Source organism: Streptomonospora nanhaiensis (assembly GCF_026642255.1).
Classification (GTDB): Bacteria; Actinomycetota; Actinomycetes; order Streptosporangiales; family Streptosporangiaceae; genus Nocardiopsis; species Nocardiopsis tropica.
This window is the reverse complement of the sequence record NZ_CP113264.1, coordinates 911851-1373223: the sequence shown is the minus strand read 5'-3', so window position 1 is coordinate 1373223 and position 461373 is coordinate 911851. Positions and strand designations below refer to the sequence as shown.

The following is a 461373-nucleotide window of genomic DNA, read 5'->3' as shown; positions in this document are numbered from 1 at the left end:
GCCGCCTTGGCGTGGTCGATGGCCTCGGCCGTCTGCGGCTTGACGCCGTCGTCGGCCGCGACCACCAGGACCGCGATGTCGGTGACCTTCGCACCGCGGGCACGCATGGCGGTGAACGCCTCGTGGCCCGGGGTGTCGATGAAGGTGAGCCTGCGCTCCTCGCCGTCCACCTCGGTGGCGACCTGGTAGGCGCCGATGTGCTGGGTGATACCGCCGGCCTCGCCGCTGACGACGTTGGTCTTGCGGATGGTGTCCAGCAGTCGGGTCTTACCGTGGTCGACGTGGCCCATGACGGTGACCACGGGCGGACGGGGACGCAGGTCCTCGGCCGTGCCGTCGTCCTCGCCGAACTCGATGGAGAAGGACTCCAGCAGCTCGCGGTCCTCGTCCTCGGGACTGACGACCTCGATGCGGTAGCTGAGCTCCTCGCCCAGCAGCTGGAGCGACTCGTCGGGCAGCGACTGGGTCGCGGTGACCATCTCACCCAGGTGCATCATGACCTGGACGAGCGACGCCGGGTTGACGTCGATCTTGTCACCGAAGTCCGACAGCGAGGCGCCGCGGGACAGGCGGATGACCTGGTTGTTGCCGCTCGGGATCTTGACGCCGCCGAAGGACGGTGCCTGGAGGTCGTTGAACTCCTGGCGCCGCTGCTTCTTGGACTTGCGGGCACGCCCGGGACGACCGCCCGGACGGCCGAACGCACCGGCGGTTCCGCCGCCGCGACCGCGACCGCCGCCGCCGGGGCGACCGCCGAAGCCGCCCGGACGACCGCCGCCGGCACCGCCGCCGCCACCGGGACGCGGACCCGCACCCGCGGGGGCTCCCCCGCGACCGCGGCCACCGCCGCCACCGCCGGGACGACCGCCGCCGGCACCGCCGCGACCGCCGCCCGCGGGCGAGGCCGGACGGGACGAGGGCATGTTCATGGGACTGGGACGCGGACCGCCGGGACGGGGTCCGCCGGCGCCGCCGCCGGGACGCGGAGGTCCGCCTGCGGCGCCGCCCGGACGCGGAGCGCCCGCGGCGCCGCCGGGACGCGGGGCGCGCTGGTCGCCGCCGCCCTGCGGGCCGGGACGCGGACCCGGACGGGGACCGCCCGGACGCGGAGCGCCGGCGCCGGGAGCGCCGCCGGGACGCGGGGCGCGCTGGTCGCCGCCGCCCTGCGGGCCGGGACGCGGACCCGGACGGGGACCGCCCGGACGCGGAGCGCCGGCGCCGGGAGCGGCACCGGGACGCGGCGCGGGCTTGGAGCCCATACCGGAGGCGTTGGACGCGAACGGGTTGTTGCCCGGACGCGGACCGGACGTGCGCGGGCCCGGACGGGCACCGCCGCGCTCGGGACGGTCGCCCCGCTGGGGACGCTCGCCGCGCTCGGGACGGTCGCCCCGCGGGGGGCGCTCGCCGCGCTCGGGACGTGCGCCCTCGGGACGTGCGCCTTCAGGACGTCCACCCTCGGGACGCCCGCCCTCGGGGCGGGGCTCCTCGGAGCGCACGCCCTCGGGCCGGCCTGCCGGACCACCGGGCTTGGGCGCACCGCCGGGGCGGGCACCCGCTTCGCCGCGGGGGGCCTTGGGGCCGGGCTTGGGCGCGCCGGGACGCGGGGCGGACTCGCCCTGCGCTGCCGACGGCTTGGGCGCGGCCGGACCCGGCTTCGGGCCGGGCTTGGGAGCGGGCCCCGGCTTGGGGGCCGCACCCGGCTCGGACGCGGCGCGGGGGCCGGGCTTGGGAGCCGAGCCCTTCCTGCCGCCGTCGGAACCGTTGTTGAAGGCTTCTTGGAGGCGTCGCACGACGGGGGCCTCTATCGTCGAGGACGCCGAACGGACGAATTCGCCCATCTCGTTGAGCTTGGCCAGCACGGCCTTGCTCTCTACACCGAACTCCTTGGCGAGTTCGTACACCCGGACCTTCGCCACTACTCTCCTTCAGCTTCGGTCCGGGACATGGGCTTGTGCCGGACCGTCGTTAGCTCGAGTTACTCATCGCTGCGTACTCATCAGGCGCTCATCGCAATCTCGACCTGCTTCCTCATCGCTACACAACAATGGGTCGGTACTCGCGTGCCGACACAGCACTGGTACGCCGACCTCGGTTATGACAACCCGGAGACCGGCCCAGACATTCCAACCCTATCGGGAGCGGTAACCCTATCCGCCACGAGGGGCGGCATCGAGCAGGGCCTCTACGGGTGAGAGGTCCCACCCGGCGTCACCCGCTCCCCTCCGGTAGGCGCGGGACCATACCCTGCGACGCTCGGCGAGCTCGAGGCACCGCCGGTCGTCGTGCAGGTAGGCGCCACGCCCCGGACGTCGACCCCGGGTGTCGGGCATGATGGCCGTGCCCACAGCCACCAGCCGCACGAGGTCGGACTGGACTGCCCGAGACCGGCACCCCACGCATGTGCGCACAGGGCCGTCGGGACCGTCTCCGGCCACCATATCGCGTCGGGGCATCGCCGCGACCCGATTAACCGGCCGCGGCGGCGTCGTCGCCGTCGGTTCCGTCACCGTCGGCGGGACCGCCGGCGGGTTCGGCGTCGGAGCGGATGTCGATGCGCCAACCGGTCAGACGGGCGGCGAGGCGGGCGTTCTGGCCCTCCTTGCCGATCGCCAGGGACTGCTGGTAGTCGGGCACGACGACCCGCGCGACACGCGCGGCCATGTCGAGGATTTCCACGGAGTTGACCCGCGCCGGGGACAGGGCGTTGGCCACGAACGCGGCCGGGTCGTCGGAGAAGTCGACGATGTCGATCTTCTCTCCGTGGAGTTCCGCCATCACGTTGCGGACACGGCTGCCGAGCGGACCGATGCAGGCGCCCTTGGCGTTGACCCCGCCCCGGTGCGACCGGACGGCCATCTTGGTGCGGTGGCCAGCCTCCCGGGCGATCGCCGAGATCTCGACGGTGCCGTCGGCGATCTCGGGCACCTCCAGCTCGAAGAGCTTGCGCACCAGGTTGGGGTGGGTGCGCGAGAGGGTGACCGACGGACCCCGGTGGCCCTTGCGGACCTGGACCACGTAGGCGCGCAGCCGCTCCCCGTGGGTGTAGGTCTCGGTGGGGACCTGCTCCTGCGGGGGCAGGACCGCTTCGAGCTTGCCGAGGTCGACCAGCACGTTCCGGGGGTCCTTGCCCTGCTGGATGATGCCGGAGACGATGTCGTGCTCCCGCCCGGCGAACTCGCCCAGGGTGAGCTCGTCCTCGGCGTCCCGCAGTCGCTGGAGGATGACCTGCTTGGCGGTGGAGGTCGCGATGCGGCCGAAGCCGGACGGGGTGCCGTCGAACTCGCCGACGACCTCGCCCTCCTCGTCCGTCTCGGACACCCACACGGTCACGTGGCCGGTCGAGCGGTTGAGCTCCACCCTGGCCTTCTTGTCGGGTCCCTCTTCGCGGTGGTAGGCGATCAGAAGCGCGTCCTCGATGGCCTTGGCCACCAGCTCGACCGCGATGTCCTTCTCGCGCTCCAGGCTGCGCAGGACACTCATGTCAATATCCACGGGGCTCCCCCTCTAGTCCGCCGCGTCGGTGTCGGCTTCGCGACGGAATTCCACCTGGACCCTGCCCGGGCCGAGCTCGGCGTGGGCGAGGGTGCGGGGCCGGCCCTCGACGTCGAGGGTGACCCCCTCGTCGTCGGCGTCGGTGACCCGGCCGGTGACGTCGCCGCCCCCGGCGAGGGCGGCCTTCACCAGCCGTCCACGGGAGCGCCGCCAGTGGCGCGGCTGCGTCAGCGGACGGTCCACCCCGGGCGAGGTGACCTCCAGGACGTAGGGCAGCTCGCCCATGACGTCGGAGGCGTCCAGCGCGGCGTTGACCTCCTGGCTGACCTCGCCGACCCGGTCCAGGTCCACCCCGTCGTCGGAGTCGACGACGACGCGCAGGACCCGGCGCTTGCCCGCCGGTGTCAGCTCGACGGCCTCCAGGTCCAGTCCGGCCTCGGCCAGTACCGGCTCCAGCAGCTCGGCGATGCGCTCTTCGCGTGCCTGCGCTCCCATGTGGTGTCTGCCCCTCCAGCGGAGAAATCCCGCCCGCTCGGCCTCGGGCCGGTGTACGGGGCGGTCCAGCTCTGTACGTAGTCTGCGACTGAACGGTCCGCCCCCTGAGGGACGCGGACCGACCGCGCGTCGCGTGCGACGGCGGTTGTGCTGCAAGGGTATCCACACCCGGGCGTCCTCCAGGTCGCCGTCGGTGTCGGGGAGGCGCCGCGGAGTGGCCCCGGGAGGCGGGAAAGCCCGCGTGGAGGGGTGTGTCGGCCCGGGCCGGGCCCCGCGCGGGCCGTGGAAAGATGGGGCCGTGGCCGTCCCGGACGGCCGTCGTGCCGGCGAGGGACGGCACGGGGCACGGAAGGAGAGCACGTGGGCCAGGTGAACGGCTGCGTCAGCCGCCGCACGGTGCTGGGCGCTGCGGTGGCCGGAGCGGCGGTCGCGGGTCTGGCCGGGTGCGGCGAGGCGGAGTGGTACCCCGCGGACGTGACCCCGGACGAGTACGTGCTCCGGTCGGTGATCCGGGAGAAGGAGCGGACGGTGTCCCTCTACGAGGCCGCGATCTCCGGCGGGACGGGGCCGGCGGACCTGCTGGAGCGGCTGCTGGAGCACCACCTGACCCATGTGGACGCGCTCGTGGAGTCGCTCCCCGAGGGTGCCTCCCCCACACCTCCCGCCGACCCGGCCGGGGGCGGGGAATCCCCTCCGGAGGGCGGGCCCGCGCCCGGCGGGGTGCTGGACACCGCGGGGCTGCGCCTGCTGGAGTCGGCCGCGACGAGTGCGCGCCTCGACCAGGCCGCGGCCGTGTCCGACCCCGGCCTGGCCCAGCTGATCAGCGGCATCGGCGCCTGCGAGGCAGGACACGCGTACCTTCTGGCCCGGGCCTAGGCCCGGCCTTCCCGCACGGCATCCACGAACCTGAAGGCGGTACTGGTGAGCGAGAGTCCCGTGTCCACCCCGGGCGGGGCGGACCCCGGCGCGGACCCCGGCCCCGACGCGCTGGCCGAGGCGCTGAGCGCGGAGCACGCGGCGGTGTACGGGTACGAGTTCGTCGGCGGTGCCGCCGGGGACCGGGACCGGCGCGAGCGTGCCCTGGAGGCCGCCCAGCAGCACAAGGCCCTGCGTGACGCGCTGCGTGCGGCGGCGGTGGAACGCGGCTTCGGGGCGCCCTCGGCGCTGGCGACGTATCCCCTGCCGGAGGGGCGCGACGACGACGGCTTCGACGCCTTCGCGGTCGGGCTGGAGGAGACGGCGGCGCGTGCGTACCTGTGGCTGACGGCGTCGGGCGACGCCGGTCTGCGGTCGAGGGCCGCGCGCGCCCTCCAGGAGACGACGCTGCGGGGCCTGGAGTGGGGCGGGGAGCTGGACGCCCTCCCCGGCTTCGAGACCGCCTGACGGGAGCACGAGCGAGGGGCCGGGGATCTGCTCCCCGGCCCCTCGACCCCGGTCGTCCCGGCCGCCGCCCGCGGGGCGGGAGCCCTTGGGCGTGTCCGGGCGGCGCCCGCCGGGCGCGCCCTAGCCGCGGCAGGCGGCGACGGTGCGGTCCACGATCTCGGCCAGGGCGACCTCCTCGCGGTCGCCGGTGGCGCGGTCCCGCAGCTCCACCAGGCCGTCCTTGAGCCCGCGGCCGATGATGACACCGGTCGGGATGCCGAGCAGTTCGGAGTCGGTGAACTTGACGCCCGGCGAGACGCCCTTGCGGTCGTCCACGAGGACGCGCAGTCCGCGTGCCTCCAGCTCCGCGCCGATCCGCAGGGCCTCCTCGATCTGCTCGCCCTTGCCGGTGCCGACCACGTGCACGTCGGCGGGCGCGATGGCGCGCGGCCAGACGATGCCCTTGTCGTCGTGGGACTGCTCGACGACGCAGGCGACGGCGCGCGAGACGCCGATCCCGTAGGAGCCCATGGTGATGCGCCTGGGCTTGCCGTCGGCTCCGAGGGCGTCCACCTGGAAGGAGTCGGTGTACTTGCGGCCGAGCTGGAAGATGTGGCCGATCTCGATGCCGCGCGAGGTGTACAGCGTGCCCCGCCCGTCGGGCGAGGGGTCGCCGTCGCGGACCTCGGCGACGTCGATGACGCCGTCCGGGGTGAAGTCGCGCCCGGCCACCAGGCCGATGACGTGGTGGTCGGCCCTGTCCGCGCCGGTCACCCACGCGGTGCCGGTGACCACGCGCGGGTCGACCAGGTAGCGGACCTTGTTGTCCAGCAGGGCGAGGGGGCCGATGTAGCCCTTGGCCAGGAAGGGGTTGGCCGCGAAGTCGGCCTCGTCCAGGAGCGCGACCTCGGTGGGCTCCAGTGCGGCCTCCAGGCGCTTGAGGTCGACCTCGCGGTCGCCGGGCAGGCCGATGGCCAGCAGCTTCCACTCCTCGGCGCCGGGCTCGCGGGTCTTGACGAGGAGGTTCTTGAGGGTGTCGGCCTCGCTGAAGTCGCGGCCCAGCCCGGCCCCGTTGAGGAAGTCCACCAGCGTCTGGATGGTCGCGGTGCCCGGGGTGTGGTGCACCACCGCCTCGGGCAGCCCCTCGACGGGCAGCGCCGGGGGCGCCGGGGTGGCGACGGCCTCGACGTTCGCGGCGTAGTCGGACTCCGTGCTGCGCACGAAGGTGTCCTCGCCGCTCGGGGCCACGGCCAGGAACTCCTCCGAGGCGGACCCGCCCATGGCCCCGGACGTGGCGGACACGATCACGTACTCCAGCCCGAGCCGGTCGAAGATCCGGATGTAGGCGGCGCGGTGCGCCTCGTAGGAGGCCCGGAGGCCCTCGTCGTCGATGTCGAAGGAGTAGGAGTCCTTCATGTGGAACTCGCGGCCGCGGAGCACGCCCGCCCGGGGGCGCGCCTCGTCGCGGAACTTCTCCTGGATCTGGTACAGGACGACGGGGAAGTCCTTGTAGGAGGAGTACTCGCCCTTGACCAGGAGCGTGAACAGCTCCTCGTGCGTGGGGCCGAGCAGGTAGTCGGCGCCCTTGCGGTCCTTGAGGCGGAACAGGGTGTCGCCGTACTCCTCCCAGCGGCCGGTCGCCTCGTAGTACTCCTTGGGCAGGAGGGCGGGCAGGAGGACCTCCTGGCCGCCGATGGCGTCCATCTCCTCGCGCACGACGCGGGCGACGTTGTCCAGGACCATCTTGCCCAGGGGCAGCCAGGAGTAGATGCCGGGGGCGGCCCGGCGCACGAACCCGCCGCGGACGAGGAGCTTGTGGCTCGGCACCTCGGCGTCCGCCGGGTCCTCACGCAGGGTGCGAAGGAACAGGTTCGACATCCGCAGCAGCACGGCCACTCCTCGGTGAACACGCCCGTGGGGCGTGGGGATCAGGACTAGGGGAGTCCCAGGCTAGCGGTAGTGCGGACGCGTTCGCGCGTGGGTTGCGCGAGCGCTCCCGCCCGTACCTAGGCTTGGTGGCCGGCGATCCGGGCGGCGGGCGCGGCCGGCGCAGGGGCCGGCGGACGCCGCCGACGAACGGGGAAGAGCATGGGCAGACGCGGTACTCGGGACACGGGACCCGACGGGGCCGGGGAGCCGGAGGGCGTTCCCGGGACGGAGCTGCTCGCGGACGCGGACCGGTCCGACTCGTGGTTCCTCGTGGTGGAGGGGACGCCGCAGTCCCACGTGGACCTGTCGGACCCGTCCTACCTGGACTTCTCGTACATGCGGCGGATCGCGCACGCCGCCGACCTCGTCGCGCCCGCGGGCGAGCCGATCGACGCCCTGCACCTGGGCGCGGGGGCACTGACCCTGGCCCGGTACGTGGCGCACACCCGCCCCGGCTCGCGGCAGCGCGCGGTGGACGTGGACGCCCCTCTGGTGGAGATGGTGCGGCGGCGGCTGCCGTGGGACCGCAGGGCGCAGCTGCGGGTGGGGATCGGCGACGCCCGCGAGTGGATCGGCGCCCGGCACGCCGACAGCGCGGACCTCGTCGTCAGCGACGTGTTCGCGGGGGCGCGCACGCCCGCGCGTCTGACCTCGGTGGAGTTCTACGGGGAGATGGCGCGCGTGCTGAGGCCCGGAGGCCTGCTGGCGGTGAACATCGGCGACGGCCACTCCCTGGAGCACACCCGCGCGCAGGCGGCGACCGCCCGCGCGGTGCTGCCGCACGTGGCCCTGACCGCCGCGCCCGCCATCCTGCGCGGGCGCCGGTTCGGCAACCTCGTCCTGGTGGCCGGGCACCGGCCACTCCCCTCGGAGGACCTGGGCCGCCGCGCGCACCGCGACCCGGAGATGGCCCGGCTGCTGGAGGGCGGGGATCTGGACCGCTTCGTCTCGGGCCGCGCGCCCGTCCACGACGCGGACGCGGTCGACTCCCCCGCGCCGCCGGACGACGTGTTCTGAGCCCGCCGCCGGTCCCCGGCGCGGACGGCCGGAACCGGCCGCCGCTCCCGGCGGACGGGTTCCCGGGGACGCGGGACGCGTACTCCGGGGGGAGTACGCCGACACGCGAAGTGCACCCCTGAGGAGGACGCGCGACCCCGGGGGGTGACCGTACCGTCGTGGGTGTGGCAGCACTACTCCCGCGCCCGACGCGCACCGACGCCTGGCTCGCCCTGGTCCTGCTGGTCCTGTCCGCGGGCAGCACGCTCGTGGTCGAGTGGGTCGACCCCGTCCCCACCGACCGCGAGCTCTGGCCGTGGGGGTGGGCCCTCGTCCTGGGGGCGTGCCTGCCGCTCCTGTGGCGAACCGCCTTCCCGTGCGTCGTGGGCCTGGTCTCGATCGCCTCCGCGACCGTCTACTACCCCCTGGGCTTCCCGGACGGCATGGTCGTGCTGTGCACCGCCGTCATGCTCTACACCCTGGTCCGCTGGGGCTACCGCGTGTTCGGGTGGACGCTGGGCGTCGGCCAGTTCGCCGCGGTCAACGCCTACGAGCTGCTGGTGAGCGGCGGGTTCCGCTTCGAGGCGGTGGGCATGGTCGCCTGGGTCCTGCTGCTGCTGTGCACGGGCGAGGTCGTGCGCTGGCGCCAGGAGTACCTGCGGGCCGACCGCGAGCGCGCGGTCGAGGCGGGCCGCACGAAGGAGGAGGAGGTGCTCCGCCGGGCGTCGGAGGAGCGGCTCCGGCTGGCCCGGGACGTGCACGACACCGTCGCGCACAACATCTCGCTGATCAACGTGCAGGCCGGCACCGCCCTCTACCTCATCGAGACGGAGCCCGGGCGCGCCGCGGAGGCCCTGGCCACCATCAAGCAGACCAGCAAGGACACCCTGACCGAGCTGCGCGGGATGCTGGGGGTGCTGCGCGCCGTGGACGAGGCCGCGCCGAGGTCGCCGGTCCCCGGGCTCGACCGCGTGGGCGAACTCGCCGAGGGCACGCGGACCGCGGGGCTCGACGTGGAGGTCGAGGTCGTCGGAGCCCCCGCCCGCCTGCCCGTCAGCACCGACTCGGCCGCCTACCGCACCGTGCAGGAGGCGCTCACCAACACCGTGCGCCACTCCGGCGCGACGGCCGTCCGGGTGCGGATCGAGCACGGGGCGTCCTCCCTGGTGGTCGAGGTGACGGACGACGGCCGCGGCACGGTCGGCCCCCCGGTGCCGGGCAACGGCATCACCGGGATGCGCGAACGCGCCGCCCTGGTCGGCGGCACGGTGGACGCGGGCCCCCTGGAGGGGGGAGGATTCCGGGTGCGGGCGCGGCTGCCGTCGGGGCCGGCCGGGCCGGGACAGCCGGACTCCACCCCGCCGGACGTGCGCGGCGCGTCCGGCGCCGACGAAACGAGGACGCCGTGATCAGGGTGCTGCTCGCCGACGACCAGGCCCTGGTGCGCGCGGGTTTCCGCGCACTCCTGGACAGCGCCCCCGACATCGGGGTGGTCGCCGAGGCGGGTGACGGCGAGGAGGCGGTCCTGCTGGCCCGCGCGGAGCGGCCCGACGTGGTCCTGATGGACATCCGCATGCCCGGTGTGGACGGCCTGGCCGCCGCCGGGCGCATCCTCGCGGACCCCGGTCTCTCGGAGACGCGGATCGTCATCCTCACCACGTTCGGCCTGGACGAGTACATCTTCGAGGCGCTGCGCGCCGGGGCCAGCGGGTTCCTGGTCAAGGACACCGAGCCCCGTGACCTCCTGCAGGCGGTCCGGGTCGTGCACGCGGGCGAGGCGCTGCTCTCGCCGGCGGTCACACGGCGGCTGATCGCCGACTACGCCCGCCGCCCGCCCGGCGCCCCGGCCCCCTCGGTCCGCCTCAACGGGCTCACCGACCGCGAGCGCGAGGTGGTCGCGCTGGTCGGGGGCGGGCTGTCCAACGAGGAGATCGCCGCCCGGCTGGTGGTCAGCCCTGCCACGGCCAAGACCCACGTCAGCCGCTCCATGGTGAAGCTGGGCGTGCGCGACCGCGCCCAGCTGGTCGTGATCGCCTACGAGACGGCCCTGGTCACGCCGCGGTGGAGCCGGAACACCTGACCGGCCCGCCCCCGGCCCTCCCCCGAGGGGCGCCGGGGGCGCCTCGGGGTCTCCCCCTACACCCGCGGGAGTACGGGCGGGGCGGCGCGTACCCCGGGGGGCGGCCGCCCGGTGCCCCCTCCGGGACGATGCGCCCGCCGCTGCCGTCGTCGGATCCTTGGCGTGTCCCCACCGCCGAACGCGAGGCCCGACGATGTTCGAAGACCCACTCCTCCTGGCGCGGCTCCAGTTCGCGCTGACCGCCGCCACGCACTACATGTTCGTGGCGCTGACGCTCGGGCTCGCCCCGTACATCCTCACCACCCAGTTCCTGGGCGCCCTGCGCGGCGACCGCTCGCGGATGACCGCCGTGCGCTTCTGGGGAGGCCTCTACCTCGTCAACTACGGCATGGGCGTCCTGTCGGGCCTGGTGATGGAATTCCAGCTGGCCCTCAACTGGAGCGGACTGCACGAGGTGTTCGGCTACACCTTCGCGGCGCCGCTGGCCCTGGAGACGATGACGGCGTTCTTCGTCGAGTCCACCTTCCTGGGGCTGTGGATCTTCGGCTGGGACCGCATGGGCCGGTGGGCCCACCTGTCCTGCTTCGCGGTGGTCACCGTGACGGCCTACGCCTCGGCGTGGTGGGTCCTGGTCTCCAACGGGTTCCTGCGCAACCCCGTCGGGTTCGAGGTCGTGGACGGCGTCGCACAGCTGACCGACCCGGTCGCCCTGATGACGAACCCCGCCGCCACGGCGGCCTTCGGACACGTCGCCGGCGGCGCCATGACCGTCGGCGCCCTGGTGGTGGCCGCCACCAGCGCCTACCACCTGGTACGGCGCGACGACCCGTACGGGATCTTCCGGCGGGGCATCCGCTACGCCGCGGTCGTCATGTGCGTGGCGCCGGTGTTCGTGGTGGTCTTCGGCGGCGTCCAGTTCGAGCTCTTCGGCGAGGCCCCGCCCACGAGCGGCCTGACCCACACCGCCGAGGAGATCGCGGCGATCGAGGCCGCCTCCCCCGGCGGACCGCTCCTGAACGGCGTCAACGCGACCGCCGACGGCCTCATGATGAGCATGTGGGCGGTGATGTTCCTGCTCGGCCCGCTCATGCTGCTGGCCTGGCCCCTCGGCGGCCTGGACCGGTGGCGGTGGTTCCTCGCCCCGCTGGTCGCCACCCCCTTCGCCCCCTACCTGGCGAGCATCGGCGGCTGGGTGTTCCGGGAGACCAACCGGCAGCCGTGGACGGTGGTGCACCACCTGACCACCGCGGACGCGGTGACCCCCATGCCCCCGGGCGCGGCCGTCCTCTCCTTCGCCTTCTTCACCGTCGCGTTCGCGGTCCTGGCGGCCGTCACCTACTGGCTCCTGGTGCGGTACGCCCGGCGCGGCCCCGACGGCGGCCCCCTCGCGGAGCGCCGCGAGGAGGAACCGGGCGAGTCCGCCGATCCCGTCCCCACGTTCTGAACCAGGGAGCACCACCATGGACGTCCTGTCCCTCGCATCCTCCGCCCTGCTCGCCCTGCTCGTCGTGGGCCACCTCGTCCTCGCGGGCTCCGACATCGGCCTGGGCATGCTGATGCCCCACGTGGCGCGCGGTCCCGGGCAGCGCCGCCGCGTGGTCGCGGCGATCGCCCCCTACTTCCTCGCCTCGGAGGTGTGGCTGGTCGCCGCCGTCGGGGTCATGGCGGGGCTGTTCCCCGTGCTGGAGCACCACGTCGTCGCCGAGCTGCGGCCGGTGATCGCGGTCCTGCTCGCGGCGTGGCTGGTCCGGGACGCCGGTCTGTGGCTGCGCGCCCGCGTGGACCGGCCCGGCTGGCGCCTGGCCTGCGACGCCGCGGTCGTCGCGGGCAGCTGGACCGTCGCGGCGATGTGGGGCCTGGCGGTCGCGGGGCTGCTCACCGGCGGCCTCACGGCGAGCGCGTTCACCGTGCTGTGCACACTCGTGGTGACGACCCTGTTCGCGCTGCGCGGGGCGGCCTTCGGCGCGGAGCGCCTGGTCGGTCCGACCGACGCGGAGAGCGCGGACGTGGCGGCACGGGTCACCCGCCCGCTGTCCCGGCTGGCCCTGGGCGCGACGGCGGCGGCCGCCGCGGCCGCACTCCTCCCGGGCGGTCCGGAGCCCGCCCCGGCCCTGCTCGCGGCGGCCCCGGTCGCGGTGCTCGCGGCGGCCCTGGCGGCGACCAGCGGCCTCGCGGGGCCGATGCTCTCCCGGCACACGTCGGCGCTCGCGATCGCCGTTCCGGGCCTCATGGTGGCCTGGGCCGCGCACCTCCCGTCGTCGCCGGTCCCGTCCGTGACCGGGATGTTCGTCTGGGCGATCCTCCTTCCCACAATTCCGGTCATGCTCATCGGCCAGGTTTGGCTCTACCGAATGACGCGCCGACCAGCGGCCGGGGCGACCTTCTTCGCCTGACCCCGGGCGCCGCTGCCTCCCAGCTCGCCGCGGTCGCGGACAGCCGGTGACGGACGTGTGCACGCCGGGTCACGGCCCGGCAGGGCCCCATGGCGGGTTGGGGAGGCCCGGGAGGGGGCACGCCAGCTTGCGGGAGACACGCCCGCGACGCCCCTCCCGTCCCGGGGGGATACCCGGCGTGATCGCGCGCGGGCGCTGCCGAGCCCCGAGGAGTGACTGTGACCTACCCCCTGACCACCCCTCCGGACCTGGCCGGATGCAGCTGCGGCACGGGCTGCGGATGCGGATGCCAGAGCGGCGGTTCCTGCAGCTGCAGCGGCGGCTGCGGCTGAGGACCGCCACGAGACAGCGGGCCGCCCCCTCGGGGGCGGCCCGCCCGCGTTCCCAGCGGGCCACACACCCCCGACAGGTCGCGACAACGGGCGAGTCCGGAGATACGCTGTGTCACTACGTGAAGCTGCGTATCCACCCACCGGGGGAGATCAGCGATGTCACCGTTCACCACGCCGGCGCCGCGGAGGGGCGGCCTCTCCGAGCACGCGAGGCTGCTCCGGTGCGTACAGGGCATCCAGGAACGCTCCGTGCGGGCGGTCCCCTGGGAGCCGGACACCGTCGGCCTCCCGGACGGCGGCTCCGACAGCGCCCTCGCCAGGATCAACGACGTCGCCTTCTACGCGAACGCCCGCGACGAGGTGGCCGCTCTGGCAGGCGTCTGCGCGGACCTGCTGCGGCTGCACCGGCCGGAGGAGCGGGAGGGCGCCGACGGGCACCGCTGCGGGGGGTGCCGCCAGACCTGGCCCTGCCCCACCTTCGCCGAACTCGCCCGCCTCCTGGGCTGAGCGGCGCCGCGACGGACGTCGCCCGCCGGCGTCGGGGCGCGATCCGACGTCGACGGGCGACGGTCCTCTCTCACCTGCCCGTCCGCTGACGACCGGCGACCGAACCGCCGGGCGCCCTCACCGGGCCAGGCATACGCAGAGGTTAATACTGGAACGCGTTCTACCGCAAGACCCGCGTAAAGAACTCGTGCAAGAAGGACATGGGGCCGACTCGACGCCCTGCCGGGTGCAACAGGATCTACCGACGACCGCGGGCGCGGCGGGGCCGGGGGCCGCACGGCGGGCGCCCCGGCCGCACCGCCGGACACGGGCACAACGCCGCGGAGAACGGGGCGGGAAGGGTGCGGGGCGGAGGGTCCGCCCCGGCGGGAGCCCTGTCGGCGCGGGGCGGGCGGGGCGGAAGGCGCGGGGCGGGCGGGGCGGAAGGCGCGACACCGGCCGGAGGGCGGGAGGCGCCGGACCGGAGACGACCGGTCGGCGCGGGGTCGGCGCCGGCTCCCCGGGGGGCGGGGCGGCCGGGCCCAGGGGCGGGGGACAGCCCCTGGGACCGGCTTCGGGGGGCGGCAGGGCGCAGCGGCCCGGAAACCGCCGAGAGTGGTGCCCTCCCCGTGCGCCGAGGCGCGCCCTGCTCCACAGACGTTAACGATTCAGCGGTAACACGAACACCCTCCTTCAGATAACCGGAACGTCTCGATTCCTCCCGGCCATATCAGGAGACACGCGCTGAACTGCGGTGACACAGAGCCATGGCGCCGTTTCACTCCCGAAACCCCAGAAATCACAGAACTCCCGGGAGCCCCGGCGGGGCACGCTGCGGCCCCTTGGGGCGGACTCCACCGACAAAAGGCCGACATCCATAAAACCGGAAAGGGAAACAATCCGCGACTTCCCATGGAAAGGTTGCACGGGGTTGCGATTCCGGATCCGAGCAAGTCGTTTGCACCCCGGGCGTCCGCCCGGGCCGTGCTCAGCTTATTCGCGTGGCCAGCAGATAGGCGGAGGGGTTGTCCGCGTCAACGATATCGGTGACCCTCCACACCTGCCCTCCCACACTGAACACATCTCCTACGTGGACGTCGATCATGGGCGTGGGTCGCCACTCCTTCGGTCCGCCGATCTTGGCCACCGGTCGGCCTTCATCGTCGATCCAGAAGCTTCCCCCACCGACCGGGCCGCCCGCGAAGCGGTCGTTCCGGCCGTAACTGATCTTCTCCTGCGCGCCGACTTCGTGAACCACAGTGGATTCAGTCCCAACCGTCTCGGTTTCCGTTGAAAACGCAGCCATGTTAACGCGGTCCAGGCAATTGCGCATGGCGATTTCGCGTCTGGCCGACGTTTCAGAAGAATAGCTGACAAAGGTAATGCGCGGGCCGGGACCAAAGTCCCGACCCGCGCAGGAAACCGTCCTTGCCGAAAAACCTCAGTCCCGGTCGGCCGTGCCCCGTCCGCCCTTGAGCCGTCCCACCAGGGTCTCGAACGCCGAGCTGAAGGGGTGGTCGTGCACCATGTAGGTCCACGTCATCGACGGGCGCTTGACCCCCACCCCGCTGACGTCGAGCTCGCCGTCCTCGGCCTCCAGCTCCTCGAAGCTCTCCGCGGCACGGGCGCGCGCGTCGTCCAGGAAGCCCTTGAACACCGGCACGGCGTCGCGGTTGAACTCGTCCAGGGGGTCGCGGCGCCCGAGGAACCGGAGGTGGATGCCCTCCCGCAGCTCCGACAGGAACGCGTTGTGGTCGGTCCAGCCCCGGTCCAGGTGGTACAGGGTGATGAGCCGGGCCGCCTGGGCGACCTTCTCCTCCCCCACCTCCTCCACGAGCGCCCCGTGGTGCTTCTTGCGGTCCAGCCCGATGTGCCGGTCGCCCTGGTCCCCGGTCAGGACCATCTCGCGGTGCTCCAGGACCACGTCGCGCTGGACGTCGATCAGCTGGTTGTACCGCCAGGTGTTGCGGTGGATCTCCAGCAGCTGCCCCTCGGCGACCCGCTGCGCGTGGTCGACCATGTGCAGCCATCCGCTGTCGGTGATCTCGCCCTCGGCGGTGGTCTCGTACCCCGTGGTCTCGGGGGCGTTGTTCACCACCAGGTCGTCGTCCATGCTGACGAAGAAGATGGAGTCGCCCGGGTCGCCCTGGCGTCCCGCGCGTCCGCGCAGCTGCCCGTCCAGGCGGCTGCTGGGGTAGCGGCCGAAGCCCATCACGTACAGTCCGCCGGTCTCGACGACCCGTTCGCGGTCGGCCATGTCGCTGCCGCCCAGACGGATGTCGGTGCCGCGACCGGCCATCTGGGTGGAGACGGTGACGGCGCCGTGGGTGCCCGCCTCCGCGATGATCGACGCCTCGTCGGCGTCGTTCTTGGCGTTGAGGACCACGCAGTCCAGGCCGGCGTCGCGCAGGCGTTTGGCGAGCAGCTCGGACTCCGCGACGTCCTGGGTCCCGATGAGGATCGGTCTCCCGGACTTGTGCACCTCCTCCGCCTTCGCGACGAGGGCGTCCTCCTTCTCCTCGCGCGTGGCGTACAGGCGCGTGCCGTGGTCCTCGCGCACGTTGGGCTTGTTGGAGGGGATGACCGCCACCTCCAGCTCGTAGAACTCGCGGAGCTGCTCGGCCACGGCCATCGCGGTGCCGGTCATACCGCCGCGCGTGGGGTAGCGGAGGACCAGCGACTGGACCGTGATGGAGTCCAGGACCTCGCCGGTCTCGCTGACCGCGACCTTCTCCTTGGCCTCGACGGCGGCCTGGAGGCCGTCCGGCCACCGCTGGAGGAGGGCGATGCGGCCCCGGGACTCGTTGATGAGCCGGACCTCCCCGTCGCGCACCACGTAGTGGACGTCGCGCTGGAGCAGCACGTGCGCGTGCAGGGCCAGGTTGACCTGCGGGAGGACCGACGTGTCGTCCTCCGAGTACAGGTCGACCCCGCCCAGGGCCTTCTCGACGGCGTCGATGCCGGCGTCGGTGAGCTGGACGTTGCGTCCCTCGCCGTCGATCTCGAAGTGCAGGCGGGGCTTGAGCCCGCGGACGATGTCCGCCATCTCCACGTCGGCGGCGACACTCTCCGCGGCCCCCGCGAGGACGAGCGGGACCCGGGCCTCGTCGACGAGGACCGAGTCGGCCTCGTCGATGATCGCGATGTTGGGCGGGGGCACGACGCGGTCGCCGATGTCGGTGACCATGCGGTCGCGCAGGACGTCGAAGCCGAGCTCGCTGACGGCGGCGTAGGTGACGTCGCAGGAGTAGGCGGCGCGGCGCTCCTCCTTGGTGGAGTCCTCGGTGATCCACCCGACGGTGACGCCGAGCATGTCGTAGACGGGGCGCATCCACTCGGCGTCGCGCCGGGCCAGGTAGTCGTTGACGCTCAGGAGGTGCACGCGCTGGCCTCGCAGCGCGAAACCGGCCGCGGCGAGGGCGCCGGCGAGGGTCTTGCCCTCACCCGTCGCCATCTCCGCGACGTGGCCGTCGAGCAGCGCCATGACACCGAGGAGCTGCACGTCGAAGGGACGCTCGTCCAGTGAGCGCCGGGCGGCCTCGCGGCCGACGGCGCACAGCGACACGAGGTCGTTGCGATCGTAGGGGAGTTCGGCGTTGCCGAGTTCGATGGCCTTCTCCGTCAGCTCGGTGTCGTCGAGCTCACGCAGACCATCCTCCTCGGCTTCGATCGCCGACAGGAGCTTGGTATAGGGCCGCAGGTCCACCGCACCGGGCTTGCCCAGTAGGCGGCGGACGCTTTCCGCCATTCGTCCGAACACCACCACAGGGTAACGCCGGACACAACCCCTTGGAGAACCCCGGGGCGCCCTCGTGCCGGGCGGGACCGGGGGCCCGGCCCCCGTGCACGGGGCGCCCGCGCGTCACACGAGCTGGCGGCGGGTGCGCTGGCGTGCCTCGACGGCCATGGCGTGCTTGACGAGGGTCATCAGGACCCGGACGACGGACTGCTTGTCGCGGGCGTCGCAGTAGACGACGGGCACCTCCGGGGTCAGGTCGAGGGCGTCGCGCAGCTCCTCCGCGCTGTACGGGGCCTCGGGGTCGAACTCGTTGACGGCGACGACGAAGGGCAGCCGGTACTGGCGCTCGAAGTAGTCGAGCGCCTGGAAGGTGTCCTCCAGGCGGCGCGTGTCGGCCAGGATCACCGCGCCCAGTGCGCCGCGGACCAGGTCGTCCCACATGAACCAGAACCGCTGCTGGCCCGGGGTGCCGAACAGGAACAGGGTCAGGTCGGTGTCCAGCGAGATCCGCCCGAAGTCCATCGCGACGGTGGTGCTCGTCTTGTCCGGGGTGTGGGAGAGGTCGTCGACACCGGCGCTGGCGGCGGTGACCGCGGCCTCGGTACGGACGGGCGGGATCTCCGAGACAGCGCCGACGAACGTGGTCTTCCCGACCCCGAAGCCCCCGGCGATGATGATCTTGGTGGACAACGCGGTGGGGGCGTGGACGTTGTTCGTGCTGTTGGCTGGATCGATCACAGTTAGTCCTAGCGAGAGTGCCGGGCCAGTACGGACGATACGGCTCACACGGCCCGGTCCTGAGGGGTGCGGTGTGCTCCCGGGGTCCGAACCCTCTCGGGAGGCGCCGCCCCTGGAACCTAACACCGGAAAGAGGCCGCTAACGGCGTTTTGGGAACAGTGGTGCAAGAGACCACATTCACGGCTGCGCAAGGCCCTGCGGACCCCGGGACAGCGGGAACGGCCACGGGGCCCGAGCCGTCCCGTGGCGGCGGGTCCGCACCCCAGGACCGGCCGTAACCAGGTAAGCACAGACTTCTACCCCGGAAGGTCGACTTTACGACATTGTGAGCGGTCATTTTCGGCCGCTTTCGGCCGCGCCGATCCCTGTCCGGAGCCGTCCACGGAGTCTACGGTGGAGGACAGGGCCCCCGCGCCACGACGCTGTCGCGGTGCGGTCGCGGTACGGACTCCTGGCACGAGGACGCGACCGCCGCGGGAGCCCCCGCGGCGCCCCGGGGCGGCCGCGCACCGACGTCTCGCTCTTCGGCGTCGGTCCGGTCGACGCCTCAGGTCGGCGTTCCGGCGCCCCACCGGCCCACAACCGTCCACGTGGGCCGGTGGCGGCTGGACCGACCCGCGCACGCCCCCGCCCCGCCCACCGCGAGGACCCCTCCGCGAGGGCCCCGCCGCACGGGCCCCGGGGACCCGGCGCGCCCCGGCCGCTCCCGGGACCGCTTCCCCTGGTTGGCCGTAGGATGGGCTCGCCCTCCCCCCGCCGGACCCGCACGCGCGACCCCGCGCCGCCGTCCGGCCGGGGCGAGCCGAACCGACCCGACCCTCCCAAGGGAGCCGAGAAACCCACATGTCCGATCAGCGCGTCGTCCGCCCCACTCCCATCAGCGGTTTCCCCGAGTGGACCCCACAGGTCCGGGCCGTGGAGCAGCGTTGGCTGGACCATATCCGGGCCGGGTTCGAGTCCTTCGGCTTCGCGTCGGTGGAGACCCCCTCGGTGGAGAACCTCGACGTGCTGACCGCCAAGGGCGAGACCTCCCAGGAGGTCTACACCCTGCACCGGCTCCAGGCCGACGCCGAGGACGACTCCGACGCGCGGCTCGGACTGCACTTCGACCTCACCGTGCCCTTCGCCAGGTACGTCGCCCAGCACTTCAACGAGCTGACGTTCCCGTTCAAGCGCTACCAGATGCAGCGCGTCTGGCGGGGCGAGCGGCCCCAGGAGGGGCGCTTCCGCGAGTTCACCCAGTGCGACATCGACGTCATCAACGTCGACTCCGTCCCCCTGCACTTCGACGCCGAGCTCCCCCGCATCGTCCACCGCGTGCTCAGCGGGCTGGACATCCCCGCCTGGACGCTCAACGTCAACAACCGCAAGGTCCTCCAGGGCTTCTACGAGGGCCTCGGGGTCAAGGACCCGGTCGCCGTCATCCGCGCCGTCGACAAGCTCCACAAGATCGGCGACGGCGGCGTGCGGGACATCCTCCTGGCCGAGGGCCTCGGCGGCGAGCAGGCCGACGCCTGCCTCGCCCTGGCCCGCGTCAAGGGGTCCGGCGAGGAGGTCGCCGCCCGGGTGCGGGAGCTCGGGATCTCCTCCGACCTGCTCGACGAGGGGCTCGACGAGCTCGCCTTCGTCATGGGAGACCTCGCCGACCTGCCCGAGGGCGCCGTGGTCGCCGACCTGTCCATCGCCCGCGGCCTGGACTACTACACGGGCACCGTCTACGAGGCCTCCTTCGACGACGACCCCGGGTACGGGAGCATCTGCGCGGGGGGCCGGTACGAGGACCTCGCCGGGCAGTTCATCCGCCGCAGGCTGCCGGGGGTCGGCATCTCCATCGGCCTCACCCGCATCTTCGCCAAGCTCGTCGCCGAGGGGCGGATCACGGAGGGGCGGACCTGTCCCACCGACGTCATGGTCGTGGTCCCCGGCGCCGAGCGCCGACGGGACGCCCTGCTCACCGGCGAACTGCTGCGCTCCCGCGGGTTCAACACCGAGGTCTTCCACTCCACCGCCAAGGTCGGCAAGCAGATCCAGTACGCCGCCAAGAAGGGCATCCCCTTCGTGTGGTTCCCCCCGTTCAACGCCGACGGCGCCCACGAGGTGAAGGACATGGGGTCGGGCGTCCAGGGTCCGGCGGACCCCGGTACCTGGTCCCCCGACTCCGGCGCGGACAGCGCAGGGTAGTCGACCCGTAGCACCCCATCGACCGGCATGGGCGGTTTCCGGCCGCTCATGCCGGAACCGGCCATCAGCGAGACAGCCCGGGGCGGGGGATGCCAGACTTGGAACGGCTTTCTCCGCGTCGACGCGTCCCCGGGCGTGCCCCGCGGGCCGATTCGGAGTCCTACTGATCGAGGCCATGTCTCATCCTCGCCACAACCTGCCCCTGTCCGCCGGCGAGTTCATCAGGTTCGTCGGGCGCGAGCGCGACATCGTCGACCTGAGCCGCCTCCTCAACACCGCCAGGATGGTCACCCTGACCGGAACCGGCGGCATCGGCAAGACGCGCCTCGCCCTCCACCTGGCCGAACGCGTGATGCGCCGGTTCCCCGACGGCGTCCGCTTCATCGACCTCAGCGAGTCCTCCACCCACGACCAGGCACTGCGCACGGTGGCCAAGAGCCTCCAGGCGGTGGAGGACGACGAGCGCACGATGACCGACGCGATCATCACGTCGCTGCGCACCCGCGACCTCCTGCTCCTCCTGGACACCTGCGAGCACGCCGTGGGGCCGATGGCCCGGCTGTGCCAGGCGGTCCTGCGCGACTGCCCCCGGGTACGGATCCTGGTCACCAGCCGCCAGCCCCTGCACGTCCCCCAGGAGAGCATCTGGCGGGTGCCGCCGCTCTCGCTGCCCGCACGGGCCACGCCCACCGACCCCTACGCGGCCGACCCGGCGCCCATCCCCCGTCGCGACACCCAGCGCTACGAGTCGGTGCGCCTGTTCGTCACCCGCGCGCACGCCGCCCGCGCGGGGTTCGAGATGACCAGGGAGAACTCCGGCTACATCGCGGAGATCTGCCGGATGCTCGACGGGATGCCCCTGGCCATCGAACTGGCGGCCGCACGGGTGCGGGTGCTGTCGGTGCAGCAGATCCTGCGCCGCCTGGACGACCGGTTCCAGCTCCTGACCAGTGACGGCTCGGGCGACCTGCCCCCGCGCCAGCGCACCCTGCGCGCGGTCCTGGAGTGGAGCCACGACCTGCTCACCGAACCGGAGCGGCTCCTCCTGCACCGGCTGTCGGTCTTCTCCACCTGGTACCTGGAGGCCGCGGAGGACGTGTGCTCCGGCGAGGGCGTCGACGCCTCCGACATCCTGCCGCTGCACTTCTCCCTCCTGGACAAGTCCCTGGTGGTGGTGGACACCGAGATCGACGGCACCGCGCACTACCGGCTGACCGAGACGGTGCGCGCCTACGCCGCGGAGCGCCTGGCCGAGGACGGGGACCTGGACGCGCGCTGGGAACGCTACCTCCGCTTCTCCGTCACGCGCCTGGAGGAGGGGGCCAAGAGCTTCCGGGCGCCGCTGGCGTGGAGCGAGCGCCTGTCGTACCTGAGGCTGCTCGACCACCACCGGGAGAACCACTCGCGCATGGTGGAGTGGGCGCTCTCCCAGGGGCGCGTGGACGACGCCCTGAGGGTGTGCGTGTCGCTGCGGCCGTACTGGATGGTGCGCGACCTGGCCTCCGAGGGCAGCCGCGTCCTGGAGCGGGTCCTCGCGGCCGACCCGGACGACCAGTCCCCGTCCCTGCGGGCGCGGGCCCTGGCCCTCCAGGCCGAGCTGCGGCTGGAGCTGGACCCCGCTCCGCGCGTGTCCACGCTCGCCCGGTGCGCGCTGGAGGCCGCGCGTGCCTGCCGCGACGCGGGGGCCGCCGCCTCCGCCCTCACGACCACGGCCTCCCTGGCCCTGCGGTCGGGCCGGCCGGACGAGGCGCTGGAGCACGCCGAACGCGCGGGGCGCTGGGCCGAGCGGGTCGACGACCCGATCACCGAGGGGACGACCCTCGGGGTGCTGGCCCAGGCGGCCAGGCGGGGCGGGGAGCCCGACCGGGCCGTGGCCCACCTGGAGCACGGCATCACGCTGGCGGAGGGCCTCGGCGACCGGTGGAGCGTGGCCCGCGGCCTGCACGGGCTGGGCTCGATCGCCGCGGAGCGCCGGGACCTCGCCCGGGCGCGGGACCTGTTCACCGAGGCGCTGGCGGTCTTCGGCGAGCTGGAGGCGGCCCCGGCGACCGCCCGCTGCGCGCGGGACCTGGGCCGCCTGTTCCTGGCGGGGGGCGAGCCCCTCAAGGCGCGGGAGCCGCTGTCCACGTGCCTGCGGGTGAGTTTCACGTCCGGCCGGCGGATCGCGGTCGCCCGCGCGTTGGAGGCCCTGGCCGAGCTCGCGCTCGCCGAGGACGAGGCCGAGAGGGCCGCCGCCCTGGCGGGCGTGGCCGCCGGCCTGCGCACCTCCCTGGACCGTCCCTCGGCCGAGACGCTGCGGCTGCGCTCCTGTGTGGAGCGCCTCGTGGGCGGCGCCCGGACGTCCGAGGCCTGGAACGCGTGGCGGTCGCTGCCCCTGGAGCAGGTGCGCGACCGGGCCCTCGCCTTCCCCCGGCCTCCCGCCCCGAGGGCCTCGGGGCCGGAGTCGCTGACGCCCCGGGAACGGGAGATCGCCGAACTCGCCGAGCGGGGCCTGTCCAACCGCGAGATCGCCGAGCGGTTGACCATCAGTCAGGCCACTGCGGCCAGACATATAGCGAACATCTTCAGAAAACTCTCGATTTCCTCCAGGACGCAGTTGACCGGTTGGGCTGCTTCCCGCGACGGTGGCTGAGAGGGGCCCGATCGCCCGGTAGCACTTGCACAGTGCGCGTGCACCCGCTAAGACAGAAACCCCGACCTCCACCGCACCCCTCGATGACGTCCCCCTTGCCCACCGACCCCTCAGCCCTGGTGAGGAACCCCCCGACCGCCCCTACCTGTGAAGGCCATGGCACCTTTGACCGCGCCAGCGCGGCACAACCTCCCCCGACCGGGCACCGGCTTCGTCGGCCGTGAGCGGGACCTGAGCGACCTGCTCCGCCTGCTCGGCTCCAGCCGGTCCGTCACCCTGTGCGGAACCGACGGCATGGGCAAGACACGGCTGGCCCTGCGCCTGGCCGAGCAGTCGACCGTGTCCTTCCCCGACGGGGTGTGGCTGGCCGACCTCACCGACGCCCACACGACGCTGGAGGTCTACGCGCGGGTGTGCGCCGCGGTCGGCGTGATCGAGGAACCCGGGCAGCCCCTGGCGGCCACGGTGGCCGAGGCGCTGCGCTCCCGGCGCCTCCTGCTGGTGCTGGACTCCTGCGAGCACGTCCCCGACGAGGTGACGGAGGTCGGCGAGGCCCTGCTGGCGGCCTGCCCGGCGCTCTCCATCCTCCTCACCAGCGAGGAGCCCGTCCGGCTGGCGGGCGGGACCGTGTGGCGGATGACCCCGATGGCGCTTCCGGTGGCCGCGCGCAACGCCCCGCCGCCGGACCCCGCCGCGTCCGACGCGGTCCGGCTGTTCCTCGACCGCGCCCGGGCGCGCGACCCCCGCTTCTCCGCCACTCCGCAGGAGACGGAGACCGCGGCCGTGGTCTGCGACCTCACGGGCGGGGTGCCCCTGGGGATCGAGGTGCTCGGGGCGCTCGCGCCCGTCGTCGGGCCCGGCGCGCTCGCCGAGGGCCTGCGCGCCCACCTGGCCTCGCCCGAGTTCCAGCCGGGGCCGGGCCAGGCGATCTCGCGCAGCCAGGTGCTGCCCCTGGTGCTGGACTTCGTGTACGTCCACCTCCCGGAGCCGGAACGGGTGCTCCTGCGGCGCCTGTCGGTGTTCCGGGGCTGGGACCTCGAACTCGCCGAGCAGGTGTGCGCGGACGAGTCCCTGCCCGAGTCGGCCGTCCTGGATCTCCTGACGTCGCTGCTGGACCGCTCGCTGATCACCGTGACCGGTGAGTTCGAGGGCAGGGTCCGCTACAAGCTGCCGGAGGCGGTGCGCCGCTTCGCCGCCGGGCGCCTGGCCGCGGCGGGGGAGGCCGACCTCTACCACGAGCGGCTGCTGGACCGGATGCTCCGCCTGGTCGAGGACCTGGGCCTCAAGCTGGAGTCGAGCCGGCCGATGCCCTGGAGCGAGCGCGACGCCGGCCGTCAGCGGGTGATCGCCGAGTACGACACCCTGCGCTCCCTGCTGGGCTGGACCCTGTCCCGCGGCGCTGCGGAGTCCGGGCTCCGGCTGTGCGTGAGCCTGGTCGCGCACTGGGTGAGCCACCAGTGCCACGCCGAGGGCGCCCACTGGATGGACCGGCTGCTGGAGCTGGAGGAGTCGGACAAGGCGCCCTCGCGGGCGCGGGCCCTGGTCGCCCGGGCCCAGCTCGCGCGCGTGCGCCGCGACCACGGCCTGGCCGTGGCGCTGGGCGAGGAGGGGCTGCGGCTGTGCCGCGAGGCCGGGGACGACGCGTTCGTGCGCACCGCGCTCAACGTGCTGGCCCTGGTGGAGGTGCGCGACCGCGTGTCGGACCAGGCCGCGGTGCGGGTGGAGGAGGCGCTGAGGCTGTGCAGGGAGGCCGGTGACCAGTGGGGCGAGGCGATCGCGCTGGGGACCCGCGCGGCCCTGGTCGCCCAGCAGGGCGACTACCCGACGGCGGACCACCACTACAACGCGGCCCTGACCCTGTTGCGGGGCATCGACCACCGGTGGGGCGTGGGCGTCACGCTCATCGGGCAGGCCCGGGCCGCGGAGGCCAACAACGACCTCATCACCGCCGACCGCTGCTACCGCGAGGCGCTGGACACCCAGCGGATGATCGGAGCGGCGGCGGAGGAGGCGCGCTGCCTGGCCGGGATCGGCCGTGTGGCGCACGCGCAGGGGTCAACGAGCCAGGCCTACGACTACCTGAGCGAGGGGCTGCTCCTCAGCCACTCGACGGGGCAGCGGGCCGAGGCCGCGCGTGCGCTGGTCGCGATCGCGCGGGTGGTGTTCGGCGCCGGGCTGCGGGAACCGGCCTGCCGCCTGGCCGGCGCCGCGACGGGTGTGCGCGGACAGCTGGGCCTGGCGGTGCACGAGGCCCCGTGGCCGTTCACGGACGTGGAGCGGGTCCGCCGGCGCCGCCGCCAGCTGGTGTCGTGGTGGGAGCAGGGCCGCGGGCTGGACCTGTCCGAGGTGGTCCGCGAGGCCGAGCGCCTGGCCGAGGAGGGGCGGCGTGCGCCGGCGCGCCGGCGCACGCCGCCCGCACCGTCCGCCGCACCTCGGGCGCCGGGGCGCGGTCGCGCCCGCCGGCCCCTGGAGGGGCCCGTCCCGGCGCCCGAGTCGGTGACCCCGCAGCAGCGGTTGACCAAGCGGGAGCTGGAGATCGCGCGGCTGGTGAGTTCGGGACGGAGCAACCCCGAGATCGCCCGGACGCTGTTCATCACCCCGTCGACGGCGGCCAGGCACGTCGCCAACATCAACCGCAAGATGGGCTTCCACTCACGCGCGCAGATCACGGCGTGGATGGAGCAGCACAGAGCAGCGGGCTGATCGCCCGGTCTGCCCGCTTACGCCCTCTCTCGTGCGGGCGCTCTCTCCCCTGCGGCCAGAATCTACATATGCATCTGCATAGCAATATGCATGTGCATCTGACTGTGAACGCGCTAGGGTTCAAGCCATGGGACATCACATTCGTGGCACTCTCGTGACACGGTTCCGTGAGTCCCAGAAGCGGCCGTCGGAGCCCGGGCCGAACACCGGGATCCCGGCGGACCGTCAGCCCCGGGAAGGTTCCCGGGGCCGGTGGGGAACCGCGCCGGAGCGGGGTGCGTCCTGGGGAGGGACGTCGCACCGACCGCCCGGGGCCGCGCTTCCGGGCTCGCCACGTGGAGGGGGCGTGACGAGCCCGGAATGCGGCACCACCGCAGGATGGGCCGACTGGGGGTACGTATGGGGGTAGGGCTGTCTTCAGGAACCGGGCGACCGGGACGCCATCTGCCGCGCAGGGACGACCCGATCGGATCCCTGACCGGCGGCCTGTGCGAGCGGCTGCGGCTGCGCTCGTCGCGGCCGGGGACGCTGCGGACCGCCGGACACCGGGTGGACGCGCTCACGTTCGCCGCCACCGTCGAGCAGGCCGCGGCCGGGCTGAGCCGCCGGGGCATGTGCTTCGGCGACGTGGTGGGGGTTCTCGCGCCGGTCTCACCCGACCGGTTCCTGGCCACCTACACGGTGATGGCCGTGGGCGGCCGGGCGCTGCCGCTGTCGACCGCGTCCGACCTGGACACCCAGTGCGCCGTCCTGACCGAGACCGACGCCCGGCTGCTGCTGGTCAGCCCCGAGCTGGCGCAGACGGCCCTCGAACTCGCCGAGCGCTCGCGGGTGCGGCAGATCATCTCCTTCGGCCCGTCCCTGGGGGCGACGCCCTTCGAGGACCTGTTGCAGCCCAGCCCCGACGGCAACGGGTACAGCCCGGCGCGCGGGCTGTTCGACAACGGCATCCTGGGCTACGAGCAGACCAGCGGCGGACTGCTGACCACCCTCTACCCGCACAACGACCTGATGGCCCGCTTCTCCGAGCTGCGGAACCTGCTGCACCTGACCGCCGACGACGTCGTGGCGGTGGACGAGCGGGGCGACGAGGCCACGCGGGTGGCGCTGGTGGCGCTGGCGCTGTGGACGGGGGCCTGCGTGGTGACCGGCGCGGACTGCCCCCCGCCCGAGGGGCGCCAGGTGACCGTGCTCTGCGCGCCCGAGCCGGCGCGGGTCGCCTTCCCGTACCCCGACAGCGCCGACTGAGGACCCCGAAGGGGCGCCGGGGCCGGGTTCCGGCCCCGGTGTGCGGCGTGCGCGCCGCCGGGGGGGCCGGGGGCCGCCCGGGGTCAGTCCCCGGACTCGGTGAGCTCCGCGACCGAGGACTCGCCGTCGAAGGCGGGGACGGGCACGTGGCCGTCCTCGATCTCGAACCAGGCCACGTGCGTGGCCTCGCTCCAGTACTCGCCGCTGCGGGTGGCGCAGCTGTCGACGATGAGCTTGCCCCGGCCGTAGTCGTCGCCGTCCTCCCGCGTGTGGACGCCCTCGCCGTCGCGCTCGCCCTGGTCGGCCACGGCGACGCGCAGGCGTCCGGCGTCGGAGCGGATGAACAGCGTCATGACGCCTCCGCTCTGCCCGGAGCGGGAGTGCAGCAGCGCGTTGGTCGCCAGCTCGCTGACCGACAGCTCGGCGTCGTCCAGTGCGCCCTCGGTGTGGCCCATGCGGGTGAGGAACTCGCGCACGCGCGCGCGGATCGACCGCACCGCGGTGAGGTTCCCGGCACAGCTCCACACCGTGTGGTCGGTGGACCCTCCCGTGAGGTCGCCCGTCTCGAACCCCGGTGTGGTCGGAACCGCGCTCCCCGGTACCTCCGCGGGCACGTATTCCCGGAGTTGCCTCGCCTCAGCCATCCGGTCACTCCAATCACCCGCGACGGGCGCGCGGGTTGCGCCGCCTGCACTCACCTTAGACAAGGGTGTGCTGGGTCCAGAACAGCACACCTGGGTTCACCCCGCCTGGTATTGGCCACAAAACCCCGTCACGTGTCATCCCCGATGAGGACAAAGGAAACAGTCCGGACCCCAGAGTCGGCCATGTGAGGTGTAACACGTTGGCAATGCGCTCGCGGGCGGCCCGTCCCCCCGACACGGACACGACCAGTAACGATATGCGCTCCCGCGCACCGGCCGGGACGCCGCCCGCCGCGGCGCCCGCAGCCGGAGGCGAGCGCGGGAGGCCCCTCCGCCCACAGGCTTCCCGCCGGCACGGGGCGGCCCTCCCCGCCGCGCCCGGACGGGGTGGGCCGGAGGCGGCTCCGGCCGCCCGGCCGGACCGGGACCCCACCCCGGACCGACCGCCTTCCTCTGAACAGACATATGGCTACATAAGCCAACAAAACGGAAATTGCTCGCACTAAACACCACGGTTTCGCTTCCCCGCGACATCGATTGGAACACAACCCGGACGCCCCCCGGAGCGTCGTTCGCCGCGAACCGGCGGTGGGCGCCATGCGCACACCGCCGCTCGGAGCGCACACCGAACGGCGCGGAAACCCGCAGGCCAGAGCTGGTTCCGGCGGGACGCCCCTCTCTCTCCGCCGTTACGGCCCCGCAACACGGCGTTCACGGCCCGCACCGCCTCCGACCTCGTTTGACGCTCCGTGAAGGGCGAACAAGTATCGATCAGGTCCGATGCCGGGCCGCGCCCCTCCCCGGGCGCCGCCCCTCCCCGGCCCCGAACGCCCTGCGGTTCCCGTCCCCACACGAGGTGTCCCTTGTCGTCCCTGTCCGAAGGCCCCCGCCCCACCCTTCTCTCCGCCCCCAGCCGTCGCTCCCTCCTCAAGGCCTCCGCCGCCGGCGCCGTCGTCGCCCCGGTCCTGGCCGCCTGCGGAGGGGACTCCGGCTCCGGGGGTTCGGGCGGGGGTGAACCCCAGCGGGGCGGGCGCCTGCGCGTCGGCGTCGCAGGAGGCGGGGTCAACGACACACTGGACGCGCACGACCCCACCGACAACGTGGACATCGCCCGCAACTTCGCGCTCTACGCCGGGCTGCTGCGCTACGCCGCCGACGGCGCCATCGAGAACAACCTGGCCGAGTCCGTCGAGCCCAACGAGGACGCCACGGAGTGGACCGTCGTGCTCAAGGAGGGCCTGACCTTCCACGACGACTCCCCCGTCACCGCGGACTCCGTCGTCTTCTCCCTCCGGCGCATCCTGGACCCCGACAACCCGCTGCGCGGCGCCGGCGACATGGACGGCGTCGACGCCGACGGGCTGGAGGCCCTGGACGGGCGCACGGTGCTCATCCGCTGCACCGAGCCGACGGTCACCCTGCCCGAAGCCCTCGCCGAGTACTACAACTGCGTCGTCCCCGAGGGGTACGACCCCGCCGACCCGGTCGGTTGCGGCCCGTTCCGCAGCGTCGAGTTCGTGGCGGGCGAGTACAGCCTCTTCGAGCGGCACGAGGGCTACCACGAGGAGGGCCTGCCCTACGCGGACGAGCTGGAGATCGTCGACTTCCCCGAGGACGACGCACGCGTCAACGCCCTCAACAGCGGCAGCGTGGACCTCATCACCCAGGTCCCGCACGCGCAGGTGGCCGTGATCGAGGGCAACCCCGACCTCGCCGTCATGGAGTCCGAGACCGGCATGTGGCTGCCGTTCACCATGCGGGTGGACCAGGCCCCCTTCGACGACGTCCGCGTCCGCCAGGCGTTCCGTCTCATCGTGGACCGCCAGGAGATGATCGACCAGGCCCTCGCCGGGTACGGCCAGGTCGGCAACGACATGTACGCGCGGATGGACCCGTCCTACCCGGACGACTTCGAGCAGCGGGAACAGGACATCGCGGAGGCCAGGCGGCTGCTGGCCGAGGCCGGGCACGGGGACGGCCTGGAGGTCGAGCTGGTCACCTCCGACATCAGCGCGGGCGTGGTCGCCGCCGCCGAGGTCTTCCAGGAGCAGGCCCGTGAGGCCGGGGTCACCGTCGAGCTCCGCCGCGTCAACCCCAGCGACTACTGGAACGAGGAGGAGGGTTTCCCCTACGCCTTCGGCCAGGACTTCTGGAGCGCGCGCAACTACATCACCCAGGCCGCGCAGGGCTCGGTGGTGGGAGCCCCCTACAACGAGACCATGTGGGGCGAGAACGAGGAGTGGCTCGGCCACCTGGAGGAGGCCCGCCGCACCGCGGACCCCGACGAGCGCAACGAGCTGATCCGCCGGGCGCAGCGGGTCGAGTACGAGGAGGGCGGCTACATCGTGTGGGGCTTCGTGAACCTCCTCGACGGCCACAGCACCGCCGTGCACGGCCTGGAGCCCGCCGTCTCCGGCCACCCGCTGGGCTCGTACGCGTTCCACCGGGCCTGGCTGGAGCAGTAGCGGCTCCCCGGACCCGACCGACCGCTACCGAAAGCTCACCATGACCCGACTCATCGTCGTCCGCCTCCTCTTCGGCGCGCTGACGCTCTGGGCGGTGTCCCTCGTGGTCTTCGCGGCCACGCAGGCACTGCCCGGCGACGCCGCCCAGATGATCCTGGGCCGTGACGCCACGCCCGAGCGCGTGGAGGCCCTCCGCGACCAGCTCGACCTGCACGAGCCGGTGGCCGTGCAGTACCTCAACTGGCTCCAGGGGATCGTCCAGGGGGACCTGGGCACCTCCTACTCCAACCGGACCGAGGTCACCGAGGTCCTCTCCGGGCCGGTCCTGAGCTCGCTGACCCTGATGGGGCTGGCGGCCCTCGCCGCCACCCCCGTCGCCCTCCTCGTGGGCGCGGTCAGCGCGCTGCGACGGGACCGCGCCTTCGACCACGCCTCGTCCATGGGGACGCTGGTCGTGGCGTCCATCCCCGAGTTCGTGGTCGGCATCCTGCTGATCCTCCTGCTGGGGCCCGGCGGACTCGGCTGGTTCCCGTCCGTGTACTCCCGCGAGGGCGGCCCCGACCAGTGGGTGCTGCCGGTGCTGACACTCGCCTTCGCGGTGGCGCCGCCCATCGTCCGCATGATGCGGGCCACGATGATCGAGGTCCTGGAGAGCGAGTACGTCCAGCAGGCCCGGCTCAAGGGCGTGGACGAGCGCGCGGTCCTGTGGCGGCACGCCGCACCCAACGCCATCGGGCCGGTGGCCCAGGTGGTCGCCCTCCAGCTCGCCTGGCTGGCGGGCGGCGTGGTGGCCGTCGAGTTCCTGTTCAACTTCCCCGGTGTCGGCAAGATCCTCATGGACGCGATCGAGAACCGCGACGTGCCCCTGGTCCAGGCCGTGGTCCTGCTCATCGCCGGCATCTACATCCTCGTCAACCTGATCGCGGACGTGATCGGGCTGGCGGCCAACCCGAAGGTGAGGGTGGCGAACCGATGAGCGCTCCCGTGAACGCGGGCGTGGAGCCCGTGACCGTGGTGCCGCGGGGACGCGGCGCCGGCCTGTTCCGGACGGCCTGGGGGTTCGGCCGGACGAAGGTCGGCGCCGCCCTGACCGGCCTGATCGTCCTGATCGCGGTGGTGGGGCCCTTCGTGGCCCCGTACACACCCACCGAGTTCGTGGCCAGACCGTTCGAGACCGGGGTGGACGGCACGCTGTTCGGCGGTGACAACCGCGGCCGCGACGTGCTGACCCGCTTCCTGTGGGGCGGCTGGACGCTGCTGCTCCTCGCGGGCGCCTCCGCGGCGATCGGCGTGGCGGCGGGGACGGTCGTCGGCGTGGTCGCCGGGTACCGGCGCGGCTGGCTCGACGACGTCCTCATGCGCGTCGGCGACGTGCTGCTCGCCTTCCCCCAGCTGATCGCCGCGCTGCTGGTGATGTCGATCGTGGGCCCGAAGGTGTGGCTGATCGTGGCCGTCATCGCGGTGTCGCACATGCCCCGCGTGGCCCGGGTGATCCGCGAGGCGACGCGCAAGGTCGTCGAGCAGGACTACGTGAAGGCGGCCGAGGCCGTCGGCCTTCCGCGCTGGCGGATCATGGCGGTGGAGATCCTGCCGAACGTGACGAGCCCGCTGCTGGTCGAGCTCGGCCTGCGGCTGACCTACTCCATCGGGGTGGTCGCCGTGCTCGGCTTCCTCGGCATGGGGCTCCAGCCGCCGACGGCGGACTGGGGACTGATGATCAACGAGAACCGGCAGGGCATGGCCGTGCAGCCGTGGGCGGTGGCGCTGCCCGTGGCGGCGATCGCCGTCCTGACGATCGGCGCCAACCTGATCACCGACGGACTGTCCCGTGCGGCGATCGGCATCGACCGAGGGGTGGAGAAGTGACGCGGGACGCCGGACGGGAAGCGGACTCCGGAGGCGGCCGGGACACCGGGGCCGCCGTGCTGTCGGTGGAGGGCCTGACCGTGATCGGCCGTCCCTCGGACGTGGAGATCATCAGCGGCGTCTCGATCACGGTGGCGCGGGGCACGATCCTCGGCCTGGTCGGCGAGTCCGGCTCCGGGAAGACCACCCTGGGCCTGTCGCTGCTGGCGCACTGCAAGCGAGCGACGGAGATCTCCGCGGGACGCGTGGAGGTGGCCGGGAAGGACCTGGCCTCGCTCTCCGAGCGGGGCGTGCGCGAACTGCGCGGACGGGCGGTGGCCTACATCCCCCAGTCGCCCGCCTCGGCGCTCAACCCGGCCCTGCGCCTGCGCACCCAGCTGCGCGAGGCCCTGCACGACGCCTCCCTGTCGGCGGCCGACGCCCAGGCCCGGGTGCGCGAGGTCCTGGGCGAGGTCGCGCTCCCCGACGACGACGGGTTCCTGGCCCGCTACCCCCACCAGCTGTCCGGCGGACAGCAGCAGAGGGTGGCGATCGCGATGGCGTTCGTCGGCCGCCCGGACGTGATCGTGCTGGACGAGCCGACCACCGGCCTGGACGTGACCACGCAGGCGCACGTCCTGGAGACCATCCGCCGGATGACCCGCGACTACGGCACGGCGGGGGTCTACATCAGCCACGACATGGCGGTGGTCGCCGACCTGGCCGACGAGATCGCGGTGATGTACCGGGGCGAGGTCGTCGAGCGGGGGCGCACGGACCGGGTGCTCGCGGACCCGCGCCACTCCTACACCAGGCGCCTGCTGACGGCCGTGCCGCTGCTGCGGACCACGGGCCACGAGGAGGGCGGCGAGCCGGAGGGCGAGCCGCTGCTGAGGGTCGCGGGGCTCGACGCGGGCTACGGGCGCACAAGGGTCCTCGACGGGATCGACGTGTCGGTCCACCGGGGCGAGTGCGTGGCCCTGCTGGGCGAGTCGGGGTCGGGCAAGACGACCCTGTCCCGCTCGGTCGCGGGCCTGCACCGCCAGTACACCGGTGAGGTGGTGTTCGACGGGAGCCCGCTGGCCGCCGGGAGCTACCGGCGCACGGCCGAGCAGAGGCGCCGGGTGCAGTACGTGTTCCAGAACCCCTACGAGGCGCTGAACCCGCGCAGGCGGGTACGCGACCAGATCCTGGGCCCCTACCGCCACCTGGTGGGCAGGCCCCGGGACCCCGGGGCCGTGGTGGCCGAGGCCCTGGAGCGCGCCGCCCTGTCCGCCTCCTACGCCGACCGCTACCCGGAGCAGCTCAGCGGCGGCGAGCGGCAGCGGGTGTGCATCGCCCGCGCGGTGGCCACCCGCCCCGACCTGCTGATCTGCGACGAGATCACGTCGGCGCTGGACGTGTCGGTGCAGGCGGAGATCGTGAAACTGCTGCGCGGGCTCCAGGACGAGGGGATGGCACTGCTGTTCGTCACCCACAACATCGCCCTGGTGTCCAACATCGCGCAGAGGGTGGCCGTGCTCCACCGGGGCGTGATCGTGGAACAGGGACCGGTGGGCCGGGTGATGTCGGCCCCGGAGCACGAGTACACCCGGGCGCTGATCGCGGACACCCCGGACTTCGAGCTGTCCTTCGCGGGGGCCCCCGAGCGGCTGGGCATGGCCGCGCAGGACCGGCCCGTCACCGGGGCGTAGCCGGCTGCGGCCGGCCGTGCGGCCCGCGGGGGACGTCCCCCGCGGGCCGCACGGCCGGGGCGGGGGCGTGCCCCGTCAGGCTCCGACCGCCGGTTGGCGCCTGCGCTCGGCGGTCGTGCCGACCAGGACGAGCAGGCCCAGGGACGCGGTCCCGAACAGGACCGCGCCCATCGGCACGGCGGTGCTCTCGTCCAGTCCGACGAGGGGCGCGGCTCCGGCGCCGATGAGCATCGGCAGCGCGCCGAGCAGCGCGCCCGCGCTTCCCGCCCTTCCCTCCTGCCCCTCCATCGCCAGGGCGAAGGAGCTGGTCAGGATCATGCCCATGCACGTCATGTAGACGAAGATCGGCACCACCAGCGCGGCCAGCGGGCCGCCGAGCAGTGTGGCGGCCAGCAGCACGCCGGTGGCCACGACCGCGGTGACCACGGCGAACCGCAGCAGTGCCGGCTCGGTCACCCGTTCCCCGAGGCGCCCCACCACCGCGCTGCCCAGGATGATGGCGATCCCGTTGACGCCGAACAGGACGCCGAACGCCTGCGGTGAGACCCCGTGGAGGTCCTGGTAGACGAACGGCGTCCCGGCGACGTAGGCGAAGCTGCCGCCGTGGAGCAGGCCCACGATCAGCGCGTACCCCATGAAGGCGCGGTCCCGCAGGAGCGCGGCCATGGTGCGCAGGGAGCCGCCGGGCGAGCTGGGGACGCGGCGCTCCGGGGGCAGCGTCTCGGGGAGCCCGAGCATGACGACCAGGACGATCACGACGCCGAGCAGGGCGAGGAACAGGAAGACCGTCTCCCAGGTCGCGAAGGGCAGTGCGAGGACGGCTCCCCCGGCGACCGGCGCGACCATGGGGGCGACGGCGGTGACGGCCATCAGCAGCGCGAAGAACCTCGTCAGCGCGGGACCGTCGAACACGTCGCGCACGACGGCCCGGGAGAGGACGGTGCCGGCCGAGGCGGTGAACCCCTGGAGGAAGCGGCCCGCCACCAGTGTCGTGATGTCGGGCGCCGCGGCGCACAGCAGCGAGGCCAGGACGAAGAGCAGCAGCGACACGGCGAGGGGGCCGCGACGCCCCCGTGCGTCGCTGACCGGGCCGACGACCACCTGGCCGACCGCGAGCCCGATCAGGCAGCTGGTGAGGCTGAGCTGGACCTGGGAGGCCCCGGCGTCGAGGTCGGCGGCGATCTGCGGGAATCCCGGGAGGTACATGTCGATGTTGAGGGGACCGAGCACCGACAGGAGGCCGAGGAGGAGGGCCAGGCCCAGGCGTGCGCGTCCGGTCGGGTTGTGCCGCATCGTGGCTCTCTCGGGGTCGTGGCGGGGGCGCGCGGGACTTCCGGCGCCGACGCGCCGGAACGGGGCCGCGGGGGCGGGGTGCGGCGCGGAGTGCGTCGGGGCGGGCGGGGACGGTGCTTCCCGGCCCTGGAGGGGCGCCGGCTAGAAGAGCACCGACATGACCTCTCCCACCTGGCGGAATCCGACCCGCTGGTAGGTGGCGCGTGCGGGGGCGTTGAAGTCGTTGACGTAGAGGGTCACACGGGGGGCGATCTCGGCGAGCGCGTGCTCGACCACCGCCGCCATCCCCGCCGAGGAGTGCCCCCGGCCCCGGAGCTCCGGGTGCACCCACACGCCCTGCACCTGGCAGGCGTGGCGGGTGACCGCGCCGACCTCCGCCTTGAACACGACCCGGCCGTCCTCGATCCTGGCGAACGCCCGGCCGGTGCGCACCAGCTCCTCCACCCGCGCCCGGTAGAGCGCGCCGCCGTCACCGGAGTCCGGCGGGACGCCGACCTCCTCGGTGAACATGGCCACGCAGGCGGGCACCAGGGTGTTGAGCTCGGAGAGGCGGACCCGGCGCACGAGCGGGTCGGCGGGCACGGCGGGGGGACCGTCGATCTCCAGGACGGGCTGGCTGGCGCGGATGGCCCGGGCGGGCCCCCACACGGGGGCGACCTGCTCCCAGAAGTCGCTGACCGCCGCGACGGGGCCGACGATGGACGAGCACCGGCGGCCCCGCCAGCGGGCGTGGTCGGCGAAGCTGCGGATCGCGGCCGGTCCGGCGTTGACCGGGACCAGGTTGGCCCCGGAGTAGCACATCGCGGTCAAACGGCCCCGCTCGACGTGCCCCCACACCTCGGCACCGTGGGCACTGGCGGCGAGACCGGTGGCCATCAGGCGCGAGGCGACGAAGACGTTGCCCACGGGGTCGGCGTCCAGGAGCGCGCGGACAGCCTCCCGGTCCCGTTCTCCGAGGATCCGTACCGGCGAGGTCCGCAGCATCGCATCTCCCCCCTCTGCCCGGGCCCTCCGGGCTCCGGGACGACTGGCCGAGCCTGTTCGCGCCGATTCCAGCCTATTGGACCGGTTACTCGGATGACCCGGGCTTCCCGGGACTTTCCATGCCGACCGGGCCGAGGCGCTCCACCATCGTCTCAGGTGCGGCCCGGGAGGTGCGCGGCCGGGGCTCGGGACGCCCCTCGCAGACGACGTCGGCGCCCTCGCCCCCGTCCCTGACGGGGACCTCCCCGTCTCGCAGGTAGGCGGTGACGACCTCGTCCACGCACGTGTTCCCGGTGAGGGAGACACCGTGGGTCAGCCCTCCCTCCTCGATCACGAGGCTGGCCCCGGGGAGCCGGTTCCGCAGGGCGTAGGCGCCCTCGACGGGGGTGGCCCCGTCCCGGGTGGCGTGCACGACGAGCGCGTCACCGTCGTAGGCGGGGTGCTCGCCGCGGCCGTCGCCCACCTGGAACCAGTCGTCGGAGTCGCCGTCCCAGGTGGCGCACGGAGCGTTGTACCACATGTTGTGCCAGCCCATGAAGGGCGCCTCCGCGTGGAGCCTCTCGGCGTCCGCGCGCCAGGTGGACCAGTCCTCGGGCCACCGGGCGTCCGTGCACTGGACCGCGAGGTAGCCGCCGTAGCCGCGGTCGGACCCGGCGTCGTCCCCGTAGTCCTCGTGCAGGGAGAGCAGCGGGGCGTCGTCCCCGTCGTTGATCCGGGCGGCGAGCGCCTCGGCGACCCGCGGCCAGGTGCCGCCGCTGTACGCGACGACGATGACGGCGCCCTCCAGTTCGGTGGGGCCCACGGTGCCGGCCGCCGGCGTCGCGGCCAGCTCCGCGCGCAGGGAGTAGTACGCCTCGGAGACCGTGTCGCCGTCGGCGCCGAGGCCGTAGGCGGCGTCGTTGCGGGCCACCCAGTCGAAGAAGCCGTCCGCCGACCTGTCCAGGGCCCGGCTCTGCTCGATGTTGCTCTCGTACCAGGGGTTGTCCGGGTTGACGACGCTGTCCAGGACCAGGGCGCGGACCCGGTCGGGGTAGAGCGAGGAGTAGACCGTGCCGAGGTAGCTGCCGTAGGAGTAGCCGAGGTAGTCGATGGTCTCCTCGCCGAGCGCGGCCCGGATGGCGTCCATGTCGTGCGCGGTGTCCTCGGTGCGGACGTGGTCGAGGAGGCGGCCGGTGTTGGCCCCGCACGCCTCGGCGTAGTCCTCGGCTCCGGCCCGCAGTGCGGCCTCGGCGTCCGCGTCCGCCGGGACGGTGTCGCGGCGGACGGGCGCGAAGAAGGCGGGGTCGCAGGTGATGGAGGGGGTGGACGCCCCGACGCCGCGCGGGTCGAAGGAGACGACGTCGTAGGTCTCGCGCAGCTCCGTGGGCATGCGGCGGTGGGTGTGGGCGGCCCACATGCGCCCGGCGCTTCCGGGGCCGCCGGGGTTGACCAGCATCGTGCGCTCGGCCCGGCCGGTGGCGGGGACCCGGGACAGGGCGAGTTCCACGGTGTCCCCGAGGCCGTGGATCCGCGCGCCGCCGTCGGTGCGGGCCAGGGGAACGGTGAGGGTCGCGCACTCCAGGGTCTCTTCCCCGACGGGTGCGATGTCCTCACAGGGGGCCCACACCAGTCCCCCGGTGTCGGCGGGAGCGGCTCCGGCCGCCGTACCGGTCTGCTCCGCCTGCGCGGGGACCCCCGCGGCGAGGGAGGCCAGGAGCGCTCCGGCGGAGACAGCGGCCAGGGTTCGTGCTCGCACTCGTCCACTCCCTCACACTGTGTGTTCGACCTCATGCATTGTCACTGTTGCGCGACGTGACGGAGGGAAGCGACACGGACCCCAGGGAGGTATACCCCGGTAACATGTGCCCTGCCTGGATCAGACGTGGACAAAGGGGCACAATGCGGCTGGATCGTGTCGATGAGCGGATCATCGCGATTCTCGGCGCGGACGCGCGGATGAGCTTCGCCGAGATCGGCGGCCACGTCGGACTGAGCCCCTCGGCCGTCAAGCGGCGCGTGGACCGGCTGGTGGACTCCGGCGCCGTGCGAGGGTTCACCGTCGTCGTCGAGCCGCAGGCCGTCGGGTGGACCACCGAGGCGTTCATCGAGCTGTACTGCCGCGCCCGCACCTCTCCCGGCGAGATCCGCTCCGGGCTCGCGGGCTACGCCGAGATCACCTCGGCGTGCACGGTCACCGGCGAGGCCGACGCCATCGTGCAGGTGCGCGCACGCGACACGCACCACCTGGAGGAGGTCATCGAGCGCCTGGGCGCCGAACCCTTCGTGGTGCGGACCAAGAGCACACTGGTCCTGTCCCGGCTCGTGGACCAGCCGATCCTCGCCGGGACCGCCGACCTGCCCTGAGCTCCGGGCCCGGCGACCGGCGGGCCGGACGCCCCGGGGAGCCCGGAGCCGCGCCCCCGCGGGAGCGGGTCCCGGGCGGCTGCCGCGCACGCGGCCGGGGGCGTCCGCCCCGGGGAGCCGCGGCGTTCGCCCGCCGGCACGGAAACTCCCGGGTCCCTCCGTTCGTTGGAGGGAGTGGCGCCCCCTGATCCCGGGCGCCAGCGGGGCCGTCCGCCGCGAGGCGGGCGGCCCCTTCCCCGTCCGGCCCGGGCACGGGTTCCGGGCCCGGCCGGAACCGTTGCCGGTGTGCCGCAGGGGGCACCGCCCTGGACGGTCCCGTCCTTGTGGCCGATCCCGGCGCCCGGCACCGCCACGGATACGAGATCACGGCGGAGGGGGAGGACAGCGACCCCCTCCGGTCACCGCGTCAGCCCAGGACCCCCGCGATCACCGTCGCGGTCTCGGCGATCAGCGCGTTGTCGAACTCGTCGTCCTCCTCGTACCGCATGGACATGATCGCGATGACCACGGGGTCGCCGCCCGGGGGACGGACGACGGCGATGTCGTTGCGCGTCCCGTAGCTCCCGCTGCCCGTCTTGTCACCGACCTCCCAGTCCCCGGGGAGGCCCGCGCGGATCACCTCGTCGCCGGTGGTGTTGTCGCGCAGCATGCCGTTGAGCACGGCGCGCCGGTCCTCGGGAAGGGCGTCGCCGAGTGTGAACTCCTCCAGGCTCGCGGCCATGGCGCGCGGCGTGCTCGTGTCCCGGGTGTCCCCGGGGGCCGTCCGGCTGAGGTCGGGCTCGATCCGGTCGGCCTCGATCACGTCGTCGCCGATCTCCTCCATGGCCTCCTCGAACCCGTCCGGACCCCCCAGCTCCTCGAGGAGGAGGTTGGCGGCGGTGTTGTCGCTGTAGCGGACCGCGGCGTCGGCCACCTCCAGCAGGGTCATCCCGGTGTCCACGTGCGCCCCGGTGATCGGCGTGTGGCCGACCAGGTCGTCGGCGGTGTAGGAGACGACCTCCTCCATCTCCTCCAGCGTGTTCCGCCGCAGCACCGCGCCCGCGGAGAGGGCCTTGTGGGTGGAGCAGTAGGCGAAGCGCTCGTCCGCCCGGTGGGCGATCTCCTCGCCGGTGCCCGTGTCCACCGCGTAGACGCCGAGCCGCGCGTCGAACCGCTCCTCCAGCCGCTCGAACTCCCGGAACAGCTCCGGCGCCGCTTCCGGGGCGGCCGACTGCTCCCGGGCGGGCTCCTGCCGGGGTTCCGGCCCGGAGGCCGCGCAGGCGGTGACGGAGGTGAGGGCCAGCGCGGCCAGGGCCGCGCCTCCGGCGCGCAGGGTCGGTGAGGGGGTCATGGTCGTGTTCAGCTCCTGTTCGGGGGGTGCGCGGCCCGGCTGCCCGGCCCGCGCGGGCCGCCCCGGCGGGCGGCCCCACGCCAGAAGTCTGGCCACCGATCCCGATGCCGTCCAAGACGGAAACCGCCGCTCCCATGCACGAACGGCATGATGCGTGCTCGGCCCCGCCGCCCGGGACCGGAGCGGTCGCGGGGGCGGGGCACGGCCGGGCTCAGTCCTCCGGGAGCTCCACGGGGGCGAGTGCGTCGAACAGGTCGCCCGGCCCGGGGTTGGACGCGTCGGTGCCGCCGCCGAAGTGGTGCGCCACGCCCCACACCGCGTTGAGCGCGGTCTGCACCGCGCCCTCCGCCCAGCCCGCCGTCCAGGAGATGTCGTCCCCCGCCAGGAAGAGGCCCCGGTGGCGCTCCGCCAGGCCCTCCTGGTGGAAGTGCGTGAACAGGCGGCGCTGGTAGCGGTAGTGGCCCGGCAGGTTCGCCTTGAACGCGCCCATGAAGTAGGGCTCGTCCTCCCACGACACGGTGACCGGGTCACCGGTGATGTGCGAGCGCACGTCCACCCCGGGGTAGATCTTGGACAGCGAGGAGAGCATGACCTCCAGGCGCTCGCCGGCCGACAGCGGCAGCCACTTGAGCGAGTCGTCGCACCAGGTGTACGACAGGCAGATCGCCGCGGGGCCGTCCGGGTCGGAGCCCTCCAGGAGGTAGGTCCCCCGGGTCATGCGGTCGGTGAGCGTCATGCTCATGGTGTCGCGGCCCGTCTCGGGGTCCTTGTCGCGCCAGAAGGCCCGGTCCACGGGGACGAACAGCTTCGAGGACTCCATGTAGTGGGTGCGCTCGATCGCCGTCCAATGGTCGATCGGCAGCAGGTCGTCGTCGCAGTCGATCTTGGACAGCAGCATCCAGCTCTGCGCGGTGAACACGGCCGCCGGGTAGGTGCGGACGGAACCCGACGCGTCGGTGACCGTGATGTTCCCCGAGGGCGAGCCCTTCGCCGCGGTGCGGCGCAGGGCGGTGACGGCCGGGCGCGGACCACTCCCGTGCAGCGACTCCAGCGTGGTGCCCTGCGCCCAGTGGACGAGCTTGTCCGGGGCGTCCTCCCAGAGCCGCCGGGGAAGCTGCTGGACACCGCCGCGGATGCCCATGTGGTCGTCGTCCGCGCCCGTGTAGGTGACCCGGAGGATCTCCAGGATGGAGTTGGGGAAGTCCGTGTCCCAGCCGCCCGTGCCGAACCCCACCTGCCCGAAGATCTCGCGGTGGCGGAAGGACGCGAACGCCGGTGACTCACAGAGGAAACCGTAGAAGGTCTGGTTGTCCAGCCCCCGGACGAGATCGTTCCAGATCTCCTTCTGGGTCGCGGTGTCGCGTTCGCGGATCGCGCGCTGCATGCGGCTGTGCTGTGCGCCCTCCTCCAGCGTCCGCTCCCAGGCGCGGGCCACCTCGCGGTAGACCTCGGGCAGGTCGGCGAGGGTCGTGGCGTAGTGGGACTCGCCCTTGAGGTCGACCACGGTGCTCGGGGTGGCCGGGGAGAGCGGGTTGGGGAAGGGGGTCGTCTCCAGGCCGACCCGGTCCACGTAGTGGAGGAAGGCGGTGGAAGAGGGCGGGAAGCGCATCGCGCCCATCTCGGCGACCACGTCGTCGGGGCAGCCGGGGAGCTTCTCGGTGCGCAGGCGTCCGCCGATCCGGTCCGCCTCGTACACGACCGGGCGCAGCCCCATCTTCATCAGCTCGTAGGCCGCCACGATCCCGGAGAGCCCCCCGCCGATGACGGCGACCTCGGTCCCGTGGTGCTGCGGGGGGACCTGCCCGAGCCCGGCCGGGTGCTCCAGGTAGGAGTCGTAGGCGAACGGGAAGTCCGGCCCGCACATGTTCAGCGGCGGCGTGCCGGGCGTGGACGGGGTGCCTGCGGCGGTGGGCACTGCGGACGTCATGGAGCCCCTCCTTCGGGTGGTCGGTGATCGGGCTGCGGGGGGCGGGGCGGCGGTCCGGGCGGCCGGGCGCCCCGGACGGCGGCCCCTGCCGCGGTCGGCACGGCCGGCGCCGGGGACGCGTGCGCCCCGGGGAGCGGGTCAGGCGGTGAGCGCCCGGTAGAGGTCGGGCCGGCGGTCGTCCAGGTAGGAGTGCTCCCGGCGTGCGGCGGCGACGGCGTCCGGCGCGACGTCGCCGACCAGGAGCTCCTCGCCCGGACCGGCGCGCAGCGTCTCGGTCCCGTCCGGCCCGATGAGCGCGCTCAGGCCCGCGTAGGACAGGTCGCCCTCGGTGTCGCAGCGGTTCACGTAGGCCACATGGAGCTGGTTCTCCAGGGCGCGCACGGGCACCACCCGGGTGGGGACCTCCGTGAAGGGGAGCATCAGGGCGGTCGGCACGACGAGGAGCTCGGTGCCCGCGAGGGAGTGTGCGCGCACGGCCTCGGGGAACTCCACGTCGTAGCAGATCAGGAGGCCGACGCGGAACCCGTCGAGGTCGGCCTGGACGACCGGGTCGGCCCCCGGGGAGAACGCGTCCCGGTCCAGGTCGCCGAACAGGTGGGCCTTGCGGTAGGCGGCCAGGCGCGCACCGGTGCCGTCCACGAGCTGGACGGTGTTGTACACGGCGCCGTCCGCGCGCTCGGGGAATCCGTAGACGAGGGCGACGCCGGTGTCGGCGGCGATCGCCGCGACGGCGTCCGCGAGGGGCCCGTCCGCGGGTTCGGCCATCCGGGCCACCGTCCCGGCTCCGAGGGCGTAGCCGGTGAGCGACATCTCGGGGCCGACGAGCAGGCGGGCCCCGGCCTCGGCGGCCTGTGCGGCGCGGCCGGCGAGCCGGCCGAGCGCGTCGGCGACGTCGCCGCTGCGACCGGCCCCCTGGTCCAGGGCCACACGCAGTGGTCCGCGCGTCATGGGCCGCCTCCCCCTCGGTCGTTCTCGGGCCGCGTCCACTCTAGGCGGGAGATCGTGTCGGAACGGTGCGCCGGAGCAGTGGAAACGTGCGTCTTTCCCCCGTGAATCCGCTCTTCCTTGCGTGTTGGGGCGCGTTCGTGCGCGCATCGCCGCGTGGACCCGCCACGGCGCCGGGCGCGTCCCGGCGGCCGGGCGCGTCGGCGGACACGGCGCCGGGGCCGGGGAGGGTCCCCGGCCCCGGCGCGGGCATGCGGTGCGGCCTTCCCGCCCGGCCTAGACCCCGGACGCGGGCACGCGCTCCAGTGCGGAGCGGCGCATGCCGTAGCCGAAGTAGACGGCCAGTCCGACGACGAGCCAGGCCCCGAAGGCCGCCCACACGCTCGGCGACATGCTGAACATGAGGTAGGCGCAGGCGAGCACCCCCAGGACCGGCGTGACGGGGGCGCCGGGCACGCGGAAGGCGCGCGGGAGGTCGGGGCGGGTGCGCCGGAGCACCAGCACAGCCACGTTGACCAGGGCGAACGCGAAGAGGGTGCCGATGGAGGTGGCGTCCGCGAGCGGCCCCAGGGGGACCAGCGCGGCGAGGAGCGCGATGAACACGGAGGTGATGACCGTGTTCGCGCGCGGGGTGCCCTTGGCGTCCACGGTGGAGAACGCCTTGGGGATGAGCCCGTCGCGGGACATCGCGTAGAGGATGCGGGTCTGGCTGTAGAGCACCACCAGCACCACGCTCGCCAGGGCGAGGACCGCTCCGGCCGCGAAGACGACCGCCCACACCGGGGTGCCCGTGACCAGGGTGAGGATCCCCGCGAGGGACGTCTCGCCGTCCACGAAGCCGGTCCAGTCGAGCGCGCCGACGGCGGCGAAGGCGACCAGGCAGTAGATGGCGGTCACCAGGATCATCGAGAACATGATCGCGCGGGGCAGGTCGCGCTGGGGGTTCTTCGCCTCCTCGCTCGCGGTGGAGACGGAGTCGAAGCCGATGTAGGAGAAGAACAGGGTGGCGCCCGCGGCGCTGACCCCGGCCATGCCCATCGGCATGAACGGGGCGAAGTTGCCGTCCTGGACGGCGGTGATCGCGATCGCGACGAACATGACCAGGATGGCGACCTTGACGGCGACCATGACCGCGTTGACCCGGCTGCTCTCGCGCACCCCCGCGAGCAGGGCGAACATGGACAGCAGGACCACGATCGCGGCGGGCAGGTTGACCACGCCGCCCTCCAGCGGCCCGGCGAGCACCGCCCCCGGCAGGGACAGGCCGGTGGTGAGGTGGAGGAGCTCGTCGATGTACTGCCCCCAGCCGACGCCGACGGCGGCGACGGACACGCCGTAGGTGAGCATGAGGCACCAGCCGCACACCCACGCCATGAACTCGCCGATGGTGGCGTAGCTGTAGGAGTAGGCGGAGCCGGAGGCGGGGATCATCCCGGCCATCTCGGCGTAGGCGAGCGCGGAGAACAGCGCGGTGACGCCGGCGAGCACGAAGGCGAGGACGACGGCGGGACCGGCCACGGGGACGGCCTCGCCCAACACGACGAAGATGCCCGTGCCGAGGGTGGCGCCGATGCCGATCATGGAGAGCTGCCAGAAGCCCATGTGCCGCTGGAGGCCGGTGCCGTCGCTGGTCTCGGCGACGAGCTTCTCGACCGGCTTGCGCCGGGTCAGCCGCTCCCTCAGTGCGGGCACGCCGACGGGCGCCGCCGCGTCCGCCGGGGTCTTCTGGTCGACCACGTGACTACTCCTCGTTGCTGTGGGCGGGCACACCTGTCCCCCGGGAAGGGATGTGGGAGGTGAAGGGGCGTTTCGTGCCGGAATCAGCCCGAAAACGCCCTCAGTAACCGTAGCTGCGTTACCCAGGTAACATGACCCACATTCGTTGCGTCTGTCCCAGGGAAGCGGCGCATCCTTGCGCTTCCGCGCAAGAAAACGCGGGCGGGTGTGAGCGATGGCACACGCGCGCACTCCGCGCGACGGGGCGCGACGGGGCTCCCGCCGCGTGCCGCCGCCCGGCTCCGGACACGCGAACGGCCGCGCCGCACCCCCTGGGGTGCGGCGCGGCCGTCGTCGGAAGATCCGGGTCAGCCCGCCACGGCGACGGTCGGCCGGCCGGACTCGGCCCCGGCCTCGCCCATCTCCTCGGCGATGCGCATGGCCTCCTCGATGAGGGTCTCCACGATCTGGGACTCGGGCACGGTCTTGATGACCTCGCCCTTGACGAAGATCTGGCCCTTGCCGTTGCCGGAGGCCACGCCCAGGTCGGCCTCGCGGGCCTCGCCGGGCCCGTTGACGACGCAGCCCATGACGGCCACGCGCAGCGGCACCTCCATGCCCTCCAGGCCGGCGGTGACCTCCTCCGCGAGCGTGTAGACGTCCACCTGGGCCCGGCCGCAGCTCGGGCAGGAGACGATCTCCAGGCCGCGCTCGCGCAGCCCCAGCGACTCCAGGATCTGGGCGCCGACCTTGACCTCCTCGGCGGGAGGCGCGGAGAGGGACACGCGGATGGTGTCGCCGATGCCCTCGGACAGCAGCGCCCCGAAGGCGACCGCGGACTTGATGGTGCCCTGGAACGCGGGGCCGGCCTCGGTGACGCCCAGGTGCAGCGGGTAGTCGCAGGCGGAGGCCAGCTGGCGGTAGGCGTTGACCATGACCACGGGGTCGTTGTGCTTGACCGAGATCTTGATGTCGCGGAAGCCGTGCTCCTCGAAGAGGGAGCACTCCCACAGCGCCGACTCGACGAGGGCCTCCGGGGTGGCCTTGCCGTACTTCTGGAGCAGGCGCTTGTCCAGCGAACCGGCGTTGACGCCGATGCGGATCGGGGTGCCCGCCTCGTTGGCGGCCCGCGCGATCTCGGCGACCTTGTCGTCGAACTTCTTGATGTTGCCCGGGTTCACGCGCACGGCGGCGCAGCCGGCGTCGATCGCCTGGAACACGTACTTGGGCTGGAAGTGGATGTCGGCGATCACCGGGATCTGCGACTTCTTCGCGATGATCGGGAGCGCGTCGGCGTCGTCGTTGGTGGGCACGGCCACACGGACGATCTGGCAGCCGGAGGCGGTGAGCTCCGCGATCTGCTGGAGCGTCGCGTTGATGTCGGAGGTACGGGTGGTCGTCATCGACTGGACGGACACCGGGGCGTCCCCGCCGACAGGGACGTTTCCGACCATGATCTGCCGCGTCTTGCGCCGGGTCGCCAGCGGGCGCGGCGGGGTGGCGGGAATACCGAGATCGACGGTCACGCTTGATTCACCTCGTCTGCCGCCGGAGGGGGGCGGCACTTGATTCGTCGGTTATCGGGAAAGGGCGTCCGGCGAGCGCGCGGCGCCGCGTCCGGGGTCACCTCGCGCGGCTGCCTCCGCTGCACCGTCGTTCCCGGATCGCGATCTCCAGGTTACCCGCCCGTGGAAGGGCGCCCCTCGCGAAGCGCGGAACCGGTGCGCCAGCTGAAGATTACCGGCCTCCGGGGGTGGTCGGCGTCACGCCGGAACCGCCCCGCGACCGGGGTGGACGGCCGGTGTCGGCCGGCCGTCCGCCCGCCGTCGCGCAGGTGTGCGTCAGCCGAAGAGTCTGACCGGGTTGAACAGGTCGGCGACGAGCAGGACCACGCTGAACACGAGGAAGCACGCCACCACGACGTAGGCGACCGGTGTCAGCATCGCCACGTCCACCGGGGCGGGCTCGGGTCGTCGGAACAGCTTGGCCCAGCCGCGCTTGAGCCACTCCCAGAGGGCGCCGGCCATGTGGCCGCCGTCCAGCGGCAGGATCGGGAGCATGTTGAAGGCGAACAGGAACAGGTTCACACCGGCCAGGATCTGGAGCATGATCGCCGCGGTGTCCGCGACGGGCAGGCCCTGGGCCATGATCTCGCCGCCGATGCGGGAGATGCCGACGATGCCCACCGGGGAGTCCTGGTTGCGCTCCTCCCCGAGGAACGCGGCGGCGAACACCTCCGGGACCTTGCTGGGCAGGGAGATGAGCGCCTCGCCCACGCCGACCATCATGGTGCCCATCTCGGCGGCGGACTCGCCGACGGTGAGCGGGGCGCGCTCCTGGGCGAAGACGATGCCGAGGAAGCCCACGGTCTCGGTCTGGTAGACCCGGTAGCCGTCCGCGTCGTACACGGGCTCGCCGTCGGCGTCGGTCTCGTAGAGGATCTCGCCCTCGGCGTCGCGGGCCGGGAGCTCGTTCTCGACGACGTCGACGTCGAGCGGGACGCGCTCGCCGTCGCGCTCGACCACGACCTCGGTGCTGCCGAGGGACTCGCGGATCTGCCGGTTGGCGGTGTTCCAGTCCGGGGTGGACTCGCCCCCGACGGAGACGATGACGTCGCCGGGCAGCATCCCGGCCTCGGCCGCCGGGGTGGGCGGCACGTCGGTGCAGTCGGTGACGGAGCTGCCGACCGGGACCATGCACTCGTTGACGAGCCCGATCTCGGTGGTGCTCCTCGGGACGCCGATGCCCATGAACAGGACCGCGAGCAGGATCGCGGCGAGGACCACGTTCATGCCGGGGCCGGCGAACATCACGATGAGCCGCTTCCACGGCGCCCGCTGGTAGAACTGCCGGTCCTGGTCCTGCGGGGAGAGTTCGACGTAGGAGGCCTCACGGGCGTCCTCGGCCATGGCGCGCCAGCGGGACAGCTTGCGCGAGCCGCCGTCAGCGCTCCGGCGCGACGGCGGGAGCATGCCGACCATGCGCACGAAGCCGCCCAGCGGCACCGCCTTGATCCCGTACTCGGTGTCGCCCCGCCGGAAGGACCACAGGGTCCTGCCGAAGCCCACCATGTACTCGGTGCACTTGATCCCGAACATCTTGGCGGTGGAGAGGTGGCCCAGCTCGTGCCAGGCGATCGAGAACAACAGCCCGAAGACGAACAGGACGATCCCGACCACGGTCATCAGGGCGACCATGCAACTCTCCTCTAGGCGGTGTCAGGCCTGGCGCGCGAGAAGCTCGCGCGCACGTGTGCGGGCCCAGGCGTCGGCGGCGTACACGTCGTCCAGGCTCAGTCCCACGCTCTGGTGCGACGCTCCCCCGGGGCGGTCCGTTCGCCGGTGCTCCGAGACTACCCGGGAGACGGTGTCCATGATGGACGGGAACGCGAGGTTTCCGCGGAGGAAGGCGTCGACGGCCTCCTCGTTGGCGGCGTTGTACACCGCGGGGGCGGTGCCTCCCGCGGCGCCGACCTCGCAGGCGAGCCTGACGGCGGGGAAGGCCTCGTGGTCCAGCGGCTCGAAGGTCCAGGTCTGGGCCCGGGTCCAGTCCATGCCGGGGGCGGCGCCCGGGACCCGGTCGGGCGCGCCGAGCCCGTAGGCGATGGGGATCATCATGCTGGGCGGGCTCGCCTTGGCGATGGTGGAGCCGTCGACGTACTCGACCATCGAGTGGACGATCGACTGCGGGTGGACGACGACGTCGATCCTGTCGAAGGGCATGTCGAACAGCAGGCTGGCCTCGATGACCTCCAGCCCCTTGTTGACCAGGGTGGCGGAGTTGACGGTGATGACCGGCCCCATGCTCCAGGTGGGGTGGTCGAGCGCCTCGGCCGGTGTGACGCCGGCCAGCCCGTCGCGGTCGCGGCCCCGGAACGGGCCCCCGCTCGCGGTGACGACCAGGCGGCTGACCTCGTCGCGGCGGGCGTGCACGTGGCCCTGCGCCGGACTGGCGAGCTGCCCCTCGGGCAGGTACGGGAAGCACTGGGCGATGGCGAAGTGCTCGGAGTCGACCGGGACGATCTGGCCGGGCCTGGCGAGGTCGCGCACCAGCGGCCCGCCGATGATGAGGGACTCCTTGTTGGCCAGGGCGAGGGTGGTGCCCGCGCGCAGCGCGGCCAGGGTGGACTCCAGGCCCAGGGCGCCCGTGATGCCGTTGAGCACGACGTCGCAGGGGCTCCCGGCGAGCTCCGCCACGCCCTCGGCGCCGACCAGGACGGCGGCCCGGCTGCCGTGCTCGGCGAGGGAGCGCGAGAGGTCGGTGGCCCGCCCGGGGTCGGCGACCGCGACCAGCGGCACGTCGAGCTCGGCCGCCTGCTTGGCGAGCAGGTCGGCCCTTCCGCCGCCCGCGGCCAGGCCCACCACGCGGAAGCGGTCGGGGTTGCGCTGGACGATGTCCACGGCCTGGGTCCCGATCGAGCCCGTGGAGCCGAGGATCACTACTGTTCGCTGCTGTTCTTCTCGCACGGCTCCATTGTCCCGCACCGGGCGGGCCTCCGGAGGTGCCTGTGGACAACCCCGGACGGGCCGCGCGGGCGCCGCCCGGCGGACCCCGGAGTCACCGGGTCTTTACAACGCGTGCGGGTTGGCCTAACTTAACCCGTGAGTAAGTTACCTCACGGTTGCGTGAGGCGCCGATCACCCCCTCGGCGCCCGCGGACACCGGCCTCCCGATGGCGACACGGCGCGAGGACCCATCGGCCCTCCCCCGTCCCCCTCACCCCCGAGGTCCCCCCATGCGCCCTGTGAGAAGCGCCCCCCGTCCCGCACCGCCGGAGGACGGAGGCCCCCCGGCCCCGACCGCCGCGCGAGGACCCGCCCGCCTGCTGTCCTGCGCGATCGCGGCGGTCCTCGCCGCCGCCGTCCTCCACCCCGCGCCCGCCTCCGCCGCCGTGGGCGCCTCCGTCTCCTACGAGACGATCGTCAGCCACGACGGCACCGAGCTGAGCGCGAAGGTCATCACACCGACCGGTGTCGAGGGCCCCCACCCCCTCCTCGTGATGCCCTCCGCCTGGGGGACGCCCCAGATCATCTACGTCGGGGCGGCGGCCAGGCTCGCCATGGAGTCCGGCTACCAGGTCGTCGCCTACACCTCGCGCGGCTTCCTGGACTCCGGAGGGGAGATCGAGGTCGCCGGCCCCGACGACCGCGCCGACGCCGGCGCCGTCATCGACTGGGCCCTGGAGAACACCGAGGCCGACCCCGACCGCATCGGCATGGCCGGGATCTCCTACGGGGGCGGCATCAGCCTGCTGACCGCCGCCGAGGACGACCGGGTCAGGGCCGTGGCGTCCCTGAGCGGATGGGCCGACCTGGCCGCCTCCCTGTACCCCGACGAGACCGTCAACAGGCAGGCGGCCGAGCTGCTCCTGCTGGCGGGCAACCTCACGGGCCGCCCCGGCGAGGACCTGTCGGAGATGGAGGAGGAGTACAGGCGCGGCAACATCCGACCCGCCCTCGACCTGGCCCCGGACCGCTCCGCCGCCACCAAGGTCGACGCGCTCAACGCCAACGGCACGGCCGTGATGATGGCGCACGCCTGGAACGACGGCATCTTCCCCGTCGGCCACGTCACCGACTTCTACGAGGAGCTGGAGGGCCCCAAGCGCCTGATGCTCGCCCCCGGCGACCACGCCACGCAGGAGGCGTTCGGGGCGCTCGGCCTGCCCGACGAGGTGTGGGAGTCCCTCGGCGACTGGTTCGACCACCACCTCCGGGGACAGGAGAACGAGGTGGACGCCGACGGCCCCGTGCACGTCAGGCCCAACAACGGGAGCGGCGGGTGGACCTCCCACCCCGACTGGCCCTCGGTGACCGGCGGCTCCGACGAGTACTACCTGGCCGAGCCGAGCGGCGACTGGTTCCGCTGGCAGAGCAGCGGCGCCATGGGGACGGAGCCGGCCACGGGGTGGGACTACCGCTTCCGGACCGGGATCGGCACACCGGCGGAGAGCGGCACCGTCCTGCTCTCCGGCGCGCTCCAGCAGTTCTTCGACATCCCGACCGGGGTCCTGCTGCCGACGGTGGACCGCTACCGCGCGGCCGTGTGGACCAGCCCCGCCTACCCGGACGGGGTGCGCGTGGCGGGCACCCCCGAGGCGACGTTCACGTTCACCCCGACCGCGGAGGACCAGTCGGTCTTCCTCCACCTCTACGCCGTCGACGGCAACGGGGCCGGTTCGCTGATCTCCCACACCCCCCACACCCTGCGCGGCGCCGTCCCGGGCGAGCCGGTGACGGTCACCGCCGAGCTGGAACCGGTCGTCTGGGACGTCCCGGCCGGGCACCGGCTGGCGGTCGTGGTCGACAGCCGGGACGCCCGCTACACGAGCGAGAGCGCCCTCGGGGACCGGGTGGACGTGACCTCCCCCGAGGACGCCCCCACACGGGTCACGGTGCCGCTCGCCTGACCGGCGCCCGGTCGGCACCGCCCCCGCTGCGCCGACCGGGCGCCCCCGGGCCGCCTCCGGCACGGCCCCCGCGCCGGAGGCGGCCGACCGCACTTCCCCACCCCCCGAGACACAAACTCAAAGTAGCCGTTGAGTTACCCAAAGTGTGCAAAGATCGTGGGCATGACCTCGTCCACCTCACACAAGATCCTCGCCCCCCTGGCCGCCGTCGCGGTCGCCCTGGGAGGACTGGCCCTCGTCGAGAGACTCCCCGCACCGGCCTCCGCCGCCACCCGGGCCGCCGGGACGCCGCAGCACGCCGCGCCCGCCCGCGCCAGTGGTGAGGCGACGACGCGCGTGGACGGGATCTCCCACCAGACGGCGGCCGTCACGAGCACCCAGCACCGGGCCGTGCTGGACTACTGGACCGCCGAGCGGATGGCCGCGGCCCAGCCCATCACCAGCATGCTGGAGGGAGCCCTCCTGCCGCCCGCGGCGCACCCCGCTCCGGACGGCGTCGACCACCAGGCGTCCCCGCGCGCCGACAGCCGGGGTGAGCGCTGGACCGCCGGCGGCCTGGTCACGAAGACCACCGGCAAGGTCTACCTGACCATGGACGGCCGCGACTTCACCTGTTCGGCCTCGGTCGTGGACTCCGCCAACAAGAGCACCGTGGTCACCGCGGGCCACTGCGCCAAGGACGGCAAGGGGTCGTGGGCGCGCAACTGGACCTTCGTGCCGGGCCACGACGCCGGGAAGGACCCGTACGGCAGGTTCACCGCCCGCGACATGCTCGTCGCCCCGCAGTGGTCGCGCGAGGCCGACGACAGCTACGACTTCGCCATGGTGGTGCTGAACAAGAGCGGCGGGACCGCCGTCCAGGACGAGGTCGGGTCCCAGCGGATCTCGTTCGGCTCCTGGACCGCGGACAAGGTCCGCGACGGCGTGCAGGTGTACACGTTCGGATACCCCTCGGCCTCGCCCTTCGACGGCCAGGACCTGCACTACTGCTCGGGCCGCACCAGGCCGGACACGGGCGGCACCACCGCCAACGGCGTGCGGTGCAGCATGACGCAGGGGTCCAGCGGCGGGCCCTGGTTCACGGGCTTCGACACCTCGACCGGACGGGGCACGATCTCCTCGGTGGTCAGCTTCAAGTACGCCGACGACCGCTCCACCCAGTACGGCCCCCGGCTGGGCGCGGAGGCGCGCAAGCTGTACGACCACGCCGCGGGGCTCTAGGACGTGGTCCGCGGGCGCTTGCGGTCGGCTCGGCGCCTGCGCCGATCGCCGCGAGCGGTCGCCGGGTCCTCTCTCGCGGGACGAGCGGCGAAGGTCGGCCCGGGTTCGGCCGTCCGGGCGCGGTCGGCGCGGTGGGAGGCGGCCCGACGGCCGCCTCCCCGGCCCGGGCCGGGGAGGCGGTGGCCGCCGCTCCGGCGGGCGCACGGGAGGGGTCCGCGACCGGGCGCCGCCGACGGGGCGGCGCCCGGCCCCGCTACAGGTCGATGCCGGTGAGCACCAGGACCCGCTCGTAGGTCAGGTCCGTCATGGCGGCGCGCACGCCCTCCTTGCCCACGCCCGACTGCTTGACACCGCCGTAGGGCATCTGGTCGGCGCGGAAGGTGGGGACGTCGCCGATCACCACGCCGCCGACCTCCAGTTCCCGGTGCGCACGGAACGCGGTGGGCAGGTCGCGGGTGAACACCCCGGCCTGGAGGCCGAAGTCGCTCTCGTTGACCGCCGCGAACGCGGCGTCGGTGTCGGCCACCCGCTGGACGACCAGCACCGGTCCGAACACCTCCTGGCGCACGACCTTCGCGTCGGCGGGCGCGTTCGCGAGCACCGTCGGCGCGACCGTCACCCCGTCACGGGTGCCGCCGGTGAGCAGTTCGGCGCCGTCGGCGACGGCCTCGTCGATCCAGGCGGCCACGCGCTCGGCGGACGCCTCGTTCACGAGCGGGCCCACGTCGGTGGCGGGGTCGGAGGGGTCCCCGACGCCGAGGGCCTCCACGCGCTCCACCAGCCGCGCCACGAACTCGTCGTGGACGGAGTCCTCGACGATCACGCGCTGCACGCCGATGCACACCTGCCCGGCCTGGTTGTTGCCGAACAGCGCGACCCGCTGCGCCGCCCAGTCCAGGTCCGCGTCGGCGAGGACCACGGCGGCGGCGTTCCCGCCCAGCTCCAGGGTGACGTGCTTGCGCGGCGCGAGCCGGGGAAGCTCCCAGCCGAAGGCCCCGCCGGTGAAGGAGATGACGGGGAGGCGCTCGTCGGTGATCAGCGACGCCGCGCGGTCGTTGGGCATGGGAAGCACGGAGAGCATGCCGCCGGGCAGCTCGGTCTCCGCGACGATCTCGCCCAGGATCAGGGCCGTCATCGGGGTGGCCGGCGCGGGCTTGAGGACGACGGGCGCGCCGACGGCGAGGGCCGGGGCGACCTTGTGGGCGACCAGGTTGAGCGGGAAGTTGAACGGCGAGATGCCCAGGACCGGCCCCTTGGGGACGCGGCGGACCACGGCCATCCGGCCGACGCCGCCCGGGTCGGTGTCCAGCCGCTGGAGCTCGCCGCTGTCGCGCCGGGCCTCCTCCGCCGCCCAGCGGAACACGGAGACGGCGCGGCCCGCCTCGGCGCGGGACCACTTGAGGGGCTTGCCGCTCTCCGCGGTGATCGTCCGGGCGATCTCCTCGGACCGCTCGCCGATGCGCCGGGAGATGTGGACGAGGGCGTCGGCCCGTACGTGCGCGGGCAGGGCGGCGGCCTCGGCGGCGACGGCGTGGGCCGCGGAGACGGCCTGCTCGATCTGCTCGGCGGTCGGCACGGCGACCGCGCCGACGGACTCGCCGGTGTAGGGGTTGACGACAGGGATCTCGGTGTCGCCGGTCGCGGCGGTGCCGGCCAGCCAGAACGGGTGCGTGGACATGCCCGTGACGCTAGTGCCCGCGCCTCGCCGCCCGCTTTGTCCATTTTTTCCACTGGAGTGTCGTTCCTTGGCCACAGTGGCGCAACCGGCACGGAGCGCCCCGGTGGGGCCGCCTGAGACTCCTGGGATCCTTGGGATGTGGTCGAGGGATCTTTGGTCAACCGACTGGCGCCGGAGGTCTCCTTCGTCCAAAGTGGGGAGGAGGGCTCTGCCAGCGTGTTCGGGCGGACCCTCGGGTCCGCCGCCGCCGTCGGGAGCCCGGGAGTGCTCATTGCCACTTGTCTACCGCACGCTCGTCGCCGTCCCGGAGCACGACGGCGACCTCATCGACACCACCTCGACGGTGTTGTCCCGCTGGCTCAGCAAACGCGGCAACTCGGGCGCGCGGGTGGACTTCTCGGCCTCGGGGCGCCACGATCTGAGCAACCGCTCCCGGGCCCTGGTGGTCCGGCACGACAACGACGACGAGGGACTGCGCTTCCTCCGGCTCACCACGGAGTCCGACAAGCCCGACGGGGTGTGGCGGACCGTCGCCACAGCGGTCGTGGACCCCGAACTCGCACCGTGGCGGTACGTGTGGATCGACATGGCCGTCGACCCCGCCCCCGCCGAGCGCGCCGCGGCGGACCCTCCCCGCCTGGACGTCATGCCCCCCGAGGCCGCCCGCATGCTCCTCGACTCCGTGGACGCCCACGACGGCGAGCACCCGATGCCCCCCGCCCCCCTGATCGTGCGCGGACGCGACGACGCCCTCATGGACACGCTCGTGTCGGCCATCCGCGACCCCGTCAGACGCATGGCGGTGGTGGCGACCGGGGCTCCCCGGGACGTCACCGTCGCCGACTGGCGCGACGCCATGGCGGGTGCCATGGCGCGCTGCACCGGGATGTGCGCCGCCTACGTGCTCGACGCCGCCGCCCTGGAGCGCGTCGGCTCCCTCCTCCCCCGGGGGCTGGACGTCCCCCCGGGCGGGGTGCGCACGTTCTTACCGGGCGTCGACCTGCTCGACGAGGACGACGCCCCCCGCCACCCCCGGATGAGCCCGGCCACGCTCGACACCGCCCGCGACGGCGAGCGCATCCGCAACTGGGTGGGCGCGGCGCTGTCGCGCCGGGTACGCGACAACGCCCTCGACGTGAGCCTCCCCGACCCCCTCCTCGCGGTCGACGCGCTCCTCTCCGAGGAGACCGACGACCTGCGCGCGGCTGTCCGGGCCCCCTCCCCCGGCCCCGTCCGCGCCGCCGCGCACCGGGCGGTCCCCGGCCCCGCCGCCCTGGCCTCCGAGCAGGAGCGCGAGGCCCAGGAGCAGCAGGTCCAGCGCCTGAGGGAGGAGGTCACGCGCCTCAGTACCCGGGTCGCCGAACTCTCGGAGGAGCGCCAGGGCCTCCTCGCCGAGACGGCCGACCTCGCCGAGGAGCTCGACAGCGCGCGGGACCACGCGCGCGCCGCCGCCTACGAGGTCCGGTGGCTGCGCGACCGGGCCCGCGAGGCCGGGCAGTTCCGGCTTGCGGCGGCCCCGGCGCCGCGCGACCCGCGGCGGCGTCCTCCCCGGAGCGTGCGCGAACTCCTGGAGCGCGTCACCGACGGGACCGCGCTGCCCCACCTGTTCTTCACCATCGAGGCGCAGACGGTGTACGAGCTGTCCGACAGCCGCAAGGAGGCCCTGTGGGTCACCCGCGCCTGGGAGGCCCTGCTGGCCCTGAACGACTACGCGCGCTACCAGTTCGACAACCCCGGCAGCGGGCTCGGGTTCCACTCGTACCTGAAGGAGACGCCCGACGGCTACGAGGTGATCCCGGTCAAGCGCCTGGCCTCGCAGGAGTCGGACCACGTGCGCAACCGGGGAAAGCTCAACGACAAGCGCCTCTTCCGGGTGCCGGAGGAGGTGGAGCCCGGCGGGCGCGTCCCGATGTACGCCCACATCAAGCTGGACATCGAGTACGGGATCTGCCCGCGGCTGTACTTCTACCCCCACCTGGGGCCGGGCACGACCAACCGCGTCTACATCGGCTACCTGGGCCGCCACCTGCCCGTCCAGCAGTCCAACTGAGCCCGTCACCGCGCCGGCGCCGCGGGCGCGGAAGGGCGCTCCCCGCGCCCGCGTACCCTGGGGGCCGTGACGGGAACGAGTACCGGGGCGCCGACAGCCCTCGCCGAGACGGAGTGGCGCGGGCGCGCCGAGAGGCACGAGCGGCGCGTGGACGCGCTGGTCGCCGACCACCTGCGGCGGCGCCGCGAGGGCGTGCCCCACCCGGTGGAGGACTTCCTGTTCACCTACTACAACCTCAAGCCCTCGCAGCTGCGGCGCTGGCACCCGGGCGCCGGAACGGCGCTGCTGGGCGAAGGGGCCCGCGCCCGCCTGTCCGAGCGGTTCTACACGGAGCTGCCCGACGGGGCCGTCGCCGTGGACGCCGGGGAGTTCCTGGCGGCGCGGCCCGTGCTGGGCTTCGTGGAGAAGCTCCTGTCGTCGGTCGCCTCCCGCCCCGCCCACCTGGGCTGCTTCGGCCTGCACGAGTGGGCGATGGTGTACCGCGCGGGACGTGTGCGCCACGGCCAGGTGCCGCTGCGGCTCGGCCACGAGGGCACCGACCGCGTCGTGGAGTCGCACCGGATCCAGTGCTCGCACTTCGACGCGTTCCGGTTCTTCACCGAGGCCGCGCGCCCCCTCAACGCGCTCCGACCGACCCGCGAGCGGCAGTCGGAGCTGGACCAGCCGGGCTGTCTGCACGCCAACATGGACCTGTACAAGTGGGCGTACAAGCTCTCCCCCGCGGTGCCCTCCGAGCTCGTGGTGGACTGCTTCGAGCTCTCGCGGGAGATCCGGACCCTGGACATGCGCGCGTCCCCCTACGACCTGGCGGACTGGGGCTACGAACCGGTGCGCATCGAGACGGCCGGGGGCAAGGCCGCGTACATGGAGGCGCAGAGGGGCTTCGCCGAGCGCGGCGCCGTGCTGCGCGAGCGGCTGCTGGACGCCTGCCGGACCCTGCGGGCGGCCTGACCCCCGGCGGCCTGACCCCGGGCGGACCGGGGCCGGGACGGGAGGCGCCGGGCCGGGGCGGCCCGGCGCGTCCCGGCTCCTCGGGCGGGACGGGCCGTGCTCAGCCCACGCCGTGCACGATGCGCTCGGCCAGCTTCTCGTCCGGCCGGATCTCCCCCGCCAGGATCTGCTCCGCGTAGTGGCAGGCCACACGGTGGGTGCTGCCCTCGGCGGCGCCCCGCACCGGGCGCAGCTCCGGGCGCTCGGTGTCGCACAGCTCCTCCTGCCGCCACGGGCAGCGGGTGTGGAAGCGGCAGCCCGACGGCGGGTTCGCCGGCGAGGGCAGGTCGCCGGAGAGCAGGATGCGCTCGCGGGCGTCCTCCACCTCCGGGTCCGGAACAGGCACCGCCGACATCAGGGACCGCGTGTACGGGTGCATCGGCGTCTCGTACAGCTCGTCGCTGGAGGCCTCCTCCACCAGCGCCCCCAGGTACATCACCCCCACCACGTCGCTGACGTGGCGGACCACCGCCAGGTCGTGGGCGATCACCAGGTAGGTGAGCCCGAGTTCCTGCTGGAGGCTCTCCAGCAGGTTCAGGACCTGTGCCTGGATCGACACGTCCAGGGCCGACACAGGCTCGTCGCAGATGATGAGGTCGGGTTCGAGCACCAGCGCCCGGGCGATCCCGATGCGCTGCCGCTGGCCCCCGGAGAACTCGTGCGGGTACCGGGTGAGCGCCTTCGAGGACAGCCCCACCCTCTCCAGGGCGTCCACGACCCTGCGGTGCTGGTCCTCCAGGACCAGCTTCCGCCGCTCGGACCTCCCGGCGGGCGCCCCGGGGCCGTCGCCGCCCCCGTCGGGGCCGCCGATCCCGTGGGTCTGCAGCCCCTCCAGGAGGATCGAGCCGATGTTCTGCCTGGGGTTGAGGCTGCCCAGGGGGTCCTGGAAGACCATCTGGAGGTTCCTGCGCTCCCGGCGCATCGACTCGGCGTCCAGGCCGGCCAGGTCGCGTCCGCCGAACAGCACCTCCCCCTCCGTGACGTCCACCAGTCGCAGCACGGCCCGGCCCAGGGTGGTCTTGCCGCAGCCGGACTCGCCCACCAGGCCGTAGGTCTGGCCCTCCTGGATCTCCAGGCTGACGCCGTCGACCGCGCGCACGTGGCCGATCGTGCGGTCGAACACCACCCCGCGCCTGATCGGGAAGTGCACCTTGAGGTCGTTGATCCGCAGCAGGCTCATCCCTGCGCCTCCTCGTCGTCGCCGACCACCGCCGGGCTCTCCAGTACCGTCCGGTCCACCACGTCCGCGTGCCGGACGGGGTTCACGCAGCGGTACGCGTGGCCGGCTCCGGCCGCCCGGTCCGCCGCGCCGCCGTCCGCCGCCGCGGCCCCGCCCCCCGCTCCCGCGGTGACCAGCTGCGGCGGGCCCTGGAGGCACTCCATCGTGTAGTGGTCGCACCGGGGCGCGAACGCGCACCCGTCCGTCCAGGCGATGTTGTCGTTGACCGAGCCGCGGATGGGGGTGAGGGCCTCGCCCCGGGGGGCGTCCAGCCGGGGGATGGAGCCCAGCAGGCCGACGGTGTAGGGGTGCGTCGGGTCGGCGAACAGCGGCGCGCGCCGCGCCGTCTCCACCGCCCGGCCGGCGTACAGGACGTTGATGTCGTCGCACAGGCCGGCGACGACGCCCAGGTCGTGGGTGATCATGAGCAGGGAGGTGCCCTCCTCGGTGACCAGGTCCTTGAGCAGCTCCAGGATCTGCGCCTGGATGGTGACGTCCAGGGCCGTGGTCGGCTCGTCCGCGATCATCAGGCGGGGCCGGCAGGCCACCGCCATGGCGATCAGCGCCCGCTGGCGCATGCCCCCGGACAGCTGGTGCGGGTACTCGCGGAGCCTGCGCGTCGGGTCGGGGATGCCCACCCGGTAGAGCAGGTCGGCCGCCTCCTTCGAGGCCTTCGATCCCCGCAGGCCCCGGTGGCGCCGGAGGATCTCGGTGACCTGGCGGCCGATGGGCACCACGGGGTTGAGGGAGCTGAGGGGGTCCTGGAAGATCATCGCCAGCTGGGATCCGCGCAGGTCGCGCATCCGCCTCTGCGAGAGCTTCAGGAGGTCGGCCTCCCCGCCGGGCAGCCGCATCACCGCGCTGCCGCCGACGCTCACCCCCCTGTCGGGCAGCAGGCCCATGAGGGCGAGCGAGGTGACGCTCTTGCCGCAGCCGGACTCGCCGACCAGGCCGGTGACCCGGCCCTCCTCCAGGGTGAAGGACACCCCGTCCACGGCCCGGACCTCTTCCGGGTCGGAACCGCGCCCGCGGAACACCACGGACAGCTCGTCCACCGCCAACAGCGGCGTGCTGGAACTCATGGTCACTTCCTCAGCTTCGGGTCGAGCGCTTCCCGCATCGCCTCACCCAGGAGGGTGAAGCCCAGGGCGGTGACGATGATGGCCAGGGCCGGGTACACGGCCAGCTGCGGGGCGCTGGACAGGAAGCGCTGGGCGTCGGCGAGCATCGTCCCCCACTCGGGGAAGGCCGGGTCCGGGTTGCCCAGACCCAGGTAGGACAGGGCCGCAGCGTCGATGATGGCGGTGGCCAGGGTGAGGGTGGACTGCACGATCACCGGGCCCAGCGAGTTCGGCAGGATGTGCGTGAGCGCGATCCTGCGCTTGCGCACCCCCAGCGCGCGTGCGGCCAGGACGTAGTCGCGGTTGCCCTGGGAGATCATCGCGCCGCGCAGGAGGCGGGCGAAGACCGGGACCTGGGCGACGCCGACGGCGATCATGACCGTGGTGAGGCTCGGCCCGACGAGGGCGGCGACGGTGACCGCGAGGAGCAGCGTCGGCAGCGCGAGCATCATGTCGATGACGCGCATCACCACGTTGTCGAGCTGGCGGCCCCAGCGCCCGCCGAGGACCGACGCGGCCCCGGCGGCGCCGCCCAGGAGCGCGCCGGCGCCGAAGCCGACCAGGGTGGCGACCACGCCGACCATGAGGGTCTGGCGGGCGCCGACGACCATGCGGGAGAACTGGTCGCGGCCGAGGTTGTCCAGCCCCAGCCAGTTCTCGCCGCGCGGGCCGACGAAGATGTTCTGGTTCGGGAACACCTCGTCGCCCCAGGCCTGCGAGGTGGGCGAGTAGGGCGCGATGAGCGGTGAGAGCAGGGCCACGGCGACGAACACGACGACGATCACGGCGCCGGTGATCGCCATGGGGCTGCGGCGCATCCGCGCGAAGGCGGTGCGCCAGATCCCCGAGCCGTGGCCGCTCTCGTCGCGCTCGCCCATGAGCTCGGCGAGGCGGTCGACGCGGGCCGCCTTCCGTCCGAGGAGCGGGCCCCCGGCGTCCGACGCGTCCTCGGCCCGGGACGGGTTCTGGGAGCTCGGTGTCGTTGGCATCACTGGGCCCGCACTCTCGGGTCGAGGAGGCTGTAGGAGATGTCCACCAGGAGGTTGATGAACACGTACATAGTGGCGATGAGCAGGATGAACCCGGTGAGGACCGGGTAGTCGCGGGTCTGCGTGGCCGCGTACACGAACGAACCGATCCCGGGGAACGCGAACACGCTCTCGGTGAGGACCGCGCCGGCGAACAGGCTTCCGGTGAGCAGGCCGATGGACGTGACGACGGGGAGCATGGCGTTGCGCATCACGTGGCGGGTGCGCACGGTGTTGCGGTGCAGGCCCTTGGCGTTGGCGGTGCGGACGTAGTCCTCCTCCAGCACCTCCAGGACACTGGCGCGGGTCATGCGGACGATCACCGCGAGCGGGATCGAGGCGAGCGCGAGCCCGGGGAGCACCAGGTGCGCGAGGGCGTCGGCGACCACGTCGAACTCGCCGGTCCGCAGCCCGTCCAGGACGGCGAACCCGGAGAGGTCCGTGCGGCTGATGCCCGGGGAGAGCCGGAACGCGGACGGGAACCAGCCCAGCCGCTCGGCGAAGACCACCTTCAGGATGAAGGCGAGGAAGAAGACCGGGGTGCAGATCCCGAGGAGGGACCCGCCCACCGCGGCGAAGTCCAGTACGGACCCGCGCCTGCGCGCGGCCAGGTAGCCGAGCGGGATGCCCACCGCGGTCGCGATGAGCATCGCGGTGACGGCGAGCTCGAAGGTGGCCGGGAAGCGGGTGAAGAACTCTTCGAGGACCGGTCTGCCGGTCTGGAGGGAGGCGCCCAGGTCTCCCTGGAGGATGCGGCGCAGGAAGGCCAGGTACTGGACCGTGATCGGTTCGTCCAGGCCCAGGGAGCGCCGCAGCTGGGCTCGTTGCTCGGAGGTCGCGTCGTCGGGGAGGAGGGCGTACTCGGGTCCGCCCGGCAGCCGTTGCAGCCAGACGAACAGCAGGATCGACAGGCCGCCCAGTGTCGGGATCAGCTGAAGGAGACGCCTGACGATGAATCGCAGCACCTTCGCCGCCTTTCGCCAGTGTGGGAACGATGGACGCGAAGCGTCCCCGCCGGGGTGTGGCGGGGGTTCGGGTTGTACGGGTGTCCCGGTCGGCGCGGAGCCGCACGGTCGGTGCGGTCGGGGGGCGCGGCGGCCGTTGGAGGTCGTGCACGTGTGCGGGGATCCGGCCTCCGGAGGCGGAGGCGGCGGCCGGACGGCCCCACGGGCTTCCATGGGGCGTTCTCCCGGTGGCGGCCGGCCCGCGCGGTGCGGGCGGCGGCCCCGGACTGGCCGCGGGCCCGACCGGCCGGTGAGGGCCGGTCGGGCCCCGGTCCCCTCCCCCTGTCAGGGGGCGGGGCGGGCTACTGCCAGGAGGCCTCGAAGAACTTCTCCTGGGTCAGCGGGCTGACCTGGGGAGGGTTGACGTTCTCGGCGAAGGCGATGGACGGCGGGGAGCTGGAGAGGGGCAGACCGGGCAGGATCTCCATGATCTGCTCGTTCAGGTCCTGGTAGGCGGCGACGCGCTCCTCGTTGTCCGGGTTGCTGCTGGCCTCGGCCATGGCGTCGAACAGCTCGGGCTCGTCCATGCCCCAGGCGTCGTTCTGGGTCGAGAACCAGGTGCCGATGAAGTTGTAGGCGTCGTTGTAGTCGCCGGTCCAGCCGAGCAGGTACATCGAGCAGTTCCCGCTGTCGGTCTGCGGGACGTACTCGGTCCACTCGAAGGACTTGGCCTCGACCGTGACGCCGACCTCCTCCAGGTCCGAGACGATGACGTCGAAGATGTCGCGCGGCGCGGGCATGTAGGGGCGGGTGACCTCCGTGGGGTAGCAGAAGTCGACCTCCAGGTCCTCCTGCCCCGCGTCGGCGAGCATCTCCCTGGCCAGGTCCGGGTCGTAGTCGTAGGTCTGGACGTCGGGGGACCAGCCGTCGAGGGTGTCGGGGTGGAACTGGGTCGCCACCTCGCCGCCCTCGGGGAGGATGGTGTCGACGATGCGCTGGCGGTTGACCGCGTGCGAGAGCGCCTGCCGGACCTCCAGGTCGGCGAGGGCCTCGTTGGTCTCCTGCTGGTAGGCCAGGTAGAGGACGTTGAACACGTCCCGGGTGGGCACCTGGAATCCGGCCTCCTCCAGGGGCTCCACGTCGGCGGGGGCGACGAGGTCGTAGCCGTGGATGTCCCCGGCCTCCAGCGCCTGGCGGCGGGCGGTCTCGTCCGGGATGGCCCGCAGGATCATGGTCTCGAAGCCGGCCTCCGTGCCCCAGTAGTCGCCGAAGCGGGAGAGGGTGACCTCGGCCTGGTCGCGGTTCCACTCCTCCACGGTGAACGGGCCGGTGCCGGCGACGGTGCCCACGTTCTGGGTGTAGTCGGGCAGCGAGTAGTTGCCCTCCTCCCCGGTGATCTCCTCGTCGGCGATGGCCTCCAGCGTGGTGGGGCTCATGATGCCGAACGCGGCGAGGCTGAACCCGCCGGGGAAGATCGAGGAGTACTCCGAGATCGTGATGACCGCGGTCAGGTCGTCCTCGGCCTCACAGGAGACGTAGCGGGACTCGGGGGTGTCCTCGCTCTCGTTCTCCGCGAAACCGCCGAAGACCGTCTGCCAGTAGTACGAGTTGTTGGAACTCTGCCAGGCGCCGGTCAGATTGTGCCACCGGTCGAAGTTGGCGCACACCGCCTCGGCGGTCAATTCGTCGCCGTCGTGGAACTGCACGTTGTCGCGGAGGTTGAAGGTCCAGACGGTTCCGTCTTCCGACTGTTCCCAGGTCTCGGCGAGTCCGCCGACGATCTCGCTCCCACCTGATTCGTGGTCGAGAAGGGTTTCGAAGACCTGGCGGCTGTAACGGAAGGTTTCCCCGTCACTGGTGAGGAAGGGGTCGAGGGTCCTGATGTCGCCTGCGGAGGCGAAGACGAACGGGGCGGATTCGTCTGTGCCGCCGCCCTCGCGCGTGCTCTCCGCGCACGCTGTCGCCACCAGCGTGAGCGCCGCCGCGGTGGCCACGAGGGCCAGCGGCTTTCGGGAAGACTTCGTGAACATGGTCCACCTCAATGTGGGGCGGGGGTATGAGGCCCGAGATCGATTGAGTGGACCCTAGACCGGGGGGAGACCGGCAGGGAAGGTAGACGGCTGGGTATTAATACAACCGTTTCAGATCTGTGCCGTGATCCATAGGCGCGTTTTGGCGTGCGCGCTGTCCAACGGACACCCATTACCACGGGAGGCCGCCGTGACGACACCCGTCCCGCTTTCCCCGGGGCTCCCGTGGAATTGCGGAACGCATTAACCGATCATCGGATGAATTAACGTATGCGACACGAAGTCCGCATCGGGACGTTGGTCCCCGATACTCGGACGCCCCCTCGGCAGCCCTATGATCTCCGGATGACCACACCCCTTGACGACGCGGCCCTGACCGCGTTCCTCGAAGGCCAGGAGACCGCCTGGCTCGCCGAGCAGCTCATGCTGATCGCCGACGAGGACCCCATCACCAGGATCCGGCTGACCGGGGCCGCCGGCTCCGAGAGCGCCGTGGACGACGCCCGCGCGGCCGTCCTCTCCGCGGTCGCCGACCACCGCCCGGATGAGGCCGCCGAGGACTCCGACGACGACGCCCTGCACCGGGTGCTCGACCTGCTCGACGACCTCGCCGACTACGGTTTCGAGGACGAGACCTCCGACATCGCCGACGAGGCGCGCGAGATCTACCTGACCCGCCACGGGGAGGACGACAGCGAGCACCTGGCGCGCCTGCACTCCCTCGCGGACGCCGAGGACGAGGAGTAGGAGGCCCCGGAGCGGGGCGGGGGCCCGTGCGCCCCGGCCCCGCTCCCCCGGCCCCGCGGGCGGGTCCTCCCGCCCGTCAGGCGTCCGCCGCCCGCATGCACTCGCCGACGTACTCCAGCGCCTGCTCCGTGAGGGTGTCGACGTCGCTCCGCACGTCGAACTCGCGGCCGGGCTCGTCCGGGCCCAGCCTCTCCAGGGTGGCCAGCTGCGACTCCAGCAGGGCGGGCGGCATGAAGTGGTCGGCCCTGGCCGCCATCCGCTCCAGGATCACCTCGGCGGGCCCCTGCATGTGCAGGAAGCACACCCCGGGCGCCCCTTCGCGCAGGACGTCGCGGTACTCGCGCCTGAGCGCCGAACACGCCATCACCGTCGACTCCCCGAGGGCGTCGTGCGCCGAGATCCACGCCGCCAGGTCGCGCAGCCAGGGCCACCGGTCGTCGTCCGTCAGGGGGACGCCGGCCGCCATCTTCTCGATGTTGGCCCTGGGGTGGAAGGCGTCCGCCTCGGCGAACGGCAGACCGAGGCGCTTCGCCACGTACTCGGCGACGGTGGTCTTGCCGCTTCCGGCGACGCCCATGAAGACAAAGTGCATGGTCTCTCCGTGTCCTGGTGCTCCTGCGGGGACGCAAGCGCCACCACTAATAGTGATATCAATCAATCCGGCTAGGCTTCAGGCTGGAACCCGGCCGGTTGTGGCCGGACCGGACGAGCGCGGAGCACAGGGAGCACGATGGGCACCGACCACCGCACGCTGCACAACCGGGTGCTGGCGGTCCTCGGGCCCGCGATCGCCGCGGACGAGTACGCGACCGGCCACACGTTCACGCTCCAGGGGCTCGAGCAGGACTTCGGGGTCTCCCGGACCGTGGCGCGCGAGGCCGTACGCGTCCTGGAGTCGATGCGCCTCGTGGTCAGCCGCCCGCGCACCGGGATCCGGGTGCGGCCCCGGCGCGACTGGAGCGTCTTCGACCCCCAGCTGATCCGCTGGCGCCTGGCCGGTCCGGGACGTATGGAGCAGCTGCGCTCGCTCAACGAGCTGCGCGCCGCCGTCGAGCCCGGGGCCGCCGCGCTCGCCGCCGCGCGGGGCGGCGAGGAGGAGCGGGCCCAGCTGGTGGTGGTGGCCGACCAGATGGTCCTCACCGGTCGGGCCGGGGACCTCGCGACCTTCCTCGAGCTCGACATCACCTTCCACCGCCGCATCCTGGAGCTCTCCGAGAACGAGATGCTCGTCGGGCTGGCGCAGGTGGTGGCCGAGGTCCTCGTCGGCCGGACCTCCTACGACCTGATGCCGCGCAACCCGCGCCCGGAGGCGCTGCGGCTGCACAAGACCGTCGCCCAGGCCATCCGGGACGGCCTCCCCGACGTGGCCGAGGCCGCGATGCGGTCCATCGTCACCGAGGTCTCGGACGCCCTGGAGCACGACCCGAAGGCGTACCCGGCCCCCTGAGGGGCGGGCGGGCCGGAGCCCGCCCGCCCGCGCGTCACAGCACCAGGCTGAGCCCGAAGGCGAGACCGAACCCGATGAAGCCGATGAGGGTCTCCATGACGGTCCAGGTCTTGAGCGTGGTCTTGACGTCCATGCCGAGGAAGCGCCCGACCAGCCAGAAGCCGGAGTCGTTGACGTGCGACAGGGCCGTGGCGCCCGAGGCGATCGCGATGACGATCAGCGCCAGGTCGATGGAGGTCAGCCCCGGCGCCGCCTGCACGGCCGGGGCGATGAGCCCCGCGGCGGTGGTGATGGCGACGGTCGCCGACCCCTGCGCGACGCGGAGGGCGAGGGCGATGACGAAGGCGGCGACGATCACCGGCAGGCCCGTGGCCTCCAGCGAGCCGGCCAGCGCGTCGCCGATGCCGCTGGTGCGCAGCACCATGCCGAACATGCCGCCGGCGCCGGTGATGAGGATGATGGCGCAGACGGGGCCGAGCGCCCCTCCGACGATCTCCTCGACCCTCTGACGGGTGAAGCGGCCCCGGCGGAGCACCGTCATGGCGACGAGCACGGTGATGAGCAGGGCGATCGGGGTCTGGCCGATCAGCTGGAAGGCTTGTACCCACAGGGCGTCCGCGGCAACGGTACCGGTGGCGGCGAAGGCGGAGACGCCGGTGTTGGCGAAGATCAGCACCATCGGCAGCAGGAGGATGCCCAGGACCGTGGCCAGGTGCGGCGGGTCGTCGTGCTTGACGGTGCCGTCGGACATGACGTCGTCGGGGACCGGGATCTCGAAGCGCTTGCCCGCCCAGAGCCCGTACAGGTAGCTGGAGAGGTACCAGGTCGGGATCGCCAGGAGGAGGCCGACCAGCAGGGTCAGGCCCATGTCCGCGCCGACCTCCACGGCGGCGGTCACTGGGCCGGGGTGCGGGGGCACGAAGGCGTGCATGACCGCGAAGGCGCCCGCGGTGGGCAGGGTGTAGGTCAGGACCGACCCGCCGACGCGCCGGGCCACGCTGAAGACGATCGGCAGCATGACGATGAGGCCGACGTCGAAGAACAGCGGGAAGCCGAACAGCAGCGAGGACACACCGAGGGCGAGCGGGGCGCGCTTCTCCCCGAAGAGCCTGATGAGCGCCCCCGCCAGCACCGCGGCGCCGCCGGTGATCTCCAGCAGGCGCCCGATCATGACGCCGAGGCCGACCAGGAGGGCGACGTTGGCGAGCGTGCCACCGAAGCCGTCCAGGAGGGTCGGCATGACCCCGGAGACCGGGATGCCGGCGGCGAGGGCGGTCAGGACGCTGACCAGGACGAGCGCGATGAACGCGTGCATCCTGAAGCGGATGATGAGGAACAGCAGGAGCGCGATGGCGCCCGCCGCGATCCCGAGGAGCGGACCCGTCCCGTAGACGGGCTCGAAGTTCTCCACGACGGAGCCTTCCAGTGGACTGATGGGGTGGCACACGACCGCAGCATGAAACGGCCTTGACCTGCGCTTGAAACAGGTCTCGGCAATGGTAATACCATTTGTGAGCTTCTGTGAACCACCCGTGCGGTTCTGTTACTCCCGCGAGACACACGTCACCCCGCCCGCGGACCCTCCCCGCCCGCCCGGGTGGGAGCACACCCCCTCCCGGAAGCCCCGCCGCACGGCGAACCCTTGCCAAACTCCCCCCGCCCGGGTAGGAGTTCCTGGCCGGGACGCCCCCGATTCGCCCGGACAAACCGCCATTCCCCATCCCCACCGGGACGAACCTCCCCGAAGGTCCGGTGACATGCCCGCATTGCGGGCCGCCCGAAAACGGTGGCCGCACAGACGGGGACGGCGGCGCCCCACCCCGGGACCCCACCCCGGCCAGGCGTCCGATTCCATTGACAGCATCCTGTCGAAATGACAGCATGTTGTCATGAGTGCAGAGAACAGGAAGACCGTTCACCTCGCCGTCTACGACGACCTCGCCGACTGGGAGATCGGCCACGCGGTGGCCACCATCCGCGGTGGCGAATGGCAGCACGACCCGGGCCGCTACGACGTGGTCACCGTCGGCCTCAGCGGCGCGCCCGTCACGACCATGGGCGGGATCACGGTCCTCCCCGACCTCGCGCTGCCCCAGCTGGTGCCCTCCGCCAGCTCCATGCTGATCCTGCCCGGCGCCTCGGGCTGGGACGCCGACCCGGAGGCGCTCGCGCCCTTCGCGTCCGCCGCGGGGATCTTCCTCGACGCCGGGGTGCCGGTCGCCGCCATCTGCGGCGCCACCGCAGGGCTCGCCCGCGAGGGCCTGCTCGACTACCGCGACCACACCAGCGCCGCGCCCGAGTACCTTCTCGGCACCGGATACGCGGGCACCGGCCGCTACCGCTCCGAGCTCACCGTCTCCGACGGCGGCCTCATCACGGCCGGTCCCACCGCGCCCCTCGAGTTCGCCCGCGCGATCTTCGCCGCCCTCCACCTCTTCACGCCCCGCGTCCTCGACGCCTGGTACAGGCTGCACGCCCGGCACGACCCCGACGCCTACCACGTCCTGCTGGAGGGGTCCTGAGCATGGCGTCGACCGCCGACAGACACTCCGAGCTGTTCACCGGCACGGCGCTCACCGTCTTCCGCCTCAACGGGCAGCTCCTCTCGGTGGCGGAGGAACTGGCCCGCTCGGCCGGTCTGACCGCGGCCCGCTGGCAGGTGCTCGGCGCCGTGACCGACGAGCCCCTGCCGGTGTCGGCGGTGGCCCGCAGGTTCGGCACCACCCGGCAGAGCGTCCAGCGCATCGCCGACCTGCTGGTGGAGAGGAGGCTGGCCGAGTACCGCCCCAACCCGGCGCACAGCCGGGCCAAGCTGCTCGCGCCCACCGAGGAGGGCCTGGAGGCCCTGCGGCGGATCGACCCGGACCACGGCAGGGTCGCCGACGCCCTGGTCGCCGAACTGGGGGAGGACGGCGCCGAGCGCGCCCTGGAGTCCCTGCACCGGCTCTCCCGGGCCCTGGACCGGCTCGGGGAGGGGTGAGGGCGGGGCAGTATCGTCCCTTCCACGGCCCGTCCGGCGCGCCCCGCCGGGCCGGCCCGCCGTCCGTGCCCCGGGTGCCGCGCGCCCGGGGCACGCCTCCGTCCCCGCGGACCGGGGGCGCCGCACCCAGCCGAAGGAAGCCGCCATGATCGACCTGCGCTCCGACACCCTCACCCGCCCCACCCCCGCCATGCGCCGGGCCATCGCCGAGGCGGAGGTCGGCGACGACGTGTGGGGGGAGGACCCGACCGTCCGAGCCCTGGAGGAGGAGACCGCGGACCTGCTCGGCAAGGAGGCCGCGCTGTACGTGCCCTCGGGGCACATGGCCAACCAGCTGGGCCTGTACGTGTCCACCCGCAGCGGCGACGAGGTCTGGGCACACGAGCACCACCACCTCATCGGCGACGAGCAGGGCGCCACCGCGGTGCTGGCCCGCGCCCTCCCCCGGCTGTACTCCGACGGGATCTTCCCCACCGACGAACTGCTGGAGTCGTGGATCGCCGGCCGCGGCGACGTCCACCGGGCCGAGCCCGCCCTGGTGTGGCTGGAGAACACGTTCACCGGGCGGGTGGTCCCGCTCGCCGAGCAGGCACGGGTGACGGGGTTCGCGCACCGGCACGGGCTGCGCGCCCACCTGGACGGCGCCCGGCTGTGGAACGCGGCCGCCTTTCTCGGCACGGCCCCCTCCGCGGTCGCCGACGGGTTCGACACCGTCTCCGTGTGCTTCTCCAAGGGGCTGGGCGCCCCGGTGGGATCGGCCCTGGCCGGCGACGCCGACACGGTGGCGCGCGCCCGGCGCGGGCGCAAGCTGCTCGGCGCGGGGATGCGCCAGGCGGGCGTCATCGCCGCCGGGGCTCTGTACGCGCTGCGCCACCACAGGGAGCGGATGGCCGAGGACCACGAGCGGGCCGCCGTCCTGGCCGCGCGGATCACCGAGCTGTCCGGGCTGCCCGCCCTGGCGCAGACCAACATGGTGCTGGTGCGGACCCCGGCCGGGGAGGCCCGCCGGTACGCCGAGGCCTTCTCGCGCCACGGTGTCACGGGGCTGGGCAGCGGCGCGTCGATCCGCCTCGTGGTGCACCTGGAGATCACCGACCGCGACGTCGAGGACGCGGCCCGGAGGATCGCCGAGGCCGTCGAGGAGCTGTGACCTCACCCTCGGCCCAGGTCGGGGCGGGACGGGCGGCTACACTGGCCCGATCCCGCATGCCGCCGGACGACCGTTCCCCTGCCGGGCATCACATCGCGTAGTAGCATTTCGCGTATGACATTGTCGTACTAGAGAGTGGTAGCACCTCAATGCCGGGAAGAATCCAGTCGATCGAACGCGCGGCGGCCATCCTCCGGATCCTGGCCACCGGCGCCCGGGGGCTGAGCCTGGCGGAGATCTCCCGGTCACTGGAGCTGCCCAAGGGCACCGCCCTCGGGATCCTGCGCACCCTCCAGCACGTGGGGTTCGTCGAGCAGGACCCCGAGTCCGGCCGCTACCGCCTGGGCGGGGGCATGCTCAGCCTGGGCACCCGCTACCTGGACGGCAACGAGCTGCGCACCCGGGCCCTGAACTGGGCCGACAGCCTGGCCTCCCGCAGCGGTGAGAGCGTGCGCATCGGCACCCTGCACAAGCACCAGGTGCTGGTGGTGCACCACGTGTTCCGCCCGGACGCCTCGCGCCAGACGCTCGACGTGGGCACCCTGCTCCCCCTGCACGCCACCGCCATCGGCCGGGTGCTGATGGCCTTCGACCCCCTGGCCGTGCCCGAGGAGGACGCGGACGCCGTCGAGGCGGGCGGGGCGGTGACCCTGCCGTCGTTCACCCGGCACACCGTGACCTCCCCCGCCGTCCTGGAGCGGCTGCTGGACGAGGTCCGCGAGAACGGCTGGGCCTGGGAGGTCGAGGAACTCGTCGACGGAGAGGTGTCGATCGCCGCGCCCATCCGCGACCGGCGCGGCACCACGGTCGGCGCCATAGGCGTCCGCGGCGCCGTCGAGCGCCTGCGCGGCGAGGAGGGCCGGCCCGACATGGAGCAGGTCTCGTACGTGCGCGACGCCGCGAGGGCCATCTCGCGGGACCTGGGCGTCACCCCGTACTGAGCGCGTCCCGCCGCGCCCCGGCCCGGCCGCCCCGCGCCGGTTCCGCGCGGTGGCTTCCGTGAGCCGCCCCTTCCCTGGCACCGTTGCCCGGCAGGCTGCGTGACCCACGCGACACGATTGCGTCACACGGCCTTGACATGGGAAGGAAGAACGGATGAAACTAACGCCTACCCATGCGTCAATGTCGTACAACGTGCGGGGATAACCCGTGTGCGTGTGTGTCCGGCCCCCATCCCGAGCCCTCCACCTTGAAGGCGAGCAACCGATGAGTCAGCAGTACGTCGCCGCGATCGACCAGGGCACCACGTCGAGCCGCTGCATCCTCTTCGACCGGGACGGACGCATCGTCTCCGTCGACCAACGCGAGCACAGGCAGATCTTCCCCCAACCGGGGTGGGTCGAGCACGACGCCGAGGAGATCTGGACCAACGTCGAGGTGGTCGTCCAGGAGGCCCTGGAGAAGAGCGACATCACGCCCGACCAGGTCGCCGCCGTCGGCATCACCAACCAGCGCGAGACCACCGTGGTGTGGGACCGGGAGACCGGCAAGCCCGTCCACAACGCCATCGTCTGGCAGGACACCCGCACCGACGACCTGATCCGCGCACTGGCCGCGGACGGCGGCCAGGACCGGTTCCGCGAGAGGTCCGGCCTTCCGCTGGCCACCTACTTCTCCGGCCCCAAGCTGCGCTGGCTGCTCGACAACGTGGACGGGCTCCGCGAACGGGCCGAACGGGGCGAGGTCCTGTTCGGCACCATGGACACCTGGATCATCTGGAACCTGACCGGCCGCCACGTCACCGACGTGACCAACGCGAGCCGCACCATGCTCATGAACCTGGCCACCCTGGAGTGGGACCCCGAGATCCTCGACGCACTGGGCATCCCGGCGGCCGTGCTGCCGGAGATCCGCTCGTCCTCGGAGGTCTACGGCGAGGCCCGCGGCTACCTGGAGGGCACCCCCGTCGCGTCCGCTCTCGGCGACCAGCACGCCGCCCTGTTCGGCCAGACCTGCTTCGACCCGGGCGACGTCAAGGGCACCTACGGCACCGGCACGTTCCTGGTCATGAACACCGGCACCGAGCCGGTGACCTCACAGAACGGCCTGCTCACCACGCTCGGCTACAAGCTCGGCGACGAACCGGCCGTGTACGCCCTGGAGGGCTCGATCGCGGTCACGGGGTCGCTGGTGCAGTGGCTGCGCGACAACCTCGGCCTGATCTCGACCGCTCCGGAGATCGAGACGCTGGCCCGCACCGTGGACGACAACGGCGGCTGCTACATCGTGCCGGCGTTCTCCGGCCTGTTCGCCCCGCACTGGCGCAGCGACGCCCGGGGCGTGATGGCGGGCCTGACCGGGTACGTCACCAAGGGCCACATCGCGCGCGCCGTCCTGGAGGCCACCGCGTGGCAGACCCGCGAGGTCGTCGACGCGATGAACGCCGACTCGCGGATCGACCTGACGACGCTCAAGGTGGACGGCGGCATGACCGCCGACAACCTGCTCATGCAGATCCTGTCCGACGTCCTGGACGCCGAGGTCGTACGGCCGATGGTCGCCGAGACCACCTGTCTCGGCGCCGCCTACGCCGCGGGGCTGGCGGTGGGCTACTGGCCCGACGTGGAGACTCTGCGCGCCAACTGGCACAAGGCGGCCGAGTGGAACCCGGAGATGGAGCCCGCCGTCCGCGATCGCGAATACCACAACTGGAACAAGGCCGTGCGACGCACCCTGGACTGGGTCGAGCACGAGGAAGCGTAGGCCGGGGCAGGGCCCCGTCCGAACGACCGCCGCCCAGGGGCGCCACGGCTGCCACCTGCTCCCCTGGGAGGCGGTACAGGGGGCGCGACCGCGCCCCCGTCCCATCTCCATCCTGTGACGGGTGTGTCTGATTATGCCCGCGTCCGGCGTGCGGTCGCGCCCCGCGAGCACACCTGACCTCCCGTGACCCGGCTGCCCCTCACCGGGGCGGAGGTCCTCCATGGTGTACCTGGCAGAGTTCGTCGGAACGGCGATCCTCATCCTGCTCGGCGGCGGTGTCGTCGCCGGAGTCTCCCTCGCCCGATCGAAGGCCCTCAACGGGGGCTGGATCGTGGTCACGTTCGGCTGGGGCATGGCGGTCGCGATGGCCGTCTACGTCGTCGGTTCCACGAGCGGCGCGCACATCAACCCCGCGGTGACCCTCGGCCTGGCCAGCATCGGCGAGTTCGCCTGGGCCCAGGTGCCCGGCTACATGCTGGCCCAGCTGGGCGGCGCGTTCACCGGCGCCGTCCTGGTCTACCTGGCCTACTTCGCGCACTGGAAGGTGACCGACGACCCGGAGGCCAAGCTGGGCGTGTTCAGCACCTCCCCCGGCGTGCGCAACCCGGTCGCCAACCTCGTCACCGAGATCATCGGCACCGCGATGCTGCTCCTGGGCGTGCTCGGGATCGGCGCGAACTCGGGCTTCGTCTCCGAGGGGGACGTGGACCTGGGCGGCCTGTTCACCAACGGCATCGCGCCGCTGATGATCGGCCTGCTCGTGCTCGCGATCGGCCTGTCCCTGGGCGGGCCGACGGGCTACGCCATCAACCCCGCCCGCGACCTGGGTCCGCGCCTGGCGCACGCGCTGCTGCCGATCCCGGGCAAGGGCGGATCGGACTGGGGCTACTCCTGGATCCCGGTCGTCGGCCCGCTCGTGGGCGGTGTGATCGGCGCGTGGATCTGGAAGCTGACCGGGTTCGGGGTCTGACCGCCCCGGCCCGCGGTGGAACGGGGGCGCCCGGCGTTCGCGCCGGGCGCCCCCGTCCGCGTCCGCCCGACCGCCCCACCGCCCCGGAGGACGGGAGCCGGTGCTCGGCACGCGGGCCCGACCTCCTAGGCCCCGAGGTGGACCTCACGGAGGTAGTCGAGGGTCTCCCCCGGGCGGAGGGCGACCAGTCGGAGGTGGTTGAGGATGTTCTGGTAGCGCACCACCTCGTCGGGCTCCTCCAGGTAGATGCCGTCGGTGTCGGTCTCCAGGTAGACGACCATCGGGTCGATGGGCTCGGGGAACTCCATGATCACGAAGGGGCCGCCGGCACCGGGGTTGAGCTTGGCCGCCAGGGTCATCTGGACGGTGACGTGGGGGCGCTCCGCCATCTCCACGATGTGCGCCACCTGGGCCCGCTTGGCGTCGGGGAAGTCCCGGAGCCTCAGCAGCGCCCCCTCGTCGAAGACCGCGTACAGCTCCGGCGGGTCCTCGTCGTCCAGAATGCGCTGGCGGGTCATCTTGGCGTCCGTCACCCTGCGGATGTCCTGGGGGTTGGCCATCCCGGCCAGGGCCGTCACCCGCATGTACTCGGGCACCTGGAGAAGGCCCGGCACGACGATCGGCTGCCAGGTGGTGATGGAGCTCGCCTCGGTCTCGAAGCCGACGTAGCGCGCGGCGAGGACGTCCCGGTAGCGGCTCCACCAGCCCCGTTCGAGGGCCTGGCGGCACAGGTTGAGGATCTCGTCGTACTCCTGGCCGGGCCCGACCCCGAAGGCGTCCAGGACGGCTCGGACCTCGCTGAGTCTGGGGCGCTTCTTCACGCCGGACTCGATGTTGGAGTAGGTGGACTTGGACAGGCCCGAGGCGGCGGCGGCCTCTTCGCTGGTCTTCCTCGCGGCCAGCCGCAGCCGCCGGAGTTCGGCGGAGAGGCGGCGGCGCCGGATCGTGGGTGAGTACCTGGTCGCCATGATGCCCCAATCGTAGGACTCGGGATGTCCCTCCGGTGGGGCAATCCGGGGAACCCGGGGTCCGAAACCGCGCCCGGCCCCGGAATCCCGCACCGGGCCCCGCGGGCCCGGTCCCGGAACCCCGCCCGCCGGCATCACACCCGTCCGGGCCCGGGCGCGACCGCCGTCCGGCGGGGCGCGCACGCGAACGGTCGCAAAGTATTCGACAATGCCGCACATCGATCACGAAGCGGGTTCACACAGTGGTCTCTGGTCACACCGGCAGCACGACGCCCCCGTCAGGACCGGCACGGGGCCGACGACACCCCGGACGGATGACCTCAGATCGTGCCGCCGTTCGGCATTGTCGTATTATGCAGGCGACACACGTCTGAAGGGTCTGAGCCCGTTCAGGCGCTTGCGGAGTCCCCGCCATCCCTCCGAACGGACGGAGCACCAGCCCATGACCACCAGCGCCCGCCAGAACGACACCTCCTCCGCCCGCTCCCGCACCCGGGACGAACTCTCCCGGGGAACCTTCGACCTCCTCGTCGTCGGCGGCGGCATCCTCGGCACGTCCGCCGCGTGGACCGCCACCCAGGCCGGGCTCCGGGTGGCCATGGTCGACTCCGGCGACTTCGCCGGGGCCACCTCCAGCGCCTCCTCCAAACTGGTGCACGGCGGACTGCGCTACCTCCAGACCGGCAACGTGCGCCTGGTCGCGGAGAACCACCGGGAGCGCCGCTCCCTCGCCTCCGACGTGGCCCCTCACCTGGTCAACCACATGCCGTTCCTGGTCCCCGTCTACTCGGGCGGGCCCCACGGCGCCGCGAAGATGGGCGCCGGGGTCTTCCTGTACTCGGCCCTGTCCGCGTTCGGCGACGGGATGGGCCGCCTGCTCTCCCCCGCCCAGGCCAAGCGCCTCGCGCCCGGACTGCGCACCGAGGGCCTGCGCTCGGTGGCCGCCTACAGCGACCACCAGATGAACGACAGCCGCATGGCCGTCATGACCGTGCGCGCCGCCGCCGACGCCGGCGCGGTGGTGCTCAACCACGCCGAGGTGGTGGGCCTGCGCACCACACGGGGCAGGGTCACCGGCGCCGACCTGCGCGACCGCGTCGGGGGCCACGAGTTCGGGATCGACGCCCGCCTGGTCCTCAACGCCACCGGGCCCTGGGTGGACGGCCTGCGGCGGATGGAGGACCCGGCGGCCGGGCCCAGCGTGCGCCTGTCCAAGGGCGCCCACCTGGTCCTGCGCACGCCCGAGCCGTGGCGCGCGGCGCTGACCATCCCCGTGGACCGGTACCGGGTCTCGTTCGCCATCCCGTGGGAGGGGAGGCTGCTGCTCGGCACCACCGACGAGGAGTACACCGGCGACCCGGCCGAGGTGGGGGTGGTCCCCTCCGACGTCGAGCAGATCCTGGGCGAGGCCGCGGTGGGCATCGACGCCCCCTACCTGGACGCCTCCCAGGTGACGTACTCCTTCGCCGGCCTGCGGGTGCTGCCGGGAGGCCCCGGCGGCACCAGCGCGGCCAAGCGGGAGACCGTGGTGAGCCAGGGGCGCGGCGGGATGCTGTCGGTGGCGGGCGGCAAGTGGACGACGTACCGACACATCGGCCGCACCGTCCTGGAGGAGCTGCGCAAGGTCTCGGCGGTGCCCCTGGGCGAGGACATGGTCGACCCGCTGCGCACCGTGCCGCTCCCCGGGCTGGCCAGCCCGGACGCGGTGACCCAGCGGCTCATCATCGACCGCGAGCCGGGCGCCCGCCTCGACCCGCTGGTCGCACGCCACCTGGCGTCGCACTACGGAAGCCTGGCGATGGACATCGCGGTCCTGGTCCGGGACCTCCCGGAGCTGGGCGAGCGCATCCACCCCGACGGGCCCGACATCTGGGCGCAGGTGGTCTTCGCGCGGGACCGCGAGTGGGCCGTGACCGTCGACGACGTGCTGCGCCGACGCACCACGGTGACCGTGCGCGGCCTGGACACCCCGGAGGTGCGCGAGCGCACGGAGGCGCTGCTCGCGGACTGACCCGCCTCGCGGCACCCCGTCGGCCGCCGTCCCCTCACGGGGGCGGCGGCCGGTCCCGTGAGGGGGCACGGGGCCCGGGACGGCCGTCCCGACCGGGCCCCGGACACGCGAACGCCCCGGAAGGCGGTGCCTTCCGGGGCGTCCTACGACGTTCTACGTCTTAGAGCGCGACGACGTTCTCGGCCTGCGGGCCGCGGGTGCCGGCGACGATCTCGAACTCCACGCGCTGGTTCTCCTCCAGGTTGCGGAAGCCGCTACCCTGGATGGCGCTGTAGTGAACGAAGGCGTCGGGGCCACCGTCGTCGGGGGAGATGAAGCCGAAGCCCTTCTCGCCGTTGAACCACTTCACAGTTCCCTGAGCCATGTTCTCTCCTTCAGCTCGGTGTACACGAACGCATACTCACGTCCGAGAATTGCCGCGAGCCGACTCCAAGAGAAACCGCCCGCCGGTCACAAACTCCGCGGGCAAGACACCAACTGCGAAATTCAACGACTAACAATCTTCACCGAACTTACCACAGCCCGGCCAGCTCGCGAAGGTTTTCGGTGTGGCAACTCGCACGGCCCCATCAGGAATACCGGCGGGCGGGGAGGGAACCGCGCGCGGCGGACCCCGTGGTCACGGGCGTGTCACGGCCTGTTCGCGGACCCGTCACCGCGATGTCGTTCCCGCACTTCAGCGCGGAGGGCTCCCGGGCGCTCCCCGCACCGGCCCGCCGCCGCCCCCTCGGCGCGGAGCCCCTCCGTGCGGTCTTCCGGAAGGCTCCGCACGCGCCCGGGGACCCCCGAGGAACGCCCCCCGGGGGGCACGATGCGGGGCCTGCGCGCGCCGACGACTTCGCGATCGCGCGCGTATGGGTGCGTATGGGCGCGCAGGAGAACGATCCCCACTGGTTTCGTAGGTGAATTCCGTTTTCGGCCGACGGAGTCGGAGACGGCGGCCGAAGAACCCCGCGGCTCCGGTGGGAGCGGCGCGCGTGCCCGACCGCCCCCACCACGTGCGCCGCCCCGGCCACGCACGGTCCGGGGCGGCGTGGCGGCGCGCACGGGCTACCCCTGGTCGATCCCGACGAAGTGTCCCTCCTCCACCTCGAGCAGCGGAGCGGACTCCTCGTCCGCCGCCACCGGGAGGACGACGTCCTCCGGCGGGTTCGCCGCCAGCTCCGCGTCGACCTCCGCCCAGGTGCGGTGCAGCTGCGGCACGCACGAGAGGAGGTGGCGGCTGTAGGGGTGGAGGGGGTTCTCGAACACCCTGAGCGTGGGACCCATCTCCGCGACGGCGCCCTTGCGCAGGATCACCGACTTGTCGCTGACGTAGTTGCCGAGCGACAGGTCGTGGGTCACGAACAGGATGCCGAGCCCGCGCTCCTTGAGGTCGCTGAGCAGGTTGAGCACGTCGATGCGCGTGGACGCGTCCAGCATGCTGATGATCTCGTCGGCCACCAGCAGCTTGATGTCCAGGAGCAGCGCCCGCGCGATCAGCACCCGCTGCAGCTGGCCGCCGCTGAGCTGGTGGGGGTACTTGCCCAGGACGTTTCCCGGGTCCAGTCGGACCGTGGCCAGCGCGGCCAGGACCCGGTCCCGCCAGTCCGCGTCCGAGACCCCCGGGAAGTAGGAGGTCCTGATCATCTCGAAGACGCGGTCGGCCTTGAAGATCGGGTTGAAGCAGCTGAACGGGTCCTGGAAGACCCCCTGCACCCTGCGGTAGTACTCCTTGCGCGCGGCGTGGCCCCGGATGGTGGTGATGTCGGTGCCGTCGAACGTGATCGTGCCGCCGGTCGGCCTGCTCAGGCCGAGCACCATCTTGCCGAGGGTGCTCTTGCCGCTGCCGCTCTCACCGATGAGCGAGACGACCTCGCCGGGCTCCACCGTCAGGCTGACGTCGCGCACCGCGCGCAGGCGGCCGCCGCCGAACGCGCCGACCCGGTACACCTTGTGCACATGGCTGAGTTCCAGCACGGTCTACCTCACCCCGTCTTCCAGCAGGCGGCCCAGTGGCCGGGTTCGATCTCCAGCAGCGGCGGCTGTTCGGAGCACTTGGAGAAGGCCATCGGGCAGCGGTCCTTGAACCGGCAGCCGGTCGGCGGGTTCAGCAGGCCGGGCGGCGTCCCGGGGATGCCCTCCAGGCGCCCCTGCTCCATGGTCGAGCCGACCTCGGGGAGAGCCGAGATGAGCATCTGGGTGTAGGGGTGGCGCGGCGCGTTGATGATGGTCTTCGCGGGGGCCTTCTCCGCGATGCGGCCCGCGTACATCACCATGATCGTGTCGGCCATCTGGTACACGAGCGAGATGTCGTGGGTCACGAACACCATGCTCTTGACGTACTCGCGGTCACGGAACTCCACGAGCGACTCGGCGACCGACCGCTGCGTCGACACGTCCAGCGCGGAGGTGACCTCGTCGGCGATGAGCAGCGACGGGTTGAGCAGCGTGGCCATCACCATGACGACGCGCTGCTTCATGCCGCCCGACAGCTCGATCGGGAACCGGTTCAGCACGTCCGCGTCGAGTCCGACCAGCTCCAGGCGCCGGGTGAGCTCCTGGGAGATGTCGGCCGGACGGACGCCGCGCGAGCGCAGCAGCTCGTTGATCATCCGCCCGATCTTGCGGGTGGGGTTGAGCGCGCTCATCGCGTACTGCGGGATGAGCGAGATCTCGTGGTAGCGGAGGGGCACCATCGCGTCGTCGTCCGCGATCGGCACGTCCTTGCCGTCCAGGTCGATGGTGCCGCCGACGTGGCGCATCCGCGAGTCCAGCCGGATCAGGCTCTTGCCGAGGGTGGTCTTGCCGCAGCCGGACTCCCCCGCCAGGCCCATGATCTCGCCGTCGGCGAGGTCGAACGTGACTCCGTCGAGGGCGTGGACGTCCCCGCGCAGGGTCTGGTAGTAGACCTTCAGGTCGTTGACGCGCAGGGTCATTACAGCTCCCGCAGCTTGGGGTTGAAGATTTCGTCCAACCCGACGTTGAGGATGTACAGCGAGCTCACGATCACCGTGATGCCGAGGCCCGGCGGAACGAACCACCACCACATCCCGAACTGCAGGGCGCTCCACGCGACGGCGCTCTCCAGCATCAGGCCGAGGGACACCCCGTCCGAGGGGCCGAGCCCGATGAAGTCGAGGCCCGCGGCGATGAGGATGGCGCCGCCGAACAGCAGGATGAAGGACATCACCAGGTAGGAGCTCATGTTCGGGGCGATCTCGGTGGTGATGATCTTCCCCGTGCGCCGGCCGCTGAGGCGGGCCAGGTCCACGTAGTCGCGGGTGGCCAGCGAGAGCGCCTGCGAGCGGACCGCGCGCGCCGCCCACGGCCAGGAGGTGAGGCCGATGAAGAGGCCCTGCACGAACACGCCTCGCGCGTCCAGGTAGGCGATCGCGACGATCAGCACGACCATCGCGGGCAGGACCAGGACCACGTTCGTGAGCATGTTGAGGATCTCGTCGACGATCCCGCCCTTGTAGCCGGCGATGAAGCCGACCGCCGTGCCGATGACGAACGCGACGCCGCCGCCGAACACGCCGATGAGGAACGTGGTGCGGACCCCGAACACGAACTGCGCCCAGATGTCCTGGCCGAAGGAGGTGGTGCCCAGCCAGAACTCGCCGCTGGGGGGCTGGCTCTGGGGGCCGACGTACTCGTTGGGCCCGTGGTCGACGAAGAGGGGGCCGATGAGGCCGAGCAGGAGGAACGCGAGGACGATGCCCAGGCCGATGAGCAGCTTGGGGTTGCGGCGGGCGTAGTGCAGTGTCTCGGAGCCCTTGCGCGGAGCCGCGGGTTCGGCTGCGGGCTGGGCTCCGGGCGCCCCGGCGACGTTGGTCATGACGAGCCTCCCGTCATCTGGACCCGGGTGCGCGGGTCAACCAGGACGTACACGATGTCGATGATGAAGTTGGCGATCAGCACCCCGACGACCACGAACAGGAAGATCCCCTGGAGCAGGAAGAAGTCCCGGCTGTTCAGCGACTGGATGATGAGGGTGCCGAGGCCGGGGTAGTTGAACACGATCTCGGTGAGCAGCGATCCGGCGATGATCGTGCCCAGCTGCACCGCGAGCCCGGTGATCTGGGGCAGCATCGCGTTGCGGAAGGCGTACTTGCGGACCAGCCTGCGCGGCGCGCCGAGGGCCTGGAGGTAGTTCGAGTAGTCCGCCTCCAGCTCGTAGATGATCATGTTCCGCATGCCGATCGCCCAGCCGCCCAGCGCCACGACGAACATGGACAGGAACGGCAGGAACCAGTGGCTGATCAGGTCGGAGATGAACAGCCAGGTGAACTCGGGCCGGAGGGAGAAGCTGTATCCGTTCGCGACCGGGAAGACCCCGGCGACGACGCCCAGGCTCCAGGCGAGCAGCAGGGCCAGCCACATGTAGGGCGTGGCGGTCAGGACGTACCCGAGCGGCAGGATCGTGTTGTCGAGGATCTTGCTCCGGGCGGCGAAGGCCCCGAAGTGGTTGCCGACGACCCAGCTGAGCAGGATCGCGGGGAGCAGCACTGCCAGGGTGAAGGGCACCGCACGCAGGATGACGTCGGTGACGGGTTCGGGGTAGAGCATCACGCTGACGCCCAGGTCGCCCCGGAGCAGGCCGCCCCAGAAGCTGAAGTACTGCTGGTACAGCGGTGTGTCGAGGCCGAAGACCTCGTTGTAGTAGGTGGTCATGCGCTCGAGCGCCTCGGGGTTGCCGACCGAGGCTCGCGCGAGCATGCTGCGGACGGGGTCGCCCGGCATGAAGCGCGGGATCATCCAGTTGATGGTGACCGCGATGACGAACGTAAGCAGGTAGACGAAGAGCTTACGGCCGATGTAGCGCCACACACGTTCCTCCAGGTGATGGCGGCGGACAGGCGGGGTCCCCGGAGGGGCACGGCAGCGGACCCGGGAAGGGGAAGGGGTCCGCCCCGTGCCCCTCGGGGGCTCCCCGGCCGGGCGCGTACGCCGTGCTCCGGCCGGGGTGGGGGGTCGACGGGTGCGCGGAGGAGAGTGTCCGCGTGCCCCCTAGCCGACCGGTTCGATCTCCGCGAGGGTGTAGATGGCGCCCATCTCGAGCCAGCCGTTCCAGAACGTCGCGGCGCTCTGCGGAGCGCCCTCCTGCTCGCTGGGCCAGTTGGTCCAGGTCTCGTTCGTGGACTGCGACCAGAGGCCGTTGTACCAGAGCGGGATGGCCGGGAGCTCGGCCAGCTGGATCTCCTGGATCTGCGAGGTGATCTCGGCCGCGCCCTCCACGTCGTCCGCGGGGACGGCGGCCAGCTGCTCGACGAGCTGCCACGCCTCCTCGTTCTCGTACCGCCCGAAGTTGACGGTGGTCTGCTGCTCGTTGACGGGCAGCTGGAAGAGGTAGTCGTAGTAGGTCCACGGCGTGTTGCTCATCGGACGCTCGTTGTTGATCACCAGGTCGAACTCGCCCGAGTTGCGGTTCTCGGACAGCAGGTCCTCTTCGGGGAACTGGGCCTCGATGTTGATGCCGACCGCCTGGGCGTGCCCCGCGATCAGCCGGGCGGCCTCCATCCAGTCGGTCCAGCCGGAGGGGACCTCCAGGGTGAGGGCGATGGGCTCGCCGTCGGGCGTCTCGACGTAGCCGTCGCCGTCCTCGTCCATGTAGCCGGCGTCCTCGAGGATCGCGACGGCCTCATCGGCGTCGAAGGTGAAGCCCTCCTGCTCGACCAGCTCCTGGTCGATGTACTCGTCCCACTCGGGCAGCAGGCCCGTCGGGCTGGCCGCCTGGACCAGGTCCGTGTAGGGGCCGGCGATGATCTGCTCCATGTCGATGGAGTGGGCCAGCGCCTGGCGGAAGGCCGCGTCGTCGAGCGGCGCGCGCGTGACGTTGGGGACCAGCCACGCGGTGTTCGCGCTCTTCATGTACGGCGGACCGTCGTAGAAGCTGGTGACGTTGGGGTTGCTGTTGAGGATCTGGTCGATCCCCGGGAGGAAGTTGTTCGAGAGGTCGATGTCCCCCTGGTTGATCATGTTCATCGTCACCTCGTTTGAGGCGTTGACGATGTCCACGATGTAGCGGGGCTGCATCTCCAGGTCGAGTGCCTCGGTGCCCCACCACTCGTCGTTGCGCTCCCAGACCATCCGGTCGTCGGTGTGCGACTCGTAGACGTAGGGGCCGGTGGCGACGATGTCCTCGTTGGCGCTGTCCGTGAGCGCCGTCTCCTCCATGTCGGCCCAGATGTGGGCGGGGAGGACGGGGTTGAGGTAGACCCAGTTCATCCACTCCTGGGGGCGGTTCTCCGAGAAGGTGACGGTCACCGTGCGCTCGTCGGTGGCCTCGGCGCTCTCGATGAAGTTCCAGATGTTGCTGTAGGAGACGGAGCCGAACTGGCCCAGCTCCAGGGTCGCGACGACGTCCTCGGCGACCAGGGGCTCGCCGTCCGACCAGGTGATCCCCTCGCGGAGGGTGATCTCGTGGACGTTCTCCGCGGTCCACTCGTCGCTCTCCGCGAGCCAGGGGACGTACTCGCCCTCGTTGGGGTCGTACAGGAAGAGCGTCTCGTAGGCCAGGCCGATCGTGCCGGGCGCGTACTGGCCCTTCATGAGCGGGTTCCAGCTGACCGGCGGACCCCATGCCGTACCCGTGGTGTACAGCGTCTCGCTCCGGGGGTACGACCCGGAGCCCTCCTCGTTCCCGCCGCCACCCGAGCACGCAGTGGCCGTGATGGCCAGTGCCGCGAGTGCCGCCGGAATCCGCAGACTTCTCATCCGGACTCCTCCTTGTCACCCGGTCGGCCTGTGGGGGGGGCGCCCCTCCGGGAACCGGAGGGTTGGGAGCGCTCCCAGCAGAGGGAGCACAGGACCGTTGCTGAACCGGGTAAGTGAGGTTAACAACAACACGCCCACGGGAAGGCCGTCAATCCCCGACACTTCGCTGTTATTCGCTTGTAACAGCGAAGATGCGGGTACGTCAGTAAATTCACCCCTACTGAACCGGTTCCGCACAGGCGTTCACCGGCTCTCGGGCGACGGTCGGCCGCGCCGCACCGTCACGCCCCCATGGGGCCCGTGCTCGCCCTCGGGTACAGCTCGCCCCGCGAGGTCTCCTGGTTGCGCACCGGCCTGCCCTCGATCGCGTCGCCGAGCATGGCCGCCGCGAGGCGGCCGTAGGAGACGATGTCACGGGCGATCGCGGTCAGCGAGGGCCGCACCAGTCGGCACAGGACGGAGTCGTCCCACGCCACGATCGACAGCTGGGAGGGCACGCCGACCCCCATCTCCCGCGCCACGCCGAGGCCGGCCACGGCCATGAGGTCGTTGTCGTAGACCAGGGCGGTCGGGCGGTCCGTCCGTGCCAGCAGCCTGCGCGTGGTCCGCGTCCCGGCCTCGCCGGTGTAGTCGGCGTGCACCGAGTACGCCTCCGCCAGGCCCGCCTGCTCCGCCGCGTCCAGGAACGCCGCGGTCCTCGCCCTGGTGTGCACGAACTCCTCCGGGCCCGCCACCCGCACGATGCGCCGGTGCCCCAGCGCCGCCAGGTAGTGGACGACCTCGCGCATGGCCACGGAGTCGTCGGTGTAGAGGCACGGGAGCGAGCCCGCCCCCTCGGGGCCGCCCAGGACGACCGCGGGCAGCGGCAGGCCCTCCACGAGGCCGATCCGGGGGTCGTCCACCCGCAGGTCGACCATGATCACGCCGTCGACCCGGCGCTCCGCCGACCAGCGCCGGTAGGCCGCGGTCTCGGCGCCCATGTCCTCGGTGACCTGGAGGAGCAGGTCGTTGTTGGAGGAGGCCAGTTCCGTCTCGATGCCGGAGACCAGCTGCATGAAGAAGGGTTCGAGCCCCAGCGAGTGCGCCGGGCGGTCGACCACCAGGCCGATCGCCCCTATCCGACCGCCCGGCGAGAGCGCCCGCGCGGGACTGCTCGGGGCCCAGCCCATGTCGCTGGCGATCGCCAGGATACGCCGACGGGTCTCCTCGGAGACCCCGGGCCGCCCGTTGAGCGCGTACGAGACCGCCCCCTTGGACACCCCGGCGGCCTTGGCGATGTCCACGATCGTCGGACGCCGCATCAACCCCCCCATTCGCCCCCCTGATCACAGAAACTGAACCGGTTAAGCAGACGGCTAGGGAGTGTACTGCATGGCCTGTCGGCGTCCAGATCCCCTCGGCGGCCGGGGCCGGGAGCGGGTCAGCCCCGCTGACATCCCGGGCACCAGTAGAGGGTGCGTCCGGCCAGCTCGGACGCGGCGACGGGCGAGGAGCACACGCGGCACGGCTCGCCGGTCCGGTAGCAGACGTACAGCGTGTCCGGCCTGGGCACGGGACGCGCGTCGGGATCGGGCCGGTCCTCGGGGCGGGTGGTGATGATGTAGCCGTCGCGCACCCCGTCGCGGAGCAGGCCGGCGAGATCCTCCCACAGCGCCGCCCACTGCCCGGCGGTCAGTTCGCGGCCCGGCGTCGCCGGGTCGATCCCCGCCCTGAAGAGCGACTCGGCCCGGTAGATGTTGCCGATCCCCGCGATGACGTCCTGGCGCATGAGCAGCGCCGCGATGCTGGTCCTGGAACGGCTGACCGTACGCCAGGCACGTTCGGGGTCGGCGTCGTCGCGCAGGGGGTCGGGGCCGAGCCGGTCCTGGACGGCCTGCTTCTCGTCCTCCGTGACGACCTCGCAGGCGGAGGGGCCGCGCAGGTCGGCCCACCCGGAGGCGTTGACGAGCCGGGCGCGCACCGCGCCGACGGGTGCCGGCGGCACGACCAGCCCGTCCCCGTCCCGGACGAGGGGGGCGAGGTCGGCGCCCCGCGCGCGGGGCGCGCCGAGGTGGCGTTCGCCGTCCGCGTCACCGAAGGTCCACGCCCCGTACAGGCCCAGGTGCACCCGCAGCCACTCACCCGAGTCGAACCCGAGGAAGAGGTGCTTGCCGTGGGCCTCGCTCTCCGTGAGGACGCGGCCGTCCACCCGCGCGGCACCCTCCGCGAAGCGGCCCTGGGGGCTGGTGGCGCGTACCGTCCCGCCGCCGAAGGCCTTCTCGAAGTGCGCCGCCAGTCGGTGCAGCGTGTGACCCTCGGGCACCGGTGTTCCCCTCTCCCCTCCGCCCGGCGGGCACGCGGATCCTCCGCGTTCCGGGCGTTCCGTCCCAGGGTAGTGCGGCGCGCAGGCCGCCCGGGGCCGGTCAGCAGGCGGCGAGGATCTCCCCGACGAGGGCGCCGGGGTCGGCCAGGCAGCGCCAGGCCGGAACCACCACCACGGGGTCCCCGGTCGCCCGGTTGAGCGCCTCTCCCCTGGCCAGCAGGTGGCGCAGGGCCCTGCCGTCGGGCTCGCGGTCGAGCAGGAGCAGCAGGCGGCGCGAGCCGAACCGGACCACCATGTCGGCCGTCCACCCCTCGACGGTCTGCTGGAGCACGACCCCCGTGCCGACGGCCCGCAGCTCCTCCACCAGCACGGTGGCAGCCGGGTCCGCGCCGACCACGCAGGTGCCCGTGACCATGGCGTCCAGGTCGCCCAGCGGGCCGTCGTCCCCCGACCAGTATCCCCGGTCGCCCACCACGAGGAGCCGCTGCCGGGTCCGGGTGAGCACCGAGGACCACAGGTGGCCCATACCGCGGACCCGGCGCTCGGCGGCCGCGGGCGCGCCGGCGGCGAGCACCGGCGAGAGCACGGTGACGTCCGCGGCGGCACGGTCGCTGTCCAGGAGTTCCGGCCCTCCGACCCTCACCTCGTGCAGCAGGGCGCGCCGGCTAAGCAGCCGGCGGATCAGGGCGACCTGGGGCTGGGTCGGCGCGACCACCGCGACCACCCGCCCCGGGGGCAGGCGGTCGTCGACCTCCCCCACCACCACCGCCACGCGGTACGCCTCGTCGCGGTTGACGAAGGACGCGCCCGGCACCGCCTCGCAGGATCCGGCGACGTCGCGCCACTCGAACGGCGGACCGCAGCGCGGGTCGGGGTCGGTGCGCACCACGATCCTTCCGCCGTAGCAGTGCCGGGACGCGGCCCCGGCGAGCAGGGGCGGGGCGCCGTCGTGCTCGTCCAGCCACAGCATGGCCGGTGCGGCCCGGCGGAGGGCGCGCATCGCGGAACCCGAACCGTGGCGCAGCCCGCGGGCGTCCAGCTGGTCGGGCGCCAGGCCCGCGGCGGCCAGGGCCCGGCGCTCCTCGTCGGGCTCCAGGACCGTGGTCGGCCCGGGGTACGCCGGGTCCCCGAACACCACGGCCCGGCCGGCCCTGTAGAGCGCCGGCAGCAGCTCGGCGACCCGGGTGCGCTCCGCGCCGAGGACGACGACCAGGTCGAACAGGCCCGCCTGCGGCGGCAGGGCCCTGACCTGGTCGGTGCGGCAGGTCCACGCGGGCAGGGCGTCCAACAGGCTGGCGACCCCGGGCCACCCGTTGCCGTGGTGCCAGTCGAGGGTCTCCAGCCGGTTCTCGACGGCCGCCCGGCCGCGCCGCAGGCGGGGTCCGGAGACGGACCGAAGGCAGGCGGCGCTGGACCTGCGGTGCCGGGCGAGGGCGTCGGCCAGCTCGGAGGTGAGCTCTCCCAGGGGCGCGCACCGGGTGCGCCGGTCGACGGCGGAGCGCCACTCGCTCTCCATCCGGGCGACCGCTCCCAGGCGGTCGAGGTTGTCGGGGTCGGTGCTGACGCCCAGTTCGCGGCGGATGGCGCCGCGGTGCTGGCAGCCGACGAGACCGCCCGCACGGGCGCGCTCGGTCCGGTGCAGCCAGTACTCGGGGCCCCCGCGCTCGGGGGTGAAGAGGGCGTCGGGGTCCCAGCCCCGGGCGATGCCGCGTCCGCGCTCCTCCGCGAGCTGGGCGAGGGCGTACCCGCCGGAGGCCATGGTGTCCATGTCCCTCCAGGCCCCGCGGACCCGGGCCCAGTCCTCGGCGAGGGCGGCCCAGTGGGCGGCGGGGTCCTCCCCGGCGGAGCCGGGGCCGGAGGCGGGCAGGCCGCCGGCCTGCTCGGCGAGGAGCCTGGTGAGCATGCGGGCCTCTTCGGCGCGGTGCCCGCGTCCGCCGACGCGCACCACGGGGTGCGCGGGAGAGGTGTCGGCCCTGGCCGCGGTCTCGTCGATGTCGGTCTCCGTCCTCCCGCAGACCAGGACGCGCTGGCCGTTGCTGACGGCGGTGCGGACGATGGCGTCCACCAGGTCGTGGGCGCCGCTCCCGGGCGGGGCGGCGGCCACGGTGATCTGCTCGCTCATGGCGGCGCGCAGGATCGCGTACTGGGCCTGGTCGAGCGGGGTGGCGGAGACCGGGACGGTGGCGTCGTCCGCGCCGTCCGCCTCCGCGGTGTCGCGGGCGGCGCGGCGGGCTGCGGCCCGCCCTCCCCTGAAGAGCCGCCCCGGGGCGTCGGCGGGGTCGGGCCCGGCCCTGCGCCCGGCGGACGGCTGCCCGAGCAGGGGCTCCAGCGCGGTCCCGGTGACGGCGTCGGGGTCGAGGCCGGCGCGGTCGGAGGGATCGAGGTCGGCGAGGACGCCCTCGACCGTCCCGGGTTCGGCGCCCTCGGCCTCGGCCTGCCCGCTGGGCCCGGCCAGGAAGACCACGGCGACGTTGTGCGCCCCTCCCTCGACGGTGCGCGGGGCGCCCCGGGTGGCTAGGGGGTCGATGTCGTCGACCCGTTCGATCTCCAGGCGGGTGAGGAGGCCCCGGACCTTGGCGGCGAGGTCGGCGACCGCGGCGGGGCGGCGCGCGGGGTCGGGGGCGCCGGACCTCAGCCGCGCGCGGAGCTCGAACAGGTCCTCGGGGTCGGTGATGCCCAGGCGTGTCAGGAGGCCGGTGTTGACGTCGGGCGGCCCCACGGCCCTGACCAGGGGCACGTCCGGTTCGCGGCGGCTCTCGTCGATGTCGTCCACGACCCGCACGTCGACGGTCAGCAGGGGCAGCGCGACCCGGTTCCCGCCCTCGCGGAGGACGACGAGCGGGTACCCGTAGCGCAGCGCCTGCCCCCGGCGCCGGCCCAGGCGCAGGACCCTGGCGGCCTCCGGGTGGGGCGGGAGGGTCTCCCCCGCCCCGCTGAACAGGACCTCGGGTCCCTCCGGGAGGCAGGCGCAGGTGTCGGAGTCGAGGCTGTCGGCTCTGACGGCGTGGGTGTGCACGGCCTCGCGGCGCACGCAGGCGCGCAGGTAGGCGAGGAGGGAGCGCACCTCGGAGCGGTCGATGGGCGGCTTCCAGCGGAGCGAGGCGGCGCCGACCCCCGTCCGGCCGGCCGGTCCTTGGACGGGGGCGGCGCCGGGGATCCCCGTCACCCTTCCCGGACCGATCCCCTCGTCGATCTCCTGCGCGTCGTCCCGTAGTGACCTCACGTCGCCCCCCGCACCCCGCCCGTGTGACCAAGCGGTTACACGCTGCTATCGGGGTCCATTGTGGAGGATGGAGCAACCCCGGATCCCGGGAACGCGGGAACCCGCCCGATTTTCACCGTGCGCGGCGTCGGCCGGGCCTACCGGCCGGGAACGCCGCGGAGGCGGAGGGCGATCCAGAGCTCGGCGCGGTGGTCGGGGTCGTCCAGGTCGCCGGGGAGCAGCTCGCGGATGCGGTTCATCCGGTAGCGGAGCGTGTGGCGGTGGACGCCGAGGGCCTCCGCGGCCGCGTCCCAGCGGCCCGACGCGGCGAGGTAGGCGCGCAGCGAGGAGAGGAGCTCGGCGGCGGCCCGCTCCCGGAGGAGCGGCGCGAGCAGGTCGCCGGCCATGCGCGCCCCGGCGGGGCTGTCCGCCAGGCCGAGCAGCCCGCCGGGCAGGTCGCCGGCACGGACGATCCGTTCCCCGGGGCCCCGCGCGGCGGCGGCCTCCAGCGCGCGCTCCGCCTGGGAGAGCGCCGGGGCGAGGTCGCCGTAGGCCGCCGGCTCGCTCACCCCCACCGGCCCCTCCAGGACCTCCCGGAGCACGTCCTCGCCGATCTCCGAGCCCGCCAGCAGGAGCGCGTTCCCGCCGATCTCGGTGACCAGGACCCCCTCCGGGGGGTGCGCCGGACCTGCCCCTCCGGCGGCGGCCACCACGACCGGAGGGGCCGGAAGCGTCTCCCGCAGCCGCTCCGCCCCCGGGTGGAGCGGGTCCAGCGCGCCGGTGAGCAGTGCGGCGAGCACCCCCTCGTGCACCCGCGCGGTACGGCTGTGCGCGGTGCGCTCCAGTTCCAGGGAGAGCAGCGACACCGCGGCATTGACCAGGGTGCGCTCGTCGGGGCCCAGCACGCCGCCGGTGCCCACGACCAGGAAGCCGCGGACCTGGCGGCCCGTCGCCAGGGGTTGGGCGGACACCTGCTCCCCGACGGAGGTCAGGGACACGCTCGCGCGCATGCCCGCGTCCCGCAGCCGGTCGAGCTCGGGCCCCAGGCCCGTCGCGCGTCCGGCCGCCGACGCGGGCGCGGCGTGGCGGACCGAGCCGTCCGCGGACAGCAGCAGCACCCAGGCCCCGAGGTCGCGGGCCAGGAGGTCCACGATCGCCGGAGCCCCCGTGAGGGCGGCGCGGGTGAGCCCCCGCTGTGCGGCGAAGGCCCGGCTGAGGCCTTCGTACTCCTCCTTGGCCAGGAGGCGGGAGACCTCCTTGCCGACCGCGATGAAGGGGGTCTCCCTGCCGACCTCGACCAGGGCGAGCCCGTACTCGTCCGCGGCCCCGCGGAGCTGTTCGGGGGTCTCCTCCAGGACCACGCCGACGGCGAAGCCCAGCGCGGTGATCCCGCGCTCGGCCAGGCGCCGCGTGTAGTCGCGCAGGTCGGGGACCCCGCCCGCCCAGCGCACACCGGTGGTGAGGAGGAGCTCGCCGCCCTCCAGGTAGGGGGTGGGGTCCTCCAGCTCGCTGACGGCGACCCACTCCACGCGCCGGTCCTGGTTCTCCTGTCCCGCGAGCAGGCTCAGCCGCAGGTGCGGCGTCCGCAGCAGGGCTCCCAGAGTCGGGGGCATCCCTGTCTCCCTCCAGACGTGTCCGTCGTCCGAACCCCGCCGCAGTGGCGCAAGGCCCTCCACCGATTATCCACTGTGTCCATGCACACTCCGCCCCGGTCGTCCTAGTGTCAGGCGAGTCGGGGAGCCCACCCCCGGCCGGCCCACATCCGTTCCGCCCCGTGCCCACCGCAGAAGGAGGCAGCCGCATGGCAGCGACCCAGGTCGTCCAGTCCCGCCGGATCGTCACCGAGATCCCCGGCCCCAAGTCCCGCGCCATCCAGGAGCGCCGCAGCTCGGCCGTCGCCCAGGGCGTCGGCAGCGTCCTGCCCGTCTACGTCGAGCGCGCGGGCGGCGGCATCGTCGAGGACGTCGACGGCAACGCCCTCATCGACTTCGGGTCCGGCATCGCCGTGACCAACGTCGGCAACGCCGACCCCCGGGTGGTGGAGCGCGCCGCCGAGCAGCTCGCCCGGTTCACCCACACCTGTTTCATGGTGAACCCGTACGAGGCGTACGTGGACGTGTGCGAGGCCCTCAACCGGATCACCCCGGGGGACCACGAGAAGCGGTCCATCCTCCTCAACTCCGGGGCCGAGGCCGTCGAGAACGCGGTGAAGATCGCCCGCAGCGCGACCGGCCGCCAGGCCGTCGTGGTGTTCGACCACGCCTACCACGGCCGCACCAACCTCACCATGGGGCTGACCGCGAAGAACATGCCCTACAAGCAGGGCTTCGGGCCGTTCGCGGGCGAGATCCACCGCATGCCCATGGCCTACCCGTACCGCTGGCCGACCGGTCCGGAGAACTGCGGCCCCGAGGCCGCCGCCATGGTCGTCGACCAGATCACCAAGCAGATCGGCGCCCGCAACGTCGCGGCCGTGGTGATCGAGCCGATCCAGGGCGAGGGCGGTTTCATCGAGCCGGCGCCGGGCTTCCTGCCCGCGGTGGCCGAGTTCTGCCGCGCCAACGGGATCGTGTTCGTCGCGGACGAGGTGCAGACCGGCTTCGCGCGCACCGGCGACATGTTCGCCTGCGACCACGAGGGCGTCGTCCCGGACCTGATCACGACGGCCAAGGGCATCGCGGGCGGCCTCCCGCTGGCCGCGGTGACCGGCCGCGCCGAGCTCATGGACGCCGTGCACAGCGGGGGCCTCGGCGGCACCTACGGCGGCAACCCCGCCGCGTGCGCGGCGGCCCTGGCGGCGCTCGACGCGATCGGGTCCGACGACCTGGTCGGGCGCGCCCGGGAGATCGGCGAGCTGATGCTGGGGCGCCTGCGCGAGCTGGCCTCCCGGCACGACGTGATCGGCGACGTGCGCGGCCGCGGCGCGATGATCGCGATCGAGCTGGTCGCGGGCGAGGACAAGGCCCCCGCCCCCGAGGCGCTCGCCAAGGTCCTGGCGCACTGCCACTCCCAGGGGCTGATCCTGCTGAGCGCGGGCACCTACGGCAACGTGATCCGCATGCTGCCGCCGCTGGTCATCGGCGACGACCTCCTGCACGAGGGTCTGGACATCCTGGCCGAGGCGTTCGGCCGCCTCTGACCGGTCCCCGGCGGCGCCGGGCCCCGCGGGGCCCGGCGCCGCCGCGTTCCCGGGGCCTCAGCGCTCGTCGCGCACCGAGTCCAGCGACAGGAGCGCCACGTGCAGGGACACGCAGGTCTCCACCGAGTCCAGGTCCGCTTCGAGGACGTGGGAGACGCGCCGCAGCCGGTCGTAGAACGCGGGGCGGGACAGGTGGGCGCGGTTCGCCGCCAGCGCCTTGTTGCGGCCTGCGCCGAGGTAGTGCCGGAGCATGTCGGTGAGGTCGCTCCCGTGCCGGGCGTCGTGGTCCAGGAGGGGGCCCAGCTCGCGCTCGACGTAGGTCTGCAGCCGCTCGTCGTCCCGGAACAGGTGGAGCAGGCCGCGCAGGTGGAGGTCGGGCAGCCGGTAGAAGGGCCGGTCGTCGCTCTGGCGGACGGCCACGTCCCCGACCTGGCGCGCCTCCAGGAAGGAGCGCCGCACCTCCCGGATGCCGTCGACGGAGGAGCCGACGGCCAGCACGGCCGCGTCCCCGATCGCGCCCCGCACCCGTTCGGAGAGCATGTACAGGGTCGGGTCGAGCCGCTGCCTGCCGGGCAGCGCGAGCAGGATCCCCACGCGCAGGTCGTCCAGCGAGCCGACCAGGGCGGGCAGGCGCAGTTCGCGGCACGCGCGCGCGGCCCCCTCCGCCGTGTCGGACAGCCGGGCCTGGGCGGCGAGGCCGGTCCCGCTCTCGCGCAGGCGCAGCACCACCCCCACGAGCTCGCGTCCGTTGAGCGGGACGCCCACGGCCCGGGCCCGGACCAGCGCCTCCTCCGGGTCGGAGTAGGCGCGGTCGATGATGCCGGCGATGATCGTCCGGTGCGTCTGCCGCTCCAGGCTCTCCTCGTGGCGTTCGAGCAGCCGGCCCAGGGCCAGGGTGGTGGCGGCGCGTTCGATGAGCATGCTCTGGCGCGGGGTGGGGCCGGCCCCGGCGACGAGGATCAGCCTCCCCCAGTCCTGCCCGCGCGCCCCGACCGTGGTGACCAGCCACCCGGTGGCGGGCACGTGGACGGTGCGCGAACCCGAGCGGACGGCGCGCGAGCGGCTCTCCCAGGAGGTGAGCAGGGTGCCGGGGTCCTCGCCGTTGAGGTCGCAGGCCAGCACCTGGTGGGTGAGGTTCTCCAGGACCACGGGGCAGCCGGACAGCTGGGCCACCTCGTGCAGGATGCGGTCGGCGTCGGCGCCCTCCACCGACAGCTGGGTGAACACCGAGTGCAGCTTCTCGGACTCGCGCAGCTCCTCCAGCTGCTCGTTCACGACGCGGATGTGCACGGCCTCGGTGATCTCGACGAACCTGGCCTCGCGGTCCAGCAGGACGACCGGCACCCCGGCGTCGCGGGCGGCGTCGAGGAAGGCGGGGGGCAGCTCGGCGTGGTACTTGCGCCCGAGCTCGACCGCGATGCCGCTGACGCCCACGGCGGCGAGGTCGTCGATGTAGCGGCGGAGGGCCTCGGGGTCGTCGGGCAGGGCGATGCCGGTGCTGAGCACCAGCTCTCCGCCCCGGAGCAGGTGGGCGAGGTCGGTGACCTCGGCGATGTGGACCCAGCGCACGGCCACGTCGTCGAGCAGTTCGGCCCCGACCACGACCCGGGGGCGGGCGCGTCGCAGCGCGGGGAGCCGGAGGACCTCGGCGAGGGTGGGGAGCACCGGCCCATTCTAGGAGACCGCCTCGGACGCGGTGTCGGTGTGGGGCCGCCCGTCCTTACACGGTGTCCGCGCCGCGGGCCCGCGTCCCCGGGTCGGAGCGCCACCGACCGTCCTTGACAGAGCGTAAACCCGGCCACCATGTTGTCAACACGGTGATCCTGGCCATCCGGGTGGGAGCGGGCGAGACTGGAGCCATGTCGGAACTTCTCTCGCGCCACCGCGCGGTCATGCCCTCCTGGCTGCCCCTCTACTACGACTCCCCGCTGGAGATCACCAGCGGCAAGGGCGCCCGTGTCACGGACGCCGACGGCAACACGTACCTGGACTTCTTCACCGGCATCGTGACCAACATGCTCGGCTACGACGTGGCCGAGGTCCGGGAGGCCGTCGAGCGCCAGCTCGCCAAGGGGGTCGTGCACACCTCCACGCTGTACCTGATCCGCAACCAGGTCGAGCTGGCGGAGAGGATCGCCGGCCTGTCGGGCATCCCGGACGCGAAGGTCTTCTTCACCAACTCGGGCACCGAGGCCAACGAGACCGCCCTGCTGCTGGCCACGTTCGCGCGGGGGAGCGACGAGGTGCTGGCGATGCGCGGCAGCTACCACGGGCGCTCCTTCGGCACCGTGGCGGTGACCGGCAACCGTGCGTGGAAGAACTCCTCCCTGTCACCGCTGAACGTGCACTACCTGCACGGCACCGACCACGCCGCTCCCGCCTTCCGGAGGATGTCGGACCGCGAGTACGTCGAGGCGTGCGTCGCCGACCTGCGCGACGTCCTGGACACGGCCGCGCCCGGCGTGGCGTGCCTGATCGCCGAGCCGATCCAGGGCGTGGGCGGGTTCGCGATGCCGCCGGACGGCCTGTACGCCGCGTACAAGGAGGTCCTGGACGAGCACGGCATCCTGTTCGTGTCCGACGAGGTGCAGACGGGGTGGGGCCGGACGGGGACGAGCTTCTTCGGCATCGGCAACCACGGGGTGACCCCGGACGCCATGACCTTCGCCAAGGGGCTGGGCAACGGCTTCGCGGTGGGCGGTGTCGTGGCCCGCGGCGACCTGATGGACCGGCTGGGCGCGCTGGGCGTGGCCACGTTCGGCGGCAACCCGGTGGCGATGGCGGCCGCGGGGGCGACCCTGGACTACGTGCTGGAGCACGACCTCCAGGGGAACGCGCGGCGGCAGGGCTCCCTGATCATGGAGGGGCTGAAGGCGCTGACCGCCCTGCCGAGCGTGAAGGACGTGCGCGGCAAGGGGCTGATGTTCGCCGTGGAGATGTCCGACCCCGCCACGGGCGCCCCGGCGCCGGCGCTGGCCGGACGGGTCCAGGAGGAGACCCGGGAGCGGGGACTGCTGGTGGGCAAGGGGGGCGTGCACGGCAACGTGCTGCGGATGGCCCCGCCCCTGACGCTGTCGCAGGAGGAGGCCGTGGAGGGCCGCGACGTGCTGCTGGACGCGGTGCACGCCGTGAACGACGGGGCCTGAGGCCCCCGCGGGGCCCGGTGTGCCGGAGGGGCCGGTGTGACTGCGGGTCCCCCATTCAGGGGATTCCCCGGCCCCCTCCGCGCACGCCCGCGCCCCCGCACCTGTGGACAACGCCTGTGGACGAGGAGAGGGATCACATGAGCAAGCACGTCACCCACTGGATCGGCGGGCGCGCCCACGAGGGGGCCGCCGGGCGACGGGGCGACATCCACGACCCGGCGTCCGGCCGGGTCTCGGGCACGGTCGACCTGGCCGGGGCCGGGGAGGTCGACGCGGCGGTCGCCGCCGCGCGGGAGGCCTTCCCGGGATGGCGGGACACCCCGCTCTCCCGGCGCGTGCAGATCCTGTTCCGCTTCCGCGAACTCCTCGCCCGCGACCAGGACCGCCTCGCGGAGCTGATCAGCGCCGAGCACGGCAAGGTGTTCTCCGACGCCCGGGGCGAGGTGGCCCGCGGCCTGGAGGTCGTGGACTTCGCCTGCGGCATCCCGCACCTGCTCAAGGGCGGATACTCCGAGAACGTGTCCACCGGCGTGGACTCCTACTCGATCCTCCAGCCGCTCGGCGTGGTCGCCGGGATCACCCCGTTCAACTTCCCCGCCATGGTGCCGATGTGGATGTTCCCGATCGCCATCGCCTGCGGCAACACGTTCGTGCTCAAGCCCAGCGAGAAGGACCCGTCGGCGGCCGTGCTGCTGGCCGGCCTGTGGGCCGAGGCGGGGCTGCCCGCCGGGGTGTTCAACGTCGTGCACGGCGACAAGGAGGCGGTGGACGCCGTCCTGGAGCACCCCGGCGTGGCCGCGGTCAGCTTCGTGGGCTCCACCCCGATCGCCCGGTACGTCTACCGGACCGCCGCCGGGCACGGCAAGCGCGTGCAGGCGCTGGGCGGGGCCAAGAACCACATGGTGGTGCTGCCCGACGCCGACCTGGACCTGGCGGCGGACTCAGCGGTGTCGGCCGGTTTCGGCTCGGCGGGCGAGCGCTGCATGGCCATCTCGGCGGTGGCCGTGGTCGACTCCGTGGCGGACGGGCTGGTCGAGAGGATCCGCGACCGGGTGTCCCGGCTGAGGGTGGGTCCCGGCGACGACGACCGCAGCGACATGGGCCCGCTGGTCACGCGGGAGCACCGCGACAAGGTCGCCTCGTACCTGGAGTCGGGGGTCCGCGAGGGCGCGACCCTGGCGATCGACGGCCGGGTGCACCCGGTCCCGGACGGGGATCCCGGCGGCTTCTGGCTGGGTCCCTCACTGCTCGACCGCGTCGGCCCGGAGATGGCCTGCTACCGGGACGAGATCTTCGGCCCGGTGCTGAGCGTGCTGCGCGTGCGCGACTACGACGAGGCGGTGGAGCTGGTCAACGCCAACCCGTACGGCAACGGGACCGCGATCTTCACCAACGACGGCGGCGCCGCGCGCCGGTTCCAGAACGAGGTCCAGGTCGGCATGGTCGGGATCAACGTCCCGATCCCCGTGCCGGTGGCCTACTACTCGTTCGGCGGATGGAAGCAGTCGCTCTTCGGCGACTCCCACGCACACGGCACGGAGGGTGTCCACTTCTACACCCGCACGAAGGCGGTCACGGCGCGCTGGACCGACCCGGGGCGGCGGCCCTCCGGCGGCGTCGACCTGGGGTTCCCCACCAACGGCTAGTCCGAGTTCGGGGAAATACCGGACGGATGTCTCTCACTGACGGTCGGCGGGGGACGACACGGAGTATCGTTGTCCCCGGAAGCCCCTCACGGGGCGTGTTCGGCGGCGTCGGCCGTCACAGGAGACCATCCGGGATAGACGCGCTCATTTCCCCTCCTCCCCGATGGAAGCGGGCGCGTCAGCGGAAGCGCTCCGGGTCCGTCTCTCCCCCTGGACCCGGAGCGCGACCGTCCTGCCGCTCCTACCGCACCGCGAACAGCCGTTCACCGGCGGGTATCCCCGGATCGACGCCGATGATCCCCGCACACTCCTCACAACCGAAGACGCGGCTTCCGTCGGGAAGCTCTCCGAGGACCTTTCGGGGCCGCGGCCACTTGGCGTGGCAGACGACGCAGGCATCCCCCATGCACTGCGCCCCGCTCAGCGATCCCGGGTCGTAGACGTAGGTGTCGTGTGAGTCGTCAGGCAGCGTGTCTGGATCGCACATCGTGCTCGTTCCGCGCAATGTCCTTGCTCCCCCCGTGGTTTAGGACAGTCTGGCGGGCCGATAGTTACCGGCTCTTTATTGAATCAGAAGCGCTGGGCGCCTGGAAGGGTCCGGACCGAACTAAATCACTCCGTGCGGGGAGATCATAACCCTAAGTGATCAAGTCTGGGAAGACCCCTGTCGCCAACTGCATGTTCATACCCTTTGTCTGATATCTACAACGGGCTCGCAGCGCACCCTTCAGCCCGAAGGACGCTCACAGACCGAGAAACGGCGCAGTGACAGCGCGGGATTGATCCCCCGCACTTCCTCGACCCTGTCGGCCGAAACCTGGGCCGTGGCGATCGCGAAGGACTGCTCCCCCAGGGCCGCGACGGGGGTCCCCATCGGGTCGACCACCATGCTGTTGCCCGAGCCCGTCGGGGCCGCCTGGCCGGACGCCGCGACGTACACGGTGTTCTCGATGGCACGGGCGCGGGCCAGCGTCCGCCAGTGCTCCTCCTTCAGCGGGCCGGGAACCCACTGCGCCGCCAGCAGCACCACGTGCGCCCCCGCGTCGACGATCCGCCGCGTCACCTCGGGGAAGCGCAGGTCGTAGCAGGTCTGGAGTCCGAACACCACGCCGTCCACGGCGAAGGTCTCCGGCTCCTCGACGGGCCCGGGCCTCAGCACGTCCGACTCCCTCACGCCGAACGCGTCGTACAGGTGGATCTTGCGGTAGCGCGCCACCCGGTCCCCGTCCGGGGAGAGGGCCACCAGGGTGTTCGTGAAGCGCTCCGGGTCCTCCCCCGCCTCGTTGACGCCCAGGACGACGTGCACGCCCTCCCGGCGGGCGGTGTCCGCGACCGACGAGACGAAGGGGCCGTCCAGGGGCTCGGCCGCCTCGACGTAGCGGTGGTCCATGCGCGACGCCGTGAACATCGCGTACTCGGGGAAGAGGACCACGCGCGCGCCCTCCGCGGCGGCGCGCGCGGTCAGCCGCGCCACCGAGCGCCGGTTCTCCGCCTTGTCCCGCCCGGGGGCGAACTGGGCGACCGCGACCTGCACCATGGACCTCTCCTCGTGGTTGTGGGGGCGCCCGGGGGCGCCGTGACCCGAGTGTACGACCGCTTCCCCGCCCGGCCCGGCGGCGGACGCGGGTGCGCCACGCCCTTGCCGAGCGACCGAACACGCGTTCGGTGTGATGGGCATGTGTCCGGCCACCGCGCCCCGGAGGGGTCGGCCGGGGTGCGCAAGCCGACGGTCGACGGCGCCCCGGCCCTTCCCCGCCGAGGCGTGGACGGCCTCCCGGGCTCTCAGGCTCCGGGGTCCGTCCACGCCTCGGCCGCCTCGTGCAGGCGCAGCAGCCGGTCCCAGTGGGCGGAGACGGTGACCCGCCCGCCGGGGGTGAGCCGGACGGTGGTGCGGGGGCGGCCGTCGGTGCTCTTCTCGATCCCCACCACGCCCCCGGCCGACAGCTTGGACAGGTGGCTGGACAGGTTGCCCTTGGAGAGCCCGGTGATCCTCTGCAGGAACAGGAAGTCGGCGCTCTCGCAGGACAGCAGCGCGCTGGTGATCGCCAGCCGCGCGGGTTCGTGGACCAGGCGGTCGATGTCCGCCATGTCCTCGAAGGGCGTACCCATCGTCGTTCAGTCCGTTTCGTTCGTTCGGGGCGCGGGCGGAAGGGTCCGCACGAGCGTGCGGTGGTCGAGCAGTCCGCAGACGCACAGCACGGTACCCAGGGCCAGCGGGAGCGGCATGGGGGGCGAGTCGACCAGGAACGGGTGCGTCCCCGAGGGGGTGAGCACGCCGAGCGGCAGGACGCTCGCCAGTGCCATGGCCGCGGCAGCGACCGGGTAGTGGGCGCGCATCCGCCACCGGGGGCCGGTGGCCAGGGCGAGGAGGAGGGCGCTCAGGAACCCCGCGACGGAGACCGGCCCGTCGGTCAGCCCGAACACGTTGGAGAGGGTGATGAGGACCAGGGCCAGGGGGAGGAACAGGAGCGGGAGGAGGACCCGGCGGACGACTCGGCCCGCGGTGTTCAGGGGGCGGACGTCGCCGAAGCGCTCACGGTAGTACCGGCCGACCACCAGGAGCAGGCCGGCGGCGAGGAACACCCCGGGGGCGATGAGCTCCCCTCTCCCTGCGGCGGCGAACGCGAGGAACACCAGGAACAGGCCCAGGACGAGGAGGTGGAGCCCCTTGTAGTCGCCGAGGTCGGTGGTGACCGCTCGGACGCGGTGCAGGCGGTCGATGTCGTGCGGGCTGGTCATCCAGGCCTCCCTCACTTTTGGTCTGCGGCGCAAACCTTCCCTCCACGGTACGGCGCGGACCTCTGGTTTGCAATACAGACCGAAGGGGTCGGCAGAAAACGCCGGAGGGCCTCGCGAACCCCGGAGGGACGCGGGCGGTCCGTGCGGGCGCGGCGGCCGGTCCCAGTGGGCGGAGACGGTGACCCGCCCGCCGGGGGTGAGCCGGACGGTGGTGCGGGGGCGGCCCGCGGCGCGACCGGCGGGCCGTGGGCGGCGGGCCCCGACCCGGATCAGGGCAGGAAGGACATCGCCCAGGCGGGGGCGAACACCACGACGAGGAACCGCGCGGTGCGGGTGGCGAAGGTGACCGCGCAGAACAGCACGACGTTCATGCGCACCACCCCGGCCAGCACCGACACCACCACGAACGGCGGGACGCTGGCGAAGGAGCTCAGGGCCACCAGCCCCGCGCCCCAGGCGGGGCGCGCCTCCGCCTTGCGCCGCCATCCCTCGGCGCGCTCCGCCCACTTGCCCGGGGTCTGCGCCTTGCGGCGCATCCACGGCACGGCGATCGTGCCCCTTCCCACGTAGAAGTAGGGCAGTTTGCCGAGGGTCTGCCCCAGCCCCGCGGCGACGGCCATCGCGACGAGGGCGCCGTCGTCCATGGCGACGACGGCACCCACCAGGTAGATCTCGATGTTGATCACCGGGACGGCCCCGGAGACGAGGGCGACCGCGAAGGCCAGCGCTGCCTCGATCACCTGCCGCCCCCGGGCCCGGCCCCGGTCAGTTCTCGGCCGCCGCGAGCTGCCCGCAGGCCCCGTCGATCTCCTGTCCGCGCGTGTCGCGAACCGTGACCGACACCCCGTGCGCCTGGAGCCGCCGGACGAACTCGCGCTCGTCCTCCGGCCGCGAGGCCGTCCACTTGGAACCGGGGGTGGGGTTGAGCGGGATGAGGTTGACGTGCACCAGGTGGCCCTTGAGGAGCTTGCCGAGCAGGTCGGCCCGCCACGCCTGGTCGTTGATGTCCTTGATGAGCGCGTACTCGATGGAGACCCGGCGGCCGGTGGTCCCGGCGTAGCGCCAGGCGGCGTCCAGGACCTCCCCGACCTTCCAGCGGGTGTTGATCGGCACCAGCTCGTCCCGCAGCTCGTCGTCGGGGGCGTGCAGGGAGATCGCGAGGCGGACCTGCATCCTCTCGTCGATGAGCTTGTTGATCGCGGGCACCAGGCCGACGGTCGACACGGTCACGCCGCGCTGGGAGATGCCCATGCCGTTGGGCACGGGGTCGGTGATGCGGCGCACCGTCTGGAGGACGCGCTTGTAGTTGGCCATGGGCTCCCCCATGCCCATGAACACGATGTTGCTGATCCGGCCCGGCCCCCCGGCGACCTCGCCGCGCGCCAGGTCGCGGGCGCTGGCGACGACCTGCTCCACGATCTCGCCCGTGGACAGGTTGCGGGTCAGGCCCGCCTGGCCGGTGGCGCAGAACGGGCAGTTCATGCCGCAGCCGGCCTGTGAGGAGATGCACAGGGTCACGCGGTCCGGGTAGCGCATGAGCACGGACTCGAACAGGACCCCGTCGAACGCCTTCCACAGGGTCTTGCGCGTCATCCCCTTGTCGGCGGTGACGTGCCTGACGGGCGTCAGGAGGGTGGGCAGCAGGGCTTCGCCGAGGCGTGCCCGGGACTCCGCCGGCAGGTCGGTCATCGCTTCGGTGTCCGACTCCAGCCCGCCGAAGTAGTGCTTGGCGAGCTGCTTGGCACGGAAGGGCTTCTCCCCCAGTTCGGTGACGACCTCGGCCCGCTCCTCGGGGCTGAGGTCGGCCAGGTGCCGGGGAGGCTTGGCACGGCGCGGGGCGACAAAGGTGAGCTCGGCGGGCATAGAGAGTCCGTAAGGGGTGGAGTCGATGGTCTCGGCCCGGCGCGGGTGGCAGCGGCTCGGGTCGTTATACGACCTATACGCGGCTGCGGTGCAGCTCCGCCTGTCAGGGCACTACCGTCGATTCTACGCACTGTGTGGACGGCCCGGACGAGTTCGTCCACCAGCCACGACAATCAGGGGATCGGCGCGTTGGAGGGCCGGTGACAGGGATCGACGTCCTGCTCGACGAGATCAGCCCGTACCAGAGCCGCCGTGTCGTGGTGGAGTGCGACTCCCACACCACGGCCGCCTACCTGCTGGACGCCCGGGGCCGCATCCGGGTGCCCGTGTGGCTGGCCAACCACGAGATGGCCCCCCGCACGAGCGAGTCGGGCGGGCTGTACGAGGGCCAGGCGCCCCTCATGCCGGAGGCGTACACCAAGCACCCGCAGGGCCGCCCACGCTTCGACCCCTCGTGCCTGCGCGCGGTGTGGTTCGAGGAGGGCGACGGCGTGGCCCTGGTCGACGAGGAGGGCCTGCTCGCGGTCATCCCCGGCTGGGCCGAGGCGGACAGCGGGCTCCCCGGCTACGCGCGGGAGGCCATCGGCCGCAGCGCCTACGCCTGGGAGCTGGACTCGGTGCGCGGCCAGCTGTGGCCGCGCGTCGTGCACGCCGAGGCCTACTGGGACTGGCGCCGCGCCTCGGGGGCGTGGCGGAGCGTGCAGCGCACCGTCCTGAGCCACCTCAACCGCCGCGTCGGCGAGCCCGGCCACTACTGGGACGTGTCCGACGGGCACCCGCCCCTGCTCCGCGTGTCCGAGCGCCCGCCCACGGCGGAGCGCCCGTTCACGGTCCTGTCCACCGTCGGGATGTGCGGCCAGCGCATGCCCACCCTGGACCGCTACATGGCCAACACCTCCCAGCACGCACGCGTCGAACTGGCCCTGGCCACGACCATGCCCGCCCACCGGGCCGCCAGGATCTTCCGGTGGATCGGCGCGTTCCCCTGGCGGGCGGTCACGTGGTTCGGCACCGGCCACACGGTCAAGTGGCTGGACAACCCCGAGGACCGCGCGATGCGCGGCGGCGCGGGCGCGGTCCTGCTGATGGAGGACCCGGCCCCCCTGGTCGCGCACCCCGACCACCGGCCGCTGGACACCTCCGGGCTCTCCTTCCAGGGGGATCCGGTGCGCTGGCTGTGGATCGTGCCGATCACCCGGCCCGAGCACCTGTTCGCCAAGGAGCACGACAGTGCCACCCTCGTCGAGAAACTGGCGGCCGAGGGGCGCAGCTGGGTCCTGGAGTAGCCCCGGACCGGGGACGCGGCGCCGCCTCCCCGGCCCGCCCGGAACGGCCGTGCCCGGCCCGGCCGACGCCGAACGGGGTCAGCTGGCGATGCCGCGGCGGCCCCTCACCTGGCTGAGCATCTGGTGGAAGCGCACCATGTCCTCGTCGCTGAAGCGCTCCACGAAGCTGAGCAGCGTGGCGCGCGGGTCGGGGCCCGTGTTGAGGACCTCGTCCATCACCCGCGCGGTGTACTCGGCGTGCGTCTCCCGGGGCCAGTACACCCAGGCGCGCCCGCACTTCTCCCGGTCCAGCAGAGCCTTGTGGAAGAGGATGTTCGCGACCGTCATGACGGTCGTGTAGGCGATGTCGCGGTCGTAGACCATGTTCTCGCGGACCTGGCGCACCGAGAGCGGTGTGTCCGACCGCCACAGCGCGTCCATGATGGCCGCCTCCAGTTCCCCCAGCCCCCTCATGGGCCTCCCCTACCCCGCGACATCGGTGTGCTCGTCACCGAGATCGTAGACAGCGCGGGGCCTGTTCCGTGGGAGAACTCCGGAGAGCGCGCAGATCCGCGCATCCTCGGCGTCCCGGACCGGCGTTTCGCCCGTCGGCGGCCCGCGGGGACCAGGGAAAGAGGCGGGACGCCGACCACCGGGCCACCCGGGCACGGGAAGGGGGGTCCGCGGCCGGGCCCGGGTCCCCCGCCTCCGCTGGGAAACGCCGGCGGTGGGACCCGGCCGTCCTGCCCGGCCGCTCACACCCACTCCGACGCGGTCCGGCCGCCGCCGGTTCCCGCCCTCCCCGGACCCCCGAGTGGCACGCGCCACACCCCGGTTGGCCGAACGAGGACAGTGTCTTCACATCTCAAAATCCCCTGAAAGCCACACAAAACAGACGGCATAACAACGCTGCGCTTAGTTACCCGTGCGTAGGGAGAGCAACGATGTGAAACATTGTTACCTATCTCCTAGTTTCAACAACGCCCGGGTTCCCCGCGAGGAGGCCGGTACAAGTAGCCTGGTATCCGACGAGTGCTGGCCAGGTCAGATGCTTCCCGCATGCGCGGGGATGCTCCCACGTTCCTTCGAGCCCGCCTTGCCAGCAGCCACCCGTCTTCATACACATTCACAAGCGAGCTGCGGAAGTGGGCGATCTCCGCCGTGTCGTCTGAGGCGTCTCAACCCCTGACAGACTTCGGTCCCAACGAGTGGTTGGTCGAGGAGCTTTATCAGAAGTACTTGAACGACCCGAACTCCGTCGACAAGGCCTGGTGGAACTTCTTCGCGGACTACAAGCCCGCGGAGACTGCCGGCGCGAAGGGCGGGGGTGCTGCCAAGGCGCAGGACCAGAAGACTCCCGCAGCCCCCGCGCCCAAGAAGTCCGCTGCCCCCCCTGCGCCCGCGCAGGGGAGCAAGGACGAGGCACTCCAGGTCAAGCAGGAGCGTCTGCGCGGTGCACCCGCGCGGACCGCTACCAACATGGAGTCGAGTCTGACCATGCCCACCGCGACGAGTGTGCGCGCGGTGCCGGTCAAGCTCCTGTTCGACAACCGCATCGTCATCAACAACCACCTCCGGCGCGGACGCGGTGGGAAGGTCTCCTTCACCCACCTCATCGGCTACGCGATGGTCAAGGCCGCCAAGGCCATGCCGGAGATGAACTACTCCTACGTCGAGGTCGACGGAAAGCCGGGCGTGGCCAAGCCCGAGCACGTGAACTTCGGTCTCGCGATCGACCTCCAGAAGGCCGACGGCTCCCGTCAGCTCGTGGTGCCCAGCATCAAGGGCTCCGAGGAGATGGACTTCAACGAGTTCTGGAGCGGCTACGAGGACATCGTCCGCAAGGCCCGCGCCAACAAGCTGGGCGTGACCGACTTCCAGGGCACCACGATCAGCCTGACCAACCCGGGCGGCATCGGCACCGTGCACTCGGTGCCGCGCCTCATGCCCGGCCAGGGCACCATCCTCGCCGTCGGCGCGATGGAGTACCCGGCGGAGTTCCAGGGGGCGTCCCAGGACACCCTGAGCGAGCTCGGCATCAGCAAGGTCATGACGATCACGTCGACCTACGACCACCGGATCATCCAGGGCGCGCAGTCCGGCGAGTTCCTCCGCCGGATCCACCAGCTCCTCCTGGGCGAGGACGGCTTCTACGACGAGATCTTCAACTCGCTGCGGATCCCGTACGAGCCGGTGCGCTGGGTGCAGGACATCCACGTCAACAAGGCGACGCAGCTCGACAAGACCACCCGGGTCCAGGAGCTCATCCACGCGTACCGCGTGCGCGGCCACCTCATGGCCGACACCAACCCGCTGGACCACGAGCAGCGCAAGCACCCCGACCTGGACGTGCTCGAGCACGGCCTCACCCTGTGGGACCTGGACCGCGAGTTCCCCACCGGGGGCTTCGGCGGCAAGCAGGTCATGAAGCTCCGCGACGTGCTGGGCGTGCTGCGCGACACCTACTGCCGCACGGTGGGTATCGAGTACATGCACATCCAGAGCCCGGAGGAGCGGGAGTGGATCCAGTCGCACGTCGAGCGCGAGCACGAGAAGCTCGACCGCGACGAGCAGCTGCACATCCTGCACAGGCTCAACAGCGCCGAGGCGTTCGAGACCTTCCTCCAGACCAAGTACGTGGGCCAGAAGCGCTTCTCGCTCGAGGGCGGGGAGTCTCTGATCCCGCTGCTGGACGGTGTGATCTCGCGGGCGGCCAAGGCCGAGCTGGACGAGGCCGTCATCGGCATGGCCCACCGCGGCCGGCTGAACGTGCTCGCCAACATCTGCGGCAAGTCGTACGGGCAGATCTTCGGCGAGTTCGAGGGCAACCTCGACCCGCGCAGCGCGCACGGCTCGGGTGACGTCAAGTACCACCTGGGCACCGAGGGGGTCTTCGAGACCCGCGAGGGCGACAGGATCCAGATCTCGCTGGCCGCCAACCCGTCCCACCTGGAGACGGTCGACCCGGTCGCCGAGGGCATCGTCCGCGCCAAGCAGGATGTCCTCAACAAGGGCCCGCACGGCTTCACGGTGCTGCCGATCCTGATCCACGGCGACGCCGCGTTCGCCGGCCAGGGCGTGGTGGCCGAGACGCTCAACCTGTCGCAGCTGCGCGGCTACCGGACCGGCGGCACGGTGCACGTCATCGTGAACAACCAGGTGGGCTTCACCACCTCCCCGGCCGACAGCCGCTCCAGCGTGTACGCCACGGACGTGGCGCGCATGGTGCAGGCGCCGATCTTCCACGTCAACGGGGACGACCCCGAGGCCGTGGTCCGGGTCGCGCACCTGGCCTTCGCGTACCGCCAGGCGTTCAACAAGGACGTCGTGATCGACCTGGTCTGCTACCGGCGCCGCGGTCACAACGAGGGCGACAACCCCGCGTTCACCCAGCCGCTGATGTACGACGTCATCGACGCCAAGCGCTCCACCCGGAAGCTGTTCACCGAGGCCCTCATCGGCCGCGGGGACATCACCGTGGAGGAGGCCGAGTCGGCCCTGCGCGACTACCAGACCGAGCTCGAACGGGCCTTCACCGAGACCCGCGAGGTCGAGAAGAAGCCGATCGAGCCGGGCGCCGTGGTCAAGCCCGAGGTGTTCACCGAGGGCCGCCTGGACCACTCCGCGGTGGAGACGGCGATCAGCTCCGAGACGGTCAAGCGGATCATCGACACCCAGGTGTCGCTGCCCGAGGGCTTCACGCCGCACCCGCGGCTGGCGCCCCAGCTGACCCGCCGCGCGACGATGGTCGAGACCGACGCCATCGACTGGGCGACCGGTGAGCTGCTGGCCTTCGGCGGGGTGCTGATCGACGGCCACCCGATCCGCCTGATCGGCCAGGACAGCCGCCGCGGCACCTTCGGGCAGCGCCACGCCGCCCTCATGGACCGCGACACCGGCGAGACCTACACGCCGCTCAAGCAGTTCGACGAGGGGACCACCCGGTTCCACGCGCACGACTCGCTCCTGAGCGAGTACGCGGCGCTGGGCTTCGAGTACGGCTACTCGCTGACCCGTCCGGACGCGCTGGTCATGTGGGAGGCGCAGTTCGGCGACTTCGTCAACGGCGCCCAGACCGTCATCGACGAGTACATCACCGCGGGCGAGCAGAAGTGGGGCCAGCGCTCCAGCGTGACCCTGCTGCTGCCGCACGGCTACGAGGGCCAGGGGCCGGACCACTCGTCCGCCCGCATCGAGCGGTTCCTCCAGCAGTGCGCGCAGGAGAACATGACCGTCGCGATGCCGTCGACCCCGGCGAGCTACTTCCACCTGCTGCGCTGGCAGGCCAAGTCGCCGTTCCAGCGCCCGCTGGTGGTGTTCACGCCCAAGTCGCTGCTGCGCCTGAAGGCGGCCACCTCGGCCACCGCGGACTTCACGTCCGGGCACTTCCAGCCGCTGATCACGGACGACTCGATCGCGCCCGACAAGGTGCGCCGCGTGGTGCTGTGTTCCGGGAAGATCTACTACGACCTGGACGCCGCGCGCCGCAAGAGCGGTGACAAGCACACGGCGATCATCCGGGCGGAGCGGCTCTACCCGCTGCCGATCGAGGAGATCCGCGAGCAGCTCAAGGCCTTCCCGAACGCGGGCGAGGTCCTGTGGGTGCAGGAGGAGCCGGCGAACATGGGCCCGTGGCCCTTCGTCGCGCTGGTCTTCTCCGAGCAGCTCGACCGTCCGTTCACCCGGATCTCGCGTCCGGCCTCCTCCGCGCCGGCGGCCGGTTCGGCCAAGCGCCACGAGGCCGAGCAGCGTGCCCTGGTGGACACGGTGTTCCCGCCCGCCGACTGAGGACGGGGCAGAGCGTGTACTACACCGATCGCGGGATCGAGGAGTTGGAGGGCCGCCGCGGCGAGGAGGAGGTCAGCTTCGCCTGGCTCGCCGAGCAGCTGCGGGTGTTCACCGACGTCCACCCCGAGTTCGAGACGCCGGTCGACCGGCTGGCCACCTGGCTGGCCCGGTTGGACGACGAGGACGACGAGGAGTAGTCACCGCCCCTCCGCGTGAGCGGCGGGGTGTGAGGGGCCCGGGTCATGGCGACCCGGGCCCCTTTCCCGTGTCCGGGGCCGGACGCCCGGCCGCCTCGGGGCGCGCCCGGCCGGCGCCGGCGGGAGGCCGTACGCGCGGCCCGCTCCGCCGGGCGCCCCGCCGGAGCGCTCGTCCCCGGGGCCGGACCGGGGCCCGGGCCCCGGTCCGGCCTCGGGGAGAACCCCTGCTCCCCCCTGAACCGCCCCCGAAACTACGCGACATATCTTGAGTTCCCCCCACTCGCGACATATCGTGAAGGCACAGAGCAAGCGAAGGGATCACACGATGGCGCGTTGGACCATCGACAGGCCGATGACCCAGACCCTGGACGGCATCGTCGCGTTGCGGGTCCGGATCATCGGCGGTCACGTCAACATCCTGCCCACCGACGACCCGGCCACCTTCGAAGTCACCGACATCGTGGGCGACCCCCTCCTGGTCACCCAGGAGGCGGGCATCCTCACCATCCAGTACGAGGACCTCACCGGGCCCGGTTTCCTGGACCGGCTCCGCCCGATGCAGCTCTCCGCCTACAAGCGCGTGCAGCACCGCAGGGCGACCGTCAACCTGCGCCTTCCCCACGACTGCCCGGTGGAGGTCACCACGGCCACCGCGCCCATCGTGGCGGCGGGGATCAGCGCACGCAGCCAGCTGCGGACCGCCTCCGGCGAGATCACCCTCGACGAGGCCTCGGGCGAGACCGAGATCGCCACCGTCTCGGGCAACACCGCCGTGCGGGGCGCCAGCGGCAACCTCAAGTTCAACAGCGTCAGCGGCCAGCTGGCGGTGGCCGGCGGCCGCCTCTCCGCGCTGAGCGCCAAGACCGTGTCGGGCCAGCTGCTCGCCGACACCGACATCGCGCCCGCCGGCCGGGTGCGGCTCAACTCGGTGTCCGGGGAGATCGCCCTGCGGGTCCCCGCCGACACCTCGGCGACCGTCGAGCTGCGCACCTCGACCTCGCCCGTGAACTCCGACTTCGGCCTGGACCGGCGCAGCGCCCCGGCCAGGACGATCCTCAGCGGAAAGATCGGCAGCGGTGTCGACCCCGCCTCCATCACCGTCAACTCCGCGTCGGGGCGGACCGCGCTGCTGCGGCGCGCGCCCGAGGCACCGGCCGCGATCCCCGAGGGGGCCTGAATGAGCACCATCTTCGGCCACGGCAGACTGCGGCTCTACCTGCTCAAACTGCTGGACGAGAGCCCGCGGCACGGCTACGAGATCATCAGCCTGCTCCGCGACCGCTTCCTCGGGGTGTACTCGCCCTCCCCCGGCACCATCTACCCGCGCCTCGCGCGGCTGGAGGAGGAGGGCCTGGTCACCCACACCGAGGAGGGCGGCCGCAAGGTCTACCGGCTCACGGACAAGGGCCGCGCCGAACTGCGCGGCCGCAGCGGCGACCTCGACGACCTGGAGAAGGAGCTCACCGACTCCGTCCGGGACGTCGCGCGGGCGGTCAAGCAGGACGTGCGCGCCACCATCAGCTCGCTGCGCGAGGAGCTGAAGTTCGCCGCGGGCGGCGCGCGCCGCCCCGAGCCCCCGGCCGGGGGCGACCGGACCGACGGCGGTCGCGAGGAGGCCCCGGGGCCCGCCCCCTCCGCGGAGGGGGCCGACACCTCGGAACGGCGCGCCCCGGAGGCCGGGGATCCGTCGGAGGAGTCCTCCGGCCGGCAGGACGGGGCCCGGGACAGGCCCGGGGACCAGGGCTGCGAGGACGGCTCCCGCTGGGCCCGCGAGTGGGAGCGCTTCGCCCAGGGCTTCGGCGCGTTCGGCGCGGTCTGGAGCCGCGGTGACTCCGAGCGCCGGGCCGGGGGGCCCGAGTTCGACCAAGCTCTGCGCGACTTCGGCGACAGGGTGCGCGACGTCGTCCGCGAGGCGGGCCACGTCGGCGAGGCGGCGGCGCACGACCTCCGGCGCATCCTGGACGACACGGTCGAGGTGATCCGCAAGGACGCGCGGAACTGGGGCCCGACCGGGGACGGCGGCGCCGGGACCGGGACGTCCGGGGACGCCGCCGAGGAGGCACGGGACGCAGGGGACGCCCCCGGCCCCGAGGGCCCCGGCCCCGAGGGCCCCGGCGACTCCGGCGGACCGGCCGGGACGCACGCGGCTCCCGGGGAGCGGGCCCAGGACGGGCCGGAGGCCCGGCCGATGCCCTCCGCCCCGGGAGGGGACCCCTGGAGCGAGGCCGTCGGCGATCCCGGTGACGGGAACGCGGACGGCGCCGCGGAGGGCGGCGACGCCCCGGAACCCGGGAGCGGCTCCGCCGACGGGAGCGGTGGCAAGGACCGGTAGTCGAACGATCGGGGCCCGGCAGGCGTCGCGGGGGCGCGCCTGCCGGGCCCTCTCGTGTCCCCCCGCCCCGGCGGGGTCAGAGGGAGGCCAGGGCCGCCAGAAGGGCCGTGCCCGCCGCGGCGACGGGGAGCACCAGCACCCACCGCGCCCACCGCCGGGCCCCCCGCGCGGTCGGGAGCTCCGGCCACCGGTACGCGCCCACCGCCAGGGACGCCGCCAGGAGGAATACCCCCGCAACCCATGCCCACGGGGACACCAGGTGCCAGAACCCGGCGAGGCGCGCGTACTCGAGCAGCGCCGCCCCGGCGAGCCCGTGGGCGAGCAGGCCCAGCCGGTCGGTGGGGCGGCGCCACAGGACCCCCGGTCGGCGCCGGGCGGCGAACCCCAGGGCGAGGAGGCCCGGCACGAGCGCGAGAAGGGCGGTGGCCGCTCCGTAGAGCCGCTCCCCCGCCGCGTTGTCCGGGCTGGACTCCTCGACCCCGAGCAACCTGATGCCGATGTCCTCGCTGAACCGGTGCGTGTCGGACAGGACGACGGCGCCCCGGCCGCCGGCGTAGCCGATCCACGCCGTGTGGCCGTTGGTCGTGGCGTTGCCGCCGTGGCCGGTGATCGGCACGCCTCCCAGCGTCTCCACGTACCAGCCGAGGCCCTGTTCGCGCCGTTCGACGTCGCCGGGGGCGACAGGCAGCACCGCCCCGGCGCCCGGGGCCGAGCCGTCCATCACCGCGGCCAGGAGCAGGCCGAGGTCGTACGCGGTCGTGACCAGCCCGCCGGAGGGGCTGTTGGCCTCGGCGCGGTCCGGGACGAGGGGTCGCCCGCGGTCGGCGTCGTGCACACCGAACCCCGGCCCGGCCCCGTCGGTCCAGACCGCGCTGTCGTCCATGTCCAGGGGCTCCAGGATCCTCTCCCGGACCAGGTCCGCGTAGTCGGTCCCCGCGCGGGCCGCGAGGGCGTGCCCCAGCAGGTCGACGCCGGTGTTGGAGTAGTGGTTGGTCCCCCGGAGCCCCGGGTCGACCCTCGCCCGCCCGGCGACGTCCTCCAGGAACTCCTCGACGGAGCCGGGGGGCTCGGGGTGGTGCTTGGCGGCGAACTGCCACAGGGTCTGGGGCAGACTGGTCTCCTCCCTGCTCAGCCCCGCCGTGTGCGTCGCCAGCTCCTCCACCGTGACCCCCGACAGGACCGGGTCGGCGAAGTCGAGGCCGTCCAGGAGGTCGCCGACGCGCGTGTCCGGGGTGAGTTCGCCGCGGTCGACCATGTCGGCGAGCAGCATCCCGGGGAGGACCTTGGCGACCGAGGCGGACCCGAACAAGGTCCGTCGGCCCACCGGATCGCCGCCGGTCCCGGCACCGCCCAGCTCCGCCGTGCGCACGCGGAGCGCGCCGTACCCGTCCGGTTCGACGACGGCGACCGCCAACCCGTGGTAGCCGGTGGGATCGGTGATCCCGTCCCGGACCTGTGCGGCCAGCTCCGTGTCCCCGCCGGACCGCGGTCCGAGCTCGTAGGGGCGCGGCGCTGCCGTCACCGCGCAGACCGCGGCGAGGACGGCGAGAGCGGCGGGCAGCGCCGTCACCGCCCACCGCCCGCGGGGGCGGCGCCTGTGGGGGGCGGGGTCGGGGTCGTTCATCGGCGGCGGGGCTCCTCGCTCGGGTCCGCGCCCTCGGTGGCGCGGGTGACCTGGAAGAACCTACGGCCGCGGCCCCCGGCGCCGCCCTACGCCCCTCCCCCGGTTCCGGGGTGGGGCCGGCCCCACCCCCGGAGGCGCCGGGGCCGTCCGCGCACAGGGGAGGGACGGGCTGCGCCCGCCGGGACCTCGGGGCCGGGCCCGTGCAGGGTCCTCCGAGGCGACTCGACGCCACCGGCCGCCCCGTTCCCGTGTACGGGTCCCGGGCCCCCGCACACGGGAACGGGGCCCCGGCGCGTGCGCGCCGGGGCCCCGTCGTCTCACCGCGGTCCCGCGTGGTGCGTCCCGCGGCCGCGTCCGACCGGCGCCTCCGCCCCGCGGTCGCGGAACGGTGCGCCGGTCCTACGCGCGGACGACCCCGTCCTCGCGGGCCTGGGCGGCGACCGCGGCGGAGACCGCGGGGACCACCCGCGGGTCGAAGGGGCTGGGGATGACGTAGTCGGCGGCCAGGTCGTCGCCGACGAGCCCGGCGAGCGCCTCGGCCGCGGCCAGCTTCATGTTCTCGGTGATGTCCGTGGCGCGGGCGTCGAACGCCCCCCGGAACACGCCGGGGAAGGCCAGCACGTTGTTGATCTGGTTCGGGAAGTCGCTGCGCCCGGTGGCGACGACGCTCGCGTACTTGCGGGCGACGTCGGGGTGCACCTCGGGCTTGGGGTTGGCCATCGCGAAGATGATCGCGTCGTCGGCCATGGTGGCCACGACCGACTCCGGGACCTCCCCGGAGGACAGGCCGATGAACACGTCGGCGCCGGCGAGCGCGCTCTCGATGGAGCCGCGCAGCCCGGCCCGGTTGCTGATCCCGGCCAGCTCCTGCTTGACCGGGTTCAGGTCCTCCCGGCCGTCGTGGATCATGCCCTTGGAGTCCGCGACGGCGATGTCGCCGATCCCGCCGTCGATGAGCATCTTGGTGACGGCGACCCCGGCGGAGCCCGCCCCGGAGACGACGACGCGCAGGTCGGCGAGGGTGCGGCCGGTCAGGCGCGCGGCGTTGTGCAGCGCGGCGACCGTGACGATCGCCGTGCCGTGCTGGTCGTCGTGGAAGACGGGGATGTCGAGGCGCTCGCGGAGCCGGCGCTCGATCTCGAAGCAGCGGGGGGCCGCGATGTCCTCCAGGTTGATCCCGCCGAAGGACGGGGCCATCCGGACCACGGTCTCGACGATCTCGTCGACGCCGGTGCAGCCCAGGGCGATCGGCACGGAGTCGACGTCGCCGAACTGCTTGAACAGCAGCGACTTGCCCTCCATGACGGGCAGGGAGGCCTCGGGGCCGATGTCGCCCAGGCCCAGCACCGCGGTGCCGTCGGTGACGACGGCGACCAGGTTGCTCTTCCAGGTGTAGGTCTCGACGAGCTCGGGGGTCTCGGCGATGGCGTCGCAGACGCGGGCGACGCCGGGGGTGTAGGCGAGGGACAGCCCCTCGTGGTCGTGGACGTCGACGGAGGAGGAGATGTGGAGCTTGCCACCGCGGTGCAGCGCGAAGGCCGGGTCCTCGTCGAGGTGGGAATGCTGGTCTTGGGTACGCGAAACGGTCGTCACTACTCAAACCCCTCGGTGTGCGTGTCCACCCGGCCGTCGGCCATGACGGGGGCGGACCTTGGCAGTGGTGCGAACCGCGCGCGAAGAAGTGAAGGTGCCAGGGGAGCTCTCCTCCGGTGCCGGTCGGCCATGACCGGTGGTGTCGCCGGGGGTGAGTCGTTCTTCGCCGGACTCTTATGCGAGTACTGCGCGGTCGCCTCTCACGGGGATGACCCGTTACGCAATCCTCTCACAACGGTGACCACAGGAAAATCGCGGGTCGGCACGATAGGACGGCACCGACTTATCAGCTTTTGTCGCACAATGATCTCAATAGTCGTTTTGGCTCGGGCGGTGGGGCCACGAACCCGCCTCCGACCAGGCACTCCGTGCTCTGAAGGAGACCCCACGATGGCTCTGCTCAAGCCCCACTCCGCGCCTCTCACCCTGGGCGCCCTGTCCGTCGCCGGCGTCCTGGCCCTGACCGCGTGCGGCGGGGACGGCGGCGCCTCGGAGGAGACCGCGACGCCCGAGGCCCCCGCCGTCGAGGTCGACGAGGAGCTCGCCGCGCTGGTGCCCGCGGACATCGCCGAGGCCGGTTCCGTCACGATCGGCGTCGAGGCCTCCTACCCGCCCGGGGAGTACCTGGACGAGGACGGCGAGACGGCCCTCGGCTTCAACGTGGACCTGGTCACCGCGGCCCTCGGCAAGCTCGGCCTGGAGGCCGAGTGGGTGCCGACCGCCTTCGACTCCATCGTCATCGGCGTCGACACCGGGACCTACGACCTGGGCTCGTCCTCGTTCACCGTCACCGAGGAGCGCATGGAGCAGGTCAACATGATCAGCTACTTCTCCTCGGGCACCCAGTGGTTCGCCCAGACCGGCAACCCGCAGGACGTCGACCCCGACAACGCCTGCGGCATGCGCATCGCGGTCCAGTCCGACACCACCCACGACGCCGACATCGAGGCGCGCAGCGAGGCCTGCGTCGAGGCCGGCGAAGAGGCCATCACCATCCAGAAGTTCGAGAACCAGCCGCTCGCGACCGAGACCGTCGTCTCCGGGGTCAACGACGCGTCCCTGGCCGACATGCCCACCGCCGTCTACGCGCTGGAGCAGACCGGCGAGGGCGTCCTGGAGCTCATCGGGGAGCAGTACGACGCCGCCCCGTACGGCGTCCTCACCCACAAGGAGGACACGGAGCTCGCCGAGGCCGTCGCCGCGGCCTTCAACGCCATCATCGAGGACGGCACCTACACCGAGATCCTGGGCGAGTGGGGCGTCGAGGCCGGTGTCCTGGAGACCGCCGAGGTGAACCCCGAGCTGTAGGGGCACAACCCCCACAGACATCCACCGAGCGAAAGACTGACCTGTGTCCTCACCGACCGAACCGGTGAGCGGTCCGGGGTCGCCGAATCCGACCCCGGGCCGCTCCACCGAGCCCGTCACCGCCGTCCCCGTCCGCTACCCGGAGCGGTGGGTCGCCGCGGCGGTGATCCTGGTTCTCGCCGCCATGTTCGTGCACATGCTGTTCACGAACGACGCGTTCAACTGGCCGTTCATGCTGGAGCACATGTTCTCGGACCCGGTGGTCCGCGGCGTGTGGGTCACCATCAGCGCCACCGTGCTCTCGATGCTCATCGGCATCGTCCTGGGCATCGTCCTCGCGGTGATGCGGCTCTCCGGGAACCCCGTCCTGATGGCGGTCTCGTGGCTGTACACCTGGTTCTTCCGCGGTGTGCCCCGCCTGGTACTGGCGGTGCTCTTCGGCAACATCGCCATCCTGTACACCACGATCGCCATCGGCCTGCCGTTCGACAACTACTGGATGCCGTGGCTCGGGCTGGAGGGCGACGCCCGCTTCTTCGAGATCGACACCCGCACCCTCCTGAGCGGCTACGTGGCGGGCCTGCTCGCCCTGTCGCTCTCCGAGGGCGCCTACATGGCCGAGATCATCCGGGCCGGGCTCCAGTCCGTCGACAAGGGGCAGACCGAGGCCGCGCAGGCCCTCGGCATGGGCCGCGGCAGGATCATGCGGCGGATCACCCTGCCGCAGGCCATGCGGGTCGTCATCCCGCCCACGGGCAACGAGACCATCGCCATGCTCAAGGACACAGCGCTGCTGGCGTACGTGCCGGTCACCATCGAGCTGTTCTACCAGCTCCAGGCCATCGGATCCCGGACCTACCAGATCTTCCCGATGCTGGTCGCCGCCTGCCTGTGGTACCTCACCATCACCAGCGTGCTGATGGTCGGCCAGTACTTCATCGAGCGCAGGTTCAATCCGGGGCAGTACGGCGGTATCCGCGGCCGCATCGTCGGAGGGGCTCACTGATGGGCGAGCAGGTAATCGAGACGGCCGAGGGCGCCGAGCTGCCCGCCGACGCGCTCGTGGTGGCCGACAACGTGCACAAGAGCTTCGGGCGGCTGGAGGTCCTCAAGGGCATCGACCTCCAGGTCAGGCGCGGTGAGGTCATGTGCATCATCGGCCCCTCGGGGTCGGGGAAGTCGACGTTCCTCCGGTGCGTCAACCACCTGGAGAAGCTCTCCGCCGGACGGCTGTGGGTCAACGGGGAGCTCATGGGCTACCGGCAGAAGCGCGGCCGCCTGTACGAACTCCGCGACAACGAGATCGCCGCCCAGCGCAGCGACATCGGGATGGTCTTCCAGCGGTTCAACCTGTTCCCGCACCTGAGCGTCGTCGGCAACATCATCGAGGCCCCGGTGCAGGTCAAGAAGGTCCCGCGCGCGGAGGCCACCGCCAAGGCCCTGGAGCTCCTGGAGCGCGTGGGCCTGCCGGACAAGGCGGACGCCTACCCGGACCAGCTCTCCGGCGGCCAGCAGCAGCGCGTGGCGATCGCCCGCGCGCTGGCCATGGAACCGGCCCTCATGCTGTTCGACGAGCCCACCAGCGCGCTCGACCCGGAGCTGGTCGGCGAGGTCCTGGACGTCATGCGCGACCTGGCCCGGGGAGGCATGACCATGGTGGTCGTCACCCACGAGATGGGGTTCGCCCGCGAGGTCGGCGACTCCCTGGTGTTCATGGACGACGGCCTCGTGGTGGAGTCCGGGGTGCCCTCCGAGGTGCTCTCCTCCCCCAGGCACGAGCGCACCCGGGCCTTCCTGTCCAAGGTGCTCTAGAGTCGGTCTCCTTCCCCGGGCGCCCCGCACCGCCGGTGCGGGGCGCCCGCGTCTTCCGGCCCGGTCCCGGGAGGGCCCGCCCGGGGCCGGAAGGCCGGAACCGGCCGGGAACGCGCCCCGTCTTCCCCTTGACCCGAAGACGGCGGGGACCCAGAGTCGTGGTGTAGGCGCCGCTGCCAGGGGGAGACATGGATTCGCGCACCGAGGACGGCCGCAGGCGCGGGGAGCGGCCGACCGCCCATCACGACCACGGCGGGCGCTTCCAGAGCCCGGCCATGCGCCGGACGCGGGAGATCCTGTGCGCCGGGGCCCGGGGGCACACGCTGGAGGTGGCGGTGGGCGCGGGCAGGAACCTGCGCCACTACCCTCCCCAGGTCCGGCTCACCGGCATCGACCCCGACCCGGAGGCGCTGTCCCGGGCCCGCGAGAGGGCCGACGAGCTGGGCATGCCCGCCCGCCTCGTCGAGGGCGACCCCCAGGACCTGGACTTCCCCGACCAGACCTTCGGCACCGTCCTGTGCACGCTGGCGCTGTGCGCCGTGCCGGACCAGCGGCGCGCGCTGGCGGAGATGTACCGGGTCCTGGTGCCGGGCGGCAGGCTCCTCATGGTCGACCACATCGAGTACGCCCGGCTGCCCGGACGGCTCGTCGAGCAGCGCCGCGAGAACCCGCGCCGCCTGCCCAGGGAGGTCGCCGCGGAGGTCGGCTTCGAGATCGGCCACCACGACCGCCTGGTGCTGGGTCTCGTCGAACGCGTGGTCGCCCACCGGCCATGAGCGCGGGCGGTAGGGCTTCCGGGCCGTGCCGAACGCGCCCGCCGCCCCCGCTCCCCGGCCCCGTGAGGACCCACGGCCCTCCCGCGTGCGGACGGCCGGGCGCCCCGTCCCCCGGCCGCGCGGGCGGCCCACGGGTTCCTCCCTCCCCAGCGCATAGGCTGTGGGTGACCGTGTCCGCCGATCCGCGACCCGAGGTGACCCGATGATCCGTCCCGCCCGGCCCGACGACGTCCCCGTCATCCACCGGATGATCCGGGAGCTCGCCGAGTACGAGAAGGAGCCCGAGGCGGCGGTCGCCACCCAGGACGACCTGCGCACCGCGCTCTTCGGCCCGGACGCGTCGGTGTTCGCGCACATCGCGGAGGACGTCGGCGGGGACGGCGACGCCGTTCCCGTCGGGTTCGCGCTCTGGTTCCTCAACTTCTCCACCTGGACCGGCAGGCACGGCGTCTACCTGGAGGACCTGTACGTCCGCCAGGAGGCGCGCGGCGGGGGCCACGGCCTGGCCCTGCTCCGGACCCTGGCGGAGATCTGCGTGGAGCGCGGCTACTCCCGCCTGGAGTGGTCCGTCCTCGACTGGAACGAGCCCTCGATCCGGTTCTACGAGGCGCTCGGCTCCCGGCCCATGGACGGATGGACGGTGCGCCGCCTGGACGGCGCGGCGCTGACCGCCCTGGGCTCCCCGCGGGACTGAGAGGGGGCGATCGTCTCGCCTTCATTCCGGATCCATCGGACACGATCCGTTCTCCCTGCGTCAGTGGCAGGGTGAAACGAGATACATTGCTTTCAAGCGGCAACCTCGCCCCCCGAAGGAGGGACGTGACCGAAGAAACCGCTGTGCCCACGGCCGACGCCATTGGCGTCAGGGACGCTGTCACCGTCAACATGCCTGCGGACAGCGCTTATCTGTCCGTCTTGCGGACGGCGACGGCCGGCCTGGCCGCGCGACTCGATTTCACCCTCGACGAGATCGAGGACCTGAGGATCGGTGTCGACGAGGCCTGCGCAATGCTCCTCTCCCAGGCGTTGCCCGGCACAGAACTGACCACGGAATTTGAACTCACCCCCGAGGGAATGCGCATCTCCGTCTCGGTGCTCACCGCAGACGGCCGCCTTCCCGCCCGCGACACCTTCGCGTGGACCGTCCTCTCCGCCCTCGCGGGCGAGGTCGACTCGGGGGTCGGTCCGGACGACCGCGTCTACATCGTCCTGTACAAACGCCGCGGCACCCTGGAGTCGGCGTGAGCGAAAGGGGGCCCGCTCTGACAGCGAAGACCGAACACGCGGTGCCCGACCGGGCGCGAGCGAGACTGTTGTTCGAGCGCCTTAACGAACTCGACGCGGACTCCGAGGAGCGCCGTCGGATCCGCGACGAACTGGTGGAGCTCCACCTGCCCTTGGTGGAGTACCTGGCCCGACGCTTCCGCAACCGCGGCGAGTGGCTGGACGACCTCACCCAGGTGGCCACGATCGGGCTGATCAAGTCCATCGACAGGTTCGACCTGGAGCGCGGGGTGGAGTTCTCCACCTACGCGACCCCGACCATCGTCGGTGAGATCAAGCGCCACTTCCGCGACAAGGGCTGGGCGGTGCGGGTTCCCCGCCGCCTCCAGGAGCTGAAGCTCTCGCTCACCAAGGCGGTCAGCGACCTGTCACAGCGGGAGGGGCGCTCCCCGACCGTGGCGGAGCTCGCCGCCCACCTCCAGATGACCGAGGAGGAGGTGCTGGAGGGCCTGGAGTCCGCCAACGCCTACTCGACGGTGTCGCTGGACGCTCCCGACAGCGGTGACGAGGACGCCCCCGCGGTGGCCGACTCGCTGGGCATCGTGGACGAGTCCCTGGAGGGCGTGGAGTACCGGGAGTCGCTCAAGCCCCTCCTGGAACAGCTCCCGCCGCGGGAGAAGCGCATCCTGCTGCTGCGCTTCTTCGGCAACATGACCCAGTCGCAGATCGCCCAGGAACTGGGGATCTCGCAGATGCACGTGTCCCGTCTGCTGGCACGCACACTGGCGCAGCTGCGCCAGGCCCTGACCACGGACGACTGAGCGGACGGCGGTCCGCCGCGGGCGGCCGCGGAGCTACTTCCCCCGCTCCTCGGGGAAGAGCGCCGCGGTCGTCGGCGGCGAGAGCACCGCGGCGGAGGCGCACACGGCCACGCCCAGCAGCACCGCCCCGATCGCGTACTGCTCGCTGGTGAACATGTAGTAGGACACCACCGCGAGGAAGAGCTGCGTGACGAACACCGGCGTCCTGGCCCACTCCCTGAGCTGCCAGAGCCCCCGCGCGACGAACACCAGCAGCGCGCCCACGCCCAGGCCCAGGGCGGCCAGGGGGATCGCGTTGGTGAGGTCGCCGGCCCGGCCGGTGACGGCGATGACGAAGCTGTAGAGTCCGCCGACCGCCGCGGCCAGCCCGATCAGGGCCTCCAGTGCTGCTGCGGCGACGACAGTGACGGGACGAGAAGACACCCGACGAGCCTATACGCGCCCGCGCGGCCCCGCCGCCCGCCCCCGGGCTTCGCGCCCGGCCGCGCGGGCCCTGCGGCGGACGCCCGCGGGGCTCGTCACGGGTACGGCGGGCCCCGTACCCCCCGAACGCCTACACTGAGCGGGTGCGCGCCCTATTCATCGTGAACCCCCAGGCGACCACGACCACGTCACGGACCCGTGAGGTGATCCTGGGCGCCCTGGCCTCGGAGCTGGACATCACCGTCGCCGAGACCGAGTACCGCGACCACGCCGTGGTCCTCGCCCGCGAGGCCGCGGCCCGCGGCTACGAGCTCGTGCTGAGCCTCGGCGGCGACGGCACCGTCAACGAGGTGGTCAACGGCCTCCTGACGGCCCCCGAGGGGCTGAAGCGTCCGCGCTACGCGGTGATCCCGGGCGGCAGCGCCAACGTGTTCATCCGCGCCCTCGGAGTGCCCGGCGATCCGGTGGAGGCGACCGGCGCGGTGCTCGAGGCGGTCCGCGAGGGGCGCGAGCGCGAGATCAACCTCGGGCGGATCACCAGCGACCAGGACGACCGCTACTTCACTTTCTGTGCCGGCTTCGGATGGGACGCCGATGTGGTCCAGCAGGTGGAGCACGAGCGCGCGAACGGCCGCAAGGCCACCCCGGCGCTGTACGCCGAAGTCGCGGTAAAGCTGTTCTTCCAGGGCGATATCCGCGATCCGTCACTAAGCGTGTCCAGTCGCGGAAGGACCCTCGAAGAGGTGTATTTCGCGCTCGTCACCAACACCACACCGTGGACGTACGCGGGCGCCCTCCCCCTTCAGCCGACCCCCGCGTCCCGTTTCGAGCTGGGGCTGGACGCTTTCGCCCTGACCCACTCGTCACACGCGATCACCGGCTGGGTTCTTTCCCAAATGTTCTTCCCCAAAGGCTTGCCCGCGCAGGGGGACGGCTACGCCACGTGGCATGACCAGGACTCTCTCCGCATCACGTCGTCGCACCCCAGGGCGTTCCAAATCGACGGCGAATACCTGGGCGACCGAGAACAGGTCAACTTCCACTCTGTACCGAAGGCATTACGAATCATCTGTTAATTGCGGCGATAGATGCCATTCGCAAGCACTGTGACGCACCTGACACACCGATCAGGACCTTCGGCCTCGGGACCTCTTGCATGCCCCGGGGAACCCTGTCACGCTCAAGATATCGCCGCGAGTTACGGGCGAGTTAATTTGGGCGCTTCCCACATGGCCGTGGGGTGAAACCTGAACCATCTCGGCCTGGACATCCTCCGATGGGACCCATCCATCGGGCGCCCTTCGCACAATCCGCACACGCGCACGATCGTGAAAAGCTTCACAAGCATCCGATCGCCTCACCGTGAGGAGTGGACCGCATGGACTGGCGCCATGACGCAGCCTGCCGTGACGAAGACCCCGAACTCTTCTTTCCCATCGGGAACTTCGGCCCCGCACTGATCCAGATCGAGGAAGCGAAGGCGGTCTGTCAGCGCTGCCCCGTCAGCTCGGCCTGTCTGAAGTGGGCGCTGGAGAGCGGCCAGGACGGCGGTGTGTGGGGCGGCACCAGCGAGGACGAGCGCCGCCTGCTCAAGAAGCGCCGCGGCTCCTCCCACCGCTCCATGGTCCGCAGCTGACACCCCCTCGGCCGCACCCGCGGCCACAGCGGTACACCGCCGCACCGGCGCACCCCCTCCGGTGACACCGGCGGAACCCCCGCGGCGGAACCCGCCGCGGGAGGCGCGTCCCGACGGACGGCGCTCCCCCGTGCGCACACGGGGAGCACGAGAGGTCCCCGCGGCGCGACGGGGACCGCGCGCCTCCCCTTCCGGGGAGACCTCCCTCAGGGCACCTCGCCCTCCTCGCGCTCCAGCGGCAGGCTGATGGCGACCTCGGTCCCGCCGCTCTCCATCGGCTTGATCGCCAGGGTTCCCCCCAGCTCGCCCACGATGAGGGTCCGCACGATCTGGAGTCCCAGGCTCGTGGCGCCCTCCAGGTCGAAGTCGAGGGGCAGCCCGCCGCCGTCGTCGGACACGGCCAGCTCCAGGCTCCCCGAGCCCGGATGGGCGGGCTCCGGGTCGAACCGGCGCACCCGCACCTCGATCCGCCCCGGCCCCTGCTCCAGCCCGTGCTCGACGGCGTTCTGCACGAGCTCGGCGAGCACCATCGACAGCGGCGTCGCCACCAGGGCGTTCAGCAGCCCGAAGCCGCCGACCCTGCGGGGCACGACCGTTCCGCCGGTCGAGGAGACCTCCGCCGCCATCTGGATCACCCGGTCGGCGATGTCGTCGAAGTCCACGACCTCGTCCGGGGTGTGCGAGAGCATCTCGTGCACGATCGCGATGGACCCGACCCGGCCCACCGCCTCGTCCAGCGCCGCCCGCGCCTCGGGCACGTCCAGGCGCCGGGACTGCAGCCGCAGCAGGGCGGCCACCGTCTGGAGGTTGTTCTTGACCCGGTGGTGGATCTCCCGGATGGTGGCGTCCTTGGTCATCAGCTCGCGCTCGCGGCGCCGCAGCTCGGTGACGTCGCGGACCATCACCAGCGCCCCTATGCGCACCCCGTCGATGACCAGGGGGATGGCACGCAGCTGCACGGTGACGCCGCGCGTCTCCACCTCCGCCTCCTGCGGCGCACGGCCGCTCGCGGTGTAGGTGAGCGCCTCGTCCCGCGCCTCCCCCGTGGCGGCCAGCTCCAGGGTGGTGCGGTCCAGGCGCGCGCCCACCAGGTCGGCCGCCAGCCCGAGCCGCCGGTAGGCCGAGAGGGCGTTGGGGCTGGCGTAGACCACCTCGCCGTTCTGGTCCAGCCGCAGGAGCCCGTCGCCCACGCGCGGGGACCGCACCATGAGCGGCCCCTGGTCGCTGAACGGGAACGCCCCCTCGGCGATCATCTGCGCCAGGTCGCCCGCGCTCTGGAGGTAGGTCAGCTCCAGGCGGCTGGGCGTGCGCGCCGAGCTCAGGTTGGTGCTGCGCTGGATGACGCCGATGAGGTTGCCCTCGCGGCGCACCGGGATGGTCTCCTCCCGCACGGGGACCCCCCCGGACCAGTCCGGGTCGCCGTCGCGGCAGATCCGCCCCTCGCTCCACGCGCGGTCGATGAGGGCCCTGCGGCCGACCGCCCGCGACGCCGTCCGCGACGTGACATCCGTCATGTCGTCCAGGAGCACGGCCTCGACCAGGTCGTCCTGGAAGGCGGTCGGGCCGGTCGTGGGGCGCATCTGGGCGATCGACACCCAGCCGTCGTCCTCGCGCAGTCGCACCCACAGCACGAGGTCCGCGAAGGACAGGTCCGCGAGGAGCTGCCAGTCCGAGACCAGGGAGTGGATCCACTCCAGGTCCGCTTGTTTGAGTGACGTGTGTCGCCGGATGAGATCACTGAGGTGAGGCACTCACAAATCATCCCATGAAGGCGTGCATACTCAAGGGGTACGCACTCGACCAGTGGTCCACACCAATCGGCGGCCGCCCGCCCGCCGTACCGGCCACGCCGGCGGGGTGTGTGCGGCAAGCGCGGGACGCGGCGGAGGAGACTGATGACTGGTCAGCGCACACTGGACGGCAACCCCCGGGTGCCGAAGTACTACCAGGTGAAGAAGCAGCTCCTTGAGCTGATCGAGGCGATGCCCGCGGGCAACCCGGTCCCCCCGGAGAGGGCGCTGGCGACCCAGTTCGGCACGTCCCGGACGACGGTGCGCCAGGCGCTGACCGAGATGGTGGTGGAGGGCCGCCTCCTCCGTATCCAGGGCAAGGGCACGTTCGTGGCCAAGCCGAAGGTCGCCCAGGTGCTCCAGCTCACCAGCTACACGCAGGAGATGCGCGCGCACGGCCTGCACCCGGCGACCCGCATCCTGGACGTGAGCTACATCAACGCCGACGACCAGCTCGCCGAGCTCCTCGCGATCCGCTCGGGCGGCCGCGTGCTGCGCATCGAGCGGCTGCGCCTGGCCAACGGCGAGCCGATGGCCGTGGAGACCGCCCACCTCGCCGCACGGCGCTTCCCGGGCCTCCGGCGCCAGTTGGACCGCTACGCCTCGCTGTACGAAGCCCTGGCGAGCGCCTACGACGTCTCCCTGGCCGAGGCGGAGGCGTCGATCGAGACGGTCCTGGCCACCCCCAACGAGGCCCGGCTGCTGGGCGTGGACGTCGGCCTGCCCCTGGTGCTGCACTGCCAGCACAGCTTCGACGGCGACGGCCACCCGGTGGAGTGGGTGCGGTCGCTGTACCGCGGCGACCGCTACAAGTTCGTCACCCGCCTGCGCCCGCCCCTGGACTGACGGGCCCCGCCGCTCCCCCCGCGCCCCGCCGGGGCGTCCGGGGAAGCGCAGGCGGGGCCGTCCCTGCGCCGGGAGGCGGCTCAGACCCGGGCGAGCACCGAGGCCAGGGCGTCGACCACGCGGGGGTCGTACTCGCTGTCGGTGTCCATCCGCAGGCGTTCCAGCACGGCGGCGCGGCGCTCCGCGTCCCCGTTCTCCCCCACCAGGTCGTCGAAGGCGTTGGCGACCTTGATGATCCTGCTGCCCAGGGGCGGCACCCCCTCGTCGCCGTCGCCCGCGAGCGGCTCGCACTGGCGCCGGACCGTCTCCGCGACGTTGTCCAGCACGCCGGTCTCCCGGATGATCGCCGATCCGAGCTCGGCGATCCGCCTCTGCTCCCGCGGGGAGGCGAGCACGGTCGCCCCGCCCGCGATGGGCTCCCGCAGCGACAGCTGGCCGATGTCGTGCATCAGCGCCGCGTACTCCAGTTCCAGCAGCTCGGCCTCGGCCAGTCCCAGCTCGCAGGCGATCCCGTGGGACAGCTGGCTGACCCGGCGCGAGTGGCCGTTCTCGACGTACCCGCCCACCTCGGTCACCCGCGACAGCGCGCGCACCGTCTCCAGGTAGGTCCGCCGCACCTCCGCGTGGCGGCGGAAGGCCGCCTGGGACACCAGCAGGGGCGCCGTGAACACCAGGAGGCCGGCCAGGCCGGTCACCGTGCAGGCGAGCGCGATCAGCACACCGCTGGAGCCGATCGCGGCGCCCGTGGCGAACTGGGCGCGCAGCTCGTCCCGGACGGCGACCATGAGCCTCGTGCGCAGGCGCTCCGCCCTGAGCACGGCCGCGACCAGGGAGTCCGCGAACCAGGTGAGCAGCACCAGTGCGGCCATCAGCAGCGTGGCCGTCACCGACGGCCCCACCAGCCCCAGCTGCTCGGCCAGCGGACGGAAGGCCACCGCGAGCACCGTGGCGGCGAGCACCCTGCGGACCGCGTCCTCGACCCGGGGGCTGCGCCCCACCGCGACGTGCGGGAGCTCCCCCAGTGCCACGCCCAGCGCGACCACCGCCACCACCTGCCAGGCGGAGTGGTGGAGCGGCCCGGCGCCCAGGGTGAGCAGGAAGGCGTAGCTGATCGCACCGGCCGAGGCGATCGGCGCGACCTCGCGCGATCCCGGAAGCGTGATCCTGGCCAGCTCTCCGACCGCGATGACCAGGCAGAAGGCGAGCGCCACGTAGGGTTCGACGAAACCGGTGGCGGCCGTCCACACCAGGGCGGCCAGGGCCCCGGCCCCCACCGAGCCGACGAGCACGGCGCGGAACGGCCGGGCCGTGCGCCAGAGGGGGCCGCGCGGGCGCTGGTGGCTGAGGGCCCCGCCCTCGGGTCCGCTCAGCGCCGGGCGCGACGTCCCCGCGCCGTCGGACTGCTTCTGGGTCATCATCGCTCGCTCCCGCCCGTCACCGCGTCGGCGGGAGCGGCCGTGTCGGCCGCCTCCTCCTCCGGCTCCGGCACGGGCGCCGGAGCCGGCGCCTCGTCGCCGGCCGCGGTGTCCACGGACCCCGGGCAGGTCCGGTTCGTGGGGTCCGCCTCGGTGTAGCAGCCGCCCGGGGGCTCGGCGATGTCCGGCGTCTCCCAGCCCTCCCGTTCGACGGCGCGCACGAGGGCCTCCACCATCCTGGGGTCGAACTGGGTCCCGGCACAGGCGCGGAGCTCGGCGATGGCGTCCTCCGCCGACCACGCCTGCCGGTAGGAGCGCGTGGAGGTGAGGCAGTCGAAGACGTCGGCGACGCTGATGATGCGCGCGGACTCGGGGATCTCCATCCCCACCAGCCCCATGGGGTAGCCGCGCCCGTCGAGGCGCTCGTGGTGGTGGCGGATCCCGGCCAGCGCCTCGTCCAGGAAGCTGATCTCGCGGACGATCTCGTAGCCGCGGGTCGGGTGGAGCTTGATGGCCGCGTACTCGTCGTCGGTGAGTTTGCCCGTCTTCTGCAACACCTTGGTGGGTACTCCGAGCTTGCCGATGTCGTGCAGCATTCCGGCGTACCGGATCTTCTGCACCCGCTCGGCGGGCATACCCAGTTCCCGGGCGATCATGGCGGCGCCCTCGGCGACGCGCATGCAGTGGCCCCGGGTGTAGTAGTCCTTGGTCTCCACCGCCTGGCAGAGGGTGGCGAGGGTCGCCTCGTGGGCGCGCGCCTCGTCCAGCTGCTGGGCGAAGGTCCAGCGGGCGATGAACAGGGGCAGCAGGACCAGGAGCGGGGCGACGAGTCCGACCCCTCCCCAGACGGCCGCGATGGCGAGCCCCAGCATCTGGTAGCCCATGGAGGACAGCTCGACGGCGACCAGGGGACGCCAGTGGAGCCTGCTCCGGCTCCCCGGCCGCACGACCCCGAGCGCCCACATGAGGGTGCCGATGAGGACCGAGTTGACCAGGGAGTGGGTCAGGACGGCGGCGACGTAGGGGAGCACCACGGCCGGGAAGTCCTCCCGGCCCGGTTCCCCCACCGTTCCGCCGAGCAGAAGGTAGACGTGTCCGGCCGCGTAGGCCGCCAGTGCGAACTGCGCGCCGTTGAAGGCCCTCTTGACGAGGTCCATCCTGCGGATCGTGAGGCAGGAGGCGAAACCGACCACCGCCGCACCGACCGGTCCGACCAGGACCACCGCGGCCAGCGAGACGGCCGAGCTCGGTGATATCCCCGCTCTGACGCCCTTGAGGACGGCTGTGCTGATCGACTCCGCGACCACGAAGAGGATCGCGACGAGGACCAGCGTCTGCAGATCGATTCCCGAGTAGGGACCGATGAGCACGATGGCGACAGCACTGACAACGATGATTCCGACGTAGACACGCGCGCCCTGAGGAAGAGCCCGCACCCCCGTTCACCCCCCGCCAATGACGACCGGACTGTCATGGTTTCACCGGTTCTGTTCTACCACCAGGACCACCCGGTGAAGGCGGTTACGACCCAAAGAGCACCGATCGCGGTGTGGAGCATGCTGATGAACATCGTTGTTCCCCTCTCCCCGACGCAGGCGCACCTCCATTCCCCCGGGCACGCCGCGTAAATTACCCCATTCGTTGGATATGGCGACCAGTTTAACGGGCAACAGCAGACTCCTGTTTACCTCCGACCCGAACCACCGTCGATCCGCAACCCCGCGATGGCAACAAGTTCCGGAATGCGGAATTACGAATTCAATTAGTAATTTTATTCTATTACTCTGAGTAACCACTGATCATCGGACAAGCAGGTTGGACTACCCGCCGTCAAGACGATTGCCCTCGGCCCACCCGACCGAGACCACCTCGAACGACTACGGAAAGTAACCATTCGCAACAGTCTGGGGGACTCGGGGGAAAAAACATTCCGAGTCGGTTACGGCCTGGGACGGAGCCGGTGTTCCGGGCGTGTCGAAGAACGCTGCAAGAAGGTTGCCGCGTCCGCACGTGACCAAAACTCCGGCAGCCACGGGGAAACGGGGAAGACATTCACGCAAAAGCCCTAAATTGCCACACAAGGAGCCAGAGTCAGTCAATTCAGAAATGGGGCACAAAATAGACAATGGCGGTACCTGGAATTCCAGGTACCGCCGTCTCGGGTGTCGGAGGCCGAGGACGAGGCCCTCAGGCGGGCGCTCCCGGCGCCTCCGCGCCGGCCTCCTTGGCCAGCTGCTCCGTGCGCGCCAGGGCCAGACGCCCCAGCACCTTGTCGCGCAGGTCCATCGGGACGGGGTCGCAACCGCAGTGCTTGGCCACGAGCTTCTTCACCGCCTCGTCGAGCCCGTACTCCTCCAGGCAGGGGCTGCAGCCGTCCAGGTGCTCCCTGATCTGCTCGCAGTTGCGCTCCTCGAGCTCACCGTCGATATAGGTGTAGAGCTTGTCGAGCACCTCGCTGCACGGGGTGTCGCTGTGTTCGCCGTGACCGCCGCTCATCGCAGATCTCCTCGATCCGACCCGTCCTGACCCCCACCAGCGGACGTTCCCGAGGCGACGCCGGCGGCCGCGGCCGCCCTCGCCGGCAGGAAGCCGCGCTCCGCCGCGTACTCCTCCAGGTGCGACCGGAGCTGGCGACGGCCTCTGTGCAGACGGGACATGACCGTCCCGATCGGCGTCCCCATGATCTCGGCGACCTCCTTGTACGCGAAGCCCTCGACGTCGGCGAGGTACACGGCGATCCGGAAGTCCTCGGGCAGCTCCTGGAGCGCCCGCTTGACGTCGCTGTCGGGGAGGTGTTCGAGCGCCTCGGCCTCGGCCGACTTCAGACCGGCCGCGGTGTGCGACGCGGCCTGGGCCAGCTGCCAGTCCTCGACGTCCTCGGTCCCCGCCTGCTTCGGCTCCCGCTGCTTCTTGCGGTAGGAGTTGATGAAGGTGTTGGTGAGGATGCGGTACAGCCACGCCTTGAGGTTCGTCCCCTGTTTGAACTGGTGGAACGAACCGAACGCCTTGGCGAAGGTCTCCTGGACGAGGTCCTCCGCGTCAGCGGGGTTGCGTGTCATCCGCAACGCCGCGGAGTAGAGCTGGTCGAGGAAGGGGAGCACGTCCCTCTCGAACCGCTCGTCCCTCTCCTCGGCTGTCTCCTGGCCCTGTTCCAAGCCCGTCGGCCTCCTCGCACTGGTCCCAGCTGGGGCATCCATACCCCAACGATACGGTCCCGTGGCCCTGACCCGCGCACCGCCACCGCGTGGCGGCGACGCCGTCTCCCCGCGCTCGAGACATGAACCGGCAGTCGGCATGCTCTGACGACCCTCCTCATAGGACTTTCGTCCGCCCCGGACGTCCGCTTCCGGTGGCGGTGTGGAGGACAACAACGTTCGCGCCGGGCTGATTCCGCGCCACCGGGGGGACGAAGGTCCCTTACCCGCCCGAAATTGTCGTTTGCCTCGGTCATCGGAGGTGAGGCATGGCAGAGTGCGGGTAGGACCACTTGAAGGATGGGAGAGGAGCGCACGTGCAACCGTCCTCAACCCCTGCCTCCGAACGCCCCCGCTCGCCCGCGGCGCAGTTCGCCACCCCCGACCGCCTCTCGGACTACTGGCGGTTCTACTGGGCGGTCGCGGAGGCGCAGATCGCCCGCTGGCTCCCCGAGGCACCCTCCCGGCTCCTCGACGTGTCCAGCCCCGACTACCAGGGCACCCCGCGCGCGGTGGCCGCCGGCCACGACGTCGTGACCCTGCTCCCCTCCGCCGACATGGCGGTGCGCCGCCCGCTCACCCTCGTCAACGGGCGCGCGGTGGTGCCGCGCCCGGCGCGGCGCGGACGCCTGCGCCACGTCGTCGGGGACTCCGCCTTCCTGCGCAACTTCGCCTCCGAGGTCTTCGACGGGGTGATCGCCGACAACCGGGTCCTGTCGCGCCACCTGGCCACCGAGTCCTCCGTCGCGGAGGTCGCCAGGGTGCTGCGCCCGGGGGGACGCGCCCTGCTGTGCGTGGACTCCGTGGTGCTGGGCATGGCGCTGCTCGCCGAGCAGGACTGCTGGCCGGAGCTGAGCCACGCGCCGAGCGCGGACGTGCTCCTGGTCCCCTGGCCCGACGGTTCCATCACCCGGTGCTTCACCGCCGAGCAGCTCACCGAGACGCTCTCGGACGCGGGTCTGGAACTGGAGTGGATCAAGCCCCGCACGGTGCTGTCCGCCTCCACGGTGGAGATGATGCTGGCCCGCGACCCGAGGTCGATGGGACGCCTGGTGGAGATGGAGCTGCGGGCGACCGAGTCCGACGACTACGTCGGCGTGCACCTGGTCGCCAGCGCCCGCAAGCCCGGCTGAGCGGCGTCCCCTCCGTCGCGGACGAGGGCGTCCGCGGGAGCTCACACGTGGTGCGGGGTGGCCGGGGGGACACTCCGGCCTTCCACACTCCGCGAGCGGCCCGCCCCCCGGTCTCCCGGGGGACGGGCCCGGCCCGCGGAGGCCGGACCCGCCGGGGCGCCCGCGGCGCACGCCCTACTCGGCGAGGGGGAGGTACACGCGTTTGCCCTGTTCGGAGAACTCCGCCGACTTGTCGGCCATGCCCCGCTCGATGGCCGCGACGGTGTCCAGACCGTGCTCCTCCGCGTAGCGGCGCACGTCCTGGGTGATCTTCATGGAGCAGAACTTGGGCCCGCACATGGAGCAGAAGTGCGCCGTCTTGGCCGGTTCGGCCGGCAGGGTCTCGTCGTGGAAGGACCGGGCGGTCTCGGGGTCGAGGGACAGGTGGAACTGGTCCTGCCAGCGGAACTCGAACCGCGCCCTGGACAGCTCGTCGTCCCACTCCTGGGCCCCGGGGTGCCCCTTGGCCAGGTCGGCGGCGTGCGCGGCGAGCTTGTAGGTGATGACGCCCGTCTTGACGTCGTCGCGGTCGGGCAGCCCGAGGTGCTCCTTGGGCGTGACGTAGCAGAGCATCGCCGTGCCGAGCCAGCCGATCTGCGCGGCACCGATCGCCGAGGTGATGTGGTCGTAACCGGGGGCCACGTCGGTGGCCAGGGGGCCGAGCGTGTAGAACGGCGCCTCGCCGCACAGCTCCTCCTCCAGGCGCACGTTCTCCGCGATCTTGTGCATGGGGACGTGCCCGGGGCCCTCGATCATCACCTGGACGTCGTGCGCGCGGGCGACGTGGGTGAGCTCCCCCAGGGTGCGGAGCTCGGCGAACTGGGCCTCGTCGTTGGCGTCGGCGATCGACCCGGGTCGCAGCCCGTCGCCGAGGGAGAAGGTGACGTCGTACTCCCGGAGGATCTCGCACAGCTCCTCGAAGTGGGTGTACAGGAAGCTCTCCCTGTGGTGGGCCAGGCACCAGGCGGCCATGATGGAGCCGCCCCGGGAGACGATGCCGGTGACCCGGCGGGCGGTGAGCGGCACGTACCGCAGCAGCACCCCCGCGTGCACCGTCATGTAGTCCACGCCCTGCTCGCACTGCTCGACCACGGTGTCCCGGTAGACCTCCCAGCTGAGCCGGGCCGGGTCCCCGTCGACCTTCTCCAGTGCCTGGTAGATGGGCACGGTGCCGATCGGGACGGGCGAGTTGCGCAGGATGCGCTCGCGGGTCTCGTGGATGCGCCTGCCCGTGGACAGGTCCATGACGGTGTCGGCGCCCCAGCGGGTGGCCCACACCATCTTCTCGACCTCCTCGGGCACGGAGGAGGTGACGGCGGAGTTGCCGATGTTGGCGTTGATCTTGACCAGGAAGTTCTTGCCGATGATCATCGGTTCGGACTCGGGATGGCACCGGTTGGCGGGGATGACCGCGCGGCCCAGTGCCACCTCTGAGCGGACGAACTCGGGGTCCACGCCCTCGCGTTCGGCCACGAAGCGCATCTCGGGGGTGAGGGTCCCGGCCTTCGCGCGGGCGAGCTGGGTGGACGCGCCGCCGGCCGTCCGGTGGTCCCCGGCCCAGGCCAGGCGGGTCGGGGGAAGGCCCCGGTGGACGTCGACGGACACGGCGTCGTCGGTGTAGGGGCCGGAGGTGTCGTACAGGTCGAAGTGGCTGCCGTTGCTGAGTCCCACCCTGCGCCGGGGCACGCGGAGCGTGTGCCCCTCCGGGGTCACGACCTCGCGATAGACCTTGGATGATCCCATGATGGGACCAGTGGTCACCCGGTGAACGGCGGTGGCGGAACCTCTGGTGGAACTGACGTCACGACCGTCGGTAGCCGTCATGGCATGCCTCCCTACGTCGGAATTACCCGAACAGGTTCTGCGGTCGGCGACACCGTCGAGTCGCCCTCTCAGCCCGCCATGGCGCGAGCTCCCGCGTTGCGTATTCACATGTGTGGGCACGTCGAGCGTGCCGCGGCACCTCGATCCCGGTGCCGGGGCCCTTCGGCCACGCACACCATACACAGGGCCGCCCCCGCCGTGTCCACCGTCACAGGGGTCAGAAAAGTGTCCCCGGTTCGCCACCCCCGGTGTCGGTGAGGGGTTCGAGCAGGTCGGGGCGGTTGTTCTTGATGGTGTTGACGTCGGTGGACACCTCGTCGACCGCGAACCGGTCGACGGGGGTCTCCCCCAGCAGGTGCGCGAGCTCGTCGGCGCCCGAGGCGGGGTCCAGCCAGGCGGCCCAGTCCTCCGGCGGCACGACGACCGGCATGCGCTCGTGGATGTGGTCGAGCCCGGGCGCCGCCTCGGTGGTGACGACCGCGCAGCTCCACACCCAGGCGGCGGGGTCGTCCTCGGGCACCTCGGGGTCGCGCCAGCGCTCGAAGATGCCCGCCATCGCCAGGGGGCGGTCGTCCCGGTAGTGGATCGAGTAGGGCTTCTTGTCGGCCTTGGCCTTGCGCTTCTTGTGCTGGGGGTCGGTCGCGGGCGAGGTGCTGGCCTGCACGGTGCCGTCCTTGCCGACGAGCTGCCACTCGTAGTAGGCGTCGGCGGGCAGCAGGCACCGGCGGCGGCGGTAGGCGGTGCGGAAGGCCGGCTTGTCGGCGACCGTCTCGCTCCGGGCGTTGATCATCCGGTAGCCGACGTTGCGGTCCTTGGCCCAGGAGGGGACGAGCCCCCAGCGCAGCGTGTGCAGGGTCCTGGGCCCGGGCGGGCCCTGGTCGCCGGCCCGGGGCGGCGGACCGAGCACGGCGTACACCGGCCTTCCCGGCGAGATGTTGTAGTCCGGCTCCAGCTCCTCCAGCGGAGGCCACGACCGGGGGTCCGCCTCCTCGGGGAGGGCCTGCTCGGGCAGCCCGAAGGCGAGCTGCAGCTGGTGCACGTTCCGGGACTGGGCATAGCGACCGCACATGTGTCCGATACTACGGCGTGGCCTCCTCGCCCACCTCCGGAACACAGGCGTGCGCCGGCGGACGCGGCCCCGTCCGCCGGGGCCCGGTCACCACTGCGGGTCGAGGGGCTCCCGGGCCCGCCGGCGCCCGCGCCTCCGGGCGGGGGCCTCCCGATCGGCGGGGGCGCCGTCCGCACGGTGGCCCCGCCATGCCCCCACCAGGCCGACGAGGACCGCCAGCCCGCCGAGCGGTCCCAGCGCCCAGGGCGCCCAGGAGTCCAGGGCGCGCAGCAGCACCGACCGGACGCGGGCCTGCTCGGCGTAGGCCGAGACCTGGTTGTCCGCCATGACCAGTTCCGCGTACAGGAGCGGGACCTCGCCCCCGCCGTCCTGCGGGCGCAGGGTCTCCGAGCGCGTCTCGTGGGCGTCGACCACGATCCCGCTGACCGGCTCCACCCAGAACGTGCGGCTCACCTCCAGCCAGCGCGTGGCGGTGACCGTCCCCCGGGCGCCGGACCGGAACAGCCCGGCGGGCACCGGGCGCGCCGACTCCGGCACCTGGGAGGCCTCGACCCACTGGCTGTACCGGCGCACGGGGACCCCGGCGACCTCGTCCCACTCCTGGAACTCCAGCATCGGCGCCGAGCGCACCTCGGCGTCGTAGAACGGGTGGTCGCCCTCCTCGGCCCCGGGCGGCCACGAGTACACGAGCCCCGCCTGGCGGACCGCGCGGTCGCCGTCGACGTGCTCGCCGCAGCAGTTCACCGCCCTGCCGGTCTCGCGGTCCACGATCACCCGCCGGCTCCAGTGGTCGATCATCCGGTCGGGCACCGAGGTGTCCACGGACACCTCCCACGCCGACCAGTCCCCGCCGTGGGCCGAGCCGTCCACGCGGGTCACCCGGGTGAGCTCCGCGGCCTCCACCCACCGCCAGGTGGAGGTGTCGAGGTAGCCGGCGTCCTCGTCGACCATCCTGACGTCGAACCGGGTCTGCGCCGGCAGCAGGGCGATCCTGTCGTGCACGTACAGCGGCAGCAGGGCGGCCAGTGTCAGCAGGAACGCCCCCAGCGCCACCATGACGGCGCCCCGCGGCAGGGGGCGTCCGGGGGTCCCGGGCGGGCCGACCTGGCTGTCGGTCCGCGTCCCGGTCGCGCTCATGCGCGGGCCTCCTCGGAGTCGGGCTCCCTCAGGTCGCCGTCACGGGGCTCCGCCGCCGGGGCGCTCCCGTCCGCCCCGCCCGGGTCCGGTCCGCGGGCGGCCTCCGGGTCCGCCCCGGCGGCCGCGCGGACCGCCGGCGGGTCGGCGTCGGCCGGGTCGCCGTCGCCGCGCCGGCCCAGGGCCAGGACGAGCCTGGCGAGCGCGGGCAGGCACAGCAGCTGGGCCGCCCAGCCGCGCAGCGCTCCCCCGAACGCCTCCGTGACGTCGTGGAAGGGCATGTACAGGGCCAGGTGGGTGCCCAGGGCCACGGACAGCCCGGCCAGGCCCAGCGACACCACCGGGGGCCACGGCCCGGCCAGGTGGGGCAGCAGGCGCCCGCCCATCGACGGCCGCCCGGGCCTGGCGTGCCTGAGCCGCCGGGGCGCGCGGCGGCCCAGCCACCACATGCACAGCAGGATCAGGCCGACCAGGGCCGCGCCGACCCAGCCCGCGACCCAGACCCCGTAGGCCAGGCCGAGCGGCAGGACCGCCCAGCGGCCCGGCCACCCGGAGCCGGCCGCGGGCAGGGCCCGGGAGCCGCGCGGGGGCGAGGCCCGGAGGGCGCGCCCGCCCGGCAGGAGCCGGCGGGGCCACAGTGCCGCCGCCACCAGCACCGCGGCCAGGGCGGCGCCGACGGCGAGGGCGCGGTGGTAGGCGGTGTCGGGCGTGTACGTCAGGGTGACCGTGCCCGCGCTGCCCTCCGGGAGCACCCAGGCCTGCTTCCACCCCTCCAGGCGGATCGGCTCCAGCGGCGCGTCCCCGCCCTCCAGGACCGCCCGCCAGCCCTCGTTGAAGTTCTCGTTGACGACCAGGAAGCTGTCCTCGTCGACGTCCACGTCGAACCGGCGCTCGCCCGGCCCCCACTCGTGCAGCGCCTCCACCTCGGCCGTGGTGACCTCGGCCCGGTCCGCGGCCGGCCCCGCGGAGCCGATGAGCGCCGAGCGCACCTCGTAGCGGTTGCCCGGGTCGACCACGACCCGGTTCTCGCCCTCGACCAGGTCCAGGTCCGTGCAGCTCTCGTAGGGCACCGGCCGACCGGTGAGCTGGTCGGCGAGGGCTCCCCCGCTGATCCGGGTCTCCACGCGCTGTCCGTTGACCCGCAGCGTGGGGCCCAGGCCGCAGGCGGTGGACGCGTCGCCCTCGGGCAGCGGGTCGACCGGTTCGACGCCGGGGAGCTCGACGGAGCCGATCTCCAGCGACTGCCCCTCGGGCCGCTCGAACGTCACCCGCAGCGAGGACGCGGTGAACTCGGCGAAGTCCACCCGGCCGCTGCCGTCGAGCCAGCCCTCGCGGACGGTGCCGCCGCCCTCCACGGTCACGCGGATCGGCCGCATCACGCTGTCGGCGCGCGGGAACTCGACGGCCAGGTACCCGATCTCGGCGGGAGTCCCCAGGTCGATGTCGAGCCAGGGGTTCTTCTCCTCCGGGTCCGGGTACCAGACGGTGCTCTCGTCACCGTCCAGGACGCCCCGGCCCATGGCCGCCGGGTGCTCCACCGCGGTGGAGGAGGCGGTCACGTGCGGATGGGGGCCGGCCCGGTTCGCGGCGTTCTCCGCCTCCCTGGGATCGGTGAGCACGACCTCGCCGGTCACGGAGTGCGGCGTGGAGGCCGCGTCCGCCGACAGGTCGAAGGTGCGGTCCAGCCCGCGCGCGTCCTCCCCCTGCACCTGGAGGCGCGGGTTGCAGACCCACACGTGGGAGCCCTCCATGCAGCCGGGCACGGTCCCGGTGGAACCGGTGAACAGCAGCGTCCCGGTGTCCGCGGGGCCGGGCACGCGCAGGGTGCGGTCCGGTTCGAGGCCGGGGACCGAGACGGAGGAGATGCCCACACGGGTGCCGAACCGGTACTCGGGCTCCCAGGCGAGCTCGTCCACGCGCACGCGCAGCGTACCGGTGGGCCCCGGCGGGGCCATGAGCTCCTGCGGCTCCGCCGTCTCGGCGACGGGGACCTCCGCCTCGCCGTTGTCGGTGACCAGCGTGACGCGGGAGGGCGGCGGCTCGCCGGCGAGCTGCTCGAAGGCGATGCTCAGCCCCGTGAGGTCCTGGGGCTCGGAGAACTCGACCTCGATCCACTGGCCCAGGGCCCCGGTGAAGGCGCTGGACCGCCACGAGGTGGTGAGGTCGTCGTCGAGCGCGGCGTGCGGGGCGTGCCCGGGGTCGCGGTCGCCGGCGCGTGCTCCCGCGCCGCTCTCGGACGAGGAGGCCCTCACCGACTCGATCCCGATGTCCTCGGCGTGGGCGACGTGGTCCTCCCAGGCCGGGTCGAGGACGTCGGGCGCGGGGACGTCGCGTTCGAGTTCCTCGTCCTCGGTCAGGGTCGCGGACACGTTGCGGCGCACGTCGGGGTAGACGACCTCGCGGCGGCGGGCGGTGTCGGTGACGATCGTGTCCTCCGCGGCGATCCCGGCGGCGCCGGGGTCGTCGCCCAGAAGGACGGGGCGGTCGTCGGTGAGCAGGCCCTGCTCGGCCAGGTGGAGCACGGACTCGGGCCCGCCGGTGACCCTCAGCGTCCCGTCGGAGGGGACGGTGCCCACGGTCGGGGCCGCCTCCCCGACCTCGTAGACGGTCAGGGCCGGGTACGGCTGGTCGAACCACTGCGAGGCGGACTGGTGGTCGAGGGAGCCGATCACCGGGCCGAACTCGGCGGCCTCGGTGATGCCGGGCGAGTTCCGGAGCGCCTGGTGGACGCGTGCGGGCCAGCCGCCGTTGTTGGCGGTGCGCTGGAGGTCGTTGCGGACCAGGAGGTGGGTGACTCCCATGCGGGCGAGGGTGGCGGAGAGCCCGGCGGAGCCGCGGCCCGAGGAGACCCTCTGGTCGATCTCGTGGGTGATGCGGGAGACGCCCGCCGACCCCCACGGGATGATCTGGTGGTTGGTCCAGGCACCGTCCAGGAGGGGTTGCAGGGGTTCGTCGAGGGGGCGTCCCCACTCGTACTCGCCGCGCGCGGAGCCCGGCAGGGCCATGGTCATGCCGCGCTCGTCGGAGCGCTCCTCCAGCCAGTCGGCCGCCTCGTACCAGTACTCGGGGATCCGCTCGTAGCCCCCGGCGGGAGCGATGCCGACGGCGCCGATGGGCACGAGGGTGACGAGGAAGACGGAGGAGGCGCCGCCCGCGACCGCCCGGCGGACGCGCCCGGGGACGGGGCCCCCGCTGCGGTCCGCCCGGTCGCGCGCCACCACGACCGGCAGGTGGGCCAGCCCCAGGACCAGCGGCAGGCGGATCAGCGCGTCGAACTTGTGCACGTTCCGGAACGGGGAGAGGGCCCCGTCGAGGAGGGTGCGCACCGTCTCCGCGAAGGGCCCGGTGAGGTCGCCGGTGAAGCCCGCGACGATGATCGCGGTGCCGGTCAGCAGGCTCGTGATGAGGAACAGGCGCTCGGGGGTGCGCCGGTTGACCAGCCCGGCCAGGCCGAGCCCGGCGACCACCGCGGTGGCCGCGATCAGCCAGGGGGTGGTGGACAGCTCCGCGCCCGAGGGCAGGGCCGTGTTGCCCTGGTCCGGGAGGAACCCCATCCAGTTGGAGGTGCCGCGCAGCGCGTTGACCAGGGACGTGACACCGGTGGTGACGGCGGCGTCCTCGGTGTAGGGCATGAACGAGTACACGTACCGCGACATGATGAGCAGCGGCGCGACGTACCAGGAGGAGGCCAGGACCAGGGCCGCGGTCCACCACGCCATGAGCCGCCGCTTGCGGGGGCCGTTGGCACGGGTCAGCAGGTAGAGGCCGGGGACGACCAGGACGGCCAGCTCGGAGGCGGCGTTGGTGCCGCCGCACAGGAGGAAGGCCAGGCCGGACAGCAGTGCGGCGCGGGCCGGGGAGTACCCGTGCCGGGCCCCCAGGACCAGGGGCAGCAGGATCCACGGCATCAGCAGCATGGGCTGGAGCTCGGCCGAGTTGTACGACAGCAGCGTCAGCACGCGGGGGGCCAGGGCGTAGGCGACCCCGGCCAGGATGCGCGTGTTGGCGGTGCCGATGCCCAGGGCCTCGGCGACCTTGTACACGCCGGTGAAGGCCGCGACGAGCAGGACCGCCATCCACAGCCTCTGGATGAGCCAGTCGGGCATGCCCAGCGAGTCGAACAGCAGGTGGAAGGGGCCGTTGGGGAAGAAGTACCCGTAGGCCTGGTTCTGGATCTGCCCGAAGTAGGAGGCGTCCCACAGGTGCAGGGCCCGCTCCATGAACCCCAGGGGGTCGGCCGTCAGGTCGATCTTGGTGTCGCTGACGATCCTGCCGGGGTCGATGCTCGCTGCCAGAGCGCCCAGTAGCAGACACACCGTGAGGACCTTGAGCCGTGTGAGCAGCCTCTGGTCCAGTTCTCCGCGGGGGGCGGTCGGTGTGCTGGAATCCTCCGGTTCGCGCCTGGCGGTGGATTCCGCCGAAGTCACATTCGCTCTTTCCTGCCTGCTGCCCCGGCCGGGGCGCCCGGGGTGGTCGTGGTGGCCGGGGCCTCTCCGGCGCCGGGGTGGTCGGGGGTTCCGCCGGGGAGGCCGAGTTCGGCGGCGACCAGCCGGGCCATCCGCGCGCCGCTGGCCTCCCAGGTGAACCGAGCGGCCCACGCGAGGCAGGCGCGGCGCACGGCCTCGGCCCGTCGGGGGTCGGACAGCTCCTCCAGGGCCCTGGCTACCGCGCCGGCGAGGTCCTCGCCCTCGCGGACCAGCCACCCGGTCTCACCGTCACGCACCGAATCGCGAAGTCCGTCCACATCGTAGGCCACGGTGGGCACGCCGAGGCGTGCGGCCTCGATGACGGTCAGGCCCCAGCCCTCGAACTCGGAGGCGGTCACGTGGAGGTCGCACGCCGCCAGGACGCCGTTCTTGTCCTCCTCGGAGAGGAAGCCGTGCAGGCGGACCCGGTCGCCGGTGCCGTCGCGCACGACCTGTTCGGCCAGGTGGTCGCCCTCGGGGCCGCGCCCGATGATGTGCACCTTCAGGCCGGGGTGCGCTCCGCGCAGGCTGCGCGCCAGGTCGACCACCTGCGAGACGCGCTTCTGGACGACGAGGCGGCCGAGGCTGACGACGGCGGGGCTCCCGAGGCCGGTGGCGGGGGCCGCGGGGGGCCCGGGGAGGAGCCGGCCGGAGGGCGCGGTCCGGGGGTGGTGGAGGGCGGCGGGCCGGAGGGGACGCGCCGGGGGTGTGCCCCCGTTGTGGACGATCTCGATGGGCGCCCTCCAGCCGAGCTTCTCGCGCATGGCCCGGCGGGAGGACTCCGACACGGTGACGGTCGTGCAGTCGCGGTACACGCGGGAGGCGACGGCCGACTCGATGAAGCGGCCCACCCGGGCGAGCGGGGCCGCGAAGTAGGCGTTGAACTGGAGGTCGTGCACGTGGTGGACGACGCTGACCACCCTGGTGCCGCGGCGCAGGACGAGCCGGGACAGGAAGGGGATGCCGTTCATGCAGTCGAAGGCGAGCATGTACTCGCGCCGCCACAGGGCGAGCCACGCCATGACGCGCGGGTAGACGGTGAACTTGCCGCCCATGCGCCTGATGACGATGCCGTCCCGGGTCTCGACGCGGGCCTGTTCGGGTTCGCGGCTGGTGAGGAAGGTGACGATGGCGCCGCGTTCGGCCAGGTGGCGGCTGATCCGCCAGGCGTACTCCTCGGCTCCCCCGGCGGCGGCCTGCCAGGGGTCGCGCCAGTTGATCATGACCAGGCGGACGCCGTCGAGGCGCGGTCCGGGGTCGGGGGGCGCCTCCGTGCCGGCTTCCGCCGGGGCGGGTGCGGCGGTGGCGGCCGGGGACGCGGCGACCCGGGACAGGGCGGGTTCCGCCCCGTGGCGGACCTTCTGGAAGACCACACGCTCTCCTTCCGCGCGGAGTCCGGGAGGATCGGCAGCGAGCACCCTCCGCGTACGCCTGGACACGTACGGCGATCACGCGGGGGAAGGGTGGAACGCATGCCGAACAGACCCGTCGACCGGACGTCTGTGGGGGGCGGCCTGGGACGGGGGCCGCGGGGTTTCGGGGGTGGGGCGCCCCGCTGGGGACGGGGCGCCCGCTGTCCTCCGTCGAACTCGGGCTTCCTAGCGGTCGCCGTAGTTGTAGAGGGTTTCGTTCACCGGCTCCGCGGTCGCGGTCGAGTCCGTGGCGAGGCTGGTGGCCAGAACAGTGCCACCCCCCGCCAGGGCCGCGCCGATGACGCAGGCGGCGATTACCTTGATCACTTGGGGATCTCCTTCCGCGCGCCCGACCCCGAACTGGGACCGAGGCACTGGAAAACGAGACTAGAACCTGATCTAGCCATAGACCAGATGATTGCCCCAACTGTAACTAACCCACCGGTAACTTCCAACCCCGAAATGGTGGCTTTGTCTGCCTTGATGTGCTGATCCTGAACCTCCAGAAGCACCATGTCGGCCCCTTCCACCACCACGGACAGTCCGTCCACCCCGGACCAGAACTGGTTATCGACCGGTGCCGACACCGCCACGTACCGCACCCCGGCCCCGGCCAGGACCCCGGGGTCCAGCCGCTCGGGCAGCCCGGTCCCCGGGTCCGGCCGCAGCAGCCCGGCGACCTCCCGGGCCCGGGCGTCCTCGCCGGTCACCACCACCGTGCCGCCGTCCGGCGTGCCGACCACCAGGTCGTCGTTCCACACCGTCCGCCGGTCGAAGAGCCGGGTGGCCGGGTCGAGCACGACGGTCGGCCGACCGGACCAGTCGATCCCCCGGTAGGCGCTCCACGGGAGCACCAGCACCGCCCCGGGGCGCCCGTCCCCGGCCACCGCCCGCTGGGCCTCCAGCCAGGAGGCGGGGTAGTCGGCGGGAGCGAGCACGCCGCCCGCGCCCCACAGGAGACCGGGGAGGGTCACCACGGGAAGGAGCCCCGCGAACACCGCCAGCACCATCCGCCACAGCCCGGCGGGCTCCGGTCGGGAGCCGCCCGCAGGCGGGGGGCCGTCTCCCCCCGGGGAACGGACGGCGCCCGCCACGGGGAGGCCCTGCGGCGGGGCGCCCCCCTCCCCCGCCACGGAGGAGCCCGACAGCCACAGCACCGCCGCGCCCAGCCCGAGCGCCTGCACCAGCGCCAGGGGGGCGACGTAGAGCTGGCCGTCCCGCAGCACCCCGAACCCCGGCCACAGCCCGACCAGCCAGCCCAGGAGCTCCCGGCCGGGAGCGGTGGCGCCCAGCAGGGCGATCGCCAGGCCCGCGGCGGCGGCCGCGGAGAGCCCCGCCCCGAAGGGCGGCCGCCCCCTCCGCAGCAGCCACGCCCAGCCCGCGAGCGCCGCCAGGCACAGGAGCAGCCGCACGGCGGCCGTCACCGGCTCGCCGTAACCCGCCGGGACGGCCCCCGAGTTCCACACCCCGCCCAGGAGCAGCAGGGACACCGCCGTGCCGAACGGGGTGTCGGACCTGGCCGCGAACGCCTCCACCCCTGCCGGGTCGGTCCCCGCGCCGCTCGTCAGCGACGGCAGCAGCCACGGCAGCGCGACCGTCACCAGCGCCGCGAGGAAGAGCCCGGTCCGCGCCCACCGGCGACCGCCGGGACCGCCCGCTCCGGGCGGGGCGCCGCCTGGCGCCCGACGGGCCCCCAGCAGAGCCACCGGGCCCGCCGTGAGCCCGGTCAGCACCACGGACGAGAACCCGCCCACGGCCGCCGGGACGAGCGCGCGCACGACTCCGGCGAACCCCGCCCCCGGCCGGAGCTCCGCCGACCGGACGACGGCCCCCACCACCCACGGCAGCCCCGCGTAGCCCAGGAGCACGGCCCACTGGCCCAACAGCAGGCGTTCGGCGACGAACGGGTTCCACACGTACGCCAGGCCCGCGGCGGCCGAGGCCGCGAGCGTCCCGGCCCGCACCGGCCCGCCTCCCGCCCACGCGCGGGCGAACAGGACGGACGCCCCCGCCCCTCCCACGGCGAACACCGCCAGCAGCGCCAGCGCCTGCACCGCGTCGCCCGGCAGCACGCCCGACAGCGCGGCCACCACCACGTCGCTGGGCACGGCCCGGGGGAAGCCGTCCGCCCCCTCCAGCACCGTGCCCGGGGACAGGTCCGGCACGAACACCATGTCGTAGCGGAGCACGTACCCGGGGCCGAGCGCCGGCCCGAGCGCCAGGACACCGGCGAGCAGGCCCACCGCCCACGGCAGCAGGCGTGCCGCCCACCGGAGCCTCCGGGCGCCGCCCGCGGCACCGCTCCGCACGGCCATCAGCCGCCCCCCAGGAGGGCGCTGTCGGAGAAACCGCCCTCCACGTAGTCCCGGTAGGAGCGGACCACGACCTCGTAGGCGCCCGACACCGTCGCCGTCCAGCGCGGCTCCTCCCCCGCCGAGCCGAGCGTGCGCCAGCCCTCCCCGTCCTCGGGGCCGCGGCCGTCGCGCCGTTCACAGCCGCCGTCCGGCTCCGAGGGGGCGGGCAGCGGCGCCTCGGGCGCCGGGGTCGGGCCGGGGTCCGGCAGGGGCGGGTCGGTGGGAACCGGGTCCGGCGCCGGCGGGGACGGGTCCGCGCCCCCGTCCGGCGGGGCCGCGCCCCCGTCCGGGCTGCCCGGCATCCCGTCCACGTCCGCGGGGACCCCCGGGGACCGCCGCTCGTCGGCGGACACGCAGTCCAGCGGCCGCACCCACACCTCGTAGTGGGAGGCCTCCTCCACCGCGTCCCACACCACCGTCGCGCCGCCGTCCCGGACCCCGATCCCGTCGGGGCCGGGGGGCGGGTCGTCGTCCCACACCAGCTGCAGGGGCTCGGACTCCGCGCCCTCGTCCCTGCCCTTGAACGGTCGCACGACGAACTCGTACCGCGCACCGCTGAACAGCGACTCCACCAGCACGGACCTCTCGCCGCCGTCGTCCTCCACCTCGACCGGCAGCACCGACGCCTCGTCGGGGTCGGGCTCCACCCGGCGCTGCACCACCCGGTAGCCGGTCGCCCCGGGCACGGCCTCCCAGCTCAGCACGAGTCCGTCCCCGGTCTCCTCCGCGACGGGCTCGGGAGCGGTCGGCGGCCCGACCGGCAGGCGCGGGAGCGGGCGCTCGAACGCCCGGCCGACCCCCAGCGGATCGGCGAGCGCGTCGGCGAACGCCGCGGCGATCCTCAGCTCGCCGCGCGCGTTCGGGTGCGCCTCGTCCCAGTTGTCGCGCGCCGGCGCGTACCCGTCGGCGACCCGCGCGACGACCACGGGCGAGTCGCCGGAGGTGAGCTGCCGGGCCAGGTCGACCAGCCCCATGTTGAACCGGGCGATCTCCTCGTTGAACCGGCCGTCGTCGCCGGTGCCCTCCACCGCGGGCAGCTCCCCGATGACGAAGCGGGTCTCGCCCTGCACGACACGGACCGTGGACACCGTCTCGCCGATGCCCTCCAACGCGTGGTCCGCCCCGTGCCCGGCGAGGATGTCCTCGGTCCCGGCGAGGAGCAGCAGGTACTGGGGGGCGTGCTCGGCCGCCACCTCCGCCACACCGGTGGCGAGTTCCCTCGTGGACGTGCCCCAGCGCGCCGCGTGGTCGGTGTCGAATCCGGGGTCCGCGTAGTCACGGTTCCCGGGCTCCCCGTCGTCGAGCCCGTACAGGTCGTCGCGGGGTCCGACGAAGTCGATCTCGACGTCGGCCTCCCGCAGGTGGGACCACAGGTGGAAGCGCCAGGTGTAGTCGCCGCTGCTCCCCTGGGTCAGGGAGTCGCCGACCAGCATGAGGCGCAGCTCGCCCGCGGGCGGCCCCGGAACCGTGACGGGCTCCTCCGCGAGCTCGTCCCCCTCGCCCCGCGCCCCGCCCGAACCGGTCTGGATGAGCAGGAGGGTGACGGCCATCGCCGCGAGCATGACCCCCAGGAGCCCGAGCGGACCGGGCTCGAAGCGCGAGGAGCGGTACCGCCAGGGGGCCGGGCGCGGCCAGGGCAGGTCACGCCACGAGAAGTTCCGCGCGTACCCGCGCCAGGAGTGCGGGAGCAGCTCCGCCGCCCGCGACCACGGCGAGGGGCCCGCCCCGCCGGCCGCGGAGGAGCGCTCCTCCGCCTCCGGTTCCGGGACGCCGTTCGCGCCGTCCCCCGCCTCCGCGCGCGAGGGGCCGACCGCCCCGCCGCGGGGCTCGGAGGTGTCCTCACCGGGCTCGCCTGGGTCCTGCACCATGCCCCATCCCTCGCCGTCACGCCCTTCGGCAGCCCCGGAACAGGTTCTATGCCCACTCCCGGAGCCACACCGTCCCTGGCTGTTCAGACGAGGACATGGGGCTCGTCAGACCAGACTAGAACTGGTTATATGGAGGTCGTCAACCGTCCAAAGTCCTCCGGCGGCCGATGTGGGACCGCGCATCCCGACGTTAGCGCCACCCGTGTCCGCCGAGACCCCCGCCCCGGCGCTGCCGCACCGGGCGCCGACGCACGGGCCCTCCCGACGCCGCCGCCTCCGAGCCGAAAGGCCCCTCCCGTGATCGGACTCCTGGTCGCGCTCCTGTCCGCCGTGGTCTACACCGTCGGCCTGAGCGTGCAGCAGCGTGCTCTGCACGGGTCGGAGTCGATCTCGGTCAACCGCCCCCTCCACCTGGCCCGCGTACTGCTCGGCAACCCCCGCTGGGTGTTCGGCTGCCTCTTCACCGCGCTCGGCAGCGTGGGGCTCATCGTCTCCCTCGGCCTGGCCCCGGTGTCCGTGGCCCAGCCCGCGTTCGCCGCCGGGGTGGCGTGCGGCATCCTCGTCGTCACCCTCGTCGTGGGCGAGCGGATCACCCGCGGCGAATACGTGGCCCTGGCCCTCATGCCGGTCGCCCTGGGCCTGCTCACCCTGTCCACCGCCGACGGCGCGGAGACCGGGACCACCGCCGACACAGGGCTGCTCGTCACCGTCAGCCTGGCCACCGTGGCGGCGTGCCTGGCCGTGGTCGCCCTCACCGGCGGCGGCGGACGGTCCATGTCGGCGGCGGCCCTGGGCGCCGCGGCCGGCTTCGCCCAGGGGAGCGCCGGACTCCAGGGCAAGGGCCTGGGCGGACTGCTGGCCGACCACGGCCTGTGGGCGGCAGTGGCCCCCGCGCTCCTGTCCCCCTACCCCTACCTGTACGCGGTCGGGTGGGCGGTGGGCATCGTCCTCTTCCAGACCTCGCTCCAGCGCTCCCGGGCGTCGATCACCGCACCGGTGTCCAACGTGGCGGGCAACGTGTTCATGGTCGTGATGGGCACGATCCTGTTCGGGGAGCGGCTGCCCGACGACCCGCTCATGCTGGCGCTGCGGATCGGCGGCTTCGCGCTGACCCTGGTCGTGGTGGTCCTGGTGCGCGGCAACGTGGCCCGGGCCGAGGCCGACACCAGCCGCAGGCGGGCGCACCTCGCCGACGCCGCGCCGACCGCCCCCGCCCGGAACGGCACGGACGCGCCCGGGGCCTGACCCCGGCCGTCCCACGGAAGGCGGGGCCCGGCGCCGCCGCCCCGCACCGGAGCCGGCGGCGGGCCCGTGTCCGCGGACACGGGCCCGCCGCCGGCGGACGGCAGGTCCGGGTCAGGCGGCCACGGAGACGGCCTGGCGCAGACCCGGGGCGGCGACGTCCGCCCAGGCCCGCACGACGCTGTCGGGCCGGCCGGTCTCGTCGTCGGCCAGGATCAGGCCGGGCTCGGCCACCCAGGCGCCCAGGTCGGCGAGCAGGATCCGCAGGTCCTCCTCGATGCCGTGGCTGTTGCGCAGGTCGTCCACGACGGCCAGCGGGACCGCGACGGTGTGGCCCAGGCCCAGCTCGGGCAGGCGGTCGAGGAACACCTTCAGCAGGCCGGTGTAGGTGCCGTGCGCCTGCGGGGACGCGACGAGCAGGACGTCGCTCCGCCGCACCGTCTCCAGTGCGGCGTCCACGGCTTCGGAGGACTCGGCGAGCAGGTCGGGGCCCAGCTCCGCGAGGTCGATGACGTCGGGGACGGAGGCGACCCCCGCGCGGGAGGCCACCTCGGAGGCGGCGCGCAGGGCGGCGTCCCGGACGGCGGAACGGGAGCGGGGGGCGGCGACGAGCACGGTGAAGCGGGTCATGCGGAACTCCTGGGTTCGGTCAGAGCGAGCCGGGATCGACCGGAGGAAACGTCGGGGGGCGGCGATCGGGGTGCTGACACCGGAGAGGACGTCGTTCCTCTTACCGACACGGGGAGTGGACCTCGTCGTCCGGGACTCGGTGCGTCGGGCCTGGCAGGGAGGCTCCGCGGGCCGGGGTACGACCCGGGCCCAGAACTGGGAGTGATGAGCGTCCGGTGTCTGCGGTAGGGCACGGTCACGGGAGTACACCCGTGGCGCGGGGCTGCGGCCCCGCAAGGCACTAGCTACGACAGAGCGCGCTCGCCTGCTGTCTCAGATCGACATGCAGGCGCTGGACAAGCAGCTCACCGGCGGACATGCCTCCATCATGAGGCGCGGCGGCCGCTATCGTCAATGCGTGCCGCCCCCCGCCTCGCGACGACAGGCCCCGACGACGTACGGTCCAGCCCTCGGACAGCCGTCCCAGGGTTCGGAACGCCCCAGCTCCGCAGGGGATACGGGGCGCAACGGCGGAAGGCACACCCCCTTCCACCCGGCGCCGACGCGGCGATGTAATTTGCGCCACACAACCTTCGCCCTCCCGTTCACCGGGCGCCGCAGACGCAGAGAGAGCTCGAACATGGCCCACACCCCCGTCACGCTCACCAACGCGCGCGTCGTGACCCCCGACGGAGTCCACGACGGCTGGCTGCGGGTCGAGAACGGCCGCGTGGCCGCGCTCGGCTCGGACGCCCCCTCCTCCGGAGCCTCCCCCGGCGAGATCCGCGACCTCGCCGGCTCGTGGGTCGTCCCCGGCCTGGTCGACACCCACATCCACGGAGGGGCCGGGCACGCCTTCCCCGAGGCCGATCCGGAGGGCGTCCGCGAGATCGTCGCCTTCAACCGCCGCCACGGGGTGACCTCCCTGGTGGGGGGCCTGGTGGCCGCCACCCCCGAGGACACGGTCCGCCAGGTGGCGGCCCTCGCCGAGCTCTGCGACGCCGGGGAGCTCGCGGGGATCTACCTGGAGGGGCCGTTCATCGCCCGCTCGAAGTGCGGGGCGCACGACCCGGAGCTGCTGCGCGACCCGGACACGGTCGAGTTCGACCGCTGGCTGAAGGCCGGCCGGGGGCACGTGCGCATGGTCACGGTGGCCCCCGAACTCCCGGGCGCCCTGGACCTGATCGGCGCGGCGGTGTCCTCGGGGGTGGTGGCCGCCGTGGGGCACACCGACGCCGGCTACGAGCAGACCCTGGCGGCCTTCGACGCCGGGGCGACGGTGGCCACCCACGTGTACAACGCGATGAGGCCGCTCAACCACAGGGACCCGGGACCGATCGCGGCCGCGCTGAACGACGGCCGGGTGACCCTCGAACTGATCATGGACAACGTGCACGTCCACCCCGGCGCGGCGGCCCTGGTGTTCGCGGCCGCGGGCGCGGACCGGGTGTCCCTGGTGACGGACGCGATGTCGGCGACCGGGCTGGGCGACGGCGAGTACACGCTGGGCGACCTGCGGGTGCGCGTGAGCGGCGGAGAGGCGCGGCTGGTGGAGAACGGGGCGATCGCCTCCAGCACCATCGTGCTGCCCCGGGCCGTGCGCAACGCGGTCGAGGGGCTGGGGGTCGGCGTGCCCGAGGCGGTGCGGTCCGCGTCGTCGGTCCCCGCGGCGGCGCTGGGCCTGGCCGGAGCGGGGCGGATCGAGGTCGGGGGCCACGCCGACCTCGTCGTCATGTCGGAGGGGCTCACCGTGTCCGACGTGATGTACCGGGGGGCCTGGACGGCATGACGGCGTGTCGCCATCCGGGTGCGTAACGGTATTATAACCTTGAGTCACAATGGCGGCAGGGCATCGAGGAGAGCACCCGCGCTCGACACGAAAGGATCTGCGCCATGGCCCAGTCGAGACAGACCGAGGACGAGCAGCCGGCCCAGGAGGCCTCCGAGGAACACGGGCACCTCGGCAAACTCGCCGGCGAACTGTCCCGTTACTCCGTCCGGGCGGACGTGGTCGACGGCCGCTCGCCCTACCTTCGGGTGAGCAACCCGGCGTCCACCTGCGCGGTCGAGGACGTGATCTGTGAACGCAGGGAATTCGACTACGCGTTCCTCGCCTCGTTCGGGGTCCACCTCGGCAGCAGCGGGAGCCTCGGGGTCACGGCCCACAAGGTCGCCTGGCTGGTGGGGGCCACCGAGGCGTGAGGACCGCGCGTCCGCGCCGACGGGGGCGGCTCCGCTCGGCGCCGCCCCCGTCCGTGCCCGGGACCGGGCCGCCGGGAGGCGCCGCGGCGACGCGTCCGCGCCGCACGTGGGTACGCACCGGGACCGGCCGCCCCATCGGAACGGGGCATGGCACCCCCTGCGGCCTTTACGACGTAGATTCATCAGGAGCGGACGGCTCGGGACGGCGGACAGCGGCCGCCGGGCCCCGGTGGCGCGGACAGGACCCCTGCCTCAGCCTGCCTCGGACCGGGGCCCACGGGCGGTGACGCGGATCTTGGACTGGCCGTGCGGCCGTTCCTCCCAGTCCTCCATGAAGCGCGCGTCGAGCCCGTGCTTCTCCGCCAGGGCGATCAGCGTGTCGGTGCGGTAGTAGAAGTCCTCGCGCAGCACCTGGTGCTCCTCGCCCTCGGTCCGGTCGAACGTGAAGTCGAAGAACCCGCCCGGCGCCAGGATCCTCTCCACGTTCGCCAGGGCCTCGTCGATCACCTCGATCGGCGAGTGGGAGAACACGCTGTGCGCGTGCACCACGTCGAAGCGGCCCTCGGGCAGGAACGAGAACGTCAGGTCCCGCGTGATCGTCAGGTGCGGCAGCTTGGACTGGAGCCCCCGCTCCACGAGGACCCCCTTGGCGGCGATGAGGATGTCCGGGGAGATGTCGATCCCGTAGTAGCCCCCCTCGTCCAGGTAGTCGATCAGCCGCCACCCCGCCCGCAGGTTGCCGCAGCCGATGTCCAGCATCCGGTGCCCGGGTTCGAGGCCGTGCTCGACCAGGTAGTCGAACTGCATCCGCCCCAGGGCCAGCCAGCGTTCCTCGTTCCGGCTGCCCACCGCGGCCCTGGGGTCCCTGGCCGCGTCGGAGGCCATCACCGCCCGGTAGTAGTCCACGTGGTCGCGGTGGGCCATCCGCAGTCTCCAGTCCCGGACGGACCGGCGCACATAGGGCACCACCCTTCCGGGGTTGCGCAACGCGTAGCGCACCTTGTGCGCCAGGGACGAACGGTTCGCGTTGAGGGACTCGGCTGTCTTGTTCGGCATCGGCAGAACTCTCGTGTCGAAGGCGCTCCGCGTGCCCGCCGGGTCGCGGGCCAGGGGACCACGAGGCTACTTCTTCCGACCCGGCGGCGGAAGGGAGGCCGGGGCGCCGCGGGCGCGCGCCCGGGAGCCCCCTCAGCCTCCGGAGCGCTCCCGCCGGGCCGCCGCCAGGCGGACGGCGCCCCAGACCGGGAGGAGGACGGCGATCGCCCCCACCACGGCCCCGGTGGCGAACCCGGCCAGGTCCGCGGCGCCCTCCGCGTCGGCGACGCCGGACACCAGGTTCAGCACCGACCACCCGCCCGCGACGAGGGCGACCGTGAGGGAGGCTCCGATGACGAGCACCCCCTTGCGGCCGAAGAAGTAGCGGCGTCCGCCGGGCGCCGGCGGGGAGTCCAACTCCGCGCCGGGCCCCGCGGTGACCGCACCGGGACGCTTGAAGTAGGAGAGGACGGACCAGCGCCCGCACGGCTCCCAGCCCCCGGGCGCCAGCCGGTCCCCGAGGATTTCACGGTCCGCGCGCCCGGAGCCGACCTCCTGGCGGTACTCCCACGTCTGGGGCCGTTCCGCGGACCTCCGGCTGACGAAGCGGCCGAGCCTGTCCACCCGCTCCACCTCCCATCCCTGGGCGCCCATCTCGTTGAGCCGGGCGGGCGCCTCGAAGGCGTCTGCGGTCCACACGAGGGCCTCGTCCTCCGGGTCGGCCCCGGTACCGCCGGAGTCCACCTCGCCGGAGGCGCGGGTCAGCGCCGAGGCGAACTCCTCCACCGGGCCGAACTCCTCCTCGGGGTCCGCACCGCTCTCCGCCGCGTGGGCGGAGAGGTCGTCCAGCAGCGCCCGGGACCGCTCACCGTCCACGCCGTGCTCCCGCAGCCGTGCGGCGAGGGCTCCGAAGTAGTCGCTCATGCAGTCTCTCCGTCCACGAGTACCGAGCGCACCGAGGCGTCGAACTCCATCCAGGCCGCGCCCTGCTCCCGCAGGAAGGCACGTCCACCGTCGGTCAGTGTGTAGTAGCGGCGGCCGGGCCCCTTCGGCGCGGCGCGATACTCCGCGACGACCAGCCCGGCCTCTTCCAACCGGTTGAGCACCGGGTAGAGCGTGCCTCCGCGGATCCTGCCGAACCCGCTCCCGTCCAAGCGCTTGGAGATCTCGTAGCCGTAGCTCTCCCCCTCGGTCAGGGTGGCCAGGACCAGGAGGTCCAGCACCCCCTTGAGCCAGCTCGCGCGGCGGTCCATGCGTGCGTCCTCCTCCGTCGGGAACCGCACGCACCGGTCATCCGGAACCTGCTCCCCCTCGCCTCCGCCACCAGCAGTGGCTCGACTTCACTACCTAGACAGTATCGCCACCTAGTCAGAGTTACAACCTAGGTGGCATCGCTGCACAGATACAGGTCCGGGCACACGAAGGGCCCCGGCCCGCCGACTGCGGCGGACCGGGGCCCGGAACGACGGACGGCCCCGCGAGCGCGATCACGCGCGGGCGGGGCCGTGCCGTCATGGAACAGGGGTGACGCGAACCGGCCGCGAACCGCGAGGCGAAGCCTCGCGCCGGGTCCGGGAAGGCGTCCACGGACACAACGACGGGACGGCCCCGCGCGGCGGCATGAGCCGTCGCACGGGACCGTCCCGTCATCGAGTGGAGGTGGCGGGAATCGAACCCGCGTCCTTCAGCACCGAGCCAGGGCTTCTCCGGGTGCAGTCTGCGCTGTCGTTCTACTCGGCCCCAGCGCTTGCACAGACACATCGCTGACAGGCCCAGCCACGAAAATGTCCCGCTCAGGCCCCGTGGCCTGATCTGAGCGGTAAGTCACCTTGTTGATGCCGAGTCCTGGGCCGATGACATGCTCAGGTCGACAGAGACGCTATCGCTTAGGCAGCGAGAGCGAACTCAGTGCGCTTAGAATTGGCACTTGTGTTTATGCGAATGCAGGATTAACGAGGTCACAAACGCAACCCTCGACCCGCTTCCCCTGGAACGACTACCGAAGTCGAAACCGATCACCCCCTGTGAAATTGTCAAAGCCTCCCGTCAGACGGTCGGCCGACACGCGAGCGTCGAACGCCCGTGCGTCCATCACTCTACCCTTACAACGGCACGGGGGCCAAGCTGATTCCCGTCCGGGGCCCCGAATCCTCCCGGACGCGGAGAACCCCCGTGAGCGCGGACGCGAGAAGTGGTCGACGCGGCTCACGGGGGGCGGTCGGCAGGGTCCGGCCGACCTCGTGGGAACCGGCAGGATCTCCCCCGAGATGAGGTCCTGCCCCACGTACTGGTCCGCTACCCCCGTGGCGGTCCCAGTCACAGGGGAAGACGCGAGCGGTCCCCCCGGGAGTTGCCCGGGGGGACCGTTCTTTGCCGCTCCTTGGCCTGCGCGGACCCGCCGCCCGCCGGGGACCGCCGGCCGCGACAGGGCGGGGCCTGCGCCCCGCCGGCCGCTACCAGCCGACCTGCTCCTCGCCGCCGGTGAGCTCGGCCCCGTCCAGCGGGACCGTCCCCTCAGCGGGAGCGCCGGAGGCCAGGGTGTTGAGGAAGACGTTCGTGGCGTCCACCGCGTACTGCGACCACGCGGTCATGCTCGGGTCCACCTCGGCCAGGACCGCGAAGGCGATCCCGTCCTTGTAGCCCACGAACCAGTGCAGCGCGGTGCCGTCCTGCTCGGTGCGGGCGGCCTGCCCGTACACCTCTCCCCCGCCGGCGAGCAGTTCGGGCATCCGGTTGACGACGGCGTCGCGCATCCCCGTGCGCACCACCTCGAGGTGGGCCTCGTCCAGGGCCTCGGCCCCGGCCGGGGACGGGCCCTCCTGCCGGACCAGGGTGGGGGCGTGCCAGGTGCCGTCGGCGACGGCGCCCGCCGCGAGCGCCATGCTCAGCGGGCTCACCCGGACGCCGTGCTCGCCGATCATGGCGGAGGCGACGTCCTCGTCGGCGCCGCCGATGGAGACGGCGCCGGAGGACGCGGGGACGGGCAGTTGCCACTCGGCGCCGATGCCCAGCTTCTGCGACGTCTCGGCCAGGGCGTCGGCCCCCACCTCGGAGCCGAGTTCCACGAACCCGACGTTGCAGATGAAGGCCAGGTTGCGGGCCAGGTCCGGTTCCCCGGACAGGAACCCGCTGCTGGGGTTGACGTAGGTCCGTCCGCCGACCTCGGCCGAGAAACCGCACGGCACGACGCCGTCGGGCGTGGTGGCGCCGGACTCCAGCGCCGCCAGGGCCGACACCATCGTGAAGGCTCCCCCGGGCTCGTAGGAGCCGGTGAGGGCCGCGTCGTCGGTGGTGTTGCCGGAGGCGTTGGCGGCTGCCAGGACCTCGCCGCTGGCGGCGTCCACGGCCACCAGGTAGCCGTTGTCGGGCAGGGTCTCCAGGGCCGTCTCCGCGGCGCGCTGCACGCCCGAGTCCAGGGTCGTGTCGATGACCCCGCTGAGCTCCCCCGCCCACGAGTCGAGGACGTCGGTGACCTCTCCGCCGTCGTCCAGGGAGACGACCTGGGTGGTGCCGGAGCCCGCCAGCTCGTGCTGGAAGATGTTCTGGAGGCCGCTCAGCCCGATCGTGTCGCCCGCCTGGTAGGGGCCCGGCACACGGGCGGACACCCGGTGCTCGGACGTGCCGGCGACCTCGCCCAGCAGGAACGGCGCCATCGACGGCGTCAGGTTGATCTCGACCTCCTGCGTGTCGACGCCGGAGATCCTCCCGGCCTCGCTCAGCAGGTTCTCGTCGACGCTGGAGCCGCGCATGAGCACGAGCGGCTGGAACTGCTCGGGCGGGGCGGAGCGCACGCGGTTGAGGAGCGGGTCGGGGTCCTCCTCCAGGAGTTCGGCGAGCTGGGTGACCCCGGCCTCCTTGTCCTCCATCTCGGCGGGGAACACGCCGAACGCGGTCACGCTGTCCGCGGAGACCAGCGGCTCGCCCTCGCGGTCGAGGATCTGCCCGCGCTCCTGGCTCTCGTAGCTGACCGCCAGCCGCTCGTTCTCGCTGAGGTCGGGGTGCAGGACGCTCGACGACCAGCTGATCTTCCAGCCGTCCGCGCCCCACACCAGGGGCATGCGGCCGGTGTAGTTCCATGTCGGGTCGCCGATGCCGAGGTCCGCGTGCACCTCGAACTCGGCGTCGGCCGCGTCGCCGTCACGGGTGATGGGGCCCAGGCCGAAGCGCAGGGACGCCAGGTCGAGCTGTTCGCGCATGTCCGTGAGCGCGCCCGCGACCTCTTCGGGGTCGCCGTCGGTGTACGCCGCGGCCCCCTCGTGGTCCCCGTCCTGCCAGGCGAGCAGGAAGGACCTGACCGCCACCTCCGGACTGGGGTTCGGTGTGCAGGCGGCCAGGGTGGCGGCGAGGATCAGTGCGCTGCCGACGGCCGTGAACCGGCCAAGGGGACGGGGGGACACCGTGTGTGTTCCTTTCGGGCGCCTCATCGGTTGCGGCGGCGGAGCGCGCGTTCCATGTCCCGCTTCGCCTCGCGCTCGGCGATGTCGTGGCGCTTGTCGTACTCACGCTTACCGCGGGCCAGAGCGATCTCGACCTTGGCCCGGCCGTCGCTGAAGTACAGGGAAAGCGGTACCAGCGTGTGACCGGGCTCCCGGGTCTTCCCGATGAGCCGGGAGATCTGCTCGCGGTGCAGGAGTAGCTTACGCGATCGCCGGGCCGCGTGGTTGGTCCAGGTTCCCTGCGAGTACTCCGGGATGTGCACGTTCTCCAGCCACACCTCGCCGTCGTTGATGTGGGCGAAGCCGTCGACGAGGGAGGCCCGGCCCTGCCGGAGCGACTTGACCTCGGTGCCTGTGAGGACCAGACCCGCCTCGTAGGTCTCGTCGATGTGGTAGTCGTGCCGGGCTCGCTTGTTCTGCGCGATGAGCTTGTGCCCGGTTTCCCGTGCCACAGGTCTGTCCCTTCATACGTCCGGGGGGCACGAGGCCCCCCGGTTGTGGTCTTTCCGCCCCTCGGCGGCCGCGTCAGACCTTCAGGTAGCGGCGCAGGGTGAGGAACGAGGTCACGGCGCACAGCAGCACACCGAGGATCATCGACACGCCGATGACGTACATCAGCGCGCCCGTGCCGAGGGCGACGTCGAACTGGAACCACTCCTCGATCCGGGTGAGCAGCGTGAACCGTGTGGCCACGATGAACCCGGAGGCGATCAGACCGCCGGCGAAACCGGCGATCGCGCCCTCGAGGAGGAACGGCAGCTGGATGTAGAAGTTGGACGCGCCGACCAGCCGCATGATGCCGGTCTCCCGGCGGCGGCTGTAGGCGGAGAGCCTGATCGTGTTGCCGATCAGCAGCGCGGCCGCGGCCAGCTGCACGAGGGCGACGACCAGGGCGGCCCACTTGAGGACGTCCAGCAGACCGAAGAACTGCTCCAGCAGGCCCCTGTCGTTGGAGACGCTGTCGACGCCGGGCGACCCCTGGACCGCCGCGCGCACCGTGTCGTAGTGCGACGGGTCGGTGAGCTGCACCCGGTAGTTGTCCGGGATGTCGCCCTCCTGGGCGGCGCCGGCCAGGGCCTCGTTGGAGGCGCCGAGCCGGTCCTGGAAGTCCTGCCAGGCCTGGGCCGGGGTCAGGTACTCGTAGCCGTCGACCTCGTTCATGCCGTCCAGCTTGGCGGCCAGCTCGGTGCGGTCCTCCTCCGTCGCCGCGCCGTTCTCCTCGCAGATGCTGGTCGGCGAGATGTCGGTGCACATGTAGACGGTCAGCGTGATCCGCTCGTCCCAGTAGGTGCGCATCTCGGAGACCTGCTGGTTGACCAGCAGACCGGCACCGAACAGGCTGAGGGAGATGGCCACCGTCGTGATGACGGCGATGGTCATCGTCAGGTTTCGACGCAGGCCGATCCACGTCTCGGAGAGAACGAATTGTGCTCGCATGATCTGTTAAAGGTCCATCCTTCGGGGCTTTGCCGCGCCGGTCCTCGCAGCAAGGAGGTCAGTACGCCTGGCCGTAGACGCCGCGCGTCTGGTCGCGCACTACCAGGCCCTCTTCAAGCTCGATCACGCGCTTGCGCATCGAGTCGACGATGGCGGCGTCGTGTGTCGCCATGACGACGGTGGTGCCCGTGCGGTTGATTCGGTCCAGCACCTTCATGATGCCGATGGAGGTCGCGGGGTCGATGTTTCCGGTGGGCTCGTCGGCCAGCAGGATCTGCGGGCGGTTGACGAAGGCGCGGGCGATGGCCACGCGCTGCTGCTCACCACCGGAGAGCTCGTTGGGCATGCGCCCGGCCTTGCCCTCCAGGCCGACGAGTTCGACGACCTCGGGCACGACCTTGCGGATGAAGCGCCGCGGCTTGCCGATGACCTCCAGGGCGAAGGCGACGTTCTCGAAGACGTTCTTGTTCGGCAGGAGTCGGAAGTCCTGGAAGACGCATCCGATGCGTCGGCGCAGGTGCGGGACCTTCCAGTTGGAAAGCCGCGCGAGGTCCTTGCCGGCGACGTGGACGCGTCCCTTGTCGGGCTTCTCCTCCTTGAGCACCAAGCGGAGAAAGGTCGACTTTCCGGAGCCGGACGGGCCCACCAGGAAGACGAACTCGCCCTTGTCCACGTCGATGGAAACACCGTCGAGCGCGGGACGCTTCTGGGTCGGGTACTGCTTGGTGACGTTCTCGAAGTGGATCACAGGCGCATCACAAGGCTCTCGAAGGTATGGGCGACCTGGCGGAGGATACTCCGCTCGGGTCGTACCGGCCACATGGCCAACCGACAGTGTAGAGGGGGGAGCGGCCCGGATTGTCCAGGTCGCGTCTCGCCCGCAACGTCAGTGCACTCTCGGACAGCAGCCACGAGCATATCGGAGGTGTCAACCGATGATAACGTTCACATATAGCAACTTCGGTAAAACTGCGGAGTCGTACTCATCACCATTGGGCTACGGTGCCCCCGCCGGCCCCGCACGGACACCCGCGGTACCGGTTCCGGGACCGGGCGTGTCCCCGCTGCGGGGCGCGGCCCCGGGGCCTCCCCGGGCGCGGACCGCGGGTGACGCGGTTCGGCCCGGCGGACGCGGGCCCGGAACGGCCCGCGGACCCCGGCCTAGCCGTCCTGGCGCTCGCGGCTGCGCATCCAGCGGATCTCCGCGTCGATGAAGTCGTCGATCTCACCGTCGAGCACCGCCGACGTGTTGCCGGTCTCCATGCCGGTGCGCACGTCCTTGACGCTCTGGTAGGGCTGGAGCACGTAGTTGCGCATCTGGGTCCCCCAGCTGCTCACCGAGTCGCCGCGGATCTCGTCCAGCGCCGCCTGCTCCTCCTCGCGCTTGCGTGCGAGGAGCTTGGACTGGAGCATCGACATGGCGGTCGCCTTGTTCTGCAGCTGCGAGCGCTCGTTCTGGCAGGACACCACGATCCCGGTCGGCAGGTGGGTGATACGCACCGCAGAGTCGGTGGTGTTGACGCCCTGGCCGCCCGGACCGCTGGAGCGGTACACGTCGATGCGCAGCTCGGTCTTCTCGTCGATGTCGATGTGGTCGCTCTTCTCGACCATCGGCACGACGTCGACGCCCGCGAAGGAGGTCTGGCGCCGGTTCTGGTTGTCGAACGGCGAGATGCGCACCAGGCGGTGCGTGCCGTGCTCGCCGCGCAGGGTGCCGTAGGCGAAGGCCGACTTGACCGCGAAGGACGTGGACTTGATGCCCGCCTCCTCGGCGTAGGAGGTCTCGTAGACCTCCGTGGGGTAGCCGTGCCGCTCCGCCCAGCGCAGGTACATGCGCTGGAGCATCTGCGCCCAGTCGGCGGCGTCCACGCCGCCGGCCTGGGAGTTGATGGTGACGATGGCCTCGCTCTCGTCGTGCGGGCCGTTGAGCAGGGTCCGCACCTCCAGCTCGCCGATCTCCTTGCGCAGCTGCTCGAGCTCGCGGTCGGCCTCGTCCTTGGTGTCCGCGTCGTCCTCGATCTCGGCCAGCTCGAAGAGGACGCCGAGGTCGTCGAGCCGCTGGCTGATGCCGTTGACCTTGTTGACCGTGGACTCCAGGACGGAGAGGCGGCGCGTCACCTTCTGCGCGTTGTCCTGGTCGGCCCACAGCTCGGGGTCCGCGGACTGCTCGCGCAGCTCGGCGATCTGGGTGCCCATCGCCTCCAGGTCCAACACTGCGGAGACGCTCGCCAGGGTCGCCGCGAGTTCTTTGATCTTCTCTGCTGGGTCCATGTCTGCCACGGTCCCCAGTGTAGGTCCCCGGGACGCGGCAGGGCCCCGCGCGGCGTCGCGCGGGACCCTCGGGCACTCCGGGACCGGGGCTCCCGCCCCGGGCCGGGTCCGGCTAGTCGACCAGGGAGCGGAAGGACCGCAGGGCCACCGACAGCGTGGCCAGGTCGAACCGCTCGTGCTCCTGGATCTCCGACAGGGTGATGCCGGCGCGCTCCACCGTCTCGCTGTTCTGCGCCAGCCAGGCGGCGATCAGCTCGTCGGCGTCCTCCGACGGCCCGCTCTCCAGGACCCGGCCGGTGAGGTCGGCGTGCGCGGCGTACAGGTCGTCGCGCAGCGCCGAACGCGCCATCGTGGCCCACCTGTCGTCGCGCGGCAGGTCGATGATGCGCTCGCGCCACCAGCTGATGTTGAGCCGGTCGGCCAGGGCGAAGTACAGCTCCGCGACCTTGGCGACCGGTCGGCCGGTGCGGCGCGCGGTCTCCACCAGGTCCAGGGTGGAGTACGCGGGCACCATGGCGGCGACCCGCTCGGCGAGGCCGGAGGACACCCCCATCGCCATGTAGCGGTCGCGGCGCTCGGTGAACGCCTCGCGGTCGCGTCCGCGGAGCATCTCGACCAGGCGCGGCAGCACCTCCCCGACGCCGTCCGCGAAGAAGCCGATCTCGCTGCGGATGTCGAAGGGGAAGGTGCGGTTGCGCAGCAGCCACCGGGCGGAGCGCTCGGCCAGCTTGCGCGTCTCCAGCAGGAGGGACAGCTGGCTGTCCACCGAGATCTCGTGGTCCAGCTCCTCGACCACGCCCCAGAACCTGCGGAGCTGGAGCACCTCCTGGACCACCAGGAACGCGCGGGCGATGTCCGCGGCGCCGGATCCCAGCTCCTCGTTGAGGCGGAACGCGAACGTCACCCCGGAGCGGTTGACGAGCTGGTTGACGACCTGGTTGACGATGATCTCCCGCCTCAGCGGGTGGGAGGCCACGCCCCGGGCGAAGCGCTCCGACCGCAGGGGCGTGGGGAAGTAACCGGTCAGGGTGTCGGCCAGGTACGGGTCCTCGGCCAGGTCGGACGCGGCGATCTGGTCCTTGAGGCTGATCTTGGTGTACGACAGCAGCGTCGCGAACTCAGGCCCGGTCAGGCCCTTGCCCGCGGCACGCCGCTCCGCGAGGGTCTTGTCCGACGGCAGGTCCTCCTGCTTGCGCTTGAGGACCTTGGTGCGCTCCAGGTGCCGCATGTACCTGCCGTGCACGTGCAGCATCTGCCGGTCCTGCTTGCGCGCGGCTCCCAGGACCGTGTTCTGGGCGTAGTTGTTGTCCAGGACCAGGTCGGCGACCTCGTCCGTCATGTCGATGAACAGCTGGTCCCGGTCGCCCTTGCCGAGGCTGCCCGCCCGCACCTCGCGGTCGAGCATGATCTTGATGTTGACCTCGTGGTCGGAGGTGTCCACACCGGCGGAGTTGTCGATGAAGTCGGTGTTGACCCGGCCGCCCTCCCGGGCGAACTCGATGCGGGCGGGCTGGGTCAGGCCCAGGTTGCCGCCCTCGCCGACCACCTTGACGCGCAGTTCCGTGGCGTCGACGCGGACCTGGTCGTTGGCCTTGTCGCCGGCGTCGGCGTGCGTCTGGGTGCTGGCCTTGACGTAGGTGCCGATGCCGCCGTTCCAGAGCAGGTCGACCGGCGAGGTGAGGATGTGCCGGATCAGCTCGTCCGGGGTGAGCGAGTCGACGTCCTCGTCGATGCCCAGGACCTCGCGCACCTGCGGGGTGACCGGCACGGACTTGGCCGTGCGCGGGTGCACTCCGCCGCCCGCGGAGAGCAGGGCGGGGTCGTAGTCCTCCCAGGTGCTCCGCGGCAGGTCGAACAGCCGCTTGCGCTCCGTCCAGGAGGTGTGCGGGTCGGGGTCCGGGTCGAGGAAGACGTGGCGGTGGTCGAACGCGGCCACCAGCTTGGTCTGCTTGCTGAGGAGCATGCCGTTGCCGAACACGTCGCCGGACATGTCGCCGACGCCGACGGCGGTGAACGGCTCCTCCTGCACGTTGACGCCCATCTCGCGGAAGTGGTACTTGACCGACTCCCAGGCGCCGCGCGCGGTGATGCCCATGGCCTTGTGGTCGTAGCCGACCGAGCCGCCCGAGGCGAAGGCGTCGCCGAGCCAGAACCCGCGCTCGGTGGAGATGGCGTTCGCCGTGTCGGAGAAGGTCGCGGTGCCCTTGTCGGCGGCCACGACCAGGTAGGAGTCGTCCCCGTCGTGCAGGACGGTGCGCTCGGGGTGCACCACCCGGCCGTCGACGAGGTTGTCGGTGACGTCGAGCAGGCCGCTGATGAAGTCCTTGTAGCAGGAGACGACCTCGGCCGTGACCTGTTCGCGGGTGCCGTTCTCGGGCAGGCGCTTGCAGACGAACCCGCCCTTGGCCCCGCTGGGGACGATCACGGAGTTCTTCACCATCTGGGCCTTGACCAGGCCGAGGACCTCGGTGCGGAAGTCCTCGAAGCGGTCGGACCAGCGCAGTCCGCCACGCGCGACCGAGCCGAAGCGCAGGTGCACGCCCTCCACCCGGGGGGAGTACACGAACATCTCGAACCGCGGCCGCGGGTGGGGCAGCTCCGGGATCGCCTGCGGGTTGAGCTTGAGCACCAGGTAGGGGCGCCCCTGGTAGTGGTTGGTGCGCAGGGTGGCGCGGATGACCGCCAGGAAGGAGCGCAGGATGCGGTCGTGGTCCAGGCTGGCCACGGCCTCCAGCTCGCCCTCGACCTTGCGGATGATCGCGTCGGCGCGCTCGTCGCGGCCCGCGTCGGACTGGTCGGGGTCGAAGCGGGCCTCGAACAGCTCGACCAGCAGGTTGGCGATCCCGACGTTGGCGACGAGGACGTCGGCCAGGTAGTCCGGGGTGAACGTGGACCCGGTCTGGCGCAGGTACTTGGCGTAGGCGCGCAGGACGGTGAGCTGGCGCCAGTCCAGCCCCGCCCGCACGACCAGGGCGTTGAACCGGTCGGACTCGCCGAGGTCGCGCCAGGAGGCGTCGAAGGCCTCCTCGAACAGCGCCTTGAGGCGGTCGGGCCGGAGGTCGGACTCGGGGATGGGGCCGAGGCCGAAGTCGTAGACCCACACCTTGCCGACGCCCTGCACGGAGATGTCGGAGGGCCACTCGTCCACGACCTCGACACCGAGGTCCTCCAGGACGGGCAGGACGCGGGACAGCGAGATGGGCTCGCCGATCCGGTAGAGCCGGAACCGCCAGGCGCGGGGACCGTCCTCCTCCCTCCGGTAGAGGCTGGCGGAGAACGCGCCGTGCCGCTCGTCGGGGTCGGTGCGCCCGATCAGCTCCTCCAGCACGCCGATGTCTCCGGCGGCCGTGGCGGGGCCGTTGTCGACCTTGTAGGCCTCGGTGATGCCGCTGCCGTAGCGCTCCTTGTACGCGGTGGCCCGGACGGGGCCGAAGGCCTCCGTGAGGGCGTCGTCGAAGTCGGCGTCCCAGGAGCGGGCGGCGTTGCGGACCTTCTCCTCGAGGGAGACCTGGTCGATGTCGGCGAGGGTCCGGCCGTGCTCCGCGCGGGCCACCAGGTACAGGCGGGCGAGCGGCGCGGCGCCGATCAGCACGTTGTGGTCCATCGTGGCGCCCTGGAAGGCGTCGGCGAGGACCTTCTGGATGTCGAGGCGCACCCGGGTGCTGTACTGGTCGCGCGGCATGTACACGAAGCAGGACATGTAGCGGCCGCCGTACGGGTCACGGCGCATGAACAGCTTGGTCCCGCGGCGGTCGCGCAGGCGCAGGACGCCGCGGACGATGTTGTACAGCTCGTTCACGGGGATCTGGAGGAGTTCCTCCCGGGGGAAGGTCTCCAGGAGCTCGATGAGGTCGGAGCCGTCGTAGCTGTCGGCCTCGAACCCGGCCAGGGCCAGCACCTCGGCCTGCTTGCGCCGCAGGATCGGGATCTGGGCGATGCTGGTGGTGTTGGCCTGGGAGGTGAACAGCCCCAGGAACCGGCGCTCGCCGACGATGTTGCCCTGGGCGTCGAACTTCTTGACCCCGATGTAGTCCAGGTACTTGGGGCGGTGGACGGTGGCCCGCGAGTTGGCCTTGGTGAGGACCAGGATGTAGGGCTCGCGGGCCTTGCCCCGGATCTCGGGGGGCAGGGCGGCGAAGCTGGTGGAGGCGGGCGAGTCCATGCGCAGGACGCCGAGGCCGGATCCGGGCTCTGGGCGCAGGGAGTCGTCGCCGTTCTCGTCGGTGACCAGGGCGTACTCGCGGTAGCCCATGAAGGTGAAGTGGCGGCTGGCCGTCCAGCGCAGGAAGTCGACGCTCTCGCCGATCTCGCGCGGATCGACCCCTCCGGCCGCGAGTCGGTCGGGGTACGCGGCGAGCTCGTCGGCGATCCGGATGGCCCGGTTGCTCATCTTGGCGGCGTCCTCGTCCACGTAGCGGACGTCGTTGAGGACGCTCTCCACGCGGTCGGTGATCTCCTTGACCCGCTCGGGGTCGGACTGCAGGTCGATCTCGATGTGCATCCAGGACTCGTCGGTGGGGAGCAGGCCCTCCCCTCCGAGCTCCGGGTCCACCCTCACCAGGCGGCCGGCGAGGTCGCGGCCGACGGTCATCTGCGGGTGGATGATCAGCCGTGCGCCCGCGCCGAGCTCGTTGAGCGCCATGGTCACGGACGAGACGAGGAAGGGCGCGTTGTCGGTCACGACCTCGACGACGCTGGTCTGCTGCTCCCAGCCGTCGCGGTCCGCGGCGGGTGTGTACACGCGGACCTTGGCCCGCCCCGGGGTGCGCTCGGTGCCGAAGGCGCGGTGGGCGCCGGCGGGACCGCAGATCTGCTCCGGGGTGCGCCCGGCGATCTCCTCGGGGTCCGTGTGGCGGTAGTAGAGGGGCAGGAAGCGCCGCACCGCGTCGGCCTCCTCGGGACTGAGTCGCGTCCCCGGGGACCACTTGGCGGCCGCCTCGCTGAGCAGCTTCTGGAGGATGACGTCGGATTGCCCGGTCATGTGGCTATCTCACTCCTTTGTGAGCAACGTCGCACGCGCACTGGGAGAACACCCGGTCATATGACCTGTGAACTTCTGTGCATAGGTGTGATTCGACGTGAGGACCTTGGGCCGCAAGGAACCCCACGACCATGGTGTTGGGTTGAGCCTGTGCGCACAGGCGGCGGAGTAGCGAGGCGCGGGACCTCGTTGTTCCGGCCTCGTCCGCTGACCAGGCTACTGCTTTTCGGACGCGAGGGCATGACCAACACCGTTACACGGTGGTTACGTACTGTTAGAACTGGATTGCGGTCGTCGTCGGCGGTACGCACGGGGGCCGTCCTGCCCCTCACGGGAACGAACATGCCGTCACCCGGCGGTCGCCTGGTGGACCGCCGTCATCACGGCCCGCGGGTCGGTCAGGTCGGGCAGCACGATGCGGGCCCCGGCGTCGCGCAGCTGCCCCTCGGTGGTCGACCCGTTGAGGACCGCCACCGGGGTGGCCCCGCCGATCACCGCGGCGCGGACGTCGGGGGCCGAGTCGGTGACGAACACCGTCTCCGCCTCCGTGTACGCCCGACCCCCCTCGCCCGCGGCGTGCAGCCTGATGGACTGGATGAGGCTGGACTTGGGGTAGTTGACCGACCCGTACCCGCCGATGGCCAGGTTCAGGTGGGTGTCCAGGCCGAACGCGACCAGCTTGGCCGTGGCGTTCACCCGGGTGCTGCCGCTGACGACGGTCTGGACCGTGTCGGGCAGGGAGGCGACGGCGGCCAGGGAGGCCGCCGCGCCGGGCATGACCCGGCCCCGGGAGAGGAGTTCGTCGGCGCGGTTGCCGAAGGACTCCTCCAGCGAGGCGAGGAACTCGCCCAGGACCGCCGTGTCGGGTTCGACGTCGACGTAGTTGCGGGCGCAGAACTCGAAGAACATCTCCGAGTCGGTCCGGCCCGCCGACGAGGTCAGGTAGACCAGCGGCTCGCCGGTGACCTTCTCGAAGGCCTCGGCGTAGGCCGCCCTCATCACCTGGCCCGCGTCGAGGAGGGTGAGGTCGATGTTCCATAGCACCAGGCGGCTGATGGCTGACTCCTCGGCGTTCGGGGATGGAGGGACGGGCCCATTTTGCCGTATGGGCGTTTCCCGGCGAAAACCACGCCCGCTCCCGGCCAGGGTGCCAGAGCGGGACCTCCGTCCGAAACCCCGCCGAGCCGCCGGTCTCAGGCGGGCGAACCCCGCCCACGGAGGAGTTTTCACCGCCACCACGGGGTGCCGGCGAAAACTCCTCCGTGGCCGGGGTCCACACGCTCGGGACCGGGGCCCACAACCCCCAGGCCCTGAGCGGGGTGCGTCGCCTCCGGGGCGGGACCAGTTGGGGTGCGGGAGGGCGCGACCGCGCGGCCTCAACCCAAAAGGGCTTCGACAGGGCCGGGGATTCGCGAAAGCGAGGACCTGCGACCTCCACCACGGGGTAGTTGAAAGCCTCCACCCCCACGGCTCCGGAACAGCGGGACCCCCAATACCCCGCGATCCGGCGGAGGAGTTGGCGAAGGCCTACGCCGCACTGGAGGACTCGGGGTGGCCCGGGCTGGACGAGGGTGCCTACACCGGGTGGTCCCAGACCCCGAACGCCGTCCGTACCCGGGCGGCGCCCTCCAGGGAGGTGACCGTCCCGGTGGGACCGACCGGGGCAATGGGCGGCGCCGGGAGGACGACGCGCCCAGGAGGGCGGGACGGACCCGCCCTGCCGGGTGCTCCCGTCACTCCCCGGACACGAGGTGGCGGAGCTCCTGGACGGCGAACCACATGAGCTCGTGGTCGTCGGCGGCTCCGGACCCGGGCTCCGCCGCGGCGGCGGCGACGTCGGCGGACGCGGCGGGGTCGTCGACGTGCGCCGAGGCCAGCTTCTTGTAGGGGACGGCGGCGGTGACCCGCACGCGGACCACCCCGTCGGCCGCGCCGCCCTCCCGCTCGACCACGGCGTCGGGCATGTTCGCGGCCAGCACCACCCGGCGGCGGGGCGCGGCGGGGTCGGCGGCCAGCAGGGCCAGGGACTCCTCCGCGGCGGCGTACATGGCCTCGTACTCGGCCTCCTCGGCGTCGCCCTCCGGGCCGGGGTCGGCCGCGAACGCCGTCAGGGGGGCGCCCTCCAGGCGGCCCTCCTCCAGGAGCGCGGCGAGGGCGGGGACGGTGCTGGGCAGGAAGACGTACATGGGCGCGGCTGCTCTCCTGGATGTGGGCGGGACCCCTCGAGTCTGCCAAGGAACCTGAGGTGGACGCGCCGGGGGGCGCGGCGCCGCCGCCCGGTCAGGCCGCCGCGCGCCCCCGGCGGTCGGCCGCGGGCGGCGCGCCGTCGCCGTCCGGCTCCAGGAAGCGGTCGAGCGCCCGCTGCGTCTGCGCCACGTCGGTGTGCAGGATCCCGGTCATGCCGAGTTCCTCGGCGGTGCGGACGTTGTGCTCCAGGTCGTCGATGAACACGCAGTCCTCGGGCCGGAGCCCCAGGAGGTCACAGGTGTGCAGGTAGATGCGGTGCTCGGGTTTGCGCATGCCCACCTCGCCCGAGATCACCACGGCGTCGAAGGTCGACTCGAAGTGCTCGCGCGGGTAGCCGTTGCCCCACGAGTTGGACAGGAGGGCGGTGCCGGCGCCGCCGAGCCGGGCCCCGCGCAGCGCCTCGTACATGGCGTGCACGGGGTCGAAGTTGGAGAACATGCGGTGGATCAGCCCCTCGGCCACGACCGGGCCGCCGTGGGTGGAGCGCAGCAGCGCCGCGATGGCGCGCTCGAACTCCCGCGTGTCGACCTCGCCCCGTTCCAGGGCGTGCACGGGGTTGGCGTCCGCGAGGCTGCCGTCGAAGTAGGGGCGCATGACCTCGTAGTAGTGCTCCACATCGATCCGGTCGGCGTGCAGCCAGGCCCGGATCCCCTCCGCGAGGGGCGGGGTGAGCACGCCTCCCCAGTCGGAGATGACCCCTCGCCGGGTGCCGTTGGTCCGGCCGTCCATCCGATCGCCTCCTTGGCCGTCCGTGTGCCGGGACACCGCCCGGCCTCCCGGACGCACGGAGGGCCGGGCGGGGAACGGTTCTTCCCGTTCCCCGCCCGCTTCAACCACTGCGGTGCTCCCCGGGCCACCAGGTCCGGGGCGGGTTCAGAGGGTGAGGCCGGTTCCGGCGTCGACCCCGGCCCCGGGGATGTCCACGGGCAGCTTGCCGGTCGGTTTCACCCGACCCCCGATCACGCGTGCGGCGGCGTTCGCCGACACGTCCACGGCGGAGTAGACGGCCAGGAAGCCCTCCACCTCGGGGAAGGCCTCCAGGTCGTAGGGGCCGCCCTGGGAGACCACGACGACGGGGAGGCCCCGGGCGCGGGCGGACTCGACCATCCCGCGCTGCTCCTGGGAGCCGCGTGCGCCGTTGGTGCCCACGACCACCACGTCGGCGCCGTCGGCCACGACGTTCATCCCGGCCTCGGTGAGCCCTTCGGAGAGGACGTCCGAGCCGACGCCCTGCACGCTCACGGCGGTCCCCTCTGAGAGGGGCAGCAGGTCGCCCTCGTTGCGCACCAGGGTCGCCGAGGCGTCGGCCACCCGTTGGGCGGCCTCCACGTGGGAGGGGTCGTCCACGACCTCGCCCGCGGCGGCCGGGTCGACGGGGCCGGCCTCCAGCACGCCCCGCTTCTCCTTGAGCGCGAGCACCCGCAGCACGGACTCGTCGATGCGCTCCTCGGTCAGGCGGCCCTCCTCGACGGCGGTCCTGATCGCGGCGACGGCGGCGGCCGGGTCCGGCGGCATGAGCAGCTGGTCCACGCCCGCCTCCAGGACGCGGACGGCGATCTCGCCGTCGTCGTGCCTCTGGCGCACGCCCTCCATGTTGAGGGCGTCGGTGGTGACCACGCCGTCGTAGCCGAGCTCGTCGCGGAGGATGCCGTCGATGAGCGCCGGGGAGAGGGTGGCCGGCTCGGGGTCCTCCCCGCCGTCCAGCCGGGGCATGAGGACGTGCGCGGTCATGATCATGTCGACGTCGGCCTCGACGGCGGCCCTGAACGGGGGCAGGTGCTCGGCCTCCCACTGCTCGCGCGGCAGGTCGATGACGGGCAGGCCGCTGTGGCTGTCGACGTCGGTGTCCCCGTGGCCGGGGAAGTGCTTGACGGCAGAGGCCACGCCGTTCTCGGAGTAGGCGTTCGCCTCGGTGACGGCCATCTCCGCGACCAGGTCCGGGTCGGATCCGAACGAGCGGATGCCGATGACCGGGTTGTTCGGGTCGGTGTTGACGTCCGCGTCGGGCGCGTAGTTGAGGTTGACGCCCAGGGCCGACAGCTCGGCGGCGGTGGTGGACGCGCGCAGGGCCGCCAGCTCGGGGTCCCCGGTGGCACCGACCGCCATGGCGTCGGGGAACCGGGTGCCGACGGGCAGCCTGACGACGAGGCCCTGCTCCTGGTCGATGCCGATGAACAGGGGGATGCCCTGCCCCTGTTCGGCGGCGAGCTCCTGCACCCCGGCGGACATGGTCGCGATCTGCTGGGTGTCGGTGAGGTTCGCGTCGAAGTAGATGACCCCGCCGGGGCGGTAGGTCTCGATCATGAGGGCGTTCTCGGCGGCCGAGGTGCCCTGCGCCGTCAGGACGAGGAGCTGGCCGATCTTGTCGTCCAGGTCCATGTCCGCGAGAAGCCGCGGCGCGAGCACCGGTTCGAAGGGCTCCGCGCTGGGCGACGGCTGGGGTTCGTTGTCCTCCGGCGAGGAACCCACCTCCTCTGTGGAACATGCGGTGGCGATCAGGGCTAGTCCCACGCAGGCCGGGGCCAGGGCGTGCGGAACGGGCAGTTTCATGGCGGGCTTCATCTCCGGCGGATCATGGGGGTTCGCCGCCGGAGACTACCCCCTCCCGGCCGGGGCGGGGCCGAGGCTCCACCGCGGGCGGCCGGGGAAGTTCGGCGCGCGGGCCGTTCCGCCCGCGCGCCGGGTGTTCATCCCCACGTGAAGAGGAGGTCTCCCAGGACGACCCCGCCGCTCGCGACGTCGCCGAGGTCGCCGGGCCGCGCGTCCAGGGCGACCACCGGCACCACCGACGGCTTGCCCTGGGCCGCGACGCTCCCCGGCGACCAGCGGACGACCGGTGTGCCCGCCTCGACCGCGTCCCCCTCGGCGGCGAGGAGCGTGAACCCCTCCCCCGCGAGCTGGACCGTGTCGATGCCCAGGTGGACGAGCACGCCCCTGCCCTGGTCGTGGGAGAGCACGACGAAGGCGTGGGGGTGCAGTTTCACCAGGGTCCCGGCGATGGGGGCGACTGCCTCCTGCCGCCCCTCCTGTCCGCCCTCCTGCCCGGGTTCGGGGTGGATGGCGACCCCCGGACCGACCATGGCCTGGGAGAACACCGGGTCGGGCACGGTGGAGAGGGGTAGCGCGGTTCCGGGCACGGGGGAGAGCACGCGGAGCGCGCCGATCACGTCTGACATGGGGTTTCCCTTCCCTCACGGGGAGAGTTAATCCAGGATGTCGCGGATGTCGTCGGTGAGGGCGTCGGCTTCGGGGCCGACCACCACCTGGACGACGTTGCCCGAGACGAGGACCCCGTGGGCGCCGGACGCCCGCAGGGCGATCTCGTTCACGAGGGAGGGGTCGGCCACCTCGGTGCGCAGGCGGGTGATGCAGGCCTCGATGTCCTCGATGTTGCCCGCGCCGCCCAACCCGGCGACGATCGCCGCTGCCTTGTCCGCCATGTGTCCTCCGTGCTGTGCCGTGGGAACGGGGATGTCCCCGGGACCTGAGGCGAGCTTAGGGGTGGCGCAGGCCACACACCAGTGCCCGGGGGCGGGCCGGGGTGTTGGGGCGGCGCCCGGACCGCGGCGCCGCCCCCGCACCGGGAGGGTCAGCCGGTCTGGGTGACCTTGTTGAGGCCCCGCGGGACGTCCGGGTTGTAGCCCAGGCGCCGGGCAAGGCGCTCGGTGAGCAGCTGGGCGGGCACGATGAGGTTCATCGGCGACACCCACTCGGGGACGTCCGGGACGGGCACGGACACGTCGCTGGCGGCGGCGAGGGAGGCCCCGCCCCCGAAGCCGAACACGGGCGCCCCGGCGGAGCGGGCCCGCTCGGCGAGGGCGACCGTGCCCTCCAGGGTCGGCCCGGTGGGGGCGGCGATCAGCAGTGCGGGGGTCCGCGGGTCCACGACCGCGATGGGGCCGTGCAGGAGGTCGGCGTAGGAGAGGCCCATCGCGTGGAGGTAGCAGGCCTCCTTGAGCTTCAGCGCGGACTCCAGCGCCGTGGAGAAGGCCATGCCCCGCCCGGAGATGACCGCTCCCTGCACGGCGACCATCCGCTCGACGATCTCCTCCAGGGCGTCGGCGGGGGCCGCCAGGGTCTCCTCGATGGCGTCGGGCACGCGCGACAGGTCCGCGGGGTCCAGGTCGGCGCCCAGGCCCAGGGCGAGGACCGCGAGAGCGGCCAGCTGGGTGTTGTAGGTCTTGGTGGCGGGCACCGCCACCTCGCTCCCCGCGCGGGTGACCAGGGCGACGTCCGCCTCGGCGGCCAGGGGGGAGTCGGCGCCGTTGGTGACGCCGACGGTGCGTGCGCCGCAGTCGGCGGCCCAGCGCATGGTCTCGACGATCTCCTCGGTCCTCCCGGACTGGGAGATCGCGACGGCCAGGACGTCGGACAGGTCGATCCTGGCGCCGTAGGCGGTGGCGATGGAGGGCGAGCCGAGGGTCGCGAGGCGGCCCGCGTGCGCCTGGAGGAGGTAGCTGCCGTAGACAGCGGCGTTGTCGGAGGAGCCGCGCGCGATGAACAGCACGTGCTTGGTGGTGCGGCCCAGCGCCTCGACCTCGGAGCGCAGCGGCAGCAGCTCCGCGAAGGTCCGGCGCAGCGCCTCGGGCTGCTCGGCGATCTCGGAGCGCATCACGCTCGTCGTGGTGGTGGTCATGCGGAACCTTCCCCTGATGTGACGGGCGGTCCGGGTCTTGCGCCGGGGGCCGCGCTGGACGCTCCGCACCGGGTGGGCCGCGGCCTGCCGCGATACCGGTTCACACCGCTTGCCGTTGGGTGGATTGACACGCGGATGGAGCTATGGTCTAGTCCGGACTATACCAGTCATGTCCGGCTTCGACCGATGTTCGGGCGGGCCTCCCGCGCTAAGGTTCTGACGCCGACCCCACCCGCCTACCGAGAAGGCCGCTCGCCATGTCGATCGACCCCAACAACCCGCTGCCCAAGTACAGCCAACTCCGCGACCTCCTCCTGGACTGGATCACCGCGGCGGGTCTGGGCGTGGACGACATGATCCCCTCCGAACGGGAGCTCAGCGCGACGTACTCGCTGTCGCGGATGACCGTCCGCCAGACCATCGACCTGCTGGTGGCCGAGGGGCGGCTCTACCGGGTCCCCGGCAAGGGGACCTTCATCGCCCGGCCCAAGATCGAGATGTCCCTGGTCCTGGCCTCCTTCAGCGAGGACATGCGCGCACGCGGCTTCGAGCCGGGCGCGCGCGAGCTGATCCGCCAGGTCATCCCGGCCAGCGGGCACACCGCGCGCATGCTCGACATCGCACCGGGAACCCTGGTCCACCACATCGAGCGCATGCGCACCGCCGACGACGAACCCATGGCCGTGGAGCGCTCCAACATCCCCGCCGCCATGGTTCCGGGGCTGGAGGACTTCGACCTCGCCGAGCGCTCCCTCTACGAAGTGCTGGAAAACGAGTTCGACATCCTGTTGGATTCCGGGGAACAGACCATCGAGGCCGGGATCTGCGACTCGGCCGACTCCCGGCTCCTCGGTCTGCCCGCCGGAAGCCCGGTGCTGGTGATGCAGCGCCGCAGCTTCGCCAAGGGACAGTGCGTGGAACTGGCACTGTCCACCTACCGTGCCGACCGCTACCAGCTGCACTCCCGCCTGGACCCGCGCCGGCACGGCGACTGAGCGCCCCGCGCCCGCGGGGCGCGCGTCCGAGGGAGGACCCCCCACCATGAGTTCGGACCAGACCCCCGCACCACCCGCCCCCGCGGGCGGTGCACGGACCCGCAAGACCGGTTCCTCGGCCCTCGCCGTCTTCCAACGGCTCGGCCGCAGCCTGATGATGCCCATCGCGGTGCTGCCCGCCGCCGCCATCCTGCTCCGGCTGGGCCAGCCGGACCTGCTCGGCGCGGACGGCCTGGCCGGGCTCCGGGGCATGGGATGGATGGTCCCCGTCGCCGGGGCCATCGGCACCGCGGGCGACGCGGTGTTCCAGGCCCTGCCCCTCCTCTTCGCCGTGGGCGTCGCGATCGGCTTCGCCAAGCGCGCGGACGGCTCCACCGCCCTGGCCGCGGTCGTCGGCTACCTGGTGTTCGACCGGGTGGCCACGTGGACGATGGTCACCTTCGACGGCCCCACGGGCGACCTGGGGTCGCGACTGGTCACGTACCCGCTCCCGGTCGACCCGGTGACACGGCAACCGCTCACCGACCCCGACGCGGTGGCCGGTGTGGGCGAGATGATCAACCACGCGGTCAAGAACCCCACCGACGTGCTGGGCGGTATCGCCGTCGGCCTGATCGCCGCCGTGCTGTGGCAGCGCTACCACCGGATCCAGCTGCCCACCTGGCTCGGCTTCTTCGGCGGACGCCGCTTCGTCCCCATCGTGACGGCGCTGGCCGGCCTGTTCCTGGGCGTGGCGCTGGGGCTGCTCTGGCCGGTCGTGGGCGGATGGATCCAGAGCCTCGGCGAGAGCATCGTCGGAGCGGGCGCCCTGGGCGCGGGCATCTACGGCGTCGTCAACCGCATCCTGCTGCCGCTGGGCCTGCACCACGTGGTGAACTCGTTCATCTGGTTCGTGTCGGGCACGTACGAGGGCCCCGACGGGATCGTCCAGGGGGAGATCACCCGGTACTTCGCCGGTGACCCCGACGCCGGGGGCCTGCTGTCCGGCTTCTTCCCGGTCCTCATGTTCGGCCTGCCCGGGGCCGCGCTCGCCATGTGGCTGGCCGCGCACCGGGAGCGCCGCGCCCAGATCGGGTCGATCATGATCCCGGCCGCGCTGACCGCCTTCGCGACGGGGATCACCGAACCCGTCGAGTTCGCCTTCATCTTCGTCGCGCCCGCCCTGTTCGTGGTGCACATCGTCCTCACCGGGCTCTCGATGGCGATCCTGAACGCGCTGGACGCCCAACTGGGGTTCGGGTTCTCAGCGGGACTCATCGACATGCTGCTGAACGCGTCCAAGGACAACACGGAGGGCCTGGGGCTGATCCTGCTCCTGGGACTGCTGTACTTCGTGGCGTACTTCGCGATCTTCTACGTGCTGATCACGCGCCTGCGCCTGCCCACGCCGGGGCGTGAGGCGGACCCGGAGGAGAACGCGGCGGCGCCCACCGTGCCGGGTGCGGCCGGGGAGGCCTCCGGCTCCGGCGCGGACGGCCCCTCCCCCGGGAGCGGCGGACGGGGCTGAACCGTCCCGCGGAGCACGAACGCGTGCGGGCGCGCCCCCTCGGGGGCGCGCCCGCACGCGTGTCGGCGGCCGGGGCCTACCTGGCGGCCGCCGGGTCGCCGTGGCACTTCTTGTACTTCTTGCCCGAGCCGCACGGGCAGGGCGCGTTGCGCGCCGTGCCGGCGAACTCGTCGACCGTCTCGCTGTGGCGCTCGACGGTGCCGTCCTCGCTGGGAGCGGAGTACTGGAGCCTGTCCGGCTGGCCCTCGCCGAACCCGGGGACGACCACGTCCTCGGCCGGCTCCGCCTCCTCGGCCGGGGACGCCGCGTCGGCGGCCTCCTCGTCCTCCTCGACCGCGGTCGCGAGGGCCGTGGCGCCCGTGGCGCCGCCCACGCCCGCCGCGGTCCTGGCCGCGGCCGTGGCGGTGAGGGCGGGCTCCTCCTTCTTGCGCACCTGCACCTCGACGTTGAACAGGTAGCCGACGGCCTCTTCCTTGATGGCCTCCAGCATCTGCTGGAACATGTCGAAGCCCTCGCGCTGGAACTCGATCAGCGGGTTGCGCTGAGCCATCGCGCGGAGGCCGATGCCCTCCTGGAGGTAGTCCATCTCGTAGAGGTGCTCACGCCACTTGCGGTCCATGACCTGCAGCAGGACCCTGCGCTCGACCTCGCGCATGGCTTCCTCGCCGAGGTCGGCCTCGCGGGTCTCGTAGGCGGCCCTGGCGTCCTCGACCACGCGTTCGGCGATCATCTCGCCGGTCAGCGTCTGGAGGTCGCCGTTCTCCTCCACGAACTCGTCGACGGTGAAGCTGATCGGGTAGACCTGCTTGAACGCGCGCCAGAGCTTGTCCAGGTCCCACTCGTCGGGGTCGCCCTGGGAGGTCTCCTCGACCACGTAGCCCCGCAGGACCTCCTCCAGCATGCCGATGATCTGCTCGCGCAGGTCCTGGCCCTCCAGGACCTTGCGGCGCTCGGCGTAGATGACCTTGCGCTGCCGGTTGAGGACCTCGTCGTACTTGAGGACGTTCTTGCGGATCTCGAAGTTCTGCGTCTCGACCTGGCCCTGCGCCGAGGCGATGGCCTTGCTGACCATGCCGGACTCGATGGGCTGGTCGTCGGGGATGTTCAGCTGGTTCATGAACACCTCCAGACGGCTGCTGTTGAACAGTCGCAGCAGGTCGTCCTGGAGGGAGAGGTAGAACCGGGAGATGCCCGGGTCGCCCTGGCGGCCGGAGCGGCCGCGCAGCTGGTTGTCGATGCGCCGCGACTCGTGCCGCTCGGTTCCGAGCACGTACAGGCCGCCGGCCTCGACGACCTTCTCGTGCTCCTCCTCGTAGTCGGCCTGGGCCTTCTCCAGGGCCGCCGGCCAGGCGGCCTCGTACTCCTCCGGGGTCTCCAGCGGGCTCAGGCCGCGCCCCTGGAGCTCCTCGTCCGCGAGGAAGTCGGGGTTGCCGCCCAGCATGATGTCGGTACCGCGACCGGCCATGTTGGTGGCGACGGTGACGCCGCCGAGCTTGCCCGCCCGGGCGATGATCGCCGCCTCACGGGCGTGGTTCTTGGCGTTGAGGACCTCGTGCGGGACGCCCTCGCGCTTGAGCATCCGCGACAGCAGCTCGGACTTCTCGACGCTGGTGGTGCCGACCAGCACGGGCTGCCCGGCCTCGTGGCGCTCGGCGATGTCCTCGGCGACCGCCTGGAACTTGGCGTCCTCGTGCTTGTAGACGACGTCCTTGACGTCCTGGCGCACCATCGGCTTGTTGGTGGGGATGGGCACCACGCCGACGTTGTAGGTCTGGGTGAACTCCGCCGCCTCGGTCTGGGCGGTACCGGTCATGCCGGCGAGCTTCTCGTAGAGGCGGAAGTAGTTCTGGAGGGTGACCTTGGCGAGAGTCTGGTTCTCGTCCTTGATCTTGACGCGCTCCTTGGCCTCGATGGCCTGGTGCATGCCCTCGTTGTAGCGGCGCCCGGCGAGGACGCGGCCGGTGAACTCGTCGACGATGAGGACCTCACCGTCCTTGACGATGTACTCCTTGTCCCTCTTGTACAGCTCCTTCGCCTTGAGGGAGTTGTTGAGGAAGCTGATGAGCGGGGTGTTGACCGCCTCGTAGAGGTTGTCGATGCCCAGGTAGTCCTCGACCTTGGCCACACCGGCCTCGGTGATGCCGACGGTGCGCTTCTTCTCGTCGACCTCGTAGTCGACCTCGCGCTTGAGCCGCGGGGCGATCTTGGCGAACTCCGCGTACCAGCGGGAGTTCTGCTCCGAGGGGCCGCTGATGATCAGCGGGGTGCGGGCCTCGTCGATGAGGATGGAGTCGACCTCGTCGACCAGGGCGAAGTAGTGCTCGCGCTGGACCGTGTCCTTGAGCGAGAGCGCCATGTTGTCGCGCAGGTAGTCGAAGCCGAACTCGTTGTTCGTCCCGTAGGTGATGTCGGCCTTGTAGGCCTCGCGCCGGGCGGCCGCGGTCATCTGGGGGCTGATGACGCCGACCTCGAGCCCGAGGAAGTGGAAGATGCGGCCGAGGTTCTGGGCGTCTCGGCGGGCCAGGTAGTCGTTGGTCGTGATGACGTGGACGCCCCTGCCCGCGAGGGCGTTGAGGTAGACCGCGAGGCTTCCGGTCAGGGTCTTGCCCTCACCGGTCTTCATCTCGGCGATGTTGCCCAGGTGGAGCGCGGCGCCGCCCATGATCTGGACGTCGAAGGGACGCTGCCCCAGGGTGCGCTTGGCGGCCTCGCGGACGGTCGCGAATGCCTCTGGGAGCAGGTCGTCCAGAGACTCGCCGTCCTCGTAGCGGTCCTTGTACTCCTGGGTGAGGTCGCGCAGTTCCTCGTCGGTGAGCTCGACGTAGTCGTCCTCGAGGGAGTTGACCTGGTCCTTGAGCTTGTTCAGCCGGCGCAGGATCTTTCCCTCACCCGCGCGCAGGAGCTTGTTGAGTATCCCTGGCACTTCCTATGCGCTCCTCGCAGATCGCGGTTTGCTCCACACACGTGGAGATCAGATCTAGGCCCGCCTGACCGCTTTCCCGTGGCCGCGGAGGGCGGCGGGGGTTCCTGGGCCCTCGGGCCTACATCCTAGAGGACCCGAACTATACGCCCGCCCTCCGCGGGAGGGGGCGCTCGCACGCCTTTCCCCCAGGGGAACGGATGAAACGCCCCCGAATGTTCCCGCACGTCACCCCCGGTACGGCGGGAAGGCCCGGGACGGAGCCCGGCGCCGGGCTCCGGGGGCGCCCGCAAACGCGTTCCACGGGTTTTCCGTCAAGGCGCCCGCGAACCGGCCCGCGCCGCCGCCGGTCAAAGGCGGGACCGATCGTTGATCGGCTTTTCTTACCCTTTTCCTACGATTCATGAAGCCTCGACCCGATCCCCGGGTACGCCATTCGTAGAAGGTCACGCCGTGGATCCGAACCACGGCCCGCCGAACGCGAACGCGATCGAGGGAGCGACCATGAGGGGAAGCAAGCGGGAGACCGCCGAGGAGGCGACCGGCGCGGGGGAGGGCCGCCCGGCGTCACCGACGCGCAGTCCGGTGGAGGTGCTCGACGACCTGATCACCAGGAGGCGCCACCCGACGCCGGACCCCGACGACGCCGACGACCCGGGCCTGGCCTGGGAACGGCACCGCCCCAGCGACGACGAGCAGCGGCGGAACGGCCGCATACGCGGGTTCCAGCGCCAGGGCGGCAGCCTGGCGCCCACCAGCAACCACCGGGGGCGCGCGGTCTCCTGGGTGGCGGTGGTACTCGCCTGCGCCGGGTTCGCCGTGGGCGGGCTCGGCATCGCCCTGGGGATGTCCGCGGTGCTCCTGGCGGTCGGAGGTGCGCTGCTCGTCGTGGCGGCGGTCGTGGCCATGCGCTACGACCTCCTGAGCGACGTCGTGCTGGACTCGCCGCGCGTGGAGTCCGAGGAGCCGCACGACACACCGCTGCACCGCATCCGGAAGGAAGACCGGGCGGGGTCCTGAGCGGCGCGCGCACGACCGCGGCGGGTCCGGACGGACCCGCCGCGGCGCTGTGTTGTCGGTGGTGCCGGTTCGCCCGGGACGGCGCCCGGAGCCCGTCCTCCCGGACGGGACCGGGCCCGCGCCCCGTGCGGAGGTCCGCGGGGGGAGGCGCGCACCGTGCCGTGCCCGCCGGGGCGCCGCCGGCTCCCGGGCCGGCCCGGAGGGGGCGTGTGCCCGACCGCGGGCCGCCCCTAGTCGACCAGGCGGAGAACGCCGTAGTCGAAGCCCTTGCGGCGGTAGACGACGCTCGGCGCGTCCTTGACCTCGTCGTGGAAGAGGTAGAAGTCGTGGCCGACGAGTTCCATCTCCATCAGGGCCTGGTCGATGCTCATGGGCTTGGCCCGGTGGAACTTCTCGCGGACGACGATGGGAGCCTCGCCCTGGGTGTCGAGCTCGACGAACTCGTCGGTGAACTTGCCGTCCACCGCGGCGCCGTCGATCTCCTCCCCTCCGCTCCGCTGGGCCGGGGGCGCCTGCGTCGCGGTCGCTGTGGTTGAGGGCAGGTCCCCGGGAAGGCCGGCGGTGGCCGCCGCGACGGAGACGGGAGTGTGGTTTCCGCGGTGGACCTTGCGGCGGTCCGCGGACTTGCGAAGACGGGCCTCGATCTTGTCGATCGCGAGGTCGAGGGCTCCGTACCGGTCGGAGGTCGCTGCCTCGCTCCGGATGACCGGGCCGTTGGAGTGGATGGTCAGCTCAACCCTCTCGCAGACGTCGGCGAGCTTGGGGTTGCGCTCCTGGGACACCTCCACATCGACGGTCATCCCCTTGCGCTCCCACTTGGAGAGCCTGTCGAGCTTGTTCTCGACGTGCTGTCGGAACTTGTCACTCACACCGGTGCGTCGACCCTTGACGATGATGTCCATAGGACCCCCTTCATCGCGTGACCGCCGTGAAGGCGACGGCCAGGCTGGCTCTGCATCCCTTCCGCCGTCGGGGGGCGGAGGGGTGTCGCGCGCGTCAACCCCCTTCCGCTCGTGACCTGATCCTGAACGGATCACGTCTCGCTTGGAAGTGCGTATACCCACCAGGGGCACGGTCCTCACCCGCCACAGGGACCCGATTGGTCGGGCCTCTCCGGGCAGGGAGGAGGACTTCTGCCGTGTTCGCGACAAGACGCCCATGACTCGGCCGCTGACGCCCCGGTCGGCCGTGCCGCGGGGGCATGCGCCGGGCGCCGAGCGGTACGGGGACACCTCGGGGGGCGCTGCCCCCGGAGAGGTGGGGCGGTGCCCCCGGGAGCCCGCCGGTGAAGGCGAACTCCCGGAGTATGGCATGCCACCCGTCCGGCCGACCTGGTCTTCGTCCCCACATCCGCCTGCTGAGAGTGTCGCCGCTCTTAGACGCGACTACTGCTCTTCTCCCTGTCATGAGGGACATCTGGACCCTCCGCGGGGCAGGGCTTACCTCTAAGGCGCACCGTGATCGGTCGACGAAAAGTCGCCTTACGTGGGCCGTTTCGCCTGCGCCTGGCATCGGCTTGCCGAAGGGGCGCCCTGGGGTTTCCCAGGGCTCCTGATCTCCGGCGCAACCACGGACCCGGACGGGTGCCATACGGTGACCGTAACCTGTCCTGGCGAGGATGTCAGGTAGCGGCCGGTCTCCCAACCCGCTGACAACTACCGCAAAGCCTTGCATACGTGGACTTTTCACCTGTTCACGAGGGTTCGTAAAACCTTCTTGCCCCCTCGGCCCGAATTCCCTCGCCGTGCGCGGCGAGGCGTTCGGCGAGGACCACCGCCCCCGCCACCCGGATCCCCGCGGCCCTCAGCGCACGGGTCGCCTCGGCCGCCGTCGCGCCCGTGGTGAGGACGTCGTCCACGACGACCGCCGCTCCCCCGGCCCGGTCCCGGGAGGGGGGAACGGCGACCAGGGTTCCCTCGCGGTTGGCGAGCCTCTCGGCCCGTCCCAGGCCGGCCTGGCGCCTGGGCCTGCCCCGGTGGCGCAGGAGCGGCAGGACGGTCCCCGCCGCCGGACCGCCCGCGCGGGCCAGGCAGGCGAGCGCCAGCCGGGTGACGGGGGCGTGCGGGTCGCGCGGCGGCCCGCGGCCCGGCACGGGCACGAGGAGCGTGTCCGGGCCCGCCAGTCCCGACGCCTCGTAGGCGGACGCCAGGCGTCCGCCCAGGACCGGGGCCAGGGAGTCGGCCCGGCCCTCCTTGTAGGCGAGCAGCACCCGGCGGTGGTGTCCGGCGTAGGGGCCCGTCGCCCACACGGGCGGACACCCCGGTCTCGGCGCGCAGCGGTGGGGCCGGCGCTGCAGCAGGGTGAGGCAGCCCGTGCACAGGGGCCCCGAGGGGCCCGCGCACCCGGCGCAGAGTTGGGGAAGGACCAGGTCGAGCAGTGCCGAGAACGCGTCGCGCACCGCGCCGGCCAGGGGTGTCGTGTGGTTCACCCCTCCAGGATCCGGCCCGGCCGGGGCCGGCGCCAGCCCCTCCCCGGACCTGTGGACAGGCCCCGGGGGACGCCCGCGCCGGGGCGGCGCGCGGGGCCCGAGGAGCCCGCGCCGGAGGACTCCGTGCGGGCCCGGCCCCGGGTCACCCCGGGAAGGTGGGCGCTCCGCCCTCCACCACGTTCTGCCAGTTCAGGGGATCGTTGGAGATCCAGATGTTGCCGTCGTCGGAACCGGCGACCAGGGGCTGCCCGGGAGCTCCGGAGATGGTCATCATGCTCGCGACCGGGGTCCCGGCGCTGGCGGGCGGGGTCCCGCCGTCCAGCGAGACCAGGAACGCCTGGGCGGTGCCGCCGTCCCGGCCGCCCAGGACCACCAGCTGGTCGGAGCTGCGCCACGCGACGTCGGTGAGGTCCTGCAGCTCCCTGGCGAGGGTGACGAACGACCCCAGCACGACCTGCCCGTCGGCGTCCTCCACGACCCGGCCCACCTGCAGCGACCGCTCTCCGTCCTCCTCCGTGACCAGCGCGGCCCGGGTGCCGTCGCGGGAGATCTGGAAGTGCACCACGGAGGTGTCGCGCAGCCCGGACACGTCCACGCGCACCACCTCCTCGCCGCCGCGCAGGAGCCACAGCGCGGTCGTCCCCGGGGCGGGGGGCGGCCCCTCCTCGACCGGGTCCTCGGTGTCGGCCTCCTCCTCGGCCGTCTCCTCCGCGTCCGGGTCGCGCTCCGCCGACCCGGCGTCCTCGGTCTCCTCGACCACCCACAGGTTGCCGTCGACGTCCCAGGACAGCTCCGTGAAGACCCCGTCCGAGAGGACCTCCTCGATCTGCGCGCCCGGGCTGGTGAAGCTCGTCACGACCTCGCCCCCGCCCTGGGTGATCCCCGCGACGGTGCTCTCGTCGACGGACACCGCGAACCGCTCCAGGAGGCTGTCGCCGGCCCCCAGGGGGCCCGGCACCCGCTCGACCTCCTCGAAGACGCCCTCGTCCCAGTCCTCCGCGGACCAGAGCTGTCCCTCGTGCGTGTAGTAGGCGCGGACCCCACCAGTGATCGCGCCGGGGTTCACCCGGGACCAGTGGTCGCTGCCGGGGCGCGGCCGGTCGGCGCTCTCGCCGTCGGAGCCCGGGAAGTCCACCTCCGAGCCGTTCACCTTCAGCGTGAACTCCTGGATCTCCGGCAGCTGGCGGAGCGTCCAGGCGATCTGCGCCCCCATGGCGAACTCGTCGACCTCCCCGGAGGCGCCCACGTCGATGACCGCGTGTTCGGCGTCGACCGCCAGGGAGGGCGTGGCCCCCCGGGGGAAGGCGGACTCCACCGCGGGGTCCAGCCACTCGCTGGGGCCGCCGATGAGCTTGCGGAGCAGGCGTTCCGGCAGCTGCTCGTTGCTCACCGGCAGGTAGACCGGGTCCGGGACCAGCGCGCTCCGCGCGGGGTTGAAGAAGTACAGGTTGAAGGGCCGGTGCGTGCGCTCCACGTCGAGCTGGCTGAGGATGAGCTCGTCCGGCAGGCTCCGGATGCGCCAGTCGCCGTCGGGGTCGCCGTTCTCGCGCGCGAGCAGGAACGGCTCGTCGAGCAGGCGCCCGCTGTCGCTGGAGACGTACTTGCCGCTCTCGTCGATCGTGGCGACGAGGGAGCTGCGCATCCGCACGGTCGCGGTGAGCCCGTCGGCGCTGATCTCGGCGTCGAGGTCGACGGTGTCGAGGTCGGCGAAGACCTTGACCGTGCCGTCGGGCGACCAGGTCTCCCCCGTCTCGGGCAGCATGTAGCTGCGCGCCGCCTTGTGCTCCTCCTCGAAGCTGCCCATGTCCTTGAGGAAGCCGCTGACGAGGCCCTCCGGATCGACCCCGGGCTGCGGGCCGGCGGGCAGCAGCCGCACGTAGCCGCCGTAGGGGTCGCCCGCGGAGTCCCCCCCGGCGCCCGGGACGACGGGGCCCGTCGTCGGAACGGAGGCGCAGGCCGCCATGGCCGCGCACACCGCCGCGGCCGCCAGCGAGGCGCGCACGGCACGGCCGATCAGGCCCGGTCCTGTCATGACCCGTCCTCCCCACCCTCGCGCGGGTCGCGTTCGGAACGTACGGCCGTGTCGTCGGCGGCGCCGGACCGCGTGCCCTCCCGGTCGCCCCGGCCCGGGATCCGCTCGGGGCGGGCGTGGCCGTTGGCCGCGGGCTTGGGCCCGGCCGCGCCGTCCTTGTCCCCGAACGCCGGGAAGGTGCGGCCGAGCGCGATCTCGGGCGGTACCAGGGGCAGGGGGGAGCCGCGCAGCTCGCTGCCGGAGCGGCGGGGCAGGGACAGCCGGAACTGGGACCCCTGTCCGGGCAGGCCCCAGGCCTGGAGCCAGCCGCCGTGCAGGACGGCGTCCTCCTTGGCGATGGACAGGCCGAGGCCCGTGCCCCCGGTGGTGCGCACGCGGGCGGGGTCGGCGCGCCAGAAGCGGTCGAAGCACAGGTGCTCCTCCCCCTCCTTGAGCCCCACCCCGTAGTCGCGCACCGCCACGGCGACCGCGTCGCGGTCCCCCGCAGCGGTGACCACCACGTCCCGGCCCTCGCTGTGCTCGATGGCGTTGACGACGAGGTTGCGCAGGATGCGGTTGATCCGCCGTGTGTCGAACTCCGCCAGGCAGGGCTCGGCGGGAAGGCGCAGCACCACCTTGATGCCCCGGCGCTCGGCGATCTGCTCGGCGTCGCCCACGGCCCTCATGACGGCGTCGCGGACGTCCGCCGACTCGATGCCGAGCGTGGCGGCGCCCGCGTCGTGGCGGCTGATCTCCAGCAGGTCGGCGAGGAGCTCCTCGAAGCGCTCGACCTGGCTCTGCAGCAGCTCGACGGAGCGGCGCATGGTGGGGTCGAGCTCGTCCCGGTCGTCGAAGAGCAGGTCACCGGCCATCTTGATGGTGGTCAGCGGGGTGCGCAGCTCGTGGGAGACGTCGGAGACGAACTGGCGCTGGAGCTTGGACAGCTCCTCCAGCTCCTTGATCTTCTCCTCCAGGTTGCCCGCCATGTCGTTGAAGGAGACGGCCAGCCTGGCCAGGTCGTCCTCGCCCTGCACGGTCATGCGCTCGGTGAGGTCGCCGGCGGCCAGCCGCTCCGCGGACTGGGCTGCGGAGCGGACCGGGCTCACCACCTGCCGGGTGATGACGAACGCGATCAGCCCGAGGAGTATGACCAGCAGGACCGCGACCAGCGCGACCGTGTTCTGGACGAGGTCGAGGATCTCCTGCTCGTGCTGGAGCGGGAACAGGTAGTACAGCTCGTAGGCGTGCGTGAGCTGGGCGCCGACGACCAGCGCGGGCTCCTCCTCGCCCTGCTCGGTGGTGACCCGCGTGTACGTGTGGTACTGCTGGTCGTTCGCCTCGGACTGGCGGACCTGCTCGATCAGGCGCGGTGGGACGCTGCCCTCGCCGGTCGCCCACCCGAGCTCGTCGCTCACCGAGGGCAGGATGACCACGCTGTAGAGGCCGGTGTCGCCGCTGCGGCTGGTGAGCTCGCTGGCGAGGTTGTACAGGAGCCGGTCGCGGTCGCCCCCGTCGTTCTCCTGGAGCTCGGCGAGGGCGTAGTTGAGCCCGGCCCGGTGGTCGGTGACCGCGGTGGTGATCTTGGCGTCGAGCAGCCCGCCGCGCACCTGGGAGATCATCGCGTACCCGAGCCCCACCATGACCAGCAGGGACAGCACCAGCGTGGTGGAGATGACCCGCAGGTGGAGCGAGCGGCGCCAGTTGGTGTGCACGCCGCGCACCAGGGCGCGGGCGGCCCTCTGGGCGAACAGGTAGGTGCGGGTCAGGCCGGTCTCGCCGTCACGCCACCGCCCTCCGGGCGCGGGCAGCCCGGAGGGCGGGACGGACCGTTGCCCCTCGGAGTCGGCCCCCCGCTCCTCCTCGGGTGTACCTGCGGTCATGTGCGGCCCTGCGGTATCAGGCGGTTCCGGCCTTGTAGCCGACACCGCGGACGGTCACGACGACCTCGGGGTGCTCGGGGTCCTTCTCGATCTTGGCGCGCAGGCGCTGGACGTGGACGTTGACCAGGCGGGTGTCCGCCGCGTGGCGGTAGCCCCACACCTGCTCCAGCAGGACCTCGCGGGTGAAGACCTGGCGCGGCTTGCGGGCCAGGGCGACCAGGAGGTCGAACTCCAGGGGAGTGAGGCTGATCTGCTCGCCGTCGCGGCGCACGGCGTGCCCGGCGACGTCGATGGTGATGTCACCGATCTGGAGGACCTCGGGAGCGGGCTCCTCGGTGCGGCGCAGCCGCACGCGGACCCTGGCCACCAGCTCCTTGGGCTTGAACGGCTTGACGATGTAGTCGTCGGCCCCCGACTCCAGGCCCAGGACGACGTCGATGGTGTCGCTCTTGGCGGTGAGCATGACGATGGGCACGCCCGACTCCGCGCGGATCTGGCGGCACACGTCGATCCCGTCGGCCCCGGGCAGCATCAGGTCGAGGAGGACCAGGTCGGGCTTGGTTTCGCGGAAGGCCTCCAGGGCCTTGTCCCCGTCATGCACGAACGAGGGCTCGAATCCCTCACCCCGCAGCACGATGCCCAGCATCTCGGCGAGGGCGAGGTCATCGTCGACAACCAGTACACGTCCCTTCATGTGTGTGTCCGGCGCCGGGCGTCAGCACCGCCTCGCGGGCGGATTTCGCGGCGCCTACTCCTCTCTCTGGAACACTCAAGCGGCGTAAACGGTCGGTGCGCCCCTGCTCCTCGACGCAAGGAACTGCTTTGTCCCCCCAACCTTGCCACCTTCGGGCGGGGTTGGGAGAGTGGTCGATGCATTTCGCTCCGTGCGGACCGATTTCGACCACCGGCGGTGTCGGCCCTGGCTGCGCCGGTCCGAAAACCTTCGCGACTTGGCCTGTTGGTAACAGAAAGCATACAAAAGGAATGAAGTGCGTCGGTTGTTGCTGGACGCGCGCCAGGGCCGCCGGGCACTGGTGGGACCGGCCGGTAGGTTGGATTCCAACACGGTAGAAATCGCGCGGATCCGCTCGCGCAGCGTAACCGAACACCACGGAGGGCGGAGCACATGACCCAGGAGGACGACCACCGGGACACGTCGGGAAGCAGTCCCGGCGCCCCTGGCGATGGCGGTTCCTCCGGGGGTGCACCTTCGGAGCCGGGCGGCTGGGCCGCCCCCGGGAGCGCGCCGTCCGCGCCCGAGCCCCCCGCGGGCGGACCGGCGGTCCCGTCCGGCCCGCAGGAGCGGCCGGGCTTCGCCGCGCCGGGTTCGGGCGGGCCCGCCCACGGGGACGTGCCGCCGCAGGACCCGTACGGGGCGCCCGGCGCCGGACCGCAGTCGTACGGGCAGCAGGGCTACGGCCCCCAGCCCGGGTACGGACAGCAGGGTTACGGCCCCCCGTCCGGATACGGGCAGCAGGGTTACGCGCCCCAGCCCGGGTACGGTCCCCAGGGCCACGGACAGCCGGGGTACGGTCAGCCGCCCGGCTACGGGCCGCAGGGGTACGGGCCGCAGGGGTACGCTCCCCAGCCCGGATACGGCTCGCCCCTTCCCCCCGGGATCCCCCGCGCACCCAAGCCCGGTGTCGTCCCGCTCCGCCCCCTGGCCCTCGGCGACGTCTTCAACGGCGCGTTCAGCCTCATCCGGAGCAACCCGAGGACCACGGTCGGCCTCTCCCTGGTCGTCATGGCCATCGCCGCCGTGCTGACCTCGCTGGCCTCGGCCTGGTACCTGGACGACTACACGGCCTGGATGGACGAGGTCCTCGTCGATCCGGCCGCCGTCGACCCGAACGCCCCGCTGTTCCCCGGCTCCCCGCTGACCTTCGTCCTGATGTTCGCGGGCGAGCTCATCGTCTACCTCGGCGGATTCGTCCTCCTGGGCCTGCTCGCCGCCGCCATCGGCATGGCCGTGCTCGGGCACCGCCTCACGCCCCGCCAGGCGTGGGAGGCAGCCCGCGGCCGGATCGGGGCCATCATCGGCCTCGCGCTCGTCAAGCTGGCCATCCAGTTCGTCATGTGGACCGCCTTCGTGGTGGCGGCGACCCTCTCGTTCGTGCTCGGCATCGTCGTGGGCGTCGAAGGGGGGCCGGCCGCCGGCATCGTCGTCGGCCTCCTGGTGTTCCTGCTGGCCACCGCCGTCGTCGTGGCGCCGAGCACGTGGATCTGGGTCCGGCTCTACTACGCCATGCCGATGATCGTGCTCGAACGCCTCGGCCCGGGACAGGCCATGGCCCGCTCCTGGCGCCTGTCCCAGGGGCAGTGGTGGCGCACGTGCGGCTACTGGCTGCTGACGCTGGTGATCGTCCTCCTCGTCGGCTCGATCCTCAACATGCCGTTCGGCATCGCCGCCGGGGTGTTCACCTTCATCGACGCGACCGCGACCTGGACCGTCGTCGCCTCCGCCGCCCTCACCTACGTGGGCACGGTGCTGGTCTACGCGGTCACCCAGCCCTTCTCGGCCGGCGTCACCACCCTGCTCTACGTCGACCTGCGCATGCGCCGTGAGGGCCTCGACCTGAAGCTGCACGAGGCGGCCCGGGCCGGCTACGAGGCCGGACCGGAGATCTACCTGCCGGAGCCGCGGACGTGAGCCTCCACCTCTCGGCCGCCGGCGAGGTCAGCCGGGACGAGGGTCGCAGGCGCGCCGTCGAGGAGCTGAGCGACCCCCTGTACGGGGAGCAGGAGCCGGGCCTCCTCGACCGCTTCCTCGACTGGCTCTCCGGCCTCATCGACGGGCTCGCCGAGGCGGGCTCCGGGGTCTTCGGGGGCTGGGTGGTCCTCGCCCCGCTCCTGCTGGTCGTCGCCGCCCTGGCGGTCTGGCTGATCGTCTGGCTGCGGCCCTCGCGGAGCCGCGCCGCCGGGCCGCCCGTGCACGAGGGCGCGGTCCTGTCCGCGACCGACCACCGGGCCGCCGCCGACCGCCACGAGGCCGCGGGCGAGTACGCCGCGGCCGTCGCCGAGCGCCTGCGCGCCATCAGCGTCGACCTCGAGGACCGGGTGATCGTCGCGCCGCGCGCCGGGCGCACGGCCACGGAACTGGCCGCCGAGGCCTCCGTGCTGCTGCCCGGCGAGGCGGACGGACTGCGCGAGGGCGCCCGGATCTTCAACGACGTGGCGTACGGCGACCGCTCCGCGACCGCCGACTCGGCGCGGACCATGCGCGAACTGGACACGCGGCTCAGGGCCGCCCGCCCCGCCGAGGAGGCGCGAGGATGACGGCCACAGCCCCCGCCGCGCCGCCCCGGACCGGCGCCCCCGGGGACGGCGGCCCGGACGCCCCCCGCGCACTCCGCGTGTGGCGTTCCGCGCGCACGCCCGTCGCCGTGGTCACCGCCCTCGTCGTCGTCTCGGTGCTGCTCTCCCTGGGTACCGAGCGGTTCCCCACCGGCTACCTGGAACCCGGCTCCGTGTCCCCCGACGGCACACGCGCCCTGGTCGAGGTCCTGGGCGAGGACCGCGACGTCGACGTCGTCCGCTCCTCGGCCGCCGCGGGCGAGGCCGTCGCGCGGGCCGGCGGCGACGCCGTGCTCGTGGTGACCCTCGACCACCGGCTGCTGCCCTCCGAACTGGAGGAGCTGGCCGCCCTCGACACGGACACCGTCCTGGTGCAGCCCTCCGTGGCCTCCCTCGCGGCGTTCGCGCCCGGGGTCGAGGTGACCGGGCGGGAGGTGCCCGACAACATCCTGGAGTACGGCTTCGCCCCCGAGTGCGGCCTCCCCGCCGCGGAGGCCGCGGGGAACGCCACCGTCGGCGGCGAGCTCTACTCGGCTCCGGCGGGGGCCGACGCCACCGGGTGCTACCCGGGCGGGAGCGGCGACGCCCTCCTCCGCGTGGAGGACGGCGGGACGGCCACCACCGTCCTCGGCACGGGGACCCCCCTGACCAACACCGCCCTCGACACCGGGGGCAACGCCGCGCTCGCGATGAACCTCATGGCCGCGGACGACGTGGTGTGGCTCCGTCCCGACCCGCCTCGGCAGGAGGGCAGCGCCACCCTGTGGGAGCTCGTCCCGCCGGGCCTGCGCTGGTCCCTGGTCCCCCTGGTCGCCACCCTGCTGCTCCTCGCCCTGTGGCGGGGCCGCCGGATGGGCGCCCTGGTCCCCGAGGCCCTCCCCGTCGTCGTGCGCGCCTCGGAGACCACGGAGGGGCGCGCCGGGCTGTACCAGGCGCGCAAGGCGCGGGACAGGGCCGCGTACGCCCTGCGTTCGGGCTTCCTGGAGCGCACGGTGCCCAAGCTCGGCCTCAGCGCGGAGACGGCGCCGGAGGCGGTCGTGGAGACCGTCGCCGCCAGGACCGGGGACGACCCCGGCCACCTGCGCGCCCTCCTCTACCCGGACGGCCACGACCCCTACGCGGCCGACGACGACGCGCTCGTCCGGCTCGCCGACGAACTCGACGAGCGCACCCGGAGGCTGAGGTGACCCCCGCGGCACCCCGCCGGGCGCCCTCCCCCCGCCACGACACAGTGAACGACCAGGTATCGAGAGAGGTAGACGGCACGTGAGCGCCTTCACACCCGAGGCACCGCCATCCGCCGACGAGGCACGCGCGGCGCTGGTCGCCCTGCGCCGCGAGGTGGCCAAGGCGGTCGTGGGCCAGGACGAGACGGTGACCGGCCTGGTCGTGGCACTGCTGTGCCGCGGCCACGTCCTGATGGAGGGTGTGCCCGGCGTCGCCAAGACGCTGCTGGTGCGCACCCTCTCCGCGGCCCTGTCCCTGGACCACAAGCGGGTGCAGTTCACGCCCGACCTGATGCCGGGCGACGTGACGGGCTCGCTCGTCTACGACCAGCACACCGCGAAGTTCGAGTTCCTCAAGGGGCCGGTCTTCACCAACCTGCTGCTGGCCGACGAGATCAACCGGACCCCGCCCAAGACCCAGGCCTCGCTGCTGGAGGCCATGGAGGAGCGGCAGGTGACGGTGGAGGGCAGCCCGGTCGCGCTGCCGGACCCGTTCATGGTGGCGGCCACCCAGAACCCGGTGGAGTACGAGGGCACCTACCCGCTGCCCGAGGCGCAGCTGGACCGGTTCCTGCTCAAGGTCACCGTCCCGCTGCCCGAACGGGCCGCCGAGGTGGAGATGCTGGGCCGGCACGCGGCCGGTTTCGACCCGGGCGACCTGGCCGCCGCCGGGGTGGTCCCGGTGGCGGGCGCCGCCGAACTTCGGGCGGCCCGCGAGGCCGTGCAGCGGGTGCGGATCGCGCCCGAGGTGCTCGGCTACATCGTCGACCTGTGCAGGGCCACGCGGCACTCGCCGTCCCTGCAGCTGGGCGCGTCCCCCCGCGGCGCCACGGCGCTGCTGCGCACCAGCCGCGCGTGGGCGTGGCTGTCGGGCCGCGACTACGTGATCCCCGACGACGTGAAGGCCCTCGCCAAGGGAACGCTGCGGCACCGGATCGCCCTGCGCCCGGAGGCCGAGCTGGAGGGCGCGACCACCGACGGAATCCTGGACGGTGTGCTCGCCTCCGTCCCGGTACCGCGCTGATGGTGGTCACCGGCAGGGCGGTCCTGCTGGCGTTCCTCGCGACGGTCGCGGTGGCGCTGTCCGGCCTGGTCGGCGCCTGGGCCGCCGTCGCGGCCCTGGTGCTGCTGGCTCTGCTGCTCGTCGCCGACGTGTGCCTCGCCGCGAGCCCTGCGGCGCTGCGGCTCTCCCGGGACGGGGACTCCTCGCTGCGCCTGGGCGACTCCGCGGTGGTGCACGTGACCCTCGCCAACCCGACCCGGCGCAGGCTGCGCGGCTCGGTGCGGGACGCGTGGCCGCCGAGCTCGCACGCGGCGCCGCGCGGTCAGCCGGTCCGGGTGGACGCGGGCGAGAGGCGCCGGGTGACGACGACCCTGACCCCGAGCCGGCGCGGTGACGCCCGGGCCGCCGGGGTGACCGTGCGCACCATCGGCCCGCTGGGACTGGCGGGCAGGCAGCGGACGCTGACCGCGCCGTGGACCGTGCGGACCCTGCCGCCGTTCCACAGCCGCCGCCACCTGCCCGGCAAGCTCTCGCGGCTGCGCGAGCTGGAGGGCCAGCACACGGCGATGGTGCGCGGTCAGGGCAGCGAGTTCGACTCGTTGCGCGACTACGTGCCCGGCGACGACGTGCGGTCGATCGACTGGCGGGCCACCGCCCGCAACGACGGCGTGGTGGTGCGGACGTGGCGCCCCGAGCGGGACCGGCGCATCCTCATCGTGCTGGACACGGGGCGCACCTCGGCGGGCCGGGTGGGCGACACCCCGCGGCTGGACCACGCCATGGACGCCGCCCTGCTGCTGGCCGCGCTGGCGGGCCGGGCGGGCGACCGGGTGGACTTCATGGCCTACGACCGGCGCACGCGCGCCCAGGTGCGGTCGTCCGGCAAGGGCAGCCAGGTGAACCGGATCGTGGAGGCCATGGCCCCGCTGGAGGCGGAGCTGGTGGAGTCCGATCCGGCCGGGCTCGTCGGAACCGTCCTGGGCACCCAGGGGCGGTCCAGGCGGCTCGTGGTACTGCTCACCGACCTGAACGCGGCGGCGCTGGAGGAGGGGCTGCTGCCGAGGCTGCCCCTGCTGACGTCGCGCCACCTGCTGCTGGTCGCGGCCGTGCGGGACCCCGCGGTCGACGGGATGGCGGGGGAGCGCGGCGGCGCCGACGCCCTGTACCGGGCCGCGGCGGCCGAGCGGACGCTGAGCGAGCGGCGGCGGGTGACCGCCGAGCTGCGCCGGTTGGGCGTGGAGGTGGTCGACGCCGACCCCGAGCACATCGCTCCCGCGCTCGCGGACGCGTACATCAACCTGAAGGCGCAGGGGCGGTTGTAGGGCCCGGATTTGTGACCGTGGTGCCCGTCCGGGCCCTCCGTCCGCTTCACGGGACGGCCTCCGGGCGGGCACCATGGCCGTATGCCCATCTCCCCCGGAGCCGCCGACGGCTCGTGCGACGACAGGTCCGCCAACGCCTTCCGGGGCGACGTCCACGGCCAGCTGGTGCAGGCCCGCGACATCCACGGCGGTGTCACGATCCACGCGTCGCAGGCGCCTCCCCCGCCCCTGGTCGACGTGTCGCTGGACGCCCCGCGCCCGGCGACCGCCGTGCGCGGACGCGAGGAGCTGCACGCGGACCGGGCCGGGACCCTGGGCCCCGAGCACCCCGACACCCTGGACACCGCCTACCAGCTCGGCCTGGTCTCGATCCGCCGCGAACGCTGGGACGAGGCCGGGGAGATCCTGTCGGAGGTGAGGGAGGCGCGCCTCCGGGCAGCCGGGGAGGAGGACCCCCTCCACCTGTTCGCCGTCCAGAACCCCGCCTACGTGACCATGCGCCTCGGGGACCCCGCCGCGGCGGAGACCGGGTTCCGCCGTGTGCACCGCGTGCGCGAACGCGTGCTGGGGGCGGGGCACCACCTCACCGCGGACGCGGCCTACTACGTGGGCCGCGCGGCACAGGAGCGGGGGGAGTTCGCCGAGGCCCTCGGGATCTTCACCGGCGTCCTCCGGAGCTGGGAGGAGCAGCTGGGCGAGGAGCGCCCCCGGGTGGAGACGGTCAAAAGGCGCATCGCTGAGGTCGCGGGGCCCGGACCCGGGACGACCCGCTGAGCCTCCGTCTCAGGAGGCGTTGACCGACCGCACCAGGGCCGTCCACTCCGGTGCGTCGAGCCCGAGCGTCCCCGCCCCCCTGTGGGCGGAGTCCCGCACGCGAACGGCGGACGCGGTGACCGCCACCTCGACGCAGCAGGTCTCGGCGGCGCTGTGGGAGCTCGTGAACCACGCGGGCACCGCCTCCCGGTGCCGGCTTCCCCGGACGCCGCCGCGCGGGCCGTGCCGGGGGGTGTCGGTGTCCATGGTGCGATGCTGCCACGGAGAGCCCGGCGGCGCAGGGGTTCTCAGGCGACCGGTACGGCCTCCGGCGCGTTCTCGATGTCTCCGGTCTCGCCCGCCAGGTACGCCCTGCGGCCCACCGTGAACACGTAGAGCACGAACAGCGCCTCGGCGACCACGCCGATGCCGATCCTCTGCCAGGTGACGTGCACCCAGCCGGTCACGAAGCCCTCGATCAGGCCCGAGACGAACAGCACGACCACCAGGCCCAGCACCACGGCGATGGCGGCGCGGGCCTCCTCGCCCAGGGCGCGCATGCGGGTGCGGTCCCCCGGGGAGATGATCGTCCAGCCGAGCTTGAGGCCCACGCCCCCGGCCACGAACACGGCCGTCATCTCCAGCAGGCCGTGCGGGAGGATCAGCCCGAAGAACACGTCGCCGCGCCCGTGGGCGATCATCATGCCCGCCGCCATGCCGATGTTGATCCCGTTCATGGCCAGCACCGCGATGGTGGGCAGGCCGAACGCCACCCCGAAGATGACCGCCTGGGCGGCCACCCACGCGTTGTTCGTCCACACCTGGGCGGCGAACGAGCCAGCGGGGTTCTCGACGTAGTAGTTGGCGAAGTCGTGCTCGACGTACCGGGCCATCGACTCCGGGGTGCCGAGGGCGTGGAGCACGTCGGGGTCGTTGACGATCCACGCGGCCGTGACCGCGGCGACCGCGACCGTGCCCGCGGACGTCCCGATCCACCACCACCGGAGCCGGTACAGCACCGCCGGGAACACCCGGGTGAAGAAGCCCCCGACGTCCCGCCACGCGGACGCGTGGGCGCCGGTCACCGCCGACCGGGCGCGCGCCACCAGTGCCGACAGCCTGCCGACGAGGGCCGGGTCCTGGCCCGAGGAGCGCACGACCGACAGGTGGGTGGACACCCTCTGGTAGAGCTCGACGAGTTCGTCGATCTCCTCACCGTCCAGTGAACGGCGCCTGCGCACCAGATCGTCCAGCCGTTCCCAGTCCCGGGCGTGCACCGCGGCGAACACGTCGATATCCACGCATGGGACCCTATCGGTTCGGCTCGGGGCGGTGCCCGCGAGGCGAACCCGCCGTCCCATGTGGCGGGTAATGTCATGGGGACGGTTTCAGACAGCCCTGAGGGAGCGTGTGCTGGTGTCCTATCCCGGCAACGGTGACACCCGCGGCGACGTGTACGGCGTGACACCACTGGTCACCGGTGACGCGGTGGTGCTCGACCTGCGTCCGGCGGGCTTCGCCACGAGGGCCGCGGCCCTGGCCATCGACGTCATCGTCCAGATCATCGCGCTGATCGCGCTCGGCATCCTGACGTCGTGGATCAGCACCGGCATCGACGCGGCGGCGACGGCCGCGGTCTCGCTGGCGGGCCTCGTCCTGGTCCTGGTCGGCTACCCGACCGTCTTCGAGACGGTCTCGCGCGGGCGCTCGCTCGGGAAGATGGCGCTGGGCCTGCGGGTGGTCGGCACCGACGGCTCGCCCGAGCGGTTCCGGCAGGCGCTGGCGCGCGGGCTGGCGTCGTTCGTGGAGATCTGGATGACGACGGGCACGGTCGCGCTCATCACGTCGATGGTCAACCGGGACGGCCGCCGGGTGGGCGACTTCGTCGCCGGGACCATGGTGGTGGAGGAGCGCGGCGGCAGCCGCCGCGACGAGGTCGTCCCCATGCCGCAGCACCTGGCCGGGTGGGCGGCGGGCGTCGAGCTGTCCCGGCTGTCCGCGGAGACGGCGGCCGCCGCCCGCCAGTACGTGCTCCGCTACGGCGAGCTGGCCGAGCACACCCGCCACGAGATGGGGATCAGGCTGGCCGACGCCGTCGCCGCGCAGGTCAGCCCGCCTCCGCCGCCCGGCACCACCCCTCCGTACTTCCTGGCCGCCGTGCTCGCCGAGCGCCGCCGGCGCCACGAGGCCGCCGCGCAGCCGCCCGACCACGCACAGCAGCCCCCGCAGGGGTATCCGGGACGGCCGGACGGCCACGCGCAGCAGTACGGCGGGTTCGGACAGGCCCCGGGCCACCCGCACCGGCCGGGGTACACGCAGCAGTACGGCGGCCACCCGCAGGCGAGGCCCCCGCAGGGCGGCCCGTACCCCCACCGCTGACGGCCCCGGAGCCGCGGCGCACCGGGGGCTCAGGGGCGCCAGGAGCGCAGGTAGTCCTCCTGGCCCGGGGTGAGCGAGTCGATCCGCACCCCGAGCGAGGCCAGTTCCAGCCGGGCCACCTCCGTGTCGATGCCCGCGGGCACCTCCAGCACCCCCGGCCCCATGTCGGCGTGGTTCGCCGCCAGCCACTCCGTGGTCAGGGCCTGCACCGCGAACGACATGTCCATGACGGCCGCGGGGTGGCCCTCGGCGGCGCCGAGGTTGACCAGGCGCCCCTCCGACAGGAGCAGGACGCGGCGCCCGTCCGCGAACACGTACTCCTCGGCCTGGTCGCGGACCCCGCGGTCGACCGCGACGGCCAGCCGCTCCAGGGCGGCCAGGTCGATCTCCAGGTCGAAGTGGCCCGAATTGGCGAGGATGGCGCCGTCCTTCATCCGCTCCAGGTGCTCGGCCCGGACCACGTCGCGGTTCCCGGTGACGGTGACGAACACGTCACCGACCGGGGCGGCCTCCTCCATCGTCGTGACGGTGTAGCCCTGCATGACCGCGTCCAGGGCCTTGACCGGGTCGACCTCGGTGACGACCACCCTGGCCCCCATGCCGCGGGCCCGCTCCGCGAGCCCCCGTCCGCAGTAGCCGAACCCGGCTACCACGACCGTGCGCCCGGCGAGCAGCGCGTTGGTCGCCCGCAGGATGCCGTCGATGGTGGACTGGCCGGTGCCGTACCGGTTGTCGAACATGCGCTTGGTGGCGGTGTCGTTGACCGCCACCATCGGCAGGCGCAGCTCGCCCTCGGCGCTCATCCTGCGCAGCCTGATGACGCCGGTGGTGGTCTGCTCGCAGCCGCCCAGCACGCCCTCCAGCAGGTCGGGCCGGTCCGCGTGCGCGGTGTTGACCAGGTCGCACCCGTCGTCCAGGATCAGGTGCGGACGCGTCTCCAGGACCGTCACCAGGTTTCGGTCGTAGGATGCCGGATCCATCCCGGCCCATGCGTAGACCGAAACACCGTACTCGGCGACCAGGGCCGCCGCGGTGTCGTCCTGGGTGGACAGCGGGTTGGACGCCGCCAGCGCCACCTCGGCACCGCCCGCGCGCAGGGCGCGCAGCAGGTTCGCGGTCTCGGCCGTCACGTGCAGGCACGCGGCCACGCGCAGCCCCTCCAGGGGGCGTTCCGACGCGAAGCGCTCGCGCACGCTGCGCAGCACCGGCATCGAGTGCTCCGCCCAGTCCACGCGGCGGATCCCGGCACGGGCCAGGCCGAGGTCGGCCACCTCGTGCGCGGTGTCGGTCATGTGCTCACCAGAGTCCCTTCGCCGGTCCGGTCCCCGTTCCCGACCGGGGCCGGAACAGGCCGCGGGCGCCGCCGGGGGTCCCGGCGGCGCCCGGTCGTCCGGCCTCCCGGCCGACGCCCGGCACTAGTAGCGGTAGTGGTCGGCCTTGTACGGGCCGGCGACGTCCACCCCGATGTAGGCGGCCTGCTCCTTGGTGAGCGTGGTCAGCTTGACGCCGAGGGCGTCCAGGTGCAGGCGGGCGACCTTCTCGTCCAGGATCTTCGGCAGCGTGTACACGCCGATCGGGTACTCGTCGGGCTTGGTGAACAGCTCGATCTGCGCGATGACCTGGTTCGTGAAGCTGTTGGACATCACGAAGCTGGGGTGGCCGGTGGCGTTGCCCAGGTTGAGCAGGCGGCCCTCGGACAGCACCAGGACGGACTTGCCGTCGGGGAGGGTCCACTCGTGGACCTGCGGCTTGATCTCCTTCTTCACGATGCCGGGGACCCTCGCCAGGCCGGCCATGTCGATCTCGTTGTCGAAGTGGCCGACGTTGCCGATGATCGCCTGGTGCTTCATGCGGGTGATCTGGTCGGCCATGATGACGTTGAAGTTGCCGGTGGTGGTGATGAAGATGTCACCGGTCTCCAGCACGTCCTCCAGGGTGGTCACCTGGAACCCGTCCATGGCGGCCTGGAGGGCGTTGATCGGGTCGATCTCGGTGATGATGACGCGGGCGCCCTGGCCGCGCAGCGCCTCGGCCGCGCCCTTGCCGACGTCGCCGTAGCCGCAGACCACGGCGACCTTGCCGCCGATGAGCACGTCGGTGGCGCGCATGATGCCGTCCGGCAGCGAGTGGCGGATGCCGTACTTGTTGTCGAACTTGCTCTTGGTGACGGAGTCGTTGACGTTGATCGCCGGGAAGGCGAGGGTGCCGTCACGCTGCATCTCGTACAGGCGGAGCACACCGGTGGTGGTCTCCTCGGTGACGCCCTTGATGCCCTCGGCGATCCCGGTCCACTTGGCGGGGTCCTCGGCCAGGCTCCTCTGGAGCAGGGACAGGACGACCGCGAACTCCTCGCTCTCCGCCGTGGAGGGGTCGGGGACGGACCCGAGCGACTCGAATCCGGCGCCCTTGAGGACGAGCATGGTGGCGTCGCCGCCGTCGTCCAGGATCATGTTGGGGCCGTCGGCGCCGGGCCAGGTCAACGCCTGCTCCGTGCACCACCAGTACTCCTCCAGCGTCTCGCCCTTCCAGGCGAAGACCGGGACGCCCCTGGGGTCCTCGGGGGTGCCGTCGGGGCCGACGACGACCGCCGCCGCGGCGTGGTCCTGGGTGGAGAAGATGTTGCAGCTGACCCAGCGGACCTCGGCGCCCAGGGCGACGAGGGTCTCGATGAGGACCGCGGTCTGCACCGTCATGTGCAGCGAGCCCATGATGCGGGCCCCGCTCAGCGGCTTGCTGTCCCCGTACTCGGCGCGGGTGGCCATGAGACCGGGCATCTCGTGCTCGGCGAGTCGGATCTCGTCGCGGCCGAAGGAAGCCAGGGAAAGATCGGCGACCTTGAAGTCGAAAGCCATGCGTTCCTCACTCGTGGTGGTCGTTGCGACCACGATTCTAGGCCCGCAGGCCCGGCACCAGCACAAAGCTGACAAAGTCCTGTCAGATTCGCGCCGACCGGTGGCGGCGTTCGGTTAGGGTCGCGTGCATGGCCGCCCTCGACGACGCACCGCCCGCCCCCGACCGGACCACCTGGCCGACGGGCCCCGTGCCGATCTCCGCCGCCGCGGAGCGGGTGGGCACCACGGCCCGGATGCTCCGCTACCGCGAGGGGCTGGGGCTGCTGCCCCGCACCCAGGAGCAGCCGACCGGCCGGGGGCACCGGCACCGCCGCTTCACCGAGGAGGACCTGCGCACGATCGGCGTCGGCCTGGAGCTGGAGCGGGAGTTCGACATCCCTCCCGCCGCCCTGGCGTTCGCCCTGCGCGTGCTCGCCGAGCCCGACGTCCTCGCCCGTGTGCGCACGCACGGGGAGCGGCTGGGCAGGCTCGCGGCCGCCCCCGCGCGAGCCCTCGACTTCGAGAAGCAGAAGGCCATGCGTCTGCTCGACGGCCGCCGGTCCTGATGTGACGGGCGTGGACGCGCGTGAACACGAAGGGTTCACACGCGCGTGCGTCCGGTCACGGCCACAGGTGAAGGCGTTCGGCATGTTTTGGCAAACTGCCCACGGGCTACGGAGAGGACGTGGATACCCTACGCAGCGGCGCGGCTCTGGACCGGCTCCCGAACCCCGTGCGCGAAGACCTGATGGACGTCGACCGGCTGCGGGTGATCTGGGCCCAGCACCGCCAGGACCGTCCCCGCGACGCGCGCGGGGAGGCGCGGCGGGAGCTCACCCGGCGCCGTGTCCGGGCGCTGGGCGGCGGTCCGGCCCTGGAGGAGCTCGTCGAGTCCGCCTCGGAGGACCGGAGGTGGGGTGAGCCGGTCACGGCCGCCCACGTCGCGGAACTCGCCGAGCGCGCACGCGCCCTGCCCGGGGACGGTCCCACCCGCTCCCCCGGCCTCGCCCTGGACTCCGAGCACGCGCTCCGCCTGGCCGGGGCCGCCTCCGCCCCCGTGCACCCGGTGGTGCGCGCGGCCCACACGTTCGCGGAGTGCTCCGCGGTCCTGGACGAACTCGCCTCGGTCGCCTCCGGAGACGGCCCCCGGCAGCGGGCGGACCCCGACGACCGGCCCTGGGCCCTGCCCTGGGTGCTGGCCTCGCTGGTGCTGCGGAGGGCGGACTTCCCCCCGCTGGTGCCCGACCGCCTCACGGAGCCCCCGTCCTCGGGTGCGGACCCCGAGCAGCGCTTCGCCGGGCTGGTACGGCACTTCGCCAAGCTGGTCAAACGGTCCCTGCGCGAGGAGCTGAGCTGGTCGTCCGACAGCACCGCCCCGGCGCCGCGTTCGCCGGTCTCGCCGCTGGCCGCCGTGACCCGCCGCCGCGTCCAGGACTACGTGCGGTCGTGCAGGGAGCCCGTCGCCCTGATCCTGCGGGCCCTGGACCCCGGCGCCCGGGCCATCGTGCACTCGGGCGGCTCCGACGCCCCGGCCCCGGAGAGCCCGGTCGCGGCGACCGCGGTCCGGGCCGTGCTCACCCCGGGCGCGGCGCACTGGTGGACGGCCCTCGAACTGGTGGTGGGCGAGGCCTCGCTGTCGCTGTGCGTGGTCGTGCAGGAGATCGGGCGGCCCCGGACCGGTGTCCTGGCGGTGTCCGCCGACGGGCGCCTGACCACGCCGGACGGGGTGAGGGACGCGCTGGGCATGTCGGGGACCGACAGCGTGACCGTGATGCCGACCGACTGCGTGGACGACCGCTGGCCCCAGGTGCGCGACCTCGTGGACGAGGCCGTGTCCCGCGCCATGAACGAGCTCACGCGGGTGTGACGCGCGACCGCGTCCCTCCCCGGAGGGAGGCGGGAGAGGATCGCGCGTGCGCCGCCCCCGCGGGCGGATCAGCCTCCGCCGAGGGCGATCAGGATCAGGAGCAGCAGGAGGATCACGATGGTGATGAGGACCGCCGGGATGACCCAGCTCTGCTGGAGCACGGAGTTCTGCTCGACCGGGCGCGGCATGGGCTGCCGACCGCCGGGGCGGGCGTAGGACTGGTTGGGGGCCATGCCCGTGAGCATCGGGTTGCCCGCGTTGTGCGCGCCGTGGTGCATGGCGTGCGGCTGCTGGTGCTGCGGGTACCCCGGACGCGGGTTGGACGTGCCGGGGTGGCCTGGCCGCGGGCCGGAGGCGCCCGGGTGGCCGAACCCGTGCCGGGGGTCGGGGCCCCCGGGGTAGCCCGGCATGCCGGGGCGCGGGTTGGAGGAGACGGGCGTGTAGCCGACGGCGCCGGCCTGGGGGCCCGTCGGCGGCTGGGGCCGGTACGGCGTCTGGCCGCCGGTGGCCGGGGTCGCCTGGGCGATCTGCTCGCCCTGCCTGACGACGTCGTCGGTGGACGGGCCGCTCGTCTCCGGTCCGTCGTGGCCGAGCAGGCGCATCAGCAGCGTCTGGGCGTTGGGCCGGTTGGCGGGGTTCTTGTCCAGGCACGACTCGACGACGGGGCGCAGCGCCTCGTCGACGCCGTCCAGGTCCGGGGGCGCGCTGACCACGCGGTGCACCACGGCGGGGACGGTGTCCGAGCCGAACGGGGCGCGTCCGGAGGACGCGAACGCGATCACGCACCCCCACGCGAAGATGTCGCACTTGTCGGTGATGCCGCGGCCCTCGATCTGCTCGGGGGCCATGTAGGAGGGCGTGCCGACGATCGAGTTGGTCATGGTGGCGGTGCCGTCGTCGACCCGGGCGATGCCGAAGTCGATCACGCGCGGCCCGTCCGGGCCGAGCAGCACGTTGCCGGGCTTGAAGTCGCGGTGGACGATGCCCGCCCTGTGGATCGCGACCAGGGCGGTCGCGGTGGAGACCGCGAGCCGCTGGAGCGTGGACCCGCGCAGGACCGCGCCCTTGGCCACGGTCTCCTGGAGGTCCTTGCCCGGGACGAACTCGCTGACCACGTACGGGGGGTCGCTGTCGAGCTGGGCGTCGATGATCGCGGCCGTGCAGAAGGAGGCGACCTTCTGGGCCGCGCGGACCTCCTTCTCGAACCGCTTGCGCAGGTCCGAGTCCTGCGACCACTGGTCGTTGAGGACCTTGACCGCGACCTCCCCGCCGTCCGCGTCCTCCGCGAGGTAGACGACGCCCTGCCCGCCCTTGCCCAGCCGTCCGGTCACGCTGTACTCGCCGAACGAGGAGGGGTCGCTCGGAAGCAGCGATTCGGAACCGGGCATCGGGGTCCTCCAGGGAGGTCGTCTTGAGCGGGGCGCGCAGGAACAGGGTACGGGTTGCGGGGAATGCGGGGGTGCGTCCCGTCATGCCCCCAGGAGGGACCTCATCCCCTGCCGCACACGATATGACTGCCGGAACAGCCGTGCCGTTCCATCCGACCTCAACCGATTTTTCGCGCCTCGTCGACGAGCAGGACCGGGATGCCGTCCCGGATGGGGTAGGCGAGACCGCTCTCGTCGCAGACCAGCTCGTCCGTCTCGGGGTCGTGGCGCAGCGGGGCCTGGCTCTGGGGGCAGGCCAGGATCTCCAGCAGCCAGTCGTCGATCTTCGTGCTCATGGTCCTCGTTCCTCGTGTGTGTGCGGGGGCGGGGCGGCCGCCGCGCCGGACGGCGGTGCGGCCGGCCCCTCCCCACCATGATGCCTGTTCAGGCGCGGATGACGGCCAGCACCTCGTCGCGGAGCCCGGCCATGGACGCCTCGTCGGGGGCCTCGACGTTGAGCCGCAGCAGCGGTTCGGTGTTGGAGGCGCGCACGTTGAACCACGATCCGCCGGGGAGGGAGACGGTCAGTCCGTCGAGCTCGTCGACGGTGGCGCCGTCCCTGCCTGCGAACTCGGCGCGCACGGCCGCCAGGCGCCCGGGTGCGTCGGCGACCTTCGAGTTGACCTCGCCCGATCCGGCGTAGCGGGAGTACTCCTCGGTGATCCGGGAGAGCGGACGGTCGTCCGTCCCCAGGACCCGCAGGACGTGCATCGCCGCGAGCATACCGGTGTCGGCCCGCCAGAAGTCGCGGAAGTAGTAGTGGGCGGAGTGCTCCCCGCCGAAGATCGCGTCGGTCTCGGCCATGGTGGCCTTGATGAAGGAGTGCCCGACCCGGGTGCGGACGGGGACGCCGCCCCGCTCGCGCACGATCTCGGGGACGGCCTGCGAGGTGATCAGGTTGTGGATGATCGTGGACCCGGGCTCGCGCGCGAGCTCCTCGCCCGCTACCAGCGCGGTGACGGCGGAGGGCGGCACCGCGTCGCCCCGCTCGTCGACGACGAAGCAGCGGTCGGCGTCGCCGTCGAAGGCCAGGCCGATGTCGGCGCCCGTCTCGCGCACCTTGGCCTGGAGGTCGACCAGGTTGGCCGGGTCGAGGGGGTTGGCGGGGTGGTTGGGGAAGGTGCCGTCCAGCTCGAAGTAGAGGGGCACGATCTCCAGCGGGAGGCCCTGTTCGAGGACGGCGGGGACGGTGTGGCCGCCCATGCCGTTGCCCGCGTCCACGACGACCTTCAGCGGGCGGATGCCCGACAGGTCCACGAGGCCGCGGAGGTAGTCGGCGTAGCCGGGGAGGAGGTCCTGCTCGGTGACGTTCCCGGAGGGCCCGTCGTGGGCGGGGACGCCCTCCTCGGCCAGGCGCCGGACCTCGTCCAGGCCCGTGTCGGCGCTGATGGGCGCGGCCCCGGCCCGGCACATCTTGATGCCGTTGTACTCGGCGGGGTTGTGGCTGGCCGTGAACATGGCGCCGGGCAGGCCGAGGTGGCCCGAACCGTAGTAGAGCAGGTCGGTGGAGCCCAGCCCGGTGAACACCACGTCGAGCCCCTGGCCGGTGACCCCTTCCGAGAAGGCGGCGGCCAGTTCCGGCGAGGAGGGGCGCATGTCGTGCGCGACGACGACGGCCTCACCGCCGACGACACGGGCGAAGGCCGCGCCGATCGCGCGCGCGATGTCCGCGTTCAGGGTGTCCGGGATCACACCGCGCACATCGTATGCCTTGAAGATGCTTCCGAGATCAGCCACGTCTTCTCCGGACGGTCGGTCCTGCTCCACGTTCGTTCCCGCGCGTGTCCTTCCGCGCGGTACCAAGCTAGCAAGCGGCGGCGCGGCGACCCCACCGGCACCGCGGTGTCTAGCGGGGTTCGGACGGACCCGTGTACGGCCGGCCGGCGGGGCCGCCCGGCCGCTGCTGGTCGCCCCGGCCGGGGTCGGACCTGACCACGCGCAGATGACCTCTGCGCAGCGTCTCGGCGCCCTCGCCGACCTCGTCGGGGGGTGTGCTCCGGGCAGGGGGGCGGGCCGCCTCACGCACGGCGTCGGCGAGGGCCTCCAGGTCGTCGCTGCCGGGGCCGCCTCCCGCCGTCTCGACGGGGAGTCGGACGACCTCCCAGCCGCGCGGCGCCGTCAGGCGGTCGGCGTGCATGGCGCAGAGGTCGTAGCAGTGCGGTTCCACGTAGGCGGCGAGAGGACCGAGGACGGCCGTCGAGTCGGCGTAGACGTACGTGAGCGTGAAGACGGCAGGCTGCCGGCAGGCGGTACGGGAGCAGCGGCGAACAGGGCTCACAGCGTTCGACTGTATGCCTTTACTGAGGGACACGCCAGCATCGTTCCACGAGCTGGTCTGTTCGCGCTCCATCCACGGCCCCGCGCGCCGCCCCGGGCGGTCCACGGGAGGGGCCGGGAGGCCCGGGATCCGGGAGTCGGCCACCTTCGCTGCGGAGGGGACTACGCGCGGGGCCCCTGATGGCTTAGTCTCGAAGTGTGCGACGAGTGCGCCTTTCCAGTGGCCAACCAGACCGAATGCGGCGCCGGGACCGCCGCGGCCGAGGCATCCGCGGTCCTCTCGTGCCCTCTGACCTGCCGGTGTTCCGCAGCCGGGCGCAGGCTTTCGACGATCTCGTCCTGGACGCCGTCGAACGCCTCGAACGTCTGTGGGCGCGCGAGCTGGCCAATGTCGACTTCCTCGTGGAGGACGTCCCGCCCATCCCGCGCCACGGACCCCTCTCCGAGGCGATCCCCTTCTCCCGCCTGGAGACCGACCCCTCGGGCCGGTCCCGCATCGTGGTGTACCGGCGCCCGGTGGAGATCCGGACCAAGGATCCCGAGGAGATGGCCCTCCTGGTCCACGAGACGGTGGTCGAGGAGGTCGCCAACCTGCTCGGCGTCGAACCGGAGTCGGTCGACCCCGAGAGCTGACGCCCCGTGCCCGCGGGGCGCCGCCGGCGTCCGTGCGGTCCGCGAGCCCCGGCCGGTCCCGGCGGCCGGACCCGCGACGGGGACGGGGCCGCGGCGAAGCGGCCATCCGTCCTCGACCATGCGGCAGGCCGGCGCCCGGCGGGTTCGGCGTCGGCGTGGGCGGTGGTGGAGCGGGCGTGCACGTCCAGTCCGACGGTCGTAGGCTCGAATGACACCGGGACCTCCCACACATGTAGGCACTACCTTCCAGGTTCTACCTGGTCGGCAACCCACGGCAACGTGTGAGCGAGGTCCCGGCCTTTCAGCGAACCCTCCCTGCATACCGTCTAGGGCCTGTTTGGTAACTGGTGTGATCAGGGATCAAAGCACCGATCCGGTCACGCCAGGCGTGTCACCCCGCACAGCAGCGAAGCCTTCGGTAGACGAGTCAACGACCAAGAAGACCGAGCCCACCGAAGGCTTCGCTGTGACTCTACCCAAACCGGGGCGCGGTGACCTCACCGACGCCCAGTGGGCGCTGCTGTGCCCCCTGCTGCCCGCCCCGACCACGGGCCGCCCGCCCTCGCGGTCCAAACGCCAACTGATCAACGGCATCCGCTGGCGTGTGCGGGCCGGGGCGCCCTGGCGGGACGTGCCCGAACGGTACGGGCCCTGGCAGAGCGTCTACGACCTGTTCCGCCGCTGGTCCCTGGACGGCACCTGGGCCCGGCTCCTGGACTCGCTGCAGTCGGTGGCCGATGCGGCGGGACTGATCACCTGGCAGCTCAACGTGGACTCCACCATCGTGCGCGCCCACCAGCACGCCGCCGGGGCCCAGAAAAAGGGGAAGGTTCAGATCACGAAACGGTGGAGCCCGACGACCACGCCCTGGGGCGCTCGCGCGGCGGGTGGACCACCAAGATCCACCTGGCCTGCGAGCAGGGCCACAAGCCGATGTCGGTGGTGCTCACGGCGGGGCAGCGGGGAGACGCCCCGCAGTTCGAGCCGGTCATGGAGCGCGTGCGCGTGGCGGGACGGGGCCGGTCGGGGCCGGCGCGCACCCGCCCGGTGCGGGTGCGCGCCGATAAGGCCTACAGCTCGAAGAGAATCCGCTCCTACCTGCGCAGACGCAAGGTCAAAGCGACGATTCCCGAACCCTTGGACCGGGTGCGCAACCGGGAGCGCAAGGGGCGGGCCGGTGGGCGCCCGCCGGGCTTTGACAAGGTCGACTACCGGGCCCGGCACGCGGTGGAGTGCGGGATCAACCGGCTCAAACGCAACCGGGCGGTGGCCACGCGCTACGACAAGCTCGCCCTTCGCTACGAGGCCACCGTCCGGATCGCTGCCATCAACGAATGGCTCTGACTTACCAAACAGGCCCTAGGGGACGATCCCCACCATGCTGTCGCGCACCACCGGGAGCGGGATCTCGACCGGGGCGGGGCGTACCGGCAGCACGCTCACGCCGTCCCCGTCGCGCAGCACACGGGCGACGTGGAGGGAGGAGCCCTCCAGGAGTTCCAGGCGGACCGCGTACCCGTCCTCCGGGTCGGCGCCCGGCGGGGCCTCCCACGGGTCCTCCTCCGCGCCGAAGACGACGGTGGTCCCCGCGGCGACCGCGACGCGCACGGCGTCCCCCTGGGTGCCGTCGGCGGTGACCGGCGTGGCCATCAGCGAGGCGTCGCCCTCCACGGCGCTCAGGACGAGCTCCGTGTCCGTGCCCTCGGGGACGTCGGGCAGGACGGCCGTGGCGTCCAGCGGCGGGCCGAGCGGCGGCACGGCGGACGTGTAGGCGGTCTCGACGACGTCGTCGCCGTCCATCGCCTCGGCGGCCACGCCCGCGACCACGGGCACGTCCGACTCCACGACGACCGCCCCCGCCTCGCCCCCCAGGACGCTCTCCAGGGTCACCCAGGCGGCTGCGGCCGGGGGCACGGCGACGACCAGCGGGTCCTCCGCCGTCCCGGAGCCGCCGACGCCGGAGGCGTCCTCCTCCCCGCCGTCCCCGGACGGGGCGACCGCGTGGACGCGCACCTCGGCGGGCTCGTCCCCCGGGGCGGCCAGGACCAGGTGGCGGCGCCCGTCCCCGCCGAGGATCCCCGGCACGACGTGGTGCACGGCGGGCGCCGCCGTGGGCGGCACCCAGTCGGCCCCGCCGGAGGCGTGCTCGGCGAGGAGGGACGCGGCGACCCGGCCCGTGCTGGTGCGGACGTGGACGCCGACGGCCCCCGTGCTCCGGACCAGCTCGGTCAGGTCGAGCTCGGTCGACTCCCCGGCCAACAGGGAGATGCCCCGGCTCTCGGAGGAGTAGGAGGGGCCGCCCTCGGTGTAGACGTCCACGCTGACCGTCGCCCGGGAGTCCTCGGGGTTGGCCAGGAGGGCGGTGATCGCGTCGACCTCCACGGCCTCGCCCCCGCCGGCGCCGGGCAGGGCGAACCACGTGCCGATGGAGGGCTCGACGCAGCGCACCTCGGTGACGGAGCCGCCGGAGAGGGTGGTCTGGGCGGCGTCGAGGCCCGAGGCCAGGGAGCCCTCGGCCCGGACCGCGGTGGGGCCGGAGGCGTCGGAGGCGTCGGCGCTCCACACCCGGCCGGGCTCGGTCAGCTCGTCGCCGAGGAGGTCGCGTCCCGCGGCGTCCTCCGCGTCCCCGGAGCCGCTCCCGTCCTCCGCGTCCCCGTCCTCCTCGGGGGCGGCCGGAACGGACTCCGCCCACAGCTCTCCCTCGTCGTCGCGGCCCACCCGGGGGGCGAACGCGGCGACGGTGCTGTCGCCCTCCTCGTGCGGGGCCGGACAGACCCGCACCGCGTGGTCGGGGCGCACGGCGCCCGGCTCGGTGACCCCCAGTTCGGCGGTCACGGGCCGGGTGGCGAAGGCCACGCCGAACAGCGCGGCCAGGGCCAGCGCGACCAGGCCGAACAGCGCGAAACGGTTCTCCACGATCAGTCGCACGGACTACTCCTCCCGCTCGGTCCGGGACGCTCCGGCGCCCCCGTCGTCGGCCCCGCGCCGGCCACCCGCGCGGCGCCTGCCGGGGGCCTTCCTCCGGACCCCGCGGGCGCCACGCGTCCCACGGCGTTGTCCCCCCTCGGGGGTGACGGGCACGGAGCCCGTGCCCGGTCCGGCGCCGGGCTCCGGCGCGGGCGCGGCCGCGCCCTCCTCCGGCCCGTCGGCGTCCTCCGTCCCGGTCGGGGGGCGTCCCGGGCCCGGGACGGGGCCTCCGCGCCGGGAGCGCCCCCTCCGGCGCGAGTTCACGCGCAGCCGCTCCGGCCGGCGCGGGCGCGGGGCCGGGGTCGACTCGATCAGGCGCACCTCCTCCTCCGTGCGCACGCCCGGCGCGGCGAGGACCGCGGCCGCCAGGAGCAGGATCCCCTGGGTGGCCAGCCAGGCGACGTGGACGGGGTCGGTGTGCCACACGCGCAGCTCGCCGCCGTCCACCGGGAGCTCCCACGCCTGGGTCCCGCCCTCGGTCGCGACCGGGGGCAGTTCGGCCCCGTCGAGGGTGGCGTGCCAGCCGGGGTCCGCGGCCTCGGCGAGGGCGAGGCGCCGCCCGGTGCGGCCCTGGGGCACCTCCGCGGTCCGCTCGTCCCCCGAGCCGCTCACCCGGAGCGGCTCGGAGCCGGCGCCGTCCTCGGAGACGACGCGCAGGGTGCCGGTGGGGACTCCCACCTCCCAGAGCGCGTAGTGCTGGGACAGCGACTGCCTGCCGAGCCCCGGGGTGCCGTCCAGGGTGTCGACCATGGTCGCGTCGGCGGGGCCGCTCACCTCCGGGCGCGGGTAGAGCACGTACTGGACGCCGTGGTCGGCCAGGGTGTGGACCTGGTCGCTGCCCTGGCCCGCGGCGAGCCCGGCGACGGCGCGGTCCATGGCCGCGCGCGCCCCGGCCGGGGGGACGATGCGCTCCTCTCCGAGGCGGGGCTCGCGCCCGCGCACCACGACGTAGTCCACCCCGCCCTCCCCGTCCGGGGTGACCACGAGGGTGCGCGGCTCGGTGCCGCCGCCGTCGGCGCCGGTCAGCGTCCCGGGGACGACGGGGGTCGCGCGGGCGGTGAGCGGCCCCTCCACCCCGTTCCACATCCACAGGGCGGCCGCGGAGGCGGGGGTGGTCAGGGCGAGCACCGCCACGGCCACGGCGAAGACCCGGCGCGCGCCGCCCAGGCGCACCATGTCGCCGAAGGAGCGGGCGGCGGTCGCCGCCGACAGCAGGACCGCCGTCGCGGCGAAGGCGAGGGCGACGCCGGGCCAGACCGGGGCGGGCGGCCCCCCGTAGTAGGGCTCGATGACGACGCGGGCGGTCAGGATGGCCACGAGGACGCCGAAGAGCGCCAGCGACCACCCGGCGGCGACCAGGACGCGGTTGCGGAGCAGGAGCAGTGAGCACAGGGCGGCGACGACCAGCCCCGCCGTCACCCAGAACGGAGGGGTGCCGGGGCCGCCCGGGGAGAGCAGGAGGAGCTCCTGCGGGGCGGCGCCCGGGGCGGACAGCTCGGGGCGGTGCAGCCCGGCCTCCAGCAGCCACAGGGTGGGGTGCAGGAACAGTTCGAGCGACCACGGGAGCAGGACCACGACGGGGAGCCCGAGGCCGATCGCGATGCTGACGTAGACGCGGCGGCCCAGGTGCCCGAAGGCCAGGGCCACGAGGACCCCGGTCACCAGGGACAGCAGCCACACCATGGGGACGAACGCGGTCGCGGCCGCCAGGACCAGGCCGAGGGCCCACGCGGCCCGGCGCGAGGGCCGCGGGGGCATGGCGACGAGCCGCACCAGCAGCAGGCCGAGCACGGGCATCAGGACGTGGACCAGTGCGGTCCCGATCCGGCCCTGGGCGACGGCGCCGGTGGCGACCGGCAGCAGGGCGTACGCGGCCGCCATCCACAGGCGGGCCGGGCGGAAGCCCAGCACCTGCCGGGCGAGGGCGTACGCGGTCGCGCCCGCCAGGGGCACACAGCCCAGGAGGACGACGGTGACGGCCAGCCACGGCTTGCCGAGGGTGACGGTGGACAGCAGGGCGAGGAGCCCGACATAGGGCGGGACGGGCCCGTCGGAGCCCAGTCCGCTGTCGGGGCTGCCGGACAGGTAGAGGGCCCACATGTCGCCGGCGGTGCCCGCGACGGGGGGCAGCGCGCCTCCGGCGAGGAGGTCGCCGAACAGCAGGGAGCGCTCGGCGACGAGCGTGACCGCGGTGAGCCCGAGGAACAGCAGCGCCCCCGGCCGGAGGAGGACCCTGCGCACGAAGCCGTTGCTGTCGGTCGGGGCCTCGTCCTCGTCCTCGGCCGCGGGCGGCGCGGTGACGGCCTGGTGGCGGCCGGGGGTGTTGCGGACGGGCTCACCGGACAGCAGGCCGGTGACGACGTCGTAGAACTGGCGCACCGCCACCCCGTGCGCGAGGAACGGGCGGATGGCGCTGTAGGTGCGGCGGCGGTCGCGGCGGCGCCGGAAGCGGGCCCGCGCGAGCTGGAGGGGCCGCACGTACACCAGTGTGATCGCCGCGGCCTCGTCCAGCGCGTTGGCGGGCTGCTTGATGAGCAGGTAGGTCACGACGCGCAGCAGCGACGCCACGGAGTTGCGGACCAGGGCGCCCACCATGCCGCCGAAGGGCAGGTTGGCCAGGAGGACGAAGACCGCGTGGCGGCGGTCCACCCTGCGCGGGTGGTTGCGTGTGGCGGTGATGGGTCTGCGCCTGCGCGCGGAGGCCTCGGCGTGGTAGGCCACCGCGTCCGTGACGAGCAGGGCGCGCAGTCCGGCCCCGCCCACCCTCCAGCAGAAGTCGATGTCGTCGCGGAACAGGGGGAGCGCCGGGTCGAAGCCCCCGAGCCGGTCCCACACGTCGCGGCGGATGAGCATGCCCGCGCTGGAGACGGCGAGGACCTGGCGGTTGCCGTCGTGCTGCCCGTGGTCGAACTCGCGCTGTTCGAGGCCTGTCTCGCGGCGGCCGGCCCCGTCGATGGTGACGCCGACCTCCACGAGGAGGCGGCGGTCGAACCAGTCGCGGAGCTTGGGCCCGAGGACGGCGGCGCGCGGGTCCCGGTCGGCGGCGGCCAGCAGGTGCGCGAGGGTGTCCTCCTCCGGGGTGAGGTCGTCGTGGACGAGCCAGATCCACTCCGTGGCGTCCTCGTCGGCCCCGCGCACGGCGGTGCTCGCGCGGGGCAGCTCCAGTGCGGCACGGACGGCGTCGCCGTACCCGGTGCGCGCGGGCAGGTCGACGACCGCGCCGGACGGCAGGTGCTCACCGAGGATGTCGGCGCTGCCGTCCGCGCTGCCGGTGTCGGCGGCCACGACACGCTGGACGGGGCGGGACTGGGCGCGCAGGGCCGACAGCGTCTCGGGCAGCCAGCGGGCGCCGTCGTGGGACACGATGACCGCGGTGACGACGTGTCGGTCGGAATCGGGGTCGAGCACGGCTGTGGTGGGATCTCTCCGGGAGAAGGGGGCAGGACCCCGTTCGGGTCCGCGTGGGTCCGGCCGTGGGGCCGGCGGGCGCGTGGGTGCGCCGGGGGCGGCTGGCGCGCGCGGGACATCACGATACGCCACCCGGCGCCATTACGGGTCTATTCGTCTCGCCCCGCCCCGGACCGCCATATCGGCTTATTCACTACCCGGGGGTGTGCGCGGCAATCGTCACCCGGTCGCCCGGAACGGCCGGGAACACGAAAGACGCGCGCCCGGGCCCGTGGCCCGGACGCGCGTCGTGGACGCGTGCCCTAGAGCATGTCCGCCAGGAAATCGAAATCTCCCCCGGCGGCTTTCTTCAGCCTACGGCGCTCGCGTTCGGAGAGTCCCCCCCAGATACCGAAGCGCTCATCGTGCTCCAGCGCGTATTCCAGGCACTCCGCACGTACCTCGCACGACTGGCAGACCTTCTTGGCCTCCCGTGTCGAGCCGCCCTTCTCGGGGAAGAACGCCTCCGGGTCCGTCTGCGCGCACAGGGCACGTTCCTGCCAGCCCAGATCTTCGTCCGAGCCGTGCGCCAGCGGGATGACCTCGCTCATGCGCACCTCCTGTTGCCCCCCATAGATGTCCCCGACCCATTTTCGTCCCCCGGGCCGGGTGGAATCCCACCTTGAAATTACACGCGCGCCGCTTGCTTCGAGTCAAGCGCCCTGCGTGGTAATCCACTGAATATCATGTAACGAACCGCCAACGGCGACTCGGAGATGTCCGTTCTGTGGATTACCACGCAATTCACGGCCTTCCAGGGCGGTGGAGTGCGTGGAGCCCCGATCGGGGATCAGCGCTTGTCCTCGCTGCCGTACCAGCCCTGCTGGCCACCGGTACCGCCCTGTCCTTGCTGGTCAGAGCCGTATCCGGCGCCGGAGCCGTACTGGCCTCCGTACGATCCGCCGCCCTGTCCGGACGCGTCCGTACCGTTGTTCTCGCCCGAGTTAAAGAATGGATCAACTTTACCCTCGGACTGGGCGTCCTGCGCGGGCCGGCCCTGGTCGGCGCCCTGGTACCAGCCGTACTGGATGGCGTCCTGGGCGGCCTGCTCGCCGACGACGGGCATCTGCTCGGTGCTCTGCGGGGCGTACTGGGCCGGGTCGTAGGCCTGGCCGTACTCGGCCTGCTGGGCGGCGGCGTCGGCCTGCTGGCCGTACTGCTGCGAGGCGTCGTACCCCTGCTGGGCGTAGCCCTGCTGCGCGCCCGTCCCGTACTGCTGCTGGGCGGCGTCGGCCGCGTACTGCTGACCGTACTGCTGCGAGGCGTCGTAGGCCTGCTGCTGCCCGGAGGCGTCCGCCTGCTGGCCGTACTGCTGCGAGGCGTCGTACCCCTGCTGGGCGTAGCCCTGCTGCGCGCCCGTCCCGTACTGCTGCTGGGCGGCGTCGGCCGCGTACTGCTGACCGTACTGCTGCGAGGCGTCGTAGGCCTGCTGCTGCCCGGAGGCGTCCGCCTGCTGGCCGTACTGGGCGTAGCCCTGCTGAGCACCCGTCCCGTACTGCTGCTGGGCGGCGTCGGCCGCGTACTGCTGACCGTACTGCTGCGAGGCGTCGTACCCCTGCTGGATCCCGGACCCGGTCTGCGCGGGGTCGGCCGCGGCCGGGAAGCCCGCGTCCTGCACCGGGTACGCGGGCTGCGCGAAGGACTGCTGCGCGCCGGTCGCGGGCGGGTACTGCTGCGGCGGGTACTGGTACTGCTGCTGCGGTGCGGGCCGGGGCACCAGCGTCGGGTCCCCGAAGACCTTGAGCAGGGCGAAGCCGACGATGCCGAGCACCGCGGCGGAGCCGAGCGTGGACACGAAGCCCGCAAAGCCCAGGCCGATGTTCCCGGCGTCGGCCGCGCCGACGAACTCGGTGATGAGGTTGACCGCGGCGAACAGCAGGCCGACCGCGCTCATGATCATGCCGATGAGCACGATCGGCGACGCCGCCTGGCGCGTGCGCTCGCTCGTCAGCACGAGTGCGGCCGCGGCGGCCAGCAGCAGCGGGACGTGGAGGCCGAAGAACGACCCGCTCGCCCCGCCCATCGCGCCGGTGAAGGTGCCCGGGAAGACGGAGCCCGCGATCAGTCGGATGAGGCCCGAGAGCATGGACGCTCCCACCGCGCCGACCAGGACCCAGGCCCCGGGAAGGCGCAGGCGTTCTAGTGTTTCGTTGTTCAAGAGAGGTTCCCCTCTGCTGCTTCTTCGCCGTCGCGTCGGTGGAAGCTTGGCATATCGTCGGACTGTCGGGTGAATCGGCCGCGTCCAGGTGGAGGTGCGGGGGGACACCGGAGCGGGCCGAAGGGGTGAGACGGCGACCTTCGCCCCGGGGTTCACGGACTCCCGGTACCGGAACGGTCACACGAGGGGCGCGAGCCCACGGCGGGGCAGACGACCCATACACGCCCCCAGCCTGCCAGACTTGGACGCATGCGGATAGTCGTACCGGCCGGCGGTATCGGCGGTGCGCGTTTCCTCCGCGGCCTCAAGGCCGCGCTCGGAATCGGCGCACCGGCCACCGACGAGCAGACCACGGTCAACACCATCACCGTCATCGGGAACACCGGTGACGACATCACCCTCTTCGGTCTGAGGATCTGTCCGGACCTGGACACCGTGATGTACACCCTCGGCGGGGGGATCGACGAGGAACAGGGCTGGGGCAGGGCCGACGAGACCTTCACCGTCAAGGAGGAGCTCGCCGCCTACGGGATGAAGCCCACCTGGTTCGGCCTGGGCGACCGGGACACCGCCACCCACATCGTACGCGCCCAGATGATCGCGGCCGGGTACCCCCTCTCCGCGATCACCGAGGCGCTCTGCGACCGCTGGCGGCCGGGCGTACGCCTGATCCCCATGACCGACGACCAGGTCGAGACGCACGTGGTCGTCGACGACGGCGGCGGGCGCCGGGCGATCCACTTCCAGGAGTGGTGGATCAGGCACCGGGCCGCCCTGCCCGCCGAGCAGATCATCAGCGTCGGCGCCGACGCGGCCGGGCCCGCCCCCGGCGTGCTGGCCGCCGTCGCCGAGGCCGACGCCGTCATCATCCCCCCGTCCAACCCCGTGGTCAGCGTCGGGTCGATCCTCAACGTGCCCGGCATCCGCGAGGCCATGGTCGGCAAGACCGTCGTGGGCGTCTCCCCCATCATCGGCGGGGCGCCGGTGCGCGGCATGGCCGACGCCTGCCTGACCGCTATCGGTGTGGAGACCGGCGCGGGCGCGGTCGCCGAGCACCTGGGCCCCGACCTCCTGGACGGCTGGCTGGTGGACGACGCCGACGCCGGCACCGTGGTCGAGGGCGTGGAGGTGCGCTCGCGCCCCCTGTACATGAGCGATCCCGCCGCCACCGAGGCCATCGCCCGGGCCGCGGTCGACCTGGCCGTGGAGCTGGCGGGGCGCGGCGCCGCGGACGGGGGGACCGGGGGTTGAGCGCCGAACTGCGGGTACGCGGCCTCGGCGGCATCCCCGAGGTGCGCGAGGGCGACGACCTGGCCGCCCTGGTCGCCGAGGCGGCGGAGGCCTCCGGGACCCCCCTGGCCGACGGCGACATCGTCGTGGTCACCTCCAAGGTGGTCAGCAAGGCCGAGGGGCGCTCCCGGCGGATGGGCCGGGACGAGGCCGTGGACGCCGAGACCGTTCGGGTGGTCGCCCGCGCGGGCCGCACCCGGATCGTGCAGACGCGGCAGGGCCTGGTCATGGCCGCGGCCGGGGTGGACGCCTCCAACGTCGAGCCCGGCACCGTCCTTCTGCTGCCCGAGGACTCCGACGCCTCCGCCCGGGCGATCCGCGCCGGTCTGCGCGCGCGCCGGGGTGTGAACGTGGGCGTGATCGTCTCCGACACCTTCGGGCGCCCGTGGCGGGTCGGCCAGACCGACGTCGCCATCGGCGCGGCCGGGCTCCCGGCCGTCCAGGACCTGCGCGGCACCGAGGACACCCACGGCAACCTGATGGAGGCGACCGTCAACGCGGTCGCCGACGAGATCGCCGCGGCGGGCGAACTGGTCAAGGGCAAGACGAGCGGTGTCCCGGTCGCGGTCGTCACCGGCCTGGGCGCGCTGGTCACCGAGGAGGACGGGCCGGGTGCGGCCGCGCTGGTCCGCGCCGCCGACGACGACCTCTTCCGGTACGGGTCGCGGGACGTGGTCCCGGCCCGGCGGACGGTGCGCTCGTTCACCGACGAGCCCGTGGACCCCGCCGCCGTGCGGCGCGCGGTGGCCACGGCGGTGACGGCCCCCGCGCCCCACCACACGACCCCGTGGCGGTTCGTGCTGGTGGAGTCGGCGCAGACGAGGAAGAAGCTGCTCGACGCCATGCTGCAGGCGTGGGTGGCCGACCTGCGCGGCGACGGTTTCACCGAGGAGCAGATCGCCCGGCGGACGCGGCGCGGCGACGTGCTGCGCGGTGCGCCGTACCTGGTGGTGCCCTTCCTGGTGGCCGACGGCGCGCACCCCTACCCCGACGCGCGCCGGGCGGACGCCGAGCGGTCGATGTTCCAGGTGGCGATGGGCGCCGGGGTGCAGAGCCTGCTGGTGGGGCTGGCCATGGAGGGGCTGGGCTCGGCCTGGATCTCCTCGACCATGTTCTGCGCGGACGTGGTGCGCGAGGTGCTGGACGTGCCCCGGGACTGGCAGCCGATGGGGTCGGTGGCCGTGGGGCACGCGTCCGAGCCCCCGCGGGACCGCCCGCCGCGCGACCCGGAGGACTTCGTCACGGTGCGGTAGCGGGCGCGGCGCCCCCGGGCGGGACCCGTGTCCACCGCTCCAGGACGCCGGCTCCCGCACCGCGGGGCCGGCGTCCGTCCTTTCCGGGGCCCGCCCGCGGCGGACGGCGCGGGCCCGGGTCCGGCCCCTCCCGTCGGTCCCCCGGCGCGTCCGGAGGCGCCGGGGGACCGACGGCGCGATCCTGGTCCGGCCGGGAGTCGAGCGGGGGGCGCGGGATGGACGTCGAGGAGTACGTGGTCGCCACGCTGGTGATCGTGGTCGCGGTGATCTGCGGCCGACTGGTCGCGGGACGGCTCCGGGTGCCGGGCGCGGTCGTGCTGGTGCTGCTCGGCATGGCCCTGGGGGTCGTGCCGTGGATGCACTCGCTGTCGGTCTCCCCCGAGGTCATCCTCCTCGTGTTCCTGCCGCCGCTGATCTACAACGCGGCGTTCTTCTCCTCGCCCCGCGACATGCGCGACCTGATGCGGCCCATCGCCGTGATGGCGGTGGGGGTGACCCTGGCCACCGCGTTCGGCCTGGCCGCGGTCCTCCACCTGCTGCTGCCCTCGGTGGGGTGGCCCGCCGCGATCGCCCTGGGCGCGGCGATCGCGCCGACGGACGCCGTGGCCGCGTCGGCCATCCTCAAGCGGGTGGGCACCCCGCGCAGGGTGCTGACGATCCTGGAGGGCGAGTCCCTGATCAACGACGGGGTGGCGCTGACCCTGTTCAGCCTGGCCGTCACCGCGATGGCGCGTCCGCTCACGCCGCAGGAGGGCGTGGTGGAGCTGGTGAAGGTCGTGGTGAGCGGCCTCCTCTACGGGGCCGTGGTGGCCGCGGCGGTCGCGTGGTCGCGTACGCGCATGCGGGACCCGTCCCTCCAGCTGATGGTGGTGCTGGTCACGCCGTTCGTCGCGTACATCCCGGCGGAGATGGCCGGGTTCTCCGGCGTTCTGGCGGCGGTGGTCGCCGGGTTCTACCTGGGCACGCGGGGCGAGGGCCTGCTGCCGCCGAGGGTGCGGGTGAACGGGCAGACGATCTGGTCGACGCTGGTGAGCCTGCTGGAGTCGATGCTGTTCGTGGTGCTGGGGCTCCAGCTGGACGCGGTGGCGGCGGCCGTGCGGGACCACTTCGCCCTCCTGGGGCTGCTCGGGGTCGCCCTGGCGACGACGGCCGCGGCGGTCGTCCTGCGCATGGCGCTGATGCTGGCCGTCATCCCGGTGCAGCGGGTGGTGCGGTTCCTCAACCTGGAGGTCTCGTCCTTCCGGGAGCGGATCGTCATCGGGTGGAGCGGGATGCGCGGGGCGGTGTCGCTGGCGATCGCCCTGTCCCTGCCCGCCACGCTGGGCGGGGAGCCCTTCACCGACCGGGGCGCGCTGGTGTTCGTGGCGGGCGCGGTGGTGCTGGGGACACTGGTGGGTCAGGGGATGACGCTGCCGCTGGTGCTGCGGCGGCTGGGCCTCGCCGAGGAGGGCGCCCGGCAGCGGGAGTTCCTGCGGGCGGACGAGCAGATGAGCTGTGCGGCTCTGGGCAAGGTGGACGAGCTCCTCCGCGAGGGGGAGCTGGACGAGAGGACCGCCGACTCCCTGCGCGGCGTGTACGTCCGCCGGGTGAGCCAGGTGCGGGGGCTGCTCGACGCGGGGGACGGCCGGGCCCGGCAGCGGGTGGACAGCGGCAAGGCGGTGCACGCCCAGATCACGCAGGCGCGGCGGGACATGCTGATGTCGATGTACCGGGAGGGCGACATCGACCACGAGGTGTTCCGGGCGATGAGCCGCGATCTGGACATCCGGGACACGGGGACCGGTCCGTACGGCGCTTGAGCGGGGCCGCGCCCGGAGTGCCGCGGGGCCGGCGGGGCCGCCGCGCGGACGCCCGGACGGCGACGCCCCGGGCCGTCGCGCGGTACACGGCCCCGAAGAAAGTGGTACGCGATCCCAAAGAAAACTGCAAACTTTCCTTACCATTTTCATTGACGGAACCGGAAGCCAACTTTAAAGTTTCCTAACAATTAAGCGGCTCCCCCGGGAGCCCCCTTCGTCTCCCCCGCTCGACGAAAGGAGCACCCCCATGCTCAGGACTCATCGCCACAGCCGGTCCAAGGGACGCAAAGCCGCTCTCGCCGGTACCTTCGCGGTTCTGGCGGCCGCACTCGTGGCGGGCTTCACCCAGATCGCCCCCTCTCCCACCGAGGCGGAGACCGTGGCCGACGGCGAAACCGTCCAGACCCAGCAGACCGGGCAGTGGCTCACCGGTTACTGGCACAACTTCGAGAACGGCTCCGGGGTGATGCCGCTGACGGAGATCCCCGCCGAGTACAACATGGTGGCCGTCGCCTTCGCCGACAACCACGCCACCCTCGACGGCGGCATCACCTTCAACCTCGCGAGCAGCGAACTGGGCGGCTACACCGACGCGCAGTTCCGGAGCGACATCGCGGCCGTCCAGGCCCAGGGGCGCAAGGTCATCATCTCCGTGGGCGGCGAGCTCGGCCACGTGAACGTCACCAACCCGACCCAGGCGCGGAACTTCGCCGACACCGCCCACCAGCTGATGCAGGACTACGGGTTCGACGGGGTCGACATCGACCTGGAGCACGGCATCAACGCCCAGCACATGTCCGACGCCCTGCACGACCTCGGCTCCCGGGTCGGTCCGGGCCTGATCGTCACCATGGCCCCGCAGACCATCGACTTCCAGAGCCCCGACCGCGAGTACTACAAGCTCGCGACGGACATCGCCGACATCCTCACCATCGTGAACATGCAGTACTACAACTCCGGGTCGATGCTCGGCTGCGACGGCCAGGTGTACAGCCAGGGCACCCCGGACTTCGTCGCGGCGCTCGCCTGCATCCAGCTGGAGATGGGACTGCGCCCCGACCAGGTCGGCCTGGGCCTGCCCGCGGTGCGGTCCGCGGCCGGCGGCGGCTACATGGCGCCGAGCCAGGTGGTGCGCGCACTCGACTGCCTGGAGACCGGCGCCAACTGCGGCTCGTTCTCCCCCCAGACGCCGTACGGTCCCATCGGCGGCGTGATGACCTGGTCGATCAACTGGGACGCCACCAGCGGTTACGCCTTCGCGAACACCGTCTCCGCCCGCCTGGGCAACCCGGGCGGCGGACAGCCGACGGAGCAGCCCACCGAGCAGCCGACGGAGCAGCCCACCCAGCAGCCCGGCGAGTGCACCGCCTCCGCCTGGTCGTCCGGCTCCACCTACACCCAGGGCGACCGCGTGGCCCACGGCGGCCGCGAGTACCAGGCCCGCTGGTGGACCCGGGGCGAGGAGCCGGGCACGACCGGCGAGTGGGGCGTCTGGACCGACGTCGGCGCCTGCTAGGGCCATAGCCGCGCGGAGCCCCCTCCCCTCCCGCTGCGCGCGGTTCCCGCGGACCCCCTCCCACCACTCCCATCCCTGTGGGGGTCCGCCTCCCAGGAGAAGGGGCGGAGCGCCGTCACCCGGCGTTCCGCCCCTTCGTGCTCCCCCGGCCCCGGGCGCGCCCGCCGGCGGACCCCTCAGACCAGGGGGAGGGACGGGCGCAGGACGCTCGGCGCCACGCCGTCGCTGGCCTCCGCGACGCGCTGCCGCTCCTGCGGCACCTCCCCGTAGAGGGTGGTGCGCTGCCGGACCGGCCGACCGGTCGGCTCGACCATGGAGCGGATGTCGGTGATCGTCTTGTACGACCCCTGCCCCGAGCCGGCCATGCGGCTGATGGTCTCCTCCATCAGGGTGCCGCCCACGTCGTTCACGCCGCCCGCCAGCAGTTGGCGGCAGGTGTCCTCCTCCAGCTTCACCCACGAGCACTGGATGTTGTCGATGTGGCCGTGCAGCAGCAGGCGGGCCAGGGCGTGCACCGCGCGGTTCTCCCTGACGGTCGGCCCCGTGCGGGCCAGCCCGGCCAGGTAGATGGGCGAATTGGTGTGCACGAACGGCAGCGGCACGAACTCGGTGAACCCGCGGCGCCCGTTGCGCTCCACCGACCGCTCCTGGAGGGAGCGCAGCAGCTTGATGTGCGCCACCCAGTGCCTCGGCGAGTCCACGTGGCCGTACATCATCGTCGACGTGGTCGGGATGCCCAGGTCGTGCGCGGTCGTGATCACGTCGATCCACTCGCTCGCGGGCAGCTTGCCCTTGGTGAGGATCCAGCGGACCTCGTCGTCGAGGATCTCCGCGGCCGTGCCGGGGAGGGACCCCAGCCCCGCCTCGCGGGCCCGGGTCAGCCACTCGCGCACCGGCAGGTCGGTGCGGGCGGCCCCGTTGACCACCTCCATCGGGCTGAACGCGTGGACGTGCATGTCCGGGACGCGCTCGCGCACGGCCGACGCGATGTCGAAGTAGGCGGTGCCGGGCAGGTCCGGGTGGATGCCGCCCTGCATGCACACCTCGGTCGCCCCGGCCTTCCAGGCCTCCTCGGCCCGGTCGGCCACCTGGTCGAGCGAGAGCGTGTACGCGTCGGCGTCGGTGCGGCGCTGCGCGAACGCGCAGAACCGGCAGCCGGTGTAGCAGACGTTGGTGAAGTTGATGTTCCTGGTCACGACGTACGTGACGTCGTCACCGACGACGTCGCGCCGTACGCGGTCGGCCAGGTCCGCGAGGGCTTCGAGCTCGGGGCCGTCCGCGTGCAGCAGGGCGAGCGCCTCGTCGTCGTCCAACCCGGCGGGGTCGGCCTCCGCGCTGCGCAGCGCCGCGGCGATGTCCGGGTCGAACCTGCGGGGCACCGCGCCTTCCCGGTCCACTCCGGAGCGCAGTTCGTCCCAGTCGCCGTAGACGGAGTCGAAGTCGCTCCGGCGGTCGCCGGTGCGCCCCTCGGTGTCGATGCCCGTGTGCAGGTCGGTGCGGCCGGAGGAGACCAGGACGGCCTCGCGCTCCTGCCAGGGCCGCCCCTCGATGACCGCGTCCTCGCGGGCCAGGCCGGTCTCCGGGTCGGCGAGCGCGGCGACGTGCCCGGCCAGGCGGGGGTCGAGCCACGGCTCACCCGCGCGGATGTACTCGGGGTAGACGGTGAGCCGCTCGCGGAGCGTGAACCCCTGGCCGGCGGTGCGCGCGGCCAGGTCGTCGATCTGGGGCCAGGGGCGCTCGGGGTTGACGTGGTCGGCGGTGAGCGGCGAGACGCCGCCCCAGTCGTCGATGCCCGCGCGCAGCATCAGCGCGTACTCGTCCACGCCGCCCGACTCCGCCCCGATGAGGTTCGGGGGCGCCTGGATGTGCGCCTTGGGGCCCATGACCAGGCGGGTGACCGCGATCGTGGCGGCCATCTCCTCGCGTTCGGCGTCGGGCCGGTGCATCATCGCGGTGCCGGGCTTGGCGCGGAAGTTCTGCACGATGACCTCCTGGACACCGCCGTGGCGGCGGGAGACCCCGCGTATCGCGAAGACGGACTCGGCGCGGTCGGCGACCGTCTCGCCGATGCCCAGGAGGATGCCGGTGGTGAAGGGGACGCTGGAACGGCCCGCGTCCTCCAGCGCCCGCAGCCGCACCGCGGGGTCCTTGTCGGGACTGCCGTAGTGCGCCTGGCCCTTCTCGGTGAAGAGCCGGGTGGAGGTGGTCTCCAGCATCATCCCCATCGACGGGGAGACCGGCTTGAGCCTCTGGAAGTCCGACCAGGTCATGACGCCCGGGTTGAGGTGGGGGAGGAGCCCTGTCTCCTCCAGGACCATGATCGCCACGGCCCGCACGTAGGACAGGGTGTCGTCGTAGCCGTGCGCGTCGAGCCACTCGGCGGCCTGCTTCCACCGGTCCTCGGGCCGGTCCCCGAGGGTGATGAGCACCTCCTTGCAGCCCGCCTCGGCGCCCTTGCGGGCGATCTCCAGGACCTCGTCGGGCGACATGAAGGGCGAGTCCAGGCGGCCGGGGACCGTCGCGAACGTGCAGTAGTGGCAGCGGTCGCGGCACAGGCGGGTCAGGGGGACGAACACCTTGCGGCTGTAGGTGATGACGCCGGGGCGGCCCGCGGCCTCCAGTCCGGCGTCGCGCACCCTGCCGGCGTGTTCGAGCAGGGTCTCCAGGTCCTCCCCCCTCGCGTGCAGGAGGACCTCCGCCTCGGCGACGTCGAGCGTCTTGCCGTCCCGGGCCCTCGCCAGGGCCCGGCGCATCGCGGAGGGGGTCGGCGGCCGGGAGGCCGGGGCCTGGGAGGACACGGGGAAGGGGTCGTTCGCACCACTCATAGAGCGCACCCTACGCCCCGGCCGTTCCGCCCACGCGGACGCATCGCCGCTCGCGGAGGGGCCGGGGCCGCGCCGGCGGTGACCGGGCCCCGGCCCCTCCCCCGCCGCCCGTGCCGCCCATGCGGGGACACGGGTGCGACCCCGGGCGGGGCGGAAGAGACATAGGGTCGGCAGGTGAGCGAAGGAGGAGTTGCGTGCTGAGTCGGCTGCGCGGCAACCCGTGGGTCCGGTTGGCGCTCTTCCTCGCGGTGTGCGCGTGCGCGGGCGCGGCCCTGCACGCGAACTGGGCGCAGGCCCGGGACGCCGCCGCCGAGCTCCCGCTGTGGGTGCTCCCGGCCGCAGTCCTCTCGGGCATGGCGGGGCTGACCGCCCAGATGCTCGCCTGGAGGGCCCTGCTGGCCGGGCTCGGCTCACCGCTGCCGCGCCGGGTGGCGTCCCGCGTGATGTTCGTGGGCCAGCTCGGCAAGTACCTCCCGGGCTCGGTGTGGGCGTTCGTCGCCCAGGTCGAGCTGGCGCGTGACCGGGCCGTGCCGCGGTCCCGTGGCGCCGCCGCGACCCTGCTCGCCGTCGGCGTGACGGTCGCGGTGAGCCTGGCCGTCGCCGCGGTCGCCCTGCCCCTGTCGTCGGCGGAGGCCGCCCGGCGCTGGTGGTGGGCGCTGGCGCTGGCGCCGCTCCTGCTCGCCGCCCTGCACCCCCGCGTGGTCGGCCTGGGCATCCGGCTGGCCGCCCGCCCGTTCGCGCGCTTCCGGGAGGTGGCGGAGGCCGGTCCGCTCGGTCTCGGCGGGAGGGCGATGGCCTCGGCCGCGGGGTGGACCCTGGTGGCGTGGGTTCCCCTGGGGGCACACGTGTGGTTGCTGACCTGGGCCGTCGGCGGCGACGCGGTGCGCTCTCTGGGCCCGGCCGTCGGCGCGTACGCGCTGGCCTGGACGCTGGGCCTGCTGGTCGTGTTCGCCCCCGCCGGGCTGGGCGTGCGCGAGGCGGTCCTGGTGGTGGCGCTGGCCCCGGTGGTGGACGCCGGGGCGGCCCTGGTGGTGGCGGTGCTGTCGCGGCTGGTGATGACCGCCGCGGACCTGGCCTGGGCGGGGCTGGCGGTCGTGTTGTCGCCCGCGCCGGAACCGGGCGCCGACGCGTCGCACGGCGGCCCCGCACGGGCGCGCTGAGCCCACCGGCCGCAGCCGCCGCCCGCGCAGGCGGCGGCCCCGCGCGGGCGCGCCGAGCCCGGATCCGCGTCCTCCCCCGGCGCCCCGCGCCTCAGGCCCCGAGCAGGCGCTCGGTGTAGGCACGCCAGTAGGGGTCGGCGTCCACCGGACGGACCCCTGCGCGCAGCCGCGCCGGCTCCCCCGGGGCGTAGAACTCGCCGAGCGCGCGGGCCAGGTCGGCCGCGTCGCCCGGCTCGCACAGCAGGCCGTCGACCCCCTCGCGCACGTGGTCGGCGAGCGTCCCGGCGCGGGTCGCCACGACCGGCAGCCCGTGCTCGTGGGCCAGCCACACGTTCTGGGTGGCGGTGGCGGTCCGGTAGGGCAGGACGACGGCGTCGGCGGAGCCGAACAGGCCGGGGAGGTCCTCCGCGGGCACGTACCCGTCGAGGAGCCGGACCCGGTCGGCGATCCCGAGCGCGGCGGCCCGGGCCTCCAGCTCGGCCGTCCCGCCCCAGAACTCCCCCGCGACGGTCAGCGTCACGTCCGGCGGCGCTCCCTCGGCCAGGGCGCGCAGCAGCAGGTCGACGCCCTTGTAGGGACGGACGATGCCGAGGAACAGCAAGTGCCTGCGCTCGCCGCCCGGGGGCACTCCGTCCGCGGCCGCGGCTCCCCCCGTCTCGGGCAGGTGCGGCGGCATCTCGGCGACCACGGGCACGGCTCGGCCCGGGCCGAGCAGGCCCTCGGCGAGGAGGGCCTGTCCGGGCGAGTGCGTGACCACGCCGTCGGTCCGGCGCAGCAGGGCGCGGACCAGGGACACGTCGACCGGCCGCCGCTCGTGCGGCAGCACGTTGTGGCACAGCGCCACCACCCTGGTGGCGCCGCGACGGGACCTCACCCCGGCGAGGATGCCGAGGTAGGCGGGCACCTGGACCGGCGAGAACACGGTGAGGACCACGAGGTCGGCCTCGCGCGCCAGCCGCCGCCCCGCCCGCCACCACCCGTCCGGCCGGTACCAGGCCAGGTCTCGGCGGGTGTCCGGGTACGGCTCCCCCTCGGGGTCGGCTATGGTCTGCCGCCCCGGGTACAGGGCGGCGGGGTACTGGGCGCGCCAGGACTCGATCGCCGTGGGGTGGCCGAGCGCGCTCAGCCGGTGGGCGAGCTCGGTGGTGTGCCTGGCCCCGCCGCCCTTGTACGGGTGTGCGGGTCCCACGAGCGCGACCCGGGCCGGAGCGCCGGTCACGGGTTCTCCCGGGAGCGCACGATCAGGTCGGCCAGCAGGGCGATCGCCGCGATGATCAGGCCCGTCATCAGGATCATGACGGTGTTGTTGGGGATGTACAGCGGGTTGCGCACCTGGTCGAACACGAACTTGGCCGTGCCGAGGCCCAGCAGCACCAGCGCGGGGGGCATGAGGACCTTGAGCGGGTTGAAGTACATGACCATGCGCAGCACCTGCAGGATGTACCGGTAGGCGTCGCTGACGAAGTGGAACTTGGACTTGCCCGCCCGCTTCGCGTACTCGATGGGCACGTACCTCACCGGGTGCTGGTTGGACAGGAACGCCAGTGTGATGGTGGTGACGCAGGAGAACCCGGGCGGCAGCAGCCTCAGGTAGGGGCGGGCGACGTCGCGCCGGAAGACGCGCAGCCCGGAGTTGAGGTCGGGGATGCGGGTGTTCGTGAGCCGCTCGGCGATCTTGCGGATCATCCACTTGGCGGGGACCCGCAGCGCCTTGTGCGAGCCCATCTCCTGGGTGCGGGCGCCCACGACCTGGTCCAGCTCGGGGTCGGCGTCGAGCATGGCGACGAGTTCGGGGATGCGCTCGTTGGGGTAGCTCATGTCCGCGTCGGTCCACACCACGAACTCGCCCCGCGCCCGCTGGCTGCCGAGCCGGCGCACGGTGCCGGATCCGCCGTTGTGCCCGAACGCGATGACGCGCATGTGCGGGTAGAGGCCCTGTACGTCGCGCAGGCGCTCCAGGGTGCGGTCGGTGGAGGCGTCGTCCACCGCGAGCAGCTCGTAGCCGTAGCCGGAGCCGTCCATGGCGGCACAGATCCGTTTGACCTCGTCGACGACGTGGTCTTCCTCGTTGTAGCAGGGCAGCACGATGGTGACCCGCACGGGCGGGGTCTCGGCGGGCCGGCGGATGTCGTCGCTCGTCTGGCTCATGGGTTCTTCTCAGCGGGTGCGGGTGCGGGCGGGGGCGTTGTGGGACCGGTCCGCGGGGGCGGGGTCATCCCCCGGCGGGGAGCACGGTCACCCACACGCTCTCGTTGAAGGTCCAGTGGCCTGTCGGGGGTTCCATGAGGGTACTCGGATCCATCTGCGCCAGGACGTGGAACGGCCGCTCGACGTTCTCCGTGCTCCCGGTCAGGCCCTCCAGCACCTGCCAGTCCGAGGCGGCCAGGACCGCGTCGCGCCCGCGGCCGTGGATCTCGGCGACCACCCGGTCGAGGTCCTCCGGCGTCGGCTCGTCCATCGCCGCGGTGGGGACGCCGCAGACGTTCCGCAGGAGCGGCATGTAGTTCCCGGCCATGCCGGGGTCGACCACGACCACCGACGCGTCCTCCGGCAGCGACGCGCACAGCTCCTCGGTGGCCGCGACCGAGCCCACGTCCTGCCTGTACCCCATGATCCCGGCGGCCGAGGTGGCCGCGGCGGGGAGGAACACCGCCAGGGAGGCGCTCGCGGCGACCACGGCGGGGAGGACCTGGAAGGCCGCCCCGCGCCTCGCCGGGGCCCCGGCGACCGTGCAGCGGCGGGTGAGCCACGCCAGGAACCAGACCGCGAACAGGATGAACGCCGGGATGACCAGCACGATCAGCCGCCTGCTCGCCCAGGGGTGGTCGGGGGTGATGGCGGGGCGCAGGAGCGTGGTCGTGACGGTCCACACCAGCAGCATGGCGGGCAGCAGCCACTGGGGGTCCCGGCGCAGGACGAGGCGGCGCAGCACCAGCGCCACGCCGAGGGAGGCGAAGAGGACGGTGCCCAGGCCCACGTACCAGCCCACCCAGTACAGGCTCATGTCGTAGTAGGTGCGGCTGCCCTCGATGGGCCACAGCCCCTCACGCTCCTGGACCGAGGCCACCCAGGCGTCGGTGAAGTCGCTGCCGTGGCCGTAGTCGGGCCAGAACAGGGGGCGGATCGCGAACCCGACCATGGTGAGGAGGGCGAGCGCGGTCGCCGCGTGGGGGAGCCAGCGGACGCGCTCCACGCGGGGGATCCCGAAGCGCCACAGGGCGGCCGTGGCCGCGGCCGTGACAGCGATGACCGCCGCGCTGATCAGCAGGAGGGGGTTGAGGGAGTCGGACAGGTACTCCAGATAGGGCAGGGACAGCCCGTACCCGGCGTACAGGCCCAGGCCGATGCCGAGCGCGAGCCCTCCGAGCAGGGGCAGCGCCTGCCCCCGCCGGGCCAGGAGCAGGAGGCCGATGAACCCGACCACGGGGAGCAGGTCGCGGATCGCGTCGATCCGCACCACCAGGGCGAGGCCGAACGCCAGCCCCGCCGCGGCGGCGAGGGTGTGGGAGGCCGACCAGCGGTCGGTGAGGGCGGTGCGGCGGACGAGCGCGTCGTAGGCCAGGACCATCCCGCCGATCAGGAGGATCTGGGTCAGGGGCTCGCTGTAGGTGAAGCGGCTCACCCACTGCTGGGGCAGGCACACGGCCAGCACGAGGGCGCCCAGGGGGGCCCAGCGCGCGCCGACCAGGCGCGCGGTGAGCCCGGCGAAGGCGAGCACGCCGAGCGCGCCGAGGAAGGGCGTGGTCACGAGCATCCCGTCGAGCCCGCCCAGCCAGTAGCCGATGGAGGTGACCAGCGGCGCGCCCGCCATGAACTGGGGCCAGATCGCCCCGTCCCGGTCGTAGTGGGCGAGGCTCTGGTAGCTGAGCGCCGGATCGTCGCCCGCGATGAGCTCGCGCTGCTGCGGGATGGGGAGGTGGCCGTTCTCCGCGATCCACACGGTGTACATGGCGTAGGAGGCGGGGTCGCGGCGGATGACCAGGGCCTCGGCGTGGTAGGCGACCTGCACGACGGCGAAGCCGACCGTGATCACCGCGACGAGCACGAGGGGCCACCAGGGGACGGCCTCGTCCTCGGGCGGGTCCGGGACGAACCGCGGCACGAGCACGCAGGCCGCGATCACGGCGGGCGTCCCCAGGACGGCCGCCGCCACAGGGGTGAAGGAGCCGAGGGCCAGGAGGGGGAAGGCCACCAGGAGCCAGGCCGACGCGGCGATCGCGGGGAGCGCGGTGACACGGGCGAGGAGTCGACCGGGGAGCAAGCGCATGGGGCAACTCTGGCAGTTCCCGGCGGGCTACGCACACCGTGCGGCGGTTCTCGTCGGACGTTCCGGTTCCGGAGGCCCCGCCGTGTCCGGGCGGAGCGGGACCCGGGCACGGCGGGCGGGACCGGACGCGGGACGGTGTGCCGGGCGGGGCCGCTCCGGCCGGTGGCGGACCGGCCCCGGCGGTGGTGGGACCGGCGCCCTCGAACGCCGGGAAGGGCGGAGGTCGGACGCCCTAGAGTGGCGGTCATGTCCGAAACTCCCGCGCAGCTGTGGCGCGCACTCGTCTCCGCCGACCCGTCCCGTCCGTTCGTGACCTCCTACGACTCCTCCGGCGGCCGTGTGGAGCTGTCCCGGGCCACGTTCGACAACTGGGTGTCCAAGACCTCGAACATGCTGGTGGACGGCCTGGGCGTGCAGCCGGGCGACCGGGTCGTGATCGCCCTCCCGGTGCACTGGCAGTCGCTGGCGTGGCTCCTCTCGTGCTGGTCGGTGGGCGCGGTGGCGGAGTTCGTCCCGGACGGCGGGGACGTCCCCGCGGGCGCGCAGGTCGCGGTCGCCGGCGCCGGGCTCGTGGAGAGCGCGCTGGACAGCGGCGCCGACGAGGTCGTCGGCACCTCGCTGCACCCGCTGGGCCTGCCGCTGTCCGAGGTCCCGCCGATGGTGCTCGACTACTCCGTCGAGGTCCGGGGGTACGGCGACCGCTTCCCGGCCTACCCGGTCGACCCGGACGGCCCGGCGCTCCGGAGCGCCGGCGCACGCACGGGCGCGGACCTGGCGGCCGGGGCCCGGGAGCGGGCCGCGGCCTGGGGGCTGTCGGCCGACGACCGCCTGGGCCTGTTCCTGGAGTCGGACGCGCCGATGACGGCGCTGGGCGGGGGCGCGGAGCTCCTGCTCGCCCCGGTCGCGGCGGGCTCCCCGATCGTGGTGACCCCGGTGGACCCCGCGGCCCCGGCGAAGGTCGTCGAGCGGGCGGAGATGGAGAAGGTCACGGTGGTGGGGACCGCCGCCGGGACGGCGCCCCTCGACGGGATGCCCTTCCGGTCGGTCGGTCGGGTCTGAGACGGCCGGGGGCGCCCGGCGCGTCCCCCGGGATCCCCCCGGGATCCCCCCGGGTTCCCCCGGCCGCCGGCCCGCCTCAGACGGCCAGGGCGTGCGTCCCACCGCTCCCGTGGTCCGGCGGCTCCGGCCGCCGGGCGCGGTCGGCCCGGCGCCGCTCCGCCCGCTCCCGGCGACTCGCCCCGCGCACGAGGCGCTCCCGGGCCGCCTCGCGCTCCCTCTCGGCCCGGTAGGCCGCGGCGGCCTCGGCTGCGGCGTCGTGGTGGTTCATGGGGCCTCCCTGGGGTCCGTGTGCCGGGAGTCCTCCTCCCGACAGGCTCCAGAGTCGGCCTGAGGCGGCCCCGTCCGCCATCGGGACATCACCCCGAATACGGCGCGGGCCCCGCCTCAGAGGCGGGCGCCACCGCGCACCGCGGCCTAAGAGGGCCTCAGGGCCCGGGGCTCCGGAACCCTCCCGGCGCTCCGCGGGCGGCACGGGCCGCGGCCCCGGCCGGCCCTCGCCGCACCCGGGACCGCGCCCCTGCGTCCTAGTCCTCCCGGTAGAAGGCGTCCAGGGCCGAGCCCGAGCGCTTCTCCTCGTCGTAGGTGTAGACCTCGCGCCCCTCCACGAACACCCTCAGTGCCCGGCTCATCACGTCGAGCGGGTCGCCGGACCAGACGACCACGTCGCCGTCCAGCCCCGGCTTGAGCGAGCCGACGCGGTCGGAGATGCCCATGATCTCGGCCGGGTTGACCGTGAGGGCGCGGATCGCGGACTCGGGCGCCATGCCCTCCTTCACGCACAGGGTGGCCTGGTGGACGAGGAACTCGATCGGGACGACGGGGTGGTCGGTGGTCAGGGCGACCTTCACCCCCGCCCGGTCCAGGATGCCGGGGTTGGCCAGCGTCTTGTTCTTGACCTCGACCTTGGAGCGGCTGGTCATCAGGGGGCCGGTGATGACGGGAATGCCCCGTGCGGCGATCTCGTCGGCGAGGAGGTGGCCCTCCGTGCAGTGGTTGATGATGAGGCGGTAGCCGAACTCGTCCGCCAGGCGCATCGCCGTGTGGATGTCGTCGGCACGGTGCGTGTGCTGGCACCACGGGAGCTCGCGGTCCAGGACCCTGGTCAGCACCTCCAGGGTGTTGTCCCGGTCGAACGGGGTGCCCTCGCTCGCGGCGTGGTCGCGTTTGGCCTTGTAGTCCTGGGCCTTGGTGAAGGCGTCCCGGATGACCGCGGCCACGCCCTGGCGGGTGGAGGGGATCTGGTCCTTCTTGCCGTACACCCGCTTCGGGTTCTCGCCCAGGGCGCTCTTGACGCTGGCCGGCTGCTTGATCAGGCGGTCCTCCATGCTGCGGCCCCAGCACTTGACGGCCACGGTCTGCCCGCCGATGGGGTTGCCCGAGCCCGGCTTGACGACCGAGGAGGTGACTCCGCCGGACAGGGCGTCGACGAAGCCCCGGTCCGCGGGGTTGATGGCGTCGAGCGCGCGCATGCGGGCGCCGTTGGGGTCGGTCATCTCGTTGGTGTCGTCGCCGGCCCAGCCGACGCCCTCCTCGTCGATGCCGAGGTGGCCGTGGGCCTCGACGAAACCGGGGAGCACCCACTTGCCGGAGGCGTCGACGACGGTGGCGCCCTCCGGGACGGGGGTGTCCGCGTCCGCTCCGACCGCGGTGATCCTGCCGTCGGAGATGACGACGGTGCCGCCGTCGATGGGGTCGCCGTCCACGGGGACGACGTATCCGGATGTGATCGCGATATCCATGGCGGGCAACCTAGCCCATGACGGGACGTCGGCCCAAGGGCGGGAGCCCGCGCCCGTCAGCCGGCGGGCCAGCGGGCCGTCAGCAGCTCCGAGCGGGGCGTGAGTTCCACGGTGGCCTCCTCGATGGCCTCGCGGACCATCGCGCAGCGCCCCACCTGCTCGGACTCCGCGGTCAGGTCGCCGCCCTCGGCGGCGAACGCGTACACCATCGTGGGCCGGTCGGCGAACTCCATCATCCGGAACGCGCCGCCCAGGCCGGGGTGGTGCGCGGTCTGCTCGGGGATCACGCCCACGGTGACGATGCCGGCCTCGATCAGGTCGGCGAGGAAGTCCCGCTGGGCGTTGAGGACCTCCGCGCCGCCCTGGGGGCGCTGGAGGACGGACTCGTTGAGCACGACCCGCAGCACGGGGCCGTCCGGGCCCGTCATCGCGGCCCGGTTGGCCATCTCCTCCTCCACCATCAGCTCCACCTCGTCCGGGGACAGGGCGGGGTGGCCGGGGCCGAGGACGGCGCGGGAGTACTCGCGCGTGCGCAGGAACACCGGGACGGCCATGGGCTGGTGCTCCCACAGGTCGGTCGCGTGCACGGCCAGCTCGCGCTCGTCGCCGAACTCGTTGGGGAAGGCCTCCGCCTGGAGGGTGATGGCCCATGCCTCGACCAGCTGGTGGTCGGTGCCGAGGACGTTGTCGACCCGCTCCACCAGCGAACGGGCCGGTCTGCAGTGGGCGTCCTCGACCTCCCGGAGCTTGTCGTCGGTCACGCCGACCGTGGCGGCGAGCTCGGCCCGCGAGAGCCCCCGGTCGGAGCGGGCGCGCAGGATCCGCGCGCCGAAGGGGAGCCACATCGCAGACGGCAACGCACTGTTCACACCCATGTCCCCTCCCGTCGCCTGGCGGGGCCGGCCTCGCATACCCTCGGGTCGACGCCCCGACCTCGTTCCCCGACCCTCTCTCGCGTCGGGGGCGCTGGTCAAGCGACCGTGCGGGTGCGGCGATCCGTGATAAGTCATCACAAGGACTGACAATGCCGCCCGCCGTTCGCGCGATCCCCCGATTGGAAACCCCCGTTGTCCCACCTCGCCCTCCTGCTGTTCGTCGTCGCCCTCGGCGTCTGGATCTACGCCCTGTTCGACGTTGTCGGCTCCGACGCCGGCGCGGTGCGGCTGCTGCCCAAACCCGCCTGGGCCGTCGTCGTTCTGCTCTTGCCCAAGATCGGGGCAATACTCTGGTTCGCCCTGGGCCGGCCCCGACGCGCCCCGTCGGCCGCGCCCGCCGGGCCGCCCCCGCCCTTCCCGGAGTACGACCACCCCCACCGGGCGCGCGCCGCGACCCCGGAGGAGGACGAGGAGTTCCTCCGCCGCTGCCGTGAGCGGGCCGACGCCCAGCGGCGGCGTGCCCGTGAGGCCCAGGAGGCGGCCGGGGGCGAGGAGGCCGGACGGGGTGACGGCGACGGCGGGGAGGGCCGCGACGGGGACGGTGATCCCCGCCCCTCCTGACCCGCACGCCCCCGGAGCCGCATCGTGGTCGAAGCATGACGGACCGTGCGATACCCCAAGACAGGGGTGCTCCACGGTGCGGAGTACGCTATGTGCCGCCCGACCGCGACACTCACCCCGGAAGTGAACCGATGAAGCCTTTCACCCTGTCGGCGACAGCCGTACTCGCCTGCACCGCGCTGCTCGCCACCACAGCCTGCGGCGGCGACGGGGCCCCGGCCGACCAGGGGGAGCCCGCCGGCGGGGACTCCGCGGCGCCCGAGCAGGAGCAGACCGGCAGCCCCGCCGAGGTGGACGTCACCGACGTCGAGGGCGCCACCCTGCACACCAGTGAGGGCGACATCGAACTGGAGCTGTTCCCCGAGGACGCCCCGGTCACGGTGTCCAACTTCGTCGGCCTGGCCGAGGGCGAGGGCGTGCCCAACCCGGTGACGGGCGAGGCCGAGTTCTACGACGGCACCGTCTTCCACCGCGTCATCGCCGACTTCATGCTCCAGGGGGGCGACCCGCAGGGCACCGGCCAGGGCGGTCCCGGCTACACCTTCGAGGACGAGGTCGGGTCCGGCCGGGAGTTCTCCGAGCCCGGTGTCCTCGCCATGGCCAACCGGGGAGGGGGCACCAGCACGAACGGCTCCCAGTTCTTCATCACCGTCGCGGCGACCCCCCACCTGAACGGCCAGCACACCATCTTCGGCCGGGTCGCCGACGAGGAGTCCATGGAGATCGTGAACTCCATCTCCGTCACGGAGACCGACGCGAACGACCGCCCCACCCAGGACGTGGTCATCGAATCCGTCACCGTCAACCGCGCCGGCTAGCCGTACCGGCCCGGGAGGCCGGGTGCACGGGACCCGGCCGCCCCCGCTCCCCCTGCCGTCCCTCCCGGGCCGCCGGGGGCGCGGGGGCGGCGCGGAGCGGTCTGCGCGGCCCGGGACCGGCGCGGGGCCGGCCCGTGCCTCAGCGTCGGCGCTTGGCGCGGGCGGCCCGTGCCCGCTCGACGGCCGGGCCGATCGCCTCCACCAGGGCCCTCACGTCCTCGCGCGTGGAGGTGCGCCCCAGGGACAGCCGCAGGCTGCTCAGGGCGGTGTCGGGGTCCGCCCCCATCGCCAGGAGCACGTGGCTCGGCTGGGCGACGCCCGCGGAGCAGGCGGAGCCGGTGGAGCAGGAGATGCCCCGGGCGTCGAGGAGCATCAGCAGGGCGTCGCCCTCGCAGCCGGGGAACGACAGGTGGGAGATGCCGGGCAGCCGGCGCTCGCGGTCGCCGTTGACGACCACGTCCGGGACCACGGCGCGGACGCCCTCCTCCAGTTCGTCGCGCAGGCACTCGAGGTGCTTGGCGTGCTCCTCGCGTTCGGCGACGGCGCGGTCGACGGCCGTGGCCAGCCCCCTCAGCAGGGGTGTCGAGAGGGTCCCGGAACGGATGTCGCGCTCCTGGCCGCCGCCGTGGAGGACGGGGGTCGGGGCGGTGCCGCGGGCGATCAGCAGCGCCCCGGCGCCGACGGGGCCGCCGAGCTTGTGCCCGCTGACGGTGAGGGCGGTGACGCCGGCGGCGGCGAAGTCGACCGGCTCCGCCCCGACCGCCTGGACGGCGTCGGTGTGGAAGGGGATGCCGTACCGGGCGGCGACGGCGGCGAGCTCCTCGACGGGCTGGACCGTGCCGACCTCGTTGTTGGCCCACATGACGGAGACCAGCGCGACCGACCCGGGGTCCCGCTCGACGGCCTCGCGGAGGGTCTCCGGGTCGAGCCCGCCCAGGGCGTCCACGGGCAGCGCCTCGTGGACGGCGCCCTGGTGCTCGGCCATCCAGTGGGCCGGGTCGAGGGCGGCATGGTGTTCGACGGCGCTGGTGAGGATGCGCCGCCGGGCGGGGTCCTCGGCGTTGCGCGCCCAGTAGAGGCCCTTGACGGCGATGTTGTCGGACTCGGTCCCGCCTCCGGTGAAGACCACCTCGTGCGGGGTGGAGCCGAGCGCCCGGGCGATCCTCTCGCGGGACTCCTCGACGGTGCGGCGGGCGGCACGGCCGTGGCCGTGCAGGGACGAGGGGTTGCCGAGGGAGCCGAGCTCGGCCGCGATGTCGGCGACCACCTCGGGACGGACCTCGGTCGTGGCAGCGTGATCCAGATACACCATGGCGTCACCAAGGATACGTCCGTCCCGGGCCGCCCACGGCCCCGCGGGGCGGCTCCCCCGCCCCGGCCGAGCCGTGGAGGGGGCGTGCCGCCCGTCCCTGGCCGTCCACAGCCCCGCGGCCACAGCTCCCCGCCCTTTTCCGGTCCCGATAACCTTGGGTCATGCCCGACTCCATGTCCTCGCAGCCCGCCCAGACCGACACGACCCCCCGGACCGCCGCCGGCGACGGCGGCCCCCACTGGCCCGCGCCCGTGGCCGAGCGGCCGGTGCGCGCCCGGCTGGCCCTGCCCGGCTCCAAGTCGGTCACCAACCGCGCCCTGATCCTGGCGGCGCTGTCCGAGACGCCGTCGGTGGTGCGCCGGCCCCTGGCGAGCCGGGACAGCGAGCTGATGGTGGGCGCCCTGCGCGCGCTGGGCGTGGGGGTCTCGCAGGTCGGCGGCGACCTGGAGGTCACGCCCGCCGCGCTGCGCGGACCGGCCTCGGTCGACGTCGGCAACGCGGGCACGGTGATGCGGTTCGTGCCCCCTCTGGCGGCCCTGGCCTCGGGCGAGGTGCGCTTCGACGGGGACCCGCGCGCCCGCGAGCGGCCCGTGGGCGAGCTCCTCGGCGCCCTGCGGGCGCTGGGCGCCGACATCGACGACGGCGGCCGGGGGGCGCTGCCCATGACCATCCGCGGCACAGGCGGTGTGCGCGGTGGCGAGGTGGTCCTGGACGCGTCGGGCTCGTCCCAGTTCGTGTCGGCCCTGCTGTTGAGCGGGGCGCGCTTCGCCGAGGGCGTGCACGTACGCCACTCGGGACCGCCGGTGCCGTCCCGGCCGCACCTGGACATGACGGTGGAGATGCTGCGCGCCGCCGGGGTGTCCGTGTCGGTGGAGGAGAACTCCTGGAGGGTCGAGCCGGGACCCGTCCGGGTCTCCGACACCACGGTGGAACCGGACCTGTCCAACGCCGCGCCGTTCCTGGCTGCCGCGCTGGTCAGCGGGGGCGAGGTGACGGTCGAGGGGTGGCCCGGGCGCACGACCCAGCCCGGTGACGAGCTCCGTTCGCTGTTCACGCGGATGGGCGGGGAGGTGACCTGGTCCGAGGGCGGCCTGACCCTGCGCGGCACCGGGGAGGTCCGCGGCATCGAGGCCGACCTGCGCGACGTCGGCGAGCTCACCCCCACCGTCGCGGCGGTGGCCGCGCTCGCCTCCACGCCCTCCCGGCTGACCGGCATCGCGCACCTGCGCCGCCACGAGACCGACCGGATCGCCGCCCTGGCCGCCGAGGTCAACCGACTGGGCGGCGACGTCGAGGAACTGCCCGACGGCCTGGTCATCCGGCCGCGCCCCCTGCACGGCGGGGTGTTCCACTCCTACGACGACCACCGGATGGCCACGTCCGGCGCGGTGATCGGGCTCGCGGTGCCCGGGGTGGAGGTGGAGAACATCGCCACCACGCGCAAGACGCTGCCCGACTTCCCGGGCCTGTGGGCGGAGGCCCTGGCATGAGCCGCACGCGGGGCGGGGGACGCCACCTGGACGAGGACGACATCCGCGTGCGAGCCCGGGGCGGCTCCAAGCCCCGTACCCGCAACCGGCCCAAGCACGAGGGCGCCGTGGAGGGCATGGTCACCGCCGTCGACAGGGGCCGGTACCGGTGCCTGGTCGACGGCGTCCCCGTGGTCGCCATGAAGGCCCGCGAGCTGGGCCGGGGCTCCATCGTCGTCGGCGACCGCGTGGACGTGGTCGGCGACCTGTCCGGCCGGGCGGACACGCTGGCCCGGGTGGTGAGGGTCCGCGACCGCGGGTCGGTGCTGCGCCGCACCGCCGACGACACCGACCCGGTGGAGCGGGTGATCGTCGCCAACGCGGACCAGTTGGCCATCGTCTGCGCCCTCGCCGACCCGGCCCCGCAGCCGCGCTTCGTGGACCGCTGCCTGGTGGCCGCGTACGACGCCGGGCTCTCCCCCCTGCTCTGCCTGACCAAGGCCGACCTCGCCGCACCGGACGAGCTCGTGCGCGTGTACGAGCCCCTGGGGGTGCCCTTCGAGGTCCTCAGCCCCGAGGGCGGTCTGGAGGGGCTGCGGGAGCGCCTCTCCGGCCGGACCACGGTCCTGGTGGGCTCCTCCGGTGTGGGCAAGTCCACCCTGGTCAACCGGCTGGTTCCGGGCACCGACCGGGCGGTGGGCCACGTCAACGCGGTGACGGGGCGGGGCCGCCACACGTCCACGTCGGCCGCGGCCCTGCCCTTCGAGGGCGGCTGGCTGATCGACACCCCCGGCGTGCGCAGCTTCGGCCTGGCGCACATCTCCCCGGAGGACATCGTGGCGGGCTTCGCGGACCTGGCCGAGGCGGCCGAGGGCTGCCCGCCCGGGTGCGCGCACCAGCCCGACGCCGTCGACTGCGCGGTCGGCGCGGCGCTGGGGCGCGGCGAGCTCGACCCCGCCCGTGTGGCGTCCCTGCGCCGCCTGCTCGCGAGCCGCGAGGGGGACACCGACGAGCCGGAGGCCTGAGCCGGCCCGTTCGCGGCGGCGGTTCCCCGCGTTCCGGCCCCCGCGGCGGCCGCCCCCTCCGGGGTCCGGTCAGCCGCCGACCAGTCGGCGGGGGTCCCGACCCCGGGCCCCCTCCCCTGGTTCAGGCGGAACGCCCTTGATGTTGGCGCGCCCCCAGTCGCCCAGCGGGGCGAGCGCGTCGTTCAGGGAGCGGCCGAGCGGGGTCAGGGAGTACTCGACCCGGGGCGGCACCTCGCCGAAGTCCTCGCGGTGCACGATGCCGTCGTCCTCCAGCTCCCTCAGGTGGGAGGCGAGAACCTTCTCGGTGACGCCGTCGAGCGCGCGGCGCAGCTCCCCGAAGCGGTGGGCCCGCTCCTCCAGGGCCCAGAGGATGAGCACCTTCCACTTGCCGCCGATCACGTCCATCGCCGCGTCGATACCGCAGTGGTAGGCCTCCGCCCCTCGTCTGGTGACCATCCCCGCACCCCTTCCGCCTGCACGCTTACCCCGGGGTGAGCACCCACTTCACAGTGCGTACTTGTCGGTCCCCACGCCGTGGACGAGCCTAGTCGACATGACGAAGACCACCGCGGGAACCTCCGCGACCACCACCGAACCACGTATCGCCCTGCTCGGTCTCGGAGCCATGGGCACCGCCTTCGCCCGTGCCTGGCTCGCCGCCGGGTACCCGCTCACCGTGTGGAACCGCACGCCGTCCCGCGCCGAGCCCCTCGCCGCCGAGGGGGCCGAGGTCGCCGCCACCGCCGCGGAGGCGGCCGCCTCCGCCCGCCTCGTGGTGACCTGCCTTCTCGACGACGCCTCCGTGGGCGAGGCCCTGGAGGGCGCCGACCTCTCCGGCAAGGACCTGGTGGACGTCACGACGGGGACACCCGCCCAGGCCCGCGCCCGCGCGGAGTGGGCCCGGGAGCGCGGAGCCCGGTTCCTGAGCGGCGGCATCATGGCGATACCGCCCATGGTGGGCGTCCCCGAGGCGGGCGGCTACGTGTTCTACAGCGGCCCGGCCGGGGTGTTCGAGGAACACCGGGCGGCCCTGGAGGTGCCCGTCGGCGCCCGCCACGCGGGGGAGGACGCCGGTCTGGCCTCCCTCCAGGACGCGGCCCTGCTCAGCGCGATGAACGGCATGTTCGCCGGGGCCGCGCACGCCTTCGCCCTGGTGCGCCACGAGGACGTGTCCCTGCGGGAGTTCGCGGTGCTCCTCTCCGACTGGCTCGCCTCGATGGCCCACGCGGGCGTCCCCGCCATGGCCGGGCACCTGGAGAGCGGCGACTACACCGAGGGCGTGGTCTCCAACCTCGCCATGCAGGTGGAGGGCAACGCGACCCTGCTGCGCACCGCGGAGGAGCAGGGGGTGAGCACCGAGCTCCTGACCCCGTACACGGACCTCATGGCGCGGCGGCTGGCCGACGGCCACCGGGAGGAGGACGGAACCGGGGTCATCGACCTCCTCGCGGTGCCCCGCCGCTGAGGACCCCGTCCCGTGACCGCGCGGCCGGGTGCCGGGGCGCCCGGCCGCGCGGTCAGAGGTCGACCGTGCCGCCGCACCGCCGGTACCGGGTGCGGCCGCACTCCATGAACCCCTCGTCGACCAGCCCCCTCCGGAGGGCGGACACGTCGGCGCTGAAGCCGCGCAGGACCGTGTTGACCTCGTCCCCGCTGTAGCGGACCCCCGGCTCGAAGGCGCGCGCGACCCGGTCGAGCAGGACCAGCCGGGCGGAGCGGCGGACGGGGATCGCGGTGATCCGCCCGTCCTTCATGCAGGAGCGCAGCACCTCCAGGCGCTCGTGCTCCGGCAGGGGTCCGTCCAGCACGCCACGGGCTCCTCTCAGCGGCCGACCAGCAGCATTCCGTGCACCACCGTCTCGACCCGGCGCGCCGCCTCGTCGGGGTCGATCGGCTGGAGGGCGTAGGAGACGGTGAGCCGCACGTTGACGTCGGCGACCGCGTCGGCCACGGACGGGTCCAGGTCCGGGAGCCGCCCGTTCAGCATGGCGGCGATCCGCTCCCCCAGGATGTCCAGCAGCGGGGCCGAGCGGGTGGTGAGCACCGGCAGGAGGTCGCGGTCCCCGGTCACGACGGCGTGCAGCAGGGGGCTGTCCCGGGCCGCCCCCAGCACCAGCCGGGTGGCCCGGCTGACCACGTGGGCGGGGTCCCCGTCCTCGGCGTCCAGCAGGAGCACCACGCGATCCAGCAGTGCGTTGACCTCACGTACCACGATGGCCTGGAGCAGGCCCTCCTTGCTGCCGAACACGTTGTACAGGGTCTGCCGGGACACCCCGGCCGACGTGGCGATGTCCGCCATGCGGCGCTCGGCCCAGCCGCCGGAGACGACCTCGGCGCAGGCGGCGTCCATCAGCCGCTCCCGCGCCGGGGCTCCCTCGGCCCGCGTCCGTCCGCTCACCGTGTCCATCCCCCCATCCTCCCACCCGCGGCGGTGCGCGCCCGTCCCCGGAGGGCACGGCGGCGGCCGGAACGCCGGGTTTCGCCCCCGCGGGGCTCCGCTAACACTCTGATCACGCGCGTGTGCCGCTTTGGCCATGTTCGTGCCGGGGAGGGTAGCGTTACCGGCCATGGCGTCCTTTGACGATGATCTGCGGCTGGCCCACGTGCTCGCCGATGCTGCCGACGACCTCGCGCTCAAGCGCTTCCGAGCGCTCGACCTCGTCGTCGACACCAAACCCGACCTCACCCCGGTCACCGAGGCCGACCGGATGGTGGAGGAGACCCTCCGCGGCGTCCTCTCGCGCGCCCGGCCCCGGGACGCCGTGGTCGGTGAGGAGTACGGCCGCACGGGCAACAGCAACCGGGTGTGGGTCATCGACCCCATCGACGGCACCAAGAACTACGTGCGCGGGGTCCCCGTGTGGGCGACCATGATCGCCCTCCTGGAGGGCGACCGGCCGGTGGTGGGCGTGGTGTCCGCGCCCGCGCTGTACCGCCGCTGGTGGGCGTCCAAGGGCGCCGGAACGTGGCAGGGCCGCAGCCTGTCCAAGGCGACGCGCTGCCACGTGTCGAAGGTGCCGGACCTGGCGGACGCCTCCCTGAGCTTCTCGTCGCTGACCGGCTGGGAGGAGCAGGGCCGGCTCGAATCGTTCCTCGGACTGACCCGCTCGGTGTGGCGCACCCGCGCCTACGGCGACTTCTGGTCGCACGTGATGGTCGCCGAGGGCGTCGTGGACATCTCCGCCGAGCCGGAGCTCTCGCTGTGGGACGCGGCCCCGCTGCCGATCATCCTGGAGGAGGCGGGCGGCCGGGCCACCGACCTGCGGGGTGAGGGCTTCGAGGACGGCGGTCCCCTGGTGTGCACCAACGGTGCGATCCACGACCAGGTGCTGACCTGGCTGAACGGCGGACCCACACCGCTGCGCCGGAGCTGAGCCCCCTCCCCGCACCGCCCACCACAATCACATAATGCACTCACTCGAACACGTTCCGTAGTAACGTGCGTCGTGTGCTGACCATGAAAACCCTCGGGACGGCCCTGTGCGGGGCCGCCGTCCTGCTGGTCACCGCCTGCGGCGGCGGCCACGGGTACAGCCCCGAGGAGCTCAACGAGATGATCGCCGACGCCGTGCGCACCTCGGCCCGGGACGGCGTGGGCGGCCTGGGCGTGCCCGACACGTCCTTCGACCCGACGACGTACATGTGCGCCCCCGCGGTGGACGCCCCGGACGCGGGCTCCTGGCGGACCGAGGCGCCCCGCTCCCCGGCGGACCGCGGGGAGGCGGTCGAGCTGGGCGTCCTGGTGCCCGCGGACGCGGGGGCCTCCTCCCTGACCGCCTCCGTGATCGGGCCGGGCGGCGAGTCCTCCACGGCCGGGGCTGAGGCCGTGCCCGGGGAGTGGAGCCGCCTCCGCTACCCCGACGACTTCGGCGCGAGGGCCGAGAGCGGCGTCCACACCGTGGTCTGGTCCGACACGGAGTCGGGGACACCGCTCACCTGCGACGGCTTCGAGGTGGACTGACCCCGGGGCCGCGTTCTGAGGCCGCGGTTCCGGTCATACCGAACGAAAAACCGCAACAATCCGAAATTACCGCCGTTCGGGGTGAACCGAACCCGCCCTTCCCTGCGATGGCTCTGATGAAACCCCGCTGAACGCGGGCATCCCGGTGCCGCCGTCGCGGCGCCGGCCCACAGACACCACGGAAGGGGCCGAATGCTGCGTTCCCTCATGGCCGGGATCGTGCTGGCCTTCGCCGGTTCTCGGGCCAACGTGGCCAGGACCATCCTCTCCTGCACGGGCATCGTCGTCGGCGTGGGCGCTCTGGTCCTCGTGGTCAGCGCCAGCGACTTCGGCCAGCGGTTCGCCACCGCCTACAGCGAGGCCAACGCCGGCCGGCCGGCGACCCTCGAGGTCAGCGTGTTCGAGGAGACCATCACCGACCGCGCGGCCTTCGAGGAGGACCTCGTCCGCGCGGGCGGTCGGGACGTCTCGCTCTACCAGTCCCCCATGGAACCGCCCTCGATCCGCTCGGGCGACACGGTGGTCACCGAGGCGAGCTTCACGGGGGTCGACCCGTCCCTGGGCGACATCCGGCGGATGAACATGCTGGAGGGCCGCTGGTTCACCGACGCCGACACCGGCTCCCTCGCCCCCGTGATGATCGTCAACGAGGAGCTGGCCGCCGCGATCGGCGACCTCGCCCAGGTCCAGGTCGGCACCGACCACTGGATGGACGTGCGCGTCATCGGCGTCCTGGAGAGCTCCGCGCTCGACTCCGGCTGGTACAGCGCGTACATCCTGCGCTCCCCCGCGTCCGAGGAACTGATCTTCGGCTCCGGCTCCTCCGATGAGGAGGAGGAGTCGGAGGCCGAGGCGATGTACGCGATGGGCGTCCCCACCACGTACCAGGTGCGCATCGACCCGGAGGACCCCGCCGCGGACGACCCCTGGGGGGAGATCTTCACCGAGCGGCTCGGGTCGGCGTCGTGGCGCTGGGGCGTCGAGAACCGCGAGTCGCTCTCGTCCTACCGCTCGGACTACGCGGAGATGACGAACGAGGCCATCACCTACCTGTCGCTGGCCCTCATGGGCATCGCCGCCATCACCCTCACCACCGGCCTGCTCGGCGTGCTCAACGTCGGCCTGGTCACCGTGCGCGAGCGCCGCCGCGAGCTGGCCACCTACCGGGCACTGGGCGCGAGCCGGTTCACCCTGTTCGTGGCCGTGGTCATGGAGTCGGTCGTCGTGTCGCTGGTCGCCGGGATCATCGCCATCGCCGGGTGCTGGGCGGTGCTGTCGGTCGGCGGGGCGGTCCTGGGCTCCTTCGTCCAGCTGCCGGACGACATCCCGCTGAACATCCCCCCGGCCGGGGTACTCGTCGGACTGGGCAGCGCCGCGCTGGTCGGGTTGCTGGCCGGGATCATCCCCGCGATGCGGGCGCTCGGCGCGTCCGTCGTCGCCGGACTCCGGGAATAGGAGACACACGTGAAGAAGTGGATCGTCATCGGTGCGGTGCTGGTCGTCCTCGGAGGGCTGGCCGGCACCGGCTATTTCCTGTTGGGCCGCCTGGGAGACCCCTCCGACGAGATGCTCATGGACCCGAGCGCCATGGACGTCGGCGGGGCGCCGGTCGAGGTCGTGATGGGCGAGATCAGCTCCGTGATGGTGCTGGACGCCGTCGTCGAGGCCGAGCCCGGTGAGGCGGTGAAGGCGCGCGGCGGCGGGACCGTCACCCACCTGTGGGTGGCGGACGGCGCCGAGGTCGAGGAGGGCGCGCCGATCGTCAACGTGAGGGTGCAGGCCGAGGCGGCGCCCGAGGACGGCGAGGGGGCCGCCGACGCCCCGGCGGCCACGGAGACCACCCTGTACGCGCCGACCAGCGGCACGGTGTCCGGGCTGGACGACGTCCTCGTCGGCGACGTGCTGGAGCCCGGGGCCGCGGTCGCCGAGGTCGCCCCCGACCGGTTCCGCGCGGTCGCGTCGATCCCCGCCAACGACCTCTACAGGTTCTACGAGGACCCCGAGGACATCATGCTCAAGATCGACAAGGGCCCGCCGGCCGACGTCTGCGAGTTCCTGTCCCTCGGCGCGGACGGCGGCGGTGGAGGTGGCGGCGAGGACGCCGGCGAGACCGGCGATGAGGGGGCCGGCGGTGGCGGCGGCAGCCGGCTCACCTGCCGTGTCCCCTCCGACCTCCAGGTGTTCGACGGGGTGCAGGGCCAGCTGTCCGTCACCACCGGCGAGGCGGAGAACGTGCTGGTCGTGCCCGTGACATCCGTGCGCGGCACCTCGGAGGAGGGCGAGGTCGTGGTGGTCGCCGGCGACGGCTCCGAGGAGGTCCGCGAGGTCCGGCTCGGTATGTCCGACGGCTCCCTCGTCGAGGTCACCGAGGGGCTGGGCGTCGGGGACATGATCATGGACCCGGTGCCCCTCGACCCCCGGTTCGACGTCCCCGGCGCCGGGGACGCCGAGGAGGACCTGATGGGCGAGGAGGGCTAGATGTCGGTCCACGTACCGGCCCCGGAGGCCGGATCGGCCCCGCCGGACTCCGCCCCTCTGCTGAGCGTGGAGGGGGTGACCCGGCACTTCACCGTGTCGGGGGACCGCATCGACGTCCTGCACGACTGCACGTTCCAGGTGCGGCGGGGGGAGGTCGTCGCGATCGTCGGGCAGTCCGGCTCGGGCAAGTCCACCCTGCTGAACATCCTGGGGCTCCTCGACAAGCCCAGCGGCGGCTCCTACACGTTCGACGGCGTGGACACCACCGCGCTCGGCGAGGGCCGCAGGTCCTGGCTCCGGGGCGAGGGCATCGGCTTCGTCTTCCAGCAGTTCCACCTGCTGGAGCGGCGCACCGCCCTGGCGAACGTGGCGGTGCCCCTGGTGATCGCCGGGGTCCCCCTGCTGCGCCGCCGCGCCCGTGCACGCGAGCTCCTGGAGTCCGTGGGCCTGGGGCACCGGCTGAACTCCGAGCCGCACCAGCTGTCCGGCGGCGAGCAGCAGCGTGTGGCCCTGGCGCGCGCGCTGAGCCGCGACCCCGGGCTGGTCCTCGCAGACGAGCCCACGGGCGCCCTGGACGCCGCCAGCAGCACCATGATCATGGACCAGCTGCTGGAGCAGGCGAGGATCCGCGACTCGGCCGTGGTCGTGGTGACCCACGACCCCAAGGTGGCCGCTCGGGCGGACCGCGTCGTCGAGCTGGTGGAGGGTCGTACCCGCTGACCGCGGTGGAGCCCGGGCGGAATCCCGCCCGGGCTCCACCGCACACGGTGACGGCCGACATACGAGAAAACACCGGGTGGAATTCCACCCGGTGTTTTCCTCGGTAGCGGGGACAGGATTTGAACCTGCGACCTCTGGGTTATGAGCCCAGCGAGCTACCGAACTGCTCCACCCCGCGTCGTGATCTCTATTTTAGGGCTTGTGACCCCGGGTGGCAAATCGGTTTTCCGTGAGGACGACCGGTGAGATCCCACCCTGTGGCCTTCCGGTTTCCCGTCTGGCCTGTGACCACTCTACCAGGCTTCTCTTCCCGGTCGAGCCACTCAAGCGCGCCCTTTCGAGCGTGTTCCCCGGAATCAACCGAAACGGTAATTCCGAGAAAAGCACCGGACCCGGGATTTCTCCCGGGTCCGGGTCTTGGTAGCGGGGACAGGATTTGAACCTGCGACCTCTGGGTTATGAGCCCAGCGAGCTACCGAACTGCTCCACCCCGCGTCGTTGTGTTCACAGACTAGCGTGCCCCGGCCGATAACCCAAATCAGCGTTCCGGGACGCGGGCGACCGGCGTCCTCCGCGTCCCGCGGGGCCTTGCGCACGAGGACGGGGCGGGACCCGAAGGCCCCGCCCCGCCGGTGCGCCCCCGGGAAGGGGGCGGACCCGGTCCTACTCGTTCATCTGCTCCTCGATGGCTTCCAGGGCCTCGCGCAGGCGGTCGTTCGCCTGCTCGTTCGACTCCTGTGCCTCCTCCCAGGCCTCCACGGCCTCGTTGAGGGCGTCGGTGAGCTCCTGGTCGGAACCGCCACCGCCGCCGCCACCGCCGCCGGCCTCGTTCTCCTCAGGGGCCTCCTCGGGCGTCTCCTCGGGAGTGCCCTCGGCGCCCTCGAAGAGGTTGCTGAGCGCGTCCGGCAGGTTGCTGCCGATCGCGACCTCCTCACCGAAGCCGACCATGACCTGCTGGAGCAGCGGGAAGGAGGCGCTGCCGCCTCCGCCGGCCTGCACGTAGAGGGGCTCCACGTAGAGCAGGCCGCCCGCGAACGGCAGGGTGAGCAGGTTGCCGCGCGTCACCTCGGCGTTGGACTGCTCCAGGGGCAGCAGGACCTCCCGGACGTCGGCGTCCGCGTCGAAGGCGTTCTGCACCTGTCCCGGACCGAAGATCACCGTGCTCCGCGGCAGCTCCAGCAGCTTCAGCTGCCCGTAGTCCTCGGAGCGCGGATCGCTGTCCACCGCCATGAAGGCCGCCAGGTTCTCACGGCCGCGAGGCACGAACGTGCTGGTCAGCGAGAAGCTGGCCTCCTCGGCGCCCGGGTACTGGATCGTCTGCCGGTAGGGCGGCTCCGGGGCCTCGGTACCGCCGGTCGGGTCGTTGGGCACGGCCCAGAAGTCCTGACCGCCGTAGTAGGCCGCGGCGTCCGTGACGTGGTACTCGCGCATGATCTCGCGCTGCACCTTGAACAGGTCGTCCGGGTAGCGGACGTGGTCGATGAGCTCATCGCTCATCTCGTCCCGGCTCGTCACCGTGCCCGGGAAGGAGTCCATCCAGGTCTGGAGGACCGGGTCCTCCTCGTCCCACGCGTACAGGGTGACGGTCCCGTCGTAGGCGTCGACGGTGGCCTTCACCGAGTTCCGGATGTAGTTGACCTCGTTGCCCGGCAGGGCGCCGACCTGCTGCGCCGACCCGTCCGTGAACGTGTCGGTCACCGCCTGGGTGAAGTCGATCCGGTTGGCGTACGGGTAGCCGTCGGAGGTGGTGTAGGCGTCGACGATCCAGACCACCTTGCCGTCGACGACCGCCGGGTAGGGGCGGCTGTCCACGGTGAGGTAGGGGGCGACCTTCTCCACGCGGTCCAGCGGGTCGCGCTCGTAGAGGATGCGCGAGTCGCCGGTGATGGCGCTGTTGAGCAGGATGTTCGGTTCCTGGTACTTGATCGCGTACAGGATCCGGTCGAAGAAGTTGCTCAGCTGGACGCCGCCGCTGCCGTCGTAGCGGTTGTAGGCCTGCGAACCGCTGGGGTCGGCCTCCTCCTCGGTGCCCTCGGTCCCGTCGCCGCCCTCGGCGGGCGGGTCCTCGTTCGTGGGCTCCGGGCTCTCCTGGGCGTCCGCGTCGCCCGGCGCCCGGGCCTCGTCGGGGGCGGGGCTGACCTCGGGATCGACAGCGTCGTCCAGGGTCGGGACGTCTGCGGTGTCCTCCTCCGAGTCGAGGGGGTAGTCGTACTCCTCCTCGGCCTGGACGATGACGTACTCGGCGCCCTCGCGGCCGTAGTAGATCCGCGGCTGGTACTCGCCGGTGACCTCGCTCAGCTCGCCCCGCGGCGGGATGTTGTACTCGGTGAAGACCGGGCGTCCCTCTGCGTCGATGTCGCTGCCGGTGGCGGCGACCATGCCGTAGCCGTGGGTGTAGATGAGGTGCCGGTTCAGCCAGTTGTCCTGGTCGTCGGGCGGGCCGTCCAGCTCGCGGACGGCCACGATCGTGTCGATCAGGTTGCCCTCGGCGTCCGGGTAGCGGTCGACCTCCAGGACGTCCGGGAACTGGTAGAAGCCGCGGACCTGCTGCATCTGCTGGAAGGTCTGGGAGACCACCGAGGGGTCGGCCAGGCGCACCTTGGTGCCCTGGGACTCCTCGACCAGGTCCTGTGCGCTGAGCTCGGTGGTGGCGTCGTAGGCCTCGACCTCGGCGTCCGCGATGTCGTACGCGTCGCGCGTGTACTCGATGTTGCGCTCGATGTACGGGCTCTCCAGGCGCTGCTCGTTGGGGTTGACCTGGAAGCGCTGGACGATCTCGGGGTAGGCGACGCCGACCAGGACGGCGGACAGCACCAGGAGCCCGAGGCTGGCCATGGGGACCATGGTGTTCTTGAAGTAGATGTTCGCGAAGAACAGCACCGCGCAGATCACCGAGATGACGGTGAGGATCATGAGGGCGGTCTTGACGGCGTTGACGTCGGTGTAGGACGCGCCGAAGGTGTAGCCGCGCTCGGAGAAGACCAGCCCGTAGCGGTCCAGCCAGTAGGAGCCCGCGCGCAGCAGCACGAAGAGCCCCAGGAGCACCGAGAGGTGTACGCGGGCGGCCGGGGTGGCGCGCTGGCCGGTGTCGTTCTGGAGCCGGACCCCGCCGTACAGGTAGTGCACGATCACCGCGGCGATGAACGCCAGGATGACGGCCGCGTACAGGTAGCCGAGCAGGATGCGCAGGAACGGGTAGGTGAACGCGAAGAACGCGACGTCCATCCCGAACTCGGGGTCGTTCACACCGAAGTCGGTGCTGTTCGTGAACTGGAGGTACGCGCGCCAGTCACCGCTGGCGGCGACCCCGGCCAGGAGCGCCAGGGCCCCGACGGCGATCCAGAAGAAGAGCTTGCGGTGCGGGTCGATGGACTGCCGGTAGCGGTCCAGGCCCTGCTGCTCCAGGCTCATCGGCCGGATGCCCGGCCGGGAGCGGTACGCGAAGTAGACGCTGGCGCCGACGATGACGGCCATCACCAGGCCGGCGACGGCGAACAGGAGCACACGGGTCCACAGCTCGGTCAGGAAGACCGAGGTGTAGCCGACGGAGCTGAACCACTTGTAGTCGGTCCAGAAGTTCGCGGCGAGCATCAGCCCCGCGATGATGACGACCACGGTCGCCGCGACTGGCGCGAGCAACCTTGATCGGCGAGGCATACGCGCAGGTGGTGCGCCGGGCGATCGGAAGCTCACGCCTCCCCCTCGTTCTGGCTTGGTAGGTGCGTTCGGTGCGCGTGTGGCGCCTTGTTACTGAAAACTTAAATGGTGGGTGCCGGGTTCCCGAAATCACCCTCACGCGGGTGACAAGGCTGCATCGTTGCTGTATCGGAGTCGCATCCGGGAGGCTCCGTTGCGACCCTACTGTCCGGGAACGGGAGCCGCGGGGTTCCCACATCGGTCACTATGGAAACGTGTCGAACATTCGCGAAGCCGTCATGGACCTCGAACGCCACACCGCCGAGCAGGGCTGGGACCGGCCGCTGGGGCTGTACGCCCTGGTGCCGACCGCCGAACTGCTGCGGGCGGAGCCGGCGCTGGCCGATCTGCTGGGGATCGGCTCCCCTGCCGATCCCGACGAGTTGACCCCGGTCGAGCAGGAGCCGCTGCCCGACGACCTCCCCCTGGAGGAGGCGCTGGGGCGCATCCTCTGGCCCGAGGGCGTGGCGGGGTGCGCCCTGGTCATGGAGCGCCTGGTGGTGAAGGGTTCGGACGAGACCCTGGCCGCCGGCGAGGACCCGAGCGCGTCCGGCCGGGAGACCGAGGAGATCCGCATGGTCGCGGGTGTGATGCGGGACGGTTCGCGGCACTGCGCGATGCGCATGCGCAGCCACGACAGCGAGTCCGAGGTGCTCAACGGCGCAGACCTGATCCCGGCTCTGACCTCCGCCCTGGCGCTGACCCTGGACCTGGAGGAGGAGCCGGGCGGGGAATGACCCCGGCCGGTCCGCGAGAGTGCACGGGAGGCCCCCGCCGTGACGGCGGGGGCCTCCCGTGCCTTCTCGTCCGTCGCCCGGCCGTGGAGGGCCGGGGTGCGGGGCGGCTCCGGCCGCGCCCGGCCCGCGGCCCCTACTCGCAGCGGGGGAGGTCGTCGCCGCCGCCGCGGATGGTCTCCAGGGCGTCGACCGCGTCCGTGAGGGTCTCGACGCGCACGACGTCCAGCTCGCCGTAGGCGGCCGACTGCGCGACCTGGGAGCAGCTGTCCGCGGCCACGAAGAAGTACTCGGCGCCGGCGCGCTGGGCGCTGACCATCTTCTGCGGGATGCCGCTGATGCCGCCGACCCGGCCGTCGGAGGTGATGGTTCCGGACCCGGCGACGTCGACGCCTCCGGTGAGGCCCTCCTCGCTGAGCCGGTCCATGATCCCCAGGGCGAACATCATGCCCGCGCTGGGGCCGCCGATGTCGCCGATCGTGATGTCCACGTCCACGGGGAAGTCCATCTGGTCGGAGATGAGCACGCCGACCGCGGCGCCGCCCTCCTCGCCCTCCTCGGTGGGGATCTCCACGTCGACCGTCTCCCCGTCGCGCTCCAGGGTGAGCCCGACCGGTTCTCCGGGCTCCCGGTCACCGACCCGGTCCACGACCGCCGAACTGCCGACGGCCTCCTCGGAGCCGTCGCCGCTCACGGTGGGGACGGCCGTGCCGTCCACGGCGAGGACGACGTCGCCCTCCTCGACCTCTCCGTGCGCGGGCATGCCCTCGACGGTCCCGTTGACCACGGGGACCGCCTCGTACTCCATGCCGAGCTCGTTGAGGGCGGCGGCCGTGGCGCTGGTCTGGGAGTCGTTCATCTGCACGGTCTGGCGCTCGCTGACCTCCTCGGGCGTGCGCCCCGCCGGGAACAGCAGCTCCTCGGGGAGGACGGCCTCGGTGGGCGAGAGCCACGCGGTCACGACGCCGAAGAAGTTGAGCCGGTGCTGGGGCCCGCCCGCGTACTGGACGGTCACCATCGACAGGGAGCCCTCGTGCTCGTAGCTCTCGGCCCCGCCGATCTCGATCACGGGCCCCTCCTCGGTCTCCCCGACCGTGTTCACGGTGAGGCCCGGGGCCGCCACCAGGTAGGGCAGCGGGAGGAGGAGGCTGCCTGCTCCGAGCCCGACGAGAAGGGCGAGAGCGACAACAAGGGTCATGACACGACGAACCATGCGCACAGCTTATTGCCGCCGGAGGGCCTGGTGCGCTCGTCCCCGCCCCGGTCCGTCCGGGCCGGACCCGGGCGCCGCCGGGGCGTCTTCCGTGGACGCCTCCGGCGGGCCCGGCGCCCGCGCCGACCGCCGCGGACCCGGGGCTGCCCGCGGAGCACCGCCTACGGCCGGGGCTCGCCCACCCACTCGCCGTCGCCGTCGCTGAAGGCCTGCTGCTTCCAGATGGGCACCTGGGCCTTGAGGTCGTCGATGAGCCTGCGGCAGGCGGCGAAGGCCTCCTGCCGGTGCTCGGCGGCGGCGGCCACGACCACGGCGAGGTCGCCGATCTCCAGGTCGCCCACGCGGTGCGTCGCGGCCATCCGCACGACCGGACGGCCGGGCGCGGACGTGTCCGCCAGGACCTTCTCCATGACGGAGCGCAGCTTGGCCTCCACCGTGGGGTGCGCGGTGTAGGACAGCGCCGCGACGTCACGGCCGTGGTCGTGGTCGCGGACGGTCCCGATGAACACGGCGGTGCCGCCCGCGCGCGGGTCGGACACCGCGGCGAGCACCTCGTCCACCGACAGGGGGGTGTCGCGTACAGACGCCAGAGTGATCTCTTCCACGGTCCGACCGTACCAATCGGGCGTTCCCCCATGTCGCGGCGGGAGTGCGCGTTCCGGGCACGTGTGCGCCCGTACGTGCACCGCCCGCCTCACCCGCCCTTGCGTTTGCGCAGGTGGCGGATGGCGGCGGCGGTGCCTATGGCCGCGGCCGCGGCGCCGGCCGCCCCGGCCGCGGTGATGGTGACCTCCTTGCGGCCCAGGCTGCGCCCCACGAGGGCGTGCTTGCCGCTCCTGGACTCCAGGAGGGCCCTCAGGGCCGCCTCGTTGTCGTGGCCGGGCTTCCAGCCCGCGTCGCGCAGCGCGGCGCAGTCCACCACGCACGGGTAGACGAGGAACTTGAGCTCCCCCTCCGCGGCGGGGGTGATCCTGGCCTGGTGGAGGCGCCGTATCGCTCCGAAGGCCAGGTTGGCGGGCACCTCGAAGTGCTTCATCCCGGCGACGGCCTCCACGTCCTCCTGGGTGAGGGAGCCCTCGCTCGCCACGGCGACGACGCCGTCGGAGCCCTCCACGCCGTGCAGGGCGCAGAAGGCCAGGGCGTCGGCGAGGTCGTCCTCGTGGCAGAACTGCCAGTGCTGCCTGTGCCCCTTGACGGTGAGCAGGCGGGGGGCGGAGAAGTGGCGGCTGAGCAGGGTGTCGAGCTCGGGGCCGACGAGCGGGGCGGGCCTCACCACGGTGACCGCGAGGCTGGGGTGGGCCCGGCGCGCGCGCTCGGCCAGGGCCTCGATCTCCGCGAAGTCGCCCATCAGCCCGTCGCTGTTGTCGGAGACGCGGGTGGCGTTCTCCGGGAGCGGCACGGGGTTGTCGGCGGCGGCGCCGTAGACCATGGTGCTGGTGACGAGGATGACACGGGGGACCCCCGAGGCGGCCGCGGCGGTGAGGACCGTCTGGGCCGCGCGGATGTTGTGCGCCCGGCGCTGGGCCGGCCTGGTCTCCAGGGAGCGGTCGTCCGCGGTGTGCACGAGCACGTCGACCCCGTCGAGGCGGGACACCAGTCCCGGGTCGCACACGTCGGCGATACGCCATGTCACACCGCGCAGGTCGGCGAACTGATCGTCGATCGCGACGATCTCCCGGGGGGCCGTGGAACCTTCCGGCGTGGCCAGGCGTTGCACGAGGAGCCGGCCCACTCCGGACGCGGCACCGGTGACAGCGACCACCGTGCCCGCTCCTCCGGAACGGCTGTGCTCTGGGCGAACCTGGCTGCTTTCGGTATTCACTCCGGGCGACTCCCAGCTAACGTGACAGTGGAGACCAAACCTAATCCTGCCTGAGGTCTGATGTGAGCGACCTGCCTTTCGGTTTCAGCATGCCGAACGATCCCGATGACGAGTCCGGACGCCGATCTGGCGACTCCGGCTCGGGTGCCGGCAGCGGCCGCCCGGGCGGAGGGGACTCCGGAACGCCGGACGGATTTCCGTTCGGCGACCCGCAGCAGATGGCCAACATGCTGCGCCAGTTCGCCGACATGATGTCGGCACAGCCCAGCCCCGGCCCCGGGGGCGGCGGCAGCACGCCGTCGTCCGGGGTCAACTGGGAGATGGCCAAGGACGTGGCACGGCAGACGGTCGCCCAGGAGGGCGACCCGAGCGTGCCGGTGTCCGACTACGCCAAGGTCGAGGAGGCCCTGCGCCTCGCTGACCTGTGGCTCGACCAGGCTACCGACCTTCCTTCCGGTGTCCAGACCGCCCAGGCCTGGAGCAGGTCGGAGTGGGTCGAGAAGACGATGGAGTCGTGGGTCCAGCTGTGCGACCCGCTGACGAGCAGGACCGTGCGCTCCATGGGGCAGAACCTGCCCGAGGAGATGCAGTCCGTGGCCGGCCCGCTGCTGGGCATGATCCAGCAGATGGGCAGCATGATGGTCGGCCGCCAGGCCGGCCAGGCGGTCGGCGAGCTGTCCCGCGAGGTCGTCGGCACCGCCGACATCGGGCTGCCGCTGGCCGGGGAGGGCAACGCCGCTCTCCTGCCGGGCGGGGTCGAGCGCTTCAGCGAGGGCCTGCAGGTCCCCGCCGACGAGGTGCGCCTGTACCTGGCCGCGCGCGAGGCCGCGGTGCACCGCCTCTACGCCCACGTGCCGTGGCTGCGCTCGCACGTGTACCGGCTCGTCAGCGAGTACGCGGACGGGATGTCCTTCGACGTCAGCGGCCTGGAGGACCGGCTCGGTGAGATCGATCTCACCAACCCCGAGGCGCTCCAGGAGGTCCTGGGCGGTGCGGGCGGCGAGAGCCTGCTCCAGCCCGAGGACACCCCTCAGCAGAAGGCGGCCCTGGGCCGCCTGGAGACCACCCTGGCCCTCATCGAGGGCTGGGTGGCGACCGTGGTGTCGTCGGCGGTGTCCGGGCGCCTGCCCCAGTCGGACGCGCTCTCCGAGGCCACCCGCCGCCGCCGGGCGACCGGCGGTCCCGCGGAGCACACCTTCGCGGCGCTGGTCGGCCTCGAACTGCGCCCGCGCCGCCTGCGCGAGGCGTCGGCCCTGTGGTCCGCACTGGAGGAGGCGCGCGGTATCGAGGGGCGGGACGCCGTGTGGCAGCACCCCGACCTGATGCCGACCGGCGAGGACCTGGACGACCCGGACGCGTTCGTCAGCGGCGGCGGGGACTTCGGCGGCGCCGACTTCGACATCTCCTCGCTGACGGGCGACGCGCCGGGGGCGGGGCCCGACCGCGGGGGCGCCCCGGAGGCGGACGGCTCCGAGGACGACGGGGACGACACCCGCGGGAAGGACTCGTAGGTGTCACTGCACGACGACGCCAGGGCGGTGCTGGGCGCGTGGACCGCGCCCGACGCCCGGCAGGAGGAGCTGCGCCGCTCCTACGTGGAGCACCTGGACGGGCACCCGGACGGCATGTGGCGCACCTGTCTGCCCGGCCACGTGACGGCGAGCGCCGCCATCATCTCCGCCGACGGCTCGCGGGTGGTCCTCACCCTGCACCGGATCCACCGGATGTGGTTGCAGACCGGGGGCCACTGCGAGCCGGACGACACGACGCTGGGGGCGGCCGCCCTCCGGGAGGCCGTCGAGGAGTCGGGCCTGCGGGACGTGACGCTCCTCCCCTCCCCGGTCCGGCTGGACCGGCACCGGGTGCCCTGCGGCGGGGGCAGCTTCCACCTGGACGTGCAGTACGCGGCGGTCGCCCCGGCCGATTCCGTGCTGGTGTGCGACCCCGACGAGTCGGCCGACCTGGGATGGTTCCCTGTCGGCGGCCTGCCGGAGCCCACCGACGACTCCGTGCGCGACCTGGTGCGCGCCGCCGCCGGGGCGGTGGCCGCTTACCGCGGCGCCGCGAGGGCCGCGGACGCCTGAGCCCGCGGGCATCCGGCGCCGCGCCTGACGGGTCCGCGCATCCCGGCTCGGAGGGCCCCGCCGACGCGCGGCACCGTCCCCCTCGGACGCGTTCCGCGGGATCCGGGCGGCGGGGGCCGCGCGACGAGGGCGTCGACCGGACGACGGGCATGATGCGGGTTCCGGGCGCTCCGGAGCCGTGCCGCGGCCCGGCCGGGCCGCGGGGGCTACTCCTCCAGGGCGACCTCGGCGATGCCCAGTTCCTCCACCTCGTCCTCTTCCCCGTCCTCGTCGTGGTCGCAGGCCTCGGTCCGCGAGGCGGCGCTGAACCCCTCCAGGTACCCGCGCGCGCGTTCGGCCCGGGGATAGCGGCGTACCAGGGCCCAGAAGTCCCGTCCGTGGTGGGGGATGGACAGGTGCGCCAGCTCGTGGACGAGGACGTAGTCGACCACCCAGGACGGCATCCCGGCGAGGCGGCGGGAGATGCGGATCGTACGGGTGTCGGGGGTGCACGAGCCCCAGCGCGCGTTCTGGTTGTCGACCCAGCGGACGCTGTCGGGGAGTTCGGCGCCGCCGAGGTAGCGGCGGGCCAGTTCCAGCGCCCGGTCGCGGAGTTCGGTGTCGCCGGGGTGCCGGCGCCCCTCCCGGGCCTCCAGCCGTTGCAGCATGCGACCCACCCAGCGCTTTTCCTCTGCGCGGGAGAACGTCGCGGGCACGAGGACGACCGTGGTGTCCCCGTCCCTGTAGGCCGACACCGTGCGTCGGCGACGAGGACTGCGTCGTACCTCGACTTTGGTGTTCGAGGGCACGAACTTTACGGTAGCCGAGAGGAGAGCTTCCGCACAGATATGACTTGTCCTGTTATGTCATTGATTTCCCTCGATCCCCGGAAGGCGGGATCCCACCGGAAATCACGGTCCCGTCGCGCGTTCTGCCCTGACCAGCACGGTCCGGGCTTCGTCCGAGAGCACATCGTCGGGACCCGCGAAGCCCTCCCTTTTCCCGATCGAGACACAAATGAGACCGGGCGGTCGCCCCTCTCGGGGGTCCCGCCCGGCCTCCGACCGGCTCCGTGATCACCACGGGACGCTCAGCGCCCCGTCATCCCGCCGTACCGCCGCTGGTCAACACAGGCGTGACCACGCGAGATCCATGAGTGCCTGTTCGGCACGGCGCTCCTCCCGCTGGCGGGCGCGCATCACGCGGGCCGTGAGCCTTCTGCTCTGCATCTCACGGGTCTCGACGTCGCTCTGTTCGGCAAGGCGCAGGAGTTCCATCAACATCATCTGTCTTCGTCCTTCGGGAGTTCTCGGGGTTGCGGGTGGAGTTCGGGCGAGGCCTCAGGCCGCGACCGGGGCGGGGTTCTTCCGGGGGCGGCCCCTCGGGCGCTTGCGCGCCACGACCTGACCGGAGACGAGCAGCTGCCCGCCCCACACACCCCACGGCTCACGCCGCTCCAGGGCGTCCGTCAGGCACTGCTCCCTCACGGGACAGGCGCCGCAGACGGCCTTCGCGGCCTCGACGTCGGCGGGCGCCTCGGCGAAGAACAGGTCGGGCTCGAGGCGGCAGGGAACTTCGGTGTCGCCCATCCAGGGCGTCTCCAGGACCGACGCAAGCATCGGTGCCCTCCAAGATCTTTGATCGTTTCGTACAACGCGGTCGGTGATGGTCACCGGAACCGGTCCGGTGAGGGACCTGGACTTGCGATGCCGCCGTCCTCTTCCCTCGTCCCTGGGGGACGGGGATCGGACGGAGATACAAAGAAAGCCGCGGCCCCTGTGTCGGGGTCCGCGGCCACGGTCGAAACTCTCGGCCCGTGTAGCTCTAGGCCGGAATCCTCCGTGGACACTCCCCCGATGCGCCATAGAGGCGCCGGGTAGCTTCAGCGTGTTCCGTCATGCGCTTGCCTCGATCAAGGGCGAGCTCAGGGTTGGCGGGCACACCACTGCCGTTGCCGACACCGGTCGGGACGACCGGGGACACCATCGACAGGTCGCGGGACGTGAAGGTCCCCCACCCGTCGCGGTGGTCCTTGGCGCCGTGACCGGCACCGGTGGTGATGAACTCGCCGAATCCGGCGAGGACGCCCGCGTGACCGCTCTCGGCGGTGCCCAGGACAGTCGTCAGGGACTGCTGACGGGACGACACGGCGAAGCCAGCGATGAATCCGGTGGTCTGCGTGGAGTTCGTCATTTGATCGGGCACCTCCTTCTGAGTCGGGCGGCAGGGTCTTCCACCTGCGCCTGGCGCGGTCATTGCGACGGAGTACAGACTATGGGGTGCCCAGCGAAGACGGCAACCTATTTTTGACCAGGGAAAACGTCCGCATCCGGCCACGGGGGGCGGGGAATTGCGCGGGGCCCGGGAGCGTTACCGGGCGGCCCCGCGGGGCCGTTCCCCGAGGGGTCCGGGAGACGGCGCGGGCCCCGCCCCCGGTCGGGAGCGGGGCCCGCGCAGGGCGGTTCCGCGGTGTCAGGAACCCGGAAGCGCGTCGGACCCGCCCTCGGCGTCCACGACGCGGATCAGCCCCTCCTGGACGACGGAGCAGACGAGCCGGCCGTCGCGTGTGTACACGAGCCCCCGGGCGAGGCCCCGGGCGCCCTGCGCGCTCGGGGCCTCCTGCGCGTAGAGCAGCCACTCGTCGGCGCGGAAGGGCCGGTGGAACCACATCGCGTGGTCGAGGCTGGCCATGGAGATGCCCGCGAACGAGCGGCCGTGCCTGAGCAGGACCGTGTCCAGCAGGGTCATGTCCGAGGCGTAGGTCATCAGGCACACCTGGGTGAGGCGGTCGTCGGGCAGCTTGCCGTCCACCTTGAGCCACACCGGGTTGGTGGCGGTCCGCAGCCGCGGGTCGCGTTCGGCCTCGAAGGACAGCGGACCCACCGGGCGCAGTTCGATGGGGTGCCAGCGCACGAACCCCGGCACCTTGCCGAAGGCGGCCTGCAGGCGCTCGCGCGCGCTCGGGAGGTCCTCCGGCGGCGGCACGTCGGGCATCGGGATCTGGTGGTCGAGCCCGGGCTCCTCCTTGTGGAAGGAGGCCGACAGGGTGAATATCGGCTTTCCGTGCTGGACGGCCACCACCCTGCGCGTGGTGAACGAGCGGCCGTCGCGGACCCGGTCCACCTCGTAGACGATCGGCACCTCGGGGTCCCCGGGGCGTATGAAGTACGCGTGGAGGGAGTGCACGTGGCGCTCCGTGGGAACGGTGCGTCCCGCCGCGACCAGCGCCTGGCCCGCGACCAGTCCGCCGAAGACGCGCTGCGGTCCCTCCGCGGGGCTGCTCCCCCGGAAGATGTTCACCTCGATCTGCTCCAGGTCGAGGACGGCCAGCAGACCCTCCAGGGACTGGCCCCGCGTCTGCTCGTCGGCGCTCTCAGTCATCCGCTGCTTCCTCCCCGTTGTCACCGGCCGGGTCGCCCATGACGTCCGCCGGCTCCGCGCCCGAGACCAGCGCGAGTACCGCCTCACCGTAGCGATCGAGCTTGACGGCGCCCACCCCGGACACGGCGGAGAGCTGGGAGACGCTCGTGGGCTCCTGCTCGGCGATGGCCTGGAGGGTGGCGTCGGTGAAGACGACGTAGGCGGGGACCTTCTGCTCCTGCGCGTTGGCGCGGCGCCAGTCGCGCAACCGCTCCAGCAGGGCCTCGTCGTAGCTGGACGGGCAGTCGAGGCAGCGCCCCAGCTTGCGCTCGGCGGTCTCCCCCAGGGCGTTCCCGCACACGCGGCAGCGGGCCACGCCGCCCTTGCGGCGTTCGGCGCGCCTGGCGGACGTGGACGGCGAGGCGGGCCGGAGCCCGTCCAGGAACCGGGAGGGCTTGCGGCTCTTGCGCCCGCCGGGCGAGCGCGCCAGCGACCAGGACATCGCCAGGTGCTCGCGGGCGCGGGTGACCCCCACGTAGAACAGGCGGCGCTCCTCCTCCACCTGCTCGTCGGTCTCCGCGTAGATGATCGGCATCATGCCCTCGGTGAGGCCGACCAGGAAGACGGCGTCCCACTCCAGGCCCTTGGCCGAGTGCAGGGAGGCGAGGGTGACGCCCTCGAAGCCGGGCGCGTGCTCGGTGGCCATGCGCACCTCCAGCTCGTCCACGAGGTCGGCCATGGTGACCGCGCGGCCGTCGGGGGCGGGCTTGGCGGCCATGTCCTCCGCGAGCTGGGCGAGCGCCGCGAGCGACTCCCAGCGCTCGCGGGCCTGGCGGCCCTCGGGGGCCTGCTCGGTCAGCCCGAGTTGTCCGAGCAGCTGCCGGACCGTGTGCACCAGGGGCTCGGGGGCCTCCCCCGCGGCCTCGTGCCGGGCGCCGCGCAGGGTGTGCACGGCCTGCTTGATCTCGGGCCGCTCGAAGAACCGCTTGGTGCCGCGCACCGTGAACGGCACGCCCTCGTCGGCCAGCGCCTGCTCGTAGGCGGCCGACTGCGAGTTGGTGCGCACCAGGATCGCGATCTCGCCGGCGGGCGTCCCGTTCTCCAGGAGGACGCTGATCTTGCGGGCGACCCCGGTGGCCTCGGCGGGCTCGTCCTCGTACTCCTGGTACATGGGGTCGGGCCCGTCGGGCCGCTGCGCCTGCAGGGTCAGGTGGCCGGCCGAGGTGGTGCCGCGGGCCTGGGCGATGACGTGGTTGGCGACCCGCACCACCTGGGGCGTGGAGCGGTAGTCGCGGACCAGCCGGACCACGGTGGCGTGGGGGTAGCGCGCGGCGAACCCGGTGAGGTAGCCCGGGGTGGCGCCCGCGAACGAGTAGATGGTCTGGCTCGGGTCGCCGACCACGCACAGGTCGTCGCGGTCGCCCAGCCAGGCGTCGAGGAGGAGCTTCTGGAGCGGGTTGACGTCCTGGAACTCGTCGACGACGAAGTAGCGGTACTGGTCCCGCACGCGCTGGGCGATGGCCGGGTACTCGTTGATCATCCCGGCGGTGAGCTCGAGCATGGACTCGAAGTCGAGCAGGTTGCGCTCGCGGCACAGCGCCTCGTAGGCCTCGAAGACCCGGGCGATCTCGCCGGGGGGCATGGGGGCCTGGCGGCTCGTCTTGGCGACCGTCTTCTCGTAGTCGGTGGGCCGCACCTGGGTGACCTTGGCCCACTCGATCTCGCTGGCCAGGTCGCGCAGCCCGGTGCGATCGGGCTGCACGCCCACGGAGTTGGCGGCGCGGGCGACCGCCTGGAGCTTGCTCTCGATCAGGGTGGGCTTCTCGCCGCCGATGACCTGCGGCCAGAAGAACGACAGCTGCCTCAGTGCGGCGGCGTGGAAGGTGCGGGCCTGCACGCGGGGGGCTCCGAGCCCGCGCAGCCGCCCGCGCATCTCACCGGCGGCGCGTGCGGTGAAGGTGACCGCGAGCACCTGCTGCTCGGAGACCACCCCGCTGGAGACCGCGTGGGCGATCCGGTGGGTGATGGCCCTGGTCTTCCCTGTTCCGGCGCCGGCCAGGATGCACACGGGGCCGCGCAGCGCACGCGCCGCCTCGGTCTGCTCCGGGTCCAGTCCCTCCAGGACGCGGTCGGGGTCCATGGTGCTCCTGCTGTGGTCGGGGCGGCTGTTCGGGTGCGGGGACGGGGATGATGTCCGGGGGCACACAGTCTCTCAAGTATCGGTTGTGGCGGCGAGCGGATCGGCACTCTGCCCCGATCGAGCGGAATGACACATTCCAGAACCAGTTGGACCTGTGAGGCGTCCCACGTTGTGTCGCACGGTCGCGGGAAGCGGGCCGGACCACTCGGTGTTGAGATGTTGGACCGGACGAAATACCAGCGATCGTAGACAGAAGGACGTGAGCGAGATGACGAGTACGGCGACCGAACAGTTCACGATGTACACCACCCCCTGGTGCGGGTACTGCAAGCGGCTCAAGAGCCAGCTCTCCCGCGAGGGGATCACCGGCGGTGAGGTGAACATCGAGGAGCACCCGGAGGCCGCCGACCTCGTCATGAAGGTCAACGGCGGCAACCAGACGGTGCCGACGCTGGTCTTCAGCGACGGGTCGGCGATGACGAACCCGTCGCTCGCTCAGGTGAAGAAGAAGCTGGCCGAGCTGTCGTAGGACGGTACGCGTGCCGCGGTCGCACCCCGGGGTGTGACCGCGTTCCGTGTCATGGGCCCCGATCGTGACCGACGACGGGACTCCTCCGACGGCACTCGGGCGCTACCAGGGCTCGGACGAGGACGACGGGGAGTGTTGAGTTGGGGGACGACATGAGGTCTCATGACATAGCGGTCGCCGACACGGTGGACACCGGCGTGGTGCGCCGCACCCCGAACGGGTGGCGCGTGGGCGGCGGACAGGAGGTGCCCGACCTGGTGAGCGCGATGGTCCTCGCGGACCTGCTGACCGGTGAGTCGGGGACCGGCCGCCCGCGGTCGCAGGCGCCCGGCCGGGCCCCCGAGGGGGCCTCCGAGGTCGAGCGGCTGCGGCACACCATCGCGCAGCTGGAGCACGCGCTGCACTCGCGCGTGGTCGTGGAGCAGGCGATCGGGGTCCTGGCGGAGCGGCACACGATGGCGCCGCGGGAGGCGTTCGAGCGGCTGCGCTCGTCCGCCCGCTCGCGGGGACGGAAGGTGGCCGACCTGGCACGGGACGTGGTGGAGAGCAGCACGAGCCCTCTCACCTCGCTCCCCGACGAGTTGAACACCTCCCCCGGCTCCGGCTGAGGGGTCGGGGGTGTCCGGCGGCCGGAGGCGGCGGCGGTGCGCGGCGCCCCCGCGCGCGAAGGCGCGCGGGGTGCGTGCGCGACCGCCCCGCCCCGACGGCCGCGTCGCGTGACCGGCCGGCCCGGCCCCGGGGTCCCGGCCTCCCCTCCAGGGTAGGCGCCGCCCGCGGGAGGCGCAGGCCCCTCCGCCCGCCTGTGGACGGCCGCCCCGCCGAGGCCGTGGAGCTGTACTCCGGCAAGGCCCCTCCGCCCGCCTGCGCACGGCCGGGCGCGCCGGTCACCAGCCCCCGGGCAGCTCCGCCCCGTACCAGTGCTCGATGAGGGTGCGGGCGATCGACACCCTGCCGGGCAGCAGGACCTCACCGGTGCGCACCGCCTCGGCCAGCTCGGAGCGGGTGAACCAGCGGGTGACGGCGATCTCGTCGTCGGTGCGCTCGGTCTCCCCGACGGCCCGCGCGGTGTAGCCCATCATCAGGCTCCGGGGGAAGGGCCACGGCTGCGAGGAGAGGTAGCGCGGCCGTTCGACCACCACGCCCGCCTCCTCGGCCACCTCCCGGACGACGGCCTGCTCCAGCGACTCCCCCGCGTCCACGAACCCGGCCAGCACGGAGAAGCGCCGGGCGTCCCAGTGGGGGTTGTTGCCGAGCAGCACCTCCTCGTCGCCGTCCCGGTCCCGGTGCACGAGCATGATCACCGCGGGGTCCATCCGGGGGTACTGCTCGGTGCCCTCCTCCTCGCACACGCGCACGTGGCCGGACGCGGCCGGGGTGGTGCGTGCCCCGCAGCGGGGGCAGAAGCGGTGGGTGGCGTTCCAGTTGGCGAGGGCGACGGCGCGGGTCAGGAGGCCCGTGTCGCGGTCGTCGAGGACCGCGCCGACCTCGCGCAGGGACGCCGGCTCCGCGACGGGGGTGGCGAGCAGCTCCCGCGGGGAGCACACGGCGAAGTAGGCGCGGTCGCCCTCGGCGCCGAGCAGGTAGCGCTCGCCCTCGGGCGCGTCGCGGGTGCCGGTGAGCACGAGTTCGCGGGTGTCCCCGGTGGTGACCAGCGCGCGGGACTGCCTGGCCATGAGCGCCTGCCAGCCGTGGCTGCCCGGGTCTCCGCCCTCCAGCACCAGGACCTGGGAGTCCGGGTCCGCCCACGCCTTGGCCAGCCACTCCTCGTCCACACGCCTGTGTCCGGCGGCGTCGACGGTGGAGCGGGACAGTGAGGGGATCGCGTCGGCGTCCATGGGTCCTTCCAGGGGTCGGGGAGGGCCGTCCGCACGACCCCCGTATACAGGGGTAACACCCCGGGGGGCTCCGTGCATGCCCGTTCCCGGAACACACGCGGTGGCCGCGTGTGTTCCGGGGCGCGGAGGTGAGCTCAGGCCCGGTTCGCGGAGCCCAGTTCCTCCCACAGGTGGGCGATGCTCTCCGCGCCCTTGAGGAGGAGGGGGATCTCCACCTTCTCGTTCGGGGCGTGGATGCGGTCCTCGTCCAGTCCGACGGCGACGAACACCAGGGGCGCGTCGAGGATGTCGGCGATGTCGGCCTCGGGGCCGCTGCCGCCCTCGCGGGTGAACAGCACCTGTGTGCCGAAGGCCCGCTCCATGGCCGAGCGCGCCGCCTTGAGCGCGGCGGAGGACAGGTCCGAGGCGCAGGCGCGGACGCCGGGGCCGCCGAACTCCAGTTCGGCCCGCAGCCCGGCGGGGGTGTTGGCCTCCACGTACGCGCGCACGCGGTCCTGGACGTGCAGCGGCTCCTGGCCCGGCACGAGCCGGAAGCTGACCTTGGCGTGCGCCGAGCGCGGCACGATGGTCTTGCCGCCCGCGCCGGTGTGCCCTCCCCACATGCCGTTGATCTCGGCGGTCGGCCGCAGCCAGATCCGCTCCAGGGTGCTGTAGCCCTTCTCCCCCCAGGTGGCGGTGGACGCGGCGGTCTCCAGCCACTCCCCCTCGTCGAAGGGCAGCCTGGCGATGAGGGCCCGCTCCTCCGGGTCCGCCTCGACGACCCCGTCGTAGAACCCGGGGACCGCGACGCGGCCGTCGTCGTCGTGGAGGCCGGACAGCAGGTCGCTCATGGCCTTGAGGGGGTTGGGGACCGCCCCTCCGAAGGAGCCGCTGTGCAGGTCGCGGGCCGGGCCGTACAGGTTGATCCCGACGTCGGTGACGCCGCGCATGCCCACGCACATGGACGGGGTGTCGGCGGCCCACATGGTGGTGTCGGAGATGACGGCGACGTCGCAGGAGAGGCGGTCGCGGTTGGCTTTCATCAGGTCGGCGAAGTGGACCGAGCCGGACTCCTCCTCTCCCTCCACCAGCAGCTTGACGGTGACCGGCGGCGCGTCGGCCCCGCTGGCCGCCAGGGCGGCGCTCACGCCGAGGGCGTGGAAGAGCACCTGGCCCTTGTCGTCGGAGGCTCCGCGCGCGAACAGGGAGGTGCCGCGCCGGGTCGGGGTGAACGGGTCGGTGTCCCACTCCTCCAGCGGATCGACGGGCTGGACGTCGTGGTGCCCGTAGACGAGCACGGTGGGGGCGCCGGGGTCGGCCGCGGGCCACTCCGCGAACACGGCGGGCAGGCCGGGGGTCTCCCACACCTCGACGGTGGGGAAGCCGGTCGCGGCGAGGTGGTCGGCGAGCCACCGCGCGGACCGCCGCACGTCGTCGTGGTGCGCCGGGTCCGCCGAGATCGAGGGGATCGCCAGCCACTCCCCGAGCGAGGCGAGGAACTCGTCCCTGTGGGCCTCGATGTGGGCGCGCGCGTCCATCTGCCCGTCCTTTCCTAGACGTCCTTGTCGTGAACGAGCCTAGAACCTGGACGAACCGGTCACGCCCGCCCTCGGCGGCACGGTGCGCCCGGGCGGGGGCCGGCCCCGGTCGCGCCCGCCCCCGGCGGGCGGACAGGCGCAACCGGCGCGCGGGGCCGGACGGCCCTGCGGCCCCCGCGCCCCGGTTCAGCTGCCCGTGGCCTCGCGCCAGGCGTCGAGGTACTCGGGGAGGTGGGCGTCGATGTCGTCCCAGTCGGGCTCGAAGACCTCCACTCCCTCCATCAGCTCCTCCAGCGCCTCGGCGTCCTCGCCCTCGGAGGCGACGTCGGTGCGGGCCGGGAAGCCGCCCGCGACGGGGGCCACCCTCTGCTGGGCGTCCTCGGTCAGCAGGAAGTCCATGAGGGCGCGGCCGTTGTCGGCGTTGGGGGCGCCCTCCATGAGCCCCGCGGTGTAGGGCAGGGCGAAGGTGGTGGGGTCGCCGCCCTCCCTCGACGGGAACCAGATCCCGAGGTTGGGCATGGTGCGGGACTGCGCGTAGTTCATCTGGACGTCGCCGTTGGCGACGAGGAGCTCCCCCTTGTCGACCTTCGGGCCGAGCGCCCCGGTCGAGGAGGAGGGGCCGACGTTGTTGGCCTGGAGCTCGCCGAGGTAGTCCATGGCGGGCTCCAGCCCCCCGAAGTCGTGCATCGCCTGGATCACGACCGCGGTGCCGTCCCCCGCGACGCCGGGCGTGGAGTACTGGAGGCGGCCCTCGAACTCGGGCGCGAGGAGGTCCTCCCAGGTGGTCGGCGGCTCGGACAGCTCCTTCGTGTTGTACACGAACGCGAAGTAGTTGTTGACGACGGCGGTCCACTTGCCGTCGGGGTCCTTCACGTCGACGTTCTCGGCGCCCTCGGGCTCGTACGGCTGGAGGAGGCCGAGGCCGTCGGCCTGCTGGATGAAGGGCGGCAGGGTGATCATGACGTCGGCCTGGGTGTTGGTGCTCTCGCGGTCGGCGCGCTGGACCATCTCCCCCGAGCCGCCCTCGACGTACTGGACGGTGAGGCCGGTCTCCTCCTCGAACTCGGCGAAGAGCTGGTCGAGCCACCCCGTGCCCTCCTCGTCGCGCAGGCCGTCGGCGGAGTAGACGGTGACGGTGTCGGCCGCGGCCTCGGTGGGGGCGCAGGCGGCCAGTGCGGCGGCGAGGGCGAGGGCGGACGCGGTGGCGGCGGCCGTCCGGATGCGTGTGGTCATGGCGGTGCCTCTCGGTTCGGTCGGAGCTGGAGGGACGGAAGGGGATGACGGGCCGGGGCGGCGGGGTCGGCGCCGCGCCGGGTCAGCGGAACGACGCCCGGGTGCGGACCCGGGACAGCAGGAGGAGGACGACCAGGGTGGTGGCCATCAGGACGAGGGCGGAGGCCGCGCCGGAGAAGAGGGCCCCCCGGTCGGTGGCGGCGAAGATCCGCACGGGCAGCGGCATCCAGTCCGGCGGGTAGAGCATCATGGTCGCGCTCAGCTCGCCCATGGACAGGGCGAAGCACAGGCCCGCGGCGGCGCCGAGCGCGGGCAGCAGCAGCGGCAGTCGGACCTGGAGCAGGACCCGTGCGGGCTTGGCGCCGAGGGAGGCCGCGACCTGGGAGTACACCGGGTCGAGGCGGTCGAGCGCCGCGGAGACCGACTGGTAGGCGAAGGCGGTGACCAGCACCGTGTGCGCGATGACCACGATGGCCTGGGTGCCGTTGAGCAGGATCGGCGGACGGCTGAACGCCACCAGGAGCGCCAGGCCCACCACGACCGTCGGGACCGCCACGGGCAGCATGAAGAGCGCGTCCAGGACGGCGCGGCCCCGCCGTCGCAGGGAGGTCGCGACCAGGGCCGCCCAGGTCCCGGCGGTGAGGGCCAGGAGGCTGGCCACGGCGGCGGTGACGGCGCTGACCCGCAGCGCCTCCAGGGACCCGCCGCGGGTGACGCCCGCGAAGTTGTCGAGGGTGGGGCCGGAGGGCAGGACGCCGCTCCAGCTGGTGGAGAAGGCCGCGGCGGCGATCACGCCCAGCGGCAGCAGGAACAGCGGCAGCACCAGGGCGGCGAAGAGCCCCCACACCGTCCAGCGGGCGAAGCGGTCATGCACGAGCACGGCGACCTCCGTCGGAGCTCAGGCGGGCGGTGGCCGCCCGGTAGACGAGGTAGAGGGAGACCGACAGGGCCGCGTTGACCGTGGCGACGACGCAGGCCGTCGTGTAGTCGGACCGGAGGATCGCCGCCTGGTACACGAGCATGGGCAGGGTGACGACGTCCTTCGCCCCCGTGAACAGGACGATCGCGAACTCGTTGAGGCACAGCACCAGGACGAGCGCCCCGCCGGCGACCAGGGCGGGCCGTGCCTCGGGCAGGATCACCTCGCGCACCACCCGCAGGGGCCTGGCGCCCAGGGACGAGGCGACCTCCAGCTGCGCGGTGTCCAGCTGGCCGAACGCGGCGAGCAGGGGCCGCATGACGAAGGGCGTGAAGTAGGTGATCTCGGCGAGGATCACGCCCCAGGGCGTGGCGAGGAACCGGAAGGGTCCGCTCTCCGCGCCGGTCAGGTCGGTCCACATCCCGTTGGCCATGCCCACGGTGCCGTAGACGAACAGGAGCGCCAGGGTGATGAGGAAGGACGGGAAGGAGAGGTAGGTGTCGATGAACCGGGCGGTGGCGCCGCTGCCGGGGAAGGGCACGAACGCCACGACGAGGGCGAGCAGGAACCCGAGCACCAGGCAGCCCGCCGTGGAGGTGACCGCCACGAACACGGTGGTGCCCAGCGCCGACCGGAACGACTCGGAGCCCAGGACGTCGGCGTGGTGGGCGAGGGTGAGCCCGCCGCCGGGAGCGGCGACGGACTCCGCCGCGACCAGGGCGAGCGGGTAGAGGAAGACCGCCGCGAGCAGTGCCACCGGGGGCACCGCCCACACCCACACGGGGAGCCGTCGCGGGGCGCGCCCCGGTACGGGGTCCGCCGGGGGCTCCGGGGCGTGTGCCGCGGGCGGCGCGTCCGCCGTCGGGGCCGGGTGCGCGGTCACGACGCCTCCTCCGGGGTGAGCAGGACCGCGTCCCGCCGGGTGAAGCCGAGGGTGACCGTGCTCCCGGGCTCGGGCGGGGCGGGGGTCTCCCTCAGCTCCGCCGTGACCGGGTGGCCGCCCACGAGCGCGGTGACCCTGTGGGTGGAGCCGCGCCACTGGACGTCGGAGACCACCCCCTCCAGGGTGTGCTCGGCCTCTCCCAGGGCGACCCGGTGCGGACGCAGGCACACCCGGAGGTCGTCGCCGTCCGAGGCGCCCGGGGGCAGGTCGGCGGGATCGGCGTCGAGGACGGCGCCGAGGCAGTGCACGCGGCCCCCGGTCAGGCGGGCGGGCAGCAGGTTGGCCCCGCCGACGAACCGGGCGGTGAAGGCGGCCCGGGGACGCCCGTACAGTTCGCGGGGCGTTCCGTGCTCGCGCAGGCGTGCGCGGTCCAGCACGGCGACCCGGTCGGCGAGGGTCAGCGCCTCGCTCTGGTCGTGGGTGACGTAGAGGACCGTGACGTCGGGCAGTTCGCGGTGCAGCCGGGCGAGTTCGGCGAGCATGTCCGAGCGCAGCTGCGCGTCCAGGGCGGACAGGGGCTCGTCCAGGAGCAGCACCCGGGGGCGGATGGCCAGGGCCCGGGAGATGGCCACCCGCTGCTGCTGCCCGCCGGACAGCTCGCGGGGATGGCGGCGTGCGTAGTCGGCCATCCCGGTCATGCCGAGGGCCTCCTCGACGCGCCCGGCGACCTCCCGGCGGGGCACGCCCTGGGCGCGCAGGCCGAAGGCGACGTTCTGGTCGACGCGCATGTGCGGGAAGAGCGCGTAGCTCTGCACCACCATGCCGACCCCGCGGGCGTACGGCGGCAGGTCGGTGACGTCGCGCCCCCCGATCAGGACGCGCCCGGAGGCGGGCCGGACGAACCCGGCCACGGCCCGCAGGGCCGTGGTCTTGCCCGAGCCGGAGGGGCCGAGCAGGGCGGTGAACCCGCCGGGGTCGACGGTCAGGTCCAGGTCGTCGAGGACCACGGTGTCCCCGTAGGCGACGCTGACGTGGTCGAAGCGGATGCCCACGGCTCAGCCCTCCCGGTCCGCGAGGAGCGCGGGCAGGTCGGCGACGCCGTCCAGGACGTGGGTGGCCCCGGCGTCGAGGAGCGTGTCCGCGTCGTGGGCTCCCGTGCGGACGCCGGCGACGACCGAGGCCCCGGCCCGCAGCCCGCTGCGGATGTCGGAGGCGGTGTCGCCGACGACGGCGACGGCGGCCACCGAGCCGACGCCCGCGCGCAGGGCGGCGGTGAGCACCATGTCGGGGTGGGGCCGTCCCCGCCCGCCCGCGTCGGCGGGGCAGAGGGTGAGGTCGGCGATGTCCTCCCATCCCAGGGCCCGGAGGATCCTGTCCTGGGTGTCACGGGCGAAGCCCGTGGTCAGTGCGGTGGTGCGGCCTTCGGCGCGGAGGCGGCGCAGGGTGTCCTCGGCCCCGGGCAGGGGCGCGCAGAGGCCCTGGTCGACGAGCCGGGCGTAGGCGCCCTCGAAGGCCCGGTTGGCCTCCTGGGCGCGCTCCTCGTCACCGCCCGTGAGGTGGCGGAAGACCGAGATCTTGGATTCGCCCATGGTGGCGCGCACGTGCTCGGCGGCCTCGGCGGTGTGCTCGGGCAGCGCGGCGGCGAAGGCCCGCTCCACGAGCCCGTCGTCGGCGACGGTGGTCCCCGCCATGTCGAGGACGACGAGTTCCACGGGCGTGCGGGTTGCGGCTGTACGGTTCACGGTCACCAGTCCAGTTCGTCGGCGGTCGTCTCGGCGATGGCGGGCGAGCAGGTCATGCCGCGCCCGCCGGGCCCGGTGACCAGCCAGGCGTCGGGCCCGACGGAGGCGCGGTGCACGACCCGGGAGGGGTCGGCGCACTGGGCGTAGACGCCCGCCCAGCGGCGGCGGAACGGGGGCAGCGGGCGGCCGAGGAGGCGGCCGGCGACCTCCGCGAGGTGTTCGTAGGGGTCCTCCTCCGTGTCGAAGGAGAACGGGGCGTCGTACTCGTGGGTGTCGCCCACGGTCAGGGAGCCGTCGGCGCGCTGGACCATCAGGAGCTGCATGCGGTGGCGGTCGGCGACGGCCGCCTGGGGCTGGCCGGCGTTGAGCGCGTCCAGCGCGGGCCCCCGGTAGGCCGGGTAGTAGCGGAAGCTGTCGCCGTCGGCGACGGAGGTGGTGAGGGTCTCGCCCAGGGGCGCGGTCTGGGCCATCTGGAGGCGGACGCGGCGGACCGGCAGGTCGGGGGCGAGTTCGCGGACGAGTCCGCCGAGCCAGGCGCCGGTGCACAGGACCACGGCGTCGCCGCGGTGGATCCGGCCGCGGTCGTCGCGGACGGCGCCGGGGCCCGCGAGGTCGCGGACCTCGCACCCGGTGACGAGCGTGTAGCGGCCGCTGCGGGCCAGTTCCCCCTGGAGGGCGGCCTGGGCGGTGCGGGGCTCCACCTGGGCGTCGCTGCGGCACCAGAGTGCCCCGAGGGCGTCGCCGCGCAGGGCGGGGTTGACCTCCCGGACCCGGGCGGCGTCGAGGAGCCGGTAGCCGCGCTCCTCCGCGTCGGGGGCCCCGGCCGCGGCCTCGGCGACGGCCAGCTCCTGCTCCGTGGTGGCGACCGTGAGGGAGCCGGAGGGGCGGAACCCCAGGCCGGGAACCCGTTCGGCGATCTCCTCCCACAGGACGCGTGCGCGGCGCGCGGACTCCAGTTCGGCGCCGGGAGCGCGTCCGCCGACCCAGACCAGGCCGAAGTTGCGGACGGAGGCTCCCCGGGCGGCCTCCTCGCGTTCGAGGTGGACGACCTCGTGTCCCCGGGAGACGGCCTGCCAGGCGTGCATGGTGCCGAGTACTCCGGCACCGACGATGATCACTCTCATGGTTCGAGGTTCGGGGGCGCGGATGGAGCGCACCGAGCGCGGTGGGGACCTCTCGGTGAACCGCGGTCGAACTATGGACTAGACCCGTTATCTTACCGTGACAAAAAAGGACTCTGTCGACGCCGGACGAGCGGGCCGGGGCGCGCGGTGCGGGCGGTGCGGGTCGGGGTGCGCGGTCCCGGCGAGGTCGGCGCCGCGGACCCGGCCGCCCCGCGGAACACGGCTCAGGAGTCCCGGCCGTCCCCGGACAGGCGGGTGGTGAAGCTGAAGCGGTCGCCCCGGTACAGCGAGCGCACACGCTCGAAGGGCCGCCCCTCCCCGTCGCGCGACACCCGGTGGATGAGCAGCATCGGCAGCGCCGGAGGGGTCCCCACCAGGAGCGCCTCACGCGGTGCCGCCAGCACCGTCTCCAACCGCTCGTCCGCGTCGGCGAACGCGATGCCCAGCCTCTCCCGCAGGTAGCCGTAGAACGTCGAGTCCGGGTCGAACTCGACGTCCAGGCGGGGGGCGCGGGACACCGCGATGTAGGTGGACTCCAGGCCCACCCGCTCGTCGTCGGCCAGCAGCACCCGCTCCATGTGCCAGACCGGTTCGCCGACCGCCAGGCGGAGCTCCTCCGCGAGCCGGGGCGGGCACGGCCAGCTGCGCAGGTCGATCAGGGACCGCCCCGGCCTCCGGCCCTGGCGGCGCACGCCCTCGGTGTAGCTGGCCAGGGACAGCGGCTGCTCCAGTTTGGGGCCCGCGGCCACGGTGCCGCGCCCGAGACGGCGCAGCCTGCCCTCCAGCAGCAGGTCGCGCAGGGCCTGCCGGACCGTCTCCCGGGCCGCGCCGAAGCGCTCGGCCAGCTCCCGCTCGGTGGGCAGTGCCTGCCCCTCGGCCAGCTCGGACACCAGCTCCGTCAGCAGTATCCGCACCGCGTAGTACTTGGGGACCCGCCCGTGCTCGGGCACGCCCGCGCGCACCGGTGCACTGCTGTCCTGGGGGATTCCTGGGCTCGACACGCGGGACATTGTCCCGCACGCCGGTGAACGCCCCGGCAACGCCGGGGGACGTTCACGGACGTACCCGCGCCGGGCCCCCGCGGACCGCGGTCCGGCGGCGGACGCGCGGGCCCCTGCCGCACCCCTGTCCGACCGGGCGCGCGGCGCACCGGCTCCCCCCGGCGGCGGAGGGGCGCGGACCGGCGGCGGAACCTTTCCGGGCGCGGGAGACTCAGAGGAGCACGGGGCGGGAAGCGCCCGCCCCACGACGAGAGGACGCACGTGAGCACCACCCCCGCCGAGGCGACCGCCGTGAGGTTCAGCCACCTCTTCGACGCCCTCGACTCCGACCACGACAGCTCCGTGACCTGGGCGGACTACGAGCGCCTGGTCGAACGCTACATCGAGGGCTACGGCCTGGACCGGCAGGAGCGCAAGGCCCAGGCCGTCCACGCGTCCTACCAGATGCTCTGGTTGGAGCTGCTGCGCCACTCGGGCGCCGACGCCGCGCGCCTGGACCGGGAGCGGTTCGTCCGGGCCATGCACGCCGCCGCAGAGGACCGGAGCCGGTTCAACATGACGGAGGGCGTGGCCGAGGCCGTCTTCGACCTCCTCGACACCGACGGCGACGACCGCGTCAGCGCGGCCGAGTTCCTCCACTACGCGAAGGTCCTCGGGGCGGAGGCGGCGGACGCCGCGGACCGGTTCGCCGTCCTCGACCCCAACGGTGACGGGTTCATCAACCGCGAGGAGTTCGTCCTGTCGTCCCGCGAGTACCTCTTCGGCGACGACACGCGCTCGCCGGGCGGGTTCGTCTTCGGCGTGGTCTGAGGACCGCCGCGGCCCCGGACCGGGCGCGGGGCGCCGCCGCCCGGTCCTCCCCCGCACGCGGGGGCCCGCCTCCGGGGTCCCCCCGCGGGGACGGTGCCGGGGGCGGTCCTCCCCCGCGCACGAGGGGCCGACGTCATCAGCGACGCGGACGAACTGAGCGGCTACGATCCTCCCGTGCACGGGGGCCGGCCGCCCCGGTGTCAGCCCGGTTCGGGGACGGCGGAGATCAGCGCCGCCAGGCCGTCGGCGTCGAGCAGGTCGGCGGGGCGCACCGTCCTCCCCGCGAGCACGTAGTGGAACGCGGCCCGCACCTCCTCCGGGCCCACCCCCGCCAGGTCGGCCCAGGCCAGCCGGTAGGCGGCCAGCTGCACGCCCACGGCGCGGCGCTCCGCGTCGTTGCCGGGCGGGCGCCCCGTCTTCCAGTCCACCACGTCGTAGCGGCCCGAGCCGGGGTCGTGGAACACCGCGTCCATGCGCCCGCGGATGAGCCGGTCGCCGATCACCGTCTCGAACGGCACCTCCACCTCGACGGGGACGCGGGCCCCCCACTCGCTCTCCTCGAAGCGGCGCTGGAGCTCGGCCAGGTCCTCGTCCTCCCCCGCGGTCTCGTCCGCCGCGCCCGGCAGCTCGTCCAGCAGGGTCGCACGCTGCCCGAACCTCTGCTCCAGCCACGCGTGGAAGGCCGTCCCGCGCCTGGTGTGCGGTGCGGGCGGGCGCGGCAGCGGGCGGCGGATCTGCCGCGCCAGCGCCGAGGGGTCCCTGGCCAGCCACACCATGGACGACACCGACAGGTGGTCGGGCAGTTCCACCTGCACGGGACCGCTGCCCGGCCCCGCGCCCTCGGCACGGCGGTGCGCCAGCAGCAGCTCGGTGTCGCGCTCCCACCCGTGGAGGCGGCGGCGCAGACCCGCGGGCGGCTCCTGCCCCCCGGGACCGGCCTCCCCGGCGAGCAGGCGCGCGCGGGCGCGCTCGACCAGGGCCGCCCCCTCCCGGATCTCCGCGCGGCGGTCGGCGGCCCCGGCGGCGGGCCCGTCCCCGCCCGGGGGGTCGCCCTCCTCCGGCGGCCACACGGCGGAGCTCTCCTCGTCGTCGTGGGGGTTGGTCTCGTCCTCCCCCGGCGGCGGGGCCCACCCGACGACGGTCCCGGCGCCGTTCTCGCACGCCTCCCGGACCTCCTCCAGGAACACCGACGGCCCGCGCGGGGTGGACCCGGTGCGGCCCCACCAGTGGCCGGTGCACACCAGGGCGAACGAGGCGCGGGTGACGGCGACGTAGGCCAGGCGGCGCTCCTCCATGAGGTGGCGGTCGTGCTCGGCCCGGCGGAAGTCGGCGATGGCCTCCTTGTCGACCCCGGCGAGCCGGGGCAGGCTGTCGCGGTCGCCGCGCAGCGGGTAGGGGAGCAGGTGGTCGGCGCGCGCCCAGGCGAGGGGGTCGCGGGCCTTGGCCGGGAACAGCGGGGACCCCTTGCCGGCGCTGATCCCCGGCACGACCACGACCGGCCACTGCAGGCCCTTGGCGCCGTGCATGGTCATGAGCTTGACGCTGTCGGAGCCGCCGACCCGCTCCCCGGGCGCGAGCCCGCTCTCGTTCTCCTCGGCGGCGTTGAGGTAGCCGAGGAAGCTGCCCAGGGTGGGGTCCTCGCTGTTGCCGACGAAGCGGACGGCGTGGTCCACGAACGCGTCCAGGTCGGCGCGCGCCGACAGCGGGTCGCGGCCGGTCCGGGAGCCCACCTCGATGTCCAGGCCGAGCATCCGCTCGACCTCGGTGACCAGGTCGGGGACCGGCTGGCCGACGAGCTTGCGCAGGCCCCGCAGCTCCTCGGCCAGGCGTCCCAGGCGCTCGTAGGCCGTGTCGGAGTAGTTCTCGGCGGCGCCGGGGTCGTCCACGGCGTCCACGAGGCTGCCGCTCCCGGCGGTCAGGTCCAGGACGGTGCGGCGCAGGAGGTCGTCGTCCGCCCCCGGCCCGTCCTCGCCCGGGTCGGGCGAGGTCACGTCGCGCCGGGTGTGGCGGGCCAGCTCGGTGGCGCGGGCGCCCAGCGCGGCCAGGTCCCGGGGGCCCAGGCGCCAGCGCGGGCCGGTGAGCAGACGGGCGAGCTCGTTCCCGGCGGAGGCGTCGTGGACCACGCGCAGGGTGGCGATGATGTCGCGGACCTCGGGCACCATCATGAGCCCGCCCAGTCCGACGACCTCCACCGGGATGCCGCGCGCCTCCAGCGCCTCGCGCAGCGGCGGGAACTGGGACCGCTTGCGGCACAGCACCGCGACGTCGCCGGGGCCGATGCCGCCGTCCTCGGCCACGCCCGACTCGCCCTCGGGCCAGGGCAGGGAGTCGGGGGCGGTCCGGGCTCCGCCGGGCTGGTCGGGATCGGCGTGGACCAGGCGGTGCACCTGGTCGGCGATCCAGGCGGCCTCCTCGGTCTCGGTGGGGAACAGCGCCGTCAGGGCGGTTCCCCGGCCGCGCCGGGCGGGACCGGGGTGCAGGACGGGGACGTCGCGGGCCTCGGCGCGCAGCTCCTCGGAGACGCGCTCGGCCACCCGCAGGACGCGCTCGCCGTTGCGGAAGCTGGTGGACAGGCGGCGCACGGACGCCGGTCGGCCGGGGGCCGCCGGGAAGTCGGTGGGGAACCGGGTGAGGTTGGCGGCGATGGCGCCGCGCCAGCCGTAGATGGACTGGCAGGGGTCGCCGACCGCCGTCACCGGGTGTCCGTCGCCGAAGAGGGAGCGCAGCAGGACCAGCTGGGCGTGGCTGGTGTCCTGGTACTCGTCGAGGAGGACCACCCGGTACCTTCCGCGCTCGATGAGCCCGACCTCGGGGTGGTGCTCCGCGATGCGGGCGGCCAGCGCCATCTGGTCGCCGAAGTCCATGGCCTCGCGCGCGTGCTTGGCGTGGTTGTAGCGGTCCACCAGCGGCAGGAGCTGTTCGCGCCGGCGCTGGGCGGCGACCAGGTCCCGGGTCTCCTTGGTGGCCTTGCGGGTCATGCCGTCCACGCCCGCCTGGATCCACCGGCCGATGCCGCGCACCCGGTCGGTGGTGGTGAGGTGGTCGGCGATCTCGCCGGACAGGTGCAGGACCCGCTGGGTGACGGTGTCCGCCCCCACGGTCACCAGGTCCATGGGCCCGTCGTACTCTCCGACGACCCTGGCGGCGATCTGCCAGGACTGGCCCTCGCTGAGCAGCCTGGACGTGGGTTCGACGGCCTCGCGCAGGGCGTGGTCGGAGACGATGCGCCCGGCGTACGCGTTGTAGGTGGACACGGTGGGCTCGCCGTCGAGCAGCTCCTCGGGGAACTGCTCGGTGGCGCGCAGCTGCTCCAGCCTCCTGCGCACCCGCTCCGCCAGCTCCGCGGTGGCCTTGCGGGTGAAGGTCAGGCCGAGGATCTGCTCGGGCCGCACGTGGCCGTTGGCGACCAGCCACACCACGCGCGAGGCCATGGTCTCGCTCTTGCCCGACCCGGCGCCGGCGATCACCACGCCCGGTTCCAGCGGCGCGGAGATGACCTGCGACTGCTCCGCGGTGGGCTCGGGCTGTCCGAGGAGGCGGGAGAGTTCGGCGGGGCCGAGGCGGGGAGGGGGTGGGGGGTCGGGCGGGGTCGCGGGGGAAAGGGGATGGGGTTCAGACATGTCGGCCCTCGTCCTGCACCGGGCAGCAGGCGCGCACGGCGCACGCGTTGCAGCCCTTGTTGCGAATGGCGGTGAACCGCGAGCCGCCCATGCCGCCGGCGACGTCGAACACCAGGTCCTGGGCCCAACGGGGGTCGGGGTCCTCCCCGAGCGGCGGCTGCGGCTGTTCACGCGCCTTGTTGGTCAGCGCGGCCCCGCCCACCTGGACGAGCGAGGCCCCGCCGGGCTCGGCCAGACCGAGCTCGGCGAACGCGCCCTTGAGCACGGCCATCTGGTAGACGCCGAGCTGGGGGTGGCGTGCCAGGTCCTCGGCCTTGGTCCGGCCGGTCTTGATGTCCACGACCACGGCGCGGCCCCGGCCGTCGCGTTCGAGGCGGTCCACGCGGCCGGTGATCTCGATGCCGCCGACCTCGACCTTGAACCCCTCCTCGGTGACCACCAGCTCGCGGTCGTTGGACGCGTCCCAGGAGATGAGCTTGCGGACCATCTCGTCGGCGCGCTCGCGCTGCTGGGCCGCCTGCCAGGGGCCGCCGAAGTCCAGGTCGGCCCAGATCTCGTCCATCCGCCCGCTGATCTCGTCGGCGCCGCTGCCCTGGGCGACCAGGACGGCGACGGCGTGCACGACGGTGCCCAGCGCGGACGCGGAGTCGCCGGAGGAGGCCCCGGCGGCGCGTTCGAGGAGCCAGCGCAGCTGGCAGTCGGTGAAGCTCTCCACCTGCGACGGCGAGACGCGGATCGTGTCGTCCTCCCCGGCCAGGGGCCGGTCGTCGCTGAAGGGGGTGAGCGCGTACCACTCCGACGGGTCGGCCCCGCGCACGCCCTCCTCGGCGAGGCGGGCCAGGTGGTCGGCGGCGGCCGTCCGGAGGGGGTCGGGCGCGGAGGGGTCGGTGACCACGGAGCGCAGGTCGGCGACGAGCGCGGGCAGGGACAGCCAGCGGCGGCCCGTGCCGACGGGCTCGGGTTCGCCCAGGCCCATCTCGTTGAGGAAGCGGGAGGGGCGCTCGTCGGCCCCCTCCCCGTCCACGGCGGTCACGACGAGGGTCCGGCGGGCTCGGGTGAGGGCCACGTAGAACAGGCGGCGCTCCTCGTCCATGAGCTTGGAGGCCATGGCGGCGCCCGAGGAGTCGGCGGCGTGCACCTCGGCGTCGACCAGCTCCTCCACGCCGAGCAGGGATCCGCGCAGGCGCAGGTCGGGCCAGGCGCCCTCCTGGACGCCGGCGACCACGACCAGGCCCCACTCCAGCCCCTTGGAGCGGTGGGCGGTGAGGATGCGCACGGCCTCGCCCTCGGGGGCGCGTTCGGCCAGGCTGTCCCCGGGGATCTCCTGCGCGGCGAGGTCCTCCAGGAAGCCGGCGGGGCTGCCGGGGGGCAGCCGGTCGCAGTAGCGGGCGGCGCTCTCGAACAGGGCCACCACGGCGTCGAGGTCCCGGTCGGCCGCCGCGCCGCGGCGGCCTCCGGCCAGGCTCGCGCGGAGCAGCCGTTCGGCGAGCCCGCTGTCACGCCACAGCTCCCAGAGGACCTGTTCGGCGTCGGACCCCTTGGCGGTCAGCTCGCGCACGGTCCTCAGGGCCCGTGCCACGCGCTCGGCCGGCGCGGCGATGTCGGGGTCGACCAGGGCGAGGTCGGCGGGGTCGCGCAGGACGTCCACGAGCAGGCGCGCGGCGGGCCGGTAGGACCCGTCGCCCTCGTGCGCGCGGTCCAGGTCCAGGCGGCGCAGCGCCCGGACGAGCCTGCGCAGCCGCACGGTGTCGGCCTCGCCGAAGGGGCCGGTGAGGAGTTCGCGGGCGGAGTCGTCGTCGAGCAGGTCCGGGGACAGGCCGTAGCGGATGAGGGCGAGGAGGGGCCGCACGAGCGGTTCCGCGGCCACGGGGAGGTCGTCGGCGCCGACCGCGACGGGGACCGACGCGGCGGTCAGCGCGCGCCGCAGGACGGGCAGCTGGCGGGTGGAGGAGCGCACGAGCACGGCCATGTCCGACCAGGGGACGCCGTCCACCAGGTGGGCGCGGCGGAGGGTGTCGGCGATGACGGCCGCCTCCTGGGTCGGGCTCTCGGCGGCCATCACGCGGGCCTCGCCGTCGGGCACGCCGGGCGCCGGGACCAGGTTCCGGTGCTCGTTGACGTGGCCGCGCGCGGACGCGACCGCCGGCAGGCGCCGGGTCAGGGCGCGGGAGGCGGCCAGCAGTGCGGCCCCGCCGCGGCGGGAGGTGCGCAGGGCCACCACGGGCGCCTCGGCCCGCCCGGCGGTCCTGAAGCGGCGCGGGAAGTCGAGGATGTTGTGGACCTCGGCGCCCCGGAAGGCGTAGACGGACTGGTCCGGGTCGCCGACCGCGACGAGGTCGCGGCCGTCCCCCGCCAGGGCCCGCAGGAGCGCCTCCTGGGCGGGGTCGGTGTCCTGGTACTCGTCCACGAACACCACCTCGCGGGCGGAGCGCTCGCGTTCCTGGATCGCGGGGTCGGAGAGCATGTTCGCGGCGACCCTGACCAGTTCGGCGTAGTTGAGGGTGGGCACGGGCGCGATGTCGAACCGGCCCGTGTAGCGGTCGAGGAAGCCCGCGGCGGCCACCCAGTCGTCGCGTCCGCGCTCACGTCCGAGGCGTTCCAGCTCGGCGGGGCCCAGGCCCCGCTCCTGCGCGCGCATGAGGAAGTCGCGCAGCTCCTCGGCGAACCCCCGCGTCTCCAGCGCGGGGCGCAGGCGCTCCGGCCACTCCGCCGCTCCGTCCCCCGCCTCACCCGCCAGCAGCTCGCGGACCTCCATCAGCTGCTCGGGGCCGGACAGCAGGCGCGGCGGCAGGTCGCCCACGCGCTGGAACTCGCGCCGGATCAGCGCGTAGGCGTAGCTGTGGAAGGTCAGGGCCAGCGGTTCGCGGGTGGTGCGGCGCAGCCGCGCGGTGATGCGCTCCCTGAGCTCCTGGGCGGCCTTGCGGCTGAAGGTGAGCACGAGGATGCGCGAGGGGTCGACGCCGCGGTTGTCGATGCGGTCGACGACGGCCTCGACGATCGTGGTGGTCTTGCCCGTCCCCGGCCCGGCCAGGACCAGGAGGGGGCCGCCCGCGTGGTCGACCACGCGCTGCTGGTTCTCGTCCAGCACCGGCGGCGGCTGCACCTGGTTGGCGCGCCGCACGAGTCGGTACGGGGATGTGTTCACACCACCAGTTCACCAGAAGACGGCGACCTTCTCGGACGCCTCCCGGGCTTCCAACCAGCTCCTCAGGCCCCGGAAGCCCCGTCCCAGCGGGCTTTGCGCATGTCCACCCGGTCGCTTCCCGGGCGCATGGGCGTGCTCTCCGCCGCATAGTGGGAAAGCGCACGTACCTCGTGGCCGGACGCCGGGCGCCCGTCCGAGCGCACCACCCGCCACCAGGGCACCCCGCCGCCCCACGCGGACATGACCGAGCCGACCTGGCGGGGGCCTCCCCGCCCGACGTGCTCGGCGATGTCGCCGTAGGCCATCACCCGTCCCGGCGGGATCCGCTCGACCAGCGCGAGGACGTCCTCCGCGTAGTCGTCCGGCCCGCCCTCCTCGTCCGTGAACACCCGCGCAGCCTATCGAGCGCGCGCGGGGGCCGCCCCGCGCCCTCGCGGGTACGGCCCCCGCGCCCCCGGCGGCCCGGCCGGCGGGTCAGGTCGGGATCTCGTTGACGTGCGCGCTCCAGGCCAGGTCGGGGTCGCGCTTGCGGGCCCGGTCGGCCTGCGCCAGGCCGAAGGCCCCGAGCAGGGCGATACCGCCGCCGATGACCCACGCCGACCAGGCGGCCGCGGGCAGGTGGGTGAAGCCCAGGAGCCAGGGCATCGCGAACACCAGCACGCCGATCGCGAGGACCCCCAGCTCGCTCGACAGGGCGCCCGGGCGGGTGAGGGAGAACGTGGCGGCCACGACGACGCCCAGTCCGAGGACGAACATCGCTCCCCCGCTGAACCCGTACATCCCGTGCCAGAGCCAGCTCACTCCCAGGGCCAGACCGGCGGCGACCGCCACCCAGTCGGCCCTGCGTCCCTTCTCTCGCATAACGCCACCTCCCAGCAGCAGGGCCGCCCCGGAGATCGGCCGACGGCCTCTGGGTTCTTGTACCCACTCCCTGCCGGGGAACGCGAACGGCGCCGGGAGGGGTTCCCGGCGCCGTTCGGAAGGGGTCCCCCCGGCCGCTAGTAGGCGGGCAGGCTGGGGTCGACCTGGTTGATCCAGGCCAGGACGCCGCCGCCGACGTGCACCGCGTCGGAGAACCCGGCGGCGTGCACCGCCGCGAGGGCCTCGGCCGAGCGCACGCCCGACTTGCAGTGCAGGACGATGCGCTTGTCCTGCGGCAGCCTCTCGAACGCCTTCCCGTTGAGGAACTCGCCCTTCGGGATGAGCGTCGCGCCCGGGATGCTGACGATCTCGTACTCGTTCTTCTCGCGGACGTCCACGAGGAAGACGTCCCCGGGCTTGTTGTCCAGGAGCTCCTTGAGCTCGGGCGCGGTGATCGTCGAACCGGCGGCGGCCTCGGTGGCCTCCTCCGACACGGCGCCGCAGAACGCCTCGTAGTCGATCAGCTCGGTGACGGGCTCGGTGTCGGGGTCCTTGCGGACCTTGACCTCGCGCCAGGTCATCTCCAGGGCGTCGAAGATGAGCAGGCGGCCCACCAGCGGGTCGCCGATGCCGGTGATCAGCTTGATGGCCTCGTTGACCATGACGGAGCCGATGGAGGCGCAGAGCACGCCGAGGACGCCGCCCTCGGCGCAGGACGGCACCATGCCGGGCGGCGGGGGCTCGGGGTACAGGTCGCGGTACTGGGGACCGTACTCGTTCCAGAAGACGCTGACCTGGCCGTCGAACCGGTAGATGGAACCCCACACGTACGGCTTGTTCAGCAGTACGGCGGCGTCGTTGACCAGGTAGCGGGTCGCGAAGTTGTCGGTCCCGTCCAGGATCAGGTCGTAGGGGGCGAAGATCTCCAACGCGTTGTCCGACTCCAGGCGGTCCTGGTGCAGGACGACCTCGACGTTGGGGTTCACCTCCTTGATGCTGTCCCGGGCGGACTCGGCCTTGGGGCGGCCGACGTCACTCTGCCCGTGGATGACCTGGCGCTGGAGGTTGGACTCGTCCACGACGTCGAAGTCGATGATGCCGAGCGTGCCCACGCCCGCGGCGGCCAGGTAGAGCAGCGCCGGGGAGCCCAGGCCGCCCGCGCCGACGACCAGCACCTTGGCGTTCTTCAGGCGCTTCTGCCCGTCCATGCCCACGTCGGGGATGATCAGGTGGCGCGAGTAGCGGCGCACCTCGTCCACGGTCAGCTCGTCAGCTGGTTCCACCAGCGGCGGCAGCGACACGGTGACTCCTCATGTCTGTTCAGGGTGCTTCGGACCGCCCGTACCGGACCGGGGAGGGTGCGGGGGCGAAGCGTGCTTGCACTTATACCCAACCTAACGGGTGGGGTTTTCCATTCCCACCGCGGGGAGGCGTGGGACACGACACCCGCGCGCCCGTTCCTTCCAGCACCAACGAACGCGTCCCGGCGGTTCATTCCGCGCGGCCCCGTGTGCCGCGCGGACCGGCGGGTAGTGTCGCCTGTACGTTCAGCGACGACGTGGGGAGCACCCCGTGACTTCAGAGAACAGTTCCGCCGACAGGCGTCCGGCCTCCGGCGCCACCGGGGAGCAGGGGGCCGAGGCGCCCGGGGCCGAGACGCCCGGGGTCGAGGTGCCCGAGGCCGACGCGGCCGAGCAGCGCGCGCCCGCGGGCGACGACGACGGCCGCTGGGAGGCCCCCTCCGAGGAGAGCTTCGACCAGGCCGACGAGGGCGACGTGGTGGAGCAGTCCCTGGAGGTCGGCGACGAGGAGGAGCGGCGGTGAGACCGTGCCGGCCCGCCCGCGCCGCGGTTCCGGCGTCCGGCTGCCGTGCCGGCCCGCCGACGGGGAGGGGCTCCCGTGCCCCGATCGCCCCTTCCGTCCCCTTCTCCCCGCCCGCACGGAAGCTACGCGGGAGTAGGATGGGGCGAAAGCTGTGACGGCGCGCCGGTGACCGGCCGCGCCCGGCAGCACTAGCCACGCAGATGTTCGGACATGGCGCGCATCTGCCATGCCGAGTTCGGAGGGTGTGGGTGTGACAGCTCCTTCAGACGCCCGCGCCCGGGGCACCCGCTTGCCCCGGGTCAGGCGGCGCCGCCAACTCCTGTCCGCGGCACAGGAGATCTTCGTCGCCCGCGGCTACCACGCGGCGGCGATGGACGAGATCGCCGACCGCGCGGGTGTCAGCAAGCCAGTGCTCTACCAGCACTTTCCGGGGAAGCTGGAGCTCTACCTCGCCCTGCTCGAAGAGCACTCCGAGGCGCTGGTCGAGAAGCAGCGCGAAGCCCTGGAGAGCACGGACGACAACCGGCAGAGGGTCGCCGCCAGCTTCCAGGCCTACTTCGACTTCGTGGCGGGGGACGGCGAGGCCTTCCGGCTGGTGTTCGAGTCCGACCTGCGCAACCTTCCGGCGGTGCGGGAGAAGACCGAGCAGACCTTCCAGCGCTGCGCCGAGCTCATCGGCGCGGTGATCCGGCAGGACACCAGCATCTCCGACGAGGAGGCGCACCTGCTGAGCATCGGCCTGGTCGGCATGGCCGAGACCAGCGCCCGGTACTGGCTCAACAACCACGGGGCCGTCCCCAAGGACGCCGCCGAGCAGCTCGTCGCCCGGCTGGCCTGGCGGGGCATAAGCGGCTGGGACCTCCAGCGCAGGGCCGACGAGCAGGACGCCTAGAACGCTCGGCGCGCTCCCCGGGACCCGCGGACGCCGCGCCCGCCGGGGCGCGAGGACCCCCGGGCGCACGGCGCGCCCGGGGGTCCCGCGTTGTGGCGGAACCGATCGTCCCGGCGGCATTGTCCCCCCTCACGGCGAATCCCTCTCCCCCTTTTTCGCAAGAAATTCACCAAGAAAAGGCAATCCCCTCGCCCGACGTCTCACAAGCGGTTCGATTCCCGTTCGCCGGGTATCGCCGGAATGAGAAGTAAATGGCTTCTCTTCGCGGAGTCCGCCCGGGCCGAATTCGGCACGCCGGCGGAGTGAGCGATTTGGGGGTGAAGACGTTATGGACATGGGTCAGGGCCTGACGACGGCCTGGCAGGCGGTGGTGGGTTTCGTACCGCTGCTGATCGGCTTCCTCGTGATCCTGGTTCTGGGCTGGTTCATCGCCTGGCTGGTGGGCAAGGGGGTCGCGAAGGGCCTGCACGGCGTCGGACTGGACCGCGCACTGCACCGCGGGGGTGTGGGCGAGTACTTCGAGCGGAGCCGCTGGACCGCCAGCGAGCTGTGCGGAAAGATCATCTACTACGTCGGACTGCTGTTCGTGTTCACTCTCGCGTTCAACGTCTTCGGTCCGAACCCGATCAGCACGCTGCTCAGCGACGTCATCTCCTGGATCCCGCGCGGCATCGTGGCCCTGGTGATCGTCGTGGTCGCCGCCATGATCGCCAAGGCGGTCCGCGACATCATCTCGGGCGCGCTGGGCGGCCTGTCCTACGGCCGGTTCATCGCCAACGTGGCGGGGGTGTTCATCCTGGCCCTCGGTGTCATCGCGGCGCTGAACCAGATGGGCGTCGCCGTGAGCGTGACCATGCCGGTCCTGATCGCCGTCCTGGCGACGATCGGCGGCATCCTCGTCGTCGGCGTCGGCGGCGGCATGATCGAGCCGATGCGCTCGCGCTGGTCCCGCTGGCTCGACGTGGCCGAGCGCGAGACCGGCCGCCTCAACAAGGACGAGAGCTACCGGGCCGGCAGGGAGGCCGCGATGAGCGGTCCCACCGAGCGCAGGGAGGGCGCCACGGCCTCGGGCCAGGCGCCGTCCGCCTCCACCCGGCCCGGACCGGGAGGCGGGCCCGCCTCGTGACGGAAAGGTCCGCGGATCCCTGAGACCGCGGACAGCAGAGGAGGGCGGGGCCACCAGGCCCCGCCCTCGCCGTGTGCGCCGCGCCCTTGCGGGGCGGCCCTCAGAGGAACTCGGAGTCGCGCAGCTCCAGGCGCGACAGGTGCTCGATCCTCCGGAAGGCGAGGACGACGGAGGCGATGATCGGCAGGAAAGCCAGCCAGAAGGCGAGGTTCCCCGGCCCGGTGAAGAACATCGACACCAGTGCGACGACGATGATCAGTGCGAACAGCGCGAAGTCGACGCGGTCCTGTTGGATCAGGACGCCGACCGGTGGGCGCGCAGCCCCATGTCGACCGCTCCTCATTCGCATTCCTTTCTCGCGGCTCTGCGGGCCGCTCCGCCAGTTACGGCGTCCGCCGGTCCGCTCCCGAACCGACATAACACCGCGAATCCCACGTTGCATTCCGCAGTGCCCCGGTCCGACCACGATGCGCCGGGCCGCTTATCGGCCGCCCGGAGCGGCCTACGCCTTTCAGCGTACGCCCGGCGCGGGTTTTTCGCCGGAGAACCGGAACGGCAGGTGCCCACGGGGAACCTCGCGTCGTGGGTCACACCCGCCTGCGGACGTCACCAACCTAGCGGACGAAACCACGGTCCTTGGCCAGTCGGCAGATCGCGAGAATGCGGAGGGTCTCCCAGTCGTATTCGACCGCCTCCGAGTCCCAGCCCCTTTCGAGGCACCCGTCGAGGAAGCCGTGGAGGTAGGTGCCGAGGGTGCGGGCGTTGATCCCGCTCCCCGAGGAGGTGATGCCCTCGCACACCTGTGCGGCGTGCTGGTCCAGCTCAGAGCACATCCAGGGATCGATCGGGCCGCCCAGCGGGCCGATCTTGTGGAAGTCACGGGTGAGTCCGGCCAGCGGATGGCGCACGGAGGTCCCACGGGGCATGGAAGTACCTACTCGCGTGGTCAGGAGACGGGAGACTTCAACGAGTTTACGTGTCCCCACCAACGAATCGTCACGAAAGTGTTGGATATTACCCCCGCTTGACCAAGGGAGCCCCTGGTACGGGTCAAGTGTCCGTGGTGTCCCCGGTCCGGCGCGGCCCGTGTCAGGCGGACAGGCCCATGGCGTCGAGGCGCGCCTTGTGGCGGTCGGTGAGGGAGGCGAACATCCGGCTCACGGCGGCCAGGTCGCCGAGCGCGGTGGCGCCGGCGGAGCCCTGGGGGTCCTCGGCCAGGAGCGCGGCCAGCCGGGGGCGGGCCACCGCCACGTGCTGCGCCTGGCTGAGCGCCTCGCCGACCAGCCGGCGGGCCCACAGGGAGAGCCGGCCGGCCAGCCTGGGGTCCTCCGCCACGGCGGCGCGCACCGCCCCGGAGACGAACTCGGCGCGCCCGGTCTCGGCCAGGACTCCCTCGACCAGGGCCGCGGTCTCCTCGTCCGCCAGCGCCGCGACCTTGCGGTAGAAGTCACCCGCGATGCCGTCGCCGACGTAGGTCTTGACGAGGCTCTCCAGCCAGCTCTGCGCCTCGGTGCGCTCGTGCCAGGCGTCCAGCGGCGCCACGAACGGCTCCATGGCCTCCTCGGGGACGACCCCCAGCTCCTCCAGGCGGTCCCGGAGCGTCTGGTAGTGCGCCTGCTCGGCGGCGGCCAGGGCCGCCAGCTGGCCCTTGCCCCGCAGCGACGGGGCGAGTCCGGCGTCGTCCGCGAGACGGAAGAAGGAACCGAGCTCCGCGTAGGCGAGCAGCCCGAGCAGGTCGATCACGCCGGGGTCGGCAGAGGGGCCTTTGGTCATGCCCGCCAGGGTATCGCCCGGCCGCGGGGCGCGGCACGGGGGTCCACGGGGACTAAACGGGCCGCCGGCACGGTTGCACACGCTGGGAGCGGGTACGGTCCCAGCCGTCCACAGCCGGAGTGAACTGCTATGTCCACCCGGCGCGTCACCAGCTAGACTCTGCGTGATGACCGGCGTGTGCGGTCGACCCGAGACTCTCCTCACACACGCGGGGACGCTCCCACGCCTCGGCGCCGCGCAGGCGGCGCCCACCCGGGCGCGGACCCGCACCACCGACGTGGTCGCCGAGACCGCGCCAGGAAACCACGAACCACGGATGCTCCCCGTCCACGCGGGGACGGTCCGCGATCCGCGGAGGGGGTTCCCCCGCACCGCACGGATCACGCAGGCAGCGCCACCGCGCCGTAACGGCCGCGGTGAGCCGCGCCCATCGCGGCGGCCACGAGCCGACCGCGACCGCACCCCGCCGCGGCCACGCCACGTTGCGGCCCGCCAAGATGGAGGCTTGAGCCCTGAGCACCACAGATGACACGACCAAACCCAAGACGACCTTCCGCGACCTGGGAGTGAGCACCGAACTCGCCGACGCCCTGGAGGCGGAGGGGATCTCGGAGCCCTTCCCGATCCAGGAGCTCGCCCTGCCGATCGCGCTGCACGGCAGCGACATCATCGGCCAGGCCCGCACCGGTACCGGCAAGACCCTGGCCTTCGGCCTCCCGCTGCTCCAGCGGGCGCAGCAGGCCCCCGGCTCCTCCAAGCGCCCCCGCGCGCTCGTGGTGGTCCCGACCCGTGAGCTGGCCATCCAGGTCGCGGCCGACCTGACCACCGCCGCCAAGCGCAGCGGCGGCCGCGTGCTGACCGTCTACGGCGGCCGTTCCTACGAGCCGCAGGTCAACGGGCTCAAGGAGGGCACCGACGTCGTCGTCGGCACCCCGGGCCGGCTGCTCGACCTGGAGAACCAGAAGCACCTGCGCCTGGACGAGGTGTCCGCGGTGGTCCTGGACGAGGCCGACAAGATGCTCGACCTCGGCTTCCTCCCCGACATCGAGCGCATCCTCACCAGGATCCCCGCCGAGCGCCAGGTGATGCTCTTCTCGGCCACCATGCCGAGCGAGATCGTCTCCCTGTCCCGCAAGTACCTGCGCCAGCCGACGCACGTCCGCGCGGGCGACGACAACGAGATCGACGGCTCCGCGATCACCGGACGGATCACGCAGCACGCGCTGCGGACCCACCAGATGGACAAGATCGAGATGCTCGCCCGCCTGGTCCAGGCGGAGGACCACGGCCAGAGCATGGTGTTCTGCCAGACCAAGCGCGCCTGCGACCGCGTGGCCACCGAGCTCAAGACGCGCGGGTTCGCCGTCGCGGCCGTCCACGGCGACCTGGGGCAGAGCCAGCGCGAGCGGGCGCTGCGGGCCTTCCGCAACGGCAAGATCAACATCCTGGTCGCCACCGACGTGGCCGCCCGCGGGCTCGACGTGGACGACGTCACGCACGTCGTCAACTACGAGACGCCCGAGGACGAGAAGACCTACACGCACCGCATCGGCCGCACCGGCCGCGCCGGGCGCAGCGGCACCGCCGTCACCTTCGTGGACTGGCAGGAGATGCCGCGCTGGAAGCTGATCAACGCGGCCCTGGACCTGCCCTTCGCCGAGCCGGAGGAGACCTACTCCACCTCGCCGCACTTCTTCGAGGCGCTGCGGATCCCCGCCGGGACCAAGGGCAAGCTGGCCGCCGACAAGCGTGCCGACCACGCCGGCCTGGAGGCCGAGGAGATCGAGGACATCGGCGACACCGGCATGCCCCGGGGCGACCGCGGCGGGCGGCGTGACGGCGGCCGCGACCGCGGAACCGGCGGCCGGGGCGAGGGCGGCCGTGGAACCGGCGGCCGGGGCGAGGGCGGCGGCGAACGCGGCCGCAACCGCTCGCGCCGCCGTACCCGCGGCGGCCAGGGATCGGCTCCGGCCGAGGGGACCTCGGTCAAGGCGGAGACCACCGCCCCGGCCCAGGCGGAGGCCCCCCGCGGCGGTGCCGCATCCACCGACGAGGGCGCCCGCAGGATCCGGCGCCGCCGCCGCACCCGCGGCGGCACCGCCCACCGGGACCCCGAGAACACCTGACCCCTCCGCCGTGCCGCGCCCGTGAGGACGGGCGCCACGGCGAGCGCACGACGTGCGGGCACCGCGTCTCCCCCGCGGTGCCGGTGTCGGCGGCCGCTCCGCCGGCCACGGCCCGGGGTATCCCGGGCCGGGCCACCGATCGTCTAGGGTGGCCCGACGTGAGTACACCTCAGTTCATCGACCTGCCGCCGGGCGTGCGGCGCGCGGACCTGCCCCTCTCCTACGGTCCCCTCGCCGCCCTGCGCGCTCTTCCCACCTCAGGGGGCACCGAGCTGGCTCCCGCTGTCCTGGTGCACGGTTTCACCGGCAGCAAGGAGGACTTCATCGCCCTCCTCCAGAGCCTCGCCCAGGCGGGCCGGGAAGTGGTCGCGATCGACCTTCCCGGCACCTACGAGTCGCCGGGGCCGGAGACCCTCCGGGCTCCCCCGGGCGTCCAGCTCCCCGACTACCGCCTGTCCTCCCTCGGCGGCGTGGTCGCCGAGGTCCTCCACCTCGTCGGCGGAAGCGGACAGGCCCACCTGGTGGGGCACTCCTTCGGCGGCCTGGTGGCCCGCGAGACCGCCCTGTCCGGGCTCGCCGACCTCGCTTCGCTGACCCTGATGTGCAGCGGCCCGGCGGCCCTGGGCGGCCCGGGCGCCATGACCGCCCGCGGCCTCATCGCCGCCCTCTCCGTCGACCCCACCCCCGAACGGCTCCGCGAGCTGTGGGAGGAGCGGTTCGACGCGGAGGCGCGCAGCCGCACCCCCGACCCGGTGATCCGGGAGTTCCTCCGGGAACGGCTGCTGTCCAGCAGCGCCCTGGGGCTGATGCGCACCGCCGAGGACCTGCTGGGCGCCGAGGACCGGGTCGGCGAACTCGCCGACCTGAAGATCCCCTCGCTCGTCGTCTACGGCGAGAACGACACCGCGTGGACCCCGGCCGCCCAGGACGACATGGCCGAGCGGATGGGCGCGCGAAGACTGGTGGTGCCGGGTGCGGGCCACTCCCCCAACGTCGAGGCGCCCGAGACCACGTCGGGTGTGCTGACCTCGTTCTGGAACGAGACGGAGTCGGTCGGCCGGCGCTGACGGGCCGACCGGAACCGTCGCCGGTGTGACGCTGGGTCCCCGCCCCCGATGATCGTGTACCCGTGGCCGGTCCCGGCACCTCGGGGTCACGTGGTGGTGGCAACGGGGGTCTTGTGGAGTACCCCGGCCGGGACAGCCCGCCCCAGGGTGTGACGGGGGCGGGGCCGCACGGCGCGCCCGCGGGGTGCGCCCGGCCGGGGGTCGGTGGCGCACGCCCCGGCCGCCGCACCGGGGCGGGCCCCGCCCTCGCCCCCGGCTCCCGAACGCGCCGTGCCGCCGCCCCGAGGGGCGGCGGCACGGCGTTGCTCCTGTCCGGGGTCAGACCCAGGAGTCGAAGTTCTTGCTCTCCGCGCCCGAGGTGGTGGACGGACCGCGGTCCGGCAGGATGCGGGTGTCCGGCGGGAGGGACAGCAGCGCCTCACCGATGGAGGCCAGCTGCGTCGTGTAGTCGATGTAGGTGTTGCCGACCATGCCCGGCTCGCCCTTGCGCAGCGCGTCGCCGCTGAAGACGACGCCCAGTTCGGCGATGTAGTAGCCGACGCTGCCGGAGGAGGTCCCGGGCAGGGCGAGGACGTCGATGTGCAGGTCCGCGATGTCGAGGGCGCCCTGGCCCTCCACCTCGATCTCGGGCCGGTGCTCGGCCCCGTGGTGGCGCCGCCAGGCGCGCATCTCGCGGGGGTGCAGCGCGATGTCGGCGTCCGCCTCCTCGGCGACCTTGATGGCCGACTCGATGTGCGGACCGTAGGCGTTGGTGCAGGCCACGAGGTAGATCTCGCGGTCTCCGACGGCCTCCAGGACGGCCTCGGCGTCGTAACCGGGGTCGATGACGATGACGCCCTCGTCGTCCGCCTTCACGATCCACGTGTTGGCGACGACGTCGAACTTCTCGTCGTCGAACTCGAAGACGCCGACGCTGCGCACGCGCGTGATGCCGTCGGGGTCGGGGCCGGTCACGCCGACCTCCTCCGTCTCGTCGGCGAACAGCCCGACGGGCTCGTCCGCCTCGGCCGCCACCGCCTCGGCGTCCTCGTCCGCCTCGGCGGCCTCCGCGTCGGGCTCCCCCTCGCCGACGACGGGCTTCTCGTCGTCGGCGGGCGCCTCGTCGGCATCGGCGTCGGCGACGGGCTTCTCGTCGGTGGAGGCGGCGTCCGCCTCGGCCCCGCCGGGGTCCTTCTCGGAGCCGTCGGCCCCGCCGGGGTCCTTCTCGGAGCCGTCGGCCCGGCCGGAGTCCTTCTCCGAGGCCTCCGCGACCGCGTCCTTCTCCTCGGACGGGTTCTCCCCGGCCGTGCCGGAGTCGGTCGCCCCGGCCGCCGCCTTGTCGTCCACCGCGACCTCCGCAGCGGAATCGGTGGCCTCCGGGCCTTCCTGCTTCTTCGGCTTCCGCTTCCAGAACACGGCGTCAGACCTTTCGGTTTCGTCCAGGTACAGGTAGTTCTGCTGCGACCATTGTCGCGCTACCGCGCAGTGGTCGGTACCGTACCGGACGCCGGAGGGCGACACGCTGGTCACCCCTTGATCAGAGGCACCCCCGTCGCGGGCTCCACGAGCTCGTCGAACGCGTCGGGGGCGGTGGTGTGGCGTCCGAGCCGGTGGCCCGTGAGGCTCCCGTGGTCGTCGCTGGAACCGGTCACCACCACGCCCAGGTCGGCGGCCACGCCCCGCCAGTACGCGGTCTGCTTCCGGTTGTGGGAGGGGTGGTCCGCCTCGATGCCCCCCAGCCCCGCCTCGACCATGCGCTCCACGAGGTCCAGCGGGACGGCCCCGTTGAGGGAGCCCTCCGCGCGGGCCGGATGGGCCAGGGAGCACACCCCGCCCGCGGCCCTGACCAGGCCGACCGCGCGGACGGGGTCGATCGCGTAGCGGGAGGCGTAGGCGGGGCCGCCCGAGCCGATCCAGCGGTCGAAGGCGTCCTGGACGTCGCGGGCGGCGCCGGCCTCCACGATCGCGCGGGCCAGGTGGGGGCGGCCGATCGTGTTGGCGTCGGCGTACTCCGCCCGGCCCGCCCCCGCGATCTCCAGGACCCGCTCCCAGGAGACGTCCACCCCCTGCTCCCTGAGCTTGCGGACCATCTCCTCCGCACGGGAGGCCCTGTCGGAGCGCACCCTGCGCAGTTCGCCGTCCAGGCCGGGGTCCTCGGGGTCGAAGAGGTAGGACACCAGGTGGACGCTGGAGCCGGCGTAGGCGCAGGACAGCTCCATGCCCGGGACGAGCGTGAACCCCGGCGGGAGGTGCGCGGCCGCCTCCCCGATCCCGCCGACGGTGTCGTGGTCGGTGAGGGCCAGGACGTCCAGACCCGCGGCGACCGCGTGCCCGACGACGTCGGCGGGGGCGTCGGTCCCGTCGGAGACCGAGCTGTGCGAGTGCAGGTCGATACGTGTCACCGGGCGATTGTACGTAAGTCCCGGCCCGGGTGCCCCGAACGGGTGGGCCCGCGGGCCCCGGTCAGCGCTCCCGGGGCGCGAGGACGCGGGAGAGGAAGGGGCTCGCCGCCCCGAACGGCGGCTCCAGCGCGACGCCGCCGTCGTTGATGTCGCGCAGGTCCCTCAGGGAGTTGATCTCGCACATGAGGAGGCCGGTGTCGGCGGAGGCGAAGACGATCCACAGCCAGTGGGCGAGCGCCTCGCCCGTGTACACCGCCCGGTCGCGTCCCACCGCCAGGTTCCACAGCGCGATCTCGTGGCCGTCGAACCGCAGTTTGGCGTCGGCCGCCGCCGCGTCGAAACCGTTGCCGGGATCCGGCCCGTCCAGGCCGGCGAGGCGTGCGCCGAGCCCGACGCCGGGGTCCTCGGCGACGATGGCGATCTCGCCGACCCCGCCGAGGGGGTCGGGTCCGGACAGGGCGACGACCGTGGCGAGCGCGCCGCTGCGTTCGTCACCGGCCTCGGCGAACCCGGTGACGACCCAGTTGGCGGGCAGCGGCCAGGGGATCCACACCGGGACGCGCGCCTGGGGCAGGAGTGCCTCGAGCGAGGACGTGCCCGGGGCGCGAACCCCCTGCAGCGGGGCCACGGCTCCGTGGACGTCGCACTGCCAGGCGCTGGTCCACAGCCCCGGAGGCTGGACCGCGCGCCCGCACCGGGGACACGAGGGCTCGGTCTTCATGCTGTTTGCGACCTACCCGGGCACCCCGGCGGGAAAACGCCCGGTGGGCGGGTCGCGTACGCGACCCGCCCACCGTGTGCGACCCCGTACGCCCTACGAGGACTGCTGCTGGCGCTTCTTGTTGGCCGCGGTCCGGCCGCGCTCCTTCTGGTCGAGGACGACCTTGCGGATGCGCACGTGCTCGGGGGTGACCTCGACGCACTCGTCCTCGCGGCAGAACTCCAGGGCCTGCTCCAGGGACAGCTTGCGCGGCGGCACCAGGCGCACCAGCTCGTCGCCGGTGGCCGAGCGCATGTTGGTGAGCTTCTTCTCCTTGGTGATGTTGACGTCCATGTCGTCGGAGCGCGAGTTCTCGCCGACGATCATGCCCTCGTACACCTCGGTGGTGGGCTCGACGAACAGCGTGCCGCGCTCCTGGAGGTTGAACATCGCGAACGGCACCGCGACGCCCGCCCGGTCGGCCACCAGGGACCCGTTGGGACGGGTGCGCAGCTCACCGAACCACGGCTCGACCTTCTCGAAGACGTGGTGGGCGATACCGGTGCCCCGGGTCTCGGTGAGGAACTCGGTGCGGAAGCCGATGAGGCCGCGGGAGGGGACCAGCCAGTCCATGCGCACCCAGCCGGTGCCGTGGTTGACCATGTTCTCCATGCGGCCCTTGCGGACGCTGAGCAGCTGGGTGATGGCGCCCATGTACTCCTCGGGGGCGTCCACCGTGAGGCGCTCGACGGGCTCGTGGACCTTGCCGTCGATGACCTTGGTGACCACCTGCGGCTTGCCGACGGTCAGCTCGTAGCCCTCGCGGCGCATCTGCTCGACCAGGATGGCCAGGGCCAGCTCGCCGCGGCCCTGCACCTCCCAGGTGTCGGGCCGCTCGGTGGGCAGGATGCGCAGGGAGACGTTGCCGACGAGCTCCTTCTCCAGGCGGTCCTTGACCAGGCGGGCGGTGACCTTGGAGCCCTTGACCTTGCCGACGAGCGGCGAGGTGTTGGTGCCGATGGTCATGGAGATGGCCGGCTCGTCCACCGTGATCAGGGGGAGCGGGACCGGGTTCTCCAGGTCGGCGAGGGTCTCGCCGATCATGATGTTCTCGATGCCGGCGATGGCCGCGATGTCGCCGGGCCCAGCCTTCTCGGCGGGCTTGCGCTCCAGCCCGTCGGTCATCAGCAGCTCGGTGATCTTGACCTGCTGGGTGCTGCCGTCGGTGCGGATCCACGCGACCTGCTGGCCCTTGCGGAGCTCGCCCTGCTGCACCCGGACGAGCGCGAGGCGGCCCAGGAAGGGGGAGGCGTCCAGGTTGGTGACGTGGGCCTGGAGGGGTGCGTCCGGGATGTACTCCGGGGCCGGGATGGTCTCCAGGATGGTGCTGAAGAGCGGAACGAGGTTGTCGTTCTCCGGCACGGTGCCGTTCTCGGGACGCTCCAGGGAGGCCTTGCCGTCGCGGGCGCAGGTGTAGACGATCGGGAACTCGATCTGCGACTCGTCGGCGTCCAGGTCCATGAACAGCTCGTAGGTGTCGTCCACGACCTCGGCGATCCGGCTGTCGGGCCGGTCGACCTTGTTGATGACGAGGATGACGGGGAGCTTGGCCTGGAGGGCCTTGCGGAGCACGAAGCGGGTCTGCGGGAGCGGACCCTCGCTCGCGTCCACGAGCAGGACGACGCCGTCGACCATGGACAGGCCGCGCTCGACCTCGCCGCCGAAGTCGGCGTGGCCGGGGGTGTCGATGATGTTGATGACCACGTCCTCGCCCTCGGGCGTGGTGTAGTGGACGGCCGTGTTCTTCGCGAGAATGGTGATGCCCTTCTCGCGCTCCAAGTCGTTGGAGTCCATCACCCGGTCGTCGACGTCCTGGTTCTCACGGAACACACCGGACTGCCAGAGCATGGCGTCAACGAGGGTCGTCTTGCCGTGGTCCACGTGGGCCACGATCGCGACGTTGCGGAGGTCGCTGCGGCGTGCGGAGCCCTCGACGGGCGTAGCGCTGGACATGGGAAAGTCTCGATCTCCTGGTACTGGGAAGAGACCGCAGATTGCCACGGCCCGTTGCCAGTTTATGCGGTCATAGTGGTCTGGTTGGGAAACGTGCGGGTCACCCCGGTCACCCCCGACCGCCCGGCGCCGGCGCCGGCCACCCCGCGTTCACCTCACGGACGGCCGTACCGGTCCGGGAACGGTGGCACGGGGTCGGTCCGCGGAGGTTCCGAGTGCGTCGCCGCGGGTCCGAGTCTTCGACGCGGTGGGACGCCCGGTTCTTCCCCGAGCCCGTTTCCCTCCCGGCGCCGACCGCTCGACCGGGCGAGGGCGGTACCGGGGTGGTGCTCTCCGGCGTCCGCCGGGGCGTGTCCCGGGCGCCGGCGGAGGCCGGGCACGGGCCCCGGTCGCGGACGGACCGATGGGTACAGCCTACGGGTGGACGGCTGTCCCCGGTGCGAGCAGGGGTGCGATCAGGTCGAGGAAGGGGACGTCCGCGGGCAGCCACGGGACGGTGCGCAGGTCGGAGGCGGTGAGCCAGCGCAGGGAGAGGTGTTCCAGCGCCTCGGGCTCGCCGGCGACCAGTTCGACGCGCCAGAGCCGGAGCACGGCGGGCCTCGGCCGGGAGGGGCCGGGAGCGGGGAAGGGCGCGTCCTCACCGATCCTGTGGAGGGGCCGGACGGTCACACCGAGTTCCTCCCGGCACTCGCGGACCACCGCGTCGGCCGGGGTCTCCCCCGGGTCGACCTTGCCGCCGGGGAACTCCCACCTCCCCCGCAGGGCCGGGGGGTCGGCCCGCTGGGCGGCCAGCGCCAGGCCGTCCCGGATGACGACCGCGCCCACCACGACCAGGGTCTGCTGCTCCACGTGTTCCACGCCCGCCAGCCTAGTAAGGCCCGGCGGCGCGCAGGGCGGCGGCTCCGCCCCTCGGGCCGGGGCGGTGGGGAGCCCGCGTTCAGGCGCCCGCCGGGGCCGACCGGAGCCGGTGTGCCAGGGCTGTGTGCCGGTGGCCGGAGGAGGCGTTGCGGACCGCCTGGGCCAGGGCCCGGCGGGACCCCACCAGGACGACCAGCCTCTTGGCCCTGGTGACGGCCGTGTAGAGGAGGTTGCGCTGGAGCATCATCCAGGCGCTGGTGGTGACGGGGACGACCACGGCGGGGTACTCGCTGCCCTGGGAGCGGTGCACGGTGATGGCGTAGGCGTGGGCGAGTTCGTCCAGTTCCGCGAAGTCGTAGACGATCTCCTCCTCCTCGTCCGTGCGCACCGTGATCTCCTGGGCGACCGCGTCGATGCCCTCGACCACGCCGAGCGTCCCGTTGAACACCCCGTTCTCGCCCTTGTCGTAGTTGTTGCGGATCTGCGTGACCTTGTCGCCGACACGGAAGACCCGGCCGCCGAAACGGCGCTCCGGGACGTGGTCGCCCGCGGGGGTCACCGCGGACTGGAGCACCGTGTTGAGGTTGGCCGCCCCGGCGGGCCCGCCCTTCATGGGGGTGAGCACCTGGACGTCCCGGCGCGGGTCGAGGCCGAACCTGCGGGGGATCCGGTTGGCGACCACGTCCACGGTCATCCGCGCCGCGTCCTCGGACTCCTCGCAGGGGAACAGGAAGAAGTCGGCCATGCCCTCGAACCGCGGCGGCTCCCCGCCGTTGATCCTGTGGGCGTTGGTGATGACGCCGGAGTCCTGGGCCTGCCGGAAGACGTGGGTCAGGCGCACGCTGGGGACGGGGGAGCCCTCGGCCAGGAGGTCCCTGAGGACCTGGCCCGCCCCGACCGACGGCAGCTGGTCGACGTCGCCGACGAACAGCAGGTGGGCCCCGGGCGGCACCGCCTTGACCAGCTTGTTGGCCAGGAGCACGTCCAGCATCGACGCCTCGTCCACGACCAGCAGGTCGCAGTCGAGGGGGTTGTCGCGGTCGAAGGCGGCGTCGCCCCCCGGCCGGAGTTCGAGGAGCCGGTGCACCGTGCGCGCCTCGATCCCGGTCATCTCGGTGAGGCGCTTGGCGGCCCGCCCCGTGGGCGCGGCGAGGATGATCTTCGCTTGCTTGGCAGCGGCCAGCGTGACGACGGACGCGACGGTGAAGGACTTGCCGCAGCCGGGGCCGCCGGTGAGCACGCACACCTTCTCCGTGAGGGCCAGCCGGACGGCCTCGCGCTGGGCCTCGGCGAGGTCGGCACGGGTGCGCTTGCGCAGCCAGTCCATGACGACGTCCCAGTCCGCTCCGGCGAAGGCGGGGATGCGGTCGGCCGGGTGGGCGAGCAGCGAGCGCAGCCCCGAGGTGAGGCCGATCTCGGCGCGGTGCATCGGCAGCAGGTAGACGGCGCGGACGGGTTCGCCCGCGGGGCCGGGCACGGTCTCGCGGACCACGCCCTCGGCGGCGACGAGTTCGGCGAGGCACTCGATCACCAGGCCCGCCTCCACCTGGAGGATCTTCACCGCGGCGGAGATGAGCTTCTCCTCGGGGAGGTAGCAGTGGCCGTCGCCCGTGGACTCCGAGAGGGTGAACTGGATCCCGGCCATCACCCGCTGCGGGCTGTCGTGCGGGATGCCCACGGCCCGGGCGATGGTGTCGGCGGTCTTGAAGCCGATCCCCCAGACGTCGGTGGCCAGGCGGTACGGCTCCTTCTGCACGACGTCGACGGAGGCGTCGCCGTACTTCTTGTAGATGCGCACGGCGAGGGAGGTGGTGACCTCGACCCCCTGGAGGAAGACCATGACCTCCTTGATGGCCTTCTGCTCCTCCCAGGCGTCCGCGATGAGCCTGGTGCGCTTGGGTCCGAGGCCGGGCACCTCGACGAGCCTCTCGGGGTGCTCCTCGATGACCTCCAGCGCCTCGGTGCCGAAGTGCCCGACGATGCGCTCGGCCATCTTGGGGCCGATGCCCTTGATCAGGCCCGAGCCGAGGTAGCGGCGGATGCCCTGCACGGTGGCGGGCAGGACGGTGGTGTAGTCGTCCACGTGGAACTGCCTGCCGTACTGGGGGTGCGACCCCCAGCGGCCGTGCATGCGCAGCGCCTCTCCCGGCTGGACCCCCATGAGGGATCCGACGACGGTGAGGAGGTCGTGCGCGCCCCGCCCCGTGTCGACCTTGGCGACGGTGTACCCGTTGTCCTCGTTGGCGTAGGTGATGCGTTCCAGGACACCCTGCACGACCGCGGGCCGGAAGGTTCCGTCGGACACGTGGTCGCCCTCCTCTCCCGTGGACCGGGCGCGTTCACGCCTGTTCCGGTGTCGCCGTGCCCGCCCCTCCGAGGTCCGGCGCGTCGTCGCCGAGCACGGCGAGCACGCGGTCGCGGTCGGCTCTGCGCAGGCTACTCGCCACCAGGACGTAGGAGTGCCTCAGCATCTCCGCGACCTCGTCGTCGGGCACGGTGCCGTCGAGGAGCACGGAGTTCCAGTGCTTCTTGCTCATGTGGTAACCGGGGGTGACGGCCGGGTACCGGTCCCGCAGCTCCAGGGCCAGGCCGGGATCGCACTTGAGGTTGACCGTGGCCGGGGCGTCGTCCTCGCCGCCCTGGTCGGACCCCCCTGTGAGCAGGGCGAACATCTTCTGCCCCGCCACCTTGTAGACCAGGGCGCCGGGACCGAAGGGCTCGCTCTCGTCGGCCTCGGGGAACCACAGCGCCGCGTCGATGAACTGTCCGGGTGTCATGGCGTCGCCTTCCTCTCGCCCTCGACAGTGCCAGAGGGCGACGACGTTCCGGAGGGTCGTCCGGCGCCCCCGGCGGGCGGGCCGCCGGGAGCCGGGGTGCGGCGCGTGCCGACCGGCCCCGAGGGGGCCGCGGATAGACTCCGGCGCAGCAGCCCCCACCGACAAGGGAGCGTCCATGAAGGCCAGAGGCGCACGCAGGCTCGACCCCCTGGAGCCCGGGGACCCCCGCGAGATCGGCGGGCACAGGGTGCGCGGCCGGATCGGCTCCGGTGGCATGGGCACCGTGTACGCGGCGGACTCCCCCGGCGTGCAGGGCTACCTGGCGGTGAAGGTCGTCCACCCGGGTCAGGCCGCCGACCGCCGGTTCCGCGAGCGCTTCGCGCTCGAGGCCCGCCTGCTCTCCAGGGTGAACAGCCCCTCGGTGGCGCGGTTCGTGCGCGCCGACGTGGAGGCGGACCTGCCGTGGATGATCACCGAGTACGTCCCCGGGCCGACCCTGCGGTACCACGTGGAGCGGTTCGGGCGCCTGCGCAGGGGCATGCTGCTGGGCCTGGCCGTCGGCACGGCCGAGGCGCTGCGTGCCGTCCACGCGGCCGGGGTGGTGCACCGCGACCTCAAGCCGAGCAACGTGGTGCTCTCCCCCACCGGACCCAAGATCCTCGACTTCGGCATCGCGCATCCCGTGGAGGACCCCGACCCGACCAAGTGGATCCGGCTGCGCCGGATGCGCCGCGCCTACCGCGACCTCGGGCTGCCCTCACCGGACACCCTGGCGGACGAGCGGGTCTCCTCGACGGTGGACCGGCTGGGAACGCCCGGGTGGATCAGCCCCGAGCAGTACCAGCGCCGGCCCACGACGCAGAAGGCCGACGTGTTCCTGTGGGGGGCGGTGACGGCGTTCGCCTCGGTGGCGCACGACCCGTTCGGGAGGGCGGACGTCAAGGAGATGGCCCGGCGCGTGATGTTCGAGGAGCCCGACCTCCAGCACCTGCCGCCCGGCCTGGAGCGGCTGGTGCTCGCCGCGATGTCCAAGGACCCGGACGAGAGGCCGGACTCCGCGGAGCTGCTCCGGGAGGCGCTGGCCCTGGAGTCCCCCGAGGGCGGGGTGCGCCCGCCGGACGGCGGGGAGGCCTCGCCCGGGACGGGCGCCGCGGCCGTGCGCCGCCTGTTGGAGCGCAGGTGGACGGAGGTGGCGGTGCGCCCGCCGCAGCCCCCGCGCGAGGGGCCGCGCCTGTTCGGCCGCACCGCCCCGGACGCGGGGGCGGACGGGTCCGCCCCGTAGCACCCGCGGCGGCGCGCCCCGGAACGGGCTTAGGGCGTGTTCCGTGGATGCTGTCCGTCGCGAGCGGCGCATCCGGTGCGTTCATCGCAAGGCCGAAGAAGGAGTCGGGGTGGGGTCCTGTCGACAGATGAGAACGCCGCGAGGGGCGTGCCGGGGCGACGCGCAGCAGGGCGAGTGTCCGCGGAACACGCCCTAGAGGAGCCCGTAGTGGGCGCGGCCCTCACGGGAGAACATGTGGGCGATCATCGTGACCGCGAAGCCCAGCGGGACGGCGGCGATCAGGTCGCCGAGGACGAGGTTCCACAGCAGGAGGCCCCCGGCGACGGTCTGGAAGGCCACCACGCCCCAGAAGACGCCGACGGTGCGCTGCCGGATCCGGCCGGCCAGGAGCGTGGACAGCAGTCCGTACACACCGGTGACGGCGGCCATGGTGATCATCATGGAGCGCATCATCTCGACGCTGACCGCGAGCTCGACCCCCTCCTCGGCGGCGAGGTCCGCCTGCTGCCGCAGGGCGTCGGCCATCACCTCCTGGGGCACGCTCAGCCCCAGCAGGAACAGGGCCGTCAGCCCGAGGCCGCAGGCGCCGCCGATGTACATCAGCGTGCGCACGACCGCCACCTTCCTCGGCAGCGGCGCGTCGGGGCGGAGCGCGTCGAAGCGGGCGCCGAAGTCGGGGAGCCCCCGCTGCGGCGGGACGTCGCCTCCGCCCTGCGCCCCGTTGGGGTCGTACGGGTCCTGGCCAGAGGGAAACACTGACGTCCTCCGAGGGTGTCGAGCGAACTTGCCTCCCCCATGGTAGGGGCGGCCGGCCCGCCGGGCGCGGGATCGGGCGGCGAATTCCCCGACACTCCCCCGCGTCGGGGGCGACGGCGGTCACCGGGGGTGATGATGGGGGGCATGAGAAGCTGTACAAGGCGATACGGCTGGGACGAAATCCCCGGTCCGCACCGCAGATTCCGCACATCGTAACCCCTCGGCACGTGCCCGATCCTTCTCACCCCTCCAGGGCGGTCCACCCCGGCCCCCGCCCGCCGCAGGCGGATCCCCCGCCGCTCCCCCGAAGGAGTCCCGCAGACATGTCCAGACTCGTGCGCGCCTCAGCGGCGCTGATGCTGGTGGGCGCCTTCGCGGTTCCGCTGCCGTCGGCCTCGGCCGCGGTCCGGCCCGCGGCCCCCGACGGTCCCCCCGACTTCACACTGACGATCCTCCACGCCAACGACCCCGAGTCCCAGCTGCTCTCCGCTTCCGGCCAGGACGACTTCGGCGGCGCGGCCCGCTTCACCACGCTGCTCGACCGGCTCCGGGAGACCGAGGGCGACGGCGCGGAGGCCGGGGCCGACGAGGCCCGCGAGCGCGGTGTCGTCACCGTCAACTCCGGTGACATGTACCTTCCCGGGCCCGAGTTCGCCGCCTCCCAGGAGGACGGTGCGCCCTCCTACGACGCCATCGCCGCCAACCACGCCCGCTACGACGCGATCTCCATGGGCAACCACGAGTTCGACTTCGGCCCGGACGTGTACGCCGACTTCGTGGACCAGCTCACCGGGGACACGACGGTGGTCGCCGCGAACGTGGACGTCTCGGCCGAGCCGGCCCTGGCGGCCCAGGAGGCGGCGGGCCGGATCGCCCCCAGCACCGTGGTCGAGGTCTCGGGGGAGCGGGTCGGCATCGTCGGCGCCCTCTACCCCCCGCTGGCCACCGTCACCAGCCCGCGCGGGGTGGTGGTCGAGGACCTCGTCGTCCCGGTCCAGGCCGAGGTCGACCGGCTGACCGGCGAGGGCGTCGACAAGATCATCATGATCTCCCACCTGCAGAACATCGCCTACGAGGAACGTGTGGCCCGGGAGCTGACCGGCGTCGACGCCATCGTGGCCGGGGGCGGCCACGAGGTGATGGCCGGCCCCGACGACGTCCTGGTGCCCGGGGACGAGGTCACCGCCCACCCGGAGACGGGTGAGCCGCTGGCCTACCCGCTGGTCGCCACCGCCCCGGACGGCACGGCGGTCCCGATCGTGACCGCCGGGTCGAACTACAAGTACGTGGGCCGCCTGGTCGTCAACTTCGACGGGGGCGACCTGGTGTCGGTCTCCGAGCGCTCCGGGCCGGTGCGCGTGTCCGGTGCGGGCGCCGACGCCGTCTCCCCCCACCCCGGGGTCGAGGCCGAGGTGACCGGGCCGGTCGCCGACCACGTCGCACAGCTCGCCGAGACCGAGGTGGCCCTGAGCGAGGTCGACCTCGACGGGGTCCAGAACCCGGGTGTGCGCACCCGGGAGACGAACCTGGGCAACCTGGTCGCGGACGGGCTGCTGGACACCGGGAGGCGCAACGCCGGCGAGTACGGGGTGCCCGAGCCGCAGATCGGCATCCAGAACGGCGGCGGTATCCGCAACGCGTCGGTGCTCCCCGCGGGGCCGCTGAGCGCGCTGGACACCTACTCCGTCGCGCCGTTCGCCAACCAGGTGGCCGTGGTCCCGGACCTCCCGCGTTCCCAGGTCAAGGAGCTGCTGGAGCAGGGCGTGGCCGCCGCCCCCGCGGCCAGCGGGGCGTTCATGCAGGTCGCCGGGGTCAACTTCGCGTACGACCCGGCGCGCACCGCGCAGGCGGTGGACGACGCGGGCACCGTGACGACCCCGGGCGAGCGGGTGCGCAACGTGATCCTGCACGACGGCACCGTCCTCGTGCGGGACGGCGAGGTCGTCGACGGCGATCCGGTCACGGTGGTCACCAACGACTTCTCCGCCAGGGGCGGGGACATGTACCCGTTCCGGGACGCCCCCTTCACCGTCGTCGGGGCGACCTACCAGGTGGCCCTGGAACGCCTGCTCACCGACACCCTGGAGGGCCGGGTCACGGCGCAGGCGTATCCCGAGGGCGGCTCCGGCCGCATCGTCGTGGGCGAGGAGGCCACGGTGCCGGACGGCGGCGGCACGCCCACCGAGCCCCCGGTCGGGCCGACGGCCGGCCCCACGGACCCCGCGGAGCCGACCGATCCGCCGAGCGCCGGGCCGACCGCTCCGGGAGGGGGCGGGCCGGGCGACGACAAGCCGGGCCGGCCGGACGGGGCGAACGGTGCGCTGCCGACGACCGGAAGCGCGTTGTTCGGCCTGGTCGCCGCGGCCGTGATCGCGGTCTGCGCCGGCGGTGCCGCGCTGTACCTGAGCCGCAGGCGCACGGGCGCCGGCACCGCGTCCGCCGGACCGGAGTCCTGACGGGAGGCGCGCCGGTCCCCCGGGGCCGGCGCGCGGCAGGGGCCCGTCCGGGGCGTTCCCCGGGCGGGCCCCTGCCGCGCGGAGGGCGTCAGCAGCCGGGGAGGCCGGCGACCGGCTTCCAGGGCTCGGCGAGCCGGAGGGCCGTCGCGCTGACGAAGACGTCCCGGTTGGCGCTGTCGTCGGTGAGCACCCACCACGTGGAGTAGCGGCCGTCCCCGTCGGAGTGGGGCTGCCCCTCGGTCTGGCAGAAGAAGTAGTGGCGCCCGGCCGGCAGCACGGTCCCCGTGGGGTGCCCGGTGTCCCGCTGCCGGTAGGTGCGGGCCTCCCGCCAGGTGGAGTAGTAGTGGCGGACCGAGTAGGAGCCCGGGACCACGTGGACGTCGGACGCGCCGTGGTCCGCGGGCGCGGCGGCGGTCTCCTGCGGGGGCGGGTCCGCCGACGCGGCGGCGGCCGGCGCCGCCAGTGCCGTGGGGAGGGCGAGCGCCAGTACCGCCGTCGCCGTTCTCAGGATGCCTCTGTGTGCCATCGCCGTTCCTCGCGTCTTCCGGGACCGGCACCGCCGCGGCGTCACGGAACCGTCGTCCGCAGGAGACGGTGGAACCTGGCACCGGGCCGGGTGGTCCTGGTGGAATGGATGCGGGGGGACCTGAATCCAGGCCAACCCCCTCCAACGCCACCATTGTCACGCAGAGTATTCACATCGTTGCTCAACGACACGAATTCCCCTCGCCCCCGGCCGGGCCGCTCCGACGCCGACCGCACGCCCACGCGTCCCGCCCGGCGGACCGGTGCTCCCGTCAGGGGCAGCCCGCCGCCTCCCGGGTCGCCTCGGCCATGTCGTCGCGCTCACCCTGGTCCATGGCGTCGCCGTCGAACCAGATCAGCACGAAGTGGCAGGCCTCCTGGATGTCGGCGGCGGTGCTGTCCTCGCTCTCCTCCAGGGCCATGGCGGCGAACAGCGCGATCCCTGCGCCGTCGAAGGCGATCGCCCGCATCAGGTTGGTGTCCATGGCGGAGGTGCACTGGAAGAGGTTCTCCTCCTCGTTCTCCGCCGTGCAGATGTCGTCGGTGACGTCCACCCGCGCGTCGATGGGGAAGTCGCGGCGCAATTCGTCGACCAGGTCCTCCGCGGTGATGAGCTCCTCCGCCTCGACGGACGGCTCGTCCGTGGGGAGGGGCCGGCCGGTGGGCGGGGGCTCCTCCGAGGGGGAGGGCCCGGGCGTCGGCGACCCCTCCTCCGACGCCTCCCCGCCGGGCTCCTCGGAGGGCGCGGCCGCGGCGGCCCCGGCCGCGCCCCCGGTCACCCTCCAGCCCAGGGCCATGCCGCCGCCGAGGAAGGACGCGCCCGCCAGGACCGCGATGACGGAGAGGACGGCCAGGAGACCGGTGCCGTAGCGACCGGGCCGGGACGGCTGGGCGGGAGGCGGACCGAACGGCCCCTGCGGCCCCTGCGGCCCTTGGAGGGAGGGTGGGGCCTGCGGGGCCCCCTGACCTCCCTGGAAGCCCTGGCCGCTCGCAGGCCCCTGGGCCCCTCGGCCCCCCGCGAAACCCTGGAAGCCCTGCTGCCCATGGGCTCCTTCAGCCCCCTGGGGCCCCTGGAAGCCCTGCGACCCCTGAAACCCCTGTGTCCCCTGGACCCCATGCACCCCTTGAGGCCCTTGAGGCCCCTGAGGCCCCTGAGGCCCCTGGACCTCCCGGGCCCCCGGCGGAACCTGTCCGTGCGGGGGCGCATGGTGCTCCCCGGGCCCTTGCCCCTGCCCCGCCCCCGGGAGGGGCGGGCCGCCGGCCGGCTGCCCCTGGAGCGGAGGCGTCGGCGGCAGCGGCTGGAACCGCGGCTCCTGGCGGCCGGACCCGGGGCCGGGGCCGGGCGGGCCCCAGGCGGGGCCGGGCCCACCGGGAGGTGCGGCGCGGCGGTCCGACCCGGGGACCCCGGGGAGCCCGGAACCCTCCGGAGTGCCCTGGTCCCCCGGGGGACCGTGCGCCCCCGGGGCTTCCTGGCGGCCCTGCGGGTCCGGCGCGCCCGGCGGCCCCTCCGGCCCCTCGGTTCCGCGCGGCGGAGTACCGGGCCCGCCGTCCGACCCGTGTTCGTTGTGGGGGTTCACGTACAGACTCCTCGCTGTCGGGGGACGCCGGCTCGGGCGGGTTCGTCGGTGGGGCTGCCGGGGCGGGCGGGCGCCGACGGGCTTCCCACCCGCTTCACGACGCCTTACTACCCCTTTTGTTATGAATCCTCCCACTTTCCCATTCGGAGTGACCTTCAGGGGGGAGGCATGGGCGTGCACCCGGCCCCGAGGACCGATCCCGGGGCGCATGTACGACCAAGACTCCCATTTTCAACAAGTAAGTGCAAAGAAAAGTCTCATGAGAGCAAATCGAACCATTTGACTGGTATGGGATTAGAGTATTTTCAGCCAACCTTGGGGCATCCGGCGCGCATAATAGGGAAATGCGCGACCCCGGACCTACGATCGACAACATGACCTGCGTTTTGCTGGCCGAAGACGATGTCTCGATCTCCGAGCCTCTCGCGCGCGCACTCCGTCGCGAGGGCTACACGGTGGACGTGACCGTCAACGGCATTGAGACACTCGACCGTGCCCGTGCGGGAGACATAGACCTGATGGTCCTGGATCTCGGGCTGCCCGAAATGGACGGGCTAGAGGTGGCACGTCGGCTCCGCGCCGAGGGCCACGGAACGCCGATCCTCATCCTGACCGCCCGCGCCGACGAGGTGGACACCGTCGTCGGCCTCGACGCGGGCGCCGACGACTACGTCACCAAGCCCTTCCGGCTCGCCGAACTCCTCGCCCGCGTCCGCGCGCTGCTGCGCCGGGGCGGCGCGGAGGTGCCCGTCGTGCACGGCGTGCGGATCGACAACGACTCCCGCCGCGCCTGGCTGGGCGAACGCGAACTCCAGCTGACCACCAAGGAGTTCGACCTCCTGCGCGTACTCGTGCGCGACGCGGGCAAGGTGGTGACCCGCGAGCAGATCATGCGCGAGGTGTGGGACACCAACTGGTGGGGTTCCACCAAGACACTCGACATGCACATCTCCTGGCTGCGCCGCAAACTCGGCGACGACGCCAACCAGCCCTCGTACATCACCACCGTCCGGGGCGTGGGCTTCCGGTTCGAGCGGGACTGACACGACCTTGGTTTCCGACGCGCTCAGCGCCGGTCGGCCCGGTCGGGGTCGGACGGACATGAGGTGACATGCGCAGGCGGATGGTTTTCTCCACCCTGGTGGTGACCGTCATCGCCGTCATGCTGCTGGGGCTGCCCCTCGGGGCTCTCACGTACAAACTGGTGCACGACGAGAGCAGCCGCCAGCTTCAGGGCGAGGCGGAGCTGATCGGTGCCGAGAGCGACACCATGCTCGAGGTCCACGGGCAGCTCTACCCCGACGAGTTCGACCGCGACCACCCGGCCCGGTTCATCCGGATCACGCCGGCGGGCGCCCCCTCGGGGGCGACGGCGGGGGACCCCGCCCTCGACCCGGAGAACCCCGGCGCGCCCGGTCTGCAGAAGGCCACGGCGACCACCGGCAGGGGGACGCTGGTCGAGGTGTGGACGAGCGCCGAGACGGTGCAGCAGAGCGTCGTGCGCGCCTGGCTGGGCATCGCCTCGCTGTCACTGCTGGCCATCGGCGTCGCCGTGGGGCTGTCCATGTTCCAGGCGCGGCGGCTCACGCTGCCGCTGGCGGACCTGGCCGCCACCGCCGAACGCCTCGGCTCGGGGGTCACCACACCCTGGGGGCACCGCTACGGCATCCCCGAGGCCGACCGGGTGGCGGAGGTCCTGGACCGCAGCGCCGAGCGCATCGCGGGGCTGATCGCCACCGAGCGCCACTTCGCCACCGACGCCTCGCACCAGCTCCGCACCCCGCTCACGGCGCTGACGATGCGGCTGGAGGAGATCATCGCGGAGTCCGGCAACCCGGACGTGGTCCGCGAGGAGGGCGAGGCCGCCCTCGCCCAGACCGAACGCCTGGTGGAGACCGTGGAGAGCCTCCTCGGCAGGGCGCGCAAGAGCCAGAACCCCGAGGTGGAGGCGGTCGAGCTCGACCCCGTCCTCCACCACCTCCAGGCCGAGTGGCAGCCGGTCTTCCAGCAGGAGCGGCGCGAGCTGGTCATCACCGGAGTCTCCGGTCTGACCGCGGTGACGGTCCCCACCGACCTGACGCAGATCATCGCCACCCTGGTGGAGAACGCGTACAAGCACGGCGCCGGGACGGTGACCATCCGGCGCCTGGACACCGGGCAGTCGGTGCGCATCGAGGTCAGCGACGAGGGCGAGGGCGTACCCGAGCACCTGTCCGGGCGCATCTTCGAGCGCGAGGTCAGCGGAGACGGCGGCACCGGCCTGGGGCTGGCCCTGGCCCGCCACATAGCCGAGTCCGAGGGGGCCCGGATCGAGCTGGTACAGACGAGGCCGACCACCTTCGCGCTGTTCCTGCCCGCGGGTGCGGGCGGGCTGTCGAAGATGACCGGCCCGGTCTAGGGCGGTGGCCGGCAGGGTGCGCGGCCCCTCCCCTCCCCCGTGGTCCCGTGCTCATGGCGGCTCCGGGAGCCGAAACCGTCCACGAGTACAGGACCAACGGGGTCGGAGTCCCCCACGTCCCACCGGCCACGGTTCCGGTCGGCCTGCCGCCACCGGTCCCGGGCGCACCGGACCCCGTGCGCGTCCCGGGTTCAGGCGTCCGCGGGCGCGGCCGCCTGCGCCGTGTCCGGCACCTTGCCCCGCACCACCAGGTCGCTCCAGAGCGAGCGCACCCGGCCCAGCCCGTACGCCTCGGTCACCTCGGCGCGCGCCCGCTCGGCCTCGGCCGCGAACCCGCCCCCGCTGACCGTCTCGTGGATGGACTCGGCCATGGCGACGGCGTCGTCGTGGATCCAGTGCGGGTCGTAGATGGTGTCCGCGCCCGGCCACGGCAGCAGCGCGGGGATGCCGCCCGAGGCGGCGCACTCGGCGGGGGCCAGGTGGAACGACTCGTCGTCGCTGGTGGAGAGCATGAACCCCACCCGGCGCAGCCAGGTCGCCACGTCCGGGCCGAACGGGTCGAACACCACCCCGGCCGCGAGCCGCTCGTCGCGCTGGATCCGCCGGTAGACCCGCTCGAAGTAGGCGCGCTCCTCCGGCCGGTTCCAGATCCACCAGTAGTCCCACGGCTGCTTGGTCTTGACCGAGAGCGTGTACCGCGGGTCCATGCGGCGCAGCTCCGCGAGCACGTCGAGGCCCCGGTCCAGCCGCTTGCGCGACGGCGCGATCCCGACCATGCCCAGCGAGTACTCGGCGCCGGAGAGCTTGGGCCGGTCCAGCTGCTCGTCGTCCACCCAGTTGGGCACCACGACGACCTTGTCGGCGGGCCAGCCGGTCAGCTCCCGGGTGAGGTCGGCGTAGTGGGGGCTCACGCACACCACGGCGTCGACCTTGTCGATGTCGAGCTTGCGCGGCCACTCCGCGTACAGCTCGAACCGGTGCAGGCGCACCACCAGTCGCTGGTCGGGGCGCTTCCACTTGGAGTAGAACAGGGCGTTGGGCCCGCACCACTCGCAGATCACCACGTCCGCCCAGGCCGCCAGCTCGCGGGACCGGTACTGGTCGTGGCTGTTCAGCCCCTCCCACTCGTCGATGCGCACGTCCAGCCCGGGCAGGGAGTCCAGGTACTCGGCGAGACGGGTGAAGAACTTCATGTCGTGGCCGGCGACGACCACCTTGAGCGGCCGTTCGGTGTCGACCCCGGCCGGAGCCGGCGGCAGGGCCTCGGTGAGGTAGCCGCGCAGGCGTTCGGCCGCCCGTTCGAGCGTGTGGTCGGCGGCGGCGGCGCGACAGCGCGCGGCGGCGTCGGCGTAGAGGGCCCGGTCGTGGTGGGCGCGGGCGACCACCTCGGCGACGGACTCGACGCCGGCCCCCGCGAACAGCGGGTAGTCGGCGCCGAGCATCGCCTCGTGCATGGGGGTGCGGTTGAGCACCACCGGCAGGCCGAGCGCGCCCAGCTCCAGCACCTTCGTGGACAGCTCCAGGCTGGCGTCCATGGAGGGGTCCCGCCAGGAGATCCCGAACCCGCACTCGGCGGCCTGGCGGAGCGCCTCCGCGCGCGGCATGCCGCCGCGCCAGTCCACTCCGGGGGTGCCCTCCAGCGCCTTGCGCATGCGCTTGGCCCAGTCCGCGGGCTCGGCGTGGATCTTGTCGCCGATCATCACCAGTTCGGCGTCCACGCCCCGCGCGGCCAGTTCGGCGGGGAGCGCGGTCATCTCCAGGGTGTTCCACGCGGGCGCGAACTTGCCGGTGTAGGCGAGGCGTGCGCGGGCGTGGACGGCGCCGTCGGCGCGCACGTCCTCGGGGACCACCACCACGGGCGGGAACAGCACCGAGCGGCCGCAGGCCGCCGACACCGACGACTCCAGGAAGGCCCGCAGCTCCTCCGTCTGGCAGAGCAGGAAGCGGGACGCCACCGCGATCTGGGTGAGTTCGGCGGTGGCGGTCGCCGACAGCTCGCCCACGCTGTGGGGGAAGTCCGTCAGGTAGGTCCACAGCCTGCCCGCCAGCGCCTCCTCCTGCGCCGCGAGCCCGGCCAGGCGGCGGCCGCGCACCACCACCAGGTCGAACGGCTTGCGCTCGTGCTGCCGGGTGAGCAGGGTGACGGCCTGTTCCGGTGTGAGCCCGCGCGGGCCCAGGTCCGGCAGCAGCTTGTCCTCGTAGGGACGCAGCAGGCGGACACCGGGGACCCTGGTGAGGGGCTCGGTCAGCCGGTCGGTGCGCACGGGTGCCTTCAGCAGCAGGGTGACCTCGCATCCGGCGGCGGCCAGGGCCTGCGCCATCGACTGCGCCCAGACAGCGGAGCCGTCGATGATGTTGAGGTCCACGTCCCCGTACAAGAGTGCGCGCGGAGGAGGTGTGCTCACGTTCTTCCCTTCGGATGCTTTCTGGTGGCCCGTGCGGGGCTGACGGCGCTGTCGGTGGGGTCGGGGTTCAACCGACGGCACCGGTGGAGGCGTCCGTGGAGTTGTACACGGCGTCCTCGTCGTCGGCGTCGGGGCCGGCGGGGCCGTTGTCCGGGCCCAGGGCCAGGAGCCTCGTGCCGCGCCGGTTCCACTCGTCCGGGTTCCAGCCGCGCCGCAGGAGGCGGGTGCGGGCGAGTTCCGGGACGACCTCGCTGACGAAGACGTACTGCGGCGCCCCCGTGTCCGGGCGGTCGAAGAAGCCGAGGTCCCCGGCCCCGTCGAGCGGGCTTCCGGGCCCGTGGCCGTCCCCCGCGCTGGCGCCGACGGCGTCGGCGTCGGAGCACTCCACGGCGCACACCAGGTCGGCGAGCCGGGTGGGGCTGAGAGGTCCGTTCCACAGGTGGGCCCAGGGAGCGGTGGCGCGTTCGGCGAGGGCCGCCCAGCGGTCCGGGCCGAGCCCTCCGACGCGCGGGACGGGGGCGCCGGGCGTGTTCCGGGTGAGCTCCTCGGGCGTGTCCGGGGCGCTGAAGCGGACGGTGCGCACGGTGATGCCCTCGGCCCGCAGGCGCTGGATCCCGGGGAGGCGCGACGCCGAGTGGGGCACGACGACCTCGGTGGGCCGCAGGACGGCCCCCGTCAGGTCGGAGGCGAGCAGGTCGGCCTCGGCCTCCCCCGCGGGGTCGGCGAGGACGGCGACGGAGCGGCCCCGGAGCGGGAGCTCCGAGCCGGGTGTGCCGGGCGGGAAGTCCAGGTCTCCCAGGATCTCGGCGAGGCGGACCGGGGTGGCCTCCTGGAGGAAGACCTTGCGGAGCCGGAGGCGCATCGCGGAGGGGGTGACCCGCTCCGCGCGCATGCGCGGCACGGAGACCGCGAGGGCCTCCCCGTGCGGGTTGGCCGCGTGCGGGACCGGGGAGTGGGTGATGACGCCGGCCCCGCATGCCCAGGCGCGGCGGCGGAGCCGGGTGTCGTCGGCCGGGAAGGCCGGGACGACGGCGACGTTGGCGGCGCGCAGGGCGTCGGCGAGGCCGGGCGAGTCGGCGTCCACGACCCCGGCTTCGAGCTCGGTGAGCACCTCGGGGACGGGGGCGTCGGGCGTCTCCCGGACGAACACGGCCTTCGGGCCGGGGGTCAGGTCGGCGGCGACCGGGTTGAACAGGTGCAGCGGGACCCCGGCGTCCCCGCGGTGGACCCGGTCGAAGCCGAGTTCGCGCAGGGCGGGCGGGGCCGGGGCGTCCTCGAGGAGCACCGTGGGGATGCCGCGCGCGGCGGCGGACTCCAGGACCCAGTGCAGGGCGCGGGTGCGGTCGGCGGCCGCCGGGTCCCCGACGTGCGCCCACGGCGATCCGGCGGCCGCGGCCGACGCCGAGACCAGGACCAGGTCGACGTCCACCCCGTCCATGACGATCTGGGCGTCGTGGGGGCGCAGCGGCACGGAGTGCAGGTAGGGGGACACGGCGTCCTGGATGGCGGATCCGACCACGGTGGCGACGACCAGCAGGTCCTCGCTGTTCCCGGCCATCCCGCTCAGGAGCCTGGCCTCCTGGCGGTCGGCGTCGAAGGAGCGGACCGGCTCGGCGCCGGGGCGGCGGCGCTGGACGTGCTGGGTGGTGCCGCTGCGCCGCCAGAGCCGGTAGAGGTCTCGCGGAAGTCTGACGAGGGATCGGCCGGGCCGCTTGGCGGCGGCCGTGAGCGCACGCCCCACCTGGAGTGAGGTGGAGTCCTCCACTGCGGCGAGCCGGGTGCGCGCCTCCTGGAGCTGGGCGTCGCGCTCGGCGAGGGCCTGTTTGAGCTGTTCGGTCTGGCTCTGTTCACGCCGTTTCACGGTCTGCCACCTTGCGTTCTGGTCGGATCGGCGAAACCACCGCGTCCGTCGGGTGTGTCGTGTCCGACTGAGCCGGGTGCTGCTCCCGGCGTGTCCCCGGCCGGGTGCGGATGCCCATGGAGAGGCGCGTCGAGGGCCGGGCGGGACGTCTGGACGGGACGGGGGAGGACGGGTGGGAGTGTGCCATGGGGGATCACCGGGACCGCTGCGCGGGTACCGGGACGACGCGGCGGCCGTCGCGGCGGGGACGCGGGGACGGGATCGGGGCGGAGCGCTGCCGGCCCTCCCTCGGCGGGGGGACCGGGCCGGGCCGTCGTGCGTGCGGCATCGGCGTCACCTGGACCACTGGGTGAGGACGGACGCGATGCGCTCCCCCGCCCGGCCGTCCCACAGGGGCGGGGTGTCGTCGCCGATCCGCTCGGGGGTCTGCCCGTGCAGGACCTTGGTGACGGTGGGGAGGAGGTCGGCCTCCGTGACGAGCTGGTTGGTGCCGTGGGTGATGGTGACCGGCCGTTCGGTGTTGGGCCGCAGGGTGAGGCAGGGGACCCCGAGGATCGTGGTCTCCTCCTGCACGCCGCCGGAGTCGGTGACCACTGCGGCGGCTCCGCGGGTGAGGGCGACGAAGTCGAGGTAGCCGAGGGGTTCGAGGAGGCGCACCCGCGGGTGGTCGCCGAGCCCGGCGCGGTCGAAGGCGGCCTTGCCGCGCGGGTGCACGGGCATGACCACGTCGGCGAGGTCGGCGATCTCGTGGAGGCGGGCGGTGAGGCGGGCCACGTTGTCGGGGTCGTCGACGTTCGCGGGCCGGTGCAGGGTCGCGGCGACGTAGCGCTCCGGCAGGCCGAGGCGGGCGCGCAGGGCGTCGGCGTCGAAGCGGTCGAGGTTGCCCAGGAGGGTGTCGATCATCGGGTTGCCGACCAGGTGGACCCGGTCCGGCGAGATCCCCTCGGCGGCGAGGTGCCCGATGGCCTCGGGGCTCGTGGCGAAGCACAGGTCGCTGAGCTGGTCGGTGACCCTGCGGTTGATCTCCTCGGGCATCGTGTTGTCGAAGGAGCGCAGGCCCGCCTCCACGTGCGCGACCGGGATGTGCAGCTTGGCGGCCACCAGGGCGGCGGCCACGGTGGAGTTGACGTCGCCGTACACGACCACCATGCCGGGCTCGCGCCTGCTGAACTCCTCCTCCAGGCCCACCATGAGCGCGGCGGTCTGCGCCGCGTGCGACCCGGAGCCGACGCCCAGGTCGACGTCGGGGGTGGGCAGGCCGAGGTCGCGGAAGAACACGGCCGACATGCGGTCGTCGTAGTGCTGTCCGGTGTGGACGACCGACTGGTGGGCTCCGCGCCCGCGAAGGGCGGAGACGACGGGCGCGGCCTTGACGAAGTTGGGGCGCGCGCCGACGACGTGCACGATCCCGGTGTCCTGGCTCCCAAGGGGGGCGCTCGTTGCCACGACTCTCACGTTTCCTTCTGTTGGGGTGTTCTTATCGTTGCCGAGGGGCGCGGCGCGCCGGGTCGGGCGGTGTTCCTTGCCCGAGCCGTCCCGTCCGTGTCGCCGTGGTGTCACCACGTGGTCACGTCCGCATGGTTATGTGACTGACCGTGCATGACACCCAGACTCCCGAAACCCAGGTTCCCCGTCCGCGCACCCGCTGGCCGCGGGCGGTGACGTTCACCGTGTCGTTGGCCTGGCGACACCTGCGCTCCGATCCGGCGCGCCTGCCGCTGCTCGCGCTGCGGCTGGCGCCCGGTGCGCCGCGCCGGGCCGCACGCTCCCTGGCCGCCCGCCTGGGCGGCCGGGCCCGCGCCTACGCCCTGTGGGACCAGGGCCGGCGCGCGGAGGCCCGCGAGGCGGTGCTCGACGCCGCGGACGGGGCCTCGCCCCGCCGGGTGGGCCGCCTGGTGGCGGCCTGCCTGGCTGCGGGTGATGCCGATACCGCCCGTGAACTGGTCGAACGCCTCCCCCGGGGTGCGGCCCGCGAGGCCGCTGAGCACCGGACGGCGCTGGCGACGGGACGCGCTGTTCCCGCGTCTCCGTCCCCGTCGGCTGACCATCACGGAATCACGTTAACCCGCGGTGCCCGAACGCGGCCCGACGACACGGTGAACGCTCGGCGACCGGAGGTGCGAACGGGTGAACCGGGGGTCCCGGCCGGTGAACGCCGGCGTCCGGCGGAAGGCGCGTCGGCCCCCGGCGACGGGCTCCGGGTGCTGCACCTGGTGACGAACGCCCTGCCGCACACCAACGCCGGGTACACCCAGCGCACCCACCGGATCGCGGTGGCCCAGCGCGAGGCCGGGATGGACGTGCACGTGGTCACCCGGGCGGGGTACCCGCTCACCAAGGGGGTCCGGGACCCGCGCACGCTGGTGCGGGTGGACGGTGTGACCTACCACCGGCTGATCCCGTGGACGGCCCCCGCCGACGCGGCCGGGGAGCTGGCGGTGGGGGTGCGGATGGCGTCGGAGCTGGTGGAGGCCGTGCGCCCGGACGTGCTGCACGCGGCGAGCAACCACCACAACGCCCGCCTGGCCCTGGAGCTGGGCCGCAGGTTCGACCTGCCGGTGGTGTACGAGGTGCGGGGGTTCCTGGAGGAGTCGTGGCTGTCCCGCGACCCCTCCAGGAGCGTGGACGACGCCTTCTACCGGGCCGAGCGCGCCGCCGAGACGGAGTGCATGCTGGCCGCCGACCTGGTGGTGACCCTGGGCGAGGCGATGCGGGCGGACATCGAGGCGCGCGGGGTGGCCCGGGAGCGCCTCCTGGTGGTGCCCAACGCGGTGGACGCGTCGTTCCTGGAGCCCCTGCCCCCGGGCGACGGAGTGCGGGCCGGCCTGGGGATCGGCGGGGCGGACTTCGTGGTGGGGACCACCACGAGCTGCTTCGGCTACGAGGGCCTGGACGTGCTGCTGGACGCCGTGGCGCTGATGCGCGAGCGCGGGGAGCCGGCCCACGCGCTGATCGTCGGGGACGGGCCGGAGCTCCCCGCCCTGCGCGCCCGTGCGGCGTCGCTGGGACTGGAGGGGGCCGCCCACTTCCCCGGCCGGGTGGCCGCCTCGGAGGTGCGGTCGCACCACGCCGCGCTGGACGTGTTCGCCGTGCCGCGCCGGGACGACCGGGTGTGCCGTGTGGTGACGCCCCTGAAACCCGTGGAGGCCATGGCGGGCGGGCTTCCCGTTGTGGCAAGCGATCTTCCGGCGTTGCGAGAGATTGTGGAACCGGGAGTGACTGGAGAGTTAATTCCCGCGGGCGAATCGGCACGTCTAGCTGATGTCCTGACAAATCTCGCCTACAGTCATGAAAAGCGAGCCGCCTACGGCCTCGCAGGTCGCAGCCTCGTCGGTGCCGACCGCACGTGGGCCGAGGCCGCATACCGCTACAACCAGGCGTATCGGGTTCTTATTCAGAAACTGTCCGAACCAGGCCAGAACCCGTGAGCAGAGGCAACACCTACCTACACTCGGACGCCCCGGGCACTGAGTAATGGCGGTCCTCGAAACTTGCGCCCGTTCACGAAATGAATGCGAGTGTGACCACGAAGTGGATGCCGCAGCCTCCAACCCAGCCCTTGTCCCCGAGCAGCCCGCCGCGGCGGTCAGCGACCTCGTCGTCCTCGGACTCGGTTACGTCGGCCTGCCCCTGGCGGCCGAGGCCGTGTCCGCGGGGCTGAAGGTCACCGGCCTCGACGTGAGCGACCGAGTCGTCGACGGCCTCAACAGCGCGGTCTCCCACGTCGACGACCTCTCGTCGGAAGACGTCGACCGCATGCTGGAGCGCGGGTTCACCGCGACCACGGACCCGGCCTGCCTTGCGGCGGCGCGCACCATCGTCATCTGCGTTCCCACGCCCCTGTCGCCCGAGGGCGGCCCCGACCTGGGCGCGGTCACCTCCGCGGCCCGGTCGATCGCGGCGCACCTCCAGCCGGGGACCCTGGTCATCCTGGAGTCCACCACCTACCCGGGCACCACCGACGAGGTGGTGCGGCCGCTGCTGGAGGAGTCCGGGCTGGTCGCCGGGGCCGACTTCCACCTGGCGTTCTCGCCCGAGCGCATCGACCCGGGCAACGCGACCTTCGGCGTGGCCAACACGCCCAAGGTCGTCGGCGGGCTCACGGAGGAGTGCGGCGAGGCCGCCGCCGTCTTCTACGGCAACTTCGTGGACACGGTGGTGCGCACCCGCGGGACCCGCGAGGCCGAGATGGCCAAGCTGCTGGAGAACACCTACCGGCACGTCAACATCGCCCTGGTGAACGAGATGGCCATCTTCTGCCAGGAGCTGGGCGTCGACCTGTGGGACTCCATCGCGGCGGCGGCCACCAAGCCGTTCGGCTTCCAGGCCTTCTACCCGGGTCCGGGCGTCGGCGGGCACTGCATCCCGATCGACCCGAACTACCTGTCGTACAAGGTCAAGACCCTCGGCTACCCGTTCCGCTTCGTCGAGCTGGCCCAGGAGATCAACAGCCGGATGCCGTCCTACGTCATCCAGCGGGCCCAGGAGCTCCTCAACGAGTCGGGGATGGCGCTGTCGCGGTCCAAGGTGCTGCTGCTCGGCGTCACCTACAAGGCCGACATCGCCGACCAGCGCGAGTCGCCGGCCCGGCCGGTGGCGCGCAAGCTGGCCGCCAAGGGCGCCACCCTCTCCTACCACGACCCGCACGTCGAGTCGTGGCAGGTGGACGGGGTGGACGTGCCCCGGTCCACCGACCTGGACCAGGCCATCGCCGAGGCCGACCTGACGATCCTGCTCACCGACCACGCCGAGTACCGGCCCAAGCGGCTGGAGGAGTACGCGCGACTGCTCCTGGACACCCGCGGCGTCCTGCGCCGTCCCGACCCCGAGGCCGGGACCGCGGCCGTGCCCGCCCAGGCGCGACGCCGTCCGAGGCGCGAGGGGATCCAGGTCCTGTGAACTGAGGCACGGGCCGGGGCGCCCCGAACCGCTCCCGGCCCGTGCGGGCCCCTGACCGGCACGCCGACGCGGACACCCACGGTGTCCATCGGCGTGCCTTGTCGTGTTCACCCGGCGCTCCTGGAAGGTTCACCCGATTCACCCCGCCTGGCCACCGCGCTTTCCTCGACCCGTTTCCGCTGGTGAATACCGTGTCGAACAGCACGTATCGCCATCACAAAGCGGATCATCTTCGTAGATGGCCCCATTCGGTGACACAGGTAGGTGAACTCGATGCACGCGCTTGTGGCCACGGTTGTGCACCACCCGGAGGACGCTCGGATCCTGCACAGGCAGATCCGCGCCCTGTTGGACGCGGGACACACGGTGACCTATGTGGCCCCGTTCCGGGAGTGCGGCGTGACCCCGTGGGCCGAGGTGCGCTCGGTGGACGTGCCGCGCGCCTCGGGCCGCGAACGGCTGACCTCGCTGCGCGCCGCCCGCGCGGTGCTCGCCGAGCACGCGCCCCACGCCGACCTCCTCCTCTTCCACGACCCCGAGCTGCTGCTGGCCCTGCCGGCGAAGCGGCCGGTGACGGTGTGGGACGTGCACGAGGACACGGCCGCCGCCCTGCTCACGAAGCCGTGGGTGCCCAAGCCGCTGCGGCGGCCCCTGGGCGGCGTGGTCCGGGCCTTCGAGCGGCGTGCGGAGCGCCGCATGCGGCTGCTGCTGGCGGAGGAGGGGTACCGCTCCCGCTTCCGGTGCGACCACCCTGTGGTGCCCAACACCACCGAGGTGCCGGAGATCCCCCTCCGCGCCCCCGGGGACGACCGGGTGGTCTACCTCGGGCACGTCTCGATGGCACGGGGCGCACGCGAGCTGGTCGAGCTCGGCCGGACGCTCCGTCCCCACGGGGTGCGGCTGGAGGTCATCGGCGGGGCCGACGTCGGCGTGCGGCCGATGCTCCGCGAGGCCCAGCAGGAGGATGCCCTGGACTGGTACGGGTTCGTGCCCAACGACCGGGCGCTGCGCATGTGCGCGGGCGCCCTGGCCGGGGTCAGCCTGCTGCACGACACCCCGAACTACCGGCACTCGATGCCGACCAAGGTCGTGGAGTACATGGCGCACGGCCTGCCCGTCGTGACGACGGCGAACCCGATGGCGGAGGGCCTGGTGACGGGGCGCCCGGAGGGCCCCGCCGGTCTGGTCGTCCCGTTCGGGGACGTGCCGGCCGCCGCGGAGGCGGTACTGCGGCTGAAGCGCGACGGGGAGCTGCGCGAGCGGCTGGCCCGGACGGGGCACGAGATCGCGCAGGCGTCCTACCACTGGCCGGTCCAGGCCAGGGTGTTCGTGAAGCGCCTGGAGGCATGGGTGGACGAGGCGGCCGGCCCGGTCCCCGTCGTCCCCCTCCCGAGGGGGGCGCAGGGCACAGGGGTCCGTGAAGGAAGCCACACCTACCAGCCCTGAGAAATATCTTCCTAGTCAACTAGGTTGTTGCTCGTGCCGGAGCGCTTTTTCGGCATTCTCCCTGATCACGAGCACGACCGAGGTATGACACATGAGTGAGACGCTGGTTCTCGACAAGGCCGCGCAGGACCTCCTGTTCCGCGACGCCCGCACCGCCAACTCCTTCACCGACGAGCCGGTGACCGACGAGCAGGTGCGCGCGATCCACGACCTCGTCAAGTACGGGCCGACCGCCATGAACAACCAGCCGCTGCGGGTCACCGTCGTGCGCTCGCCGGAGGCCCGCGAGCGCCTCGTCCCGCACATGGCGGGCAACAACGCGCCGAAGACCTCGACGGCCCCGCTCACGCTGATCCTGTCCGCGGACAGCGACTTCCACGAGCACTTCCCGAAGACGTTCCCCGTGGCCCCGGACGCCCGCGACAACTTCGCCGGGATGCCCGTCGAGGCCCGCGAGACCATGGCCGCCCAGAACACCCTCCTCCAGATCGCGTACCTGATCGTCGGGGTCCGCGCCGCGGGCCTGGCCGCCGGCCCCATGACCGGCTTCGACGCCGAGGGGGTCCGCCGGGAGTTCTTCGGCGAGGACTCCCCGCTCCGGCCGCTGGTCGTCATGAACATCGGCAACCCCGGCCCGGACGCCTGGTTCGACCGCCTCCCCCGCCTGGACTTCGAGGAGGCCTTCACCGAGGTCTGACCCGCACCACGGCCGAGGGGCCGGACACCCGCGAACGGTGTCCGGCCCCTCGGCCGTGTCCGGCCCGGCCCGTCGCGACCGCCCTCCGCACGGCGGGGCGGCCGGTCGCCGTCCGGGGTCAGATGACCGGCGGGCGCCCGGCCCGGGTCATCCGCCACGCGGTCGACCAGCGGATCGGGGTGCGCGGGCCGGCGTCCTCGCGCCAGCCCTCGCGGAACCCGGCGAACCACGAGCGCAGCGCGGCGCGGTCGCGCTCGCGCAGCACCGTCAGCCCCACCCAGGTGCCGAGGTAGGCGAAGGCGAGGGGCCACGGGAGGTTGCGGCGGGCCAGCCACACCCGGTTGCGGGCGTTGAGCCGGTAGAAGTTCTCGTGCCGCGTCGGCGCCACCGCGGGGTGGTACATGACCGCGTCGGCGTCGTACTCGATCGTGTAACCGGCGTCCATGATGCGCCAGGCGAGGTCGGTCTCCTCGTGGGCGTAGAAGAAGTCGCCGGGCAGCCCACCGCCGGCCTCGAAGGCCGTGCGGCGGATGGCGCAGGCCCCGCCGAGGAACGTGGTGACCACGCTCGACTCCCGGGAGTCCCCCACGCGCAGGCGCGGCACGTGGCGGCGCTGGTCGGGGCCGCCGTCGGGGTCGGCGATCCGGAAGGACAGCGCGCCCAGCGACGTGTCGGCGGCGAACCGCTCCCGCACGTGGCGGGCCAGGTCGGTCGAGCGGTACCAGCCGTCGTCGTCCAGGAAGAGGATGATGTCGCCGTCGGTGGCCTTGACCCCGTGGTTGCGCCCCTCGGGGATGCCGACGTTCTCCGGGAGGAGCACCGTGGTCACACCCTCGGGCATCTCCGGCAGCTGAGCCCCGTTGCTGACCACCACGACCTCGACGTCCGCGTCCTCCTGCTCGAACACGCTGGTGATCGCGCGGCGCAGCTCGGCGGGGCGGGTGCCCATCGTCAGCAGGACGCAGGAAAGTGTGGGCTTGCTGCTACCGGACACCTGGGCGCGGCTCCGTTCGGCTCTTGGCGCTCGGGAGACCTCAGCCGCGGACGTCGCGGTGTCAGACGCGGGTGGGATCACGGGTGTGGCCATGTTTGCGACCGTTCAGTGGACGACATGCTGCTGGCAGGTGGACACCCGCCAACATTCGCAGAAACAGACTAACGAAAGAATAAAAGGGAGGTGTACGGGGCCGTGGACGGGGTACCCGACCGCGGCCCCGTGGGAGGGGCGGCTCACCGGCGCGGCGGCCGGCGGTTCACTCCAGGCGCCGGGAGGCGAGGACGCTCACGAAGTGGGCGAAGCTCATCACCACGGCCACGAACGCGCACGCCGCCACCAGGAAGCGGGTGGCGGCCAGGTCGCCGAGGAAGGCGTCCACCACGGCGGCCGCCACGATGATCAGGGACAGCTCCACCGCCTGGATGAGCCGGTGGACCTTGAGGGCGGAGGCCAGGCGGCGCGCCAGGCCCAGCCCGGAGGAGCGCGGCCGCATCGCCTCGTCCGAGACCTTCTCGGGCAGCCCGGCCTTGGCTCGGGCCACCACGACGTTGTCGGTCTCGGCCTTGATCAGGGCGACGCCGATCGCCGCGGCCATGCCCAGGATCACCCAGCCGCCCGCCTCCCACTCGCCCTGGGCGCGGATGCCCAGGCCGATGAGGAGCGCGATCTCGGACACGTAGTGCCCGATCCGGTCCAGGTAGATCCCCGCGACGCTGGTGCGCCCGGTGTACCTGGCCACCTCGCCGTCGGAGCAGTCCAGCAGGAGGTAGACCTGGATGAACACCGCCGCGAGGACGGCCGACCACAGTCCGCCGAACGCGACGACCACCCCGGACAGGACCCCGAACGCCATCATCAGGTAGGTGATGGGGTTGGGCGGGACGCGCAGCCGGACGAAGAACGTCGTCAGGTACGGGGAGATGTCCCGCATGTAGAGGCGGCCGGCCCAGTGCTCCTCGTTGGTCCGCTCCTTGATGCCGGCGGGCTGGCCCCCTGCTCGGACCTCAGCGACCGACGGCTTCGACATAGTCCTTGACGCTCCGTCCGATCTCGTCCTCGGAGAGGTTCAGGTGTTCCAGGATGGTGAACCGACCCGGCCGGGTGTCCGGCGCATGGGCCACCGCCCGCGCGAACGCCGCCTCGTCGAGGCCGACGTCCGAGGGGACGACGGGCAGTTCGTGGCGGATCAGGCAGTCGCGGATCTCGTTCATCCGCGACTCCGACCAGCCCAGGTGCCGCACCCGCAGGAAGGACGCGTAGAGCGCGCCCAGTCCGGCGAGCTCGCCGTGGTTGCTGACACCCGGGTGGAGCTGGGTGACCGCGTGCAGGATCTCGTGGCACGCGCCGCTGGCGGGCCTGCTGGACCCGGCGACCGACATGGCCATCCCGGAGAGCACGAGGCCCTCGGCGAGCACGGTGAGGAACGCGTCGGACTCCACCGAGTCGGGGCGGTGCAGGACCGCCTCGGCCGCGACCCGGGCGAAGGTGACGGCCATGCCGTCCACGGGTTCGCCGTTGACGCGGCCGGCCAGCTCCCAGTCCTCGATGGCCGAGATGTTGCTGACCACGTCGCCGATGCCCGAGCGCACCAGGTGCGGGGGGGCCGCGCGGACGTAGTCGACGTCGATGACGACGGCGATGGGCATGGTGACGCCGATGGACGGCTTGCCGCCCTCGTGCTCCAGGGAGCTGACGGGGGAGGCGATGCCGTCGTGGGCGAGGTTGGTGGCCACGGCCACCATGGGGATGCCCGCCATGGTCGCGGCGAACTTGGTGACGTCGATGGTCTTGCCGCCGCCGATGCCCGCGACCGCCTCGTACGCGCCGGAGCGGAGCTTCTTGCCCAGCTCGTTGGCGGCGTCGACGGTGCCCTCCTCGACGTGGAAGACCTCGCAGTTGGGCAGGTCCAGGTCGGCGGCGATCTGCGCGCCCTGCCCCGGGCCGACGGCCACGGCGATGCGGCCCTCGGTGGCGATCCGCCGGTCGGCGAGCAGCGTCCCGAGGGAGGAGACCGCCCCCCGCCGCACGTCGATCGCCAGCGGGGAGGGGAGCATTCGGGCTAGTAGCGGCACGCGATCTCCCTGGCCTTGGCGAGGTCGTCGTGGTTGTCGACCTCGACCCAGTCCACCTCGCCGATGGGCGCCACGGCGACCTTCTCGCCCCGGTCGACCAGCTCCTGGTAGCCGTCCTCGTAGTAGAGCTGCGGGTCGCGCTCCCAGGTGGCCTTGAGGGCGTCGGCGAGGCGGGGGGCCAGGGACCCCTCGATGAGGGTGGCGCCGATGTACTCGCCGGCGGCGGTGGCCGGGTCCATGAGCTTGGTGATGTTCCTGAGGTGGCCGTCCTCGTCGAGGGTCACCTTCATCTCCTCGTCGGCGAGGCTTTTCACGTTGTCCACCGCGAGGAGGAGCTCAGGTCCCCGGGCGGCGAGTAGCGTTTCCTCGACGCTCACCGGGTGGACGGTGTCGCCGTTGACCAGGAGGACGCCCTCGGAGAAGAACTCGCGCGCGGTCCACAGGGAGTAGGCGTTGTTCCACTCCTCGGCCTTGTCGTTGTAGCTGAGGGTGAGCTTGACGCCGTGGCGCTCCTCCAGGGCCTCCTTGCGCGCCTCGACGGCCTCCGCGCGGTAGCCGACCACGACGACGACGTCGGTGAGCCCGGCCGCCGCCAGGTTGCGCAGCGAGATGTCCATGATGGTCGTCTCGCCGTCGACTGGCACCAGGGCCTTGGGCAGGGTGTCGGTGTAAGGACGCAGCCGGCGCCCCGCGCCTGCGGCGAGAACCATTCCGAGCATGAGGGCGTGTTCCTCCTTGTGTCGGGGAGGCTGTCACGCCTCCCCGTTCGTTCCGGCGGCCGGTTGGCCCCCGTCTCCGTCTCCGCTGCCGGGTCGGGAGATCCGGGGATCTCCAGGGCCCGTGTCGCCACCGCCGGGGGGAGCGGTGGTCCTGGTGAGCACGTCGGTCACCGGTGTCGCACTCCAGGTGCGCACGGACTCCCGCACGAGCAGCACCGCCAGGTATCCGGCGAGTATGCCGTAGGCGGGGGTGAGCGCGTGGAGCGCGCCCCCGGCGGCGACGGCGAGCATGCGGCCGTCCCACCCGAGTGCCGCGCCGCGCACCCACGCCGGTCTGGCCGTGCCGGCCATGGGGCGTGCCACGTCGTCGCGATGGTGGCAGACGACTGCCACCAAGAGTACGAACACCAGGGGACCTGGTACGCCGGACGCCAGTCCCAGCACCGCCAGAAAGGTGTACTCGGTGGCACGGAGGACGGGTGGTACGAGCCAGTCGGACCGTCCGTCGTGGGGGTGGCCGGAGGTCAGTCCGGACAGTAGCAGGGCAGCGACCGGTGCGAACAGGGTAATGCCTGCCAAGTGTCCTCGGTCTGCCACGAGGAGTGTTCCGACGACCAGCGCCCCGGCGAGCGCGGGCAGCAGGGGAGGTACGGCACCCGGCGCGATCCGGCCCAGCAGGTACGACATGTGACCGTCATCACGGAGAAATCGCAGGTCCGGAGCGGTGGGGACACGCCCTCCCCCGGTGTGCGCCCCGGTCGCGCCCGCCCCGACCCGGCTCACCGGCGCACCCCGCGCGCGGTGGGGTCGACGAGTTCCCCGGTGACGGCGATCGCGCAGCCCACGATGAGGGTGACGAAGGCGACCCGCGCGTCCCAGACCGTGGCGGTCACCGCGATCACCAGGAAGCGCGTCGGCTGGGAGAAGGCGGTGAGCCGCCGGGCCGGGGCGGTCGGCGCCGGGTCCGGCCGGAGGGCCCCGGTCCGGGCGTCCGGCGCTCCGCGGCCCGCGCCCTCCCCCGCGCCGGGGGCGCGGCGGGGGCCGGCCCCGGCCGTGCGGTACCCGGCGGGTTCGGCCTCACGCGGCCGGGGCGGGACCCCGTCGAGCCGGACCCCCGCGGCGGCCGCGCCGTCGGGGCCCGCCCCCGGGACCCGGCCGCGGGCCCCGGGCGAACGGGGTCCGGGCGAACGGGGCCCCGGGGCCGCGGCGCCGAGCAGCCGGCTCGTCAGCCCGGGGTCGCTGTCGCGCGGGGGACGGGTGGGACAGCAGGGCGCGAATCCACCCAGGAGGCCGCCAGCGCGCCCCTGGGAGGACAGCGGGGCGGGTTTCACGTTCCGCCCCGGAGAGGCCGCGACCGGGGCCTCGTGGGCCGCCAGGAGCGAGTCCCGCAGGGCCAGTGCGACGAGCGCGCCCGCCGCCCAGCCCCACGCGCCCCCGAGGCCCGCCAGGACGGCGCCGGCGGCCAGGCCCAGGTAGACCACGCACTCCCGCAGCTGCGACAGCATCGCCGCCAGCCACAGGGTGAGGGCGTCCCCGCGGTCGGCCCGCATGCGCGCGCGGACGGCGTCGCAGAACAGGACCGCCGCCAGGAAGGCCGACCCGGCCAGGCCGCCGACCGTGTCGGCCCGGGAGAACCAGACCGCGGCGCCGACCGCCCCGACGACGCCGATCCTGGTCACCCCGGCCCGGGTGACGTGTCTGCGTTCCAACATCCGCGCGGCCGACCGCGCCAGCGTGCCGTAGACCATGGGTGCCCTCCCACACTTGGTGAGTGACACCGTCGCCTACGGTGCGTAGTCAATCAAACACTGACACGCACCTTGTGTCCGCTAAGCCGGGGTCCGGCCCCGCAGAGGCCTTTCGTCCGGGCCCCGGAAAGGCCGGGCCCCGGAAAGGAACGTGCGCACCGCCGGAACACACCGGCGATGCGCACCACGGCCTTCCGGGACGGGCCTGTCGGCGGGGCGGACCCGCGCTCAGGCGGTCCTGCCGCCGTCGGCCCCGTCCTCGCCGGACTCCCGGTCGTCGATCTGCTTCTCGGCCTCCTCCGCGCGCTTCTTCTTCGCGGCGTCGCGCTTCTTGCGCTCGGCGATCTCGGCCTTGGTGTCCTCCTCGTACGCGGCCAGGGCGGCGTCGATGTCGGTGTCCAGGGCGAGCCCGCCGCCCTTGACGTACAGGCCGCGGTTGCAGAACCGGCGCAGGTCCCTCTCGCTGTGCGAGACGAGCACCATCGTCCGCTGGTTGGCCAGCATCCGGTCGATGGCCTCGTAGCACTTGCGCTTGAAGGCCTTGTCGCCGACCGCGAGGACCTCGTCGACCAGCATGATCGGGTGCTCCAGCTGCGAGATCAGCGCGAACCCGAGGCGCACCTTCATGCCGCTGGAGTAGTGCCGCACCGGGGTGTCGATGAACTTCGACTTGATCTCGGCGAAGTCGACGATCTCGTCGAAGCGCTCGTCGATCTGCTTCTCGGTCATCCCGTGCAGGGACCCGACCAGGTACACGTTCTCGCGGCCGGTCAGGTTGTCGTTGAACCCGGCCCGCAGCTCCAGGAGCGGCGCGACCTTGCCGTGGACGTGCACCTCGCCCTCGTCGGGCATCAGGACCCCGGCGATGAGCTTGAGCAGCGTGGACTTGCCCGTGCCGTTCTTGCCGACGATGCCGACGCACTCGCCCCGGTTGATCTCGAACGCCACGTCCCGCAGCGGCCAGAACTCGTCGCCCTCGGCGTTGGGGTCGCGCTTGGTGCCGTGGATGAACATCTCGCGCAAGCTGCGCTTGCGGCGGCGGTTCACGGCGAACTTGACGCCGAGTCCCTTGGCCTCGATGACCGGCCCACTGGTCAGCCCGGCGCCGTAGTCGGTCTGCGCCATCACAACTCCTTCAGGACGGACATCTCCAGGCGGCGGAACGTCCAGTATCCGATGATGAGCATCAGGATCGAACCGACCACCGAAGAGGTCAACGCGAGGGTGCTCGGGGTTAGTTCCGCGAACTCAGGGAACCACACCGCGCGGTGCATCTGGAAGATGCCCATCAGCGGGTTGAGCTGGTAGAGGGTCTTCAGCCACTCGGGGATGCCGGAGCTGAGGACCATGGAGGCCGGGAACAGGATCGCCGATCCGTAGAACAGCAGGCGGCTGAGGATCCGCACGAGGCGCTCCACGTCGCGCAGCAGCACGTTGACCGCCGACAGGAACAGGGTCACGCCGAGCCCGAACGCGAACGTCAGCACCACCGCGAGCGGCAGCCAGACCAGCAGGCCCATGAGGGTGAAGTGGCCGCCCAGCGCGAAGACGAAGACCAGCAGCACCGGCCAGGTGAGGATGTACTCGACGAACTTCGTGCCCACCGTGGCCATCGGGAAGATCTCCCGGGGCACCTTCATCGTGGTGATCAGCTTGGAATGCGTGAGCATCGCCCGCGGCGCCTCGTTGAGGATCGCGCCGAAGGTGGTCCACGGCAGGATCCCGGCCACGAGGAAGAGCACGAAGCCGCCGTAGGCCTGAGCCTCCGGGGGCATGCCGCGATCAGCGCTGAGGATGACCCCGAAGACGAAGTAGTAGACCATCGTCAGAGCCAGGGGCTCCAACATCGTCCACGCGTAACCCAGTACGGACTGCTGGTACTTGACCTTCAGGTCGCGCCGGACCAGGAGGCCGACGACCTTCCGGTGCTCCCAGACGGCCAGCGCCCTTGACGCCACCGCCACCTCCAAGGGTTGTTTTCTCGTCCGGTCAGCGAGGTGGCCGGACAGGCGTGTTCGTGTCTCGCCTGTGCGCACCGGTCGACACGCGCGGTCCACCCCGCGCCGGGTGTGCCGGAAACGGGGGAGCGTGTCCGGGCGACCGGGGGATGTCACGGACCGCGCCCGGTTCCCACCGCATCGGAGGAGGTCTGGACCGGGCACGCCATACAGGCGTCCATAGGTTACCGCTGCGGACGACGGGCCGCGCCAACCAGCCCTCCCCCTCCGGGCTGTGCGCGCGGTCACGCCCCGTGTCGCCGCGGCGGTCCGCTAGCCTCGGCCCGAGGGCGGAGATCATGTCCTTTACGGGGAACAACCGGGCACGCGCCCCGGCCGACCGGGGCCGCGAAGGCCGAAGGCCCCGCGCACACGGACGCCGGCAGGGTCCGACGCGTCCTGCCGCGCGGTCCGCCGGCGGCGGCCGGGCCCCGGACGCGCCCCCGGGCGGGCCCTGTGACGAGCGCCGCGGCGAGTGCGGCCAAGGGAACGGCGACACCAGCCGTGGACGGAAGAGGTGGGGCCATGCGCCCGCGTGTGATCGCGGCGGTTCTGGCCGGAGGGGTCGGCTCCCGTATGGGCGCCCCCTCCCCCAAGCAGCTGCTGCCCCTGGAGGGGCGGCCCATCATCGAGCACTCCGTCGCCGCGTTCGAGGCGTGCCCGGAGGTGGACGAGATCCTGGTCCTCATGGTGCGGGAGTACGTCGGGAGGGTGGAGGACATCGTCGCCTCCGCGGGGTTCGCCAAGGTCACCGCCGTGCTCCCCGGCGGGGGGACACGCACCGACACCTCGTACGCCGCCCTCTCCGCGATGGGGGGCGCGGCCGACACCGACCTGGCCCTGCTGCACGACGCGGCCCGGCCGCTCGTGCGCCCCGCCACGATCTCCGCGTGCGTCGCGGCGCTGGGAGAGGCGGGCGCCGTCGGGGTGGCGGTGCCCAGCGCCGACACGGTCGTCAGGGTGGCCCCCGGCCGGACCGGCGGCGAGGCCGTCGCCCAGGTGCCGCCGCGCTCGGAGCTGCGCCGCATGCAGACCCCGCAGGGGTTCCGGCTGGGCGTGGCGCGCCGCGCCTACGCCCTGGCCACGGCCGACCCGGGGCTGGTCGCCACGGACGACTGCGGGGTGGTGCTGCGGTACCTGCCCGGGGAGGAGGTGCGGATCGTGCCGGGTGAGGAGGACAACATCAAGGTGACGAACCCGGGGGACGTGGAGGTCGCCGAGACGCTGCTGCGCCGGGCCCGCGCCCGCGCCGTCCTGGCGGAGGCGGACTCGTGAGCCGGGTCTTCGCGGCCACCGAGGTCATCGGGCACCGCGGCGCGGGGCGCGGCGTGGTGGACGGCGCCCGCGAGAACTCGCCGGAGTCGTACGCGGCGGCGGCCGCGGCCGGGGCGGACTGGGTGGAGGTCGACGTGCGGCGCACGGCCGACGACGCGCTGGTGCTCCACCACGACGCCGCCCTGGCCGACGGCCGGGCGATCGTGGACCTGACCGCGGGGGAGTGCGCCGCGGCGGGGCTGACCGGACTGGACGAGGGGCTCGCGGCGATCCCGGCGGGGGTCGGGCTGGACGTGGACGTCAAGTCGGTCATGGAGGACGCGGTCGACGCTCCGTCACGGCGGACGGCCTCCCTTCTCCTCCCGTACCTGCGCCGTGAGGCCAAACGTCGCCGGGTGTTCGTCTGCTCGTTCGACCCCGGCGTCCTCGTGGCCGTCCGCGGGGGCGCCCCGGAGGTGCCGACGGCGTGGATGCCGTTCGTGCGCAACCCGCTGGACCAGGCCGTGGCGGGAGCCGCCGGCCTGGGGTGCGCGATCGTCGCGGTGGACGCGCGGTCGTTCGGGCTGACCGGCGACGCCCCCCGGCCGGGCCGCCGTTCGGTGCCGTACACCGTGGACCTGGCACACCGGGCGGGGCTGGAAGTGGTCTCCTGGTGCCCGGACCCGGTCGACGCGGCCCGTTTCGCGGAGGCGGGCATGGACGCGGTCGTGGTGGACGACGTGCCCGGGGCGGTCTCCGCCCTCAAGGCCCGGGAGGGCGGGGAGCGCGCGGGGTGCTGAGGCCCCGGGCCCGGCGTGCCGGGTCCGGGAGGGTCAGATCCGGCCGAGGAGCTCGGCCTTCTTCGCGGAGAACTCCTCGTCGGTGAGCAGACCCTTCGCGTGCAGTTCCCCGAGGCGTTCGATCTGCTCGAAGATCCATGCGGTGTCGGCGCCCCCTCCGCGACCGTCCCCGGAGGACCGCCGCTCCCCCGCCGCGGCACCTCCGGCGGCGCCCGCCCCGCCGCCCTCCGCGGTGGCGATCCCGTCGCCGGAACCGTTCAGGGCGAGCGCGGAGCGGCGCACGGCGTCCAGCGCGCTCCTGGCGGTGTCCCTCCACCAGGCGTCGTCGTCCCGTCCGGTCCGGCCGTCGCCCGGTGCGCCGCCCGGGCCGGGCGCGAGTCGCGCCCGCGCGCCCCGGGCCCACACGTGCGCGGTGACGGTGGCGGCGAGGAGGAACACCTGGTGGATCTCGTTGCCCTCCTCCCCCGCGCGCAGCACGTTGAGGTCGTTCCTGGGCTTGGCCGCGGTCTGCTCCGTCCCGCCGGCGGTGATCACCCGGACGAAGCCCCAGCCCCAGTCGTCGAGGGGGGACCACTCGACGGCGGCGATGTCGGCCAGGTCGAACTCGCGGCGCTGCTGCTTCTTCTTGAAACCGCTCGCGTGGCCCCCGCCCCACACCAGGGTCAGGCGTCCGCGGTCGAGGTGGGCGGTGCCCTCGGAGGTTCTGACGTGCAGCGGCAGCGGCGGCACGAGAGCCGTCGGGGTCGCGCCGTCGGGCGCTCCGGCCTGTCCGGCGGCGAACCTCACCTGGTCCGCGAGGTACTCGGCGACCAGTTCCGTCGACGCGGGCCCCGTCAGCCTGAAGGGCTGGGCCCGGTCGTCGAGCATCGCCCCGACCGCGGCGTAGGGGTCCATCCGCTCCCGCAGCCGCAGGTTCATGGCCCAGCCGCCCTTGCGCACCGCCCCGGGCCGGAAGTCCACCTCCTCCACCGCCGCGAGCGGCACGCTCAGGCCGCCGAGGAGTTTCAGGAGGGGGCTCTTGAACCAGCCCTTCGTCTCGTACGCGATCGCGATCGACTCGCCGTCGAACCGCCACGCGGCCTGGTCGCCCCGCAACTCGTCCATGGGTTCCTCTCCGTGTCCTGCTCCCTGGGTAGCAGAGGGGCCGCCCCCGTGCGAGGGCGGCCCCTGGCCGGATACGGCCGCACGTCCGGGACCCGCGGCGGCGGGCGCGTCAGGCGCTGGCGCCCTGCGCGGTGCGCGAGTCCGAGCCGAGCCCGGGGGGGCTGGTGATGAAGCCGGCGCCCCACGACATGTGCATGGTGGCCAGGGCCAGCGGGATCAGCGGCAGGCTGGAGGCCGGCAGCCCCCGGCCGAGGGGCACGGACGCGGCGGTGACCAGCGCCAGGTAGGCGGCGGGGACCAGGAACAGGGGCCAGAACGCGAACCCGCCGACCAGGCCCGCGACCACCCCGGCCAGGGCGACGGGGGGCGCCAGGTAGCGCAGGTTGATGGTGCCCTTGTGCTGGCGGGCGACCACCCTCCGCCAGCGGCCGTAGTGGAAGTACTGCTTGGCGAGCAGCCGCACGTTGCGACGCGGCCGGTAGGAGACCGTCATCCGCGGCTGGAACCACACGGTGCCGCCCGTGGTGCGGATGCGGTGGTTCATCTCCCAGTCCTGGGCGCGGAGGAAGGCCTCGTCGTAGCCGCCGACGCGCTCCAGTGCCGAGCGCCGGAAGACGCCCAGGTAGACGGTGTCGGCGGGGCCGCCCTCGCCCCCGGTGTGGAAGCGCGCGTTGCCGACGCCCACCTTGGAGGTCATGGCGGCGGCGACGGCCTTCTCCCACGGGGTGGTGCCCTCGGCGGCCATGATGCCGCCGACGTTGTCGGCGCCGGTCTCGCGCAGGGTCTCCACGGCCACACGGAGGTAGTCGGAGGGCATCATGGCGTGCCCGTCGATGCGGGCGACGATGTCGTGCGAGGAGGCGCCGATGGCGGCGTTGAGGCCGGCCGGGGTCCTGCCGGTGGGGTTGTCCACCACCTTGACGCGGGGGTCGGCGGCGGCGAGCCCGTCGGCGACCTCGCGGGTGCGGTCCGAGGAGGGGCCCACCCCGAGCACGACCTCCAGTTCGCCCGGGTACTCCTGGGCGAGGACGTGCTCCACCGCCGAGGCGAGGTGGCGTTCTTCGTTGAGTACGGGCATGACGACGGAGACAGGCGGCCAGGACACGGGCACTTCCCAAGGTCAAGACGTGTCGGGGACTCGCGAGGGGCTTCCCTCGCGCGCGTCAACGGTACTGCACCCGTACGGCCCGGAGCGCCCGGCGGGATCGCCGCCGGGCCGCGCCGCCGACGGGTCAGCCCTGGTTCTTGACGGGCAGGCCCTGGGCGTCCTTGAAGTTGCCCATGATGACCATGACCAGGTCGATGAGGGCCCAGACGCCGGCGCCTCCGCAGGTGATCAGCATGAGGACGCCGGTGCCGGTCTTGCCGACGTAGAAGCGGTGGACCCCGAGGCCGCCGAGGAAGAGGCTGAGCAGGAGCGTGGTGAGCCAGTTCTTCGGGGACACGGCTTCGTACTGGGGCTGCTGGTACATGGTTGTACTCCGGGAGGGGGCGGGGAAAGGGGTGTGGACCGGTCCGCGGCGGGCAGGCCGTACGGCGCTCCCCGGAACGGGGGGCCGCCGTACGCGTACCGGAAGCGATCATTTTTGCGCGTAAGTCAGCCCGTGGCCATGGATTTCGGTCACACACTGGTACCGGATACGCCTCAGGACGGCTCCCGGTGGCAGCGGAACCCCGGCGGCTCCGGCGGCGTCCTACCCAAAGCGGAGGACAACACGCCGAGGGTTGACATCCCGCGCTCTTCGGCGGATCGGGTGACAACCTAGGGATAAGGACACCGTGGGTCGGTTGGGACGGGGACGCCGATGAGCGACGACAGCTCGGGAACGCAGGGGCCGGGGGACGGCTTCCGGCGAGAGCGTTCCCAGCCGCTGCCGCCGGAGGACCGCCGGTCCCCCAGGTCCGGCCGGGTGACCGTTCCCAGCAGGGCCGCGCGGCGGCGCCGCACGGGCCTGCTCCTGATGGGCGCCTTCTCCGTCCTGGTCCTGCTCGCCTCGGGCACCTCGTGGGCCTTCACCGGATGGATGTCCGGCTCCCTGAACAGGTTCGACGTGTTCTCCGGCCTGTCCGACGGCGACCGCCCGGAGGCGACCGGCGGCCTGACCTTCCTGGTGATCGGCTCCGACAGCCGCGAGGAGGTCAACCAGGAGGACCGGAACGACCTGAGCGTCGGCTCGACCCCGGGGCAGCGCTCCGACAGCATGATGCTGGTGCGGCTCAACCACGAGCGCGACCGCGTGACCGTCGTCGGCATCCCCCGCGACCTGTGGGTGGACATCCCCGGCGAGGGCGAGGACAAGATCAACGCCGCCTACGCCTACGGCGGGCCGCAGCTGGCCGTCCGGACCGTCGAGTCGGTGACCGACGTGCGGATCGACCACTACGTCGAGGTGGACTTCCACGGCTTCGTCGACGTGGTCGACGCCCTGGGCGGCATCCAGGTGTGCCTGCCCGAGCCCCTCGACGACCCCAAGGCGCAGCTGGACATGGCCGCGGGCACGCACGAGGTGGACGGGACCGAGGCCCTGGCGTTCGCCCGCACCCGCGCCACGTCGCGCGGCGACCTGGACCGGATCGACCGCCAGCAGCAGGTGCTGTCCGCGATGCTCGACCGGGCGCTGAGCAGCGAGACCCTGTCCGACCCCGCCAAGCTGACCGCGTTCCTGGACAGCGCCCTCTCCTCGGTGACGGTGGACTCCGGCCTGGACACCAGCACGATCAACGAGCTCGCCTACCAGATGCGCGACCTGGACATGGGGGCCGTCACCTTCACCCAGGTCCCCATCGCCGACATGAACCACTGGACGCCGCGCGGCGACGTCGCCCTGCTGTGGGACGAGCCGGCCTCCCGGGAGCTGTTCGCCGCGGTCCGCGCCGACCGGCCTGTCGCCGAACCCGGGGAGGAGCCCCGTGACGGGGGGAGCGGCGACCCGGACCCCGGTGACATCCGGGTGAGGGTGTTCAACGGGATCGGGACCCCCGGCCTCGGCGCGCAGGTGGACGAGGGTCTGACCGGGGCGGGCTTCGCGCTGTCCGCGCCCGCCGAGAACTGGAGCAGCAGCGACGTGCCGACGACCGAGGTGAGGCACGGGCCGGGCGACGGGGCCGACGCCGCCTACGTGGCCGGGATGATCCCCGGCGCGGAGGCCGTCGAGGACACCGCCCTGGACGGCGAGCTCCAGATCGTGATCGGATCCGACTACACCGGGTTCCACGCCCCGGACGGCGCGGAGTCCCCCGGGCCGGAGGCGGAGCCCTCCGCCGCCGAGGGCCTCTCCACCTCGACCGCCCGGGACAACGTCTGCGGGTGACCCCCGCGAAGGAAGGACTCCTGTGCTCCGACACCTGGTCGGCCTGCTCGCCGGTATCGCCCTCGCCCCCGTGCTGTGGGTCGCCGTCGCCTGGTCGGCCGAGGCCCTTCCGCGGCTCGCCGCCGGTGACGTGGGCGTCGCGACGGTGCTGTCGGCGGTCGTGTCGTGCCTCACCGGGGGCGTGTGCGCCTACCTGGTCGCGTCCCGGGTGTCCCCGCTGACGGCAGGGGCGTCGGGGGCCCTGCTCACGGCACTGTGCCTGTGGCCGGCCGTGCATCCCGCGTCGATGGGCCCCGCCCTGGCGTGGCTGAACGACGAGAGCTTCCTCTACCCGGCCGGCGCGGGCCTCGCGGTGGGGCTGCCCCTCGGAACGCTGCTGCTGGTCTCGGCGGCCATGCCGGTCCGCTGGCGGACGGCCGCCGGCGCCGGGCTCCCCGCCCCTCTGATCGAGGGCGGTCCCGGCCGGGTCCGGTACCGCGGCGCCGTTCCCGGCGGGGCGGACGGCGGTCCCCGGGGCGACCGCGGTCCCGTGGGCGACACCGTTCCGGACGCCGTGCCCGCACCGCCCCCCGTCCTCGACCCGGACGATCCCTTCGCCGGTGACCCGGACCGGACCACGACCCCCTTCCGGCGGAACGGGTCCGGCGCGACCTGGACGCCCCTGGACGACGAGAGCGGCGGGACGGGCCCCCTCCGGGGCGGTCCCCGCTGAGCCGCGCCCCCGTGGCCGGGGGGCCGCACCCACCGGTAACCTGAGCGCCTGACTGTTCACGCGGTGTTCGGTCATGCGCCACACCTCGGCGCGTAAGGTGATGCATCGCGCCCCCGGGGCACCCCCGTCGGCCGAACCATGTCCGTTTCCTGCCCTCAACCGGGGTGTTGACCGCCTTCTGCGGGAACAACCACCGGCACAGGCAACGGACGAAAGCGAGGAAGGACTCAACCAGTGGTCGAAGCGGACCGTATGCGCGTCTCCGTCATCGGTACCGGTTACCTGGGCGCCACCACCGCGGCCTGCCTGGCCGAGATGGGGTTCGAGGTACTGGGGCTCGACGTCGACGAGGCCAAGATCGAGATGCTCCGCTCCGGCAGGGTGCCCTTCTTCGAGCCGGGCCTCGCCGAGCTGCTCGGCAAGAGCCTGGAGTCCGGGCGCCTCGGCTTCACCACCTCCTTCAGGGAGGTCGCCGAGTTCGCGGACCTGCACCTGATCTGCGTGGGCACCCCGCAGCGCGACGAGTCCGGCGCGGCCGACCTGCGCTACGTCAACGCCGCGGTCGACCAGCTCGCCCCGCACCTGCACCGCCCCACCGTGGTCGTCGGCCGCTCCACCGTCCCGGTGGGCACCGCCGCGACCCTGGCCGCGCGGCTGGCCGCGCTCGCCCCCGTGGGCGGGGAGGCCGAACTGGGGTGGAGCCCCGAGTTCCTGCGCGAGGGCTTCGGCGTCGAGGACACCCTGCGCCCCAACCGGATCGTGATCGGCACCGACTCCCCCCGGGTCGAGAAGGCCGTGCGCGCCCTGTGGCAGCGGCAGGTCGACGAGGGCGTCCCCTTCCTGGTGACCGACCTCCAGACCGCCGAGCTGGTCAAGGTGTCGGCCAACGCGTTCCTGGCCACGAAGATCTCCTTCATCAACGCGATGGCGGAGGTGTCCGAGGTCGCGGGCGCCGACGTGATCCAGCTGGCCGAGGCCCTGTCGTACGACGACCGGATCGGCGGCAAGTTCCTGGGCCCCGGCCTGGGCTTCGGCGGCGGCTGCCTGCCCAAGGACATCCGCGCGTTCATGGCGCGCGCCGACGAGCTGGGCGTGGAGCCCGCCCTGTCGTTCCTGCGCGAGGTGGACGCGATCAACCAGCGCCGCCGCGCCCGCACCATCGACCTCGCCCGCCAGCTGATCGGCGGCAGCTTCGCCGGGCGCACGGTCACCGTCCTGGGAGCGGCGTTCAAGCCGAACTCCGACGACATCCGCGACTCGCCCGCGCTGGACGTCGCCTCGACCATCGCGTCGCTCGGCGCCCAGGTGACGGTGTACGACCCGGTGGCGCTGGAGCGCGCCCGCGCGGAGCACCCGCAGCTGAACTACGCCGACTCCATGCTGGAGGCGGCGCGGGGGGCGGACGTGGTGCTCCTGCTCACCGAGTGGACCGAGTTCCGCGAGGCCAACCCGGAGGAGCTGGCCACCGTGGTGGCCCAGAAGAGGATCGTGGACGGGCGCAACGCCCTCGACCCCACGTTCTGGCGCGCCTCGGGGTGGACCTACCGGGCCCTCGGCCGCCAGTAGGCCCCGACCCGTTCCGGCGGCCGGTCCCCGAGGGGGCCGGCCGTCGGCGTTCCCGGCGCGGGCGCCGCCCCCTGGCGGCCGCGTGGGGCGGGGCATCCCTCCCCTCCTCCGGTCGGCAGTTCCGGCGAACCCCGGACGGTGACCGTCCGTCCGTGCTTCACTTCACTCCGTGGTCGAACGCGGGCGGCCGGCACCGGGTCGGCGCCCGAGGAAACGAACGGAGTCCGATTCGTGAAGCTCTCCGCGGTGGCAGGCGCCGCACTGGCCCTGCTCCTGGTGGCACCGCCCGCCCACGCCGACGTGCTGTCCCCTCCCGGGGCTCCGTCCGCGCCGCAGGCCGACTGTCCGGTGCTCGATCCCCCGCCCACCGAGGAGGACCTGGCGGCGTACCTGTGCGGCGACCGCCGCCTCGGGCCCGCCGAGCTCCCCTCGGAGGGCCCCGTGGGGTCGCTCGTCCGCTCCTACGACAGGTTCGGCGACCTCACCCCGACGGAGTTCCTGGACAGGTGGGCCACCCCCCAGGGCTGGGACTACCCCGATCACATGGGGTTCGTGGTGGTGGACGGCGAGCCGGTGAACGGGCTCCGACGCCTCCGCGAGGGACGGATGCTGGACCGGTTCGGATCGCCGCGGGGCACCTTCCTGGCCCCGGCGGGCGCGCCGTACGAGCGCCGGGCACTGCCGCCGGACTCCCTCAACACCTGGCCCGGCGGGCCCGAGCACAACTACAACTGCTACGAGGTGGCGACGGGGTTCACCGCCCTGGTGGGCCCGATCGCGCCGCACTTCGAGCAGCCGGGCGGCGGTGAGCAGGTCCTCGCACCGGCCGGGGAGCTCCCCGAGGCGCAGGGCGACGGGTACGTGCCGGTGAGCGACCTCCTGGAGTGGGGCTACCTGGAGCAGAGGCCCGCCGAGGAGTGCGCGGCCCCCTGGCGCTACGCCCTCGGGGCCTGATCCCGGTCCGCTGCCGCCCGGGCGCCCACGGCCGGGGCGTCCGGGCCCGCGGCGCCCTCCCCGCCGGGTTCCCCTCCGGCTCCCGGGGGCAGTCCCCGCAGGGCCGCGGCGACGAGGAGGGCCGCGACCGCGAGCACGGCCGCGCCGGTGAGGGCGGCGGTGGAGACCCCGGCGGTGTAGGCGGTGAAGGCCGCGTCGAGCAGGGCCCCGGGGTCCTCCGACCGCGGCGCGGCGGCGACGGCTCCGGCGACGGTCTCGCCGGCGGGCCCCTCCGCACCGGACGGGCCCTCCTCCATGGCCGTGCTGTAGATCCTCGTGGCGGCGGTGCCGAGGACCGCGATGCCCAGGGCCGAGCCGAACTCGGTGCTGGTCTCGGAGACCCCGGCTGCGGCTCCGGCCCGCTCGGGCGGCGCCGTGGCCAGCACGAGACCGTTCGCGAGGGTGCCGACGATGCCGACGCCGAAGGTCGTCACCGTGTACCCGACGATGAGGACGGCCAGCGGGGAGTCCGTCTCCACGGTCCCCACCACGGCGAACCCGGCGGAGCCCGCCAGCAGGCCCGCGGCCATCAGGGGGCCGGGGCGGACCCTCGGCGACGCGGCGCCCGCCAGGACGGCTCCGAGGACGGTGCCGACGAAGACGGGCAGGGACCACAGCGCGGACTGGAGCGGGCTGAGGCCGTGCACGGTCTGGAGGAACGTGAAGACCAGGAGTCCGAGCCCCGCGGCGGCGAACGCGACGGCGGTGTTGCTGCCGACCGCGGCGGTGAAGGCGGGGCGGGTGAAGAGCGCCATGTCGACGAGCGGGTGCTCTGTGCGGCGCTGGCGGACCGCGAACAGCACCAGGAACGCCGTGCCGACGAGCAGGGCGAGGACGCCCTGGAGCTCGATGCCGTGCTCGGCGAAGCGCTTGGCCGCGTAGACCAGTCCGAGGACGGCGACGAGCGAGGCGCCCGCGCCGGGGAGGTCGAAGCCCGCCGCGCCCGGGTCGCGCGACTCCGGGACGAGGAACGGCGCGAGGGCGACCAGCAGGACCATGAACGGCAGGTTGACCAGGAAGGCCGAGCCCCACCAGAAGAACTCCAGGAGCAGGCCGCCGAGGATCGGCCCGGCGACGGCGCCGCCGGTGAAGGCGATGGTCCAGGCGCCGACGGCCGCCCCGCGCTGCCGGGGGTCGGTGAACATGCTGCGGATGAGGGACAGCGTGGACGGGGCGAGGGTCGCCCCGGCGAGGCCGAGGAGGGCCCGGCCCGCGATGAAGAGCTCGGCGCTGGGGGCGAAGGCCAGGAGCGCCGAGGCCGCGCCGAAGAGGACGGCGCCGGTGAGGAGCAGCCTGCGGCGGCCGAGGCGGTCCCCGAGGCTGCCCATCGTGACGAGGAGTCCGGCGAGGACGAAGCCGTAGACGTCCATCATCCACAGCCACTGGGTGGCGCCCGGTTCGAGCGCCTCGGCGATGGCGGGTGCGGCGACGAAGAGGACCGAGATGTCCATGGACACCAGCAGTGCCGGGATCAGGAGGAGGACGAGACCGGCCCAGGTGCGGGGCGCGGCCCGGCGGTTCGCCGTGTTCTGTGGGGTGTGCATGGTTTTGATCGTACGTACGTCAAATTCAGCCGTCAATATGTACGTACGTACAAAAATGCTAGGATCTCCGCATGAGCCAACGAGACGACCTGCTGGCAGGCGCCAGGAAGTGCCTGGTCGAAAAGGGGTACGGCAAGACCACGGCCCGCGACATCGCCGCCGCTTCCGGGGCGCACCTGGCGTCCATCGGCTACCACTTCGGGTCCAAGGACAACCTCATGAACGCCGCGGTGCTGGAGGCGTCCAGCGAGTGGGGCGACTCCTTCCAGGCGGCCGTCGACGCCTCCCGCTCGCAGGAGCCCGAGCAGCGGATGCGCGCCCTGCTGGGCTCCGTCTTCGCGTCCCTGCCGGAGGAGCGCGACCTGCTGGTGGCCAGCATCCAGGCCTTCACCCAGGCCGAGTTCGACGAGGGCGTCCGCGAGGCCCTCGCCAGGGGCATCGCCGAGGGCCGCCGGGAGCTGGCCGCGATGATCCTGGGTGTGGAGCCCGACGAGGTCGACCCCGGCACCGTCGCGGGCCTGGGGTCGCTGGTCTACAACCTCATCGCCGGCTACGTCGTCCAGTTCGTCGTGGACCCGGAGGCTCTGCCCACCGTCGACCAGGCGATGGACGGTCTGCGCGCGCTCGTGCCCGCCTCCGGCTGACACGCGCCCGCCCGACCACGCCCGCCCCCGGGCACGGCGCGGCCCCGGCGCCGCTCGGGACGCCGGGGCCGCGCGGAAGACGGTCTAGAGGCCGAAGCCGGTGGGCCTGCCGCCCTCGGCGACCTCGCGCCGCAGGCGCTCGCCCTTGGCGTGGGCCTGGGACCTGAGCTCCTCCTGGAACCTCTCCATCCGCCCGGACAGCTCCGGGTCGTGCGCCGCGAGCATCCGCACCGCCAGCAGGCCCGCGTTGCGCGCCGCGCCCACGGCCACCGTCGCCACGGGGACTCCCCCGGGCATCTGGACGATGGACAGCAGGGAGTCCATGCCGTCGAGGTACTTGAGCGGCACCGGGACGCCGATCACGGGCAGGGTGGTCACGGAGGCCAGCATGCCGGGCAGGTGGGCGGCGCCGCCCGCCCCGGCGATGACCGCCTTCAGGCCGCGTCCGGCGGCCTCCTCCCCGTAGGAGATCATCTCGTGCGGCATGCGGTGCGCGGACACCACGTCGGCCTCGAACGGCACGTCGAACTCGCGCAGCGCCTCGGCGGCCTCGCGCATCACCGGCCAGTCCGAGTCCGAGCCCATCACGATGCCCACGACGGGGGCCTGGTTGCTCACTGGTCGTCTCCTCGCAGGTAGGCGGCAGCGTCGCGGGCGCGCTCCAGGAGGTCCTGGTGGTCGTCGCCCATCACTGTGACGTGCCCGATCTTGCGGCCCGGACGCACGTCCTTGCCGTAGAAGTGCACCTTCACGCCGGGGTCCTTGGCCATCACGTGCAGGTAGCGACTGTAGACGTCGGGGTCCGTGCCGCCCAGCAGGTTGGCCATGACGGTGAAGGGGGCGTTGGTGCGCGGCGACCCCAGGGGCAGGTTGAGGACCGCGCGCAGGTGCTGCTCGAACTGGGACGTGCGGGCGCCCTCGATGCTCCAGTGGCCGGAGTTGTGGGGCCGCATGGCGAGTTCGTTCACGACGACGCCCTCGGCGGTCTCGAACAGCTCCACGGCCAGGACACCGGTGACGTCGAGCGCCTGGGCGATCTCGATGGCGAGTTCCTGGGCCCTCGTGGCCTTCTCGTCGGAGAGGCCGGGGGCGGGGGCGACGACCTCGTGGCAGATGCCCCCGCGCTGCACGGTCTCCACGACCGGGTAGACCGCGACCTGGCCGTGCGGGGAGCGGGCCACCTGCACCGCGAGCTCGCGGGAGAAGGCGACCTTCTCCTCCACCAGGAGGGGGACGTCCTCGGCGGCGGCCCGGTCCACGACCGCCCGGGCCTCCTCGGCGTCGGCGGCGATCCACACTCCCTTGCCGTCGTAGCCGCCGCGCGCGGCCTTGAGGACGACCGGCCAGCCGGCGCCCGCCTCGCCGTCGGCGAACCCGGTCACGTGCTCCAGCGCGGTGACGGCCCTCCACCGCGGGGACGGGGCGCCGAGCTCGGCCATGCGGGTGCGCATGCGCAGCTTGTCCTGGGCGAAGCGCAGGGCGTCCCGGCCGGGGCGCAGCAGCCCGCCCGCCTCCTCGACGGCGCGCAGGACGGGCTCGGGGACGTGTTCGTGGTCGAAGGTCACCACGTCGTTGGCCTTGGCGAAGGCCATGACGTCGTCCAGGCCGCGGTCGTTCCCCAGCGTGACGTCGCCGCAGACCAGGGCTGCGCTGTCGGTGGGTGCGGCGGCCAGGACGGAGAAGTGGACGCCCAGTCCGATGCCCGCCTGGTGGGTCATCCGGGAGAGTTGGCCACCTCCGACCATTCCCACGCGGGGGACGGTGCGGTTACGCTCGCTCACAGTTCCTCAACTCACATGCTCGTCAACCGCGGTGACGGGACGGCTCCCCTGCGGGGATGCCTGGCCGGTTCGGCTCGGAACCCGCGGCCGGGGCCCTGCTCAAGTCCCCGGGCTAGAGTCTAGAGCGTGCGCGCACGGCGGCCGGAAGCCCCTCTCGCCCCCAGGTCGGCGGCCCGTCCGAAGGCGCACCCCCGACCACACGACTGGAGGCGACGGCCGTGCGCGACTTCTCCGCCCGCCATCCCAAGCTCGCGAAGCTCGCCGCGGAGGTGGGCAGGTTCGGTTCCGTCGGCGCGGTCGCCTACGTGGTCCAGCTGGGCGCCACCAACCTGCTGTGGGGGGCGGGCATGGGCCCGCTGTCCGGACAGGTGGTCGGGACGCTGTGCTCGATCGCGGTCGCGTTCGTCGGCAACCGGTTCTGGACGTTCGGCGACCGGGCCCGCACGGGCTACGGGCGCGAGACGCTGCTGTTCCTGGTGATGAACGGGGTCGGCCTGGCCATCCAGCTGGCCTGCCAGGGGTTCTCCGTCCACGTGCTCGGCCTGGACGGGGTGCTCGCGCAGAACGTCGCGGGCAACGTGGTGGGTGTGGGGATCGGCACGCTGTTCCGGTTCTTCGCGTACCGGACGTGGGTGTTCCCCGAGCGCCCGGAGGCGGTCGCGGAGGGGGCCGCCCGGGAGCCGATCGCCTGACCCGCGGGCCGGGCGGGCTCAGCGCGGTGTGTCGGCGCTGGTGCGGCGCACCCCGCGGCGGCGGGCCAACCAGACCACGCCCAGCGTGTACAGGCCGACCTGGGCCGTCGTGAGGAGCAGGACGAGCGGCGAGCCGGCGCCCAGGGGGAGCCCCGCGCCGACGACGGCTCCCGTGCCGATCTCCGACAGGCGGTCCTCGAAGACGCACAGCGTGAACTGCACCAGGCTGTTGACCGTGTGCAGCGCGATCGCGGCCTCCAGGCCTCCGGTCCGCCAGGTCAGCCAGGCCGCTCCCAGGCCCATGACGACGAGGGCCGCCGCGGTCCAGAGGTCGCCGGGGTGCGTGGCCAGGTAGAGCGCGGCGAACAGCGTCCCGCCCGCCAGGACCGAGGGCCCCGGGGAGCGCAGCACCCGGGCCACCGAGGAGTCGCCGCCCCGCTCGCCGGGGCGCGCCCCGAGCGCGCCGACCATCTGCATGACCAGGCCGCGCAGGGTGATCTCCTCGGCCGCGGACTGGAACGGGACCAGGACCAGGACGACGGCCATCGCCGCCGCGAACACCTCGGTCCCCCCGGCGCCCTGGTGGGGCACCAGGCCGGGCTGGACGAGGCGGGCCAGCGGCAGGAAGGCCGCCACGCCCAGGGCCACCGGCAGGACCGCCGCGGCGGTGCAGACCGCCAGCCAGCCCCAGCGCACGCGGCCCGCGACCGACATCAGGGAGCCGACGCGGCGCCACTGGACCACCCGCACGACGAAGAGGACGATGGGGATCAGCAGCGCCGACGACAGCAGGCCGAAGGCCAGCTGGGCGATCTCGCTGATGCGCACCGAATCGGGGGCGAGCCCGCTGCCCTCGACGATCGCGACGATCGTGACCGCGAGCAGGATGGCCATCCACAGGAAGAACAGCAGGACGGCGAACCCCGCCAGAGCCAGGGGCGTCGTCCACCAGCGGAAGCGGGAGGTCCGGCCCAGCCTGTGATAGGACTCACCCGGGGGCAGTTCCGCGCAGGCGAACTCGTTCGTGCGCACCGGTCTGGGCGGCGGCCAGGCCCACACCCCCGGGTCGGCGTTGACCGCCGGGTGCCCGCCGGGCGGTGTCAGCCGCCCCCCGCCGGGGGGTCCGGCCCAGGTCTGCTCCTGCGCGTAGGCCCCAGAAGCCCGCCCCTCCGGCCCTTCGGGCGCGGCGGGCCAGGACGAACCAGGCGGTGGCGGCACATTTCCCATCGTGCGCCGAGACTACTATCCGGCCATGTATTGCCAGTGTTAAGGCCACGCCGTTATCGCCTGGTCACAGTATGAACAGGGGATGGCGAACGCCGCCGCCGCGAGGAATGGGGGACGCCCCCTCCTCGTTGGAAACGGTGGTACGTGCGGGTGACACCGCAGACCAACCATCCCGCCCCGCTGACCTACGATTGAGCACATGTCCTCCACAGCAACCACCGAGCAGGTGCACAAAGCCCTCGCCACGGTGCAAGACCCGGAGATCCACCGTCCCATCACCGACCTCGGCATGGTCAAGAGCATCGACATCGCCGACGACGGTACCGTGAGCGTCGGGATCTACCTCACGGTGGCCGGCTGCCCCATGAAGGGCCGCATCGAGAAGGACGTGACCGCGGCGGTGACCAAGGTCGCCGGCGTCACCTCCGTCCGCGTCGAGCTCGACGTGATGAGCGACGAGCAGCGCAAGGAACTCCAGACCAAGCTCCGCGGCGGCCAGGCGGAGAAGGAGATCCCCTTCGCCAAGCCCAACTCCCTGACCAAGGTCTTCGCCGTCGCCTCCGGCAAGGGCGGGGTCGGCAAGTCGTCCGTCACCGTCAACCTCGCCGCGGCGCTCGCCGCCCAGGGCCACAAGGTCGGCGTCGTCGACGCCGACATCTACGGCCACTCGGTGCCGCGCATGCTCGGCGCGTCGGACTTCCCGACCAAGGTCGAGGACATGATCCTGCCGCCCACCGCGCACGGCATCAAGGTCATCTCGGTGGGCATGTTCACCCAGGGCAACCAGCCCGTGGTGTGGCGCGGCCCGATGCTGCACCGCGCCCTCCAGCAGTTCCTGGCGGACGTGTTCTGGGGCGACCTGGACGTCCTGCTGATGGACCTGCCCCCGGGCACGGGCGACATCGCCATCTCGACCGCGCAGCTGCTGCCGACCGCCGAACTGCTCATCGTGACCACGCCGCAGATGGCCGCCGCCGAGGTGGCGGAGCGCGCGGGCGCGATCACCGCGCAGACGCACCAGCGCATCGCGGGCGTCATCGAGAACATGTCGTACTTCGTGCCGCCGGGCGGCGGGGAGCCCCTGCACCTGTTCGGCGAGGGCGGCGGCCAGACGGTCGCCGACGCGCTGACCAAGACGCTGGGGACCACCATCCCGCTGCTGGGCCAGGTCCCGCTGGACACCCGTCTGCGCGAGGGCGGCGACGAGGGCACCCCCCTCGTCCTGAGCGACCCGGACACCGACGCGAGCAAGGTCATCTCCGGCATCGCCGAGTCCCTGGTCGGCAAGCCGCGCGGCCTGGCGGGGATGCAGCTGGGCATCTCCCCGGCCGGACGCTGACACCCCTCTCCCGGGCCGCACGCGGCCCCGGGAGGAGAGAACGGCGAAGGCCCCCGGGCGACCGGGGGCCTTCGCGTGTCCGGGGAGGGTGGGCGCGACGGGGGCGCTCCCGGGGGCCTCAGTCGTCGGTCGAGCCGAGGACGATCGTGGTGCTCTCGCGCTCGCCGTCGCGCTCGTAGTCGACGGCGGCCTCGTCACCGGGGGCGCGGCTGCGCAGCATCGCGAGCAGGTCCTCGCCCGAGCCGACCTGACGGGAGTCGAGGGAGACGATCACGTCACCGGGCTCCAGCCCCGCCTCGTCGGCCGGACCGCCCGGCTCGACCGCGTCCGCCCCCTCGGCGATGACCGCGCCCGCGAGGGGGCTGTCCTCGTCGATGTCGGCGCCGATGTCCGCGTACGCGGTCTCGCCGTCCTCCATGAGGCGGTTCACCACGCGCTCCGCCTCCACCGAGGGGATCGCGAACCCGAGGCCGATGTTGCCGCTGGTCTCCCCCATGGCGCCCATGGTCGCGATCATCGAGTTGACCCCGATGACGCGGCCCCGCGTGTCCACCAGCGGTCCACCGGAGTTGCCCGGGTTGATGGCGGCGTCGGTCTGGAGCGCGTAGAAGCGCCCGCCGCTCTCGCCCTGGCCCGAGCTGACCGGCCGGTTGACGGCGCTGATGATGCCCTGGGTGACGGTGCCGTTCAGGCCGAGGGGGGCGCCGATCGCGATCACCTCGTCCCCGACGATGACCTCCTCGGAGTCCCCGAACTGGAGCGGTTCGACGTCGTGGGGGTCCGCGATCGACAGGACCGCGAGGTCCGAGCTGGGGTCGGCGCCGACCACGGAGGCCTCGGAGAGGGTGCCGTCGCTGTACTCGATGACGATGCCGTCCGCCTCCAGCCCGCTGGAGACGTGGTCGTTGGTGACGACGTAGTCGCCGTCGATGACGAACCCGGAGCCGCCGCCCGGGACGCGCGCGTCGGCGCTGATGAGCGAGACCACGCTCGGGCTGACCCGCTGCGCCACCCCGGCGATGGTGTCGGGGTCGCGCTGGGGCGCCTCGGGCGGGGGCTCGTTCATGACCGGGCCGTCGTCCTCCGGCGCGGCGTCGGAGGACGCGGAGCCGTTGAGGAGCCCTCCCGCCACACCGCCCGCGCCGCCCGCGATGAGCGCGACCACGAGCATGCCGGACAGGGCCATCCACACCGGGACGCCGCGTCCGCGCGGCCGGGGCGCGGCGGGCGGCGCGATCCCGTAGGCCGCCTGCCCGGACTGCGGCGCGTGCGGCCCGGAAGGGCCCGGCATGTGCGCGCCGGACGCGTCCGCGGGGACGTACGGGCCGGGTCGGCCCGCCTGCCCCGCGGCGTCGGCGGGGTCCGCCCGGTGGAAGGGGGCCGTGTAGCCGGTGGGGTGGTCGGGGCCCGCCGGGCCGTGGGGCGCGGACGGCCCCTGGTGGGCCGCGCGGCCCGGGCCTCCGGGGGCGCCCGGCCCGTGGCCGGACGCGCTCGGAGGCCCGGCTCTCCCCACGGGGTTCTGGGGGTCGGCGGGGCCTGTGGGCCCGCCAGGGGCCGGGTGGTGACCGGTCCGGTCTCCGGGGTTCGAGGAGGCGCCGGGCTGTCCGCCCTGCCCGGGAGGGGTGTGGTTCATGTGGTCTCCACTGCGGGGAGAGGCGGATGAGGACGGGCCGGGGGCGGCGCCCCGGTCGGTGACGGGGGCCGGGCCCCCGTGGGCCGGGGGGCCGGGGGCGGCCCACCGGGGGTGCCGCCGGTGGGCCGCGGGGGTCCGGCCGGGCGTGGGCGCCGCATCCCGCGGTCCGTCCCCGGGGGGCGATGCGCCGTCCGGCGGGGTCGACCGGGAGGGCCCTGCCCCGTGGTCCGAACGGCCGTTCTCCTCAGTCAAGACCTGCTCCGTGGGTCGCTCTGTCGCTTGGCTCGCGGTCGACACGCGACTCGGCGGGTCCCGCCGCGTGGGCCCCGACCGGGGCGGGCCTCCCGCCGCCCGGCGGGTCCGCCTCGGTCGGAGGGCACCCCTAGAGGAATCCCAACCGGGACATGCCCCGATGCACTCTGGCCCAGAAGCCGGAACTCTCGGGTCCCGGCAGCGCGGTCACAGCGGACGAGGCGATCCCGGCGGGGGCGTCGGCCAGCACCGTGTAGACGAAGCCGCCCGCCTGCCACATGCTCTGGTACTGGCCCACGTCTCCGCCGAAGACCGTGTCGTGTTGTGTTGTGACGCCGCTTCCCCCCATATCGGTTCCGGCGTATCCGTCACGGAGTGAAGCGGCGTGTTTCGTGTCCAGCTTCCCACGCTGGATGAAAACCGACACCTGCGACAACCCGTCCGAATAGATCGCGTGCACGACGCGGCGGCCGGCGTGCTCGGTGGAGCGCGCGTCGACCAGCCTGAGGTTCCAGTGGAGGTGCTCGGGGAGCGTCCACCCGTCCTCCCGCAGACCGTCGCGCTCCTCACCGGTCAGGGCGTCGCCCCAGGGGGTTCCGCCGACGGCCCCCTCGGGCCAGTCGCCCTCCCCCGGCGCGAGGCCGGTCAGGCGGACGCTGAGCGCGGGCTCCCCCGACACCTCGTAGACCGTGCTCCCGACGAGCAGCCCGGTCCCGGTGTCGACCCAGAACCGCCCGGCGACGGTGCCGTCGGCACGTCCGGCCTCCACCACCCGGGCCTCCCGGCCCTCCAGGTCGGCGGTGCCCGCGTCGGTCACCTCGTAGGTGTCCTCCAGCATGTGCAGCAGGCGCTCGTCCAGCGACTCCAGGGCCGAGGACGCCCGCACCACGAACGCGGCCTCCTCCTCCCCCACGGGAGCGAGCGCGAGACCGGCGCCCGGCCGGTGCACCACGTGCACGTGGGACGGCGCCTCCCCCTCCGCCCCGGTCACCTCGCGCACCGCCGAGTAGGCCGTCTCCTTCCCCGCCACCGCGGCCCGGCGCAGCACGGACATGCCGTCGTCGGCCCCCTCGGCGGGGACCTGGTGCGCATCGGGGCACGCGGCCCCGGTCAGCAGGACCACGCACAGCGCCAGCACGGCGACGAGTGTGGCCGGACCGGAGGTGGCGGAGGAGGGTCCCCCCGCGCTCACCGCGTCGTTTCGGTGGAGCCGTACCCGGGCGGGGTCTCGGTCCCCACGGGACGGACCTCCGTCGGGCGGGAGTCCATGACGGGTATCTGACGGCTGGTCACCGCGTGCTCGACGGCGTAGTCGGACAGGCGGGGCTCCACCACGGGCGTGTCCTGCGCGTCTCCGCCCGCGACGAACGCGGTGCCCAGGAGCGCGGTGGCGACCGCGAAGCCGGCGACCGCGTAGCGCCCTCCCGGGAAGTCCGGGAGCAGGTGGGAGAAGCGGTCCCCGCCGCGGCGCCTGACGGGGCGGGCGGGCCGCTCGGGGCGGGCGGGCCCCGTCCGGGCCGACCCGGTCTCCGCCGCGGTCTCCACGGCCGCCGCGCCCCCTCCGGGGAAGCCGCCGAGGGGACGCGAGGACCCCAGCGGCGGGCGGAACCCGAAGCCCGCGCCCCCGGGCGGCGGCTCGGAGGGGCCCCGGCCCCCCGGTCCGGGGTCGCGGGACAGGCTCGTGAGCCGCCCCATGAAGTCCAGGTCGGGCTCCGGCTCGCGCAGACCGGTGAGACGGCGCTTCAGGCGGCGCATCATGTCGGCCTCGAACCGGCACGACTCGCACTTGGCCAGGTGGATGAGGGCGCTCTCGTGTTCGACGGGGCCCAGTTCGCCGTCCACGAGTGCGGAGAGCCGCTCTCCGAGGTGGTCCTTGCTCACTCCGCCTCCCCGTTGCCTGCGTTGCCGCCGCTGCTCACCCCGTGCTGCTCCGCGGCCAGGGACCTCCGGTGCTCCAGGGCCCGCCGCAGCTGGGCGCGGCCCCGGTGGATACGGCTGCGGACGGTGCCGAGCTTGACGTCGAGCGTCGCCGCGATCTCCTCGTAGGAGAGCCCCTCGATGTCGCACAGGACGACGGGGGCGCGGAACTCCGCGGGCAGCGCGTCCAGCGCGGACTGGATGTCGGCGTCGAAGTGCCGGTCGTCGTAGCGCTGGGCGGGGGAGGGCTCACGCCCCTCCAGCCGCTCGTCCGCGTTGTCGGCCAGGCCCTCGAAGCGGATACGGGCCTTGCGGCGGGCCATGTCCAGGAAGAGGTTGGTGGTGATGCGGTGCAGCCACCCCTCGAAGGTGCCGGGGGTGTAGTTGGCCAGGGAGCGGAACACCCTGATGAAGACCTCCTGCGTGAGGTCCTCCGCGTCGTGCTTGTTGCCGGTCAGCCGGTAGGCGAGCCGGTAGACGCGCGGCGAGTGGGTCCGGACGACCTCGTCCCAGCTCGGGGGTTCCCATGCCTCGAATTCCACGGCAGGGCCGGTCTCTGGCACCGCTGCTCCCTTCATCCCGTCGATTCGCCGACTGGCTGGTCGGGGGGAGTTTGCTTCGTGGCGATCAACGTACGTTCATCCCGATTCAACGCCGGGAGGCGTGGATTAAGTTCCCGCCGCCACGCTCGGAGTTCGGTCCGGATCAGGCTAGTCTTCTGCCAGGCGCCGGACCTGGTCGGACCATCATTCCACGGTGGGTGACGGCTTCCCGGTCGGGCCCACGACACGTATGCGACCACAGCAGCGGGAGGCCGTCATCACCGGTCCGGAGGAGACAGCGGCCCGGCTCACCTGGGTCCGCACCGAGCAGGCCCGCTTCGAGCGGGACGCCATGGAGGACGAGCCGCTCGCCGACGCGTACGACGCGGGCCTGCGGTCGACGGCCCCGCCCGTGGACGCCGCCACGGGGGGCGCGCTGCGCTTCCTGGCCGCCTCCATCAGCGCCCGGTCCGTGGTCGAGATCGGGACGGGGTGCGGCTCCTCGGGGATCTGGCTGCTGCGCGGCATGACGCCGGACGGCATCCTCACCACGGTCGACACGAACGCCGAGTACCAGGAGTACGCGCGGTCCGCGTTCGCGAGGGCGGGGTTCGGCGCGGGACGGGCGAGGCTGATCCGCGGAGCCGCCCTGGACGTGCTGCCGAGGCTGACGGACGGCGGGTACGACCTGGTCCTCGTGGACGCCGACACCGTGTCCTACCCCCTGTACCTGGAGGAGGCGCGGCGCCTGCTGCGTCCGGGCGGGATGGTGGTGTTCAACGGCGCCATGGCGGGTTCCTCCGAGCCGGACGGGCCGCTGCGCGTGCCCGACCCCCGGGAGACCGCCGTCCGGGAGGTGATCGGCCGGCTGCGCGCGGAGGAGGCGTCCATCCCGCTGTTCATGCCCGTGGGCGAGGGACTCCTGGCCGCCATCCTGTAGCCGCGGCGCGACCGGAGGGGGAGGGGGCTCCCCCTCCCCCACGGCGGCCCGGCCGCCGTCCGGCACCGCTCAGCGGTCGGCGAGCCAGCGCAGCAGGGTGCGGGTCGTGAACGCCGTGCCGCCCTTGCTGAGCAGTCCGCTCTCCTTCATGGACCTGCCGGGCCCCGCGATGTCCAGGTGCGCCCACGGGACGTCCCCGGCGAACTCGCGCAGGAACAGGGCGGCGTCGGTGGCGCCCGCGGGACCGAAGTCGCGTCCGCGGGTGCCGATGTTGGCCAGGTCCGCCACCCGCGACTTCGTGGTCGGCACGTACTCCTCCGTGAGCGGCATCCGCCACAGGGGTTCGCCGGAGTCGCGGCCCGCCTCCTCCAGCTGGGCGGCGAGCTCCTCGTCGTTGCTGTACAGCGCGCCCGTGCCGGTGCCGAGCGCCACCTTGGCCGCGCCGGTCAGCGTCGCGACGTCCACCAGGACGTCCGGGGCGAGCTCGCCGACCGCGTAGCCCATGGCGTCGGCGAGGACCAGGCGGCCCTCGGCGTCGGAGTTGAGCACCTCGACCGTCGTCCCGGTGTAGGTGGTGAGCACGTCGCCGATCCGGGTGGAGTCGCCGGAGAAGGCGTTCTCCGCCAGGGCCAGCAGGCCCGTCACGCGGACGGCGGCGCCCACGGCCGCCAGGGCCGACAGCACGGCGAGGACGATCGCGGAGCCGCTCATGTCGGTCTTCATCAGCGACATGTTGTCGTTGGGCTTGAGGGAGAGCCCGCCGGTGTCGAACGTGATGCCCTTGCCCACCAGGACGACGTGCGCGGCGGGGTTCTCGGGCGTGTAGGAGAGCTGGACCAGGCGCGGCGGGCGCGAGGAGCCCTGTCCCACGCCGAGGATCGCCCCGAACCCGTCGTTCTCCAGGTCCTTCTCGTCCCACACCCGCACCTGGAGGCCCTTGTCCGCGGCCACGTCGCGTGCGCGCGCCGCCATCCACTCGGGGTCCTTGGTCAGGGAGGGGGTGTTGATGAGGTCGCGGGCCAGGGCGGTGGCCGCGGCCAGGGCCGTGCCCCGCTCCAGTGCGCCGGCCAGGGATCCGTCGTCACCGTCGCCGGAGGCGACCTCGACCGAGGCCGCCGGGCGCCGGTCGTCCGGGACCTCCGAGGTCTTGAGGCTGAAGGTGTAGGAGGCCAGGAGCACGCCCTCGGCGAAGGCGGTGGCGGCCTCCGCGCCGGAGCCGGGCCAGGCGAGGGCCACGCGCTCGTTCCCGCGGGCGGCCCGGGCCAGGGCCGCGCCGGCCTTCCGGAGGTCGTCGGGCGAACCCGATCCGACCCCCAGAAGCGCCAGGCGGACCAGGCCCTGGTCCCGGGGCACCGGGAAGTGGGCCAGCTCTCCGGGTTTCCCGGTGAGCGAGTAGTGCGCGAACAGATCGGTGAGCGATGCCGGTAGGACCTGTGTCAGGCCGCTCTCGGCGACCCCCTCGACCGCCTCGGGTCCGCTGTCTCCCGGAATCAGGGGGAGGACCAGCAGGTCCGCGGTGGAATCGACGAGCTTCCCCGGTACGGGGTGGATCTCCGTGGCGAAAGGCACAGGCCGCTCACAATCGTTCACTTGGGAGGTGTACAACCTCGGGGGTCGTCAGGGCTTTCCGGCCCGGGGTGGGGGACGGTTCACTGCCGAACTAGCCGACGACACCCTTGAGCGCGTCCCGGAGCTCGGACGCCTCGTCTGGAGTCAGCTCGACAACCAGGCGTCCGCCGCCCTCCAGCGGGACCCGCATGATGATGCCGCGACCCTCCTTGGTGACCTCCATCGGCCCGTCGCTGGTCCTCGGCTTCATCGCCGCCATGCCATTCCCCTTTCTAGTGTTCCTCGCGGGTGACCGGGGCCGACCCACAGCACCGGCGCCGATCCGCGTGACCGGTCTCGGCTCCGGAGCCGCATGCCGGTTCCGGGTGACTCATGCCCGTGTGGCTTAAGGGGCGTGAATCACTCTTCGACCATTATCTCGGAGGTTCACCCCTCCGTGTGCGCCAGGCGACAGCGGGGCCGCCGCCGCGAGCACACGCCCACGAGGAATCTTCGGTCAGTAAGGTTATATCGGTCCCGACCGAAACTCGGGGAGTATCCGGGGCGCGGAGAGCTCCGCCGCCCCGGCCCACCGCGCGGACGCGCCCCTTCGGGACGCCCCCGACCTGGGGCCGGTCCCGCGCGGGTCAGCCGAGGTCGCCCGTCGAGATCATCCGGGTCCCCTCCCGGGTGATGGAGGACCACTCCGCCCTCAGCCCGCCGCCGTCGGCCGCCGACCACACGGTCAGCTCGGCCTCGTCGACGCACCGGTCCTCGGGGTCGGCCGTCTCGGTGTAGGCGTAGACGCGGCGGTCGTTGTCGCCGGCCGACAGGACCAGGGTCCCCGAGCAGGAGAAGGTCGTCCAGGCGGTGCTGCCGCGCTCGGCGCCCTCCTCGATCCGGACCTCCGCGTGCCAGTCGGCCACGTGCTCGCCGTCGGTGTCGACCTGGCTCATCTCACCGGACCACGCACCGACGAACGCCTCGGCGGGAACGGACGGACCGCTCTCCTCCTCGCCCGGCTCCGCGAGCACGGCCCACGCCGCGGCTCCGCCGCCGACGAGCAGGACGGCCGCGGCGGCCGCGGCCAGAAGGGTGATCTGGCGGCGGCGCTTCCCGCTGTGCCGGGTCGACCTGGGCGGCGGCCACAGGGACAGCTGTTGCACGGGGTGGGCCGGGGTCACCGAGGAGGCGGGCGCGTCGCGCCTGTCCCCGGCTCCCGACTCGAGTTCGGCTGCTGTGTCCATCCTCGCCATCCTCAACAACGCTGCACCCGCTCCGGCGGAACGGGGGTATCGAGTACAGCGACCGAGAATAGAGCACGCCAACCCGCCGGATCCGCCACAGAACGGCGCCGAGGCTGTGATGCACGGCATAGCGGGCGACGGATCGGCAGGTCGGGCCGGGTGGACACGCGCCGCGATTCCGCGGGCGGCCGCACGCCCCGGAGCGGGCGCACCGGGCTCCCCGGCCCCCGCCGCCGGGTCCGGTCAGCGCTGGTTCCCGCCGACCGCGGCGTCGTCCGAGGCGTCCTCCGACACGTCGTCCGCGGCCTCGCCCCGGGCGGCGTCCCCGGGCCCCGCGGGGTCCCGCTCGGCGTCCCCGTCGGGCCCGCCGTGCGCGTCGGGCCCGTCGTGCGCGTCCGGCCCCTCGGAACCTGCCCCCCGCACCGCGCCGGGTGCGTAGGCGTCCCCGGGCACCGCGCCGGGTGCGTAGGCGTCCCCGGGCAGGTGCGCCCCGGGGAGCGGCCCGGTCCCCTCCGGGACGTAGGAGGGGTCGAGCCGCGACAGGCGCCACTCCAGGTCCTCGATCCGCTCCTCCCTCTCGCGCAGGGTGATGGTGAGCCGCAGCAGCAGCTCGTCCACGGCGCGGACGTGGTAGCCCCACAGGGCGAGGGGGAGCATCACGCGACCGAGGTCGCGCGCCCTGACGGCGCGGTCGTCCGGCAGGGGGAGCGGGGGGTAGTCGGCCTCGAACCGGGCGAGCTGACCGCCCTTGCCGAGCACGACGTAGACCACGCCGACGAGCACGGCCAGCGCGGCCGCGGCAACCAGGATCATGATGAGAACAGGCACGGACCCGATCGTGCCACACACCGGCCCCCGTGGGGAGGCCGGTGGGCGGGCGGCCGGGGGCGGCTCCGCGTGGGGGCGGTCCGCGCCCCGGGGCCCCGCCCGCCCCCGCCACGGCGGGGCGGCGCCGGGCGCGCGTGCCCGGTTCCTACTGCTCGGGCCCCGCCTCGGACCGCGCCAGCTCCTCCTGCTCCCGCGCGATGTGCAGGTGGGACTTGCGGATGATGTCGACGACCTCCAGGGGGTCGTCGACGATCTGGACCAGCTCCATGTCCTGCGGCTTGATCAGCTCGTTCTCCAGGAGGCTGGTGCGGACCCACTCCTCCAGCCCGCCCCAGAAGTCGCGGCCGACCAGGATCACCGGGAACCGGGTGACCTTCTTGGTCTGCACGAGGGTGGCCGCCTCGAACAGCTCGTCGAGGGTGCCGAAGCCCCCGGGCAGCACGACGAAGGCCTGCGAGTACTTCACGAACATCGTCTTGCGGACGAAGAAGTACCGGAAGGTCATCCCCATGTCGATGTGGGAGTTGAGGGACTGCTCGAAGGGCAGCTCGATGCCGAGCCCCACCGAGAGCCCGCCCGCCTCCTGGGCGCCCTTGTTCGCGGCCTCCATCATGCCGGGGCCGCCGCCGGTGATCGTGGCGTAGCCCGCCTCCGCGAGCCTGGCGCCCACCTCGACGCCCAGGTCGTAGTAGCGGGTCCCGGGCTTGATCCTGGCCGAGCCGAACACGCTCACCGCCGAGGGCAGTTCGGACAGGAGCCCGAAGCCCTCCACGAACTCCGACTGGATGCGCAGGACCCGCCACGGGTCGGTGTGCACCCAGTCCGAGGGGCCGCGCCGGTCGAGGAGTCGCTGGTCGGTGGTGGTGCTGGGAATCGAGCTGCCCCGGTAGGTGAGGGGGCCGGCCCGCCTTACGTTCTCGTCTTCGGTCATGTCGTAAAGCTATCCGCGTGGGAACGGCTCACACCTGAACCACACGTGACCCGGCGGTGGCCACGAGCGGCAGGTTTGTCCCGGGACCGCCGTCGCGGCCGGTCACGGCGCCCCGGGACGCCCTGGCCGGGCCCGCGGCGGTCATCGGGCCCCGGTCAGCCAGGCGACCATGCGCTCCTCGGCCTCGCGGATCCTCGCGATCTCCGCGTACTCGTCCCTCGTGTGCGCGAGCACGGGGTCGCCGGGGCCGTAGTTGACGGCGGGCACCCCCAGTTCCGAGAAGCGCGAGACGTCGGTCCACCCGAGCTTGGCGCGGGCCTCCCCCTCCCCCACCGAGGCGACGAACGCCGCCGCCGAGGGGTCGTCCAGCCCCGGGCGCGCGGGCGCCGCCGCGTCCACCACGCGCACCTCGAAGCCGTCGAACACCTCGCGCAGGTGGGCCTCCGCGTCCGCGACGGACAGGTCCGGGGCGAACCGGTAGTTGACCTTCACCACGCACTCGTCGGGGATGACGTTGCCGGCGACCCCGCCCTCGATGAACACGGCGTTGAGGCCCTCGTGGAAGCGCAGCCCCTCCACCTCCGGCTCGCGGGGGGTGTAGGCGCGCAGCACGTCGAGGACGGCCCCGGCGCCGTGGATCGCGTTCTCGCCCATCCACGAGCGGGCGCTGTGCGCGCGCCTGCCCCGGGACACGACCTCCACCCGCATGGTCCCCTGGCAGCCGCCCTCGATCACCCCGTCCGTGGGCTCCATCAGGATCGCGAAGTCCCCGGCCAGCCACTCCGGGTGGTTGCGGGTGAGCCGGAGGAGGCCGTTGCGGGACGCGTCGACCTCCTCGTTGTCGTAGAAGACGTAGGTGACGTCGTGCACGGGTTCGGCCACCAGGGCGGCCAGCTTGAGCTGGACGGCGACCCCGGCCTTCATGTCGGTGGTGCCGCACCCGTAGAGGCGTCCGCCCTCGACGCGGGAGGGGACGTTGTCCACGATCGGGACGGTGTCGATGTGCCCGGCGACGACCACGCGGCGCGGGCGGCCCAGCCCGGTGCGGGCGACCACGGCGTCGCCGTCGCGGGTGACCGCGAGGTGCGGGAGGGCCTTCAGCGCCCCTTCGACCGCGTCGGCGAGGCTCCCCTCGTCGCCGCTCTCGGAACGGATGTCCACGAGTGCGGCGGTCAGGTCCGCCACGTCAGAGGTCAGGTCCAGCATGGTGTCGCCCCGTTTCCGAGCTGTGTTGTGCCGTCGTGCCGCGCGACCCGCCCGCCCACCCCGGCGGGTGCGCGGGCGGGTCGCGCGTACGGCCACCCTAGTGGGCCGGACGGAACCGTTGCCGGTGGGATATGAGGGGTTCTGACCTGGATGATCTCGTACTTGCAGCCGGCCTCGACGCCCCGGGGCCACGTGGCGGCGGCAACGAGGCCCTCGTCGGGTGCCCCGGCCGGGGCGGTCCGCCCATGGGCCCGACGGGGGCGGCCGTGGAGCTCGGCGGCCGCCCCGTCCGACCCCGCCACGGGTACGAGGCCACGGCGGAGGGGGCGGGCCGCCGACCGAGGGTCGGTCCCCGAACGCGCGAGGGGCGCCCCCCGCCTTCGGAGGGCGCCCCTGCCGGACGCGGACGGCGTGCCGCCGGGCGTGTGCCCCGCCGGTCCGACGGACGCGCGTCAGGCGTTGACGCCGTGCTCCCGCAGGAGGTCGTTCAGGGCGAGCTTGTCGTGCTCCTCGCCCTCCTGGAGGCGCTTGAGCACCAGCAGGACCGGCATGCCGAAGTCGCCGCCCGGGAAGCTCTTGGTCCGGTTCGCGGTCACGCACACCGACCAGGCCGGGGCCTCGCCGCGCTCGAGCTCCTCACCGGTCTCGGCGTCGAACACGCGCGTGGAGGAGGTCAGGATGGTGCCCGCGCCGAGCTTGGCGCCGGTGCGCACGCGGGCGCCCTCGACGACCATGCTGCGGGAGCCGAGGAACGCGTCGTCCTCGATGACGACCGGGGAGGCCTGCGGCGGCTCCAGGACGCCGCCGACGCCGACGCCGCCGGACAGGTGGACGTTCCGGCCCACCTGGGCGCAGGAGCCGACCGTGGCCCAGGTGTCGACCATGGTGCCGGAGCCGACGTAGGCGCCGATGTTGGTGAAGGACGGCATGAGGACGACGCCGGGGGCGAGGTAGGAGCCCCAGCGGGCGATCGCCCCCGCGACGACGCGGACGCCGTCGAAGCGGGTCTTCAGGGGCATGCGGTCGTGGTGGCGGAAGTCGCCGACCTGCGACTCCTTCATGTCCAGGACCTTGAAGCCGAGGAGGATGGAACGCTTGGCGCGCTCGTCGACCACGACCTCGTCGGTCGCGGGGTCGACGAAGGCCACACGGGCCTTGCCCTCGTCGATCAGGTCGATGGCGCCGGTGATGGTCTCGCGCGCCTCGGCGTGGGAGGGCGTGAGTTCGGAGCGCTTCTCCCAGAGTTCGTCGATCTGGTCGGGCAGCGGGCTGGAGTACGAGCTGGTCATGTGCACACACGTTAGTGGTTCGCGAAAGGTGCGGGGGTACCCCCCGCCCGTGTGTGCCGGCCGCCTCCGGGGATCCGCCCCGTCCCGCCTCCCGGTGCGGACTACAATGCGGCCTGGGCTCGCTGCGGGCCCCGCGCGGCACGGGTGACGTTCCTCTCCGTGTGGTGCACCCCACCTGCTCCCGACCCTTGGTTCGCCTGTGCCCAGTAAGCGCCGGAGGCTCTCCGCCTTCGTCAAGATCCTGTTGTCCCTCTTCCTCGTGTGCGGCCTCCTCGTCGCGGGCGCGTACTACGTGCTGACCACGTTCGAGCCGGTCGAGACCACCGTCGAGGCCCCCGATCCGGGCTGCCGTCTGCAGCTGTCCGACGGCAAGTACGAGATGGAGATCGCCCAGGCGGTGAGCGCGACCACGGTGGGCGGGGTGGCGTTCAGCCGCGACCTGCCGCCCGAGGCCGTGACCGTGGCGTTCGCGACCGTGTGGCAGGAGACGGCGTTCTACAACCTGGAGTACGGCGACCGGGACTCCCTCGGCCTGTTCCAGCAGCGGCCGTCCCAGGAGTGGGGCGAGCCGGAGGAGATCCTCGACCCGGTCTTCGCCACCCGCGCGTTCTACGACGAGCTGGTGGAGGTGAACAACTGGTCGGAGATCCCGGTGTTCGAGGCCGCCCAGGCGGTCCAGCGCAGCGCGGACGGCTACGCCTACGACCAGCACGAGGCCCTGTCGGCACGGATGGCCGAGGTGACCACCGGAGAGCTCGGACCGAGCCTGACCTGCTGGTACGACGCCGAGGGCCTGGACGCCCTCCGGGCGGGCGACGCGGACACGGCGGGCGCCCAGGAGGAGATGGCGAGGGTCTTCGGCGTGGACCCGGCGGAGCTCCCCCTGAACGCGGACGAGGCGATGAGGACCGGCGACCTCGGCTGGGCCATGGCCCTGTGGGCGGTCGCGCACGCCGAGGAGTACGGGCTGACCTCCGTCGCCTACGGTGACCGGCTGTGGCGTGCGTCGGACGGCCTGGACGGCGCCGAGGCGTGGACGGCGGCCGGGGAGGACACCCGGGGGCGCGTGGTCCTGGGCTGACCGCCGTGTGGCGGCCCACCCCGACCGCCCGGGCAGCCCCCGGGACACTGCGGTCCTCCCGGTCCAGCGCCTCGAAGAACCTCGCCTTCAACCCCTCAAAATCCACGATCCCCGCAACTCCCTGAAATCCAGGGTGCTGCGGGGATCGCCAGAACCCACAACGCGCGCCGGGGCCCTGTGCGTCCGCAGCGGTCCCGGGGAACGGCCGCCGGGCCCGTTCCCCGGGACCGTCCCGCTACTCCGCCAGCCGCTCGACGGCGGCCCCGACGCGCTCGTCGGTGGCGGTGAACGCCACCCGCACGTGTCCCGCCCCCGCGGCGCCGTAGAAGTCGCCGGGGGCCACCAGGACACCGCGCTCCGCCAGGTGCGCGACCGCGCCCCAGGCGTCGTGGCGGGGGTGGCTCGCCCAGAGGTACAGTCCGGCGTCGGAGTGCTCGATCCGCCAGCCCGCCCCCTCCAGGGCCGCGCGGAGCCGGGCCCGGCGGGCCCGGTACCGCTCCTTCTGCTCGGCGGCGTGGGCGTCGTCGTCCAGGGCCGCCCGCATCGCCGCCTGGACGGGCGCGGGGACGATCATCCCGGCGTGCTTGCGCACCGCCAGCAGCTCTCCGACCAGGGCGGGGTCCCCGGCGACGAAGGCCGCCCGGTAGCCGGCCAGGTTGGAGCGCTTGGAGAGCGAGTGCACCGCGAGCAGGTTGTCGTGCGATCCGCCCGACACGTCCGGGTGCAGGATCGACACCGGTTCCGCGCCGTCCCAGCCGAGGTCCAGGTAGCACTCGTCGGAGGCCACCACGGCCCCGCGCTCGCGGGCCCACTCCACGACCTTGCGCAGGTGCGGGACGCCCAGGACGCGCCCGGTCGGGTTGCTGGGCGAGTTCACCCACACCAGTCCCGCCGGGGCCGGGCCCAGCGCCGTCAGGCCGTCGGAGGCGACCGGGGTCGCACCGGCGATCCGGGCGCCGACGTCGTAGGTCGGGTAGGCCAGTGCGGGGTGCACGACCGTGTCGCCCGCCCCGAGGCCGAGGAGGGTCGGCAGCCACGCGACGAGCTCCTTCGAGCCGACGGTGGGCAGCACCGCGCCCTCGGCGACGTCCACGCCGTGGCGGCGCGACAGCCAGCCGCGGATGGAGGCCCGCAGCTCGGGCGTTCCCCAGGTCAGCGGGTATCCGGGCGAGTCCGAGGCGTCGGACAGGGCCTTGCGGAGGGAGGCCGGGACCGGGTCGACCGGCGTGCCGACGGACAGGTCCACGATGCCGCCGGGGTGCGCCGCGGCCGTGCGCTTGTACGGCGCCAGCCGGTCCCACGGGAAGGTCGGGAGCCGGTCCGCCACGGGTCGCCGCTCGGCCATCGGTGCACACTCCATCCATCGGTTTCGGTTCGCACAGCAATCGCGCCGACCCGCCGGAGGGGGTCGGCGCGACACGTCACCGCACGGGTGACCCACGCCCGCGCACCCTCTGCGCCAGGGGGGTGCGGTGGCGGCTCGGCCCCTGTCGGGCCGGAACGCGGACTGCGCGGCTACTCGGCCTGCGGGGGCAGCTTCGCGACGAGCGGGTGGTCGCGGTCGATCTTGCCGACCTTCGAGGCGCCGCCCGGGGACCCCAGGTCGTCGAAGAAGTCGACGTTGGCCTTGTAGAAGTCGGACCACTGCTCGGGCAGGTCGTCCTCGTAGTAGATGGCCTCGACCGGGCAGACCGGCTCGCACGCACCGCAGTCGACGCACTCGTCCGGGTGGATGTAGAGCATGCGGTCGCCCTCGTAGATGCAGTCCACGGGGCACTCGTCAATGCACGCCTTGTCCAGCACATCAACACAGGGCTGCGCGATGACGTAGGTCACGTCGTACTCCTTGTCTCACCCCCGCTTTCCACGGGGGAGGCGGGGACCTTGAGAACCCCGGACCGGGTTCGGCGTGCGGGCGCCTATGCCCTGCTCCCGGGCTCTGCAAGCAAATGGCACAGATGTCGTCCTCCTAGTATGGCGGCGAAGAACAACCTGCGCACAATCGGGGGGCTCGTTCGATGCACATGGGAGGACGTCTCGTCCACCGGATAACCCCGGAGGACGTGGGCCGCCGGGTCTCCGTACGCACAACCCTCCCCGGGGGCGGGTTCACCGATATCGTCGGGGTCGTGGAGTCCTGGGACGGCGGCGTCATCACCGTGCGCCGGCGCGACGGCTCCGCGGTGGAGGTCGAGGAGTCGGCCGTCGCCGCCAGCCGCGTCGTTCCGCCGGTGCCCCCGCGCCGCCGCGGCGGTCCTCCCCCGAGGACGGCCTGAGCCCCGCTGCGGGCCGGACGGCGCCGGGCGCGGCGTCCACACGTGCCTGAGCACAGGCATTCTTCGCCCCGTGCGGGGTAGGAGACGCACAGTCCCGGAGCGGGTCCCGGCCCGACCCTCCCGGGGACAGACGAACGAGACAACGCGCCCCCCGCGGAACACCGCGCGGACGGGCGCGGGTACGCGGGGAGGTGGTGAGCGCCCGTCATGCGCGAAGCAGTAGCGTCCGCCCTCGCCGAGCTGGCCAGACGGGACGAGCGGGCCGCCGACACGGCACGGGCGGCGCTGGACGCCCTGGCGCCGGACCAGGAGCTCGAGAGGCTCAACCAGCACGCCGTCCAGCGGTTCTGCTGGTTCGAGCTCCCGGTCCGCTTCCAGGACTCCGCCGACGAGCAGCTGTTCGCCGTGCGCTCCCTCGGCAGCCTCTTCTCCCTCCTCCAGCTCTACCGGTACGCGCAGATCTGCTCGGCGCAGGAGACCTCCTCCCTGCTCGCCGTCTACTCCGAGGACCACGCGGCGGGGCTGGCCATGTACGAGCGGCTCATGTGGGAGTCCGGGGTCGAGCCCCCGGACCTCCCCGAGCTCACGTGGGGCACCGCGGTCGGCGACGCGGAGATCCGCGCCCGCGACGAGACCTCGGCCGCCCTGGAGCTGGCCATCTCCCTGGGCGACGTCAGGCCGGGAAAGCGCGGGTGGCGTCCGGCCCAGGAGCAGTTCACGCGCTCCTTCCTGACCCGCCCGGGACGGCGGGGCCTGAGCCACCTGGACCTGGTGCGGGAGGAGCGGGTCCGCGCGTGGCTCAGCTCGTCGGCGCACCCGCACCGGCAGCGGCTGTGGCCGCTCGTCGGGCAGATCATCGCCGGCGCGGACGTGCCGCGCGCGGCGGACCGGTCGATGGCGCCGCTGCAACGGCTGCTGGACCTCGCCGCCGACGGCATCGCCCTCACCCAGATCGGCTACATCTCGCCGGGCGTGGTCCGCCAGATGTGCGCGGACTTCGGTTGGCGGACCACCCCGGAACCCCCGCGCAGCGAGACGGACGCGACCCAGCTGATCGCCCTGCACCAGGCGCTGCGGGGCATGCGCGCCGTGCGCCGCTCGGGGCGCCGGCTCGTCCTGACCCGGCGCGGGCGGCAGCTGCGCGAGGACCCCGAGGCGCTGTGGCGGGCCTCCACCGAGACCCTGTGCCGAACCGGCGGACTGGAGCAGGCGGCGGCGGAGACGCTCCTGGGCATGCTGCTGTCCCGCTCCCCGCAGGGCGGCGGTTCGCACGAGCGCCGGCGCGAGTCGGACGTGGAGGCGGCCGAGAGGACGCTGACCGAGTCGGGCTGGGTGCCGCCGGAGCCGCCGCTCGCGTCGGGCCGGCACGCCGCCTCGCACCGGCGGACCGCCGAGGCCGCCTCGGACCGGGTGCGGGCGCTGGTGATGGCGGTGTGCTGGCTGCTGGAGACCCTCGGCCTGCTCGGCGAGGACGACGGCGCCGGGCACCGGGAGCTGACGGCGCCCGGCCGCGCCTTCGCGGTCGCGTGCCTGCACCAGTCGGCGGTGGCCCCCCGGGCGGTCGTGTAGGCCCCCGCGCCGCCCCGCCCCCCCTGTGCCGCACCCGCTGCGCACGGGTCCCGCCCAGGGCCTAATCTGGAGCGCGACCCACCCGCGACCAGCAGGAGCACCATGCCCACGCCCGAACCGCCCCAGAAGGCGGAGACGACCGACGCGCCCGGACCCGACCGGGGCGCGGACGAGGCGCCCGGCGTCGACCCGTGGGACAGGATGCCCGAGGGCGCCCTCAACCGCCCCGACCTGGGCGGGGACGACGACGAACCGGCGTCCTCCGGGGAGGGGGGCACAGGGGCTCCCGGCCCCGGCGGGGACACCGCGGACGCGGAGGACCCCCCCGGGGACGACGGCGCGCCCGCGGAGGGCGCCCCGGCCCCGAGCCGGCTCGACTTCCTGCCCAGCCCGGTGTTCGTCCTGCTGCTGGGGCTCACGGGGTTCGCCGGCTGGCTCTCCTGGCGCGCGGTCGAACTCGACTGGGCCGCCGAGGGCGCGAGCGTCACCCCGCTGATCCCGCCCCTGCTCATCCTGCTCGGGTGGATCGTCTCCTCGGCCGTCCACGAGTTCGCGCACGCGCTCGCGGCCTACCTGGCCGGGGACCGCTCGCTGCGCGGGAGCGCCTACCTGAGGCTCAACCCGTTCGCCTACGAGCAGGCCTTCGCCGGGCTCGTGCTGCCCTCGCTCTACCTGGGCCTGGGGGCCTTCGGCATGACCGGGCCGCCCGCCTACGTCGACTGGGACCGCATCCCGTCGCGCGGCCGACGCGCCGCGGTGGCGCTCGCCGGCCCGCTGGCCAGCCTCCTGCTGTCCGCGGTCCTCGCCGCCGTCGTGACCGTCCTGGTCCCCCCCGGCAACGACACCACCAACTGGGCGATCGCCGCGATGGCGCTGCTGTCCTTCGCGAACCTGACCGCCGCCCTCGTCAACCTGCTGCCCGTCCCGGGCCTGGACGGCTTCGAGGTGCTGGCCGCGGCGGCGCACCGCGCGCCGTGGGTCCCCGCCGCCCGCCGCAACGCCCTGTTCGGCTCCGTGGCCGTGTTCGCCGTCCTGTGGTTCCCCGGGGTCAGGGAGGTCATGGTGAACCTGGTGTACGGCCTGTTCGACCTGGTCCTGCCCAATCCGGTGTTCCCCGGGATCGCCTTCTACGGAGAGCTCCTGCTGCAGTTCTGGGCCTGAGCCCGTACACGGGGAGAGGACCCCGGGGATCGCCCCGGGGTCCTCTCCCCGTGTACGGCCCGACGCCGGGGTCAGTCCCCGTTCGGCGGGTGCGCGCCCGCGGGGGGCCGCTCCTGCGGCCGGGCGCCGCCCTGCGGGGTCGGGGGCAGGAAGATCCCGCTGCGGACCACGGAGATCGCCAGGACCAGCATCGTCCCGAACATGTACGCGTTGTGCATGAGGTGGTTCCTGAGGACGGCGTCACCGCCGGGGAGGTAGCTGACCAGGGCGATCAGCACCGCCAGGAACCCCACCGCGAAGGCCACAGCCCCGGACGGGCCCCGGGTCCCCCACGCGCACAGGCGGCCCGCCCCGTACAGGAGCGCCAGGAAGGCCACCAGCCCCGCCACCGACAGCAGGGTCGCGGGCCGGCCCGCGTCCCAGTAGCGGGTGAGCCAGCCGGCGCCGGTCGTGGACAGCAGGCCCAGGAGGGCGCCGAGCAGCAGCAGGACCGCGAAGGTGGCCGCGGTCAGCAGCGGCGACAGGGACGTCCGGGGCGGTCTCCGCTCTCCGGCCCCGGTGGACTCAGGTGTGCTCACAGCAGACGAGGGTAGACGGTCGCCCGGACCGCCCGGGATCACAGCCCCGAGAACAGGTCCGTCTCGTACTCCCCCGGCCGGACGCGCGGCGCCGGCCCCAGCAGCAGTGTGAAGTACTCGACGGCGTCGATCTCCTGCGCGATGCCGTTCGACAGGGCGAACCGCCCGCCGTCCACGGTGATCTGCGTGGCGTGCGCCCGCATGGCCATCGCCTTCGCCGCCCAGTGCGCCCCCGCGTCGACGCGCGTGGTCACCAGCTCGTCCGGGGTGCCGCGCGCGATGTCGGACACCTGGGCGGGCGGCGTGAACGGGCCCGCCTCCTCGTTGAGCCGCGCGATCGACGCCTCGATCACGGACACCGGCTGGGCGATCGCGTAGAGCTTGCCGACCTGCCAGGGCGTGCCCGCCATGGAGCGCTCACCGGCCCGGGCGCACGCGCGCCGGGTGATCCGGTGCGCCTGGACGTGGTCCGGGTGCCCGTAGCCGCCGTACTCGTCGTAGCTGACCAGTACGTGCGGCCTGACCTCGCGGATGATCTCCGCGAGCATCGTCGCGGCGGCCTCCGGGTCGGCCCCCGCGAACGCCTTCGGGTGGTCGTTGGCGGGACCGCCCGCCATGCCCGAGTCCCTGTAGCGGCCGGCGCCGCCGAGGAACCGGTGGTCGCGCACGCCCAGGGCGACGCAGGCCTTCTCCAGCTCGCCGGTCCGGTGGCTGCCCAGGGTGTCGTCGCGGTCGGCGGCCAGGTGCGCGAGGTCGTCGGGGATGACCTCGCCCTCCTCACCGAGGGTGCAGGTCACCAGGGTGACGCCGGCCCCCTCGGCCGCGTACTTCGCCAGCGTCGCACCCGTGACGATGCTCTCGTCGTCGGGGTGCGCGTGCACCATCATCAGTCGCCTGTCAGTCACATAGCGAACGATACCGGTCGCATCACGACATGGCGTGACCTTCACACACCCGTGTCCGACCGGGGTCCGGAACCCCGCCCGGTGCGACGGGGTGCGGGCGCGGAGCCGGAGCGCGCCTCCTGCGGCGCACGGGGGCGGGGACGCGGCACGCGCGGGGCACCCCCCGGCGGCCTCCGGAGGCCTCCTGAGGCGCGAGAGGGCGGGTGCGGCCCCCGGGACGCCGCCCGGCGCGGACCTCCGCGCGTCGTGGCCGGTGGGGAGGGGACGCGCCCCCGCCCGGGCGCGGCATGGGACACAATCCCCCTATGAGTTTTCCTCGCCAACAGGCCCGTACCCAACGCTTCACGATCGGTGTTCCGCGCGCGTTCCAGATCTCGCCGGACGGACAACGCGTCGCCTTCCTCCGGGGGCGCGACGGAGTAGACACGGGCACGTGCCTGTGGGTGCACGAGACGGAGGCCGGGACCGAGTCGGTGGTCGCCGACCCCAAGGCCCTGGGCGCCGACGACGAGAACCTCCCCCCGGAGGAGCGGGCCCGCCGTGAGCGCCTCCGCGAGAGCGGCGGCGGCATCGTGTCCTACTCGGTGGACGACGCCTTCACCAGGGCGGTCTTCACCCTGTCCGGGCGGCTGTTCTACGTCGACCTGGTCGGCGACGGCGGCGCGCCCCGCGAGCTGCCCGCGGCCACCCCTGTCGTGGACCCGCGGATCAGTCCGGCGGGCGACCGCGTCGCCTACGTCAGCGGTGGGGCCGTGCGCGTCATCGACGTCGCCGCGGCCGAGTCCGACCACGGCGACAGGGTGGTCGCCGAGCCCGACGGCGACCACGTCACCTGGGGTCTGGCCGAGCTGGTCGCCGCCGAGGAGATGGGCCGCTACCGGGGCTTCTGGTGGGCTCCGGACGGTTCCTCGCTGGCCGTCGCCCGCGTGGACGAGTCCGCGGTGAACACCTGGTACGTCTCCGACCCCGGCCGCCCCGGCCAGGAGCCGACGGCGCTGCGCTACCCGCCGGCGGGGGGCGTCAACGCGGACGTGCGCCTGGCCGTGTTCCCGGTCGGTTCGGCGGGGGCGTACCGGCGGGACGGCCGCCCCTCCCCCACCTGGGTGGAGTGGGACCGGGAGGCCTTCCCCTACCTGTCGACCGTCGGTTGGACCACCGGCCCCGACGGCACCCCCACCGTCGTCCTCACCGCGCAGGACCGCGGCCAGCGCTCGCTCACCCTCCTCAGCGCCGACCCGGCCACCGGCCTGGTCGCCGAGGTGCGCACCGACACCGACGGCGTGTGGGTCGAGCTGATGCCGGGCGTGCCCGCCCACACCGCCTCCGGGGACCTGGTGTGGATCGCCCGCGGGCCCGAGGGGCCCGACGGGCCCGGTGAGCGGCGCGTGTACGTCGGCGGCACGCCCGTCAGCCCCGCCGACGTGTACGTGCGCGGGGTCGTCGACGTGGACGGCGACCGCGTCCTCTACACGGGCTCGCCCGCTGGGAGCCCCGGCGACGTGTCCCTGTGGCTGGTGGACCTGGCCACCGGCCTGTCGGCGCCGGTGGAGGTCCCCGGGCACGGCTGCTCCCGGTCCGCCGACTCGGGGGCCCACAGCGGCCTGCGCTCCGGGAGGCTGCGCGGCGGCACCCTCGTCGTCCAGCACCGGTCGATGGACTTCGCCGGGGTGCGCACCGTGGTCGTGCGCAACGCCGACACCGAGACGCGGCGGGCGTACTCCGAGATCCCCAGCCTCGCGGAGGCGCCGGAGCTCCCCGAGCCGAGGGTGGAGTTCTGGCGCGCCGGCGAGCGGCGGATCCCGACCGCGCTCGTCCTGCCGTCCTGGTACCGCGAGGACCTCCGTCCGCTCCCCGTGCTGATGGCCCCCTACGGGGGACCGCACGCCCAGCGGGTCCTCAACGCGCGCGGGGCCTACCTGACCGCCCAGTGGTACGCGGAGCAGGGCTTCGCGGTGCTCATCGCGGACGGCCGCGGCACCCCGGGGATCGGGGTGGAGTGGGAGCAGAGCATCCACCTCGACCTGGCGGCGCCGGTGCTGGACGACCAGGTGGCGGCCCTGCGGGACGCGGCGGCCCGCTTCCCCTTCCTGGACACCGCGCGCGTGGGCATCCACGGCTGGTCGTTCGGCGGGTTCCTCGCCGCGCTCGCGGTGCTGCGCCGCCCGGACGTGTTCCACGCGGCGGTGGCGGGCGCGCCGGTGATCGACTGGGAGCTGTACGACACCCACTACACCGAGCGCTACCTGGGCACCCCGCAGGAGCGCCCGGAGGCGTACGTGCGCAGCTCGCTCCTGGAGGAGGCGGCCAAGCTGGAGCGCCCGCTGATGATGATCCACGGCCTGGCGGACGACAACGTGGCGTTCGCGCACACCCAGAGGATGTCGTCGGCCCTGATGGCGGCGGGCCGCCCGCACACGGTGCTGCCGCTGTCGGGGGTGACGCACTCCCCGTCCGACCCGACCGTCGCGGAGAACCTGATGCTGCTCCAGGTGGAGTTCCTCAAGGAGAACCTCCGGGGCGAGTAGCGGACGCCCCGGGCCCCGGCGATACGCGTGCCGGGGCCCGGGCGCGCACGGTGCGGGCCGGACCCGGCGTCAGTACTGGGGCTCCACCGCCTCCGCCTGGGACCCGGCGATCTCGTCCTCGCCGGGGACCCTGATCTCCACCGGCTCGTTGAACGAGACATACGTGACCGTGGTCGTCGTGGGCACCGGGTCCCACCCCGGGTCCTCCCACTCGTAGTACTTCTGGAAGACCAGCGGGTACCCGTCCCCGTCCAGCCAGACCTCGAAGGTGTGGTCGTGCTCCCCGTAGCTCGTGTCGTCGTACGTGTCCACGAGCTCCCTGGTGTAGGACCCGCTGTAGTGGTGTCCCGTCCGACCGACCAGCCCGCTCAGGTCCGCCACGTCCTCCGTGGTGTCGTCCTCGCCGACCGGGAGCGCGCGCTCGCCCAGGTACTCCACATCGGCGCCGGACTCCGCGATCCACGCGAGGTCCTCCACCAGCGCACCCCGGTCGGGGTCGATCCCGAGGCCCTCGCCGCCCCGGAAGTAGCCCCGGTCCGGGAAGCCCTGGGTCTCCGTGTCGTAGAGGGTGTACCGGTGGACGGTGTCGTCCGGCCCCTCTCCGACCACCAGGAGCTCGTTGAGGGCCGGGCCTCCCCAGGAGGTGCGCTGGTACAGGGGCCGGGGGTCCTCCGTGTACCTGAACCGCGTGGGGTATCCGCCCGGCTGGTTCGTGACCGTGCTCGAGTACGCGTCGAAGCTGGACGCCCCCAGCGCCAGGTCGACGGCCCTGGCGACGCTCCCCGGGCCGTCCTCCACGGAGATCCCCGTGTCGGCGGTCGGGGCGGAGCCCTCCTGGCCGGGAGGCGTCCCGCCCGCCGTCCCGCCGTCGTCCCGGGCATCGGGGCGCGCGAACATCCACACCGCCAGGAGCGCCGGGACCAGCAGTGCCGCCCCGACCGCGGTGAGCGCCCTCCCCGTGCGGAAGCGCCGTACCCGACGCGTCCCGGGCGCGTCCACGCCCCTCCACTCGGTGGCGATCAGGTCGGGCACGACCAGGGTCGGCAGTTCCCGTCCGGCCGGTCGGACCCTGGTGGCGCTCCACCCCCCGGTGAGCTCGGCGAGCGCCTGTGCCGCGGTCGGACGCCGGCCCGGGTCCTTGTCCATCGCCCGCCGCACGAGGTCCAGCAGTTCGGGCGCGACCCCGTCCAGGTCGGGCTCCTCCTTGCGGGTGCGGTGGATCAGGGCCTCCTGGTTCCCGGTCCCGAACGGGTTCCGGCCGGTGGCGGCGAAGGCGACCATCCCGCCCCAGGCGAACATGTCGGAGCGCTCCGAGGCGTCCTCGCCCGCGTACTGCTCGGGGGCGATCCACCCCGGTGTGCCGACCAGGCCGCCGGTCCGGGTCAGCGCGGTCGCGTCGACCGCCCGCGCGATGCCGAAGTCCAGCACCTTGGGCCCGTCCGGCGACAGGATCACGTTGCCCGGCTTCAGGTCCCGGTGCACCACGCCCGCCGCGTGGATCGCCGCGAGCGCCTCCGCCAGCCCCACCGTGAGCGCCAGCAGGAGGCCGCCGTCCAACGCCCCCCGCTCCCGCACGTGCTGCCGCAGCGTGCGCCCCGGCACGTACTCCGTGGCCATCCACGGGGTCGGCGACCGGACGTCCGCGCCGTAGAAGGCCGCCGTGCACGTCGCCCGCACCCGGGACACGAGGTCCACCTCGCGGGCGAACCGGGCGAGGAACACCGGATCGACCGCGAACTGCGGGTGGATCACCTTGACGGCCGCGCAGCCCCCGGCCGGGTCGACGCCCGCGTAGACGGCGCCCATGCCCCCCGTGCCGACGCGTCCGACGACGCGGTAGGAACCGATGGTCTCCGGATCCCCCTTGGCGGGCGGATCGACGCCGTGGGGGAGGCGGTTCCGGTCGAACGCGGGGGGTTGGGCAGCGGTCACCCCGTGTCCTCCGCCTCCGTGCTTCATCCGAGGTCCTCCGCTTCTCCCGTGAAGGCGCAGCTGTGCGCGGCGGCGTCGTCCGGGGGCTCGTGCGCGGCGAGCGTGACGGACTCGGGCAGCCCGGGCACCTCGGGCGTCACCGCCTCGTAGCAGACCCCGCCCGGCTGCCCCCAGGAGACCGGGTCCCCGTCGTCCACGGCCCCGTCCGGCAGGTAGTAGACGACCCCCCTCCGGTCGCCGCCGAGGAAGGTCACCGTGAACTCGGCCTCGGGGTCCTCGGGGGAGACCTCCGCGAGCACGCCCGCGGTGCTCGGAAACGCCAGTTCCGGCCCCTCCCCGACCGCCCCGGCCTCCTCGGTGTGCACGAAGTCCTTGTTGTCGATCCGCAGGCTGCCGAACGCGGGGAGGTACTCGACGCCGACCGTGAACTCGAACCCGGCCGTCTCCGAGCCGACGTACCGGGCATCGGTGAAGGTGACGCGCAGCTGGTCCAGCCCCTCCCCCGGCTCGCCCGGCGCGGGCTCCAGCCTCCGGACGACCCCCGGGCCCGCGTGGGGCGCCACCGTCATCCGCCCGTTCTCGTACAGGTCGCGGTACTCCTCCGGCAGGTCCTCGGCGCCGGCGGCCGCACCGGACCCGGCGGTCCGGACGCCCTCCCCGCCGCCGGTGGGGGGCTCCCCCTCCGGTCCCCCGGAGGACGCCAGGACGCCGGCCCCCGCACCGGCCAGGAGGACGAGGACGGTCGCGGCCGCGCCGATCACCGCCGGGCGGCGCCCGCGCAACGGCCAGGGCCGGGCGGGAGGGGCGTGGCGGCTCCACTCGTCGATCCCGGGCTCCGGTGCCCGGACCCCGGTCCACGCCCGGCGCGCGGCGTCCGCGGCGTCGGACCGGCCGCGCGCCCCGCCCGGCGTCCGCTCCGGGGCGGGCAGGAGCGCCACGGCCTCCCGGGCCGCCCCGGCCGCCCCCGGCCGGCGCGCGGGATCCTTGTCGAGGGCGCGTGCCAGGAGCTCCCGGAGCCCGGCGGGGACACCGCCGAGCTCCGGGGGGTCGTGGAGGATCCGGGAGGCCGTGGTGTCCGTCCCCCCGGCTCCGAAGGGGTGGCGGCCGGTGGCGGCGAAGGCGACGAGCGCGCCCCAGGCGAACATGTCGGAGCGGTCGGTGGCGTCCTCGCCCGCGTACTGCTCGGGGGCGATCCAGCCGGGGGTGCCGACCAGGCCGCCGGTCCGGGTCAGCGCGGTCTCCTCGGCCGCCCGCGCGATGCCGAAGTCCAGCACCTTGGGCCCGTCGGAGGACAGGATGACGTTGCCCGGCTTGAGGTCCCGGTGCACCACGCCCACCGCGTGGATCGCCGCGAGTGCCTCCGCGAGATCCGCCGCGAACACCGTGAGGGTGGGCCCGGTGAGCGGGCCGCAGCGCCCGACGTGCTCGTGGAGGACGGGGCCCGCGACGTACTCGGTGGCCAGCCAGGGCACCTCCGCGCCGGTGTCGGTGCCCAGGAAGCGCGGCACTCCGGCGGACCTGACCCGGCGGACCAGCGCGACCTCGCGGGCGAACCGGGCACGGAACTCGGCGTCGGCCGCGAAGGGCCGGTGGACGCGCTTGACCGCGGCGGGGCGGTCGTGGTCGTCCAGTGCGGCGTACACCGTGCCCATGCCGCCCGAGCCGATCCGGCCGACCACGCGGTAGGGGCCCACCCGGCGGGGTTCGCCGGCGGTGAGGGGGTGCACCCCGGCGGGGAGGCCGGGGGGCGGCGCGGGGTCCGCGGGGAGCGGTGAAGGGGGCATTCCACGGCCGATCTGTGACTCGGTGGGGGTGTGTCCGGGACGGTCCGGGGTCGGCCCCGGGGCCGTCCCCTCCTATGTCGATGCCCCGTGGGCCGGGCGGGTTCGCCCTTCTCCGCCCGCCCGGCGCACGGGCCGGCTCCGCGGGCGCCGCGGCCCCGCCCGGCGGGCCGGGGGCGGGTCCCGATCGTACTGACCGGAAGGGTTGGCGGCCCCCTCCCGGTGCTCTTGCCCCTGGGGCGAGGTTCGGCTCCGGGTACGGGACCACCCAGGTCAGGGGCCCTCACACCCCACCGGCAACGGTTCCGGCCGGCCCGTTAGCCTGGTGGCATGCGTTCGTATGCGGCGCCGCTCGCCTTCGCGGCCGACCTGGTCTGTGTGCTCGTCTTCGTCGTGATCGGCAGGGTCGACCACGAGTCCGGGACCGCCCTCGCGGGGATCTGGGGCACGGCCTGGCCGTTCCTGGCCGGAACGGTCCTGGGGTGGGCGGTCACCCTGGGCTGGAGGGCCCCCGACCGGATCTGGCCGGTCGGCCTGTTCGTGTGGGCCGTGACGGTGGCGGGCGGGATGGTGCTGCGCCTGCTGACCGGCGAGGGCGCGCCGTTCAGCTTCGTCGTCGTCACGTCCCTGTTCCTGGCCGCGGCCATGCTCGGCTGGCGCGCGGCGGCCCTCCTCGTCGCACGGAGCCGGCAGAGCGGCCCGCGGAGCGGCGGCTGAGGGCCTGATCCGGCCACAGACCCGGTGATCGCCCCGAGAGCGGCCGGCGGAGCGGCGGCCGAGGGGACGGCGGCGCCCCGCCGAGGAGGCGCCGGGGGTTCGTAAGCTGGAACGGATGAACGAGCATCCCGCACCCCAGGCCACCCTCCCCTCCTCGGTCGCGTCCGACGCGCCCGACGGCAACGGCGAGGACGAGGCACGCGAGGTCGGTGTGGGCCCCTGGTCCGGACCGTGGCCCGAGGGCGACCACTACGACCCCGACCTCCTGGCCGGGGGCGACCGCCGCAACGTCGTGGACCGCTACCGGTACTGGCGGCGCGAGGCGATCGTCGCGGACCTCGACACCGTCCGCCACCCCTTCCACGTCGCCGTGGAGAACTGGTCGCACGACTTCAACATCGGCTCGGTCGTACGCACCGCCAACGCGTTCGGGTGCGCGGCGGTCCACATCGTCGGCCGCCGCAGGTGGAACAAGCGGGGGGCGATGGTCACCGACCGCTACCAGCACGTCCACCACCACCCCGACACGGACGCCCTGGTGGCGTGGGCCGAGGAGCGCGGGCTCCCCCTGATCGGGATCGACAACCTGCCGGGCGCCGTGCCGCTGGAGACCTACCCGCTGCCGAGGGACGCCGTCCTGGTGTTCGGGCAGGAGGGTCCGGGGCTGTCCGAGGAGGTGCGGAAGGTGTGCCGGGCGGTGCTGTCGATCGCCCAGTTCGGTTCGACGCGGTCGATCAACGCCGGCGCGGCGGCCGCGATCGCGATGCACGCCTGGGTGCGGGCCCACGTCTTCGACCAGCCGGTGTCCGGACAGGCCTGCGCCACACCCGCCGAGGCGCTGCCGTGATGGTTCCGTGATCTACCATGTGCGTGAGGCCGCCCCCTACCAGAGAGCAGTGCGCATGAGCCCGACCGTCACCTCCGCAGCCCGCCCCGCCACCATGGACGACGTCGCCGGCATCGCCCGGGTCCTGAGCAGATCCGCCCACGAGGACCCGTTCTTCCGCTGGCTGTTCCCCGACGACGAACTCCGCATCGCCAAGACGCGGCGCTTCTTCGCCCTGACCGCCGGGTTCGGCTACGTCCCCGCCGGCGGCACCCGGGTCGCCGAGACCCGGGACGACCCGGAGTCCGCGCCGGTGGTGCGGGGCGCGGCCCTGTGGGCGCCGCCCGAGGCCAACCCCGAGGGGCAGCTGGTCTCGCTGCGCACCTGGCCCCACTGGGGCCCGCTGATCGGCCGGGCGCGCCTCACCGCGTTCGTGCGGGTGTTCGCGGAGTGGAAGCTGGCCGCTCCCCAGGAACCCCACCTGTACCTGGCCACCCTGGGCGTGGATCCCGTGGTGTCCGGCACCGGTGTGGCGGGCGGCCTCCTCTCCGACGGCCTGGACCGGGCGGACTCCGAGGGGATCCCCGTGTTCACCCAGACCCTCGACGACAAGACCGTCGGCTTCTACGAGCGGTTCGGCTTCCGCGTGTCCCGCGAGGTGGAGAGTCAGGACGCGGGCACCCACTACTACCTGATCCGCGACCCCTCCTGAGCCTCCGCGGGGCCGGAGGGGACCGTGCGCGGGGCCCGCGGGGCGGTCGGGGACTTCCTCGGAAAACGCCGCACCCGGAATGTTCGCGGGATCTACCATGAGCGTTGACCGGAGTCCCGTGAGAGGGAAGAGGCACCCCCGTGAGCCCCACGGCAGCCGCGGCGCGGACCCTTCGCACCGCGAACATGAACGACGTCCCCGCCGTGACCCGGCTCCTGGGGCGCGCCTTCCACGAGGACCCGTTCTTCCGCTGGTTCTTCCCGACCGAGGAGCGGCGCATGGCGCGGACCGCACGGGCCTGCGCGCTCCTGGCCGGGTTCGGCTACGTCCCGAGCGGCTACACCACGGTGGCCGAGTGCCGCGAGGACTCCGTGCGCGGCCCGGTGGTGCGGGGCGCGGCCCTGTGGGCGCCGCCCGGCGCGGCCCCCGAGGGGTTCGCGGTGACGCTGCGGTCGCTGCCGCACTGGTCCCGGCTGGTCGGCCTCTCCCGGATCCCCGAGATCGCGCGGTACACGGGTGAACTGCGCGCGGACGTCCCCGAGGAGCCGCACTGGTACCTGGCCCTGCTGGGCGCCGACCCCGGGGCCCGCGGGACGGGCGTGGGCTCGCAGCTGCTGCGCGCCGGCCTGGCGAGGGCCGACGCGGACGGCGTCCCCGTCCACCTGGACACGACGAACCCCGCGAACCTCGGCTACTACGAGCGGTACGGATTCCAGGTGGTGCGGGTGCTCAGCGACCCGCGGGCCCCCTCGGCGTACTGCATGGTCCGCCCACCCGCGGCCTGACGGGGGCGCCGGCGCCCCCTCTCCTCCCTCCGGGGCTGACAGGATGGCCGGGTGAACATCAGAGGCGTCTCGTACCACACCGACCACCTTCCGGCCGGTCTGGCCGAGCGCGACATGCGCACCGTCCGGGAGGACCTGCGCTGCACGGCCGTGATGCTGATCGGCGACGACGTCGGACAGCTGGAATCGGCGGCCGGGGCCGCCCTGGCCGCCGGCCTCGACGTGTGGGTGCGCCCCCGGCACGACGGCCGCACGCCCGCCGAACTGGTCGCCCACCTCGCCGCCGTGGCGGACATGGCCGAGGGGCTGCGCGCCGCCCGGCCGGGCCGGGTCACCCTGATGGTCGGCACCGAGTTCTCGCTGACCGTCCGCGGGCTGCTCCCCGGCCCCGGCGAGTTCTCCCGGCTCCAGATCATCAGGCGCCCCCGACTGCTCAGGCTGTTCTCCCGCCGCGTGAACCGCAGGCTCCACACCCTGCTCGCGACCACCGCCGCGGTGGCGCGCGAGCGCTTCCACGGCCCCCTCACCTACGGCGCCGCGGGGTGGGAGCGGGTGGACTGGTCGGTGTTCGACGTCGCCGGGACGAACCTGTACCGGGCGGGCACCGACGACGCCGCCTACGCGGAGGTCCTCGACGCCCGCGTGCACGAGGCCGGGCGCCCGTTCGTCGTCACCGAGTTCGGGTGCGGCGCGTACGAGGGCGCCGGCCTCCGGGGCGCGGGCTCGTTCTTCGCCGTGAACTGGTTCGCCGACCCGCCGCGCCTGCGCCGGGGCACGGTGCGCGACGAGGGCGTCCAGGCGCGCTACCTCACCGAACTGCTCGACCTGTACGAGGACCGGGGCGTGGAGGGGGCCTTCGTGTTCACCTTCGCCATGCCCGGGTTCCCGCACAGCGAGGACCCGGAGTACGACCTGGACATGGCGGGGTTCGGCCTCGTGCGGGCCCCCGCCGACGACCCGGCGGCATGGACGCCGAAGGAGGCCTTCCACGCGGTGGCACGCCACCACCGCGCCCAGGAGTCCGGGGCCCGGTAGTACCGCTCGTCGGTACCACTCCTGGGTACCGTGTTCGTATGAACATGAATCTGCGCCTCCCGGAGGACGTGCACGCCCGCATCAAGGAGGCGGCCGAGGAGGACGGCACCAGTGTGAACTCCGAGGTCGTGCTCGCCGTGAGGGAGTACCTCGCGCGCCGCCAGACCGAGAGGGTGCGCCGGTACGCCCTGGACATCGCCCAGGAGGACGCCGAACTCCTGGCGAGGCTGGCCGAGTGACGCACTACCTCACGAGGGCCGACGTCACCGTGATCATCCAGGCGGTCCTGCCCGCCACCGCGGCCATGAGGGACGTCGGCCTGCTCCAGGCCGCCCTGCTGCGTCCGCAGACGACCGTGTTCGGGGAAGACGCGTACCCGGCCCTGTGGCAGAAGGCCGCCGCCCTCATGCAGTCGGTGCTCATCGGGCACCCGCTGTCCGACGGCAACAAGAGGCTCGCCTGGACCAGTGCCAGGGCGTTCCTCCGGCTCAACGGAGAGGGCTTCGGCCCGGTCGACCAGGATGCGTCCTACGACCTGGTGATCGCCGTCACCACGGGAGAGCTGGTGGACGTTCCGGAGATCGCGGAGCGGCTGAGGAAGCTCCTGGTCCCCCGGCGGTGACCCGTGCACGGGAACGGGGCCGCACCCCCGGGAGGGGTGCGGCCCCGTGGGACCGGACCGGGGTGTGCCCCCGGCAGGGGTCGTGCCTAGCCGATGCCCTTGCTGAGCGAGCCCAGCAGGTCGCGGTTGAGCTGCGAGATGGTGTCCAGCGGGATGCCCTTCGGGCAGACCGCGGCGCACTCACCGATGTTGGTGCAGCCGCCGAAGTCCTCCTCGTCCTGCTGGTTGATCATCTTCACCACGCGCGACGCCCGCTCCGGCTGCCCCTGCGGGAGCATGCCGAGGTGGGTGACCTTCGCCGCGGTGAACAGCATGCTGGACGCGTTCGGGCACGCCGCCACGCAGGCGCCGCAGCCGATGCAGGTCGCGGCGTCGAAGGCGCGGTCCGCGTCCGGCTTCGGGATCGGGTTGGCGTGGGCGTCCGGCGCGGTACCCGTCGGGGCGCTGATGAAGCCGCCCGCCTGGATGATGCGGTCGAACGCGCCCCGGTCGACGACCAGGTCCTTCACGACCGGGAACGCCGTGGCCCGCCACGGCTCGACCGTGATGGTGTCGCCGTCCTTGAAGCTGCGCATGTGCAGCTGGCAGGTGGTGGTGCGCTCGGGACCGTGGGCCTCGCCGTCGATCACGACGCCGCAGGCGCCGCAGATGCCCTCGCGGCAGTCGTGGTCGAACGCGACCGGGTCCTCGTTCTCCAGCGTGAGCTTCTCGTTGAGGACGTCGAGCATCTCCAGGAAGGACATGTCCGGCGAGACGTCGGTGAGCTTGTAGGTGACCATGCGACCCTCGTCGTCACGGCCCTTCTGTCGCCACACGCGCAGGGTGATGTTCACTTGTAGCTCCGCTGCTTCATCTCGACGTACTCGTACTCCAGGTTTTCCTTGTGGAGTACGGGCTTGCTGTCCACGCCACCGAACTCCCAGGCCGCGACGTAGGCGAACTCGTCGTCGTGACGCAGGGCCTCCCCGTCCTCGGTCTGGCTCTCGGCGCGGAAGTGGCCGCCGCAGGACTCGCGCCGGTGCAGGGCGTCGATGCACATGAGCTCGCCCAGCTCCAGGAAGTCCGCCACGCGGTTGGCCTTCTCCAGAGCCTGGTTGAACTCCTCGTTGGTGCCGAGCACCTTGACGTCGCGCCAGAACTCGGCGCGCAGCTCGCGGATGAGCTCGATGGCCTTGCGCAGGCCCTCCTCGTTGCGCTCCATGCCGCAGTAGTCCCACATGATGTGGCCGAGCTCCTTGTGGAAGGAGTCGACGGTGCGGGAGCCGTTGACGGAGAGCAGCTTGTCGATCCGCGCGGTGACGTCCGCCTTGGCCGCCACGGCCTCGGGGTGGGTCTCGTCGATCGGCTCGAAGGGGCCGGCCGCGAGGTAGTCGTTGATGGTGTTCGGCAGGACGAAGTAGCCGTCCGCCAGCCCCTGCATCAGCGCGCTCGCGCCCAGGCGGTTCGCGCCGTGGTCGGAGAAGTTGGCCTCACCCGTCACGAACAGGCCCGGGATGGTGCTCTGGAGGTCGTAGTCGACCCACAGCCCGCCCATGGTGTAGTGGACGGCCGGGTAGATGCGCATCGGGACCTCGTACGGGTTCTCCCCGGTGATGCGCTGGTACATGTCGAAGAGGTTGCCGTACTTGGCCTCGACCGCGTCGCGGCCCAGTCGCTCGATGGCGTCCGCGAAGTCCAGGTACACGCCCAGCCCGCCGGGGCCGACGCCGCGGCCCTCGTCGCAGACGTTCTTGGCGGCGCGCGAGGCGATGTCGCGGGGCACCAGGTTGCCGAAGGCCGGGTAGATGCGCTCCAGGTAGTAGTCGCGCTCGTCCTCGGGGATCTGGCGCGGGTCCCGGTCGTCACCGCCCACCTTGGGCACCCAGATGCGGCCGTCGTTGCGCAGCGACTCGCTCATCAGGGTCAGCTTGGACTGGTAGTCGCCGCTGACCGGGATGCAGGTCGGGTGGATCTGCGTGTAGCAGGGGTTCGCGAAGTGCGCACCCTTGCGGTGGGCCCGCCACGCGGCGGTGACGTTGGAGCCCATGGCGTTGGTCGACAGGAAGAAGACGTTGCCGTAGCCGCCGGTGGCCAGGACCACCGCGTCGGCGAAGTGCGTCTCGATCTCGCCGGTGACCATGTCGCGGGCGATGATGCCGCGCGCCTTGCCGTCCACGACGATGACTTCCAGCATCTCGTGGCGGGTGTTCATCTTGACGGTGCCGGCCGCGATCTGGCGCTCCTGGGCCTGGTAGGCGCCGATGAGGAGCTGCTGGCCCGTCTGGCCGCGCGCGTAGAAGGTACGGGACACCTGCACGCCGCCGAAGGAGCGGTTGTCCAGGAGGCCGCCGTACTCGCGGGCGAAGGGAACGCCCTGGGCCACGCACTGGTCGATGATCTCGACGCTGGTCTGGGCCAGGCGGTAGACGTTCGACTCGCGGGAGCGGAAGTCACCGCCCTTGACGGTGTCGTAGAACAGCCGGTAGATGCTGTCGCCGTCGTTGCGGTAGTTCTTCGCGGCGTTGATGCCGCCCTGCGCGGCGATGGAGTGCGCGCGCCGGGGGCTGTCCTGGTAGCAGAACGAGGTGACCTTGTAGCCCGCCTCGCCCAGGGTCGCCGCCGCGGAGGCGCCGGCGAGGCCGGTGCCGACGATGATCACGGAGAGCTTGCGCCGGTTCGCGGGGTTGACCAGCTTGGCGCCGAAGCGGCGCTTGTCCCAGCGCTCGTTGATCGGGCCTTCGGGGGCCTTCTCGTCCCGGATCGGGGCGCCCTCGATGTACAGGTCGTTCTCAGACAATTAACTCACCAGTCCAAAGGTGACCGCCAGGGGCGGGAGCAGGAAGCCGACGGTCACGACCACGGCGATCGCCATGGCGACCGTGTTGATCTTGCCCTGGCGGCTGGCCTTGTTGAAGCCGAGCGTGGCCATCCCGCTCCACACACCGTGACGCAGGTGGAAACCGACCGCGATCACGGAGGCGAGGTAGAACAGCGTCACGTACCAGAACTCGGGCTGGAATCCGCCCACGAGCCGCTCGTACGGGCTGTCCGACTTGCCGCCGGGAGCGATGACGTTCACCGTCAGGTGCAGGATGTGGAAGATCACGAAGAGCGCGATGAGGATGCCGCCGTAGCGCATGGTGTACGAGGCGTAGGTGCGCTGCACCCGCTTCTTCACCTGGTAGCGGTCGGTGCGGGCCTTGCGCGCGCGCAGCGTGAGGACCACCGCGGAGTAGATGTGGATGAGGACGCTCGCCAGCAGAACGATGCGCGCGATCCACAGGAAGCCGCTCTCGGGCAGGAGCGGATAGCCGAGCTCACGGAGGCCGTGCGCGTAGCCGTCGAAGGCCTCCTGGCCCGAGAAGACTTTCAGGTTGCCGTACATGTGCGCGATCAGGTACAGCACAAGGATCACGCCGGTGACCGCCATCGCGGACTTGAGCGCCACCGTGGACCTGTAGGCCGTAGATCGCTTCTTGGTCAAGGTACTGTTCGCCACAGCCTGCCACTTTAATTTCGGGTTAACTCGGACGTCCAAGTCATCGGGACCCTGGTCTCCATAGCCTTAGGCTATGGAGCATGCAGTTCCAGCAGCTGGCTTACTTCGTCGCCGTGGCCCGCACCCGCCATTTCACCCGCGCAGCCGAGCTTTCACGCGTCGCCCAGCCGAGCTTGAGCAAACAGATCCGCAGCCTTGAGCGGGAGTTGGGCGCGCCGTTATTCAGTCGTGCCCGGGGAAACATCACACTCACCCCGGCGGGCGAGGCGCTGCTCCCGCTGGCCCAGCGCATGCTCACCGACCTGGAGACGGCCCGTCGGGAGGTGGCCGAACTGGCCGGGGTGCGTCGCGGGCGGGTGCGCCTCGGGGCGACCCCCTCGCTGTGCGCGGGACTGCTGGCCGATGTTCTCGCCCACTTCCATACCCGCTTCCCCGGGATCGAACTCCAGGTGGAGGAGAGCGGTTCGCGCGACCTCATCCGGGACCTGGGACGGGGGGAGCTGGACCTGGCGCTGATCATCCTCCCCCTCCAGAGCAGCGACCCCGACTTCTCGACCACGCCGATCCTGAGGGAGAACCTGGTCGTGGTGAGCCCGATGTCGCAGCCCTCCCCCAACGGAAGGGCGTCGATCCGGATCACCGAGCTCCGGGAGCGGGCGCTGGTGATGTTCCGGCGCGGGTACGACGTGCGCGAGGCCACGCTGCGCGCCTGCCGGGCCGCCGGCTTCGAGCCCGACCTGGCGGTGGAGGGCGGGGAGATGGACGCCGTGCTGCGCTTCGTGGAGGCGGGGCTGGGTCTGGCCGTCGTGCCGAGCATGGTGCTCAAGAACCGGCCGGGCCTGCGCGGGACGCCGCTGGCCCGGCCCCGCCTGCTCCGGACCGTGGCCCTGGCGCGGCGCAAGGACGTGGAGCCCTCGCACTCGGCGGACGCCTTCCGCCGACACCTCAACGAGTACCTGCTGGGGATGTCGAAGGAGGACCTGGGCCCGGATCTGGAGGTGCTGATCTCGGACGCGAGCGCGGGCGGACCCGAGGAAGACAGGTTCTCCGGTAGGAATACGGGAGAAATGCCCTGAGCCACCCGAAAACCCCAGAGGGCAATCCCACCCCCTATCGCCACACTTTTGTCAAAAACAACGAACATGACACTCGGGATGTTCGTCTGCTTTTAATGACGAAAGGCCACAAATGAATGACTAAAAGTGGCCTATTTCACACTCGCCTCCCAGGGGTTTCTCCACAGCCGGGACGTGACCGTGATCACAACGTCCTAACGTTGCGTTGCAGACCGGTCCTACAGCTTCTCCCGTAGCCGTGCAGCACTCACGGAGAGCGGTCACCGCCCGGGCCCGGGGTCCCGCACCCCGGTCGGCGCCCGGCCGGCGCCCTCTCCACAGGAGGTGGAGACCTCGGTGACCCCCGACGACAGCGCGCGCACCGGAGCCGTCCGGGCGCGCATCCCCCGACGAACCCTGCGGACCGACCGATGGTGGCTCGGTCCGGTCCTCACGACCGCCGGCCTGGCCGCCTTCGTGGTCTACGCCACCTTCCGGGTGTTCCAGCAGGACCACTACTGGGTGGCGGAGCACCACTACCTGACCCCGTTCTACTCGCCGTGCCTGGCACAGCAGTGCGCGCCCGAGGCCGCGCTGTTCGGACGGCTCCCCGTCGAGTTCCCCCCGCTCGTCCCCTACGCCCTGCTCAGCCTGCCCTTCCTGCTGCTGTTCCGGGTGACCTGCTACTACTACCGCAAGGCCTACTACCGCTCGATCTGGCAGGCGCCCACCGCGTGCGCCGTACGCGAGCCGCACAGCCGGTACACCGGTGAGACCCGGCCGCTGATGCTCCCCCAGAACGGCCACCGCTACTTCTTCTACGTCGCCCTCGCCATCACCCTGGTCAACACGTGGGACACCGCGGTCGCCTTCTTCCACGGGACCGACGGCGGCTTCGGCATCGGCCTCGGCAACCTCGTCATGGTCGTCAACGTGCTGATGCTCTGGGGCTACACGCTCAGCTGCCACTCCTGCCGCCACATCATGGGCGGGCGCCTGCGCAGCTTCGGCAGGCACCCCGTCCGCTACTGGATGTGGAGCCGCGTCTCGACCCTCAACGACCGGCACATGTACTTCGGCTGGTTCAGCATCGCGTCCCTGATGGCCACCGACGCCTACGTCGCCCTGATGGCCAGCGGCACCATCACCGACCTGCGGATCCTCAACTGAGCCCCGGGGAGGGCCGTCCCCTGGAAAGGCACACCCACATGCCCCCCACAGCAGACACCGGCATCACCCGGTACACCTACGACGTCGTGGTGATCGGTGCGGGCGGAGCCGGGCTCCGCGCGGCGATCGCCGCCCGCGAGCAGGGCAAGCGCACCGCGGTCATCTCCAAGTCGCTGTTCGGCAAGGCCCACACGGTGATGGCCGAGGGCGGGGCCGCCGCCGCGCTGGGCAACGCCAACCCCTCCGACGCGTGGCCCGTACACTTCCGCGACACCATCCGCGGCGGCAAGTTCCTCAACGACCCGAGGATGGCCGAACTACACGCCCGCGAGGCCCCGGAGCGCATCCTCGAACTGGAGCACTGGGGCGCGCTGTTCGACCGCACCGCGGACGGGAGGATCAGCCAGCGCAACTTCGGCGGCCACGAGTACCCGCGGCTGGCGCACGTGGGCGACCGCACCGGGCTGGAGATGATCCGGACCCTCCAGCAGCGGATCGTCGCCCTCCAGCAGGCCGACGCCGCCGAGCTGGGCGACCCCGAGGCCCGGCTGCGGGTGTTCGCCGAGACCGCGGTCACCGAGCTCGTCACCGACGGCGGGAGGATCGCGGGCGCGTTCGGCTACCGGCGCGCGGACGGCGGGTTCGTGGTCTTCGAGGCCCCCGCGGTCGTCCTCGCCACCGGCGGCATCGGCAAGGCGTTCCGGACCACGTCGAACTCCTGGGAGTACACCGGGGACGGGCACGCCCTGGCCCTGCGGGCGGGGGCCTCGCTCATCAACATGGAGTTCGTCCAGTTCCACCCCACCGGCATGGTCTGGCCGCCCTCGGTCAAGGGCATCCTCGTCACGGAGTCGGTGCGCGGCGACGGCGGCGTGCTGCGCAACTCCGAGGGCAGGCGCTTCATGTTCGACTACGTGCCGGACGTGTTCCGCTCCCAGTACGCCGAGACGGAGTCGGAGGCGGACGGCTGGTACGACGACCCGGCGAACCACCGCAGGCCCCCCGAGCTTCTGCCCCGCGACGAGGTGGCGCGGGCCATCAACAACGAGGTCAAGGAGGGGCGCGGCTCCCCGCACGGCGGCGTGTTCCTCGACGTGTCCACGCGGCTCCCTGCCGAGGAGATCCGCAGGCGCCTGCCGTCCATGCACCACCAGTTCAAGGAGCTGGCGGACGTGGACATCACCGCCGAGCCCATGGAGGTGGGCCCCACCTGCCACTACGTGATGGGCGGGGTGCGGGTGGACGCCGACACCGCCGCCTCCGACGTGCCGGGGCTGTACGCCGCCGGCGAGGTCGCGGGGGGCATGCACGGCTCCAACCGGCTCGGCGGCAACTCCCTGTCGGACCTGCTGGTGTTCGGCCGCCGCGCCGGCCTGGCCGCCGCCGCGTACGCGGACGGTCCGGGCCGCGGGGCGGTCGCGGGGGAGGCCGTGGACCGAGTCGCCGCCGCGTCGGCCCGGTACGCGCTGGAGTTCCTCAAGCAGGGCGGCGGCGAGAACCCCTACACGCTCCACGCCGAACTCCAGGACACCATGAACGACCTGGTGGGGATCATCCGGCGCGGACCGGAGATGGCGGAGGCCATCGCCCGGCTGGACTCCCTGGGGGAGCGGTCGTCCGTGCTCAGCGCCCCCGGCGACCGCGTCTACAACCCGGGATGGCACCTGGCGCTCGCCCTTCCCAACATGATCCTGGTGTCGCGGGCGATCACCGCGGCCGCCCTGGAGCGCGAGGAGTCGCGCGGCGGGCACACACGGGACGACTTCCCGGCCATGTCCGCGGAGTGGCGGCGGGTGAACCTGGAGGTGCGGGCGGACCGGGCCGACCGGGTGACCCTGGCCCGGCGCCCGGTCGCGGACATCCCGGCCGCGCTCCTCGCCCTCTTCGAGCGCGAGGAGCTGTCCAAGTACCTGACGGAGGAGGAGCTGCCCGGGCAGGACGGGGCGGACGCGGCGGGTGGAGCGCACCCGGCGGACGAGACGGCGGGCGGCGCCGCCGAGGAGGACGGGTCATGAGCGAGCGCGTGTTCAGGGTGTGGCGGGGTTCCGGCGAGGGCGGGCTCGCCGAGTACCGGGTCGAGGTCAACGAGGGCGAGGTGGTGCTGGACGTGCTGCACCGGCTCCAGGCCACGCAGACCCCGGACCTCGCGGTCCGGTGGAACTGCAAGGCGGGCAAGTGCGGTTCGTGCTCGGTGGAGATCAACGGGCGGCCGAGGCTCTCGTGCATGACCCGGATGAGTGTCTTCGACGAGGACGAGGTGGTGACGGTGACGCCGATGCGCACCTTCCCCGTGATCCGGGACCTGGTGTGCGACGTGTCGTACAACTACCGGAAGGCGATGGAGATCCCGTCGTTCGCACCGGACCCGAAGGCGGAGCCGGGCGACTTCCGCATGGCGCAGGTCGACGTGGAGCGCTCACAGGAGTTCCGCAAGTGCATCGAGTGCTTCCTGTGCAACAACGTGTGCCACGTGATCCGGGACCACGAGGAGAACAAGGAGCACTTCTCGGGGCCGCGCTTCCTGATGCGCGTGGCCGAGCTGGAGATGCACCCCGAGGACACGGCCGACCGGCGCGCGATCGCACAGGACGAGTTCGGCCTGGGCTACTGCAACATCACCAAGTGCTGCACGGAGGTGTGCCCGGAGGGCATCCACATCACCGACAACGCGCTGATCCCGATGAAGGAGCGGGTCGCGGACCGCAAGTACGACCCCCTGGTGTGGCTGGGCTCGAAGATCGGGGTCCGCCCGAAGGACACCCCGATCGTCCCGAACGTGCGTCCTACGGCTGACCGGACCCGGACGGACGGCTGACCCGAACGGCGTGCGGGCGGCCGGACGCGCGCCCGTGGTCATCGGCGCCCCCGGGGACGTCCCCCGGGGGCACCGCACGGCCCGGGGCCGGCAGGGGAAGGGCCCGGCCGGTCGGCGCGGCGGCAGCTGGTCCGACGAGCGGGTCAGAACCCCCGGGCGGCCCAGGCGTCCAGGTGCTCGGCGGCCTCGGCGACGGTCGTGGTCTCCCCGTGGCCGGGGTGGACGACGGTCTCCCCCGGCAGGGGCGCCAGGCGGTCGCGGATGGAGGCGATGATCGTCGGGAAGTCCGAGAACGGCTGCCCGGTGGCCCCCGGCCCGCCCGGGAAGAGCGTGTCCCCGGTGAAGACCGCGCCCAGTTCGGGCGCGTACAGGCACACCCCTCCGGGGGTGTGGCCCGGGGTGTGCAGGATCTGGAGCTCCACACCTCCGACCAGCAGCGCCTCTCCGTCCAGCAGCGGCGCGTCCGGTTCGCGGTGGGGGTGGACGTGGTGCCAGAGCTCCGCGTCGTCGGGGTGCAGCAGGATCGGGCAGTTCGCCAGGTCGGCGAGCGCGACGGCGGCGTTGACGTGGTCGCTGTGCCCGTGGGTGGACACGATGGCCATCAGTTCGCGGTCGCCGAGGCCGCGCGCGATCGCCTGGTGGTCGTGCGCGGCGTCGATGACGATCGCGCTGTCCTCGTCGCCGACGATCCACACGTTGTTCTCGACATCGAACTCGCCGCCCTCCAGGCTGAAAATGCCCGAGGTGCGCAGGCGTTGGATGGGAGGAGGCACGCTCACAGGGCTCATCACCTGACGTCTTGTGGGCCGGTACGGCGGTTCCGAGCCTATCCCTCCCGCACCCTCCGCACACGCCTGTTCGGTAAGAGGGGAGTGAGAGTCGGAGCGCCCCCGGGGCCGGGAGCGGCGCGCACCGGCCGGGCGGGTCAGAGTCCGGTGGGCTCGAAGTTGCGGCGCAGCGCGTACGGCTGGATGAGGCCGAGCCCGTGCGCGTGACGCGCCCTCACCCTGACCACCTGGAGCCCGTCCTCGTCGGTGAGGCTCTCGGCGAGGCTCTCGTCGATGAGGACGGTGCCGGGGCGGGCGAAGGAGGTCAGTCTGCTGGAGCGGTTGACGGTCGTGCCGAACACGTCGCCGTGCAGGGTCAGGACCGGCCCCGCGGCCAGGCCGACCCGCACGTCGGGCACCTCCACGTGGGTCTTGACGCCGGAGGCGAGGCGCAGGGCGATGTCGGCGGCCTCGGCCGGTGAGTCGGCCACGTAGAGCACCTCGTCGCCGAGGGTCTTGACGACGCGGCCCCCGCCGGAGGCGACGATGTCGGCCGCGGTGGCCTCGAAGCCCTCCACCACCCCGGCCAGCTCCACCTCGTCCAGCTCGCGGCTGAGCGTGGTGAAGGAGACCAGGTCCGCGAAGCCGACGACCAGCGGGTAGTAGTTGGGCACCCCGTCGGTGCCGTTGGACATCACCGCGAGGGTGCGTGCCGTGGAGGCGGAGAGCTGGCGGCGCCAGATGTGCAGCAGGAGGCGCTCGACGTCCGGCAGCAGCTCCTTGACCTGGTTCATCAGGGGGGTCGCGGAGTCCACGCCCTCCTTGTAGATGAGCGTGCTCAGGATGCTGGTCTGCCAGTCCGCGAGGCGGGCCATGGTCTGGCCCATCGCGCGGGCGAAGCGGACCACGCCCTCCTCGTCCAGGATGCCCTCCTGGAGCAGGCTGTTGGCGATCCGCAGCGACTCCACGTCGCTCTCCGCGAAGGTGACCGTCTCCTCGCCCTGGTTGGGGAACCCGAGGGCGCGCCATATGCGGCCGGCGAGTTCGGGGTCGGCACCGGCGAGCTCGATCGCCTGTTCCCTGGTGTAGACAGGTTCGCCGCCCAGGAGGGCGGCCTCGATCGCTTTCGGGTCCGGACGCGACGGCATACGTTCTCTTTCACGGCTCATCCCCGGATGCCGGGGAGCAATCGCCTCGTCACCGTGCCGGGACGCGGCGCGGATCACCTCCAGCTTACGCCCGTGCCCCCTCCTCGGAAGGGGCGGGCGCGTACCGGAGGCGCATGGTCACCTCTGCGGCACCGCCGACGGCTCCGGTCTCCGGGCGGCGTCGGCCTGTCTGCGGGCCCTGGACCGGGGCCGCCCGGGTCTCGGCGCCCGGCGCAGGCCCCTTCCCCCCTGTTCGGAGGCCGCCTGTACGGACAACGTCCCGTACCGCGGGATGCGTTCCCGGAGGGAGGTGTCGAGCTCCTCGTCGTCAGAGGGGCAGCGGTCCGCGATAGCCATAACGGTGATGATGGCACAAGGCGGTCGGCCGCGGGAGTGAGCGGAAGTCCTCTTGTGGACAACCCCGCCCGACGCTCCGCCGCCCCGTCGGCCGGCCCGGCGGAGCGGGCCGGTCAGCCGCCCGGGCGCACGTGGACGACGTCGCCCGCGCTGAGCGCGCGCTCGCCGTCCGGCCCACGGACCAGCAGCCGCGCCTCGGAGTCCACACCCGTCGCGGTCCCCTCCAGCACCCGGCCGCCGGGCAGGTGGACCCGGACCGGGCGCCCCAGGGTGGCACACGTGTCCCGGTAGGCGGAGGCCAGGCCGCTGGCCTCGGCGTCGCCCCCGGCCGCCGTCCACACCGTGTACAGCTCCTCGAACTCCCCCAGGACGGCGGCGAGGAGCGCGCCGCGGTCCAGGGCCGCGGAGCCCTCGCCGCGCAGGGAGACGGCGTTGTCGACGGGCAGCTCGGAGCGCGACTGGGACACGTTGAGGCCGATGCCGACGACCACGGCGGGGCTCCCGGAGGAGAAGTCGACCTCGGCGAGGATGCCCGCGAGCTTGCCGTCCGACCGCGCCGCACCGGACCGCAGCCCGGCGGGGACGATCACGTCGTTGGGCCACTTCAGGGACGCCTTCACCCCGGACAGGCGGCGCACCGCGCCGACCCCGGCCACGCCCATGAGCGGGGAGAGCCAGCTGAGGGAGGAGACGGGCGCGTCGGGGCGCACCAGGAGCGACACGGTGAGGGCCGCCCTCGGGGGGACGCTGAAACCGCGGCCGAGCCGGCCCTTGCCCGCGGTCTGGTGCTCGGTCACCAGCACGCTCCCGTGCGGGGCGCCGGCCGCGGCGCGCGCGGCCAGGTCGGTGTTGGTGGACCCGGTCTCGGGCAGCACCTCGATCCGCCGCCACAGGCCGCCCGGCCGGACGAGGACGGCGTCGAGTGCCGCCGTGTCGAGCGGCGGTCGCGGGAAGGGGTCGGGTTCGCTGGTCATACGCCCATTACAGCAGCGCCGAAACCCGTTCCGGAAACCGGTGTGGGAAAGAAGCCCGCCGGTTAGTCTGAGAACAGCACATCGGTGACCGTGCCTCGCTACGTTCAGCTACCGGAGGTGACGCGGCAGATGAGTATCGCGGCGGTGGAACCCGAAGCACTGCTCTCCTGGCAGTTCATGCTGCGCACCTGGGAAGAACTGGACGTGCCCGAGGGATGTCGGGCCGAGATCATCGAAGGCGCGCTTGTCCTCGTGACACCCCCGAAGCCCGAACACAGCCAGATCGTATGGCAGGTCGGCAAAGCCCTCACCCGCGAGATCCTGCGCGACGGCAGTTCGATCGCGGAGGCAGAGGTCCACCAGACCGTCGATGTACGTGTGCCCTTCCGGAGCGGCCTGTACATCCCCGACCTTCTGGTCATCCCGCATTCCGTGATGGAGTACGACCCCGAGAACCTGGTCTCCGACGCCCTGCTGGTGGTCGAGGTGACCTCCAGGAGCACCGCCGACCGGGACCGCAAACCCAAGCTCTGGGGTTGCGCCCACGCCGGCATACCCCTGTACCTGCTCGTGGACCGCTGGGACCCGGAGACGGACAGGGGCGAGGTCACCCTCTTCTCCGGACCGGAGAACGGTGTGTACACCGGCGCGACCAAGGTGCCGTTCGGCAAGGAGATCCACCTCCCCGCGCCGTTCGACCTGACGCTGGACACCGGCGGCTTCCCCGCCTGACGCACCGCGCCCGGCCCCGTGACGACCGCGGCGCCCCGCACCCCTCACGGGTGCGGGGCGCCGCCGCGGTCGCGGGGGCCGTGGCGGTCAGCCGGTGTTCTGGAGTCCGGCGGCGACGCCGTTCACGGAGAGCAGGAGCAGCCGCTCCAGGTGCTGCTGGTCCTGCTCGGAGAGCGAGTCCGCCTCCTCGCCCCGCAGCGCCTCCAGGGCGCGCAGCTGGAGGTGGGACAGCGCGTCCACGTACGGGTTGCGCAGGTCGACGGCCCGCGAGAGCACCGCCCGGTTCTCCAGCAGGCGGCTGTGGCCGGTCACCCGCAGGACCAGCTCGCGGGTGAGGTCGTACTCGTCCAGCACCCTCGCGGTCAGCTCCGGCCGGCCGCCCAGCGCCAGGTAGCGCTCGGCGATGGTGCGGTCGGTCTTGGCCAGGCTCATCTCCGCGTTGTCGAGCAGGGACGCGAACATCGGCCACTCGCGGTACGCGGCCCGGAGGGCGGACACGTCCTCGACGGCGGCCAGCCCCGACCCCAGCCCGTACCAGCCGGGCAGGTTGACCCGGGTCTGGGTCCAGGCGAACACCCACGGGATCGCGCGCAGGTCGCCGAGGCCGCGTGCCGCCCCGCGGCGCGCGGGGCGCGAGCCCAGCCGCAGCTCCCCGAGCTCCTCCAGGGGGCTGACCCGGGAGAACCACAGCGCGAAGTCCTCGGTGTTGATCAGCTCCAGGTAGGTCTCCTGGGCCGCTCCGGCGATGGCGTCGGCGACCCCCCGGAACCTGGCCTCGGCGGAGCGCTCCCGCTCCTGCACCGCGTCGGTGGAGGCCATGAGCACCGCGTGGCCGACCTGCTCGATGTGGCGGCGGGCGATGGCGGGCTGCCCGTAGCGGGCGAAGATGACCTCGCCCTGCTCGGTGACCTTGAACCGGCCGCCGACCGACCCGGGCGCCTGGGCGAGCAGGGCGCGGCTGGCGGGCCCGCCGCCGCGTCCGAGCGACCCGCCGCGGCCGTGGAAGAGGGTGAGCCGCACGTCGTGCCGCTCCGCCCACGCGGCCAGCCGGGCCTGGGCGTCGTACAGCCGCAGGGTGGCGCTGACCGGGCCGACGTCCTTGGCGGAGTCGCTGTAGCCGAGCATGACCTCGACGCGGCGGCCGGTCTGTTCGAGCCTCCGCCGGATCTGGGGCACCTCCAGCATGCCGTCGAGCACGTCGGGCGAGGCGTCCAGGTCGGCGCCGGTCTCGAACAGGGGGATGACGTCGAGGACGGGCATCCGCTCGGGCGGCAGGGCGTGGGAGGCCAGCTCGTGGACGGCGGCGACGTCCTCCGCGGTGCGGGTGAAGCTGACGATGTAGCGGCGGCACGCCTCCACGCCGAAGCGCTCCTGGATCCAGGCGATGACCCGGATGGTCGCCAGTACCTCCTCGGTGCGCTCCGAGGGGGCCTTCCCCGCCCTGAGCTCCTCCAGTGCGGCGGCGTGCACCTCGCTGTGCTGGCGGATCTCCAGCTCCGCGAGGTGGAAGCCGAAGGTCTCCGCCTGCCAGACGAGGTGCTGGAGCTCACCGTAGGCCTGGCGGACGGCGCCCGCGTCGACCAGCGAGTCCTGCACGGTGCGCAGGTCGTCGAGGAAGGCGTCGGCGTCGGGGTAGGCGAGGTCGGCGTCGCGTTCGCGGGTGGCGCGCAGCCGGGCGGCGGCCAGCAGCAGGAGCTGGCGGTGCGGCTCGTTGGGCGAGCGCTCGCCGATCCCGGCCATCAGGGCGGGGTGGCCGGCCCGGGCCGCGGAGAGGGCGTCGAGCAGCGCCGGGCTGGCCGGGGTGAGGTTGGAGTAGGCGGTGAGGGTGCGGGCGACCCTGTCCGCGGCGCCCTCCAGCCCGCGCAGCACGTGCTCGGACTGGATGAGCACGGCCTCGCGGGTCACGTCGTGGGTGACGTAGGGGTTGCCGTCCCGGTCGCCGCCGATCCAGCTGCCGTAGCGGACGAAGGGCGTGGCGCGCGGGGGCCGGACGCCGGTGCCGTCGGGGTCGATGGCGGCGTCCAGGCTCCGGTAGACCTGCGGGATGACGGAGAAGATGGTCTCGTCGAACGCCGCGAGGGCGGTGCGCACCTCGTCGAGCGGGTCGAGCCGGGTGTAGCGCAGCTGGGAGGTGCGCCAGAGGAGGTCGATCTCCTCCAGCAGGCGCCGGTGCGCCTCGGCGGCGGCGCTGCTCCCCTCGTGGGAGGCGTGCCAGGCGTCGAGGTCCTCGCTGATCCGCTGGATGGAGGTGGAGACGGCGCGGCGCCGGGCCTCCGTGGGGTGGGCCGTGAGCACGGGATGGAACTCCATGCCGGCCACGAGCTCGTTGAGGCGCTCCTCCCCGCCGTCGGCCTCCCGGATGGCGCGCACGGCGGCGGCCAGGGACTCGCGGGGAGGGTTGGCGGCGTCGTCGCGCTCGCGCAGGGCCCGCATCCGCTGGTGCTCCTCGGCGAGGTTGGCCAGGTGGAAGTACACCGTGAAGGCCCTGGCCACCTGCTTGGCGCGTTCGAGGGGCCAGGCGGCGACGATCGCGGTGATCTCCTCGCCTGTGACGGAACCGTCACGGGCGCCGATCACGGCGTGTCGGAGCTTCTCGACATCGGCGAGCAGTTCCTCGCCGCCGCTTTCGGCGAGGACCGTTCCGAGCATCTCTCCGAGGAGTTTGACGTCATTCCTGAGCTGCTCGGGAACTTCCTGCCGGGCACTGTCGCGTTCTGCGCTTACCGCTGTCATGGGCCCGACACTACAGAGATCGGGCCGGACGACAGGTGCGCGGGGGCGCATTTCCGACGCACTTTGCCCGGGCGTTAAGCATTGTTGCGCAAGGGAAAGGGGCGCACATTTCATCACGTCGTTTCCGCGCCGCCGCGGGCCGGTCCGGCCCCTTCCGGAGGGGTGCGGACAGGGCCGTGCCGAACCGCACCTACTGGCGAGTAACCAGGGCCGCGTGCCCCGGTCCCGCGAGGTCGCGGTTAACCTGCGTAGTTATGGCCACCGAAGCCCCTGAACCGCTGCCCGCGGACGAGATCGACATCCACACCACCGCGGGCAAGCTCGCCGACCTGCAACGGCGCCGGTACGAAGCCGTCCACGCGGGCTCCGCGCGAGCCGTTGAGAAACAGCACGCCAAAGGCAAGATGACGGCCCGCGAGCGCATCGACGCGCTCCTCGACCCGGGGTCGTTCGTGGAGTTCGACGCCCTGGCCCGACACCGCTCCACGAGCTTCGGGCTGGAGGGCAACCGCCCCTACGGCGACGGTGTCGTCACCGGCCACGGAACCGTCGACGGGCGCCCCGTCGCCGTCTTCAGCCAGGACGTCACCGTCTTCGGCGGCTCCCTCGGCGAGGTCTACGGCGAGAAGATCGTCAAGGTCCTCGACCACGCCCTCACCAACGGCTGCCCCGTCGTGGGCATCAACGAGGGCGGCGGCGCGCGCATCCAGGAGGGCGTCGTCGCGCTGGGCCTGTACGCGGAGATCTTCAAGCGCAACACCCATGCCTCGGGCGTCATCCCGCAGATCTCCCTCATCATGGGGGCCGCCGCGGGCGGACACGTCTACTCCCCCGCCCTCACCGACTTCGTGGTGATGGTGGACGAGACCTCGCAGATGTTCATCACCGGCCCCGACGTCATCAAGACCGTCACCGGCGAGGACGTCTCCATGGAGGACCTGGGCGGGGCGCGCGCCCACAGCACCAGGTCGGGTGTGGCCCACTACATGGGCGCCGACGAACAGGACGCCATCGACTACGTCCGCACCCTGCTCTCGCACCTGCCCGACAACAACCTGGAGGAGGCGCCGGTCCTGGCGCCCGAGGACGACCCCGGCGACGAGGTCACCGACACCGACCTGGCCCTGGACACCTTCATCCCGGACTCGGCCAACCAACCGTACGACATGCGGACCGTCGTCGAGGCCGTCCTGGACGACGGCGAGTTCCTGGAGGTCCACGCCCGGTTCGCCACCAACATGGTGGTGGGCTTCGGCCGCGTGGACGGCCGTTCCGTCGGCATCGTCGCCAACCAGCCCATGAGCTTCGCGGGCTGCCTGGACATCGACGCCTCCGAGAAGGCCGCGCGCTTCGTGCGCACCTGCGACGCCTTCAACGTCCCCGTCCTCACCTTCGTGGACGTGCCCGGCTTCCTGCCCGGCACCGACCAGGAGTGGGACGGCATCATCCGGCGCGGCGCCAAGCTGCTGTACGCCTACGCCGAGGCCACCGTGCCGCTGATCACCGTGATCACCCGCAAGGCCTTCGGCGGCGCCTACGACGTCATGGGGTCCAAGCACCTGGGCGCGGACGTCAACCTGGCCTGGCCCACCGCGCAGATCGCGGTCATGGGCGCCCAGGGCGCGGTGAACATCCTGCACAGGCGCACCCTCGCCGCCGCCGACGACGTCGAGGCCGAGCGCGCCCGGCTCGTCCGCGAGTACGAGGACACCCTGCTCAACCCCTTCTCCGCAGCGGAGCGGGGATACGTGGACGGCGTCATCATGCCGTCCGAGACCCGGGGCCAGATCTCCAAGGCCCTCCGGGCGCTGCGGAACAAGCGCAAGCAGCTGCCCCCCAAGAAGCACGGGAACATCCCGCTGTGAGCGCGCCGAAGAACCCGCCGCACCTGGTCGTCGTCCGGGGCGAGCCGACCGCGGAGGAGGTCGCGGTCCTCACCGCCGTCCTCGCCGCGCGCGCGAACGCCGCCCGCGCCGCCTCCGACGCGCCCGGGGAGGACCGGCGCCCCTCGGGGTGGGGGGACCGCTCCCGGAACATGCGCGCCCCGCTGCGCCCCGGGCCCGGGGCCTGGCGCCTGAGCACGAGGTGACGGTCCCCGTGCTCCACCACCACCCAGACGTCGCAGGGAGCGGCCGGTGCGCCTCCGCCCCACGCCACAGCAGAAGGACTTCCCACCGTGCGTAAAGTACTGATCGCCAACCGCGGCGAGATCGCCGTGCGCATCGCCCGCGCCTGCGCGGACGCCGGACTGGCCAGCGTCGCCGTCTACGCCGAGCCCGACCTGGACGCCCTCCACGTCAAGCTCGCCGACGAGGCCCACTCCCTCGGCGGGTCGACCCCGGCCGACTCCTACCTGGACATCGCCAAGCTCCTGGCCGTGGCCGCCGCCTCGGGCGCCGACGCCGTCCACCCCGGCTACGGTTTCCTGGCCGAGAACGCCGACTTCGCCCAGGCGGTCATCGACGCCGGCCTGACCTGGATCGGCCCGCCGCCCTCGGCCATCACCGCCCTGGGCGACAAGGTGCAGGCCCGCCACATCGCGCAGAAGGTCGGCGCGCCCCTGGTCGCGGGCACCCCCGACCCGGTGGAGTCGGCCGAGGAGGTCGTGGCCTTCGCCGCCGAGCACGGGCTGCCCATCGCGATCAAGGCCGCCTTCGGCGGCGGCGGGCGCGGGCTCAAGGTCGCCCACACCCTGGAGGAGGTCCCCGACGCCTACGAGTCCGCGGTGCGCGAGGCCGTGACCGCGTTCGGGCGCGGGGAGTGCTTCGTGGAGCGCTACCTGGACCGGCCCCGGCACGTGGAGACCCAGTGCCTGGCCGATACCCACGGCAACGTCGTGGTGGTCTCCACCCGCGACTGCTCGCTCCAGCGCCGCCACCAGAAGCTGGTGGAGGAGGCCCCCGCCCCGTTCCTGTCCGCGGAGCAGACCCGGCAGCTCTACGCCGCCTCCAAGGCCATCCTGGCCGAGGCCGGGTACGTGGGCGCGGGCACGTGCGAGTTCCTGGTCGGGGTGGACGGCACCATCTCCTTCCTGGAGGTCAACACCCGCCTGCAGGTGGAGCACCCGGTGACCGAGGAGGTCACCGGCATCGACCTGGTCAGGGAGATGTTCCGGATCGCCGACGGCGAGGAGCTGGGCTTCGGCGACCCCGAGATCCGCGGGCACTCCTTCGAGTTCCGCATCAACGCCGAGGACCCCGGGCGGGGCTTCATGCCCGCCCCGGGCACCATCACCGGGCTGAAGCTGCCCGGCGGCCCGGGGGTGCGGGTGGACACCGGCTGCGAGGCCGGGTTCACCGTCCCCCAGGCCTTCGACTCCATGGTCGCCAAGCTGATCGTGTCCGGGCGCACGCGCGCCGAGGCGCTGGCCCGCTCGCGCCGTGCGCTGGCCGAGTTCGAGGTGGGCGGGATGCCCACGGTGATCCCGTTCCACCAGGCGGTCGTGGAGGACGAGGCGTTCGCGCCCGCCGACCCCGCCCAGCCGTTCGGGGTGTACACGCGGTGGATCGAGACCGAGTTCGACAACACGATCGCGCCGTGGTCGGGCGCCCCCGGCGAGGCGGAGCAGGCCGGGCGCGAGAGCGTCACGGTGGAGGTGGGCGGCAGGCGGATCGAGGTGGTGCTCCCCGCGGGGCTGGGCGCCTCGGCCCAGGCCCCCGCCCCGGGCGCGGACAGGCGCAAGCGCTCCTCGCGCAGGGGCGGTGCGGGCGCGGCGGCCGCGAGCGGCGACTCCCTGGTCTCGCCGATGCAGGGCACCGTGGTCAAGGTCGTGGCCCGGGAGGGGCAGAGCGTGGCCGAGGGCGAGACCGTGGTCGTCATCGAGGCGATGAAGATGGAGCAGCCCCTGACCGCCCACAGGGCCGGGACGATCCGCGGCCTCAAGGTGTCCGCCGGGGAGACCGTGGGCAACGGCGCGGTGGTCTGCGAGATCGAGGACGCCTAGGACGCCTGGCCCACGGCCGACGGGAGCACGCGGGGGAGGCGCCGGCCGGCGCCTCCCTCATGCGTCACGCCCCGCCGAGCTCCCCCTCCCGGCACGGGAGACGCGGGTCAGGTCGATGTCCAGGTCGCACGGCGCGCTGGTCCTGAGCCGCTCCCGGTACACGGTCAGATTCCCGTACTTCTTGTTGACCGGATCGAGTTCGTAGGCGTACACCACCGCTTCCATGTGCGCTTCCTCCTCGACGAGCCAGAAGTGGGGGATCCCCGCCTCCGCGTAGAGCTGTGGCTTGCGCTCGTGGTCACGCACCTCGGGCTCCGGAGAGATCACCTCGACCGCCAACGCGACGAGCTGCGGTTCGATCCAGGTGTCGTGCACCCCCTGCCCGTCGCCTTCGCGGACGAGCATGAGATCGGGTTCGGGCCTCTGCCGCTCGGCGAACCTGACCGTCATCTCCCGGTACGTCACCATGTCCTCGGGGACCTGGGCGTCCAACTGCTGTTCGAGCAGTTTGAGCACGAACATGTGAAAGCGCTTCTGGGGGCTCACCAGTACCGGGCTTCCGTCGATGAGTTCGGTGTGCGGCGGAAGATCCGGGATGCGGTCGAGGTCGTCGGCGGTGAAGCCCCGCCGGGGCGGCATCGGAATCGTCACCTCACCGAACTCGGAGACCAGGATTTCGGCCACGGTGGGAACAGACATGTCGCCGCCTCCGTTCGTCGGATCGTTCTCGTCGCCCACGGTAGCCATCACTGTCACTCCGTCACGGTGGTTTCCACGGATCCTTCCCCGGATCCGGCGATCCACGTGATCCTCGCCCCATCCGGACGGAGCGGAAGGTCGAAAAAGCCCACGGTGTCGACAGTGTGGCCCCTGGGACAGCAAGACGTCGACACACATGTATGGAATAAGTAAGGGATCGAGGCTATTGTCCTTGATCGTGACGAACATCTGGGGACTGACACGAAGGTGGCACATCGACCTGTGCCGCCGCGGCTGTCAGGCGTGTAGCTAGGTCCACGCGCGCCCGTCCGGGCAGCGCGCCGCACACCCGTACCCACCATCCGTCACCTTCCCACTGGTGATCCCGCCATTCCCCGAGCCGGGGCCGCGTCCCACCGCGCCGACCGCGTCGTCGTGCGCTCCTCCGGCTGCCTTCACCACCTGGAGTCACATCCCGTGTCCGCACAGAGCACCGAAGCGCCCACGAAGCGCAGAGGCTTCCGTTTCCCGTTCGCGGCCCAGGTCCTCCTCGGCCTGGTCCTCGGCGTCGTCCTCGGCGTCGTCGCCTTCCAGATCGGCCCGGTCGGCGAGGCGGGCGACCCGAACTGGCTCGCCGTCACCCTCGAGACCATCGGCTCGACGTTCGTCACGCTGCTCCGGACGATCGTTCCTCCGCTGATCGTCCTGGCCGTCATCTCCTCCATCGCCAACCTGCGCAACGTCACCAACGCCGCGCGCCTGGCCTGGAAGACCCTGCTCTGGTTCGGCGCCACCGCCCTGATCGCCGTGGCCATCGCCATCGGCCTCGGGCTGACCATCCGGCCCGGCCTCAACAGCGCGGTCGACGGCGCCAGCGCGGGCGACCCGTCCGGCACCGGCTCCTGGCTGGCGTTCATCGAGAGCATCGTCCCGGCCAACTTCCTCGGCCTGGCGGCGGACACCTCGGTCGCGGACGACGGGACCGTCAGCACCTCGCTGGGCTTCAACGTCCTCCAGCTGATCGTCATCGCCATCGTCCTGGGCATCGCCGCCGTCAAGGTCGGCAAGGCCGCCGAGCCCTTCATCGCCTTCACCGCCTCCGCGCTGGAGGTCGTGCTCAAGGCCCTGTGGTGGGTCATCCGCCTGGCCCCGATCGGCACCGTGGGCCTGCTGGGCAACGCCGTGTACAGCTACGGCTGGACCACCATCGGCGCCCTCGGCAAGTTCACGCTGACCATCTACATCGGCCTCGCCCTGGTGCTGTTCGTCGTCTACCCGGTGATCGCCCGGCTCAACGGCCTGTCCCCGGCGAAGTACTTCAGCGGCGCCTGGCCCGCCATCCAGCTCGGCTTCGTGTCCCGCTCCTCCATGGGCACCATGCCCGTGACCCAGCGGGTCACCGAGCAGAACCTGGGCGTGCCGCGCTACTACTCGGCGTTCGCCGTCCCGTTCGGCGCCACCACCAAGATGGACGGCTGCGCCGCGATCTACCCGGCGATCTCGGCGATCTTCATCGCCCAGTTCTTCGGGATCGACCTCGGCGTCACCGACTACCTGCTGATCGTGTTCGTCTCGGTCATCGGCTCCGCCGCGACCGCCGGCACCACCGGCGCGACCGTCATGCTGACCCTGACCCTGTCCACGCTGGGCCTGCCCCTGGAGGGCGTCGGCCTGCTGCTGGCCGTCGACCCGATCCTGGACATGGGCCGCACCGCGGTCAACGTCGCCGGCCAGGCGCTGGTCCCGACCGTCGTCGCCAAGCGCGAGGGCATCCTGGACCTGGACCGCTACAACACCAGCCCCGACGCCTCCGGCTTCGTGCCGCTGGACGAGCCCGCGGCCGGGTCCGACACCGCCGACGCGGACGACGCGGGCACGGAGGCCGACAGGGAGGCCGCCGCGAGCGGCGCCTCCGCCAGGGGCTGACACCCGCACCCCCTGTCGACGGGGCCCGCCGGATCCCGGCGGGCCCCGTCGCGTTCCGGGGCGGGCCCCGTCAAGTTCCGGGGCGGGCGTAGTCTGGTGTGAACGGCTCAGGTGAGAACGGGCACAGCGGGAACTGTCGGGGACCGTCGTTCGTCCGAGTCAGTGAGGTAAGGCGAGAGGAACGACATGTTGCGCCGCTTGGTAACACCCGCAGTGCTGACCGCCGGTTTCACGGCGGCGGTGGTGAGCACCTCGGTGGTGCCCGCCTCGGCCGACGCGCGGCCGGAGCTACCAGAGACCCAGGCCGTCGTCGAGGAGCTCGAGGGCGACGGCGTCTTCATCGACCCGAGCATCGACGCGATCCCCTCCGCCGAGGAGGGCGCCCTGGAGACGGCCTCCGCCGACTCGGAGATCCCCGTCTACTACGTGATCCTCCCCTCGGACGCGGTCGCCTCCCAGACCGGCCTCGACGCCCTCATGAACCCGGTCATGGAGGACGTCGGCGACGGCGTCTACGCCGTGTTCGCCGGCAGCCAGGACTTCGTGGTCCTCTCCCCGAACATCGAGGACACCGCGGGCATCCGGGAGATCGCCGTCCAGGAGGGCCAGGGCAACCAGGTCGACACCCTGGCCGCCGTCCCCGACGCGGCCCAGCAGCTGGAGGACGCCGAGGCCGCCGGCGCCACCTCCGGACTGGTCCTGCTCGGCGTCCTCGTCCTCGTCGTGGCGGCGGGCGCCCTCTTCGTCCGCAACAGCCGCAGGAAGCGCGCCGCCGAGAAGGCCAAGCAGCTCCAGGAGATCAAGCAGATGGCGACCGAGGACGTCGTCCGGCTGGGCGAGGACGTCTCCCGGCTGGAGATCGACGTGTCCAAGGTCGACGACGCCACACGCGAGGACTACTCGCAGGCCATGGACGCCTACGACCAGGCCAAGACGCTGCTCGACACCATCCAGGAGCCCGAGCAGGTCCGGATGGTCACCAGCGCCCTGGAGGACGGCCGCTACTACATGGCCTCCACCCGGGCGCGCATGAACGGCGAGCCGGTTCCCTCGCGGCGCGGCCCCTGCTTCTTCAACCCGCAGCACGGACCCTCCGTGGAGGACGTCGCCTGGGCCCCGCCCGGCGGCGCGCCCCGCGAGGTCACCGCGTGCGCGGCCTGCGCGGAGGCGGTGCGCGTCGGCGGCCAGCCCGACGTGCGCCTGGTCGAGGTCAACGGCGAGCGCCGGCCGTACTACGACGCCGGTCCGGCCTACTCCCCCTACGCCAGCGGCTACTTCGGCACCGACATGATGATGGGCATGTTCACCGGCATGATGATGGGCTCCATGATGGGGTCGATGATGGGCATGGGCATGGGAATGGGCATGGGCGGCGGAGACGTCGCGGCCGAGGGCGACATGGGCGGGGGCGACATGGGCGACTTCGGCGGTGGCGGCGACATGGGCGACTTCGGGGGCTTCGACTTCTGACCCCGCCCGCACCGCGCACCGCGCGTAGGACACCGAGGGCCCCGGGCGCACGCCCGGGGCCCTCCTGCGTCTGCGGGGCTCAGCCCGCGGCGGCCTCCGCCTCGGCGAGCCCCTCGATCCACCGGCACACGGCGTCCGCGGTGTCGGCGGGGGCGGTGTGCGTGGTGTCGACCAGGGTCATCGGCGGGTCCAGGCGTGCGGCCTCGGCCGCCACCCAGGCCGCGAAGTCGGCGTTGTCGTCGATCCGCTCCTCGTCCCACTCCCGCCAGGCGGGGCGGGCGCGCAGGCGCTCGGCCAGGGCGCCGGGTTCGCAGGACAGCGCCAGGTAGTGGATGTCCGTGAACAGGGCGCGCTCCGGCAGGGGCTCGAACTCCGGGGGCACGACGGTTCCGCACAGCACGACGGGGCGCCCGCTCTGCTGCACCATGGCCGCGGTGCGCAGCCAGGTGGAGCGGAAGTGCCGGTGGTGGCCCTCGGGGTCGCGGAGCCCGCTGACCCACAGCAGGTCCTGTTCGAGCACGACGAAGCGGTCCCTGAGGCGTTCGAGGAGCAGTCCGGCGATGGTGGACTTACCGGTGCCGCTCGGGCCGGAGACGCAGTAGAGGGGCATGCGGAGGAAGGGGCGGGTGCGCCCGCAGGAGGCGCAGCGCAGCACGGAGACCCCCGCGCCGGTGTCGGGGGTCTCGTCCCATTCCCCGCAGTGTGTACAGATCAGCGGGTGCATGGATGGTTCGGCTGTACTAGTCGAAGAGTTGTTCCAGGAATCCCTTGCGGCGGCCGCGGTAGGGGCGGGGCGAGTCCCGGTAGCCGCGCGGGGAGTCCTGGTACCCCCCTCGGTAGCCACCGGGGGAGTCGGGGTAGCCCGCTCCGCGGTGCGGCCGGGCGAGTGGCGGGGCGGGGCGCGGGGAGTGGGGGTCGGGCGGCGGTGCGACGCCGTAGTGGCGCTGCTCGCCGTCGGCGATGCGCTCCAGCTCCCCCCGGTCCAGGAAGATGCCCTGGCAGCCGTCACACCTGTCGATGTGGACGCCTTGACGATCAAACGTTCGCATGGTGCTTTGGCACTTGGGACAGATCACGTCAAGACATTACTCGATTCGTGTCAAAAAGGGTTAAGAAACCGGGGTCCACCGCAAACTTCTTCGTGCGGCGGCCCCGGCGGGGCGGCGCGGACCGGCTCCCCTACTCCGGCGAGGCCAGCATCAGCGAGCGGGCCGCCTCGGTCACGCTGCCCGACAGCGACGGGTACACCGAGAAGGTGTGCGCGATGTCGTCCACCGTCAGGCGCTGCTGCACCGCGATGGACACGCCGAGGATGAGTTCGCTGGCGCGCGGCCCGACGATGACGCCGCCCAGCACGATGCCGGTGTGCTGGCGGCAGATCAGCTTCACGAAGCCGTCGGTGACCTCGTTCATCTTGGCGCGCGGGTTGGTGTTGAGCGGCAGGGTGACCGACCGGCCGTCGATCCGCCCGCTGCGCACGTCGTCCTCGCTCGCCCCCACCGCGGCGAGTTCGGGGTGGGTGAACACCGTGGAGGCCACGGTGGACAGCTTCAGGGGGGACACCGCCTCGCCGAGGGCGTGCCACATGGCGATGCGTCCCTGCATGGCGGCGACGGAGGCCAGCATGTTCACGCCGGTGCAGTCGCCGGCGGCGTACACGCCGGGGACCGTGGTGCGGGAGACCCGGTCGACCTCGACGAACCCGCCCTGGCCCAGGCGGACCCCGGCCTCCTCCAGCCCGAGGTTCTCGGTGTTGGGGATCATGCCGACGGTCATCAGGCAGTGGCTGCCCTCGACGGTGCGGCCGTCCGAGAGGGTGACGAGGACGCCCTTCTCGGTGCGCACGACCGACTCGGCCCGGGTCTGGCTGAGGACGGTCATGCCGCGGCGCATGAAGACCTCCTCCAGCACCTCGGCGGCGTCGGCGTCCTGGGTCGGCATGACGCGCTCGCGCGAGGAGACGAGGGTGACGTCCGATCCGAGCGACTGGTAGGCGCTCGCGAACTCCGCGCCGGTCACGCCCGAGCCGACCACGATCAGCCTCTCCGGGAGCTCCTCCAGGTCGTAGAGGTGGCGCCAGGTGAGGATGCGCTCCCCGTCGGGCTCGGCGGTGGGGAGTTCACGGGGGTGGGCCCCGGTCGCGATGAGGACGACGTCGGCGCGCATGCGCTGGTCCCCGACGGCGACGATGTGGGGGTCGACCAGCCGGGCCTCGCCGGTGACGACCTCGATGCCCTCCTTGTGGAGGCGGGCCCGGGTGTCCTCGGACTGCGCCTGGGCCAGGCGTTTGATCCGGTTGTTCACCTCGTCGATGTCCACGCGGACCGGCGCGGTGGCGGTGCCCGGGATGTGGATGCCCAGGCTCTGGGACTCACGCACGTACGTGGTGCGGGTGGAGGTGGCGATGAGGCTCTTGGAGGGCACGCAGTCGGTGAGGACGCAGGAGCCGCCGATGCCGTCGCGCTCCACCACCGTCACGTCCGCACCGAGCTGCGCTGCGACCAGTGCCGCCTCGTAGCCCCCGGGACCGCCACCGATGATCACGACCTTCGTCACTCTGCCTCACTCCCTCTACGTCGGACCCCCCACGCGCGTTCCCGGTCCGGGCGATATTCGGGCATGGTGGGGCACCGCCAGTTTTCATCGCTTCCTCCTATTGTCGGCCATGTCAACTGGCGAAATCCTCAGGTACCCCCGGTCAGCGGGTCTACGATGTTGCCCGTGTCCATCTACGCCGCGTACGGAACCAATCTCGACCCCGCGCAGATGGCCCGCCGGGCACCGCGCTCACCGCTGTTGACCACGGGCTGGTTGGAGGGTTGGCGGCTGACCTTCGGCGAGGGCCTGCCCGCCGACTCCGGCGCCCTGGCCACGCTGGCGGAGGATCCCGGGCAGCGGGTCTTCGTCGCGCTGTACGACCTCATGGAATGGGACGAACCCCACTTGGACTCGTGGGAGGGCGCCGACCGCAGGGACGGGTTCGGCCCGGGCGCGGGCGCCGCCTGCGCGTACCGCAAGGTCACCGTCCGCGCCCGGACGGCCGACATGGGGACGGTGACGGCCTGGGCCTACGTGCTCGACGCCTACGAGGGCGGTCTGCCCTCGGCGATCCAGCTGGGCCAGCTGGCCGCCGCGGCCGAGAAGGCCGGGGCGCCCGGGTCGTACGTGTCCGACCTGCTGGCCCGCGAGTGCCTGCCCACCGAGCTGTGAGCCCCGTGTCCGCCCGCCCGCCGGGCGGGCGTTGCGTTCCGCCACCGTTGCGCTACCCGGGGGTAGCATCCGTCGTGTGAGCGAATCAGAGCAGCGGGCGACGACCACAGGGGAAGCGAAGGAGCTGGCCGCGACCGCGGCCCAGGACCTGCTCGCCCGGACCGGGGCCGACAGCTTCGACGCGATGGTGGTGCTCGGGTCCGGCTGGGCGGGGGCCGCGGAGACGCTGGGCTCCCCCGACATCGAGTTCGACGCGACCGAGCTGCCCGGTTTCCACGTGCCCGGGGCGGAGGGGCACTCCTCCAGGGTCCGCAGCATGTGGGTGGGCGACAAGCGGGTCGTCGTGTTCATGGGGCGCGTCCACCTCTACGAGGGCTACGGCCCGATGGAGACCGTCCACGCCGTGCGCACCGGGATCGCCGCGGGCGCCGGGACGGCCGTGCTCACGGGATCGGCCGGTTCGCTGCGCACGGACTTCGCCCCGGGGCAGCCGGTCGTGGTCCGGGACCACATCAACCTGACGTCGCTCTCCCCGCTGACCGGTCCCTCCTTCGTCGACCTCTCGGAGGCGTACAGCCCACGGCTGCGCCGGATCGCCCACGAGGTGGACGCCTCCCTCGCCGAGGGCGTGTACGCGGCCACGCTCGGCCCCCAGCTGCAGACGCCGTCCGAGCTGCACGCGCTGCGCCGTTCCGGCGCGGACGTGGTGGGGCGGTCGATCGCCCTGGAGGCCATCGCCGCCGTGGAGTCCGGAGCGGAGGTGCTGGGGCTGGCGATCGTCAGCAACGACGCGGTGGGCGCCGTGCTCGACCCCTTCGAGTCCGACCGCGCGCTGGAGGTCGTCACCCAGCGGGCGCGGAGGCTGGGCGGGCTCCTGAACCGGGTCCTCGCCCGCTCCTGAGGGGCCCCTGGACGGCGCAAGGGCCCGGCACATGTGTGCCGGGCCCTGTCGCGCGTGGGACGCCGTGCCCGGACCCCGTGTCGCGGGGTCCCCGCGGACCCCGACCGCGCGGGTCGTCCGAAGCATCGTGAAGTGGTGGGGCGCCTCCGACCGGGCCCGCCCGGTACCGGCGTGGCGAGCGTACACCCCGAGGCCTTGGGATGGACGGTACCGGCCGCGGTCCGGCCGGAGGCAGTGCTTGCCCCGGTGTCCTCTGTCGCGCGGAATCCCCGCAGATCCCGTTGGACTCGCGACTCCGACACCCTTCTGTACTTCCCGATATTCAGTTGAACCGCGCGTCGCCCTCGGACCGGGGTTCCGGGCCGGTGGCCATCCGCGCGAAGCCCGCCCGCCCGGAACCCTCTCCCTTAGGCATGCCTTACCTAACCAGAACAGGCGGGTGGGCGTCAACCCCCCTGGGGGGGGACGCGTCGGACCCGGCCTCCCCTGCGGGCGGGGAGGCCGGGTCCGGTGCGGTCGGGCGCGCCTCAGGCGAGCAGGAACACCGCCGCGAGCAGCACAGCGGTCGCCACGAGGACCACGATCACCTCGACGGGCACCATCGTCTGCGGCTCGTCCTGCGCCCCGAGCGCGGCCGGCCCCGCCTCGCCCGCGTCCCTGACGGGACCGCTGAGCGGACGGGCCTTGTACCGCTCGGCGTCCTGGCGCAGCTGACGCGCGGCCAGGTCGACCGGCCGCATCGACGCGGGGTCCTCGTCGTCCTGTCCCGGGTCGAGGAAACCCGCGTCCCGGCGCATGTTGTCCCGGACCCGCTGCCGCTTGGTCTCGCGGAGCGGCCAGGAGCGGACGATCCGCCCCGGCGTGTGCACCCTCAGGACGTCGGTGACGTCCACCCACACCACGGCGGACCACGGCACGAAGGTCTCCCGCAGCGGGTTGACGACCCTCATCCCGCGTTCCGTGGAGACCACCCGCGGGCGCAGCCACACCAGGTGGACCGCGGCGATGCTCGCGACCAGCAGGGCTCCGGCGATCCAGGACGAGCGCCCCTCCCCGCGCCAGAGCACGTCCAGCAGGAGCAGGACCGCGATGACGATCCACACGATCGCCGCCGCCCGGGAGAAGGTGGAGTAGTGGCTGGTCGGGTTGGGTCGGTCCATCAGGCCGCCGCCCACTTGAGCTGCGCGAACCCCGGCTTGATGATGCCGTTGATCAGCGCCAGGCGTTCGTCGAACGGCAGGAACGCCGACTTCATGGCGTTGACCGTGAACCACTGGATGTCGTCCCAGCCGTACCCGAAGGCCTCCGAGAGCTTCGCGAACTCCCCGGAGAGGGACGTGCCGCTCTGGAGGCGGTTGTCGGTGTTGACGGTGACCCGGAAGCGCAGGTCGTGCAGGAGCCCGATCGGGTGCGAGGCGATGGACTCGGCGGCCCCCGTCTGCACGTTGGAGCTGGGGCACATCTCCAGCGGCACGCGCTTGTCGCGCACGTACTGGGCGAGGCGGCCCAGCCGCGGGGCGCCGTTCCCGCCGGAGTCGATGTCGTCGATGATGCGGACGCCGTGTCCGAGGCGGTCGCACCCGCACCACTGGAGCGCCTCCCAGATGGAGGGGAGCCCGAACGCCTCGCCCGCGTGGATGGTGAAGTGGAAGTTCTCGCGGCGCAGGTACTCGAAGGCGTCGAGGTGCCGGGTGGGCGGGTTGCCCGCCTCGGCGCCCGCGATGTCGAAGCCGGAGACGCCCGCGTCGCGGTAGCGGACCGCGAGCTCGGCGATCTCCGAGGAGCGGGCTGCGTGCCGCATGGCGGTCACCAGCTGGCCGGTGCGGATGCTGCGGCCGGCCTCGGCCGCGCGCTTCTCCCCCAGCTCCAGGCCCTCCTGGACGGCCTCCACGACCTCCTCCAGGGTGAGGCCGCCCTCCAGGTGCTGTTCGGGGGCGTAGCGCTGCTCGGCGTAGACGACGCCGTCCGCGGCCAGGTCCTCCGCGGCCTCGGCGGCGACGCGCACGAGGGCCTCCCGGGACTGCATGACCGCGGTGGTGTGCGCGAAGGTCTCCAGGTAGCGCTCCAGCGAACCGGAGTCGGAGGCGTCGCGGAACCACCGGCCCAGCTCCGCCGGGTCGTAGGTGGGCAGGTCGGTGTAGCCGGCCTCCCTGGCCAGCTCCACGACGGTGGCCGGGCGCAACCCTCCGTCGAGGTGGTCGTGGAGGAGCACCTTCGGCGCCCGCCGGATCTGCTCAACTGTGAGTGGCTGGTTCATGGATTCAGGATGCCACCAGCCCGGGACGGCCCTCGCCACCCCGGGGGCCCGCGGCGGATCCGTCGGACACCAGGTGGGGGCCGGAACGCGGCGGGCGCCCGGCCCGGAGCCGAGGGGTCCCCGCGCCCGCGGGCGCCCGCGCCGCCGGCCGGGGCGGAGGCCCCGGGACGGGCACGGCGCGGGCGCCCGGGTTCCTCAGGCGAGTGCCTCCTGGCTGTCCGCCCGGGCCCGGGGCTCGGCGGCGTGCCCGAGGGCGGTCAGCGCGGTGGTGACCATGAAGCGGGTGCCCACCCCGATCGCGCGCTCGTCCACGTCGAAGGTGCCCCGGTGCAGGTCCAGCATCGGCCCGTCCCAGTCCGGGGAGTGGGTGCCCAGGCGGGCGAGGGCTCCGGGGACGTTCTCCAGGTACCAGGCGAAGTCCTCGCCCCCCAGGCTCTGCGGCGTGGACGCCGCGGCGTCCGGGCCCAGGGCGAGGCCGACCGCCTCGCGCATGATGTCGACGCTGGTCGCCTCGTTGATGGTGGGGGGCACCCCCCGCCCGTAGGTCACCTCGGCCTCGGCCCCGTACGCGGAGGCCACGGACTCCACCAGGCCCTTGATGATGTCGGGGGCCGAGTGCCACGCCTCGTCGTCCAGGCAGCGCACGGTGCCCTCCGCGACGGCGTCGTCGGGGATGACGTTGGGCGCCGACCCGGCGCTGATGCGGCCCCACACGAGGCTGAAACCGGCCCGCGGGTCGATGCGCCGGGACAGCGCGGCGGGCAGCTCGGTGACGACCTTGCCCATGGCGTAGACCAGGTCGGACGTGAGGTGGGGGCGCGCCGTGTGCCCTCCCGGACCCGAGAGCCGCACCATGAGCTGGTCGCAGGCGGCGGTGATGCCGCCGGTGCGCAGGCCGACCCGGCCGACGGTCAGGCGCGGATCGCAGTGCAGGGCGAAGATCCGGTCGACGCCCTCCATCGCCCCGGCGTTGACCACCTCGACCGCGCCGCCGGGGAGCTCCTCGGCGGGCTGGAAGACCAGCCTGACCCGCCCGGGCAGCGCGCCCGCGCGGTCCTGCTGGGCGAGGAAGACCCCCGTCGCCAGCAGGACCGTCGTGTGCACGTCGTGTCCGCAGGCGTGGGCCGCGCCGGGGACGGTGGAGCGGTAGGGGACGTCCTTCTCGTCGGCGATGGGCAGGGCGTCGATGTCGGCCCGCAGGGCCACGAGCGGCCCGGGGCCCGAGCCGATGTCGCAGACGAGCCCCGTGCCCTGGGGCAGCTCCCGGGGAGTGAGACCGACATCACGCAGCCGTTCGGCGATCCGACCGGTGGTGCGGTGCTCGGCGAAGGCGAGTTCGGGGTGCATGTGCAGGTCCCGGCGGAAGCCCGTGAAGTCCCGCTCACGGCGCGCCAGAAAAGCGGTCAACTGTTCCGGCAGGTCACGTCCCTGCATCCGAGGGTCCCCTCTTCATTCACGTCTTGCGTGCACCGGCTCAGCCCCCGACACCGACCTCCGCGTAAGTGGGACCGCCGTGCAGCTCGGCGGCGAGCATGTCCACGACGTCGTCGAGGGAACCGCCCCCGGCGATGACCGCGCGCTGCCGTTCGTAGGAGGCGCCCTTGTCCAGGGTCTCGGAGACCAGGTCCAGGTCCTCGGCGCAACCCAGGCGGGTCGCGACCGGCTTCAGCTCGCGGACCAGCTCATACAGGTCGTCACGGATCGGAACGGTGGTTCCGTGGGCGTCCGTGATGACACGAGCGTCGAGTCCGTAGCGGGTGGCACGCCACTTGTTGTCCTTCACGAGCCAGGACGGCGGGCTGGGCAGGCCGTACCCGCGGTCGAGCTGGCGATCGAACAACTCCACCAGGCTCTGAGAGAGCGCGGCGGCCATTCCCACCTCGCGCAGGGTGGGAATCCCGTCGAACATCCGGATCTCGATGGTGCCGAAATCCGGGTGAGGACGGATGTCCCACCACACTTCCTTGATAGAGGCGATGGTACCCGCCCTGAGAAGCGTTTCGAGGTATTCCTCGAAAGCCGTCCAGTGCGGCAGGTTCGGAGGCGGCCCGGAAGTGGGGAGCGCCCCGAAGACAACGGACCGCGCGGAGGCCAGACCGGTGTCGTGACCACCCCAAAATGGGCTAGAAGCACTCAAAGCAAGAAAATGAGGTAGATACTTCGCAAGCGCATTCACCATGGGTATGGCCTTCTCCTGGCTGCGCACACCCACGTGAACGTGGACGCCGCAGGTGAGAATGCGCCGGGCCAGCCACTGCATCTGCTCGACGAGTTCGCCGTACCTTTTCCCGGGACTGAGCTCCTGGTCCCGCCAGTCGTCGATGGGATGGGTCCCCGAGCAGGTCAGCGTGGTTCCCCAGGGGGTGAGGACCTCCCGCATCCGGTCGATGTTGCGGCCGAGGTCGCTCTTGGCCTCCTCGACCGTCTCGCAGATGCCGGTCACGACCTCCACCTGCGACTGCATGAGTTCGTGCCGCAGCGGGGGCGAGGCGGCGTCGGAACTGAGCTCGGGGAGCTCGGAGAGGAGTTTCGGCGCCTCCTGCCGCAGGTGCCGGCTGCGCCGGTCCACGAGCTGGAGTTCCCACTCCACCCCGAGCGTCGCGCGTTCGGATGACGTGAATGCGATGCCCATCTGCCCTCCGAGGGGGGTTCGCCGGCCTTCCTGGCCGACGCACGTTCGCGCCCCGGCGAACCGGTCAACCGGGACAGGGGAGGACTACCCTCCGCACACCACCCGCATACGGGACAAGAGTCTCGCAATAACGCGGATTCCCGGGAGGTCCGCTCGCCTCAGGCACCGCCCCCGCGACGGTTGCGCAGGGCCCACGCGGCGGTGCCTGCGGCGCCCGCCGCGCCGATCAGGGACAACGCCCCGGCGACGGCCCGCTGCGCCCGCCGGCGGGCGGCCGGCTTCCTCTCCGGGACCCGCAGGACCGGCGCGGGCCGCGTCCAGTCCATCCCGTTCTCCTCGGGCATGGGCAGGGTCCCCGTGTAGGGGGGAGGCATCGGCAGCCACGTCGCGGTCCACGCGGCGCTGAACATGACCAGGCGCATCACCAGGTTGATCCACACCAGGAGCCCCACCAGGACGGCGAAGGAGGCGTAGACGGGGTTGCCGAGCGTCCCCGAGAGCAGCAGAGCGGCGGCGGCCTTGAGGACCTCGAACCCGGCCGCGCCCAGCAGTGCCCCCCGCCACATCATCCGCGTGGGCCGCCCGCTGCCGGACAGGAGCGAGAAGGCCAGCACGAAGATCCCCATGTTGACCGCGACGGCGATGGCGAGGGCCAGGACGCGCAGCGTCAGGGAGGCCAGGAGGGAGCCGTCCAGGCCCACCAGCGCCAGCAGCCAGTGGGTGGCGGCCTGCGCGACGCTCGTGAACGCCACCGCGAACAGCAGCGCCGCGCCCAGGCCCAGCATGACCAGGATGTCGCCCGCCTTGCGCAGCAGGAAGTTCGGGCCCTCCTTGATGTTCTTCAACCAGATCGAGTGGAGCGCCTCGCGGAGCGCCGACACCGAGTTCAGGCCCGCGTACAGCAGGCCCAGCGTGCCGATGACGCTCGCGCCCACGCGCGCGTTCGCGATCTGCTCGACGGGCAGCTGGTCGGAGAGGCCGGGCAGCACCTCGTCCAGGGCCGTCTGGAGGTAGTCGCCCACCTCGACCTGCATCGACGCCAGGAAGCCCACCGCGGCGAAGGCCAGCGCCAGCAGGGGGAAGAACGACAGGAAGGCGAAATAGGTGACCGCCCCGGCCAGCTGGCTGCCGTTGCGGTCGGCGTAGCGCTCGTAGGCGCGCACGAGGTGGTCCGCCGCCGGCCTCCGGCGCCGCAGTTCCCAGTAGGCGTCCATCGCGAGGTTCCGGTAGTGCCGCGCCGCGTCCGCGGCCCGGTCCCGCCCTGAGGCCAAGGTCCCTCCCCCACACCCGTCCGCCGGTGGACCGCAACCCTAGCGGCGCCGCACCGGGTCCGTGAAGCCTCCGCGCCGCCCCGGGCACTCCACCGCCTTGGGCAGACTGGGGGCAGCAGGCCGACGGGGAGAGGGGACAGCGGTGGGGGGCGCGGGGGCGCGGTTGCGCGCGGTGCTGGGTGTGCGGTCGGCGGGGCCACAGGGGGCGTGGCCCGCGGAGGCGCCGGACGCCGACGCCCTGGCGGAGGGTTTCCGCGCGCGGTTCGGCGAGGCGCCCGCGGGCGTCTGGCACGCGCCCGGGCGGCTGGCCGTCATGGGCGAGCACACGGCCGCCGGCGGCGGCGTCGGCCTCTACACCGCGCTGCCCTGGGGGGTGACGGCGGCGGTCGGCCCGGCGCCGGGCCCGGAGGTGCGCGTGGCGACGCTCAGCGGCCCCCTGAGGGCGAGGGAGACCGCCGCCCGGGCCGTGTCCGACGCGGTGGTCTCCGCGCGCCGGGCAGGCGGGCTGGACGCCTCCACGGGCCTGCGGGTGCTCCTCGGCGCGGACCTGCCCGAGCACGCCTCCCTGGGGTACGCGGGCGCCGTGGGCGCGGCGGTGTCGCTCGCCCTCGCCGACCTCGGGGGCGGCCCTCCCCCGGAGGGCGCCACCGTCGACCAGCGGGTGGCCCTGGCCGCGCGGCCGGGGTGCGCGGTTCGCGTCAACCTCAGGAGCATGCGCACGACCGTCCTGCCCTTCGACCTCGCCGGCGAGGGGATGCGCCTGGTCGTCGTGGACACCGGGGCCCTGCCCAGGCGCGACCTCCGGGCCGTCCGCTCCGCGGAGCTGGAGCGGGCCCAGCGCACGCTCGGCCCGCTCCGCTCGGTCCAGGACCTGCCCGGGGCGCTGCGCAGCCTGCCGGAGCCCGCTCTGCGCAACCGGGTGGAGTACGCCGTCACGGAGGTGCACCGGCTCAACGCGGCCGTCGGGCTGCTGCGCGCGGGGAGGTTCGGGGAGACGGGGCCGATCCTGTCGGCCTCCCACCTGTCACTGCGCCGTTTCGGGCTCCCGACGCCCCAGGTGGACCTGGCCGCCGAGACCGCGTCCCGGGCCGGGGCCCGCGGCGTGCGGATGTCGGGGTGGGCCGGGACCGCCCTCGCCCTGGTGGCCGAGGAGCGGGTGGAAGGCGTCGCCACCGCTCTGGCCGGGGAGTTCGCCGCGAACGGCTGGGTGCCTCCGCGCGTGCGCGCCTCCCTCCCCTCGGCCGGGGCGCACCGGCTGCGGTGAGGGCCGCTTTCGTCCCCTAGGGGGGCCCTGGTCCCGGTTCAGGGACATCCGTGTGAACCCGGCTACCCTTTCTGCGATCAGACAGGGTGGAAGCGGCGACGGAGCGCTCCACGGCGCGGAGCAGATAGGCGATTCGATGGCTGACCGACGTAACCGGGGTGACGCCGGCTCGACCGGCGAACACGACCGGCAGGGCGTGTTCAGGCGCGGCGGAACCCCGGGCGGCGCGGACGAGTTCGAGAAGCTCTACCGGTCGCGCGAGTCCGAGCAGAGGGCGGTCGGCGGGACCCGGCGGCTCCCCTCCGCCGACGAGGTTCCCCCGATCCGCCCCGAGCGGCCCAGGCGGCCCGAGCGGCCCAGGCGCCGCACCCACCACGCCGGCCGCGAGTACGACGGCACCGGGACCAAGCGGCGGGCGCGCGAGACGCGGCAGCGGCGGCTCCGGAACACCGTCGTGACCGTCCTCGTGGTCCTGCTCGTGATCCTCGTGGTGCCCCCCGCGGCGCTCTACTTCTGGGCGGACTCCCGGCTGGCCCGGGTGGAGGCCCTGACCGACTACGAGGGCCGCCCGGACCGCCAGCCCGGCACCACGTTCATGATCGTGGGCTCGGACAGCCGCGAGGGGATGGACGAGGAGCAGATGCGGGAGCTGGCCACCGGCAGCGCCGAGGGCCGCCGCACCGACACGATCATGGTCCTGTACATCCCCGACGAGGGCGAGCCGACCATCGTCAGCGTCCCCCGCGACTCCTACGTGCCGATGGCCGTCCCCGGCTACGCCGACAACAAGATCAACACCGCCTTCGCCGACACCGTCTGCGGCACGGACGAGGCCGGCGAGGAGGTCTGCGGCGGCCCGGCCCCCCTCGTGGAGTCCTTCGAGCGCGCCTCCGGCGTGCGGATCGACCACTACGCCGAGATCGGCATGGGCGGCTTCGTCGACATCGTGGACGCCGTCGGCGGCGTGGAGCTGTGCCCCGAGGACGCCATGGCCGACCCCAAGGCCGGGCTGGACATCGAGGCGGGCTGCCAGACGATGGACGGCGGCACCGCGCTGGGCTACGTGCGCACCCGCGCCACCCCCCGCGCCGACCTGGACCGGATCGCCCGCCAGCGGGAGTTCTTCTCCGCACTGGTCGCGGAGGCGAGCGCCCCGTCGACGCTGTTCAACCCGTTCCAGTCGCTCCCGCTGGTGACGGCGGGCACGGACACGTTCATGGTGGACGAGGGCGACCGCCTGCGGCACCTGGGCACCATGCTGCTGGCGATGCGGGGCGGTACCCAGACCACGGCGATCCCGGTGGGCAGCACCCCCACCCTCGACCAGGTGGGCTCGGTGGTGGTCTGGGACGAGGTCCGCTCGGAGGAGATGTTCTCCGCCATGCGCGAGGGCGAGCCGATCCCCGAGAGCGCGTTCGAGGACTGAGGGCCCCGGAGGGGCGGACCGCGGGCCCGGGGCCGGCGGCGCACCGCTCCCGACGGGCCGTCCGGGGAAAGGCGAAGGGCCCGCTGCCGAAGCAGCGGGCCCTTCTTCGTGACGTTCCGTACTGTGCGCGCCTACCCCCCAGCGGGCGCACGGCCGGCACGTCGGTTCGTGGTGTCGAGCGGGCTCTCACCCGCTCTGGCCTGCCGGTTCTCACCGGCGTGTCTCCACAATAGGTCAAAGTTCGCGTAAGGGGCGAATCCAGTTCACGTGTCCTACGTCGCACCGCCACGCCACCCCGCTGATCCGGCACCGCCATCCTCCCACCAGGAGGACCCGCGTGTACGCCGAACACGGGAAACACACCGGGAAACTTCCGCCGGTTTCCTTCCGCAAACCCCCGCGAACACCGCTTTCCCGACGCCTCGGACCCGACCGCGGGCCCGGGACACGGCCACGCCCGGGCGCCCCCGCGGTGGGGACGCCCGGGCGTGGCCAAGGTCTCACCCGGACCCGGCCGCGGACCGCCGGCTCATGGCGGCCCGTGACCCGTCCGGACCACGGCCTCCCGGACACGGGTTCCGGGGGCGCGCGGACTAGGCGAGGCGCTTGGCCAGGTTCTCGTCCAGGGCGGCGAGGAACTGCTCGGTGGTCAGCCACTCCTGGTCGGAGCCGACCAGCAGCGCGAGGTCCTTGGTCATCTGGCCGCCCTCGACCGTCTTGATGACGACGTCCTCGAGGGTGTTGGCGAACTCCAGGACCTTCGGGGAGTTGTCCAGCTTGCCCCGGTGCTCCAGACCGCGGGTCCACGCGAAGATGGAGGCGATCGGGTTGGTCGAGGTGGGCTTGCCCTGCTGGTGCTGCCGGTAGTGGCGGGTCACCGTGCCGTGGGCGGCCTCGGCCTCGACGGTGCGGCCGTCGGCGGTGCGCAGGACCGAGGTCATCAGGCCGAGCGAGCCGAAGCCCTGCGCGACGGTGTCCGACTGGACGTCGCCGTCGTAGTTCTTGGTGGCCCAGACGTAACCGCCCTCCCACTTGAGCGCGGAGGCGACCATGTCGTCGATGAGGCGGTGCTCGTAGGTGAGGCCCGCCGCGTCGAACCGCTCCTTGAACTCGGAGTCGAAGATCTCCTGGAACACGTCCTTGAACATGCCGTCGTACGACTTGAGGATCGTGTTCTTGGTGGACATGTAGACCGGGTAGTCGCGGTCCAGGCCGTAGTTCAGGCTGGCGCGCGCGAAGTCCTCGATCGACTTGCGGAAGTTGTACATCCCCATCGCGACGCCGCCGCCCTCGGGGAAGTTGGCGATGTCGAACTCGACCGGCTGGCTGCCGTCGGCCGGGGTGTAGGTCATGGTGACCGTGCCGGGGCCGGGCACCTTGAAGTCGGTGGCCTTGTACTGGTCGCCGTGGGCGTGGCGGCCGATGATGATCGGCTTGGTCCACCCGGGCACCAGGCGCGGCACGTTCTCGCAGATGATGGGCTCGCGGAAGACGACGCCGCCGAGGATGTTGCGGATGGTGCCGTTGGGCGACCGCCACATCTTCTTCAGGCCGAACTCCTCGACCCGGGCCTCGTCCGGGGTGATGGTGGCGCACTTGACGCCGACGCCGTACTCCTTGATGGCGTTGGCCGCGTCGACGGTGATCTGGTCGTCGGTGCGGTCGCGCTCCTCGATGCCCAGGTCGTAGTACTTCAGGTCGACGTCGAGGTAGGGCAGGATCAGCCGGTCCTTGATGAAGGACCAGATGATCCGCGTCATCTCGTCGCCGTCGAGCTCGACTACGGGGTTTTCGACCTTGATCTTGGCCATGGCTGTGTGGCTGTCCCTTCAGTCTTCGCCACCGCCTCGTGCTGCGGAGGCGGCTTCCGGCCCGTGGCCGGAGCCGGTCCGCTCGCGCGGCGATCCCCTGATCCCGCCCGGCGTCCGTGCCTGCCGGGGATGCGGTGGCTTGTCGGTGTCGCAGTATCTCGACGTCAAGCTTATTAGACGCCTAGGAGGAGAGTTGCGGCGCCACCCACGCCAGCACGATCAGCAGGACCGCGAGGCCGACGAGGGTGAGCAGGTCGATCCAGCGGCGGCGGACCGCGAGCATGCCGATCCAGTCCTTGGGCAGGAACAGCCGGAAGGCCGCCGCCAGCAGCAGAGCGCCCGCGATGATCGCCGGCCCGCGCTTGAAGTAGGCCGCGGCCACGACCACGATCCCGGCCGCCAGGGCCGACATGACGAGCATGTACGGGACCTGGGAGAGCCAGTACGGCACCGCCGGCCCGGCCTGCCCGCCGTCCCCGGCGGCGGGGAGGGCTCCGGCGTCCGCCGCGGGGGCGGGGGCGCCGCCGGGCTCCCGGGGTCCCCCGTCCGGGGGCGTGTCCGCCGCGTCCGCGGCGCCCCCCTCGGGGCCCTCCGCGGAGTCCCGTGCCCCGTCCGGGCCGGCCCCCCGGGGATCCTCGTCCCGGGTCCCGCCCGTGTCCGCCACGTCCGTCCGCTCCACGTGTCCTGCCCGGCTCTTCGGTCCCACCCTGTCCACCGCGTCCCGACCCGTTCGCTTCCGAGGTTGCCTGGCCGCCGCGCGGCTCCGTTCACGGTCCTCCCCGGAACTGGCACAGACCGGCCACCCGCCGAGGCGGCGGTGTCCGAAACCGAACCGCCCCGGGAACGGCTCACGTTCCTGGTGGCTCCGGCGGCACTGTGCCCGAAACACTCCGGTCCGTCCGGAGAAGACTCCGCCCATTGTAGTGATCCGCGTCGCGGTCTCCTCAGGGCTCACGGAAACGGCCCGGCTCTGCGCGCTCGCTTCTCCTGTCCGTTTCCCGCGTCCGGTTCGGCCACAGCACCGTAATTCCGCGTCTTATCCGTCTAACTCCGGAGTAAGCGCGTAGAACGCGTGGCTGCCGGGTAACCCAGCTGGAGATGAGTGCACCGGTGAGCGAGGACCACCCCCATGAAGCCCACTCGACACGTCGACCGAACCCCCGTCCCTCGGCAGCCACCCCTCCCCCACCGTCGCCCGCACCCCCACCGGCAGCGTCACCCCAGCCCGGGAGGAGTCACCGTGGACGGTCCCTACCTCCGGGTCGAAGAGACCGGGGACATCCGTCAGCTCACCGGCGAGGTCACCACGGTCGGCCGCGGTGAGGGCGCCGACATCCGGTTGAACGATCCGAGCGTCTCGCAGCTGCACGCCGAACTGGTCCGCCGCGGACCCTACGTCTACGTGGTCGACCTGGGGCTGTCGCGCAACGGCACCCGCGTCAACGGCCGGCCCATCGCCCGCCGCGTCCTCGACGAGGGGGACGTGGTGAGCTTCGGCACCGCGCGCTGCCGGATCGGCGGCCTGCCCCGCGAGCAGATCAGCCCCGACCTCGAGCTCCGCAGGGGCGCGGCCCCGGAGCTCACCCGGCGGGAGCTGGACGTGCTCACCGCGCTGTGCCGGCCCGCCCTCTCCGAGGAGGCCTTCGTCGCCCCGGCGACCGCGCGCGACATCGCCGAGGCCCTGGTCGTGACCGAGGCGGCCGTCAAACAGCACCTGCTGCGCCTCTACCAGAAGTTCCGCATCCCCGAGGGGCAGAACCGCAGGACCCGGCTGGCCAACGAGGTCGTGGCCCTGGGCCTGGTCAGACCGATGCCCGTGAGCGGTTCGGCCCGCCGGGCGAGCTGACCCGGGCCGCCCGGCGCCCGGGAGCACGGGGGCGGCCCCGGGTCCCCCCGCGGCCGCCCTCGTGCGCGCTCCCCCGGTCAGGCCGCGGCTGCGGCCCGGCGCTCGGCGGCCTCCACCACGTTCACCAGCAGCATCGCCCGGGTCATCGGGCCGACACCGCCGGGGTTCGGGGACAGGTACCCGGCGACGTCCGCGACGTCCGGCGCGACGTCGCCGACCAGCCCGGCCTCGGTGCGGGAGACGCCGACGTCCAGGACGGCCGCGCCCGGCTTGACCATGTCACCGGTGATCAGCCCGGGCACGCCCGCGCCCGCCACGACGATGTCCGCGTTCCTCGTGTGGGCGGCCAGGTCGCGGGTGCCGGTGTGGCACAGGGTGACGGTGGCGTTCTCGGAGCGGCGGGTGAGCAGGAGCCCGAGGGGGCGGCCCACCGTGACCCCGCGCCCGACCACGACCACCTCGGCGCCCCGGAGCGGGACCTCGTAGCGGCGGAGGAGCTCCACGATGCCGCGCGGGGTGCACGGCAGCGGGGCCTCCTCCATCAGGACCAGCTTGCCCAGGTTGACGGGCTGGAGGCCGTCGGCGTCCTTGACCGGGTCGATCAGGCCGAGGACCCGGTTCTCGTCCAGTCCCCCGGGCAGGGGGAGCTGCACGATGTAGCCGGTGCAGGCCGGGTCCTCGTTGAGCTCGTGGACGGCCTGCTCCACCTCCTCCTGCGTGGCGGTCCCCGGCAGGTCGCGCCGGATGCTCGCGATGCCCACCTGCGCGCAGTCGCGGTGCTTGCCGCGCACGTACGAGTGGCTGCCCGGGTCGTCGCCGACGAGCACCGTCCCCAGTCCGGGGGTGATGCCCTTGGCGTGCAGCTTCGCCACCCTCTCGGCGAGCTCCTCGCGAATGGACTTCGCGACGGCCTTGCCGTCCAGAACGATCGCGCTCATGCGTTACCCCTCGCTGCTGTGAAGCGGAATCAGTGGAAGAAGTGGCGGGTGCCGGTGAGGTACATGGTCACCCCGGCGGCCTTCGCGGCGGCGACGACCTCCTCGTCGCGGACGGAGCCGCCGGGCTGGACCACCGCCCTGACACCGGCGTCGAGGAGGATCTGGAGGCCGTCCGCGAACGGGAAGAACGCGTCGCTCGCGCCCACCGAGCCGCTCGCCCGGTCGCCCGCGCGGGTGACGGCCAGCCCGGCGGAGTCCACCCGGTTGACCTGGCCCATGCCGACGCCGACGGTCGCGCCGCCGGAGGCGAGCAGGATGGCGTTGGACTTGACCGAGCGCACCGCCCTCCAGGCGAACACCAGGTCCGCGAGGGTCGCCTCGTCGGCGGCCTCTCCGCTGGCCAGCGTCCACGAGGAGGGGTCGTCGCCGGGGGCGTCGATCATGTCCCGGTACTGCACCAGCAGGCCGCCGCTGATCTGGCGGTTCTCGACCCCGGACCGGAACCCGCTCCCGTCGGCGACGAGCAGCCGGATGTTCTTCTTGCGGGTGAGGACCTGGAGGGCCTCGGGCTCGAAGGCCGGGGCGACGACGACCTCGGTGAAGATCTCGGCGATCTGGCCGGCGAGCTCCGCGCCGACGGGGCGGTTGGTGGCGATGACGCCGCCGTACGCCGACACGGGGTCGCCGGCGTGGGCCTTGAGGTGGGCCTCGGCGTTGTCGGAGCCGACCGCGATGCCGCAGGGGTTGGCGTGCTTGATGATCGCCACGCACGGCTCGTCGAAGTCGTGGGCGGCGCGCAGCGCGGCGTCGGCGTCCACGTAGTTGTTGTACGACATGGCCTTGCCGTGCAGCTGCTCGGCGCCGGCCAGCCCGGTGGCGGGCTCCCCCTCGACCGTGTAGAGGGCCGCCTGCTGGTGCGGGTTCTCGCCGTACCTGAGCACGTCCCGGCGCCGGTAGCCGACACCGGTGAAGTCCGGCCAGCCGGACCCGGCGGCCTCCTCGTCGGGGGCGTAGGCGGCGGAGAACCACCCCGCGACCGCCGCGTCGTAGGTGGCGGTGTGCCGGAAGGCGAGTCCGGCCAGGCGCTTGCGCTGCTCCGGGGTGAACCCGCCGTCGCGCACCGCCTCCAGGACGGAGTCGTAGGCCGCGGGGTCGACCACGACCGCGACGCTCGCGTGGTTCTTGGCGGAGGCGCGCACCATGGCGGGGCCGCCGATGTCGATCTTCTCGATGCACTCGGCGTCGGAGGCGCCCGAGGCGACGGTGTCCCGGAAGGGGTAGAGGTTGACCACGACCAGGTCGAAGGGGGCGATGCCCAGCTCCTTGATCCTGGCGACGTGCTCGGGGTTGTTCTGGTCCGCGAGGAGGCCCGCGTGCACGGAGGGGTGGAGGGTCTTGACCCGGCCCTCCATGATCTCGGGGAAGCCGGTGACGTCCTCCACGGAGGTGACGGGGATGTCGGCGTCGCGCAGCCGTGCGGCCGTGGAGCCGGTGGAGACGATCTCCACCCCGGCCTCGGTCAGGCCGAAGCCCAGCTCCTCCAGCCCGGTCTTGTCGTACACGCTGATCAACGCACGCCTGATGGCCTGCTGGCTCACCGGTTCTCCTTCGTGTCGGTCGCGTCGGCGACGCTCTGCTCGGTGCGGCCGAACCGCACGTGCCTGCCGTCGACGGTCCAGCCCTCGCGGGCGAGCCGGCCGACCGTGTCGACCAGCATCCGCCGCTCCACCGCCTTGATGCGCTCGTGGAGGCTGGCCTCGTCGTCGTCGTCCTGGACGGGGACCGCGACCTGGTCGATGATCGGCCCGGAGTCGACGCCCTCGTCGAGGAAGTGGATGGTGGTGCCGGTGATGCGGACACCGTGGGCGAGCGCGTCACGCACCGCGTGCGCGCCGGGGAAGGAGGGGAGGAGCGCCGGGTGGATGTTGACCGCGGGGTGGCTGCCGACGACGGCGGGCCCGAGGATCCTCATGAACCCGGCGGAGACGACCAGGTCGGGCTCGTACCCGCTGATGTGCTCGGCCATGGCGGCGTTCCACAGGGCGCGGTCGCCGTAGTCGCGGAAGTGGGCGACGAAGGTCGGCACCCCGGCCCTCTCGGCGAGCTCGATGCCGCGGGTACCTCTGCGGTCGGCGCCGACGGCGACGACGGTCGCCCCGTAGCCGGGGTCCTCGGCCGCCTCCAGCAGGGCGGCCATGTTGCTGCCCGTGCCCGATATGAGGACCACAACTCGCGCGGACAAATGCTTCTCCCAGTGTGTAGAGAACGGTGCGGGAGCGGTCTCCCGGCTCCGGGGGCGCCGGGGGACGGCGCAGCATCCGGATGTCGCGTACGCCCCGCACGGAACCCGGGGCCGGGCCCCGCGTCGTGTCGGGGCGCCCCACCCGCACCCCGAGGAGCAGCCTCCACGGGCGGTCGCGGGTGACGGCCGGGCCCGCTCGGCCCGTCCGCGTTCCCACCCTATCGGGCCGGGTAGCGTCTACCCACGGGGAGTCGGCGTTGGCGCCACTGTGACGGGGGCCGCCACGGCTCCCGGACCAGCCCCGGGACCACCGAGACCCGGCATGCTCCGCCCAGGCGTGAGCGGCCCACCACGCCCCGGCGGGGCGTCCGTAAGGAGAGAACCTTGACCGACAACAGCCCGGAACCGCGAACCGAGGGGCAGCCTCCCAGAGTCGAACGAGGCGGCCTGTGGGGTCTGTTCTTCGGAGCGGCCGGCCTGCTGCTCCCTCCCTACGGGGCCGTGCTGTCCGTGTTCGGCGTCGTGCAGGGTTTCCGGGCGCGGAGAGCGGCGAGACGGAACCGCACCCAGGCCCCGGGAGCCCTGCTGAGCGTGGTCGTGGGAGTGCTCGGCGTCGTGGTGTCGCTGGCCCTGACCTCGGTCTTCGTGGTGTACCGCGACCAGGTGACGGAGTTCCGCGACTGCTCGGCCCGCGCGCACACGGTGACGAGCCAGAAGGTGTGCGACGAGGCGTGGGAGTCGTCCACGGGCCTGCCGCCCACGGTGGTCGCGGCCTGACGGCCCCTTCCGGCCGCCCCTCCCGCCGCGGCCGATCCGCCGGCCGCGCCCCCGGCGCGGGACCCGCGCGTCCCCCCTCCGCCGGGCCGCCGGGCGGCCCGCGGCCGCCGCACGCCCCCTCCCCTTCGCGGTACGGGGTCCCCGCCCGATGACCCTGTGTGAGGGGGCGGCGGAAGCCGCCCGGCCGCCCCCTCGGACACCCGCGGACCCCTCCCGCACGCGGGCCGGGCTTTTCCGGCCGCCGCCACGGTGAATCGACTGTTTTCCCCAGTGTCTGCCACCCCCAAAGGGACTACACTTAGTATGCAATCGTTCACTAAAAGTGTTGACCACGCCTGCGCGAGAGGACTCGATGGACAGCGACGTCCCCGGATCGTCCGGACCGGAACTCAGGGAGTACACGGCGCTGCTGCGCCGCCGCTGGCGGCCGGTCTGCGCCGGGGTGGTCGGCGGGCTGGTCCTCGCCACCGCCGCGGTCCTCGCCCTGCCCTCCGTCTACACCTCCGCCACGTCGGTGCAGGTCCGGCCCACCGGGCTGGAGCGGTTCACCGGAGAGCAGTCCGGGCGCCTCGCCGGGGACGTCAACCTCGACACCGAGGCACAGGTCCTGGTGTCGGACCAGGTGTCGGCCGTCGTCGCCCGGACCCTGGCCGGGACCGGACCCGGGCCGGCGCCGACCACGGCCGAACTGCGCGAGCGCGTCGAGGTCAGCGTGCCCCCCAACAGCAACGTCCTGGAGATCCACTACTCGGCGGGGAGCCCCGAGGCCGCCCGGGCGGGCGCGGAGGCCTATGCCGACGCCTACCTCGCCCTGCGCCGGGCCCGGGTCGACGACCTGATCGACAGCCGGTTGGAAGCACTGCGGGCGGAGCAGGAGAACCGCTACGAGGCCCTCGCCGAGGCGGCCGGGGACGGTACGGCCTCCCCGCAGGCCACGGCCCGGGCCGACGCGCTGCGCCAGGAGATCACCGACCTCGGCAACGGGATCAGCCCGCTCAGCGCCCTCCGTGAGACGGTCAGCCCCGGCTCCGTGATCACCCCGGCCGGGCTCCCGGAGAGTGCGAGCAGCCCCGTCCCCGCGCTGTGGCTGGTCGGCGGCGCGGCCCTCGGGCTCGTCGCGGGCCTGCTCGCGGCCGTGGCCCGGGACCGCCTCGACCCGCTTCTGCGCGACACCGAGGAGACCGCCCGCGTCGGGCGGCTGCCGGTCCTGCTCGACCTGTCCGCCCGTTCGTCCCGGTCCCCGTCCGACCGCTCCCCCGGCCTGCTGGGCGAGGAGGGCGGCGGCCAGCGGGTCAACGAGTTCGCGCACCTGGTGCGCGCCCGCCTCGCCGTCCCCGCGGCCGGGCCGGACGGGGAGTCCGGCGGCGCCGGGCTCCCCGAGCGGGCCGGGACCGCCGACGAGGGGCCCGGCCGCGTCATCCTCGTCGCCGCGGGCACACCGGGCCGGGCGGGCGCGGCGACGGCCGTCAACCTGGCCGCGGCCCTGGCCCGCACCGGTTCGGAGACGCTGCTGGTCTGCTCGGACCCGAGGACGGACACCGTCGGCGAACTGCTCGGCCTGCCGGAGGGGCCCGGCCTGGCCGAGGCCCTGCTGGAGGGCGAGGACCCCGGGGACCTGGAGGTGCGCCCCGACGCGGTGCCCCGCCTGCGCGTCCTGCGCCACGGGAGCCCGGGACTGACCGCGCCGGTGCAGGGGACGGCCATGACGGAACTGGTGCGGCTGCTGCGCACGAACGCCGACTACGTGGTCGTGTCCGTCGCGGCGGTGGGCGAGCGCGCCGACGCGCACGCCCTGGCCGGGGCGGCCCACCTGCTCCTGCCTGTGGTCGAACTGGACCGGACCCGGCGCGCGGACCTGGTCGGCCTGCTCACCCTCGCGGACCGGTTCGGGGTGCCCGTCCCGGGCACCGCGGTGCTGCCGGCCCAGCCGCAGGCCGGGCCCGCCCCGGTCGCCTCGGCGGGGCCCGCGCCCTCGGAGGACGGGCCGGCCCCCGCCTCCTCCGAACCGGAGGAGGCGGACCCCGAACCCGGGAACCCGGACACCGGGGACACCGGGCCGGAGACCGCGGTCCCTCCGGGCGGCGAGGGCACCGAACCGGACGTCGTGGTCCCCGCGGACACCGCCGAGGCCGCGGCGGCCGTGAAGTTCGCGTACACCGCCGAGGCGTGGGACGCCCCGTACACCACGGAGGCATGGGAGAGCTCCTACACCGCAGAGGCCTGGGAGACCGCGTACACCGCCGAGACGGCGGAGACCGACCCGGCCTCCCCGGTGGCCGGGGTCCCCGGCGGGTCCGCCGAGACCCCGGAGAGCGCAGAGGGCCCGGAAAACGCGGGGAACCCGGAGAACGCAGGGGACGCGGGGGACGGCGGTCCCGCGTCCGTCGACACGTCCGCCTCCGGAGCCCGGCGCTGATGGCAAGAGACTCGTCCGCCCGCGGCCCCCGGGCGTCCGCGACCGTTCCCATGGGCCCCTGGGCGGTACCGGGTCCCGCCCGGGCGTCCGTAACCGGTCCCCTGCCCGGCGCGGACGCCCCCGGCGCCGCCGGGCGCCCCGTGGTCTGGCTGCTGGCCGGGTACCCGCTCTGGTGGGCGCTGGGAATGGGGCAGTTCGCGTACTGGCTCTTCGCGGTGCCGATGGCCGCCGAGCTCGTCCGCCGCCACCGGACGGCGGGGCTGCGGGTCCCGCCGGGGTTCTGGCTCTGGGCCCTGTTCCTGGTGTGGTCGCTGCTCGGCCTGCTCCTCGTCCCGCTGGACATGCCCGGCACGGTCCCGGGCAGCGGGGGCTACGGCGGCGCCCTCCTGAGGGTGGTCAACTACCTCGTGCTGACCGTGCTGCTGCTCTACGTCGGCAACCTGACCGAACGGGAGCTGCCCGCGCGGGCCGTCGTGTCGGCGCTGTCGGTGCTCTGCCTGGCCACGATCGCCGGCGGCTACCTGGGGATGGCGGCGCCCCGGTTCGAGTTCACCGCGCCGCTGGAGTACCTGCTGCCGCCGGGGCTGGCCTCCGACGCGTACATGCAGGCCCTCGTCCATCCCGCGTCCGCACAGGTCATGGACATCTTCGGATACGACTCGGCCCGCCCCAAGGCCCCTTGGGAGTACACCAACATCTGGGGGTACATGCTCTCCCTGCTGCTGGTGTGGCTGGTGGTGGGCTGGGTGGTCCAGGGGACCGGCTGGATCCGCTGGGGCGCATCGGCGGCCGCCGCCCTGGCGGTGGTCCCCGCCGTGTACTCGCTCAACCGGGCGCTGTGGGCGGGCCTGGCGCTCTCCCTCGCCTACGGCGCCGCGCTCGCGCTGCGCCGGGGCCGGGCGGTGCTCGTGGGGACCTGCGCGGCAGCCGCCGTCGCCGCGCTGCTGGTCCTGGCGGCGTCGCCGCTCGCGGACGTGGTCAGGGCGCGCGCCGACACCCCGCACAGCGACGACGGCCGGGCCGCCACCAACGCCGCGGCCGTGGAGGCGGCCGACCTGTCGCCCGTCATGGGGTGGGGCACCACGAGGGAGTCCCAGGGCAGCCCGGACTCGATCGCGGTCGGCCCCACGTCGGAGTGCCCCGGCTGCGGCCAGCACGTCATCGGCAACGCCGGGCAGCTCTGGATGACCCTCATCACGACCGGCTGGGTGGGCGCCGCCCTCTCCACCGGGTTCTTCGCGTGGGTCGCGTGGCGCTACAGGTCGACGGCCTCACCGGTGGGACAGGGCGCGCTGCTGACCGTGCTGCTGCTGTTCTGGTACATGTTCTTCTACGTCGCGCTGATGTCCCCGCTGGCGGTCACCATGGTCGCCGTCGCCCTGCTGTGGCGGGACGGCGAGCCCGGACTCCGGCGGCGCGGGGCCGCGCGCACACGCGGAGGTCTGCGTTGAACAGCGAGACGACCTATCTGACCGACCTCGCCGCGGTGCTGTGGCCGTGCGGGGGGCTGCTCGGGCCCGGGGACAGGGGCATGCGGCGCCGGGTCCGCCGCGACCGCGGCAACCAGTACCTGCCGGTGCCCAGCGCCCACAACCCCCGGGTCATCCTGCCCGCGTACAACCGCTCGGCCGCCACCCGCGGCATCACGTCCTTCGCGCAGGGGCACTCGCTGCGGGAGAGGGCGCGCACGCTGCTGCTGACGGGGGCGTTCGCCACCGGGATGGCCCCGCTCCTCCTCCGCGACCGCCTGTACGTGGGCGCGGGCCCCGGGATCGAGCACGCGCTCACCGCCGCCCTCGACCGCGACCTGTCCATCGCGATCCACGTCGGTCCGCCCAGGGCCAACCGCAAACCCGTCCTGCTCCTGCTCACACCGGGCGGACGGACCATCGGCTACGCGAAGGTCGCCGTCAACGACCTGACCTCGCGCCTGGTGCGCGCCGAGACGCGGGCCCTGCGGCACCTCGCCGGGACCCCCCTGAGGGACGTGACCGTGCCGCGCCTGCTCTACGAGGGGGAGTGGAACGGCCACCCGCTGCTGGTGCAGGAGGCCCTGCCGGTCGGGGAGCAGACGGACCGGCCCACCCGCCGCCAGCTGCTGCGCTGTGTCACGCAGATCACCGCGGTGGCGGGCGTGCGGGAGCTGAGGCTCTCCACCAGCCCCTACCGGCACTCGCTGGAGGAGCGGATCGTGGCGCTGGGCGCCCGGCCCGAGGCCGCACCGCTGCGCGCCGCCCTGCGGCGGCTGCCGGACGTGCGCGTGCCGTTCGGGGCCTGGCACGGCGACCTCACCCGGTGGAACATCGCCAGCACGGCGCGGCGCGCGTTCGTGTGGGACTGGGAGCGGCTCTGCCTGGACGCCCCGGCGGGTTTCGACGCCCTGCACTACGACCTCAACGAGTGCGTGCAGGCCGGGGTCCACCCCGGCGTGCACCAGTGGCTGGACAGCGGCTCGCGGCTGCTGCGCGACCCGCTCATGTCCGGGACCGGGCTGCGCCCGCACACCGTGTCCACCGTCATGGCGCTGTACCTGATCGACCTGGCCACGCGCTACCTGCACGACCGGCAGGCCGAGAGCGGCGGCCGCCTCGCGGCCGTGGACGACTGGCTGCTCCCCGCGCTGGAAGGGCTCCAGGAGAGAGCCGCCCACGAGGCCGCCGGTCCCGCCTGACCCGGGACCCGCGTCCCCGCGGCGGCGCGGTGAGGGGACCGCGCCGCCGACACGCCACCGACACCGGGCCGCGACGGCCGCCGGCGCCCGCACCGGCGCACGTCCGCGGCGCCTGCCGCCGGAACCGCCCGCCGGGCGCCGGCGGACACCACGTCCGCAGACCAGAGAGGGACCACCCGATGCCGCGGAACACCTCCCCCGCACTGCTCCACCGCCTGGCAGCTCCTGCCCGGCGGGCCCTCCTGCCCCTGGCCGACGGCCTGGGCGGGATGACCAGCTCCGCCCGCGCCGTTCCCGACTTCCTGATCTGCGGCGCCCAGCGCGCGGGCACCACGTCGCTGTTCAAGGCCCTGGGCCGGCACCCGGCCGTGACCGGCCCGACCCTGCGCAAGGGCGTCCACTACTTCGACACCGGGTACGGCCGCGGCCTGGACTGGTACCGGTCCCACTTCCCCCTGCGCGCGACCCTGCGGGCACGCCGGGGGCGGCCCGGGGTGAGGGTGTTCGAGTCCAGCCCGTACTACCTGTTCCACCCCCTGGCCGCCGAGCGCATCGCCCGGACCCTGCCCGAGGTGCGGGTGGTCGTGATCCTGCGCGACCCGGTGGAGCGGGCGTACTCGGCGCACGCGCACGAGTCGGCGCGCGGGTTCGAGACCGAGCCCTTCGCCCTCGCCGTGGAGCTGGAGGCCAAGCGGCTCTCCGGCGAGGAGGAGCGCCTCGCCGGGGATCCGGGGTACCGCTCGCACGCCCACCAGCACCACGGGTACGTGGCGCGCGGGCACTACGCGGACCAGCTGCTCAGGATGGAGCGGCACCTGGGGCGCGACCGGATCCACGTGGTGGACCACGCCGACCTCTTCGACGGGACGGCGCGTGCGCTGGCCGGGATCGAGCGGTTCCTGGGGCTGCCCCCCGGTCCGGGGGAGGCCCCGGGGCGGCACAACGCGCGCGAGCGCGCGGGGATGCCGGAGGGGCTGCGGGCGGAGCTGACGGAGCGGTTCGCCGAGAGCGACGCCCGCCTGGCGGCCTGGTGGGGGCGCACACCCTCGTGGCGCGCGTGACCGACACCGCGGACCGGCGGGACGCGGGCGGGACGGCCGGGCCGGGGGCGGGCCTGCGCCCCGTCCTGCGCGGCGGCGTCGTCAACATGGCGGGGGCCGTGGTCGGAGCCGGGCTGAACCTCCTCCTGATCGTGGCCATCACCAGGGCGTTCTCGCAGGAGACGGCGGGCCTGCTGTTCTCGGCGACGTCGGTGTTCCTGATCGCGGCGGTCGTGGCGAACCTGGGCGCACCGGACGGGCTCGTGTACTTCATCGCCAGGATGCGCGTGTTCGGCCGGCCCGGGGGCGTGCCCCGTCTGCTGCGGCTGGCCATGGGGCCCGCCGTCTGCGCCGCGTGCGTCCTGGCGGGAGCGCTGCTGGTGTTCGCCGAGCCGATGGCCGGCGCCCTGGGGAGCGGGGAGGCCGCGGCCTACCTCCGCCTGCTGGCGGTGTTCCTGCCGTTCGCGGTGCTCACCGACTCCGCGCTGGCGGCGGCGCGCGCACACCACGACATGGCCGGCACCGTGCTGGTGGACCGGGTGGGCCGCCCGCTGGCACAGCTGGGGCTCGTGGCGGGGATCGCGGTCACGGGATCGGCCGGGCTGCTGGCGCTGGCCTGGGCGGGGCCGTACCTTCCCGCCGCGGCGCTGGCGTGGTTCTGGCTCGGGCGGATCCTGCGGGGTGCGCGGCCCGGGGCGGGCCCGGGGCACGGGCCGGGAGCGGGCGCGGACCGGGGGGACCAGGCTCGCGAGGACCCCGCCCCGGCGGGGGGCGCCGGTGCCCCCGGGGCCGCCGGGGCCGAGCCGGTCGCGGCCCGGGAGTTCTGGACGTTCGCGCTCCCCCGCGCGCTGGGCGGGCTCGCCCAGATGGGGGTGCAGCGCGGCGGCGTGGTGCTGGTCGCCCTCTTGAGCGGCCTGGCCGGCGCGGCGGTGTTCACGGCCGCCACCCGGGTCATGGTGGTCGGCCAGTTCGGCACGCAGGCGGTGCTGTTCGCCGCCCAGCCGAGGTTCGCCGAGCAGGTGGCGACGGGGGACCACGAGGGGATCAGGTCCCTGTACCGGGCGGGGACCGCGTGGCTGCTGTGTGTGACAGGGCCGCTGTACCTGTCGGTGCTGGTGTTCGCCCCGGAGGTGATGCGGCTCTTCGGACCGGGCTACGCGGAAGGGGCGACGGCGCTGGTCGTGGTGTGCGCGGGGCAGCTGCTGGGGTCCGTGCTGGGCATGGGCGACCTGATCCTGACGATGACGGGACGCACCGGGCTGAACCTCCTGAACAACATGCTGTCGCTGGCCGCGAACGTGGCCGTGTGCGTGGCGCTCGTGCCGTGGGCGGGGGCCACGGGGGCGGCCGTGGCCCTGGTCGCGGCGGTCCTGGTCCGCAAGGCGCTCCCGCTGTGGCAGCTGCGGTCACAGGTGGTGCTGCACCCGTTCGGCCGGCCGGTGGCGGCCGCCGCGCTCAGCGCCGTGCTGTGGTTCGGCGCCCTGCCCCTGCTGGCGGACGCGGTGGCCGGCGGCGGATTCGCGGCGGCGGCAGCGGCCCTGACCGCGGGCGTCCTGGGCCACGCGGCGACGGTGTGGTCGCTGAGGGGGCTTCTCGGCCTGCGTCCGCGCGGATGAACCGCGCCGCCGGTCCCGGTCGCGGGCGGTTCGGGCGTCCCCCGCGCCCGCGCCGCCCGCCCCGGGCCTTCGGGCCGCGGGCCGCGGGCCCCGGGGTCCGCGCGCCCTGCCCCGGATCCGCCCTTCCCGGGCCGCGTGCCGTGTGGCCGCGCCCCGGCGCCCGATCGTCTCCGGGCGCCGCGGCGACCCGCGCGGCACGGGGCGCCGACCATCCGTATGACTACTCTCAGTTATGGAATGATGACAACATGTCTGCATCCCCGGTTCTCCTGGTGGCCTCCAGCGGTGGTCACCTCACCCAGCTGTGCTCGCTCCGCCCCTGGTGGCAGGGGCGCGAGCGCGCGTGGGTGACCTTTCGGACCCCCGACGCCGAAGCCGCCCTCGACGGCGAGCGGGTGCACTGGGCCTTCCACCCCACCACGCGCGACGTCGGCAACCTGCTGCGCAACGCATGGCTGGCCCTCAGGGTCCTGCGCGAGCGGCGCCCCTCCGCCGTCGTCACGACCGGCGCCGGGGTGGCCCTGCCGTTCTTCGCCCTGGCCTGGCTGCTGCGGATCCCGACCGTCTACATCGAGGTCTACGACCGCATCGACACGCCGACCCTCACCGCGCGCCTGTGCCGGCCCTTCACACGCCTGTTCCTCACCCAGTGGGAGGAGCAGCGGACCTTCATGCCGACCGCCATCACGGTAGGACCGCTCCTGTGACAGAACAGACCACCCGTCCGACCCAGAGGCCCGAGGCCGGCGACCACCCCGACGTGGTCGTCAGCATCGGCACCGACCACCACGCCTTCGACCGCCTGGTCCGGTGGACCGACGACTACGCCCGCCGCCACCGGGACCTGAGCATCCTGGTGCAGCACGGTCACAGCACCGCGCCGGAGGTCGCCGCGGGCACGCCCTTCCTTCCCGGCGACGAACTCGGCGCCCGCATGCGGGAGGCGCAGGTGGTCGTCACCCACGGCGGTCCGGGGACCATCGTCCAGGCACGCCGGGCCGGGCACCTGCCCGTCGTCGTCGCCCGCGACCCCGAGCTGGGCGAGCACGTGGACGACCACCAGCTCCTCTTCGTCCGCCGTCTGGAGCAGGCGGGCCGGGTCCGCGCCTGCTCCAGCCCCCAGCAGCTGTCCGCGCTCATCGACGAGGCCCTCGCCTCGCCGGAGGCGTTCCGCGTCCGACCCTCCGCCGACGGGGGCCCGGAGCGGGCGGCGCTGCGTGCGGGGGAGCTGATCGACCTGCTGACGGACACCTGCGCCGGTCCCGGCGCACCGGAACCCGTCGTGCGGCCCGCCGGCGCCTGGCCCGAGGTGACCGTGGTGGTGCCCACCCGGGACCGCCCCGAGCTGCTGCGCCGCACCCTGCGCGCGGTCGAGGAGCAGGAGTACCCGGGCCGCATCACCACGATCGTGGTCTTCGACAACGACCAGCCCGACCCCGCCCTGGCCCGCGCCGACGGCGAGCGCCCCGTGCGCGTGGTCACCAACACCCTCACCCCCGGCCTGGCCGGGGCCCGCAACACCGGCGTGCTCGCGGCCGACACCGAGCTGGTCGCCTTCTGCGACGACGACGACACCTGGATGCCGGGCAAGCTCAGGGCCCAGGTGGAGGTCATGCGCGCCGAGCCGGGGACCGAGATGGTGTGCTGCGGCATCAGGGTGGTCTACGACCGGGTCGAGGCGGAGCGGAGCCTGGACCGCACCAGCGTCACCTTCGGCGACCTGCTCGCGTCGCGGCTGACGGAGCTGCACCCGTCCACGTTCCTGATCCGCCGCGGCGCCATGCTCGACGGGTGCGGGACGGTCAGCGAGGAGATCCCGGGCAGCTACGGCGAGGACTACGAGCTGCTGCTGCGGCTGGCCAGGCGCGCGCCCATCCGCAACATCCCCGAGCCCGGCGTACGGGTCCTGTGGCACCGCCGCTCCCACTTCGCCGGCCGCTGGCAGACCATCTCCAAGGCGCTGCGCTGGCTGCTGGAGCGCTACCCCGAGTTCCGGCTGGTGCCGCGCGGCTACGCCCGCGTCGCCGGGCAGATCGCGTTCGCGGAGGCGTCGGCGGGCCGGCGCGGGGCCGCGCTCGGGTGGATCGGCGCCACCCTCCGGCACCGGGCGGCCGAGGGGCGCGCCTACCTGGCGCTGCTGGTGGTGTGCGGTGTGCCGCCCGGGTGGATCACGCGCGCGCTCCACCTGCGCGGGAGGGGTGTGTAACCTCGTATGCCGTGTCCCGGGCCCGTCCGGGACACGGACGAGACGGGGGAGCACATGGTCAGGGAAGCTGCGGTCGGGGACGTGGAGCGGGCGGCGGACACGCTCGCCGCGGCCTTCGCGGACTACCCCTTCACACGCCACACCATCTCCGCCGACGACCACGCGGCCCGGCTGAGGGAGTTCCAGCGGCTCTTCCTCGCCGAGATCGGCCTCCCGCACGGCCGGGTCCTGGTGTCCGAGGGCCTGGACGCCGTCGCGGTCTGGACGACCCCGGACTCCGGCGGCGCGGAGGCCGTCATGGAGCGCCTGCTGCCCACGTTCGTGGAGCTCGCGGGCGATCGGGCCGCGGCCTACGCCGCGGCCGAGGAGGAGATGGGCCGCCACCGCCCGGCGGAACCCGTGTGGTTCCTGGGCACGGTCGGCGTCCACCCGGGCTCGCAGGGGCGGGGTCTGGGGCGCTCGGTCGTCGCCGCCGGGCTGCGCGAGGCCGACGCGGCCGGGGTCCCCGCCTTCCTGGAGACCTCCGCGTACGGCAACGTCGGCCTCTACGAGTCCCTGGGGTTCGCCGTGACCGCGGAGTACGACCTGCCGGACGGCGGTCCGAGGACCTGGTCCATGGCCCGGCCCGTCGGGGGCTGAGGCGCCTCCCCCCGGCGGACCGCCCGCGCCCGCCCCGTTTCCCGTGCCGCGCGCCCCGGGTGCCCCGCGGGGCGCCCGGGGCCTCCGGCCTCAGTCGCGCCGGGCGGCATCCTCCGCGAGGCGCCGCACCCGCTCGGGCAGGCGCACGTACGGGTCCTGTCCGGCCAGCTGGAACCCCCGCTGGGCGTACTCGTTGGCCCCGATGCGGAAGTCGCACCCCGGGGTCAGCTCGTTGTCCCACATCTTGACCGCGCGCACCCGCTCGTAGCGGCGCAGGACGTCGGGGATCTCGGAGTACCACTCCAGGGTCTCGCGGGGCCCGATGTCGGTGGTGCCCATCTCGCCGATCATCACCGGCTTGTCCGGGTCGATGCCGTGCGCGGGCCCCTCGGTCTGGATCCAGTCGTAGGCGGGGCGCAGGGCCTCCTCGAACGAGTGGGTCTCGGTCCAGTTCGGCTGGGCGTCGCAGGTGGACATGTTGTACGCCTCCCAGCTGATCCAGTCGACGTAGTCGTTGCCCGGCCAGAGCCCGGGGAGGCGGTCGAGGTTGGCCTCCCACCCGGTCACGTTCCACACCCAGATGGCGTTGTCCGCGCCCTCGGCCCGGTAGAGGTCCACGATGTGCCTCCAGGAGGCCACGAACTCCTCGGGCGTGCCGCGCTTGTTGTAGCGCCTGTTGGCGTCGGCCTCGTGGTCGAAGGTGACGAAGTAGGGCACGCCCAGCTCGGCGATGCCGCGCGCCTGGGACCGCAGCTGCTCGTCGAACTCGCCGTCGGCGATCGACGCGTAGGAGACGGCCGGGTGTCCCGGGCGGGTGAAGCGGCGGGCCTCGATGTTGGTGTGCACGAACTTGCCCTCGGCGGCCATGCTCCGCTCGCGCCGTCCGGGGATGTCCGCCTGGTCGATGCCGCGCCAGGTGTACACGATGTCCATGTCGCGGTCGGCGGCCTGCTCCAGCTGCTCCACCCGGTTCTCGTAGGGGCTGGCCCCCCACCAGACCCCGCAGGAGGGCTCCAGGATCTCCGACACCGTGCAGCGGTACTCCGTCGCCGCGGGCAGTCCGAGGAACGTCGCCGCGTCCTCGGACGGCGTGTCGGGCGGGACGGACCGGCGGTCGGGGGCCGCGGCCTCCCCCGGTGGCGCGCCCGCGGCGCCGACAAGTGTCATGGCGAGGGCGAGTGCCCCCGCGGCCGCCATGGCCCGTACCGGTCCCCTGTCCACTTCGAGCCCCCTAGCCAGAAGAAACACAACCCAGAGTGTTCACTTGACTACTATACGTTACAATTTCGGCACGCAACACCCTCACCCGGCCCAACGCGACACGTCCTCGGAAATCGGACCCCGCCACGGCACAAGCCCCGGGACACGGGACACGGGCGGGAGAAAGCCGCGGACGCGCCGGGAACGGGAGCCCGTTCCGCCACGGGGACCTCAGTATCCGTAGCGCCTGCGGGACGGGGCCGTCACCGCGGTCACCAGGTGGCGCCGCCAGGGCGCCAGGGACTCCCGCCACCCGTGGTCGGCACGCACGCCGATCCGGCCCGCGGTGAACCGCATGGGGTTCCCCGACACCGCGTGGCCCCCGGAGAGCCGGCCGCTCCCCCCGGCCGCCAGCGGGCCGCCCGCACCCCCGGTCTCGCCCGTGTAGCCCGAGAACGCGGCGATGCGGGCGAACTCCGCGCCCGGTTCGGCGACGAAGTCCTCGTAGCGGACCCTCAGGGTGGGGGTGCCGAGCCCGGCGAGGGCGTCGAACGCGGCGTTCTGGGCCATCCACTGGACCGCCGCGCGTCCGGCGGAGTACCTCGCCATCTCCGGTTCGCTGCTGGCCTCGCTCGCGTCCGGGCGGATCGTCCTCTTGCCCCAGGAGTGGGCGACGGCGCGGGGGTCGCGCACCACGTGCAGCAGCCGCATCCGGGAGCCGTAGCGCAGGCGCAGGCACGCGGCCAGGGAGGCGTGCTTGCTGGCGTCCACGATCACGCGCGCGCCGCTGACCCGGGACACGGCCGCGTAGAGGCGGTGGTAGAGCTCCGTGTAGCGGTCGCAGCGGGCGGAGAGGCGGCCCTCGCGCGCACCGTCCAGCAGGGCCGGCAGGAACCGGGTCCGGTCGACCCCGTCCTTGAGCCGCAGCACCTGTCCGGCGTCCAGGCGGCCCCAGCCGCCGAACGCCTCCTCGCCCACGTCGGTCCAGAACCCGCACTCGGAGAACGGCCGGCCGCAGCCGCACCTCTCGTTCTCCACCAGCCCCCGGCGCCACAGGTGCACGATCTCGCCCACCGAGCAGAACCCGGGCAGCTCTCCGAGCAGCAGCTCGATGAGGGTCGACCCGGACCGGCCCATGCCGCCGACGAACACCAACCGATAACCGTCATCCACACCCTCAGACTATTACCACCGGTCACGATCCGACATCGGAACGCGACGACCCGCCGGGGGGCGGGCCCCGGCGGGAAGTCGTTTCCCGGAGACGGCGAACGGCCCCGGTCGGGGAGGTCACGCCCCGACCGGGGCCGTTCGTGCTCTCACTCAGGCGTCATGGGGCGGGCTGTGGACGCGCGGGGTCTCCACAGCCGCTCCGGCTACAGGCCGGTGACGTTGAGCAGGAGGTTGACGGTGCCGGAGGGCACGCCGCTCAGCTTGTCGGCGCTGGCGTTGGCGACGAGCCAGTCCTGGATGGTCGCCTGGTCGTCGTCGCCGACGCTGCTCTTGTAGAGCGCCGCGGCGCCGGCCACGTGCGGGCTGGCCATCGAGGTGCCGTCGTAGGAGTCGGTCCCGCCGCCGGGGACGGTCGACTCGACGTCCACGCCCGGGGCGTAGATGTCCACGTCCTCGCCGAAGTTGGTGAAGTAGGCCGAGGTGTCGGTCGCGTCGGACGCCGCCACCGTGGCCACGCCGTCGGCGCCGCCCGGGGAGACGTTGCCGGCGTCCTGGCCCTCGTTGCCCGCCGCCACGGCGACGAACACGCCGGCCGCGGCGAGGTTGTTGACGGCCTCGTCCAGGGTCGGGGAGACCGGGCCGCCCAGGGACAGGTTCGCGACCGAGTTCGGACCGGCGTTCTCGGCGACCCAGTCGACGCCCGCGACGACGTCGTCGTAGGAGCCCGAGCCGTTGTCGTCGAGGACCTTGACGCCGAACAGGTCGGCGCCGGGGGCGACGCCGTAGGTGTCGGAGCCGATGGTGCCGGCGACGTGGGTGCCGTGGCCGTTGCCGTCGCCGCCGTCGCCGCCGTACGCGTCGAACGCGGACGAGGCGCGGCCGCCGAAGTCCGGGTGCGAGGCGTCGATGCCGGTGTCGATGATGTAGGCGGAGACGCCGGAGCCGTCACCGGTGGTGCTGTACGAGCCGTCCAGGGGGAGGTCCTCCTGGTCGATGCGGTCCTGGCCCCAGGTGACGGTGGTGTGCGCGACGCCGACCTCCTCGACGTAGGCGACACCGTCCTGCGCCCGCAGTTCCCGGACCTCGGAGGCGCTCAGGCTGGCCGAGTACCCGTTGAGGACCTCCTCGTAGGTGTGGTTCACCTGGTCGGAGGAGATGCCGAGGGACGACGCGCTGACGGAGGAGGCGCTGAGCGAGTCCTCCAGGACGACGAAGTAGTCGCCGCCGGCGGCGGCGTCGCTGGTGTAGAGGGGCGCGAGCTCGTCGGCGCTCGCGGAGGCGGCGCCGGAGAGAGCGAGGGGGAGGGAGAGGGCACCGGCAGCGGCGACGCTGATCGCCACACGCCGAGTGGTGTGCTTCTGCACTCTTATTCTCCTTGTTGGGGGTTTGGGAGTGGGAGGTACACAGTGAGGCATAACCGAGTGTGTTCACTCGATTGCACCCTTCCTGCGATTCGCTACCTTAGTAACCTTCTCTCCTTTATGCCAGGGTTAGAGCGAAGTTTTTTTACGTCCAACGAACACGCCACCCCCGCCGCACGGGGCGATCGGCACCGCACCGACCTGCCCACATGCCTCAGCGCATCCGCGTGGACACAGCCCTGTAGTGGGAAAACGCCATTCACTCCACCGCTCGCGACACCCGGTACCACCGACACTGAAACAGGGTTTTACGATCGGAAACCATTTCGTAAGAATCCGAATGTCTCCGCCTTCGTCTCGGAAAACTCCGGCGCCCCGCACACGGGTCGGCCCCGGGTGGGGGCGCCTCCGCGCTCCCCCTCGACCGGTCCGGACCGGTCCTGACCACACCTGACGGAGGGGGTTCCCGGGAACACGGCAGGGGGCCGCCCGAAGGCGGCCCCCTGCTGCGGAGTCCCCGGTCCGCCCCTCCTCCGTCCCCCGCCGCCGGGGGACCGAGGAGGGGCGGACCCTAGTCGGTCTTGACGACCATCCCCGCTCCGACGGTGGTGTTCGTGGCCTCGTCGATGAGGATGAACCCGCCCGTCTGCCGGTTCCGGGAGTACTCGTCGACGAACAGCGGCTGGGTGGAGCGCAGGCGCACCCTGCCGATCTCGTTCAGGGCCAGGTGGTCCGCCTGCTCGTCGCGGTGCAGCGTGTTGACGTCCAGCCGGTAGCGCAGGTCCTTGACGACGACCTTCGCCGTCCGGGTGGTGTGCTTGACGAGGAGCCTGGAGCCCTGGGTGAGCTTGCGCGCGTCCGTCATCCAGCAGACCATCGCCTCCAGGTCCTGCGTGACCGCCGGGGCGTTGTTGGGGCGGCAGATCATGTCGCCCCGGGAGATGTCGATCTCGTCCTCCAGCAGGAGGGTGACCGACATCGGCGAGTAGGCCTCCGCGACGTCCCCGTCCGCGGTGGCGATCCTGGCGATGCGCGTGTTCAGGCCGGAGGGCAGGTGGGTGACCTCGTCGCCCGGCTTCAGGACGCCGCCCGCGAGCTGGCCGGCGTAGCCCCGGTAGTCGTGCAGCTCGGGGTCGTCGGACTTGTGCGGGCGGATCACGTACTGCACCGGGAAGCGCGCGTCGATGAGGTTGCGGTCGGAGGCGATGTGCACGTTCTCCAGGTGGTGCAGCAGGGAGGGCCCGGTGTACCAGGGCATGTTCTCCGAGCGGGTCACCACGTTGTCGCCGTGCAGCGCGGAGATCGGCACGAAGGTGAGGTCGCGGGCGTCGAGCTTGGTGGCGAAGTCGCTGAACTCCGCCTTGATCTCCTCGAACCGCTCCTCGGAGTGGTCCACCAGGTCCATCTTGTTGACCGCCAGCACCAGGTGCGGGACCTGGAGCAGGGTGGTGAGGAACGCGTGGCGGCGGCTCTGCTCCTGGAGCCCCTTGCGGGCGTCCACCAGGATGATCGCCAGGTCGGCGGTGGAGGCGCCGGTGACCATGTTGCGCGTGTACTGGATGTGCCCGGGGGTGTCCGCGATGATGAAGGTGCGCCGGGGCGTGGCGAAGTAGCGGTACGCCACGTCGATCGTGATGCCCTGCTCGCGCTCGGCCCGCAGGCCGTCGGTGAGCAGCGCCAGGTTGGTGTGCTCCTCGCCGCGCGCGGCGCTGGTGCGCTCCACGGCGTCGAGCTGGTCCTCGAAGATCGACTTGGAGTCGAAGAGCAGGCGGCCGATCAGGGTGCTCTTACCGTCGTCGACGGAGCCCGCCGTCGCGAACCGCAGGATGTCGTTGTTCATGCTTGCCTGGTCCAATGTGGGAAGTGTGGGCGGCTCAACAACCGGATGGCGGAGGCGGTGGCCCCGCGCCGGAACGTCCGTCGGCTGGCGGGCGGTCGGCGGGCGGCCGGTTCCGCGGCGCCGGTGTCCGTAGGGATGGTGGAGCCCGGTGGGGCCGGGGCTGTGCCGGAGGCGTCCGGCGGGACGGGCGGGCTAGAAGTAGCCCTCCTTCTTGCGGTCCTCCATCGCGGCCTCGCTGGCGCGGTCGTCGGCCCGGGTCTGCCCCCGCTCGGTGATCCGGGTCGCGGCGATCTCCGCGATGATGTCGTCGATCTCCACCGCCGTGGACCGGACCGCCCCCGTGCACGTCAGGTCGCCGACCGTGCGGTAGCGGACGGTCTCCTGGAACGGGACCTCGGTCTCGTCGCGCCGGATGATCGGCGAGTCGGCGAGCAGGATGCCGTCCCGCTCGAAGACGCGGCGCTCGTGCGCGAAGTAGATGGAGGGCAGCTCCAGCCGCTCACGCCGGATGTAGGCCCACACGTCCAGCTCCGTCCAGTTGGAGATCGGGAAGACCCGGATGTGCTCGCCGCGGTCGATGCGGGTGTTGAACACGCTCCACAGCTCGGGGCGCTGGTTCTTGGGGTCCCACTGGCCGAACTCGTCGCGGAAGGAGAAGACCCGCTCCTTGGCCCGGGCCTTCTCCTCGTCGCGCCGGGCGCCGCCGAAGGCCGCGTCGAAGCCGTTGTCCTCGATGGCCTCCAGCAGCGCGGAGGTCTGGAGCCTGTTGCGGCTCGCCCAGCGCCCGGTGGGCTCGGAGACCTTGCCCGCGTCGATCTGCTCCTGCACCGAGGCCACCACCAGGCGCACCCCGGCCTCGGCGACCCTGCGGTCGCGGAACTCGATGACCTCGTCGAAGTTGTGGCCGGTGTCGACGTGCATGACGGGGAACGGGACGGCTCCGGGCCAGAACGCCTTCTCCGCGAGGCGGAGCATCACGATGGAGTCCTTGCCCCCGGAGAAGAGCAGCACCGGCCGCTCGAACTCCGCGGCCACCTCGCGCATGATGAAGATCGCCTCGGCCTCGAGGACGTCCAGCTGGGAGAGCTGGTAGCGCCCGGGCGCCTGCTGACTCGCCTGACCCATGAATCCGCCTTAGAGATACCGCACGGCCGACGGCGCGGGGGTCCTTCGGTCAGCCCCCCGCGTGCGGACCCGCGCTGTCCAGGTCCGCGCCGTCGCGGATGCTTGCCAACAACATACCCGACAATTCCGATCGGCATACGAGGACATCGGGGAGTAGCGGGTCGGCTACGTTGTAGCGCAGTTCGGAGCCGTCGATCCGGGAGGTGTGCAGGCCGGAGGCCCGCGCGACCGCCACCGGGGCCGCGCTGTCCCACTCGTACTGGCCGCCCGCGTGCACGTAGATGTCGGCGATGCCGAGGAGCACCGCGCAGATCTTCGCGCCCGCCGACCCCATCGGGACCACCTCGGCGCCGAGCTGGGTCGCCATCCGCTGCACGAAGCCGGGCGGCCGGGTCCGGCTGGCCGTGATGCGCAGCCGCTGGCCCGCCGGGCGCTCCTCGGGCAGCCAGGGCGGGTCGACCGTGGACAGGGTGCTGCCCTGCGCGGGGAGCGCCACGGCCCCCGCGACCAGGTCGCCGTCCTCCCACAGGGCGACGTGCACCGCCCAGTCGGTGCGGCCCGCCTCCGCGAACTCCCGGGTGCCGTCGAGCGGATCGATGATCCACACGCGCCTGGCCCGGAGCCGGGAGTGGTCGTCGGCGCCCTCCTCGGAGAGCACCGCGTCGCTGGGCCTCAGCCGGCCCAGCGCCGAGAACAGGAACTCGTGGGAGGTCCGGTCCCCCAGCGTGCGCAGCACGTCGGGTTCGTCGAAACCGTGCCGGGCGCGCAGGCGCAGCAGCAGCTGCCCCGCCTCGCCGGCCAGGTCGCGGGCCACCTCATGATCGTTTCGGATGCTCTTCACCGGCTAGTATGCTCCCGCCCCACGGATCACCGCTGACCACGTCTTCCACAGGATCTGGATGTCCAGCGTCAGCGACCAGTTTTCCACGTACCGCAGATCGAGGCGGACCGATTCCTCCCACGAGAGGTCGGACCTGCCGCTGACCTGCCACAGACCCGTCAGCCCCGGTTTGACCACCAGCCTCCGGCGGACGTCGTGCCCGTACTGGGCGACCTCCTCCGGCAGCGGCGGCCTGGGGCCGACGAGCGACATCTCCCCCCGGACCACGTTGACGAGCTGGGGAAGCTCGTCGAGCGAGTACCGGCGCAGCCATGCCCCCACGGACGTCACCCTGGGGTCGCGACGCATCTTGAACAGCACACCGTCGTGCTCGTTGCGGGGCTGGAGCATCGCCTTCAACGCCTCGGCCCCGACCACCATGGTACGGAACTTGTACACGGTGAACTCGGCGCCACCCCGGCCCACGCGGGTCTGCGTGAACAGCGCGGGGCCGCGGCCCTCCCCCCGGATGAGGACGAACAGCGCCAGGAACAGCGGGGACAGCAGGAACAGGGCGAGCGCGGCGGCGGAGCGGTCGAAGACCGACTTGAGCACGCGGCGGACGCCCGCCAGCTCGGGGTGCTCCACGTGCAGGAGCGGCAGCCCCGCGACCGGCCGGATGGAGGTCCGCGGCCCCGCGACCTCCATCAGCGCCGAAGCGACGATGATGTCGGTGCCGTTCTTCTCCAGCCGCCAGGCCAGGCGGCGCAGTTCGGCCCCGTCCATCTCGGGGCAGGCGAGGACCGCCACGGTGTCGGCCCCGACGAGGGCCGCCGCGTCGGCCGCGTCCTCGAAGGCGCCCAGGACCGGGCAGTCCTCCACCGCGTCCGTCCCCAGGCCGGCGACGGTGTCGTCCGGCGGCAGGCACACGCCGACGACGCGCATGCCGTGGTAGATCTCGTCGCGGAAACGGCGGATCAGGTCCCCCGCTGCGGCCCGGTGCCCGACGACCACGACGCCGCTCATGCACAGTCCGGAGCGCCGCCTCCGGTGCAGGGCCTTGCGGCGCGCGTACCGCAGGGCGAGGCTGACCAGGGGGACGAGCGGGAGCGCGACGAGTGCGTAGCCGCGCGCCAGGTCGAACGTGACCGCGTACGCGCCGATCGCGACGGACGCGGCGAGCGCGAGCCCGGCCGTGGCGACGCGCCGGTACTCCTCGGTGCCCACGCCGAGGAAGCGCCGGGCGTAGCCGCCGCCCAGGTAGACGAACAGGACCCACGCGAAGGGCAGGAGGAGGGACAGCAGGAGGTGGGTGGAGGCGGCGGACGCCCCCGGTGAGCCGTGGAAGCGGAGGACCGTTCCGCCCAGGGTCGCCGCGAAGGCCGCGGCGAGGTCCAGCGCGACGAGGCTCACCACGTACGGCCGCGTCCAGGATGCGGAGCGCGTCCGCGGCCCGGCGCCTCCCCCGGTGAGCAGCGGACCGATCCCGGCGTCCCGTCCGCCGACGCCGTCTCCGGCGCCGACGACGGTGCGCGCCGGCTGTTCACGGACGGCCTTCACCCCGCTGGTGACCATGCTTCCCCCAAGACCACGGCTGTGGAGCCCTACTTCGAGTCATCACCCCGGGCGCCACTGGTAACGACGCAGAGGGCATGAGCGGGGCGTCTGGTCGGGCGCGCACAGGAACGACGACCCGAACAGTAACCAAAAGTAGTGGAAAAGTCGCGCTGGGTTGCTCATTGTCGGGCAAGAAGACCTGGTCAAGCCAAGAATGTGTCTGTTCCGAGACCCGGAACACCCCGGCGGACACGCCGGGGACGGACAGAAGTGGACCCGGGTAGGGGACGACCGAAACCGTGCGCGGGACGTGACGGCCCGCCCGGGGAACTCGGCCCCGGGGCCGGCTCCGTCAGGCGTAGGACGGGACCATCACCCCCGCCAGGCGCAGGTGGGGCGCGGCCGACTCCTCCTCCCCCTGGCGCTGGAGGGTCCGTCCCAGCAGCAGTCGGGCGTAGGCGTCGTCCGGGGCCTCCTCGACCAGGGCCTCCAGTCCTCGCCTGGCGCGGTTGAGCTGCGCGGAGCGGTAGTGGGCGCGTGCGGCGAGCAGGCGCACGCCCCGGTCGGCGGCATACCCGTCGAGCAGCGGCCGCAGGAGCGTGAGCGCCCCGAGCGGGTCGCCCGAGTCCAGCAGGGCCTCCGCCAGGCGGAAGCGCTCGACCTCCTCAGGGAGGACCCGGGGCGCGTGCCCGGCGGCGGCGACCAGGAACTCACGGATCGCGTCGGGGTGCTGCGCACCCTCCAGCGCGCGGCCGTTGGCGACGAGCGTCGGGGAGGTGCGGACCCCGGCCGCCCGGCCGCGCAGGACCAGCTCACGGACCTCCTCCCCTCCCTCCCCGGCCCGGAGGAGGCGGCCGCCGTCCGGAAGGCCGGCCCCCCGGGCGATCCGGTCGAGGACCGGGGCCGAGCCGATGTCCTCGCCCTCCACGAAGTGGGCGCGCAGGACGCCCTCCACGACGGCGTCCTGGAGCCCGGACCCTCCGGCCCGGCCGGCGAGCAGGACGAGCCTGTGGGCGTCATGGCTGCTGACCCTCCAGGCCGCACCCCAGCGGGGCCCCAGGCCCTCGGACTCCGCGATCTCCGCGACGCGGTCCCGGTTCTCCCCCGGTGTGAGGGCGGGCGCGCACGCCCGGAGGGCGTCGTCCACGGAGGGGTCCTCCAGCAGCGCGCCCAGCGGCTCGCCGACCGCGGGGGCGGAGGGGTCGATCCGGTAAGGACGCCAGACCACCTCCACGGACTCCGCGTCGGGCAGGCCGGCGAGGGCCCGCTCCAGGCGCCGCTTGCCGATGTACATCCAGGGGCAGACCACGTCCGCCCAGACCTCGATTCTCATATTCCGGACCATAACCAACACTTGTCGTTTAAGCAACAGGTGTCTTTTAGTCGTCGCGTGTCCTAGCCTGGAACGGTGAACCCCGAAGACCCGCGCGCCCGCCGCACCCGTGACCGGCTGCGCGCCGCCCTCCTCTCCCTGGCCGCCGAGCGGGAGCTCGCCGATGTGACGATGTCCGCCGTGGCTCGGCGCGCCGAGGTGAACCGGGCGACGGTGTACCAGCACTACGCCGACCTGGACGCCCTCGTCGCCGACGCCATGGACGACGCCGTCGCTCACGTGGCGCGGTGCGCGGCGCTGTGTCCGCTGGACGCCCCGCGGGACCGGCCGCCGCAGCCTCTGGTGGACCTGTTCGCCCACGTGGCCGAGAACGCCGTGCTGTACCGGCGGATGCTGTCCGACCAGGGGAGTCCCCGTTTCGCGAACCGCCTGCGGGAGCGCCTGGCCGGGGAGCTGGCCGCGCGCTTCGCGGCCGGGGAGGGGCCCGCGGGGTTCGACGACGTGCCCGTGCGCACGCACGCCGCGTACCTCGCGGGGGCGCTGGTCGGGGTGATCGCCGACGGCGTCCGCGCCGGAACCGGCGGGCCGGGGCCGGCCGGGGGACGGCCGGGCTCGGAGGAGGGGGACGGCGGTCCGGTCGGCGGGGCGCACGCCCTCGCCCTGGCCACCTGGCGGCTGCTGCGCCGCTGAGGGCCGGGGCCGGGGTCCGGGGCAGAGAGGAGAGGCCGCCCGGGTGGAGGTGTCCGGCGGCAGGAGGCGGCCCGGGGAGGAGCGGGCGGCCCGGCCAGGGCGCCCGCCACGGCGGGCGACGCGGACGGGCCCGGCGGGCGGCCCTCCGGCGGGAGGCGCGGCCGGGGCCGTCCGTGACCGCTCCCCGGCCGTCCCTCAGGCCGCGGTGTGGAAGATGTTCTGCGCCCGGCCCAGGCCGTCGCGGAGGACCGTGCGCACGGCGTCCGCGGCCCGCTCGACGTCCAGGTCCAGCTCGGCGCGCTCGGCCGCGGAGAAGTCCTTGAGCACGTACGCGGCCGGGTCCATGCGTCCCGGCGGGCGGCCCACCCCGAAGCGCACGCGGATGTACTCCGGGCTGGACAGGGACGCCGTCATCGACTTGAGCCCGTTGTGCCCGCCGGGCCCCCCGCCCTTCTTGAGCTTCAGCGCGCCGAAGTCGATGTCCATCTCGTCGTGCACCACGATGATCCGCTCGACCGGCACCTTGTAGAACCTCGCCAGGCCGGCCACCGGGCCGCCCGACAGGTTCATGAAGGTCCGGGGCTTGGCCAGGACCACCGGCACGCCCTCCAGGCGCGTCTCCACCACCTCGGCGTGCGCCTTGTGCGCCTTCCAGCGCTCGCCGCCGGCGAGCGCCCCGACCACCAGGAAGCCGGCGTTGTGCCGGTTGCCCGCGTATTTGGGGCCGGGGTTGCCCAGCCCCACGACGAGCCAGCGCTCGGCCTCGCCCATGTCCCCGCTCCCCCCTTCGGCGCTCCTGCCGCCGCTCCCGCCCGCAGTGTCGCCACCGCCGGCTTCCTTCCTGCCCGACAACGCCCTCAACCAGGTCCACATGGGGCACGACCCTACCGATACGGCGAACGCGCGGCCCCCGTGGGAACCGCGCGTTCGTCCAGATCCGTGGACAGCACCACCGCCCTACTCGGCGGCGGCCTCCTCGGTGGTCTCGGCTCCGGTCGTCGGCTCCTCCTCCACGCGGGGCGCGGAGACGGTGAGCACGAGGGTCTCGGGGTCGGTGACCAGGGTGGCGCCCGTGGGCAGCTTCAGGTCGCCGGCGGTCGGGTTGGCCCCGACCTCCAGGCCTTCGATGTCGAAGTCGACACCGGTGGGGATGTTGGTGGCCTCAGCCTCGACGGTCACGGTGACGAGCTCCTGATTGAGCACACCCGGGGCCTTGACCTCACCGGTCAGGTTCACCGAGATCTCAACCTCGACCTTCTCGCCCTTGGACACGACCAGGAGGTCGATGTGCTCAAGGAAGCCCTTGATGGCGTCGCGCTGCACACTCTTGGGCAGGGCGAGGTTGTCCTTGTCCAGGCCTTCGAGGCGGATCAGGACGTTCGGGGTCTTCAGGGCGAGCATGAGCTCGTGGCCCGGCAGGTTCAGGTGGCGGGGCTCGGTGCCGTGGCCGTAGAGGACGGCCGGCACCTTACCCGCGCGGCGGGCGCGACGGGAGGCGCCCTTGCCGAATTCCGTGCGGGGCTCGGCAGCGATACGTACCTCGGACACGACAAAACTCCTCGGGTTCAACCCCGCAGCACGGGGAACACGACTCCAGTAGTACGAACGATTCCCGCCCTCGGCGGAGAATGCGGCGGGGTCTCCCCTCAGGCAGGGGACGCGACCGCCCTGGTTCCAGGCGTGCCCGGCGAGCCGTCACCGGACCCGTCCGGCCCGGGAACGCTCGTCGCGCACCCCTGCCCGTGCTCCTGAGCGAAGCCGAACACGACTCCACCTGGGCACGGGGACACTCGGTCAAGTCTACTGGCTTCACCGACGACTCAGAACACGCCCCGTCGGCGGGCGCCTCCCGGACCGGGAGGCCGTCAACGGGGCGCGCGGGACTTGGCGGGAACTTGGCGCGGGCCTACTCGAACAGGCTCGTGACCGAGCCGTCCGTGAAGACCTCGCTGATCGCGCGGGCCACCAGCGGGGCGATCGAGAGCTGGGTCAGCTTCTCGAAGGCACGCTCCTCGGGGACGGGGAGCGTGTTGGTGATGATCACCTCGGAGATCCGCGAGTTCTGGAGGCGCTCGGCCGCCGGGCCGGACAGCACGCCGTGCGTGGCGGCCACGATGACCTTCCTGGCCCCCTGCTCGAACAGGGCCTCGGAGGCCTTCACGATGGTGCCGCCGGTGTCGATCATGTCGTCCACCAGGACGCAGACGCGGTCCTTGACCGTGCCGACGACCTCGTGGACCTTCACCTGGTTGGCGACGTCCGGGTCGCGCCGCTTGTGGATGATCGCCAGGGGGGCGCCGAGGCGGTCCGCCCAGCGGTCGGCGGTCCGGACGCGGCCCGCGTCGGGGGAGACCACGGTGATGTCGGAGCGCTCGACCTGGCTGGCGACGTGGTCGGCCAGGATCGGCAGCGCGAAGAGGTGGTCGACCGGACCGTCGAAGAAGCCCTGGATCTGGTCCGTGTGCAGGTCGACGGCCATCATCCGGTCCGCGCCCGCGGTCCGGAACAGGTCGGTGACCAGGCGCGCCGAGATGGGCTCGCGGCCGCGGTGCTTCTTGTCCTGGCGGGCGTAGCCCAGGATCGGCGTGACCACGGTGATCCGCTTGGCGGACGCGCGCTTGAGCGCGTCCACCATGATCAGCTGCTCCATGATCGACTCGTTGACCGGGTCGGCGTGGCTCTGGATGACGAACGCGTCGCAGCCGCGGACCGACTCCAGGTACCGCATGAAGATCTCACCGTTGGCGAAGGTGTCGAACCGGGTGGGGACCACCTCGATCCCCAGCTCCTTGGCTACCTCCTCGGCCAGCCCCGGGTGTGTGCGTCCCGAGAACAGCATCAGGTTCTTCTGGCCGGTGGCCTTCATGCCGGTCACGTGTTTCTCCCCCACAGTCACTGCTTGTCGTCGGCTCTGTGCCGATCGGCCTTGTCCGCCGCCTCGGCGGAGGGCGTGCCCGGGCGCTTGCGCCGGGTCCAGCCCTCGACGTTGCGCTGGCGGTGCCCCTCGGAGATCGCCAGCGCGCCGGGCGGAACGTCATCCCTGATCACGGTGCCCGCACCGGAGTAGGCGCCGTCGCCCACGTGCACGGGCGCGACGAAGGTGTTGTCGCTGCCGAGCCGCACGTGGTCGCCGATGACGCTCCGGTGCTTGTCCACCCCGTCGTAGTTGACGAACACGGAGGAGCAGCCGATGTTGCTGCCCACGCCGATGTCCGCGTCCCCGACGTAGGTCAGGTGCGGGATCTTGGATCCGGCGCCCACGTTCGAGTTCTTGATCTCGACGAAGGCGCCGGCCTTGGCCCGCCCGGCCAGGCGGGTGCCCGGTCGGAGGAAGGTGTAGGGGCCCACCGTGGCCCCCGGGCCGATCTCGGCCCGGTCGGCGGTCGTCTCGCGCACCTGGGCGCCCTCGCCGACGACCGTGTCCCTCAGGTCGGCGCGGGGGCCGACGACGGCGTCCTCGCCGACGACGGTGGCGCCGAGCAGGCGGGTGCCGGGCTCGAGCACGGCGTCGCGTCCGATCCGGACCTGCGCGTCCACCCACGTGGAGGCGGGGTCCACCACCGTGACGCCCGCGAGCATGTGCTCGGCGAGGAGGCGGTCGTTGAGGACGCGGCGGGCCTCGGAGAGCTGGACGCGGTTGTTGACGCCCTGCACCTCGTGCCAGTCCTCGGCGATCCAGGCGCCGACCCGGTTCCCGTCCCCGCGCAGGAGCGCGACCGCGTCGGTGATGTACTCCTCGCCCTTGGCGTTGTCCGTGGACAGGCGCTTGACGACGGCGGACAGGAGCGCTCCGTCGAACGCGTACATGCCCGAGTTGATCTCGTCGATCGCGTGCTGCTCCGGGGAGGCGTCGGCGTGTTCGACGATGCCGGTGAAGTCGCCGTCGCCGTCGCGCACGATGCGCCCGTAGCCGTGGGGGTCGGGGACGCGGGCGGACAGCACCGTGACGGCGTTGCCCTCCTTCTCGTGGGCGGCCACCAGCTCCGAGAGCGTGGAACCGCGCAGGAGCGGGGTGTCCCCGCACGTCAGGACGACGGTGCCGGCGAGCTCGGTGCCCTTGGCGGCGAGGTCCTCGACCGCCATGCGCACCGCGTGGCCGGTGCCGTTCTGCTCCTCCTGGACCGCGGTGGCGGCCTCGGGGGCGACCTCCGACAGGTGGGACCGGACCTGGTCCCGGGCGTGGCCGACGACCACGACCGAGTGGTGGGGGTCCAGTTCGCCCGCGGCCGCGAGAACGTGGCCGAGCATGCTGCGGCCGTTGAGCTCGTGGAGGACCTTGGGAAGCTTCGACTTCATTCGGGTGCCCTCGCCCGCCGCGAGGACGATGACGGCAGCCGGACGGTTCACGCTCACTGAAGGAGACCCCTCGTGATAGCTGGCATTGAACTGTCGGCTCACCCTTCGGCGGCTCGACCCGCGTGCCGCGCGGGCGGCCGTCGGATGACCAGCGGCCGACATGGGAAGGATACATGCGTGTCACAGGCGTCCTGCGGGCACGTGACGCCGGGGCGGGGAGCGGGGGCCGGGCCGGGCCTGTGGCGTCGGGTTCCGGGGCGTTCTGTGAGATGCGCCGCGCCACCGGGCCGGGCCCGGCGCCGGGGCGCCCGGGGCGTCCGGGCGCAAGGGCCGGGGTTTCCCTCGCGCGCACGGGGATAGGGGCGGGGAAGGGAACGGGTGGAAGGCTCCCGGACCAGGGCTCGAACCTGGACGATGGGGACCAAAACCCCACATGCTGCCGATTACATCATCCGGGAAGGCAGGGGGCGCGCACACGTCGCGCCCGTACGCCAGGCACCAACATAGCGCCTCCGGTGGAGGGCTTGCCAAACCTACGGGGTCGTAGGTTACGGTTACGTAGGAATAGGTTGGGCCGTCGCGACGGGTGCTCCGCGCCTCTCGGACACCGTCCGACCGCGAGGACCCTGCCGTGACGACGAGGTGTGTACGACCATGACCACTGCTGCCGAGCTACCGACCGAGAACGCCGAGGGGAAGCGCGAGGCGATCCCCGAGTACGAGCCGGAACTGCGGGGCAGGGCCGAGCGCTTCACCGTCTTCGCGTTCGTCTTCGTCCCGCTCATCGCCCTGCTCGCCTCCGTCCCCTTCTTCTGGGGATGGGGCCTGAGCCTCACCGACATCGCGATCGCGTCGGTCTTCTACCTCATCAGCGGCCTGGGCATCACGGTCGGCTTCCACCGCCACTTCACCCACGGCTCCTTCAAGGCCAACCGCCCGCTGCGGATCGCGCTCGCGGTCGCCGGCTCGCTGGCCATCGAGGGCAGCGTCATCAAGTGGGTGGCCGACCACCGCCGCCACCACAAGTACGCCGACGCCGAGGGCGACCCGCACTCGCCGTGGCGCTTCGGGGACGACTGGAAGTCCGTCGCCAAGGGCCTGTACTACGCGCACATGGCCTGGATGTACCTGGACGACAAGAAGACCTCGCCGCGCCGCTTCGCCCCGGACCTGCTCAAGGACAAGGACATCGTCCTCGTCGACAAGCTGTTCCTGCCGATCGTGCTCTTCTCCCTCGGCGCCCCCGCCCTCATCGGCGGCCTCGTGACCATGTCCTGGTGGGGCGCGTTCACCGCGTTCTTCTGGGCGAGCCTGGTCCGCGTGGCGCTGCTGCACCACGTCACGTGGTCCATCAACTCCATCTGCCACACCATCGGCGAGGAGAACTTCGAGGTGCGCGACCGCTCCCGCAACGTGTGGTGGCTCGCCATCCCGTCGTTCGGCGAGTCCTGGCACAACCTGCACCACGCGGACCCGACCTGCGCGCGCCACGGCGTGCTCAAGGGCCAGATCGACATCTCCGCCCGCGTGATCTGGGCGTTCGAGAAGCTCGGCTGGGCCACGAAGGTCCGCTGGCCCAACAACGACCGGCTCGCCGCCAAGCGGGTCAAGGTCTAGGATCGATAGCCATCATGGGAGCAGCCGACAGCGAGCAGAAGGTCCGCGTGCGCCGCAAGCGCATGACGGGCAAGGAGCGTCGGCAACAGCTGTTGGAGATCGGCCGGGAGCTGTTCGCCGAGCGCGGGTTCGACGCGACCTCCGTCGAGGAGATCGCCGCACGGGCCGGGGTGTCCAAGCCCGTCGTGTACGAGCACTTCGGCGGCAAGGAGGGGATCTACGCGGTCGTGGTCGACCGTGAGATGCGCACCCTCCTGGAGATGATGGGCGAGGCCCTCACCGCCGACAGCGCACGGGGCAAGATCGAGAAGGCTGCGCTGGCCCTGCTGCGCTACGTGGAGGAGAACACGGTCGGGTTCCGGGTGCTGACCCGCGACTCCCACGTGGCCTCCGGCACGGGAAGCTTCGCCAGTCTGATCAACGACATCGCCAGCCAGGTCGAGCACATCATGGTCGACGAGTTCGCCGAACGCGGCTACGACCCGGCACTCGCCCCGATGTACGCGCAGGCCCTGGTGGGCATGTGGGCGCTGACGGGCCAGTGGTGGCTCGAGGTGCGCAGGCCCAAGCGCGAGGTGGTCGCCGCGCACCTGGTCAACCTGGCCTGGAACGGGCTCGCGAGCCTGGAGCCCAAGCCGAGGCTGCAGACGAGGCGGCGGGGCGGGGGCTGACCCCCGTCCCCCGGCGCACCGGGGGACGGGTCCGCCGCGGCCCGTCCCCCGCGCCGCTGCCGCGAGCGGGACGCGGGAAGTGCGGCATACCCGCCCCACTATCTTGATGTCAAGAGATAGGCTGTCCCCATGCGCGATGAGGTGGATGGGCTGATCGAGGCGTGGCGCTCCCAACGCCCGGACGTGGACGTGACACCCCTGGAGGTGTTCAGCCGTGTGTCCCGGCTCGCACGCCACCTGGACCGCGCCCGGCGCACGGTCTTCACCGAGCACGCACTGGAGCCCTGGGAGTTCGACGTGCTCGCGGAGCTGCGCCGCTCCGGTCCCCCGTACGAGCTGAGCCCCGGACGGCTGCTGCGCGCCACCCTGGTGACCTCCGGGACCATGACCAACCGGGTGGACAGGCTGGCCGCCGCCGGCCTGGTCAAGCGCCGCCCCGACCCCGACGACAAGCGCGGGGTGCTGGTCCGGCTCACCGAACGCGGCGCCGAGCGCATCGACGCCGCCCTGGAGTCGCTCCTCAGCTACGAGGAGACGCTTCTGGCCCCCATGCCCGACGGCGACCGGCAGCAGCTGGCATCGTTGCTCAGATGCCTTCTGGCCCCCCTCGACAGGGACCCCTCCCGACCGCAGGGCTAGGGCTCGTTCCGCGGAACGTCCCGGGCTCGCGGCGATCGGCGCGCGCGCCGGGACCGCCGGAGGCATCCCCCGCCCCCGGCGGTGTCCGCCCCCACCAGGAGCGCTGCCGGGCGCGCACCGCGTTTCGGGCTCCGGCGGGAGAGAACGGCGTGAGAGCTCGGCGGCCCGCCCCCGCCGCCGCGTGCGGGTCCCTCCTCCGTCCCGGAGAGCGCTCCGAACGGTCGCGGCGGTCCGGGCCCCGAGGCCGGCCCGCTGAGAGACATCTCCCACCCGGACGCTCGACGCGGACCCGCGGCGGCTGGCATCGTGGCCCGGACGCCTTCCGGTTCCCCCACGTGAAGGGCCCGGCGGCACCCGGGAAGGGCGGCGCGCCCGCCCACCGGGCAGCCCCGGGCACGTACCTGCAACCGACCCGGGTGGGAGACAGAGAGTGCGAATCCGCTGGATCGCGGTGACGGCCGTCGCAGTGCTGGCGGCGGGGTGCGCGGGCACCGACGGAGAAGGGACGGCGGCGCCGGGGACCCCCGGCGCCGAAGGGGGCTACTACCTGTCCCTGGGCGACTCGCTGGCCGTGGGCGTGCAGCCCGACGAGGACGGGACGCCCGTCGAGACCGAGGAAGGGTACACGGACGTCCTGTACCGCACCCTGCTCGACGACGACCCCGGCCTCCGGCACGAGCGCATGGGCTGCGCGGGCGAGGACACGACCACGTTCATGGAGGGCGGTCTGCCCGACTGCGAGGAGCGCTACGACGACGGTGAGCAGCTCCGGGCCGCCGAGGACTTCCTCGCGGAGCACGAGGGCGAGGTGGACCTGGTGACCCTCACCATCGGGGCGAACAACTTCACCCGCTGCGTGCAGGGGGTGAACGCGCCGGACGGCCGCGCGGACAGCTCCGAGGACATCGACATCGACGCGGAGTGCGTGGCCGACGGCCTCGACCGCCTGGAGGACGAGGTGCCCGAGATCGCCGAGCGGCTGCGCGCCGCGGCCGGCCCGGACACCCGGATCGTCGCGATGACCTACTACAACCCGTTCCTCGCCTTCCTCCTGCTCGACGACGACCCCGCCGGGCAGGCCGCCGCGTCCGCGGAGGAGGCCGAGGAGGTCTTCCCCGAGCACGAGGCGCGGGGCGGGCTCGCCGAGGAGGCCGTGGAGATCCTCACCGAGGTCAACGGGACGCTCACCGAGGCCTACGAGGCCGAGGGCATCGAGGTCGCGGACGTGGACTCCGTCTTCCAGGCCACCAACAGGGAGGTGCCCGAGGACAGCGGGACCGGCATGCCCGCGAACCTCCAGAACGTGTGCGACCTGACCTGGATGTGCGACGCGGAACGGGGCCCGGACATCCACCCGAACGAGCAGGGCGCGCGGGAGATCGCCTCCGTCTTCGCGGAGGAGGTGCGCTGAGGGGCGCTCCGCCCGCGTGGGGACCCGGCCGGGCGTCCCCTCTCACGGGGGATCGGCGGACCGGGCCGGGGCCCGTCCCCTCCGGTCCGGGCCCGCCCCGGAGGGGACGGGCTACCGCGCCCTCACGCCTCCCCGGGGAGCGACTTCTCGATGAGCGCGACGATGGCGGGGTCGTCCGGCAGCGTGGCCGGGCGGAAGCGGTGCACGGCGCCGTCCGGGAGGACGAGGAACTTCTCGAAGTTCCACTTCACCTTCCCCGCCTGGCCGTCCGCGTCGGGGGTCGCCGTGAGCTCGCCGTAGAGCGGGTGGCGGTCCTTCCCGTTGACCTTGACCTTGCTCGCCATCGGGAAGGTCACCCCCCACGTCGCGGAGCAGTACTCGGCGATCTTGCCGTCGCTGCCGAACTCCTGGAGGAACTGGTTGCTGGGGAACCCCAGCACGGTGAACCCCCGGTCGGCGTAGCGTTTCTGCAACTCCTCCAGCTGCCCGTACTGCGGCGTGAGCCCGCACCGGGAGGCGACGTTCACCACCAGCCTGACCTTTCCGGCCCACTCGCCGAAGGTCGTCTCGCGCCCGTCGATCAGCGTCACCGGAATCTCGTCCAAAGCGGTCATGCGGGTTCACTCCTGTCCACTGGGGGGGTGGCGCCCGGCGTACGGTCGGCCGCGGCGGCCCCATGTTCCCGGAGGCTACTCGACGGCGCCCCGAGCCGCCCGGCGGAGGCGGGGAACCCCTCGCCGGGCCCCCTCGCGGGGCCCCGGCCGGAGGAGCGCGCCCGGCGGTCAGTCGCCGACGATCTCCGCCTGCTCCAGCCAGACCTCCTCCAGCTCGCCGCGCTCGGTCGCCAGGGCCTTGGCCTCGGCGTCCAGTTCGGCGAGCCGGACGTAGTCGTTCGCGGCGGCGGCCATCAGCTCGTGCAGCTCCGCCTCGCGCCTGGTGATGCGGTCCATGCGGCGCTCGACGCGCTGGAGCTCCTTCTGGGCCGCGCGCCGCTCCGTCGCGGACACCGCGGGCTGCTCGGGGGCGGCCCCGGCCGCAGCGGTCTCGGACGCGCCGAGCGGCACCGTGGCCTCCCCCGCGGTCACCGCGCGGCGCTCCAGGTACTCGTCGACGCCGCCGGGCAGGAAGGCGAGGCTGCCGTCCCCCATGAGCGCGAGCACCCGGTCGGTGATGCGCTCCAGGAAGTACCGGTCGTGGCTGACCAGCACGAGGGAGCCCGGCCAGCCGTCGAGGAGGTCCTCCAGCTCGGTGAGGGTCTCGATGTCCAGGTCGTTGGTGGGCTCGTCCAGCAGCAGCACGTTGGGCTCGTCCATGAGCAGGCGCAGGAGCTGGAGGCGGCGGCGCTCGCCGCCGGACAGGTCGCCGATCGGCGTCCACTGCCGGTCGCCCCGGAAGCCGAAGCGCTCCAGCATCTGGCTCGCCGTGTAGTCGCGCTTGCCGATGGTGATGTGCTCGCGGATCTCCATGACGGCCTGGAGCGGGCGCGCCTCGGGGTCGAGTTCGACGACGTTCTGCGACAGGTGGGCGAGCCTGACGGTGCGGCCGGTGCGCACGCTGCCGGAGTCGGGCTCGCGCTCCTCGGCGAGGATCTTGAGGAGGGTGGACTTGCCCGCGCCGTTCACCCCCACCAGGCCGACCCGGTCGCCGGGGCCCAGCTGCCAGGTGAGGTGGTCCAGGAGGGTCCGGTCGGGGACGGCCACCGACACGTTCTTGAGGTCGATGACGGTCTTGCCGAGCCGGGAGCTCGCGAACCGCACCAGCTCGACGGTGTCGCGGAGCGGCGGCTCGTCGGCGATGAGCTGGTTGGCCGCCTCGATGCGGAACTTGGGTTTGGAGGTCCGGGCCGGGGCGCCGCGGCGCAGCCAGGCCAGCTCCTTGCGCATGAGGTTCTGGCGCCGCTCCTCGGAGGCCGCGGCCTGGCGGTCCCGTTCGGCCTTGGCCAGGACGTAGGCGGCGTAGCCCCCCTCGTAGCGCTCGACGGCGCCGCGCCCGACCTCCCAGGTGCGGGTGGTGACGGCGTCCAGGAACCAGCGGTCGTGCGTGACGACCACGAGCGCCTCCGGGCGGCCGCGCAGGTGCTCGGCGAGCCAGGCGATGCCCTCGATGTCGAGGTGGTTGGTGGGCTCGTCCAGGACGATGAGGTCGTGGTCGCCGATGAGCAGCCGCGCCAGTCCCGAGCGGCGGCGCTCGCCGCCGGAGAGCCCGGACATGGGCGTGTCAAGGTCCCAGCCGCCGAGGAGGCCCCGCAGGACGTCGCGGATGCGGGAGTCGCCCGCCCACTCGTGCTCGGCGCGGTCGCCCAGCACGAACCCGCCGACGGTGGTGTCGGGGAAGGTGTCGCGCTGGTGCAGGAAGCCGATGCGCAGCCCGCGGTTGTGCACGACCCGCCCGGAGTCGGGCTCGGTGATGCCGGAGAGCACGGAGATCAGCGTGGACTTGCCGCCGCCGTTGCGGCCGACCACACCGATGCGTTCGCCCTCGTCGACGCCGAGCGACACCTTGTCGAGGAGTACGAGCGGCCCGTAGGCCAGGGACACGTCCTGAAGGTTGACCAGATTCGTCATCACCTTCCATTGTCCCGGGTCCGACCCAGTGCCCTGGCCCCCCCGCCCCGGGGCACGGGATCCCTGTCCCGACGGCGGGGCCGCGGTCCGGGCTCTCGTCCCCCCGCGGGGGCGCGGCGAGCCCGGGCACGGGCGGCGGGTGTGCCTCCCGCGGGGGAGCGGCCCGGGTCGCGGTGACCGAGCACGACGCCGCAGTCGCCCGGCGCCTCACGCGGGGATGCGCCCCGGACGGCGCGTGTCCCCGCACGGGACGCGCCCGGGGCCGCACCACGCAAGGCCCCGGGCGCGTTCCGCGCCGCCGGGTTCCCCGGCCCCGGCCTACGCCAGGAAGAACCCCCTGGCGGCCTCGGCGATGCCCTCCGCGTCCAGGCCGTGCGCCCGCGCGTGCTGCGCGGGGGCGCCGTAGGCGCGCAGTTCCCGGTCGCGGGCCACCCCCAGCCCGAGCTGCCGGTGGCGCCGGTCCACGAGGGCCGCCGCGACCTCGTGCGCGGAGGTCCCGGCGAGGTAGGGCTCCACCACGAGCACGTCGGCGTTGCCCGCCGCCCCGACCAGGGCGCTGAGCCCCGCGCGGTCGAACGGGCGCACGGTGGAGGTGTGGGCGACCGTCACGTCGAGGTCGGCGGTGGCCTCCAGCACGCGGTCCAGCATCGGTCCGACGGCGACCACCACGCCCGCGGAGCGGGGCGACCCCGTGCGCACCGCGGACAGCCGCCCGTCCACGGGCCGGGGCGCGCGGTTCGAGGTCTCCGACAGCCTCACGTACACGCGGTCGTCGCCGGGGATGGCGGACTCCAGGGCGGCGCGGGCCTCGTCCGGGTGGCCCGGCACGTGCACGGTCCACCCCGGGAGGGTGTCGAGCAGGGCGACGTCGCCGGGCGCCTGGTGGGTGCGCCCCTCCTCGGAGGCGTCGTAGGAGCCGCCGATGCTGACCAGGACGGCGCCCACGTCCTGGTGGGCGAAGTCCAGTTTGACCTGCTCGAACGGCCGCTCGACCAGGAACGGGGCGTAGCTGTGCACGATCGGGCGCATCCCGGTCAGGGCGAGCCCGCCGGCCACCCCGATCATGGCCTGCTCCCGGATGCCGACGTCGACCACCCGCCCGGGGTGGCGGGCCGCGGCGGAGCGGAACATGCCCGCCGAGATGGCGGCGAGGACCACCGCGACGCGCGGGTCGCGGTCCATGGCCTCGCTGACGGTGGCGGCGAAGGTTTCTCGCATGGCCTGTCCCCTACCTGGTCCGGACGCGGGCGACGACGGCCAGCGGCCGTCCTGTGTGGGGCCGGGTGAGGGCCTCGTGGAGGGCGTCGTGGTCGCGCCCGGCGACCTCGCGCGCCGCCCACCCCTCCCCCGCGAACCGTGCGGCGACGCCGCCGGGCCAGCCGTGGGTGCTTGAGGCGTTGTCCACGACGACCGCGGTGAGGTTGTCGACGCCGAGCCGCCCGGCGACGGCGATCGCCTCGTGGTTGCTGCCCTCGTCGAGTTCCCCGTCCCCGAGGAGCACCACCACGCGGGGGGCGGCGCCGTCGGGGCGGCGGACGCCCTGGGCGCGCAGGCCGAGGGCGCTGCCCAGTCCGAGGGGCAGGCCGTGGCCGAGGGAGCCGCTGCCGATCTCCACCCCGGGCACGAGGACCCGGTCCGGGTGGTGGCCCAGCGGGGAGTCGAAGGCCGTCCAGCCGCGCAGGGCGGCCACGTCCACGAACCCCTTGGCGGCCAGCACCGCGTAGAACGCCGCGGGCCCGTGGCCCTTGGACAGCAGGAAGCGGTCCCTGGCGGGGTCCTCGGCCGTCGCGGGGGTGACGGCCAGGACGCGGTCGTAGAGGACCCACACCACGTCCAGGGTGGAGTGGGCGGCGCCCATGTGCTTCTCGTCACCCTCCATGAGGCCGATGAGGGCTGGCAGGTCGGCGTAGCGCGACAAGGCGGTTGCGGTCGTCATGCACACCAGTGTTCGACCTCAACCGTGGTTCAGGTCAACTGGGCGAAACCCCCACAGAACGGAAGAAACGACAGTGATTTAGGTCACAGCACAACGGCGCCCGGCACGTCCCCGTGGGCCGTCACCACCTGCTCGCACAGCCCGCTCCCCTCCAGGGCCGCGACCACCGAGGCCTCGCGCTCGGCCACGACGGCGGCGTCCTCCGGTCCCCCGCCCACCAGGAACGCACAGGTGGGCCCCGAGCCCGACACCAGGGCCCCCAGGGCCCCGGCGCCCCGCCCGGTCCCGAGGGTGCGCTCCAGCTCCGGCAGGAGGGACAGGGCGGCCTCCTGGAGGTCGTTGGTGAGCGCCGCTCCGACGGCCGCGGGGTCCCCCAGCGCGAGCGCGCCGGCCAGGGCCGGGTCGAGGCTCGGCGGGGGGGCGTCCGGACGGATCCGGTCGTACTCGCGGAAGACCCGCGCCGTGGACAGGCCGTGCGGCGACAGGGCGAAGACCCAGCGGAAACGGCCGGGGCTGGCCATCGGCGAGAGGACCTCGCCCCGCCCCGTCCCGACGGCCGTCGAGCCCACCAGGGCGAAGGGGACGTCGCTGCCGAGCTCGGCGGCGCAGTCGAGGAGGGCCTCCCGTGACAGGCCGGCGCCCCAGAGCCGGTCGCAGGCGACCAGGGCGGCGGCCGCGTCCGCGCTCCCTCCGGCCATGCCTCCCGCCACCGGGATGTTCTTGTCCAGGTGGACGGTGACGGGGAAGCCCTTCCCCGTGCGCTCGGCCACCAGGACCGCCGCGCGGGCGGCCAGGTTGCTCGCGTCGAGGGGAACGCGGGAAAGGTGGGACCCCAGGCCGCCGCCGGCGGTCAGTTCCGCGACGACGGAGCCGCCCCCGCCCGGGGGACTCGGCCGACGCGACCGGGCCTCCTTGACGGTAACCTCATCGAACAGTGAGACGGCGTGGAACACGTTGACGAGGTCGTGGAACCCGTCCTCGCGTCCGGGCCCCACCGCCAACTGGAGGTTCACCTTCGCGGGGACCCGCACGGTTACGGTGGTATTAACGGTCACGAGTCCCCAATCGTAAAGGAACCCCCACCTTGCGTGAACACGTACCCCGCCAGGGGCGCCGGTGTGTTCACCCCCTCCGACCGGCGCTAACGCCATCGGCGGAAGGAATCGGGAACCAGGATCACGATCCGGGGATCGTCACCACTGTCATGTCAGTCACCGCCTGCCCCCAGAACGGCCCAATCAGGCCGCTGAGTGGGAATCAGGGCACAAACACCGCTACCTTGGGGCAAGGCGGGGTTTGGACACCGTCGGGGAGGGTCGCTTGCCGTCGGATGGGCTCCCGAAGAACCTGGAACCGCTGGCCGCCGGGGATCCGGCCACCATCGGTCCCTACGTGCTGTCCGGCAAGCTGGGCAGCGGTGGCATGGGCACCGTCTACCTGGGCAGTATGTCGGACCGGAACAACCAGGTAGCCATCAAGGTCATCCGTCCGGAACTCGCCTTCGACGAGGCGACCCGGGCGCGTTTTCGCGATGAGATGGAGAACGCCCGCAAGGTCGCCTCCTTCTGCACCGCCAAGGTGCTCGACCACGGGACGTTCGAGAACCGTCCCTACATGGTCACCGAGTACATCGCCGGCACCGCCCTGGCCGAGCACATAGCCGAGAACGGTCCGCTGGACTCCTCCACCCTGCACGGCTTCGCCCTGGGCGTGGCCGCCGCGCTCGCGGCCATCCACCGCACCGGGCTGGTCCACCGCGACCTCAAGCCCGCGAACGTGCTGCTGTCGCTGTCGGGCCCCCGGGTGATCGACTTCGGCATCGCGCGCGCGATGAACACCGCCACGAACCACACCCAGACCGGCATCGTCATGGGCAGCCCCGGGTGGATGGCGCCCGAGCAGCTGTTGGAGGAGCAGGTCACCACCTCGGCGGACATCTTCGCCTGGGGGTGCCTGGTGGCGTTCGCCGGCAACGGCACGCACCCCTTCGGCAACGGCGACGCCATGACGCTGGGCAAGCGGGTGCTGTTCGCCGAACCCCAGATCGGCAACCTGGACAGCCCTCTCGACCGCCTCGTGACGCGTGCCCTGGCCAAGGAGCCGAACCGCCGGCCCACCGCCCAGGACCTCCTGCTGGAGCTGGCGGGCGGGGAGGACAGCACCAACCCCAACGACATGGTGTCGCACGCGCTGCACCAGTCGTGGCGGCCCAACCTGCCGCCGATGCCGCCCGGCCCTCCCCCGGGGATGCGCCCCCAGCAGGGCGGGCCCGGACACCAGACCGTGACGGGCATGCGGCACCCGGCGCCCGGCCAGTACCAGGCGGGCCCGCCCATGCCCGCGCACCAGACGGGCAACTTCCAGCACCCGCAGCCTCCCGCGGGGCCGCCCCCGGGCTATCCCGCGACCGGCCACCAGCCCGGCCCACCGCCGGGCGGCCAGGCGCAGCAGCCCCGGCAGGCGGGTCCGCCCCCGGCCCAGCACCCGGCCTCGACCGGGCCCATCCCGATGGTGCCCCCCGCCGACCAGCAGGCGAACCGCCCGGGGCCGCAGCCGTACGTGCCCCCGGTCCCCCCTCCCCCGCACCGGCCGGCCGCACCGAACCGGCGCCGCGGACTGGTCGTCGCGGTGGCGGTGGGCGCCGCGGTGCTCCTGGTGCTCATGGCCGTCCTGACGATCCTGGTGATGAACCGGGACGACCCGCCGTTCTCCGGCGGGGACGAGGCCCCTCCCGCGGGGGCCGGCTCGGAGCAGGAGGAGGCCCCGGAGCCCGCACCGGACGACGGCGCCGACGACTCCGTCCCCTCGGACGGATCCGGCGGGGTCTCCGCCGACGGCACGGTCGAGTACCGGGTCAACTCCGTCAACTGCGGGATGGAGACGCTGGAGGGCCGATCCGCGCTCCGCAGGGGCGAGTACTGCGTCGTGGACCTGCAGGTCACCAACCTCCTCGAGGGCGAGCGCTTCGTGTTCGACAGCAAGTCGCAGTACCTGGTCACCGAGTCGGAGTCCGAGGTCGTCGCGGCGACCCCGTCCAGGGACGAACAGGTGAGTTCGCTGTGGGACACCGGCGGCCTCGCCCCGGGCACCCCGGCCGCGGGCGAGCTGGTGTTCATCCTCACCGAGGACGAGAGCCCGGTCAGGCTCCTGCTCAACAACACCCCCGGCGGCGCGCCGACCTCCATCGAGATCCGGGACATGGTGACCTACTAGGGCGTGGTCCGTGGAGGCCCGCGGTCGGCCCGGCGCCCGCGCCGATCACCGCGGGCCCGGCACGACCCGCGGAACACGGCCGGGGGCGGTGGGCCGGGAGGGTGCGCGGCCCCGCCCCGTCCGGAAGCGCTGCCGGGCCCCGCGGCCCCGGGCCGGAGCGCGACGGAGGACAAGGACAGGGCCCGGCACACACGCGGTGTGCCGGGCCCGTCCGTGCTCCGGGGAGGGGCGCTCCCCTACTCCCACTCGATGGTGCCCGGGGGCTTGCTGGTCACGTCCAGCGTCACCCGGTTGATCTCCCGGACCTCGTTGGTGATCCGGTTGGAGATCTTCGCCAGCACGTCGTAGGGCACGCGCGACCAGTCCGCGGTCATGGCGTCCTCGCTGCTGACCGGGCGCAGCACGACCGGGTGGCCGTAGGTGCGGCCGTCGCCCTGCACGCCCACCGACCGGACGTCGGCGAGCAGCACGACCGGGCACTGCCAGATCTCGCGGTCCAGGCCGGCGCGGGACAGCTCCTCGCGGGCGATGGCGTCGGCCTCGCGCAGGATCTCCAGGCGGTCGCGGGTCACCTCGCCGATGATGCGGATGCCCAGGCCCGGCCCGGGGAACGGCTGGCGCCACACCATCTCGGCGGGCAGGCCCAGCTCCTCGCCGACCTTGCGCACCTCGTCCTTGAACAGCTCCCGGAGGGGCTCGACCAGGGTGAACTGCAGGTCGTCGGGCAGGCCGCCCACGTTGTGGTGCGACTTGATGTTGGCGGTCCCGGTGCCGCCGCCGGACTCGACCACGTCGGGGTACAGGGTGCCCTGCACGAGGAACTCGACCTCGGCGCCGCCCTCCCCGCCCTCGGCGACGACCTCGCGGGCCGCCTGCTCGAAGACGCGGATGAACTCGCGGCCGATGATCTTGCGCTTCTCCTCGGGGTCGGTGACCCCGGCCAGCGCCGACAGGAACCGCTCCTCGGCGTCCACGACCTTGAGCTTGGCCCCGGTGATCGCGACGAAGTCCTTCTCGACCTGCTCGGCCTCACCCTTGCGGAGCAGGCCGTGGTCGACGAACACGCAGGTCAGCTGGTCGCCGACGGCGCGCTGCACGAGGGCTCCGGCCACGGCGGAGTCGACGCCGCCGCTCAGCGCGCAGATGACGCTCTTGTCGCCGATCTGCTCGCGGATGCGCTCCAGCTGCTCCTCGACGATGTTCACCATCGTCCAGGTGGGACGGCACCCGGCGCCCTCGTACAGGAACCGGCGCAGCACCTCCTGGCCGTGCTCGGTGTGCATGACCTCGGGGTGGAACTGCACGCCGAACAGGCGGCGGTCGGTGTCCTCGAACGCGGCGACCGGGGCGCCGGCGGTGCTGGCGGTCGTGGCGAAGCCCTCGGGGGCCCGCACCACGGAGTCGCCGTGCGACATCCACACCGACAGGTCGGCGGGGGCGCCCGCGAACAGCAGGGAGTCGGTGACGGCCGTCAGCTCGGTGCGGCCGAACTCGCTCAGGTCGGTCCGGTCGACGGTTCCGCCCAGGGCCCGGGTCATCGCCTGGAAGCCGTAGCAGATGCCGAAGGTCGGGACCCCGGTCTCGAACAGCTCGGCGCCGACGACGGGGGCGCCCTCGGCGTAGACCGAGGACGGGCCGCCGGAGAGGATGATGGCCTTGGGTTTCTTGGCGAGCATGTCCTCGACGGGCATGGTCGAGGGCACGATCTCGCTGTGCACATGGCATTCGCGGACGCGTCGTGCGATCAGCTGCGCGTACTGCGCGCCGAAGTCCACGACGAGAACGGTGTCGAACGTGCTCTCAGCACCAACGGACACGACGGAGGACCTTCCGCAGGAAGTACAGGGATAGGCGTCCAGTCTAGGGCGTTCCCCGTGCTCAACCGGTACTCCGGGGTGTGCGGTGGGGCTCAGCTCCCGGCGCCCCCGAAGCCGCCGGGGTTGGCCGACTGCCAGTTCCACGCGTCCCGGCAGGCGTCGTCGACGGTGAGGGCCGCCTTCCAGCCCAGGTCGCGGGCGGCGGCGGAGGGGTCGGAGTAGCACACGGCGACGTCGCCGGGGCGCCGGTCGGCCACCTCGTACGGGACGGGTGCGCCGGTGGCCCTCTCGAACGCGCGCAGGCCCTCCATGACCGAGGTGCCGCGGCCGGTGCCCAGGTTGTAGACGCGGCAGCCCGCGGTGTCGCCGAGGTGGTCGACGGCGGCCAGGTGGCCCTGGGCGAGGTCGACCACGTGCAGGTAGTCCCGGACACCCGTGCCGTCGGGGGTGTCGTAGTCGTCGCCGAACACGGTGAGCCGCTCCCGGCGTCCGGCCGCGACCTGCGCGATGTACGGGAACAGGTTGTTGGGGACGCCCAGGGGGTCCTCGCCGATGAGCCCGCTGGGGTGGGCGCCGATCGGGTTGAAGTAGCGCAGGGAGACGATGTGCCAGCGGGGGTCGGCGGCGGCCAGGTCCTCCAGGACGCGCTCGATGAACAGCTTGGTGGCGCCGTAGGGGTTGGTCACCGAGAGGGTGCTGTCCTCGGTGAGGGGCAGGTGCTCGGGGTCGCCGTAGACCGTCGCCGACGAGCTGAACACCAGGTTCCGGACGTCGTGCTCGTCCATCGCCTCGGCGAGGTTCAGGAGCGCGTCGAGGTTGTTGCGGTAGTAGCGCAGCGGCTGGGCGACGGACTCGCCCACCGCCTTGAGCCCGGCCAGGTGGATGACGGCGTCGACGTCGTGGACGTCGAAGATCCGGCGCAGCGCTGCGGGGTCGGTGCAGTCCGCCCGGTGGAAGGCGACGGTCCGCCCGGTGATGCGCTCGACGCGGCGGACGGCCTCCTCGCTGCTGTTGACGAGGGAGTCGACCACGACGACGTCGTGTCCGGCCTGGAGCAGTTCGACCGCGGTGTGCGAGCCGATGTACCCGGCCCCCCCGGTGAGCAGTACGTTCATCTCTCGCTTCCCTGGCTGAGGAGCGCCCGCCCTCTCGCGGACGCTCCCCAGGATAGGGGGCGGCCGGGTCGGCCGCCGGTGACACGCGCCACCCGGGCACCTGCCGTGACCGGCCGCTCCCGGGCCCGGTACGGCGGGCCGCGGGCGCGCCGAGGGGGCGGGCGCGGCCGGGCGCCCGCCCCCTCCGGTCCGCGCGGGTCAGCCGCGTCCCGGCGGGGTGCTCCGGCGGGTGTCCAGCCACAGCACCTGCGGGTCGTGGTCGCTGACCTGGTCGTGGAACTCGGAGTTGAGCCGCGCGACCGCGTAGTCGACGCGTCCCGCCAGGGCCCGGTTGACCAGGATGTGGTCCAGGGCCTGGGAGTTGCCGTCGAACACGTAGTTGTAGCGCTCCCCCTCGGGCAGGTCCGCCATGGGGTTGTACAGGCGATCCTCCCCGGTGAGGATCTCCAGGGTCCGCGAGAACTGGAAGTCGTTCAGGTCGCCCATGACGACCAGGTTGGCCTGCGGGTCCGCCGCGAGCAGTTCGTCGGCGAACGCCCCGACCAGCTCGGCCTGGGCGTGGCGCTGGGCCTCGCTGGTGCGGTTCGGCGGCTGGTTGACGCCGTGGAGCGGCTCGTCCCCGACCTTGGAGTTGAAGTGGTTGGTGACCACGTAGACGTCCCGGTTGAGGGCGCGGAAGTGGCCGACCAGCGGCTTGCGGCTGGAGTCCCACGCCTCGTCCAGCGGGCTGATGCGGCCCGGGGACACCGACAGCTCGGCGCCCCGCGCGCCCTCCACGACCTCGACGGCGGTGGTGGCGTCGCCGCCCTCGCGGTCCACGAACTCGACCCGCTCGGGGTCGAACAGGAAGGCGTTGCGGATGTTGCCGCCCGGCTGTCCGCCGTCCTGCTTGTCCTCGGGGCTGATCTGCCGCCACTCGTAGGCGGGGCCGCCGTGCGCGGCGACGGCCTCCACGAGCCGGTCGAGGGTGACGCCCGCGTCGACGGTGCCGTCGTCCACGGGGCCGCTGTCGTCCTGGATCTCCTCCAGCCCGATGATGTCGGGCGTGTCCAGGTGGTCGACGATCCCGGCCGCGAGCGCGTCGAACCTGGCCTGGTCGTCACGGCCGCCGAGGTTCTCGACGTTGTAGGTGGCGATGCTGACCTCGTACCGCTCGGTGTCGCGGACCGGGGTGCGCTCCAGGCCGCCCGGGACGTGCTCCCCCAGGGTGGTGGCGCGGATCAGGTAGCCGCCGAACCGGCTGTGGTGGAGGGGGCCCTCGGTGACCCCGGCGAGGGTGTCGCCGACGTTCGCCTCGGGGAAGGGGTGCTCGGCGCGGTCGAGCAGGGACTCGACCTTGACCCGCCCGGAGTTGGGTTCGTCGTAGGAGCCGTAGGCGGTCCCGCCGTTGACGGTGGGGTTCTGGCCGGGATCGGTGGTCACCCACAGGGCGTGGTAGCCGTCCGTGGCGCCCACCACGGGGGCGTCCTCGACGCGGACCGTCATGTGCTCGTGCGCGGCCCAGAAGTCCAGCGCGTACTTGTCGGGCTCCAGCTCCAGGCCGGAGACGTCGCCGCCGTGGTCGGGCGCGTACGCCTCGGGGAGGGCGTCGGCGTCCAGCAGGACGGAGTCGGGGAGCGCGTTGCCGGTGGACAGGACGGTCCAGCGGGCCCCGTCGAGCTGGGTGGTGGTCTGGTGGCCGGCCGCGGGCCGGTACTCGCCGACCCGCCCGGCGACCAGGACCTCGTCGCCGGGGGCGACGGCGGGCGTGGTGGAGCCGGTGAAGACGAAGAGGGCCTCGCTCGTGCGGGGGTCGCCGTCGCCCTCGGTGTCCTGGAACCAGAATCCGCGGGCGCCGCCGAAGGCGTTGACCGCCGTCACCACCCCGGGCAGGCCGGTGACCTGGCGGCCGGCGTACGGGGAGGTGCGGGTGGTGCCCTGCACGTCGTGGACGCGCAGGTCGCCGGGCTCGACGGGCTCCTCCGGCCCGCCGCCGTCGCCCGCCGTCTCGCCCGCCGCGTTGGTGGGCGTGGGGTCCCCGGCGGTGAGGTCGGCGGCGTTGTCGCCCGTGTCGGTGAACGCGGCGTCGCGCGAGGCGGACGCGGTGTTGGAGAGCCCCGTGACGGGCGATCCGGCGTGGACGACGGCGTTGCCGTAGCCGACCACGTCCACCACGGAGCCGTCCTGCGCGCACGCCGCCGCGGTCCGGCAGGAGACCGGCTCGGTGCCGGAGACGAGCAGGACCGTGCCCGCCGTCGCGGACATGTTGGTGCTGCCGGCGGTGTCGGGGGCGGGGAGCTCGACGCTGCCCCCGGCGCCCGCCGCCTGGCGGACGAGGTGGTGGCCTCCCGCCGGGATCTCCCCGGTCAGGGCCGTGACCTGCACCCGTGTGGACGGTCCCGGGGCGGCGGGGAGGTACTGGACGCTCCAGCCGTCGAGGTCGGCGGGTCCGCCGGCCGGGTTCCCGAGCTCGACGAAGTCGTGGCGCAGCAGGGCTCCGCTGTTGCCGCCTCCGCCGTACACCTCGCTGATCACGGGCGCGGCGTCGTCGGCGAGGGCGGGCGGCGCCGCCGCGAGGCCGACGCCGAGGAGGACCGCGGCCGCGGCGGACGTGGACGCGATCAGACGTCCGGGTCGGGTGGGGGACACATCTGCTCCGGGGGTCGCTGGGCAACGGGGGCCCGCACATCATCACCCGCGCGGATGTCCGACCGGAAGAGAAGGCGTGAAATGGAGGCGAAGCGGGCGGCCGCCGGCGCGGTCCGACCGGCGCCGCGCGTCCTGCGCCCGCGCGGACCGCCGGGTCCGGCCGGGGCGCCCGCGTCCCCTGCCGGGACCGCGGGCGCCCGGGCCCAGGAGGTCCCCGCTCCGCCCCGGCCCGCTCCGCTCCCGGCCGCGTGTCCGGCCCGGCGCCCCGGACGGGGCCGCCGGGCCGGGCGTGCGCCTACAGGCGCGGGTCGACCGGCTCGGAGGCCAGTGCCAGGACCGCGAACACGGGCTCGTGCACCCGCCACAGGGGTTCGCGGCGGGCGTGCCGGGCCAGGGCCTCCAGCCCCAGTTTGTGCTCGCGCATGGCCAGGCTGTTCTTGCGGCCGAGGTTGCGGTCCTTGAGCACGGCCAGCCTCTCGGGGTCGGTGTAGTCGGCTCCGTAGACGATCCGCAGGTACTCGGGCCCGCGCACCTTCAGCCCCGGCTGGACCAGGCCCTTGCGGCCCTCGGCCCGTGCGCCCAGGACCGGCTTGACCACCATGCCCTCGCCGCCGGCGGAGACCAGGTCGGTCCACCAGTCGGCGGCCGAGCCGCAGGCCGCCGGGTCGGTGGTGTCGACCACCCGGTAGCGGGTGGGCTGCACCAGTCCTCCGGCCTCCGCGAGCCGTTCGGCGATCGCCATGTGCCACAGGTGGTCGGCGTCGGTGTACTCGCGGCCCTCGGAGGCGAGCACCGCGAAGGGCGCGTACCGGAGCCCCGCGGCGCCGTCGGTGTCCCACGAGTAGCGCCGGTAGACCCGGCTGAACGCCTCCGTCTGCTCCGTCCGCAGGGCGACCTTGTCGGCCAGGCCGTCCACGGGCACACCGCGCGCGGCCGCGGCGCGGAGGGCGGCCGCGGCGGCGGGCAGGGAGGCGCGGGCGGCGGCGCCCACCGACGCGTACTGCTCGCGGATCAGCGGCCGGGCCTTGGCCGACCAGGGCAGGAGCTCACCGTCCAGGGCCACCCAGTCGGTGCCGAGCCGGTCCCACAGGTCCGCCTCGGTCACGGCGCGGCGCAGCTGGTCGACGACCTCCGCCCGGAGCGCGGGGTCCTGGAAGAACGGGCGCCCGGTCCGGGTGTAGACCGTCCCCAGCTCGCCGGGGACGAACCGCCGCTCGGCAGCCTCCCCGTCCCTGCACAGCACGGCGACGGCGCGCGAGCCCATGTGCTTCTCCTGGCACACGACCTCGCCGGTCCCGGCGCCCCGGAAGTACGCGAACGCCTCGTCCGGGTGCTCCAGGAGCCCCGGTGCGGCGGCGGTCGGCGCGGGGGCCATGGTCGGCGGCAGGTACAGGAGCCAGCGCGGGTCGACCGCGAACCGGCTCATGACCTCCAGCGCGGACAGCGTGCTGCCGCTGTCGGTGCGCACGGCCCCGTCCGCGGTCTCCACGTACAGGCCGGGAGCCGAGACGCCGTCGCCGACCCCGACGTCGGTGATGTCGACGGTGTCGTCGGCGCGCCGCTCCCCGTCCTCCGGGGGCGTGCCCGACAGCGGCCGGACCGGCTCGTACCAGGTGCGGTGGGCGTCGACGTCGACCAGTTCGCGCTCCGGGTGGCGCAGCGCGGTGAGCTTGCCGCCGAACACGCAGCCCGTGTCCAGGCAGATGGTGTTGTTGAGCCACTCCGCCTTGACGGTGGGCACGTGGCCGTAGACCACGGCCGCCTTCCCCCGGTACTCGCGGGCCCAGGGCAGCCGCACGGGGAGGCCGTACTCGTCGGTCTCCCCGGTGGTCTCGCCGTACAGGGCGAAGGAGCGCACACGGCCCGAGGCCCGGCCGTGGTACTCCTCCTTGAGCCCGGCGTGGGCGACGACGAGCCTTCCCCCGTCGAGGACGAGGTGGCTGACCAGGCCGTCGCAGAAGGCGAGCACCCGCGCGCGGAACTCCTCGCTCTCCCGGCCCAGCTGCTCCAGGGTCTCGGCCAGGCCGTGGGTGGCCTGGACCTTGGCGCCCTTGAGCGCTCTGATCAGCTTGTTCTCGTGGTTCCCCGGCACGCACAGGGCGTCGCCGTCGGCGACCATGCCCATGACCAGGCGCAGCACGCCGGGGCTGTCCGGCCCGCGGTCCACGAGGTCGCCGACGAACACCGCCGTGCGCCCGTCGGGGTGGCGCGCCCCCACGGGGCGCCCCTCCCCGTCGCGGGACAGCTCGTAACCGAGGACGCCGAGGAGTTCCTCCAGTTCCTCCCGGCAGCCGTGCACGTCGCCGACGATGTCGAAGGGGCCGGTGAGCTCCGTCCGGTCCGGCCAGGCGCGCTCGAGTTCGACGGTGGCGCCGTCGATCTCCTCCGGTCCGCGCAGGACGTGGATCCTGCGGAAGCCCTCGCGGGACAGCCTCTTCAGCCCCTGGCGGAGTTCGCGCCGCTGCCGCCGGACGACGTGGTCGCCGAAGTCTCGGTCGGGCCGCCCGCGGTTGCGCTCCTTCGCCAGGGCCTCGGGAACGTCCAGCACGATCGCGGTGGACAGCACGTTGTTGTCCTTGGCGATGCGCACCAGTTCCCCGCGCACCCTGCTCTGCACGTTGGTGGCGTCCACGACGGTGAGGAGTCCCCGCCGCAGCCGGATGTCCACGACGGTGTGGAGCAGGGCGAACGCGTCCGCGCTCGCGGACTGGTCGTTCTCGTCGTCGCTGACCATGCCCCGGCAGTGGTCGGAGCTGATCACCTGCGTGGGCGCGAAGTGCTCGGCGGCGAACGTGGACTTGCCGGATCCGGACACCCCGATCAGCACGACGAGCCCCATCCTGGGCACGCCGAGCACACGCGGCTCGGGGGTCCGGTCCTCCTCGGTCGTACTCATCGGACGAAGACTCCCATCTGGGTCGGGGAACCGGTCTCCGGGTCCTCGGACCCGACCGGCAGGCGGCGGAGGCGGTAGCCGTACTGTTCGGCGACGCGGTCGCCCCACCGGGCGAACTCGGCGCGCGTCCACTCGAACCGGTGGTCGCTGTGCCGGAGGGAGCCGTCCGCCAGGCCCTCGTAGTGCGTGTTGTACTCGGCGTTGGGGGTGGTGACCACCACGACGCGGGGCCGGGCGGCGCCGAACACGCTCTCCTCCATCGCGGGCAGCCGCGACGGGTCGAGGTGCTCGATCACCTCCATCAGGACGGCGGCGTCGTAACCGGAGAACCGCCGGTCGCGGTAGACCACGGAGCCGACCAGCAGCTCGGGGCGCGGCGGCGCGCCGTTGGCGCCCACCGCCCCTCCGGTGAGGGCGGGCAGCGGCCGGTGGCGCCTGCCCCCGCCGGGGTCGCAGCCCCGGCAGGTCCTGCGGTGGGCGTGTTCGAGGGCGGTGACGCTGACGTCCACCCCGGTCACGCGTGTGAGGGAGCGGTCGGCCGCCAGCCGCGCGAGCAGCCGGCCGGAGCCGCAGCCCAGGTCGATGACGCTGGTGGCGTCCTCCGCCTCCAGCACCGCCATGACCGCCCCGGCGCGCTGCTCGGCCAGGGTGGGGACGCGCTCGTCGTGCCCCTCGGCCGGGGGCGCCGTTTCGGCCTCCTCCGCCGCGGGGTCGTCCGCGCCGTCGCCCTCCGCGAGGCCCTCGGCCTCGGCGATGCGGGCCAGCGCGGTCCGCACGTAGGCGTCGCGGCGGTTGAGGTAGCGGTGGGTGATCCAGTCCCGCTCGGGGTGCCCGGCCAGCCAGCCGACGTCCGCGTCGGGCCCGTCCGTCCCGTCGCCGTCCTCCCCGGGCGCCTCCGGCGCGATCGCGGAGGGCGTCGCCTCCCCGGCCGCGGACGGCCCGTCCACGGCCGTCCGCGGCGCGGCGCCGGGCAGGCCGCCGGCGCGGAGGAGCTTGTCGACCTCGCTCCGGTCGACCCAGTAGTGCTTGCTGCCGTCCATGGCGGGGAGCAGCACGTACAGGTGGCTGAGGGCCTCGGACAGGCGCACGGTCCCGGTGAGGGTGAGTGAGAGGTAGTGGGAGTCGCCCCAGCCGGGCAGGCCGGGGTCGAGCGGGACCGGTTCGGCGTCGACCGTCCACCCCAGGGGCTCGAAGAGCGCCCGGGCGCGCTCCGCACCGGAGCGGCAGGGGACGGCCGGCATCCGCAGCTCCAGCGGGAGGGGCGTGCGCGCCAGTTCGGGCCGAGCCCTGCACGAGCCCCGCAGCGCGGACCGGAACACCCTGCCCAGTGCCACCGTGAACAGGGAGGACGTCGCGTAGGGACGGTCGTTGACGTACTGGGCGAGGGAGAAGTCGGGCGAGCTCACCGACGTGCGCGCCCGCAGGAGCGCCTGGGCGTCGACGTCCAGCAGGAGGGCCGCCGTGCAGCGCTCGCCGGTGGCCTCGGGGTAGAAGACGTGGGCGGTTCCGAAGGACTGCTCGAAGCTCTGCGCCCTGTCCGGGTGCTTGTGCAGCAGGAAACCGAGGTCCGTCGCCGGGGCCGCCGTGGTCGTGATCGTCAGTAGCACCCGTGCATTGTGTCCCCTCGGTCCGGCGCGGGGCCAGGGCTTTTCCGGCGGGGCCGGCGGAGCGGTGCGTCCGGCGGCCGGGTCCCGGGGCCGGGGGACCTCGCGGCGGGCGGCCGTGCGGAGCCGCCGGGGGTCAGCCGCCGGCGCTCTGCCGAGCGTGCCCGGCGGCGTGCAGGCGGGAGGTGACCAGGGCGGCGCCCGACAGGCAGAGCACGGAGACGACCGCGTCGACCGCGCCCATGGTCAGCATCGGGTCGATCTCGGTGTAGGCGGACCCGACCGGGATGGCGGTGTCGATCCACACCCACACCGTCAGGCCCACGAACGACAGGACCAGGTAGGGGACCGCGAAGACCAGCGCGGTGAGACCCGGGTAGGGCAGCCGGACGAGGCGGAGGAGGGGCCAGGCCAGGAGGGGGGCGACGAGGACGGGCACGAACGTCAGGAGCATGCCCGCGCCGATGTTGGCGTCGGGGCTGTCGTCGTGGGCCCCGATGGCGGCCCGCGCCACCCAGGCGGCCAGGAGCAGCAGGACGGACATGGCGAGCGCCGCGGCCGCGGCGAGGAGCATCGCGCGGGGGGCGGACACGGGGGTGTGGGGTCGGTGGGTCATGGTCCCAGCTTCCCCCGCCTCCCCCTCGCCCCGCATGAGTACGCCTACTCACGGGGCCGGGGCCCTCAGGACGGTTCCGGCCCGCCCGTCGTGCGGACAGGGTCCACGCCGAGCTCCTCCATCGCCCGGGCCACCTGGGACCGGGCGCCTCCGAAGAACGACCACGGCTGGTCGCAGTAGACGTTGCCGACGGCGGACAGGTGCCATCGGGCGGCCTCGGTCATGCCCGCGCGGTGGAACGCCCAGCCGAACAGGTGGTGGGCCCGGACGTCGCCGGGGTGCGGCTCGGACGCGGCCGCCCACCCCTGTGCGAGGTCGAACAGCTCCTGCGCCGACCCGCCGTGCAGTCGGCCCAGCGCCTTGTCGACGACGAAGGGGGTGTTGCCCTCGGCGGCCAGCCTCTTCTGCTCGACCCGCACGTGCTCGGCGTGGGCGAGCGCCAGGACGGACGGCAGCGGGTGCCCCTCGGGCGCGGTGTCGGCGGCGGCTCCCGCGAAGGCGAACATCTCCTCGGTGCTGCCGCCCCTGGTCGCGGACAGGGAGCGCGTGCGGACCAGGTGTGCGGGGAACAGGTGCGGCGACCGTCCGGCGATCTCGCGCCAGAGCCGGTCCTTGTCCTCGCGGTCGGCGCCCAGGCCCATCGCGACGGTCTGGAGGCCCGCCCAGGGTGCGGCGTCGTCGGTGCGCAGCCGCGCCGACGCCTCCAGGGGGATGCGGGCCTCGTCCAGGGCCGCGGTGAACGCCTTGCGGTCGGCCTGGCGGGTGTCCGCGCCGCCCGCGGGCCGGCGCAGCGCGCGGGCGAGGAGCGTGTGCCCCAGCCAGAGCAGGACGTCGGCCCGGTCGGCGCCGTCCCCGAGGAGTTCGACGACGCTCTCGGGGCGGTCCGCGGCCGCGCGGCCGAGCACCTCCGCCTGGACCACGCGGGTCTCGGGGTCCTCGCGGGACTCGGCCAGCAGCGGCAGCGCGGCCGAGGCCTCCCCCTCGCGCACGGCCTCGCACCCGGCCCGGAGGAGGGGGTCGGCGCCCAGGGACGCGGACACCAGGCGCGCCTCGATGTCGGCGCCGCGGGGCACCCTTGCCGGATTGCGTCCGAATCGCCACATGTGTGCGAGCGTAGCGGGCCCGTCGTGCCTGGACGACGGGCCCGCCGGGGGGCACGGCGGGGCCGGGCCGCCACCGCCGGGGCGGGGGCCGGGCGGCCCCGGGCGTACCGGGGGCCGCAGAGGGCGCCGCTACCCGGACGCCGGGGCCCCGGCCCTGCCCGCGCTCCCCTCCGCTCCGCCGCCTCCGGGGACCGGCTCGGCCTCCGGAGCGCCGCCACCGCCGGGCGCGTCCGGCGCGGGGACCGCGCCGCGGGCCTTGTCCCTGCGGTGGTTGACGACCTGGAGGGCGATGAGCACGACGCCCAGGACGGAGCCCGCGAGAACGAACCAGTCGGGGTCGACGGACACCGACAGGACCGCGCCGGTCAGGGCGCTCCACTCGGGGGCGATCATGACGAGGGTCGCCGCCAGCGTGAGGGCGAGGCGTTCGCCGAGCAGGGTGCGCCGCAGGAAGTGCCCCTCCAGCGCCATCGCCGCGACCGCCAGGGCGATACAGCCGCTGAGCACGGCGACCACCAGGTTCGAGACCGGCCCCTCGACGGCCATGAGGGCCGAGTAGGCCATCAGGACGGGGATGAGGTACAGCCCCTTGGCGAACTTCCACGCGGACAGGCCCGAGCGCATCGGACTGGCGTTGGCGATGCCCGCCGCCGCGAACGCGGCGAAGGCCACCGGCGGCGTGACGTTGGAGTCCTGGCTGTACCAGTACACGATCATGTGGGCGACGATCACGGCCAGGCCCAGCTCCTCCAGCGCCGGGACCGCCAGCACCGCCAGGACCACGTAGGACGCGGTGACCGGCAGGCCGATGCCCATGACCAGGGAGGCCAGCGCCACCATCAGCAGGGTGAGCAGCAGGCTGCCCGCGAAGGCGGTCACCAGGACGTCGGAGAAGACCAGGCCGAGACCGGTCAGGCCGACCATGCCCACGATGATGCCCGCCACCGCACAGGCGACGGAGACGGACAGCGTGCTGTTCGCGGCGAGGACGAACACCTCCAGGAAGTCCCTGGGGGACAGGCGGCTCCCGGCGCGGAGCATCGCCACGACCAGGAGTGCCCCGCAGGCGTACAGGCCCGCCCGGGTCGGCGGCACGTACTGGAGCAGCAGGACGACGAGCAGGACCAGCGGGGCGAGGAAGTGCCAGCCCGCCTTCATCACCGTGCCCAGGGAGGGCAGGTCGGAGTCCTTCGCGAGGCCGATGCCGTACTTGCGCGCCAGGATGTCCACGAAGAGGAACATGACGCCGAAGTACATCAGGGCCGGGATGATCGCCACCTTGACGATGTCCGCGTAGGGGATGCCGGTGCGCTCGGCCATGATGAACGCGCCCGCGCCCATGATGGGGGGCAGGATCTGCCCGCCCGTGGAGGCCGCGGCCTCGACACCGGCCGCGTCGTGCTTCCTGTACCCGACCTTCTTCATCAGCGGGATCGTGAACGGCCCGGTGCTGACGACGTTGGCGATGGCGCTGCCGGAGACGGAGCCCATGAGGGCGCTGCCCAGGACCGCCCCCTTGGCGGGGCCGCCGACCATGCGCCCCGTGAGCACGTACGCCAGCCCGACGAAGAAGCTGCCGCCGCCCGTCTTGGACAGCAGCGCCCCGAACAGGATGAACACGAAGACGAAGGTGACGACCACTCCGAGGGTCATGCCGTAGATGCCGTCGCCGAGGTAGCTGTGCGTGGCGATGCGCTGGATGGTCGCGCCGGAGTGGCCGAACTGTCCGGGGACGAGCGGCCCGATCCAGGCGTAGAACACGAACACGGCGACCATCACGACCATGACCATGCCGACCGTCCGCCGGGTCGCCTCCAGCAGGAGGAGCATCGCGGCCAGGCCCATGATCCAGTCGGTGTCGGTGTAGGCGCCGGCGCGGGAGGCCAGCTCGGCCTGGAACACCATGGGGTAGAAGCTGACCGCCACGG

At 73.1% G+C, this 461373-nt stretch carries 379 protein-coding genes, 2 tRNA genes and 1 other RNA gene (2 of these 382 cut by a window edge); 153 read left to right on the top strand and 229 right to left on the bottom strand.

Features of this window, described 5'->3' with window-relative positions:
* From infB to rimP, 4 genes are all read right to left on the bottom strand, one after another.
* Window positions 1-1916, bottom strand: partial view of a translation initiation factor IF-2 gene (infB, locus tag OUQ99_RS06060; RefSeq protein ID WP_267948444.1) — the 5' portion only. It extends 1213 nt beyond the left edge of the window; 1916 of the gene's 3129 nt are visible here — the first part of the coding sequence; it begins with the start codon at window positions 1914-1916; the stop codon falls past the left edge of the window.
* Window positions 1917-2147: 231 nt separating this feature from the next.
* Window positions 2148-2438, bottom strand: a complete 291-nt coding sequence (locus OUQ99_RS06055) for a YlxR family protein (RefSeq protein WP_267950269.1) — start codon at window positions 2436-2438, stop codon at window positions 2148-2150.
* 28 nt (window positions 2439-2466) lie between these two features.
* Complete coding sequence (nusA, locus tag OUQ99_RS06050) at window positions 2467-3480, bottom strand: transcription termination factor NusA (protein ID WP_267948443.1); 1014 nt, start codon at window positions 3478-3480, stop codon at window positions 2467-2469.
* Between the two features lie 24 nt (window positions 3481-3504).
* A complete protein-coding gene (rimP, locus tag OUQ99_RS06045) occupies window positions 3505-3987 on the bottom strand; it encodes a ribosome maturation factor RimP (protein WP_267948442.1) in 483 nt (160 codons plus the stop codon).
* Between the two features lie 360 nt (window positions 3988-4347).
* Here rimP and OUQ99_RS06040 point away from each other — a divergent pair, with 360 nt between their 5' ends.
* Both OUQ99_RS06040 and OUQ99_RS06035 read left to right on the top strand, forming a co-directional pair.
* Complete coding sequence (locus tag OUQ99_RS06040; RefSeq protein ID WP_267948441.1) at window positions 4348-4863, top strand: ferritin-like domain-containing protein; 516 nt, start codon at window positions 4348-4350, stop codon at window positions 4861-4863.
* A 45-nt stretch (window positions 4864-4908) separates the two neighbouring features.
* On the top strand, window positions 4909-5370 hold the full coding sequence (locus OUQ99_RS06035; RefSeq protein WP_267948440.1) for a ferritin-like domain-containing protein: 462 nt from the start codon (window positions 4909-4911) through the stop codon (window positions 5368-5370).
* Window positions 5371-5490: 120 nt separating this feature from the next.
* Here the strand turns inward: OUQ99_RS06035 and OUQ99_RS06030 are convergent, their stop codons facing one another.
* Entirely contained in the window at window positions 5491-7227 is a 1737-nt protein-coding gene (locus OUQ99_RS06030; protein ID WP_267950268.1) for a proline--tRNA ligase, read from the bottom strand.
* A gap of 210 nt (window positions 7228-7437) precedes the next feature.
* On the opposite strand from OUQ99_RS06030, the gene OUQ99_RS06025 reads away from it, so the two are divergent.
* The 6 genes from OUQ99_RS06025 to OUQ99_RS06000 all read left to right on the top strand — a co-directional run bounded on the left by OUQ99_RS06025 (window position 7438) and on the right by OUQ99_RS06000 (window position 13586).
* Window positions 7438-8295 carry a spermidine synthase gene (locus OUQ99_RS06025; protein WP_267948439.1) on the top strand — a complete coding sequence of 286 codons (858 nt, stop codon included), beginning with the start codon at window positions 7438-7440 and terminating at the stop codon, window positions 8293-8295.
* 164 nt (window positions 8296-8459) lie between these two features.
* Complete coding sequence (locus OUQ99_RS06020) at window positions 8460-9683, top strand: sensor histidine kinase (protein WP_267948438.1); 1224 nt, start codon at window positions 8460-8462, stop codon at window positions 9681-9683.
* Complete coding sequence (locus OUQ99_RS06015) at window positions 9680-10354, top strand: response regulator (RefSeq protein ID WP_267948437.1); 675 nt, start codon at window positions 9680-9682, stop codon at window positions 10352-10354. Before OUQ99_RS06020 ends, OUQ99_RS06015 begins: the two co-directional genes overlap by 4 nt.
* Window positions 10355-10547: 193 nt before the next feature.
* Window positions 10548-11798 carry a cytochrome ubiquinol oxidase subunit I gene (locus OUQ99_RS06010; RefSeq protein WP_267948436.1) on the top strand — a complete coding sequence of 417 codons (1251 nt, stop codon included), beginning with the start codon at window positions 10548-10550 and terminating at the stop codon, window positions 11796-11798.
* A 16-nt stretch (window positions 11799-11814) separates the two neighbouring features.
* Window positions 11815-12747 carry a cytochrome d ubiquinol oxidase subunit II gene (locus tag OUQ99_RS06005; protein WP_267948435.1) on the top strand — a complete coding sequence of 311 codons (933 nt, stop codon included), beginning with the start codon at window positions 11815-11817 and terminating at the stop codon, window positions 12745-12747.
* Between the two features lie 488 nt (window positions 12748-13235).
* Window positions 13236-13586 (top strand): hypothetical protein, encoded by a 351-nt coding sequence (locus OUQ99_RS06000; RefSeq protein WP_267948434.1) that lies wholly within the window; start codon window positions 13236-13238, stop codon window positions 13584-13586.
* Between the two features lie 967 nt (window positions 13587-14553).
* Here OUQ99_RS06000 and OUQ99_RS05995 read toward each other — a convergent pair.
* The 3 genes from OUQ99_RS05995 to OUQ99_RS05985 form a co-directional block, all read right to left on the bottom strand.
* The gene (locus OUQ99_RS05995; RefSeq protein WP_267948433.1) at window positions 14554-14823 is read right to left on the bottom strand and encodes a DUF6406 domain-containing protein; all 270 of its coding nucleotides are present in this window, start codon (window positions 14821-14823) and stop codon (window positions 14554-14556) included.
* Between the two features lie 183 nt (window positions 14824-15006).
* Window positions 15007-17313, bottom strand: coding sequence for an accessory Sec system translocase SecA2 (gene secA2 / locus OUQ99_RS05990; RefSeq protein ID WP_267948432.1), 2307 nt, complete (start codon window positions 17311-17313; stop codon window positions 15007-15009).
* A gap of 114 nt (window positions 17314-17427) precedes the next feature.
* The gene (locus tag OUQ99_RS05985) at window positions 17428-18042 is read right to left on the bottom strand and encodes a GTP-binding protein (RefSeq protein WP_267948431.1); all 615 of its coding nucleotides are present in this window, start codon (window positions 18040-18042) and stop codon (window positions 17428-17430) included.
* An 844-nt stretch (window positions 18043-18886) separates the two neighbouring features.
* Between OUQ99_RS05985 and hisS the strand changes: the two genes are divergently transcribed.
* The 4 genes from hisS (at window position 18887) to OUQ99_RS05965 (ending at window position 26807) form a co-directional block, all read left to right on the top strand.
* Complete coding sequence (hisS, locus tag OUQ99_RS05980) at window positions 18887-20224, top strand: histidine--tRNA ligase (RefSeq protein ID WP_267948430.1); 1338 nt, start codon at window positions 18887-18889, stop codon at window positions 20222-20224.
* A gap of 175 nt (window positions 20225-20399) precedes the next feature.
* Window positions 20400-22856 carry an ATP-binding protein gene (locus OUQ99_RS05975; protein ID WP_267948429.1) on the top strand — a complete coding sequence of 819 codons (2457 nt, stop codon included), beginning with the start codon at window positions 20400-20402 and terminating at the stop codon, window positions 22854-22856.
* Window positions 22857-23021: 165 nt separating this feature from the next.
* Entirely contained in the window at window positions 23022-25559 is a 2538-nt protein-coding gene (locus OUQ99_RS05970) for a LuxR C-terminal-related transcriptional regulator (protein ID WP_267948428.1), read from the top strand.
* 399 nt (window positions 25560-25958) lie between these two features.
* A complete protein-coding gene (locus OUQ99_RS05965) occupies window positions 25959-26807 on the top strand; it encodes an AMP-binding protein (RefSeq protein ID WP_267948427.1) in 849 nt (282 codons plus the stop codon).
* 83 nt (window positions 26808-26890) lie between these two features.
* Here the strand turns inward: OUQ99_RS05965 and OUQ99_RS05960 are convergent, their stop codons facing one another.
* Window positions 26891-27451, bottom strand: coding sequence for an ATP-binding protein (locus OUQ99_RS05960; RefSeq protein ID WP_267948426.1), 561 nt, complete (start codon window positions 27449-27451; stop codon window positions 26891-26893).
* Window positions 27452-28314: 863 nt separating this feature from the next.
* On the opposite strand from OUQ99_RS05960, the gene OUQ99_RS05955 reads away from it, so the two are divergent.
* From OUQ99_RS05955 to OUQ99_RS05940, 4 genes are read left to right on the top strand one after another with little or no spacing between them, the layout of a single operon-like run.
* The gene (locus tag OUQ99_RS05955) at window positions 28315-29916 is read left to right on the top strand and encodes an ABC transporter substrate-binding protein (protein WP_267948425.1); all 1602 of its coding nucleotides are present in this window, start codon (window positions 28315-28317) and stop codon (window positions 29914-29916) included.
* A gap of 40 nt (window positions 29917-29956) precedes the next feature.
* Complete coding sequence (locus tag OUQ99_RS05950; protein WP_267948424.1) at window positions 29957-30892, top strand: ABC transporter permease; 936 nt, start codon at window positions 29957-29959, stop codon at window positions 30890-30892.
* Entirely contained in the window at window positions 30889-31782 is an 894-nt protein-coding gene (locus OUQ99_RS05945) for an ABC transporter permease (RefSeq protein ID WP_267948423.1), read from the top strand. The genes OUQ99_RS05950 and OUQ99_RS05945 overlap by 4 nt, the downstream gene beginning before the upstream one ends.
* A complete protein-coding gene (locus OUQ99_RS05940; protein ID WP_267948422.1) occupies window positions 31779-33455 on the top strand; it encodes an ABC transporter ATP-binding protein in 1677 nt (558 codons plus the stop codon). The genes OUQ99_RS05945 and OUQ99_RS05940 overlap by 4 nt, the downstream gene beginning before the upstream one ends.
* A 75-nt stretch (window positions 33456-33530) precedes the next feature.
* Here OUQ99_RS05940 and OUQ99_RS05935 read toward each other — a convergent pair whose 3' ends face one another.
* The 3 genes from OUQ99_RS05935 to OUQ99_RS05925 all read right to left on the bottom strand — a co-directional run bounded on the left by OUQ99_RS05935 (window position 33531) and on the right by OUQ99_RS05925 (window position 37467).
* Window positions 33531-34748, bottom strand: a complete 1218-nt coding sequence (locus OUQ99_RS05935; RefSeq protein ID WP_267948421.1) for a Bcr/CflA family efflux MFS transporter — start codon at window positions 34746-34748, stop codon at window positions 33531-33533.
* A 141-nt stretch (window positions 34749-34889) separates the two neighbouring features.
* Window positions 34890-35732: a GNAT family N-acetyltransferase gene (locus tag OUQ99_RS05930; RefSeq protein ID WP_267948420.1), complete on the bottom strand. Its 843-nt coding sequence runs from the start codon at window positions 35730-35732 to the stop codon at window positions 34890-34892.
* 85 nt (window positions 35733-35817) lie between these two features.
* The gene (locus OUQ99_RS05925) at window positions 35818-37467 is read right to left on the bottom strand and encodes an alpha/beta hydrolase (RefSeq protein ID WP_267948419.1); all 1650 of its coding nucleotides are present in this window, start codon (window positions 37465-37467) and stop codon (window positions 35818-35820) included.
* Window positions 37468-37610: 143 nt separating this feature from the next.
* Between OUQ99_RS05925 and OUQ99_RS05920 the strand changes: the two genes are divergently transcribed.
* Window positions 37611-38075: an Lrp/AsnC family transcriptional regulator gene (locus OUQ99_RS05920; protein WP_267948418.1), complete on the top strand. Its 465-nt coding sequence runs from the start codon at window positions 37611-37613 to the stop codon at window positions 38073-38075.
* A 406-nt stretch (window positions 38076-38481) separates the two neighbouring features.
* Here OUQ99_RS05920 and bla read toward each other — a convergent pair whose 3' ends face one another.
* The 7 genes from bla to dxr form a co-directional block, all read right to left on the bottom strand.
* Window positions 38482-39405 carry a class A beta-lactamase gene (bla, locus tag OUQ99_RS05915; RefSeq protein ID WP_267948417.1) on the bottom strand — a complete coding sequence of 308 codons (924 nt, stop codon included), beginning with the start codon at window positions 39403-39405 and terminating at the stop codon, window positions 38482-38484.
* Between the two features lie 211 nt (window positions 39406-39616).
* Complete coding sequence (locus OUQ99_RS05910) at window positions 39617-41332, bottom strand: flavin monoamine oxidase family protein (RefSeq protein ID WP_267948416.1); 1716 nt, start codon at window positions 41330-41332, stop codon at window positions 39617-39619.
* A gap of 138 nt (window positions 41333-41470) precedes the next feature.
* Complete coding sequence (locus tag OUQ99_RS05905) at window positions 41471-42280, bottom strand: carbon-nitrogen hydrolase family protein (protein ID WP_267948415.1); 810 nt, start codon at window positions 42278-42280, stop codon at window positions 41471-41473.
* 273 nt (window positions 42281-42553) lie between these two features.
* Complete coding sequence (locus OUQ99_RS05900) at window positions 42554-44014, bottom strand: amino acid permease (protein ID WP_267948414.1); 1461 nt, start codon at window positions 44012-44014, stop codon at window positions 42554-42556.
* A gap of 347 nt (window positions 44015-44361) precedes the next feature.
* Complete coding sequence (ispG, locus tag OUQ99_RS05895; protein ID WP_267948413.1) at window positions 44362-45519, bottom strand: flavodoxin-dependent (E)-4-hydroxy-3-methylbut-2-enyl-diphosphate synthase; 1158 nt, start codon at window positions 45517-45519, stop codon at window positions 44362-44364.
* 315 nt (window positions 45520-45834) lie between these two features.
* Window positions 45835-47190: a M50 family metallopeptidase gene (locus tag OUQ99_RS05890; RefSeq protein WP_267948412.1), complete on the bottom strand. Its 1356-nt coding sequence runs from the start codon at window positions 47188-47190 to the stop codon at window positions 45835-45837.
* A gap of 21 nt (window positions 47191-47211) precedes the next feature.
* Window positions 47212-48432 carry a 1-deoxy-D-xylulose-5-phosphate reductoisomerase gene (dxr, locus tag OUQ99_RS05885; RefSeq protein WP_267948411.1) on the bottom strand — a complete coding sequence of 407 codons (1221 nt, stop codon included), beginning with the start codon at window positions 48430-48432 and terminating at the stop codon, window positions 47212-47214.
* Window positions 48433-48728: 296 nt separating this feature from the next.
* Between dxr and OUQ99_RS05880 the strand changes: the two genes are divergently transcribed.
* Window positions 48729-50402: a CocE/NonD family hydrolase gene (locus OUQ99_RS05880; RefSeq protein WP_267948410.1), complete on the top strand. Its 1674-nt coding sequence runs from the start codon at window positions 48729-48731 to the stop codon at window positions 50400-50402.
* Between the two features lie 162 nt (window positions 50403-50564).
* Window positions 50565-51623, top strand: a complete 1059-nt coding sequence (locus OUQ99_RS05875; RefSeq protein WP_267948409.1) for a trypsin-like serine peptidase — start codon at window positions 50565-50567, stop codon at window positions 51621-51623.
* Between the two features lie 253 nt (window positions 51624-51876).
* Here the strand turns inward: OUQ99_RS05875 and OUQ99_RS05870 are convergent, their stop codons facing one another.
* Window positions 51877-53301, bottom strand: coding sequence for an aldehyde dehydrogenase family protein (locus OUQ99_RS05870; RefSeq protein WP_267948408.1), 1425 nt, complete (start codon window positions 53299-53301; stop codon window positions 51877-51879).
* Between the two features lie 271 nt (window positions 53302-53572).
* On the opposite strand from OUQ99_RS05870, the gene OUQ99_RS05865 reads away from it, so the two are divergent.
* Window positions 53573-55351, top strand: coding sequence for a hypothetical protein (locus OUQ99_RS05865; RefSeq protein WP_267948407.1), 1779 nt, complete (start codon window positions 53573-53575; stop codon window positions 55349-55351).
* Between the two features lie 66 nt (window positions 55352-55417).
* Window positions 55418-56302 carry a 3-methyladenine DNA glycosylase gene (locus OUQ99_RS05860; RefSeq protein ID WP_267948406.1) on the top strand — a complete coding sequence of 295 codons (885 nt, stop codon included), beginning with the start codon at window positions 55418-55420 and terminating at the stop codon, window positions 56300-56302.
* 100 nt (window positions 56303-56402) lie between these two features.
* Here OUQ99_RS05860 and OUQ99_RS05855 read toward each other — a convergent pair whose 3' ends face one another.
* The 5 genes from OUQ99_RS05855 to OUQ99_RS05835 all read right to left on the bottom strand — a co-directional run bounded on the left by OUQ99_RS05855 (window position 56403) and on the right by OUQ99_RS05835 (window position 62683).
* Complete coding sequence (locus tag OUQ99_RS05855; protein WP_267948405.1) at window positions 56403-57521, bottom strand: ABC transporter ATP-binding protein; 1119 nt, start codon at window positions 57519-57521, stop codon at window positions 56403-56405.
* Window positions 57518-58642, bottom strand: a complete 1125-nt coding sequence (locus OUQ99_RS05850) for an ABC transporter ATP-binding protein (protein ID WP_267948404.1) — start codon at window positions 58640-58642, stop codon at window positions 57518-57520. The genes OUQ99_RS05855 and OUQ99_RS05850 overlap by 4 nt, the downstream gene beginning before the upstream one ends.
* Window positions 58643-58644: 2 nt before the next feature.
* Window positions 58645-59670: an ABC transporter permease gene (locus tag OUQ99_RS05845; protein WP_267948403.1), complete on the bottom strand. Its 1026-nt coding sequence runs from the start codon at window positions 59668-59670 to the stop codon at window positions 58645-58647.
* Window positions 59670-60674, bottom strand: coding sequence for an ABC transporter permease (locus OUQ99_RS05840; protein WP_267948402.1), 1005 nt, complete (start codon window positions 60672-60674; stop codon window positions 59670-59672). The genes OUQ99_RS05845 and OUQ99_RS05840 overlap by 1 nt, the downstream gene beginning before the upstream one ends.
* Window positions 60675-61015: 341 nt before the next feature.
* Window positions 61016-62683 (bottom strand): ABC transporter substrate-binding protein, encoded by a 1668-nt coding sequence (locus tag OUQ99_RS05835; protein ID WP_267948401.1) that lies wholly within the window; start codon window positions 62681-62683, stop codon window positions 61016-61018.
* Window positions 62684-63028: 345 nt separating this feature from the next.
* On the opposite strand from OUQ99_RS05835, the gene OUQ99_RS05830 reads away from it, so the two are divergent.
* A complete protein-coding gene (locus OUQ99_RS05830) occupies window positions 63029-63430 on the top strand; it encodes a hypothetical protein (protein ID WP_267948400.1) in 402 nt (133 codons plus the stop codon).
* A gap of 76 nt (window positions 63431-63506) precedes the next feature.
* Here OUQ99_RS05830 and OUQ99_RS05825 read toward each other — a convergent pair whose 3' ends face one another.
* On the bottom strand, window positions 63507-64022 hold the full coding sequence (locus OUQ99_RS05825; RefSeq protein WP_267948399.1) for a gluconokinase: 516 nt from the start codon (window positions 64020-64022) through the stop codon (window positions 63507-63509).
* A 138-nt stretch (window positions 64023-64160) separates the two neighbouring features.
* Between OUQ99_RS05825 and OUQ99_RS05820 the strand changes: the two genes are divergently transcribed.
* Window positions 64161-64877: a FadR/GntR family transcriptional regulator gene (locus tag OUQ99_RS05820; protein WP_267948398.1), complete on the top strand. Its 717-nt coding sequence runs from the start codon at window positions 64161-64163 to the stop codon at window positions 64875-64877.
* Between the two features lie 34 nt (window positions 64878-64911).
* On the opposite strand, the gene OUQ99_RS05815 is transcribed toward OUQ99_RS05820, so the two are convergent.
* Window positions 64912-66288, bottom strand: a complete 1377-nt coding sequence (locus OUQ99_RS05815) for a GntP family permease (protein WP_267948397.1) — start codon at window positions 66286-66288, stop codon at window positions 64912-64914.
* A 478-nt stretch (window positions 66289-66766) separates the two neighbouring features.
* On the opposite strand from OUQ99_RS05815, the gene OUQ99_RS05810 reads away from it, so the two are divergent.
* The 6 genes from OUQ99_RS05810 to OUQ99_RS05785 all read left to right on the top strand — a co-directional run bounded on the left by OUQ99_RS05810 (window position 66767) and on the right by OUQ99_RS05785 (window position 72680).
* Window positions 66767-67399 (top strand): DJ-1/PfpI family protein, encoded by a 633-nt coding sequence (locus OUQ99_RS05810; RefSeq protein ID WP_267948396.1) that lies wholly within the window; start codon window positions 66767-66769, stop codon window positions 67397-67399.
* A 2-nt stretch (window positions 67400-67401) separates the two neighbouring features.
* Window positions 67402-67857 (top strand): MarR family winged helix-turn-helix transcriptional regulator, encoded by a 456-nt coding sequence (locus OUQ99_RS05805; protein ID WP_267948395.1) that lies wholly within the window; start codon window positions 67402-67404, stop codon window positions 67855-67857.
* 145 nt (window positions 67858-68002) lie between these two features.
* Window positions 68003-69007, top strand: a complete 1005-nt coding sequence (locus OUQ99_RS05800; protein ID WP_267948394.1) for a threonine aldolase family protein — start codon at window positions 68003-68005, stop codon at window positions 69005-69007.
* 149 nt (window positions 69008-69156) lie between these two features.
* On the top strand, window positions 69157-69948 hold the full coding sequence (locus OUQ99_RS05795; RefSeq protein ID WP_267948393.1) for an IclR family transcriptional regulator: 792 nt from the start codon (window positions 69157-69159) through the stop codon (window positions 69946-69948).
* A gap of 265 nt (window positions 69949-70213) precedes the next feature.
* Window positions 70214-71710 carry a glycerol kinase GlpK gene (gene glpK, locus OUQ99_RS05790; protein WP_267948392.1) on the top strand — a complete coding sequence of 499 codons (1497 nt, stop codon included), beginning with the start codon at window positions 70214-70216 and terminating at the stop codon, window positions 71708-71710.
* 220 nt (window positions 71711-71930) lie between these two features.
* Window positions 71931-72680, top strand: a complete 750-nt coding sequence (locus OUQ99_RS05785) for an MIP/aquaporin family protein (protein WP_267948391.1) — start codon at window positions 71931-71933, stop codon at window positions 72678-72680.
* Between the two features lie 125 nt (window positions 72681-72805).
* On the opposite strand, the gene OUQ99_RS05780 is transcribed toward OUQ99_RS05785, so the two are convergent.
* On the bottom strand, window positions 72806-73648 hold the full coding sequence (locus OUQ99_RS05780; RefSeq protein ID WP_267948390.1) for a helix-turn-helix domain-containing protein: 843 nt from the start codon (window positions 73646-73648) through the stop codon (window positions 72806-72808).
* 442 nt (window positions 73649-74090) lie between these two features.
* Between OUQ99_RS05780 and OUQ99_RS05775 the strand changes: the two genes are divergently transcribed.
* Window positions 74091-75659, top strand: a complete 1569-nt coding sequence (locus tag OUQ99_RS05775) for a glycerol-3-phosphate dehydrogenase/oxidase (protein WP_267948389.1) — start codon at window positions 74091-74093, stop codon at window positions 75657-75659.
* A 160-nt stretch (window positions 75660-75819) separates the two neighbouring features.
* Here the strand turns inward: OUQ99_RS05775 and OUQ99_RS05770 are convergent, their stop codons facing one another.
* From OUQ99_RS05770 to OUQ99_RS05725, 10 genes are all read right to left on the bottom strand, one after another.
* Window positions 75820-76023, bottom strand: a complete 204-nt coding sequence (locus tag OUQ99_RS05770; RefSeq protein WP_267948388.1) for a cold-shock protein — start codon at window positions 76021-76023, stop codon at window positions 75820-75822.
* A 686-nt stretch (window positions 76024-76709) separates the two neighbouring features.
* Window positions 76710-77618 carry an ABC transporter ATP-binding protein gene (locus OUQ99_RS05765; protein ID WP_267948387.1) on the bottom strand — a complete coding sequence of 303 codons (909 nt, stop codon included), beginning with the start codon at window positions 77616-77618 and terminating at the stop codon, window positions 76710-76712.
* Window positions 77619-77626: 8 nt separating this feature from the next.
* Window positions 77627-78577 (bottom strand): ABC transporter ATP-binding protein, encoded by a 951-nt coding sequence (locus tag OUQ99_RS05760; RefSeq protein WP_267948386.1) that lies wholly within the window; start codon window positions 78575-78577, stop codon window positions 77627-77629.
* On the bottom strand, window positions 78577-79479 hold the full coding sequence (locus OUQ99_RS05755; RefSeq protein WP_267948385.1) for an ABC transporter permease: 903 nt from the start codon (window positions 79477-79479) through the stop codon (window positions 78577-78579). Before OUQ99_RS05755 ends, OUQ99_RS05760 begins: the two co-directional genes overlap by 1 nt.
* Entirely contained in the window at window positions 79476-80471 is a 996-nt protein-coding gene (locus OUQ99_RS05750; protein WP_267948384.1) for an ABC transporter permease, read from the bottom strand. The genes OUQ99_RS05755 and OUQ99_RS05750 overlap by 4 nt, the downstream gene beginning before the upstream one ends.
* 180 nt (window positions 80472-80651) lie before the next feature.
* Window positions 80652-82358 carry an ABC transporter substrate-binding protein gene (locus OUQ99_RS05745; protein WP_267948383.1) on the bottom strand — a complete coding sequence of 569 codons (1707 nt, stop codon included), beginning with the start codon at window positions 82356-82358 and terminating at the stop codon, window positions 80652-80654.
* Window positions 82359-82639: 281 nt separating this feature from the next.
* The gene (locus OUQ99_RS05740; RefSeq protein WP_267948382.1) at window positions 82640-83659 is read right to left on the bottom strand and encodes a LacI family DNA-binding transcriptional regulator; all 1020 of its coding nucleotides are present in this window, start codon (window positions 83657-83659) and stop codon (window positions 82640-82642) included.
* 119 nt (window positions 83660-83778) lie between these two features.
* Window positions 83779-84660: an Fpg/Nei family DNA glycosylase gene (locus OUQ99_RS05735; RefSeq protein ID WP_267948381.1), complete on the bottom strand. Its 882-nt coding sequence runs from the start codon at window positions 84658-84660 to the stop codon at window positions 83779-83781.
* A 100-nt stretch (window positions 84661-84760) separates the two neighbouring features.
* On the bottom strand, window positions 84761-87883 hold the full coding sequence (locus OUQ99_RS05730; protein WP_431061482.1) for a DNA helicase: 3123 nt from the start codon (window positions 87881-87883) through the stop codon (window positions 84761-84763).
* A gap of 137 nt (window positions 87884-88020) precedes the next feature.
* Window positions 88021-89475, bottom strand: a complete 1455-nt coding sequence (locus tag OUQ99_RS05725; RefSeq protein ID WP_267948380.1) for a PucR family transcriptional regulator — start codon at window positions 89473-89475, stop codon at window positions 88021-88023.
* 188 nt (window positions 89476-89663) lie between these two features.
* Here OUQ99_RS05725 and gabT point away from each other — a divergent pair, with 188 nt between their 5' ends.
* Window positions 89664-91001, top strand: a complete 1338-nt coding sequence (gabT, locus tag OUQ99_RS05720) for a 4-aminobutyrate--2-oxoglutarate transaminase (RefSeq protein WP_267948379.1) — start codon at window positions 89664-89666, stop codon at window positions 90999-91001.
* 57 nt (window positions 91002-91058) lie between these two features.
* Here gabT and OUQ99_RS05715 read toward each other — a convergent pair whose 3' ends face one another.
* Window positions 91059-92666 carry a PucR family transcriptional regulator gene (locus tag OUQ99_RS05715; RefSeq protein ID WP_267948378.1) on the bottom strand — a complete coding sequence of 536 codons (1608 nt, stop codon included), beginning with the start codon at window positions 92664-92666 and terminating at the stop codon, window positions 91059-91061.
* A 194-nt stretch (window positions 92667-92860) separates the two neighbouring features.
* Here OUQ99_RS05715 and OUQ99_RS05710 point away from each other — a divergent pair, with 194 nt between their 5' ends.
* Window positions 92861-94147, top strand: a complete 1287-nt coding sequence (locus OUQ99_RS05710) for an aspartate aminotransferase family protein (RefSeq protein WP_267948377.1) — start codon at window positions 92861-92863, stop codon at window positions 94145-94147.
* Between the two features lie 137 nt (window positions 94148-94284).
* Entirely contained in the window at window positions 94285-95793 is a 1509-nt protein-coding gene (locus OUQ99_RS05705; RefSeq protein ID WP_267948376.1) for a CoA-acylating methylmalonate-semialdehyde dehydrogenase, read from the top strand.
* A 241-nt stretch (window positions 95794-96034) separates the two neighbouring features.
* On the opposite strand, the gene OUQ99_RS05700 is transcribed toward OUQ99_RS05705, so the two are convergent.
* From OUQ99_RS05700 to rlmN, 6 genes are all read right to left on the bottom strand, one after another.
* Window positions 96035-96280: a hypothetical protein gene (locus OUQ99_RS05700; RefSeq protein ID WP_267948375.1), complete on the bottom strand. Its 246-nt coding sequence runs from the start codon at window positions 96278-96280 to the stop codon at window positions 96035-96037.
* Window positions 96281-96520: 240 nt separating this feature from the next.
* A complete protein-coding gene (locus tag OUQ99_RS05695) occupies window positions 96521-97330 on the bottom strand; it encodes a carbon-nitrogen hydrolase family protein (RefSeq protein WP_267948374.1) in 810 nt (269 codons plus the stop codon).
* Between the two features lie 245 nt (window positions 97331-97575).
* A complete protein-coding gene (locus OUQ99_RS05690) occupies window positions 97576-97902 on the bottom strand; it encodes a transcriptional regulator (protein WP_267948373.1) in 327 nt (108 codons plus the stop codon).
* Between the two features lie 6 nt (window positions 97903-97908).
* Entirely contained in the window at window positions 97909-98532 is a 624-nt protein-coding gene (locus tag OUQ99_RS05685; RefSeq protein ID WP_267948372.1) for a hypothetical protein, read from the bottom strand.
* 269 nt (window positions 98533-98801) lie between these two features.
* Window positions 98802-99272, bottom strand: a complete 471-nt coding sequence (locus OUQ99_RS05680) for a hypothetical protein (RefSeq protein WP_267948371.1) — start codon at window positions 99270-99272, stop codon at window positions 98802-98804.
* Between the two features lie 25 nt (window positions 99273-99297).
* The gene (gene rlmN, locus OUQ99_RS05675) at window positions 99298-100395 is read right to left on the bottom strand and encodes a 23S rRNA (adenine(2503)-C(2))-methyltransferase RlmN (RefSeq protein ID WP_267948370.1); all 1098 of its coding nucleotides are present in this window, start codon (window positions 100393-100395) and stop codon (window positions 99298-99300) included.
* A gap of 200 nt (window positions 100396-100595) precedes the next feature.
* Here rlmN and OUQ99_RS05670 point away from each other — a divergent pair, with 200 nt between their 5' ends.
* Window positions 100596-101681: a suppressor of fused domain protein gene (locus OUQ99_RS05670; RefSeq protein WP_267948369.1), complete on the top strand. Its 1086-nt coding sequence runs from the start codon at window positions 100596-100598 to the stop codon at window positions 101679-101681.
* Between the two features lie 78 nt (window positions 101682-101759).
* On the opposite strand, the gene OUQ99_RS05665 is transcribed toward OUQ99_RS05670, so the two are convergent.
* A complete protein-coding gene (locus OUQ99_RS05665; protein ID WP_267948368.1) occupies window positions 101760-102134 on the bottom strand; it encodes a BlaI/MecI/CopY family transcriptional regulator in 375 nt (124 codons plus the stop codon).
* Window positions 102135-102821: 687 nt separating this feature from the next.
* Between OUQ99_RS05665 and OUQ99_RS05660 the strand changes: the two genes are divergently transcribed.
* The 4 genes from OUQ99_RS05660 to OUQ99_RS05645 all read left to right on the top strand — a co-directional run bounded on the left by OUQ99_RS05660 (window position 102822) and on the right by OUQ99_RS05645 (window position 108977).
* Window positions 102822-106448 (top strand): multifunctional oxoglutarate decarboxylase/oxoglutarate dehydrogenase thiamine pyrophosphate-binding subunit/dihydrolipoyllysine-residue succinyltransferase subunit, encoded by a 3627-nt coding sequence (locus OUQ99_RS05660; protein WP_267948367.1) that lies wholly within the window; start codon window positions 102822-102824, stop codon window positions 106446-106448.
* 14 nt (window positions 106449-106462) lie between these two features.
* Window positions 106463-106645 (top strand): DUF6104 family protein, encoded by a 183-nt coding sequence (locus OUQ99_RS05655; RefSeq protein WP_267948366.1) that lies wholly within the window; start codon window positions 106463-106465, stop codon window positions 106643-106645.
* 325 nt (window positions 106646-106970) lie between these two features.
* Window positions 106971-107822 carry a DUF4097 family beta strand repeat-containing protein gene (locus OUQ99_RS05650; RefSeq protein WP_267948365.1) on the top strand — a complete coding sequence of 284 codons (852 nt, stop codon included), beginning with the start codon at window positions 106971-106973 and terminating at the stop codon, window positions 107820-107822.
* Window positions 107823-108977: a PadR family transcriptional regulator gene (locus tag OUQ99_RS05645; protein WP_267948364.1), complete on the top strand. Its 1155-nt coding sequence runs from the start codon at window positions 107823-107825 to the stop codon at window positions 108975-108977.
* A gap of 76 nt (window positions 108978-109053) precedes the next feature.
* On the opposite strand, the gene OUQ99_RS05640 is transcribed toward OUQ99_RS05645, so the two are convergent.
* Together OUQ99_RS05640 and OUQ99_RS05635 are read right to left on the bottom strand one after the other, a co-directional pair.
* The gene (locus OUQ99_RS05640) at window positions 109054-110601 is read right to left on the bottom strand and encodes a serine hydrolase domain-containing protein (protein ID WP_267948363.1); all 1548 of its coding nucleotides are present in this window, start codon (window positions 110599-110601) and stop codon (window positions 109054-109056) included.
* A 399-nt stretch (window positions 110602-111000) separates the two neighbouring features.
* Window positions 111001-112194, bottom strand: coding sequence for an NAD(P)-dependent malic enzyme (locus tag OUQ99_RS05635; protein WP_267948362.1), 1194 nt, complete (start codon window positions 112192-112194; stop codon window positions 111001-111003).
* A gap of 390 nt (window positions 112195-112584) precedes the next feature.
* Here OUQ99_RS05635 and OUQ99_RS05630 point away from each other — a divergent pair, with 390 nt between their 5' ends.
* The 7 genes from OUQ99_RS05630 (at window position 112585) to OUQ99_RS05600 (ending at window position 118135) form a co-directional block, all read left to right on the top strand.
* Window positions 112585-113502 (top strand): ABC transporter substrate-binding protein, encoded by a 918-nt coding sequence (locus OUQ99_RS05630; protein WP_267948361.1) that lies wholly within the window; start codon window positions 112585-112587, stop codon window positions 113500-113502.
* A 43-nt stretch (window positions 113503-113545) separates the two neighbouring features.
* Entirely contained in the window at window positions 113546-114508 is a 963-nt protein-coding gene (locus OUQ99_RS05625) for an amino acid ABC transporter permease (RefSeq protein ID WP_267948360.1), read from the top strand.
* Window positions 114508-115314 (top strand): amino acid ABC transporter ATP-binding protein, encoded by an 807-nt coding sequence (locus OUQ99_RS05620; RefSeq protein WP_267948359.1) that lies wholly within the window; start codon window positions 114508-114510, stop codon window positions 115312-115314. The genes OUQ99_RS05625 and OUQ99_RS05620 overlap by 1 nt, the downstream gene beginning before the upstream one ends.
* Before the next feature lie 188 nt (window positions 115315-115502).
* On the top strand, window positions 115503-116090 hold the full coding sequence (locus OUQ99_RS05615; protein ID WP_267948358.1) for a class I SAM-dependent methyltransferase: 588 nt from the start codon (window positions 115503-115505) through the stop codon (window positions 116088-116090).
* 202 nt (window positions 116091-116292) lie between these two features.
* Window positions 116293-116784, top strand: coding sequence for a GNAT family N-acetyltransferase (locus OUQ99_RS05610; protein ID WP_267948357.1), 492 nt, complete (start codon window positions 116293-116295; stop codon window positions 116782-116784).
* 125 nt (window positions 116785-116909) lie between these two features.
* Window positions 116910-117335, top strand: coding sequence for an anti-sigma factor (locus tag OUQ99_RS05605; RefSeq protein ID WP_267948356.1), 426 nt, complete (start codon window positions 116910-116912; stop codon window positions 117333-117335).
* Between the two features lie 41 nt (window positions 117336-117376).
* Window positions 117377-118135, top strand: coding sequence for an RNA polymerase sigma factor SigF (locus tag OUQ99_RS05600; protein ID WP_267950266.1), 759 nt, complete (start codon window positions 117377-117379; stop codon window positions 118133-118135).
* A 33-nt stretch (window positions 118136-118168) separates the two neighbouring features.
* Here the strand turns inward: OUQ99_RS05600 and OUQ99_RS05595 are convergent, their stop codons facing one another.
* Entirely contained in the window at window positions 118169-118558 is a 390-nt protein-coding gene (locus OUQ99_RS05595; RefSeq protein ID WP_267948355.1) for a hypothetical protein, read from the bottom strand.
* A gap of 143 nt (window positions 118559-118701) precedes the next feature.
* Between OUQ99_RS05595 and OUQ99_RS05590 the strand changes: the two genes are divergently transcribed.
* The gene (locus OUQ99_RS05590; protein WP_267948354.1) at window positions 118702-119634 is read left to right on the top strand and encodes a diacylglycerol/lipid kinase family protein; all 933 of its coding nucleotides are present in this window, start codon (window positions 118702-118704) and stop codon (window positions 119632-119634) included.
* A gap of 302 nt (window positions 119635-119936) precedes the next feature.
* Window positions 119937-120194 (top strand): WhiB family transcriptional regulator, encoded by a 258-nt coding sequence (locus tag OUQ99_RS05585; protein WP_267948353.1) that lies wholly within the window; start codon window positions 119937-119939, stop codon window positions 120192-120194.
* A 206-nt stretch (window positions 120195-120400) separates the two neighbouring features.
* Here the strand turns inward: OUQ99_RS05585 and OUQ99_RS05580 are convergent, their stop codons facing one another.
* Window positions 120401-121945 (bottom strand): sensor histidine kinase, encoded by a 1545-nt coding sequence (locus OUQ99_RS05580; protein WP_267948352.1) that lies wholly within the window; start codon window positions 121943-121945, stop codon window positions 120401-120403.
* A 144-nt stretch (window positions 121946-122089) separates the two neighbouring features.
* Between OUQ99_RS05580 and OUQ99_RS05575 the strand changes: the two genes are divergently transcribed.
* On the top strand, window positions 122090-122830 hold the full coding sequence (locus tag OUQ99_RS05575; RefSeq protein ID WP_267948351.1) for a GntR family transcriptional regulator: 741 nt from the start codon (window positions 122090-122092) through the stop codon (window positions 122828-122830).
* 80 nt (window positions 122831-122910) lie between these two features.
* On the opposite strand, the gene OUQ99_RS05570 is transcribed toward OUQ99_RS05575, so the two are convergent.
* The 4 genes from OUQ99_RS05570 to OUQ99_RS05555 all read right to left on the bottom strand — a co-directional run bounded on the left by OUQ99_RS05570 (window position 122911) and on the right by OUQ99_RS05555 (window position 127400).
* On the bottom strand, window positions 122911-124245 hold the full coding sequence (locus OUQ99_RS05570; RefSeq protein ID WP_267948350.1) for an HD-GYP domain-containing protein: 1335 nt from the start codon (window positions 124243-124245) through the stop codon (window positions 122911-122913).
* Entirely contained in the window at window positions 124245-125615 is a 1371-nt protein-coding gene (locus OUQ99_RS05565; protein WP_267950265.1) for an HD-GYP domain-containing protein, read from the bottom strand. The genes OUQ99_RS05570 and OUQ99_RS05565 overlap by 1 nt, the downstream gene beginning before the upstream one ends.
* Window positions 125616-126432: 817 nt before the next feature.
* Window positions 126433-126741, bottom strand: coding sequence for a mycothiol system anti-sigma-R factor (gene rsrA, locus OUQ99_RS05560; RefSeq protein WP_267948349.1), 309 nt, complete (start codon window positions 126739-126741; stop codon window positions 126433-126435).
* The gene (locus tag OUQ99_RS05555; RefSeq protein ID WP_276567186.1) at window positions 126738-127400 is read right to left on the bottom strand and encodes a sigma-70 family RNA polymerase sigma factor; all 663 of its coding nucleotides are present in this window, start codon (window positions 127398-127400) and stop codon (window positions 126738-126740) included. Before OUQ99_RS05555 ends, rsrA begins: the two co-directional genes overlap by 4 nt.
* Before the next feature lie 356 nt (window positions 127401-127756).
* On the opposite strand from OUQ99_RS05555, the gene OUQ99_RS05550 reads away from it, so the two are divergent.
* Window positions 127757-128572 (top strand): class I SAM-dependent methyltransferase, encoded by an 816-nt coding sequence (locus OUQ99_RS05550; protein WP_267948347.1) that lies wholly within the window; start codon window positions 127757-127759, stop codon window positions 128570-128572.
* A 174-nt stretch (window positions 128573-128746) separates the two neighbouring features.
* Here the strand turns inward: OUQ99_RS05550 and thiC are convergent, their stop codons facing one another.
* The 8 genes from thiC to OUQ99_RS05510 form a co-directional block, all read right to left on the bottom strand.
* The gene (gene thiC / locus OUQ99_RS05545) at window positions 128747-130435 is read right to left on the bottom strand and encodes a phosphomethylpyrimidine synthase ThiC (protein ID WP_267948346.1); all 1689 of its coding nucleotides are present in this window, start codon (window positions 130433-130435) and stop codon (window positions 128747-128749) included.
* 217 nt (window positions 130436-130652) lie between these two features.
* Entirely contained in the window at window positions 130653-131504 is an 852-nt protein-coding gene (locus OUQ99_RS05540) for an SOS response-associated peptidase (RefSeq protein ID WP_267948345.1), read from the bottom strand.
* Window positions 131505-131591: 87 nt separating this feature from the next.
* On the bottom strand, window positions 131592-132641 hold the full coding sequence (locus OUQ99_RS05535) for a DUF3068 domain-containing protein (RefSeq protein WP_267948344.1): 1050 nt from the start codon (window positions 132639-132641) through the stop codon (window positions 131592-131594).
* A complete protein-coding gene (locus tag OUQ99_RS05530) occupies window positions 132638-137065 on the bottom strand; it encodes an alpha-(1->3)-arabinofuranosyltransferase (protein ID WP_267948343.1) in 4428 nt (1475 codons plus the stop codon). Before OUQ99_RS05530 ends, OUQ99_RS05535 begins: the two co-directional genes overlap by 4 nt.
* Entirely contained in the window at window positions 137062-138477 is a 1416-nt protein-coding gene (locus OUQ99_RS05525; protein WP_267948342.1) for a glycosyltransferase family 4 protein, read from the bottom strand. The genes OUQ99_RS05530 and OUQ99_RS05525 overlap by 4 nt, the downstream gene beginning before the upstream one ends.
* 225 nt (window positions 138478-138702) lie before the next feature.
* Window positions 138703-138843, bottom strand: coding sequence for a hypothetical protein (locus tag OUQ99_RS05520; protein ID WP_267948341.1), 141 nt, complete (start codon window positions 138841-138843; stop codon window positions 138703-138705).
* Window positions 138840-140831 (bottom strand): hypothetical protein, encoded by a 1992-nt coding sequence (locus OUQ99_RS05515; RefSeq protein ID WP_267948340.1) that lies wholly within the window; start codon window positions 140829-140831, stop codon window positions 138840-138842. Before OUQ99_RS05515 ends, OUQ99_RS05520 begins: the two co-directional genes overlap by 4 nt.
* A complete protein-coding gene (locus OUQ99_RS05510) occupies window positions 140831-142738 on the bottom strand; it encodes a GDSL-type esterase/lipase family protein (RefSeq protein WP_431061481.1) in 1908 nt (635 codons plus the stop codon). The genes OUQ99_RS05515 and OUQ99_RS05510 overlap by 1 nt, the downstream gene beginning before the upstream one ends.
* A 297-nt stretch (window positions 142739-143035) precedes the next feature.
* On the opposite strand from OUQ99_RS05510, the gene OUQ99_RS05505 reads away from it, so the two are divergent.
* Window positions 143036-143983, top strand: a complete 948-nt coding sequence (locus OUQ99_RS05505; RefSeq protein WP_267948339.1) for a hypothetical protein — start codon at window positions 143036-143038, stop codon at window positions 143981-143983.
* Between the two features lie 111 nt (window positions 143984-144094).
* On the opposite strand, the gene OUQ99_RS05500 is transcribed toward OUQ99_RS05505, so the two are convergent.
* Window positions 144095-144610, bottom strand: coding sequence for an NADPH-dependent FMN reductase (locus OUQ99_RS05500; protein ID WP_267948338.1), 516 nt, complete (start codon window positions 144608-144610; stop codon window positions 144095-144097).
* A gap of 619 nt (window positions 144611-145229) precedes the next feature.
* On the opposite strand from OUQ99_RS05500, the gene nagA reads away from it, so the two are divergent.
* Together nagA and OUQ99_RS05490 are read left to right on the top strand one after the other, a co-directional pair.
* A complete protein-coding gene (gene nagA, locus OUQ99_RS05495) occupies window positions 145230-146378 on the top strand; it encodes an N-acetylglucosamine-6-phosphate deacetylase (protein WP_267948337.1) in 1149 nt (382 codons plus the stop codon).
* Window positions 146379-146482: 104 nt separating this feature from the next.
* Window positions 146483-146791 (top strand): hypothetical protein, encoded by a 309-nt coding sequence (locus OUQ99_RS05490; RefSeq protein ID WP_267948336.1) that lies wholly within the window; start codon window positions 146483-146485, stop codon window positions 146789-146791.
* Window positions 146792-147043: 252 nt separating this feature from the next.
* Here the strand turns inward: OUQ99_RS05490 and OUQ99_RS05485 are convergent, their stop codons facing one another.
* The 17 genes from OUQ99_RS05485 to OUQ99_RS05405 all read right to left on the bottom strand — a co-directional run bounded on the left by OUQ99_RS05485 (window position 147044) and on the right by OUQ99_RS05405 (window position 167810).
* Window positions 147044-147847: a class I SAM-dependent methyltransferase gene (locus OUQ99_RS05485; RefSeq protein ID WP_267948335.1), complete on the bottom strand. Its 804-nt coding sequence runs from the start codon at window positions 147845-147847 to the stop codon at window positions 147044-147046.
* A 132-nt stretch (window positions 147848-147979) separates the two neighbouring features.
* A complete protein-coding gene (locus tag OUQ99_RS05480; RefSeq protein ID WP_267948334.1) occupies window positions 147980-148750 on the bottom strand; it encodes a DUF2812 domain-containing protein in 771 nt (256 codons plus the stop codon).
* Window positions 148747-149079, bottom strand: a complete 333-nt coding sequence (locus OUQ99_RS05475; protein ID WP_267948333.1) for a PadR family transcriptional regulator — start codon at window positions 149077-149079, stop codon at window positions 148747-148749. The genes OUQ99_RS05480 and OUQ99_RS05475 overlap by 4 nt, the downstream gene beginning before the upstream one ends.
* A 398-nt stretch (window positions 149080-149477) precedes the next feature.
* Window positions 149478-149849, bottom strand: a transfer-messenger RNA (tmRNA) gene (ssrA, locus tag OUQ99_RS05470).
* 430 nt (window positions 149850-150279) lie between these two features.
* Window positions 150280-152223, bottom strand: coding sequence for a penicillin-binding transpeptidase domain-containing protein (locus tag OUQ99_RS05465; RefSeq protein WP_267948332.1), 1944 nt, complete (start codon window positions 152221-152223; stop codon window positions 150280-150282).
* A gap of 23 nt (window positions 152224-152246) precedes the next feature.
* A complete protein-coding gene (gene smpB / locus OUQ99_RS05460; protein WP_267948331.1) occupies window positions 152247-152714 on the bottom strand; it encodes an SsrA-binding protein SmpB in 468 nt (155 codons plus the stop codon).
* A gap of 73 nt (window positions 152715-152787) precedes the next feature.
* The gene (gene ftsX, locus OUQ99_RS05455; RefSeq protein ID WP_267948330.1) at window positions 152788-153699 is read right to left on the bottom strand and encodes a permease-like cell division protein FtsX; all 912 of its coding nucleotides are present in this window, start codon (window positions 153697-153699) and stop codon (window positions 152788-152790) included.
* 58 nt (window positions 153700-153757) lie between these two features.
* On the bottom strand, window positions 153758-154447 hold the full coding sequence (gene ftsE / locus OUQ99_RS05450; protein ID WP_267948329.1) for a cell division ATP-binding protein FtsE: 690 nt from the start codon (window positions 154445-154447) through the stop codon (window positions 153758-153760).
* A gap of 413 nt (window positions 154448-154860) precedes the next feature.
* A complete protein-coding gene (gene prfB, locus OUQ99_RS05445; RefSeq protein ID WP_267948328.1) occupies window positions 154861-155979 on the bottom strand; it encodes a peptide chain release factor 2 in 1119 nt (372 codons plus the stop codon).
* Between the two features lie 103 nt (window positions 155980-156082).
* A complete protein-coding gene (locus tag OUQ99_RS05440) occupies window positions 156083-160951 on the bottom strand; it encodes an NAD-glutamate dehydrogenase (RefSeq protein WP_267948327.1) in 4869 nt (1622 codons plus the stop codon).
* A 348-nt stretch (window positions 160952-161299) separates the two neighbouring features.
* Complete coding sequence (locus OUQ99_RS05435; RefSeq protein ID WP_267948326.1) at window positions 161300-161995, bottom strand: HAD family hydrolase; 696 nt, start codon at window positions 161993-161995, stop codon at window positions 161300-161302.
* A 689-nt stretch (window positions 161996-162684) separates the two neighbouring features.
* On the bottom strand, window positions 162685-163137 hold the full coding sequence (locus tag OUQ99_RS05430) for a DUF6912 family protein (RefSeq protein ID WP_267948325.1): 453 nt from the start codon (window positions 163135-163137) through the stop codon (window positions 162685-162687).
* Between the two features lie 94 nt (window positions 163138-163231).
* Entirely contained in the window at window positions 163232-163927 is a 696-nt protein-coding gene (locus tag OUQ99_RS05425; RefSeq protein WP_267948324.1) for an HAD family hydrolase, read from the bottom strand.
* Between the two features lie 144 nt (window positions 163928-164071).
* Entirely contained in the window at window positions 164072-165748 is a 1677-nt protein-coding gene (locus OUQ99_RS05420; protein WP_267948323.1) for a glycoside hydrolase family 3 protein, read from the bottom strand.
* 137 nt (window positions 165749-165885) lie between these two features.
* The gene (locus OUQ99_RS05415; protein WP_267948322.1) at window positions 165886-166374 is read right to left on the bottom strand and encodes a PTS sugar transporter subunit IIA; all 489 of its coding nucleotides are present in this window, start codon (window positions 166372-166374) and stop codon (window positions 165886-165888) included.
* Window positions 166375-166401: 27 nt separating this feature from the next.
* Window positions 166402-166671: a glucose PTS transporter subunit EIIB gene (locus OUQ99_RS05410; protein WP_267950263.1), complete on the bottom strand. Its 270-nt coding sequence runs from the start codon at window positions 166669-166671 to the stop codon at window positions 166402-166404.
* Between the two features lie 116 nt (window positions 166672-166787).
* The gene (locus tag OUQ99_RS05405) at window positions 166788-167810 is read right to left on the bottom strand and encodes an SIS domain-containing protein (RefSeq protein WP_267950262.1); all 1023 of its coding nucleotides are present in this window, start codon (window positions 167808-167810) and stop codon (window positions 166788-166790) included.
* 281 nt (window positions 167811-168091) lie between these two features.
* Between OUQ99_RS05405 and OUQ99_RS05400 the strand changes: the two genes are divergently transcribed.
* Entirely contained in the window at window positions 168092-168829 is a 738-nt protein-coding gene (locus tag OUQ99_RS05400; protein WP_267948321.1) for a GntR family transcriptional regulator, read from the top strand.
* A gap of 46 nt (window positions 168830-168875) precedes the next feature.
* Window positions 168876-170336: a PTS transporter subunit EIIC gene (locus OUQ99_RS05395; protein WP_267948320.1), complete on the top strand. Its 1461-nt coding sequence runs from the start codon at window positions 168876-168878 to the stop codon at window positions 170334-170336.
* 76 nt (window positions 170337-170412) lie between these two features.
* Here the strand turns inward: OUQ99_RS05395 and secA are convergent, their stop codons facing one another.
* Window positions 170413-173259 (bottom strand): preprotein translocase subunit SecA, encoded by a 2847-nt coding sequence (gene secA / locus OUQ99_RS05390; RefSeq protein ID WP_267948319.1) that lies wholly within the window; start codon window positions 173257-173259, stop codon window positions 170413-170415.
* A 501-nt stretch (window positions 173260-173760) separates the two neighbouring features.
* Here secA and OUQ99_RS05385 point away from each other — a divergent pair.
* The gene (locus tag OUQ99_RS05385; RefSeq protein ID WP_267948318.1) at window positions 173761-174276 is read left to right on the top strand and encodes a hypothetical protein; all 516 of its coding nucleotides are present in this window, start codon (window positions 173761-173763) and stop codon (window positions 174274-174276) included.
* Window positions 174277-174506: 230 nt separating this feature from the next.
* Here the strand turns inward: OUQ99_RS05385 and hpf are convergent, their stop codons facing one another.
* The 5 genes from hpf to mtrA all read right to left on the bottom strand — a co-directional run bounded on the left by hpf (window position 174507) and on the right by mtrA (window position 181289).
* Window positions 174507-175178, bottom strand: coding sequence for a ribosome hibernation-promoting factor, HPF/YfiA family (gene hpf, locus OUQ99_RS05380; protein WP_267948317.1), 672 nt, complete (start codon window positions 175176-175178; stop codon window positions 174507-174509).
* Window positions 175179-175969: 791 nt separating this feature from the next.
* A complete protein-coding gene (locus tag OUQ99_RS05375; RefSeq protein WP_267948316.1) occupies window positions 175970-176704 on the bottom strand; it encodes a ComF family protein in 735 nt (244 codons plus the stop codon).
* A gap of 142 nt (window positions 176705-176846) precedes the next feature.
* Window positions 176847-178736 carry an LpqB family beta-propeller domain-containing protein gene (locus tag OUQ99_RS05370; protein ID WP_267948315.1) on the bottom strand — a complete coding sequence of 630 codons (1890 nt, stop codon included), beginning with the start codon at window positions 178734-178736 and terminating at the stop codon, window positions 176847-176849.
* Window positions 178733-180595: an MtrAB system histidine kinase MtrB gene (gene mtrB / locus OUQ99_RS05365; protein WP_267948314.1), complete on the bottom strand. Its 1863-nt coding sequence runs from the start codon at window positions 180593-180595 to the stop codon at window positions 178733-178735. The genes OUQ99_RS05370 and mtrB overlap by 4 nt, the downstream gene beginning before the upstream one ends.
* A 16-nt stretch (window positions 180596-180611) precedes the next feature.
* Window positions 180612-181289 (bottom strand): MtrAB system response regulator MtrA, encoded by a 678-nt coding sequence (gene mtrA / locus OUQ99_RS05360; protein ID WP_017570965.1) that lies wholly within the window; start codon window positions 181287-181289, stop codon window positions 180612-180614.
* Between the two features lie 657 nt (window positions 181290-181946).
* Between mtrA and OUQ99_RS05355 the strand changes: the two genes are divergently transcribed.
* The 6 genes from OUQ99_RS05355 (at window position 181947) to OUQ99_RS05330 (ending at window position 188214) form a co-directional block, all read left to right on the top strand.
* Window positions 181947-183245, top strand: coding sequence for a glycerophosphoryl diester phosphodiesterase membrane domain-containing protein (locus OUQ99_RS05355; RefSeq protein WP_267948313.1), 1299 nt, complete (start codon window positions 181947-181949; stop codon window positions 183243-183245).
* Entirely contained in the window at window positions 183242-183871 is a 630-nt protein-coding gene (locus tag OUQ99_RS05350) for a DUF4129 domain-containing protein (RefSeq protein ID WP_267948312.1), read from the top strand. The genes OUQ99_RS05355 and OUQ99_RS05350 overlap by 4 nt, the downstream gene beginning before the upstream one ends.
* Complete coding sequence (locus OUQ99_RS05345) at window positions 183868-185076, top strand: DUF4350 domain-containing protein (protein WP_267948311.1); 1209 nt, start codon at window positions 183868-183870, stop codon at window positions 185074-185076. Before OUQ99_RS05350 ends, OUQ99_RS05345 begins: the two co-directional genes overlap by 4 nt.
* Window positions 185077-185155: 79 nt before the next feature.
* Entirely contained in the window at window positions 185156-186139 is a 984-nt protein-coding gene (locus OUQ99_RS05340) for an AAA family ATPase (RefSeq protein ID WP_267948310.1), read from the top strand.
* Complete coding sequence (locus tag OUQ99_RS05335) at window positions 186139-187440, top strand: DUF58 domain-containing protein (protein WP_267948309.1); 1302 nt, start codon at window positions 186139-186141, stop codon at window positions 187438-187440. Before OUQ99_RS05340 ends, OUQ99_RS05335 begins: the two co-directional genes overlap by 1 nt.
* A gap of 81 nt (window positions 187441-187521) precedes the next feature.
* Window positions 187522-188214 (top strand): tetratricopeptide repeat protein, encoded by a 693-nt coding sequence (locus OUQ99_RS05330; protein ID WP_267948308.1) that lies wholly within the window; start codon window positions 187522-187524, stop codon window positions 188212-188214.
* Between the two features lie 9 nt (window positions 188215-188223).
* On the opposite strand, the gene OUQ99_RS05325 is transcribed toward OUQ99_RS05330, so the two are convergent.
* Complete coding sequence (locus tag OUQ99_RS05325) at window positions 188224-188460, bottom strand: DUF397 domain-containing protein (protein WP_267948307.1); 237 nt, start codon at window positions 188458-188460, stop codon at window positions 188224-188226.
* A 41-nt stretch (window positions 188461-188501) separates the two neighbouring features.
* A complete protein-coding gene (locus tag OUQ99_RS05320; protein ID WP_267948306.1) occupies window positions 188502-189494 on the bottom strand; it encodes a stage II sporulation protein M in 993 nt (330 codons plus the stop codon).
* Between the two features lie 109 nt (window positions 189495-189603).
* Here OUQ99_RS05320 and OUQ99_RS05315 point away from each other — a divergent pair, with 109 nt between their 5' ends.
* Window positions 189604-190572, top strand: coding sequence for an RDD family protein (locus OUQ99_RS05315; RefSeq protein WP_267948305.1), 969 nt, complete (start codon window positions 189604-189606; stop codon window positions 190570-190572).
* 29 nt (window positions 190573-190601) lie between these two features.
* On the opposite strand, the gene ahcY (OUQ99_RS05310) is transcribed toward OUQ99_RS05315, so the two are convergent.
* Both ahcY (OUQ99_RS05310) and ahcY (OUQ99_RS05305) read right to left on the bottom strand, forming a co-directional pair.
* Entirely contained in the window at window positions 190602-191864 is a 1263-nt protein-coding gene (gene ahcY / locus OUQ99_RS05310) for an adenosylhomocysteinase (protein ID WP_267948304.1), read from the bottom strand.
* A gap of 123 nt (window positions 191865-191987) precedes the next feature.
* Window positions 191988-193424, bottom strand: coding sequence for an adenosylhomocysteinase (gene ahcY, locus OUQ99_RS05305; protein ID WP_267948303.1), 1437 nt, complete (start codon window positions 193422-193424; stop codon window positions 191988-191990).
* A 128-nt stretch (window positions 193425-193552) separates the two neighbouring features.
* On the opposite strand from ahcY (OUQ99_RS05305), the gene OUQ99_RS05300 reads away from it, so the two are divergent.
* Together OUQ99_RS05300 and OUQ99_RS05295 are read left to right on the top strand one after the other, a co-directional pair.
* The gene (locus OUQ99_RS05300; protein ID WP_267948302.1) at window positions 193553-193969 is read left to right on the top strand and encodes a MerR family transcriptional regulator; all 417 of its coding nucleotides are present in this window, start codon (window positions 193553-193555) and stop codon (window positions 193967-193969) included.
* Between the two features lie 119 nt (window positions 193970-194088).
* Window positions 194089-195270: a hypothetical protein gene (locus OUQ99_RS05295; RefSeq protein ID WP_267948301.1), complete on the top strand. Its 1182-nt coding sequence runs from the start codon at window positions 194089-194091 to the stop codon at window positions 195268-195270.
* 68 nt (window positions 195271-195338) lie between these two features.
* Here the strand turns inward: OUQ99_RS05295 and OUQ99_RS05290 are convergent, their stop codons facing one another.
* The 4 genes from OUQ99_RS05290 to OUQ99_RS05275 form a co-directional block, all read right to left on the bottom strand.
* A complete protein-coding gene (locus OUQ99_RS05290) occupies window positions 195339-196658 on the bottom strand; it encodes a serine/threonine-protein kinase (RefSeq protein ID WP_267948300.1) in 1320 nt (439 codons plus the stop codon).
* A gap of 158 nt (window positions 196659-196816) precedes the next feature.
* A complete protein-coding gene (locus tag OUQ99_RS05285; RefSeq protein WP_082376097.1) occupies window positions 196817-196993 on the bottom strand; it encodes a Trm112 family protein in 177 nt (58 codons plus the stop codon).
* Window positions 196994-197081: 88 nt separating this feature from the next.
* Complete coding sequence (locus OUQ99_RS05280) at window positions 197082-198434, bottom strand: phosphomannomutase/phosphoglucomutase (RefSeq protein ID WP_267948299.1); 1353 nt, start codon at window positions 198432-198434, stop codon at window positions 197082-197084.
* 109 nt (window positions 198435-198543) lie between these two features.
* Window positions 198544-198975, bottom strand: coding sequence for a DUF3499 domain-containing protein (locus OUQ99_RS05275; RefSeq protein ID WP_267948298.1), 432 nt, complete (start codon window positions 198973-198975; stop codon window positions 198544-198546).
* Between the two features lie 236 nt (window positions 198976-199211).
* On the opposite strand from OUQ99_RS05275, the gene OUQ99_RS05270 reads away from it, so the two are divergent.
* Both OUQ99_RS05270 and OUQ99_RS05265 read left to right on the top strand, forming a co-directional pair.
* A complete protein-coding gene (locus tag OUQ99_RS05270; protein WP_267948297.1) occupies window positions 199212-199607 on the top strand; it encodes a metallopeptidase family protein in 396 nt (131 codons plus the stop codon).
* A 466-nt stretch (window positions 199608-200073) separates the two neighbouring features.
* Window positions 200074-200951, top strand: a protein-coding gene (locus tag OUQ99_RS05265; protein WP_431061426.1) for an IS5 family transposase whose coding sequence is annotated in 2 segments (ribosomal slippage) — window positions 200074-200455 and window positions 200455-200951 — 879 coding nt in all. Because the reading frame shifts where the segments join, the coding sequence is not laid out codon by codon here.
* A 15-nt stretch (window positions 200952-200966) separates the two neighbouring features.
* Here OUQ99_RS05265 and OUQ99_RS05260 read toward each other — a convergent pair.
* The 4 genes from OUQ99_RS05260 to OUQ99_RS05245 form a co-directional block, all read right to left on the bottom strand.
* Window positions 200967-202535, bottom strand: coding sequence for a DUF5719 family protein (locus tag OUQ99_RS05260; RefSeq protein WP_267948296.1), 1569 nt, complete (start codon window positions 202533-202535; stop codon window positions 200967-200969).
* A gap of 3 nt (window positions 202536-202538) precedes the next feature.
* Entirely contained in the window at window positions 202539-205982 is a 3444-nt protein-coding gene (locus OUQ99_RS05255; protein WP_267948295.1) for a glycosyltransferase, read from the bottom strand.
* A 302-nt stretch (window positions 205983-206284) separates the two neighbouring features.
* Window positions 206285-206572 carry a WhiB family transcriptional regulator gene (locus OUQ99_RS05250; RefSeq protein ID WP_014908913.1) on the bottom strand — a complete coding sequence of 96 codons (288 nt, stop codon included), beginning with the start codon at window positions 206570-206572 and terminating at the stop codon, window positions 206285-206287.
* A 239-nt stretch (window positions 206573-206811) separates the two neighbouring features.
* Window positions 206812-208179, bottom strand: a complete 1368-nt coding sequence (locus OUQ99_RS05245) for a hypothetical protein (protein ID WP_267948294.1) — start codon at window positions 208177-208179, stop codon at window positions 206812-206814.
* A gap of 249 nt (window positions 208180-208428) precedes the next feature.
* On the opposite strand from OUQ99_RS05245, the gene cofD reads away from it, so the two are divergent.
* The 4 genes from cofD (at window position 208429) to OUQ99_RS05225 (ending at window position 214037) form a co-directional block, all read left to right on the top strand.
* Window positions 208429-209430 (top strand): 2-phospho-L-lactate transferase, encoded by a 1002-nt coding sequence (gene cofD, locus OUQ99_RS05240; protein WP_267948293.1) that lies wholly within the window; start codon window positions 208429-208431, stop codon window positions 209428-209430.
* Entirely contained in the window at window positions 209427-210722 is a 1296-nt protein-coding gene (locus OUQ99_RS05235; RefSeq protein WP_267948292.1) for a coenzyme F420-0:L-glutamate ligase, read from the top strand. The genes cofD and OUQ99_RS05235 overlap by 4 nt, the downstream gene beginning before the upstream one ends.
* 215 nt (window positions 210723-210937) lie before the next feature.
* Window positions 210938-212521, top strand: coding sequence for a Na+/H+ antiporter (locus tag OUQ99_RS05230; RefSeq protein ID WP_267948291.1), 1584 nt, complete (start codon window positions 210938-210940; stop codon window positions 212519-212521).
* 247 nt (window positions 212522-212768) lie between these two features.
* Window positions 212769-214037: a glycosyl hydrolase family 18 protein gene (locus OUQ99_RS05225; protein ID WP_267948290.1), complete on the top strand. Its 1269-nt coding sequence runs from the start codon at window positions 212769-212771 to the stop codon at window positions 214035-214037.
* Window positions 214038-214213: 176 nt separating this feature from the next.
* Here the strand turns inward: OUQ99_RS05225 and OUQ99_RS05220 are convergent, their stop codons facing one another.
* A complete protein-coding gene (locus tag OUQ99_RS05220; protein WP_267948289.1) occupies window positions 214214-216862 on the bottom strand; it encodes a bifunctional FO biosynthesis protein CofGH in 2649 nt (882 codons plus the stop codon).
* A gap of 194 nt (window positions 216863-217056) precedes the next feature.
* Here OUQ99_RS05220 and OUQ99_RS05215 point away from each other — a divergent pair, with 194 nt between their 5' ends.
* Window positions 217057-218022, top strand: a complete 966-nt coding sequence (locus OUQ99_RS05215; protein ID WP_267948288.1) for a lysylphosphatidylglycerol synthase domain-containing protein — start codon at window positions 217057-217059, stop codon at window positions 218020-218022.
* Window positions 218023-218113: 91 nt separating this feature from the next.
* On the opposite strand, the gene OUQ99_RS05210 is transcribed toward OUQ99_RS05215, so the two are convergent.
* The 3 genes from OUQ99_RS05210 to OUQ99_RS05200 all read right to left on the bottom strand — a co-directional run bounded on the left by OUQ99_RS05210 (window position 218114) and on the right by OUQ99_RS05200 (window position 222289).
* Window positions 218114-219241, bottom strand: coding sequence for a glycosyltransferase family 4 protein (locus OUQ99_RS05210; protein WP_267948287.1), 1128 nt, complete (start codon window positions 219239-219241; stop codon window positions 218114-218116).
* Window positions 219238-220170 carry a glycosyltransferase family 2 protein gene (locus OUQ99_RS05205; protein WP_267948286.1) on the bottom strand — a complete coding sequence of 311 codons (933 nt, stop codon included), beginning with the start codon at window positions 220168-220170 and terminating at the stop codon, window positions 219238-219240. The genes OUQ99_RS05210 and OUQ99_RS05205 overlap by 4 nt, the downstream gene beginning before the upstream one ends.
* Before the next feature lie 64 nt (window positions 220171-220234).
* Window positions 220235-222289 (bottom strand): hypothetical protein, encoded by a 2055-nt coding sequence (locus OUQ99_RS05200; protein WP_267948285.1) that lies wholly within the window; start codon window positions 222287-222289, stop codon window positions 220235-220237.
* 246 nt (window positions 222290-222535) lie between these two features.
* Here OUQ99_RS05200 and OUQ99_RS05195 point away from each other — a divergent pair, with 246 nt between their 5' ends.
* The gene (locus tag OUQ99_RS05195; RefSeq protein WP_267948284.1) at window positions 222536-223348 is read left to right on the top strand and encodes a TIGR03089 family protein; all 813 of its coding nucleotides are present in this window, start codon (window positions 222536-222538) and stop codon (window positions 223346-223348) included.
* A 76-nt stretch (window positions 223349-223424) separates the two neighbouring features.
* Here OUQ99_RS05195 and OUQ99_RS05190 read toward each other — a convergent pair whose 3' ends face one another.
* The 3 genes from OUQ99_RS05190 to OUQ99_RS05180 form a co-directional block, all read right to left on the bottom strand.
* Entirely contained in the window at window positions 223425-223616 is a 192-nt protein-coding gene (locus OUQ99_RS05190; protein ID WP_267948283.1) for a hypothetical protein, read from the bottom strand.
* Between the two features lie 256 nt (window positions 223617-223872).
* Window positions 223873-225087, bottom strand: a complete 1215-nt coding sequence (locus tag OUQ99_RS05185; RefSeq protein WP_267948282.1) for an amidohydrolase — start codon at window positions 225085-225087, stop codon at window positions 223873-223875.
* Between the two features lie 56 nt (window positions 225088-225143).
* Window positions 225144-225962, bottom strand: a complete 819-nt coding sequence (locus OUQ99_RS05180; protein ID WP_267948281.1) for a helix-turn-helix domain-containing protein — start codon at window positions 225960-225962, stop codon at window positions 225144-225146.
* A 192-nt stretch (window positions 225963-226154) separates the two neighbouring features.
* On the opposite strand from OUQ99_RS05180, the gene OUQ99_RS05175 reads away from it, so the two are divergent.
* Both OUQ99_RS05175 and OUQ99_RS05170 read left to right on the top strand, forming a co-directional pair.
* Window positions 226155-226583, top strand: a complete 429-nt coding sequence (locus OUQ99_RS05175) for a PLD nuclease N-terminal domain-containing protein (RefSeq protein WP_267948280.1) — start codon at window positions 226155-226157, stop codon at window positions 226581-226583.
* A gap of 131 nt (window positions 226584-226714) precedes the next feature.
* The gene (locus tag OUQ99_RS05170) at window positions 226715-227401 is read left to right on the top strand and encodes a peptidylprolyl isomerase (protein WP_267948279.1); all 687 of its coding nucleotides are present in this window, start codon (window positions 226715-226717) and stop codon (window positions 227399-227401) included.
* 139 nt (window positions 227402-227540) lie between these two features.
* Here OUQ99_RS05170 and OUQ99_RS05165 read toward each other — a convergent pair whose 3' ends face one another.
* The gene (locus OUQ99_RS05165; RefSeq protein ID WP_267948278.1) at window positions 227541-228713 is read right to left on the bottom strand and encodes a cysteine desulfurase family protein; all 1173 of its coding nucleotides are present in this window, start codon (window positions 228711-228713) and stop codon (window positions 227541-227543) included.
* A 161-nt stretch (window positions 228714-228874) separates the two neighbouring features.
* On the opposite strand from OUQ99_RS05165, the gene aroA reads away from it, so the two are divergent.
* On the top strand, window positions 228875-230203 hold the full coding sequence (gene aroA, locus OUQ99_RS05160; protein ID WP_267948277.1) for a 3-phosphoshikimate 1-carboxyvinyltransferase: 1329 nt from the start codon (window positions 228875-228877) through the stop codon (window positions 230201-230203).
* Window positions 230200-231207, top strand: coding sequence for a ribosome small subunit-dependent GTPase A (rsgA, locus tag OUQ99_RS05155; RefSeq protein WP_267948276.1), 1008 nt, complete (start codon window positions 230200-230202; stop codon window positions 231205-231207). Before aroA ends, rsgA begins: the two co-directional genes overlap by 4 nt.
* A gap of 69 nt (window positions 231208-231276) precedes the next feature.
* Here the strand turns inward: rsgA and OUQ99_RS05150 are convergent, their stop codons facing one another.
* Window positions 231277-231663, bottom strand: coding sequence for a winged helix-turn-helix transcriptional regulator (locus OUQ99_RS05150; protein ID WP_267948275.1), 387 nt, complete (start codon window positions 231661-231663; stop codon window positions 231277-231279).
* Between the two features lie 97 nt (window positions 231664-231760).
* On the opposite strand from OUQ99_RS05150, the gene OUQ99_RS05145 reads away from it, so the two are divergent.
* The gene (locus OUQ99_RS05145) at window positions 231761-232672 is read left to right on the top strand and encodes an NAD(P)-dependent oxidoreductase (protein WP_267948274.1); all 912 of its coding nucleotides are present in this window, start codon (window positions 231761-231763) and stop codon (window positions 232670-232672) included.
* Between the two features lie 52 nt (window positions 232673-232724).
* Here OUQ99_RS05145 and OUQ99_RS05140 read toward each other — a convergent pair whose 3' ends face one another.
* Both OUQ99_RS05140 and OUQ99_RS05135 read right to left on the bottom strand, forming a co-directional pair.
* Window positions 232725-233015 (bottom strand): DUF2087 domain-containing protein, encoded by a 291-nt coding sequence (locus tag OUQ99_RS05140; RefSeq protein WP_267948273.1) that lies wholly within the window; start codon window positions 233013-233015, stop codon window positions 232725-232727.
* A gap of 14 nt (window positions 233016-233029) precedes the next feature.
* Window positions 233030-233614: a TetR family transcriptional regulator gene (locus tag OUQ99_RS05135; RefSeq protein WP_267948272.1), complete on the bottom strand. Its 585-nt coding sequence runs from the start codon at window positions 233612-233614 to the stop codon at window positions 233030-233032.
* Window positions 233615-233774: 160 nt separating this feature from the next.
* On the opposite strand from OUQ99_RS05135, the gene hisN reads away from it, so the two are divergent.
* The 5 genes from hisN (at window position 233775) to OUQ99_RS05110 (ending at window position 238366) form a co-directional block, all read left to right on the top strand.
* The gene (hisN, locus tag OUQ99_RS05130) at window positions 233775-234581 is read left to right on the top strand and encodes a histidinol-phosphatase (protein ID WP_267948271.1); all 807 of its coding nucleotides are present in this window, start codon (window positions 233775-233777) and stop codon (window positions 234579-234581) included.
* Between the two features lie 83 nt (window positions 234582-234664).
* Entirely contained in the window at window positions 234665-235168 is a 504-nt protein-coding gene (locus tag OUQ99_RS05125; protein WP_267950261.1) for a hypothetical protein, read from the top strand.
* Window positions 235169-235360: 192 nt separating this feature from the next.
* A complete protein-coding gene (locus OUQ99_RS05120; protein ID WP_267948270.1) occupies window positions 235361-236623 on the top strand; it encodes an ABC transporter permease in 1263 nt (420 codons plus the stop codon).
* A gap of 9 nt (window positions 236624-236632) precedes the next feature.
* Entirely contained in the window at window positions 236633-237646 is a 1014-nt protein-coding gene (locus OUQ99_RS05115) for an HlyD family efflux transporter periplasmic adaptor subunit (RefSeq protein ID WP_267948269.1), read from the top strand.
* On the top strand, window positions 237647-238366 hold the full coding sequence (locus OUQ99_RS05110; protein ID WP_267948268.1) for an ABC transporter ATP-binding protein: 720 nt from the start codon (window positions 237647-237649) through the stop codon (window positions 238364-238366).
* A 104-nt stretch (window positions 238367-238470) separates the two neighbouring features.
* On the opposite strand, the gene OUQ99_RS05105 is transcribed toward OUQ99_RS05110, so the two are convergent.
* The 3 genes from OUQ99_RS05105 to OUQ99_RS05095 all read right to left on the bottom strand — a co-directional run bounded on the left by OUQ99_RS05105 (window position 238471) and on the right by OUQ99_RS05095 (window position 241981).
* Window positions 238471-238544 (bottom strand) — tRNA-Met (locus OUQ99_RS05105).
* 240 nt (window positions 238545-238784) lie between these two features.
* Window positions 238785-238861, bottom strand: a tRNA-Met gene (locus OUQ99_RS05100).
* Window positions 238862-239029: 168 nt separating this feature from the next.
* A complete protein-coding gene (locus OUQ99_RS05095) occupies window positions 239030-241981 on the bottom strand; it encodes a UPF0182 family protein (protein WP_431061516.1) in 2952 nt (983 codons plus the stop codon).
* A 296-nt stretch (window positions 241982-242277) separates the two neighbouring features.
* Here OUQ99_RS05095 and OUQ99_RS05090 point away from each other — a divergent pair, with 296 nt between their 5' ends.
* Complete coding sequence (locus tag OUQ99_RS05090) at window positions 242278-242799, top strand: PPA1309 family protein (RefSeq protein ID WP_267948266.1); 522 nt, start codon at window positions 242278-242280, stop codon at window positions 242797-242799.
* Between the two features lie 133 nt (window positions 242800-242932).
* On the opposite strand, the gene OUQ99_RS05085 is transcribed toward OUQ99_RS05090, so the two are convergent.
* The 3 genes from OUQ99_RS05085 to OUQ99_RS05075 all read right to left on the bottom strand — a co-directional run bounded on the left by OUQ99_RS05085 (window position 242933) and on the right by OUQ99_RS05075 (window position 245771).
* Window positions 242933-243994 carry a YlbL family protein gene (locus OUQ99_RS05085; RefSeq protein ID WP_267950260.1) on the bottom strand — a complete coding sequence of 354 codons (1062 nt, stop codon included), beginning with the start codon at window positions 243992-243994 and terminating at the stop codon, window positions 242933-242935.
* A gap of 176 nt (window positions 243995-244170) precedes the next feature.
* A complete protein-coding gene (locus tag OUQ99_RS05080) occupies window positions 244171-244614 on the bottom strand; it encodes a molybdenum cofactor biosynthesis protein MoaE (protein WP_267948265.1) in 444 nt (147 codons plus the stop codon).
* An 89-nt stretch (window positions 244615-244703) separates the two neighbouring features.
* Window positions 244704-245771, bottom strand: coding sequence for an NAD-dependent epimerase/dehydratase family protein (locus tag OUQ99_RS05075; protein WP_267948264.1), 1068 nt, complete (start codon window positions 245769-245771; stop codon window positions 244704-244706).
* A 122-nt stretch (window positions 245772-245893) separates the two neighbouring features.
* Here OUQ99_RS05075 and OUQ99_RS05070 point away from each other — a divergent pair, with 122 nt between their 5' ends.
* The gene (locus tag OUQ99_RS05070) at window positions 245894-247342 is read left to right on the top strand and encodes a zinc-dependent metalloprotease (RefSeq protein WP_267948263.1); all 1449 of its coding nucleotides are present in this window, start codon (window positions 245894-245896) and stop codon (window positions 247340-247342) included.
* Window positions 247343-247915: an NUDIX hydrolase gene (locus tag OUQ99_RS05065; RefSeq protein ID WP_267948262.1), complete on the top strand. Its 573-nt coding sequence runs from the start codon at window positions 247343-247345 to the stop codon at window positions 247913-247915.
* A gap of 206 nt (window positions 247916-248121) precedes the next feature.
* Here the strand turns inward: OUQ99_RS05065 and OUQ99_RS05060 are convergent, their stop codons facing one another.
* The 6 genes from OUQ99_RS05060 to OUQ99_RS05035 all read right to left on the bottom strand — a co-directional run bounded on the left by OUQ99_RS05060 (window position 248122) and on the right by OUQ99_RS05035 (window position 253394).
* Complete coding sequence (locus OUQ99_RS05060) at window positions 248122-248703, bottom strand: M48 metallopeptidase family protein (protein WP_267948261.1); 582 nt, start codon at window positions 248701-248703, stop codon at window positions 248122-248124.
* 315 nt (window positions 248704-249018) lie between these two features.
* Complete coding sequence (locus OUQ99_RS05055; protein ID WP_267950591.1) at window positions 249019-249177, bottom strand: hypothetical protein; 159 nt, start codon at window positions 249175-249177, stop codon at window positions 249019-249021.
* 57 nt (window positions 249178-249234) lie between these two features.
* On the bottom strand, window positions 249235-249513 hold the full coding sequence (locus OUQ99_RS05050; protein ID WP_267948260.1) for a WhiB family transcriptional regulator: 279 nt from the start codon (window positions 249511-249513) through the stop codon (window positions 249235-249237).
* A 205-nt stretch (window positions 249514-249718) separates the two neighbouring features.
* Window positions 249719-250087, bottom strand: coding sequence for a hypothetical protein (locus tag OUQ99_RS05045; RefSeq protein ID WP_267948259.1), 369 nt, complete (start codon window positions 250085-250087; stop codon window positions 249719-249721).
* Between the two features lie 279 nt (window positions 250088-250366).
* The gene (tesB, locus tag OUQ99_RS05040) at window positions 250367-251275 is read right to left on the bottom strand and encodes an acyl-CoA thioesterase II (protein ID WP_267948258.1); all 909 of its coding nucleotides are present in this window, start codon (window positions 251273-251275) and stop codon (window positions 250367-250369) included.
* Entirely contained in the window at window positions 251268-253394 is a 2127-nt protein-coding gene (locus OUQ99_RS05035; protein ID WP_267948257.1) for an ATP-dependent DNA helicase UvrD2, read from the bottom strand. Before OUQ99_RS05035 ends, tesB begins: the two co-directional genes overlap by 8 nt.
* Window positions 253395-253662: 268 nt before the next feature.
* On the opposite strand from OUQ99_RS05035, the gene OUQ99_RS05030 reads away from it, so the two are divergent.
* Window positions 253663-253923: a mycoredoxin gene (locus OUQ99_RS05030; RefSeq protein ID WP_267950259.1), complete on the top strand. Its 261-nt coding sequence runs from the start codon at window positions 253663-253665 to the stop codon at window positions 253921-253923.
* Window positions 253924-254075: 152 nt separating this feature from the next.
* Window positions 254076-254531, top strand: a complete 456-nt coding sequence (locus OUQ99_RS05025; protein ID WP_267948256.1) for an ANTAR domain-containing response regulator — start codon at window positions 254076-254078, stop codon at window positions 254529-254531.
* 276 nt (window positions 254532-254807) lie between these two features.
* On the opposite strand, the gene nudC is transcribed toward OUQ99_RS05025, so the two are convergent.
* The 9 genes from nudC to OUQ99_RS04980 form a co-directional block, all read right to left on the bottom strand.
* Window positions 254808-255758, bottom strand: a complete 951-nt coding sequence (gene nudC, locus OUQ99_RS05020; RefSeq protein ID WP_267948255.1) for an NAD(+) diphosphatase — start codon at window positions 255756-255758, stop codon at window positions 254808-254810.
* Between the two features lie 134 nt (window positions 255759-255892).
* Window positions 255893-257275, bottom strand: a complete 1383-nt coding sequence (locus OUQ99_RS05015) for a dipeptidase (RefSeq protein WP_267948254.1) — start codon at window positions 257273-257275, stop codon at window positions 255893-255895.
* Window positions 257276-257461: 186 nt separating this feature from the next.
* Complete coding sequence (locus OUQ99_RS05010; protein ID WP_267948253.1) at window positions 257462-258508, bottom strand: 2-aminoethylphosphonate ABC transporter substrate-binding protein; 1047 nt, start codon at window positions 258506-258508, stop codon at window positions 257462-257464.
* An 82-nt stretch (window positions 258509-258590) separates the two neighbouring features.
* Window positions 258591-259388, bottom strand: coding sequence for an ABC transporter permease (locus OUQ99_RS05005; protein ID WP_267948252.1), 798 nt, complete (start codon window positions 259386-259388; stop codon window positions 258591-258593).
* Window positions 259375-260310 carry a 2-aminoethylphosphonate ABC transporter permease subunit gene (locus OUQ99_RS05000; protein WP_267948251.1) on the bottom strand — a complete coding sequence of 312 codons (936 nt, stop codon included), beginning with the start codon at window positions 260308-260310 and terminating at the stop codon, window positions 259375-259377. The genes OUQ99_RS05005 and OUQ99_RS05000 overlap by 14 nt, the downstream gene beginning before the upstream one ends.
* On the bottom strand, window positions 260307-261362 hold the full coding sequence (locus OUQ99_RS04995) for an ABC transporter ATP-binding protein (RefSeq protein ID WP_267948250.1): 1056 nt from the start codon (window positions 261360-261362) through the stop codon (window positions 260307-260309). The genes OUQ99_RS05000 and OUQ99_RS04995 overlap by 4 nt, the downstream gene beginning before the upstream one ends.
* Window positions 261363-261365: 3 nt before the next feature.
* A complete protein-coding gene (locus OUQ99_RS04990; RefSeq protein WP_267948249.1) occupies window positions 261366-262052 on the bottom strand; it encodes a phosphonatase-like hydrolase in 687 nt (228 codons plus the stop codon).
* 2 nt (window positions 262053-262054) lie between these two features.
* Window positions 262055-263170 (bottom strand): TIGR03364 family FAD-dependent oxidoreductase, encoded by a 1116-nt coding sequence (locus OUQ99_RS04985; RefSeq protein ID WP_267950258.1) that lies wholly within the window; start codon window positions 263168-263170, stop codon window positions 262055-262057.
* A 230-nt stretch (window positions 263171-263400) separates the two neighbouring features.
* Window positions 263401-264186, bottom strand: coding sequence for a GntR family transcriptional regulator (locus OUQ99_RS04980; RefSeq protein ID WP_267948248.1), 786 nt, complete (start codon window positions 264184-264186; stop codon window positions 263401-263403).
* Window positions 264187-264438: 252 nt separating this feature from the next.
* On the opposite strand from OUQ99_RS04980, the gene OUQ99_RS04975 reads away from it, so the two are divergent.
* A complete protein-coding gene (locus tag OUQ99_RS04975) occupies window positions 264439-264987 on the top strand; it encodes an EF-hand domain-containing protein (RefSeq protein ID WP_267948247.1) in 549 nt (182 codons plus the stop codon).
* Between the two features lie 200 nt (window positions 264988-265187).
* Here OUQ99_RS04975 and OUQ99_RS04970 read toward each other — a convergent pair whose 3' ends face one another.
* From OUQ99_RS04970 to moeZ, 5 genes are all read right to left on the bottom strand, one after another.
* Window positions 265188-268607, bottom strand: a complete 3420-nt coding sequence (locus OUQ99_RS04970) for an ATP-dependent helicase (protein ID WP_267948246.1) — start codon at window positions 268605-268607, stop codon at window positions 265188-265190.
* Window positions 268600-271728: an ATP-dependent helicase gene (locus OUQ99_RS04965; protein ID WP_267950257.1), complete on the bottom strand. Its 3129-nt coding sequence runs from the start codon at window positions 271726-271728 to the stop codon at window positions 268600-268602. Before OUQ99_RS04965 ends, OUQ99_RS04970 begins: the two co-directional genes overlap by 8 nt.
* Before the next feature lie 86 nt (window positions 271729-271814).
* A complete protein-coding gene (locus tag OUQ99_RS04960; protein WP_267948245.1) occupies window positions 271815-272141 on the bottom strand; it encodes an MGMT family protein in 327 nt (108 codons plus the stop codon).
* 85 nt (window positions 272142-272226) lie between these two features.
* Window positions 272227-272613 (bottom strand): SPW repeat protein, encoded by a 387-nt coding sequence (locus OUQ99_RS04955; RefSeq protein ID WP_267948244.1) that lies wholly within the window; start codon window positions 272611-272613, stop codon window positions 272227-272229.
* A gap of 137 nt (window positions 272614-272750) precedes the next feature.
* A complete protein-coding gene (gene moeZ / locus OUQ99_RS04950) occupies window positions 272751-273914 on the bottom strand; it encodes an adenylyltransferase/sulfurtransferase MoeZ (RefSeq protein WP_267948243.1) in 1164 nt (387 codons plus the stop codon).
* Between the two features lie 271 nt (window positions 273915-274185).
* Here moeZ and OUQ99_RS04945 point away from each other — a divergent pair, with 271 nt between their 5' ends.
* The 3 genes from OUQ99_RS04945 to OUQ99_RS04935 all read left to right on the top strand — a co-directional run bounded on the left by OUQ99_RS04945 (window position 274186) and on the right by OUQ99_RS04935 (window position 276455).
* Complete coding sequence (locus OUQ99_RS04945) at window positions 274186-274437, top strand: hypothetical protein (RefSeq protein WP_267948242.1); 252 nt, start codon at window positions 274186-274188, stop codon at window positions 274435-274437.
* A 250-nt stretch (window positions 274438-274687) separates the two neighbouring features.
* A complete protein-coding gene (locus OUQ99_RS04940; protein ID WP_267948241.1) occupies window positions 274688-275329 on the top strand; it encodes a TetR/AcrR family transcriptional regulator in 642 nt (213 codons plus the stop codon).
* Window positions 275330-275657: 328 nt separating this feature from the next.
* Complete coding sequence (locus OUQ99_RS04935) at window positions 275658-276455, top strand: mechanosensitive ion channel family protein (RefSeq protein ID WP_267948240.1); 798 nt, start codon at window positions 275658-275660, stop codon at window positions 276453-276455.
* A gap of 100 nt (window positions 276456-276555) precedes the next feature.
* Here the strand turns inward: OUQ99_RS04935 and OUQ99_RS04930 are convergent, their stop codons facing one another.
* The 3 genes from OUQ99_RS04930 to OUQ99_RS04920 all read right to left on the bottom strand — a co-directional run bounded on the left by OUQ99_RS04930 (window position 276556) and on the right by OUQ99_RS04920 (window position 278228).
* Window positions 276556-276798 carry a hypothetical protein gene (locus tag OUQ99_RS04930; protein ID WP_267948239.1) on the bottom strand — a complete coding sequence of 81 codons (243 nt, stop codon included), beginning with the start codon at window positions 276796-276798 and terminating at the stop codon, window positions 276556-276558.
* 271 nt (window positions 276799-277069) lie between these two features.
* Window positions 277070-277381 carry a DUF6401 family natural product biosynthesis protein gene (locus OUQ99_RS04925; RefSeq protein WP_267948238.1) on the bottom strand — a complete coding sequence of 104 codons (312 nt, stop codon included), beginning with the start codon at window positions 277379-277381 and terminating at the stop codon, window positions 277070-277072.
* 163 nt (window positions 277382-277544) lie between these two features.
* A complete protein-coding gene (locus OUQ99_RS04920; protein ID WP_267948237.1) occupies window positions 277545-278228 on the bottom strand; it encodes a ferritin-like fold-containing protein in 684 nt (227 codons plus the stop codon).
* A gap of 566 nt (window positions 278229-278794) precedes the next feature.
* On the opposite strand from OUQ99_RS04920, the gene OUQ99_RS04915 reads away from it, so the two are divergent.
* Window positions 278795-280354, top strand: coding sequence for a DEAD/DEAH box helicase (locus OUQ99_RS04915; RefSeq protein WP_267948236.1), 1560 nt, complete (start codon window positions 278795-278797; stop codon window positions 280352-280354).
* 158 nt (window positions 280355-280512) lie between these two features.
* Entirely contained in the window at window positions 280513-281421 is a 909-nt protein-coding gene (locus OUQ99_RS04910) for an alpha/beta fold hydrolase (protein ID WP_267948235.1), read from the top strand.
* A 318-nt stretch (window positions 281422-281739) separates the two neighbouring features.
* Here OUQ99_RS04910 and OUQ99_RS04905 read toward each other — a convergent pair whose 3' ends face one another.
* The 7 genes from OUQ99_RS04905 to OUQ99_RS04875 all read right to left on the bottom strand — a co-directional run bounded on the left by OUQ99_RS04905 (window position 281740) and on the right by OUQ99_RS04875 (window position 290150).
* Window positions 281740-282816 carry an MBL fold metallo-hydrolase gene (locus OUQ99_RS04905; RefSeq protein ID WP_267950256.1) on the bottom strand — a complete coding sequence of 359 codons (1077 nt, stop codon included), beginning with the start codon at window positions 282814-282816 and terminating at the stop codon, window positions 281740-281742.
* Window positions 282817-282926: 110 nt separating this feature from the next.
* A complete protein-coding gene (locus OUQ99_RS04900) occupies window positions 282927-283802 on the bottom strand; it encodes a PHP domain-containing protein (protein WP_267948234.1) in 876 nt (291 codons plus the stop codon).
* Window positions 283803-283863: 61 nt separating this feature from the next.
* Window positions 283864-284523: a DUF6758 family protein gene (locus OUQ99_RS04895; protein ID WP_267948233.1), complete on the bottom strand. Its 660-nt coding sequence runs from the start codon at window positions 284521-284523 to the stop codon at window positions 283864-283866.
* A gap of 93 nt (window positions 284524-284616) precedes the next feature.
* Window positions 284617-286515 carry a translational GTPase TypA gene (typA, locus tag OUQ99_RS04890; RefSeq protein WP_267948232.1) on the bottom strand — a complete coding sequence of 633 codons (1899 nt, stop codon included), beginning with the start codon at window positions 286513-286515 and terminating at the stop codon, window positions 284617-284619.
* A gap of 414 nt (window positions 286516-286929) precedes the next feature.
* Entirely contained in the window at window positions 286930-287364 is a 435-nt protein-coding gene (locus OUQ99_RS04885) for a (deoxy)nucleoside triphosphate pyrophosphohydrolase (RefSeq protein ID WP_267950255.1), read from the bottom strand.
* A gap of 88 nt (window positions 287365-287452) precedes the next feature.
* Complete coding sequence (gene recD2 / locus OUQ99_RS04880) at window positions 287453-289678, bottom strand: SF1B family DNA helicase RecD2 (protein ID WP_267948231.1); 2226 nt, start codon at window positions 289676-289678, stop codon at window positions 287453-287455.
* Between the two features lie 34 nt (window positions 289679-289712).
* Window positions 289713-290150 (bottom strand): MmcQ/YjbR family DNA-binding protein, encoded by a 438-nt coding sequence (locus OUQ99_RS04875; protein WP_267948230.1) that lies wholly within the window; start codon window positions 290148-290150, stop codon window positions 289713-289715.
* 175 nt (window positions 290151-290325) lie between these two features.
* On the opposite strand from OUQ99_RS04875, the gene OUQ99_RS04870 reads away from it, so the two are divergent.
* On the top strand, window positions 290326-291432 hold the full coding sequence (locus OUQ99_RS04870) for a serine/threonine-protein kinase (protein ID WP_267948229.1): 1107 nt from the start codon (window positions 290326-290328) through the stop codon (window positions 291430-291432).
* Window positions 291433-291624: 192 nt separating this feature from the next.
* On the opposite strand, the gene OUQ99_RS04865 is transcribed toward OUQ99_RS04870, so the two are convergent.
* Window positions 291625-292188 (bottom strand): hypothetical protein, encoded by a 564-nt coding sequence (locus OUQ99_RS04865; protein ID WP_267948228.1) that lies wholly within the window; start codon window positions 292186-292188, stop codon window positions 291625-291627.
* A 323-nt stretch (window positions 292189-292511) separates the two neighbouring features.
* On the opposite strand from OUQ99_RS04865, the gene OUQ99_RS04860 reads away from it, so the two are divergent.
* A complete protein-coding gene (locus tag OUQ99_RS04860) occupies window positions 292512-294644 on the top strand; it encodes a bifunctional metallophosphatase/5'-nucleotidase (protein ID WP_267948227.1) in 2133 nt (710 codons plus the stop codon).
* A gap of 88 nt (window positions 294645-294732) precedes the next feature.
* Here the strand turns inward: OUQ99_RS04860 and OUQ99_RS04855 are convergent, their stop codons facing one another.
* Window positions 294733-295170: a hypothetical protein gene (locus OUQ99_RS04855; protein ID WP_267948226.1), complete on the bottom strand. Its 438-nt coding sequence runs from the start codon at window positions 295168-295170 to the stop codon at window positions 294733-294735.
* Between the two features lie 271 nt (window positions 295171-295441).
* Window positions 295442-296290: a hypothetical protein gene (locus tag OUQ99_RS04850; RefSeq protein WP_267948225.1), complete on the bottom strand. Its 849-nt coding sequence runs from the start codon at window positions 296288-296290 to the stop codon at window positions 295442-295444.
* Window positions 296291-297120: 830 nt separating this feature from the next.
* On the opposite strand from OUQ99_RS04850, the gene OUQ99_RS04845 reads away from it, so the two are divergent.
* Entirely contained in the window at window positions 297121-297789 is a 669-nt protein-coding gene (locus tag OUQ99_RS04845) for a response regulator transcription factor (RefSeq protein WP_017570862.1), read from the top strand.
* Window positions 297790-297857: 68 nt separating this feature from the next.
* Entirely contained in the window at window positions 297858-299144 is a 1287-nt protein-coding gene (locus tag OUQ99_RS04840) for a sensor histidine kinase (RefSeq protein ID WP_267948224.1), read from the top strand.
* 191 nt (window positions 299145-299335) lie between these two features.
* Here OUQ99_RS04840 and OUQ99_RS04835 read toward each other — a convergent pair whose 3' ends face one another.
* The 3 genes from OUQ99_RS04835 to wecB form a co-directional block, all read right to left on the bottom strand.
* A complete protein-coding gene (locus OUQ99_RS04835; protein ID WP_378554033.1) occupies window positions 299336-301522 on the bottom strand; it encodes a glycosyltransferase in 2187 nt (728 codons plus the stop codon).
* Window positions 301523-301616: 94 nt separating this feature from the next.
* Window positions 301617-303410 (bottom strand): hypothetical protein, encoded by a 1794-nt coding sequence (locus OUQ99_RS04830; RefSeq protein WP_267948222.1) that lies wholly within the window; start codon window positions 303408-303410, stop codon window positions 301617-301619.
* A gap of 333 nt (window positions 303411-303743) precedes the next feature.
* Entirely contained in the window at window positions 303744-304856 is a 1113-nt protein-coding gene (gene wecB, locus OUQ99_RS04825) for a non-hydrolyzing UDP-N-acetylglucosamine 2-epimerase (RefSeq protein WP_267948221.1), read from the bottom strand.
* 230 nt (window positions 304857-305086) lie between these two features.
* On the opposite strand from wecB, the gene OUQ99_RS04820 reads away from it, so the two are divergent.
* From OUQ99_RS04820 to OUQ99_RS04805, 4 genes are all read left to right on the top strand, one after another.
* The gene (locus tag OUQ99_RS04820; protein WP_267948220.1) at window positions 305087-306838 is read left to right on the top strand and encodes a glycosyltransferase family 4 protein; all 1752 of its coding nucleotides are present in this window, start codon (window positions 305087-305089) and stop codon (window positions 306836-306838) included.
* Window positions 306839-306941: 103 nt separating this feature from the next.
* Window positions 306942-308309 (top strand): nucleotide sugar dehydrogenase, encoded by a 1368-nt coding sequence (locus tag OUQ99_RS04815; RefSeq protein WP_267948219.1) that lies wholly within the window; start codon window positions 306942-306944, stop codon window positions 308307-308309.
* Window positions 308310-308582: 273 nt separating this feature from the next.
* Entirely contained in the window at window positions 308583-309755 is a 1173-nt protein-coding gene (locus OUQ99_RS04810; protein ID WP_267948218.1) for a glycosyltransferase family 4 protein, read from the top strand.
* Window positions 309756-309846: 91 nt separating this feature from the next.
* Window positions 309847-310452, top strand: a complete 606-nt coding sequence (locus OUQ99_RS04805) for a malonic semialdehyde reductase (protein WP_267948217.1) — start codon at window positions 309847-309849, stop codon at window positions 310450-310452.
* Between the two features lie 118 nt (window positions 310453-310570).
* On the opposite strand, the gene OUQ99_RS04800 is transcribed toward OUQ99_RS04805, so the two are convergent.
* The 8 genes from OUQ99_RS04800 to OUQ99_RS04765 all read right to left on the bottom strand — a co-directional run bounded on the left by OUQ99_RS04800 (window position 310571) and on the right by OUQ99_RS04765 (window position 317958).
* A complete protein-coding gene (locus tag OUQ99_RS04800; protein WP_267950254.1) occupies window positions 310571-311401 on the bottom strand; it encodes a glycosyltransferase family 2 protein in 831 nt (276 codons plus the stop codon).
* A gap of 304 nt (window positions 311402-311705) precedes the next feature.
* Window positions 311706-312476, bottom strand: a complete 771-nt coding sequence (locus tag OUQ99_RS04795; protein WP_267948216.1) for a CDP-alcohol phosphatidyltransferase family protein — start codon at window positions 312474-312476, stop codon at window positions 311706-311708.
* Entirely contained in the window at window positions 312454-313503 is a 1050-nt protein-coding gene (locus tag OUQ99_RS04790) for an iron-containing alcohol dehydrogenase family protein (protein WP_267948215.1), read from the bottom strand. The genes OUQ99_RS04795 and OUQ99_RS04790 overlap by 23 nt, the downstream gene beginning before the upstream one ends.
* A 5-nt stretch (window positions 313504-313508) precedes the next feature.
* Entirely contained in the window at window positions 313509-314240 is a 732-nt protein-coding gene (locus tag OUQ99_RS04785) for a phosphocholine cytidylyltransferase family protein (protein ID WP_267948214.1), read from the bottom strand.
* A gap of 33 nt (window positions 314241-314273) precedes the next feature.
* Window positions 314274-314927, bottom strand: a complete 654-nt coding sequence (locus OUQ99_RS04780; RefSeq protein ID WP_378553934.1) for a DUF5941 domain-containing protein — start codon at window positions 314925-314927, stop codon at window positions 314274-314276.
* A gap of 92 nt (window positions 314928-315019) precedes the next feature.
* Window positions 315020-315988 (bottom strand): hypothetical protein, encoded by a 969-nt coding sequence (locus OUQ99_RS04775; RefSeq protein WP_267948213.1) that lies wholly within the window; start codon window positions 315986-315988, stop codon window positions 315020-315022.
* 228 nt (window positions 315989-316216) lie between these two features.
* Complete coding sequence (locus tag OUQ99_RS04770) at window positions 316217-317113, bottom strand: ABC transporter ATP-binding protein (RefSeq protein ID WP_267948212.1); 897 nt, start codon at window positions 317111-317113, stop codon at window positions 316217-316219.
* Window positions 317113-317958: an ABC transporter permease gene (locus OUQ99_RS04765; RefSeq protein WP_267948211.1), complete on the bottom strand. Its 846-nt coding sequence runs from the start codon at window positions 317956-317958 to the stop codon at window positions 317113-317115. Before OUQ99_RS04765 ends, OUQ99_RS04770 begins: the two co-directional genes overlap by 1 nt.
* A gap of 552 nt (window positions 317959-318510) precedes the next feature.
* On the opposite strand from OUQ99_RS04765, the gene OUQ99_RS04760 reads away from it, so the two are divergent.
* Together OUQ99_RS04760 and OUQ99_RS04755 are read left to right on the top strand one after the other, a co-directional pair.
* Window positions 318511-319260: an IspD/TarI family cytidylyltransferase gene (locus tag OUQ99_RS04760; RefSeq protein WP_267948210.1), complete on the top strand. Its 750-nt coding sequence runs from the start codon at window positions 318511-318513 to the stop codon at window positions 319258-319260.
* Window positions 319257-320039 (top strand): glycerophosphodiester phosphodiesterase, encoded by a 783-nt coding sequence (locus OUQ99_RS04755; protein ID WP_267948209.1) that lies wholly within the window; start codon window positions 319257-319259, stop codon window positions 320037-320039. The genes OUQ99_RS04760 and OUQ99_RS04755 overlap by 4 nt, the downstream gene beginning before the upstream one ends.
* Window positions 320040-320072: 33 nt before the next feature.
* Here the strand turns inward: OUQ99_RS04755 and OUQ99_RS04750 are convergent, their stop codons facing one another.
* The 3 genes from OUQ99_RS04750 to OUQ99_RS04740 all read right to left on the bottom strand — a co-directional run bounded on the left by OUQ99_RS04750 (window position 320073) and on the right by OUQ99_RS04740 (window position 322615).
* Entirely contained in the window at window positions 320073-321143 is a 1071-nt protein-coding gene (locus tag OUQ99_RS04750) for a DUF4429 domain-containing protein (RefSeq protein ID WP_267948208.1), read from the bottom strand.
* A 109-nt stretch (window positions 321144-321252) separates the two neighbouring features.
* Entirely contained in the window at window positions 321253-322248 is a 996-nt protein-coding gene (locus OUQ99_RS04745) for a glycosyltransferase family 2 protein (RefSeq protein WP_267948207.1), read from the bottom strand.
* 127 nt (window positions 322249-322375) lie between these two features.
* Complete coding sequence (locus tag OUQ99_RS04740; protein WP_267948206.1) at window positions 322376-322615, bottom strand: TM2 domain-containing protein; 240 nt, start codon at window positions 322613-322615, stop codon at window positions 322376-322378.
* A 333-nt stretch (window positions 322616-322948) separates the two neighbouring features.
* Between OUQ99_RS04740 and OUQ99_RS04735 the strand changes: the two genes are divergently transcribed.
* From OUQ99_RS04735 to OUQ99_RS04720, 4 genes are all read left to right on the top strand, one after another.
* The gene (locus tag OUQ99_RS04735; protein ID WP_267948205.1) at window positions 322949-324454 is read left to right on the top strand and encodes an LCP family protein; all 1506 of its coding nucleotides are present in this window, start codon (window positions 322949-322951) and stop codon (window positions 324452-324454) included.
* Window positions 324455-324476: 22 nt separating this feature from the next.
* The gene (locus tag OUQ99_RS04730; RefSeq protein WP_267948204.1) at window positions 324477-325166 is read left to right on the top strand and encodes a YIP1 family protein; all 690 of its coding nucleotides are present in this window, start codon (window positions 324477-324479) and stop codon (window positions 325164-325166) included.
* Window positions 325167-325400: 234 nt separating this feature from the next.
* Complete coding sequence (locus OUQ99_RS04725; protein ID WP_267948203.1) at window positions 325401-326732, top strand: UDP-glucose dehydrogenase family protein; 1332 nt, start codon at window positions 325401-325403, stop codon at window positions 326730-326732.
* Window positions 326733-326963: 231 nt separating this feature from the next.
* On the top strand, window positions 326964-327686 hold the full coding sequence (locus OUQ99_RS04720; RefSeq protein WP_267948202.1) for a TNT domain-containing protein: 723 nt from the start codon (window positions 326964-326966) through the stop codon (window positions 327684-327686).
* Here the strand turns inward: OUQ99_RS04720 and OUQ99_RS04715 are convergent.
* Entirely contained in the window at window positions 327668-329269 is a 1602-nt protein-coding gene (locus OUQ99_RS04715; protein ID WP_267948201.1) for an MFS transporter, read from the bottom strand. The two genes, OUQ99_RS04720 and OUQ99_RS04715, sit on opposite strands and share 19 nt — an antisense overlap.
* Window positions 329270-329340: 71 nt before the next feature.
* On the opposite strand from OUQ99_RS04715, the gene OUQ99_RS04710 reads away from it, so the two are divergent.
* Complete coding sequence (locus tag OUQ99_RS04710; RefSeq protein WP_267948200.1) at window positions 329341-329913, top strand: TetR/AcrR family transcriptional regulator; 573 nt, start codon at window positions 329341-329343, stop codon at window positions 329911-329913.
* Between the two features lie 84 nt (window positions 329914-329997).
* Here the strand turns inward: OUQ99_RS04710 and purE are convergent, their stop codons facing one another.
* Together purE and OUQ99_RS04700 are read right to left on the bottom strand one after the other, a co-directional pair.
* On the bottom strand, window positions 329998-330498 hold the full coding sequence (purE, locus tag OUQ99_RS04705) for a 5-(carboxyamino)imidazole ribonucleotide mutase (RefSeq protein ID WP_378554036.1): 501 nt from the start codon (window positions 330496-330498) through the stop codon (window positions 329998-330000).
* A gap of 29 nt (window positions 330499-330527) precedes the next feature.
* Entirely contained in the window at window positions 330528-331694 is a 1167-nt protein-coding gene (locus OUQ99_RS04700; RefSeq protein ID WP_267948198.1) for a 5-(carboxyamino)imidazole ribonucleotide synthase, read from the bottom strand.
* A 218-nt stretch (window positions 331695-331912) separates the two neighbouring features.
* On the opposite strand from OUQ99_RS04700, the gene OUQ99_RS04695 reads away from it, so the two are divergent.
* Window positions 331913-332386 (top strand): GtrA family protein, encoded by a 474-nt coding sequence (locus OUQ99_RS04695; RefSeq protein ID WP_267948197.1) that lies wholly within the window; start codon window positions 331913-331915, stop codon window positions 332384-332386.
* 18 nt (window positions 332387-332404) lie between these two features.
* Here OUQ99_RS04695 and OUQ99_RS04690 read toward each other — a convergent pair whose 3' ends face one another.
* Window positions 332405-333418 (bottom strand): CPBP family intramembrane glutamic endopeptidase, encoded by a 1014-nt coding sequence (locus OUQ99_RS04690; RefSeq protein ID WP_267950252.1) that lies wholly within the window; start codon window positions 333416-333418, stop codon window positions 332405-332407.
* 394 nt (window positions 333419-333812) lie between these two features.
* Between OUQ99_RS04690 and OUQ99_RS04685 the strand changes: the two genes are divergently transcribed.
* Window positions 333813-334952: an Mrp/NBP35 family ATP-binding protein gene (locus tag OUQ99_RS04685; protein ID WP_267948196.1), complete on the top strand. Its 1140-nt coding sequence runs from the start codon at window positions 333813-333815 to the stop codon at window positions 334950-334952.
* Between the two features lie 118 nt (window positions 334953-335070).
* On the opposite strand, the gene OUQ99_RS04680 is transcribed toward OUQ99_RS04685, so the two are convergent.
* The 4 genes from OUQ99_RS04680 to sigE form a co-directional block, all read right to left on the bottom strand.
* Window positions 335071-336585, bottom strand: coding sequence for a trypsin-like peptidase domain-containing protein (locus OUQ99_RS04680; RefSeq protein WP_267948195.1), 1515 nt, complete (start codon window positions 336583-336585; stop codon window positions 335071-335073).
* 382 nt (window positions 336586-336967) lie between these two features.
* On the bottom strand, window positions 336968-338029 hold the full coding sequence (locus tag OUQ99_RS04675; RefSeq protein WP_267948194.1) for a transcriptional regulator: 1062 nt from the start codon (window positions 338027-338029) through the stop codon (window positions 336968-336970).
* Window positions 338026-338718: an anti-sigma factor family protein gene (locus tag OUQ99_RS04670; protein ID WP_267948193.1), complete on the bottom strand. Its 693-nt coding sequence runs from the start codon at window positions 338716-338718 to the stop codon at window positions 338026-338028. Before OUQ99_RS04670 ends, OUQ99_RS04675 begins: the two co-directional genes overlap by 4 nt.
* On the bottom strand, window positions 338715-339332 hold the full coding sequence (sigE, locus tag OUQ99_RS04665) for an RNA polymerase sigma factor SigE (RefSeq protein ID WP_267948192.1): 618 nt from the start codon (window positions 339330-339332) through the stop codon (window positions 338715-338717). Before sigE ends, OUQ99_RS04670 begins: the two co-directional genes overlap by 4 nt.
* A gap of 316 nt (window positions 339333-339648) precedes the next feature.
* Here sigE and OUQ99_RS04660 point away from each other — a divergent pair, with 316 nt between their 5' ends.
* Window positions 339649-340236: an O-methyltransferase gene (locus OUQ99_RS04660; protein ID WP_267950251.1), complete on the top strand. Its 588-nt coding sequence runs from the start codon at window positions 339649-339651 to the stop codon at window positions 340234-340236.
* Between the two features lie 69 nt (window positions 340237-340305).
* Here OUQ99_RS04660 and OUQ99_RS04655 read toward each other — a convergent pair whose 3' ends face one another.
* The 7 genes from OUQ99_RS04655 to OUQ99_RS04625 all read right to left on the bottom strand — a co-directional run bounded on the left by OUQ99_RS04655 (window position 340306) and on the right by OUQ99_RS04625 (window position 347285).
* Complete coding sequence (locus tag OUQ99_RS04655; protein WP_267948191.1) at window positions 340306-341805, bottom strand: leucyl aminopeptidase; 1500 nt, start codon at window positions 341803-341805, stop codon at window positions 340306-340308.
* A 91-nt stretch (window positions 341806-341896) separates the two neighbouring features.
* Window positions 341897-342064, bottom strand: a complete 168-nt coding sequence (locus OUQ99_RS04650) for a DUF3117 domain-containing protein (RefSeq protein ID WP_267948190.1) — start codon at window positions 342062-342064, stop codon at window positions 341897-341899.
* A gap of 367 nt (window positions 342065-342431) precedes the next feature.
* Window positions 342432-343031, bottom strand: coding sequence for a hypothetical protein (locus OUQ99_RS04645; protein WP_267948189.1), 600 nt, complete (start codon window positions 343029-343031; stop codon window positions 342432-342434).
* Window positions 343032-343274: 243 nt separating this feature from the next.
* Complete coding sequence (locus OUQ99_RS04640; protein ID WP_267948188.1) at window positions 343275-343859, bottom strand: hypothetical protein; 585 nt, start codon at window positions 343857-343859, stop codon at window positions 343275-343277.
* Between the two features lie 145 nt (window positions 343860-344004).
* Window positions 344005-344790, bottom strand: a complete 786-nt coding sequence (locus OUQ99_RS04635) for a TIGR00730 family Rossman fold protein (RefSeq protein WP_267948187.1) — start codon at window positions 344788-344790, stop codon at window positions 344005-344007.
* Window positions 344791-344931: 141 nt separating this feature from the next.
* Window positions 344932-345996: a succinyl-diaminopimelate desuccinylase gene (gene dapE, locus OUQ99_RS04630; RefSeq protein ID WP_267948186.1), complete on the bottom strand. Its 1065-nt coding sequence runs from the start codon at window positions 345994-345996 to the stop codon at window positions 344932-344934.
* A gap of 452 nt (window positions 345997-346448) precedes the next feature.
* On the bottom strand, window positions 346449-347285 hold the full coding sequence (locus OUQ99_RS04625; protein WP_267948185.1) for a 2,3,4,5-tetrahydropyridine-2,6-dicarboxylate N-succinyltransferase: 837 nt from the start codon (window positions 347283-347285) through the stop codon (window positions 346449-346451).
* A gap of 199 nt (window positions 347286-347484) precedes the next feature.
* Here OUQ99_RS04625 and OUQ99_RS04620 point away from each other — a divergent pair, with 199 nt between their 5' ends.
* Window positions 347485-348366 carry a hypothetical protein gene (locus OUQ99_RS04620; protein WP_267948184.1) on the top strand — a complete coding sequence of 294 codons (882 nt, stop codon included), beginning with the start codon at window positions 347485-347487 and terminating at the stop codon, window positions 348364-348366.
* 235 nt (window positions 348367-348601) lie between these two features.
* Here the strand turns inward: OUQ99_RS04620 and dapC are convergent, their stop codons facing one another.
* Both dapC and fdxA read right to left on the bottom strand, forming a co-directional pair.
* Entirely contained in the window at window positions 348602-349711 is a 1110-nt protein-coding gene (gene dapC, locus OUQ99_RS04615) for a succinyldiaminopimelate transaminase (protein WP_267948183.1), read from the bottom strand.
* Window positions 349712-349881: 170 nt separating this feature from the next.
* Window positions 349882-350202, bottom strand: coding sequence for a ferredoxin (fdxA, locus tag OUQ99_RS04610; RefSeq protein ID WP_013154907.1), 321 nt, complete (start codon window positions 350200-350202; stop codon window positions 349882-349884).
* A gap of 182 nt (window positions 350203-350384) precedes the next feature.
* On the opposite strand from fdxA, the gene OUQ99_RS04605 reads away from it, so the two are divergent.
* The 3 genes from OUQ99_RS04605 to OUQ99_RS04595 all read left to right on the top strand — a co-directional run bounded on the left by OUQ99_RS04605 (window position 350385) and on the right by OUQ99_RS04595 (window position 353372).
* Window positions 350385-350642 carry a hypothetical protein gene (locus OUQ99_RS04605; RefSeq protein WP_267948182.1) on the top strand — a complete coding sequence of 86 codons (258 nt, stop codon included), beginning with the start codon at window positions 350385-350387 and terminating at the stop codon, window positions 350640-350642.
* Between the two features lie 207 nt (window positions 350643-350849).
* Complete coding sequence (locus tag OUQ99_RS04600) at window positions 350850-352211, top strand: hypothetical protein (RefSeq protein ID WP_267948181.1); 1362 nt, start codon at window positions 350850-350852, stop codon at window positions 352209-352211.
* 102 nt (window positions 352212-352313) lie between these two features.
* Window positions 352314-353372, top strand: a complete 1059-nt coding sequence (locus tag OUQ99_RS04595; protein WP_267948180.1) for a site-2 protease family protein — start codon at window positions 352314-352316, stop codon at window positions 353370-353372.
* A gap of 71 nt (window positions 353373-353443) precedes the next feature.
* On the opposite strand, the gene OUQ99_RS04590 is transcribed toward OUQ99_RS04595, so the two are convergent.
* Both OUQ99_RS04590 and mshB read right to left on the bottom strand, forming a co-directional pair.
* Window positions 353444-353950 (bottom strand): hypothetical protein, encoded by a 507-nt coding sequence (locus OUQ99_RS04590; protein WP_267948179.1) that lies wholly within the window; start codon window positions 353948-353950, stop codon window positions 353444-353446.
* A 38-nt stretch (window positions 353951-353988) separates the two neighbouring features.
* Window positions 353989-354855, bottom strand: a complete 867-nt coding sequence (gene mshB / locus OUQ99_RS04585) for an N-acetyl-1-D-myo-inositol-2-amino-2-deoxy-alpha-D-glucopyranoside deacetylase (RefSeq protein ID WP_267948178.1) — start codon at window positions 354853-354855, stop codon at window positions 353989-353991.
* A gap of 305 nt (window positions 354856-355160) precedes the next feature.
* Between mshB and OUQ99_RS04580 the strand changes: the two genes are divergently transcribed.
* Complete coding sequence (locus OUQ99_RS04580) at window positions 355161-357380, top strand: S9 family peptidase (RefSeq protein ID WP_267948177.1); 2220 nt, start codon at window positions 355161-355163, stop codon at window positions 357378-357380.
* A 69-nt stretch (window positions 357381-357449) separates the two neighbouring features.
* On the opposite strand, the gene OUQ99_RS04575 is transcribed toward OUQ99_RS04580, so the two are convergent.
* Window positions 357450-359312 carry a serine/threonine protein kinase gene (locus OUQ99_RS04575; protein ID WP_267948176.1) on the bottom strand — a complete coding sequence of 621 codons (1863 nt, stop codon included), beginning with the start codon at window positions 359310-359312 and terminating at the stop codon, window positions 357450-357452.
* A 23-nt stretch (window positions 359313-359335) separates the two neighbouring features.
* On the bottom strand, window positions 359336-361096 hold the full coding sequence (locus tag OUQ99_RS04570; protein WP_267948175.1) for a serine/threonine-protein kinase: 1761 nt from the start codon (window positions 361094-361096) through the stop codon (window positions 359336-359338).
* Between the two features lie 327 nt (window positions 361097-361423).
* Here OUQ99_RS04570 and OUQ99_RS04565 point away from each other — a divergent pair, with 327 nt between their 5' ends.
* From OUQ99_RS04565 to OUQ99_RS04535, 7 genes are all read left to right on the top strand, one after another.
* The gene (locus OUQ99_RS04565) at window positions 361424-361810 is read left to right on the top strand and encodes a DUF3054 domain-containing protein (RefSeq protein WP_267948174.1); all 387 of its coding nucleotides are present in this window, start codon (window positions 361424-361426) and stop codon (window positions 361808-361810) included.
* 115 nt (window positions 361811-361925) lie between these two features.
* Window positions 361926-362657 (top strand): TrmH family RNA methyltransferase, encoded by a 732-nt coding sequence (locus tag OUQ99_RS04560; RefSeq protein ID WP_267948173.1) that lies wholly within the window; start codon window positions 361926-361928, stop codon window positions 362655-362657.
* 55 nt (window positions 362658-362712) lie between these two features.
* Window positions 362713-363348 (top strand): GNAT family N-acetyltransferase, encoded by a 636-nt coding sequence (locus tag OUQ99_RS04555; RefSeq protein WP_267948172.1) that lies wholly within the window; start codon window positions 362713-362715, stop codon window positions 363346-363348.
* A 140-nt stretch (window positions 363349-363488) separates the two neighbouring features.
* Entirely contained in the window at window positions 363489-364133 is a 645-nt protein-coding gene (locus tag OUQ99_RS04550) for a GNAT family N-acetyltransferase (RefSeq protein ID WP_267948171.1), read from the top strand.
* Window positions 364134-364184: 51 nt separating this feature from the next.
* Complete coding sequence (locus tag OUQ99_RS04545) at window positions 364185-365168, top strand: hypothetical protein (protein ID WP_267948170.1); 984 nt, start codon at window positions 364185-364187, stop codon at window positions 365166-365168.
* Between the two features lie 38 nt (window positions 365169-365206).
* Entirely contained in the window at window positions 365207-365407 is a 201-nt protein-coding gene (locus tag OUQ99_RS04540) for an Arc family DNA-binding protein (RefSeq protein WP_267948169.1), read from the top strand.
* The gene (locus OUQ99_RS04535; protein ID WP_267948168.1) at window positions 365404-365790 is read left to right on the top strand and encodes a type II toxin-antitoxin system death-on-curing family toxin; all 387 of its coding nucleotides are present in this window, start codon (window positions 365404-365406) and stop codon (window positions 365788-365790) included. The genes OUQ99_RS04540 and OUQ99_RS04535 overlap by 4 nt, the downstream gene beginning before the upstream one ends.
* An 86-nt stretch (window positions 365791-365876) precedes the next feature.
* Here OUQ99_RS04535 and OUQ99_RS04530 read toward each other — a convergent pair whose 3' ends face one another.
* The 3 genes from OUQ99_RS04530 to OUQ99_RS04520 are packed head-to-tail and all read right to left on the bottom strand — an operon-like array spanning window position 365877 to window position 369217.
* Window positions 365877-366623 (bottom strand): succinate dehydrogenase/fumarate reductase iron-sulfur subunit, encoded by a 747-nt coding sequence (locus OUQ99_RS04530; protein ID WP_267948167.1) that lies wholly within the window; start codon window positions 366621-366623, stop codon window positions 365877-365879.
* Window positions 366620-368566 (bottom strand): fumarate reductase/succinate dehydrogenase flavoprotein subunit, encoded by a 1947-nt coding sequence (locus OUQ99_RS04525; RefSeq protein WP_267948166.1) that lies wholly within the window; start codon window positions 368564-368566, stop codon window positions 366620-366622. Before OUQ99_RS04525 ends, OUQ99_RS04530 begins: the two co-directional genes overlap by 4 nt.
* Window positions 368567-369217: a succinate dehydrogenase cytochrome b subunit gene (locus tag OUQ99_RS04520; RefSeq protein WP_267950250.1), complete on the bottom strand. Its 651-nt coding sequence runs from the start codon at window positions 369215-369217 to the stop codon at window positions 368567-368569.
* Between the two features lie 131 nt (window positions 369218-369348).
* Here OUQ99_RS04520 and OUQ99_RS04515 point away from each other — a divergent pair, with 131 nt between their 5' ends.
* The 4 genes from OUQ99_RS04515 (at window position 369349) to OUQ99_RS04500 (ending at window position 374308) form a co-directional block, all read left to right on the top strand.
* Window positions 369349-370344 carry a LysR family transcriptional regulator gene (locus tag OUQ99_RS04515; protein ID WP_267948165.1) on the top strand — a complete coding sequence of 332 codons (996 nt, stop codon included), beginning with the start codon at window positions 369349-369351 and terminating at the stop codon, window positions 370342-370344.
* Window positions 370345-370680: 336 nt separating this feature from the next.
* The gene (locus OUQ99_RS04510) at window positions 370681-371493 is read left to right on the top strand and encodes a hypothetical protein (protein ID WP_267948164.1); all 813 of its coding nucleotides are present in this window, start codon (window positions 370681-370683) and stop codon (window positions 371491-371493) included.
* 38 nt (window positions 371494-371531) lie between these two features.
* A complete protein-coding gene (locus tag OUQ99_RS04505; RefSeq protein ID WP_267948163.1) occupies window positions 371532-373508 on the top strand; it encodes a fumarate reductase/succinate dehydrogenase flavoprotein subunit in 1977 nt (658 codons plus the stop codon).
* Complete coding sequence (locus tag OUQ99_RS04500) at window positions 373505-374308, top strand: succinate dehydrogenase/fumarate reductase iron-sulfur subunit (RefSeq protein WP_267948162.1); 804 nt, start codon at window positions 373505-373507, stop codon at window positions 374306-374308. The genes OUQ99_RS04505 and OUQ99_RS04500 overlap by 4 nt, the downstream gene beginning before the upstream one ends.
* A gap of 143 nt (window positions 374309-374451) precedes the next feature.
* Here OUQ99_RS04500 and OUQ99_RS04495 read toward each other — a convergent pair whose 3' ends face one another.
* The 3 genes from OUQ99_RS04495 to OUQ99_RS04485 all read right to left on the bottom strand — a co-directional run bounded on the left by OUQ99_RS04495 (window position 374452) and on the right by OUQ99_RS04485 (window position 377554).
* Entirely contained in the window at window positions 374452-375096 is a 645-nt protein-coding gene (locus tag OUQ99_RS04495) for an MBL fold metallo-hydrolase (protein WP_267948161.1), read from the bottom strand.
* A gap of 137 nt (window positions 375097-375233) precedes the next feature.
* Window positions 375234-376223 (bottom strand): adenylate/guanylate cyclase domain-containing protein, encoded by a 990-nt coding sequence (locus OUQ99_RS04490; protein WP_267948160.1) that lies wholly within the window; start codon window positions 376221-376223, stop codon window positions 375234-375236.
* Between the two features lie 470 nt (window positions 376224-376693).
* A complete protein-coding gene (locus OUQ99_RS04485) occupies window positions 376694-377554 on the bottom strand; it encodes a biotin--[acetyl-CoA-carboxylase] ligase (RefSeq protein WP_267948159.1) in 861 nt (286 codons plus the stop codon).
* 129 nt (window positions 377555-377683) lie between these two features.
* On the opposite strand from OUQ99_RS04485, the gene OUQ99_RS04480 reads away from it, so the two are divergent.
* A complete protein-coding gene (locus OUQ99_RS04480; protein ID WP_267948158.1) occupies window positions 377684-378286 on the top strand; it encodes a Uma2 family endonuclease in 603 nt (200 codons plus the stop codon).
* Between the two features lie 87 nt (window positions 378287-378373).
* On the opposite strand, the gene OUQ99_RS04475 is transcribed toward OUQ99_RS04480, so the two are convergent.
* Window positions 378374-380935 (bottom strand): phosphoenolpyruvate carboxylase, encoded by a 2562-nt coding sequence (locus OUQ99_RS04475; protein ID WP_267950249.1) that lies wholly within the window; start codon window positions 380933-380935, stop codon window positions 378374-378376.
* A gap of 338 nt (window positions 380936-381273) precedes the next feature.
* Here OUQ99_RS04475 and OUQ99_RS04470 point away from each other — a divergent pair, with 338 nt between their 5' ends.
* From OUQ99_RS04470 to OUQ99_RS04460, 3 genes are all read left to right on the top strand, one after another.
* Window positions 381274-382884: an acyl-CoA carboxylase subunit beta gene (locus OUQ99_RS04470; RefSeq protein ID WP_267948157.1), complete on the top strand. Its 1611-nt coding sequence runs from the start codon at window positions 381274-381276 to the stop codon at window positions 382882-382884.
* Entirely contained in the window at window positions 382881-383108 is a 228-nt protein-coding gene (locus OUQ99_RS04465; RefSeq protein WP_267948156.1) for an acyl-CoA carboxylase subunit epsilon, read from the top strand. Before OUQ99_RS04470 ends, OUQ99_RS04465 begins: the two co-directional genes overlap by 4 nt.
* Before the next feature lie 87 nt (window positions 383109-383195).
* Complete coding sequence (locus OUQ99_RS04460) at window positions 383196-384962, top strand: acetyl/propionyl/methylcrotonyl-CoA carboxylase subunit alpha (RefSeq protein WP_267948155.1); 1767 nt, start codon at window positions 383196-383198, stop codon at window positions 384960-384962.
* A gap of 57 nt (window positions 384963-385019) precedes the next feature.
* Here OUQ99_RS04460 and OUQ99_RS04455 read toward each other — a convergent pair whose 3' ends face one another.
* Window positions 385020-385661 carry a Uma2 family endonuclease gene (locus OUQ99_RS04455; RefSeq protein ID WP_267948154.1) on the bottom strand — a complete coding sequence of 214 codons (642 nt, stop codon included), beginning with the start codon at window positions 385659-385661 and terminating at the stop codon, window positions 385020-385022.
* A 477-nt stretch (window positions 385662-386138) separates the two neighbouring features.
* On the opposite strand from OUQ99_RS04455, the gene OUQ99_RS04450 reads away from it, so the two are divergent.
* A complete protein-coding gene (locus OUQ99_RS04450) occupies window positions 386139-387587 on the top strand; it encodes a dicarboxylate/amino acid:cation symporter (RefSeq protein ID WP_267948153.1) in 1449 nt (482 codons plus the stop codon).
* A gap of 213 nt (window positions 387588-387800) precedes the next feature.
* Window positions 387801-389057: a chemotaxis protein CheA gene (locus OUQ99_RS04445; protein WP_267950248.1), complete on the top strand. Its 1257-nt coding sequence runs from the start codon at window positions 387801-387803 to the stop codon at window positions 389055-389057.
* 79 nt (window positions 389058-389136) lie between these two features.
* On the opposite strand, the gene OUQ99_RS04440 is transcribed toward OUQ99_RS04445, so the two are convergent.
* The 3 genes from OUQ99_RS04440 to OUQ99_RS04430 form a co-directional block, all read right to left on the bottom strand.
* A complete protein-coding gene (locus OUQ99_RS04440; RefSeq protein ID WP_267948152.1) occupies window positions 389137-389781 on the bottom strand; it encodes an AAA family ATPase in 645 nt (214 codons plus the stop codon).
* A gap of 16 nt (window positions 389782-389797) precedes the next feature.
* Window positions 389798-390133, bottom strand: coding sequence for a zf-TFIIB domain-containing protein (locus tag OUQ99_RS04435; RefSeq protein WP_267948151.1), 336 nt, complete (start codon window positions 390131-390133; stop codon window positions 389798-389800).
* A 103-nt stretch (window positions 390134-390236) separates the two neighbouring features.
* Window positions 390237-391613, bottom strand: a complete 1377-nt coding sequence (locus tag OUQ99_RS04430; protein WP_267948150.1) for an NAD(P)H-quinone dehydrogenase — start codon at window positions 391611-391613, stop codon at window positions 390237-390239.
* A gap of 156 nt (window positions 391614-391769) precedes the next feature.
* Between OUQ99_RS04430 and OUQ99_RS04425 the strand changes: the two genes are divergently transcribed.
* Window positions 391770-392267: a gamma-glutamylcyclotransferase family protein gene (locus OUQ99_RS04425; protein WP_431061480.1), complete on the top strand. Its 498-nt coding sequence runs from the start codon at window positions 391770-391772 to the stop codon at window positions 392265-392267.
* A gap of 76 nt (window positions 392268-392343) precedes the next feature.
* Window positions 392344-393168: a purine-nucleoside phosphorylase gene (locus OUQ99_RS04420; protein ID WP_267948148.1), complete on the top strand. Its 825-nt coding sequence runs from the start codon at window positions 392344-392346 to the stop codon at window positions 393166-393168.
* A 527-nt stretch (window positions 393169-393695) separates the two neighbouring features.
* Here OUQ99_RS04420 and OUQ99_RS04415 read toward each other — a convergent pair.
* The 5 genes from OUQ99_RS04415 to OUQ99_RS04395 all read right to left on the bottom strand — a co-directional run bounded on the left by OUQ99_RS04415 (window position 393696) and on the right by OUQ99_RS04395 (window position 399328).
* Window positions 393696-394328, bottom strand: coding sequence for a PH domain-containing protein (locus tag OUQ99_RS04415; protein WP_267948147.1), 633 nt, complete (start codon window positions 394326-394328; stop codon window positions 393696-393698).
* Window positions 394328-395425 carry an adenosine deaminase gene (locus OUQ99_RS04410; RefSeq protein WP_267948146.1) on the bottom strand — a complete coding sequence of 366 codons (1098 nt, stop codon included), beginning with the start codon at window positions 395423-395425 and terminating at the stop codon, window positions 394328-394330. The genes OUQ99_RS04415 and OUQ99_RS04410 overlap by 1 nt, the downstream gene beginning before the upstream one ends.
* Before the next feature lie 195 nt (window positions 395426-395620).
* Window positions 395621-396859, bottom strand: a complete 1239-nt coding sequence (locus OUQ99_RS04405; RefSeq protein WP_267948145.1) for a M20 family metallopeptidase — start codon at window positions 396857-396859, stop codon at window positions 395621-395623.
* 40 nt (window positions 396860-396899) lie between these two features.
* Window positions 396900-398057, bottom strand: a complete 1158-nt coding sequence (locus OUQ99_RS04400) for a glutamate--cysteine ligase (protein ID WP_267948144.1) — start codon at window positions 398055-398057, stop codon at window positions 396900-396902.
* A gap of 158 nt (window positions 398058-398215) precedes the next feature.
* A complete protein-coding gene (locus OUQ99_RS04395) occupies window positions 398216-399328 on the bottom strand; it encodes a YihY/virulence factor BrkB family protein (RefSeq protein ID WP_267948143.1) in 1113 nt (370 codons plus the stop codon).
* Window positions 399329-399470: 142 nt separating this feature from the next.
* Between OUQ99_RS04395 and OUQ99_RS04390 the strand changes: the two genes are divergently transcribed.
* A complete protein-coding gene (locus tag OUQ99_RS04390; RefSeq protein WP_267948142.1) occupies window positions 399471-400592 on the top strand; it encodes a galactokinase family protein in 1122 nt (373 codons plus the stop codon).
* 136 nt (window positions 400593-400728) lie between these two features.
* Complete coding sequence (locus tag OUQ99_RS04385; RefSeq protein WP_267948141.1) at window positions 400729-402018, top strand: LCP family protein; 1290 nt, start codon at window positions 400729-400731, stop codon at window positions 402016-402018.
* A gap of 593 nt (window positions 402019-402611) precedes the next feature.
* Here the strand turns inward: OUQ99_RS04385 and OUQ99_RS04380 are convergent.
* Window positions 402612-403829 (bottom strand): NADP-dependent isocitrate dehydrogenase, encoded by a 1218-nt coding sequence (locus tag OUQ99_RS04380; RefSeq protein WP_267948140.1) that lies wholly within the window; start codon window positions 403827-403829, stop codon window positions 402612-402614.
* A gap of 181 nt (window positions 403830-404010) precedes the next feature.
* Window positions 404011-404493 carry a DUF3017 domain-containing protein gene (locus tag OUQ99_RS04375; RefSeq protein ID WP_267948139.1) on the bottom strand — a complete coding sequence of 161 codons (483 nt, stop codon included), beginning with the start codon at window positions 404491-404493 and terminating at the stop codon, window positions 404011-404013.
* A 576-nt stretch (window positions 404494-405069) separates the two neighbouring features.
* On the opposite strand from OUQ99_RS04375, the gene OUQ99_RS04370 reads away from it, so the two are divergent.
* Window positions 405070-405675, top strand: coding sequence for an FHA domain-containing protein (locus OUQ99_RS04370; protein ID WP_267948138.1), 606 nt, complete (start codon window positions 405070-405072; stop codon window positions 405673-405675).
* 77 nt (window positions 405676-405752) lie between these two features.
* On the opposite strand, the gene OUQ99_RS04365 is transcribed toward OUQ99_RS04370, so the two are convergent.
* The 3 genes from OUQ99_RS04365 to purN are packed head-to-tail and all read right to left on the bottom strand — an operon-like array spanning window position 405753 to window position 408855.
* Window positions 405753-406613: a bifunctional methylenetetrahydrofolate dehydrogenase/methenyltetrahydrofolate cyclohydrolase gene (locus OUQ99_RS04365; protein WP_267948137.1), complete on the bottom strand. Its 861-nt coding sequence runs from the start codon at window positions 406611-406613 to the stop codon at window positions 405753-405755.
* A 29-nt stretch (window positions 406614-406642) separates the two neighbouring features.
* The gene (gene purH, locus OUQ99_RS04360; RefSeq protein WP_267948136.1) at window positions 406643-408211 is read right to left on the bottom strand and encodes a bifunctional phosphoribosylaminoimidazolecarboxamide formyltransferase/IMP cyclohydrolase; all 1569 of its coding nucleotides are present in this window, start codon (window positions 408209-408211) and stop codon (window positions 406643-406645) included.
* Entirely contained in the window at window positions 408208-408855 is a 648-nt protein-coding gene (gene purN / locus OUQ99_RS04355; RefSeq protein WP_267948135.1) for a phosphoribosylglycinamide formyltransferase, read from the bottom strand. Before purN ends, purH begins: the two co-directional genes overlap by 4 nt.
* 384 nt (window positions 408856-409239) lie before the next feature.
* Between purN and OUQ99_RS04350 the strand changes: the two genes are divergently transcribed.
* The 9 genes from OUQ99_RS04350 (at window position 409240) to OUQ99_RS04310 (ending at window position 420220) form a co-directional block, all read left to right on the top strand.
* A complete protein-coding gene (locus OUQ99_RS04350; protein WP_267948134.1) occupies window positions 409240-409632 on the top strand; it encodes a DUF4190 domain-containing protein in 393 nt (130 codons plus the stop codon).
* 352 nt (window positions 409633-409984) lie between these two features.
* Window positions 409985-412048 (top strand): lipopolysaccharide biosynthesis protein, encoded by a 2064-nt coding sequence (locus OUQ99_RS04345; protein ID WP_267948133.1) that lies wholly within the window; start codon window positions 409985-409987, stop codon window positions 412046-412048.
* Window positions 412048-413499, top strand: a complete 1452-nt coding sequence (locus tag OUQ99_RS04340) for a ligase (RefSeq protein ID WP_267948132.1) — start codon at window positions 412048-412050, stop codon at window positions 413497-413499. The genes OUQ99_RS04345 and OUQ99_RS04340 overlap by 1 nt, the downstream gene beginning before the upstream one ends.
* Window positions 413496-414719 carry a phosphotransferase gene (locus OUQ99_RS04335; protein WP_267948131.1) on the top strand — a complete coding sequence of 408 codons (1224 nt, stop codon included), beginning with the start codon at window positions 413496-413498 and terminating at the stop codon, window positions 414717-414719. The genes OUQ99_RS04340 and OUQ99_RS04335 overlap by 4 nt, the downstream gene beginning before the upstream one ends.
* Before the next feature lie 179 nt (window positions 414720-414898).
* The gene (locus OUQ99_RS04330) at window positions 414899-415780 is read left to right on the top strand and encodes a sulfotransferase (protein WP_267948130.1); all 882 of its coding nucleotides are present in this window, start codon (window positions 414899-414901) and stop codon (window positions 415778-415780) included.
* Window positions 415750-417375: a lipopolysaccharide biosynthesis protein gene (locus OUQ99_RS04325; RefSeq protein ID WP_431061479.1), complete on the top strand. Its 1626-nt coding sequence runs from the start codon at window positions 415750-415752 to the stop codon at window positions 417373-417375. Before OUQ99_RS04330 ends, OUQ99_RS04325 begins: the two co-directional genes overlap by 31 nt.
* Before the next feature lie 248 nt (window positions 417376-417623).
* Window positions 417624-418082, top strand: coding sequence for a UDP-N-acetylglucosamine--LPS N-acetylglucosamine transferase (locus tag OUQ99_RS04320; RefSeq protein WP_267948128.1), 459 nt, complete (start codon window positions 417624-417626; stop codon window positions 418080-418082).
* Window positions 418079-419581, top strand: a complete 1503-nt coding sequence (locus OUQ99_RS04315) for a glycosyltransferase (RefSeq protein ID WP_267948127.1) — start codon at window positions 418079-418081, stop codon at window positions 419579-419581. Before OUQ99_RS04320 ends, OUQ99_RS04315 begins: the two co-directional genes overlap by 4 nt.
* Window positions 419582-419635: 54 nt before the next feature.
* Window positions 419636-420220: a GNAT family N-acetyltransferase gene (locus OUQ99_RS04310; RefSeq protein ID WP_267948126.1), complete on the top strand. Its 585-nt coding sequence runs from the start codon at window positions 419636-419638 to the stop codon at window positions 420218-420220.
* Between the two features lie 90 nt (window positions 420221-420310).
* On the opposite strand, the gene OUQ99_RS04305 is transcribed toward OUQ99_RS04310, so the two are convergent.
* From OUQ99_RS04305 to OUQ99_RS04270, 8 genes are all read right to left on the bottom strand, one after another.
* Window positions 420311-421441 (bottom strand): glycoside hydrolase family 26 protein, encoded by a 1131-nt coding sequence (locus tag OUQ99_RS04305; RefSeq protein ID WP_267948125.1) that lies wholly within the window; start codon window positions 421439-421441, stop codon window positions 420311-420313.
* Window positions 421442-421651: 210 nt separating this feature from the next.
* Complete coding sequence (locus tag OUQ99_RS04300) at window positions 421652-422557, bottom strand: sulfotransferase (RefSeq protein WP_344178949.1); 906 nt, start codon at window positions 422555-422557, stop codon at window positions 421652-421654.
* Window positions 422558-422796: 239 nt separating this feature from the next.
* Window positions 422797-423957: a S8 family peptidase gene (locus OUQ99_RS04295; protein WP_267948124.1), complete on the bottom strand. Its 1161-nt coding sequence runs from the start codon at window positions 423955-423957 to the stop codon at window positions 422797-422799.
* Window positions 423958-424525: 568 nt separating this feature from the next.
* Window positions 424526-425794 (bottom strand): sulfate adenylyltransferase subunit CysN, encoded by a 1269-nt coding sequence (gene cysN / locus OUQ99_RS04290; protein WP_267950246.1) that lies wholly within the window; start codon window positions 425792-425794, stop codon window positions 424526-424528.
* 192 nt (window positions 425795-425986) lie between these two features.
* Window positions 425987-426919, bottom strand: coding sequence for a sulfate adenylyltransferase subunit CysD (cysD, locus tag OUQ99_RS04285; protein ID WP_267948123.1), 933 nt, complete (start codon window positions 426917-426919; stop codon window positions 425987-425989).
* Window positions 426920-426968: 49 nt separating this feature from the next.
* Window positions 426969-427760, bottom strand: coding sequence for a 3'(2'),5'-bisphosphate nucleotidase CysQ (locus OUQ99_RS04280; RefSeq protein WP_267948122.1), 792 nt, complete (start codon window positions 427758-427760; stop codon window positions 426969-426971).
* A gap of 3 nt (window positions 427761-427763) precedes the next feature.
* Window positions 427764-429314 carry a sugar transferase gene (locus OUQ99_RS04275; protein ID WP_267948121.1) on the bottom strand — a complete coding sequence of 517 codons (1551 nt, stop codon included), beginning with the start codon at window positions 429312-429314 and terminating at the stop codon, window positions 427764-427766.
* Between the two features lie 334 nt (window positions 429315-429648).
* On the bottom strand, window positions 429649-430629 hold the full coding sequence (locus OUQ99_RS04270; protein WP_267948120.1) for a DsbA family oxidoreductase: 981 nt from the start codon (window positions 430627-430629) through the stop codon (window positions 429649-429651).
* Between the two features lie 75 nt (window positions 430630-430704).
* On the opposite strand from OUQ99_RS04270, the gene OUQ99_RS04265 reads away from it, so the two are divergent.
* Window positions 430705-431319: a TetR/AcrR family transcriptional regulator gene (locus OUQ99_RS04265; protein ID WP_267948119.1), complete on the top strand. Its 615-nt coding sequence runs from the start codon at window positions 430705-430707 to the stop codon at window positions 431317-431319.
* A 195-nt stretch (window positions 431320-431514) separates the two neighbouring features.
* Here OUQ99_RS04265 and pth read toward each other — a convergent pair whose 3' ends face one another.
* The 4 genes from pth to glmU all read right to left on the bottom strand — a co-directional run bounded on the left by pth (window position 431515) and on the right by glmU (window position 435672).
* On the bottom strand, window positions 431515-432090 hold the full coding sequence (gene pth / locus OUQ99_RS04260) for an aminoacyl-tRNA hydrolase (RefSeq protein ID WP_267948118.1): 576 nt from the start codon (window positions 432088-432090) through the stop codon (window positions 431515-431517).
* 186 nt (window positions 432091-432276) lie between these two features.
* Window positions 432277-432867 carry a 50S ribosomal protein L25/general stress protein Ctc gene (locus OUQ99_RS04255; protein ID WP_267948117.1) on the bottom strand — a complete coding sequence of 197 codons (591 nt, stop codon included), beginning with the start codon at window positions 432865-432867 and terminating at the stop codon, window positions 432277-432279.
* A gap of 358 nt (window positions 432868-433225) precedes the next feature.
* Window positions 433226-434194 carry a ribose-phosphate diphosphokinase gene (locus OUQ99_RS04250; protein ID WP_276567185.1) on the bottom strand — a complete coding sequence of 323 codons (969 nt, stop codon included), beginning with the start codon at window positions 434192-434194 and terminating at the stop codon, window positions 433226-433228.
* A gap of 17 nt (window positions 434195-434211) precedes the next feature.
* Entirely contained in the window at window positions 434212-435672 is a 1461-nt protein-coding gene (gene glmU / locus OUQ99_RS04245; protein ID WP_267948116.1) for a bifunctional UDP-N-acetylglucosamine diphosphorylase/glucosamine-1-phosphate N-acetyltransferase GlmU, read from the bottom strand.
* A 597-nt stretch (window positions 435673-436269) separates the two neighbouring features.
* Between glmU and OUQ99_RS04240 the strand changes: the two genes are divergently transcribed.
* From OUQ99_RS04240 to OUQ99_RS04225, 4 genes are all read left to right on the top strand, one after another.
* Entirely contained in the window at window positions 436270-437232 is a 963-nt protein-coding gene (locus OUQ99_RS04240) for an acyl-CoA desaturase (protein ID WP_267948115.1), read from the top strand.
* A gap of 14 nt (window positions 437233-437246) precedes the next feature.
* Entirely contained in the window at window positions 437247-437903 is a 657-nt protein-coding gene (locus tag OUQ99_RS04235; protein ID WP_267948114.1) for a TetR/AcrR family transcriptional regulator, read from the top strand.
* A gap of 129 nt (window positions 437904-438032) precedes the next feature.
* Entirely contained in the window at window positions 438033-438542 is a 510-nt protein-coding gene (locus OUQ99_RS04230; RefSeq protein WP_267948113.1) for a MarR family winged helix-turn-helix transcriptional regulator, read from the top strand.
* A gap of 445 nt (window positions 438543-438987) precedes the next feature.
* Complete coding sequence (locus OUQ99_RS04225; protein WP_267950244.1) at window positions 438988-439953, top strand: SGNH/GDSL hydrolase family protein; 966 nt, start codon at window positions 438988-438990, stop codon at window positions 439951-439953.
* Between the two features lie 122 nt (window positions 439954-440075).
* On the opposite strand, the gene OUQ99_RS04220 is transcribed toward OUQ99_RS04225, so the two are convergent.
* The 5 genes from OUQ99_RS04220 to OUQ99_RS04200 form a co-directional block, all read right to left on the bottom strand.
* Window positions 440076-440567, bottom strand: a complete 492-nt coding sequence (locus OUQ99_RS04220; protein ID WP_267948112.1) for a glutathione peroxidase — start codon at window positions 440565-440567, stop codon at window positions 440076-440078.
* A 168-nt stretch (window positions 440568-440735) separates the two neighbouring features.
* Entirely contained in the window at window positions 440736-442517 is a 1782-nt protein-coding gene (locus OUQ99_RS04215; protein ID WP_267948111.1) for an ABC-F family ATP-binding cassette domain-containing protein, read from the bottom strand.
* 318 nt (window positions 442518-442835) lie between these two features.
* Window positions 442836-443735, bottom strand: a complete 900-nt coding sequence (locus OUQ99_RS04210; protein WP_267948110.1) for a transketolase family protein — start codon at window positions 443733-443735, stop codon at window positions 442836-442838.
* A 10-nt stretch (window positions 443736-443745) separates the two neighbouring features.
* A complete protein-coding gene (locus tag OUQ99_RS04205; RefSeq protein ID WP_267948109.1) occupies window positions 443746-444453 on the bottom strand; it encodes a thiamine pyrophosphate-dependent enzyme in 708 nt (235 codons plus the stop codon).
* Window positions 444454-444536: 83 nt separating this feature from the next.
* Window positions 444537-445508: a 4-(cytidine 5'-diphospho)-2-C-methyl-D-erythritol kinase gene (locus OUQ99_RS04200; protein WP_267948108.1), complete on the bottom strand. Its 972-nt coding sequence runs from the start codon at window positions 445506-445508 to the stop codon at window positions 444537-444539.
* Between the two features lie 265 nt (window positions 445509-445773).
* Between OUQ99_RS04200 and OUQ99_RS04195 the strand changes: the two genes are divergently transcribed.
* A complete protein-coding gene (locus OUQ99_RS04195; RefSeq protein WP_267948107.1) occupies window positions 445774-447666 on the top strand; it encodes a serine/threonine-protein kinase in 1893 nt (630 codons plus the stop codon).
* A 236-nt stretch (window positions 447667-447902) separates the two neighbouring features.
* Here the strand turns inward: OUQ99_RS04195 and guaA are convergent, their stop codons facing one another.
* The 8 genes from guaA to OUQ99_RS04155 all read right to left on the bottom strand — a co-directional run.
* The gene (gene guaA, locus OUQ99_RS04190; protein ID WP_267948106.1) at window positions 447903-449483 is read right to left on the bottom strand and encodes a glutamine-hydrolyzing GMP synthase; all 1581 of its coding nucleotides are present in this window, start codon (window positions 449481-449483) and stop codon (window positions 447903-447905) included.
* 92 nt (window positions 449484-449575) lie between these two features.
* Window positions 449576-450598: a UDP-glucose 4-epimerase GalE gene (gene galE / locus OUQ99_RS04185; RefSeq protein ID WP_267948105.1), complete on the bottom strand. Its 1023-nt coding sequence runs from the start codon at window positions 450596-450598 to the stop codon at window positions 449576-449578.
* 198 nt (window positions 450599-450796) lie between these two features.
* On the bottom strand, window positions 450797-453226 hold the full coding sequence (locus OUQ99_RS04180; protein WP_267948104.1) for an endonuclease/exonuclease/phosphatase family protein: 2430 nt from the start codon (window positions 453224-453226) through the stop codon (window positions 450797-450799).
* 295 nt (window positions 453227-453521) lie between these two features.
* On the bottom strand, window positions 453522-456122 hold the full coding sequence (locus OUQ99_RS04175) for a polynucleotide kinase-phosphatase (RefSeq protein WP_267948103.1): 2601 nt from the start codon (window positions 456120-456122) through the stop codon (window positions 453522-453524).
* A complete protein-coding gene (locus tag OUQ99_RS04170; protein WP_267948102.1) occupies window positions 456119-457729 on the bottom strand; it encodes a 3' terminal RNA ribose 2'-O-methyltransferase Hen1 in 1611 nt (536 codons plus the stop codon). The genes OUQ99_RS04175 and OUQ99_RS04170 overlap by 4 nt, the downstream gene beginning before the upstream one ends.
* 133 nt (window positions 457730-457862) lie before the next feature.
* Window positions 457863-458342 (bottom strand): transporter, encoded by a 480-nt coding sequence (locus tag OUQ99_RS04165; protein ID WP_267948101.1) that lies wholly within the window; start codon window positions 458340-458342, stop codon window positions 457863-457865.
* A 65-nt stretch (window positions 458343-458407) separates the two neighbouring features.
* Window positions 458408-459445, bottom strand: coding sequence for a hypothetical protein (locus OUQ99_RS04160; protein WP_267948100.1), 1038 nt, complete (start codon window positions 459443-459445; stop codon window positions 458408-458410).
* A 129-nt stretch (window positions 459446-459574) separates the two neighbouring features.
* On the bottom strand, window positions 459575-461373 hold the 3' portion of the coding sequence (locus OUQ99_RS04155) for a TRAP transporter permease (RefSeq protein WP_267948099.1). It continues 478 nt past the right edge of the window; 1799 of the gene's 2277 nt are visible here — the last part of the coding sequence; its start codon lies off the right edge, out of view — the gene reads right to left on this strand; it ends in the stop codon at window positions 459575-459577.

What these genes read in the sequence shown, in the direction of transcription:
- OUQ99_RS05690 (WP_267948373.1), bottom strand. Translation starts at nt 97,902, where the DNA reads ATGGGTACGCCCTTCGAGGACATGGCGGACATCGACCGCCTGGTCCAC.
- OUQ99_RS04160 (WP_267948100.1), bottom strand. Translation starts at nt 459,445, where the DNA reads ATGTGGCGATTCGGACGCAATCCGGCAAGGGTGCCCCGCGGCGCCGAC.
- nudC (WP_267948255.1), bottom strand. Translation starts at nt 255,758, where the DNA reads ATGGACGCCGACGCGATCCCCTCACTGTCCCGCTCCACCGTCGACGCC.
- OUQ99_RS05015 (WP_267948254.1), bottom strand. Translation starts at nt 257,275, where the DNA reads ATGGACGCGCGCGCCCACATCGAGGCCCACAGGGACGAGTTCCTCGCC.
- glpK (WP_267948392.1), top strand. Translation starts at nt 70,214, where the DNA reads ATGAGTCAGCAGTACGTCGCCGCGATCGACCAGGGCACCACGTCGAGC.
- OUQ99_RS04210 (WP_267948110.1), bottom strand. Translation starts at nt 443,735, where the DNA reads ATGCGAGAAACCTTCGCCGCCACCGTCAGCGAGGCCATGGACCGCGAC.
- OUQ99_RS05385 (WP_267948318.1), top strand. Translation starts at nt 173,761, where the DNA reads ATGAGGGGAAGCAAGCGGGAGACCGCCGAGGAGGCGACCGGCGCGGGG.
- OUQ99_RS05810 (WP_267948396.1), top strand. Translation starts at nt 66,767, where the DNA reads ATGAGTGCAGAGAACAGGAAGACCGTTCACCTCGCCGTCTACGACGAC.
- OUQ99_RS05890 (WP_267948412.1), bottom strand. Translation starts at nt 47,190, where the DNA reads ATGGTCGCCCTGATGACCGTGGTCGGGATCGTCCTGTTCGTCTTCGGG.
- OUQ99_RS05125 (WP_267950261.1), top strand. Translation starts at nt 234,665, where the DNA reads ATGAAAACCCTCGGGACGGCCCTGTGCGGGGCCGCCGTCCTGCTGGTC.
- OUQ99_RS05425 (WP_267948324.1), bottom strand. Translation starts at nt 163,927, where the DNA reads ATGGACGGCCGGACCAACGGCACCCGGCGAGGGGTCATCTCCGACTGG.
- OUQ99_RS05535 (WP_267948344.1), bottom strand. Translation starts at nt 132,641, where the DNA reads ATGAGCGCGACCGGGACGCGGACCGACAGCCAGGTCGGCCCGCCCGGG.
- OUQ99_RS05475 (WP_267948333.1), bottom strand. Translation starts at nt 149,079, where the DNA reads ATGGACCGCCGCGCGAGCTGGCTCAAGGGGGTGCTGGACCTCCTGGTC.
- OUQ99_RS05645 (WP_267948364.1), top strand. Translation starts at nt 107,823, where the DNA reads ATGAGCACCATCTTCGGCCACGGCAGACTGCGGCTCTACCTGCTCAAA.
- nusA (WP_267948443.1), bottom strand. Translation starts at nt 3,480, where the DNA reads ATGAGTGTCCTGCGCAGCCTGGAGCGCGAGAAGGACATCGCGGTCGAG.
- OUQ99_RS04230 (WP_267948113.1), top strand. Translation starts at nt 438,033, where the DNA reads ATGCGCGATGAGGTGGATGGGCTGATCGAGGCGTGGCGCTCCCAACGC.
- OUQ99_RS04970 (WP_267948246.1), bottom strand. Translation starts at nt 268,607, where the DNA reads ATGTCTGAACCCCATCCCCTTTCCCCCGCGACCCCGCCCGACCCCCCA.
- OUQ99_RS05615 (WP_267948358.1), top strand. Translation starts at nt 115,503, where the DNA reads ATGGATTCGCGCACCGAGGACGGCCGCAGGCGCGGGGAGCGGCCGACC.
- OUQ99_RS05110 (WP_267948268.1), top strand. Translation starts at nt 237,647, where the DNA reads ATGTCGGTCCACGTACCGGCCCCGGAGGCCGGATCGGCCCCGCCGGAC.
- OUQ99_RS05285 (WP_082376097.1), bottom strand. Translation starts at nt 196,993, where the DNA reads ATGAGCACGAAGATCGACGACTGGCTGCTGGAGATCCTGGCCTGCCCC.
- OUQ99_RS04485 (WP_267948159.1), bottom strand. Translation starts at nt 377,554, where the DNA reads ATGACCAGCGAACCCGACCCCTTCCCGCGACCGCCGCTCGACACGGCG.
- OUQ99_RS04505 (WP_267948163.1), top strand. Translation starts at nt 371,532, where the DNA reads ATGCCCCCCACAGCAGACACCGGCATCACCCGGTACACCTACGACGTC.
- OUQ99_RS04300 (WP_344178949.1), bottom strand. Translation starts at nt 422,557, where the DNA reads ATGGGCCGGTCCGGGTCGACCCTCATCGAGCTGCTGCTCGGAGAGCTG.
- OUQ99_RS04365 (WP_267948137.1), bottom strand. Translation starts at nt 406,613, where the DNA reads ATGAGCGCGATCGTTCTGGACGGCAAGGCCGTCGCGAAGTCCATTCGC.
- OUQ99_RS05290 (WP_267948300.1), bottom strand. Translation starts at nt 196,658, where the DNA reads ATGCCCGGTTCCGAATCGCTGCTTCCGAGCGACCCCTCCTCGTTCGGC.
- OUQ99_RS06005 (WP_267948435.1), top strand. Translation starts at nt 11,815, where the DNA reads ATGGACGTCCTGTCCCTCGCATCCTCCGCCCTGCTCGCCCTGCTCGTC.
- OUQ99_RS05205 (WP_267948286.1), bottom strand. Translation starts at nt 220,170, where the DNA reads ATGAGCCAGACGAGCGACGACATCCGCCGGCCCGCCGAGACCCCGCCC.
- OUQ99_RS04805 (WP_267948217.1), top strand. Translation starts at nt 309,847, where the DNA reads ATGAGTGAGACGCTGGTTCTCGACAAGGCCGCGCAGGACCTCCTGTTC.
- OUQ99_RS04735 (WP_267948205.1), top strand. Translation starts at nt 322,949, where the DNA reads ATGAGCGACGACAGCTCGGGAACGCAGGGGCCGGGGGACGGCTTCCGG.
- OUQ99_RS05170 (WP_267948279.1), top strand. Translation starts at nt 226,715, where the DNA reads ATGAAGCCTTTCACCCTGTCGGCGACAGCCGTACTCGCCTGCACCGCG.
- OUQ99_RS04930 (WP_267948239.1), bottom strand. Translation starts at nt 276,798, where the DNA reads ATGAGGAGCGGTCGACATGGGGCTGCGCGCCCACCGGTCGGCGTCCTG.
- ahcY (WP_267948303.1), bottom strand. Translation starts at nt 193,424, where the DNA reads ATGGCTTTCGACTTCAAGGTCGCCGATCTTTCCCTGGCTTCCTTCGGC.
- OUQ99_RS05190 (WP_267948283.1), bottom strand. Translation starts at nt 223,616, where the DNA reads ATGAACCACCACGACGCCGCAGCCGAGGCCGCCGCGGCCTACCGGGCC.
- OUQ99_RS05960 (WP_267948426.1), bottom strand. Translation starts at nt 27,451, where the DNA reads ATGGCTGAGGCGAGGCAACTCCGGGAATACGTGCCCGCGGAGGTACCG.
- OUQ99_RS04780 (WP_378553934.1), bottom strand. Translation starts at nt 314,927, where the DNA reads ATGTCGTACCTGCTGGGCCGGATCGCGCCGGGTGCCGTACCTCCCCTG.
- OUQ99_RS05300 (WP_267948302.1), top strand. Translation starts at nt 193,553, where the DNA reads ATGGCCGCCCTCGACGACGCACCGCCCGCCCCCGACCGGACCACCTGG.
- OUQ99_RS05975 (WP_267948429.1), top strand. Translation starts at nt 20,400, where the DNA reads ATGTCTCATCCTCGCCACAACCTGCCCCTGTCCGCCGGCGAGTTCATC.
- OUQ99_RS05845 (WP_267948403.1), bottom strand. Translation starts at nt 59,670, where the DNA reads ATGCCAACGACACCGAGCTCCCAGAACCCGTCCCGGGCCGAGGACGCG.
- OUQ99_RS05770 (WP_267948388.1), bottom strand. Translation starts at nt 76,023, where the DNA reads ATGGCTCAGGGAACTGTGAAGTGGTTCAACGGCGAGAAGGGCTTCGGC.
- OUQ99_RS05440 (WP_267948327.1), bottom strand. Translation starts at nt 160,951, where the DNA reads ATGACCGGGCAATCCGACGTCATCCTCCAGAAGCTGCTCAGCGAGGCG.
- OUQ99_RS05585 (WP_267948353.1), top strand. Translation starts at nt 119,937, where the DNA reads ATGGACTGGCGCCATGACGCAGCCTGCCGTGACGAAGACCCCGAACTC.
- OUQ99_RS04320 (WP_267948128.1), top strand. Translation starts at nt 417,624, where the DNA reads ATGTCTGCATCCCCGGTTCTCCTGGTGGCCTCCAGCGGTGGTCACCTC.
- OUQ99_RS04455 (WP_267948154.1), bottom strand. Translation starts at nt 385,661, where the DNA reads ATGTCTGTTCCCACCGTGGCCGAAATCCTGGTCTCCGAGTTCGGTGAG.
- OUQ99_RS06010 (WP_267948436.1), top strand. Translation starts at nt 10,548, where the DNA reads ATGTTCGAAGACCCACTCCTCCTGGCGCGGCTCCAGTTCGCGCTGACC.
- OUQ99_RS05270 (WP_267948297.1), top strand. Translation starts at nt 199,212, where the DNA reads ATGCGGCGCCGGGACCGCCGCGGCCGAGGCATCCGCGGTCCTCTCGTG.
- dapC (WP_267948183.1), bottom strand. Translation starts at nt 349,711, where the DNA reads ATGGCCGAGCGGCGACCCGTGGCGGACCGGCTCCCGACCTTCCCGTGG.
- OUQ99_RS04425 (WP_431061480.1), top strand. Translation starts at nt 391,770, where the DNA reads ATGTTGCCCGTGTCCATCTACGCCGCGTACGGAACCAATCTCGACCCC.
- OUQ99_RS04570 (WP_267948175.1), bottom strand. Translation starts at nt 361,096, where the DNA reads ATGCCCCCTTCACCGCTCCCCGCGGACCCCGCGCCGCCCCCCGGCCTC.
- OUQ99_RS05830 (WP_267948400.1), top strand. Translation starts at nt 63,029, where the DNA reads ATGACCACACCCCTTGACGACGCGGCCCTGACCGCGTTCCTCGAAGGC.
- OUQ99_RS05145 (WP_267948274.1), top strand. Translation starts at nt 231,761, where the DNA reads ATGACGAAGACCACCGCGGGAACCTCCGCGACCACCACCGAACCACGT.
- OUQ99_RS05650 (WP_267948365.1), top strand. Translation starts at nt 106,971, where the DNA reads ATGGCGCGTTGGACCATCGACAGGCCGATGACCCAGACCCTGGACGGC.
- OUQ99_RS04955 (WP_267948244.1), bottom strand. Translation starts at nt 272,613, where the DNA reads ATGCGAGAGAAGGGACGCAGGGCCGACTGGGTGGCGGTCGCCGCCGGT.
- tesB (WP_267948258.1), bottom strand. Translation starts at nt 251,275, where the DNA reads ATGACTGAGAGCGCCGACGAGCAGACGCGGGGCCAGTCCCTGGAGGGT.
- OUQ99_RS05795 (WP_267948393.1), top strand. Translation starts at nt 69,157, where the DNA reads ATGCCGGGAAGAATCCAGTCGATCGAACGCGCGGCGGCCATCCTCCGG.
- OUQ99_RS04775 (WP_267948213.1), bottom strand. Translation starts at nt 315,988, where the DNA reads ATGGTCTACGGCACGCTGGCGCGGTCGGCCGCGCGGATGTTGGAACGC.
- OUQ99_RS05950 (WP_267948424.1), top strand. Translation starts at nt 29,957, where the DNA reads ATGACCCGACTCATCGTCGTCCGCCTCCTCTTCGGCGCGCTGACGCTC.
- OUQ99_RS04870 (WP_267948229.1), top strand. Translation starts at nt 290,326, where the DNA reads ATGAAGGCCAGAGGCGCACGCAGGCTCGACCCCCTGGAGCCCGGGGAC.
- OUQ99_RS05800 (WP_267948394.1), top strand. Translation starts at nt 68,003, where the DNA reads ATGATCGACCTGCGCTCCGACACCCTCACCCGCCCCACCCCCGCCATG.
- OUQ99_RS04860 (WP_267948227.1), top strand. Translation starts at nt 292,512, where the DNA reads ATGTCCAGACTCGTGCGCGCCTCAGCGGCGCTGATGCTGGTGGGCGCC.
- OUQ99_RS05630 (WP_267948361.1), top strand. Translation starts at nt 112,585, where the DNA reads ATGGCTCTGCTCAAGCCCCACTCCGCGCCTCTCACCCTGGGCGCCCTG.
- rsgA (WP_267948276.1), top strand. Translation starts at nt 230,200, where the DNA reads ATGAGCCGCACGCGGGGCGGGGGACGCCACCTGGACGAGGACGACATC.
- hisN (WP_267948271.1), top strand. Translation starts at nt 233,775, where the DNA reads ATGGCGTCCTTTGACGATGATCTGCGGCTGGCCCACGTGCTCGCCGAT.
- ahcY (WP_267948304.1), bottom strand. Translation starts at nt 191,864, where the DNA reads ATGACCGACACCGCGCACGAGGTGGCCGACCTCGGCCTGGCCCGTGCC.
- hpf (WP_267948317.1), bottom strand. Translation starts at nt 175,178, where the DNA reads ATGGACATCATCGTCAAGGGTCGACGCACCGGTGTGAGTGACAAGTTC.
- OUQ99_RS05250 (WP_014908913.1), bottom strand. Translation starts at nt 206,572, where the DNA reads ATGAGCGAGGTCATCCCGCTGGCGCACGGCTCGGACGAAGATCTGGGC.
- OUQ99_RS04790 (WP_267948215.1), bottom strand. Translation starts at nt 313,503, where the DNA reads ATGCTCCCCTCCCCGCTGGCGATCGACGTGCGGCGGGGGGCGGTCTCC.
- nagA (WP_267948337.1), top strand. Translation starts at nt 145,230, where the DNA reads ATGGCCCACACCCCCGTCACGCTCACCAACGCGCGCGTCGTGACCCCC.
- OUQ99_RS05930 (WP_267948420.1), bottom strand. Translation starts at nt 35,732, where the DNA reads ATGCTGCGGACCTCGCCGGTACGGATCCTCGGAGAACGGGACCGGGAG.
- OUQ99_RS04495 (WP_267948161.1), bottom strand. Translation starts at nt 375,096, where the DNA reads ATGAGCCCTGTGAGCGTGCCTCCTCCCATCCAACGCCTGCGCACCTCG.
- OUQ99_RS05745 (WP_267948383.1), bottom strand. Translation starts at nt 82,358, where the DNA reads ATGAGAAGTCTGCGGATTCCGGCGGCACTCGCGGCACTGGCCATCACG.
- OUQ99_RS05120 (WP_267948270.1), top strand. Translation starts at nt 235,361, where the DNA reads ATGCTGCGTTCCCTCATGGCCGGGATCGTGCTGGCCTTCGCCGGTTCT.
- OUQ99_RS06055 (WP_267950269.1), bottom strand. Translation starts at nt 2,438, where the DNA reads ATGGTGGCCGGAGACGGTCCCGACGGCCCTGTGCGCACATGCGTGGGG.
- mtrB (WP_267948314.1), bottom strand. Translation starts at nt 180,595, where the DNA reads ATGACCGCAGGTACACCCGAGGAGGAGCGGGGGGCCGACTCCGAGGGG.
- OUQ99_RS05330 (WP_267948308.1), top strand. Translation starts at nt 187,522, where the DNA reads ATGCCCATCTCCCCCGGAGCCGCCGACGGCTCGTGCGACGACAGGTCC.
- OUQ99_RS04845 (WP_017570862.1), top strand. Translation starts at nt 297,121, where the DNA reads ATGACCTGCGTTTTGCTGGCCGAAGACGATGTCTCGATCTCCGAGCCT.
- OUQ99_RS05405 (WP_267950262.1), bottom strand. Translation starts at nt 167,810, where the DNA reads ATGCGCTCCGAGATCGCCGAGCAGCCCGAGGCGCTGCGCCGGACCTTC.
- OUQ99_RS04785 (WP_267948214.1), bottom strand. Translation starts at nt 314,240, where the DNA reads ATGCTCGGAATGGTTCTCGCCGCAGGCGCGGGGCGCCGGCTGCGTCCT.
- hisS (WP_267948430.1), top strand. Translation starts at nt 18,887, where the DNA reads ATGTCCGATCAGCGCGTCGTCCGCCCCACTCCCATCAGCGGTTTCCCC.
- OUQ99_RS04215 (WP_267948111.1), bottom strand. Translation starts at nt 442,517, where the DNA reads ATGACGAATCTGGTCAACCTTCAGGACGTGTCCCTGGCCTACGGGCCG.
- OUQ99_RS06000 (WP_267948434.1), top strand. Translation starts at nt 13,236, where the DNA reads ATGTCACCGTTCACCACGCCGGCGCCGCGGAGGGGCGGCCTCTCCGAG.
- OUQ99_RS05825 (WP_267948399.1), bottom strand. Translation starts at nt 64,022, where the DNA reads ATGCACTTTGTCTTCATGGGCGTCGCCGGAAGCGGCAAGACCACCGTC.
- OUQ99_RS04580 (WP_267948177.1), top strand. Translation starts at nt 355,161, where the DNA reads ATGAGTTTTCCTCGCCAACAGGCCCGTACCCAACGCTTCACGATCGGT.
- OUQ99_RS04275 (WP_267948121.1), bottom strand. Translation starts at nt 429,314, where the DNA reads ATGGTCACCAGCGGGGTGAAGGCCGTCCGTGAACAGCCGGCGCGCACC.
- OUQ99_RS04840 (WP_267948224.1), top strand. Translation starts at nt 297,858, where the DNA reads ATGCGCAGGCGGATGGTTTTCTCCACCCTGGTGGTGACCGTCATCGCC.
- OUQ99_RS05400 (WP_267948321.1), top strand. Translation starts at nt 168,092, where the DNA reads ATGTCGATCGACCCCAACAACCCGCTGCCCAAGTACAGCCAACTCCGC.
- rimP (WP_267948442.1), bottom strand. Translation starts at nt 3,987, where the DNA reads ATGGGAGCGCAGGCACGCGAAGAGCGCATCGCCGAGCTGCTGGAGCCG.
- OUQ99_RS04760 (WP_267948210.1), top strand. Translation starts at nt 318,511, where the DNA reads ATGCGCCCGCGTGTGATCGCGGCGGTTCTGGCCGGAGGGGTCGGCTCC.
- OUQ99_RS05905 (WP_267948415.1), bottom strand. Translation starts at nt 42,280, where the DNA reads ATGACGCGCGGACCACTGCGTGTGGCCCTGGACCAGGGGGCCGGTCGC.
- OUQ99_RS05920 (WP_267948418.1), top strand. Translation starts at nt 37,611, where the DNA reads ATGCGGCTGGATCGTGTCGATGAGCGGATCATCGCGATTCTCGGCGCG.
- OUQ99_RS05935 (WP_267948421.1), bottom strand. Translation starts at nt 34,748, where the DNA reads ATGCGGCACAACCCGACCGGACGCGCACGCCTGGGCCTGGCCCTCCTC.
- OUQ99_RS05755 (WP_267948385.1), bottom strand. Translation starts at nt 79,479, where the DNA reads ATGACCAACGTCGCCGGGGCGCCCGGAGCCCAGCCCGCAGCCGAACCC.
- OUQ99_RS04710 (WP_267948200.1), top strand. Translation starts at nt 329,341, where the DNA reads ATGAGCCAACGAGACGACCTGCTGGCAGGCGCCAGGAAGTGCCTGGTC.
- OUQ99_RS04410 (WP_267948146.1), bottom strand. Translation starts at nt 395,425, where the DNA reads ATGAACCAGCCACTCACAGTTGAGCAGATCCGGCGGGCGCCGAAGGTG.
- OUQ99_RS04385 (WP_267948141.1), top strand. Translation starts at nt 400,729, where the DNA reads ATGGCTGACCGACGTAACCGGGGTGACGCCGGCTCGACCGGCGAACAC.
- OUQ99_RS05710 (WP_267948377.1), top strand. Translation starts at nt 92,861, where the DNA reads ATGTCGGAACTTCTCTCGCGCCACCGCGCGGTCATGCCCTCCTGGCTG.
- OUQ99_RS04470 (WP_267948157.1), top strand. Translation starts at nt 381,274, where the DNA reads ATGGCCACCGAAGCCCCTGAACCGCTGCCCGCGGACGAGATCGACATC.
- OUQ99_RS04605 (WP_267948182.1), top strand. Translation starts at nt 350,385, where the DNA reads ATGCACATGGGAGGACGTCTCGTCCACCGGATAACCCCGGAGGACGTG.
- OUQ99_RS04165 (WP_267948101.1), bottom strand. Translation starts at nt 458,342, where the DNA reads ATGACCCACCGACCCCACACCCCCGTGTCCGCCCCCCGCGCGATGCTC.
- OUQ99_RS05665 (WP_267948368.1), bottom strand. Translation starts at nt 102,134, where the DNA reads ATGAGGGGGCTGGGGGAACTGGAGGCGGCCATCATGGACGCGCTGTGG.
- thiC (WP_267948346.1), bottom strand. Translation starts at nt 130,435, where the DNA reads ATGACGGCTACCGACGGTCGTGACGTCAGTTCCACCAGAGGTTCCGCC.
- OUQ99_RS05945 (WP_267948423.1), top strand. Translation starts at nt 30,889, where the DNA reads ATGAGCGCTCCCGTGAACGCGGGCGTGGAGCCCGTGACCGTGGTGCCG.
- OUQ99_RS06025 (WP_267948439.1), top strand. Translation starts at nt 7,438, where the DNA reads ATGGGCAGACGCGGTACTCGGGACACGGGACCCGACGGGGCCGGGGAG.
- purE (WP_378554036.1), bottom strand. Translation starts at nt 330,498, where the DNA reads ATGGGCTCGGACTCGGACTGGCCGGTGATGCGCGAGGCCGCCGAGGCG.
- secA2 (WP_267948432.1), bottom strand. Translation starts at nt 17,313, where the DNA reads ATGGCGGAAAGCGTCCGCCGCCTACTGGGCAAGCCCGGTGCGGTGGAC.
- OUQ99_RS04560 (WP_267948173.1), top strand. Translation starts at nt 361,926, where the DNA reads ATGAACGAGCATCCCGCACCCCAGGCCACCCTCCCCTCCTCGGTCGCG.
- OUQ99_RS05180 (WP_267948281.1), bottom strand. Translation starts at nt 225,962, where the DNA reads ATGGGTGTGAACAGTGCGTTGCCGTCTGCGATGTGGCTCCCCTTCGGC.
- OUQ99_RS05785 (WP_267948391.1), top strand. Translation starts at nt 71,931, where the DNA reads ATGGTGTACCTGGCAGAGTTCGTCGGAACGGCGATCCTCATCCTGCTC.
- OUQ99_RS04500 (WP_267948162.1), top strand. Translation starts at nt 373,505, where the DNA reads ATGAGCGAGCGCGTGTTCAGGGTGTGGCGGGGTTCCGGCGAGGGCGGG.
- OUQ99_RS04770 (WP_267948212.1), bottom strand. Translation starts at nt 317,113, where the DNA reads ATGGCGCAGACCGACTACGGCGCCGGGCTGACCAGTGGGCCGGTCATC.
- OUQ99_RS04595 (WP_267948180.1), top strand. Translation starts at nt 352,314, where the DNA reads ATGCCCACGCCCGAACCGCCCCAGAAGGCGGAGACGACCGACGCGCCC.
- OUQ99_RS05185 (WP_267948282.1), bottom strand. Translation starts at nt 225,087, where the DNA reads ATGGATATCGCGATCACATCCGGATACGTCGTCCCCGTGGACGGCGAC.
- OUQ99_RS05055 (WP_267950591.1), bottom strand. Translation starts at nt 249,177, where the DNA reads ATGTTGATGGAACTCCTGCGCCTTGCCGAACAGAGCGACGTCGAGACC.
- OUQ99_RS04740 (WP_267948206.1), bottom strand. Translation starts at nt 322,615, where the DNA reads ATGTACCAGCAGCCCCAGTACGAAGCCGTGTCCCCGAAGAACTGGCTC.
- OUQ99_RS05910 (WP_267948416.1), bottom strand. Translation starts at nt 41,332, where the DNA reads ATGACGTCCGCAGTGCCCACCGCCGCAGGCACCCCGTCCACGCCCGGC.
- aroA (WP_267948277.1), top strand. Translation starts at nt 228,875, where the DNA reads ATGCCCGACTCCATGTCCTCGCAGCCCGCCCAGACCGACACGACCCCC.
- OUQ99_RS05740 (WP_267948382.1), bottom strand. Translation starts at nt 83,659, where the DNA reads ATGCGGCGTCCGACGATCGTGGACATCGCCAAGGCCGCCGGGGTGTCC.
- OUQ99_RS04515 (WP_267948165.1), top strand. Translation starts at nt 369,349, where the DNA reads ATGCAGTTCCAGCAGCTGGCTTACTTCGTCGCCGTGGCCCGCACCCGC.
- OUQ99_RS04400 (WP_267948144.1), bottom strand. Translation starts at nt 398,057, where the DNA reads ATGGGCATCGCATTCACGTCATCCGAACGCGCGACGCTCGGGGTGGAG.
- OUQ99_RS04175 (WP_267948103.1), bottom strand. Translation starts at nt 456,122, where the DNA reads ATGAGTACGACCGAGGAGGACCGGACCCCCGAGCCGCGTGTGCTCGGC.
- OUQ99_RS05575 (WP_267948351.1), top strand. Translation starts at nt 122,090, where the DNA reads ATGACTGGTCAGCGCACACTGGACGGCAACCCCCGGGTGCCGAAGTAC.
- OUQ99_RS04380 (WP_267948140.1), bottom strand. Translation starts at nt 403,829, where the DNA reads ATGGCCAAGATCAAGGTCGAAAACCCCGTAGTCGAGCTCGACGGCGAC.
- OUQ99_RS05150 (WP_267948275.1), bottom strand. Translation starts at nt 231,663, where the DNA reads ATGGTCACCAGACGAGGGGCGGAGGCCTACCACTGCGGTATCGACGCG.
- OUQ99_RS05820 (WP_267948398.1), top strand. Translation starts at nt 64,161, where the DNA reads ATGGGCACCGACCACCGCACGCTGCACAACCGGGTGCTGGCGGTCCTC.
- OUQ99_RS04895 (WP_267948233.1), bottom strand. Translation starts at nt 284,523, where the DNA reads ATGAAGACCGAGCCCTCGTGTCCCCGGTGCGGGCGCGCGGTCCAGCCT.
- dapE (WP_267948186.1), bottom strand. Translation starts at nt 345,996, where the DNA reads ATGCTGGACCTGACCTCTGACGTGGCGGACCTGACCGCCGCACTCGTG.
- OUQ99_RS05695 (WP_267948374.1), bottom strand. Translation starts at nt 97,330, where the DNA reads ATGGTGCAGGTCGCGGTCGCCCAGTTCGCCCCCGGGCGGGACAAGGCG.
- OUQ99_RS05490 (WP_267948336.1), top strand. Translation starts at nt 146,483, where the DNA reads ATGGCCCAGTCGAGACAGACCGAGGACGAGCAGCCGGCCCAGGAGGCC.
- bla (WP_267948417.1), bottom strand. Translation starts at nt 39,405, where the DNA reads ATGACCCCCTCACCGACCCTGCGCGCCGGAGGCGCGGCCCTGGCCGCG.
- OUQ99_RS05510 (WP_431061481.1), bottom strand. Translation starts at nt 142,738, where the DNA reads ATGGTGCAGGACCCAGGCGAGCCCGGTGAGGACACCTCCGAGCCCCGC.
- OUQ99_RS04480 (WP_267948158.1), top strand. Translation starts at nt 377,684, where the DNA reads ATGAGTATCGCGGCGGTGGAACCCGAAGCACTGCTCTCCTGGCAGTTC.
- OUQ99_RS05325 (WP_267948307.1), bottom strand. Translation starts at nt 188,460, where the DNA reads ATGGACACCGACACCCCCCGGCACGGCCCGCGCGGCGGCGTCCGGGGA.
- OUQ99_RS04925 (WP_267948238.1), bottom strand. Translation starts at nt 277,381, where the DNA reads ATGCCCCGTGGGACCTCCGTGCGCCATCCGCTGGCCGGACTCACCCGT.
- OUQ99_RS05045 (WP_267948259.1), bottom strand. Translation starts at nt 250,087, where the DNA reads ATGACGAACTCCACGCAGACCACCGGATTCATCGCTGGCTTCGCCGTG.
- OUQ99_RS04980 (WP_267948248.1), bottom strand. Translation starts at nt 264,186, where the DNA reads ATGTCCCGCGTGTCGAGCCCAGGAATCCCCCAGGACAGCAGTGCACCG.
- galE (WP_267948105.1), bottom strand. Translation starts at nt 450,598, where the DNA reads ATGAACGTACTGCTCACCGGGGGGGCCGGGTACATCGGCTCGCACACC.
- OUQ99_RS05780 (WP_267948390.1), bottom strand. Translation starts at nt 73,648, where the DNA reads ATGGCGACCAGGTACTCACCCACGATCCGGCGCCGCCGCCTCTCCGCC.
- OUQ99_RS04205 (WP_267948109.1), bottom strand. Translation starts at nt 444,453, where the DNA reads ATGACGACCGCAACCGCCTTGTCGCGCTACGCCGACCTGCCAGCCCTC.
- OUQ99_RS04875 (WP_267948230.1), bottom strand. Translation starts at nt 290,150, where the DNA reads ATGACACCCGGACAGTTCATCGACGCGGCGCTGTGGTTCCCCGAGGCC.
- OUQ99_RS04475 (WP_267950249.1), bottom strand. Translation starts at nt 380,935, where the DNA reads ATGCTCGGAACGGTCCTCGCCGAAAGCGGCGGCGAGGAACTGCTCGCC.
- OUQ99_RS04715 (WP_267948201.1), bottom strand. Translation starts at nt 329,269, where the DNA reads ATGCACACCCCACAGAACACGGCGAACCGCCGGGCCGCGCCCCGCACC.
- OUQ99_RS06030 (WP_267950268.1), bottom strand. Translation starts at nt 7,227, where the DNA reads ATGTCGAACCTGTTCCTTCGCACCCTGCGTGAGGACCCGGCGGACGCC.
- OUQ99_RS04795 (WP_267948216.1), bottom strand. Translation starts at nt 312,476, where the DNA reads ATGTCGAAGCCGTCGGTCGCTGAGGTCCGAGCAGGGGGCCAGCCCGCC.
- OUQ99_RS04855 (WP_267948226.1), bottom strand. Translation starts at nt 295,170, where the DNA reads ATGGCACACAGAGGCATCCTGAGAACGGCGACGGCGGTACTGGCGCTC.
- OUQ99_RS05855 (WP_267948405.1), bottom strand. Translation starts at nt 57,521, where the DNA reads ATGAGCCTGCTGCGGATCAACGACCTCAAGGTGCACTTCCCGATCAGG.
- OUQ99_RS05200 (WP_267948285.1), bottom strand. Translation starts at nt 222,289, where the DNA reads ATGCGCTTGCTCCCCGGTCGACTCCTCGCCCGTGTCACCGCGCTCCCC.
- OUQ99_RS05760 (WP_267948386.1), bottom strand. Translation starts at nt 78,577, where the DNA reads ATGACCCTGCGCGTCAACGACCTGAAGGTCTACTACCAGACCCTGCGC.
- rlmN (WP_267948370.1), bottom strand. Translation starts at nt 100,395, where the DNA reads ATGCCCGCCGAGCTCACCTTTGTCGCCCCGCGCCGTGCCAAGCCTCCC.
- OUQ99_RS04565 (WP_267948174.1), top strand. Translation starts at nt 361,424, where the DNA reads ATGCGTTCGTATGCGGCGCCGCTCGCCTTCGCGGCCGACCTGGTCTGT.
- OUQ99_RS04235 (WP_267948114.1), top strand. Translation starts at nt 437,247, where the DNA reads ATGGGAGCAGCCGACAGCGAGCAGAAGGTCCGCGTGCGCCGCAAGCGC.
- OUQ99_RS05610 (WP_267948357.1), top strand. Translation starts at nt 116,293, where the DNA reads ATGATCCGTCCCGCCCGGCCCGACGACGTCCCCGTCATCCACCGGATG.
- OUQ99_RS04330 (WP_267948130.1), top strand. Translation starts at nt 414,899, where the DNA reads ATGCCGCGGAACACCTCCCCCGCACTGCTCCACCGCCTGGCAGCTCCT.
- OUQ99_RS04635 (WP_267948187.1), bottom strand. Translation starts at nt 344,790, where the DNA reads ATGACCGAAGACGAGAACGTAAGGCGGGCCGGCCCCCTCACCTACCGG.
- OUQ99_RS05225 (WP_267948290.1), top strand. Translation starts at nt 212,769, where the DNA reads ATGCTCAGGACTCATCGCCACAGCCGGTCCAAGGGACGCAAAGCCGCT.
- OUQ99_RS04270 (WP_267948120.1), bottom strand. Translation starts at nt 430,629, where the DNA reads ATGAGAATCGAGGTCTGGGCGGACGTGGTCTGCCCCTGGATGTACATC.
- OUQ99_RS04660 (WP_267950251.1), top strand. Translation starts at nt 339,649, where the DNA reads ATGGAGGACGAGCCGCTCGCCGACGCGTACGACGCGGGCCTGCGGTCG.
- OUQ99_RS04935 (WP_267948240.1), top strand. Translation starts at nt 275,658, where the DNA reads ATGGACATGGGTCAGGGCCTGACGACGGCCTGGCAGGCGGTGGTGGGT.
- OUQ99_RS05725 (WP_267948380.1), bottom strand. Translation starts at nt 89,475, where the DNA reads ATGCCCCCGACTCTGGGAGCCCTGCTGCGGACGCCGCACCTGCGGCTG.
- OUQ99_RS05640 (WP_267948363.1), bottom strand. Translation starts at nt 110,601, where the DNA reads ATGAACGACCCCGACCCCGCCCCCCACAGGCGCCGCCCCCGCGGGCGG.
- cofD (WP_267948293.1), top strand. Translation starts at nt 208,429, where the DNA reads ATGCGGATAGTCGTACCGGCCGGCGGTATCGGCGGTGCGCGTTTCCTC.
- OUQ99_RS05515 (WP_267948340.1), bottom strand. Translation starts at nt 140,831, where the DNA reads ATGGCCGTGCGGAGCGGTGCCGCGGGCGGCGCCCGGAGGCTCCGGTGG.
- OUQ99_RS04220 (WP_267948112.1), bottom strand. Translation starts at nt 440,567, where the DNA reads ATGACCGCTTTGGACGAGATTCCGGTGACGCTGATCGACGGGCGCGAG.
- OUQ99_RS05430 (WP_267948325.1), bottom strand. Translation starts at nt 163,137, where the DNA reads ATGTACGTCTTCCTGCCCAGCACCGTCCCCGCCCTCGCCGCGCTCCTG.
- OUQ99_RS05805 (WP_267948395.1), top strand. Translation starts at nt 67,402, where the DNA reads ATGGCGTCGACCGCCGACAGACACTCCGAGCTGTTCACCGGCACGGCG.
- OUQ99_RS04680 (WP_267948195.1), bottom strand. Translation starts at nt 336,585, where the DNA reads ATGAACCACACCCCTCCCGGGCAGGGCGGACAGCCCGGCGCCTCCTCG.
- OUQ99_RS04625 (WP_267948185.1), bottom strand. Translation starts at nt 347,285, where the DNA reads ATGACCAGCTCGTACTCCAGCCCGCTGCCCGACCAGATCGACGAACTC.
- OUQ99_RS05875 (WP_267948409.1), top strand. Translation starts at nt 50,565, where the DNA reads ATGACCTCGTCCACCTCACACAAGATCCTCGCCCCCCTGGCCGCCGTC.
- OUQ99_RS05620 (WP_267948359.1), top strand. Translation starts at nt 114,508, where the DNA reads ATGGGCGAGCAGGTAATCGAGACGGCCGAGGGCGCCGAGCTGCCCGCC.
- OUQ99_RS05050 (WP_267948260.1), bottom strand. Translation starts at nt 249,513, where the DNA reads ATGCTTGCGTCGGTCCTGGAGACGCCCTGGATGGGCGACACCGAAGTT.
- OUQ99_RS04685 (WP_267948196.1), top strand. Translation starts at nt 333,813, where the DNA reads ATGTCCTCCACAGCAACCACCGAGCAGGTGCACAAAGCCCTCGCCACG.
- OUQ99_RS05500 (WP_267948338.1), bottom strand. Translation starts at nt 144,610, where the DNA reads ATGACCCGCTTCACCGTGCTCGTCGCCGCCCCCCGCTCCCGTTCCGCC.
- OUQ99_RS05775 (WP_267948389.1), top strand. Translation starts at nt 74,091, where the DNA reads ATGACCACCAGCGCCCGCCAGAACGACACCTCCTCCGCCCGCTCCCGC.
- OUQ99_RS05195 (WP_267948284.1), top strand. Translation starts at nt 222,536, where the DNA reads ATGTCCGAAACTCCCGCGCAGCTGTGGCGCGCACTCGTCTCCGCCGAC.
- OUQ99_RS04810 (WP_267948218.1), top strand. Translation starts at nt 308,583, where the DNA reads ATGCACGCGCTTGTGGCCACGGTTGTGCACCACCCGGAGGACGCTCGG.
- OUQ99_RS05540 (WP_267948345.1), bottom strand. Translation starts at nt 131,504, where the DNA reads ATGTGCGGTCGCTATGCCCAGTCCCGGAACGTGCACCAGCTGCAGCTC.
- OUQ99_RS04240 (WP_267948115.1), top strand. Translation starts at nt 436,270, where the DNA reads ATGACCACTGCTGCCGAGCTACCGACCGAGAACGCCGAGGGGAAGCGC.
- ftsX (WP_267948330.1), bottom strand. Translation starts at nt 153,699, where the DNA reads ATGCGAGCACAATTCGTTCTCTCCGAGACGTGGATCGGCCTGCGTCGA.
- OUQ99_RS05835 (WP_267948401.1), bottom strand. Translation starts at nt 62,683, where the DNA reads ATGTTCACGAAGTCTTCCCGAAAGCCGCTGGCCCTCGTGGCCACCGCG.
- OUQ99_RS05370 (WP_267948315.1), bottom strand. Translation starts at nt 178,736, where the DNA reads ATGACAGGACCGGGCCTGATCGGCCGTGCCGTGCGCGCCTCGCTGGCG.
- OUQ99_RS04340 (WP_267948132.1), top strand. Translation starts at nt 412,048, where the DNA reads ATGGCAAGAGACTCGTCCGCCCGCGGCCCCCGGGCGTCCGCGACCGTT.
- mtrA (WP_017570965.1), bottom strand. Translation starts at nt 181,289, where the DNA reads ATGAAGGGACGTGTACTGGTTGTCGACGATGACCTCGCCCTCGCCGAG.
- OUQ99_RS05085 (WP_267950260.1), bottom strand. Translation starts at nt 243,994, where the DNA reads ATGACCCTTGTTGTCGCTCTCGCCCTTCTCGTCGGGCTCGGAGCAGGC.
- OUQ99_RS05025 (WP_267948256.1), top strand. Translation starts at nt 254,076, where the DNA reads ATGAGGTCTCATGACATAGCGGTCGCCGACACGGTGGACACCGGCGTG.
- OUQ99_RS05685 (WP_267948372.1), bottom strand. Translation starts at nt 98,532, where the DNA reads ATGACCAGCCCGCACGACATCGACCGCCTGCACCGCGTCCGAGCGGTC.
- OUQ99_RS04310 (WP_267948126.1), top strand. Translation starts at nt 419,636, where the DNA reads ATGGTCAGGGAAGCTGCGGTCGGGGACGTGGAGCGGGCGGCGGACACG.
- OUQ99_RS05230 (WP_267948291.1), top strand. Translation starts at nt 210,938, where the DNA reads ATGGACGTCGAGGAGTACGTGGTCGCCACGCTGGTGATCGTGGTCGCG.
- OUQ99_RS04405 (WP_267948145.1), bottom strand. Translation starts at nt 396,859, where the DNA reads ATGCAGGGACGTGACCTGCCGGAACAGTTGACCGCTTTTCTGGCGCGC.
- OUQ99_RS05335 (WP_267948309.1), top strand. Translation starts at nt 186,139, where the DNA reads ATGGTGGTCACCGGCAGGGCGGTCCTGCTGGCGTTCCTCGCGACGGTC.
- OUQ99_RS05850 (WP_267948404.1), bottom strand. Translation starts at nt 58,642, where the DNA reads ATGAGTTCCAGCACGCCGCTGTTGGCGGTGGACGAGCTGTCCGTGGTG.
- OUQ99_RS04345 (WP_267948133.1), top strand. Translation starts at nt 409,985, where the DNA reads ATGGACAGCGACGTCCCCGGATCGTCCGGACCGGAACTCAGGGAGTAC.
- sigE (WP_267948192.1), bottom strand. Translation starts at nt 339,332, where the DNA reads ATGAAGGGAGCAGCGGTGCCAGAGACCGGCCCTGCCGTGGAATTCGAG.
- OUQ99_RS05420 (WP_267948323.1), bottom strand. Translation starts at nt 165,748, where the DNA reads ATGAAACTGCCCGTTCCGCACGCCCTGGCCCCGGCCTGCGTGGGACTA.
- OUQ99_RS04490 (WP_267948160.1), bottom strand. Translation starts at nt 376,223, where the DNA reads ATGCCGTCGCGTCCGGACCCGAAAGCGATCGAGGCCGCCCTCCTGGGC.
- OUQ99_RS05705 (WP_267948376.1), top strand. Translation starts at nt 94,285, where the DNA reads ATGAGCAAGCACGTCACCCACTGGATCGGCGGGCGCGCCCACGAGGGG.
- cysD (WP_267948123.1), bottom strand. Translation starts at nt 426,919, where the DNA reads ATGGGTCAGGCGAGTCAGCAGGCGCCCGGGCGCTACCAGCTCTCCCAG.
- OUQ99_RS05870 (WP_267948408.1), bottom strand. Translation starts at nt 53,301, where the DNA reads ATGTCCACGCACCCGTTCTGGCTGGCCGGCACCGCCGCGACCGGCGAC.
- OUQ99_RS05345 (WP_267948311.1), top strand. Translation starts at nt 183,868, where the DNA reads ATGACGGCCACAGCCCCCGCCGCGCCGCCCCGGACCGGCGCCCCCGGG.
- OUQ99_RS05485 (WP_267948335.1), bottom strand. Translation starts at nt 147,847, where the DNA reads ATGCCGAACAAGACAGCCGAGTCCCTCAACGCGAACCGTTCGTCCCTG.
- OUQ99_RS05415 (WP_267948322.1), bottom strand. Translation starts at nt 166,374, where the DNA reads ATGTCAGACGTGATCGGCGCGCTCCGCGTGCTCTCCCCCGTGCCCGGA.
- OUQ99_RS05480 (WP_267948334.1), bottom strand. Translation starts at nt 148,750, where the DNA reads ATGAGCGACTACTTCGGAGCCCTCGCCGCACGGCTGCGGGAGCACGGC.
- OUQ99_RS04645 (WP_267948189.1), bottom strand. Translation starts at nt 343,031, where the DNA reads ATGGACACAGCAGCCGAACTCGAGTCGGGAGCCGGGGACAGGCGCGAC.
- OUQ99_RS05965 (WP_267948427.1), top strand. Translation starts at nt 25,959, where the DNA reads ATGGGGGTAGGGCTGTCTTCAGGAACCGGGCGACCGGGACGCCATCTG.
- OUQ99_RS05880 (WP_267948410.1), top strand. Translation starts at nt 48,729, where the DNA reads ATGCGCCCTGTGAGAAGCGCCCCCCGTCCCGCACCGCCGGAGGACGGA.
- OUQ99_RS04920 (WP_267948237.1), bottom strand. Translation starts at nt 278,228, where the DNA reads ATGACCAAAGGCCCCTCTGCCGACCCCGGCGTGATCGACCTGCTCGGG.
- OUQ99_RS04800 (WP_267950254.1), bottom strand. Translation starts at nt 311,401, where the DNA reads ATGGGCACCCGCCCCGCCGAGCTGCGCCGCGCGATCACCAGCGTGTTC.
- rsrA (WP_267948349.1), bottom strand. Translation starts at nt 126,741, where the DNA reads ATGAGCGGCGGTCACGGCGAACACAGCGACACCCCGTGCAGCGAGGTG.
- OUQ99_RS04650 (WP_267948190.1), bottom strand. Translation starts at nt 342,064, where the DNA reads ATGGCGGCGATGAAGCCGAGGACCAGCGACGGGCCGATGGAGGTCACC.
- pth (WP_267948118.1), bottom strand. Translation starts at nt 432,090, where the DNA reads ATGGGCGAGGCCGAGCGCTGGCTCGTCGTGGGGCTGGGCAACCCCGGC.
- OUQ99_RS04440 (WP_267948152.1), bottom strand. Translation starts at nt 389,781, where the DNA reads ATGCACCCGCTGATCTGTACACACTGCGGGGAATGGGACGAGACCCCC.
- OUQ99_RS05220 (WP_267948289.1), bottom strand. Translation starts at nt 216,862, where the DNA reads ATGAGTGGTGCGAACGACCCCTTCCCCGTGTCCTCCCAGGCCCCGGCC.
- OUQ99_RS05030 (WP_267950259.1), top strand. Translation starts at nt 253,663, where the DNA reads ATGACGAGTACGGCGACCGAACAGTTCACGATGTACACCACCCCCTGG.
- OUQ99_RS05700 (WP_267948375.1), bottom strand. Translation starts at nt 96,280, where the DNA reads ATGTGCGATCCAGACACGCTGCCTGACGACTCACACGACACCTACGTC.
- OUQ99_RS04415 (WP_267948147.1), bottom strand. Translation starts at nt 394,328, where the DNA reads ATGGACCGACCCAACCCGACCAGCCACTACTCCACCTTCTCCCGGGCG.
- cysN (WP_267950246.1), bottom strand. Translation starts at nt 425,794, where the DNA reads ATGAACAACGACATCCTGCGGTTCGCGACGGCGGGCTCCGTCGACGAC.
- OUQ99_RS04600 (WP_267948181.1), top strand. Translation starts at nt 350,850, where the DNA reads ATGCGCGAAGCAGTAGCGTCCGCCCTCGCCGAGCTGGCCAGACGGGAC.
- OUQ99_RS04540 (WP_267948169.1), top strand. Translation starts at nt 365,207, where the DNA reads ATGAACATGAATCTGCGCCTCCCGGAGGACGTGCACGCCCGCATCAAG.
- OUQ99_RS05010 (WP_267948253.1), bottom strand. Translation starts at nt 258,508, where the DNA reads ATGACCACACGCATCCGGACGGCCGCCGCCACCGCGTCCGCCCTCGCC.
- OUQ99_RS05135 (WP_267948272.1), bottom strand. Translation starts at nt 233,614, where the DNA reads ATGGACACGGTGAGCGGACGGACGCGGGCCGAGGGAGCCCCGGCGCGG.
- OUQ99_RS05165 (WP_267948278.1), bottom strand. Translation starts at nt 228,713, where the DNA reads ATGGTGTATCTGGATCACGCTGCCACGACCGAGGTCCGTCCCGAGGTG.
- typA (WP_267948232.1), bottom strand. Translation starts at nt 286,515, where the DNA reads ATGTCCAGCGCTACGCCCGTCGAGGGCTCCGCACGCCGCAGCGACCTC.
- OUQ99_RS05570 (WP_267948350.1), bottom strand. Translation starts at nt 124,245, where the DNA reads ATGACCCAGAAGCAGTCCGACGGCGCGGGGACGTCGCGCCCGGCGCTG.
- OUQ99_RS04555 (WP_267948172.1), top strand. Translation starts at nt 362,713, where the DNA reads ATGAGCCCGACCGTCACCTCCGCAGCCCGCCCCGCCACCATGGACGAC.
- OUQ99_RS04750 (WP_267948208.1), bottom strand. Translation starts at nt 321,143, where the DNA reads ATGGACGAGTTGCGGGGCGACCAGGCCGCGTGGCGGTTCGACGGCGAG.
- gabT (WP_267948379.1), top strand. Translation starts at nt 89,664, where the DNA reads ATGGCAGCGACCCAGGTCGTCCAGTCCCGCCGGATCGTCACCGAGATC.
- OUQ99_RS05035 (WP_267948257.1), bottom strand. Translation starts at nt 253,394, where the DNA reads ATGGACCCCGACCGCGTCCTGGAGGGACTGGACCCGGAGCAGACCGAG.
- OUQ99_RS05395 (WP_267948320.1), top strand. Translation starts at nt 168,876, where the DNA reads ATGAGTTCGGACCAGACCCCCGCACCACCCGCCCCCGCGGGCGGTGCA.